Origin of the sequence: Pediococcus ethanolidurans, from assembly GCF_964062635.1 — a bacterium.
Lineage (GTDB): Bacteria > Bacillota > Bacilli > Lactobacillales > Lactobacillaceae > Pediococcus > Pediococcus ethanolidurans.
Window position 1 is genome coordinate 403,701 of the sequence record NZ_OZ061250.1, and the last position, 461,373, is coordinate 865,073.

A 461,373-nucleotide genomic window follows, 5' to 3' on the forward strand; every position below is an offset into this window, starting at 1 on the left:
ACACTGTTTGTCGCAGAAACTGCAGCATTTTGAATAATAATTCCTGATAATACAAAAACCAAAATTGCTGACATAATCAACAATAATAACAAGCTTTGACCTTTTTTATGGGTCAAATAAAGCATTGAACGTTTTAAATAATTCATTCTTTCATCTCCTTGAATTGATAATTCTATCTTACGCAAATTAGGTTAAACGAAGATTAAGGATTCTCATAGGAAGAAATATTTTTTGCTCGGCAAAAAATAATCAAAAAAAAGATCAAATCACATTCGCGGTATGATTTGATCTTTGAGCTAATTAGATAGCTTTCAATGATGTAAGTTAATTTTTACAGGGGAGTTGAACATATGGAAAATATCCATCTTCTTCCAACTTGGGAAGGTTAGAAAAAAATCACTTCTTTCTTAATGAATAAATTCATCTTAAAACCTAAACTTTAAATCAAGATTAAAAGACAAAATAATTTAAATTCTTTTTTAGAACCAAAGAAAAAGATCGAATCACATTCGCGGTATGATTCGATCTTTAAGCTAATTAGATAGCTTTCAATGATGTAAGTTAATTTTTACAGGGGAGTTGAACATATGGAAAATATCCATCTTCTTCCAAAACTTGGAAGGTTTTGAAAAAATCACTTCTTTCTTAATGAATAAATTCATCTTAATTGCCAAACTTTAAATCAAGATTAAAAAGCAAAACTTTTTTCAAAAAATATTTAAGGGCCCAAAACTATATTTTATGTAATCTAAAGGTTGAAAGTATCAAAATCACTTCAATAACTGCTGTTAAACGACTTAGACTCCAAAAAATAGTTTAACTGCCGTCCTGCGGCTCGCACCCCGTTCCAGCCCAAATTTGCTGGAAGACGGCATTTAAATCTAATTTTGTTACTATAAACATTTTTGTGTCAGGCAATTAGATACATTTTTGTGCTTTCAACCTTTAGATTTAATCTATTTATCTGACCGTATTCCTATATGCTACAATTGAATGAAATATTAAATTCGGCTAATGAGCTGAGTAGGTGAAGTTTATCATGAATAAAAAATGGCTATTTTGGGGACGAATTCTTGGCTTTAGTCTAATTATCTTTTTTGTCTACATCCTATTTAAACAACTGGATGACTATACCGGTTACTCGGCTGATGATTATTTGTATCATTTCTTTTTTCAAGGTGAATGGCCCACCAAACATCTGCGTGGTATTCATAACCTCTTAGACCTAATTCAATCAATTCAAATTCACACACGAATTAATAATGGCCGTTTTGTTGCTCATACTGGTGTGCAATTATTTATGCAGTTTCCAAAGTCTGTTTATAACATTGCTAACAGCATCGTCTATATACTGGTTGGCCTGTTAATTAACGTTCATGTCTTTGGAAAATTCAAAAATTTTCGCGTCAGTTACCTAGCTTTGACTTTTGCTTTAATGTGGGTATGTTTACCGGATTTTGGCACCTCAATCTTGTGGCTATCAGGTGGCTTCAATTATCTGTGGGTCGCTTTAGTTTATTTAACTTTTCTACTACCTTATCGTTTCAATTATCACGCCAAGCATCCGCGCCTGATGTTTATTGGTATGCTGGTTCTTGGCTTTTTGGCTGGTGGAACTAACGAAAACACGGCCCCACTGACGTTGTTTGTCGCCTTTGCCTTTACTGTTTTCGATTGGAAAAATAGTCAACTTGCCTGGAAATGGGCTGGTGGTATTGCAGGGGCAGAAAGTTTTAGTATTTTGGTCATCTCCGGATTAAATCAAGTCGCTGTTCGCGGAGATCAATATGATATTGCTAGTTTAATTACTGACACCTTTAAATATTCTGGAACTTTAATTTTAATTCTGGTTCTATTAGCCGTTTATCTGTATGGGCAACATCATGCTTATGATCACACCCTTAACTGGCACGATCAACGAAATTACCTAGCTGGTGTCCTTTATGGAATTGGCGGTTTTTTAGGAATCGTGGCGTTGATCGTCTCACCTCAGATTCTAAGTCGTGTATTTTTTGGTCCCAATATTTACTTTATTATTGCGCTTTTAAATTTATTGTCCGATCACGCCAAACTGAGACAGTCATTTTGGTTACCACGTTTACTACCAATTATTGCAACTATAATTATCGGCTTTATCAGTATTCCAATTTATGACAACGCTGTGAAATCTAATTATACTTCGTTTACCTACTGGAAGGCCGGCGATACAATTGCCCGCTATAATCACAAACATGGCATTATGCACGCTAAAGTTCCGGGTATGCCACCGGTTACTGACGATCACAATATGTATCTCTCTTCAACTTATGTCAGCCCTGGAAATCCTAACAAACAGTGGTTTAACGTTTGGATGGCACGTTATTACGGTCTAAAGTCGATTACCGTTGACAACACAATTACACCAGCTAAAGTCAAGATTAATCGACAAAGTATAACTTGGAAAACTTATCAATGGTTAACTCGTTTTCACAGTCAAGTTTTAAAGATTGGGCATGCCGTACCTGTGCATGCAGCAACCACTATGAAGACAGCCTATCTACGTTATATTGATGAAACGGGCAAACAAGTTGGAACCGAACCGATTAGTGGTTATGTGGGAAGTACTTTTGACATCAGTCATGCCTCAGTGAATGGTTACACTACTCTTGCTAAAAATCCACAAAGCTATACTTTCACAACTGCTGCTAATCAAACCATCACAATTAAAGTAAAACGAGCTGCAAAACAAACTCATGCAAAATTAATTTATCGTATTAAAAAGAACAATAAGATTGTTGGTACTGAATCAATTAGCGGCAAGGCTGGCCAAACAATTAATATCAGCAAAGCCTCAATTGCCGGTTATACAACGGAGAAGGGAGCTCCTAATTCATACAGATTTACCAATCGAACCACTTCAAAGATAACTATCTGGGTAAAACCTAGTTTACAAGGCGTCACCATCAACTATTTACAAAAACAAAAATTAGTTAAACAGGTTTTCGTTCAAGTTAAAACCGGAGCTGATTTTAAACTAGCTGCCCCGCTTGGCTATCGCATGAAAAGTGATCAACCCACAACAGTAGTCATGCCAGTTGCTGGTATCCAAACCTTAAAAATTCAAGTTTACAAGCGATCACTTTGGCAGCGGCTGATCCTTAACCCTACATCACGGTGGTTGATTATCGGCGGCATACTTTTTGTTATTTGGGACTCACTTATTGCCTATTATCAAAATAAAAAGCAAAATAACTAGGATGATTTTTTATATGCAATTAGTAATTAATTGGCTTAAAACAGACACAAAAAAACCGAATCACATTCGCGGTATGATTCGGTCTCTAAGCTAATTGAATAGCTTTTGATGTAAGTTAATATTCACAGGGGAGTTGAACATATGAAAAATCTCATCTTCATCTTGAAATGCTCTTTCTTAATGAATATATTTATAATAAAGTCTCAACCTTAAACCAAGATTAAAACAACAATTTTTTTAAAATAAAATTTGAGCAGTCTGCTTTACTTATTTATAGTAAGCTCGTATTATACTTACTGTAACTAAGAAAACAAAACTTTGAAAGATGGTGAAATCTAATGAAAATTAATATTAAAGATCAAGCGGAAACTTACTTGGCAAGCAAAATTTCAGCTGGTAAACACGTATTTTTAGCATTGGATGATGGTTCCAGTAAATTTTCAAAACTTGGTGGCTCATGTGCAATTGGAAATAAATTTCAATTAGTTGTGGCTGATCAGGAAGATCCAGAATATTCTGTCACATTAGAAAATAACGCCGGGTTTACAATGACGACCGCTGAACCAGAAACCACATTTCTTGGTAATGGCTTAGCACTTGATTATAAGAACGCTTCGTTACGGTTAACTGATGATAGCGGTGTTCTTGACGGAGCTGTTACTGTAGATACCTATCAAGCACCTACTAAAGACAAACAAGCTATGAAGGCTGAAATGTCTGAATTGGGTGGCAAGATTTGTTAATAATTTAAAATTCCGATATAAAAGGATGGCAAATCACTGATTGCCATCCTTTTTGTTTCATTCTATTATCCAAATATCACTTCAAAGCTTCATAGCTCCCCATATGTTTGTTGAAAGTCCACAACGGCCCCTCTTAAATTCGCCATGTCCGTATACTTGCAAGCCACTACATCTGGTTTAATTGAAGCAATTTTAACTTGTTTTCTGATTTCTTCAATATTTTGTTCAATATTTGGAATTAAATCAGGGTTGTTTGAAACTGCACCACCAATGACAATTTTTTCAGGATCAAAACTGTACTGTAAATTATAGATTCCTTTTGCAAGTGCCCAATACATTTTGTTCACTTCAGCTTGAGCAATAGCATCCCCAGACTTAGCTAGATCAAACACTTCTTTACCAGTTTTTTGCGCATTTGTTTTTTTATTATATCTTTCGGCAACTCTCACCGAGGTTCCCAACTCACTTAAAATATGTTTGTCATCAGATAAAGTGAATCCAAACTCGCCACCAAATAAATGAGCACCATGCCAAATTTTATGATTAATAATAACAGAACCGCCGACTCCAGTACCAATCACCAAAAATAACAAACTGTCTGCACCCACGCCGGCACCATCTACCAGCTCGGCCAGGGCAGCACAATTGGCATCGTTTTCCATGCTAATCTTCAAATCAAATCTTTTTTCCAGTTCAGGTTGAATCTTAAAATTATGAATGTACGGTAAGGCACTTGCGCCTTCGATCACACCCGTTTTTTTATTTACTGCACCAGGAGAACTGATGCCAACTCCTGAAATTTCAAATTGGGTTTTCATTTTTGTAACTTCAGCTGTTAAAATCTCATAAAATTCAGATAATGTCTTTGGCGTTTTTCGAAAATTGTGACCCACTAAACGTTGCCCATCCCAAACTGCAAATTTGATTGTGGTTCCGCCAATATCAATCAATCCAATGTTACTCATTTTCAATCACTTCTGTCTTTATATTTTAATTTATGAAATCGGATACATTTTCATTATACAATTAAAAAAGGATGATTTCTCATCGAAATCATCCTCTGGCAACTATTAATTTTCGTCGTTATATTTTGAAGCTCGGCTTTGATATGTGCCCTTTTGAGTATTGATATCGAGAACTTCGCCTTCCTTAATGAAATCTGGTACAGTGACAACCAAACCAGTTTCCATGGTTGCTGATTTACCAGATCCTGCAACAGTTGCGCCCTTAATTGATGGTTCAGTTTGAGCGACTTTTAACTGTACGGTATTTGGCAATGTTATCCCGATCACTTCTGAATTAAAGTAATCGATTTTAACATTCATATTTTCCAACATATACTTCATTTCATTTTGAATAGTAGCTGTTGGAATTTCATATTGCTCATAGGTTTCCATATCCATAAATACAGCAACATCGCCTTGGGTATAAAGATATTGAGCATCTTTTGTATCAACAATAGCCTGTTCAACCTTTTCTTCAGGACGCATTGTCTTTTCAACAGTTGAACCTGAACGCAGGTCGTATAACTTCATCCGCATCACAGTATTACCCTTACCTGGCTTATGATGTTCTGCAGCCAATACTTTAATTAATTTACCGTTTTGTTCAAATGTCATTCCTGCTTTAAGATTTATTGCTTCAATCATGTGTTTTCTCCTTGTACGTTACTTGAATTTAACTACTTATAACCTCATTTATTGATCGCGCAGGTCCAGGACTCATATAGCCGACTCCCCTTCGTTTTAGTATTTATATCTAGTTTAACACTAAAAGCTCCAAAACAAAGGTTTGCTTAATGAAGAAACCGTTCAAAACTTTTTATTTTTCTTAATTATACGTTGAATTGTATCCACCAACAAAATACAATTAAGCTAATTAATAATTGCATTTAACATATATGATTAATCAATCTAAAACTTTTGGAGGACTGTTATGGCAAAAATTGATGACTTAACTTTAATGCTACTGTACCTGACTTCTTGGACAGAAAACGATCAAGTTTCTACTGACCGTCGTTCTTGGAAGGGCTACGATTTTGCCAGCTTGAATAAATTAACAGACAAAGAATTTTTATATGCATCAAGCCAACCAAGCCATGTGAGCCGCAGGACGGGTAGTTTAATCTAATCTTGTTACCAAGAACACATTTATATCAGGCAACGAGATGTATTTTGAACTTTCAGCCTTTAGTTAGTAACTAAAAAGTATGATCAACCTTCAATTAATAAAAGGCTTGATCATACTTTTTTACTTTAAAATTCTTTAGCAGCCTTTTCAGCTTCTTTAGCAATTATTTCTCGATTAGCCGCCATATCATCAGCATCGCGATGTGAATTACCCTCACAATAAATGCCTTGATAATCCTTGATACCTACCTGATCAAGTAACGTCTTTAAATAACTATCTCCCATATCAAGTGTTGCCATAAAAGCATTATTCGTGTGATGATAAGTTCCGCCTGACGACTGAACATGAATAGCCTTTTTGTCATGCAACGTGCCTTCTGGGCCATGTTCACCCTCCACCCACGTTTTAGTGGAAACAATGACCAAATCCAAATACATCTTTAATCGGTTTGGCAAAAACAAATTGTACATTGGACTAATAAAAACATACTTGTCCGCTTGAATAAATTGTTCCTGCAATTGTTGCTGTCGACTCAACAAAATTTGTTCATTATTGGAAAGCTCCTGGTAAGTTACGCCATTTGTTAACTTTTTCCAACTATCCAGATTACTGCTGTCAATCTCCGGGACCCCTTCAGCATACAAATCATGTACTAAAATTTGATCCTGTGGATGCGTTTGTTGATAAGTTTCAATAAAGCGATCGCCAATGGTCAGCGCATTTGAAACAGCTTCAGTTTTTGGATGAGCTTTAATCACCAAAACGGTACTCATTTCATCATCTCCATTAATTTATTTACGCTTTTACAATAACACAAAACATTCTAACACCTAGTAAAAAAGTACTTTTAGACAAAATTAGTCACTCCAATTTTTACGTTGAAGTGACTAATTATCTATAACTTTTGCTTATTATGATGACCAAATTGACGGACATGTTCTTGCGCAATTGCCACAATTGTTTTGGCGGTTAAAGCCATTGCTTCAGTCGTCACAAACTCATACGGGCCATGAAAATTATCGCCGCCGTTAAACAAATTTGGCGTTGGAATCCCTTTAGCCGTAATTGCATTACCATCCGTTCCGCCACGAAATGGTTGAATGTCCGGTTTCAAACCAATACTTCGATAAGCATCTAACGCTAAATTAACAATGTAAGGATTTTTGCGAATTTCATCACCAATATTTTGATACTGCTCCGTTAATTTTAACGTAACACGCGGTTCCTTGAAACGTTCATTAATTTTGTTCACAATTGCCTTAAGCAACGTTTCTTTTTGGTGAAAACGCGGTGTGTCAAAATCGCGAATAATTAGATTTAAACTGGCATGTGCCACGGTTCCGCAGAAGTGATTGACTAAAATAAAACCATCATGATTGCGACTTTTTTCAGGAACTTCATCTTTGGGTAATGAACTAACAATTTCATTTGCAATGGTTACCGCATTAACCATCAACCCATAAGCATCACCAGGATGGACTGCCGTTCCTTCCACTTCAATCGAAGCCTCAGAAGCATTAAAAGTTTCATATTCCAACTGCCCGGGTTGTCCATTATCTAGCGTGTACGCGAAATTCGTACCAAAGTTCTTAGCATCAAATCGTTTAGCACCGCGGCCAATCTCTTCATCAGGACCAAAGGCAACACGAATCGGGCCATGTTCTACAGTTGGGTTTTGAAGCAAGTAAGCCAGTGCGCCAAATAACGCAGCCACTCCCGCTTTATCATCGGCTCCCAACAAAGTTGTCCCATCAGTAGTAATCAAACATTGTCCCACAAACTTTTTTAGGTTTGGAAATTCACTAACTTTTAAGACAATATGTTTAGCTTCATTTAAAACAATGTCTTGACCATCATAATCGGGATGAATTTGTGGTTTCACATAATCGGCCGAAAAGTCTGCAGTATCTAAGTGTGCAATGAAACCAAGTGCCGTGATTGGTTTGTCTGAGTTACTAGGTAAAGTCGCTGTCACATAGCCATTGCTTTCATCAAACTTCACTTCATCAACGCCTAGTTGTTTCAAATCTGCTGCGACTTGTTTGGCTAGTTCAACTTGTCCTGGCGTCGTCGGAACCGTTTGACTACGATCGTTGGAACGCGTATTTATCTTCGCATAATTTACAAATAATTTTTCGATATAATCTTGATTAATTTCACTCATTGTTTTCATCTATTACTTTGTAATATAAGCCGTTTTCCAGTCATAAGGTACGCCCGCAGGATTGTAAACAACACTCTTAACGTTTGAGCGCAATAACTGTGATTTAGCAACTTGATAGAGTGGGATGGTACCTTGATCGTTCATTAAGACTTTTTCCGCAGCCACTAATTTTGCCCAGCGTTTCTCAGGTTGATTACCATAGTCGTTTTCTGACTCATCTAAGAGTTTGTCAAATGTCTTACTCTTATATCCTGACGTATTGTAGCTAGATCCGGATTCATAAACATCTAAGAAATTGATTGGATCAGCAAAAACTGATTGCCAAGTCTGAATGGTTGCCTCATATTCTTTTTCGTTTTGTTTAGAAATAAGTTGAACAAAAGGAATTGTTGAAATTGCAACCTTTACATTTGGTAAACGATCTAATTCCGTCTGTAGAAATTCAGCCGTTTGTTTGCTGCTATCCGTGTCAGAGGTTAAAAGTGTAATGTGAATATTTTTAACTCCAGTTTGTTGATACCCCGTCTTCAACAATTGTTTTGCTTTAGTTAGATTTGAACTGACTGCTGATTTCACATAGGCTTCTCTATCAAAGGATTCACCAGTCTTGGGATTGTTACCCATTCCAGCAGGTACAAAACCTTTAAGCGGTTCAGAACCGTCTTGTAAGACGTCATTTGTTAATTGTTTGCGATTAATAGCTAGTGAAAAAGCTCGACGTACATTTACGTTTTTAAAAGCCTTTACCTTGTTTTGATTTAACTCTAAGCGAGCAGTTGCAGTTGATAGCCGTTTTACAAAGTTCGCATTATTTTTATTATTCTTGACTTGTTGACCACTTAAAAGTGTTTCATCGGTTTGCTTAGAATTAAACAGGTTATAACTTGTAGTCGTACTTTCTGTAACAAGCTCGTTAATTTTTGTTAGATGAACAGCCTTTTTATCCCAATAGTTATTGTTTTTAGTCAAAGTCCATTTTTTACTTTGACCATTCCAATTAGTTAGTTTGTAAGGACCGTCAGAAACTGTGTATTTTGCTTGCGTGCCAAACCTTTTACCGTATTGATTAACTACCTTTTGATTCAGAGGATAGAATAATGGCCAAGCCAGTAACTTTTTGAAGTAGGAAACTGGTTTTGTTAAAGTCACAGTTAGTTTGTACTTCCCATTAGCCTTGATTCCTAAAGCGTTGACTGACTTTTTACCATTATTAATGGCCTCAGCATTTTTTACTTGAAAGAAATAAAAAGCATCTTGAGACGCCGTTTTCGGATTAACGGTTCGTTGCCATGAATAAACAAAATCTTGTGCCGTTACGGCATCTCCATTAGACCATTTTGCTCCTTTTCGTAAGGTGAATGTATATGTTTTACCACCATTAGAAACTTTAGTTTTAGTTGCTAATGCACCCTGAGGCGTTCCCTTACTATTCAAACGATAAAGTCCTTCTTGCGTATTCATTAAAGTATTAAAACTCAATGTATCTGTTGCTTGTGATAAATCTGCAGTTGCTAATTCAGAGCTTTCTGTCCAATTTAAGACCTGTTTTTTAGCCAGTTGTGTGCTACCATCAGACTTAGCTTGTGTACCACAGCCACTCAGAATTAATAATCCTAAACCAATAATAATTGCCTTTGTTTTTCCCTTCAAAACAACCATCTCCCCTAAAAAATAAAATTAACAAAATAAAAAAATCGCCCCTCATTTCTGAAGGACGATTTTCGTGTGACCACCTTAATTTATGAAGTACTCACATACTTCACCTCAATAACTTCTGCTACCAAAAGTTTGAGGTGTTAACGGACCTCATAACGAATTAACAGCTTTCACTATTAATTTACTCCAAGTTCATCTTCACACAACGTTTTGATCCGTGTTTTCACCAACTCACGGTCTCTATAATCATACTAATTATGCTACTCTTCTTATCACTGTATCTCAGACTATTTCTCTAACTCGTTTTTAATCATATCACTGAATTTTGTGTTGTCAATGAGAATTAAATGATGATCATCTCATTGTGTATAGACCAATATTCAATCATCAAACATTAAAATGCCTTGTAGACAGAAATTGTCTCGCCTAATTTTTCTATTCCAAAAACATAAAATTTTTTATTTTCAGAAAAAACAAGTCAATTCTATAATGTCAATTTTAATTTTTCGAGTTATTTTCGTTTTAATATCATTTTTTTGCAAAAAAAAAAAAAACACCCACAAGGTGAGTGTCATTCAGTGCTTGTTACTGGACTTGAACCAGCGACCTCCGCTTTACTAGAGCGATGCTCTACCAACTGAGCTAAACAAGCATGTTATATTGGTAAAAAGTCAAAAAGACTCCTTAACTAGTATACCGAATTATGACAAAGAATCAAATATTTTTTTATTTTTAGCTACAAATTATTCCTTTGAATCAGAAATAGCCGTTTTTAATTACGTCCACTATTACACATTTCGAACCGGGTGAGTATACAGTTAAATTAATTTTGTTACAACTAAACTTTTTACTCATAGATATTTGTGTGTTGGTTCATCACAACACCACTTAATGCCAACAATGTTGCAAAAATTGCTGCAGCCAACAAAACAATTGTCCATGAATGAACCAAATTATTTAGGTAACCGAATAAAACAGGACCCACAGCTGCCAACAAGTACCCAGCTGATTGTGCCATTCCAGACAGATCGGCCGTTTCAAAACCATTCGTCGTTTTAGTTGTAAAGAACACCACCGCTAAATTAAATGAGGCCCCCGCACCAAAACCCATCAGTAAATTCATCAAAGTGGCCCAGAAAACTGCATGAATGGGTAATGTCAACCCCAGTGTTCCACCAACAAAGCCAACAAACGTAACTGCCACCATGCTCGCCACACCATGTTTCTTTAGTGCCAAAGTTGGTACCAAATACGCAAAAGGTAAACCTACCAGTTGCAATAAAGTTGCCATATTATTTGCTTGAACACTTGAATAGCCCTGGCTAATTAATAGACTTGGCATCCAAGTTAAAAGTGAATAATAAACTAAGGCTTGAAGGCCAAAAAACGCCGCAGCTACCCATCCTAGCGGTAACTTCCAAACACTTTTATGTAAGAATTGCTTATTTTCGGCAGGGGTGGTCACTGCTTTTTCACGCACATTATATTTTAAGTTTGGCACCCATGTAACTAAATTAATTAGACTAATAACAGAAAGAAGACCCATCACAATTGCCAATGGATACTTTTTAATTAAAATGCCAGTAATGCCAGTTCCCAGCGCACCAACAAATAACATTGACAAGGTATATTCACTCGTAGCTACCGAAATTTTACTAAAAAAATTATCTTTAATCACTGCTGGAATTAAAACATTTCCAGCATCAATTCCAACACCAACCAATAATGTTCCTACTAATAAAGCAGCACTACTTGGAATTACCCGTAAATAGCTTCCGATTGCCAAAATGATTAAGAAAGCATAAATGACGTGCTCATTACCAAAGTGGCGCGCCAATTTGGCGATGATTGGCGACATCACAGCAAATGTTAGCAACGGAATGGTCGTTAACATACCCGCCAAAGAATTTGGCAAATTGAAATTTTGTTTAAAACTTTGAATTAATGATGGCATTATCGTAATGGGTAAACGCATATTAGCGGCAACCAACATCATACTAATGGTTAAAAATCGACTATGTTTCTGCATCGTATCACTTTCTCCTTGTATTAGTTCGGTATGCATCGAACTAAAATATTAAAACAACCAAAGCATTACAGTGTTTCTAGAAATCCGGGTAAGTATGTTTGAAACGTTTCAACATTGATTGATAAATATTTTTCCTGCGCAATTTTTCTAGTATTGGTCAGACCTATTAATCGTAATGCTTTAAAATGATAAGACACAGTAGACTTGCTAATATTTAATTCCTTGCCAACCTCTCCACAAGTCATTTCTCTTTGTGCCTGATAAAGGACACGAATAATTTTTAATCGATTAGGTTCCGCCAGTGCTTTAAATATTTGGGCAATTTTTTGATCTCGTTGTTCGATATTCATGAAACTAACGGTAAACCTAATTGAATAAAAGTGCAAATCATAAATTGAAAAATATTTTAGATATATTCATCATCCATTTTCATGTAAACCAATTTCGCGATATCACAAATAAATGCCCACACATATGAGATCATGTAACATGACCACTTGCTTTTTCATTTTCTGTAACCTAGACTAATAAATGAAATTATTTGTAACTTTCATTCTATTTTTCAGGAGGTTTTCATAATGAAAACATATTTTCAAAGGTTAGGTCGTTCACTTCAGCTACCCGTAGCTGTTTTGCCAGCGGCAGCACTTCTTGTTGGTGTCGGCTTCTGGTGGGCTTCAGCAAATAATGGTTTTATTGCACGATTTTTACAAGCTGGCGGAAATGCCATCTTGAATCAATTACCATTGCTCTTTGCCGTTGGTACCGCTCTTGGTATGGCAAAAGATAAAGATGGCTCAGCTGCTTTAGCTGGTTTGGTCGCCTTTGAAGTCCCGACCAATGTTTTAAAATCTAGTTCAGTCGCAACCTTGCTTGGAACTAAGGTTGCTTCAGTTGATCCTGCCTTTGGCGCAATCAGCAACGTTTTCATCGGCATCATGTCAGGTTTAATTGCAGCTGCTTTATATAATCGATTCCACGAAACGAAGTTGCCAATGGCGCTTTCGTTCTTTAGTGGTAAACGTTTAGTTCCCATTTTGGCCGCTTTAGTTATGCTCATCATCAGTGCCGTGTTACTCGTCGTTTGGCCACCCTTATATAACGCCTTGGTCCTTTTCGGAAAATTTGTGGTTGGCTTAGGACCACTTGGCGCAGGAATTTACGGCTTTTTCAACCGTTTACTGATTCCAACCGGACTTCATCAAGCTTTGAACTCCGTTTTTCTGTTTAATGTTGCTGGCATCAATGATATTGGTAAATTTTTAGCACATGAGGGTCCTAAGGGAGTTACTGGTATGTATCAAGCTGGTTTCTTCCCTGTCATGATGTTTGGTTTACCAGCTGGCGCCTATGCCATTTATCGAAACGCTCGACCTGAACGAAAACAAGAGGTTGGTTCCTTAATGTTGGCTGGTGCTTTCGCATCCTTTTTCACCGGTGTTACTGAACCACTTGAATTTTCATTTATGTTCGTTGCTTGGCCTTTATATGTGATCCATGCTTTTTTCATGGGACTTTCAATGGCATTTGCCGCCTTCATGCACTGGACTGCTGGTTTTTCATTTAGTGCTGGTCTAATTGATTACGTGTTAAGTTTGAAAAATCCCATTGCCAATCATCCTTTAATGCTAATTCCCCAAGGATTAGTTATGGCAGCCATCTATTACTTTGGATTTAATTTTGCCATTCAAAAATTCAACTTAATGACCCCCGGAAGAGAGCCATTAGCAGAAACTGACGGTGGTACTGCATCAACAAGCATCAAGACTGATGAGAAGGATGACAAATACACCGTTCAAGCCAAAAAAATTTACGTCGCCTTAGGTGGTGCAGAAAATCTGACCGCCGTAGATAATTGTACGACTCGCTTACGTTTGCAATTAAAGGACACCGATAAAATTGACGAGATTGCTATAAAGAAAAGCGGTGCCGTTGGTTTAAATAAATTAGATAAAATAAATCTTCATATTATCATTGGAACCGAAGTTCAATTTGTTGCTGATGCATTAAGCAAACTATTTAACGAAAAAACACCACTTTCAGAACTTGAAGGTTCACTCACTACCAACACAGCTTCAAAAGCTACCGATACTTCGATAAAATCAGCCGTTTTGAACGAATTCTACAGTGTAGCGGATGGTAAATATATGAACATTGAAGATGTCAATGATCAAACCTTTTCACAAAAAATGTTAGGTGATGGCTTTGCTATTGAACCCACAACGGGAACCATCACTTCACCTGTAGACGGTACAGTAACCACAGTTTTTCCAACTAAACACGCGATCGGTTTCACAACCGATTCTGGTTTGGAAGTTCTCTTACACATGGGAATTGATACGGTTGAACTAAAAGGTAAACCTTTTGATGTAAAGGTGAGCGATGGTGAACGTGTTAAACATGGCGATTTGGTTGCTCAAGTTGACTTACAAGCCATCAAAGCTGCTGGTAAACAAACACCCATGATGGTAATTATCACCAACATGGATGCCGTTTCACTGCTGAAATTTAAAGTTATGAATAATCAGGTTTCTTCTACAACTAAAATTTTGGAGGCCACAACCAAATAGTAAATTAAAGATTTATGTCCAACAACTAAGTATAATTTTGAAGCTTTTAGTTCTCAACTAAAGGTTGAAAGTATCAAAATCGCTTCAATAACTGCTGTTAAACGACTTAGCCTATAAATAATGTTCATTAGCACTAATATATAATAATTGTTATGTCAGTGTACTGATTGCAAAGATTAGACTTAGTCTGGAAGCAAATGGGCTCAGTAGTGACATTTATCTTAGCGGGTTTCGCTTAGATAAAGGCCGAGCTTAGAGACGTGTATTTCGGCTCTAAGTCGTGCCCACTACGTTCCAGCCCAAATTTGCTGGAAGACGACATTTTTAATCTAATTTTGTTGCCATGAACACTTTTGTATCAGGCAACGAGATATTTTTTTGTAGTTTCAACCTTTAGTAATAAATCTAAAAAAAGATTGAAGTTATAGTGCAACACGGAATTTTCCGTTAAGCCTATAGTTTCAATCTTTTTTATTTTAAGCTACTGCTACCGAAATTTTTTCAATGATTGCTTTGAAATCAGTTAACGTCTGTTTCCAAGTAATTGATTGCAAATGAGAAACACCTTTTTTAACTCGTTTTTCAATCACAAAACTGTTTAATCTGGCATTTAAAAATGTTTGCGCTAAATATTTTTCGTCAAAGCTGGTTTGTAAATACGATCCTGCTGGTAAGAAATACTTACCCGTTCCTTCCTTAAAATCAATGAGTGGTAATCCACAACTCATCATTTCAAATGGAACAAGTGAAAAGTTCGTCATAGACGGCGCGATACCGAAATCGCAGCGATGATATAAATCAATCATTTCTTTTTGAGTTAGCTTACCTAAGTTTTCACCATTAATGAATTTTGCCGACTTTTCAGTTCCAAAGTAATGCAAATTCAGTTTCATGTCATGGCTAGCTAAAATTTGCTGACAGTTTTTCAAACTCAATTGAATGTTGATTGGTGCGCGTCTTGGACTACTCCACTTGGTATACACTGCAACATCAAAACTACTTTTATTTTGGTAACGACTAAAATCTCGTGATTGATACGGATACTGTTCCAAATTTACTGGGAAATTGATTTGATCAATGGGACTTGTGACTTCACAATTCTCCTTAATCTTTTTGGCACACCAAGGTCCCAATGAAACCATATGAAGACCCAGTTCATAACTCTTTTTGGCCATCTGATAACGATCACCATAAGGATAGAAATAGGGCTCATAGTCTTGAACAAAGTACATTTTATAACCCGGTTTATTTTTGATCACGTAAGCCGACTCCCATAATGTGGCGATCCAGATATCAGACTTGTGTAAATCCAATTGACTCATGTCTAAACATGTACCTTCATATCCTGCATAGTTGAATTCTGCGTTTTGGGCCATTTCTTGACTTGATTGTGGGACATAACTTAAATAGTAGACATCATATCCCTGTCGACTCAATAAAGTTCCTAAATGCAACATGGTGGTTTGTCCACCATCATAAGCAATGATACCTGTAGTCACAAACGTAATCGAATGGTACACATCCTTTTTTGTTTGTTTAACAGGTTCACTATTGAAATACTTTAAAATCCCATCATAACCATGGATATCTCCCTGAGGCACATCCTTGGTTGCTGTTTTTACTGGTTTCATACTAATTCACTCCTACTTTAAAGCTTAAATACTTTCCGTTTGTTTACTTACTTGATTAGTTGTTATTAATAATTTGTTCTTAGTTTCTGGAACAGCTAAGTACACGAATATGATGCAAAGCATCCCGCAGCCGGCAAAAATTCGAAAAACTGCGGATAAACCCAATGCACTCATCAAAATAGGATAAACAAAGCTAACTGCAAAATCAGCCATCCAGACAAAGAACGTCGAAAGACTCATACCAACATCGCGAATATCAATTGGAAATAGTTCCGACAAAATTAACCAAGTCAATGGACTGATTAATCCCTGTTGGCAAATTAGGAATAACGTAATGAATGCCAATACAGTTATAACTAGCCCTGGTCCCCTTAATAAACGTGTGACAATACTTAGAGCTGCTAAAATCGTTGAACTACCAATTAAGCCTGCCAACAATAAGTGACGTCGTTTATAGCGTCCTACGATTCGCACACTCACACCCACACTTAAAACAGAAACCAAACCAATAATGATGTTACCATAAAGCGAAGAACTCCGGGTCAATCCTGTTTTTTCTAACATTAATGTCCCATAATACATAATGGCATTTACACCAGTAATTTGTTGAGCGATTGCCAACCCAATACCGATTAGAACTAGTTTCAGGTTGCCCGAAAAAATGACTGATCGCCAATTTTGTGATTGAACATCCGTCTCATCAGTTTGAAGATTCTGAACTTCTTGCTTAGCTTCTTTAGGTTGCAAATATTTCAACATAACGGCTTTAGCTTTTTTGAAATAACCATTTTTCCACAACCAAATGGGACTTTCAGGAACCGAGCGATCCTCAAACAATAAAATCCAGGCGGGTAATGACGCCATGAATAACATGATTCGCCAAATCCACAACACATGAGTAAACATCCCACCAATAATCGCGTTTACGGCATAAGCAAAAAATTGTCCTAACACAATTTTGAAATCATTGCGTGTCACAACCATGCCACGTGCATTAATTGGTGAAATTTCCGATAAATAAACCGGAATAATTTCGGACGCTGCACCAACAGCAATGCCCAAAATAAAACGAAATAGAATGAAAATTAATTCATTCGGTGCCAACGCACAAAATAGATTTGCTAAGATAAACAAACTTGCAATCCATTGCACAACCCGGTGGCGACCATAAATGGCCGAAACCTTCCCAGTAAACATGGAGCCTAATGCAGCTCCTAATATTAAAATACTGGATACTAAACCTTGACCCGTCGCATTTAAATTAAGTTGCGACCTACTCGACATAAATGGTAACGCACCGTTAATCACACCTGTGTCATAACCAAATAACAATCCACCGATTGTAATTACGCTGGTTGTATGACGTAAGTTACGTGTTCTCTGATGCAAACAAATCACCCCTTAAAAAATAAAAATGCCATCTTTAAATCAGTCTTCTGTTTCGAAAGTTCCCCTCCTCCACTAGCTAGTTTAAAGTGCCATCCAAGTAAACTGTAACACTGTATTTGGGCATTACCAAGGAAGCCACCCTATAAAACGTTTTCATGGTTGCCTTTTCAAACTTCAGTTAAAAAATAAAAACGCACAATTTCCAATACTACGAAATTGCGCGTTCGTTAAGAATTATAACTTTTTTTGCATCAAATAATCGGTTTGTCCATCATCGCCCATGAAAAACGAATGTTGTCCAATTCGTTTAAAACCAAATTTTGCATAAAATCGCTTAGCTGGTTCGTTGTGTTCCCAGACGCCTAACCAAATTTTGGACTTGTGTGCTTCATGTGCCAATTTTTCTGCTTCTTGAATTAACCGTGTTCCAAGACCTTGATGTTTAAATGGAGGGCGAATATAAATTCGTTCCACTTCTAAACTGTCATCACCCATTTTTTCTGTTTGCGCATCCTTAACATTAACTTTCAAGTAACCTGCTATTTCTTGATTAACTTTAACAAAGTAAAAACGCGAATTAGGATTCGTTAATTCACGTTGTAGTTTTTTTGATTCATAAGCCGTTGTCAAATAAGCGTCCATAATTTCAGGCGAATTGTAAGGTTCAAAAGTATCTGTGTAAGTTTCAATACTAACTTTTTGTAATTCTTGCCAATCATTCTTATCCATCTTAACTAATTGTATTTGTTTGATCATTTCAGTACCTCCGTTGATTACCCTTTTTTACATAATTCCAATTGGTTGCCACGTTTTTACGCATTCGTGATAATAAATTCTCCGCCACTTTACGTTCTTCATCAGTAAATCCTTTCAACGCAACACCAGTAGAATATTTGTTTTCTCGTTGAATAATCGGGAAAATTTTCAATCCCTTTGCTGTCGGATAAAGTTGTTTATTTTTCTTATTGTTTTCATCCATTCTTTTTTCAATCAGTTCATTTTGTGCGAGTTTTTGAATGGCGCGCGCTGCTGTGGTGCGATCAACATTAAGCATCTCGGCTACTCGTTCTTGAATGATTCCTGGATGTTCACAGATTCGCACGAGGTAAAGATACTGTCCTTTGGTTAACTCATATTGTTTAAATTCAATGTTACTAATTGAATCTAGTGCTCGGGCAATCGTTCCGATCTCTCGTAAAACATCAGCCATTTCACTCACCTCGGTTAATAAAAAATAGTATAACATTTTGTTGCAAATACAGCAAAATAAATTTTAGAATACTTCAAGCTCGCCTTAATCAGAATGGTTAGTTTAAACCACTCAGTGTATAATTTAATTATTCACATATTAGGGGGAGAAAAAATGAATAAAAGGCAAAAAGCCGTTTTTAATTTAATCGACGAGACCTATAAAGATCCAAAAATCAAACAAAACACAGAAATTTCAAAGCTTTTGCTAACCTATGCAACTGAATTGGAAAATAATGTTGAAGTAAAACTTGTCTGCGTCAAACTTAATCGTGAAATCACACTATACTTAAACACTCATCAATACGTTGCACCACAAGCACTGACAACGTTATATCAGGAAATTGCTTCACTTGCTGAAAGTTATTGGGGACGTGCTTATCTATTTTAAAGTCAAAAATGAGGTATGGAATTTTTTTCCTGACCTCATTTTTATATATTTTAATTTATTTTCAATTCTGTAGCCAGAATTTTTTCATTATTTTAGTCTGACCACACAGACTTAGCTGTATCAATGACCAATTTTAGTTTGTTCCATTGCTCGTCTTCACTCAGATGGTTGCCCTCCTCCGTTGAGGCAAAACCACATTGGGCAGATAAACACAGGTCATCCAATGGCACATACTGACTAGCATCCTTAATTCGAGCTTTTAAAACAGATTGTGGTTCAAGTTCTGGTTTTTTAGAAGTAACCAGCCCCAAAACAATTCGTTGGTGACGGCCATTATCAGCAATTTTCTTAAGTGGTTCAAAACCACCAGAGCGTTCATCATCATATTCCAAGAAATAGCCATCAATGTGAAGCTGAGCTAGATAGTCAGCCACTGGATCATAGGCACCAGCACCTGCCCAAGTTGAAGCATAGTTGCCACGGCAAACGTGCATGGTCAGGGTTAAGTCATCTGGCTTGTTATCTGCAATTGCATTGATTGCTCGAACAGCCGCTTCGGCTACAGGTTTCAGCTCAGGGTTTAATGTTCCCTTTGAAAAACTGGCCCACATTCCCCATGAAGTATCGTCGATTTGTAAATAACGACATCCCAAATCATAAAAATGTTGAACTGTTTTTTGATACGCCACAATTAAATCATCTACAAAAGCATTTAAGTCGTAATCATAATGTTCATCAAAAATTTCGGCATCCTTATTTGGAAATAGAACCGATGGACTCGGAATCGTTTGCTTAGCCGTAATTCCTTCTGGAACAATACTATTTAGATAGGAAAAGTCTGCAAAGAATGGATGGTCAGGATTATAAGTAACTTTATCTGTAATCTTAATGCCGCCCTTACGTGTTTCTAGACCATTAAACGTGTATCCCTTCTCAGGTGTGAAGAAATGAGCTCCATTCAACCCATCAAAGAAATCTAGGTGCCACCAACTACGCCGAAATTCGCCGGCGGTTACTGCCTTTAAACCAAGTTCAACTTGTTTTTTAACAATGCGACTTATTTCTTGATCCTCAACTTTTTTCAAATCATCGGCACTAATCTCATGGGCGTGAAACTTTTCTCGAGCTGCTTTCAGAGCTTCTGGTCGTAACAAGCTGCCAACCTCATCGTATCGATATGGAAACTGATTTTTTACACTTACTGTCATCTTATACACACTCCTATTTACTATTTAAACAATAAAAAAGTCCCTGGAATAAAAATTCCAAGGACGATTAATCTCGCGGTACCACCTTTAATTTTTGTTTAGTTTACACTGAACAACTCAAAAGTACGGCAAATTGCTTTGCTATACTTCACGCGTTAATGGGCGTACCCAATGTTGTCTAGTCACTGATTCAACAACATCTCTCTCCAAGACCATCTTCATCGCCCGTTTGTGATTCTTTCCACCAATCAGAATCTCTCTAAAAATCAACCGCGCAACTACTCATCTTTTCATTGTTCATTTATTAATTTGATTTTAATGTAATTCTAATCACGATAAAATAAATTGTCAAGATGGCGAGGACAAAATCAATAATCTAATTAAGCACGAATTTTTGAATTGCTTTGGCTAAACCGTCATTGTCGTTGGTATCTGTGACGTAATCAGCATTTTGTTTTGCCACTTCAATACCATTTCCCATAGAAACAGCAGTTCCAGCAAACTTAAACATTGGAATATCGTTTCTTTCATCACCCACTGCCATCACTTCATCCACATTAAGATGTAAATTGTTGGCCAGATCCTGTAACGCTTGACCCTTATTAACTACCGGATTCATTAATTCTAAGAAGTTTTGACCAGCACGAACTACATAAAAGTCTTTTTCAAAAGTTGCCCGAACTTCCGCTTCGACAGCATCTAATTCGTCTTTTTCACCCACAAATAATCCTTTGGCAATTTCAAAATCGGCTGGTAACTCATCCGGCGTACGAATTAAAATGCCAGCACTATTTTCCCAGGCTTGTACAACTGTAATGCGATTAACATCGTGATCAGCTGTATAAATTTCACTGTTTGCATCTAAAACGTTAAACGCAATTTGGTGTTGTTGTCCATACTTTGTCATTTTTCGATAATCTGCATTATTCACTAAATGTCTGGCAACCACGTGTCCACTAATAGACTCAATTACCGCACCATTATAAGTAATCGCGTACTGATCGTCACCCGTGATTCCCAACGCCTCAGTATATAGCTTAACACCGGCAAGTGGTCTCCCTGAGCAAAGAACCACTTTAACACCATTAGCGATCGCCGCTTTGATAGTAGCAACAGTATTCGGCAATAACTTTCCTTTTGAATCTAATAAAGTATCATCAATATCAAGTGCAATTAAACGAATTGACATGTTGATCTCCTTTCACATCTACACAAATAAACTTTAAGTTCAATGATTTTCTAAACAATTAGTCTTGCATATAACCAAACTATAGCAGATTATAGAGACTTGTAAGCACCATTTTTAAAAGTAATTACAGACATTTTAAACAGTCTGCTTTAAACCAAATGACTAGCTTTTTTGAGGTGAAATTTAATGCAAATTCAACATGAAAACGTCCAGGTAATGCCTGGTTTACCATTCAAATATTACGAACATAGTCCCTTAACTTCCATTAATGTCGCCCCACACTGGCATCAAGGAATTGAATTAAACTGTTTAACTGCCGGTGACACGTTAAAGTTCGTGACTGACGGCAAAACAGCGGAATATCGTCCAGGCGATATCTGGGCTGTCAATCGTCGTAGTGTTCACAGCGCATCTGGAATTCCAAATGCCGATTGGGAAGAATTTGGCCTAATTATTGATGACGACTTTTTACAGGCTCAGTTGCCTGAAAGCACGAATTGGCAGATTACCTTAGTTGGCCCTCAAGCCTCAAAAATTGCTCCGACTGCTTACACTGACATTCGAGCTCACCTAATTGCCATTCATGATTTATTAACTCAAGGAGCCACTGATTTAGTCCGTTTATCTGTACTTAGTCATTTTTTATGAATTATTGGTTCAACTAGCACAATCCTACACAGTTCCGTTGCCGCCACAAAATATAAACGCCAATCAGTCTTTGGCTGATACAGTTATGGATTATATCGATCATGCTTACGCGCAATCTATCAGTGGTGCTACCCTAGCCCGTCGCTTTCATGTTTCTTTAACCACACTTAATCAACAATTTAACGCAAACTTACAGATGTCAGTCAATCGTTATTTGCGTTTGGTTCGTTTGATGAACGTGCGCCGGTTATTGTTAGAAACTGACAAACCGGTTAAATATATTGCTAGTGTCTGTGGCTTCACTAATAACAAAACGTTGAATCGCAATTTTAAAACTTGGAAGGGTCTAACGCCAACTGCTTATCGGCAAACTTATGCCCGTTACCACAAAATTGACACCAGTTGCTTTCAAAAACGTCCTTTGTAAGCGTAATTTAAATGCTAAACTACCTTCTGTAATTAATTTATGGAAGGTTTTTTGATGCCAAAAAAGTAAGACATCAGTTACCAACCGAAAAAAATTAGGAGAGAAAAAATGATTAAACTAGTTTCAACCGATATGGACGGCACATTTTTACGCGACGACATGAGTTATGATGAAGAAAAATTTGCAGCTTTGCAAAAACAACTTCATAAGCAAGGAATTCGTTTTGTAGTAGCCAGCGGCAACCAATACTTTCAATTGAAATCCTTTTTTAAAACTTATCCTGACACTATTTACGTTGCCGAAAATGGTGCCTACATTCGCGATCAAAAACAAATCTATGCCTTGCATTCTTTTGCACCAACTACTGTCGATCACATTCTTAATGATCTTGCTCTAATCCCAGATCTAAAAATTATTGTTTGTGGTGAGAAGAGTGCCTATATTTTGGCTAGCGAGGATCCTGCGTACATCACCAAAATGCGCCAATTCTATTACCATTTAGATACTGTTGCCGACTTCAGTAAAATTGATGATCACATTGTAAAATTTGCCGTGGGTTGTCCACCTAAAAAAACGGATGAACTCGTCAAGCAACTCAAATCATTATTATCTGGCCTAGCCGAACCGACAAGCAGTGGTCACGGCGATATTGATCTCATTCAACCTGGTATAAACAAAGCAGCTGGCTTAAAAGAATTAGGTAATATTCTTGGCATTGAATTATCTGAAATGTGCGCCTTTGGTGATGGCGGTAATGATCTAGAAATGATCCGTGAAACTGGTTTGGGTATAGCTATGCAAAATGCGCAACCCGCAGTTAAAGCCGTTGCCAACGATCAAACCACAGACAATCAACACCAGGGGGTTCTAGTTTACCTTGAGCAATTGTTAAAAACGCAAAAATAACTTAAACTTGGTTTAAACCTATTATTACTAATCTTGATCACCTGAAAAAGATTACAAAAACAAGGAGAAAACCATGATCAAACCAATTAATCGCAATACAAACACCCTTTCTCAAAAAGCCATAAAAACTACCAAAGCAGATGCACAAACGGTCACTGATTTGCTAGATACACTTAAAGCCCACCAGGCAGATTGCGTAGGCATGGCTGCTAACATGATTGGCGTTAACAAACGAATCATTGTATTCCAAATGGGCGTCTTATCAGTTGCCCTAATCAATCCAATCATTACGAAAAAAAGCAGTCCTTTTTCTACAAAAGAAGGCTGCCTTTCTTTGTTGGGTGAACGTTCAACCACCCGTTACAAACACATTGAAGTGACCTATCAGGATCAAAATTTTATTACACATCAGCAACAATTTTCGGACTGGATTGCCCAAATCATCCAACACGAAGTTGACCACTGTGAAGGGATCTTAATTTAAATTTTTATTTTAAAACAAAGTAACGTAAGTAAAGGTTGTTGTGTCCCTGTATGTGGTAACTTGCAACTGGATAATTTGCTTTTGCATCCCCATACAACACAGGTGTTTTCCCAACATTCTTAATAGTTACTGTCAAAATTCCCGCCGCTTGTTTGCCATAATGAATGATGTGCCTTTTCCAGGCATTACCTAATGTTGTCTTTAAAATTTTACGTCCTTTTTTAATCCTAATTCGAACCATTGTTTTGGTATTTTTAGTAGGCGTTAGTTGCAATTTAGAGTTCTCTCCAGGTACCACTATGCGAGTGGTCAATGTTTGCTGGGGTTGAACTTTTATTTTTACATTGCTAAAGTATTTGCCATCATTTTGTTCGGTCACAATATGTGAAGGCAGCACAGTCCGGAATTCTATCCTTTGACTGCTTAGCATAGCCAAAGTTAGACCAATAATTATTAAATGCCAACCCTTAACCTTGGACAGAACTGGATAACACAGTGTTACAAGTTCACTCTGTCCTACTGAGGACCACAACAAGATAATTGGTAACAATGGTAACGCATAACGTGTTTCCACTTCCCAAAAAACAATATGAAAAGCACCCAGTCCTAGAACGAATAGCACTAGAAAGCCATTCTCTAAATGAAATTTGTGTAACCAAAACATGATAATCAAATTCATTAAAAGACTTAGGTAAAGCAACTGGGTCCAAATAGTTAGCCAAAAATTAATTTGACTTTTATTTTTAATGTACCAACCAGGTGCCGTTTGCCATTGACTTGTTAGTTGAAAACATCCAAATGTACCATTAGTCAAAAACACTCTCATTTTTAAAGCAAAATGCACTAACAGCCCATTAATGCCAAAGTTTTTAAGTCGCGTTTGAATTAACTTCATTTCTGACTGTGTTTTCTGCTTCTTAGTTGGTAACATCATTTGTGCATGCGCATCGGCATAATTATATTCGCCATCCCAGTTTGGATTTAAACTCATTGCAATCCAACTAGTAAATGGCAATGTTTGATTTGAATTGGCTTGATACCCGTGATCTCTTGCCACGGTATGCATCAATCCTGTCATTAAACCTAAGCACATAATCAGACCAATTATCCACAAAATTCCCCATTTCCAACGTAATTGTTTTCGGTAACAGGTGATACCAATTAGGCCAACAAAGGCTAACACTGCAACCACCATGTTGGCTTTAATTAACGTGCCAAATACCAAAAGCAACGTCATTAAACCCACTAACATCAATCGTTTTTTCCCAATTTGTTTTTGAAACTCTAACCAAAGCGCCAGAACATCGATTGTAATAGGCATCACAATTGGATCGGAATAAATAAATACACCATATGCATACAACGGTGCACATAAAAACCAGGTTAACGCAAATATAATTTGACCGCTCTGTTTGTGCCAACTATTCAATATTCGATATCCAGCAAACAATGCAGTATCCAGCCAAGCAAACTGTAGTAAATTAATCACTAACCAGGGATCACTGAATCCGAAAAAGCGAGTAAACCTAACTAACCAACTGACCAACAAGGCGTCATTAACATTATTGGCATATACACGAAAATATTTATTCCAGTTCAAAGACCCGCTAGCCAAAGCTACTGCTTGATTTCTCACAAAAAACGAATCTGCCCGACCACTATCTATAAAATTAAAGGCAATCCAAACCTGACTTAAAATAATTAAAACCGTCAAACCAATAACAACCATTTTTCTTTGTTTGGGAGAAAAATGATTGATTGTACTAATTAGTTTTTGTCCAACCGCCACTATAACTACTGCTGCCAACAACATAATGATCGCTGTGTAATGGGACAATCCGTTTGGAAATACCGATGAAAAAAAGGCAGTTGCCACAATTAATAACATTAAAAAGACCATGGCAAACCATCTTAAACTCTTTGAAATTATTGTCATGTTAGTCATCATTTGTAATTCCTCAATTAGAAAGCTTTATTTGGGGTTCAACTAACCAGCCATTATCTAGTAACTGATGATATTTACGGCCGACTGGCCCCCACAAATGAGCCTTTAAAATACTAGTTAAATCTTCCCAAAATAAAGGATCCTTTTTCTCATTTATCGATAAATCTAATTTTAAGTACTCACCACATTCAGTTTTTGCAATTACAAAAGGATAAAAAATTTTAATGATTTGTGCAGCCACAATATTTCTAATTTTTTGGTCTTGATCTAATAATTTTGTCATAAGTCACGCCACCTTTTTATTTTTGAAACACCCAAACTATACAAACAAAACGAACCTCAAAAAAGCATCGTAAAATAAATTTAAAATGAATTTTTTTCATAAACTAAGGATTCTTAAATTTAATTGCCGAAAAAGCTGGAGTATTAATTGAGAATTTTTTCAAAATCAAATTATTGGTTCCCATTTCTTAAATTTTACTAAACTCGAATTGTCAAATCAAGTGCAACACTTACTAAATAAAATAGGAATTGGTCTAGGAAGCTGATCTAAAAGCTTTACTGAATGCTTTAGCACTCAGGTAGTGCAGGATCTTACGGGGCTTGTCGTTGATGGCATTTTGGATTTGAGCAATTTGGGTTTCAGTAAACTGCTTCAATGATTTTCCTTTAGGAATATACTCCCGAATCAACCCGTTGGCATTCTCATTACTACCACGTTCCCAAGGCGAGAACGGATGTGCAAAGTAAATTTTAGGACCCTTAACTTGTGCAAGCTTTGAAAATTCACTGCCATTATCAAAAGTGATAGATTTAAACCAATCTGGATGTTGATTGATGACTTTTTGAAGAGCCTCTAAGCAAGTTTGTGCGTGATAATCTGGGATCTTTATGATTATTTCAAAGCGGCTCACCCGTTCCGTTAAAGTAAGCAGGGCAGGCTCAGAAGCCACGCGTTTTCCCTTAACTAGATCACCTTCCCAGTCGCCAAACGCTGTGCGCTTGGTGACACTTTCAGGACGTTCTTCGATCGAAGTACCTAATATCTTCTTATTATAGCGATCATGATTGTGCTTGCCCTTAACTCGTCGTCTAAGTTTTTTGGGCAAATCACTATTTCGAAGGTTCAACAGGCCTTGATCAATATAACGATAAACCGTGGGAACCGAAGGACATTTGAATTGCGGATAGTCGGCTTGAAATTGGTGGACGAATCCATCGACACCAGCTGATCTAAAGTGCTTTTTTAGCGTCTTGGTTAAGAGATTAAAAAAGTATTTACACGGCTTTAATAAGCCTTTTGAATGACAGTGTGAACGATGCTTTTCATAGACAGCTTGACCAGCATCAGCATAGTAGTTAGTGAAGAATAAGTAGTTAGTATCACGTTGTTTAACCGTGCCGCGATGTAACTCACGGCTAATCGTACTAGGGCTTCTGTGAAGCTCTCTAGCAATTTCACGAACAGTAACATTTTGGCGACTTAAAGTTTGAATCATGCCTCTTTCTTCAGGTTGTAGTTGTTGATAACCGGACATAGTGCTATTCTTTGTTTGGGTCATGGAGACTCCTTTCTTGAGTTTAGTCACTTTAAGTTTAGGTCTCCATGGCCTATTTTGTCTATTTTTGGTCTAGTTGATCAGGTGTTGCACTTGAATTGTAAATCGGGCAAATTTTACTAAACTAACATTTTATAAAATCGTTAACATGAGTTAGACCATTTAGTAGCAGTACCTGGTATCTTTTCAACTTCAACTAAAGGTTGAAAGTCCAAAACACATCTCGTTGCCTGATATAAAAACGTTTTCGGTAACAAAATTAGGTTAAAATGCCGTCCTACGGCTCACCCGGTCTGGAACGGGGTGGGCACGATTTGAAGCCAAGAAGTACACTTGTCTTCAAACTCGGCCTTTATCTTAGCGGATTTCGCTTAGATAAAGGCCGAGCTTAGAGACGTGTATTTCGGCTCTAAGTCGTGCCCACTACGTTCCAGCCCAAATTTGCTGGAAGACGGCATTTTAATCTAATTTTATTATCATGAACGCTTTGGTGGTTTCAACCTTTAGTTCTAGTTACTCTCACATTCCTAATATTTCAAGAAGATCTAATTTGAACTATTTTTTATTTTTAAATTTGCAGTAAAATGAAGATATTCGCACACAAACATAAATACTCTTTTTTGGGGGATTAAAAATGACAAAAACTGTACTCTTAGTTGAGGATGAAAAGGCCTTAGTTGATGCTTTAACTTCAGAATTTCAATTTGAGGACTACAAAGTTTTAACAGCACTGGATGGTGTTAGTGCCGTGGAGACATACTTTAAGAATCAAGATAAAATTGATTTAATAATTCTAGATTGGATGCTGCCAAAACTGGACGGTCTTGGCGTCCTTCGCCGAATTCGACGTGAAAGTGACGTTCCAATTATCATGCTAACTGCCCGCGATTATACCGGTGACAAAGTAGCTGGATTAATGACTGGTGCTGACGACTATGTCACCAAGCCTTTTGATACGGAAGAATTACTGGCACGAATGCAAGTCGTTTTGCGGCGACCACGACAGATTCAAACTTCCCAAGAAAAGCCAATTTATCAACTCGATGATTTAAGTTTGGATACCGGCAAACGGCAGGTCACTCGTGGCAATCACCATATTCAGCTGACACAACGTGAATATAAACTTTTATTAGAAATGTTTAGAGACATTGGTAAGACTTTTACACGTGATGAACTTCTTGATTTAGTCTGGGGAGTTGACTTTGACGGTCAACCAAATATAGTAGACGTTTATATTCGTTATTTACGAAATAAGATCGATAAATTTCCAAATTCAAAAAAATTGATCCATACAACACGTGGTATTGGATATACATTATCCGTTAATGATTAAACTCTTCTTTGTCTGAAGGTGGACTGGGCTATGAAAAAGCGACTTAAACTAAAACAAAATAGTGCTTCAATCATGTTACGCAGTTTCGTTTTACTAACTACCGTAATTATCCTGATTTCTGGAATTATCACAATTTTTGCAGTCGGAAACCAATTACTTGAAACAAGTCAAAGTAGTACAAATAACATTATTAAAAGCCTTAAAAAGACTGATATCGACGGTGATGACGACTGGGAAAATTGGCGCGCAAACAACTCACTTGATACTAGTACAAGTTATGTATTAGTACATAATATGCGTAAGGATGCGAACACGAAGTTCTACTACTCACCAGATACAGAAGACTTGTTAAGCACAAAGCCTCGAAAAGTGCCTTTAATTAAGCACCTCTATTACCGTCCACACATGGGATTTCTCTACTACGCAACGGGACATGCTAAAGGTATTAATTACAAGCTCTGGGTAAAATTAAATTCACAGTTTGCCACCCTAGAACGAGTTGTTATTGTAACGGCTGCTATTTTGCTACTGACTCTTCTGATTAGTCCCTTGTACATCCAATTTGTAGCGGATCGTCTTACCGGTTCCTTAACTAAACTAACCAAAAGTGCCGAGGAAAGTTCTGCAGATATGACACAACAGGTCTCTCAGTTGCCTGTCCCAGAAAGTCCTACAGAAGTTGCCACTTTGGCCACTAGTTTTAATCGCCTATTAATGCATTTGCATAAGCAATCAGAAAAGGAAAAACTTTTTATCTCAAACGCTGCGCATGAATTGCGCACACCCATTGCAACCATTCAAACTCATGCTCAATTGATCAAACGCCGTGGAAAAGAGCATCCAGAAATTGTTGCCAAATCAATTGACTGCATCAATGATGAATCACACCAAATGGGAAACTTAGTTGACGAATTATTAGCATTAACTCGTGCTGATCGAATGGCTCTAGATTTCGAAAAGTATAACCTTAGCAACTCATTAGTACAGGTTAAGGAAAAGATGACGCCCCTTTTAAAACAAACAATTATAACTAACATTCCAGAAAATATTACCATTGCTGCTCATGAAGGCAGTGTGGAGCAAATTCTCATTAATTTAATCAGTAACGCTGGCAAGTATTCCGATTCCACCAGTAAAATTAATCTCCGTTTAAAGAAAACAACTGACTTCGTAGCCATAGAAGTTGCTGATCAAGGTGAAGGAATCTCTTCAGAAGATGCTCAACATATATTTGAAAGATTCTATCGTAGCAGCGACATCCGCGGATCAATTCCAGGAACCGGATTGGGATTAGCAATTGCAAAACAACTGGCTGATTTGAATCACGCTGAATTAACCTTTACATCTAATAAACCGCACGGTACCATTTTTACTTTAAAGTTTAAAAACTAAAGAACGTTCAGCCTCCAACGTTTTTAACCATTTAGATCACTCAATATGACGAAAGATTTAAAAAAATAAATAAACTGCCCTAACAAGGCAGTTTTTATATCATTTAGAAGATTGAAAAATTAAATTTTCAATCTTTTTTTGTGCTTTCATAAATAAATTTTGAGAAATTCTTATTTAAAGTCCCTCTATATCAACGTTTCTTACGTATTCTATCAGATTCTGAAAAAATCTCATTTTCACTTTATTTTGACTATCTTTTTTCAACCTAGTTCATCAAATATGATAAGGATGCTCAAGAAAGCGAGGTGCGAATTTCACATGATAGAAAGGCAACAACATTTTTTAAAAACTAAATTTCATAATTTTTTCAAATCATCGTCAGTTTCATTCAAAACAAATTTTCTGGTTTTTGGCGCGATGATTCTTGGCTGCTTAATTGCAAATTTCTTAGTTTTGATTCTTTCTCGTCCCGTTACTTTGTTGATTGCCATTATTTCTTTGCTTGCCATTTTAAATGATTATTGGCAAAAAAATTCCAATCAATCACTAACCTATTTCATTAATACCGTTGTGATTACCAGTGTAAGCACCTCGCTAGTTCAATCCTGGCACGAAAGTTTGGAATTACCATATGGTTCGTTATTAGCTGGCGTAAGCATTATTTTGATCTTCTTAGTAATTAATCAGCATTTTCAAATGCTCACGATTCATTATCCAGTTCAAATTACGTATATTTTTGCCACAACTTTAGTTTTCACCTCCATTGATTGGCTATTAGCAAGTAGTCAAAGCTCAGCATTCAAAAGTATTTTGTTAATCGTTGGCTTACTTGCCTTTTTTTCCATAACCGTCTTACGCCAAATGATCAGTACACGCCAATTAATCATTTCCTTTTTATTAATGATTAGTGTGGGTTTTCTATTCGGTGGCTTGGTTGAACCATTTTTAGCACAACATTTTTTAGCCGAAGATAATGCATCACAAATGATATTAGTTCAAAATTTCAGCATTTAATGAAATAGAGAAAAGAGGAATTTCTATGATAACCACTTTATTAGCTTCTATTTTAAACATGAATCACTTATTACCCAGTTTAATTGCGCAATACGGTTCGTTAGTCTACATTGGTCTGTTTGCCATCGTTTTTATTGAAACTGGTTTGGTGGTTTTCCCATTTTTACCAGGCGATTCACTTTTGTTCTTAAGTGGCTCAATTGCCGCAATGACCACTCACTCTCTAAACCACATTATCTTAATTGTCCTCTTATCAATTGCAGCAATTGCAGGTGATACCGTCAACTTTGAGATTGGTCAAAGATTAAGTAGTCATTTAACAAGCCCCAAGTGGCAACGGTTTATAAAACCCAAGTATTTACACGAGGCAGAACTTTTCTTTAAGAAACACGGCAGTGGTGCTATTTTTCTAGGGCGTTTTGTCCCGATCATTAGAAGCTTTATTCCGTTTACAGCAGGTGTTAGCAAAATGCATTACCGACGATTTATTTCATACAACATTCTTGGTGGCGTAGCTTGGGTATCCGTTGCCGTTTTATCTGGATACTTTTTTGGAAATATTCCTCTTGTAAAAGCTCATTTTGAATTAATAATGTTGGCAATTGTTTTAATATCCTTGATACCTGCCATGTTGGTGTTGCTCAAAAGAAAGGGGACCAAAATTGATTCAAATACGGAAGAGTAGAAATTGGACCATTGCTGGAGTCACTTCATTTTTATTGTTTTTGGCATTGACGTTTGCAGTCATGCTAAATTCTACAAAATTAAATCTATTTGATACCAGCATTCAGCAAATCATTCAGAAAATTGTTAATCCAATACAAACAAATATTTTTGCCATTATTACCTTTATGGGCAGTCCATTAGTGGATATCGTCCTAACTCTGGGGATAGCCTTGTTCTTTTGGCACACTCGCAATCGAAAAACTGCAATTTGGATATTAATTACCCAATTACTTGGAGATGCAATTGCATTTTTTGTAAAAGAATTTGTTCAACGCGTTCGTCCTACTAAACAATTAATTCCAGATACCGGGTTCAGTTACCCTAGTGGTCACACCTTTAGTACGGCACTGTTATGTCTCACAATTTTGTTTATCGTTTTACCAGATATCAAAAATCAAAAGAAACAGTTTGTTCTTGCCGTATTGACTGTAATTTGGTTCTGCTTGGTTGCTTTTTCCCGAATTTACTTACGCAATCACTTTCCATCCGATGTTTTAGCTAGCCTCTTGTTAGCTTTATCTTGTTGGACCTGTATGTATGAAGGCTATCTTCATTACAGTTATCAATCACGATTTATCTAATTTAAAAAAACTTATTCCATCCCTTTAAAGTAATTTAAAATCGTCAAAACATAAGAAAGAAGAATGAATCATGAAAAAATTAACAATCGTTATTCCAGCATTTAACGAAGAAGAGGTGTTACCTTCTACTCTGCAACGTTTGTTTAAAATCGAACAGAATTTAGTTCACGACCAATTACTAGATCAAAGCTCTGATATTTTAATTGTGGACGATGGTTCTAAAGATCGTACCTGGCAAATTATTGCCGATACTAATCGGCAAAATACTCACATTAAGGGTCTCAAGTTCAGTCGTAATTTTGGTCATCAAAATGCTTTAATTGCCGGTATGCAAGAAGCCATAAAGACAGCCGATGTGGTGGTTACAATTGATGCCGATTTACAAGATGATCCCGATGCAATTCCAACCATGATTAAGAAGTTCACGACCGGTACAGACATCGTATATGGTGTTCGTAATAATCGGGACTCTGATTCGTGGTTCAAACGCACAACTGCTGTAGGTTATTACAAAACTTTAAATCTTCTTGGAGTCAAACTAGTTCAAAATCATGCGGACTTTCGATTAATGTCAAAACGGGCTGTCCAAACTTTGCTTCAATACAAAGAACGCAATTTGTTCATTCGTGGCATCATTCCAATGTTGGGTTTCAAATCCGATAAAGTTTATTACAAACGCACCCCACGTTTAGCCGGTGAATCTAAATATCCACTAAAAAAGATGTTAGCCTTTGCATGGGATGGTATCAGTTCTCTTTCAATTGCCCCTGTTCGAGCTGTATTACTGTTAGGAATTTTTGCCAGTCTGTTAGGTATTATTGCCTTAGTTTACTCAGTTACTGTTAAATGGTTGGGATTAGCCATTCATGGTTGGTCTTCATTAATGATTTCCATTTGGATCTTAGGTGGTTTCCAAATGATCAGTTTAGGTGTTATTGGTGAGTACATTGGTAAACTTACAACCGAGGCCAAAAAACGACCACGATTTACGATTGAAACAAAAATCGGGTAATTGCCGATGACGAAAAAAATTTCAATTTTTAAAATATTTCCATTGATTTTAGCCGGTGGATTAGTAATTGGCATTATTTCAAATATTATTTATCCCAAAAACATCAAACTAAGCTGTTTGGTTGTAATCGCCTGTTCCGTTTTAGCATTTGTATGGCCAATTTTCAGAAATTTTACCAATCAAATATCAAAGAACTTGATGACCCACCTTCTAATTGGCGGACTTGGCTTAATCTTAATTGTTCAATTACTGATTCTAAATTATTTGCCAGTCACTATTATTCACGACTCATTTCGGACATTATCACAGGCCGAATTACTGAGCAGAAATAATTACAATTGGGGAGTTTCTACCTACTTTTGGCGTTACCCAAACAATGTCTCTCTTGCCTTTTTATTAGGTCAATGGTTGAAGTTCACAAATCTGTTTGGAATGACCACCAACTTTGCTATTCATATACTTTCGTTGATCTTCTTGGATAGTTTTATCGGTGTTAGTTTGTTTACCATTCGTCGAATTAGCAAGAAAAATAGTTTAGTTATGACGATCTTGCTTTTCTTTTTGATTAGTCCTTTTGCCTATACTTACTATTTACGCGTTTTTTATTCAGATTTACCAATTTTGCTATGTTTGTTACTTACTTTTAACATCTTATTGAAATGGCCCATCCTTTCAAAAAAAGGCAAAGTAGGATACGGGATTAGTTTGTTTATGCTTATTCTCATCGGACAACTTGTTAAACCTAATCTAATCGTCTTTGCCGTGGCCGTCATTATCTTATTAGCGGTTCTTTTCATTCGTGATCGGAAACAATTTATTCGTTACCTACTACCGTTTGCAATTATTCTTGCTAGCTTTGCCGCTAGTTTTCCGACACAAAAAGGAATTGAACAGACTACTCATTTTACGCACAATCCTAAATACGAATTACCATCAACAAGTTGGATTTGGATGAGTTATTCGCCAAAATCACGCGGAACTTATGCTGGTTCGGCTGTTACAAAAATGGAGTCACTTTCAACACTGTCTGCAAGAAAAAAATATCTTCAAACAGCTTTACCTAAACGCATTAAAAATCTTGGAATTCGAAAAGTATTTGAACGGTGGTTCATTAAAGTTGGAATTTTGCTAAACGTAGGTAACGTACAAAAATCATATACGGGTGGCCTGATTGAGTCTCCCAACGTTTCACCTAAAGTACAGATTCTTTGGCATATGTTGGGATCCTTAATTATGCGAGTTAGTTTCATATTTCTTTATGCCTTAGCCTTATTTAAATGCCTGGTAATGTTAATCAAACCTGTCTCGACAAAACAACCAGTTATTGATTTGGCCGTTGTCCTATGCGTTGGTTACCTCATGTTTCACGCCTTAATTTGGGAAGCTGAAAGTCGTTATGGTCAATCCTTGTTGCCACTATTGTTTTTGATTAATGCCGTTCCAACTCCAGATACTTCAAAAGTAACAAAATCTTTAGCAACCTGGAAACGAGGGCTCATAACTGGTGGTACTGCTGGTGTGGCGGTAGTTATTTTTCTTACTGAAACGCTCTCACTGGTTCGACCTCAAAAAGTTGTCATGGCCACTCAAAGAAGTCAGATGTCGATGCAATATAAGGCCAAACTGACAACACTGAAAACAAACGAAGTGGTTTCACAAAACGTAAAAATAAATCAACCAGTGACGAAAGTTTCGGTTGATGTGTTAAAGGGAACCCATTTAAGTGGTAGTTTAATTTCGTTAAGTACCCATAAGTCCTACCCACTGAAAAGAAGCACGACTTACTTAATGGCCCACGGTAAATTTGCCAGAGGTACCTATGAACTTAAGCTTAAAAATAAGTATCCAAAAGCACAAAAAATCCAGATTGTTCGGACTCAAAGATATAAATTAGCTCCGTACTCTCTTAGAATGAATGGTCAAAAACAAAACTATTCGTCATTGCTTTACACATTTAGTACAAAAGTAAAATCTTAAAATAGAATTGGAGGATACATTTATGAAACAACTCAAAAATTTAGTCACCCGCTACTATAGTGTGCTTAGTTACCTCTTTTTCGGTGGTCTGACGACACTAATTAACATTGTTGTATTTACCGTTTTAAATAGCACAACGGGTTGGAATTATCAGATTTCAAACGTCATTGCTTGGTTCTTATCCGTTCTGTTTGCTTATATTACCAATAAACGGTGGGTTTTTAATTCAAAAACGACTGATACACAGACGTTTGTTCGCGAGGTAAGTTCGTTTTTCTTTTTTAGAATTTTATCTCTTGGTTTCGATGTCGTTATTATGTGGACTGGAATTTCACTATTAAGTGGTAATCCTCTCATTGTAAAGATTATCGATAACGTTCTGATTGTCGTTATTAATTACGTGTTTAGTAAAGTTTTCATTTTTAGAAATGCGAAAAGTATATTAAGTAAATAATTTCATATTCAATTAGGTTCAGGGTGGATGGTTGTCGGATGTGGTGGTATTAAAAGTACTCCCCTTAATAATTAACTTATTGTTTAAAAAACCTGCAGTTGAAGGAAATTTCAACTGCAGGTTTTTTAATTAATTACTGAAAGTTAAAACCACAAAAATGCATCTTGTTGCCTGATACAAAAACGCTCATGGTAACAAAATTAGATTAAATTGCCGTCTCCCAGCAAATTTGGGCTGGAAGACGGCAATTTAATCTAATTTTGTTGACATAAATATTTTTGTACTTTCAACCTTTGGTTACTGCTATTAAACAGTTTAACTAACTTTATTGCACGTCATACTGTGTTTTTCGTACGCCGGCATCAATCAAGTCATGGGGATTTTTCATTTCTTCAGGGTTCCAAGTGGCCACTCCTACGACCATGGCGATCGCCAAAGAAGCCAGAGAACTATTATTTAACTGTTTATCAAATGCCTGTTTAATACGGTTAGCCGCAATCTGCGCCCCATCTGTGTCCGTAAACAATAAAATTGCCCAGGTTGGATCCTCATTATTCAATAAATACGTAATATCATTATCACGAGTTGCTTGTTTAATCACATTTGACGTTAGCTTCAAAAGATTTCTTAATTGCTCTGGTCCCATCATTCGTTTAAGGTCATTAAAATATCTGATCTTAACAATAATCGTGGTTACCGGGAGTTTAAATCGCTTATTGGTCTCAATAAATACGGCAGCATCCTCCATATACGCAACCGTCGTACGCAATTTAGTTTCATCGTCAAAGGCACCTTGTTCAATAATATTAGCGCGTAACGCACCATTAATCTTTTGCAGTTTAACTTGATTTTTCGTCATAAAATAAAGCGTCACAGAAAGTAACAAGGGAAGTATCATCCAATAGGTTAATCCCCAAGGAATTGTTTGCGTGCCATCCAAATACTGATATATCACGATAATTGTTTGAAGTGCAATAAATCCCAAGTTAGTTATCAAACTAGCAATAATACCAAAAAAGTAAGTGATTAAGAGAACCGCTAACGTACAGAACAGAAAAATTGTGTTCAATAAAACATGACCAGTAAGTGCCATCAAAATGGCCATAATACCAATTAAGGCTAAGAACAATAGTAAGCAAACATCTGTATATAAAACGGATTTTTGATCATCGTTACTTGTCATCTGTGCGCCTCTTTTCTAACAAACCCTGTTTACGTAAGGTGAAAAATGTTGCCATCCCCACCAGAAGCAAAACAATTACCGCAACTCCTAAATAAATAATCAGTTGTGAATGTTGACTAAACGTCCGCTTGGTTGCTAAAGTTTTATCAATTGCCTTATTTTTCTTAAATCGATAGCCATAATGAGCATTATTCGGATCGACAACAATTGCATCACCCGTGTATTGTTGAATATTTTTTTGAAAATTAATTTGTGTTGAAGCTAAATAAACACCCTGTGAACTAGCACCTGTAACAACCATCATTCCCCGTTTATCATTATAAGGAGACCGTAATAATTGGGCGGTGCCAATCGTTTTGCCGTACGCCTTTTCGATACTCAACTTTTCATTCGACTTGAAACCAGTAAAGGCATGATTGTATTGAAAATATAAGTGTGGATTTAATTTTTTAATCATCGTGTTGTTTTCAGGCGTCCCGATCACAATCACATTTTTATTGGCAAGTGTCTGTTTATGGGGTTGTTTGGTATAAAACTGAATACTTCCCGTATTGCTCTTTGCAAAACTCCCAATGAGATTAAAAACATTTGTCAGTGTTTTAAAATCATCCGTTGTTAGTTTTGCCGGAATTATCGCTGCAATATTGTTATACGTTTCATTTTTGATAAATAACGTTGGATAGTTAGTCAGCAGTAAATCATTGCTTCTTTGTGATTTAACCAACATTTTAGATTGAGAATTAACTTCCGCCCACGGTGTCTGACTATTATCTGAACTAGATTGGTCATTCATTTCTAAATCAAATGCCACACGAACAACAAAACTGTTTCCTAATGACGTCCCCTTGGGAACTTTTAAAGTGAGCGTATCATTGTTTGCATTGATCGCAGTAAGCTTTTTACTTCCTAAGGTCGTGTTATTAACCGCCACGGTCACTAATGAACGTTTAAAGTTAAGATTTTTACTGTAGCGAAAATGGAGGGTAACTTGCGAACCATCTGCGTTAGAACGATCATTAGGCAAACTGATTAAATAACTGCTCTCGCGGTGTCCTGCTCCCAGAATTTGATCAGTTTTAGTCGTCAAATGATAATAATCATCGTCATGTAAAGATGAACTAAAAGTCGCCGTATTTTTAGTCACTGTTTCAGTGGATCTATTAACCTCGTTCATTAACTCGGCATTAGCTACAAATCGGGCTGCCTTCTTCAACAAACTTGCTTTTTGAGACGTGACAATTAAGTAATGTTTTCCTTTTGAATAATAGGTCTTAATGATTGCTTTTTGCGTTAATTCAGTTGAATCAACTTGTTTTTTTTAGTTGCCTTGGTAAATGTTGATAGGTCGCAATCACCATTAGATAGTCGTCTTTTTGTGCATTCATGTGTTTCATTGGAACAACTTGAATTTGATCATTTTCAGTTGTAATTACGCGTGATTCACCTGATAAAGCAATCATTACCGCGGTCAGTTCGTCTCCACTTGGATTGGTGGCACTAACGATTCGTGAATGTTGATAAGCAATGGTATCTTGTCCGGAAAAATGATCATAAAACGAGTGTAAAGTCGGATCAGCTTCTTTTAACTGATACTCAAAATTAACGTTAGAGCCTTTTTCAATCGTTAACCAATTTGCAGGTGTTTGAGCCAAATTATAGTTTTTACTTCCGGTCTGATTTAAAATTTGGCCTTCAATCTGTAATTGATTTTCACCTTCTAACAAACGGAGTGGAATTCGAATTTGCTCGGTCTGCAAGCCTGTTTTCTTTTGAGGACGAAAAGACTTAAACTTAATTCCATTCAGCGACACCGTAATATCTGATGTTTGCCGAGAAGCTAATTGTGAAATCTGATAATTAAAATTAAACGTTGCCTTTTCCACATTCCAATAATCCATCTTGGTAAAGTACATGTTTGTCTCAACCGATTTGCCAGAAAGTGTGGCTGTACTATTTTGAAACTGCTGAACATACGTATGATTTGATGCCGCTTTAATTGATGGAGACATTTCAATCAGGCCAATTATTATGATCCCCACCATCAAAATAAATCGTAAAAGCTTAGCGGTACCGTTTGGTTTTGTACCATTTTGCTTGTTTATGAAAGACTTGTTCACGAATATACCCCACCATTCCATATAATGCGACTGCTAACCACATTTGACTATAAACTAGATACATAAAAATGATTAATAATAAATTACTCAGTGTCATTTCACCACGTTCAGTTGTGATAGTCACAAATGTACTAACCACAAACATTAAAACTGCAAACAACCACAGCGTATTACTGAATCCCTGTAAATCTGAATGCACAATTCCAGCAACTGATAAAACAAACACGGAATCGGATAAAATTAACGAAGTCATCAACAAAAAATAAATTGATAAAAAGTAAACTAAATCGAAGCGAATGGGTCGACCACGTTTTTGAAATAATAAATGTGCATTTTTTACTACCACATAAATATTGCTTTTCACCCACCGTGTCCGTTGATGAAACCAAACGTCCAAAGTTTGTGGTTTCTGTTCCCAAGTAACTGCACGGGGTTGAAACCCAATTTGATAACCCATTTCATACAGACGAAAACTAATCTCGGTATCCTCTGCCAAAGCTTTGGTATCCCAGCCACCAACTTTTTCAACGGCACTACGACGAATGACTTAGTTTGTTCCTGGTATCGTACACAGATGAAAGAGTTGACGGCGGCCTGCCTGAGCCATCCACTAAAATGATAATGTTTCAATATTAATAAACCGTGTTAATAATGACGCATTCTTATTCCGCGTTCGAAACTTGCCAATTACTGCTGCCAAGTGATCATTTCGCAATAACTCCGCAACTAACAGCCTTAATGCTGCTTTTTCGGGTGTATTATCCGCATCATAAACTGAAATTATGGATCCTTTTGCCTGCTTAAATCCAATATTTAACGCATTCGATTTTCCTTTACCACCCGTCTTTTTGTCAGTATTAATTACTTTCAAACGCTGTGTAGTAAACTCTTGTTGCAATCGAGCCAATTTTTGAGCTGAATGATCGCTTGAATTATCATTGATCACAATTACTTCGTATTTATCCTGCGGGTAATCAAAACTAAGTAATGCCAAAACCGTTTTGACAATGACGATTTCCTCATTATGAGCAGGAACCAAAATTGAAACAAAAGGGACGTCTTCTGGCAATCTTGGATCAGGTTTGGGAACATGACGCAAATACCAAGTGTATCCTGCAATGGTCAAAATCAAATTAACAACTAATGTCCCCCAAATCGCGATAATTGCGATAAACAAGAAAAAATCTAAAATTGAAATAAGTCATCCCTCCTAACGTTTAAACATTCGCCAATAAATTCGACGGCCAAAACTGATAAAAATTAATAAAACGATTAAAACAAAAGCAAAGAACAGCATCAAAATATTTCCTTGTAAATGAAAGAAGCGACTGAATAAAGGTTGTGTTTTCGTTTTTTGCAGATTCTCATTTACACTAGAAATTTTAGCTGTAATTGTTTTGCGTTGCCCATTTAAGAAATAGTTTCCCGCTTTATAGGCAACCACGGTACTTCCCGTATTAATTTTGGTCTCTAAGCTTTGATCAACTGGGTTATACCACTGAATATGAAACGCTTGTATTTGCCGTTTAAAATCTGTCATTTTTGCCGTTGACGTTGGAACCGGGATTGTGATGGCTGTTGGAATTGCAAATTTAAGATCATCCTTCTGTTTAATTGTTCCTAAAGAATTAGCTGTTACAGCAAAAAAGCTTTGTCGTGCGATTTGAGCATTATTATCTTGCTTAACAAACGTGGTTGTTTTACTAGGTAAGAATAGCCAATGATTTGCTTTTACCAGTGCCTCTTGTCGCAACACGCGATCCTGATTCCAATAGCCTGCCGAACTGATACCGACCGGATAAATTTGATGATTGGCAAATGCCACAATACTTGCTGTCATCCGTTCGTTAAGTTCCTGAGCACTGGCAGAAGTTGCCCCACCAACCTGTGGCGTTTGTAAAAAGATGATACCATTACGATCTTCAATTTTTTTTAAAACGGTTGTAAATCGATGATAGGCTGCCATTTCGGTATTTGCCGATACAGTCACCGTGCTAACTGCGAACGGAATGTTTTGTTGGTAACAGTACTTACTGACCTGGTCCAAGAACTTTAAATCACTATATGGTGACACTCCGGTAATTGTTAACAACGGTCGGTAGTTGCCATTTCGGTCAAATAAGTGAGCCATGGTAGAAACCGCCGTCATAAAACTCAGACCGGAAGTTTCAAAATAGGGTAAATAACCATTTTGGTTATTGATTACTCCGTAACTATAGCGCCGTTCAAACTTTTGTTGTGAAGCTAACACACCAAATTCTTGAGTTGTTTTTTTCAATTGCGACAGCACAGTCATTGTTTCACTAAAGGGGAGTAATTGTTGATTACCCTGATCTTTCAAAAGCAGTTGTTGCTGATAAATTTTCTGGCGTTTTCCGCCTAAAGCTGCAGCCTCCGAATCAGTTAAATTATCACCAATATGCAATTTAATTCCTTTAAAACGCTGGCGATCACGTATAAATGTTTGATTGGTTAACCCAACCTGGGGCCAATTTATCAAAGTGACAACACCCAAATAATTTTGGTTCAACATTCCTTTGTAGTAGTTCTCCTGAGAAACTGTTTTTACTCGCAAATTTAAACTGGTCAAGACGCGTTGAATACTATCAATTTTTGCATAGTCAACCTTAGCTGTATTTTCATAATCATAAACCAATAACACTTTGTTGCTAGCCGCATCAACTGAGCCAGGATAAATAAATAGCGTCAAAACAACTCCTATAAAAATTAAGAGAAATTTTTGCTTATTTTTCATTCCAATCCCTACTTTCTGTTGAGGATTGCCACAAACGATGATGCAAAATATCGGCAATAAACTGAATAATAACAAGATCTAGGCTTAAAGGCACCATAAATAGATGCTTAGCCAAGTCGGCATCGCCATCACCAATAATTGAAATAATTGGCACGAAAATAACCATTGTCATCAGACCCAAAACTAAGAAAAAGCGAATAATTCCGGTAATTTTTCCTGATTTAAGATCCAAATAAAAGCTCACCCCATAGACCGCAATGAAGGCAATCGCCAACAAACAAAGAAACGCAAACTTACCCGGGAAAAAGGCCCCCATGTAAGCACTAAATGCCGTAAAATAGGTTACCTGAGTCCCTGGTTTTGCGCCGGAACTCTTAGTATAATCACCAACCGCTTTGACCTGCGTTACCATCACGTCCTTTGCCGCTACATCTAAAAGCTGACCGAACTGTCTCAAATTACTGGCATAGTAACGCACCACCCAAGCTAAGCCCACTCGTTTGGTTAGTTTTTTTGTGACTAATTTGCCACTTGGTTTAACCGCCGCATAAGTTTTGGGATAATAATCGTCAGCTCGCATGAGCGCAAACTGCTGACTAATACCACCCTTAGCAATTTTATGACTTGGATCACCAGTTTCCATCAACACGCCATGAGTAAAGGCTTGATACTGATTAACAGTGCTAAATTCTGTATTGATCAAGGCATATGTGACGCCGCCTGCAATCAAAATGCCTAACATTCCTAATCCAAGTAGTAGTTTTCTTGCTCTAACTTGTGGTAAGAAAAACAGTCCAATTGTAATGACCATAAAACTTAGCGCTAAGGGTGCATTTTGCTGTTTATTTGTGATTAAAATAATCGAGCTAACAAAAAACAAAAGAACCATTGGCCAGTTTTTTGATAACATTTATGCGCAATTGCCATTAATGCACCAAAGGCATATAACATGGCAATCAACATTCCAGGCTCTGCAAAAAAAGAATTGAAATACAGTGTGAAAGAAGAATCAGCAAACATCACAACAACTAATAAAGCCACCACATAACTACGCACTTTTTTATAGGGATACACTAGTGACTTGGTTAACAAATAGATGCCACCCAAATAAAAAACGTAATAAACGACACCTAAAAATCTAATATCAAATATTGTTCGACTATAAAACAGCCGATTTAAAACTAAAGCTAGTTGAATAAACAATGATTGAGATGAAAAGACCGCCACATTGTTTTCATTAAAGTACTTCATAATTCCAAACTTGGGAATGACATAACTCAAATACTGATTACTTGGATGTGGCAGACGATAAATACCATTGCCCAGCATTGCCCGATAAAAGTCACCATTATCTGCCAAACCATGAATCGGGTTTATAAAGAGCAAAATACCGCTAATTATGGCAGCCAAAATAACTGCTAACAATGCAGGAGAAACGTAGTCTTTAAATTTTGATGCTAGTTTTGAAATGTTCATCAGCTTATCCCCATAATTTTTAATATTCAGCGGCCAATAAAGTTTCTAAATTATTATATGAAAATGCGTCGGTTGTTTGAGCATTTCCTAATCCACCATAAATAGGTGAGTTCGTTTTTGTGACTTGTGATTTCCATGCTAACTGCATCGCTTTTTCATACATGTTTTGATCATTTTCACAGGCAAAAATCATAGCTGCAAGCGCATAATTAGCTGCCGATTGATTCTTATCGCGAACAATTCCCAAGGTGGTATAAGCGTTATACAGGTGACCCGCTTCAATCTGCGTTTTCAACCAGCTTAAAGTGGTTGCTTTTATTTTGCCTATTTCAGCAAGATGGAGAACAGTTTCTAGTGCCTCCGACGTGTTTAATGTGTTTACTGAATATGTTTGGGTTTTCAACTGGTAGCTTGCAGCATACAGTGGAAAGGCATCCCCAAGATAGCCATTTTGAACAATTTTTAGTTGTTTTTTATATAATCGTTTGCCAGTTTGATTTACTGATTCAAAATACTTGAGCGTCACAAAATCATAATAAGCTAACGAACTATCTGAACTTTGTTTGTGAGATTTGACATCATAAAAATCGGCTACTTTACCATTTTTTAAACTACCTGTTTTTAGCAACGCAAAACGTTTGGCTGCTTCCTGTCGATAATACTTACTGTGTGTCAAAGTGGCATACATTTGTAATGCGCGAATAATGCGTAAATCATCCAACGTCGCGTTCACATTAGCTTTTTTATGTGTTCTGGGATCATAACGATAGCTAAATTGAGTTTTTTGATTAAACGTCTTTTTCGTTTGTTGATACGTTTGACGAAACTTTTTATATTGGTGATTAGTAGCTAAATATAATAACCAAAGACCTGAAGATTCAGATAACATTTGATGGCCATGGGTTAGATTATCTGAACTAGTATCATAACGATAATTAGTATAAATACCCTGTTTGGTTATCATTTTATTACGTAAAAATTTAACTAATAATTTTTTTTGCTATGAATTACGATTAAACTGAGAATAAATAATAAAATTCTGTGATAATTTTCGTGGAATAATTGGTTTAACTTTTTGCGTCTGGCAAGCGGTCAAAATAAGCGCCATAAAAATAGTACTTAAACCAACCATTAATCTGCTATATTTCATGCTATTATCCCCCAGTTATCAACATTTACGCAACTAAGTTCATTATATTACACTTGTACAATTCATGGGCTTAAACTCCCAAAATTCAAAAAAGCAACTTAATAAAATAAAAACGAGATTGAGAAAAATATCATTCTCAATCCCGACTTTATTAGGCTAAATAGTTTACAAAACTGCCTTACACATTTCGTTTTCTAAAAATCAAATAGCCTAAAAATAGAAAAACAATCACATAGCCCACATTACCTAATAGCAACTGATCTGTTGACAATCTCGTAAACGTTTTATACGTGGAATCTGTGATTTGATCCGTCAAAGATAACATATTGATTGGATTCCACTTTAGCCATTCCCATTTTGCGATCAGAGTAAACATTAAATTGGCAATGACACTACTTGCAAAGTAGCCAATAAAGCCGACTGACACGGCCACAGTAGCACTCTTAAACATTGTGGCCAATAATAAAACTAAACTTAAAATTAACCATAGTCCAATAAACTGACCACTCATTGTAATCCCCACATTTTCAATTAGTGTGTGCCCTCCTGCACCGATTTTGGAAAATGCAAAGGTATTATTGAACAAGCTCACTTTCAAAATAATTGTTAAAACAAATGCCAGAATATAGAGATAAAGTGAGTAAGCAAACATGACAAGCCATTTACTCATGAGTACTTGACCCCGATTATATTTGCGATACAGCAATTCCTTAACAGTTCCGTATTGAAATTCCATTGCCACAATAGCACCGCAAGCAGCAATCATTAAAAAAGTAATCCATAATGTTCCTGAAAAGTTATTATTAAACATGCCAACCGGACTAAAATACTTAGGATGTAGTTTTGCCAAAACAGCAAATAAAATCATCAAGCCAGCTAATAAAATAGTGGCAAAATAAGTACTTTTCTTACGTAATAATTTGAATGTCTCCTGATGAATTAACGTTAACATTTTATCCCCCTACTCCGTTACCTGATCATTGGCCAATAAAGTTAATAGCGATGTTTCTAAATCGCTTTGCTGATGTTGAATATCTAAAATTTCAAGATCATTTTCCACAAACAACTTCAAAATTGGCATTAATTTTTGATCTTTATTTTCAAGAACCTTCACTTCTTTGCTTTCACTTAACTGATAACCAGCCTCTGTTAATAATTGGGCCGCCTTTATATCGTCAACCGTCTTAATCACCAGGTATTTCTTTCCTCTATTCATTAAATCTTGCATAGACGATTGCGACACAATTCGTCCTTTATCAATAACTAAAACATCATTTACTAATTTTTCTAATTCACTTAAAATGTGGCTTGAAATTAAAATTGTGGTTCCTTTTTGAGCCAAATTCACGATCGTATTGCGAAGATCTTTATTGGACTCAGGATCTAATCCATTCATTGGTTCATCAAGCACAATAAAACTAGGATGATTTACTAATGCCAAGGCTATTCCTAACTTTTGCTTCATTCCTAGTGAATAGGATTTCGCTTTATTCTTAATATATTTCGCCATTTTTAACTCATTCACAACTTCATCAATACGCTGTTGTTGATCGTTGCCAGTGGCAAAAAGTTTTAAATGATCCGAACCGCTCAGAAAAGGATATATTCCTGGATATTCAATCAGTGCCCCCACATGTGCCAAACTATCATGTTTAGTGGCCGTTACTTTTTGACCTTCAACCATAATTTGACCTTGAGAAAAATCAGTCAAACCCAGAACCGTTTTCATGATCGTGGATTTCCCCGCTCCATTAGGTCCCACAAGCCCAACAATTCTACCTTTTTGAACGGTAAAACTAATGTCGTGTAAAACCTGTTTCTTACCGAAACTTTTATCAAGATGTTTAACCTCTAAAATATTTTCCATATTTTCCTCCATAAGTGGACTAGTTAATTACTCATGTAGCTAACTATATATGATCATGATTAAACTGTCAAGATTTAAAAAATTCAACCCTTTAAACAAAAAAAGAGAATCGACTTAATTTTGCCGGTTCTCTTAATTTAAATTATCTAACCAATTCATTAATTGTTGTTGTGCTGAGAGAACAAAATTTGGAATTTGAATCATTAATTTTGAAGTCACCTTTTCAATTAACTCTCGATAACTTATTAACAATACCTCTAAACTATGGCTAGTTTCCTCAATGGTTGTTTGATGATAGGTGCTTGCCAGCTTATTTCGTTCACTTAAAGACAATTCTTTCCAAACAAACTTACTTGAAACGCCGGCATCAAACTGACCTGCTTTTAAAATCGTCAGATAATATGCCCACATCTTTAACAACTCCGGTCGAACAATCTGATTTAACTGCTCATTTGCATAGATCAAATTATTTCTAGCCAGGCCTTTAACCACATTTCCTGCACACCAATAAAATTCCGTCACATGGTCGTTAAATTGGTCTTCAGTTGGTATCTTAACAAAATGTGAGGTTGCTGTTGTTTTTGTTAGTGAGAGCTTACCCAAACCACGACGCCAAACAATCGCATTAAGTGTATCTGCGTTTAAATAGTTATCGATATCCTTTACCGAAGCTATTTTCAAATCAATTCGTTTAGTACCCGCATAACGTGTTAGCCATATTTTCCATGTTGATGTGCTGGGACCAAATAACTGATCACTGTGCAATCTTTGCACAATGATTGGTTTACCAAATTGTCGAATCCACCATTCACCATCTTCTTGCTCTGGACTGTGTACAAACAAAGTAATATCCGTATCTGTCCATTTGTCTGCAGTGGTTTGTGGATTGTTTAAGGAGCCTTCAATTCCGACGGCCAAAACGTTTTGATTTTTTTCTGATAATGCAATGAATTTGTCAATAGTCATTCTGCACATCTCTTAACGTTGAATTAATCTAATATTCGTAAACAATTTTTGATTATTTTTTCCTTGGATCTTCTTGCATATATAACTGATTTTAATTTATAAATTTTTTTGCCCGATAAGCGTAATGTTTATATAAACCTGCATATCGATTATGGTAATCTTTTTTCCATGGTTTATCGCGTCCACAAAAATGGAGAATCACAGTATGGATAATAACCCAATCAAGATCCCATTGACCATTACTTAGCGCATAGTAAAATGGACTTCTTCGGGCATCAAAATTATATAGTTCATCCGGAATTTTTTTGATTTGATGGCCGTATAAACCATTTAACACATCCTGATCCGGCAAGAACAGGGATAGCTTGTTACGTTTAATATAATTAATAATGTCTACTTTTTTTACTTGTTTTCGAATGGCTGTTAAATTAAACAGTAACACTCCAGAGTTATAGTAGCTTTCAGCTTCATAGTTTCCTAATCGAAGCTTGTTAATCGGTTCGGTCACGTTGTTTGTTAACGCTGAATGACTGGCCGCAGCATACAACGAACCACTTAAATTCAGTTGATATATTGGGGTTAAATCATTAATCACCAGAATATCAACATCTAAATATAAAATACGATCTAAATTGTTAGGTAAATAATCTTGCGCTAACAAACGATAATAAATTGTCTCTGGATAACGATTAGTTACCGGAACATCCCCTAACAAAACATCTTTTAAAATAATTGGGTGATATTTAATTTCCAATTTCTTACAAAATGCGTCAATTTTGCCTGTTTTTTTTAGTTTATTTTTCTGAATGACATACACATTCAAAGGTTGATCGGGTGTGTTGATCACAATTGAATATAGGGTTGTTAACAGTTGATCAACCACGTGATTATCAATGGCAAACAGTAAATTCATATCCACAACATCTCCTGAATTCCATTATAATATAGCCAACCTTTAATATCTTACTGATGTACTCCCATATCTCCTAATCAACCGCATTCCATGCGTATTATTTCTTTTTACAGTAACTCCTTTAATCGAATGCCCGCGGCGCGCATATAACTGAATGGCCGAATAACTGGCATGATAACCCGTAAATGAATTGTTCTGAATGGAAACAGCTGTGGTATGCGGCATATGTCCATATTGATTTGAAATGATAATATCATTTTCCGGACGTGCCTGTTTTAACGTTGTGCTAAACGTATTATGATTAATTGTTAATGACTTAGAGGATTCAAAATGAACTGGTGCGCCAAAGTACTTGATATCTGCTCCCATTCCGCTCAAGCGAACAGCATTTTTTATCGTATTATAGGAAAAATTGATATGGGCAATCATCCGACGATTGCTGCTAATTGTGTCGTGCTGACCAATCGCTACCTGTGCTAACGAAATCAGCTTTCTTCCACTATATTCAGGAGCCCAAGTATTATGGGTAACGGTAATATAAGTTGAAGGTGCCCCATTAAAATGACCTTTCCCATATTTGTTAAACCCAGGGCCACCACTATTATAATTAGCATAGTCGGTTTGAATCGATTCACCATATTCACCATGATTTCCATTTTTACGCATGGTTGCAGTACTTAAAGTATGTCCGTATCCATAAAAATGGCTATTAGTAATCGTAACATTTGAGCAGCCCATCAAATCAAATATGTGACCGCCAATTCCACAGGCTTGATGAAAGGTTGCACCTCTAAACGTGGTCTTGGAATCCCGAAGCAAACGAGATTCGTGTCCTCCACCATAAAATGTACCACCTTCCCAATTTAATCCACTTATCAGGACCCCGTAAAAGAAACCAGCTTTTCCGGTAAAATTAGCTTTTGTGGCATTAATATGAACATTAGCTTTTGTTGGTAATTTAACGTTGCCATTCATTTTGAAATTACCAATCAGCGTAATCGTGACCGTACCAGCTTTTTCTCCTTTTACCAAGCCCTGTTGAGAAACCGTAGCCACACTAGTACGACTAGATTTCCACGTAAAACGTGGATTCTTTACATTAGTGATTCTACCTTTTAACTGTTTAGTCGCATCAACATTAACAGTTGAACTGCCGGTAATACTTAACTTAGGTTTAGGAACAGTGATTACAATCTGTTTTGTCTGTCCTTGATAAGCCAGCGTGATAATTGTCTCACCGGCTTTTTTCCCTCTTACCAATCCGCTCTGCGTAACAGTAGCCACATTGGTTTGACTGGAAGACCAAACAGGCTTAGCGTTTTTAACGTTTGTCACGGTTCCCTTCAATTGATCATTACCACCAATAATCACCGTTGAACTACCCGTGAGGTTTAATTGAGGCATCTCTGCAGCAGATGATTGCTTATCTGCTGATGAAGTGGCTGAACTTGACGCCGCCCTGGAGGTTGAATCACTCGAAGCTGCCGAACTCGCTGTATCCGTGGTTGAAGCTTGTACCTGCCCTTGATATGTATAAATTAACCCAAATAGCACTAATAAACTACTCAAATAAATCAGAATTTTTTTCATAGTATTGTTATATCCCCCCTACGATATAATCGTACCATTAATAAGTTATGATTTCATAATTATTCCTCAACAGGCATTCTAATATGTATTTTCTTATAAAAATGATATGCTGAAATAAATAAATCACCCAACTCTCAGCTCTGTAAAGGATATTTGTGATGAAAATTATTAAAGTAAGCAGCTCCGAAAATGACCTTCAGTCAAGTATTAGTGAAATTTTTGTAGAAGGTTTCTATCAATGGTTAAAATTCTTTTCAAAAGATAAGATCAAATTAGCACACGCATTTTCGCACGCATTTAATGCTGATGTTTTTTATGTGGCAGTTGAAAACGACGAAACGTTGGGTTTTGCGGCTTGTACCATTCAATTAAACCAACGTGAGTTGCGGCAATACTTAGGATTTATCATGGGTACAGTTGCCTATCGCGTATTAAAAAACGAATTCGAAGATAAACCTTACCCTTTTGAAATTACACAAGACATGGGAACCATTGAATTTGTCGCCACTTCTAGTAAACACCGTGGTAAAGGTGTCGCAACGCAAATTATTCAACATATTCATGCACATACGCCGTTTAAAAAATATGTCTTAGAAGTTGCAGACACCAATATCAATGCCATTCGATTATATAAAAAATTAGGCTATCAAGTTTTTAAACGAGTCCCCGAACCACACAGCAAACAAAGTGGGTTTAATTACTATTTATACATGCAATTTGTTAAAAATAACGTTTAGCTTGTCCATTAACCGAAAGCTAGTTACCATTCATAAATAAAAGGATTTTGACTTTTTTCCTTTTAAATTTTTTTATTTTTTTGTGTCCACAAAAAGCTGTTCCTGTCACTATGATTAGTGATAACTTCTTAACTAAAGGTTGAAAGTTCAAAACACATCTCGTTGCCTGATATAAAAGCGTTCTTGGTAACAAAATTAGATTAAAATGCCGTCCTACGGGCTTACCCGGTCTGGAAGACGGATTTTAGACTATTTTTTATAAGTTAAGTCGTTTAACATCAGTTATTGACGTGATTTTGATACTTTCAACCTTTAATTTAAAGCAAAAAAAGTACCCCATTATAATAACGGAGTACTTCAATACTAAAAATCTGGTCTTACGAACCAGAATTTAAATTAAATTAGTCAAGCTTTGTCTTGTTTTGAACTTCAAGTTTGTCGTTGAAGTCATAAACAACTGGTTCGCCAGTTGCCATTTCAAGATTCATGATATCTTCATCTGAAATGTTTTCGATATATTTGCTTAAAGCACGTAATGAGTTACCATGTGCGGCAATGATAACATTCTTACCATCTAATAACTTAGGAGCGATTTCGTCTTCCCAGAAAGGAATAACACGTTCCAAAGTAACCTTAAGATTTTCGCCACCAGGAATCATACGTGGGTCTAAGTTAGCATAACGACGATCTTTTGCTGCTGAACCTTCAGCATTTGCATCCAACAATGGAGGCAAAACATCGTATGAACGACGCCAGATATGAACCTGTTCATCGCCCCATTTTTCAGCTGCTTTAGCTTTGTTTTGGCCTTGTAAAGCACCATAATGACGTTCGTTTAAGCGCCATGTTTTAACTTCGGGGATCCAAAGTTGGTCAGATTCCTCTAAAGCATAGTGTAAAGTCTTGATTGCACGAGTTAATACTGAAGTGAAAGCATAATCAAATTCAATGCCTTGTTCCTTGATTAACTTACCAGCGTTCTTTGCTTGTTCTACACCTTTTTCGCTTAAGTCAACATCGACCCAGCCAGTAAATCGGTTAGACAAGTTCCATTCACTTTGACCATGACGGATTAATACTAATTTTGCCATAATGTGAAAAAACCTCTTTCTTTTTTTAAGTTTACAGTTGTTATTTTACACTAAAACGAAACAATTTGCAGGATCATTTCAAACGTTTAAAAATATTAAACTTTTGCCTCTTTTTATTGAGCAGCTTCACTCACTGAAATTCCCTTTTGTGCAGCCTCTTTAATGATATTTCGCACATCTTGATCACTAAATTGACCTGATTTGTTTCCTAATTCTTGACGTGCATTATTAATCTGACTTTGCGTAATTACTTTACCATTTAATTCCTTATCTTTTTTGGTCACCGTATATTCATTACTACCAGAATAATTGTCAGCTGCCTGTTTCTCGGCCGAGCTTAAATTAGGAGCTGGGAGTGTAGAAATGCTATTACTACTGGATGACGCTGAAGCTCCAGTTGTTCCATCAGTAGCCGTACTATCATTACCGTTAGAACTGTTTTGTGCGGAACTAGATGTAGAACCAGGCATTACCGCCTGGGACAAACCTGTTTTATTGCTCTTTTGAAGTTGTTTAGCGGTCTTCCACTGCGACGTGTAGTATGCTTTCTTAAATTCCTTAGTATTAAACAAGGTATCGAGTTGTTGATTCGAAAGGGTAAATTCCTGCGCCTCATTCAATTCACGTGCGTACTTCAAAACTTTATTGTACTTGGTAATATTTTTTTGAACCTTTTTAATTTCTTGAATCTTCTCATGTGATCGCGAATTTAAAACCTCTGAACCATGATGAATTTTATAAACTTGTGCAAATGTGTTCTTGGAAGTACCAAAACGATGATTTTCCAATTGGTTCATTGCGCTGACAAAGACTTTAGTTTGTTTCAATCTATGTGTGGCAACTGCGTCATTATTTCGCCGCGTTAAAGCTTCCTGAAAGTAGTTTTCAGCTGCCGTATAATTATTATCATTAATTGCCGCCGCAGCATTTTCCATATCCATGTGATACTGCTTTTCAATTGATTGGTGTCGTGAAAAGTCATAGCCCCCCACAATTAAAATCACAACAAATGTTACGATTACCCATGTCCATTTCCTCAAACGTGCCACCCCCAAATCTGTCGGTCCTTACTTAGCCGACGCATACGATAATTATAACATGTTATCAATCTTAAAAGCGTTTTACCGTTTTACAATAACCTTAAAATTCGAAAAAATGAATTAGGGAGCGTATAATAATCATGTTTAATCTTGTTATTCATAAGAGAAAGGATTCGAATCGATGTTAGAGAAAAAATTTTACAAAACATTTTTTAAACACTCCTTCAATATTCCCATTAAAGTTAATTATTGGGATGGTAGTTCTGAAACTTACGGAGATGGCAATCCCGAAGTTACAATTACCTTAAATGAGGCTGTCCCTGTTAAGCAGATCATCAGCAATGCATCCATTGCGCTTGGTGAAGCCTATATGGATGGCAAAATTGAAATTGATGGCAGTATTCAAGCTTTATTAACCTCAGCGTATGAAACAGCTGGTAGTTTCTTCCATAATAAGAAGTTTATCCATTTTCTTCCTAAGCAAAAGCATGACGAAAAGGAAAGCAAATCGGATGTCCAGGATCATTATGATATTGGTAATGATTTCTACAGATTATGGTTAGATCCAACGATGACTTATTCATGTGCCTACTTCGAAAAAGATACAGATGACCTCGAAACGGCACAAATTAATAAAGTGCATCATATTTTGAACAAGCTGCATCCACAACCTCGACGAACCTTGTTGGATATTGGCTGTGGCTGGGGAACTTTAATGCTGACTGCCGCAAAAGAATATGATTTGCGTGTTGTTGGTGTGACACTTTCACAGGAACAATTCAATTTAGTTAATCAAAAGATTAAAGATGAGGGCTTGGAAAACGTGGCTGAAGTCCGTTTACAAGACTATCGTGAAATCAAAGATGAACAATTTGATTACATTACCAGTGTTGGCATGTTTGAACATGTGGGTAAAGAAAATCTCCAAACATACTTTAAGTGTGTTTCCGACTACCTGAAAAAAGATGGTGTGGCTTTGATTCATGGCATCACACGTCAACAGGGTGGCGCAAACAATGGTTGGTTGAATAAATGGATTTTCCCAGGTGGTTATGTGCCTGGTTTGGAAGAAAATATTCATCATATTATTGAAAACGATATGCAGATTGATGATTTGGAGCCTTTGCGTCGTCATTATCAAAAGACAACGGAAATTTGGGATAAGAACTTCAACGAGCATCGTGAAGAAATTACAAAGATGTTTGACGAACGGTTTGTGAGAATGTGGGATCTTTATTTGCAGGCGTGTTCGGCATCATTTGAGTCGGGAAATATTGATGTTATCCAGTACTTGTTGACAAAGGGTGCGGGAGCAAGCAGCAATGTGTTGCCGATGACAAGAGAGTATATGTATAAATAGTGAGCGAGGCAAAGCGATAAAAGGCGATAAATAAGTGTGACGGATGCGGGATCGTAATCCCGCGGGAGTCATGCTTATTTATCGCCTTTTGCTTTGCCGAGCTGTCCTAGAATAGTGAGCAAAACAAAGCGGTTAGATTCAGATAAATAAGCGGGATGAAAGCCAGGCAAATGCCGGACTGAGAATCCTGCTTATTTATCTGAAGCTGCTTTGTGAAGCTGTCCTAAAAATTAAGTGAGCGGAACAAAGCGTTTAGATTCAGATAAATAAGCGGGATGAAAGTCAGGCAAATGCCGGACTGAGAATCCTGCTTATTTATTTGAAGCTGCTTTGTGAAGCTGTCCTAAAAATTAAGTGAGCGGAACAAGTCGGGTTGTCATAATAAGTAACCCAACACCGTTTTACCTATTCCAAACTGGTTATTTATTAATTTAAGCTGTTCGTTTATTAATTTTGTTTGCCCATTTATAAACACGATTGAAAAATCTAAATGAATCTTGGTAACAGAAAACGGCTAAAAGTAAAAACATAGGTAAAAATTGAATTAAGTAGCGGCTACGACCACCTTCAAAAATTAACAAATACACAAACCCACCAATAACCGCCAATCTTAATATTTGAACAAATTTAGTCTGTTTGTGCCATCCAAATGCAATTAAGCTAAGCCAAATAATCCACCAGAATTGTGCTAAAAAGCGAAAGTCGCCTAGTTTCGTTCCATATAAATAAACGAATTCTCGTAACTGTTTTGAAAATCCATGGCCATGTGGTTTTGGATTTTCGTTAATAAAGTGTCCTTCTTTTACCCAAGCAAATGACCCGTCCGCTGTATTATTTCGTTGTTTATTAAATAGAAAAATTATGTAGCCCACCAGACCTTTTTTCTTCAGGCGAGCCAACCACACTTTTTTAGAATAGTTTATTCTTCCTTGCTTTGTGGGAATTTCTGCCATTTTTAAGGCATCTGCTGCATTATAACCACCCGTTCCATATGCACCCATGCTGATAAAATGAATAGCCGGAATTTCACGAGCTGTATTAACTTGAATATGAGTTTGTTGCTTAATACTTTGATTCACAGAATAATATGTAACGGCAGAAGCAAATACCACACAAAAAATTAGTCCAAATCGAGAAATCCATTCTTTAAAAGAATGTTTTTGTTTTAAAAGATATAGGATTTCCACCAAAACAATTGCAATAACTCCAACAATTGCAGAAGGTTTCATAAAGTAGGCACCAATCACGGTAATGCCTAAACCAATGGCCGCTAACAATTTCCAATACCATTTTAGTCGCTTCTTTATAAGAATGCTATAACATAAAATGTATCCAGACACGAAGGGTAATACCCAAGTATCCGTATATGGCACAATTATCATTGGAAAAATTAGCAACCACAAAGCATGTAAATACATGGCGGCAGCTATTCTTTTTTTGTCTATTACAAATACACAGAGGATATTTAACAGTGCAGATAAATCAACGAAAAAGACAGTCCATAAATCAAAAAATAACCATGATCTCATTGAAAAAAGATGACTCAAAAATAGTTGGGCTAATAAGATCGGCATATTATTATAATTCAAACTAAAATAGGCCTTAATTTCAGTATCCGTTGTATTGGTTAAAGCTTGATGGATAGCACCAACGTCAAAGCCAATCTGCGGATGGACGTTAAAAATAAAAACGAATTGCCATAAAATTACCACAAGCAACAACATTAAAGCAGTTCTAAATTTTTGAACAATAAACACTTGTCTTGCCCATTGCCTAAACCGTGGATAAGCAAGTATACAAGTTAAGATACCCACACCTATAATTAGCAACCACGTTATAAATAATGTTGTCCCAGCTCCAGTAATCTTATTGTCACCCAAAATAATATTCGGTGAAGTTACCGCAAACAAAAGGGTTAAAAAAAAGAAGCCGTTAAATAAATTGGTTATCGTTTTGTTTCCAAAATTAAAAAGTTTATTTGTCATATAACTCCACCACACATTTACTGGTTATCAACTTCAATACTATATGATCGCGTTGGTGATTCACTTACTTCAATTCTAATTAATTGTGCTGAAAGTTGTTCCATCTCTGGTGTAATCAAATCAAACAACCAAATAGTGACATTTTCTACAGTTGGATTAATCTCGCAGATTTTATAATCAAGTTAGCCACCTTGTAAAAATGGTCAAATAAAAAGACACCAAGACGAAAAAATCAGGTATCATTGAAGTTCCTACACTAAACAATGAAAGAGGTTTTCGTCTTGGCGCAAGAACAGCTTACCATATCTCACTCAAAGGGTCATCATTTAACACCAATTGAACGTGGAAAAATTGCGGGATTGCTTGCTGCAGGCAAATCTGCTCGTCAAATTGCGACGGAACTTGGTGTTTGCCATCAAACTATCAATAACGAACTCAAACGTGGCTGTGTTCAACAGGTAAAGAAGATTAATGGTAAAGAACAGTACTTCAATATCTATGCTCCTGATACAGCTCAAATTCGTTATGAAATGAATCGTCAGCACTGTCATCGACCATTAAAATTCAAACACATTACTAATTTTTTGGCCTACTTTGATGATCATTTCCATCAAGATCATTGGTCACCTGATGCAGCAGTTGGCTTCGCCCACAAACATCATTTATTTAAGCGTACAGAGATGGTCTGCACTAAGACCCTCTATAACTATATTGATGCGCAATTATCAGAAATCCGCAATCTTGATTTGCTTGAGAAAACCAAACGGCGTACGAAACATCACTGGTCGCATAAACATCGACGTTTGATTGGTAAAAGTATTGAAGAACGACCTAAGCGTGTCGACAAGCGCAATGAATTTGGCCACTTTGAAATTGATACCGTGGTTGGTAAACGTAGTGGCCATGAAAGTGTCCTATTGACCTTCACTGAACGTAAAACTCGTTTTGACTTTATTCGTTTGATTGAAGGCAAAGATGCTGACTCCGTAGCCTATGCCATTAAAGGGATTTGTGCTGAATTTGGTGATCTGATCAAATCCGTTACCGCTGACAATGGAACGGAGTTCACAACCTTGGAAGAAGCTTTAACTGGCATTGCTGATATCTATTATGCCCATCCGTATAGTTCTTCTGAACGAGGAACCAATGAAACTCATAACCGCATGATTAGACGTTATTTACCTAAAGGATATTCATTAGATACAATTAGTCCTAAGACTGTTGCCCTGGTTGAAGCACGTCTCAACCAACTACCACGACGTATCTTAAAGTACCAAACACCTGAAAAAGCTTTTCAGATTGAAGCAGCGCGCGCTCGCAAAACTCGCATTGCTTAATCATTTATTCCAATCTTCAATAGATATTCTGACATGCCCCGCAACTTCGCCTGCGGGGTGGCTAACTTGTTCTTGCAATTTGCGGTTGGATTAATCTCCTTAAAATAAGGTAATTTGTTCAAAAATTTACCCGAAAAGCTATCGAGGACATCTTTAATTGCCTGTTCAATATCACGGAAAACGATCATATGGTCACCTTTACTGCGAATCTCACAAACAATTTTCCATGTATGAATGTGTTGCTGCCCCTCTCCTGATTTCCACCGCATAGCATGACTAGCATTAACGTAGGACTTTATTTTGTAAGTATGCACTAATTTCATATTTATTCCTTCTTACGCTTTTTTAGATTTTTGAAATCACTTCGAATTATTGAACCGACACCTTTTGCTTCTTGATCAAACTTCTCCGAATTCCATGCCGCTATCTCTGTCATTCCGTTGATTGTACCTACTAAACGAATGCAGGAACAGATAAAATTATAAATTGGCTGACTAAAAGCTACCCACCACTGATGTGCATAAAATTTGTTTTCATCTGGAAAGTCCCGTAATAGCAACCTTACACAGATATAATTTAACAGACTAACCAATATATATAATAAGTAAATTGCAACATATGACATTCCCATCATTAATGCAGAATAGCGAAAAAATAGTAAAGCGATACTTGCAAACAACCATATCATTTTTGGAAAAAGAAAAGTATGGTCTATCATCATTCGTCGAATTAAAAAATCATTGAAGAAATTACGCACAGATATATTTTTTGTATGTTGATGCATAACTTCGATTTCACCACGTTGCCATCTCTGTCGCTGGGTGTACAAATTATCCAAACTCGGAATAGGCTCAATATAAAAAATGGCTGACGTACAGATAGCAACCTTGCGTTTCAATTTATCCCGAATTTGAAATGTCATATCAGTATCTTCACCCAACGTATCGACATTGTACATAAAGGTATTCAGTAAGGCTTCTTTACGAAAAGCTGAAAATGCGCCTGACATCGTAAATAACTGATTGTTTCTGGCTTCAATGGTTCTACCAGACAAAAAAGCTTGCGCATATTCAAAATACTCATTGTACTGAAGAATTTTTAAATGCCACGGCTTTTTTTGCCTAATCATTTTCTTTGCCGGTAAAATTGTTCCCGTCAAAGCCGCCACCTTATAATCATTCTCAAATTGAAGAACCATATTCATCAAAGCATTTTTTTCTAGTACACCATCACTGTCAATGTTAATAATATAAGTTCCAATGCTTTCATAAATGGCTGTATTTAAGGCAGAAGCTTTGCCACGTTGGGTATGAATTAATTGCATATTCATATCTGCAAACTTATTTTGAGCTTTCACAAAAGCACCAAAACTATCATCCGTACTTTGATTATCAGCCAGAATAACCTGAACAAGTTCCGTTGGATAGGTTGAGTCATGAATAGATTGAATACAATTAAATAATGTCTCTTCTGAATTATATACAGGTACCATCAACGAAATAAATGGCATTTTTGCCGGCATTGTTAGCCGTTTTCGATGAAACGTTTTTATCAATAGGCGGATACCTGAAACAAATGCTGGAATGATTTCTACTACGATTGGAATTAAAGCCCACGTTATCCAGAAACCCATTTTAAACAGCGTTAAATTAAGCCAATAACCCACATTAATTATCCTTTCGTTGTTCCAATATATCTCTTAAAACGATCGATTTTTATTTTAAATACATGATACAAGCCTTGCGAAAGCTGAGAATAAGTAAAAACATCATAATATAAGATAATCACGAGTATATAGAAAACTAATCGTCCAAAGATTGAATGGGCCAAAAAGAAAAGCTGACCACCACCAAAATGAACAATTATTATCACCGTGATCAATCGAATCACATTAGCAATGTAAATCCATAACGTGCCAACAATTGAAAAAAACACGCGCTCTGGTCTATTATACATAGGTAGAAACATAACCAGACTTATAAAGGCCGTTGTTTCAATGATACCTGAACATTCATAATCAATGGACATAGTTACAGGAACAGTTGGATTAAAAATACTAACCAATCCATACTTTGTCATAACAGAACTCATTCCTGTTAAGGCATTAAACCATTTAATGCCATTAATTACTGCATGCGTAAAAAACCACACCCAATATGGATCACTAAGTGCAATTAATATAAAAAAAAGGCCGCCACTTCCAACGATAAAATGAAAGGCTGAAAGTTGAGCTCTTTTTAATACAGATAAAGCATATAACCAGATCACTATTCCAATGAGCAAATAAATACTCATTTAATTTCCTTCAACATGTTCTTTCTACGTTTTTTATTAGGTAATACAATTACAAAAAACAGGGCAATAATGAAACCAGTTCCCGCTAACAAAACTGGGCCAGTACTACCTCCCGTAGTTTGAAGCTTTCCAGTCCAAAGGTTACTGTTAGCTAACGTAATAGTTTGTCCAGAAGTATCCGAACTGCTGCCCAATACGGAGAATGGTATAGCACATTCCAAAACATATCCGTTACCTTGAACTGACTCTCCTTGACCATTTTTCTGAGTCAATTCTTGATTGGCTACATAAGCATCGTCATCAAATGTCGAATCTGCTCCCGTTTTTTCATTATAAACATTTACTGACACGGCCTGTTTTTGACCAACATCAAGCGTAACCGTACTATTATTATTAAACGAAATATCATAAATTATACCGCCAACATTTAGTTGATATCCACTTGCTTGAAAAGTAGCATAACCACTAGTGCTGCCGTTTCCTAACTTAGGCATCATTGCTACATAAAAATAAACATTTTTATTATCAGCTAGTAAAGCAGCCTTTTTCAAATTATCTTGATCGCCAGAAATATACATGTCCGAAAGGGTTTTATCAGCCCAATCACTAAAATCTCCATCGATTTTAATGCCTAGATTTTCGGAAGTATTATTATTGGTTGCTTGTGTTGAATCTGAACTTGCCTGATCATCACTAGATCCTGCTAAAGCCTGACTAGCTGCATTTTCACTGCTAGAAGTACTAGAACTATCAGTAGAACTTGAAGTTGTTGTACTTGAAGTTGTTGCTGTACTAGACGAACTAGATTGCGTAGAATCTGGGACAATTTTTCCAGAAGCTGCTTCACTGCCTAAGCCCGAGTTAGAAAAATTCAGATCTTGTGTTACTGCTGGTGTTTGTATGTTCAATGCTTTCAGTGATAGTTGTCCATCAATTGTTCGAACCGTACTATTTGAAATAATTGTCGCAGTCCCGACATTATTTATGGTTTGCCAATTTGTACCACTTCCAATTGCCGAAATAGTAGTCGATCCAGATGCCGCACTAAAACTAAGCGTATACCCTTGTGTCCCAATCACTAAATAGTAATTGTTAGTCGGTATATCTTAAACCATTCCTCCCATATCAACATGAAAATAGACATTTGTTGAATCTCCAGTAACAGCAAAGGTTCCCTTTCCGTTGTATCCCACTGATGTGGATGCAATCGTACTCCAATCAGGTGTGTCTACCGTGGAAGCTGCAACCATACTGCTGGTTCCAATTAAGATTCCGAAAAATGTAATTATGAATAATAAAATTTTACGCAAAATTTCAAGCCTCCCATTGGATTAAATATTTTCCAATAATTACCGTACATTTTTATACTAAACTACTTTTCATTGCTATTATAGCACTATTTAACAAGATCTATTACTCTCTAAAATGCTTAAATAACGCCATTTATAGGCTGCTTAGAACCTTTTATCATCAAAAAGTCGGTGTTTATACAAATTCTTTTTATTTAAAGCAAAAAAAGTCAAAAAAACTATAAAAAAAAGAAGCCAGTCTAAAAATAGATTACTGGTTTCTTGCGTTTTTAAATTACCATCGATAATAGCATCACTGCCACTAACCCGAATACTACTGAAATCGCCATTGATCTCGTCCAATATGAGATGATTATAACAATTACGGAAGCCAAAATTAAATCAAAATTTCCGGATGAAATAAAATGATAAGTACCAGAAATAAAGATATCTTTTACAACAATTGCCGTAAACAAAGAAACTGGCACGTATTTCATCCAGTCATTAAACCATTCTGGAATTTTTCGATTTGAAAAGAACAAAATCGGTATATATCGAGGACCAAATGCCACAAAAAATCCTAAAATAACAATCAGTAAATGGTCAGTTACACTATAATGCATATTACAATCTCCCGGAATTCATCTGAATTAGATTTCGATATCTTCCTTATCAACTTCTGGTTGTCCTGATGGATCGTGAATTTTATACAGTAAATGACTGTTAGGCCATCGTTTAGTTACATAACTTTCGATCATAAATCCTAAGAATGAGGCAATCAAAGTCGAAATAACTAACCCTAACGTACTCTTAGTTAACAACATAAAGAATGCCGCCAAAATACCGGCAATTACTGAGATCAGTAAAATCAAACGTGTTTTAATTTGCATCACAATCATATATAAGAACAAAGCCGTTAGTGCAAAATTAACTACTGTCAAATCAATTTTAACCGCACTACCAATTAAGCTTCCAATGACATTGGATACCGTCCAAACTAGCAACGACCAATGCTCAACTTGCAGTGCATCTTTAGGTGTCCAGTTACGGTCGGTTACAAATTTTAGATAATTAATTGCATAATTTTCATCATTCATTGAAATAGCAAAGAAAAATAAGAAACGGTGATTTTGTCCCTTTAAATACCCTGCTAAACTAGATCCTAAAAGTGCATAACGTAATTCCAAGAAAAAAAGCATTAAAATAATCGTTAAAATTGGTGCGGTTGTTGTGAGCATTTGAGCGATCATAAACTGTGCACCACCTGAGAATACAAAAACAGATACTAGCCCAGTTAAAATCGTATTAAAACCGGCTGCATGTAGAAGAATCCCACAGGCCAGTCCAATTGGTGTGTAACTCAGGCACAATGGCCAGGCTTCCTTAAGCGTCACCCGCCATTGTGGTCCATTTTCAAGCTGTTTCACAATTCTTTCCTCCAACGGATCTTCAAAGTTGGACCATTCTTACTGAAATTTATAGAAAACACTGCGAAATCATTTTAACATTTTCAAAGTATATTGAATAGTGCCTTTTTTAGACATTTTTAATAAACTCACTGTTAAAAAATAAAATTAAATGAAAACGTGTTAAACAGCCTTACCCAGAATCTTCAAATCCATTAAATTTCTATCAAGTTCAGCAACCTTCGGCAACGTTCCCCAGGTTTCATAACCCAATTTTTTGAATAAACCTAAGCTTGGTAAATTTGCGTCAAAAATTAAGCAAACAATATTTTTAATTTCTAAACTGGGGGCCTTTTGTTCCGCGTATTGAACCATTTTGGTTCCTAAACCTAAATGTTGAAATTGACGATCAATATAAATACTGATTTCAGACGTAATATGATAAGCAGCACGTGGATGATAAGGCGACAAGCTGACCCAGCCAGCTCGTTTATCATCTAACCATGCCACCCAAATTGGGTGTGCATCTGGTTTGTGAGCTTCAAACCATGGCAGCCGTTGTTCAACCGTAACTGGTTGTAAAGACGCCGTCACAATATGACTCGCAATTGTTTGATTATAAACAGAAACAATAAAAGGTAAATCCTCTTTGGTTGCTAATTTAAACTGAACTTCACTCATTTTATGAACCCTTCTTAAAAGACATTAGCGACTGACCGCCAGAAACGAACGAAAACATTAGCCTTGGCAACGGATTTTTTTGCAACTAATTGCAGATTTTTATCAGCAGATTGTAGATAAGTTAAATTTTGATCATTTAGTTTGACCGCTGCCGTTCCTACCTTCTGTCCCTTAGTTACTGGAGCCGTTAATTCAGAATCATTTTTTGCTTGGTTACTAGTAAAATCAACCGAACTAGTTGACTGATTTTTTGCAGCCCAAACTGTCGTCGCTTGTTTTAATACCGCTTTAACAGATGTTACTTTTCCTTCTGGAACCTTAAATGTAGCAACTTGAGTTCCCTTTTTATAGCTCACCGGCTTAAAGCTATTGTACACGTACTTCATAATTGTCTGTGTATTGGTGAAGCGTGCATTGCCTTCATTCTTGGAACTTGCTCCCATCACAACCGTAATAATACGGTGTCCATTTTTCTTTACCGTACCCGTAAAACAGGCCATCGCTTTGTCAGAAGTTCCAGATTTTAGACCGTCCACATTATAACCTTTAAGGTAGTCGGCCATCTTAGGTAACATATAATTGTGAGTAGTCATCTTGATTGCATCACTAGTTCCCTTTGCAAACCAGGCACTGGTTTGTTTCGTTGTTTCTAATACTTCGGGATATTCTTTTAATAACTTGGAAGCCACAATGGCAACATCTTTTGCTGACATTTCATTTTCATCATTCTTGGCTGTGTTAGGATATGCTTCTTTACCAACCTCGCCTTCAGTTAAACCAGAAGCGTTATAAATTTTGGCATCCGTAATGCCCCATTTTTGGAGTTGTGCTCGCATTTCGTTAACAAAAGCCTTCGAAGATCCAGCTTGTGCGATTCCTAACGCCATCACAGCAGCATTAGCCGAATAGATCAATGAGGCTTTATACAGGTCACGAACGGTGTAGGCCCGTGATGTGCTTAACGGTACATTTGTTAATCCTGATTTTGTACTGATTTTAGCCACATTGGCATTGATATGCACTCGCTGATTCCATTTCATTTTACCCTCATGTATACTTTTTAACACAAGATAAATAGAAAGCATCTTTGACATTGAAGCAATTGGTAAAACTTTTGAACTATTTTTAGCATATAAAACTTGTCCCGTTTGTGCATCTACTGCAATTCCTGATTTAGCTGAAATTGAAGTCGTTGTTTGTGCCTGAACTGGAGCAATCGCTAATGTACTTAACATCAAAATTGTACTGAAAATAATTGCTAATTTTTGTTTCCATTCTTTAAACATTAGCCCGCCACCTTTTATAACAAGAATATAACAAATTAATCGCTTTGCGCAAAATTTTTTTGTTGATCAAAAGAAAAGCGAAAATTCATTTGCACAAATTGGTCAATCTAAGATCAACACAGTTTTTTTCCAGGTTAATCTTTTTGCGCGAATAATTTTCGTTTTTTATAACTTTTATAACCGATTCTATCTTTTTTCTCTTTGTCTGACAGCCGTCAAACTACTATAACTATAGTACTTTTCCGCAAGCCTCAGGACAACTCCGCAAATCAGGTAAAGAAGGCTAAACACGTTTCCTGCGGGATTGCGATCCCGTACTACCTCGATTTCAAGGTTTGCTTTCGTACCGAAAGCTTCTTTCTCTGTACGTTGTCCATTCTTGTGGCACAAATCAGCCGCAAGAACTCACCTCCAACCCAATCTTTCATTCTCGCCGAGCCCTAGGACAACTCCGCAAATCAGGCAAAGAAAGCTAAGCGCGTTTCCTGCGGGATCGCGATCCCACACTACCTCGGTTCTAAGGTCTGCTTTCGTACCGAAAGCTTTTTTCTCTGTACGTTGTCCATTCTTGTGGCACAAACCAGCCGCAAGAACTCGCCTCCAACCCGCTTAGCTTTCTTTACCTATCGATTTGCTTCGTTCACTTTATTTTGTTTCAACGGCATCTTCACTATAAAACTAGTTAATTTCTCACTCGATTCCACACTGATTTTTCCATGGTGCAACTCCACAATACTCTGCGCAATTGCCAAGCCTAAACCAGTTCCTCCCGTTGCCTTCGATCTCGATGATTCCACCCGATAAAACCGCTCAAACAAATGTTTAATCGATTCTTCAGGAATCATCTCTCCATCATTAGAAACCTTAAAAACTACCTGATCACCGCTTTGAGTTGCCTCCAAATTAATATGTCGGCCACCCTTCGCATACTTCAATGCATTAGAAATCAAATTGTTAAACAAACGACCCAATTTTTCAGCATCACCCTCAATTTTGATATCCTTTGGCTTAGCCTTTGTATCAATTTTCATATTTTTCTTTTCGGCTTCCAATTCAAAACTAGCAGCTAGCTGTTCCAACATCGGTTCAACTGAAATTTGATTAAACGTCATTTTGGTTGATGCCTGCCGCACTTTTGTATACTCAAAAAGATCTTCTACCAAAGATTTCATTTGTTGCGCTTTTAAAAAAGCCGTGTGCGTGTACTTTAGAACGTCATCCTCATTCTGATATTGCTGATTTTCAATCAATCCCAAGTACCCAATAATGGAAGTCAGCGGCGTTCTTAAATCATGACTCACATTTGTAATTAATTCATCTTTGGACTGTTCAATTTTACGTTCTTCATCCATTGATTCAATAACCGAATCAACCAGAACATTGACACTATCAACAACCCGTTGATGATCACCTTTCAATGTAAATGGAATCCGATGATCAAAATGACCATCCGCAATATAATGCAGTTCACCAATAATATGGCGTAACTGCATTTGTTTATATCGCCGCATCAACCGCCAATAAACAACCCACACATCAACGATTGCCATGAAGAAAATAAAGAAATTTTGATAACTCCAAACACGATAATTATTAGGTCCAATCGTTATTGATTCCTTAATTTGAAAAATACCACGTTCCAAGCCTGGATTGCTTCGAATGATTTCATTAACCAGAATTAAAATGGATAAATTTAATAGAAGCAATAAAATAACGGTAATAAAGCCTTCACCTAATAATTCACTTTTTTCTCGTGCAGTTAATTTCAAAGTTATTCCTCGCTCGATTCTACTTAGTGAGACTCAATTTTATAGCCAACACCCCAAACGGTTTCGATGACTTTTTCCCCACCAGTGGCTTCCTCAATCTTGTCACGCAAATGGCTGACATGGACCATGACAGTTTTTGCAGAAATAATGCTTTCCTGCTGCCAAACACGCTCAAAAATATCATCAGCTGAAAAAACTCGATTAGGATGGCTTGCCAATAGATACAAGATTCCAAATTCAAGTGCTGTCAGTTGAACTGACTTACCAGTTAAGGTTTTAACTTCATGTGAATCACTATTAATTGTTAACGGTCCAATATCTAAGACTTCTGGCTCATCTTGTTTCAAGTCATTTTGACTACGACGCAATAATGATTTTACTCGTGCCATAACCTCTAAAGGATTAAAGGGCTTTGTCACATAATCATCTGCACCGGTCAATAATCCCTTAATTTTATCCATATCTTCTGTTTTGGCAGATAAAATTAAAATTGGCAATTGAGAGTCACGACGAACCTCACGAACAACTTCAATACCGCTCATTTCGGGCATCATGACATCTAAAATCATCAAACCGATTTCGGGATCAGTATGTAATTTTGTGAGTGCTTCTTTTCCATTAAATGCAGAAACTGGTTCATAACCTTCATTTTTAATGTAAATATCGAGGAGTTCAACAATTTCTTTATCATCATCTACGACTAAAATTTTCATTATGCGAAATCTCCTTAAAATGCAATTTCTTTAAGTGTAGCAAAAAAATAATCAACACGGAATTATATCGTTCAGGTTTTAGGTAATGTTAAGAATACAAGTATAAGATTCTGTTAGTAAATTAACAGTTGTGTTCTCAAAAAGTTTATCATTTCACTAATAAACCATTTGTGGTAAACAAAACAACGCCAAAAATAGAAAGCAGCACTGCAATCAAAACGAGAAACCAGATTAGAACTTCTAGGTCAAAAAAATTTCTTTTTCTAATTGCTCGAATTAAACGAACAAGGATATATAACACCACTAATAACATGAAAATAATATAAACAATTAATCCCATGCGTTTTTTCCTCCAGTTTTCTTAACAATTTCAAATCTCTGAATTTTGGAAAGAGATGTAATCAAGTATCATTTTACCCTTAACAAACAGTATTACCAATAAACTCATTATATTCAGCCTAAATCATTTCATGGCCAAACAAGCTCATAAAGGTAACGAATAACTAAACGTAATTTATTAAAAAAATCAAAATGACCACCATCGACTAAGACAGTGGTCATTTTTTATGATTCAATTTCACTTTTATATTTTGCTGGACACCAAATTACTTTTTATAGTTTGGTGCCATTTTTGTCATTTGAACATCATGTGGATGTGATTCAATTAATCCAGCATTGGTAATTTGGACAAATTGAGCATTTTCAGTTAATGCATCAATTGTTGGTGCGCCGACATAGCCCATCCCTGAACGCAAACCGCCAACCATTTGGAAAATGATATCTTCAACTGAACCTTTATATTCCACACGTGCTTCAATACCTTCTGGTACCAACTTGTTGGCTTCATTTACGCCGCCTTGGAAATAACGATCTGCCGAACCATTGGACATGGCACTTAAACTCCCCATTCCACGATAACTCTTATACTTCTTACCGTTATCTTCAATAACTTCACCAGGAGTTTCATCTGTACCTGAAAGCATGCTGCCCAACATAACAGCATTTCCACCAGCCGCTAAAGCCTTAACGATGTCACCAGAATACTTGATACCACCATCTGCAATAATGTGTTTCCCATAAACTCGGGCAACAGTGGCTGCGTCATAGATAGCTGTGATTTGAGGAACTCCTACACCAGCTACGACCCGTGTTGTACAGATTGAACCAGGACCAATGCCAACTTTCACAACATCAACACCCGCATCAAAGAGGGCCTTTGTTCCTTCACCAGTTGCCACGTTTCCAGCAATTAAAGTTGCCTTGGGGAAGTGTGCTCTGATTTCTGCAATTTTTCGCAAAACACCAGCTGAGTGTCCATGAGCAGTATCAATGACAATTGCGTCCGCACCTGCTTGAAGCAAGGCGTTAGCTCGATCAAAAGTATCACTAGTTACGCCAACTGCAGCAGCTACCAATGGACGGCCGTCCTGATCACTTGATGCATGACGGTATTTTGTCTCATCAGCCTTACCAGCTGCTTTTACTTCCAAAACTTGAGTCGCTTGATCTTCAATGGACATATTCTTATGAATTACACCCATACCACCTTGTCGTGACATGGCAATTGCCATTGCCGACTCAGTAACTGTGTCCATTCCTGCACTAATAATGGGAACATTCAATTTGATGTTATCTGTTAGTTGTACCGATAAATCTGTTTCATTTGGCAAAACATGGCTTTCTGCTGGTATTAACAACACATCATCAAAAGTTAAACCTTTTTTCACAAATTTTGTATCCCAATTAGTCATAATTATGATTTCGCTCCTATTCGTTTTTAATGTTTATTTTGCTTTCAGCAAAAATCCTATTCTCACTACGGATGTCCATCCTCGCTACTCCGCTAAAGCGGTTAGTCGGACTGGCTCCTATTCGTTTTTTAATGTACTTTTTGCTTTCAGCAAAAATCCCGTTTCTACATAAATCCGCCAGTTACGTGATAACGACGCTTGAACCACATGCGCACTACAAACATAATAACTGCAATTGCCAAATAAGCTTCAAATGGTAGCACTGGATTCAAACTTTGTGGTAATGACGAGAATGCCATATAGGCAACCATCCATACCAAAATCATCCCTGTCGCCATTCCGATAGTTTTCCAAATTGACTGGCGCTCTTTTTTACTTGATGTCGGCTGCAAACGATCTGTTAAGAACGGTGCACATGCGCCACCAATAATTGAAATAGCTAACATTGCCGTAATGCCTGCTGGTCCCGGTTCTGAAGTGATGGATTTTGGTTGGAAGATCATCATGATACCAAACATCAACGCAAAAATCATGAAGAACACCATACCATTATCTAAAGCCTTCATCCAATATTTAGTTTCAACGGGTGCCTTTCTAGGTCCTTCGACAATTTCTTTAACGCGATCCGTCGGTGTTCCGTAAATCTGTTTAGCCGTCTCACCTTTTAATTGGCCTTCCAATAATCGTGCTTTGGTCTCTTTTAAAGCCTCTTCTTTTTTATCATCAGCCAGCTTGTCGTTTTCATTAAGTTCTTTAGTTAAACGAAACATAAAATCTTCGTTTCGCTTAGTGTAGGTTTGTTTACCTTTTCGTGTCGGTTGCTGTTTACCGGCATTGCGCTCTGTCGTTTTGTCTTCACTCATGTTCGATTCTCTCCTCTATTTGCGACTAGCTATACATTAAATCTAAATTCAATGATATCGCCATCTTGAACTACGTATTCCTTACCTTCCAAGCGCAGTTTACCAGCTTCACGAACCGCCTGCATACTACCGTTTTTATCTAAATCAGTATATGAAACAGTTTCGGCACGAATAAACCCACGTTCAAAATCAGAATGAATAATTCCCGCACACTGAGGTGCCTTCATTCCCCGTTTAAATGTCCACGCACGCGTTTCAGGGCCACCTGCTGTGAAGAAGGTTTCCAATCCTAAAAGCTTGTATGAAGAACGGATCAAGCGGTTTAATCCGGGTTCCTCAATTCCTTCAGCCTCTAAAAACTCTTTTTTATCAGCATCTTCTAGCTCTGCAATTTCTTCTTCAGTCTCAGCAGAAATTCCGATAACTTCAGCTTCTGGATCGTCTTTGGCAACATAATCTTTAATTGCTTGATAGTACTTGGAATGCTCTGGATCTGCCATATCGTCTTCTGCAATGTTAGCCACATACAAAACTGGTTTTGAAGTTAATAAGAAAAGACCGTGAACAATCTTAAGTTCATCTTCATCAAAATCGATTGAACGAACTGACTTACCACTTTCCAAAACAGGTTTGATTTTTTCAAGAACAGCTAGTTCAGCTAATGCATCTTTGTCACGACTCTTGGCTGCACGTTGTACCTTACCAAGGCGTTTAGTTACGGCATCTAGATCGGCAATACTTAATTCAAGATTAATTGTTTGAATATCTTCAATTGGATCTACCTTACCAGAAACAGTCGTAATATTATCATCGTCAAAAGCACGAACAACATGAACAATCGCATCTACCTGACGAATGTTTTCCAAAAATTTATTTCCTAAACCTTCACCCTTGCTGGCACCTTTAACGATTCCGGCAATATCGGTAAATTCAAAGGTTGTTGGCACAATTTTTTTGGCTGGAATAATTTCTTGAATTCTAGCCAACCTTGCGTCTGGAACTTCAACCATCCCTACATTAGGATCAATCGTCGCAAATGGATAATTGGCCATTTCGGCACCGGCTTTTGTAATTGCATTAAACAAAGTTGATTTTCCAACATTAGGTAAACCAACAATTCCTGCTGTTAATGACATTCTTCACACGCTTTCTTTAATAATTTTAATTTAAGTGTATACATGTAATATAGTAACAAAAAAGGACGGCAAGGGACAGAGGGAGGGCCCAAAAAGAGTGGAATCATTTGATAAATATTTTTGTGAAATGAAAATTTTTTCGCATTCCAGGCCAATCGTGCTAGACTTAAAAAAGTAAAATTATATTTTTATAATAATTATTTTTCGAAAAATTAAACCAAGAGGAACTCATGCGTAAAATTACGTTTATTATTACCACTTTTATTTTTGCCTTTTGTGGATTATTTCTGTCACAGACGGTCAGAGCAGATGACACCACAACCAAACCGTTTACTGATAACGAGATTCTTGGTGTTGGTTCTTATTTAATGCATTTGCGGCCGGAACCATGACTATTGATGCGAACAATACGCCCATTTAGAGGGGCGTTACGCAAGTAATATTCTAGAGTCCAGCACAGATAGCTGGAACGCTCGTAATAGTGATACACAGTGGGGAACTATCACAAGTGACGCTTCGGGTAATGCCATTGGTAAACCATTATTCACGGCTAATAAAGTAGATTCTAGTACAACATATGGCGCGTATATGCGTCACATGTTGGACCCGAATGCTCGTCAACGCGATAATTTGGCGGCACCGATTGTTTCTTCCAAAAATCAAGTTGTCATTAATAACATTCAAGCTGAAGCCAAGGATTACACAGATACAGATAAAACAAATCATGCTACTTTGATGAGTATTTTAGATATGGATCACACTGTGGGAACGACTTCTGATTTTTCCGGTACCAGTGGATCTAAACTTGCTTCCGTAAGTGGTAAAACACTGGATCCCAGCGCGACTGATGCATCTGCTTACTTTGATGCGGCGGCCATTCAGTTTAATAAGATTTCGTAATACTATGATCAACTCACTCAACCCAATTCAAACGATAGTACTAGTGAGGATAAGGTGATCGTGAATGATCACGTTAATGACGCCAAAGTCACCCAAACAACGCCTGAATATCAAAGTTATACAAATTTAACGATCGATGTCACGTTGCCTGATAATTATAGTTCAGACGCCAATTACAAAACTCCTCCGGTCATTATGGTAGGTATCAATGCCGCAAATGCCACTGATAAGGTTTTAAATTTAACGATTAAAATTCATAACATGAACACCGCCACTACCTCCGTACAGGCTGGTGATTCTTCTTATGACTCTTACACTTACGCGCCATATATTTTTATTAATTGGGATAACGTCACCACTACTAGTCCTTTCAGTAACTGGCAAGGATCCTTCAAAATGCAAGCTTACAATGGCACCGATCCTGACGAGAGTCCTGTAAATTCTTCTAATGGAACTGAACAAAGTCAGCTTTTTTCAAGCCATGTTTTAAACAACTTTCCTAACGCCACAACGAGTGGTACAGATACACTGGAATTTGGTAATACAAATGAGGACAGTCAACTTTGCGGGGCAATGCTGCTACCTAATGCTAGTGTGTCACTTGGCTCCGGAAGCAGGACTCTCTACGGCAGCATTTTATCCGGAAAAAACATTACCATCGCACATGACATGCCGGCATCTCGTTTAATTGCCGGGACGTTTGATATTAATGACATTTCTGGAAATGTTTTTAACAATCTTCATTCAGTGGGTCCTTACATCAAAGATTTAAACCTAGTCACAACTAATCAGTTGGATGATAGTTCCATTTCGCCAGGCTCAACGGGTGGCACGGCCAACGAAAAAACGATTCACGTAACCGACCCTACCAAATCAGTTGGCCTTCAAGGAACCATTGTGACTAGAAATAAGAATTATCAGTTGTTCTATAAACTAAGTAATAGTAAAACCAGCACTGACTGGCAGCGACTTAACGCCAGTGGTGTAAACACCAATGACAACAGTACATTTAAAGTGAATAATCTAACTAGCCTGTCTGGCTATCAACAAAATTTGACAACTGACAGCATGCAATCCAAAGCAGCTGGTGATATGCCCAGTCTTTCTACAGTTGGTGGTAATTTACAACGAAAAAATCAAATTGAATTGGTTGTGGCACCTAAAACAGATGACGATGGCAATGCTATTACAGCTAATTCCGATTTATCTACTTACCAGCACACCACAATTAATTTAACTGAAACTGGTAAATTGACCGCCAACATTCCTAATATTTTTAACTTAACGGCTGATGCGACAGATCCAGATATTTATAGTTCACCCAGTGACAGTCAAAATATTACGATCGTCAATGATTGGCGAGTACCCTACACTTTAAATGTGCAATACAATAACGATCTTGCTGCAAAACTACCAGAGAATGGGGATACGCTGTTTGACCAACCGAAATTATTGAGTTACACGGCCAATGGTACTGCTTTTGATATTAGCCAACCGCTATTACAGCAATCAGGCGATAACAGTTTAATTGCAACATCTTCCAGTGATTTTCAAATTAAGCTCAACATGAAACAGCTACTCGCAAGTGGCATCGTTCAAACAGGAAAAAAGTATGAATTTCCGCTTTATTGGACATTAAATTATAAATTAACTTCCTAAATAGAATTGAACCACTTACAAAAAATTAGTGGTTTCTATTGCAATTTGAATCGAATACCCTTATACTTTTAAGCTAGTCACCCCAAAAAGGGTATTATTACAAAATACAAGGAGAAAATATAATTATTATGAAAAAGAATCGGTTAATTGCTGCATTAGGTATACTGGGAGTTAGTTTGGCGATCGGGTTAAGTTCAACTTCAGCGCATGCTGATGATACTGATCTCCATAAGACTTCTACTGGTACATTTTCAGTTAACACAGGTGATCTAAAATTGGAAAGTGTTCCAAGTTTTGACTTTGGCACTACTAATTTGAAAGATTTGGTTTCTGGCACAACTTTGAAAAATCAAAGCACTACAAATAACACACTTTCAGTTTCTGATTATCGTGGCGCTTCAAATGATAAATGGAATTTAACGGCAGCTTTAGGTAATTTCACTAACCAAACAGGCAGTGGTAGTGTAACTGGTACAATTGAGTTTAAAACTAACAGCTCAGCAGCAGGAACAATTGACAGTTCTGCCAGCAACGTTTGGAACTATACTGACGCAGACACAAAGGGTGCAAGTACCGCTTCGGCCACAGTTGACAATAATACAACTTCGCTAACTGCAGAGAACTATAGCAATGTTGACGGTGGAGAGTACTCGGCCAATGTTACTTGGACACTCAGTGATACTTCCGCTAATTAATTTTACCCAAAATTCACAATAACCATGAGGTAATGACGATTAACTAACTTATTTGGTTAGCGCCGGTTACCTTTTTTTATTTCTAAAAGGAGATCACATGCTTCACAAATTAATGAAAATCATTTTAACACTAGGTATTTTTAGTCTCGGACTTTTGGCGTTACCTCATTCGGCACAGGCTGCGGGTGCTAATTTCACAGTTGAACGAATTGCCAGCAATCAGCAAAATGATTCCACCGTTTCTTATTTTGATTTGAAACTAAAGCCTAACCAGACAACCGAAGTAAAGGTCAAAGTTACTAACTTAAGCAATAAAGAAATTCATTTAATTGCTTCTCCAAATACGGGTTACACAACTGATGGTGGGGCCGTAGCTTACGATCTCAAAACTCTTGGTAAAAAAAGTAGTGCGCCATATCAATTGGAAACTATTATGGGTGGCCAACAAAAAATTACCATTCCAGCTTCAAGTAAAAAAATTGTGACTTTTCCAATTAAAATGCCCGCAACACCTTTCAAGGGTGTTTTGGATGGTGCCATTTATTTTCTCAATCCCAAAACTTCTCAGGCCACAACGACAAACAAAAAGAATTTTACAATTAAGAGTCGATTTGCCCTTGCACTAGGCGTAACTATTCACGAGGATACGAAAACAATTGTATCTCCCAAGTTAACTTTAGGAACCATTACAACTGGAACCGACCAAGGTGATAAATTTAGTCCTGCTTTCAAGGCTCAGATAGTCAATAACCGGGCCGTTTTGGTTAAAAATCTACAAATAAAAAGTGCGGTTTCAAAAAACGGACGATCACTTTATAAAACAAATACCAAGAACTTAACCATGGCTGCTGATTCTAATTTTAATTATGCAATTACCACCCACCATGCAGCCCTCAAGGCAGGCACTTATCATTTACATTTGGTTGCCAAAAGTGGTTCACAAAAATGGACTCTCAACCGTACTTTCACGGTTTCAAAAGATCAGGCAGCCAAAGCGAACAAGCATGCCCACATCAAAAAGAGCTATACACTCTGGATTGTGTTAGCAGTTCTTCTAATTCTCTTGTTGCTAATTTTGGCCTATTGGTTGGGAAGACGCGGTTCAAAAAAAGTACAAAAGTAACTCCCGATATTTATAACTAACTAAATAAAAAAGGCGGTCAGAAAAATTTTTACATTTTTCTGGCTGCTTCTTAGTCTGTTGCTTTTTTCAAAATCTTTTTTAATTTTCGTTCAAACTCGCGCCGAGGTAGCATCACAATGTGACCGCAGTTTAAGCATTTAATTTTAATGTCCATCCCCATTCGAATGACCTTCCATTCGTTAGCCTGACAGGCATGTGGTTTTTTCATTTCAACAATGTCATTTAGATCATACATTTAGTTTTTCCCTCCCAATTCACACTCACCAAGCTGAATATTTAATCCAGCGAAATGTTTAACAAACTCAGAATACGGCTTAAATCGTCATTCGACATGTAGTTAATCTCGATTTTTCCGCCCTTTTCTTTTTGATCAATAATTGCCTTGGTACCGAATTTTTCCTGTAATTGTTCCTCAATCGCCCGAACATAGCGTGATTCTTTTCGTGCTTTCACAACCAATTTGTCTTTTTGTGGCTGTTGCATATTCAAACGATTTACTAAGTTTTCCAGCTGACGAACCGTTAAATGCTCACTGACCACTCGTTTGGCCAATGGAATTAGTTTATGCCGATTCTTTAATGCAAGCAATGTTCTTGCCTGACCCATTGACAGTTCTCCCGCCTGCAGCATGTTCTTAATTGTTTGCGGTAAACGTAATAACCGTAAGTAATTAGCGATATACGGACGACTTTTACCTAACTTCTCTGAAACTTGAGCTTGCGTAAAATTCAATTTTGCCATTAAAGAATCATAGGCCTGCGCTTCTTCTAAAGGCGTTAAGTCCTCACGTTGCAAATTCTCAATGACGGCAGCTTCCATTGTCTCAGCGTCACTTAATTGACTAATGAGCGCCGGAATTGTATGTAACCCAGCCATCTTTGCGGCCCGAAAACGACGTTCGCCAGCAATTAACTCATAATAATGTGCAGAGGCCGTTTGTTTGCGCACAATGATCGGTTGAAAAACGCCGGATTCTTGAATCGAATTGGCAAGCTCACGTAAGGCTTTAGAGTCAAAATTATGCCGTGGTTGGTACGGGTTAGGATGGATATCTTTCAAGTTAATTTCAACAACCTGTTTGGTGTCTTCATCTTTTAATAATTTTTCTGCACCTAGTGAAGTTTTTGGTTTACTTGTCATGCTTGGTTGCTCCCTTTTCACTACTTACAATTGGTTCCTTGTTAGGTGTGCCTGGTTTTCGTGGATACTTTTTTGGTGTCTTGCGAATTTTTTCAATCCAAACCAAATGCCGTTCATCATTGGAAATTGGTAAGGTTAATTGTTCATCTTTAATAAGTTTTCCGCCTAACACTTGAATTGCTTTGTCGGCATCTTGGACCTCGTCTTCAGTATGGCTTGCTTTCAACGCCAAAAATTGGCCACCAATTTTAGTAAGTGGCAAGCATAATTCAGTAAGCACCGAAAGACGCGCAACCGCCCGCGCAGTAACCAAATCAAACGATTCTCGATAGGGTAATTTAGCCCCAGCAAAAGTTTCGGCACGATCATGGCAAAGCGTCACATCAGAAAGTTCCAATTTTTCTACCAAATTGTGTAAAAAAGTGATGCGTTTGTTCAATGAGTCGACAATGGTCACTTTCAATTGTGGAAAAACAATTTTTAAAGGAATCGATGGAAACCCAGCCCCTGCCCCAACGTCGCAAAGAGTTATTGGCCGTTGAAACAGTTCTGGATTCTGTACCCCTGGTAATAATGAATCATAAAAATGTTTTAAGTAAACTTCTTGTTTATCCGTAATTGCAGTCAAATTTACATGTTCATTAATTGTGATTAAATATTCATAATATGTATTGAATTGTTGCATTTGTTTCTCAGTTAGCTTAATGCCATGAGCAGCAAGTGTTTGCCGAAACGTCTCTGGGTTCATGTAATTCCTCCATTGTGAAACAAAAAGTGTTCCACATCATTATAAACGATTATCGAAAAGGGAACAAGACAGTACTATCTATCTCTTGTGACGAATGCTTATTATACCAGTTTTTTCGTTAGTTATTGTAGACATTTTTTCAATTATAAGGTCATCGGATTAGTGAACACACAAAAAAGCATTTTCAAAGTAAACTTACGCATCACTTTGAAAGTGCTTTTAGTTAAAATCAATTATTTTAATTCAAAGTATCTTTTGCAATTTTGGCAGTTGTTTCCGCACTATTGCCGCTAACTTGGGTAACCTTAGTACTTTGTTGCCAACTAATCTGATTAACTGGTTTTTGTTGACTACCATTATAAATAACGATGTTGCCACGTGTTACTTTTTTAGTTGTGACTTGATTAGTCTTTAAAGATTTTTGAACTTTATTTGCGACTGCTGTCACTGTTTTATTTGTCTGTTTAACTGACGACGTTGTCAGTTGATCCGTGTTGGCTACTGCAGTCACATTCCAACCGTTTTTTTGCCACTGTACGTATACGTGGCCCATAACTCCCTGTCGAGTAGCAGTTGTGCCATCCGAAAGCTTAAGTTTTGTCCCATTTGTTTCGGTCACATTTTCATCGGTGGCAAAACTTGTTTTTGCCTGCGTGCTTGTTTGATACTTATGCTGTTTGTATGTCGCGGTCGTTGTATTGTTCGTCCCATTTGTATAAGTGACCTGTCCACTAGTACTATTTCCTGTCACGGATTTAGCCTCAGTAGTGGTGCCATCAACTTTTTCTGGTGCACTTAATCCCTTACTGGCAGGCGTCGTAACCGCGTGAACGGTCATCGTGTTACTTCTGGCACCACCCAAAGAAAGTAAACTAAGACCTAATATCAAACTGCATCCCATTAACATTAAATGTTTTTGCTTTTTCATATTTTTACCTTCCCTTACTCACTTGTCACAACATTTTTATTAATATAACCAACCCATGTATTTCCGCTGTACAAAGAATAATAAACGTTTCCGTTTGGATGGTTACAGTAGCACTTCACAGTATACGTTTTACCGTAATAATTATTAGTGCTGCCAAGTTTTTTGGTAAACGAAAGATTTTTCCAAATTGTTTGATTTTTCTTAGTAATTTTAACTGTTTTGTTCGTCGTAATTGCTTGCAAAGTTGCATTGGCATTTACGTAGCCAAACCAAGTATTTCCCTTGTAAAGTGAATAGTATGCTTGTCCATTTCCACGGAAATATTGATACTTAATTGTATACTGTTTATTCATGTAGTTCTTTGGATTGAAGTCAATATTTGAGACAGATTTTAAGAGACATTCAGAACCGCGTTTACCTTCCATAGCTCAAATAAATCATTAATCGCGATTAATAACTTATTTGAACCCTGGAAAGCATTAAATCAGGCGGCCATTTGGCTCGTAAGTGTTGCAATTTCAACTTGTAAGGGGGTCTGGTAGCCCAGTGAACTATGAATTCTCTTCCTATTGTAGAAAGCATGCACATATTCAAAAAGGACGGCAGCGGCAGTTTCATAATCTTCAAAGACCGGCACTGGATAAACACATTCCTTTTTGAGGGAAGCGTGAAAGGATTCCATTGGCGCATTATCATACGGACAACCCTTACGGCTGTATGAGTGGCGGATATGTAGCTCAGTTAAACGTTGATTGTAATCATCGCTGGTATACTGTGATCCTAAATCCGTATGGATAATCAGGTCCCCAGTAATGGTTCGATTTTTAACCGCGCTTTCAAGGGTCTTTAAGACTAAATCAGTATCCATCTTTTTTGAGAACGAATAGCCGATAATCCGTCGTGAGTGCAGGTCCATGATGGTTGATAAGTAACACCAGCCATTACGCTTCGTTTGAATATAGGTCATATCAGCGGTCCATTTTTGATTTAAACCAGTGGTCGAGAAATCCTGCTTAAGCAAGTTGGGACGCTGTTCAACCTTGGTTTTGGAAGCCGAAGCCGCTTTCCACTTATTGACGGTAACGGAGTGGATATCCAGTTCCTTCATGAGCCGGGAAATCCGTCGTGGACTGCACCGAAGCTGCAGTGGTTGAAGTTCCAGATTCAATTCATGGTAGATCTTCATAACACCGTATCGCTGCTTAAATTCCGCAAAGATCCGCAGAATCCGTTGTTTCAAGTCCGCATCTTCGGCCCGGCGTTTTGAAGGTTTGGGGGATCGATAACGATAATACTGAGCTCTGGAAACACCGAGGATTCGGCACATCTTGGTTACCTGGTGGTGATGGCTTTCTTGGTGAATGTAATCAAAGATATTGGTTACTTCTGCGCAAGGAAGCCCAGGGCTTTTTTAGGATTTCGTTCTCCTCAGACAGCGAAGCCAGTCGCTTTTCCATCGCTTTGATTTCGTCTGGCGATTTACCGGATTGAGTTTTGGCCTGGCCCTGGATCCACTTATGAACTGTTGAATAGCCAATGCCATATTCTCTGGCCAGTTGGGCAGCTGATTCGCCTTGCTTATATAGGTTGATAATGTTTTGTTTAAATTCTTTGTCGTAACGAGTTGGCATGTAAAAATTCCTTCCTTTTGAGAGACGATTTATTCATTATACCCTCTCTTAAAAGTTGTCTCAGGAATCAGCTTACATCCACAAAGTATTGAATATATTTCCAAAACAGAATTGCTGTAAGCATCCTTTACTCACAACCCGGTTTCGTGCCTTAAGCTTTTAAAAATCCCTAATAATTGCGAAATTATTAGGGATTATATTGTTATATTCAATTGCCTTAATCTATTTAAATCCCCAAATGGTTCACGAGAAACTTTCCCGTACAGATAACGATACCACGAAAATCTTAAATGAAGATTAAAATAATCGAATTCAGTACAATTTTTTATCATTTATTAAATAAGTTTAACCATTTGTTTAGATTTAGCTTATATTTCTAGCGATTTGATATAAGTTTTAGGCTTGAGGTTGATAAGTTTCATCCATTACAAGAATTGGTTTAATTGTTTTGCCACTAATTGAATCCGCGTTGGCCTGATTAATATCCTCAAATTTGTAGAATTTCTCAGTTTTATCAAAGTCAAACATGCCTTGACGATAGAATTCAATTAAACGAGGAACATCAATTTGAGGAATTGAATCACCCATATTCACACCAATTACTGCTTTATCATCAACACAAAGATCATTCCAAGTATCGACATCAATATGATGTGGTGTTACAGCTATACATGCTGATACACCGCCTTGAGCAAGTGCCTTAATTGAAGACTCCATCACGCTAGCTACGCCAGTTGTATCAACCGCAAAGTTAACACCTTGACCCTTAGTTAGCTTTTTAATTGCGGCAACCGCATCTTCATTTTGACTATTTATGGTTTGTGTAGCTCCCAACTCTTTGGCTAATTTTAGACGTTCGTCATTAATATCCACCGCAATGACACGTGTGCAGCCAGAAATTTTACCGGCCATCATTGCTGCCAGACCAACGGCACCTGTTCCAAAGACCGCAATTGTTTGACCAGGACGTGGTTTCAAAGTATTTAAAACTGTGCCACTACCTGTCACATAACCACAGCCAAGTGGTCCTAGTTTGCGTAAATCTAAATCTTTAGGAACTTTAACAGCGTTGCGTTCCCGAACAATTGTCGTAGTTGCAAATGAAGATTGATCAAACATATCACAAACATCGTGACCGTTCTCAGTAAAATGTGCACTTCCATCAGGACGAACACCGGAAAGATTATTTTGTGCATAATGCAAACACTGGGTCGGAACACCTTTCAAACAATTCTCACAGTTGCCACAGGCATAGAAGGAAAGGACAACATGATCTCCTGGTACAAAGTTTTGTACGTGTGATCCAACTTTTTCAACAATTCCAGATCCTTCATGGCCTAGAACGATTGGATAACCAATGGTGGCATCGCCTTTTCTCAACGCTTCATCAGAATGACAAATTCCGGTGGCCACTATTTTAACCTGCAGATCATCTGGTTGCATTGCCGCCAGTTCAACATCATCCTTAATTTCAAAATCAGCACCTTTTTCACTAACTACGGCTGCTTTGACTTTCATAAAAACACCCTCCTAAAAATGTAATCGCTTAATACACCTTCGTTATAACAGCTTGTAAAAATAAATGCAATTGGTAAATTAGTAAAAAAACCATAAACCCTTCTAAAAAAGCTTTCCACAATGGTTAGATAACTTAGTACACTCTAACGAATAACATGGAAAGCTTTTATGAAAAAATTTTGTCTTAGATTATAGTTTCAATATCGTCATTTTTTAACGTATCAATCATTTTTAATAGCATCACGCACGAACCCATTTGCATCATTAAGTCGTTGACGGGCTTTCTCAGCTGAATAATTTCCCAGACACATCACAATTGCCACTTTACTATTATGACCTGCCAATTCAAAATACTTACTTGCTTGCCCCTCATCAATACCAGTTGCAAGTGCAATCATGTGTCTAGCACGAACTTTAAGTTTTTCATTTGTTGATTTCACGTCTACCATTAAATTACCATAAGTTTTGCCAATTTTAACCATTGAAATAGTTGAAAGCATGTTTAAAATTAGTTTTTCAGCTGTTCCGGCCTTAAGTCGCGTGGACCCAGAAAGTATTTCCGGTCCAACATCCACTTCAATACTCTTATCTGCAAATTTACTAATTTCAGCATTAATATTGCATGCTAAACTAGCCGTTTTTGCACCTAATTTGTGTGCTTGCTTCAAGCCTGCAATAACATACGGTGTTCTTCCACTAGCTGCTAATCCAATCACAATATCTGACGGTTGTAACTTAAGATTTTGAATATCTCTATGTGCAAGTTCTTCAGAATCTTCTGCACCTTCAACCGCCATTGTCATTGCTTTTTTTCCGCCCGCAATTAGACCCTGTACCATTTTAGGATCTGTCCCAAAAGTTGGCACACACTCTGAAGCGTCAAGAACACCAAGTCGTCCACTGGTACCTGCACCTATATATATAAGTCGTCCGTTATTTTGAAACGAATCTACAATAAGACTAATTACGTCTTCAATTTGATTTAATGCTTTTGCAACACTTTGACTTACCTTTTGATCTTCCTCATTCATAACCTCCAAAACCTGATGAACTGTCATTTCATCTAGTTTCATCGTTTTAGGATTACGTTTTTCTGTTGTTAAATTTTTTATCTCATCCATATGAATGAGCCTCCTACAATTTGTTTTGGTACACATAGAATGCTGCCTTCGCATTATTTTGACCATTTACAGCTCTCACAAAACGTACATTATCATGTGTTGCTTTAATTTGTTGCTTTAACGTCGCAGCATATAATTCATTTTTTTCAATAAGAGAACCCGAAAGGCCAATTTGTATTGTTCCTTGTACATTAAGTCTGGATATCCCTAAATTAATTTGTTCTGAAAGCCTGATCGCTGCATTTTTAATGAGTTGTTGCGCAATCGGATCGCCATGTTTTGCACATTGGGCTATAAATAATGCTTGTTGTCCAACTTCACTCTTATTTTTGGAGTAAAAATTACTAACAACAGAAAATACGTCCTTTTCTTTCAAATGCTTCATAAAGTTAAGGGAAAATTGAGATAGCTTTCCATTATCGTACTCGTTAGTCACTTGTTTAAAAGCTTGCCTTCCAAGATAGTATCCTCCTCCTTCATCCCCAAGTAAATGTCCCCATCCACCTATTCGAATTTTATGTGTTTTACGTTGTCCCAAGACCACCGAACCGGTTCCTGCAATGACAAGTAACCCATCTTGACCACGTAACACATTAATCAAAGCAATGTCGGCATCACTTACTAGATGAACATTCATATTTTCAAGATATAATTTCTTAATTATTCTTTCTTGTTGACCAAAAATACCTAACCCCGCAAACCCAATCAAAATTAACTTACAATTTTCTTTTTTAACACTTTTAAAAATTTGACAGAGAATTTGAGAAACATTTTTAAACGCTTGACTGGCATTTGCGATCAAATTGGCCTGTCCTCCATGAAAATGATAAAGTTCTTTACCGCTTAAATCATATACATAACCTTCGGAATGTGTCCCACCACAATCAACACCAATCACGTATTCTTTTTCCATAATGCTTCGCTTCCTTTGTCTATGTATGGAAATATCAATATTGATATTTCCAAATTGACTACTGTTCTTGAAATCTAAATTTAGTCCATGGCTTGATATAATCAATTAAAAACAGTTCTCGTGGCACAATTCTGCCAATAACATTTTTATGTTGATCAATATTTGGGATCGCTTTTTTTACAATATTAACCTCACCTTTATATTGACCAAAAGAATCATTACCAATAACGACATCACCAGGATGAAGTTGTTCAGGAGTATTGCCCTTAGGAATACTTTTATCTTTGAACTTCAGTTTTACATACGTAGAACGAATACTGTAACTGTTAATGTCCCCGCGATTAAAATGCAAATAGTTTAAAATAATTTTACGTTCAATCTCGGTAACACCCGATACAAACTCAATATTTAAAGTCAGTTGTTCTTCATTAATTAATGAAAGCTTTTTTAATTCATCCTCACTTGCAAATTCATTACCAATGATAACGTCATCAATTAGTCTAGTTGCAAACAAGTGCTTTGCTTGAACTTCAATTGGCAAATGACGATGCATTTCAAGTGTTGGTAACCCACTATTGAATGGGTGAGGACCAAGCTTTGCAACTTGTGACGAAACAAATGCCGCAGTATGAAGACCTAATTTTTTATATTTTTTTGTACATTTTGTAAAAAACTCAGTATCCAAACCTGTATACGGTTGCGGATAAAAATTGTGACAACCAAGTATTTTCTTCTTATTTGGAGCATAAGATAAAATATTTTCAATATTTCCTGCATCCGAACTAATATTAAGTTCAATATCCAATCCAGAGTCTCCATAACTAATTAAAGATTCGGTTAGTCCATCAAAATTGGCATCTAATCGGATAGCATCAGCACCAATATCCTTAAACAAGTTTAAATGCTGATAATCAACGCCAAGTATTCCAAACACTCTTGGATTTGCATCAATGGTAATATACATATCTAATTCATGTGCCACTGTAAAAACTTTTCGAAATAGATTTAAAAGTTCTTTTTTATTTTCTTCGGTTACATCTAATAAGCTTGCAAAAATTCTTTTAAATCCATACTTATGAGCCAACTTGATATATTCAACACTAGTTTTAAAATCACTCTTGGTTGGATAAATTGATATTCCTAACATATCGCTTCTCCCGTCATTAACAAATAATTACAGATCTTCAACTACAGTATTAGTATTGATTTTTGCTTTTTCTTTCTCGGCATCTTTTTTTGCAGCTAATTGCTCTTTACGTAATTGATCATTATCCCAAGCTTTAAAGAATGGCCAGTAAATAGCAATAGCCATTATTAAATTGATTGTACATAGAATTGCTGCTCGCCAATCAAATCCAGTTGCCATGTATGCACCAATAGGTCCTGGAAGTGTCCATGGAACAAGTGCAATAGTGCGGTTAACCAAATGTAGTACAGTAGCTAGCCATGTCAGAATTCCCATACTCAATGGTGCAAGTACAAATGGAATTGCAAAGAAGGGGTTCATTACAATTGGAACACCAAAGATTACTGGTTCATTAATATTAAAAATACCAGGAATAATGGTGGCTTTGCCAAGAGTTCGACCAAAAGAAGATTTTGCAAAAAAGGCTAACAAAATACACAACGCTAATGTTGCCCCAGCACCACCAACGTAAACAAACCACTGGAAGAATTGTTCCGTCATGTAATGTGGTGCATTTGCAGCTGTAGCGCCCTTAGCAATTGCTGCCATATTAGCGTTCAAATTTGGATACCAGAGGGGCCAAAAAATAGGTGTTGCTAAAGCAGCTCCATGAATACCAAATAACCAAACAATATTAACAAGTAAAATTGGAACAATTACAGAAGCAAGATTATCTTTACCAAAGTAGGCTAATGGTGAGAAGATCCATTGCAAACCAGCATTTACATCAAAATGTAGTCCAACTCTTATGATCCAAGCACCACCAATTAAGAAAACAGATGGAATTAATGCCGCAAAAGAATTAATAACTGCGGGTGGAACACCATCAGGTAACTTAATAACTAAATTCTTTTTACGACACCATCTAATAACATCCGCAGTGATTATTGCTGCCAACATAGCCGTAAAAAGTCCAGCAGCTCCAAAGTTTGTTGTTGGAAGAACTGTTCCGACCGCCATATTAGAAAGCTTTGCTGCTTGCGCCGTCAGTGTTCCTGGTTTAATGGCCAAAATCAGATACGTCATTAAAGCAACAACTCCTGTTGAAACTTTATCGAATTCATAGCTTTCCGCTAAATTCGCTGCAATTGCAAAGCAGGCATAAACTGACATAAATCCAATTGAGAAATTCACCGGAATCGCTAAACCTGCAGCATACGGTTTAATAAAATTTGTCCAAGCAGTAATTGGTAACTGAGTTGCAATTGTGAAAAACGAACCAACAATTGCAACAGGAATAATAACCGCCATACCATTTTTGATTGCTACCAAATAACGATTTCCAGCAATTCTACCCATTACCGAAACAATTTTATCAGTGTTAATGTGTGACTTTAACATTTGTATTCATCTCCTAAATAAATTCTGTGTAATAAGTCAGAATCAAAGCAACACATTTTATTTTTAAATAATAGCTTTTCTCATTTTTCAATAAATAAAACAATAAAATTGTTCTTCCCCCTTAACTTAATGTGTTATCTTTGTTCACGAAAAGAATATCACATTTTTTAATCAATGTAAACGTAAACATTGCTATTTATACAGTAATGTGTGATAATTTAAATATAGATTTTTAGGGTTAACACCTTAACACTTTTAGAAAAGGGGACAACAAAAAAATGCAAAAAAAAGAGCCCAAATACCTAACTATTATTCAAGCACTTGAAACTGAATTAAATTCTTCAAAATTTAAAAAGAACGATCCTTTTTATAGCGAAAGTGATATAAAAAAAAGGTATCACGTTAGTTCAACAACTGCTGTAAGAGTATTAAATCAATTGGCAGAAAAAAAATATATAACACGCATTCAAGGAAAAGGTACGTTTGTTTCTAAATTTAATTTAAGTACGTCTGTTCGAATTACCGATACCCATCCATATGATATTACCCAAGAGACAGTTAAAATACTTGATGCACATCTAACAGATAAAGTGCCATCCATTTATGGTAAAAACTATAAAGATTATGTATGGTCAATCGAGAGAATTCGTGAAGTCGATGAACCCTTTCAATACTCAAAATCTTGGTTTGATCAAAGTTTGCTTTCTGCAGAAGCTATTGAAAACTCAATTCATGTCAATTCTGTTTATGAACTTATTAAAGAACATTCTCAAATAGATATGTATAAACAACAATTTGTTCAAAATTACATTGTCACTACCGCACCAACAACAAAAATCAGCAAACTTTTAAACCTGTCTTCTACCGATTTACTCATCCGTGAAGAACGGTGGGTTAAAAAGGACAATAAAGTTCTTGAATATACCGATAGTTATCAACTTCCAAAATATTTTGGATTGCATATTGTCAGCGCAAATGCATAAATCGAGGTCACTAAATTGAGCATTAATACAGTTTCTTATTTTTCTAAAACATTGCAAAAGATTACAAATACAACGGTTATCATTCCAGATACTGAGAAATTAAGCACATCAAAGTTTCCCGTAATGTGGCTTTTACATGGCTTAGGTGGAGATAATTCTGTATGGGTAAGAAGAACAAAAATTGAAGAATATGCAAATGAATATAAATTAGCTGTTGTTATGCCAGATGTACAACGTAGTTTTTACACCGATATGAGTTTTGGAGAAAATTATTGGAGTTATCTAACCGACGAACTATATAACAAAATGTACTGTACTTTTCCAATATCATCTTTAAAACAGCAAAGCTTTGTATGTGGAGCATCAATGGGCGGTTACGGCGCTCTAAAATGGGCATTGACTCATCCAGAAAAATTTGCAGCTGTTGCAGCCATGTCCCCAGTTCTTGATCTCAAAGATTTCAGAAGTCGTCACTTACTTTCAAAAAAAGAATTTCTTGGAATTTTTTCAGATCAAAATCTTTCAGATGGACCAATATCTATAAAATGGTTATTGTCTCAATACAGTTCAAAATCTAGGTCTCCATTATCTGTATTTACGTCCTCTGGCACGCATGATTTTTTATTAAATCAAAATAAGTCCTTCGTTCCTTTATTTCAAAAAGAATTTCAAGAAAATTATAAATGGTCCACAGGAGAAGGTGCTCACGATTGGAACCTTTGGCGTCCTCAATTACACGAAATTATGAAATGGTTACCCATTAAGGAGATTAAACATGAAAACTAATAGTATTAAAACAACAATTCTAAATAGTATCTTTGCGTTTTCTCCACTCATTCTGGCACTAATTATTTATCCGTTTTTACCAAACAAAATTTTTGTGCCTTCAAGTGTAAGTGGGATGCAACAGGTAGGAGCCAAAAATAATATTTTTGTTTTTCCAATGTTTTGTATCATTGCCTGGTTAGTTTGCTGGTTTTTTATAAAAATTAATCGAATTCGTGAACGTAATTATAAACACATCGAGAATAATCAGGTTAGATCAATCGAAAATTACTATGTTTGGGCAAGTTGGGGAGTAGATTTGATTGGATTTTTGGCCGTTTTATGCCAATTTCTAATTCGATAAAGATACTGAAATTATATAGGTCCTTACAAAAAACTAGTTCTAAAATTTTAGTTTAATTTTAGAACTAGTTTTCTATTTTTCAGTAACTTGCTTCACCCTAAACGCCACAATCTCACGAATTAGTTTCACTGGCAACGGTTTATCATAAGGAATTTGAATTGTCCCTTTAGAAGTATGAAACTCTTTTAATTGATCAGCAAAATGCACAATTGGATCAGCGGTTGGATAAAAGCCAAGATGTTTTTGCGTAGCTGCAAAATACACAAGAACTTTCCCATTCTGTTTAATTGCTGGCATGTTATACGAAAACGTTTCTTGAGCTTCTGGGGCTGCATCTGCTACCAATTCACGCATAATTTGAATGACCTCTTGCTGCATTTGAGGTAGATTCACCATGTATTCAGACACATTCACATATTTTTTCATCATTATTCCCCTTTGGTTAAAACCGGAATCAAAATATCATCAATAATTTCTTTTAAGCTCTCATCTGTCAAAAAACCGGTCGTCAAAACTTCATCAATATACATCAAGATTGGTAAAGCAATTGCCCGATCACTCAGTTGGCTTAAGTTAACTTCACCGCGCTTCTCAGCCTGTTTTAAAATAACCAAAATTCGTTTTCTAAAATTACTTTCGGGGGTCATCATACCTTCAAACAAGTCGCTAATATGGTCACCAATTTGTTCGGCAACCAAACCGCGAATCGTTTCTTCGCCTAACACTTTAAATCCTTTAATTGGACCACTCAACAAATTAAACAAATCCTGACGAAGTGACCCTGTGTCCGTAGGTTCCATTCTAATTTCGGGGCCAAATTTTCTGAATGCCATAATTAAAACAACTGACTTTTTTGGCCAACGTCGATATAAAACTGTCTTCGTTGTGTGAGCACGCGCTGCAATTCCTTCCATGGTCATTTTATTATAGCCTTTCTCTTGAAACTCTTCCCAGGCAGCCGTTAATAAGGCATTTTCAAGTTCTTTACCACGTCGACGGGGCGTTTTTTTAATTGTCATTATTTTTCACCTAATTCTCTTGCTTTTATTTTAAATCTATTATATCATTCTCAATTGTAGATACGCGAGTATCTTATTTTGAAAGTTATTAAAAACGTTATTTTATAATTCAACTAAAGAGGGAAAAATATGCAATCACAAACTATTGCACCTAAAAAAAGCAGCATCGTTGCAACCTGTGCCATTTTAATTGTTGGTGCCCTTGCACCCATGCTTGATTCCACAATGGCAAATATTGCGGTCAATTCAATTACACAAAGTCTTCACACTTCCGTAAATAGTATGCAATGGGTTGTCACCAGTTATGTTTTAGCAATGGGCATCGTGGTTCCCATTGCCGGATGGGCCATCGATTGGATTACCGGTAAGCAACTCTATCTCTGGGCGTTAGTTGGCTTTTTCGTGGGTTCTGTCATTTCCGGTCTATCATCGACCATTACGATGCTCATTATCGGCCGTGTGATTCAAGGAGCTGCATCGGGAATTATCATCCCTACAATTTCAACCCTAGTCGTTCGTGCTGCTGAAGGTAAAAATCTAGGTTATTTGATGTCTGTCGTCGGTTTACCAATGGTACTAATGCCCATTTTAGGTCCGACAATTGGTGGTCTCATCATTGATCAACTAAATTGGCACTGGATTTTTTATATTAATATTCCAATTGTGTTAATTTCGTTAGTAATTCTCACAATTTGGTTACCTAAATTTACGCCTAATCGAAAAGGTAAACGACTTGATGTACCTAGTATCGCCCTTTTTACCGGGATTTTCACGGGATTAATTCTGGCAATCACCAAATTCAGTGATTCAACTAAGTTTTGGCAAAGTTCCGTTCTCTGGCCATTAGGGATTGGCATCAGTTGTTTAATTCTCTACATTGCCTACGCGCTTGTGTTTCCTAAACACGCGTTAGTCAGTTTGAACCTGTTTAAAACCAAGACATTTTCAGCAGCTTCGATTCTTTTGTTGATGTCGGGAATCACACTAAATGGTGCCATGTTTTTGTTACCCCTTTATTTTCAAAATATTAAGGGTTTGAGTGTAATTTGGGCTGGTATCTACTTAATTCCTCAAGGCATCGGGATGCTTTTAACACGAACTCAAGTTGGTAAAATTACCGATCACATTGGCGCTCGTTGGGTTGTCATCACGGGAATTCTAATTGCTGCAATCAGTACATTACCGTTTGCGTTTGCTGGTGCAGACACGAATAAGTGGTTGCTACTTGGCTGTTTATTAATTCGGGGAACTGGAGTAGGTGCCTTTACCATTCCGATTATGTCAGATTCATACACTGGTTTAAAACCGCAACAAATTCCAGAAGCCACTAGCGCTACCCGAATGTTCCAAAATATTGGTAGCGCATTTGGAAGCGCCATTTTGGCTACAGTCATGACGCACCAAATGACCGGGCAAACACCAACCATTGCCCATTTAGCTGGTGCCTATAATACCGCGTTTGCTTGGTCGATCGTCATTACTTTGATTGCCTTAATTCCTGCCTGGTTATTAAGTGTTAAACGTCACAAAAAAGTGTAAACAAAAACGACTAAACTCACGAATACGCAAATTTCATGAGTTTAGTCGTTTTTTAGCGCTTAACTAATTTTGCTAGTTCCATTCTTATAATTTAATTTAACACCTTTTTGCACATTAAAAATATAAACGTTAAATCTGATTGAGTTTGAACCAATTGATTGGGCCCGCATCTCAACCCCATTTGACAACAAGTCACTGCCTTGATAAATCGGTTTTACTTCATAACGCACATAGTGTCTAGTGCTTTGACGCAAATACTTCGCAGTTTCATTTTCATATTTTGTCATCTGCGGATCATTTAATGAACGGGTTCCCGTGATTAAATTCTTCCAGTTATTGTTCTGACCGGTTAATTGGTAACCAATTAGGTGACAACGATTATACAGCCAACCAGACTTAAGCTTTTTATTATGCCAACCGGTTGGATCAACGTATAAAGCTGCCCTAGCTTTTTTCGGCATTAATCGCTTATTAAGCATCGCATTCGCATCGGTCGCTCGATTTTCAGTATCTAGGTTACTATATTTCTGCCAAGCTCCCTTTTTGGTTGATAAGGTTGCTTTTGAAAAACTAGGTCGGTTTTTATTAATAATCACCGTTTGAGTACCGTGGTACTTTAGTGTACTCAACTTGGACGTACTAACCGACTTAGCCTTCTTGGCCGTAACTTTCTTCACAACTTTATGAACGACTTTTTTCTTGTGGACAGTCTTCTTTTTTCGAACGACCTTTTTCTTCTTATGCACGACTTTCTTTTTATGAACAGCCTTTTTCTTCGGTGCTTTTTCAGTGGCCGATAAGGTCAATCCTCGTTTTTTAGCAGTTGTTAAACTTACTTTGTAAACTTTTTTGGCACGATTTAACCCCCGGTCATGCCGTTTGTAGAAGTAATGTTTACCAGTGCGTGTCACATACACATATGTAGTTGCTTGCGCAGTTTGCGTATTGCTTGGCAATTGTTGAACGTTGAAAGCTAAAGTAAACGTCGCAATCACCAAGATTACTAGTTTTGAAATTTTTTTCATAGTTCTCCCCTAATCTTTACCACCGCGAATGGTAAATAAAAAAATATTTGGTCACTTTTTGCGTATAAGTAACCTTTTTAATGTTACCGCTATTTTATGAGAGAATAAATAAAAAATTGGGTGTACAAGAAAAGTAATCATTTTCTCGTACACCCAACGCTTAATCATTTTTAGCTTGCCAATAAATTAATTTTCCATGATCACCTTTAACAACCGTTCCGTTTGCAACTTCAGCATTATTCTTTTCAAAACTAATCGCAAACACGACATTTTCTGGCAAATGATTTTTTTGATAGATCATTTTTAATATGACCATTTTTCGTTTTCTAGTCCAATGTAACCGGTCATTATTCATATTTGCATCAACGCTCAATGCCGGATCATCCGAATTTTCATGACGATTAATTCTCCAAAAATAATATCTTTTTGCTCGTTGAATAAAATTTGGTTTCATTGAGCCAAAATTTCCATGTAGATAATCGCCTGTTACTGAATGATTCAAATTATCAAATTCTGTCGTAAAACTAACTTTGGCATGATTCGTTTTAAATGACCTAAAACTAGCGTCTAAATAACACTTATGCCATAATTTCGTTAACATTTTAATATCTAAATCTGAATTATCAACCTTATTTTTAGTTATATCTTCAGCCTGAAGGTGAATTTTATGATGTACTGTTACCACATCAAAAACTGGATGAATTTTAACGGTTGGATTTCCCAATAATAAGACCGTCGTTGTTATCGTGGGATCTTCGATTTGGTCAAAATCATCAAACAAATCATCTTTTTTAGCCTCATATCGATATTGTAAATTAGGAGAAATTAAGTTCATTTCCTGTCTTACAGCCCGTTTAATTTTGTTACTTTTTATTGCTTTTTTCGCATATCGAACTTCATTTCTTTGCTGATAGGTTGGTAAAGTTATTATTATCATTGCACCATATAACAACACCAAGATCCCCACACAAATACCCAATGTAATTAGAACAATTTTTATCGTTTTATGTAACATTGAATTACTCCCCCGAATTCAAATTTTACTAACTTAATTTTATGCTTATTTTTTAAAAAAATATCTAAACACCGCCACTTTAACCAGTTCTTAAAAAATAGTTTTCATATTGACTGCACAGTCATTGACTTACAAGTCAATAAGATTTATACTCTGTTTACCAATTAATCAGGGCAACATTTTATCGCGATTAATTTCATAAACTATTTGTGGTTAAAAATCATAAGGGGGTCAGCATTATGGCTGAAACAGTACTTTCAATTAATCATTTACAAAAAAAATTTGGTAAATTCGAGGCATTAAAAGATATTACCTTTGATGTCCAAAAAGGAGAGGTCTTTGGTTTTATTGGACCAAATGGTGCCGGTAAATCAACTACCATTCGAACGTTATTAGGAATCTTACGCGCATCAGGTGGTTCGGCCACTATTTTTGGCAAGGACGTGTAGAAAGATGCGGTTAGTATTCACGAACGGTTGGCCTACGTCCCAGGTGATGTTTATCTTTGGCCCAATTTAACTGGTGGCGAAATTATTGATCTGTTTTTGAAACTAAACCATCAAAAACACGCAACTCATACGGATGAACTCATTAAACAGTTTGAACTAGATCCGTCAAAAAAGGCACGTACCTATTCAAAAGGAAATCGTCAAAAAGTAGCTTTAATTGCGGCCTTTTCAACTGACGCTGATTTGTATATTTTTGATGAACCAACCTCAGGGTTAGATCCTTTGAATGAAGAGATTTTTCAAAAAAATGTTTTAGCATTGAAATCGCAAGGTAAAAGCATTCTTTTATCCAGTCATATTCTCTCAGAAGTTGAACGAATGTGTGATCGAATTGGCATTGTCCGTGAGGGACGCATTATCGAAACAGGAACATTAGATGAAATGCGTCATTTAACACGAACCATGGTAACCGTTCAAACTCGCCAGACTTTACCAGACTTGTCTGGAACTGACGATGTTCACAATTTCAAGCGATCTGACGACACACCTAACAAGGCAAGCTTTAGTGTCGACTCTGATAAAATGGATAAGGTAATGCAAACACTCGCTGGTTTGGAAATTATTGGTTTACAAAGTACACCACCAACTCTAGAAGATCTCTTCTTACGTTACTACCAAAAAGATAGCAAGGGAGATGGCCAAGATGAAGCATAGTTCGTACCAACAAAGCGGTTTTTTAACCCGTTTTAACTTACGCCGTGACTGGTTTGTTATTCTTGTTTGGCTGGTTATTCTGGGTGGCTTAATGGCCTCAGTTGCTTTTAAATTTAATGATCTTTATGGTTCAAAAGATTCAATTTCAAGCATCGTCACCACACTCAAAATGCCAGCAATGGTCTCTTTGTTTGGTACCTTTGTAGCTAAGGCACCTTATACAACGGCCGATATCTTCGCTAGTGAAATGATGGTCTTCATGGCATTATTTATGGCAGTTATGAATATTTACTTTGCCGTTCGTAATACCCGTGGTGAGGAAAGTAATGGGATGTTGGAACTGCTTCGCGCACATGCAATCGGCAAACAAAGTCCTTTACTTGCTGCCACCATCGAATTATTTTTAATTAATCTACTAATGGGCTTGTTTTATTTCGGTGGTTTACAGATATCTGGCATGCACGGCATGACAGTCACCGGAAATCTGCTGATTGGTGCCGGTTTAGTAACCGTTGGATTTATGTTTGGAAGTGCCGCTTTACTGATGGCCCAAATTAGCGATAATCCTCGTGGTGCAACCATGTTAAGTTACTTGTTTTTAGGCGTCACTTACCTTGTCCGCATGATTACGGACGTGCAAAACGCTGATTTGACTTGGTGGTCACCATTTGGTTGGGTTAAAAAACTATCGATTTACCACGAAAATAATTGGAGCCCCATCTTGCTCATAGCGGCTTTAACCGTCGTTTTATTACTATTAACTTTTTATGCTAGTCGCCATCGTGATGTTGATGCCGGTTTGCTTGCAACCCGCGGTGGTCGTAAACGCGCTTCTGTCTTTTTAACCGGACCATTTAGTTTAGTTATGCGTCTCGATCGACTCAGCTTGATTGTGTGGGTTCTTGCGGTCATTGTGTTAGGCATTTCCTACGGTTCCATTTTTGGTACTGTTGGTGATATCATGAAAACTAATCCATTAATGGGCAAACTAATGGGTGCGACAGCTGTGGATGCTGCTAATCGTGCAATTGTCTTAAAGTTCGCAACTCTATTAATGATTGTTTTTGCCGTTTTAGTAATTGTACCTAGTATGCAAACACTGCTCAGAATCAATGGTGATGAACGTAAAGGCTGGTTAGAACAAATTCATGCTAAAGCCATTTCACGTGGTCATATTTTTAGCAGTTACGTTGCTGTTGCTCTAATTATCGGTACCCTTTCCATGTTTGCTGCCGTTTTTGGCCTTTGGTTAGCCAATAATTCTGTTATGGATAATCCGCTCTCGTTTGCCCGCTTATTCCGTGGCTTTATTGGCTATCTACCAGCACTTTATGTCACGTTAGGAATTAGTATTGTGATTATCGGTTGGTTGCCACGTTTCCAGACTGTTATCTGGGCATTACCCGTTTACGGATTGATTAGCCTCTACTTTGGCAATTTATTGAATTTACCAAACTGGGCTGAAAACCTTACCCCTTATGGTTGGATTAATCAGGTTCCCGTGAAAGCTGTAGATTGGTCACAGGTCTGGATTTTACTTGGTGTGGCTGTTATTTTGTTTGTGATTGGTTTTGTAGGTTACAAACGACGAGATTTGAAAGAAAATTAAAGTTACTTTTCCCTCTCAATTTTCAGATACAAAAATCAAAAGGAGGTCATTACTTTCATGCCCGTAAAGGAATCAAAAAAAGTCCCAATGGATCCTCAAAAAGTTGAACGAATTATGAGTGTGTCCTTAACCGAATTTGCCCATCATGGTTATCAGGGTACCAAGACGGACAACATCGCCAAACAAGCCAACGTTTCCAAAGGCATCATTTTTCGTTACTATGGCAACAAAGTCCAGTTGTACCTGGCCACCATCAAGTTTGCAACTGAACATATTACTAACGTTGCTGACTACAGCGTTTGGCAGAATGCTCATGATTTAGACGAAATGATTGTGAATGCAACCAAATATAAGATTCAGCTGCAATTACAATTTCCAGACGAATTCAAAATTTTGTTGGATGCTTACGCTGGGGTTGGTGATGCCCCCGCTGCTTTGCGACAAAAGGCAGCAAAATTCTATGCTAATGAAACTAATGATAACCTAAACACATTAGTGGAACCGGTGCTCAACCGGCTTCCCGTTCGTTCTGATATTGATCGTCAAACAATTCAAAATTTAATGGTGGCAGTTTTCAACCAAGTTGGTTTGGAAACAAAGGCATTTATGAAACAGCACCCTGATGCAGATTTAACCGACTTTGATGAAATTATTAACCATGTTCGTCAATATATGGATATCTTAGAACACGGATTTTTGACAGCTTAATCAAAACCTAAAAAAGGACATTGATTTCAAAATCAATGCTCTTTTTTTAAATTTGTTTTAGTTTTTATTACGATCATTTAATTTAGCATAATTTCTTGAGTAAAATGCTTTAAATATACTAAAAAAATAGTATAATAACAGTTGTTGAATAAAAGTGAACGCTTTCTTTAATTACCATGATTTTCTAAACACTTTTTTTATTTCTAATTTATAGAAAAGATTAATTGTTGTTGTGAAAATGTTCATTATTGTAAGCAAAAATCTTACAAATGTCTATAAATATGAAATTTTTTAAAAAATAGCAGAAATTTGTGGTATTATTTTATTTGTGCTCTTTTAGTGTTAATTAGTATGCTTAAACGCAAAATATTTGGAGGAAAAATGGACTATGTTTTATTACGACTATGATCAACTGAACTTCGCACGACATAAGCTTGATTCAAAAAAATCAAATTACTTACTTCGTTTTTCATTTCTAGAATATAATTTAATCTTTAATTTTGAAAAAAGAGATCATCATCGTGCCGACCGCGAATTAACCTTATTTTTTGAACGTCACACGGAACTCATTAAAAACGCTACCCACGAAGAACTTCACCGGAGTTTAATCAATATCGTGAGTGACTTTACTATGACTGGATTAGCAAATCATTTTAATGCGACTAATTTTGTTCAGTTACGCGAAGCTTATATAGATTGGCTAACACCTGAAAAACCAGAAGATCCGGAAGCATTTCAAAAGATCTTGAAATTAATTTGTAAAGACTTCTTTGACTTACAATCTCCTGAGGATCAGATTACTTCTACAGATACAGTGCCAAAGCAAGTTTATCAAATTACGTACTACGTAAATATGCATTTATATGATAAAATGCAACCTATCAAAATTGCGGAGTACTTACATTTATCCTATCAATACGTTTCACGCTTATTTACCCACACCATGGGTCTGTCAATTCAAAGCTACATTGATAAACAACGTGTTGATGAATCTAAAAAATTGTTATTGCACACAGATTTGCCATTGAATGAAATTGCTAGCATGCTGAATTACTATGATTCTAGTAATTACATTAAGCATTTTAAGAAGTTCTCTGAAACAACACCAAAACAGTACCGTTTACAAAATCAACGTAAACGAACTTCATCAACTCAAGATGTCATTATCGATAATAATCAACGTTACTAAAACAAATTTAGTAAGCTTAAAATAATAAAAACCAACCTCAGACTCAAATCTGAAGTTGGTTTTTATTTTGCGTTCATTAACTATTTCTAGTTAAAAGCGATCTTTTTTTCTTCTAATTCCAAACAGGCCAAGCAACATCCCCATCAAACTTAAACCAAGAATCGTCAAAGGATTGCCCTGACTATCACTCGTCTGTGGTAATCGTTTCTGATTCTGTAATTTGTTTGCGTGATAACGTGCAGTTCTGGTTTGATTTGCATTAGTTAAACTAATTGATTTAACACTTCCGTTATTCACTGAAGTTGACTTCGTTGTTGAAACTGAATTGGATTCATTCTTGCCAGAATTTTCTGGTTGACTTGGTTTTGTTGGTTGCCCAGGTTTATTCCCAGTTGGCGGATTAGTTGTTCCGCCTGGTTCACCACCATTACCTGGCTTACCAGGATTATTTTGACTAAGAATTGTGAAGGTTCCTGCAATAAAGTTAGCATTTGTAAAGGTATAGTCTGGATTTGCTGCTTCAACTTTAGCAATTCCAGCAGCGTTTAGCGTTACACTATAAACACCCACCGCAGTTGGTACACCAGTAATCGTTTGTCCTTTAGCATTAGTGAAGACAAAGTCATCATTGGTTAAAGATGCAGCCGTTAAACCAGTTCCATAGGTAACTGTAAAGTCTGGTGTTGCATCACCGTAATGAATGGTTTGACTATTCGTTGTGACGTCTTTAGCTGCTGCTGATGAAATTACAAAGGTCCCAGCTCCAGTGAAACTTACCTCATAATCAGTTCCAAGTGCTTGTTGAATGGCTTGTTTACCAGTATCCGTTAATTGAACTTGATAACTTCCTGGTTCAATACCACCACTTACCAAAGCAATATCATCATCGGTTAATGTGTAGGACTGTCCATTTGGTAAAGTAACTTGATAATAGCTAGCTTTTGGTTGTTGTTGCGCACCTGTATAGGTTTCGGTTTCATTACCGCTTAAGCTAACCGTTGCCTTAGCTGGGGCAATTGTTAAGCTCCCATTAACTACTTCAACTTCATAATTTGAATTATCAGTTGCGTTTGTGAGTACATCAATTGGATAAGTTCCTTGATCGATGTCCTTGCTGACGTCTGTCAAACTATAAACTAGATTCGTACCATCAACTGGTTGACCACTCACAGTTGCCGTCAAATTATCACTATACGGTTTGCCATCATACGTCTTAGAAACTGTTGGTGCGGTAATAGTAACTTTGGCCTTATCAATAATAACTTTGCCAGTTACGTTAGTATCATTCAATACATAGTTGTTGCCAACTGCTGCTTGAATTTTGTCAATACCTGCAGTTGTTAACTGATAAGTGTAACTACCTGCGTTTGTACTGTCGTTTTCCACATCAATATCGTCACTAGTTAAATCAACTGTTTGTGAGTTGCCATTTTCCAAGGTTACTGTGGCAACTAAGTTCTTGGCTTCACTAGCTTTTGTGCTACCATCGTACGTAAATTCACCGTTATTGACACTTACATTAGCCGTTGCAGCTTTAATCGCAACCGACCCAGTAATGTTTGTGTCATCCACAGCATAGTTATTACCAACAGCAGCTTGAACTTTAGTCAATCCAGTAGCACTTAACGTATAAACATAATTACCAACATTTACGCTGTCATTTGCAATTGACACATCTGAACTGTCTAAATCAACAGTTGTCTTGGTGCCATCTACTAATGTCACTGTGGCAACTAACCCAGCAGCTTCACTAGCTTTGGTTTTACCATCGTACGTAAATGAAGTTTGATTCAAACTAAGTGCCGGTTGTGCCGCCGTAATTGTTAGTTTTCCAGACTGAACAGTAATATCATAGTTGGGATTATCAGCGTCAGTTGCAGTCACATCAATTGGATAAGTTCCTTGATTAACATCCTGACTAACATCCGTTAAGCTATAAACTAACGCTGCTCCATCAGTTGGTTTGCCTTCCACTGTGGCTGTTATATCTCCACTATATAGACTTCCATCATACATCTTAGAAACTGTTGGTGCGGTAATTGTAACTGCCGCTTTATCGATGGTAACTTTGCCGACTTTTCCTTGACTGACCGTGTAGTCTTTGCCAACTGCGTCTTGAACTTTAGCTAATCCGGTAGCATTCAAACTATAAGTGTACTCACCGGCGTTCACACTGTCATTAGTAATAGCAATATCTGAGCTGTCTATAGAAACTACTTGTGTACTACCATCTGACAAAGTAACTGTTGCAGTTAGATCAGGTGCTTCACTAGCCTTAGTGGTGCCATCATACGTGAACTTAGCATTGCTCAAATCTGCTGAAGTCTTTGCGGCAGTGACGGTCAAGCTTCCAGCTACTACCGAAATCTTGTAGTTGGGATTATCAGCATCCGTTGCAGTCACATCAATCGAATAGGTTCCTTCATTAATATCCTTGCTAACATCCGTTAAGCTATAGACTACATCTGCCCCCTTGGCTGGTTTGCCTTCCACTGTGGCTGTTATATCTCCACTATATGGACTTCCATCATATATCTTGGAAACTGTTGGTGCGGTAATTGTGACTGCCGCTTTATCGATGGTAATCGTGCCATCAGCTCCCAAACTAACCGTGTAGTTACCACCGGCAGCATTTTGAACTTTAGCTAACCCAGTGGCATTCAAAGTAAATGTATAGCTACCTGCGTTGCTACTATCATTTCCTTTAGTAAAGGTAATATCTGAACTATCTAAAGCAACAGTTGTGCCATTAACTGTAGCAGTTAATCCAGCATCACTAGCTTCTGTTGTACCATCATACGTGAACCCAGTGTTGCTCAAATCAGCTGTTGTCGTGGCTTTTGTGATTGTTAATCCTCCAGATGCAACAGTAATGTCATAATTTGGATTATCAGCGTCAGTTGCAGTCACATCAATTGAATAGGTTCCTTGATTAATATCCTTGCTAACATCCGTTAAACTATAAACTACATCTGTTCCCTTAGCTGGTTTGCCTTCCACTTTGGCTGTCAAATCACCTGTATAGGCTTGACCATCATACGTCTTGGAAACTGTTGGCGCGGTGATTGTGACTGACGCTTTATCAATGGTAATTGTGCCATCAGCCCCCAAACTAACTGTGTAGTTACCACCAGCAGCATTTTGAACTTTAGCTAATCCAGTGGCATTCAAAGTAAATGTATAACTACCTGCGTTACTACTATCATTGTCACTAGTAATAGTAATATCTGAGCTATCTAAATCAACGTTTTTACCATTAACTGTCGCAGTTAATCCAGTTGCCTCGCTGGCCGTTGTAACACCGTCATACGTAAACTTAGTTCCATTCAATGTAGCTTCGAGCCCTGCCGGTACGATGGTGATTGTGCCAACTTTTTCATCATTCAAAACATAATTACTGCCTAATTCGTTTTGAACTGCTTTTCGTCCCGCGGAGCTTAAGATGTACGTGTATGTGCCTTGGCTGGTACCATCCGGACTTAATAAAGTTACATCTGCACTAGTTAGGTCCACCTGTTTTGTGCTACCGTCAGCTAGTGTCACCGTTGCGGTTAATCCGCTGGCATCACTAGCTTTGGTCGTGCCATCATACGTAATGGTTGGCGAGCTTAAAGTGAAGTGCCCTACAATTGTTAGACAAGAAGTCTAATGATTGTGGGGCTTTTCTGAAATCAAGTACATACAGGCTTTGCTTAGGAGCGTTGCTTGTGTCCATTTAGGACATACACAATCATAGCACGTATTTGACAACTATATACACGTATCAGCAAACAATGCACGAGAATGCGTTTATACGGTAGATTGTAAATAAAGTGGCTCATCAACAATTGAACAGCCTATTTTCCACTACTGGATCAGCCAAATTAACAACTAAAAACAAACAGACGAACCTAAGACGTGCCCTTAAACAAGCGGCCAAATCTCAAGTTGATTTACCACAGCCCCAAAAGGGAACCGATCTTCACCAGGTCTACCAAGCCCAGAAAAAGTTAGCACTAGCTACTGACAACTTAAAAGCGGGCAACCAGCAACTAGCACTTACCTTAACCAAGTTAGAAAATCAAAATACCGCTATATCTAAACTATCAGTAGCTTCTCAAAAAATTAATTTGGGTAATCAGAAAATAAGCCAGGGTCAGAAAAAATTGTTAGTAGGTCTCAAACAATTGGCACAAAAAGAAGCTTTAACGACAGCTTTGAGAAAAATTAAGCATACTAAGAATCGACAGATCGTAAGCCATTAAAAAGTTGAACTGGGGGCTAGCCATTAACTTTAATACGGATTACTAGCTAAATCTAAAAGGGGCCTCGTATTCGAAGCCCCTTTTGGTATGGTGTAAACAGTTTTAAAATATATTGTTTTTAACTAATTTAAATCGTCGCTGTTGCGTGCGTTTACTAATCCCCGTCTTTCGTTCAATCATTTTATAGGTCATGCCTTGTTTTCGTAACTCGTAGGCAAATCTGATTTGTTCCTCAGAATACGTTTTCGGTCGCCCTTCCCGAAACAACGGATCATGTTGCTTGGCATACACTTTACCTTCTTGTGTGCGCGTGACAATCATATCGCGTTCAAACTGCGCAAAGGCGCTAAATATTGTAAAGACTAGTTGGCCAGTCGGCGTATTGTCAATTAAGCCCATATTCAAAATGTTAACTTTGACATTTTCTTTAAACAACTCTTGGATAATGGCTAAGGCCTCGCGTGTGTTCCGCGCAAACCGATCCAACTTAGTGACAATCAAAGTATCGCCTGTTTTTAGAACGCGCAACAGTTTTTGAAACTCCGGCCGTTCGGTAGTTGTGCCGGTAAACTTTTCTTGAAAGATTTTTTCTGCTCCTGCCAATTTTAGTAACTCAATTTGATTTGCTAATTTTTGATCAGTGGTACTGACCCGCGCATAGCCATATTTCATCTTTTTATCTCCTTACTTATGTCATTAAGTAATGACACGGTTCTAACCCTTTAATTATACAGTATCAAAAAAGAGGCCACAACTGTTAAGTTGTGACCTGGCTTGTTCTATCTAAACATTTTAATCATTATGGATGTAAGCTGATTTCTGAGACAACTTTTAGAGAGCGTATAATGAATAAATCGTCTCTCAAGGTAGATTGCAAATTTAATCCGAATTTTTGGACAAATTTGTCAGCATAACCTGATACGGTGTTTGCCAGTCGAGTATTTTAAGCGGTCGCTGGTTAATTTGGAAAAGATGATAATTAAGCGACTTAGACAGTGGTGCCTTAAGAGGTACAGGTTATCATGAGTTGTGATTAAGGCGGCCCCATCATATAGTAGATGAAAAAGCACCAACGAAGGGACCTTAACTGATGATGAAGCGAAGTTACCCCATGGTACTGACAGCTGTACTCGTGGCATTAGGCACGATTGGCGGCAGTTTATTTTCTTTTAATTTAGGTGTGGCTAAAGTGGCGCCGATGCAACATTTATTGAATCTAGTGACCGGTGTCTTACTAGGGCCGTGGTGGGCATTAGCGCAAGCATTTTTGACGTCGGTTCTGCGGAATGTTTTAGGAACGGGGACGATCCTGGCTTTTCCGGGAAGCATGATTGGGGCCGTGTTGAGTGGCTATCTGTTTCAAAAATCAGGCCACTTGTGGCTAGGAGCGGTCGGTGAACTATTGGGATCTGGTATTTTGGGCGCACTAGCAGCTTATCCGCTAGCGGCGTGGCTACTGGGAACCACTGGAGCTGTCTGGTTATTTCTCCCCAGTTTCTTTATGAGTGCGTTAGTGGGCGTCATTGTGGGATATGGGGTGCTGAGAGCCTTGTGGTCACGTATTATTGTGCCGCAGCAACGTAAATGAAAAAACGATAGCCATAATTTTAGGAAATCTCCATGTCTAACTATAATCGTCATTTTCATTTCCAGCTAAAAGCTTTAAACTTTAGCTAGGAGGTTTTTTCAGTGACAAGACAAGTAACGTTAGAACGCTTTTATTGATGGCCACTGTAACTGGGGTCATTGTAGCGAATTTGAATTTTATTCAACCAATTGAGAACCTAGTTGCCACAGACTTTAGAGTATCTAAGGCAATCGTTGGTTTGTTGGCGATGTTGACCCAGCTGGGCTATGCCTTTGGCCTCTTATTGATTGTTCCTTTGGGCGATATCTTTGATCGATATCACCTCATTCAATTTATGATGGGGCTATCTATCTTGTCTCTACTATTGGCCTACTGGGCACCGACAGTCACGGTATTTGGTATTGCGACGACACTGGTTGGTGTTACTTCGGTGGCGCCACAGATCATTATTCCATACGCTGGTTATCTAGCACCGGCGCTCCAACGGGGGAAAGTATTGGGCGTGGTTCTCAGCGGGTTACTGACCGGCATTCTGCTATCCCGTTCCTTCAGTGGTCTATTGGGAAGTTTAATTCCTTGGCAGAACATTTACCTCGTGGCAGCGGTAATCGATTTATTCTTCTTAGTCATCGTTCACTGGCGCCTTCCTCGTGATCAACGGGGACATCGGGCCCTCAACTATGGCACCGTTATTCGAACCTTGCCCAAGTTGTTAGTGACGCAAAAGCCCTTGCAAGGAGCGGCACTTAATGGGTTTTGTCTTTTTGGCATGTCAAATGTTCTTTGGTCGACATTGGCCTTTTACTTAGCTGCTCAGTATCATTTCGGCAGCAAAGTAGCCGGAACAACTCTGTGTTTATGTTTAGTTACTTTCTAGGTGGGTCATTCGGCACCTTAGCAGCGACTTGGGCTTGGGGTCAGGCTGGTTGGACGGGTGTTTGTGGTGTTGCGCTGGTCTTCTTGGTACTGGCATTCATCGGACATTTACGCATCGGCGATCCTGAAAAATTGACAGTTACTAACGGATAATGGCGTCGTTAAAGGCAGTTACCATCCAGGTAACTATTTTTTTGCCTTTAAGTTGACACGGTGTCACTCGAGATGCTATACTCATATCAATCTCAGGTGACATCGTGTCACTTGAGGCTGAGGGAAGGACTGATTAAACGTGCCAACGACGACATTTACCAATTTACCAGCCGCGAAACGCTCGCGGGTGACGGCGGCGTTATTCACGGAGTTTTCAGCGCACAGTCTAGCGGATGCTCAAGTGGCTAGAATTATTAAGACGGCAGGAATTGCCCGTGGTGCTTTTTATAAATACTTTGCGGATTTAACGGATGCTTACCAATTTTTGTTTCATACGGCCTTAGCCGATATTCACGCGGGCTTTGGTCCCGTCGACGCGGGTCAATTCCAAGCGCAACGTTATTATGATGCTGTGGCTGCATTTGTGGAGCACGTCACGAATAGCCAACAATACTACCAATTAATTCAACGGCACTATGCTGAAAATGAAAGCCTGGTACCGCCGTTGCCAGTATCGGTGGATTTATCAGCAGTGGATTGGGCAGCAATGACGTTGAGTCATGCTGCCATTAAAGAAGTGATGCAGCAGCCAACCGCCCAAGCAGTTATCTTGAAACGTCTCCAGCAGGCGTTAAACTTATTAGCAAGTCAGGAGGAATGACCAATGTTTTTAGCACTTAGAGAAATCCGCCATGAAAAATTGCGTTATGGGTTAATTGTGGCGATGGTGGTACTCGTGAGTTATCTGGTTTTTGTGTTGAGTGGTTTGGCATACGGACTAGCGCAACAAAACACGCAGGCCATTTCGACGTGGAACGCTGAAAAGATTGCTTTGAATAGCGATGCCAATGAGAGTCTGGCGCAATCGTTGATTAGCAAGAAAACGGCTAATCAACTTAAATTAACTAGCCATGAAGCTTATATTGGCCAAGCTGGTGTGGTAGCCAAAGCTAAGGGTCAAGCGAAAATTTCGTCGCAATTTGTTGGTATTAACCGTGATGAATTCATTTATAAGCAACTCAAGGCCAGTTCTGGTCACAAGCCAACGCGCGCAAACCAGATTATGGTCGATAGTAGTTTTAAGGATAAAGGGTATCGGCTGGGTGACAAGGTTACCTTGAACACAGATGGTGGCAAGTATACAATTGTCGGTTTCACCAAGGATGCTAAGCTCAGCGTGGCGCCGGTCATCTATGGCACATTAGGGACATGGCGAACGTTGAGTAACCTAACGGATCATTTTCAAGCTGGTGGTGTGGTGTCGAATCGCGCTAATTATCAAGCGAAGACTAGTGGTTTGAAGACCTTAAAAATGAGTCAATTTATCAATAAATTACCGGGATATTCAGCACAGACAACGACCTTTACCTTCATGATTGCCTTTCTATTAGTGATCTCAATGGTTGTTATTGCGGTCTTCTTATATATCTTGACCATGCAAAAGTTACCAAACTATGGGGTGCTCCGCGCACAAGGTATTCCGGCCCGGGTATTAGTGACGACAACGGTTAGTCAGGCGCTCGTGCTAGTGATTTCAGGCCTGCTCATTGGGGCCGCCTTAACCGCTGCGACGGTTGTCATTTTACCGTTTGGTGTTCCGTTGAGCTTTAACGTACCGCTACTCAGTGGCGTGACAGCCGGAATTATCCTGACGGGTGTCGTTGGTGCCTTGATTCCGGTCAGAGTGATTCTAAAAGTTGACCCCGTTCAGGTCATTGGATAGGAGGATTGAATATGCCAGCATTAACTTTAACGCATGTGACGAAAAAATTTGGTCACGATACGAGTGAAGTAACTGTTCTAAAAGATGTGAATTTTCAAGCAACGGCCGGTGAGGTCAGCCTAGTCATCGGACCGTCTGGGTCGGGTAAGAGTACCTTTCTAACGATTGCCGGAGGAATTCAGACGCCGACTACTGGGGATGTACTGGTTCAAGATCAGGCCATGAATCAGCTATCACCGAAAAAGCGCGATGCTTTCCGTCTGAACAAAGTGGGCTTTATTCTACAAGCTTATAACCTGGTCCCTTACCTAACGGTTCAAGACCAATTTACGCTGGTCGATCGCGTGAAGGCGCAAGGTAATTTAAAGCACGATCAACTGACAGATCTACTTGACCAACTGGGGATTTCTAAGCTAGTCAACCGGTACCCCAACGAACTCTCCGGAGGTCAAACGCAGCGAGTGGCAATTGCTCGGGCACTATATCAAAATCCTGATATCATATTGGCCGATGAACCGACCGCTGCTTTGGATAGTGATCGAGTCAAAGTGGTCGGTCAACTCTTTCGGAATCTAGCCAAGCAGCATCACAAGGCAGTCGTGATTGTGACCCATGATATTCGTCTACGCGACTTCGCTGACAAAACGTATCAATTAATGGATGGAAAGTTGGCTTTGGATCAAGCAGAGGATTAGATGGCGCATTACAAAAAAATTTATAAAATGGCAAATTACAAGTTTAATCCGAACAAGCCCGGAATCTTTCAATGGCAGTCTGTTGATGATGTATTTTTAATGGTCGTTGATTAATTAGTTCAAGTGCTGCTAGGATCTCATCAGTCGTTACTTGGCTAAAATTGGTCTTTTTCGGGAAGAACCAGCGTAACCGTCTATTAAAATATTCATTGGAACCTCGCTCCCATGGTGAATATGGATGGCAAAAATAAACTTTGATCTGATAATCCTGTTCTAAGGCCTGATAATTGGCAAACTCTTTACCATGATCAACAGTAATGGATTTTACTTGGGGACCGAAGGCCCCCATAAACTTGCCAAAGGCGGTGTTTAGAGCCTTAGCCGTTCTATTAGGGGCTTTGATGGCCCATAGAAGTCGGGTCTTACGTTCTACGAATGTAACCAGACATGATCGTGACTCACTTCGACTAGAAAGCACCGTATCTACTTCCCAATGACCAAAAGCTAACCGTTGATTAACAGTTGTTGGCCGTTGTTCGATGGAAGTCCCACTTGTAAATTTCCCACGATTTTCGCTCACTCGGTGCTGGCGGACATTCCGATTGGGTAGATCAGTCAATTTGAAGGGGAGCCAGCCACGATTAAGCCAATTATAAATTGACGCAGTGCTCAAGTTATAAGCGGCCGCAATGGTTTCTGGTGACCAGGTTAATCGTAAGTGATTGGTAATTAAAGTCGCTAATGCTGCCGTCAGCATCGAACGACGACCGCAATTCCGCCTTTTGCGATCTGCATCTTGCTGAGCTAATTCTGGATCATAAGGTTTAACCCGGTCCAACTCATAGCTAATCGTAGCTTTGGCGACGCCTAAGGCGTCAGCCATTACTTGGTAAGATTTATTCCCCTCATTGACCAGTTGTGCTAGTGCGCCACGTTGAAAACGTGATAAAGTAGATGTACCCAAAGTAATCACTCCCTATATTGGTTGGAATTAGCTACTACCATTGTAAGTGATTGCTTTGGGCTTTTTAATTTCTGTTCGGATTAATTATAGAATTTGCCATTGGTAAAGTGTGACTTTCGATTTAGACTATGTTACTATAAACTTCATAGAAAAAGGAACCAGTACGCCAACGCTGATTCCCTTCTGCATGTCACTTAGAGTGGTGACACGTATATGAAAGCACTAAGGAAGTTAACCTCATTCGACTTCTTTGGTGCTTTTCATTTATCATATTTTGTCTTCAAGGCATGCCACAACCGCTTTAAGTCCAAATATGTACAGTTAAAAAATTCGAAACCGCCCTTTTTCTCAATAATCGTATATGGCAATTTATTAGCAAGCTTATTTAAATCAGCAGCAGATAAGCCAAGCTTTTTCGCCTTGATCGCAATTTTTTCTGTAGTTTTACTCTAGGAAGTCCAAAAAGCAGGTCCGGAATTGAAAAAGATATAGCATCAATTATGAAGCCAAATACGAATTTAATAACATTTACCATCACATTACCACCTAGCACGCCACTTAACTATCAACAGAATTTGAAAAAACACAATATCATTTGTTATTGTTGATTAATCCAACGTATGTTACGCTTATTTCCGTTCCTAATTCCATTGGGATTCCAAAAATTATAGCCATCCAAGAAGATACCCTCATAATAACTTCTTAGATGGCTTTTTTGTATAACAACAAGTACTAACCCTTTAAGTGGAAAATTCTCACTACCTGGTTTAACACAACCGGAACGATGTATCCAATTACACACAAGATAATACCGGTTTTTTGAATGACCGTTAAGTCTTTAAAATCATGCCAGAACCCCACAACTAGACAAATAACCCCAATTAAAATTAAGAATGGAATTAAAACTGCAATATTAACCCAATTAATCATGTGATCACCTCATCTATTAGCTATACCGATTCTTACTTTACATAAGATGGCTTATCCCAAGTAAACCCTTCATGCCCTGATAAAACAACGATCCGTTATTTGGCCTTTGTGAAAATTGCCGGTGTGGGATTGGTATAGGTGAAAATCGCCCGAAAAATCAGAAAATCCACTTTGTGAAGTTAGCCATTCAAACGGCTATACCTTTACCTATAATCAGTGTATAAACCAATGAAAATTATTCTAATTTTCATTGTATCCAAATTTTTTATTTCTGGAATCAAACACTTTCTTCCACCAAGACTCACGACGCAAAATAAATGAATCATCCACTCTTGAATTATAATTTTCTAATATTGAATATTGAAAATTCTTTTTCACATATTCAAATCCAGCTTCTTTAATAAGCTCCTGAAGGCACTTATTCCCACCGTGACCATTACTAATGTAGCTTCTCCATCTATCTAAAAGCATGCCGTTTTTACTAGTTGCAGAACCAACATATAGCTTTCCATTAGATACATCACGAATTAAATATACCGCTTTTTGATTTGAAAGAGCGGTAATCCACTCACTTTTATCTTTTTCTAATACCAACTTTAACTGCTGATATGAAAGGCATACACTATCATAACCTGGAAAACCATCATTCTTATATACATCTGGTAAAACTTGAGAAACAACCAATTTTTCAAGTTTACTTTCCGCGTTAATAACTGAAGCTTGGAAATCTTTATGATATTTAATTAAAACCCTTCCATATAATGGACGATACCGTTTTAATTCCTTTCCAGCATAATTTATTCCATGAATTACACCTAACTCTTCCGTAACTAATTTAACTGTTGTCAGAAGATAAATATCTCCCTTTACTCTAACCAAATTAATTGCAACATCATTAACATTAAAATAACGTTTCTGATTTCTCCAAAATAACCATTGATTATTAATCAGCTCAGGATTCGCTTGAAACACGTCTATTGGATCTTCTTCGGTATTCCATTGATTAAACTTAATTTTTACATTTTCTAGGTTAGACAAACCTAACAAATCATTTAAATAAATAGCATGTGTACTCAACAAAAAAACTCCTAACCTGAAGTGAACCCTTAAAATTGGACAAATTGTTAAGCTGCTTTTTGAACGGCGAGTTCTCGGTATTTTACCGGGGGCTTGCCGTTTAATTTTGTTTTGATACGACGGTTGTTATAGAAGTCTATCCAATCTTTCATTGCTTGAATTAGGCTAGTTTTATCTTCAAAATGTTCATCCATCATTTCTGCTTTCATAATATGAAAGAATGACTCCATTACTGCATTATCAAGGCAAGTCGCTTTACGAGACATACTTTGGAATGCATGATGTTCTTTCAAGAGCGTTCGCCATTGGCGATGTTGATACTGAAAGCCTTGGTCAGTATGAACTGTTGTCCGATAATTTAGTGCCGGAAGTCCTTCTAAAGCTTCTTTGAGCGGTTTAATGGCGAATTCAACTGTTGGATGTTCACTTATATTAAATGCTAAAATTTCTCCAGAGAATAAATCTAGTACCGGTTCCAAATAAACGCGTTCATTTGTTCCCATAGATCCATATCGAAATTCACTGACGTCTGCTACAAGTTTTTGATAGGGTCTGTCGGTCTTAAAGCGACGCTTTAACCGATTAGGGGCAATCCTACCAACTAATCCTTTATACGAGTTATATTTACGAGTTTGGCGATTAAAGGCATGACATATCCAGGCATGTTCTTGCATAATACGTAAAACCCGCTTGTGATTTATCTGAAATCCTAAATCATGCAGAGCACTTGTAATTCGACGGTACCCGTACTTCTTTGTGTATTTTAAATCTTGTTGTCGAATTTCATCAATTGCTTGAATAACTTGATCGTCATTGAATTTTCGACCTTCATGATTTCGAGTGTAGTAATACGTGCTACGCGGTATTTTAATTACTTTGAGAATCAATTTAATTGATACTTGGAATATTTGCCTCAACTCAGTCGCTATTTTCGAGATTTCCTTTGTGCTGATTTTTTCCGAGCTAAGGCTTCTAATTTTTTTAAGTATTCATTCTCAATCTTCAACATTTGATTCTCTTTTTGGAGTTGCTTTAAAGTATCTTTTGTTGTTGAGTTGTCCTTTTGGACAACTGGTTTAGCGTTCTCATTCTTGTGTTTTGCCATATTTTTCGAGTTGCCTCGCTTTCGCTCAAGCCCTTTAATTCCTAATGTCTCAAATCGCTTTTCCCATTGCCAAATTGTACTTGGCGAGGATAAATTAAAGTGTAAGGCGGTTACTGGAAGTGAGGCCTGATTTTGTTTCCTCCAGTTTAATACATCAACTTTAAACTGACTAGTGTATTCTAAGTCCATGGCTTTTGGCTGAAGTCCTTTAATACCAAATCTTTCAAATCGCTGAATCCAAATTGAAACGGTAGCCTTGCTGCCAATCCCATACTTTCTCGCTAGTGAATAAGCTGCCTGACCACTTAAATACTCGGTGACAATCTTAACTTTAAAATCGAAATTAAATTTACTCATAAATGAAACCCCCAAAATTGGATTTTTCTGTCCAACCTTGGGGGTTCACTTTAACCATTATGAATTTAATGTTGACGGGTTATGGTTTTCCATTTAGTTTAGAGGGAGTGACGTTTTGAGCGCAGAATTGTTCCCTGGAATCAGCTATTTGGAATAACTGAACCAGAGTACAATTCTACTACTAAAAGTTTCCCCTTAGTTCGTCGGTCGTTAACGCCCGTCGCTTGTCTGTACAATTGCGGTATTGCTACCACCACTCATTATAAACCTACGTTTTCGGTTTAACCTACTAAAAAACGCCCTAGTAGGCGTTGACGATACGTATTTATGTTTGTTCGATCACCAACTAATCAATGGCACCAAGCCGAAGCTTCGTTTTACCACCCGCGCCGTTAATGGTCGCGCTCACCATTCACCACCCAGCCGTACAGATAACCTTGTTGTGGTATAGCCAGACTTATTGACGTCGCACTGGCAAACGTGTCCCCTTAATATTTATACTCTAGCTTGTCCCCTAGAATGGTCCGCGAGAAGCAATTGAATGGTTAGTGTAAGGTTTTCCTAGATGGTCAATAAAATTCTAGGAATATTCATTTTGAGTTGAATATATAGAAAAAGACCTGTAGCCTTTTAATCGACGAAGATTAAAGGAAAGGATACAGGTCTTTCATGTATATTTTAGCAGATTTTATTGAATCATTGGGAAATTTAGACAGTTTATTTGATTTAGAGGAGCAGGTAATTCTTCATCTTAGGAAGTCATTCCAGCTGGTTGTAGCTGAATATCTGAGGCAATTAGATGAAACGCTCGTTCCATCAATTCCGGCGGAAAATACATTCATTAATCGACAGGCTAGAACAATTGAGTTTATGTTTGGGGCCGTTAATTTTGAAAGAAGATGTTATCTTCGACCAAATGGAAGCTATTACTTCCCGTTGGATGAACAGCTTCAGTTGGAAGAAAGAAAAAGAATTTCACCTTATTTTAAAAGTGTCGTTGCCAAAATTAGGCAAACGACAACGATGAGAAATACGGCAGCGATGATCAATCTGGCCAGTCAGACGGATATTAGTGCTTGGTCAGTAGACCGAATTATCAGAGACATGGCAGATACCGTGAAGACAGAAGAAAAATCGTCCGAAAAGAAAATAGTTAAGAGACGAAAAGTTGAGAACTTAGTGGTTGAAGGCGATGCCTTTGAGATACACAAAATTAATCGACGAAGACAGGACGTCCACCATTACATTGTTTTTGAATCAGGTTTAGATGGAACAAGATCAAACAAAGTTGAATTCGTTGGTATCAATCAAAAAAAGGTTCAAAAACGAGTAACTGACTACATTGAGAAGTATTATAGAATCAGTGAAATGACCGTGTTTACAGCAAGTGATGGTGGCCCAGGGTATAATCCGGAAAGTATGCGAGAAATAGTTCCGAGTGCTCAAAGAGTTGAATTTACTATCGATCGGTATCACTTTGTCAAAAAGATTAAACAAACCTTTGGTTTATTTAATCCATTGGTTGAAAAAGGCCGTTAAGAGCGTTAGCTTGTATGATCAGAATCAGTTAAACGTTATTTTAGATACGTTTGAGTCGCAAATTAAAACTGATAAGGAGCTTGAGAGCCTAAGAACCCTAAGGCAATATTTGGCAAGAAATTGGCAGTTTATAAAGTCTCCACACGATCGTGGCTTCATGAAGATCGGCAAATTAGGATCCATTGAAAGCTCACACAGAGCGTATACGTATCGGATGAAAAAGCAAGGTAAAGTATGGTCCGAAAAAGGCCTTGAAGCTATGTTGAAATTAATTGAAGCTCGGGTAAACGGTAAGCTGAATAAATACTTACGTGGTGGTTTAAGAAAGTTACAAGAGATAAGGATTGAGATAGCGACGGAACCATTGAAGACGTTGAGTTCAGCCCAGCTGAGCAGCAAGCACCATTCTAAGCATATTGGCGTTCTTGCAGGTAAAATACCAGTTGATGCCCCAACAAGTAGCCCCATCGGAGCAATAGCAAAAATATTTTCAAACTAAGAATTATGTATAAATATTTGGTTGATTATAAGGTACCTAGGAAAACTTGACACATACGAAAGTCCGTCATCGTTGACAAAGCTCCAAGAACCATTGTCGCCTTCACTTGCGTTCAAGTCATCTAGTGATGTACCTCCAAAATTATCATCCCCATTGCCTCGAGATTTAGCCCAGTTTCTTAGAATCTCCTTGGCTTGGGACTCAGTTAAGGCTGTAGAACTAGTTGTAGACTGAGAAGAAGAATCCATGTCATCATTAGTAGAGTTTGCCGTTGTGTCCTTATTTTGAGTAATTAATTTTTGTTCAGTCAAATTATTTGAACTGGCAATGTTATGTGTAAATTTAGTATAGGCCAACTTATTGTCAGAGTTCAGGTACTCAATGTAGCTATCACCTAAAGTACCCTGTTCGGGCATTTTTTGAAATAGCTGGTTGATACTATTTGTCTCACCGGCCTTGATTGTTAGAGTGCCTGTTTTATCAGATATAATTTTATTTGATGGCAGGACACAAATGAATTTAGACTGGTCAAATTTGATGTTCTTATTCGTGCTATTCTTAATGGTAGCAGACACAACATAGACAGGGTCTGCCGTATTGTCCTCGGTGTCATCTTGATTTAGCTTAAAAGTAAATTTAACATTTCTTTTGGCGCTATTTGATAAATTCTGAAAGTAACTGGTCTTAACAGTGCGTGTGCTGGTTTTAGAGCTAGATTCCTTTTGACTGCTACTATTAGTAGTACATCCGCTAAGTAACAAGGTTAGCATAGTTGCACTTAATATTAATGACTTTTTCATCTTGTATAACTCCAATCTGGCTATTTATTCATCATCGTTGTCAACGTTATTGTGATAATAGGTGTCTAAGTTAGAAACATTCTCAGAATAATAATTGATTGACATCTTTTCTTGCCACTGAGCGGGGTTGTGTCCCTTTACTTTTGCCACTTTATCTACCACTTGTCTGCACCAGTTTTTGTTGCTTATATCAATAGCATACATTGACTTATTTGGTGCATTGTCGACTGATTCAAGATAGCAGAAATGGGTCTTATGTGTCTTTAAGTCTTTGATAGGAAAGACATATCTCTTGGTACGTGTGTTTGTATATAAATAAACTACCTTATCGTTAGTTGACATTACAAGTGGGTGTGCGACGCCATATGCAAATATAAAGCTATCCATAATTTTAGCGTTGTGTTCCCAGATTGTATCCGTATCCATACTGCCATCTGGCAATTTAGTGACGTGCTTGTAAAGTCCCCAGATTGCAAGCAATAAAATAATAATGATAATGAACTTATGTGACTTTTTTGGTGTCGCTTCTTCCTTCTTTTCTTCTTGCAAGACTAAATTCCTCCAATATTTTTGAGCTATTTACAATCTACCACATAATCAAAATATTTTTTGATCATGAACCGTACAGTGTGCTCTTCTCAATTGATAACAAGGCCTTTGGTGCAAACTGTGAGCTGGGTCCTGGGAGCTTGCTTCCATTCATTAAAAGTCCCGTTTATCGTCTCTTAGTGCAGCTTAAAATACCAACGGTGGGCCCATTTTAGCCACCTCGCATGAATCTTTATATTCAACACAATTTGTAGATCAATCAGATCGTCCACCAATTTGCACGGACACCACATATAGTGCTATAATGATCGCCTAACCACTATATATAGAAAAAGGGCGATGATTAGTTACGGAAACCATAAATATTCTCTACATCAGTTTGAGCGGCAACACGAAATATTTTATTAGCAGACTGACAACATACTTTGAGAAAGAACGTCATGTTCGGGTTAGTTCAATTAATGTTAAAGAACACCCTGAATTCACCACTCTTGACCAGCCGTTTGTTACCTTCCTACCAGCCTTTCTTAAAGGTGGTAATGGGGTTAATGACGGTTATACTGAAATATTAACCACTATTTTGGGAGATTACCTCGCGTACGAAGGCAATTACCAGCATTGCTACGGTATTATCGGTAGCGGTAATCGTAATTTTAATAAGCAGTTTGCACTCACGGCTAAACAATATGCTAAACGCTTCGATTTTCCTTACATTACCGATTTTGAGCTACGTGGCACCGCACACGACATTCCTCGCATTGCCGATGCCATCTTAACCTATCGCAATCAATTTTGTTTTCAAACAACGAAGGAGTAATCCCTAATGGTAACTAGCACCCCAGAAATGGAAAATACCTATTTTTACTTAAATAACCTCGTAAATATCCCAAGCAACGGAGAAATTCCGCTACATTATGATCAAGAAGCCCTAAAGGCTTATTTCGAAGAGACAGTTAAACCGAAGACCAAGCAATTTGATTCGTTAAATGCCAAGTTAAATTACTTGGTTGACAAAGATTATATCGATCCAAGTATCCTGGAACAATACTCTCACAAGTTTGTGCAGTCCTTGTTCGACCAAATGAGAGACCATCACTTTCGTTTTCGCAGCTTTCTCGGTGCCTACAAGTTCTACACACAATATGCCATGAAAACTAATGATGGCCAGCAATTTTTGGAAGACTTTGTCGATCGCGTCGTCTTCAATGCCCTCTATCTCGCTAATGGTGATGAACAACTTGCCAATGACATTGCCGATGAATTGATTTCACAACGTTATCAGCCTGCCACCCCCACGTTTCTCAACGCGGGTAAAAAACGGCGCGGTGAAATGGTATCATGTTTTTTAATCGATGTGGCCGACTCCATGCTCTCAATTGGACGCGGCGTTAATTCTGCCCTTCAACTATCTCGAATCGGTGGGGGCGTCGGCGTTAACCTGTCAAACTTGCGCGCCTCAGGTGATCCTATTAAGCAGATTTCCAACACCTCGTCTGGCGTTGTACCAGTGATGAAGTTACTTGAAGACTCATTTAGCTACAGTAACCAACTTGGGCAACGGAACGGCGCCGGAGTGGTTTATCTCAACGTCTTCCATCCTGACATCTTACATTTTCTGGATACCAAAAAGGAAAATGCGGACGAAAAAATTCGGGTGAAGACCTTGTCCCTCGGTTTGATTGTTCCTGATAAGTATTATGAATTACTCAAGACTAACGAACCAATGTATCTTTTTAGTCCCTATGATGTCGAACGTGAATATCGTACGCCATTTGCTTACATCGATATCACCAAAGAATATAACAACATGGTCGCTAACCCCAATATTAAGAAGTCAGTTTTTAACGCGCGGAAACTAGAACAAAAGATTTCTCAACTCCAACAAGAATCTGGTTATCCTTACATCTTGAACATTGATACGGCCAACCAAACTAACCCTGTCGATGGCAAAATTATTATGAGTAACCTTTGTAGTGAGATCTTACAGCCTCAAGAACCGTCAAAACTTGATGATGACCTATCGTACAAGACAATTGGTACCGATATTTCATGTAATCTCGGATCAACTAATATCATGAATATGATTGACTCGCCGGACTTCGGTCACTCAGTTGAGGTTGCTGTTCGTGCGCTCACCCTCGTAACTGACACAACCGACGTTAAGGAAGTACCGACTGTTAAACATGGTAACGAACTTTACCACACGATTGGATTAGGGGCTATGGGTCTGCATACTGCCCTTGCACGCCACCAAATTGAGTATGGCTCACCAGAGGCCCTTGAATTTACTGATGCCTACTTCCTAGCTTTAAACTACTATTCACTCGTTACGAGCAATCGAATTGCCCGTGAACGCCACGAAACCTTCGCTAAATTTGACCAATCAAAGTACGCTAATGGCAGTTACTTCGATCAATACTTGAACGCAGACTTTAAATTTAAGAGTACCAAAGTTGCAAAAATCTTCAAAAATATTAAATTACCATCTGTTACAGATTGGAAGGCACTCAAGCAAGCTGTGATTACTGGCGGCCTTTATCATCGTAATAGACTCGCTGTGGCACCGAACGGGTCAATTTCATACGTCAATGAAACAAGTGCATCACTTCATCCAATCACACAATTAGTAGAACAACGTCAGGAAAATAAGGTAGGCTCAATCTTCTATCCAGCACCTTACCTGTCTAACGAAACTTTGCCTTACTACACACCCGCATATGATATTGATCAACGAAAAATTATTGACACCTATGCCGTAGCTCAAAAGCACATTGATCAAGGCATGAGTCTGACACTATTTATGCGTTCAGTTTTGAAACCTGACCTTTACGAGTGGAAGGACAATAACAATTTAAAGATGACAACCCGAGACCTTAACCGGTTACGGAATTACGCCTGGACAAAAGGCATTAAGTCACTTTATTACATTCGAACGTTTACAGAAGACGATGAAATTAAAACGGCAAATGAATGTGAATCATGCATGATCTAGGAAATTCACTTGGGGTCTTACCGTCCGTTTAACACACCGGCATACGTTATTGGGTCACAAGACCCATATACCCATGAATCCTAATTAAGGAGACGAACAAATAACGATGGACTATTTATACTACAAAGCAATTAACTGGGATGATATTAAAGATAATTTCGATAAATACATGTGGGAACGACTCACCACTAACTTTTGGTTGGACATTCGGATTCCCATCACGAATGATCAAACGGCTTGGCAACAGCTATCAGATACTCAACAACAGGCCATTACTCGTATGTTGGCAGGTACATCAATGTTAGCCGTCTACCAATCAGAAGTTGGCACCCCTGCTATTCGCCACGATCGGCGAACTCAACAAGAAGAATCCGTATTAAACACCATTACCTTTATGAAATCAGTCCATGCCAAAAGCTGTACGACCATTTTCCGGGCTCTGATTCCGGGTAACGGCGGTGAAAGTTTTACTTGGGCAGATGACAATGCCAATCTGCAAGCTGAAATTGACCAACTCGCTCAAACGAGCACCAATGGCACGGCTTTACAAAAAAAAGCCCTTTTTATTCTGACTGAAACTGGGCTCTCGTTTGGTAAATACTGGACAATACTTCAAACACAGGCTCTCGTCAATACTTACCAAATGTTGGCTAATATTCTCCGCGGTAGCGCCCTTTTTAGTGCTTATATTGGTTACAAATTTCGCCTCAGATTTGAAGAACTCACTGTAAGTGATCAAACCGAACTGCAGTATTGGATTAATACACAGTTTGATCAACTCATGCAAACTGAAAAAGACTTCTTAGAAGCTAACCTTGACGATGCCACCGAAGCCATCAATCTGGCCTCCTATGGTGCCAATCATGCATTAATGTCACTTGGCTTTAACGCTGTCTACGAAGTTCAACCGTCTTCACTAGTGGCGCAACTCAAAGAACTGATGATTGACCAAAATCAATTTTTGCAACAGGTAACGGCTGCAAACAATGAATCGGACACTGAAAAAATGACCGATGACGACTACGACTTTTAAGGAGTATTCAACTAATGAGCTATAAAACAATTAATTGGGACATTATCGAAGACGAACTTGACGAATATGTATGGGATAAAGCAACGGCACAATACTGGCTGGATACGCGAGTACCTGTTTCTAATGATTTACGGGACTGGCGGACACTCTCTGGCACCGAAAAATCGGTTATCAATCGGGTTGTGGGTGGATTAGCCTTGCTGGACACACTCCAATCTGAAGAAGGAGTCGACGTGATGCGGCCCGACGTTCGGACACGAAAAGAAGCAGCAGTCCTCAATGACTTTTTGATGATGGAGTCAATTCATGCCAAAAGCTACGGCACTATTTTGACATCTTTGAACGATCAAGCCACTGTTGACGAAGTGTTCAAATGGATGAACAATAATCCCAGAATGCAATACAAAGCCAAACGGATCAATGATATTTATCAAACGGGAAACAACCTTGAAAAGAAAGTTGCAAGCGTCTTTCTTGAAGGAATTTTGTACTACACCAACTTTTTTACCCCACTTTGGTACCGTGGTAACAATAAGCTGGCAAATCTTTCTGAAGTTATCAAACTGGTGATCCGCGATGAATCTGTTCATGGTACCTACCTCGGCTACAAATTTCAATTGGGATATAACGAGCTATCGGCGACTGAACAAAAAACATTCAAAAAGTGGATGGATGAGTTGCTCGACGATCTCCTTGAGAACGAGTTTGCGTTCACCGAAGAAGTTTACGCGCCGATTGGGTTAGCGGCAGACGTTAAACAATTCGTTCACTACAACGCCAACAAGGCGCTCCAAAATATGGGCTTTGAATCCCGCTTCCCCAATGCTGAGATTAAAGATATCAACCCAATCGTAATGAACGGAATTTCAACCGAAACGGCCAATCATGATTTCTTTTCACAAGTTGGTGCTGGCTATCTAATGGGTAATGCTGAAGCTATGAGTAGCGGCGACTATGACTTCTAACATAGGCTTCTAGGCATAATTAAAATAAAAAAAGGCTAATATCTACAGGAAATATTAAAGTAAAGCCCCCTGAGTTGTACTAGTCCCTGTCAAGTTGTCATTTGAAATAATATAAGTTTTGCTTTGCTTAAACGGCCTCATTCCAGTATTCCGCTGGGGTGAGGTCGTTTCTTGCTGGTGAACGATCTAGTTGATTAAAATAGTTGATGCCTTCTTCGACCAAGGCCACTAATTCTTTATAGGTAACTGGTTTAGCATGTCGATCAATCCAGCGCAATTTTAACTTGGATGTAAGCTGATTCCTGAGACAACTTTTAAGAGAGGGTATAATGAATAAATCGTCTCTCAAAAGGAAGGAATTTTTACATGCCAACTCATTACGACAAAGAATTCAAACAAAACATTATCAACCTATATAAGCAAGGCGAATCAGCTGCCCAACTGGCCAGAGAATATGGCATTGGCTATTCAACCGTTCATAAGTGGATCCAGGGCCAAGCCAAAACTCAATCCGGTAAATCGCCAGACGAAATTAAAGCGATGGAAAAGCGGCTGGCTTCCCTGTCTGAGGAGAACGAAATCCTAAAAAAGCCCTGGGCTTCCTTGCGCAGAAGTAACCAATATTTTTGATTACATTCACCAAGAAAGCCATAACCACCAGGTAACTAAGATGTGCCGAATCCTCGGTGTTTCCAGAGCTCAGTATTATCGTTATCGATCCCCAAAGCCTTCAAAACGCCGGGCCGAAGATGAGGACTTAAAACAACGGATTCTGCGGATCTTTGCGGAATTCAAGCAGCGATACGGCGTTATGAAGATCCACCATGAATTGAATCTGGAACTTCAACCACTGCAGCGTCGGTGCAGCCCAAGACGGATTTCCCGGCTCATGAAGGAACTGGATATCCACTCCATTACCGTCAATAAATGGAAAGCGGCTTCGGCTTCCAAAACCAAGGTTGAACAGCGGCCCAACTTGCTTAAGCAGGATTTCTCGACCACTGGTTTAAATCAAAAATGGACCGCTGATATGACCTATATTCAAACGAAGCGTAATGGCTGGTGTTACTTATCAACCATCATGGACCTGCACTCAAGACGAATTATCGGCTATTCATTCTCAAAGAAGATGGATATTGATTTAGTCTTAAAGACCCTGGAAAGCGCGGTTAAAATCGAACTATTACTGGGGAGCTGATTATCCACACAGACTTAGGATCACAGTACACCAGCGATGATTACAACCAACGGTTAACAGAACTACATATCCGCCACTCTTACAGCCGTAAGGGGTGTCCATACGATAATGCACCAATGGAATCTTTTCATGCTTCCCTCAAAAAGGAATGTGTTTATCCAGTGCCGGTCTTTGAAGATTATGAAACTGCCGCTGCCGTCCTTTTTGAATATGTGCATGCTTTCTACAATAGGAAGAGAATTCATAGTTCACTGGGCTACCAGACCCCCTTACAAGTTGAAATTGCAACACTTACGAGCCAAATGGCCGCCTGATTTAATGCTTTCCAGGGTTCAAATAAGTTATTAATCGCGATTAATGATTTATTTGGGCTGTGGAAGGTAAACGCGGTTCTGAATGTCTCTTAAAATCTGTCTCAAATATTGACTTCAATCCAGGAAAAGCAATACACAAATCTGATTAGTCACATTAGGTCAATTGAAAAGGAATTATTAGCTTTTTTGGCTTTTCCAGCCGCAATACGCCCAACCATTTATTCAACAAATATTATAGAATCGCTAAATAAAAAGATTAAACGCAAGACTAAAGCAAAAGAACAGTTTCCCAATGAAAAATCATTAGACAATTTCATTGGAGTGCAAGTAATTAGTTACAACGAAAAGAACTTTAATCGAATTCATCGTGGATTCGGACAAGTTAAGGATACATTAGAATCACTTTTCGACTGAAAAGATTTAATTTTATGGAGAAAGGGCAATCCCTTTTACACAAACTTCTTGACACTCCCTATTTCTAACGTTCATAATGAGTTTGAATCAATTTATTATAACCCGAATTGTCAAATTAAGTTAGAAATTTTTTAACTGTTCATCTGTAATCTGACTGATGAATGCTTCCAGAGGTGTCTGGTAACCCAAACTTTTTCGTGGGATGTGGTTTCGTCGACTGGCAACTGCTTGAACAAATCCATCTGATAGCTGGTCCATAATAAGATTGTGACGTAAACCATCTTTACGCAGCAGACCATTGGTGTTCTCATTTAAACCACGTTGATTGGGTGCTCCGACAGCGGCAAAGTAAATATTTAAATCAAATTGGTTAGCAATGGTTCGCCAACCGGCGAACTCCTTACCATTGTCAAACGTAATTGACTTAAATAGGTGTCGTGGCAGCTTCGAAAGCCATCCTGCTAAACTACGATTGACATCGTGTGCCGACTTGGTATGCGAATTCAGCACAATTGCGACCTTAGTTTGTCGTTCAACCAGCGTGGTTACCGCACCCTGATGGTTTTTACCTTGAACCGTGTCACCTTCTAAATGGCCGAATTATTGATTAAAATTAGGATAGTCCTGATAACGATTCTTTAAATCCCTGCCCAATTGACCCGCTTTCCCACGGCGTTCAATGTAACCATTAGGGTGCCGTTTGCCGTGCATCGGTAAATCTTTGGTCGACAACCCCAAAACACCGCGTTTGAAAAGGCGGTAAAGGGTTCGAACCCCACAGCTGAAAGCCCGTTCTTGGCGATTAATAATGGTATCTGGTTGCCAACCAGCTTGAGTTTTGGCTTGAATATAGGCCAGTTCATCAGGGCGTAGTTGAATTGGTTTACGCCCACAATGTTGTTTATGCTTTCGATAGTGGCATTGGTAATCAATAATCGTACCGCCAGCGTCAAGAAACCGATAAATACGATACACAGTTTCAGCACTCCGATGGAGCGCTGGGGCCACTAGATAAGCCTTTTTACCGAGTTTCCAAAAAGAATAAATTGTGGCAAGTTCGTCTATAGTAAGATGAGTATAGGTCATTTGTGATCAGCCTTTCTTTTGATTTTGACACTCAAAAGTCTATCACAAATGGCTTTTTAAATTTCTAACTTAATTTTACAAACCGGGGTATGAGGAGGTTTTTGTTTGGAATTTTTAGGTACCTTGGTGATCATCTTGATTGCAACTAGTCTATTTGGCCATCTAGCCTCTAGGGTTGGTATCCCAGCAGTGATCGGTCAATTATTTGTTGGAATTATTCTTGGCCCTGCGTTGTTGAATTGGGTTCGCGCCAATGATTTTATCCATATTTTTTCAGAGATTGGGGTTATCATCTTAATGTTTATCGCCGGACTTGAGAGTGATCTTACATTGCTTAAAAAATATTTGCGTCCTAGCATAATTGTCGCGTTGTTAGGAGTTTTGATTCCAATGGTACTGATCTATCCAGTTGGTATTGTTTTTGGCTTGACACAATTTGAAAGCTTGTTTTTGAGCGTTATTTTTGCCGCAACGTCGGTTTCAATTTCAGTTGCTGTCATGAAAGAACTAAATTTACTTGATAGTAAGAGCGGTTCAACAGTCCTCGGTGCCGCGGTGGTTGACGATGTGCTAGCTGTCGTTTTACTTAGCATTATGGTCAGTTTAATAGGTACAAAGGCTGGTACGGATACCCAGATACCGCTAGCTCTGACTTTTTTAGAGCAGCTAATTTACTTTGCCGCAATTTATTTCGTGATGCGTTTTATCGCCCCTCTCCTCGCTAGACTAGGCACCAAATTATTGAATCCAGTGGGACCTACTATAATGGCGATGATTTTGTGTTTTGGTATGGCATATATTGCAAATCTGATTGGACTGAGTGCAGTAATTGGGGCCTTTTTTGCAGGAATTGCGATTGCACAAACTCATGTAGCTCATGAAGTTGATCAAAGTATCGAACCAATCGGTTATGCGATTTTCATTCCTGTATTCTTCGTTTCAATTGGTTTAAGTATGTCACTAGCTGGCATAGAACACGATTTGTTATTAATTATCGTATTGACAATTGTGGCAACACTGACGAAACTATTAGGAGCGGGGAGTGGGGCTAAATGGGCCGGATTCAGTTCGAATGAAGCTTACCTCGTTGGTGCAGGGATGGTCTCGCGTGGGGAAATGGCCTTGATTATCGCTCAAATAGGCTACCAATCCAAACTAATCAGTGATGATTACTATTCGGCAATTATCACTGCCATTATCCTAACAACGTTATTAGCACCATTACTACTCAAACATGCGGCTCGTCATATAAACTACTAAAACATTTTAGCGGTATGACACCCCTTCTCTGTGAAAAATAACTACTAGATTTCATCGAGATATTGCCTAGTTTAATTAAGTACTAAATTATATAATATTGGTTATAATGGAGGATTAGTTATTTGATACAGCTTGTAAAAGAAAAATTTGACGTTACTCGTTTGCGATTTGTTTTACTCGGCCTGCTTGTGGGTTTAATGAGTGGCACCGTTGTTAGCTTATTTCGCTATTGTATTGAGATAGGGCTGCACTATAGTCGATTGGTATATAGATACTTACGAATCGCGCCGTTTGTTTGGTGGGAATGGGCATTGTTGATAGGCATCAACCTTGGTTTAGCGTTAATTGTGGCTCGACTTCTCAAGAGAGAACCTTATATCGCTGGTTCTGGAATTCCGCAAGTTGAAGGTCAATTGGCTGGTGAATTGGAAATGCACTGGTGGTCAATTCTTTGGCGAAAATTTATCGGTGGTATTCTGGCATTGGGACCTGGATTATTTCTCGGACGAGAAGGACCAGCGATTCAATTAAGTGCGTCAGTTGGTCAAGGTTTCGCTTCTGAGTTTAAGTTATCAGGAACTGATCGCCGACTACTAATTGCATCAGGCGCCGCTGCTGGATTAGCAGCAGCGTTTAATGCCCCCATTGCTGGAACTCTATTTGTCTTAGAAGAGATTTACCATAATTTTTCACCGCTGGTTTGGTTAACAGCATTAGCCGGAGCAATTGGTTCAAATCTTATTTCGCTGAATGTTTTCGGACTTGTTCCCGTGTTACATTTAAGTTATTCACGTAGTTTACCAGTATCAAATTATTGGCACTTAATTTTACTCGGCATTGTTTTGGGATTATTTGGTTACTTATATCAACGGGTCTTGTTAGTTATGCCTAGGTGGTATCATCAATTGACACATTTGCCACGCCCAATACAAGGTATCGTACCATTTCTGCTGGTAATTTTAGTTGGTTACTTTTCGCCAAATTTACTCGGTGGTGGTAATGGCTTAATTTTGGGATTTGGCCAGCATGTTCCACCTTTGTTTGTACTAATTGCAATTTTTATTATACGATTCGTCTTTTCAATGATTTCATATGGTTCCGGATTACCTGGCGGTATTTTCTTGCCGATTCTTTCTTTAGGTGCTGTGATTGGTGCGGTTTATGGCGTCTTAATGAATCAATTAGGATTATTATCGCATGTCTATATCATGAACCTAATCATTTTTTCCATGGCCGGTTACTTTGCTGGAATCGGAAAAGCTCCCTTCACAGCTATCTTGCTGGTAACAGAAATGGTTGGCAATTTAACACATTTAATGCCATTAGCAGTCATATCGTTAACTGCTTACCTTGTTGTTGATTTATTAGGCGGTGCACCAATCTATGAAGCATTGCTTAAGCAGATGACAATGCCTAAAACTGTTCAGCAACTTCATCGACCTGATCATTTGGAAATACCGGTTTTCTTTGGCAGTCCCTTAAACGGCAAAATGGTCCGAGACATGCCATGGCCTAAAGAAGCACTGCTCATTGGAATCCGGCGTGGCGAACAAGAAGTGATTCCACATGGTGACACCTTGATTCATGAAGGTGATACGTTAGTACTGTTAACTGATACAACCCAACGACCCCAAGTTAAACAACGGATTGATGCATTATTAGCAACCTTAGAAAAAAAGCACCAAGACTAAGTTAATAGGTAAATTGGTTTATCATAATGGTAGGTATCAGATTAAGTGGGTCCGTTGGCAGACATAAACATATTGGAAAACTATATACAAATACGGTGAAGTACGAAAAACGCTGAAACAGAATTAGTTGAACCTATTTTGAAAAATACAAAGATAAATAATATGCCGAAAATGCCTTGCTACCCAATTTTTCATAGTCATGCTATAATGTAGACAGAAAAGGAAGCCTTGCGCTAACAAGACTTCCTACGCAAGCCGCTTCAAAGGCGGTGGCGAAGTTAATAAGACAGCATTAAGCTACCCTGTAACCTACCAAAGTTACGCAGGGCGGCTTTTTTATTTGTGGTGCTTGTCGATATAGCTGAGTAGCGCGATTAAAAACGTGCCAAACAGCAACATCAACGAGAGTGCCTGGAAGACGCTCATTGACTGTGAAACCTTCCTGAAGATTATTCCATGTTCCCATGGCCTCACCTCGCAAGGGAAAAGACAGCCACCGCCCTTAAAACTTCTTGTTTAATCTATTATACAGTGGAAGCTAGAGATCAACCGATCTCTAACCAAAAACTAGTTTTGAGTTAATAGCCAATTGTCAGCTTGAACAATTGGCTTGTTAGTTTGAACGTCAGGTTTAATTTTATTATTGAAGAGTACTTGCCCATTATTTTTTTTGATCTTTTCAGCAGTTATGTTGACTTGAGCACCATTGTACATAGTGTACGTATCATTGATACTAGTATACCCAGCAGAGTCACCACCAAAAGTTTTAACGTTAGGATTGGTTTCAAGTGCTAAAGCTGTTAGCTCACCTGAACTAGCAGTCCATCGATTGAGTATCACCGCAACCGGCATTCCTGTGACTTTTTTTACCTTGCCGAGTTCTATCTTAGTTCCCATGTTGTTAGTAACACTCTCGTGTAAGGTTACACTCGTAGGATTGTTTGCCGAATTAACTATTTCAAATAATTTTCCATTAGGGACAACTGGCGAAATTCCAGCTAACATTGGGCCAATGTCACCACCTAGGTTATTCCTAAGATCAATGATAATACCCTTATATGTTTTACTAGTTAGCTTATAATAAATTGTGTTTGCGTATCTTTTTCCTTGTGATGATGATCCACTGAATTCTGGTAAGTGGACGTATAAGATATTATTTTTAACACTGCTAGTTGGGGCTTTGTATTGTGAAACTTCTTTTTTTACTTCTGATGGAGTTATCAAAGAAGCGTGCTTACCACCCTTAATTGCCAAGGCTTGTTTTAACAGTGGATAAATTTCTTTGTAGGTATGCTTATTTGAAATGTTATTGCGAATCTCTGTCATCCTATTTTTCTGCGCTTGATTTTCTGTATAGATCCCTGTGGACGATATTTTATTAAAAGCCAGCATGGCGTCTCTTTTAGGGGTTGGTGGGACCAAGTAGAAGTTAAAGTTAGGGCCATACTGATATCCTATGTATATTCCTCCAGAAATAATCACTAGCATAGTTACTATTAACGAGATAATTAATTTTTTGTGTTTTTTCAAAGAATTCACTCCTTAATCCTTAAAGATACTCACAATTTAATTTTAACACATTAGGGAATATGCTTAACCATCATGGGATATTTGTAAATGAGTTAGCTTCAAGAAGGGTCGCTATCTTACGTAATCGCTACTCCAATGAAGCTCACCACAAAAAAATATCAGACGTGGTTTTCTGGTTGCCATTGCCAGATGGAATCAGTGTTCTTTCGTTTAATACGGGAAAACGGGCAATGTAACATGGTAATTGCGTTACATTCGCGAGATTTCTGCTATCTTAAAAGTTAAGGAGGGCTATTAAATTGCAATTTGCTAATGTATTACGGAAAAAAAGAAAAGAACTGCACTTAACCCAGCAACAATTGGCTGATAAATTACATGTGACACGTCAAACGCTATCACGCTGGGAAAATAATTTAAGTTATCCAAATTTAGACACATTAGTAAATTTAAGTGAATTTTTAGCTGTTCCTCTAGATATCTTACTTAAAGGTGATGGAAATATTATGGTTAATAAAATTAGTCAAGATGTGCGGGATAAAAATAAATACAAACGCTACTTACTAATTGTGTTGAGAATTATTGTGCTACTGTTTTTATGGTTAAGTATATTAGGGTTTGGGCGTGCCACGCAAAATGAATGGATTGATCGCTTCAACCCTTTTTTGAGAGTTCAATATGGTTATGCGGTACTCCCTAATCAGGTACTAGAGAAGAAGGAAAAGACAACTATCATTGATAGTGATGGTAAAAACAAGCATGTTGCTGCTGTTAAAACCCCACAGCGAGTTGATGCGTTTGTAGCTGATGATCCTTTTGGTAGTGGTAGTTGGCTAAAGTTTTATACCGGACAATATAGTTCTAAACAGCGTTGGGCACTTGTTGCTCATAAAGGCTCCTATGTTTCAAATATTCGTCTGGTCTCTCGTGCGCAGATCCCCCTAATGATGCGTGAACAAACTGGTAATCATTATGTGGCTTACGATACTCATGCAGAACGACGGATTACTAAACGATTTCCGTGGTGGCCGTTTAATTAAGAAAATTAATGTTGATTAATCACATTAAAACTGCTAAAGAAGCTGATTAAAAATAGTCGAAATCCAGCTGTAGTCATGCTATAATAAAGGCATAAAAAGGAAGCCCCGCGTGAACAGGGCTTCCCATGTAGAGCCGTTTAAGACGGTGGCATTAATTAACGACTTAAAATAACCGCTAGCTGTGCCAAGCTAAGGCGGTTATTTTTTTTGCTGACTTTTGATCAGCTCAACAATTAATGCGATCAAGGCTACGATAAAAGTACCGAAAGCCAGCATTAATTGTAAAGCGTCCGCAACGGACACTTAGGCTACTCCTTTCGTTAGGAATTATGGGCTTTAAAGGATTAACACCATAAGCACCACCTCCGATCGGAAATAGCCACCGCCTTAACTTCTCTACAAGTTTTAATTATACAGGAAAAATATGTGTCGAACAGTTACTGCTCATCTTTATTTGTTACGTCACTAATTTTCATGCTTTTTTAAATACCACCAAGAGCCAAACCCACAAATGAGTGCGACGATCGGTCCTCCAATCACTAGTACCCATAGTGCTGTTGATTTAGGAATTGGTTGGTTTAGAAAAACGGAGAGGCCAGGAATTCGGGTACCAATTCCAAGTAGAGAATCAATCACAATAAAAATATAAACAATGATTAGAAACGGTAGCCGTTTACGCTCAGCTGTATAAATCATTGTTGTGATGGTAAGCAAAACGAGAATGGTTCCAATCCCATACCAGCCAGGTAAACTAATCGCAAGCGGCGTTTTTAAGAAGACGCTGCCAATAACGATACCAGCGAAAGTAATTGTTCCAAGCACGTAGCTGGCCAATTTTATCAACTTGTTTTTTTGATAAGTTTCTTGTCCAATTAACCACAAGACTACGAGTGAAAAAACAAAGCTAATTGTGCCGAGAATAATCAGTTTACCAAAATCTAAATTTGATGTTGGTAATACGATATTGGGAGTGGCAAATAAAAGGACATAACCAATCAAGATGTAACAAGCTAGTTTAAATGTTTCAAAGAATGATTTGGGTAATGTTTGGAGGATTTCATCAGCTAATGTTTGTGGATTTTTTCCAAAATAGTCTTCTGCGTTTTGACCATTGTTTTGAGCGTCAATTAAATCATGTAGGATTTCTAACAAAAGCTGTTCAACGTCCTTTTCTCGATTAAAGGTTGACTTCCCACGGATATAAGTTAGCAAATCTTCATAATACTTTTGATTTTCAGAGGTCAATTTTTTGCGAAGCAGGTTGTTAGCTTTGATCAAATTATCGCTATTCATTGGTCGTTCCTTCTTTCGTTGATTAGGTCATTAACGTTGATTGAGAGATTAGCCCATTGAGTTAGAAAGGTTTTTCGAGCTTGCTTCCCAGTGCTGGTTATATAGTAATATTTTCGTTGTGGGCCCTCTTTGGAAGGCTTAGTTTTACCGACAATCAGCCCTTTTCTCTCCATATTCATCAGCAGTGGATAAATTGTCCCCTTAGGAACGTCTGTAAAGCCATATTTTGAAAGTTCTTGGCTAATTGCATAACCATAATAAGGTTGATGATTAATTAGAAGTAGCAAACACCCTTGGAAAATACCTTTAAGCATTTGGCTGGAAATATCTGATTGGGACAAGTAATCACCTTCTTCACTACTTTGCATTGCATATTAGTAGCATAACATATCTAACTGGTTTGTAAAGCAAACTAGTTAGATATGTTTTAACAAGCGCTCAAATAGTCTGATTACTTAGACTGAATGGCTAAGATCATTATTACTTTTATTCCTCCACAAAGTCTAGTGTTGACTAGTTTACTTGACAATAGAGGCGCTACAATGGACAAAAACAAAATATTAAAAGCAGCTCAACTGGCAAAGGATGATGAAGGGAAAAGGAATACCATTTTAAAAAGTCAAAGTATTATATTTGGATTTTACTCGCTGGTTTTACTCTTCATGTTAATTATCCGGTTATTTCGGCATGAACCTCTTAGTGATGTGTTCTTTTTGATTTTACTTGGCAGGTTAGGCGTTGAAATAGCACAAGTCATCCAGAAACACTCTCTGGCATCTATTCTGACGTCGTTCTTCCTAATCGTAGCGGTCTTCTACACTGCATGGCTTGTGGTAATTGGAGGGTAGAAGTTGTCTTGAAAAACATAATTTTAGAAAATCACTTAAAAGTTGCGCGAGCAGAAAAGAGTCTGAATCAACCCCAACTAGCGAAGTTAGTTGGGGTTTCACGCCAAAAAATCAGCAATATCGAGACTGGTGAATTTGTACCGTCAGCAAAATTGGCACTGCTTTTATGTCTTGCTCTGGACAAGAAATTTGAAGCTTTGTTTTATTTTAAAGAAGAATAGGACCGAATTATAACATATAGCCACTAGGGTATACCCTAGTGGCCGTTTTTATTTCTGTGCTATACTAGGAAATACAGATGTTCATTAGAACTGTCCAAAAAGGAGAGCTAGAAATGGCTAAAATCGGTTATGCGCGTGTGAGTTCCAAGGAGCAACATTTAGATCGACAATTAGCGGCTTTAAAAGACGTTGATAAATTATTTACGGATAAATTAAGTGGGGCTAACACTAATCGGCCAGAACTGCAAAAAATGCTGGCCTATATTCGTGAGGGTGATATTGTAATGGTCACTGAATTAGATCGCTTAGGCAGAAACAACCATGATTTGACTAAGATCATGAACTCCATTCAAAATAAGGGTGCCACCCTAGATGTGTTAAATTTGCCGTCCATGACAGGGATTGCTGACCCAAATTTACGTCAACTGATGACCAACTTGATTATTGAACTCTATAAGTATCAGGCCGAAAGTGAACGTAAGCGAATCATTGAGCGCCAGCAACAAGGGATTGCCTTAGCTAAGCAGCAGGGTAAATATCATGGGCGTAAACCCCAATACACCCAAGACGATCCCCGCTTGCAACATGCTTTTAAACTTTATCAGGCAGGCATGAGTGATGTCGATGTTGCCCGTAATACAGGAATTAAACGGACAACCTTTATAAGGTATCGAAAGAAATTTAATGTTAAGGTAGATTGTAAATTATGAGCTTCTTTAAAGTGATTTCATTATGATGTATATGGCATAGTTGCTTTTCTTCGTATTTAGGATTAGTATTTTGCAATGCTATATTTCAATAATTAGCGTTGGGGGCAAGCAAATATGAATAAGCAACTAGAACGGGCTTTCAGCTGTGGGGTTCGAACCCTTTACCGCCTTTTCAAACGCGGTGTTTTGGGGTTGTCGACCAAAGATTTACCGATGCACGGCAAACGGCACCCTAATGGTTACATTGAACGCCGTGGGAAAGCGGGTCAATTGGGCAGGGATTTAAAGAATCGTTATCAGGACTATCCTAATTTTAATCAAGAATTCGGCCATTTAGAAGGTGACACGGTTCAAGGTAAAAACCATCAGGGTGCGGTAACCACGCTGGTTGAACGACAAACTAAGGTCGCAATTGTGCTGAATTCGCATACCAAGTCGGCACACGATGTCAATCGTAGTTTAGCAGGATGGCTTTCGAAGCTGCCACGACACCTATTTAAGTCAATTACGTTTGACAATGGTAAGGAGTTCGCCGGTTGGCGAACCATTGCTAACCAATTTGATTTAAATATTTACTTTGCCGCTGTCGGAGCACCCAATCAACGTGGTTTAAATGAGAACACCAATGGTCTGCTGCGTAAAGATGGTTTACGTCACAATCTTATTATGGACCAGCTATCAGATGGATTTGTTCAAGCAGTTGCCAGTCGACGAAACCACATCCCACGAAAAAGTTTGGGTTACCAGACACCTCTGGAAGCATTCATCAGTCAGATTACAGATGAACAGTTAAAAAATTTCTAACTTAATTTGACAATTCGGGAGATTAAAAACACTGCTTTTGGCTTCCGTAATTTGGAGAACTTTGTCAACCGTATTAAGATTCAACGCCAATGGCTTCACCCAGCACGTCAAACTGTGACGGTATAAAAAAGTACCTAGACCAATTAAGCTCCAGATACTTCATAAGGATTCCATCAACTTCACATGACAAATAACAAAAAAACTGGCATTGGTGTGGTCCAATGCCAGAAATTTTACAGCCAATATCATTTGTTTTTTAGATCATCAACAGTATTAATATTCTTCATATATTTGGGAACTGCCAACCCTGTTTGAGCACCCTTCAAATTTTTGCGCAATTGAACATACTTACCTTTGTACTTCTTGGCATACAAGCCCTGGGTAACTGGTAACTCAGCAGTCACGGAAGCGTCAGAACTACCATTAGCTATCGAATTCCACATAACTCCCACGTCTAACTGTTGCATTGTAGCTTTATATCCTTTTTGCTTCAACAAAGTCGTTACTAAAGTGGTTGCCGCAATTTCATAGTCATATGGTGTATAAACTAATTTAATTTTTTTGCCATGACCGTTTGGCACCCCCGCTGTCCATGCTTTGACTTGTTTAGGATGGTTTTTAATAAACTGATTGACAGCTTTTTGCTTATTCATGCCACCGTTTATGTTCAACATTACTGGATTTGACATTGAAATTGTCCAATGGAAATTCTTTAGTAACTTAGTAGCACCTGGATTATCTTTTTCCAACCCTTTACGTGTAATGGTGCGCATTGATTCACCATTACCATAAACATGTTTTGGATCTTTTAAAAATTTCAACGAATATTTAGCAACCATCCAGTGTGGCTGCCAGCCAGTAACAACGATAGGCTGTTTATTTTTAACTGCCTTGGATAACGTGCTAATCATCGCAGCTGTAGAACTTGGCATGATCTGCCAGTTAGCCTGTTTCAACTTATATTTTGACAACAATGTTTGTGTATTAGCCATTTCACCCGCACCAGCTTCGATCCCTGTAATCGTATAATTGATTTGCGGTCCTAACTTTTTATGTGAGTCGTATTCAGCTGGTTTAGCACAAGCACTAACTATGGCTGTCAAACATATAATCACTGTGGCCATTTGCAAATAACGGAGAATTCTTTTCTTCAAACTAATCATTCCCCCTTTATCTGGATGTTTTGTTGAACGATTGTGTGATTCGATCCAAAATAATAGCTACAATAACCACAGCAATTCCTGCGGCAAATCCTGCCCCGGCATCATTACGCCCCACAGCAAAGTAAACCTGAGTTCCTAAACCAAGGGCGCCAATCATTGATGCAATCACGACCATTGAAAGTCCAAGCATCATCGTTTGATTAATTCCGGACATTATTGTTGTTTTTGCTAGTGGTAACTGTAATTTGATTAGCTTTTGCCAGCTGGTCGAGCCAAAGGAATCCGCTACCTCGATCAAGTCACTTGGCACCTGCCGGATTCCCAAGTTTGTCATTCGCACTGTCGGTGGCGTCGCAAAAATCACTGAAGCCAACACCCCCGGTACCATCCCGATACCAAAAAATGAAACGGCCGGTATTAGATAAACAAACGCTGGCAAGGTCTGCATGAAGTCAAGAATTGGTTTGATTACGATCTCAGCTCTTGAACTTTTTGCCATCCAAATTCCAAGTGGAATCCCAACAACGATTGCAATCAAACTAGACGACAAAACTAACGTCAAGGTCTGGGTCATATCACGCCAGTATCCTAAGTTCCAGATCAATAACAGCCCCAAAACTTCAAACACCATGAAACTAATTTTCTTTTGTCCTCGTTTAACCCAGTACGTGAGTGCTAAGACCACCAAGATAAAGACCCATTGCGGCAAGAAGTCAAAAGCCCATTGAATACCGTCAATGATTACCTGGAAAAAGATCGTCACACTATTAAAAAATCCGGTAAATTGACTCAGCCAGTCAACACCTGAGTTGATCCAATCCGCTAAAGGTATTTTTCCAATATTCATTAAGCACTCACCTCTTCCCCAGCGATAGCCGCCAAAACAGAACTCCGTAGAATGATGCCTAGTAGATGATCGTCATCATCCAACACGACATAAGGAATTGCTGCCTTCGAAATATCGTTAATCAATGCATTGATTGGCATATCCACACTTGTCTTAGGCACGTCTGTCCTAAGAACTGACTTCAGGTCTTCACTGCCCTTCTTAATCAGATCCGAAACATCATGCGCATCGGCAAAACCCACGAATTTGTTGTCATTATCAACCACGTATATTGAAGAGATATCGTTGGCTCGCATTCTCCGCAAAGCCACCCGTGGTCCAGCCTTTCCAATATTAACCACCTGGGCCTGCGTCATTACACTACTTGCCGTCAGGACCTTTGTCCGGTCGACCCCTTCGATGAAGCGTTCTACGTAATCATTAGCCGGGTGAGTCAAAATATCTTCCGGATTGTCAATTTGTTCGATATGGCCATCACGCATGATCATAATCCTATCCCCTAATTTCAAAGCTTCGTTCAGGTCATGGCTAATAAAAATGATCGTTTTATGCATTTTTTCTTGAATTTGCAATAACAAATCCTGCATTTCTTTCCGATATAACGGATCCAAGGCCGAAAATGCCTCGTCCATCAACAGAATCTCGGCATCATTGGCCAAAGCGCGCGCGAGACCAACCCGCTGCTGCATCCCGCCTGATAACTGATCTGGATATTGGTCGTCATACCCGGTCAAGCCGACTAGTGTCAATGCTTCATGAGCTTTCCTGTTTCGTACATCTAACGGAAACTTTTTAAGCTCCAATCCATAAGCCGCATTTTGTAATACGGACTTATGCGGAAACAAGGCAAAATTTTGAAAAACCATGCCGATCTTATCTTGGCGCAAGTGACGTAATTCTTCCTTACTGAGGCCCATCACACCTTGTTCATCGATTTCAATATCCCCATCAGTCGAATTTATCAAGCGGTTGATCATTCGGATAATCGTAGACTTTCCACTTCCAGACAGCCCCATGATTACAAACAGTTCACCTTCATTAACAGCAAAACTAGCTTGATTAACTCCAACAGTACAACCTGTCTGCGAAAGGATCTCTGCTTTAGACTTTCCCTCACGCAACAATTTTTTTGCTAGAGATATTTGTTTTCCAAAAATCTTAGTTACATTTTTAACTTTAACTTTTTCCACCAACATACACCTCCATGTATTACCATGTTACCCAGATTATTATTCATAAGGAATAATAATCTGGATAACATGGTGTATAACGCTATGAATGAGTCAAAATAAAATTTACATTTTTTATATTCACCAATTTGTTCTAAACCAAGAAATTAGCACCATATCCAACCAATTTCATCTTACTCAACCTTCATAAGGCGTTCAAAAACTTCTTGGTTACCTAAAAGTACTATAATCCACTATATCAAAATTTTGATTTTTTTAAAAGTCTCCAGCTTTAGAACGTGATTAGAATTTTTTTAATAGGCAAATTCTATAATTAATCCGAACAAAATAAAAAAGCCCAAAGCAATCTCTTACAATGGTCATAGTTAATTCCAACCAACTATAAGAAGTGATCCCTTTGGGTACCTTTACACTTATTTTGATTCAACTTGACTTACAAGTGAGGTTTTACAAGTAACCAACTGTTAGATCAATTTCAAAGCAAACGCACAGTGATAAATTTTACTTATGGGAAACAATACCATCAATTCTGCCATCATGATGCCGACAAGCTTGCTTATATTAACAATGTTCCTAATCTGCTTTCACAAAGGTCACATGCAAACCGCCATCGGCAAGTTGTTTAACCGCTTTGATTTTGAACGTATCCTGTACCGTGGTACCCAGCGTATCAAAGGCCGCCTTTTTCGTGCTATCGCCTCTAACATGCGGTGCAATGACTAAGGAAATTTCATCCACAAAATGAGTTTTTAGAAAGGCCCCGTTGATCACGGCACCACCACACACTGCCAAGGTGTCAATCTGATAATGTTGTTTTAATTTCCGCAACACGTCTTCAAAGTTAAAGTCCGTCTCGCCACTAACAATGTATGGAATCTCTAACGACTGCAAATAAGCCAAGTACGCCTTTTTGACTGGTTTAGTCACCACTTCAATCGTATGCATTCTTCGATGATTATTGTAATCAAAATAATTCACATTCCAACCGTCTTTGTCCTTCCGATCAAAAGCGATGGTCCAAGTCTCTGATTTAATATTGGGTAACCAATCTTGATAATCTATTCCGGTAATATCGTACTGACTTAAATCTGGATGGCCAGCAGCCGCGTACATTTGAATAGTTTCACGACCATTGCCATCAGCATTACTCAAACGAAATAGTTCGTCGGAATAATATCGGTTCGAATCAGCGTTTCCATACGAACCATCAATTTTCCCATCAATCGAAACGTACATGTGAACAACAACTTTACTACGATCCATCTTAACTTCGCCCTCCCTGTGAGTAATCCATATCAATAGTCCTATGATAGGCCTTAAAGCGAACTTTAAGTCAAGCAGTTTTAAAATGAAGAATAGCCCAGCAATTCAGTTAAGTGAATTACTGGGCTATTCTGCCATACATCGACTACCGTGTGTAAATGAAAATTCTATTTTCCAGCCAAGAAGTCAGTTGATACTACCATTGAAAGTTTCCAGGCTTGTTCGGATTAAATTTGCAATCTACCACGTCTAAGGTGGTCACCAGAAATGATAGCTTACGAATTTAAACTAGCGACTAAATCAATTTATAATTGGTTAAATCAAGGGAAAATTGAGTTTTCTTTAAATGATTTGCCTGAACATGGCGTGCGCCAACGGCGTAACCTTGACCACCGTTCTAAATATAATCAATCATTAGGACGGTCAATTGAACAGCGACCCATCGTGGTTAATCGACGTAATCGCATCGGTGATTTTGAATTAGATACAATTGTTGGCCCCCGTGGGCATAGTAAGGCAGTTTTATTAACCTTAATCGATCGCAAATCACGTTTCCTTTGGGCCTACCAATTAAAAAAACGGACGGCAGTAACTGTTAATGAAGCACTAACTAAGTTCCTAACCACTTTTAATGGTCCGGTGCATAGTTTTACGGTGGACCGTGGCACTGAGTTTAGCGGTCTAGTATCACTTGAAGCACAATACGGTATTAAGACCTATTACTGCCATGCTTATACGCCAGCTGAACGTGGTAGTAATGAACGATTTAATCGGAACTTACGCTATTTTTATCCTAAGGGGACTTATTTTGAGCACATTAGTGCTCAAGGCTTGAAAACCACCTTACTCGAAATTAATCAGAGACCACTTAAAATACTTGACTGGCAAACACTTTATCAGGTCATGCTGACCAATTTGTCAAAAAATTCGGATTAAATTTGCAATCTACCTTGTGGTAAACACCATTTTAAAGGAAGCTGATCTTTTTTGTCCGAACAGCGTTCGGATTAATTTTACAATCTACCATAAGTTAACATCTTGTATATCAGTGAAACTCGGTAAACTTAAAACATCTAGTGTGGCTTCCTTTTGTTGAATCAAGTTAATGGTGGCAGTAATGTCCTGAGCATTTCTACCAAGTCGATCTAAATCCAAAACAGTGACAATATCTTTTTCACGAATGAACTCTAACATTTTTTGCAATTCAGGGCGATTTTGAACTGATTTTCCGGAAACTTTTTCCTGAAATATTTTCTCTACACCAGACTTTTTTAGAGCTTCAATCTGCCGAGCTAAATTCTGATTTTCAGACGACACCCTAGCATAACCAATTTTCATATATTTGCCTTCTTATCATATTAATTCTGACGTCAGTTTCTGGGCAACTACTCAACTAGTTGATCTGATTAAGATTTAAAAGTTACTGTGTCACACTCTAATGTCTCACACGTTTGATCTATTATATCACAGCTCAGGAAGGAGACATTAGGGTACATCGTAACGTAACGGATTGGGGGATTCGAGATAACTTCTTAACTGGACGGGTTCAATATTGGTATAACCAGCATCATCAAAGTATTGGTAGTACCAAAATATTATCTAATCTCAGAAAAGACCCGGCCGTCACCGAACAGGTGACGTTAAAGCAAGTTAAGCGGATTATGAGCAAGCTAGGCATTCGTTGCCAGGTTCATCAGAAAAAGCATTCACGAATCAAACAACAGGAGCAATACTTACAAGATAATGTTTTAAATCAGCGTTTTAGCGTTAACCAACCAAACCAGGTTTGGTTAGCTGATTCAACGGAATTGACCTATGGTGTTAACGGTCAGTATAAAGTGCGTTTGAGTGGCGCGCTGGATCTTTACGGTCGCCATCTAATTGCCCATAAATTAAGTGAAACTGAAACTTCGAAGGCAAAAGTTCAGGTTTTTCAACGGGCCTTTAATTTTGCGGGTGACGTCCACCCTGTAGTGCATACTGACCGAGGTTCGGCATGCACATCAGGAACATTCAATAACTTTTTGGCGCAACATGAAGTCACCCGTAGTATGTCACAACCAGGAATGCCGTATGATAACGCACCAATGGAACGTTGGTGGAACGAGTTCAAATTGCGCTGGATTGATCGACACGCTAAACCAGTTACCTATAAAGAATTAGTGGCCTTGGTCGAAGAAGGCATCAACTATTTTAATCAACTAGATTGTTCACCAGCAAGAAACGACCTCACCCCAGCTGAATACTGGAATGAGGCCGTTTAAGCAAAGCAAAACTTATATTATTTCAAATGACAACTTGACAGGGACTAGTACAACTCAGGGGCTTTACTTTAATATTTCCTGTAGATATTAGCCTTTTTTAAATTTTAATTATGCCTAGAAGCCTATGTTAGAAGTCATAGTCGCCGCTACTCATAGCTTCAGCATTACCCATTAGATAGCCAGCACCAACTTGTGAGAAGAAATCATGATTGGCCGTTTCGGTTGAAATTCCGTTCATTACGATTGGGTTGATATCTTTAATCTCAGCATTGGGGAAGCGGGATTCAAAGCCCATATTTTGGAGCGCCTTGTTGGCGTTGTAGTGAACGAATTGTTTAACGTCTTCCGCTAACCCAATCGGCGCGTAAACTTCTTCGGTGAACGCAAACTCGTTCTCAAGGAGATCGTCGAGCAACTCATCCATCCACTTTTTGAATGTTTTTTGTTCAGTCGCCGATAGCTCGTTATATCCCAATTGAAATTTGTAGCCGAGGTAAGTACCATGAACAGATTCATCGCGGATCACCAGTTTGATGACTTCAGAAAGATTTGCCAGCTTATTGTTACCACGGTACCAAAGTGGGGTAAAAAAGTTGGTGTAGTACAAAATTCCTTCAAGAAAGACGCTTGCAACTTTCTTTTCAAGGTTGTTTCCCGTTTGATAAATATCATTGATCCGTTTGGCTTTGTATTGCATTCTGGGATTATTGTTCATCCATTTGAATACTTCGTCAACAGTGGCTTGATCGTTCAAAGATGTCAAAATAGTGCCGTAGCTTTTGGCATGAATTGACTCCATCATCAAAAAGTCATTGAGGACTGCTGCTTCTTTTCGTGTCCGAACGTCTGGCCGCATCACGTCGACTCCTTCTTCAGATTGGAGTGTGTCCAGCAAGGCTAATCCACCCACAACCCGATTGATAACCGATTTTTCGGTGCCAGAGAGTGTCCGCCAGTCCCGTAAATCATTAGAAACAGGTACTCGCGTATCCAGCCAGTATTGTGCCGTTGCTTTATCCCATACATATTCGTCAAGTTCGTCTTCGATGATGTCCCAATTAATTGTTTTATAGCTCATTAGTTGAACACTCCTTAAAAGTCGTAGTCGTCATCGGTCATTTTTTCAGTGTCCGATTCATTGTTTGCAGCCGTTACCTGTTGCAAAAATTGATTTTGGTCAATCATCAGTTCTTTGAGTTGCGCCACTAGTGAAGACGGTTGAACTTCGTAGACAGCGTTAAAGCCAAGTGACATTAATGCATGATTGGCACCATAGGAGGCCAGATTGATGGCTTCGGTGGCATCGTCAAGGTTAGCTTCTAAGAAGTCTTTTTCAGTTTGCATGAGTTGATCAAACTGTGTATTAATCCAATACTGCAGTTCGGTTTGATCACTTACAGTGAGTTCTTCAAATCTGAGGCGAAATTTGTAACCAATATAAGCACTAAAAAGGGCGCTACCGCGGAGAATATTAGCCAACATTTGGTAAGTATTGACGAGAGCCTGTGTTTGAAGTATTGTCCAGTATTTACCAAACGAGAGCCCAGTTTCAGTCAGAATAAAAAGGGCTTTTTTCTGTAAGGCCATATCGCTAGTGCTCATTTGGACTAGTTGGTCAATTTCAGCTTGCAGATTGGCATTATCATCTGCCCAAGTAAAACTTTCACCGCCGTTACCCGGAATCAGAGCCCGGAAAATGGTCGTACAGCTTTTGGCATGGACTGATTTCATAAAGGTAATGGTGTTTAATACGGATTCTTCTTGTTGAGTTCGCCGATCGTGGCGAATAGCAGGGGTGCCAACTTCTGATTGGTAGACGGCTAACATTGATGTACCTGCCAACATACGAGTAATGGCCTGTTGTCGAGTATCTGATAGCTGTTGCCAAGCCGTTTGATCATTCGTGATGGGAATCCGAATGTCCAACCAAAAGTTAGTGGTGAGTCGTTCCCACGTGTATTTATCGAAATTATCTTTAATATCATCCCAGTTAATTGCTTTGTAGTATAAATAGTCCATCGTTATTTGTTCGTCTCCTTAATTAGGATTCATGGGTATATGGGTCTTGTGACCCAATAACGTATGCCGGTGTGTTAAACGGACGGTAAGACCCCAAGTGAATTTCCTAGATCATGCATGATTCACATTCATTTGCCGTTTTAATTTCATCGTCTTCTGTAAACGTTCGAATGTAATAAAGTGACTTAATGCCCTTTGTCCAGGCGTAATTCCGTAACCGGTTAAGGTCTCGGGTTGTCATCTTTAAATTGTTATTGTCCTTCCACTCGTAAAGGTCAGGTTTCAAAACTGAACGCATAAATAGTGTCAGACTCATGCCTTGATCAATGTGCTTTTGAGCTACGGCATAGGTGTCAATAATTTTTCGTTGATCAATATCATATGCGGGTGTGTAGTAAGGCAAAGTTTCGTTAGACAGGTAAGGTGCTGGATAGAAGATTGAGCCTACCTTATTTTCCTGACGTTGTTCTACTAATTGTGTGATTGGATGAAGTGATGCACTTGTTTCATTGACGTACGAAATTGACCCGTTCGGTGCCACAGCGAGTCTATTACGATGATAAAGGCCGCCAGTAATCACATCTTGCTTGAGTGCCTTCCAATCTGTAACAGATGGTAATTTAATATTTTTGAAGATTTTTGCAACTTTGGTACTCTTGAATTCAAAGTCTGCGTTCAAGTATTGATCGAAGTAACTGCCATCAGCGTACTTTGATTGGTCAAATTTAGCGAAGGTTTCGTGACGTTCACGGGCAATTCGATTGCTCGTAACGAGTGAATAGTAGTTTAAAGCTAGGAAGTAGGCATCAGTAAATTCAAGGGCCTCTGGTGAGCCATACTCAATTTGGTGGCGTGCAAGGGCAGTATGCAGACCCATAGCCCCTAATCCAATCGTGTGGTAAAGTTCGTTACCATGTTTAACAGTCGGTACTTCCTTAACGTCGGTTGTGTCAGTTACGAGGGTGAGCGCACGAACAGCAACCTCAACTGAGTGACCGAAGTCCGGCGAGTCAATCATATTCATGATATTAGTTGATCCGAGATTACATGAAATATCGGTACCAATTGTCTTGTACGATAGGTCATCATCAAGTTTTGACGGTTCTTGAGGCTGTAAGATCTCACTACAAAGGTTACTCATAATAATTTTGCCATCGACAGGGTTAGTTTGGTTGGCCGTATCAATGTTCAAGATGTAAGGATAACCAGATTCTTGTTGGAGTTGAGAAATCTTTTGTTCTAGTTTCCGCGCGTTAAAAACTGACTTCTTAATATTGGGGTTAGCGACCATGTTGTTATATTCTTTGGTGATATCGATGTAAGCAAATGGCGTACGATATTCACGTTCGACATCATAGGGACTAAAAAGATACATTGGTTCGTTAGTCTTGAGTAATTCATAATACTTATCAGGAACAATCAAACCGAGGGACAAGGTCTTCACCCGAATTTTTTCGTCCGCATTTTCCTTTTTGGTATCCAGAAAATGTAAGATGTCAGGATGGAAGACGTTGAGATAAACCACTCCGGCGCCGTTCCGTTGCCCAAGTTGGTTACTGTAGCTAAATGAGTCTTCAAGTAACTTCATCACTGGTACAACGCCAGACGAGGTGTTGGAAATCTGCTTAATAGGATCACCTGAGGCGCGCAAGTTTGACAGGTTAACGCCGACGCCCCCACCGATTCGAGATAGTTGAAGGGCAGAATTAACGCCGCGTCCAATTGAGAGCATGGAGTCGGCCACATCGATTAAAAAACATGATACCATTTCACCGCGCCGTTTTTTACCCGCGTTGAGAAACGTGGGGGTGGCAGGCTGATAACGTTGTGAAATCAATTCATCGGCAATGTCATTGGCAAGTTGTTCATCACCATTAGCGAGATAGAGGGCATTGAAGACGACGCGATCGACAAAGTCTTCCAAAAATTGCTGGCCATCATTAGTTTTCATGGCATATTGTGTGTAGAACTTGTAGGCACCGAGAAAGCTGCGAAAACGAAAGTGATGGTCTCTCATTTGGTCGAACAAGGACTGCACAAACTTGTGAGAGTATTGTTCCAGGATACTTGGATCGATATAATCTTCGTCAACCAAGTAATTTAACTTGGCATTTAACGAATCAAATTGCTTGGTCTTCGGTTTAACTGTCTCTTCGAAATAAGCCTTTAGGGCTTCTTGATCATAATGTAGCGGAATTTCTCCGTTGCTTGGGATATTTACGAGGTTATTTAAGTAAAAATAGGTATTTTCCATTTCTGGGGTGCTAGTTACCATTAGGGATTACTCCTTCGTTGTTTGAAAACAAAATTGATTGCGATAGGTTAAGATGGCATCGGCAATGCGAGGAATGTCGTGTGCGGTGCCACGTAGCTCAAAATCGGTAATGTAAGGAAAATCGAAGCGTTTAGCATATTGTTTAGCCGTGAGTGCAAACTGCTTATTAAAATTACGATTACCGCTACCGATAATACCGTAGCAATGCTGGTAATTGCCTTCGTACGCGAGGTAATCTCCCAAAATAGTGGTTAATATTTCAGTATAACCGTCATTAACCCCATTACCACCTTTAAGAAAGGCTGGTAGGAAGGTAACAAACGGCTGGTCAAGAGTGGTGAATTCAGGGTGTTCTTTAACATTAATTGAACTAACCCGAACATGACGTTCTTTCTCAAAGTATGTTGTCAGTCTGCTAATAAAATATTTCGTGTTGCCGCTCAAACTGATGTAGAGAATATTTATGGTTTCCGTAACTAATCATCGCCCTTTTTCTATATATAGTGGTTAGGCGATCATTATAGCACTATATGTGGTGTCCGTGCAAATTGGTGGACGATCTGATTGATCTACAAATTGTGTTGAATATAAAGATTCATGCGAGGTGGCTAAAATGGGCCCACCGTTGGTATTTTGAGCTGCACTAAGAGACGATAAACGGGACTTTTAATGAATGGAAGCAAGCTCCCAGGACCCAGCTCACAGTTTGCACCAAAGGCCTTGTTATCAATTGAGAAGAGCACACTGTACGGTTCATGATCAAAAAATATTTTGATTATGTCTACTAGTTTTTACCTTTGTTTTAGTACAAAAAAACGTGCGTCCCCTAGAACTATTAGAAAGTTAATTTAAAATAGTCGAAGGATAATTAAAGGCATGCTATAATGCGGGGAAGAAAAAGAAGCCCTGCGTGAACGGAGCTTCTCAGACAAGCCGCTTCAAAGGCGGTGGCAGAAATTTAATAAACGATTTTAGCTCGTCCTGTGACCTCTACCAAAGTTACACAGGGCGGCTTTTTTATTTGTGGTGCTTGTCGATATAGCTGAGGAGCGCGATTAAAAACGTGCCAAACAGCAACATCAACGAGAGTGTCTGGAAGACGCTCATTGACTGTGAAACCTTCCTGAAGATTATTCCATGTTCACATAGCCTCACCTAGCAGGGGATCAGACTGTCCTGTGCAGCGACTTTTTCGAAATACGATTTATCTAATAGATGCTCATTATGTTTCATCTTTTACACCTGTTTCCATTTGGAATTCAGATAAGAAATCACGCATATACTTTGTTCGACGACGGGCTTCTTGCTTTCCCATTCTGGTATTCATTGAACCTGCTAATTTCAGCAGCTTTTCATAAAAGTGATTGATGGTTGTACTTTTGTGATGGCGATAATCATCGTGTGTTTTGATTTTCTTCACTAATATTTTGGGATCGTATATTTCTTGTCCAGCGTGCCCGCCGTAAGCAAATGCACGTGCTATGCCGATTGCACCTAGTGCATCAAGTCTATCAGCGTCCTGAACACATTTACCTTCGTTAGAAAGCTGGTAATGGTGTTCAAGGTTGTCCGCATATGACATATGCTGAATAATATCTAAAATGTCTTCTCTAGTCGGAGTTGTAATATTCTCATGATCAAGTATAATTCGTACTTCCCTCAGTCTATTCTCTTTATCCGCAGTGACTTTTTCGTCTATGGTGTCATGCAAATAGCTAGCTGCTTTCACAATATACAGACCAATATCGGTTTCATCTTTTTTAAAATCGTTTATATATATTCTTTGAGCTAGCTTAGCAACTCTTTGGGCATGAAGAAAATCATGCCCGGTTGGATCAAAAGCCATATTTCCCTTAGAAAACGATTTTATATCATCTAAACTCATTAATCTTTATCTCCTTTAGTCACTTTATTTTTTAAAGCTATCAGGCATAGGGAAAGCGTGAATACTGCAACCAAAAGTAAAATCAAGAAATTGATTGATAATCCCCATCTTGTCCCCAAAATTACACTTTTCTGTTGCTTCTGTAGCAAAGAAACGATGGACGACGATATTGCAATTCCAACCGCTCCTGAATAAGCTTGAACGGTCATGTAAATCGAGTTACCATCATTTACTAAACTAGCAGGTAGTTGAGACAAACTATAGGTCATGATGTTACTGTAGCTAAAGCTCAGTCCCACCATAAAAAGCATATATATTAAAATTAGCCCGCCAATACTTGGCGTAAATAGGTTGGCGCCCAAAAAGGTCAGTCCAATTATTGTACAACCACTTATAATTGGTAAACGGGGCGCAGTTTTATCGTAAATAATCCCCGCAACCACTGACAGTACTGCATCAATCACAGCGGCAGGAGCAATTAGAAATCCTGCCAAGCCAGGTGACTGGGCAAAAAGTATTTGTAGCACATTGGGGATTAAGTAGGACATACTCAAAGAACTGAATTGCAACAGAAAAAAGGCACTTAACAACTGCAAAAAACGTTTGTTTTTAAAAAGAGCTAATTCCAACAATTTATGGTTCTTATTTTTCTCATTAAGAAGGAAAAACAAGCCACTAAAGAAAGCTGTTCCTAGTAAAAACAAATTCAATTTAAAAGAGTTACTATTATCGGTTAAATTAACAATAAATATCAACGTCGTTGTCAAAAAGATGGCTAAGCAAATGCCCCCACGTAAATCGAAGGAAACGTAATGAACTGGTGATCTTTGTTCAATACTAAGCTCACCAATCAGCCAAGTAACCGTAATAATTGGTATTAAAATTATAAACAGAAAATGCCAATTTAATGTGTCCTGAATTATACCGCCATATATGGGGCCAACGGCTGGCGCAAAGGCAATAACTAGACTGCCTATCCCCATAAAAGTACCAACTTTTTTCTTTGGTACTTGATTTAGTATGACAGCAAACATCAACGGTAACGCGATTCCATCAGCAATTCCCTGACATAACCGGCCTAGCAAAACTAAATTAAAGCTGTTGGCAAAGCTGGCAATCAATGTACCAACTAAAAAGCTTAAGCATGAGATTCTAAATAAGGTTATCACGCGAAAGCGTTTTAACAAGAAGGAGCCAAATGGAATCAAACTAGTTGAGACTAACATGTATCCAGTAGTCAACCATTGGACTTGACTGATAGGTATAGAAAAATATCTTGTTAATTGTGGGAAGGTAATGTTTAACGCTGTTTCAACAACTATTCCTAAAAAGCTTAAAAGCCCAATCGAAATTATGGCGCTCAATAATTTGTTGTGTTTCTCTTGAACCAAGAATTACACCTTCTGATTACTATATGTTGTTTTTATATTAGATTATAACACTATATATAGTGTTATGGCGATTGCTCATACATGTTTTTAAGAGCAAACTAAGTTTCTCTAGTCCTTGAGAAACTACATTAAAAATAGTCGAAAGTCAGTTATAGTCATGCTATAATGTAGACAGAAAAAGGAAGCCCCGCTGATAACAGGGATTCCCATGTAGAGCCGTTTAAGACGGTGGCAAACTTAATAGATTAGACTAAAAATAATCCATCTGCTCGCCAAAGCTAAGACGGATTATTTTTTTTGCTGACTTTTAATCAGCTCAACAATTAATGCAATTAAGGCCACGATAAAGGTACCGAAAGCCAGCATTAATTGTAAAGCGTCCGACACGGACACTTAGGCTACTCCTTTCGTTAGGATTAATGGGCTTTAAAGGTTTAACACCATAAGCACCACCTCCGATCGGAAATAGCCACCGCCTTAACTTCTCTACAAGTTTTAATTATACAGGAAAAATATGTGTCGAACAGTTACTGCTCATCTTTATTTGTTACGTCACTAATTTTCATGCTTTTTTAAATACCACCAAGAGCCAAACCCACAAATGAGTGCGACGATCGGTCCTCCAATCACTAGTACCCATAGTGCTGTTGATTTAGGAACTGGTTGGGTTAGAAAAACGGAGAGGCCAGGAATTCGGGCACCAATTCCAAGTAGAGAATCAATCACAATAAAAATATAAACAATGATTAGAAACGGTAGCCGTTTACGCTCAGCTGTATAAATCATTGTTGTGATGGTAAGCAAAACGAGAATGGTTCCAATCCCATACCAGCCGGGTAAACTAATCGCAAGCGGCGTTTTTAAGAAGACGCTGCCAATAACGATACCAGCGAAAGTAATTGTTCCAAGCACGTAGCTGGCCAATTTTATCAACTTGTTTTTTTGATAAGTTTCTTGTCCAATTAACCACAAGACTACGAGTGAAAAAACAAAGCTAATTGTGCCGAGAATAATCAGTTTACCAAAATCTAAATTTGATGTTGGTAATACGATATTGGGAGTGGCAAATAAAAGGACATAACCAATCAAGATGTAACAAGCTAGTTTAAATGTTTCAAAGAATGATTTGGGTAATGTTTGGAGGATTTCATCAGCTAATGTTTGTGGATTTTTTCCAAAATAGTCTTCTGCGTTTTGACCATTGTTTTGAGCGTCAATTAAATCATGTAGGATTTCTAACAAAAGCTGTTCAACGTCCTTTTCTCGATTAAAGGTTGACTTCCCACGGATATAAGTTAGCAAATCTTCATAATACTTTTGATTTTCAGAGGTCAATTTTTTGCGAAGCAGGTTGTTAGCTTTGATCAAATTATCGCTATTCATTGGTCGTTCCTTCTTTCGTTGATTAGGTCATTAACGTTGAGTGAGAGATTAGCCCATTGAGTTAGAAAGGTTTTTCGAGCTTGCTTCCCAGTGCTGGTTATATAGTAATATTTTCGTTGTGGGCCCTCTTTGGAAGGCTTAGTTTTACCGACAATCAGCCCTTTTCTCTCCATATTCATCAGCAGTGGATAAATTGTCCCCTTAGGAACGTCTGTAAAGCCATATTTTGAAAGTTCTTGGCTAATTGCATAACCATAATAAGGTTGATGATTAATTAGAAGTAGCAAACACCCTTGGAAAATACCTTTAAGCATTTGGCTGGAAATATCTGATTGGGACAAGTAATCACCTTCTTCACTACTTTGCATTGCATATTAGTAGCATAACATATCTAACTGGTTTGTAAAGCAAACTAGTTAGATATGTTTTAACAAGCGCTCAAATAGTCTGATTACTTAGACTGAATGGCTAAGATCATTATTACTTTTATTCCTCCACAAAGTCTAGTGTTGACTAGTTTACTTGACAATAGAGGCGCTACAATGGACAAAAACAAAATATTAAAAGCAGCTCAACTGGCAAAGGATGATGAAGGGAAAAGGAATACCATTTTAAAAAGTCAAAGTATTATATTTGGATTTTACTCGCTGGTTTTACTCTTCATGTTAATTATCCGGTTATTTCGGCATGAACCTCTTAGTGATGTGTTCTTTTTGATTTTACTTGGCAGGTTAGGCGTTGAAATAGCACAAGTCATCCAGAAACACTCTCTGGCATCTATTCTGACGTCGTTCTTCCTAATCGTAGCGGTCTTCTACACTGCATGGCTTGTGGTAATTGGAGGGTAGAAGTTGTCTTGAAAAACATAATTTTAGAAAATCACTTAAAAGTTGCGCGAGCAGAAAAGAGTCTGAATCAACCCCAACTAGCGAAGTTAGTTGGGGTTTCACGCCAAACAATCAGCAATATCGAGACTGGTGAATTTGTACTGTCAGCAAAATTGGCACTGTTTTTATGTCTTGCTCTGGACAAGAAATTTGAAGCTTTGTTTTATTTTAAAGAAGAATAGGACCAAATTAGATCATATGGCCATTAGGGTATACCCTAGTGGACGCCACGCTAATTTATTGAAAAAGGAAAAATTCTCCTTTCCCTAGATTATCTGTGTTTAATCTTGAATTTATAACGTTTTGATTTCCATTTACCATTTTTGATAAATCTTCTGGGGCTGTAAAATTTGAATGCAAAGGAGCTTCTTGATAGGCACTTTCCCCATATGTGATTGGATTCGTCGCATAATAGCCATTGATGAGCATCACTGGTAGTGTTGCTTGTTGATTACCTGTAAACGGTACTGAGTCCCGAACACCCATGTGACCATCACCCAAGGCAAAAATCGTCTCCAGATACTGCCGATTCGTCGTTGCCACATCTTTTAATGTTAACTTATCAATTTGCATAGTCTCCCCCCACTTTCGACTTCATTTGCTGTAGTATAACATCCGAAATAGAGCGGTTTCATCGATTTGAGAATCACTTTGCTGCTTTTCGCATAAAACAATCGCTTAGTACCGACAGTATACTAACGTTAATGAGAACGTATTTAAAGTGACGGAATAATCTCGTTGTAACCAAAAAGCTTTGCTGACCTGACAATCAAGTTCTCGATTATCAGGTCAGCGAAGCTGAAATTATTTCTCAATACGCTTTATATAGTTGTAACACTCTCACGTTCAACCAATGTGACTGGGACTAACCGCGTGGCAGATTTGCCAACCAAACAATTAACACTTTCAATACCAATCTGGACAAAATTCTGGGTAACACTTGTCAACGCAGGAGTCGCAATATCGCAGATGAGCGTTCCATCAATGCTGACAACAGAAAGCGCCCCAGGTAGCTTCACATTACTCTCCTGAGCAGCCTTTTGTAGTCCGGCCGCCGTCATATCACTAGCTGCAACAACCCCAGTAATGCCCAACTCTTGATAAGCATTAAAAACATTATAACCAGCCTGATAACTATAATCTCCGGGTTGCACCCATTCAGCTTGCCCATGAATCGAATAATCTTTTAACGCCGCTTGATACCCAGCAAGCCGTTGACTACCTGTATGATAATGGTCAATTCCGGCTAGGCCAATTGTCCGATGACCATGCGAAATTAAATACTTTGTCGCCAAATAGGCCGCCTGATAATTGTCAGAGCTAACAGACTTGACGCGTTCATCTGCTAGATTGATCGAAACAAAACAAAACGGTGTCTTTGATTCTGTTAATAATTGTAAGTCTGCTTTATCTGGATCAATCGCCATTAACAAAATACCTGAAACAGTACGTTCCAAGGCGGTCACAATTGCTTGATGTTGTAACTCGGTATTCCGATTACCAGCATATAGAATAATAACCTGTAACCCGATCTCAGTCGCGCGCTGTTGAATACCATCAATAATTCCACTTGAAAAATTCGTCGGCGTGACGTTGACAATAACGGCAATCACGTCGGTCTTCTTTTTAACCAATTCCATGGCTAGTGTATTCTTCCGATAGCCGAGATCCTTAGCAACTTTTAAAATACGCTCCTGAGTCTTGTCGCTATATGTACCCTGTTTTTTCGCCAACACTCGTGACACTGTAGCAATTGAAAAGCCAGTTTTAGCGGCAATATCTTTGATTGTTGGCTTCATTTTTCCAGCTCCCCTCCGATTTAAATTAATTATAGCGCTAAAAGCAGGTAAAATCATGGTCAAAAGCGTAAACGTTTACTTTATTATTAAAATAGTATTGTAAACGTTTGTATTAAGTGCTAGTATTGCCCTGTTGAAAAATGATTACATTTTAAGGAGATGGATTCTCATGAACAAACCTGCAGTACGAGAGTATAAAATAGTTTGTGTAAATAAATAAAATCCTATTGAAAAGGGAATCCCTTCCCCGTATGATTAAATCGTCAAACCAAACCAAAACGGAGGGATTCCCCATGGAACAGTTTACCAAAGATTTAACCAAAACTCTATTATCAAATGGCGATGTTAAAGAACTTTTTCGCCAACAACTTGAAAAAGCTATTAATCAAATCTTACAAGCTGAGTTAACTTCGTTACTCGGTTATGATCCTTATGAACGTAATGGTTTTAAGGCTAACAATTATCGGAATGGTCAATACTTTCGGTTAATTGATTCCGAATATGGTAAGTTGAAAATTGCTGTGCCGCGTGACCGACAAGGCAAGTTTCATAATCATTTACTTCCAGCTTATTCTCGTCGTCAAGATGCTTTAGAAACTACAATTATTCAACTTTACTCTAAAGGTGTTACCACTCGTGAAATCGCTGATTTGATTGAGAAAATGTATGGTTCTTATTATTCAGCTACAACTGTTTCTAACATTACTGCTCAAGTAACTGAGCAGATTGAAGCTTTTCATCAACGAACCATTAAAGCAAACTATGTTTGCTTATTCTTAGATGCAACTTATTTACCTTTGCGTCGTGACACAGTTCAAAGAGAAGCGGTTTATATTGCCTTAGGAATTACACCCACTGGAATTAAGGAAGTTCTTGATTATCGCATTGCACCCAGTGAAAATGCTGAAGTCTGGTCGGAAATGGCAGCAGATCTTAAGCAGCGAGGGCTTAAACAGGTTCAATTAATTATTGCGGACGGAATGGTCGGACTTCAACCAGCGCTGTTACATACTTTTCCTAAAGCAAAATTTCAAAGATGTTTAGTTCATGTTATGCGTAATATTAGTACACATGTCCGTTTAAAAGACCGTGAGGTCATTTTAAATGATTTCAAACAGCTTCATTCGGTAACTAATAAAACTGAAGCTCATAAAATGCTTGCCGATTTTTATAGTACTTGGGAAAAGCAATACACAAATCTGATTAGTCACATTAGGTCAATTGAAAAGGAATTATTAGCTTTTTTGGCTTTTCCAGCCGCAATACGCCCAACCATTTATTCAACAAATATTATAGAATCGCTAAATAAAAAGATTAAACGCAAGACTAAAGCAAAAGAACAGTTTCCCAATGAAAAATCATTAGACAATTTCATTGGAGTGAAAGTAATTAGTTACAACGAAAAGAACTTTAATCGAATTCATCGTGGATTCGGACAAGTTAAGGATACATTAGAATCACTTTTCGACTGAAAAGATTTAATTTTATGGAGAAAGGGCAATCCCTTTTACACAAACTTCTTGACACTCCCTGCAGTACACCCGAATAAACCAATCACTGATGTTTCCAGTAAGCCTAAGACATCTACTATTGCTAATTCGCTGCCCAACCTCCCATTAAAAACCATCTTTGCAATTACCTTTGGTTTTTGTGGGGTTAATATGGCCTTCTCATTACAATCATCACAGATGAGCCGGATTTTCCAGACCATTGGCGCTGATCCCACCAAACTAGGACTCTTCTTCATTCTGCCACCATTGGCTGGATTATTCGTCCAACCACTAGTCGGTAAATACTCTGATCGAACTTGGACGCGCTTTGGTCGTAGAATGCCCTACTTACTATTCAGCGCACCATTAGCGGCGTTGGTCATGGTGTTATTACCAAATGCTGGTTCATTCGGCTTTGGCTACGCTTCAACTGCTGCATTACTATTTGGTGCTATTGCTATTTTATTTATGGATTTATCAAGTAATGTTTGCATGCAACCATTCCGCATGATTATTGGAGATATGGTTAATGAAAATCAGAAGGACAAAGCATGGTCTTGGCAACAAGCTTTCAGTAATCTAGGAGGCGTACTTGCTACTATTCTACCGTTCGTCCTAACTTACTTTGGTGTTGCAAACACGGCGCAAAAAGGCGTTGTCCCTCTTTCTGTAAGAATTGCGTTTTATATTGGTGCCATTATTTTATTAGGCATCTCAGCATATACTATTCATACGGTTAAGGAATATGATCCTGACACGTACGCACTTTATCATCACATCGATCCTGAACAACATAAGCACACCAAACCTATTTGGCAATTAGTAAAAGAAGCCCCGAAAGCTTTCTGGGAAGTTGCCCTCGTTCAACTATTTGCCTGGATTGGTATTCAATATATGTGGACTTATACTACTGGTGCTATCGCCGAAAACGTTTGGCACACAACTAATGCTGCTTCGGCTGGCTATCAAGCTGCCGGTAATTGGTATGGAATCTTGACATTCGTTCAATCAATGGCCGCCGTTCTATATGGTTTCTTAGTTCTTTCACGGACTAATCCATACAAGCGAAAGTTTTGGTATCGCTTTGGCTTAGCTAGCTTCGCAGTTGGCCTCGTTTGGGTATTCTTTATTCACAACCAGTACCTATTAATTGCCCCATTCTGTTTAATCGGTATCGGCTTCTTTACGGTGCACGTCGAGCCCTTTAGTATCTTTACTTCTTCACTAAATGGTGCCAATGAAGGCTCATATATTGGAATTTTTAACGGTACGATTTGCTTGCCACAAATTCTCGCATCCGTTGCCAGCTTCATGGTCTTTAAATTCGTTGGTAATTCGATGCCTGGAATGATGCTTATTGCTGGTATCTCAATGTTCATCGCGGTACTTGCCATTAGTATTATTAAGCAAGACAAGCCTCAAGAAGATTTGTCAGAGAATCCAACTAAATAAAAGTCATTTTACTAAGGAGTGTTTTTTAATATGAGTGCATTACCAAGTTACACACAGAACGGCCAAACGATCACGTTTGCTTTTACCCAACCATTACAATTAACTATTGTTACGCCGGAAATCATCCGCGTCTTTATTAATCGCGGTGAGCAAGGTGACTCCTATGCAATTGAGGGTCATAAAATTCAGGCGACTGATTTCACTATTGAAAGTGCTGGTGATCATTACATTATCCGGACATCAGCTTTAACGATTCACCTCGATTCCGAACGGCATCTTGATACCTTTGATAAAGATGGCAATGCCTTGATTACCGATTATCGTGGTGAACGCATTCACTTGAAAGGTGTCGACAAAGTCCATGAACGATTAGTTGAGGCAGAAGGCCATTCAGTGACTAAGGCACCTACTAAATCTGATCAAGGTTACTACGAAATCATTAAATCGCTAGCACCTGATGAATATTTTTATGGACTTGGTGACAAGACCGGATATCTAAACAAACGTGGTTTTGCCTATGATAATTGGAACGTTGATAACCCCGCTCCCCAGCTGGAGATCCTACCTAATATTTACAAGTCAATACCAGTGATCTTGGGGCTAAAAAATGGACATCCTTACGGTATCTTCTTCGACAATACCTACAAGAGCCATTTAGATATGGGCAAGGAAAGCAACCATTACTACTTTTATTCAGCTGTCCAAGGTAACCTCGACTACTACATTATTGGTGGTACCACGTTAAAAGACATTGTCACCAATTACACCTACTTAACTGGTCGAACGCCACTACCTCAAAAGTGGACGCTCGGTTACCAACAATCACGGTGGGGTTACAGTGCTAGTCAAGAAGAAGTGCAAGCAATTGCAGATAACCTTGCAAAGTACGACTTACCATGCGATGCGATTCACTTTGACGTCGATTACATGGATGGTTATCGGGTCTTCACCTGGGACAAGGATAAATACCAAGGTAATCCCAAGAAGTTTATTACCAAGTTGAACCAGCAGGGTCTCAAGGTCATCCCGATCATCGATCCCGGTGTTAAACAAGATTCTGACTATCACATTTATGCCGAGGGTCTTAAAAAAAGCTATTTCGTTAAATCTGCTGACGGTGATGTCTATATTAACAAAGTATGGCCAGGTAACGCTGCTTTTCCAGACTTCGGTCGTCCAGAAGTTCGTCAGTGGTGGGCTAACAACGGTAAATTTTTAACTGATTTAGGTGTCGCTGGTATTTGGATCGATATGAACGAACCCGCTACGTTCGAAGGTCCGATTCCAGATGACGTGGTCTTTAATGATCAAGACACGCCTTCAACACATAAGAAGATGCATAACGTTTATGGCCATAATATGGCTAAAGCAACCTATACCGGACTAAAAGAGCAAACTGGCAACCGACCATTTGTCATCACACGGGCAGCTTACGCCGGAACTCAGAAATACTCGACTGTTTGGACCGGTGACAACCGCAGTATGTGGCCACATATCCAAATGATGATCCCACAACTCTGCAATCTAGGATTAAGTGGCTTTAGTTTTACTGGAACTGACATTGGTGGCTTTGCCTCAGACACGACATCTGAATTACTGACACGGTGGATTGAAGGGGCAATTTTCAGTCCACTGTTACGGAACCATGCAGCATTAGGGACTCGCCAACAAGAACCATGGGCATTTGGCGAGCCAACGTTAAACATTTATCGCAAGTATCTCAAATTGCGTTATCGTCTGATTCCTTATCTATACGATTTATTTGCTAAGGAAACCAAAACTGGCTTACCAATCATGCGTCCCGTTGTCTTAAACTACGATCAGGACCCTCGTGTACGCGACTTGAATGACGAATATATGGTTGGTGACGACATACTAGTTGCCCCCGTTGTTCAAAAATCTCAATTTAAGCGGCTAGTTTATTTACCAGCTGGGAACTGGGTTGATTTTTGGAACGGTGCTGAGTATGCCGGTAATCAGGACATTGTAGTCGATACCCCACTCGATAAACTACCATTATTTGTAAAACAAAACACCATTTTGCCATGGGGACCCGCTGTTAGCCACATTAGCGATGAGCCGTTGAAAGCGATGACGTTTAGAGTATTTGGTACTCAAGGGACCTACCAACACTATCAAGATAATGGACGTGACTTTAAGTATCAGTCAGGTGAATGGAACAATTACACAATTACCGTTGATCACAACAAGGTTAATGTGCAACTCACTCATCACGGTTATCAACCAGTTTATCAGCAGATCACAGTTGAATTGTCTGATCATGTTGTTAAACTCACTTACGATAATGACAGTAGCTGTTATCGAGAATAGTAGCTTAATATTTTAATCCTTAAGGTAGATTGTAAAATTAATCCGAACGCTGTTCGGACAAAAAAGATCAGCTTCCTTTAAAATGGTGTTTACCACAAACCCATCTTTTAGGAGCTGATCTTTTGTCTAGTATAACCTATTCCGAACGAATTAAAATCGAAACCTTTTGTGAACTAGGGCTGTCCAATATCCAAATGGGCGTTCGGCTGAACCGATCACCGTCAACAATTTCTTATGAATTATCTCGATGTCAACCTTATCAGGCTGAATTAGCACAAACAGATGCCGAATACAAGCGATCACGATGTGGTCGGAAAACTAAGCTGAGCGATGAGTTAAAGCAAAAAATTCTCAACCATTTACGTCTAAGCTGGTCACCAGGAATGATTGCTCACGAATTTAAACTAGCTACTAAATCTATTTATAATTGGCTAAATCAGGGGAGAATTGATTTCTCCTTGAATGATCTACCTGAACATGGCGTACGCCAACGGCGTAACGTTGACCAACGATCCAAATATAATCAATCTTTGGGGCGATCAATTGAACAGCGTCCCATGATGATTAATCAACGTAATCGCATCGGCGATTTTGAACTAGATACAGTCGTTGGTCCTCGTGGGCATAGTAAGGCAGTTTTATTAACTTTAATCGATCGCAAATCACGGTTCCTTTGGGCATACCGGTTAAAAGATCGGACGACAGCGACTGTTAATGAAGCACTAACTAAGTTCCTAACCACTTTTAATGGTCCGGTGCACAGCTTTACTGTGGACCGTGGCACTGAGTTTAGTGGGCTAGTATCACTTGAATCACAATATGGTATTAAGACCTATTACTGCCATGCTTATACGCCAGCTGAACGTGGTAGTAATGAACGCTTTAATCGGAATTTACGTTATTTTTATCCTAAAGGGACTCGTTTTGAGCACATTAGTGCTCAAGATTTAACGACGACGTTACTCCAAATTAACCAGCGACCGCTTAAAATACTCGACTGGCAAACACCGTATCAGGTTATGCTGACAAATTTGTCCAAAAATTCGGATTAAATTTGCAATCTACCTCATACATTCAATTTATTCATTAATTTATATTTAGGAATATAAGGACCAAATTGTTTAACAAATGAGGTATTTATCCAAATTAGTTTGAATAAATTGGTATTACTATTAAGCAACAGGCGCCAAAATTATTGAATATTAGAATTAATTCTAATATTTACTCTATAAGCTGTTGGAGATATTCCAACGTAATGCTTGAAAATCCGCATAAAATAATTAGGGTTATTAAAAGCTAAAGTGTAGGCGATCTCAGAAATATTTACAGAACTATTTATTAGCATATATTGAGCAGCTTTAACTTTTTGTATATTAATATATGAGCTGATTGTTTGATTATATTTTTTCTTGAATGAATGCGCCAAAGAACTTTTAGAACAGCCTAAATTTTGAGCTAAAATTGTTAAAGATAACTTTTGATTAATATGATTTTTAATATAAGATGAACATTTTTCAGGAATTAATAAAGCAGATTCATCTTTTGTTTTTTGAATTTCTTTAAAGCAACGAATAGCCACTTGTTTCATCCAAATTTCAAAGGGGGGAATATCTTTCTTGAACTCAATTGTCCCTAAAATGTCATCCTGTATTTTAAGAGCAACATCTATTAGTACTTGTCCACTTTCAATAACGTTACTCATTAATAAGCTTACAAAACGAATCATAACGTCCTTTTCTCCTCGAGCATAGTTATTTTGTTCGAATATCGTACCCATATATTGAGTCAATGTTAATTTATCTAAAGCCTTATTAAATTGATTAAAATTAAGATTCTTAATGGTTTTAAAAATCGTTTGTTCATTTTTAAATTTAGCAGTTAAGTCTATTTTGGAATTAAAATCTACTTCCTTTTGAGCAGTAGGTATTTTTTTTACACACGTTTTCCAATTAGGCTTTTTCTTATTAGTAAACAATTGATAAGCCAAGGAGCTCAATGAATTAAGATTATCAACAAATTTAGCGATTTCACGATAATCTCGTGGAATATTAGTTGTATTAATATGTGGGATTATAAGTAATTGACGAATTTTATCGATTGGAATGATTGTGACATAAAAATTATTTAGATTAACAATAGTTAAAGTATTGGGAACTTGAAGCTGGAGCGCTTCTTTAGCTAATTCTGTCATATTAAAAGCATTATTATCAGAAATTAGGGAAATATCAGTTCCATCGGAAAAATAAAAATCCACTGATGCTACATTACCTAATAAGGAAAACAGTTCTTTTTTCATAAATTTGGCCTCAATCAAATATACAAAATAGTATAGTTATTTGCAAAATAATATAGTTAATTTTGTCACTGTTAATTATATACTTACCCTTAGGTATTAACAATTAATTATTAAAAAGGGACTTGTTTTATGGAAAAACAACATTACAAGATGTATAAAGATGGCAAAAAATGGGTTTTTGCAGCAGTTACTGTAATTGCTTTAGGGGTTGGGTTAAGTGAAAGTACATATGTTGTAAAAGCAGATAGTACTGTGACTATTGCATCAACTGATGATTCAGTAAATACTGGCTCTGCCAGCAAGAATCCTACTGTACCTGTCACATCAACTGATGATTCAGTAAATACTGGTGCCGCCAGCAAGAATCCTACTGTACCTGTCACATCAACTGATGATTCAGTAAATACTGGTGCCGCCAGCAAGAATCCTACTGTACCTGTCACATCAACTGATAATTCAAAAAAAATTAAATCTTCACTTGTTATCAATCATTTAGAAGAGAAAGGCAATCTTGAAAACTTGGCCTTATCATCTGATAGTGTCCAACCAGCTACTTCCATTAGTGATGATACTTATTTAAAAAATTTAGGAATTGATATTAACAACCTAAATACTAACAGTGTTTTAAAATTAGCCTCTTTGTTCCATATTTTTGCAAATAAAGCTAGTTTATCAGCGGATACTAATGGTAATTTAGCTGTTAAAATTTTAAATGGCTCTAACGATTTTGGTACACGTGGTGATTCATACAATTTAACTAGCGGTGATATTTATTACATTCAACAACTGGCCAAAAATCTTCAAAGTAACGCTTTTAGAAATAAAACATTTAATCATGTAGTATTAGGTAAAGATGTTAGTGTATCAATTGAAAATAACAAGGTCTTGATCAATGGTATCACTATGGATAATTTAAAACCTGAAGATGTTTATCAAGATACCAATGGGCAGACCTATATTGATTTTAGTGATGTATTTCAGCAACTAGTAAAGGCATCCACCAGTTATGCTAGTACTCCTCAGTCAAAAGGTGTTATTTCAAATTATGATGACATGAATAATCGCTATGTTGATGTTTCGAAAGTAGCAACTGGAACACAAATTATTTATGTAAATGTTCCATTTAAATATTTGAGTGCTGCTCAGCCGATTACGATCAAGGGAATATCTCATTTAGAAAATGGCCCTACTGTCGTCATTAACGTTACTGATATTCCAAATGGTGATCAAAATATTTCTACACAAGTACGTGTGGTGCTAGTTTGTAACATTTAGAAATTTAACAAAAAAGTCCAACCCAGTTAGACTCATAAGTGACAAAACTTAAAAGGAGTAATAACTGTGTTGAACCACCTCAAGTTTAAGCAAAATCGTCACGAATTACAAGTTAGTTTCCATTACTTTTACCAGTTATGTTCATTACTTTATCAGCGTTATTGTCCGCGTAGCGTCATTGAGCGGCGCAACGTTGAACATACTAAAATTACTGATATTAAACTTTTAGCTTTACTGTGCTTACAAGTCACACTGGGAATTCAATCGCAACGCCGCTTCTATTATCTGATGGCAGCGTTTATGCCGCGGCAAATGGTGGTATCACGTTCACGTTTCAACCGCCGCGCGCAACAATTACTGGCAGTAGTCAATGCCATTCGCTCAGGTATCACTAAGGATTATGCTCATTCGGGCGACCTAGCGATTATCGACAGTTTACCCAACCCACTATGTGCCAAAGTTCGTAATTTCAGAGTTAGAATTTTTGCTGGGAAGGCCAACATTGGCTATAATGCCACCAAGAAAATGCCATTTTATGGGTTTAAAACCCACATGGTCGTCACGGCTAATGGCTATATTCTGAATTATGTGATCACGGCAGCCTCAGTTCATGATGCTAAGGTAGCGCCTGAGCTAATTAGCGGTTGTCCTTGTCCCAATATTTTGGCCGATGTTGGTTATGTTGGGAAAAAACTCAAGACCAGTTTTAGAGCCCTAGGCTATAACTTATGGACGCCTTATCGTTCTAATATGAAAGGTGCTAAACAGCATAATAAACGTCAACTCAAGGCGTTACGGCGGACAATAGAGTCACGCTTTTCAATTTTAGCCCAGCAATTTGGGATTGAAACCAATCTCACCCGTAGTCTATTTGGTTTTCAATTAAAGATTGAATTGACGATATTGGTATACAATTTAGGCTTTTTTGATTTTATGACGAACTAGCACCACGCGTATACATATTATATTTATGCAATCAGAATGATTGGAAGAGTTTATATGATAAAAAAAATTTTTTTCTTTCTTATAACTACTCTATGTGCATTCTTAATAACACTTTCGTTAGGCGGGATTAATATTAGTGCTGATTATAAGAATATATCTCCTGTATATACAACGGATAGCAGTGGCACCTACCCTACGAATAATTGGCATCTTACTGATCCCAATCAGACGGATGTCATTAATCCGCAGGGAGGAACCAGCACAAGTTGGGATAACAATACTAGTTGGAGCGGAGATTCTACGGATACTACCAACTCTTATATAAAATATGGTACAGACACAAGTAACCCAGATTTCGCTATTCGTAAGTATGCAAAAGAAACTGATACACCCGGTCTATATGATTTATATCTAAATGTTCGTGGCAATCAACAACAGGATATCAAACCAATAGATATTGTACTTGTCGTTGATATGTCTGGATCCATGAACTCATCAGTCAATGGTGGTACAGATAGAGTTGGTGCAGTTAGAAGAGGTATAAATGATTTTCTGACAACTATTCAAAACGCTGGCTTAAGTAATTATGTAAATGTTGGCGTGGTTGGTTTTTCTAGTCCAGGATATGTTGGTGGCCGTTACGGTCACGGCTATGTAAAAACTGATTTGGGCTCTGTTAGTGATAGTCATAAGAACGCTATTAAGGCTATGCTTAATGATTATTTTTGGGGGGGAACATTTACTCAGCAGGGAATCCGTCAAGGTGCCCAAATGTTGGCTAATGATACTAGCAGTAATAAGAAAATGATGATTTTGTTGACGGATGGTGTCCCAACTTTTTCTTATAAGGTAAAGACGTCTAGCAACATCAATGATACCGTTTACGGTGATACATTTAATACACGAAGAATTGATGAACCAGGCAACACATCAAAAATACGCTGGCCTTACCGGACGACTTCTGGGGATCTAATTCGTGATACGTGGGCTGCGACATTGGGTGAAGCTAAGATAGCTAAAGATAAGAATGACGAAATTCACGCTCTTGGCATTCAATTAACCGCTGATGGTAAATATTTAAATGCCGATCAAATCGAACAGCGCATGAAACTACTGGCCTCTGATGATTCAAGTGGGAATCCTTTATATGATTCTGCAGGATCAGCTACTGATGTTACCAATTATTTAAATTCTCAGGCTAATGATGTTATTAAAAACTTTAATACAATTAATAACGGATCAATTTCTGATCCGTTAGGTAGTCAATTTAATTATAATTCTGATACGGCTGATGTAAAAAGTGTTGGTTCTACACCAATAAATAGTGACGATTTGCCAACAGCCAAGATTAGTAATGGAAGTTTAAATGTTTCCAATTTGAATTTAGGCAAGGGACAAGAGGTACAGATCCATTATCAAGAGAGGATTAACACCGAGTCTAATAATTTTGTCCCTGATAAATGGTATCAAATGAATGGTGCAACTACTCTAACCCCGAATGGTGATGATCCTAGCAATCAAGTAGATTTTGGTATTCCTTCCGCTAAGGCACCGGGGACAACATTAACTATCAATAAAGTATGGAATATGCTTCCAAATGATAATAACATTCCTGATAGTATTGATTTTACAGTTAATCGAGGCAATACGACAGATAATAATGCTTGGACTCAGGCAACTGGTAGTTTGTCTAAAACTCAAAACTGGACAGGAACTTTTGGCCAATTAATTTATAATAATTCGAGTGTGTATTTGCCTAAATTCAATAATCAAGGTCAAGATTTTACTTATAATTTAAGCGAAGATAACGTTGCAGGATTTTCTTCATCAATTAACCAAGTATTAAATAATTTTACAATAACAAATAATGAACTGGGATTAGCCGTACAAAAATTTGATTCAGATGGTAATAGTTTAACTGGTTCACAATTTACACTAGTCAAAGATACTGATAATTGGCAAGCAACCGATAGTTCATTTACCCCTGAATCAATCAATGGTAATGATAATCCCATTCCAATCAAGCCTGGTTATTATGAATTAAAGGAAAGTACCGCCCCAGTGGGTTATTCTTTGGATGCTTCAACCATTAAATTTCAAGTAACCGAAAATGGGCAATGGCTAGATCAGCAAGGAACTCCAATAAGCAATAATACATTACCTTCCAGTGATGGTTTCTATGTTAATAATCAAAATGGTAATGACATATTAACCTATGCTAAGCATGATAATATTAAGCCTTTTACTTTGACAGTTAATAAAATTGATAAAGTAACTAATCAGTCAGTTAAAGGTGCTGAATTTCAATTAACAAATTCTGATACTAATCAAACTATTCAACCTGATGAGTCTGGGGATACGGCTACTTTTACTTTTAATAATCTTCAGCCAGGTAACTATGTCCTCAGTGAAACTAAGGCTCCTACTGACTATGCCCCATTATCTAGTGGCATTAATTTTAGCATTGATAACACCGGTAAAGTTACTATACCAGATGGATATGATAGTAATTCTGAATTAACTGCTGGCAATAGTAATAATACTATAAGTTTAACCATTCCTGATACTCCCACATCAGGCCAATTACCAGCAACGGGTGGTCCGGGAATCACTATTATATTAGTTACTGGTTTGATAATAATGATCACTACCGCTGCGGGAATAATATTCATCTCCCGTCGTAGATGGGAGGTGTAGAAATGATGAAGAAATTAATGTTTATAGTTATTACATTCTTAACCTTCCTTAGCATTTCGACAATTATCAAGCTCCCAGTTCAGGGAGCTAGCAATGTAAATAATGTTCAAATTGTTTTACATCATCGTATTAGTGAAGATGGTAATTTTGTTGAAGTAAATAACGATGGTAAAGAGCATTACTACAATGATGGAATGGTTGATGGTGTAAACACCACCTTTAGTGTTTATGATTTAACGACCAAATACACTGATTATTTAACACACAACCGCTCGCCTGAGAATTTATTTCAAAAAATTGGTGTGATGAGTCCTACTAAGATTCAAAAATTTATTATCGATAATAAACTGCATAAATTATTTAACGTCACTACAAACAATGCTGGGATTAGTACATTTGATGTTAATGGTAGCGATTATAAAGCTTATCTAATTGTACAGAATAATAACGATAATTATGGAACGCAATCATTTGCGATGCCAATTTCTATTAGTTTTCCATTTAGGGACACTAACACTGGGAAACCAATGTCAGTTATTCACATTTATACAAAAGCTACTAATCTTAGAAGGGCACCCTACTTCTTTAAATATGGTAAAGACAGTTGTGGTAATAAATTTCCCTTAGGGGGAGCTAAATTTGTATTTTATCGTTTTGCAGATAATCATCGCAAAGAATATTTAGGTATAAATAATGATTGGGTAACTTCCTCAGATCCTAAAAATGATTATCGGATTTTAAAATTATCCTCACATAAAAGTGGCTTGGTATTATTACGAAAGTATGATCTCACACCAGGAACATATTACTTTAGTGAAGTTCAGTCAGCCAAAGGCTTTAAAATTTCTAATTATGCTCGTCATATACCTGTTTGGATACCGGGATCTTTGACCAACTTAGGATTTAGTAGGGACATTATTGTTAATCATTCTCGGATTCCACCTTTATCTGCTTATCAAGTTCCTTTGTCTGTTTACTATAACCGTGATTTACGAATTTATAATTGTCAAAGGAGATTCTCTTCTAACACCATAACAAATGGTAAAAGTGGAGGGAATGGAAGTCACAGTAAAAATGGTGGTTCTCAACCCGGTTACGTTGATAAAGGTGGTGGTAATTACAAGACAAATAATGCTAATCGCAAAGGAATAAAGGGATTATTGCCTCAAACGGGGGAGCAACAATTAAAATTTTCTTTACTGGGAATAGCATTGATATTATTGGGAATAATTATTTACGTATTTAATCATAGAAGAGGCGAAATAAAGAATGAAAAGTAAATTAAAATCGTTAATTACAGGGTTAATTATGATCCTACCACTACTTTTGTTGTCATTTGCAACCCCACAAAAAGTATACGCAGCAGACACTGATAATAGCGTTAAGGTCACTTTGCATAAGCGGGTATTTGACAGTGCTCAAAAAGCAAAGCAAAATACTGGTGAAATAATGAATGATTTTGGTGGCACTGGTTTAAATGGTGTTACCTTTAAAGCTTACAATGTAACTGATCATTATTTATCATTAAGAAAGAGCGGTGATTCTGCTCAAGATGCTGTCACTGCTATTCAATCTGATGCTAAAGATAGTGATAATCTGCCCTCATATGCAGGTAGTGCTGTTGCTGCAGAAACAACTGCTACTTCTAAGGGTGAAGATGGTATTGCAGCTTTTGATAATTTGAATCTTAAAGATAGTGATGGCAATTATCAAACCTATTTGTTTGTCGAAACCGATTCACCTACAGATGTTACTCAACAAGCTGCACCAATTGTTTTGACAATGCCGATTTATAAAACGTCTGACACATCAGCTATTAATCATGATATCCAAATTTATCCTAAGAACGTTAAGAGTACCCCAATTACTAAGGATCTAGATGAAGCTTCTAAGAAGGACTTAGCAGTTACATTACCTGATGGATCTACCATTTACAACGCTCAATATGGTAAAAGCTTCGGCTATAATATCACAGTTAATGTTCCTTGGAATATTAAGGATAAAGACACTTTCAATGTTGTTGATAAGCCAGATACAGGCATTGATATAGATGCAAGTACTGTATCTACAGATGGTTTAACCAAAGGTACTGATTATACAGTTAACAAAAAAGATAATGGGTATCAAGTTGTCTTTAAGACCACTTCAGCAGCTGTGCAAGCCTTAGCCGGAAAATCATTAACCATTACCTATAAAGCTACTTTGACCAATAAAGCTACTCCTGATACAGCGATCGGTAATACAGCTACACTAAATATTGGTAACGGTACAGATATAACTTCTACCCCGGCCAATGGGCCAAAAATTTATACCGGTGGAGCTCAATTTGTTAAGAAAGATTCTCAAAGTAATAAGACCTTAGCAGGTGCTAAATTTCAATTAGTAAAAGTAGATAGTAATGGTAATATAGTTTCTTATGCTACGCAGGCATCTGATGGTTCCTATACTTGGAGTGATTCTGCTACAGGTGCCACAACGTATACTTCAGATACAAATGGTTTGGTGGCACTTAAGGGATTATCATATTCAGATAAGCTTGATTCTGGTGAAAGTTATGCCTTATTAGAAATTCAAGCCCCTGATGGTTATGCGAAATTGGATAGCCCAGTTAAATTTAGTATCACTAAAGGCTCTTTCGACGATTCTAATAAGATCACAATCGATAACACTAAAGAAGGTCTTTTACCAAGTACCGGTGGTAAGGGAATTTATATCTTTTTAGCCATTGGTATTGTCATTATGATTGTTGCCTTTGGTGGTTACAAAGCCATTAAAAAACATGAAGAAATCTAATTATTATTTCTAGATCAAAGATGAAGGGACGCCAATAATTATTTGGCACCCCTTCATCTTTATTAATAAGCGAACATTAATAAAGGACACCGACTATATGAATCATAAAAAGGCATCTAATAATTGGCTAAAAATTATTATGGTAATTATTTTTACTGTTGGAGTGATTATCGCATTATATCCCTTCTATGTAGAAGCCATTAATAATTATATTGACCAACAACGTATTAACAAAGTAGATAAAACTAATAGTGAGCTATCTGCTCAAAAAAGAAAAGCATTAGAAACTAGGAACCGAAGACTAGCTGAAAATGGTTTACACCCAGAAAATGATCCCTTTGCTGGTAGCAGCAAAAGAACTCAGGTTTCTCTCAAAAAGCATTTAATTGGCAGTATCAGTATTCCCAAGATAAAGGCAAATATGCCCCTTTTTGATACAACAAATGCGGAGACTTTGAATTATGGTGCTACAGTATTGCAAGGGACTTCATTTCCATTGGGAGGTAAAAACACGCATACGGTAATTGCTGCCCATCGTGGACTACCAAGTAGAAAACTATTTACAGATTTGAATTATGTTAAGAAGGGAAATATCTTTGTTCTAACAGTATACAAAAAGAAATTAGCTTATAAAGTTTATAAAATACAAGTTGTTAAGCCTAATCAGACATCAGTTTTAAAGATTATTCCTGGTAAAGATTTAGCTACCCTATTAACCTGCACCCCTTACATGATAAATTCACATCGTCTATTGGTAACTGGGTACCGCATTCCTTATACTCCTAAGATTGCAAAAGATGTAAACCATGCTAATAATGCAAATAATGCTAATCAGTTATTAATCCTAATAGCCATTATTTTATTATTATTAGCAATTCTAGGATATATAATTAAACTAATCCACCAAGGAATGTTAAGAAAGAACCGATTTAGTTTAATTTTTTATCGCTTAAGTCAACAAGGTGATGTTGTTAAAAATACTACCTATGCATTACAAACACGTGTATTACGAAGACCAATTTATCGAAACGGTAAAAAATTTATTGTCACAGCTGATAATGATGGCAAAGTTAACTTCAATAACTTGCCAGGAGGATTGTATCACGTTCAAGAAATTTTTCCTAATGATAAAATAGGGTGTACTGTTGGTATTAAAAAACTTCATCAGCAGACAGCTAAAATGTATTTAAAAGATAAAAATAGATCATTATTCAAACTTTATCACAATGATTAATCAATCAAAAAAAGGGAAATCTACCGAAACATTAGGCAGATTTCCCTTTTTTTGAAAACTAAATTCAGTGTTTCAGACTTTGATCCAGTTCGGATTTGGGTTGTTTGATTGATGGATTTCCTTCAGCAAATGCTTGCAGCTGTTTTTGCGTTCGATTACTGATTTTCTGGTGTACATCATTTAATTTATTTTTTAGTTCTGATTTTTGTTGTGGATTCGTTGCTTGCTGAACTTGTTGTTGCAAGCTTTGATAGGACTTATTCAGTGACTGGGCTGCTAGCTTTTTTAAATCGTGCTCAGGCTCTTTTTTTGCTTCTTGTAAACCTAATTGTTTGGTTAAGCCATCGCTAAGATCAATCACTTTGTTGCTAACTTGCTGGATTTCACTTAAAGCACTATGGATCACGGCTTTATCTTTGGCCCAGGTAGCTACATACCCGAGGGAGTAATTGCCTGTATCAACGCCAATGCTTTGCATGGCGACATATGCAACCGCTTCGGCTTGGGTTTCTTGATAGGCTCGTGGTCGATCTTTAAAGGCTGATTTTAATCCGTGTAGCTGGCTATGCGCATATTCATGATATAACGTCTTCAATTTTAAAGCATTATCGGGCTCATCGCCACCAATGACGATTTCATTAGTGCTGGGTTGAAAATACCCCTTAGCCCCATTTAGCGTCGCTAAAGGCACTTCACTGACTTGAAGGTCAGGTTGCTGGTTTAAATAATCTTTGAACGCGTTATACAAGCTTGTCACATTCTGATGATCGGCCAAATTTTCTTTGACAAAATTCTTGGCACTTAACACTGGTTCACCACTAGTTTGTGACACATCAAAGACGGGTAGATAACGATAACCGACAATGGCGCGCTCATCGGTAGTATCAAGTCGCTTTTGCGCCCCGGTTGACGGTGCGGTTAAAAGCCGTCTGCCATTGCTTAAAACCGGCGACTTGAGTGGCTTGAGGATTTTGCGCATAAATTAAATCAATGTTTCTGGCGCTATAACGATGAAATTTAGCCAGGGTATTGAGATACTTTTTAAATTGGTCACTATCAGTTAATTTTAGGATTTGTTGTTCAGCCTGGGCGACCAATTGTGCTTTCCAGGCTTTAACGTCGGCTTTACTCGGCATTGTCTACCCCTCCTCATCTTCAAAAATATCATTCAATGTCGGCAATGATCTTGTTTGAATCGGGGTCGTGCCATAAAGGGCAACATAGCCATCGACTAATTTTTGCCAGGCCACTTGATAGTAAGCTCCATTTCCAGTAATTTCTTTTAAATACTTGTAGGTTCCTTTAGTCTGCAAAACAGGTAACTCACTGGCTAAAACTTCTAATTCACGGTTCATTTTATGATCTCCTTTGCTTTGTTAATCTCACCCGTTGTTCAGGTTTACTTTGGGATTGTAAAAGTGAACCTAAATGACGGGTTCACCAACCGGAACGTAGTGTAGGGCGGTAGGCAGGTTCTAATCAAAATCAAAACTTAATTTATGGCCGTCAAGCTTTAACTTGGCGTCAAACGACTTTCCTTTTTTGCTCTTGAACCCCTTTAGTTTGCTGGTTTCCCCCTTAGTGATTAAGGCTTTGATCGCAGTTTTACCGAGGGTTTTACTGCTCCATTTCTTGGGCAGGGTAAAGTCTTCGCCTTGCTTAGGCTTTACAATGTAAAACTTCTGTTTATTTAAAACGGTCGCTTGCGGTGTTTCTAAGAAGACCTCCGCGGCTTTTTGGGCTTGCTGCTGATGATCGATTTGTTGCTTAATGGCTGCACTGCCAGTTAATTGCGTGGGAACATCAGCGATCAACTTTGCCACGAACTTTTTGATTTGGTTCAAAAAGTTATCCGGGGTACGTTCTTCGGTACTAATTTGCTGTAACGCTTGCTCCCATTTAGCCGTCATTTCTGGGCTAGTTAGCAAGGGTTCGAGTTCAACCGCTTTACATAAAGTAATTCCGGCTTCACTGACGTGGAGATTGTTCTTTTCAGTAACTAAATAGCCACGTTTCTTTAACACTTCTAGCACATTGGCCCGGGTCGCACTTGTCCCAATGCCTTGCACGTCTTTAAGAATCGCCTGGGCTTCCTCATCATCAAGCGTTTTGCCGGCGGTCTTCATTGCCGGTAATTAGGGTACCTTCGGTAAAAGGTACCGGTGGTGTCGTTTCTTTTTGCGGTGTTTGCAGATTTGCTTGGACTTGATCGCCTTGGTGAACGAGCGGTAAGGTTGCTGCTTCTTGCTGTTCGGCTTTGTGATCATCAAATAAAGCTTGCCAACCTTGCTTAGTTGGGACCTTACCGGTTGCTTTAAAATTGGCGTCACCAACTTGGGTAATAATGGTGGTTTCCTCGTACTCGTACGGATCAGCAAATATCGCTAACGTCGTTCTCAAAACCAGGTCGTAGACTTGTTGCTGTAATTTAGGCAAGCTGGCCAGCTTCTCTTTCGTCGGCACGACTTTAGTCATGATAATGGCATAGTGTTCTTCAACCTTTTTCCCATTAACATAGCGTTTATTCGGGGTGGTATTGGTTAAAGCGACTGGCTTAGAGACTAAACCCAGATACTTCGTCAGATTAGCCACTAAATAACCAAATTCTTCATCAGTGATATAAGCACAATCCGTTCGGGGATAACTGAGCAGTTTGTCTTCGTATAAGCTTTGAATAGCCGCTAAGGTTTGGCTGGCGCTGGCGTGATAACGTTTATTCATGGCACTTTGGAGACTAGATAGCGAGAATAGTTGTGGACTAGCTCGTTTTTTGCCTTGCTTTTGGACGTCCTTGATTAAACCGGCCTGTGAGCCTTTCTGAACGTGTTTAACTTGCATGAATGTTATTAGCCCTGTTTCGTCTTTAAATCGCTGATAGGGGTCTAATTTTGCGACGAATTTTTGCTGATTAGCAAGAATTTCAGCATTTAGTTCAAAATAGGGTTCCGGCTTAAAGTTTTTGATTGCCTGGTCTCTTTGATAAACCATATACAAAGTTGGCGTCTGTACTCGACCAATCGAGTACACCCCACGTACCCCTTTTTGTCTTAATAACAAGGTGTATAAGGGACTACCATTCATTCCAATTAACCAATCTGAAGTGCCCTACAATTGTTAGACAAGAAGTCTAATGATTGTGGGGCTTTTCTTATGACTAAGTATAGTAGTGAATTCAAGGTTAGGTTTGTTTCGAAGTATCTCGAAGGTGGTATTAGTTATAACGATTTGTGCACAGAGTTTGGAATCCCTCACGCTGGATTTGTCAAAACCTGGGTGAACCAGGCTAGGGCTCACGGCATTGACTCGCTGAAAGTTAAGCATACGAGGACAGATTATTCTCAAACATTCAAGATTAGCGTGGTAGAGTATGTGCGTACACATCAAGTAAGCCGTGCGCAAACCGCAACCCACTTTGGCATCTCGCCCAGCCAAGTCAACTCTTGGTATCGTATTGTGAGAGACCAAGGAGTGGCCGGTTTGCGGTCTAAAAGAAAGGGGAGACCAGCCATGGGTAAGCACAAGAAAATCAAGCCAATCAAGAAACTCGAGCCAACTCAAGAAGAGAAATACCAGCAGGAGATTTTGGAGCTCAAAAGTAAGCTTCACGAAGCGGAACTGGATCGTGATATTTTAAAAGCACTCGCGACCCTGACGAAGAATTCACCGAGGCACTTTCAACAAAAGTGAAGGCGGGTATCGTTACTTCGTTAAGGTCGCAATATGATCTCAAAGAGTTGCTTAAATCACTCCGCTTACCGCGAGCGACTTACTACGATCGTCTCAAGCGAAACAGGAAGGCAGACAAGTATGCCGAGGAGACCATTCGTCGCCTAATGAGCGACATGGGCCTGAAGGTTACGATTTACTCCAAGCACACGTCCAAGTACCATTCCTACAAGGGCAGGGGTGGCAAAGTCGCCCCCAATATTTTGAAGCAACAGTTTGACGCCAAGCGTCCCTTCACTGTGCTGCACACCGATGTGACCCAAGTTCGACTCTATAACGGCGAGTGGGGCTATATCTCATCGATTACCGACGAGGCTAGTCGGGAAGTTCTCGCCGCCATTGTCAGCGCATCACCAAATACGACGTTAATCCAATCAACACTTGATGAACTGCAACACCATCTTAAAGCCGGGTTACGGCCGATTCTTCACTCAGATCAAGGCTGGCAGTATCAGATGCCAGCTTACCAGCAACGTCTAGAGGATATGAATATTGTTCAGAGTATGTCCCGAAAGGGCAATTGCCATGACAATGCCCCCATCGAAAGTTTCTTTAACCTGATGAAGCGTGAATGTCTGAATCGTTATCGGATTGATGACCTTACCAGCTTGCGCAAGCTCGTGGACGGCTACGTTGATTGGTTCAACAATGCCCGAGTCTCCAGAACCCAAAATGGCCTGACCCCAGTTGAATACCGGGAACAGACCATGATTGGTTAGTTCAAAATTTAACTTGTCTAACTTTTCTATTGCACTTCATTAACTGGGCAATCCAGGGACCCACAGTCTCTAAATTCATATATGTATACATAGATTCACTATCCCTCAGTTTACAACGTTAAACATTTTAAATTAAAGCGATTACTTACATTATAAAATCAATCAGGTAAATTTCAAGACAGCTTTTAACTTAATTTAAGTTCAGAAATCCCCTAGTCATGCATAATGGTATGGATTTCATTCTGAAGTGCAGGAACAACTTCAGTTTCAAACCAAGAATTTTTATGCATCCAACCATAATTTAATGGCGAAGGATGTACCAGCGGAAAATATTCGGGCAGGTAATCTTGAAAATGACGAACCGTATCAGTTAGTGTAAGTTTTCGCTGTTTTTGCAAATAATATTTTTGTGCATATTGACCAATTAAAAGTTTCAAACGTAAATTTGGCATCAATTGTAACAATGGTTCGTGCCATTTTTCTGCGAAACCTTTACGTGGCGGCAAATCGCCATGAGCTCCTTTTCCAGGATAATAGAAATCTAAGGGCATTACAGCAATTTTACCGGAATGATAAAACTCATCCTTGCTTAATCCCATCCATGAGCGCAGCCGATCTCCACTAGGATCATTCCAAAACACCATTGTTGATTGCGCTTTATTGCTGGGTGCCTGACTAATAATCAAAATTTCCGCATTTTTTTCAATGTGGTACAAGGGGTGAACATTCTGCATTGTAAACTGTTTGTTTTGCGGATCTGCCTCAACTGCCTTAAATATTTCATCTACTGTTTGCACATGTCTACCTCCCAACCTTAAATTAAATCAAAATGCTTTAGACCATTGACAATCCCATGTTTACGAAAATCAGTTGAAATAAATTCAGCTGCAGCTTTAGTTGCAGGAACACCATTACCCATTGAAACGCCGTGATCGACAGCGTTCATCAAAGAAATATCATTTGGACCATCCCCAAAGCCAAACGTTGGTACATCTGTTTGTCCAATTGCCTTTAGAGCTTGTTGAATACCGGTCTGTTTACTGACACCCTTTAGCACAATATCAATGGCAAACTTAGCATTTCGATAAAAATCAAATTCTGGAAATTTAGCCTTAATTAATGCATCATCATTCGAATTTTCAGTTAATGCCAAAATCATATAAACTGGATTACTTTCAAAACGTTGTTTATCAACAGGTGGTAACGGCATATTCAGAAATTCATAGCCATTTTTCATGGCAGCGTTAACTCCTGTTGCCCATTCATGGTAAGCATCATAAAGTGAAAGTGCAATGCCATGCTCGTCCGAAAATGTGATGAACCGTTTTAATAATGGCATCGGCACACTCTGTGAATAAACTTGTTTTCCGTTCAAAGCCACGTACTGACCATTTAACGCCACAATGGAATTAATCTCTGTCAATTTCATGATGTCACTCACCACACCTGCCGAACGACCCGTAGCAATCACAGGTAAAACTTGATTATGCTTGAGTGTTCGAATAGCTGTGAGTACTTCTGGATCTACGCCGTGTTGTTCATTCAATAATGTATTATCTAAATCAAAAAAGACAATTGCCTGGTACTTTTGCATAGTTTTATTCCTCTTACTTAGTTTCAATTATTTGTTTTACTTACTGATTTAACTTTTGAATTGTAACCGTTTTTAATTTTCATTACACTTAAAAGATACATGTTTCTCTAGGTTAACTCAACATAGATTGTGAATTGATTCTTTTTAAATACTCGTTGTTGCTTTAAATTAATCTCCATTAAATCTATTTTCTCATGTATTTTTGTACTGCCCACTTTAAAAGTGAGCTAAACTATATTTATGTGCAGTGAAAAGGGGAATCAGATATGCTTCAGTTTATTTCACTAGTTCTTATTGGTCTACTTGTTGGTATTTTTGTCATCTCAATGGGTGGTGGCGGTGGTGCCATCTATTTGGGTGTCCTAACAGCCGTCTTTAATTTGGCCCCTGCTTCGGCCGCAGCCACTTCAATTATTACTGCTTTACCATCTTTAGCGATCGGTTCATGGTTATACTATCGACAACGGCAAATCAATTTTCATCTAGGCAATATTATGTTGCTTGCCGCAATTCCTTCTGTAATTGTCGGTGCTCTCATTGCTCCCTTTATTCCGACCAAAGTTTACAACGTAATTATTGGTCTAATTCTTTTAATTTTAGGAATTCAAGTTCTCTATAAACTGAGAACTGGTAGCAAACCAACTACCACAAATACTTCAAAAACTTTGCCCACTATTTTTGGTATCATTAGCGGGTTAATGGTTGGGGTTGCTGGTCTAAGCGGCGGTGGTCCAATTATGGCGGGACTCCTTTTAATGGGTGCTTCCATGATTCAGGCTTCGGCAACCTCATCATACGTACTAGTTTGCATGTCTGTTGTGGGTGCTTTGACGCATTTATCTGGTGGGCAGGTCGATTGGGCAGTTGGAATCAGTTTGATGTGTGGTGCCATTGTTGGCGCTGCTATTGCACCAAAACTAATGACAAAATTTGCGGTCGGCCGCGGTGCCGTGATTTTAAACATCATTATGGGCGTTTTATTGGTATTTATGGGCATTCAAACCTTGTTGAATTAAATTTTAAACAGATAAAAAAATCGACAGTCACTTAAGATTGTCGATTTTTTTACGCATTATTGTCGTTTACGAATCACAAAATACACAATTAACTGACAAATTAGCACCAAAATAAAGAAGATTCCCAAAACCGCTAAAGCAATCTCTTTTGCTGACATTGTTTGCACAATCCCTGCACCATCGACTTTGCGGATAAAAATAAAAATCGTTGTTATCAAAAATACGGCTAGCCAAATGACATTAATAATCCACCAACTTCTAATTCGCATGATAATCTGCTCCCCAATAGATTTAGATTCAGTGAAATTCAAAACAATTTTTGAATCCGCCTTCCCACAGTTTACCTTACTTTGCTAATGTTTTCATAACCAGTTCATTCTCGTTGGTATCTTTATCTTTACGTTTTTCAACTATGTCAAAACCATGTTTCTTATAAAACTTAACCGCCGGTCGTTTTTTTCATACACATCAAGAGTTAACGGATCTACTGTTGCTTTTGCTGCATTAACTAATTGCGCGCCAATTCCTTGACTCTGAACATCTTCGCGCACAAACAAACCAGCAATGTAGTGATCCATTAATCCAAGAAAATCAACAATTGTTTTATCATCAATGGCCAAAAATAAGGTTGCCTTTTGAATGAGTGTCGCTACTAAATCATAGTTTTTGTGCCAATACTCAGGTGACACAAAATCATGTGCACTTAGATTTCCTTCCAACCAAATTTGCATCACTTGATCTAGTTGTTCCGGAGTTAATTGTGAAACTTTTTGAATTTTCATTTGTTCTCCTTGTTTATCTAAAGATATTTACTTCCTTATTTAACAGCTAATTTACTTAATTCATGTGTCTTTAAAAATTGACTGACCCAATTTGGGTTATATTTACTATACTGCCTTAACGACCATCCAATTGCTTTTTGAATAAAAAATTCATTTGTATTTTGATCATAAAGAACTGCTTTAGTTAGCATTTCAGTATCCAAAGTATCTTTCTCCATTAGTTGTAAATTGATCGCAACGCGGCGTTCCCAAAAGTTGTCACTTTGATAGAACAGTTCAAACACTTTTGCTTTTTCATCAGGATGCAATTTCACATACTTACCAAATAATGTTCGCCAGGCATCAACCGAATCCCACCAACTTTTTTGTGCCACAAATTGTTTGAAAGTGACGATATCATCAAAATTCCGCTTTCTAAGGTTTCGGATTGCCAAATCTATGGCGACATATTGATACTCGCGAAAAGTACGACCATACAATTCGCTCACCCAAGCCTTTACTGTATTTGACGGCAATTTGGTGCTTTTCCTTAAAAGTAACTTGCCTTGTTCTTTTCTTTCAGTTGATTTTATTCCGATAAACGTGAATTTATCTTTCATATAATGAGCCATCGCTGGCGCAATTTCAGCGTTACCAACTAACTCAAAATTTAATTTCTCCATAACATCTCCTGTTAATTAAAAACTTAAGCATCATAATTATTCAGTTTTTTGTAAATGCCCTGCATTTTATGTTCAATACCGGATAACTCATCAGCATAGCCGCGTAAATTTTCACCATACTGGGCAACCAACTTATCATCGATATCTGTTTTATATCGCAATTTATGTTCCAGACTGGCCCACATATCCATACCAACAGTACGAATTTGAATTTCAACATTCACATTTTTACTACCAGTAGACTGAAATACGGGAACAGAAACTACCACATGCAAACTACGATAACCACTTGGTTTTGGATTTTTAATATAGTCTTTCCGTTTGATCAATGTCACATCAGACTGATTGACAAGTAGTTTTTCAATCAAATAAACATCATCAATGTAATTTGTAATAACTCGAATGCCCGCAATATCAAAAATATGTTTTTCTATATTTTCAATCGTCAGCTCGTACCCTTTGCGATGCACCTTTTCTACCAGACTTTGTACATCCTTCATCCGCTCTTCCATATGATGGATTGGATTATGATCGTAGTTCACCTGAAATTCAGAGTCCAAATTTTCTAGTTTTGTTCCAATTTCATTTGCACCAGCTTCACCCAGTTGATATAGATTTCCCAATCTCTTTAAGTTTTTAATATCCGGTACGTCTTCTGGTCGTTTTATATTTTGACCGAATTTATCAAGATTCATAAAATTTCTTCGTTCAAGAATCATTTAAATCACGCTCCTATTTGACCCTATTTTAGCACTAGAAGTTTTATATAAGAAAACGGTATCAAAATTTTAAAACTTTCTTTTATTAACTCAAAATGTTTCACAAGAAACAGTTTCATTTAATATTTTTCAACCAGTTAATTAAATAACGGGCTATTTCTTGTTGTTGCTCAGCCGTACTTATTGTCGCTTTTCGATCACCCTTCTGCTTTCCATAACTGCCAAAACCAGCATGATTGCCACCCTTAATCACCTCAAATGTTGTCCTTGTAGGTAACCATTGTTTAGCCTTTTTGTATGCTTTTTTGTTTAAAACGCCATCACGACTAGCCGTAATTGACAACACTGGTATTGAAATCTTTTTTAGGCTTCCCTTTTTATCCGGATAACTTGCCAAAAAGAAAACGCCTTTTAGATTTTTTTGATGTTTCTGGGCATATCGACTAGCCATTACGCCACCCAAGGAATGCCCACCAATCACATAATCTCGATCATTTTTATTTCGCACCTCATTAGCTTTATTAGGTGCTAACACTGCCAAATCCATTGGAAAACGCACAATGTAAACCGAATAACCAGCTGCACTAAGTTTTTTAGCCCATATGCTGTAGCTTTTGGGTTCTACCAGTGCTCCTGGATAAAAAATGACCATCGGTGCTTTGGAAAGCTTAGCTTGAAAAACAAGGTTGCTTTTCATTACCGTTGTTTGTTCAGCCGCTTTTTTTGCTTCTAAACTCGGTTGATAAATTTGGGATCGTAAAAACAACCAACCAACTAAAATCAAAATAACTCCGACAATTAAACTAAGTTAAACTTTTGTTTTCTTTCTCATAACAAAATCCTCTTCACTTGATAAACAGGTTCTTATCATTATTTATTTTAAAGTATTATTCACTTAATAGTAGTATACTGTAAGCGATTTCTGAAATATATATTATTAAAGAAGGTATTTAAAATGAAGAATAATTACTGGTATCAAAAAGTTATTATAACGGGTCTGGGTTTGCTTTCTAGTACACTTACGCTGGCATCCGCATTCAAAAAAGTGCGCACTACTAATGCCCCCCAGAAGCGAGCACTAAATAAAAACTTCTTGTTGGCGGCATCTGCCGTTGAACTTGGCATTTCAATTGAACATGCTATTAGTATTCACCAAGATTTGAAGAAGTAACTATCCTGTTTTTAATCTCAAAGGCTTTTGAACAACAATTGTTATTCAAAAGCTTTTTTGTTTATCTTTTAGACCCTATTTTCTTTAATTCGAACTACCGCCTTCACCAATCTTCTCTAAAAAGGTCGCAAGCTCTTCTGCGGTTTCCGGCTGCTTTTTAGTCACCCAATCAATAACAACACTAGTAAGTCCCGTAGAATGATAACGAACATAATAACTCATTTCGCGTGCGCTTAAGTTTTTAAGATGTTTTTTATGCGCCGTCATGTCTGCCAACACACGCGCAATATTTTCTCGGAGCATATCTTGTTGCTGTGCTCTGACCAGAATTTTAATAAAGTCAGTGTGACTCCTTAAATATTGCATCATAAAAACTAATCCTTCATGTTGAACAATTGTTTTAAAATCTAGCTGAGCAGTTAAACCAGTAACCAAATCTTGCATCGCTTCAACTAAAATATCATTAATATTTTGATAATGTCGATAAAAAGTCATCCGTGAAATGCCGGCTACTTTGGTTAATTCTGTGATGGAGATCTCATCAAATGATTCTTTTTGAAGCAGGCGTTCCAGAGCTTCAATTAAGTAAGTTTTTATCGTTTGCGATTGATTAGCCATTGACAATTTTTCTCCTTTTGTCACTTCTTAGTTGTGAGGGATTGTATTCCCGTTCATTTGAGGGTATGCTTTTCTCGACTTGAATTTGTTACAAGTGTAACATCAATCACTTAAAATCCAAAATTTCAAATATAGTCAAAAAAAGGAGAAAATTATGACAACAAAAGTAGTTGCAATTACTGGTGCTAGTAGCGGAATGGGAAAAGCGGCAGTTCAACTGTTTGCACAACGTGGCTGGATCGTTTACGGAGGTGCGCGACGGGTAGAAAAGATTCCAACCGGAGCAAATATTCATCCCGTCAAATTAGATGTAACTGTTGATGAGTCCAATCAAAACTTCATCCACGTGATTTTAACTGAACAACATCGCATTGATGTTCTCATTAATAACGCTGGTTATGGTGAAGGCGGTCCTGTCGAAGATGTGACGATCAGTAACGTTCGTAAACAGTTTGAAACCAATTTCTTTGGTGCGGCCGAATTGACTAAACTTGTTTTACCGACAATGCGGCAACAAACTTCTGGACGAATCGTTAACATCTCTTCAATTGGTGGTGACCTCTACATGCCATTAAACGCCTATTATCATGCTTCAAAAGGTGCGCTTCAGCAATGGAGTGATGCGCTAGATATTGAAGTTCAGCAATTTGGTATTCGTTCGGTAATTGTTCAACCTGGTGGTACTCAGTCGTCTTGGGGAAAAATTACTATGAACAACATCCGTAAAAATCTTAAACCAGATTCAGCCTATTTACAGTTTGCCACAATGATTGGCGATGCTTTAGACTCTGCAAACGGCGCGATTTCAGCAACTTCTGCCGACCTGGCAAAGATCTTTTATGCTGCTGCAACTGATGTAAAACCCAAGCACCGATACTTCCATTCATTTAGCGATCGTTTGGTGGTACGAATTGCTAGAGCCTATCCACGGATGTATCGGGCTGCTTTCATGGCTATTTTAAAACATCAAGGAAAAAGATCATCACGATAGTCTGTTTCTTGCATGGATAGATTCGTTTAATTAAACACAGAAGCCTTTTGGGTCGCAACTACAAGCTGCTCAAAAGGCTTCTATGTTTTGACTTGATTAAATTTTTAATTAACAGCCGCCACATAAATAAACTGAGCAATATTACCATTAACTAAATACTGATGGTTATTTAAATCTTGCATAACTATAATTTCCAAATCATCCTTTTTATCTACCAATTTTACTTTTTTCCCAATTTTAAAATCAATATATTGCATATATTTAATTATATTTTTCTTATCCAAATATTGCCTAATTACTACCCACTGATCTTTTTTCACTTCTGTTAGTACCTGTAATTTTTCTTTTTGATATTCTGGTCTCAAAGGTCCGCCAAAGGGACTAAATTTTGGCATTCCTAAATAAACATTTAGCTTTTTTATAATATCCTCATTATTCATTGCAGACATTAACCAGGCTTGTTCAGGAATTATAGGTAAAGGTATATGCAAAATATGATCTAACCAGATCTCACAAAGACGATACTTATATATTATATAATTAGCTTTTTCCATTCCTTCCCTGCTTAACCAAATGCTTACATATCTTTTTCTTTTCACCAATCCTGCCTTTTCCATATACGCAATTTCTCCAGTTATCGAACCAGGTGCAATTTTTAACAATTGAGCTAGTTGTTTATTATTGGTACTTTTTTTAACATAACTGGCTTCAAAAATAGTTTTTAGATAAATCGAAGCACTTTTTCTCAAAATACCACCCTACCATTCATATTTTCTAGGCATCCCTAAAAAACATTTTAATATACATTGTTTTGCTGTACAATGGTGTTGCTCATATTTTTTAACGAGGGAGGAATTTAAATGAGCGATAGTAAAAAGAATGGGCCACGTAAACATAGACTTATTGAATACGCCAATGGCCCTTCATTAGAAGAAATAAATGGAACTGTTGCCGTACCAAAAGGAAAAGGATTTTGGCGAACATTGTTTGCTTATTCCGGTCCTGGTGCATTAGTAGCTGTTGGCTATATGGATCCTGGTAATTAGTCAACTTCAATTACTGGAGGACAAAATTTTCAATATCTTTTAATGTCTGTTATCTTGATGTCAAGTTTGATCGCGATGTTATTACAATACATGGCGGCTAAACTTGGTATCGTGAGTCAGATGGATCTTGCCCAGGCCATTAGAGCTAGAACAAGTAAATCGTTAGGAATTGTTTTATGGATTTTAACCGAACTTGCTATCATGGCAACCGATATTGCTGAAGTTATCGGTGCTGCCATTGCATTATATCTTTTATTCCATATTCCTTTAGTTATTTCCGTTTTCATTACTGTTTTTGATGTTTTATTATTACTTTTATTAACCAAAATTGGCTTTAGAAAAATCGAAGCGATTGTTGTTTGTTTAATTCTAGTAATCTTGCTTGTTTTTGTTTATCAAGTTGCACTCTCTAATCCTAATTGGGGTGGAGTTTTTGCTGGATTAGTTCCTAATGGAGAAACATTTTCCAGCTCACCAAGTATTGGTGGCCAGACTCCACTATCAGGTGCTTTAGGAATTATTGGTGCAACTGTTATGCCCCATAATTTATATCTCCATTCTGCCATTTCTCAAACACGTGAAATAGATCACAACGATGAAGAGTCAGTTGCACAAACAGTTAAATTTTCAGCATTAGACTCAAATATTCAACTCACTGCCGCCTTTTTCGTTAACGCCTTATTGTTAATAATGGGTGTCGCTGTTTTCAAAACCGGAGCAGTTAAAGATCCTTCATTCTTTGGATTATTTAAGGCTTTATCTGACACATCCATGTTAAGCAATGGTGTTTTAATTAGTGTTGCAAAATCTGGTGTCTTATCAGTATTATTTGCTGTAGCTCTTTTAGCATCCGGACAAAATTCGACCATTACTGGAACGCTTACTGGTCAGGTTATTATGGAAGGTTTCGTACATATGCGAATGCCACTTTGGCTTCGTCGCTTAGTTACCCGATTAATTTCCGTAATTCCGGTTTTAATATGTGTCATGCTAACAAGTGGCAAAAGTGCAATTGCCGAACATACCGCTTTGAACGATCTCATGAATAATTCACAAGTTTTTCTAGCATTTGCTTTACCATTTTCTATGTTACCTTTATTAATGATGACTGATAGTAGTTCTGAAATGGGAGAAAGATTTAAAAATACACTATGGATTAAAGTTTTAGGTTGGATTTCAGTTATTGGTTTAACTTATTTAAATTTAATCGGACTTCCAGGACAAATTGAAAGCATTTTTGGTAACAATGCCTCCAGGAACCAGTTATCAATCGCTGATAATATTGCCTATGTACTTATACTTGCTGTAATCACATTATTAGCCTGGACCATTTTTGATTTACGTAGAAGCAATAAAAAGTATACAGAACAAGATCTACTCATTAGAAAAAGAAACGAGGAAGCTAATCATGAATGAATTTAAACATATCTTAGTTGGTGTAGATGACTCTGAAGATGCCATTTTAGCATTCAAATATGCCATTCATTTAGCAAATCAAAACAATTCTGAATTAATTATTGTGTCTGTTCTAGAAACTGGTGATATGAATGTGTATGAAGCACTAAATAAAGACTTTGTACATGGTAAACGCGATGATTTAGAAAAACACGTTCAGACATATAAACAACAGGCTATCGATGCTGGTGTTAAGAAAGCAACAGTACTTGTTGCGGAAGGTGAGCCCGGTGAAACCATTGTTAAAGACGTGATTCCTCACGTAAAACCTGATCTATTGGTAATTGGCTCCAAGGCAAAAAAAGGTCTTTCCAGACATTTAGGGAGTCAAGCAGCTTATATGGCTAAATATGCATCTATTATTGTCACAGTGGTTCGGTAAACAATGGCCATCAATTAAAATTTATCAATACAATGCTTCTACAATAGAAGGCTTCAATAAAGTCAAATTCTTTTCTAACTTTATTGAAGCCTTTTATGTGCCTGCTATTTAGTTTGTAAATTTACTTAATTTTGAGAATAAATGGTGATAATTATTCTGTTAAAAGTGACTCATTACCATTCATCTTCCATATTATCGAGCATTTGAAAATACTCAATGCCTAATTCCGTTCCCTCTTTTATGCCTTGCCTAGCTATTTCAACATTACTCTGACTAATCTCGCCAGCAATCTCCATGAACTTAAAGAATTTCTTGATTGAAGTAGCATTAGACTTAAGTTCTGTCACCGAATAAGCAGCTTTGCGAGGAAACCAATCCGAGAAGTATTCCATAGCATAGTTGGAAGCCTTTAACGGTGTCAAGATCGTGTAATAAGTTAGGAATTCATCGATAAAAAATTCTGCATTATTGACATGTTTAGTGATAACCTTCTTGCTTAGTCCTTGAACCTTGGTTAAATAGTTTTGAAATTCTGCCAACAATAACTTGTTGTTTTCTTGTATTTCAGCTCTCACTTGTTCATATTTCGTGCCATCGCTTGTAAATAATGTTTGGTCGTTTTCGTGCTTGTCCCATTGATGGTAATCCGTCCAAGTCTTGTTGACTTCATAGGTATCTTTTGGCAATTCAGGAGTACTTTTTGCAATACTCAAATTAGTTTGAAAAGCCTTTTTAATCGCCTTTTTAGCAAAAATATAATTTTTTTGTCTAAATGGAACTTGCATTAACCAATTCATTAGTTTAGTTTGAATTAACTTGTTTAAATACCTCGTATTTGAATGTTGAAGCATTAAAACCAAATTGGTCATTGCACCGGTTACTTGGCGATTAAAGCCGGCATTAACTTCAATACTACCAGCTATCTTAAAATAAGCATCAATATTTTCATGACTAATCCCTGTCATTACAAACGCTTCTTGAATACCCTCTTCAATAAACTGATTCAATTTTGATTTATTCTTTGCGTTTATATCATACAAAATAACCGTAGCATAGGTTAAATCATTCACCAATATGACAACTTTTTTACGGTTTAACGAATAGTAATTGGCATGCCAAGAAAAAAATGGATTAGCTATTGCGAATCGTTTGGCTGCATTAGCATCTTTGGTCTTAACTAATTTGTTGAAGATTGGTAAGGCTTTTTTGGTCGGATTAATAATCATTACATGATCTCCTCGTCATCTTTTGCTTTTCAGTTTAGCCTAGTTTGAATGTCTTAACCACCGAAATGATTGACATTAAATATTAAATTGTACATGAAACGTGATAGCTATTTTCTAAATATAAAAAGCATATTAAAAAATAACGATTTTTAATATGCTTTTCGCTAGAGAACAATCAGAGCTAGTTCTGCATGATAGCTTCAAAAATATTTAATTTAGTCGTTTTCTGCCAGCCACTTGTCCAACACACTAATAAATTCATCATGCTGATCCAACAAGGCTAAATGACGACTGTTGGCAAATAAATGCCATTTAGCACCTGGAATATGATCATAAACAGATTTGGCAATCAATGGTGTACACAAATCGTCCGTTCCGTTTGTAACCAGTACTGGTACGTGAATTTTTTTAAGATCATTAGTAACTTCAAAATCACTAATGGTGCCATTTTCAGTAAACTCATTGGGTCCTTCAGCAATTAAACTTGCGCGTTTTCCGTTCGTTTCACGACGTAATGGTTCAGGTGAATTCTCATCGGGATCATCCCAGCAATAACGTTCCATGTAACGATCGTTCGCAGCTAAGTACTTAGGACCACTGAAGTTTCCCGTTCGTTCTGCTTCCGCAATAGCCGCACGATCTTCATAGCTCAAGTAAGAAATCAAGCGATGTTGCTCTTGCGTCCAAAGTTTAATGGAAGCTGGTGAGCCATCAATCATGACACTCTTAACACCAGTTTGATCATAGCTAGTTAAGTAATACATTTCCAGCATGCCGCCCCATGACTGACCCAACATATGAACTTCATCTAAATGGAGATACTTACGTAAAGCAACCAATTCTTCTGCCCAAGTTTCTTTAACATAAACACCCTCGTCTTCTGGAAGTGAGGATTTTCCGCAGCCCACTTGATCGTACATAATGAGTTGACGACCAGTTTTGGCGTAATCATCTAATAATTCAAAATAATTGTGTGAAGAACCGGGTCCACCATGAATTAGCAATAATGGTGCCTTATCTTTACTTGGTTCACCAACGATACGATAGTACGTTTTGTAGCCATGAAACGGCATGTAGCCTTCTTTAATTTTCATCAAAATCAGTCCCTCTTATGTAAGATAGTATTACTAAATTCATTGTACTCCTGAATATGATTGCCGCTTTAGAAAAATTAAATTAAAAAATCACATTAGCATCTAACGTGATGATATAAATTCTTTTATTTCTTTAACACGATTGTTTTGTCGGTATATGGCTTTAATAATGTCATTATTTCTACCCGTTCTTTCACACGAAAGTTGTGCTCCCATTTTATAAATAATCGCAAATGACTATATTGCTGCGGTCCTCTTATTATTCGATTTTTTAAATACCGTTTCACTAAATAATACAGGTTACGTAAATGCGAAATATCCTTAAAATAAATCACATCTGCATCGGTAAATGATTCTTGCCCGTAACGATACTGAACACCTTCAATAATCCAGTCATTTTGTTTCAAAACTAGTTTTAGTAAAGTTGCTCGTTCTTCAGGTGTACGATGAACGTCTCCCTGTGGACTTCTTTTCCAGTTAAGGTCGTCCACTGAAGTTACCGGAATGTTATATCTTAAACTTAGTTGCTTTGCCAGCTGTGTTTTACCGCTGCCAACGGGACCAATAATTCTAATTTTCATGTGTTACCTCATTTCTTTATTTTTCCCGCAACCCCTTACAAAATCGTCACACAAACGTAACTTACGAAGCTCCTTCATTTCCCGGTATACTAACTAATGCTGCTCAAAACACGAAGGAGAAATAAGATGCCAAGAAATTTAAAAGAAGAAGTTGTTTTTACTGCCATCATGGCTGGATTAATGGTCTTTGTGATGGTTTGCTATAATGTTATGCTAGTTCAAGGATTCACCAAGGGATTCATGATGAATTCCCTCTCAGAATATCCAGGTGGGTTACTCGTTGCCATCATTTTGGATTTGTTAGTTGTAGGACCAATCGCCAAGAAACTTGCATTTAAATACATTATCAATGATTATATGAAGAGAAATGTTGTCCTCATCGGGATTACCATCTCAGTAATGATGGTTCTCGGAATGGTCACATGCATGTCTCTTTTTGGCATCATCATGTCTCACAATGTAAGTTTAACAAGTTACATTCATGCTTGGGGTTTTAATATAATCGTTGCTTTACCACTTCAATTGCTCATCGTTGGGCCAATTGCTCGCGCTGTATTAGGTAAAATGCAATCAGTAACCGATAAAGCTAAAGCAGTACAAGAATCAACTAGCGAAGAAATTGAATAGTCTTTTACTTAGGCATTTTCCTTAACGGGAAGATGCTTATTTTTTTGGTTTAAACCTAAATATATTTTGATGATTCTCTCACAACCAAGTTACTCAATTGATGGGTATTTGGAAATTCAACCGTCCACGCTGGATCTGTTTTACTATACTGGCGAAGGGCCCATCCAAGTGCCTTTTGAATAAAGAACTTATCAGTAGTTCAATCGAACAATATTACCGCAGCTAACAGCTTAGTATCGGTATTTTTCTTTTCCATTAACCGCAAATTGAGCGAAATGCAGCGCTTTTACATATTATGACCTTTATAGAACAGATTAAAAACTGCCACCTTTTCATCAGGATGCCGTTTAATGTATCTTCTTATAACTGCCCGCAGTGAATTCACCCATTCACGAGTATAGCGTTCAATATTAATCGCAATATACTCTTTCCATTCTGGTAGCCAAGAATCAGTACTTACATGACGGAGTTCGCCTGTGTACATTTCCTTAATTTCTTCATCTGGATCGTCCGCATCAGTATATTCTTGAAATTCGACAAACATTTCTTCTAAATTTCGTTTATTAATTCCGATCTTATTGGTATCCGCTAAGTATCTCAGTAGTTCGCTAATAATGTCAAAACTTATCCAAAAAAATTTGCTCTGTATCGGAATCTGCATCAGCAGCAGCCTGATCAAACATCGTGTATAAAACATCTAATAGTTTGTCTTCATTTCAAGTACGAAACGATCCCGGATAAATTTTAGCCATCATTTTATCAAAGTATTGAACTGTCTCTTGAACAAGCCATTGCGGATAATTATTAATAATTTTATATTCTGATGAATTTTGGAAACTATCCCAAAATGCCATAATTCTACTAGTTTTGGCCACAAGCTATCCTCCATTGAGTGTCTATTTACTACTCATTATACGTGAAAATGGATATTAAAAAAGATACTCACTCTCTCGTCAAATTTAACCCATAAACTCCACGAGTAACACTTATTTACAGTTCAATCATACCAAATTTTTAAAAACAATCCTTTAGTTTAATTTGTCAGCTTTGGTAAATCTTCTTGTGAATACGTATATTCAACATGCGCCATCCTTGGCACCTTATTCCAAGGAACTGGATAGCCAGCTCCGTGTGCACAGAAAACAGAATCTGGTGTATTCTCTAGATCTGAAGTTGGATTGTACTTCAGTTTCGAGACGATTTTTTCTGCATTATGACACGGCTGATAACCGTCAACAACACACTCCAGTTGCCCTTGTCCATGTGTGTATGCCCGCACTTCTTGCATATAACCTTGCATTTCTGAAACAGGCGCAGTTCCAGTCAACGTTATCATTTCAGTTCCACTATCTTTTGGTGTTTCGAAAGTTCCACTCATCCGTTGAATATCATTCATTGCTCTGCCAACCTGAGTTTGATCAATTGTTAAACTGAATCGATACCAAGGCTCCAAAAGCTGACAAGCACCTCGCGCTTTCAACATCATTAACCCCTGGCGAACTGCACGCCAAGTAGCTTCACGAAAATCACCACCCACGGAATGCACAATGCTAGCTTTACCACCAACCAACGTAATCTTTATATCTGTAATTGGTGCGCCAATCAAAACACCTAAATGTTCCTTTGCTCGTAAGTTGGTTAAAACTTGATGTTGCCAATTTTTACCAAGTACGTCAACTCCGCAGTTTGAATCAAAGGTCAAACCACTACCTTTAGGAGCTGGTTGCAACAACAAATGAACTTCAGCATAGTGGCGAAGCGGTTCAAAATGGCCCACTCCCTCAACAGCTTTCGTAATTGTTTCCTTGTATAAAATACTGCCTTCCCCAAATTCAACATTCAAATTAAAACGCTCTGCCAAAATTTGTTGCAGAATTTCTAGCTGAATTTCACCCATAATTTGCACACGAATTTCTTGAAGATGATTTGACCACGTCACATGTAATTGAGGATCCTCATCTTCAAGCTGACGAAGTGCCGTCAAACAAGCATGAATATCATTACCTTTTGGATCAAGTGCATAATTAAGTACCGGTTGAATAGCGGATGGCTTGCCGCCCGGCTCATTTCCCAGTCCCTGTCCCGGATGCGTTTCTGTTAATCCCGTAACTGCAGAAATACCACCAACTTCAACTTCTGGCAAAACAGCGTATTTTACGCCGTCATAGACACGAAGCTGATTTACTTTTTGCTCATTTAACAAGACAGCTTTGGTACGCAGAGTACCACTAGTCACCCGTAGCCAAGTTAATCGTTCATTTTTTTCATCATGAGAAATTTTAAATATTCGTGCACCAAACTCGTTTGATTTACTAATTCTTTCACAAGTCCATTGTTCCAAACCGGCCAATAAGTGTTCCACACCAGTTAATTTTAAGGCCGCACCAAAATAACAAGGAAAAATTTCACGATTGATAATCATTTCTCGAACGGTATCATCGCTAAGTTTTCCAGAATTCAAAAATTGTTCAAGAACCGTATCGTTTTGCATGGCAATTTCTTCATAGCTATTTTCAGGAATATCAGTTTGTGTTTCCGTGTCGTTATCAAAATCAATGCATCCCTCTGCAAGCCCCATTTGTAGTTGCTTTAAAACCTGGTTTCTATCAACACCATTGGCATCCATCTTATTCACAAAAATAAAAGTTGGCACTTGATATCGTTTGAGTAATTGCCAAAGTGTTCGGGTATAACTTTGAACACCATCCGTCGCAGAAATGACTAAAATAGCATAGTCAAGCACACTTAAAACTTGTTCCGTTTGAGCAGCAAAATCCACGTGTCCAGGCGTATCTAATAAAGTTAAACTAAGATCGTGATATTTGAGATTAGCCTGATGTGAAAAAATTGTGATTCCATGTTGTTTTTCAAGATCATCTGTATCCAAGAAAGCATCGCCGTTATCGACACGTCCTAGCTTCCGCAAGGCTCCCGTCCGATACAACATAGCTTCTGAGAGTGTCGTTTTCCCTGCATCAACATGTGCAATGATTCCAGCAACAATATGTTTCATGACTTCTCCTCTCGTGATTTACTTTTAATTTAAATTATAACCGTTTCGAAGGCTCAAAGTCTTCTAAATATCATTGCGTCCTTTTCAATTTATATTTAATTTATATTTATAGTGTTTATTTTTTTCTGGTTGACAATCTCTTCATACCTGCTGTATGCTAATAGCAACTTAAAATCGTCCTTAAAAACCGATGAAGTGGAGATCAAGATTACCGTGCACGCAAAGAGAGCCATCGTTGCTGAAAGTTATGGCCGAACGCAAGTAATTAAATGGACCACCGAGGGCTTTTCCGAAATTTCGAAAGTACGAAAAGACGTCAGACATACGTCAGTTGTCAGGAGAATGTTAGTTCTCTATAAAGTAGGGGTGCATCTTTAGACTTTTCGCGAATCTAAAATGGACCCAATTGAGGTGGCACCGCGGGAAACCGTCCTTAACACATTGGCTGTTAGGGACGGTTTTTTGATTTCTAAAACGGGGTGAAACACATGTTACAAAAACGATGGCAAAACTCATTGATCAATTTCAAAACAAATCATGCAACTTATTTGGAGGAATTAAATCATGAGTATCTTTACAAACAAAAAAGCTTTAATCATTGCAGGAATTATTCTTATCGGCGGCGTTAGTTTTGGCGTTCACGCCAATTCAAAACAAACTAAATCAGCACCAGAACAAAAAATCAGTTTGTATGAAGCAACCAATTTAACAAGTTTGGATGCCTCAAAAATAACCGATGGTGTTTCAAGCGCTCAACTAAGTCAAGTCGATGAAGGCTTGTATCGTTTGAACAAGAATAGTCAGCCCATCAATGCTTTAGCGGCCAAAACAACCATCTCTAATCACGGTAAGCTTTACACAATTAATTTAAAACACAACGGTCGCTGGAGCGATGGTCAAAAAGTAACTGCGCAAGATTTTGTTTATTCTTGGGAACGAACTTTGAACCCTAAAACAAAATCTGAGTTTACTTATTTGTTTACCAGCATTAAAAATGCAGATGCTATTATGGTCGGCAAAAAGGCCCCTAGCACATTAGGTGTCAAAGCAACTGGTAAATATCAATTAAAGGTCACATTAAGTAAACCTGTTCCTTACTTCAAGAAACTATTAGCAGGCATTACCTTTTATCCAATTAGCCAAAAAGCAGTCGAAAAGTATGGCAGTAAATACGGCACAACCGCTAAAACAACTGTTTATAATGGTCCTTTCACGCTAACAGGCTGGACTGGAACCAATGATAAATGGACGTTAGTTAAAAATTCAACTTATCGCGATCACAAGGTTGTCAAACTCAACAAGATCAATTATCAAGTGATTAAAACGTTATCTACTGCTTATAATCTCTATCAATCGCACAAACTTGACATGGTTACATTGGCTGGCGAACAAAGCGTTCAAAACAAAAATAATCCTGAATTAAAAACTTTGTCGGCTGGTCGTGTTGGGTTTATTCAGTATAATGAAAAGGACAAAACAGCTGCCAACAAAGATTTACGAACTGCAATTTCACTAACTATTAATCGCCAACAACTAGTTACAAAGATTCTTGAAAATGGCTCAATTGCTGCCAAGACTTTTGGTGTCCGTGATATGTTAAAGAATCCGAAAACGGGCAAAGATTTTGTTGACAACGCCCAAACACCAAGTGAAATGACTACTAACATTGCAAAGGCCAAGACATTGTATCAGACCGCCCAAAAACAATTGGGCACAAAACAGCTAACCTTGACCATCACCTGTGCAAATGATGATACCAGTCAACAAACTGCCACCTATATTCAAGGGCAGCTAATGAATCATTTAAAGAACTTGAAGGTGAATGTGCGCACGATGCCATTTCCATCTATGTTAACAAAGGTTTCTCAAGGAGATTTTCAACTTAACTTAACAAGCTGGGGGATGGACTTTGCGGATCCTAGCCAAGTACTGACCATTTTAACTTCAAACAGTAACTCAAACATGGGTCACTACCAAAGTAAAACTTACGATACGGCCATGAACAATGCTGATGGTAAGGATGCTATGAACAATTCAAATCGCTATCAAGATCTTGTTAAAGCTGCAAAAACAGCTACTAAAGATCAAGGTGTCACACCATTATACGAAAGTCGTTCACGTCTGTTGGTCAACTCTAACTTGCATGGCGTTGTTTACAACAAGTTTAACGGAGCCATGGATTTTAGAACTGCCTATGTAAAATAATAAAACCGGATAACAAGGAAGCTATCCAGATTAGCACACTAACTAATCTAATTTCCTTATTATCCGATTTTTTATTGTGTTATTCTTCCCACAAAAATTTCAAAATGGCTTGATCTACTTTGGGACTAGAATGGAGCTTACTATGTTGGGCCAGCCTACCTTTCATTTCTAACTCTTGATAAGACTTAGCCCGCTCTTGGACCAGATAACGTAGTGACTTGGAGGAATAATTTTGGACCGTCCCATCACTACGGTCACCAATATTTCCATAAATGTTTAAAACCGCGACGCTTTGCGGATAAGTTTTGCGTAATTTTAACAAAGCACGATACGTTGAAATCATATATTTTGGTTTCCCCTGTGCATTCAAAGTATTGCCTTTGATCGCGTCGTACCCCCGAATTCCCGCAAAGTGACCCGCAATATTAACTTCTTTATTTAATTGCGGTAATTTCTTGTTTTGTGGTGCAAAATCAGCCATATAATACATGACCGCCTCATTGCCGACTGAATGTGAAACTGTGTTGAACTTTTTAAAATGGTAGGTCTTTTGCAACTTTTGCAAAACGTTTCGTAACCATTTGCCATCTGTGCGGTAGCTACGTTCGTGATTATTTTGATAATTTATCATCACAATCGGGTTAACCGCATTTTTACGCAGATGTCCTACGAGTGTTGCCTTGCCTGTTTTGGAGACTTCGGCGCGAATAACACCGTTCGTCGCATGCGCCTTTTTTATGGCTCTCACCATGTGTTGCTCGGCATGATAATTGCTGCCAAAGCCATGCAGAAACACCGTAGGAATATTGGTTTGTTGGTAGTTACTTGCTATTTTTGTTTGATGATTATGTACATAAATATCCAGTAAAGCAGCCATAATAATGATAACTGCTAAACAAACCATACCTATTTTTTTAGTTATTTTAGTCAATGTTTGTTACTCCCCCATATTTTTAGTTCAGCAACATCATTTATCTTACAAACAACCACAGTTTCACATTTAGTTTCGTTATAGTCAACATAGACACAAAAAAAGACGAACTAGAAAATTTTCTCGTGGATATACTCCTACCAAGGTAGACAAGCAAATAATTAAAACTTGTCTGCTGAGGAAGGAGTATTTTTTATGGGTCGAAAGGGTTCAAGATATAGTGTGGAAGAGAAACTCTTCTATATTAATTTAATAAAGGAGGGAATGGCAGCCAGGGCCATTGGAAAGAAGTACGATGTCCACTCCTCGCAAATAGCTCAGTGGGTGGAACGCTATGATGCAGGTGGCGTAGCGGCGTTACAAAGGCGACACCAACAACAAACGTATTCAAAGGGGTTCATGATGGAGGTGATTCAGGCCTATCTAGCGGGTGGAACATCATATCCTCAACTTGCGCGACAATACCATATTCCCAATAGTTCTGTCATCTACCAGTGGGTCAAACGGTATACTAGTGGTAAAGTACTCACAACCACTAGGAGGACTATCCCAATGAAAGATGGCAGAAAGACAGAACAGGTCGAACGTATCGAGATCGCACAATGGATCATTGCCAACGAGATGAACTATGTTGCCGCGACTACTCATTTTAACGTGTCCTATGGCCAAGCGTATGCTTGGGTCAAAAAGTTCAAGCAAGGTGGTCCCGACGCACTCGCAGACCGCCGCGGTAAGGCCAAGGAAGATACTGGTCAGTTGACTGAACTGGAACTAAAAGATTTAGAGATCAAGCGTCTCAAGGCACGGTTAGCCAATATCTCCACAGAGGTCGCTGTGCTAAAAAAACTCCAAGAGTTCGAAAGGATGGATGCCCTACAGAAGAAAAGTACCTCACGGTTCAAGCACTTACCAAAAAAATAAACCCAGACACAAATCAAGTGTATGGGGTTAGTTTCATGTGCCAATATGTTGGTGTATCTCGTGCTGCATACTACAAGTGGACTCACCGCAAGGTTACAGCGCAAGAACTCGAAAATAAAGCAATTTTGGCCTATATCATCGCACGTGAAGAGTCAAAAAATTATATTTATGGTGTTCGTACGATGACTATGTATCTTAATAAGGAAACACCTTATCATATCAGTCAAGGACGTGTGCGGCGCATTATGCGTCGTAACGGTATTCAATCATCGATTCGTGTGGCCAAACGCGATCGTAAAGCAGAAAAGAAGGAGTATATTCTCGCCAATAAATTACTTCATGAAGACGGCAGCCACGATTTCGCTCCTGAGCAACCAAACATGACTTGGGTAACTGATTGTAGCGAGCTAAGATTCGGACCAGGTAAGAAACAACGATTACGTTTGAGCGCTATCAAAGATCTTTATGATCACAGCATTATTGCCTGGTGTGTAGCGAGCACAGAGACAACGCAGTTAGTATCAGAAACGATCACGCAAGCCTTGAAAGCAAACCACGGTGTGAAGCCTCAATTTCTTCATTCCGATCAAGGCTCGGCTTACACTTCTGGTAGTTATAACACCCTGTTATCCGGAGAAGGCATCGTGCACAGCATGTCTCGCCCAGGAACACCAGGTGATAACAGTGCAATGGAGTGTTTTTGGAGCCAGTTGAAAACAGAAGAATTGGCTTTCAAAGCACCTCTTTCAGAAATCGAACTTGTCGGCATCATCAAGACGTACATTGCATGGCATAATACGGAACGACGCCAACTAACACTAAACGGCATGACTCCGGAAGAATACCGGAATCATGCCGTTCAAAAAAATGCATAAGATTTTAATTATTTGACTGTCTACTTGACAAGGAGCCGCGCCCGTCCAGTTTCGCCTTTTTGGTATTTTTGAAATTAACATTTTTAAAACTTCAGATTCTTAATTCTTAACTCAAATTCAAAATAAAATCCGGTGACGCACCCGCATAAACAGAACACATTTATTCTCCGTCATTAATCAAAAATGCACATCGTTGCCAAGCCAAGTACAAGAAGTATTGTCGTGCGGTCGTGGTTAACTGCATCACAACCAACAAAACTACGTAATAATTATTCGGATAGTTTTCAAAAATAGTCCATAGAATCAATAAAACTGCAATAAACGAAATTCCCTGTAAAAAACGAGCCTGTTTGACCGTTTTAACCACATTTTTATCCTTAGTCATTACATCACTTATTTGTTCAAGTGTAAATTGCTTTTTAATTGCATTACTTCGTTTCTGAAGCATGTACCAAACTACTACAAGTGCAATAAAGATGACGATCATAATTCCAATAAATATCATATATTCTCCTTACTTCATAAATCTCGTTGTTAAAATCCATTATATCGCAAGTTACCTTAAATCTTCGAAATAAGCATTCGTTGCAACACACTTATCTTTCTTTTTAAACTTCAAATTAGCGTGCTTTTCATGATTTCAGAGCATCATCAGTTATTTTTTCAAATTTTATACCAATAAAATTTGAATCTCTATAAAGTAACTGATATCTTCTTTCAATCGGTATAGACCATATGCAATATTGACTGGTATAGCTGCTACACGGGTTGTGTAAGCGCTTGTTGAGGGTTTATTATGTAAAATGCATTATAGATTTATAATTTTTTCTATTTTTCTGAGGAGGAGTTTAGGTATGAAATCATATCTTCAACGCATGGGTCGTTCTTTACAACTGCCCGTTGCTGTTTTACCTGCCGCCGCGTTATTGGTTGGTGTTGGTCACTGGTTACCTGCAAAATGGGCCGTGGCACAATTCCTACAGGCCGGTGGTAATGCTATTCTTGGTCAACTTGCCCTTTTATTTGCGGTTGGTCTTGCACTTGGTATGTCAAAGGACAAAGATGGTGCTGCTGCTTTAGCCGGCGTCGTTGCTTACTTTGTTCCCGTTTCTGTTTTAGCACCCGCTTCAGTTGCCTTGTTAAAAAATATCAAGGTTACTCAAGTAGATCCATCTTTTAGTGCTCTCAGTGGTAATGTTTTTATCGGTATTATTACCGGATTAATTGCTGCTGCGCTCTATAATCGGTTCCACGAAACCAAATTACCGATGGCCCTATCATTCTTTAGCGGTAAACGATTAGTTACAATCATGTCCGCTTTAGTTATGTTATTTGTTACCGTGCCATTATTATTCGTTTGGCCACCGGTATATGAAGCACTTGTTGCTTTTGGTAAATTCTTCGTTGGTTTAGGTGCAGTTGGTGCTGGATTGTATGGGTTCTTCAACCGACTATTAATTCCAACTGGTTTACACCAGGCTTTGAACTCAGTATTCTGGTTCAACGTTGCCGGAATTAATGATATTGGTAAATTCTGGGCTAACCAGGGTGTTAAAGGAATTACCGGTATGTACATGGGTGGTTTCTTCCCTGTTATGATGTTCGGATTACCTGCTGGTGCACTTGCCATTTATCGTAATGCCCGTCCTGAACGAAAAAAGGAGACCGCTTCTTTAATGATGGCCGGTGCCTTTGCTTCTTTCTTTACTGGTGTAACTGAACCTTTGGAATTCTCTTTCATGTTCGTTGCATGGCCTCTATATGTAATTCATGCTGTCTTCACTGGTTTATCTTTAGGTTTTGCCGCCTTCATGCACTGGACAGCCGGATTTACATTTAGTGCTGGTTTAGTCGATTTCATTTTAAGTTCACGAATGCCAATTGCCAACGTGCCTTACATGTTATTAGTTCAAGGACTTGTCATGGCTGTTATTTACTACTTCGGCTTTAACTTCGCCATTAAGAAGTTCAATTTAATGACACCTGGTCGTGAACCAGTTGAAGCTGGTGCAGACGAAGGTGTCGATGTGGCTATTGATACTGACGATAGTGATGATAAATACAGTATTCAAGCTAAAAAGATTTACACTGCTATTGGTGGCAAGGATAATATTACGGCCATTGATAACTGTACAACTCGTCTTCGATTACAGTTGAAAGATACTGACACAATTAATAAGGGCGCCATTAAAGGTGCTGGTGCGGTTGGTATCAATGTTTTAGATAAAGCTAACTTACAAATTGTCATTGGTACTGAAGTTCAATTTGTTGCTGATGCACTAACAAAACTTTATAAAGAAGGCGCTCCTGTCGGTAAAATTACCGGTAATGCTGCTCCAGCTCAAGCAGCTCCTGCAAGTTAAGATGTTAATTCTGGTGCTGTTGATACCTTCTATACGCCAACTGCTGGTCAATTACTGGCAATTGAAGATGTTAACGATCCAACATTTTCACAAAAGATGTTAGGTGATGGCTACGCTGTTGAACCATCAGATGGTAATGTTGTTTCACCTGTTGATGGTGAAATTGCAACGGTCTTCCCTACAAAACATGCAATTGGTATTAAAACTGATAATGGTTTGGAAGTTCTTGTTCATATGGGATTAGACACTGTTGAACTTAAAGGAAAACCATTTACAGTAAATGTTTCTGAAGGTCAAAAAGTTCGTCATGGTGATGTACTTGCAACTGCCGATTTACAGGCAATCAATCAGGCAGGTAAAGGTACCACAATGATTGTCATCATTACAAATATGCCTGCTGTAGGTTATATGAAATTTGATGGCCTTGCTCGCCAAGTCGAAAATGATGAAGAAGTTGTTAAAGTTACCTTGAAGTAAAAAGCTTCTTATCGAAATTAAGTTAATAAAGCAACACAGTAAAGGCCGTTCTTCTTGAACGGTCTTTTACTATCCACATAGTTACTGAATAAATAAACGTTAGCTGGTCGACAAACAATTAACTTTTTTTAAGTTAATTACGTTTTGAACTTCAAATCAAAAAAGATGCAATTCTGCTTTGATTCCTGCATAATGCTCTTGAAAAGTGAAAGGAGGACGCAAAATGAATTTCAATGAACAGGACATTCTTAGTGACGTTTACAACTTAATTTTAAACCCAGCAACCAGAAACTGGGAACGCGAACAACTACTGATAATGAAAAATGCGGTTGAAAATGGTGCACAGTTTAGTACAGAACTTGATCAACTCGAAGTTACTTTGCGTCCTTTAGCCTGGCGTGATAATCTGACTCCTGATGTGGCAGATTTTTATTCAAAAATAACTAACAATTCAAAACAAGCAACTGCATTTGACGTAGCAAAACATCAAAACTTAAGCAGTCCATATTATGAACGGGCAATATTTGCGGGTGGTTGCTTTTGGTGTATGGTTGAGCCCTTTGACACCAGGCCGGGAATTATCTCCGTATTGTCTGGTTATACTGGCGGTCATGTTAATAAACCAACCTATGAACAAGTTACCGGTCAGAAAACTGGACACGTTGAAGCCGTCGAAATTGTCTTTGATACTCGCCTGATAAAATATGCTGATTTAGTAAATATTTACTGGCAAATTACCGATCCAACTGATAATATAGGTCAGATTAACGACCGTGGGGATGAATATCGACCAATTATCTTTGTTGAAAATGCACAACAACAAAAGATTGCAGAAGCCTCCAAACAAGTATTAAGTAAATCCGGTAAATATAAACGTCCCATTGTAACTCAAATTTTGCCTGCAACTCAATTCTGGCCCGCAGAAAATTTTCATCAAGAATTTTATAAAAAGAATCCAGTTAGATACAAAAAGATGGAACGTGCCCGGCAACAATATTTAGCGATGCAACATTTACGAGGGAAAATACGAGTAAGATTAAGAAAATTTAGAAAAAGTAATGAACAAAACTAATCGTTCAAGATCATTCTGTTGGCTGTTTAGCACTGATTAAAAATTTATTCACTATTTTACTAACTACTGCCGGTTTTTCCACTAATACAATATGACTTGCCATTGGAACTGTTACAAAGGTAACTTGCGATAACTTACTGTAACGTTGCTGATCATTTAACCGTCCCTGATCGGTGGCTAATTTATCATGATCACCAAAAATCACTAGAGTTGGGACTTTATTATAAACTGACAGGCGTTTATCCATGGACATCGTCGTTGTATAACGTGCAAACAGCGTTAGTTCTTGTTTAATGACACGACGTTTTTTCTGGATCATCGGTTCGATTAGAAAAGATGGATCAGATACGTTGGTTGCATCCAATAACGAACGATACGCAAGGGGACGTTTTGCTAGTTTCATTATATTTTGTAAAATAGGACTAATAATTGGATATCCTAACAGTTTAAGTAGCGGATTTAAATGAATATACTGACTGACCGTTGACGTGCTAATTAACACCAGTGCTTGTACTTGATTCACACGCTGCGCTAGCATTGCTTCAACAATACTTCCACCAAGTGAATGGCCCATTAGTATTAATGGTGATTTTATGTTTAACGTATCAATTGCAGCCCAAAGTGACATAGCCGCTTTTTCAACAGTGTAGACATTGTCCTCAGTATTATCTGAGAGTGGCGTTCCTAACAAATTAAATGCGAGGACGTCATACTGCGTTAAATAAGGAATCATCGCCTGAAAATAAGCTGCTGAACCGCCAAGACCATGTACCGCAATTATAATTGGTTTACCTGTTAACTTGCCACTGTACGCTAATTTTCCAAATTTTGTTTGTACAAACTTCATCATGAATGCCTCTTTTATTTTACATTTTGTCACATAAGTTATAATAAAGGATAGCCCTACTTTAATTAGTGAACAATAACAACTATCATTTTATGAAACAAAAACAGAAAGCTGACACACAAAATGGATAAACGACGAACAGTATCCCACAATAAAATTATTAAGGCTCTATCCCAATTTGCGGAAGAAGGTCACCCCTTCATTGAGGTGACAGTGGCTGATTTTGCAAAAAAGGCTGCCGTTTCTCGACCAACGATTTACCGTAATTATTTGACTCTCAAAGACCCTTTGCTGGTGCAACTCCAGTTTAAAATGAATGACTTTACTAATTCTTTAGAACGTCAGCCAATAGACAGCTCTACTTTTATCAGACTTACCCTAACCTATTGGCAACAAAATATTAAGCTACTTAATCTGCTCATATGGGCGGATTCAATTGACGAACTAAATCACACTTTTTCATCATGGATCGGTAAACTGCTTGCAAATCGGCATTTATCAAAACGAGATCAAAAATACATCGCCAACTTTTATGCAGCAACTGTGGTTTCATTTATCCGAACTTTCATTGCTAATCATGATTTTTCAGATTCTGCGGTTACAGAAACCGTCACCTTGTTTAATCAACTCACAAATAATTGTGGTCAACTATTTTTCCACTCGTAATTGTAATGAAGAGTTTATGAACAGAAATACAAAATAACACGACTAAGTTTTTCACTTAAAGTCGTGTTATTTGTTTTCTATAATTTATTTAGCCTTTGGGAATTTCTCTAATCGATAAAGTTGTTCCTTATCTGGCTTGTGCTGTCCATCTTTAAACATATAACCCATGTGTTGATAAAAAGGTAATGCAGTGATAGAGGCTGGGATTTCAACTCGAGTTGCTTTCAAAAAATAGCTATCTTTTTCTAAAATTTCAATGATTAAACGACCAATACCTTGATGTTGAAAATTAGGCAAAATAAAAATATCAAATAAACTGTATTCCGTGGTACTTCCCCAATATGACCCAATAGCACCAGTACCAATAATTCGATCCGCATCACAAAATACATAAAAATGGGTTTGTTTTGCTTTATCTATGAAGAATTGCGCATTCATACTTTTAATATCAGCTTCAATATATTCATGTGAATAATCTTTTCGATTTGAAACTCTCAGTGTCTTCGAAATCACCTTGGCAACATCATTGGCATCCGCTGGTTTAAATAATCGATATGTAATCAAGTACTTTACCTTCTTTTATAATTTATTCAAACATCGATTTTCTAAAGCGATCCACAAAAACGGCAATATTTTCATCTAGCTCATTCGTTAAAGACCAGCGAATAAAACTCATCACAACATCCGTACCAAGAAAAATCATAAAGTCTCGGGGAACTGAAAATTGTTGATCTACAGTTGCTAAATAGTTTGTCCATTCTTTTCGCAAAACAGTCTCAAAGCTTGCCTGAAGGTCACCTTCTTTTTCATGAACAGCAAATAATGTCAGTATTGCATGTTTATGTGCCACCAATTGTTGATAAGCATCTAATAAAACCTTGCTACCTTGATCAGACATCAACTGTGAAATGCGTTCATGAATCAGGCCTTGAAACATTTGCGTGTACTCCGTCACCATTTTTCCAAGAAGATCATATTTATCAACATAGTGATTATAAAATGTTGACCGTCCTGTCAATGACTTTTCACAAATCTCGGCAACCGTGATTTTATAAAAAGGCTCTTGTTGCAGTAAATTCAAAAATGTAGTTTGAATATCTCGTTCTGTCTTAAATTTACGTTTCTCAACCATACCGTTTACTTCCCCCTATGATCAATTCAGTTTGAATCATTCACTTTCTAACAATTATAGACTAAATGTCAAAAACTGAACATTTTGCATTATATTATTTATGTTTATTTCAACGCTACGGGGTTATTCTGTTAGCAGTTGAGTAGGAAACATCAATCAACAAATTTGGAAGAATGAGGTGAATAAAAATGTATACTTGGACATTTTGGATCTTAGTTTGTTGGCTTGTTGTAAACGTTATTTGGATGTTTGCACAAATGGATAATCAATCCTTACTAAAAGTTTTCGCTTGGATCAATGTAATCGCAATTATTGGAGGATTTTGGGTTTTCTACGCCACAACTGCCCACGGATCACTTAATACTTGGTTCATCATTTTGAACTGGGTTAACGTGGTTCTTGCCATCTACCAATTTTATGCTGGTTACAAAAAAGATTAATTTTGAATAGAAGCATTAATTGATTCACAATTTTCTCGAACAAAACCCCGTGCTTGCATACAAATAAGCTCAATTCTTTTTGAGAATTGAGCTTATTTGCTTGTTTTAATCGTCGCCTAGTAATAAATAGTATCGTTTGATCTATTTTATAAAACTCAAATCACTTTTGGTACATCCTTGTGTAAAAATCACATTGTCATGAAAAAAGTCATTTTAATTTTCCAAGATTACCGATATGCTTCGCTGAGTGTTTAAAATTTTGGACCGTCAGTTCGTAAGTTGGATGTTGCAATCCTGTCGGTGCATAAAATTCAGTTCCAATATACTGAAATCCACATTTTTTCAGAACATTTCCTGATGCTAAATTATCAGGATGATGTCCCGCTGTAATTTTTTTGAGCTTTAACGTTTGAAAGGCATACTTTAGTACAGCTTGAACGGCCTCCGTCGCAAGTCCTTGATGCCACATTTCAGGTACCAGATGATAACCCAATTCATACACGGAACCCTCTTTATGCAATCCGCAGCAACCAATTAACTGATGATTCTTCAATTCAAATATTGGCCAATATTGAACTGCATCTTCGGATTGTGATTGAATTTCCATCTGCAAACGCTGCTTGATATCGCGCTTTGTAAAACCACTCTGACTGATGTAGTGGGTTACTTGAGGATCTCCCCACAATTGCTGAGCTAGTGCTAAATCTTCCTTTTGCCAAAACGAAAAGGCAATTCGTTTTGTTTTCAACCAATCTGCCCGTGACATTCACAAACCTCCTTGCATTTCTTCTAGGCGCACTCTGAAACAGAACTAGTCTTAACTAATTTCAGTTAACACAACCTGACTAACCTATTTTACTTATGATACGGACTCCCTGCGTTAATCATGAACGCTCGATACACTTGTTCAACCAATACTAACCGCATAAGTTGATGGGGTAATGTAAAACGGCCAAACGAAATGTGCGCATTCGCCCGTTTCATGACTTCAGAGCTCAATCCTAACGACCCACCAATCACAAATGTGAGATCAGAGTGACCGTACGTTGTTAACTGATCAATCTCCTTAGCAAACTCTTCTGATGATCGTTCCTTACCTAAGATCTCCAAACTGTAGACATACTCACGTTCTTTAATCTTATCTAGTATTCGTTGGCCCTCTTTTTCTTTGACCTCAGTCATCTCTGCGTCACTTAGAGATTCTGGAGCCTTCTCATCGGGGACTTCAACGATACTAAACTTACAGAATTTACTAAGCCTTTTTGCATATTCGGCAATTCCTTGCTTAAAATACTTCTCTTTGAGTTTTCCCACCACTACAAACTTGATGTTCATAAAAACACTCCTTTACACAAGTTATTCACAAAGTTATCCACAGGTTGATAACTTAAATTTCTATATATAGATGCTACATTTCCTTTACCACAACATGAGCTATTCACAAATTGTCAACAGAAAATTTAGTTATCCACTGTTTTCAACAGTAACACATGTTCGTATCCACAGGCTATGAACACCGCCATTTAGGCATCCACCTCGTTCTTATTTTTGTGAAACAAATTTAGTCCACAGCTTTCGTCCCAACCTGTGGATAACTTTTTACCCCATTTCAAGTCTTATGCCGACCCGATTCAAGTCACTGCCCTAAAATGTCATTTGGGTTATTCACAAAGTTATCCACAGTTGTCCACAAATGTTTTTCACACTTGATTTCTGATCTGAACAATCATTAATTCCTGATGGGGGCAATGTTCGTCTTTCCTCTTTAAAATTCCCGTTATTCCTTAAGAAAAACTTTAGAATATTTAAAATCATTCGGAACCACAATTCAGCAAAAAAATAAAGTGGATTTCTAAAAATAATCTAAAAACACGCAAAATTGCCATCTTTAGAAATTCTTATACATTTTCTGTGTATAATTCTACACCTCCTACCCACAATAAAAAACAACACAAAGATGTTTCTCTTGTACTTTCGCATTAAGGAACATGTTTAGTCATTGCCTGAAGGTTGAGAGCATCAAAATTATTTCAATAACTGATGGTAAACAACTTAACTTATAAAAAATAGTCTGGTTGCCGTCCTGTGGCTCATTTGGTCTGAAACGAGGTGCGAATTTCTTGCTGCTGATTTTTACAACAAGAATCGACATCGTATGAAGTATTGAAGTTTTCGACATGAAAACCAGCCCTTATGTGTAATAGTGGACACGAGATCAATCGTCTCCGGACTAAGAACGTTTGGTACTTTGAACTTTTAAGTATGCCTAAAAAAGACGCCAGGTTTAAGCCTGACGTCTTCCATAGAATATTTAATTTTAACTTATTTTGCTTGTGAACTTAATGTACTTGTTGTTTCCGTTAAATGAATAGTGGCCGTTTTGTACGTGCTTCCACGATACCAACCAATAGTTACCTTGTCACCAATCTTAAGCTTATAAAGCTTATCCCTTAAGGTAGCAACACTTGTAATCTTTGTACCATCTAACTTAGTTATAACATCATACTTCTTCAAACCGGCTTTACGTGCTGGTGAACCTACGTAAGTCTGATAAATTACTGCACCTTCAGTGACACTTGATGGTAACTTAAGAACTGATTTTTGTTGACTAGCTGTAATATCCGTTAAATCAATTAACGAAGCTCCTAGCGCTGGTCGGACAATCTTACCCTTAGTAATTAACTGATTGATAATCGTCACAACTTCATTTGAAGGAATTGCAAAGCCCATTCCTTCAACACTTGTACCAGAAGAACTGCTTGATAGTTTCATTGAGTTGATTCCGATAACTTGTCCAGCCAAGTTAATTAATGGGCCACCAGAGTTACCAGAGTTGATTGCAGCATCTGTTTGAATAACTGTCGCTTCGCCAGTTTCTTGACCAGATTCATTAGTCGTTGAAACTGTTCGTTTCTTTGCAGAAATGATTCCTTGTGTCAAGGAAGTTGCGTAATCTGAACCAAGTGGTGAGCCAATTGCTAAGGCTGTTTCACCAACTTTAATACTGTTAGAATCACCAAAACTTGCGACGGTTGAAACAACCGAAGAATTAATCTTCAAAACAGCTAAATCAGTCACAGAATCTTTACCCACAACTTTAGCAGAAACTTTCTTACCATTACTCATGATAATTTCAACAGCATTGGAACCGGAAATAACATGATTGTTTGTCACCACATAAGCAGCATTGCCACTCTTCTTATAAATAACACCGGAACCCTCTGCATAGGTTTCGAGTTTGCTGGAACTTGAATTGGAACTAGAACTTGATGAAGATTCACCGAAAATTGAACCGTATAAGCTGTTACTTGAACTTGAACTTTCCTTCTTTAAGTTAATAACCGTCACAACCGCATTCTTGATACTGCTGTACGCCTTTTCAGACTGACTGCTGACATTAACCTTTACATTGCTGGTCTTTGTTGTTCCAGAACTGTTTGATCCACTCGGAACGGCAGTTGCGGTTTCGGCTTGCCGATTACTTAGATAGTTACCAACACCGAACGCAATTCCCCCACCAATTAAACCAGCAACTAACGCTGTAATAAAAATTGCCCATATATTCTTGTTTTTAAACATAGCTATACGCGATCAAATGATCGCTAAACCCCCTTTAGCTTATTTATTGTAACTGTTTTCATCATATCAGTAAATTGTGATGAAAATATGAATGATTTTAATAATTTTTTCTAAATTGCAGTTAAATTCGTTGCCTTTCCATGATCTGTGTCGAATAATTGAAAATCATGGCCAACTGCTAAATCTTTATTTTTCATCATTGAAGCTACCGTTAAATGAGCAAGTTCCTTCATATTATTGTGCAAACTTAGATGACCGAGAAAAATCTTTTTCGTATTGTAGCCCATCACGTCCATTAACGCGTTGGCACCATCTTCATTAGATAAATGTCCATGATCACTCAAAATTCGTTGTTTTAACGGCCATGGGTAGCCGCCCATACGCAACATTTCAACATCATGATTTACTTCAAACAGATAAGCATCTGCATTTTCGATTTGTCCTTCTACTCTTTCAGAAACATAACCCGTATCCGTTAAAATGACGAACGTCTTGCCATTGTGATGAAATTCATAAAACTGCGGTTCAGCCGCATCATGTGACACAGCAAAGCTTTCAACATCAATATCTCCAAAGGTTTTAGTCTTGCCAACTTCAAAAATGTTTTTCTTTTCCTCTGGAATTGGACCAATCTTAGGTTCTATCGCACGCCAAGTTCCTTGATTAGCATATAAATCAAGATTATACCGGCGTGCCAAAACACCAGCACCTTTGATATGGTCAGTATGTTCATGGGTAAGAAAAAGTGAATCAACGTCAGTTAAATCACGACCAATACTATTCATGAGACCTTCAATTTTCTTGCCACTTAAGCCAGCATCCACCAACATTTTATGTTGGGGTGTTTCAATATAGGTCACATTGCCAGTACTGCCACTCGCCAAAACACTAATTTTCATGTCGTCATCACTCATGTATTTCCTTACCCCTTATTCTAACTATATTTAACTTCAATTAACCATTTACTGAACTTCAGATGAAGCTGAGCTACTGCTTGTACTACTTGTTTCACTTGAACTGGTTGCATTAGCACTGGTACTAGAGCTAGTGGCTGAACTGTTACTGTATGCTCTTCTAGTTGTTTCACGCACACTAGTTTGTGTGCTCGATTCAACCGCGCGTTTAGAACTTGAAACCGCCTGACTCAACAAACTATCATCGTTTTCACTGCCGCTTGATTCGATTGAACTAGTATTCTTACTACTTGAAGTTGATTCAACCTGTGTATTGTATTTCATAATTACACCAGTGAAAGCATTAATTCGATAATACTGAAGGGCTGTACTGCCTTTACCATGGACCGCAATATACCAAGTTGGTACATAAACGGACCCTTTTTGAATACTTAATAATCTCGTATATCCTAAACGTGCCCATTTAATCACAGACTCATTAGGCACCTCATTATACTGATAAAGCCAAATAATTGCACGTTCTTGGCTTATTGTATCTTGTTTTTCACGAAGCGGATTAGCATCTGTCAAATACCCCTGGGTGTAACCCACTACTTGATTACTACTATTTAACTTAAAGCGAATTTGACCAGATTTCGAGAAAATTCGTTGACCAGATACAATTTGAGTATAAATAATTTGGCTAGCTGTCGAGGTTTTTTCATCATATTTATAATGTTTTCCATTGGCAATTTGATTACTGTCATTTACAACTTGATCCAATGTTTTATCTGGATTCTGTTTATCTATAGTTATTGGCGTATTAAATGTACTGATAATCTCACCACTAACCATTTTAGCCGACTGAGCACTTAAAGCTTCCATTTTTTCTTTCAGTTTTTTATTACCGGAAGTTTGAGTAGAAATATAATATACCTGACCCTTTTTGTTGGACGGCTTTGCAAACGTAATCGAATCGTCACGCATTTCTTTCAAAATAGTTGTATTATGACTTGTTCCTTGTGAAGTTGAATGAACATCAGAATTGTTTTGAAAAAAGGAGATGACTAAAAAGATATCCAGTGCCGCAAAGGCTGTTAAAAATATTAATTCAATTCTTTTGAAATCCACGCGTTCTCATCCCCTTATGGCTGTTGTTCAATCAATTTTTGATATGAAATCCACTGATTCTTATAGTTCACATACCAGGTTGGCGTTAAATTTACCACAAGATCACTAGATGGGTTGGCCGTCCATTGATAACCAATCTCAATATTATTAATATCGCTTAATTTATAACCAGTGGCCTCTAGTTGATTTAAAATCGTCTGTGTTGATGGTAAAGTTGTGCGTTCTTTTCCAGTTGGAACTGGAATTTGTAAGCTGTATAAGGAAAAATCAATCTGTTTCGTTCGAGCACCGGTTATCTGAACTTCAACTGTCCCGTAATCAGTTTGATTGAAGATGGGAAAGCCTTCTACATAACTTCGGTAGATTACTGAATTTTTTTCAGAATCATACCGATAATAACGCATGTTATCTAACGGAACTTCCATACGTTTGAGAACTGTAAAGCTTTGTGATAATGCCTTACTTGTCCCTTCATGATAGGATTGCTGTCCCGCTAAATCTTCATAAAAAACGGTGCCTCGCTTGTTATTAATGGTCATGCGTTTTGAATTACTATCACTATAAATGGTCTTGCCCTTTTGTTCCTTTGTCGTTACTGAAGAAGCATTATCACTGTCCATCAACGTTGAAACAAAGTACGCAGCCGTTTGTTTATTAACTAAATAGCTGTATTCAGGAACTTTAACTTCATTTTCATAATTTGTCATTAAACGGTGGTTAATCAACGTTTCTTTCACCGCAAATCGTTGCACATTTCCACTTAATAGCTCTTTAATTTGTGCCAAGTTCTGATTAGTTGTACGAACTTTATAAATCGCATAGTTGGTATCATTTAACAAGTAAACTTCATTTCGTTTTGACACAGAAAAAACTATTCGTGAAAATTTGCCGCTAAACTGTGTTTTTTGATCAAATGCATCATTCAAAATACCACTGGTTACACTGTCCGGGTATTTTAGCATCACCGTTTCATCCCGTGCAATCAGTTTCTCATAAGCTTTACGACTATTAACTGACTCTCTTGTTACCCCTCGTAAATGCCACTTTTCAATCGCACTGCGGATTGAATCAGTTAGACTCACATTTGTATTATTGATCAGATGTGTATTTGTATCCGTTTGATGATAAATGACCTGTGTAGGTAAGTAGATATCACCAATTGACTTGTTGGACTGTTCATTTTGAATAACCGTACTATTACGACTGGATTGCTGCTTAGTCTTTTCATAACGCGCAGGATTTGTCCAAATAAACCATGATAATACCACACTTAATAGGACCACTAAAATAAGGCCAAGATGAATTAGTATTCGACTTGTTCGCATTCCTCTCATTCCCATTGATCCTCCTCATCTATGGGTTCGTAAGGAAGAGAAATATAGAATATAGATCCTCTGCCTTCCTTACTATCAACCCAGATTCGGCCACCATGCATTGAAATAATTTCTTTTGAAATTGCCAATCCCAAACCGGTACCGCCTTGTGCACGAGAACGTGCCTTGTCCACACGGTAGAAACGATCAAAGACGTGGGTAAGGTCTTTCTTTGGAATTCCCAAACCTTGGTCTGAAACGCTCAGAATCACATGGTTATGTGTCTCTAATAAACGACAAGTAATCTGACCACCATCTGGTGAGTATTTAATCGCATTATTCATCAAGTTATCCAATACTTGTTGGAATTTATCTGTATCAACTTCAACCCACAGATCACGCCGTGTAAATTCACGTTTAATTGTGTAATTTTTATCAGGATTATCATCCGTTTTCAAGATCATGTCAAATCGATCCAAAACATGATTGAATAATTCATTTAAATTAATTAATTCTAAATCAAGCTTAGCGGTTCCTGAATCCATTCGTGACAAACTCAGCAAATCATTAATCATTCGAATCATACGATCTGTTTCATCCTGAGTTACTTTCAAGAACTGTGGGGCCACTTTAGGATCTTTCCAAGCACCATCTGTTAGGGCTTCAATATAGCTCTTTAAACTCGTTAATGGTGTTCGCAGTTCATGCGAAACATTAGAAACGAATTGTTTACGATCTTGATCAATCTTTTGTTGTTCAGTTACATCATGTAACACACAAACTAAACCACTAATAAACCCAGACTCTCGTTGAATTAAGGCAAATGAAGCATGCAGAATTAAGTCTTGAGTTTTAGTCGAAAAATCAAGCACAATATCATCTTGATTTTCTAACAATTCACGCAGGGTATACGTTGTGCGAATATCTAAAACATCCAAGATTAATTTGCCAGCTGTATGTTCAGCATCAGCACTCAAGAAATCAAGCGCCATGTCATTCACAATTGTAATTCGTCCTCGTCGATCAGTGGCGATAACACCATCGGTCATATGGGCCAAAACGCTATCCAAACGTCGCTGTTCAGATTCCGTTGACTCCTGGGCCTCTTCCACACGTACAGACAAGTTATTAACCGCAGAGGCCAACTGACCCAACTCATCTTTTCCATAGACGTGAACATGTCCAGAATAGTCACCACGCGCAATTCGCATGGTCTGCTTCTTCATTTCTTCAATTGGACGGGTAATCGCACGTGAAATAATAATTGCTAGCAGTAAGCCAACAACGATCGCAAATGAAGCTGCCACGAAGAAGATCAACGTAATCTTGTTTACATTTGAATAAACGCTCTCCAAGTTGGCGCGAACATATAGTGCTCCGACCACACTATTAGAATTGCCGCTAGTACTAATTAACGGAATAATTGAAATGTAGTAGCGATTATTATTTCCCTGATCGTAATTAACTTGCTGATAGGAACGTGAGTTGTAGATGACGTTTTTGATTGCCTGATCCGTTGTTTTTTGACCCACAATTGATTGCTCATTCAGATCACTGGAAGCACGAACAGTCCCTTTGTTGTCAATGACACGAATTTCTGTAATATTCGTATTATTCACATCAGAAATAATTTGTTGAATCTGTTTATTTGCTGAAGTAGTATTGCTTTTTCCAAGTTGTTCCGAAATCTCATTATCAACATACGTTCCCAATTGAATTTGGTTTTTAAATTGCCTTAAATTTTGTTGTTCCAACTGACGTACAAAAATAACCCCGACAATTTCCAATGTTATCATCAATAACAAGGCGAATACCAAGGCTATTTTAAAGTTTATCGATTGGTAGAAACGGGTTTTTTTGTTCATAACCAAACATGGCTCCCATTATTTTTCATTTTCTGGATTCCGTAAATAATATCCCACTCCACGTCGCGTAACAAGGTAAATTGGATTACTTGGATTTTCTTCAATCTTTTCGCGTAAACGACGGACAGTGACATCAACTGTTCGGACATCACCAAAGTAATCATAACCCCAAACCGTTTGTAACAAGTGCTCACGGGTCATAACCTGTCCCATATGCTGTGCTAAATAATACAGCAACTCAAATTCACGATGGGTTAAATCCAGTTGTTCACCACGACGAGAAACAGCATAGGCATCTGGATTGATATCTAAATCGCCAACCTTGATGTCATTATTTTCTTGTTCAGAGTTTACTAACTGGTCTTGACGACGTAAGTTAGCCTTTACACGGGCAACCAGTTCACGATTAGAAAATGGTTTGGTGACATAATCGTCTGCACCAAGTTCTAGACCAACTACCTTATCTAATTCAGAATCTTTAGCAGTCACCATGATAATTGGAATACTGTGTTTAGCACGTACACGACGAGCAACTTCCAATCCATCAATTTTAGGAAGCATTAAATCGAGCAAGATTAAATCTGGTTGCTCATCTTCAACTTTTTCGAGGGCTTCCTCCCCATCATAGGCTGTAATTACTTCATAGCCTTCTTTAGTTAAATTAAATTTTACGATGTCTGAAATTGGTTTTTCATCGTCAACAATTAAAATCTTTTGCATAAAGCTTATTTCCTCCTTAACAGAGTCGTTTTGATTTAAATCTATTCGAACTTATTTTCGCCAAAAAGCTTAAAAACATTGCATTCCTATTATAACACACGAGTTTTAGCGGTTACATTGATGGAGACCAATTACCATCATGACACAAATCTTAATATCAACTATGAAAAACTATTCTATAGAAAACGTAACAATTATCGTATAACTGATTAATAGATATTATACGTTTATTGATGAAAGTTAGAAAAATGATAATAAGAACGTCAAAAATTATAAAAAGACCCGAATTGTCAAATCAAGTGCAACACTTACTAAATAAAATAGAAATTGGTCTAGGAAGCTGATCTAAAAGCTTTACTGAATGCTTTAGCACTCAGGTAGTGCAGGATCTTACGGGGCTTGTCGTTGATGGCATTTTGGATTTGAGCAATTTGGGTTTCAGTAAACTGCTTCAATGATTTTCCTTTAGGAATATACTCCCGAATCAACCCGTTGGCATTCTCATTACTACCACGTTCCCAAGGCGAGAACGGATGTGCAAAGTAAATTTTAGGACCCTTAACTTGTGCAAGCTTTGAAAATTCACTGCCATTATCAAAAGTGATAGATTTAAACCAATCTGGATGTTGATTGATGACTTTTTGAAGAGCCTCTAAGCAAGTTTGTGCGTGATAATCTGGGATCTTTATGATTATTTCAAAGCGGCTCACCCGTTCCGTTAAAGTAAGCAGGGCAGGCTCAGAAGCCACGCGTTTTCCCTTAACTAGATCACCTTCCCAGTCGCCAAACGCTGTGCGCTTGGTGACACTTTCAGGACGTTCTTCGATCGAAGTACCTAATATCTTCTTATTATAGCGATCATGATTGTGCTTGCCCTTAACTCGTCGTCTAAGTTTTTTGGGCAAATCACTATTTCGAAGGTTCAACAGGCCTTGATCAATATAACGATAAACCGTGGGAACCGAAGGACATTTGAATTGCGGATAGTCGGCTTGAAATTGGTGGACGAATCCATCGACACCAGCTGATCTAAAGTGCTTTTTTAGCGTCTTGGTTAAGAGATTAAAAAAGTATTTACACGGCTTTAATAAGCCTTTTGAATGACAGTGTGAACGATGCTTTTCATAGACAGCTTGACCAGCATCAGCATAGTAGTTAGTGAAGAATAAGTAGTTAGTATCACGTTGTTTAACCGTGCCGCGATGTAACTCACGGCTAATCGTACTAGGGCTTCTGTGAAGCTCTCTAGCAATTTCACGAACAGTAACATTTTGGCGACTTAAGGTTTGAATCATGCCTCTTTCTTCAGGTTGTAGTTGTTGATAACCGGACATAGTGCTATTCTTGGTTTGGGTCATGGAGACTCCTTTCTTGAGTTTAGTCACTTTAAGTTTAGGTCTCCATGGCCTATTTTGTCTATTTTTGGTCTAGTTGATCAGGTGTTGCACTTGAATTGTAAATCGGGCAATTATAAAAAGATTAAAAAAACGTTAAAAAAAGATTGCATTTTTATTTTTTGGGCTATATTATATATTCAACGAAGGAGATGATACCATGAAATTTAGTTTAGGAAGTTTAGGAAAACTAGGGAAAATTAAATCCTTTAGTAATTTATCTGATAGTTTCGGTGGCATTCTTAAGGAAAATGGATTTGTTTACCATACAACCGGAAAAAGTAAGACTCTTGTAGTTTGGTGTAAAAAAAATGAAGACAAACCAAATTTGATGACATATGCATTGGTATAGTAATACAACATTGATTCGATCATTAGAATATATAGACAAAATGACGAGTAAATGGTTATTTAAAAACTCGTCATTTTTTGTGGAAAAATTAGTTACATCTTATTCAAATGAGGAAGAATTTCAAAACTCTTTAAAAAGCATAGGTGAATTAATTTTATTAGAATTGATTTGTGATTCAAATTCTTGGAATTATTCAATAAATCTACATAAAAAATTTGATCCTCAATTTAGTTCAATTAAAAAAGTTGTCGAAAATTCTATACCTACTTTAAATTCAACATATCAGTTATTTTTCACCAACTATTTTTCTCACACATTAAACATAAAAAATAAAACCAAATTGGATACATTTGAAGATATACTTGAATTTAGTTCATTCAATATTATTCTTAATGGTCACGATTTGCATGCTACTCATTTTCTATCTTTATGGAAGCTCTCCAAATTATCTAGGTACGAGAATGTATCTTTATTAAATAATTTTGAAAGATATCAGATAACTCATGATTTTTTCTATTTAACTAACTTTGGTATTGTAGAGCCATTAAAAACACAAAAAAGTATATTGATTCAAAACGCGTCATATTTTGAACATGTAATTAAAGACGGCTTAATTATTTCATTTAGGGAGAACAATGTCGATCTTCTAGCTGAATTTTTCCTTGACTGGTTACTGCTAAACAAGTACTACAAATTTAATTCCAATAGTCTTTCTGATGAAACTATAAAAATAATAATGAAACGCTTTACTTCTTTTCTTAGAACAGAGAAACACAAATTAAACAAGTTCAATTATACGATAGAAAATTTTTATAATTCTTATCACACTGTAATCGTGATCGCAATGGTAGGTGCCATTTTAAATGAACTCACTAGAAAAAAAGATTAATAACTTAATAAATGAAGCAGAGAAAAAAGATTTACCACTACCTTTAATACTAAAAGAGTTCGGAATTTTAGCAAATTTTTTTCTTATAAATTATGAGCCAAACTTTAAAAATGACAAAATTAGAACCTATTTCGTACATTTTGCAAAAAATTTTAGAATAGGTGAATTTCAAAGTTTACTATTTGATCAATCATTCGATGCCCTTTCCATATACTTATTTTGTACCGTATACAACATACGTTTTGAGAAATCAGATCTTAATATTGCATTCGATAGCTTCTATTTACATGATTCAAATGTGCAAGATTTCATCATGTTAATCAAGCTCAACAAGTTTATTTCATTTGATAAATATTGTACTTTTGAAAAAAAATTAAAAATTATACTTGATCAATTTGAAGAACTACTGGTTTCTGATTTAGTTAATAGTTCTTCCGGTAATTTAATTTTTACAGATATTTTTAAAGCAAAGATTACACCAAAAACACAATCCATACTATTGAACGAAATTAATAAACATCCTCAAATTATAAATTCAATGAGTCTTTCCCAACTGAATATAATTCAGTATATTCTATCATTAAAGGAGAGCGACACAAATGGAAATAAACGATCATAAATATTGGTTTGACTATATCGAAAAAGCATATCATATTGATTTTCAAAGAAAAGTAAATAATAATTTACCGTTTTCTCAAAGAATTTTTTTTAAAAAAGTGATTTTTAAAAATGACAACTCATTTCTATATAAAGCAACTTCTGAAGAAATCGAAAAATTTATTGTTTTTCTTATGCAATTTGATAATAATATTGCAACTACCTATCTATCAAAGAATTGTTATCTAATGGCTTCATTAGCATTTCAATCATACAACACACGGGACTACTTTACTTTTGGAGAAATCATATTACTGTTGGATAAGTTTAATTTTTCATTAATTATTCAAAAAGCACTAAGCTATATTTTTACTCTAAACAGGAGATCAGATGGACAATTTGGTTTCTTAGACATTGTAACAAAAGATGAAGCCCTCGAACGAAACACAATTGTAGAAAAACAGTACATTACTCAGACTACATTCGTTTTTTCATCCATTCATACTATATTGGAGGGACATTCATGAAAAAAAGTAAACTCTTACAATTATTACAAGGTCTATCCATCAGTAAATCTCAAATTATCTTTGCTAGTATCTTATCAATCTCTTCGGCGGCAATTCTTTTGTATATGCCTCTGCAAGCAAAGCAATTAATCGATAATTTTGAAACAAAATTCAATTTACCAAATATTCTGGCTCTAGGAGCAACCCTAATCATTCAAGCTGTTCTATCTGCCATTTCTTATTACCTATTAACTCGCTTGGCTGAACGAACTGTCAAACAAATACGTGAAAAAGTTAGCAACCATCTCCTGAATATTAAACAAGAGGAATTAGAAGAAAATCTTTCTGGTGATTTGGCTAGTAGCGTCGTCACCAACACCGAAACAATCAGTCGCCTTTTATCTGGTTTGTTACCAAATGTAATTAGTGGCTTAACTTCTGTAATTGGTGCTTTATTTTTTCTGTGCATCATGAGTTGGCAGTTAACTCTGGTTGTTTTGGGTGCCTTAATCTTCCTAATGATTGTGATTTCACCAATCTCAAATATTACAAATAAAACTTATGAAGCAAGTCAGGCCAAAACCAATGGTCTGGTCGGTCAACTAACGAATTATTTTTCTGAAATTGAACTTTTAAAAAGTTCCAATGCTCAACATGAGATCGCAGGCAAGATTAAACAAGAAGTAACTAGCCTCTACCTTTTTGGAATTAGAATTGCGAAGATCAATTCCATCATGGACCCGCTTGTTACTACAGTCATTATGACAACTATTTTAATTATTTTTGGATTTGGCGGTTATTTAGTCTCGGTCAAAACAATTACAATTGGTACTTTAATTTCATTTCTTTTATTTGTTTTTCAGATTATCACACCATTTGCCAACGTTGGAAATGTTATAAACGATTTTCAAGCTAGCAATGGAGCCGCTAAACACTTAATTGATTTGCTATCCTTAGAAGAAGAAAATTACTCAGGAAAAATCAATTTTAGTTTAAAGAATGCTTCAATCAATTTTCAAAATGTTAACTTTTCATATCATACAACAGAAGAAGCCTTAAAAAATCTAGATTTAACTTTTAAAAATAACCAGTTAACCGCCTTAGTCGGACCCAGTGGAGGTGGAAAGTCAACCATTATTTCACTTCTAGAACGTTTTTATGAGCCAACGTCAGGTAAAATTCTCATTAATAATTACAATATCAATAAGCTAAATTTAAAAATTTGGAGATCTAAAATTGGCTATGTTCCTCAACAGACAAGTGTCATAGGGAAAACTCTGCGGGAAAGTTTATTATTCGGTTTAAATGATCATCAGATTTCAGATGCAGAAATTCAGGACACTCTAAATCAGGCCTATTTGTCTAATTTCGTCAATAGGTTACCGAAGGGGTTAGATACCCCAATTGAAGAACATAGTGCTAATCTATCCGGTGGACAAGTACAGCGCTTAATGCTAGCACGAGCATTATTGCGTAAACCAGAATTGCTAATTCTGGATGAGTTCACGTCTGCCCTTGATAGTGACTCAGAAAAATTCATCAAACAGTCTATCAATGATTTACGTAACCAAATGGGAATTGTGGTTGTAGCACACCGGCTTTCAACCATTAAGGATGCGGACCAAATCTACTTTATCAAAAATGGTACTGTAGCTGGATTAGGAACTCATGAAGAACTGATAAAATGTTTACCACTTTACCGTAAGTATGTGGAAGAACAACAATTGTGATTGAACAAATAAACGAATTTTAAGAATTCTTAGCTAAAATAACGGAAAAATTTAACGGGCGGGTTGCCATTGCTAGAAATATATGATAATATATTTAAGTCGGTTAATGATATGGGTGGTTAGCTCAGCTGGCAGAGCAACGGACTCTTAATCCGTGGGTCCAGGGTTCGATCCCCTGACCACCCATAAATACCAATTAGCTAGTAGTCATGCAGTGTTAAAACACCGTGGTTACTAGCTTTTTTAATACTTTCAGTTGTTATAGATAGTTATAAAAAAGTAGGTAAAAGTAGCCAAACTTAGATATATGGTAGCCAAATTGATAGCCAGCTACTAGTAAACAAACCGCATAACAACGGTATTAATAGCAATTTTCATAAATCAGCTGGTAGCCAAGTGACAATAATTAACTAAACCACTTGTCGTGTGAGCAAGTATACATAATAAAAAGACCAACATCAAATAAAAAATGTTGGTCTTTCTTCCTAAATACCGTGCTAAGTTTAAAGTGTCAATTTTAGCCATTCCTGCATGCTATCCAAATTATAGCAATCATTTCATTTAAAAACTCACTAATTATCAACATCACCTTCCTATCAAAAATTTTCAAAAGTTGATATTCTTATGAGTTGATGGTAATGTGCGCACTCTACACTATTTGAAATAAGAGCAGGGGCATAAACTTGTTTTATATCAAATATTTCTTGTACGTTTTTTAAAAAAGTTCTCTTGGCCTGTGCCATAGTATTCTTTTTCCACTTGGTCTTCGTATGATGATTCACCTCTTAAATATTTATGCGTATTAACGCATTAAATCGTTGATTATCTATGCGCATTAGTGTATTATTAATATATTGAAAGGAGGATAATAAGGTGTCGCAGATTAAAGCAATTGATGTTTTGAAAATATTAAAGAAACAAGGCTTCAAAGAACTTAAGGATAGACAGGTTGGTGACCATCACAGATTTATTGATGACAAAGGCCATAAGGTAACCGTTAAGTTCTCAACTAAGAAAGCTTCTATTCCACCCAAAACATACAATTCAATATTGAAACAAGCAGGTCTCAAATAGGGACCGCTTTGTTGTACACCTTATTAACTAACAATATGAATAAACCAAACTACGTTGTATATCCTGCTGTCTTCGATAATGTTAATAATGATGGATACTATACTGTTACTTTCCCAGATGTTCCCGATACTGTTACAGATGGTAAAACTCTGGAGGAAGCTATCAAGAATGCACCTGACGCACTGGCAGTAGCACTACCCGATTACAAGGAGTATCCTATGGCAACGTCACTTAACAAGGTACAGGCTAACAACCCTGGATTAATCGTGAGCTATGTTGGTGTCGATATGAAGGCTGCTCGTAGAAAATCACGTGATGCCACTGTACGTAAGAATGTAACTATCCCAATGTCATTAGCTGAAAAAGCGCAGACACAAGATATCAATTTTTCGGCTACATTAACAGAAGCACTTGAAGAAAAGCTAGGTATCTAAATATAACCAACTTAACTATAAACCCCGCAACCATTCGTAGTTGCGGGGTTTATAGTTTTTCATTATTTTTGGTAAATTTCTTCAAAATTATTTAGATCCTAACGCTGTGGCCTGTAAAATATTAGTTCTCCTATTGCCATGACACTCATGATCATACAGTTACTTGGTCTGCAGAACTTAAATACTTACTAACTGATACTTACCTCTCATTATCTTATAGTCAATTAATGACATACCATACCTCGTTAAATGCTTGCTGTGCATTTATCTTCCTTACTAGCACAGCTTCCCATATTCCATATGATTTGTGTTTGATGTAACACGTGGCAAATTGGTAAGTATTGTTGATTGTAATGGTCTATTTTGTTTGATCCTTTTCAAACAAACTACCGGTGTTTAACATGGTGGCTGTTTGTCTTTGGCTAAGTAAATTTCGCGTATAAGCATGACCATACATGATGGAGAACAAAGTATCCAAAACATATTCAAATGCAATTTGAGAAGCAAACGTCCCAATTTTGCTCTCGTCCTCATTTTCATCTTGTGCAGACACAATGGTTAACTGTGCTTCATTCGTTTGTTTAATTTGGCGATTACCTGTAAGCAAGATCGTTGGAACATGATTTTTCTTCAAAAATGTCATTATTTGCGCATATTCTGGAATATTGGCCCCATACGAAATAAACAAAACACAATCCGTTTCATGAATATTGGTAGTTACCCATTTTTCATCTACATATTCTTCAGCAAGAACCGGAAAAATATCAAGTTTTACTAATTTATTTTGAAAACTACGAGCCCGAATTTGGGAGTCACCACGCCCAAAAAAGAAAAGCCGTTTTGCATCCAATAACATTTGCGCAGCTGTTTCGAGTTGATGTGAATTTACTTGCGCCTGTGCACGTTTAATTGCCGTACTTGTCAGATCTGCCATATTCTTGGCAATTGTTGTAACTGAATCAGTAGGGTTAAACGGAAAATTGGCGTCCACGGCTCCCAAAGAAATTAGTTGTTGTGTCAAACTATCACTAGCCGCAAGCTTTAATTCACGAAAACCTTGATAATCTAATTTTTTAGCCAATCTGACAATTGCTGAATGCGAAGTATACGTGAGCGCAGCCAATTGTTCAACAGTTATTCCAGGTATATCTGCTAAATGGCTGGTTAAATAGTCCTTAATCCGTATTTCGTTATCTGTCAAATCAGTGTGTTGACTTAGTCTTTCCAATAGTGCCATCTTCAGACCACCCTTCTTTATAAGTTTATCATTTCAATCTGTTTATTTAATTCTTGCACTCATTTTTGGCCAAAATGTTCAAATATTTAGTTCAATTACTTAAAAACCTTGATAGTTTCGGCCATTTTTCCCAAAACAATGGTATCACCCTCCCAGCTGTTCATATACTAAGTGTATAAACTTTAGGAGGTTATTTTAATGATTAACGTTGCTTATATTGGTAACGGCAAAAGCACCAACCGTTATCACTTACCATTTATTTTAAAACTCAAAGATCAGTTTAATGTCAAAACCATTTATTCACCAAGTGGCAAAATACGTTGGGATACAATTCCAAGTGTTCACTACACAGCCGATTTGAATGATATTTATAATGATCCAGAAATTCAGTTAGTCGTGGTCACAACTCCCAGTCAGTTTCATTATGCCACAGCTAAAGATGTTTTGAATCATGGAAAAAATGTCCTGGTTGAAAAACCATTTGCTGAAACCTCACAACAAGCTCGTGAATTGTTTACATTAGCAAAGCAAAAACAGCTTTTCATTCAATGTTATCAAAATCGCCGCTTTGATTCTGACTTTTTAACGGTTCAAAAAGTTATTCATAGTGGCCTGCTAGGCGATTTATTAGAAGTCGAATCTAATTATGACTATTATCGTCCTGAGGTCCCTGAGCAAGCTAAAGGCTTCAGCAAAATTAACAGTTTTCTGTATGGTCATGGGTGCCACACCTTAGATCAAGTTCTCAGTTTCTTCGGAAAACCAGATAACGTTCATTACGACGTTCGGCAATTACTAGGAAAAGGTCACATGAACGATTACTTTGATATTAGCATGTACTACGGTCAGATGAAGGTCCGTGTTGCTTCCAGCTACTTTAGAATTAAACCGCGTCCCAGTTTTGTCATTTACGGCAAACAGGGGATGTTTATTAAAAAACGGATGGATCGTCAAGAAGAACATCTAAAGCTATTTTACATGCCCAATCACGAAGACTTTGGCATTGATCGTCCAGAGGATTACGGCACGTTAACCTATTATGACGAGAATCACAACTATCATGAACAAAAAGTTGTCACTGTCAACGGAGATTATAGTCGCGTTTATGCTGGCGTTTATGAAACACTCGTTAATAATCAAAAGAAACTTGTGCAAGACGAAGAAACCATCCAACAAATCGAAATGTTGGAACAGGGTATTAAACAATGCAATTAGGAGGTTTTTAATTTGAACTTAGCAATTTTAGGAGCTGGTAAAATTGTCAATGATTTCGTCACCATTATTGATGATTTGCCTGAAATCGATGTTAAAGCCATCTTCGGACAGAAAAAAGATCTTCCTGTAATGGAAGACCTTCAAAAAACTGCTCATATTGATGAACTGTATACAAACTTAGATGAATGTTTAGCGAGCGATATTGACACTGCATACATCGCCTTGCCCAATGCTTTGCATTTTCAATTTGCCAAGGCTGCTTTAGAAGCAGGAAAGAACGTTATTTGTGAAAAACCATTTACCTTAAATGAACAACAGTTAACCGAATTAATTAAACTAGCTGAAACAAAACATTTAATTCTTTTGGAAGCAATTACCAATCAATATCTTGCCAACTATCAACAACTAAAGGCTGATTTATCGCAACTTGGTCATATCAAGGTGATTTCTTGTAACTATTCACAGTATTCATCACGCTATGACGCTTTTCGAAAGGGAACAGTCCTGCCTGCATTTAATCCTAAATTAGGTGGCGGTGCCTTGATGGATCTTAATATTTATAATATCTACTTCATTGTGGGGTTATTAGGTGCTCCAAGTAACGTTCATTATTTAGCAAATGTCGAAAAGCACATTGATACTTCAGGAATTCTGACTATGAACTATCCTCAGACTAAAGTCGTCAGTATTGGTGCCAAGGATGTAGATGCGCCTGTCACAACCACAATTGAAGGAACGGAAGGATCTATCGTCGTAAGTGGTCCTACCAACGTTTTAGATCATTACACCCTTAAACTTCGTCATCAACAGCCAAAGATTGTGGACGTCAAGGTTCATCCACATCGAATGTTTCAAGAATTTCAACAATTTACTAAAGTTATTGAAAATCATGATTTTGAATTCGCCGCAAAGCACTTGAAGCAAGATGAAATCGTCATGCACGTTATTGATCAAGCACTAGCTGAAAGTAAAATCAAATTAGGTTAATGTGGCTATAAAAAACCGCCCTTCTAAATGAAGGACGATTTTTTAGTTATACTATTTTATTTTAGTACCAACCGTTTGCTTGCCAGAACGCCTTAGCAGCTGTCCATGAGCCATAACGGGAACTTACGTAAGAGTTAGCAACCTTTTCTTGGTTAGCAGCTGAGTAGTCACCATTTAAGTATGATGAGCTCAATTGATACTTACCAATGTATTGACCATTTCTTGCTGTGTATGAACCTCTTGATTCTTTGTTAGCAATCCATGCCTTTGCAGCTGCTTCACTACTACTTGTTGATGAAGTAGATGTAGTGCTAGTTGTTGCAGCAATGTTCTTAACAGCTGGCTTACTCTTAACTTCGCTCTTAGTTGCCGTCTTGATTTCGCCATCACTCTTGATCAATAACTTTTGACCAACATAGATCAAGTTAACGTTTGAAATTTTGTTAGCTTTAGCTAATTTTGAATAGTTAGTATCTTTGTTCAAATTATATTCAATACCTGAAAGTGTATCGCCTGATTTAACTGTGTAAATTTGATCGGCGTGAGAGACTGTTACTAACAATGTAAGACCAAAGAACAATGCGGCCATAAATGCTACTGCGAATTTTGTTACGTTATTTCTTAATGTCATGTATGTTACTCTCCTTGTGTTTTTAATCTACCTAGTAGAATACACTCCAATTGTTTCAGTTATGTTTCAACAACATTTATATTCATTGACCTTCAGTCAAGTTCATGTCATATTTTTGTAACATAAGGCAAAAAATCGTTTAATTTAATTGAAGTTAATCATACTTGGCCCTTAGTTACACTAGGAATAACACTATTTGAGTTTTCCATGTCTATTATCACAAAATTATTTAAATATTTCTGTTTATTTTTCTTTTTTTAGCCTATTTTATTTTATATGCGTTATTCTATGAAACGTAGTATTCATACGTTTCGACAACTTATTTATCAACTTTGTAGTACGTTTTTGTGTTTCAATTTAACATCAACAAGGAGGATTTAAACTATAAACTGATTTAAATATGGTTTACATCCCTAATTTCTTCTTATATAATTTTCATGTTATTTTTTCGAATTTCTTTATACTTAATGTATATCATTGATTTAAGTAAGGAGGCTTTTAATGTTATCAACAATTGCTGTTCTAGTAAGTTTACTAATTGCTCTGGCACACATCTATTTCCTATATATAGAACTTTTTGCTTCATATGACACTGTAGGTAAATTTTTCAACCTGCCCGGAAAAGTGATTCAAAACTCAATCATTCAGAAATTCATTCAAAATTTAGGCCTATTTAGTGGTTTTATTGGCCTAGTCATAATATTGACTATAATCATTGTTCCCAGTGGAACCATGAAATTTATGTTAATCTTCTTAAACTTATTTGTGCTTCTAAATGGTGTTTATGAAGGCTTTGTTTTTTCAAAACGTTTCTTTTGGTATGAGGCCCTGCCTGGTGCCATTGCTATGCTTCTCGCAATTTTTATGTAAAATAAAAAGATGATTTGTAAGATACTTTTGAGCATGTTTAACTCAAATATCGTTACAAACCATTTTTTTGTTAAACTACGTGTCCTGAAAAACTTGGCATGAAACTACTACTAATGGATTGGACCGAAACATATTGTCCTGGTGCGGGAGCGGCAACATATTTTCCATTACCTATGTAGATACCCACATGATAGCTCGATCCTTGTGCGCCCCAGAATAATAAATCTCCTGGTTGTGCCTGTGCCACGGTCTTTTTGGTTACATGGCCTTCTTGAATAACCGTATTATGTCCCAGTGATTTACCCGCTACATGAGCGTAAACCCATTCTGTCAAACCTGAGCAATCCATTCCGTTTTGAGATTCACCACCCCAAACATAAGGAATGTGTTTTTCTGCCAAAGTCAGTGCCTCAGAAACAACTGCCGCATTTCCAGTTATATCAGTTGTCTCCATAGTTTTAACTGTTTGGCTATTTTCAGCTGTTTGTGTTGCTGAATATTGTTGATTACCACCATCATTTGCATTGGCACTTGCCACAGTAGTTGATCCTAATGCTAATCCGGCCACACCAACTGCAAGCATTAGTGCATGTTTAAAGTTTGTTTTAATCATAGACTTCCTTTCGTTTAACCTATTTTTATTAACTTATTTCTTATAATTATAACAAGAACAATCGTAACATGCACATAATACGACATCTTTGAAATCTATTTACAAACTCTTCTCAAATTATTACAGAAATATAAATTAGCAGGCACTTCATTGACCTACAATTTCGCCAAATGTTTAACTTCAACTGAAACAAAAAGACCACTAACGTTTTGGTTAATGGTCGCTCGTTTGTATTCTATTCTGTTGAAATGTCTTAAAAGGGGCGGCTTCTTCTACCTAGCTAAAGTATATTTAGAAGCTAAGCACCTCTTCAACACGCTTAATTATATTCCGTCAATTCATGCTTACTTCGTTCAATTACCGCAATATTAACAAACAGAATCAGGGCGATAATGACCGCTGCTACCACAAATAATGACACAAATGAAAATATATCAATAATCAAACTTCCAACTAATGGCCCCAATGCACGTCCAGCCGATGGGAAGGAACTCGCTAGTCCTTGATACCGTCCCTTCATACTATACGGTGACAATAAATTGGCGATCGCTGGAATTTGCGGAAACGTAATTGCCTCGCCAATCGTCAAAATAATCATGGCAAATACAAAAGCAATATACTGTGTTGCAAAAACCAAGATGACATATGAAGCAATTAAAAACAGCATTCCAAAATACACTTGATGGAAAGGATCTTTAAACATCTTACCACCCTTCCAACTCAGAAAGGCTTGCACGATCAAAATAAAGAATCCATTTACAGTCCAGAGGAAACTGTAGTCCTTCAAAGGAATATGCAAACTCAACATATAAACAGATATATTGCTATTCCACTGTTGATAAAAAATCCAAATTAAAAATAAGCTAATGAATAAGGTATACATCACCAAAGCGTTAATCCGTGGTAATTTTTCGTTTTTCGACGCTGCTTGTGCATTTTGATCCATCTGATTTTGTCGTTTTGGTAATTCTCGTTTGACGTGGTAATTGGTAACGGCCACTACAAAAAAGAGCACATACAACGCGGTAGAGACAGCAAATAATGGTGCCACGTTATCCTTAAACATAAGACCGACAATGGCTGTTCCGACCATAACACCTAGATTTTGTACAAAATACAACATATTAAAAACGTAACGGCCATCCCGACTATGCACCGTTGTTCCCAGTGCATTGACGAATGCCATAATCCAGCCTGTTCCCAATCCAATCATCACAAGCATAATTGGATAAACTGGCCAATCATTTGAAAAGACCAACACCAACATACTTAATGCCGTAAATACGATACCACCAAGCAGTAAGTAATAACCATCGTACTTATCAAATAATTGTCCAGCCACAAATGAACCAATGATACTGGCAACTGAATTTAACATGAGTACAATTCCTACAATTGTCAGTGAATGACCCAAAATATTATGCATATAGACGGTTGTCAACGGCCACACAAAGCTCATTCCAATACTGTCCATCAAGGCACCTAAAAGTAAATACCGTAATTTTAATTCCTTCATCGTCCTCTCCTTTCCTCAAAAAAACTAACTTAAATTAACTTAAAAAAGTGCATAAACTAACAGTTTCACATTAGCCGTGAGCCGCGCGAAACTGTTGATTTTTTTCATTCTAGTTATCTGGCACGTAAGCAATGGGAGCAAACTTGTTATACGATTTCACAAACAGTAGTTTAACCGTTCCTCGCGCACCACTTCGGTTTTTCTCAATAATGACTTCAACAGGTCCTACATCAGGATCCCCATTTTCACGCGGATCAGAATTTTGATTATCACTATCTTCGTCATCCTCACGATCATAATAATCTTCACGATATAAGAAAGCGACAATGTCAGCATCTTGTTCAATTGATCCAGATTCACGAATATCTGAAAGAACTGGTCGTTTATCCTGACGCTGTTCAACCCCACGTGAAAGCTGTGACAATGCTAAGACAGGTACTCGTAATTCTTTAGCCAATTTTTTAAGTTGCCGTGAAATCGCCGACACTTCTTGTTGCCGGTTTTCTTGACCAGAGCCTTCAATCAACTGCAAGTAGTCAATTACAACTAATCCCAGATTTCCCTGCTCTTTTGCTAATCGGCGACATTTCGCGCGAATTTCTGCCATTTTTACTCCTGGTGTATCATCAATATAAATATTGGCTTTGGCTAAACTTCCCATTGCAATGACCAGGTTTTGCCATTCTTCCTCATTTAATTGACCGGTTCTCAAATGATTGGCGTCAATACTACCTTCTGCACAAAGCATTCGGTTAACCAACTGATCAGCACCCATTTCCAAACTGAAAATGGCCACCGTTTTATCGGTTTTCGTTCCAATATTTTGTGCAATATTCAAAGCAAATGCCGTTTTTCCGACGGCAGGACGAGCAGCCAAAATAAACAATTCATCTGGATGTAATCCAGCTGTAATTTTATCTAGTTCGCTATAACCCGTTGATAAACCAGTGATCTCATCCCCATTTTGGTAGAGTTTATTGATCTCGGTCATCGAATTTGTTAAAACGTCTGAAATCTTCTTAAAGCCGGACTGATTTCGATCTTCCGAAACCTCTGTAATTTCACGTTCAGCTTCATCTAAAACTGCCCCAACATCTTCATCTTGTTGGTAACTTTTAGTCACAATTTTAGTAGCAGCTTTAATTAAACGTCGTAAGATGGCCTTCTCTTGCACAATTTTGGCATAATAAACCACATTAGCTGCCGTTGGTACTGAAGCTGCCAATTCAGCAATGTAACTGACTCCACCCACATCATCCAATTGATTTTGGGCAGTCAATTTATTATTCATTGTGACAACATCAATTGCTTCATCTTCATCATTTAGTGAAACCATTGCTTTAAAAATGATTTGATGAGCTCGTTGATAAAAATCTTCCGGTGTTAAGTATTCCATTGCGTCAACTAACACATCGGAATCTAAGAAAATTGCCCCTAAAACGGCTTTTTCCGCATCACTATTTTGTGGCAGTGTTTGATTTTCTAAAATGTCATTATCCATGTTCTTACCTCTGATGACTAAGAAATGTCTCTAAAACAAGTTTGCTGCTTTACTTCATATTCAACTCGCTATTTCACCACAAAACAATTATTCATAATTATTTTTCTGCCACATGGACACGAATCTTAGCCGTCACATGTGGATGTAATTTAACTGGAACATTTGTATATCCCAGTGAACGAATTGGTTCATTTAATTCAATCTTTCGTTTATCTAACTTAAGACCAAATTGCTTATCTAAGGCTTGTGCAATTTGCTTACTAGGAATTGATCCAAACAAACGGCCATCTGTTCCAGCTTTAGCAGTTAATTCAACAACTGTTTTATCATCTTCTAAAGTCACCTTTAATTTCTTAGCGGTTTCTAGAATTTCTTCTTCATGCTTTTCTTCAGCTCGTTGTTGGCCCTTTAAGCTACTTAACGCGCCCTTGGTTGCTGCTTCAGCTTTATGATTTTTAATTAAAAAGTTTTGTGCATAACCATCCGGAACCTCTTTAACCTGTCCGCGTTTACCTTTGCCTTTCACATCTTCCAAAAAAATAACTTTCATCAGAATCACTCCTCTTCATCATCTTTATTTTCTGTATCATTTTTCTTCTTTAAAATATCGGTTAAGGTCGCTTTAACTTCAGAAACACTCTGACCTTCAATCTGAGTTGCAGCACTACCTAAATGACCGCCACCACCCATTTGTTCCATAATGAGCTGAACGTTAACATCCCCTGCACTACGCGCCGAAATTCCAACTTGCTTCTTTGATCTACGCGTAATAACAAATGATGCCTCAATTCCTGATATTGATAACAAAGAATCAGCAGCTTGGGCGGCCGTAACTGGATCATAATCGCGATCATCTTCACCAACACAAACGGCTAAGTTTTTATTAACAAATTCAACAGACTCAATTAAATGGTTACGTTGTAAGTAACTGTCCACGTTTTCTTTCATGAAATGCCGAATTAGATTTTCGTCAGCACCAACTGAACGTAGATAACTTGCTGCATCAAAGGTTCGAGTTCCCGTTTTAGTGGTGAAAGACTTCGTATCGATTTCAATTCCTGCTAACATCCCGGTAGCTTCAATCTCATTAATTGGTTCACTATCCTTAGATTGATACTCAAACATTTCGGTAATGAGCTCACAAGTGGAAGAAGCATATGGTTCAATATAAACCAAAACCGGATTTTCTGGAAATTCTGTGCCTCGACGGTGATGATCAATAATCATTACTCGATTTTCAAGCTTCTTATAAAGCTCAGGAGCCGTTGTTAGCGATGGTTTAGAATGGTCAACCATAATAAGCAAGCTTTGGCTGTTGGCATTCTCTAAGGCCGCTTCAGGCGTAATAATCGACTCTTTAATGGCTGGATAGTCTTCTAACGAGGTTAATAATCGCCGAACATCAGAATGTAAATTTTCCTGATCTAGTACAATCCAACACTGCCGATTGTTCATTTGTGCAATCCGCCGAATTCCCAAACAGGCACCTAATGAATCCATGTCTGATTGTTGGTGACCCATCACAAAAATTTGATCGGCCTGTGACATTAATTCGGTAACCGCCTGACTAATCATCCGAGCTCTAACTCGTGTTCGTTTTTCCATTGGATTGGTCTTACCACCATAAAAACGCGCTTGATCATCTGGTGATTTTACCACAACCTGATCCCCACCACGTCCTAATGCCAAATCCAAATTACTTTGCGACAAGTCAGCCAAGTTATTCAAATCCTGATCGCCATAAGCAATCCCAATACTCAAAGTAATTGGAAAGTTTTGCTTTGAAGTCGCTTCTCGAATAGTATCTAGTAACTTGAAATTATCAGCTTCAACTTTTTTCAAGACTTCTGCATACATTAAAACGAAAAAGTGATCGTCATCGACTCGTTTTAAGTACATCCCAAATTCTTGTGCCCAGCTTGAAATCTGATTCGTCACAAAGCTACTCAAACTCGAAACATCAGAGTCTGCCATTGATTGGGTAACTTCATCATAATTGTCCAAGAAAACCTGACCAATTACTACTTGAGAATTATCATAGGCTTCCTCAATTTTTGCATATTTAGTAATATCCATCATGTACAAAACATGACTGTCTTGTTCAATGAGTAATGTAAAACGTCGGTCGCCCCAGTTCACCGTCACCGTACCTTTTTCATCACGATGATCGTTCAACATTTTGGCTAAATCTTTATCGACATCAGCTAATTTTTTGCCAAGGACATCCTTATCACTCAAATAGCCTTGCATATACGGATTAATCCACTGAACCTGGTCTTCATCACTATAAATCAAAATTCCTAGTGGCATGCGCAAAAGTGAATCCTGTTCACTACGTTTAATCCGAAACGAAAGGTCAGAAATATATTTGGTGGTTTCTTCATTGACCCGATGAAAAGTGTCACTAATAAAAATACTCCCCAAAATGAGAAGTATTAATAATACGACTCCCAATACCCAGTTATAATAAAACGCAACTCCCGCGCCAACGAGTGATAACAAGATAATGTAAATTGCTAACAAACGCAAGCGGGGATTCCGCATAAATACTGGGATCCTTTCTGCTAAACGTAATTTTTTCATAGTTTCTCCTCGAATTGTGTACTAGGTTTATTTTATCACAAAGACGGGAGACAAAGAACCGTGACTAACTGGCAACAAAATAAAACCAATTCATTTTTGATATCCGAAAAACGCAACAATAATTCTTTTCACGTGAAACATTTTTCCAGATACGAAGAATTACTTGGTATGCACACCTATAACCTTCTCCAATAATTAGCTATCCTTTACGAAAATAACTTTTTTGTTTACACTTAGTTGATTATGGAGGTCGTCGTATGTTAAATAATCACTTGTTTCACTGGCTAATTATGCGAACTGAAAGTCCTTTTTCGTAATACTTATTTGTTTAATTAAAATCTTAATACGAAGAAGGGTTATGTTTGGAGTCAGAAAGAGAACTATCCGGAAAAACAGTTTTATTAATGGCAATCGCAACAGGAATCATCGTTGCAAATTTAAATTACATTCAACCAATTGAGGGATTAATTGCAACAACCTTTCAAGTTTCTAAAGCAGCTGTTGGCGTTGTCGCAATGTTAACTCAACTTGGTTACGCGTTTGGGTTATTATTTATTGTTCCACTGGGAGATATTTTTAATCGTTATCATCTTATTCAGATTATGCTTATTCTTTCAATTTTGGCATTGCTGGGCGCTTTTTTGTCGCCCTCAATCATCGTTTTTGGTCTTGCTTCTTTGTTAGTTGGCATTACTTCTGTTGCACCTCAGATCATTATTCCTTATGCAGCTTTCTTAGCTCCCAGCTTGCATCAGGGAAAAGTTTTAGGTAACGTCCTCAGCGGTTTATTAACAGGAATTCTATTATCACGTTCAGTTAGTGGATTATTAGGCAGCATCCTTAGCTGGCAATACGTTTACTTGATTGCAGCAATTGCTTGCACTATTTTATTAGGTGTTCTTCATCTTTACTTGCCACGTGATCCTCGCCAACATCAAAATATGCATTATGGAAAAATTCTGGCTTCATTACCCAATTTGCTCGCAAAATAAAAACATTTACAGGGTGCTGCAATTAATGGTTTTTGTTTATTTGGTGTTTCAAATGTACTTTGGTCAACACTAGCATTTTATTTAGCTAATCAATATCATTTAGGAAGTGATGTTGCTGGTCTATTAGGATTGTTGGGTATTACGGGCGTTTTGTTTGCCTCGATCATTGGTCGTATGGTGGACACCTACTCGCCCCGCATGACAATTGGTTTGGGAATTCTATTTTCAACTCTTGCCTTTGTCATTTTTGCAAGTATCGGTCACTTATTTATTGGTTTAATTGTTGGGATTGTTTTACTAGATTTGGGTACACAATTTGGTCAAGTTTCCAATCAGGCAATTGTCCAATCATTAAGTTTAAAAGCAAGCAGTCGTAATAATTCTGTTTTTATGTTCAGTTACTTTTTAGGCGGTTCTCTAGGCACTTTCTTTGCAACCTTTGCATGGAGTCGCTTCGGATGGATTGGCGTATGCAGTGTAGCTGCCTTATTCTTAATTGGTGCTTTACTTGGCCATCTATTCCTAAAAGAGCCTAAAAAATTACAGCGACTTAGTTAAACTAATCTACGTTGTAAAAAAGAGATTGAGAAAATTTTCTCAGTCTCTTTTTCTTTACAATTAAGCTTGTCGTTCTTGTTCAACCGCCAATTGTGCCACCAAATTTAAGTAATTAAACGGTTCATCATAATGTGGTTGAAACAACATATCAACAAAAGCTAGATCATCAATTGTGTTTTTATTTTGAATACAAACCGAAATGGTATTAGCCGATTGGGCGACCTCATGTTTGCTGAACAACTGTGCACCCAAAACCCGGCGATTTTGCCTATCGTATACTAGTACAATTGTCAGCAAGTCAGTCGTCGGCATATAGCTTGGTCGATAATCTCCCTTATACACCACTGACGCTGCATCAAGACCTTCGCGTTTTGCACTTGAAAGTGTTAATCCACTTGAAGCCAATGTATATCCAAACAATTCCATCGCTGATGTTGCTTGCGTACCCATATATTTTTGAACTTTTCCAAAAATGTTTTTACCAGCTAAAGCACCCTGGCGAACCGCATTCGTAGCTAAGGGAATATAAGCATTATTATGCGCTGGGTTAAAGTGTGAAACACATGCATCCCCTACCGCATAGACGTCTGGATTTGAAGTTTGTAAATAATCATCAATCAAAATGGCCCCATGACGATCCATATCAACTTGCCCACGCAACAATTCCGTATTGGCCATAAAACCGGTACAAACAATCGCTAAATCAGCTTCATGCTTTGTTTTATTAGTTTCAATGACAACTTTATCGTTTTTTTCATCACGTCGAAATGCTTGAACGCGTTCATTCAAATAAACATGGACACCACTCTTTTTTAAGAGTGCCGTTACCTGATCAGACAACATTTTGTCGACATAATTATTCAAAATTTGATCATGTGATTGAATCAATGTAACTTCATGATCTGTATCCGCGTATGCTTCTGCCAATTCAACGCCCACATAACCAGCACCCACAATGGTAATATGTTTATGATTCTTGGCTGAAGCATACAGCTGCTTAGCCTGATCATAGCTTTTGCATAACAAAACGCGTGAATCATCAATTCCCATTAACGGTGGGACCACAACATAGGAGCTGGTTGACATAATCAACTTATCATATGTATCCGTAAATACCTTTTTAGTATCCAGGTTTTCTACTTTAAGTTGATGTGCTTTGGTGTCAACGCTCAAAACATCATGTTTTATTCGTACTTTTGCGCCCTCTTTAGCCAGATCTTCAGGCGTGGCATAAAACATATCTTCAAGACGTTTTACCTGCCCATTTAAATAGGTGAAATGCCACATGACAAAAATGAAACGTTATCGTTACGTTCATAAATGGTAACTTCTGTATCAGGATGTGCCTTAAAAATTTCTGTTGCTGCGGCGATTCCTGCATGCGTACAACCAACAATAACCACTTTCATACTATCGACCTTCTTCCTAGCCTCTTTAGTCCGGATCATCTGCTTTAATTTTTAAAAGATGTGGTTTGCCATAATAATAGCCCTGTCTTAAGTCAATATTTAGTCTATCAGCTAATTGATCATCTGCCTCATCCTCAATTCCCTCAAGAATAAAACGAAGATTTTCCTTCTTGGCAATATCTCGCCAATAGGTGACTTTAGCTTGAATTTTAGGATCTTGAAACTCTTCATCAAAATTTTGCAAAGCAAATTTAAGCTCACTAACGTAAGGGAGCAGTTCTTTGATCTCTTCATACTGATTATCACCAGTACCCACATCATCCAAACAAAGTTCCATACCACGCTGCCTGAAGCGTTCTAACATGGGTTCAAGATCCGCGTTTGTAATCGATTCGTCACCAGGTTCTTCTGTAAGTTCCACGTTAAGCTTTAAGGGTCGTAATTGATCTTGCGATTGGATTAACGCATCATTAATTTCCGCATTCATCATCTGAGTTCGATTTAAGTTAACGGAAACCGAACCAATTTTTAAAACTAACTTAGCGGTAGTTGCTGTTAGCATCCCAGCAATTGTCGTTGCGGGAATATCTGAAAAATACTTAGGTGGTCGCCAACCGTCAGCAGTTAAATGCCTAATTAGCAACTCATAACCAATTAGCGAATTATTCACCTTATTTAATTGTGGTTGAATAAAATAACGATACATTTTGTTCCCCTTTTTATTGTATTAACTAAGTATTATTATAAATCATTTTGCATTATAAAGTTGGTATAGTTTCGAACAGCGTAGAAGTATTTAATACTTTTATGAATTTAATCAATACTATTAAAAATGAACTTATTTACTGATATTTATAACTATTTCATACAAGCAATAGTATATTTGACTTCTAAATAGGCGTTTTTGACCATAAAAAAAGACTTTCTAAATCAATAAATTGATTCAAAAGTCTTAATTTAATTATTCTTCTGAAACGAATGGAAGTAAGCCCATGATCCGTGCACGTTTAATTGCAATTGTTAAACGACGTTGGTTCTTAGCACTTGTTCCGGTAACACGACGTGGCAAAACCTTGCCTCGTTCTGAAATAAAGCGTTTCAGTAAGTCTGTATCTTTATAATCGATGTATTCGATATGGTTAGCAGCGATAAAGTCAACTTTACGACGTCGACGATTTCCGCCTCTTCTTTGTTGAGCCATTGAAAATCCCTCCTCTAATGATTAAAATGGTAAATCATCATCGGAAATATCAATTTGTTCGCCATTATCTGCAAATGGATCATTCGGGTTAGAACTTGCACTAGAAGCATTGCCATTGCTGTTGCTTTGGCTGTTACTATTGTTGTTTCCTTGCCCAGCATCAAATGGATTGGTATTGCCGGATGATTGAGGAGCATTGCTCTGAAATCCCGTGTTGCCGCTCTGTTGCTGACGTTGCTCGGACTGAGCTCGAGATTCCAACAATGAAAAGTTTTCAACAACTACTTCTGTTACATATACCCGTTGACCCTGTTGGTTTTCGTATGAACGCGTTTGAATCCGTCCATCCACACCCACCAATGAACCTTTATGGGTAAAGTTAGCAAAGTTCTCAGCTGCCTTTCGCCAAATCACACAGTTAATAAAATCAGCTTCACGTTCTCCTTGAGAGTTCGTAAATTGTCGATTAACTGCTACTGTGAAAGTAGCAACTGCAGCACCGCTGTTGGTGTATCGTAAATCAGGATCTCTGGTTAAGCGTCCAACAAGAACTGTTCGGTTTATCATAAACAATGACTCCTTTCTGAATTAATAATTCTGTTTATTGTTTAACGTACAACGATCATGTGACGTAAGATGCCGTCAGTAATCTTTGAAATTCGGTCAAATTCGTTCAAGGCCTTGTCATCGTTTGTTTTAACGTTTACGACATGATAGATACCTTCGTTGTATCCACCGATTTCATAAGCAAAACGACGCTTGGACCAATCCTTTGAATCAACCACTTCTGCACCATTGTCAGTCAAGATCTTGTCAAAGCGTTCTACTAAGGCTGCCTTAGCTGCTTCTTCAACATCTGGTGCAATGATATAAGTAATCTCATATGATTTTTGTGCCATGTGTTTTACACCTCCTTATGGACTAAGTGGCTTTCTTAACGATTTAAGAAAGCAAGGAGAGCTTCTAAATTAATAGTTACTCACGAACTTAAATTATAGCATGCATACTTGTGCAACGCAATAAACAAAAATCCCAATAAACGATACATAACTAAGTTACGTTGTTTATTGAGATTTATTTTATTTATTTATTATTCTTTAGAAGAATCTTCAGTTGAAGTTTCTTCAGTAGATTGAACTTGACTATCAGCAGATGAATCTTGTGGTGTTTCATCAGGATCATCTTCGTCTTCATGATCTACTTTGGCCATTGTCGCAACCTTGGAATCTTCATCAATTTTAATTAAATGAACACCCATTGTTGCGCGCCCAGTTTCTGGTACTGAATTCACATCAAAACGAATCATAACACCACGATCAGTAATCAACATGATATCTTCATCACCAGCAACCGTTGTCAAACCAGCTAACGGTCCGTTTTTGGTTGTGACATTAGCAGTTTTAATTCCTTTACCACCACGTCCTTTAATTGGATATTCACCAGCCAATGTCCGTTTTCCGTATCCTTTTTCAGTAATGACGAGTACTTTGCTTTCTGGTTTCAATAAATCAACCCCAACCACATAGTCATCGTCTCGTAAACGAATACCACGAACACCAGTCGCTGAACGACCCATTGAACGAACAGAACCTTCAGCAAAACTAACCGCATACCCTTTATGAGTACCAATAATGATATTTTGTTTATTATCTGTGATAACCACATTGATTAACTCATCATCATCTTTTAAGTTAATTGCTTTTAAGCCATTGCTGCGAATATTCAAAAATTCATTCAAAGGAGTACGTTTGACAACTCCTTTTAACGTTGTGAAGAAGAGATAGCGTTCATCCGCTTGGTCATGATCTTGACCAGCATTAATGACAGCTTGAATACTTTCACCCGCACTAATTCCCAAAAGATTAATAACCGGAATTCCTTTGGCAGTTCGGCCATACTCTGGAATCTCATAACCTTTCATTCGATAAACTTTACCGGCATTGGTAAAGAATAACAGCACATCATGTGTGGAGCTTGAAACAAGATGTTCAATGAAATCATCATCATGAACACCCATTCCTTGTACACCACGACCACCGCGACGTTGGGATTTGAATTCAGATTGTGGCATCCGTTTTACGTAACCATTATGTGTCAACGTAACCATGACGTCTTCTTCTTCAATCAAATCTTCGTCTTCAAGGCTAAGAACTTCACCTACAAGTAATTCTGTTCGTCGTTTATCACCAAATTTATCTTGAATATCAAGTAATTCTTGATAAATAATCTGATTGATCCGTTCCGTGTGAACTAAGATATCTTTGTAATCAGCGATTTCAGCCGTTAACTTGTTGTATTCATTCTCAACTTTTTCACGTTCCAAACCGGTTAAACGAACCAAACGCATATCCAAGATGGCTTGGGATTGTTTATCAGACAATGAATAGTTATGCATCAACTGATCTTTGGCAATCTCAGCCGTTTCAGAGTTACGGATAATTGAAATGATTTCATCAATATGATCAAGGGCTATTCGTAAGCCTTCAAGGATATGGGCACGTGCTTGCGCCTTTTTCAAATCAAATTCAGTTCGACGACGAATAACTTCTTCTTGATGTTTAAGGTAATACTGTAGAATCTGCTTTAAACTCAAAACTTTTGGTGCACCATCCACAATTGCCAGCATATTAAAGCTAAATGTGGTTTGCATCAAAGTCATTTTGTACAAGTTGTTTAAAACAACAGAAGCACTCATATCACGACGAACGTCAATTACCACTCGCATACCTTCACGGTCGGTTTCATCGTTTACATCTGTGATACCTTCAATTCGTTTATCACGAGCTAATTCAGCAATTCTTTCGATTAACTTTGCCTTATTGACCATGTATGGAAGTTCTGTGACCACAATCTTTTCACGGCCACTCTTTTCCTGTTCAATATCAACTTTGGCACGCAAAATAATCGTACCTTTACCAGTTTCATAGGCTTTTCGAATTCCTGATTTACCCATAACCACTCCACCAGTTGGGAAGTCAGGTCCAGGAACGGCTTCCATCAAATCAGCCGTAGTAGCTTCGGGATTATCCATCAAAATATGAATAGCACTAATGACTTCAGATAAGTTATGTGGCGGAATATTGGTCGTCATCCCGACCGCAATCCCGGTTGCCCCATTAACTAATAAATTGGGAAAACGGGCTGGTAAAACTTTTGGTTCTCGCTCTGTTCCATCGTAGTTTTCTTGAAAATCAACCGTATTTTTATTGATATCACGTAACATTTCAACCGCAATTTTGCTCATTCGAGCTTCGGTATAACGCATTGCAGCTGCGCCATCACCATCAACAGAACCAAAGTTACCATGACCGTCAACTAACATGTAACGATAACTGAAATCTTGGGCCATTCGTACCATTGATTCATAAATTGCGGAATCACCATGGGGATGATATTTACCCATGACATCCCCAACAATTCTGGCTGACTTCTTATAAGGTTTTTCCGGCGTAACTCCTAGTTCATTCATCCCATATAAAATTCGACGATGTACTGGTTTTAAGCCATCTCGTACATCTGGCAAAGCTCGTGCCACAATAACACTCATTGCATAATCTAGGAAGGATGTGCGCATTTCTCTACTCAAATTGACATTTGTCACTCGAGTTCCAATATTTTCTTCGTCAGACAAATTCTTTAACCTCCAATCCTAAATTAAACGTCTAAGTTTTCTACATAAACGGCATTATCTTCAATAAATTTCCGTCGTGGTTCTACGCGATCGCCCATCAACATTTCAAAATCACCACTAGCTGCGTCAGCATCTTCAGCAGAAACTCTTAATAAACGACGGTTATCTGGATTCATGGTTGTTTCCCATAATTGAGAAGCATCCATTTCACCTAAACCTTTGTATCGTTGAATTGCAGGCTTTGGACTTGGTGGCAATTGTCCCAAAGTTTCCTGTAGTTCTTCATCAGAATCAATATATTTAATCATTTTACCTTGTCGTACCTGATATAGCGGTGGTTGTGCAATATAAACATAGCCTGCATCAATCATTGGCCGCATGTATCGATAGAATAACGTTAACAATAATGTACGAATATGCGCGCCATCGACATCGGCATCGGTCATAATAATTAATTTATGATAATTAGCTTTTGTAACATCAAATTCTTCGCCAAAACCAGTGCCTAACGCTGTGAATAACGAACGAATTTCTTCATTAGCTAAAACCCGGTCTAGGGTAGCTTTTTCAACATTCAAGATTTTTCCTCGAATTGGTAAAATGGCTTGTGTCAAACGTGAACGACCTTGTTTAGCACTACCACCGGCTGAATCACCCTCGACAATGAATAATTCACTAATTGCTGGATCCTTAGATGTATTATCAGCCAATTTTCCGGGTAAATTATTAATTTCAAGGCCACTCTTTTTTCGAGTAACTTCTCGCGCACGTTTAGCAGCAATTCGGGCTTTTGAAGCTAATAAACCTTTATCGATAACTTTTCGGGCAGTATCTGGATTTTCCATCAAGAACTTATTGAAATGTTCACCAAAAACGTCATTAACAGCCGTTCTTGCATCTGAGTTACCCAGTTTGGTTTTCGTTTGTCCTTCAAATTGTGGGTCAGGATGCTTAACGCTGACTACGGCCGTTAAACCTTCACGAACATCATCACCAGAAAGATTATCCTCATTATCCTTTAACATGCCACTCTTATGCGCATAGTCGTTGACAACCCGTGTTAATGCTCGTTTAAAGCCCTCTTCATGGGTTCCCCCTTCATAAGTATGAATATTATTAGTGAATGTTAATAATTTACTCTGATAGCCTTCTGTATACTGCATCGCAACTTCAACAGTAATGCCCTTTTCGACACCTTCAACATAGATCGGTTCTGGGAATAAAACATCTTTGCCTTCGTTAAGGTAGTCAACATAATGACGAATTCCGCCTTCGTATAGGAAGTCATCTTCTGTAGGTTTTTCTGGACGCATATCTTTTAAAGTAATGCGTAATCCTTTATTCAAAAATGCAAGTTCACGAATTCGTGTTCGTAACGTTTTAATATCAAATACAGTTGTTTCTTGGAAAATATCAGCATCTGGCAAGAAATGAACGATTGTGCCATGTTCATGCGGTTTAGATTCACCAATTACTGTCATTGGTGTTTTGACTTTGCCACGCGTAAAGTCCATATAATAAATCTTACCGTTGTGCATAGTTCTAACGTCCAAACTGGTTGACAACGCATTGACAACTGAGGCACCAACACCATGTAATCCACCAGAAACTTTATATCCACCACCGCCAAACTTACCACCGGCATGGAGGATTGTGAAAACCGTTTCCAAGGCTGGCTTACCCGTCTTGGCTTGAATACCAACCGGAATTCCACGACCATTATCCGTCACGGTAATACTATTATCTTTTTCAACAATGACGTTAATTTTATCCGCAAAACCCGCTAAGGCCTCATCAATCCCATTATCAATAATTTCCCAAACAAGATGATGTAGACCTTGTGAACTTGTTGAGCCAATATACATACCGGGACGTTTTCGAACTGCTTCTAGTCCTTCAAGAACTTGAATTTGACTTGCGTCGTATTCTTCCGCTTTTTCTTCCTTACGTTCACGTGCATTTTCAATTTCTTGGGGAGTTTTTGTTTTATCTTCGTCAGCCAATCTTATTCCTCCTTATGCAAAGTACCTGATTTAATTGTAAAAATTCGTGGCTCGTCAATCAATTGTCGGGCAATACCACTTAAGCTGGTTGTGGTTAAAAAAGTCTGAACCTTATTTTGAATGGTCTTCAAAAGGTGCGTTTGCCGATCGTCATCTAATTCAGATAGCACATCATCTAATAGCAACACCGGGTATTCGCCCGTTTCCTCTTTCATAAGATCAATTTCAGCTAATTTAACGCTCAAAGCCGTTGTTCGCTGTTGTCCCTGTGATCCGAATGTTTGCACATTTTTGTCATTGACTAAAAAACGAACGTCATCACGCTGGGGACCAACCAATGTGGTTCCTTGTTGTAATTCCCGTTCCTCATGGTTTGCAAAGGCTTTTTGTAATTCGTCATACAGTTGCTCAACAGTTGCATCCTGTTCCTGTGAAACTTGGGAAACATACTCAAAGGTCAAATGCTCTTTTCCAAGTGAGATTTGCGTGTGTAGCTGTTGGGCCCACTTCTCTAATTTCTTCAGAAAAAGACGTCGTTGAAAAATGATCTCTGCTCCGTAAGCAGCCAATTGATCAGACAAGACACCAAGAAAAACTTTATCTTTATTAGTCTTGAATTTAAGTTGCTTTAAATACTGATTACGTTGCTTTAAAATCGTGCGATACTGTGCGGAATTATAGAGATATTTGCTACTCATTTGTCCAAATTCCATATCGATAAATCGACGTCGAATTGCAGGTGACCCTTTAACCAAAGATAAATCCTCAGGTGCAAACAAAATAACGTTTAGTTGACCGATATATTGTGATAGCTTACTTTGTTCCAAATGATTAATCTTAGCGCGTTTTCCTTTAGAACTTAATTCCAGCTCCAAGGGAACTGAACTCATTCTCTTATGAACTCGCGTCGCCAATCGTGCATTATCCGCACCCCAACTGATCAAATCACGATCATTAGAAGTTCGATGACTTCTAGTGAGTGCCAACACATAAATTGATTCCAGTAAATTTGTTTTTCCTTGAGCATTTGCTCCCAGCAAAACATTAACACCAGGAATAAATTCGGCCTCCAAATCTGAATAATTTCGAAAATTATGGAGACTAATATTTTCCAAATACATGACTAATCCTCACGTCTTGAACGCACAAGAAACCGTCCTTCACCTGGAATATTAACTGTGTCCTTAGGATATAGCTTTTTTCCCCGCCGATTCTCAGGCTCATCATTTACCTCTATAGCATGTTCACGAAGATACCATTTAGCCTGTCCACCAGTCCCAATGATTGATTCTTCTTTTAAGAGTTGACCGAGCGTAATGAATGGCGTTGTAATTAAAACTTCTTTTTCCAAAATTACAACCACCTTTCTAAAACTTATTTTTTAAATCAATTAATTATTAAAGTGGTGCTTTGTCATCCTAAAAATAATTCATTTGATTTTTTGCAGAATCTTTACCAATACCTTTCTATTATACCTTTTAAAACCTAAAAAAACAATCTCAGAGGCTATGATTTGCGTTTTAAGCGATTTTGAACACAGGGAGACACTTTTGCCATTTTCTGCGTATTTTTCTCAAATCCTCTGAATTTAATTTCTAGATGAAAAATAAAACACGAAGTTGAGAAAACATTTTCTCAACTTCGTGTTTTTTATTTATGAACTAAAGGTTGAAAGTATCAAAATCACATCAATAACTGCTGTTAAACGGCTTAGACTTCAAAAAATAGTTTAACTGCCGTCCTGCGGCTCACCTGGTCTGGAACGGGGTGGGCACGATTTGAAGCCAAGAAGTACACTTGTCTTCAAACTCGGCCTTATCCTAAGTAATAAATTACTAAGGATAATTTCACCCCTGAGACCAATCGCCTCCGGACTAAGAATGTTTGATATTAAATAATGCTCAGTAATATTGATGTCACAACTTTTATATCGATGTGTTGGTTGCAAAGATTAGATTTAGTCTGGAAGCAAATGGGCTCAGTAGTGTCGTTTATCTTAGCGGTCTTCGCTTAGAGACGTGCATTTCGGCTCTAAGTCGTGCCCACTACGTTCCAGCCCAAATTTGCTGGAAGACGGCATTTAGATTCAATCTTGTTACCATGAACGCTTTTGTACTTTCAACCTTTAGTTTATGAACTTTATATCTAAAATGTTCGAACTGGTGTGATCAATTGAATAAAGTTTTCTTGATCTTCAGTTGGAACCAATGTAAATGGTCGTAATGCTGAAGTAAATGAAACTTGAATTTCAGTTTGGCCAAATGACCGTAACGCATCTTTCATATAGTCTGGGTTAAATGAAATTTCCAAGTCTTCACCTTCAACAACCTTTGCATCCAGTTGTTCTTCCACATTACCAACATCAGGTGAGTTACCCGAAATAACAATTTTTTTATCGGCAGTTGTAATGGCTAGTTTAACAACATTATTGCGACTTTCATGTGATAACAGGGAAGCTCGTTCAATTGCAGCTAATAGTGCAGGTGCATCAAATTCCAAAGTAGTTGTTGCTTCTTTTGGAATCAAACGAGAAGTATCAGGATAATTTCCTTCAAGCAAACGAGAATAGAACGCTGTGTCACCTAGTGTAAATAAAACCTGATTTTCGGAAATTCTCATAATAACATCGGGATTTTCCTCACCAATCATTCGCGACAACTCAACGAGACTTTTTCCAGGAATGATGACATCATATTTGCCGGTATTTTCTTGTGGTAATCTAATTTGTCGTTGACTTAAGCGATGACTATCAGTTGCAACAGCCACAAATTGATCCCCATCAATACTAAAATGAACCCCAGTTAGAATTGGACGACTTTCCTGGGTTGAAACTGCCAAAACGGTTTGACTAATTAATTGTTTAAACACATTTCCAGAAAGTTGAATTTGATCATTACCATCAAGTTCTGGTAAGCGCGGATAATTATTAGCGTCTAAACCATTAATAGTAAATTCTGCCGCTCCGGATGAAATTTCTGTTTGAAATCCTTCGGTAATTTCAACTGTCATTGATTCTTCTGGAAGACGTTTAACAATATCACTAAAGAAATGGGCTGGTAATACGATTTTCCCTGGATCGGTAATTGACAATCCGTTATCTTCGTTTTTTGCATCTAAAACTGTCTCGATTGAAATATCTGCATCACTACCAGTTAGGATAATCTGATCAGATTTAACGTCTAGTTTTAATCCGGTTAAAATTGGAATTGTTGTTTTAGAAGAAATTGCTCTTTGAACATCATTTAATTTTTTAATGAATGCAGCTCGTTTTACAGTGAATTTCATTTTTTAAGAATCTCCTTTGGACGAAATGTATTTATATATAATTATATATTAAAAGTAACAGTAGTAATAGGGACTGTTGATATTGTGTAAATGTAACCTAACGCTTAGGTAGGTCAAAGATTATCTATGTTTATAACATGTGGATAACTTTAAAAGTAATTCACACTTGTCCACAGTCTATGGTTTCAGCTCACTTTTTAAATCACCAATTTGACGTTGTAAATCGTCATCCTTTTTTAAGGCTGCTGCAATTTTTTCATGGGCATGAATAACAGTTGTGTGATCCTTACCACCAAATTCGGTTCCGATTTTCGGTAAAGAAGCATTGGTAAGCTCGCGTGACAAATACATGGCGATTTGGCGAGGAACCACAATTGATTTCATTCGCTTTTTACCCTTTAGGTCAGAAATAGATGTGTGATAATACTTGGCTACTTTATCCTGAATCAAAGAAATGGAAACTTCACTAAACTTGGTACCAAAGTTCAAACTACGCATGGCTTCGGAAGCTAAATCAGTGGTAATGCTGGTACTTTGTAAGTTTGCGTAAGCTTGGACACGAGCTAACGCACCTTCTAATTCACGAACATTGGAATCAACCTGCGTGGCAATGTAGTTTAAAGTGTCATCAGGAATTTCAATTTTATCTGCCATGGCTTTTTCACGCAAAATAGCGATTCGCGTTTCCAAATCAGGTGGTGTGATATCGACGGATAATCCCCATTTAAAACGAGAAACAAGGCGTTCTTGTAGTTTGGGGATTTCGTTAGGCAAACGATCTGAGGTTAGAACAATTTGTTTTTGATTACTATATAAAGCCTCAAATGTGTGGAAAAATTCTTCTTGTGTAGCCTCTTTGTCAGCAAAGAACTGAACATCATCAACTAAAAGGAGATCAACGTTTCGATAAACTTCCCGAAATTCTTCTTGATGTTTTGATTGAATCGCATTAATAAAATCATTTGTAAATGCTTCACTAGTTACGTATTTAACGTTTGTATCAGGATTATTTTTGAGAATTTGATGGCCAATCGCATGCATTAAGTGCGTTTTGCCAAGGCCAACGCCTCCATAAAAGAAGAGTGGATTATACATGGTGCCGGGGTCTTCAGAAACAACTAAAGCAGCAGCGTGCGCCATTTGATTTCCCTTACCAGTTACGAAAGTATCAAATGTATATTTATCATTTAATGTAGTTACTTCCATAAAGTCGGGCGTTGTCTTTGGTTTTTCAACGGCCTTTTTTTCTTGTTGAACTGTTTCTTCTTGCTCGCCTTCTAAGACAAAGTCGGGCGTAATGTCCGCTTGCGTAATTAGATAGGCATATTCAACAAATTTTGGTGCTAAATGCTGTTTCCAATAATCGCGATGTAACGGCGATGGTAGTTGGATGGTCATGATATGATTTTTTAAATCGATTGGTTTAGCCACATCGATCCAGGTCGAAAAACCGAGTGATGAAATATCATCATCTTTTTGGAAATCGGCCTTTATTTGGTCCCAGAGTTCGTCTTTACTTAGCACAAAAATCCCTCCAAAGTAACGTACCGTTTATTTTTTGTGTTTTCACTTCTTAAATCGAAAGAAACAATGCATTAATTTTAGCATGAAAAAAAATAGTTTTCCACATCCTGTGGAAAACTATTTAAAATAAATCACAGGTTAGGGAAAAAAGTATCCACAGGATGTTGAAAAAAACGCAAATTTTCATGAAAATTTAGGTTATTCACACAAAACGGTGGATAACTATAGCCCTAGCAACAGGGGTTACAAGCAGTTATCCACTGAAAATCGTGAAAATGTGGATAACTCAATCACAGGGGGTGAATATCCGGATAAGTTTGGAAAAAACGGTGCAAAAGTAAAAAGACTATTTGTTTTTATCCACAGGGTACACACCGTAATAGGTTTGCAGTGTGAACAAAATAATTATCTTTTTTCGGTTAAGAGCTTTGCATGATGATTGATTTGTGATACTATATTATGGTAATTGTAATTAGATACTGAGTTATTTCATTATGTAAATGAAATCTATATAAATTTCAGTGTTGCTATGGGAGGTGTACGAATTGAAAAGAACATATCAACCAAAGAAGCGTCATCGTTCACGTGTGCATGGTTTTCGTAAACGTATGAGTACAAGTAACGGCCGTAGAGTTTTAGCACGTCGACGTCTAAAAGGTAGAAGAGTATTATCTGCATAAGGCCACTGATCCCAGTGGTCTTTTATTTTTGAAGAAATTCAAAAATAAAAGATAGGCCTCCTTTATATGTAAGAAACCCTGATGATACGAATTATTTTGGAGAGAGATCATGCGCAAGTCATACCGTGTAAAAAAAGAAACAGAGTTTCAAAAGGTTTTTGAAACACATAATTCATTTGCAAATCGAAAATTTGTTGTTTATGTGATGGAAAAGCCCAAACAACCTCATTTTCGGGTTGGAATTTCTGTTGGTAAGAAGATTGGCAATGCTGTTATGCGAAATTACATGAAGCGTCGCATCAATCAAAGCATTCTAGAATTCAAGCCTCAATTACGTCAAGATATTGACTTTTTGGTCATTGCACGACCACAAGCATCTGGTCTTTCAATGAAAGAAACCAAACAGCAATTGAAACACGTATTTACGTTAGCTAATATTTTAACTACTGATCAAAGTGAGGAAAAGTAAGTGAAACATAGCAAAAGAAATATCGCGATGATGGCGATTGCCAGCTTAACCTTGTTTTTAGCTGGATGTAGTACAGCTCCCATTACGAAGAATAGTACCGGTATTTGGGATCACTGGATTGTCTACAACTTTTCGCGGGCAATTATTTGGTTATCTAAGCTGTTTGGAAATAATTATGGTTGGGGAATTATTATATTTACCATTATTATTCGAATTATCATTTTGCCTTTGATGATTTACCAAACAAAGTCTTCAATGAAAACCGCTGAAATTCAACCAAAAGTTCAGGCATTACAAAAGAAGTATTCTTCTAAAGATGTTGAAACACAACAAAAATTACGTGAAGAACAACAAAAGCTTTATTCTGAAGCAGGTGTAAATCCTGTTGCAGGGTGTTTGCCATTAATTGTTCAGTTGCCTGTTTTATATGCTTTGTATGCCGCCGTGAACCGAACGGAAGTCTTAAAAGCTGGAACCTTCTTGTGGTTACAGCTGGGTGATAAAGATCCTTACTTTATCTTACCTATTTTAGCGGCTGTCTTTACCTATGTCAGTTCATGGTTGAGTATGAAGTCGCAACCAATGCAAAATGGTATGACAACGATGATGACAATCGGAATGCCAGTAATTATCTTCTTTACGGCGTTAAGTGTACCAGCTGCTGTTTCACTTTACTGGGTGGTTACAAATATTTTCCAGGCTGGACAGACGATGGTTATTCAAAATCCATTTAAAATCAATCGCGAACGTGAAGCAAAGGTACAAGCGGAACGTGACAAGAAACGCGCACTGGCCAAGGCAAAACGTAAGGCTTATAAAGGACGCAACAAACGATAAAGATAACTGGAGATTGGAATGTTTCATTCTGATCTCCTTTTACTGTACATAAAAATTAACCAAGGAGGTAAGCCAATGGCAACTTATACGGGAACAACGGTCGAAAAAGCAATTGAAATCGGTCTTGCTGATTTAAAGTTAGATCGAAAAGCTGTAACAATTTCAACACTTGTTGAACCGAAAAAAGGATTCTTAGGAATTGGTAAACGGTTAGCTAAGATTGAAATATCAGTACTTGTAGATTCAAAATCAAAGTCTAACGAAACCAAAGCATTGAAAAATGATTCTGAAGTTCAGAATAAACCCGATGAAGTAAATCATGAAGCTAGTGCTGAAGTTCACGAATCGCTGCACAGCAATGAATTAGCACCAAACGAGGCACATATGACACGTCCCCGTTTGAATGGTGCGGTTGTGACAGAGTTACAGAAATATTTATCCGACATTGTCTCACAATTAGGTATTGAAGCAACCGCAACAAATAGATTTCACCACCGTGAGGTTTCGATTGAATTTAAAACCGAACAGGAAGGAATGCTAATTGGAAAGCACGGGCGAACAATTAATGCGCTGCAAACATTAGCGCAAGTATTTTTACTTCACCAGGGAATTGCACATGTAAATGTAGAATTGAATGTTGAAAATTATCGGGAACGACGAATTGAAACTTTACAGCATTTGGCCGAGAATACGGCTCGTGAAGTTGTGGCAACTGGTGAACCAGTATTTTTGGATCCAATGCCCGCGTTTGAACGAAAAGTGATTCATGCCGCTTTGGCCGATAATCATTTTGTTTCAACCTTCTCTGAAGGCCATGAGCCACATCGATATGTAGTTGTGGCACTGGTTCAAGATGAACAAATTTAGTTATGAAGTGTAACAAATTGACAAATGCGCGCTAAAATTTTAAGATATAACCAATTATTCAAATTTGAGGTAAAGTAGTGAAAGTACTTTATCCACGTAACCTTTTTATTAAGGCGTGGACTGGGTGCTTTTTTTATTGGAATGGTTTTAGAAAGGAAATAGATAATGTTAGAAACAGCTACTGAATTGGATACCATTGCTGCAATTTCGACCCCACCTGGTGAAGGTGGCATTTCAATTGTGCGAGTAAGTGGAAAAACGGCACTTGATGTGGCTTCTGAAATTTTTAAAGGTAAGAATCTGCATAAAGTTAAAAGTCATACCATTAATTATGGTCATATCGTTAATCCCAAAACGAACGCGATAGTTGATGAAGTCATGGTTTCAGTTATGCTTGCTCCCAAAACTTATACTTGTGAAGATGTTGTGGAAATTAATTGTCATGGTGGTATTGTGCCAACCAATGATATTTTGCAGCTCTTGTTGAGTCATGGTGCAAGAATGGCAAAACCAGGCGAATTTACCGAAAGAGCCTTCTTAAATGGAAGAGTTGACCTTTCTCAAGCGGAAGCAGTCATGGATCTGATTCGGGCTAAGACAGATCGTTCAATGAAAGTTGCTTTAAATCAATTAGATGGTGATTTGTCTCATTTAATTAAGAACTTACGTCAGGATATTCTTGATGTTTTGGCACAGGTGGAAGTTAATATCGATTATCCTGAATATGATGATGTAGAGACAATGACCAGTAAATTATTACGTGAAAAAGCGGTTGAAGTTAAAGCACAAATTAAACAATTGTTGCAAACAGCTCAGGAGGGTAAAATCTTACGAGATGGTTTAGCTACGGCGATTGTTGGCCATCCTAATGTCGGTAAATCTAGTTTGTTAAACCGCATGTTGCATGAAGATAAAGCGATTGTGACGGACGTAGCTGGAACAACGCGTGACGTTTTGGAAGAATATGTAAACGTTCGTGGTGTGCCGTTGAAGCTGGTTGATACGGCAGGTATTCGAGAAACCAATGATAAGGTCGAAAAAATTGGGGTTGAACGAAGTCGTAAGGCAATTCAAACTGCTGACTTAGTTTTGCTTGTTTTAGATAGTAGTCAACCATTATCTGATGAAGACCGTCAGCTGATCAAGGTCACAGATGAAGCAAAACGTATCATTATTTTAAACAAAACCGATTTACCCATGCAATTAGATACTGATGAACTGTTTAATCTTGTTTCTGAGGATCAAGTTATTCGAACATCTGCAACAGAAGGTGTTGGACTAGATGATTTAAAAGAAAAAATTTCTAAATTATTCTTTGGTGGAATTGAAAGTAATCAGAATAGCGTTATCGTGACAAATGCTCGCCACATTGGGTTATTAAATCAAGCTGAAGATGCACTAGATTCTGTTTTACAAGGACTCAAGGACGGAATGCCTGTGGATCTTGTTCAAATTGATATGACCAGATGTTGGGACTTTCTTGGTGAAATTACTGGAGACAGTTATCAAGATGAATTATTAGATCAATTGTTTAGCCAATTCTGTTTAGGTAAGTAATTGAAGTTAAATTAAGTTAAATATAAAACTAATTATGAAGCTAATTGAAGCTCAAAATGTGGAGGAAGAGTCATGACAGAAGTAAAACAGTATGCAGGTAAAGATTACGATGTAATCGTAGTTGGTGCTGGGCATGCGGGTTCGGAAGCAGCCTTGGCAGCTGCAAGAATGGGGAATAAAACCCTCCTGATGACCATCAACTTAGATATGGTGGCATTTATGCCATGTAACCCTTCAGTTGGTGGACCAGCCAAGGGAATTGTTGTCCGTGAAATCGACGCCCTTGGTGGTGAGATGGGTAAAAATATTGACAAGACCTATGTCCAAATGCGGATGCTTAATACAGGAAAAGGTCCTGCGGTTCGTGCGTTACGAGCACAAGCAGATAAGCATGCGTATCATGCCCAGATGAAGAAAACCATTGAAGATGAGCCTAATCTAACTTTGCGACAGGGAATCGTAGACGATTTAATTATTGAAGATGGTGTTTGCAAGGGAATTATCACTAATACAGGGGCCCGTTATCACGCTAAAAGCGTTGTGTTGACCTTAGGAACCGCTGCCCGTGGAAAGATTATTATTGGTGAATTGATGTATTCTTCAGGTCCTAATAATTCACAGCCAGCAATGAAGTTAACCAAGAATTTAAAAGATTATGGTTTTGATTTGGAACGCTTTAAGACAGGAACACCACCACGAGTTGATGGTGGCACAATTCATTATGATGAAACTGAAGAGCAGCCTGGTGATAAAGAACCTAATCATTTTAGTTTTACAACACCAGATAGTGCTTATATTGATGTTAAAAATCAGCTTTCTTGTTGGTTAACTTATACAAATGAGTATACACATAAGATTATTCGTAAAAACTTAGATCGAGCACCCATGTTTTCTGGCATAATCGAAGGTGTTGGCCCGCGTTATTGTCCTTCAATTGAAGATAAAATTGTCCGTTTTGCAGATAAAGATCATCATCAATTATTTCTTGAACCGGAAGGTCGTAATACTGATGAATGGTATGTTCAAGGTCTTTCAACATCAATGCCTGAAGAGATTCAGCAACAAATTCTCCATTCAATTAAAGGGTTGGAAGATGCTGAAATGATGCGACCGGGATATGCGATTGAATACGATGTTGTTTCACCATATCAGTTAAAACCAACTTTGGAAACCAAGGTAGTTAAAAACTTGTATACTGCCGGTCAAACTAATGGGACTTCAGGTTACGAAGAGGCTGCTGGTCAAGGTTTGATGGCTGGAATTAATGCAGGATTACGTGCCTTGGATAAGGGTCAATTCACTTTAAAACGAAGTGATGCTTATATTGGTGTTATGATTGACGACTTGGTCACCAAAGGCACTAAAGAACCTTATCGTTTACTTACGAGTCGTGCTGAATACCGGTTAATTTTGCGTCATGATAATGCGGATTTGCGTTTAACTGAAATGGGTCATGAGCTGGGACTCATTAATGATGACCGTTACCAAACATTTTTAGGTAAAAAAGCGGATATTGAAAATGAGTTAAACCGTTTAGATACAATTCGAATCAAGCCAAAACAAGTTCGTGATTTTCTAATTTCTAAAGGTGGTCATGAACTTAAAGATGGGGTCTGGGCTTCTGAATTTCTTCGCCGCCCGGAGGTTTCTTACAAGGAACTACTGCAATTTATTCCAGCGCCTGATAAAAAGCTTGATCGACGAGTAGTTGAACAGGTTGAAATTGAGATCAAATATGCAGGCTATATTAAAAAGGCCAAGGAACGGGTTGAACGTCTCAAAAAGATGGAAGCCAAAAAAATTCCAGATCATATTGATTATGCTGCAATTAATGGTCTGGCTACAGAAGGCCGGCAAAAATTAGAAAAAATCCAACCACAAACAATTGCACAGGCGAGTCGGATTAGTGGCGTAAATCCCGCTGATATTGCTATCTTGAGTGTGTATATTGAACAGGGCAGAATTGCTAAAGTAAAAAATTAAAATCAAATTTTAAAATAAAATTCTAAGATAAGCTTGACAAAATTTTAATAATGTTTTAATGTTGCACCAACATAAATATTCGTCCATGAAACCAATGAAGTGGAGATCAAGATAGTTATGCACGCACAGAGAGTCACTATTGCTGAGAATGTGACCGAACGCAGATTATTAAATGGACCACGGAGGGCACGGCCAAAACGTATTTTTACGTGATTACACCGTGACGCTGAGGGATGCGTCAATTCCCGGAAATGTGTTTGCATTTCGCTAAGGAGGAAAAATATCTCTTTCGTAAATAACGAAGGGGGATCTTTTTCAAACAAGGTGGCACCGCGGAAAATCCGTCCTTGACTTTAATGAAGTCATGGGCGGATTTTTTTGTGTTAAAAAATATTTAGGTGGAGGAATTAATATGATTAAAGAGGCAATTATAAAGTTGAGTCAGCACCAAAATTTGAATTTTGATACTAGCGAAGCAATTATTAATGAAATTATGAATGGTAAGGCAACCAATGCACAAATTGCGGGATTTTTAACAGCATTAGCTATGAAAGAAGCTACTGTTGATGAAATTGCCGGTGCAGCCAAAGCTATGCGAGAGCATGCACTTGCCTTTGATACTAAGAAACCAACGTTAGAAATTGTGGGCACTGGTGGCGATCATTCTAATTCGTTTAATATTTCAACAACCACTGCATTTGTTGTCGCGGCGGCAGGAATTCCGGTAACAAAACATGGCAATCGAGCAGCATCTTCAAAAAGTGGTGCAGCTGATGTGCTTGAAGCTTTGGGAGTTAAAATAGATGATTCACCACAACAAAGTGAGGCAATTTTAGAGCAAATTGGCATGGCATTCATGTTTGCTCAGGAATATCACCAAGCAATGCGATATGTGGCCCCGGCTCGAAAAGAGTTAGGTATTGCAACTATTTTTAATATTTTGGGTCCACTAGCAAATCCGGCCAATGCTTCAATGCAGTTATTGGGAGTTTATGACGAAAAACTGATTGAACCGTTGGCGCATGTTTTAGATCGATTGGGTATTCAATCTGCAATGGTAGTTTATGGTCGTGATGGGCTAGATGAGATTTCATCAGCTGCCGGAACAGACGTTATGGAAGTTCACAATGGTACTTTTAAAACTTACCAAATTACACCTGAGCAATTTGGTTTAAAACGAAGTCGACCAGAAGAACTAGTTGGTGGAACGGCCATGGAAAATGCCCAGATTACAAGAGCGATTCTTGCAAATCAACAAGGTGCCCCGCGTGATGCTGTTTTGATGAATGCTGTGGCTGCTATTCACATTGCCAAGCCAGAACTATCGTTGGCAGAGGGGTTTGATATAGCAAAAACAACGCTTGAAAGTGGTGCGGCCGAAACAGAATTAAATAATTTAGTAAGGCTTAGTCAAGAGGTGTTCAGTCATTGATTTTAGATGATTTAGTAAAAGCAACAAGAAAACGAATTACCTTGGAAAAGAAAGTACACCCTTTGGATGAATTGAGATCGCAAGTCAATGTACTAACGCTTGAACAAGAATTTCCTTTTGAGACGTGTCTTAAGCAACCGCAATTGACCTTCATTTGTGAGATTAAAAAGGCATCACCATCTAAAGGACAGATTGTGAAGCAGTTTGATTATAAAAAAATTGCTCATGATTATGAGAGGGATGGAGTTGATGCCATCTCAGTTTTAACAGAGCCCAAATATTTTCAAGGTGATCTCACGTACTTAACGGCAGTGCATAAAGAAGTTTCATTACCGCTTTTAAGAAAAGACTTTACGATTGACCCATACATGATATATCAAGCAAAGTTGGCGGGTGCAAGTAGTATTTTATTGATTGTGGCTATTTTAACGAATGAACAATTAAGATGCTATTTGAAATTGGCAGATCAACTTGGGCTATCGGCTATTGTAGAGGCACATGACGAAACGGAAATTCAACGAGGATTAAATAATGGCGCACGTATTATTGGTGTGAACAATCGCAATTTGAAAGATTTTACTGTTGATTTAACAACCAGTCAAAAACTACGAGAATTTGTTCCGGATGACATTCTTTATATTTCTGAAAGTGGTATTCAAACTAGAGAAGACGTTGATCAATTACGTCATTTTGGTGTTGATGCAGTTTTAATTGGTGAAACAATGATGCGAGCGAAAAATAAAAAACAAACACTGCAAAATTTGAAGGGAGAAAGCTAATGACAAAAATAAAGTTGTGCGGTCTATTTCGTAAAATTGATATCGATTATGCAAATGAAGCGCAACCTGATTTTGTTGGCTTTGTCTTTGTAAAGAAATAGTCCACGATATGTCACTTTAAAAAAGGCACTTCAATTTCGGCAGAGATTAAATGCCAACATTCCTGCCGTAGGTGTGTTTCGAGATGCACCATTTAGTGAAATGGCGCACTTATATCAATTGGGTGTTATTCAATATGTACAGTTGCACGGGCATGAATCAGAACAGGTTGTGAATCGACTTAAGCAATTAAGAATTCCCATTATTCGAGCATTTTCGTATACACAATCTTCTTTTGTTACATCAGCAGATTACGTTCTTATTGATGGCATGAAACCAGGTAGTGGTGGAATCTGGCCGTGGGAAAAAATAACACGACCTACTCAGCCGCTTTTCTTAGCTGGTGGATTGACACCGGATAATGTAACCGATGCAATTCAAGCAGTTCATCCAAACGTGATTGATGTTTCAAGTGGGATTGAAACACAACATGTTAAAAATTTGCAAAAAATGATCAAAATAGTAAGGAGTGTTCACAATGCAAGAAACTAATCATGAAAAAACAGAAAATGGCCGCTATGGTGAATATGGTGGTCAATATATTCCAGAAACATTAATGACGGAATTACAAAAACTAACGGCGGCCTATGAACATTATAAAAAGGATTCTGAATTTCAAACTGAACTTCATAATTTGTTAAATAATTATGCTAATCGTCCTTCATTGCTTTATTTTGCTGAACAAATGACAAAAGACTTGGGTGGTGCCAAGATTTATTTAAAACGGGAGGATTTAAATCACACCGGTGCCCATAAGATTAATAATGTTCTTGGTCAAGCCTTGTTGGCAAAACGAATGGGAAAAACACGCGTCATTGCGGAGACTGGTGCAGGACAACATGGTGTCGCAACAGCAACAGTAGCTGCTTTGTTTGGGATGCAGTGTGAGATTTATATGGGTAAAAGAGATACGGATCGCCAGGCATTAAATGTATACCGAATGAAGCTGTTAGGTGCCAAAGTACATTCAGTTACAACCGGGTCGATGGTATTAAAAGATGCCATTAATGCGGCTTTGCAAGAGTGGACACAGCGCTGCGATGATACTGCCTACATTATGGGTTCTGCTACTGGTCCACACCCGTTTCCAATGATGGTACGTGACTTTCAAAGTGTGATCAGTAAAGAATCCAAAGCACAAATTTTGAAAGCTGAAAAGCGGCTGCCAGATGCAATTGTTGCTTGTGTCGGTGGTGGTAGTAATGCTATTGGCAGTTTTGCAAATTATATTGATAATCCTGAAGTTCAGTTAATTGGGTGTGAAGCTGCGGGAAAAGGAATTGAAACACCTTTAACTGCAGCAACACTAGAGCGTGGAAGTGAAGGAATTTTTCATGGAATGAAATCGATTTTCTTACAGGATCAAGATGGCCAAATCGCACCAGTCTATTCTATTTCTGCTGGGCTTGATTATCCAGGTGTTGGTCCAGAACATGCCTACTTAGCTAAAACTGGTAGAGCACAATATGTGGGAATTACTGACGATGAAGCAGTTGATGCTTTTGAGTATATCGCCAAAACAGAGGGGATCATTTGTGCAATTGAAAGTGCTCATGCAGTTGCCTATGTAAAAAAGTTGGCTCCTAAGATGCGCAAAGATCAAATTATTATCTGTAACTTATCTGGTCGTGGTGATAAGGATGTTGCAGCCATTGCTAAGTATAGAGGGGTGAATATCAATGAATAACTTGACACAAGTGTTTAAAAAACGAAAGGCATTTATTAGCTTTGTTGTTGCCGGAGATCCTAATTTTAATGCGACGGTTGCACACGTGGTGGCTTTAGCAAATGCAGGTAGTGATATTGTTGAATTAGGGATTCCCTTTTCGGACCCAGTTGCTGATGGTCCTGAAATTCAGGCAGCAGATTTACGAGCTTTTAAAGATCATACAACAACAGAACGTGTTTTCGAAATGGTTACTGCAATTCGAGAACAAACACAGGTCCCATTGGTCTTTTTAACCTACATAAACATTGTCTTTAAATATGGTTACGAAGCCTTTACCAAACGTTGTGCGGAACTGGGAGTATCGGGATTAGTTATTCCAGATTTACCGCTAGAGGAACAAGATGAGTTACGTCCGTTTGCAGATCGATTCGGTATTAACTTAATTTCACTAATTGCACCAACTTCACCAGTGGAACGTATTCAAAAGATTGCTAAGAAAGCAACTGGATTTATTTACGTGGTGTCTTCAATGGGGGTTACAGGGGTACGCAATGATATTCAAACTGATTTAAAAGCACTGATTGAGAATATCCGTCAGGTTACGGATGTTCCGACAGCAATTGGTTTTGGAATTCATACACCACAACAAGCTGCAACCATGGCTGAGCTTGCGGATGGTGTTATTGTTGGTAGTGCTATTGTGCATCAAATTGCCGCTGGTAACACGAGACAACATACCGATTTAGCTTTAACAGAATATGTTAAACAAGTGAGAACGGCCATTGATAAAGTATCCATAGCCCAAAACTAAGAGTGTTTAATTTATAGTCATCTTAATAGAGATATTAGGATGACTTTTTTAATTATAATAATATTTATTTTATCGTTAAAATATTTTTTATTGACATTTTAGCAACAATAAGCTATAACTAAATTACCATAAAAATAAATTTTAACGATAGAAGGAATTATTGTGAAAAACCTTTTGAATACGAGTAAGGCGCAGCTTATTAAAGTTGGCATTATTGCGCTGATTGATGAGTTAGGAAGTAGCATGTTTAGTTTCGCGGTGGGCTTATTTCTTCTACGTAAAACTGGTTCTGCTATGAATTTAGGTATTTCTATTTTAATTGGACCGTTAGTTTCATTAGTTTTATTGCCAATTTCAGGAACAATTGTGGATCATTTTAATCATAAAAAAATTATTGTGATCTGTCAGATTGGTATTATTATGACAATGGCATTTTTCTCAATGGAGTTTCAACAACTTTCAGATACGTATCTCGTAAAAATTATTGTGTTACTAGTTTTATTAGATATTTTTCAGTTATTTATTGGTAATGTTTTTAGTGCTTCAGCAATTAATTTAGTTCCAAAAACACAGGTGCAGCAACTTAATTCAATTCAACAGATGGTTCGTTCTTCAGCTTCAATTCTGGCCCCTATTTTAGGTGGAATCGCATATGGGATGATGCCATTCTTTGGTTTTACACTGATTATGTTAGCGACAACTTCAATTGTTATGGTGGTTGTGCTATCGCTGAACTTCAGATTTAATGGCAAACAGGCGGTTACTGAAACGAACGTTAAGGAAAAAGTGAACTTTTTAACTTCATTTAAGGAAGGTATTCATTATTTACGTCAGAAAAAGGCGATTGTCATGCTGATCCTAACTGCATGTGTAATCAACTTTTTCTTTTGTGCAGTAAACGTTGGATTGCCTTTTTTATTAGTTAATCAATATAAATTAAGTAACGTTTCTTACAGTATGGTTGAGGCCAGTACCTCGGTAGGCATGATTTTGTCTGGTTTTATATTTATGAAACAAAAGCCAGCAGAAAATCAGATTCAACTTATGTATCGCTGGGTTGTCGTGATTGCTTTAATTACAAGTGGCATGGGATTCCCAGTACTTTTGCATGTTCAATTTTTAAAATTGGGAATTACCGGTATTTATGTTGGCTTGGCCTTACTACTGGGAATTGCGTTGTTTGAAACTAATGTGCCAATGGCTGGCTACATGCAATTGCATATTGATTCTAGTTTCCAGGGACGTATTTTTACGATTCAATCTTCATTGTCAATGTTGATGCTGCCAGTAGGAACAATTATGTATGGCTATTTGTTTGATCATTTTAATGCGGGGACTATTTTTCTAACATCTGGAATCATTGTGATCATCTGTATTTTGGGATTTATGCAAATTAAGGTAACAAAGCCGGCGCATGCTGTTAAAAGGACAGTAAAAAAAGAAAATTTAGAAAAGGTTTTAAAATAGATTTTTTTGATGACTGGTTTAATAATCATGAGATTGGTATGATAAGTGAGTTGATGTGTATTGTGAATAAACTTGTTAAAAATGAAAAGGAAGTTCCTTAAATGAGTTCTAATAAACTTGATAGTTTAGCAAAACTATTAGCTGATCATAAAGTGAATAAGATAATAGATGCTGCCAATAAAGAGAGCGGAATTACCGTTAAGCAGTTGGCTAAGATTTTAAAGGAAAAACCGTCTAATCTTTATTATCCAATTCAAAGGATGACGGATTTTGGTCTTTTAAAGATAGTATCAGAAAACCAAATTAAAAATTTAACCGAAAAGGTATATAGTTCAGCCTTTCTGTATAAAAGTTCAAAAGATGGCAAAAAAGGTGATCAGGAAATAGATTTAGGCGATGAATATGTCAAAGAACATGGTGAAGATCTCATGGAACTCTTGATGATTAATCAAAAGAGAGTTTTACAAGCATTTCAAAAAAATGTCGATTTTATTCAAGGTGGCGGCAATAGTGATAAAAGTACATTTTCTTGGGCGCAATCAGATCTAAAATTGTCTAATAAAGGAAGAATTGAATTATTAAGAAAATTAAACGAAGAAACGGCAAATTTTAAAGATCCATACCCAAACGACCCTCAAGTTCCATTAAATATGGAGATAACCATATATTCTGATGTGGATCCTCAGTCCAATGAAGAAGCATAAAGAAATAGTGTTAAAATAGGAAAATTTAATCAAGATACCAAACAAAACACAAAAATGTTTCACGTGAAGCAAAGTGAATTTGACAATAAATTAGATCAGCGTTATACTCTCATTAAAATTTAATTTAAAGCGTTGATGAGAAGAGTAATGCCTATAATGAATTTTAGAGACCTCAGTACCTGGATGAAAATGAGGATTTAGAGTAGGGATGAAGATGAGCTCAGAGCTGTGATGCGGTTCACGCCAAATCACCGGTTTTGCCACCGATAAGGGGCACTAGTTTTGTTTGAAACTAGCTGAGTCGTTGATTGTGAAATTAACGAAAATAGAGGTGGCACCACGGTTACGCGTCCTCGGATTTAGGTCCGAGTAGGTAATGGTGGTGCTTTTTTTGTATAAAAAATTAATTGGAGGAATATTATGACAACGAGTATTATTGGCTTTCCTAGAATTGGTGAACATCGAGAATTGAAGTTTGCAACAGAACATTATTGGAAAAAACGCGCAACAAAAGAAGAATTATTAAAAACAGCGCAACAACTGAAGGCACAACGCTGGGATAAACAACAAAAAGCAGGGATTGATCTGATTCCGGTGGGAGATTTTTCGTTTTTTGATACAACGTTAGATGCTGCTTATTTGTTCAATGTTATTCCTGCGCGTTATAAGCAGCTCGGCTTGTCTAGTTTGAATGAATACTTTGCCTTAGCCCGTGGCTATCAAAGTGAAACTGAGTCTGTTAAAGCTTTACCAATGAAAAAATGGTTCAACACGAACTATCACTATATCGTTCCAGAATTTGATGATGAAACCGATATTAAATTAACTGGTTCTAAACTCTTTGATGAAATCAATGAAGCTAAAAAACACGGTATTCAAAATCCTAAGGCAGTGATTGTTGGTCCTTATACGTTACTTAAACTAAGTATTTTTAAAGGCGATAAACAGCCACAAGACTTTGCCTCATCACTAGTAAATGCTTATCAGGACTTACTTGCAAAACTTAATGAACAAGATGTGAAATGGCTTCAATTAGATGAACCTGCCCTCAGTTTTGATCAAAGCGACACAGATCTTGCCTTATTTACTAAAATTTATGAGAGCCTGTTGCCAGCTAAAAAGGCTGTTAAGGTATTGTTGCAAACTTATTTTGGTGATGTGCGCGATTCTTATCAAACGTTGATTAAATTGCCTTTTGATGGCATTGGTTTGGATTTGGTTGCCACAACTGAAAACAGCAAGTTAATTAAAGAAAATGGGTTTCCTACTGATAAGGTGCTTTTTGCAGGAGTTGTTAACGGTAAAAATATTTGGCGAAATCATTATGTGACTACTATTGAGACACTTAAAGCATTAAACGTTAAAGGCGAAATCGTTTTGAGTAGTTCATGTTCCTTACAGCATGTTCCATACGATGCTTCTTTGGAAACTAAACTACCTAAAACAGTTCAACAACATTTGGCCTTTGCCTATCAAAAACTAGACGAATTAGTTGAACTAGATGCTATTTTTCAAGGACATGATCAAAAAGTTTTGGCTATTAACAACGAGCTGTTTTCGACAATTAAACATCCAGAAAATTCGCAGGTTAAGTCACGAATTGCACAATTGACGGCAGCAGATTACACCAGATTACCAGAACGTTCAAAACGAGAACAAATTCAAAAACAGGTATTTAACTTACCAGAGTTACCAACGACAACCATTGGTTCCTTCCCCCAAACCAAAGACGTTCGTCAAAATCGGTCTAAACTGCGTAAGGGTGAAATTACTCAAGCCGAATATGATGCGTTTAATCAAGCAAAAATCAAACGAATTATTGAATTCCAAGAAAAAATTGGGGTTGATGTGTTGGTTCATGGTGAATATGAACGTAACGACATGGTTGAGTATTTCGGTGAAAAACTGGATGGGTTTGTCTTTACGCAAAATGGTTGGGTTCAATCATACGGAACGCGGGGCGTAAAACCACCAATTATTTGGGGTGATGTTAGTCGCAATGAACCAATTACCGTTGACACAACCGTTTTTGCTAATAAGTTAACGGATCGGTTAGTTAAAGGGATGCTAACGGGACCAGTTACCATCTTTAATTGGTCGTTTCCACGAGAAGATATTACGCCCGAACAGTCTGTTACCCAAATTGCCTTGGCCATTCGCGATGAAGTATTGGATCTTGAAGCGCATGATATTAAGATCATTCAAATTGATGAACCAGCATTACGTGAGAATTTACCGTTGCGAAAATCGGACTGGTACCGTGCTTATCTTGACTGGGCAGTGCCTGCCTTTAGATTGGTGCATAGTGGTGTAAAACCAGAGACGCAGATTCATACGCATATGTGCTATAGCGAATTTGGCGATATTATTCAAGCAATTGATAATTTGGATGCCGATGTGATCTCCTTTGAGGCTTCTCGTTCCGATTTATCGTTGATTGATCAATTAGTTGCAGCAAACTTTCAAACGGAAGTGGGCCCTGGTGTTTATGATATTCATTCACCACGAATTCCAAGTGTTGAAGAATTGGAAGAAATTATTAACCGCATCATTGCCAAACTGCCAGCAGCTAAAGTTTGGATTAATCCGGATTGTGGTTTAAAGACGCGTTCTGAAAAAGAAGCCTTTGATGCGGTAACCAACATGGTTGAAGCAACGAAAAAAGTAAGGAGTTCGCTTTATGAAACTAACCGAAGTCTTTAATCAGAAAACTGTTTTTTCCTTCGAAGTGTTTCCACCACATAGCGAAACACCGGTTGATAAATTACGCCCAATATTAACTAATTTGGCACAAATTCATCCGGATTTTATTTCAGTAACCTTAGGAGCCGGCGGAACTAGTGTCCGAAATCAAAATGTTAAAATTGTTGACTTTATTCAAAATCAGCTCAACATCACAGCAGTTGCACATATTCCGGGACTCTATCAATCTAAGGAAGATGTCCGTAATTTATTGCAAGAGCTCAATGCACATCATGTCAATAATATTTTGGCATTGCGTGGTGACAAAATTGCGGGTAGAGAACCAATTGGTGACTTTAATCATGCCAATGAATTAGTTAGTTTTATTAAACAAACGGGTGATTTTCAGGTTATTGGTGCGTGTTATCCACAGTGCCATCAAGAAGCAGCCAATTTAACGGCTGACATTGCCAATTTGAAACGTAAGGTGGATGTTGGCGCAGATCATCTTATTTCGCAGTTGTTTTACGAAAATCAGTGTTTTTATGATTTTATTGAACAGGTGCGCGCCGCCGGGATTGCTGTTCCAATTGAAGCAGGAATTATGCCGGTTACGAATAAAGGCCAAATTGAACGCATGGCAAAGATCTCTGGCAAACCATTACCGGAAAAATTTTTGTCAATTTTGAATCGTTATGCGGATAATAAAGAAGCTTTACGTGATGCTGGAATTGCCTATGCAGTTGATCAAATTGTTGATTTGGTGGCACATGGTGTGGATGGTATTCATTTATACACAATGAATCATAGCAAGGTTGCACAGCGAATTTGGGATGCAACCGCCTCATTGTTCCAGGATTCAGCAGCTAAACCTAGTGTTCATTTGTAAGTGTGATTGAATTAAGAAAGATCGTTGCAATTTAAATCCGCAACGATCTTTTAATATATAGAGAAGTTTTAAACTATTTTTTACCAACCAACTTGGCCTTCTGTATTGGAAAATGTGGCTATTTCCTTACTACCAAGGTCTGTGGCAAGCTTAATTGTGCGTGCAACGCCCATTTTTACCGTTTTTCCACCCATTTTCTTGACTTGCACTGGATCAGCACCTGCAAACTCTGTGGCCACCATGCCTGTATCAATTGCGTTTACGGTAATTGATAAATTTTTTCTCAGCATTTCTTTGGCTAGTTGAACGGTATACATATTAGCAGCAGCTTTAGCAGACTGATAGCCAACTGCAACTGCCTTGTAAACGCTGGACTGGGGGTTTAACGCCTCAGTTTTGGAGCCCATCATGCTGGAAATATTAATAACTTTGGCACGTGCGCTTTTTTGCAGCAAAGGTAGCATTTTCTGAGAAACATCAACTAAACCAAAATAGTTGATTGCAAAATCATCCCGTAAGTTTTCGAGTTTAACAACTGACGGATCTTGGCGAGCATCAAAGACAGCACCAGCATTGTTGATCAAAATTGTGAGGTAACCATACTTTTGTTGCACTGTTTGTGCAGCTTCAGTAACCGAGGCTGAATTGGTGACGTCCAATTGTACTAGATCAACATCAAGATTGAGTTTAGTCAATTTGTCGATGGCAGCACGGCCCTTTTCTAAATTTCGTGCACCCATAATTACGTGTTGACCTCTTTGGCTTAATTCTTTGACAATTTCAAGACCCATTCCCCGGTTTCCGCCGGTGACAAGGGTAATAATTTGATTTGTATTCATTTTTACCGTTTCCTTTCAAAGTTGCTTTGTATTCTTTAGAACATTAGTTAATTTAGCACGCTGGTGTTACACTAGCACAAGCAAAAAGTTCAAAATTTTTTAGAATTGGGAGAATTTGATATGTATACTATCCGTGAGGTTTCGCAAAAGTTTGATGTGACCTATGATGCGCTTAGGTATTATGAAAAAGAAGGTTTGTTGCAAAACATTCAACGCGATAGTCAAGGACGACGTGAATATGCAAAGGTCGATTTAACTGACTTAGATAAAATTGTCCACTTACGTCGATTGGGTGCGTCCGTTGAAGAAACAAAACAGATGCTTAATTTGTCTCGAAATAGTCAACCAACCGTTGCAAGTTGTGAGCAAGGGTTAACGCTTCTTGACCAGTTAAAAAATGAATTAAATCAACGAATTGCGACCATTGAAGAACAAAAAACATTTTTAGCAGAAAAAACGGCACATATTCAGAAGGTACGTGATCGTCTTGTTAAAGAAACTGGTGATAAGTAAAAATCGTTCAAAATATACTAAAGTTATGTGAATTTTTGGTAATTTAACTATCAAAATTGAAGATTTTTTTGTGTATTTAATAGGTGAAAATACAAAATACTCATCAAACACATGTATTTGATGAGTATTTGGATGTTGCAATTATTAATTAAGGTAAATTAAACGTGTAGAAGAGGTTTAACTCACACAGTAATCAAAAAAGTCTGTGGAAGTTTTTTGATAAAATTTGAATATAATCTAAAAAAGGCAAATTGACACAAAAACGGTATCTTTGAAATGAAAGTTCCACGTGAAACAATATAACAGATATAAGGTGATCTTTTTAACGAAGATTGCCTTTTTATTTTGTCTATTTTTTATTTGTAATTCAAAACTGTTTCCTCAAAGGGAAATGAAAGTCTACCCAACGGTCTATTATAGCTGACTAAACATCCCACTATAATACAAGCATGACGTAAAGAGAGCCATTTGAATTAACCGATTCTGGTGTGATTTGAATGGACAGGTATAAGGAGAGGTGGATTTGTTTTGAACAAAGGTTTGGGTAAGTTAAGTGATTTTATTTATAAACATGCCGTCGCAACCATTGTGGCTGTTTTAGTTATTTTAGGAATTGTTGGTGGTGTGGCGATTAGTCAAGGATCAAATTTTGCAACGGCCGGACTCACGATTAAGGGAACCGAGGCGCAAAAGGCCCTTAACATTGTGGACAAAGATTTTTCTACTGGTGGTAGTGGTGCCAGTGAGAAGATCGTTTTCAAAGCTAAATCTGGTAAATTAACTGATGCTAAGAAAATGGCTGCCATCAATAAATTGGCCAAGAAAGTTAGTGATAACAAACAGGTTAAAGTAGTTGCAACACCAGCCCAACAGCGTAATTTGGTTAAGAACTCTAAGTATGGATATGCAACAATTCAGTATAAAGAAAAAGCAGCAAATGTTTCACAAGCTTCCATCGATAAATTGGTAAAAGATACTAGTGTTACCCGAAAGGCAGGCATTCAAACGGAATTGAGTGGTGATCTTACCATTAATGCCATGGATACCGGTGAAAAATCCGAGGTTTATGGATTGATCGCAGCCATTGTGGTTTTGGCCGTTACCTTTGCGTCTTTGCTGGTTGCAGGGATGCCCATTATCTCAGCAGTATTAGGCCTTGCAGTTAGCATGCTTGGTACATTTATTATGTCGAATTTCATTTCAATTAGTTCGGCAGATCTTTCTTTAAGCGGAATGGTAGGCCTAGCAGTCGGAATTGGTTATGGACTGTTTATCATTTCTCGATATCGACAAGAATTTAAAGAGGGGTATGACCGGCAAACGACTTTACGACGGGCAATGATGATTGCCGGTAAATCAGTTGTTTTTGCCGGAAGTACGGTAATTGTTGCTTTGTTGGCAATGAGTGCTTTAGGAATTCAGTTCCTGACTGTAATGGGTATTTGTGGAGCGCTTTCGGTTTTAACAGCAGTATTGATGGCGTTAACCTTTATTCCGGCGACGCTTGTACTATTGGGTAAACATGGTACAGGAGAAAAACGAAATCGTTTGTTTGGCAAGTTGTCAGCACTGAATCAGGATAAGGGCTATGGAAAACTGGTTACTAAGTACAAAGGTTTTCTGGCAATTGTTGCCGTCGCAGGATTATTAGTCGCTGCATTTCCGGCTACAAAAATTAATTTAGGTTTGCCTGATGATGGGGTACAAAGTACAAAACTAACGGCACGGCGAGCGTACGATCTGATGGCGGAAGGTTATGGTAAAGGAAATTCGGCTACATTGGTTGTTTTGGTAAAAACAAGTGATGCAAGTAAAGCAGCCTTGGCCGAAAAAAAACTGACTAGTGATAAGAATGTGGTTAGTGAAACACCGGCAATGCCTGGTAATGGTAAAAGTGGTCATTATTATATGATTACAGTAACACCGAAATACGATGGAAACAGCGTTAAAACTAAGAGTTTAGTTGCTAAAATTCGTTCTCAGTCGAACAAAAATGGAATTCCTAAAATGCTTGTTACAGGGACTACAGCAATCAATATTGATATGTCATCTGTACTTATGCAAGCATTGCCAAAATTTGCCATTATCATTGTGGCGTTTGCCTTTGTTCTATTAATGATCATTTTTCGATCCCTATTGATTCCTTTAATTGCGGTGTTTGGTTTTGTTTTGTCGTTACTTGCTACACTGGGTGCCTTGGTGTTTGTGGTTCAAGAAGGACACGGCATGAGTTTAGTAGGTTTAACGACTAAAATGTCAATTTTAAATTTTGCACCAGTCATTTTAATCGGAATATTGTTTGGATTGGCGATGGACTATGAAGTTTTCCTTGTGAGTCGCGTTCGTGAAATATACGACAAAACGGGAGATACGAAGAAAGCTGTTATTGAGGCCCTTCATAGTAATGGTAAAGCTGTTTTTGCGGCAGCGTTGATTATGTCAGCGGTCTTCTTGGGATTTGTCTTTGCAAGTGATCCAACGGTTAAATCAATTGGATTAGCGTTATCATTTGGAATTTTCTTTGACGCATTTATTGTGAGAATGGTATTAGTTCCCTCTATGATTGCACTGTTTGGCAAGGCTAACTGGTATTTGCCAAAGTGGCTTGATAAAATTTTGCCACACATGAATCTTGAATAATAAATGAGTTAAATTAGCACCGGGGGTGTAAACCTCTGGTGTTTTTATGAATGTTGAGGCATGATAACTAAGATGTGTTATTTGTGAATAAATCTATTTTTGTTATGCGATTAAAAATGAACCTAAATTGAATTGTTACATTTAAAAATGGCTTGAATAGGAAGGAATAGTGTTTGGAAAAAGAAATTCGAATGCAGATGCGCAATCGTTTCTTTCAACGCGGTCGATGGACAAGCTTAGCGATGTTAACTTTGGTATATTTGTTTTCGCTAACAGCCAGTTATACGCAGAAAGATAAAATGGCATTTTATGCTGGTTTTTTAATGTTTGTTCATTTATTAATTATCATGACTGCAAAGTGGATAATTAAATTTGGTGAATATTATGCACTCCTTGCTATTCAAGCGGCTGTATCGATTGGAATGGCAATTATTATGGGTAGTGAAATTGGTTCATTTGCTTTTTTGGTGGGAACACTTGGTATTTTAGTGATTGAAAATATCTCACTAGCATCTACACGCCCTCGCCATTTAATTTCTTGGTTGTTGTGGGTTTATGCCGGTGGTGTGCTAATAGCTGGTTTATTGACTAATTCCTTAATTAATTGTTTTTACTTGTTAGAAGCAATTATGGCAACTAGTTTTCTGGCCTATTATTACTACAACCCAATTTATGAAAATGGCTATCAATCCATCCAGTTGCAACAATTAAATGATGAGTTAAATGATGCTTACCAAAAAGTTGAACAGTTGACTGTGGTTGAGGAGCGGCAAAAAATGGCGCGTGATCTGCATGATACGTTGACGCAGGATCTTGTTGGAATTGGTATGGAACTTTCGGTAATTGAAGCTTACGGAAAGAATGGTGACTATAATAAGGCAAAGGCACAGTTACAACATACCAAAAAACTAACTACGAGTGCTATTTCTGAATCACGGGATATCATTGAGGATTATCGGAATGTAACGCCCGCTGATGCTGCGGTTAGTTTACGATTACGGGTATTAGAACGGGTGGAGTTACTGCACGTGAAATACGGATTGAAAACAACTGTCGAAATAGATGACGATGTTATGTTGGCTGGTGAGTTACTTGTCGATGTGACACGAATGGTCAATGAGGCCTTAATGAATGTGATTAAACATGCTAACATTTTGGAGGCGCAGGTTGGTGCGATTGTTAAGGGAAATCGCTTGATAATTAATGTTGAAAATAATGGTGATCCGTTCCCCGAGAATACCCATCACCAAGGCCATTTTGGACTACTTGGCATGCGTGAACGTGCTCAAAGTCATGGTGGTGATATTCGCATTATGAGTCTGCCGAATGAGGGCACAGTTGTTCAAATTGAAGTAGAAATGGGGCAAAAAAAGTGAGTACTGTAATGATTGTTGATGATCATCCAATTGTTCGTGACGGCCTTGAAATGATGATGAAGTTAACGAGTGATTTGACGGTAGTTGCTACTGCCACAGATGGTGTTGATGCCAAAGCTAAACTGGCCGCGTTATCACAATTACCAGATGTTATTTTGGTGGATCTACAGATGCCAAATATGAATGGTCGTGATTTTATTAAAGGTCTAGCGCAAAAGACCAAGATTGTTGTTCTCTCGACAGAAATTAATGCTGAGATGGTGATGCATATGGCAGACTATGGCATTCATGGCTACTTGTTAAAAGAAGAAGAACCAGATAAGATCGTAAATGAAGTGACTAAAGTAATTGCTGATGATCACTATGTAGCGATTAGCAATGCCGTGACGGCCAAGATGGTCCAATGGAATCAACAGGACCACATTTCTCATCTAACGGAGCGCCAAATTTTGTTGCTGAAGCAGGTTGCCGCTGGGTTAACTAACAAAGAAATTGCAGCGCAACTGTTCGTAACGGATAGAACAATTAAATTATATTTAACTGAGATTTATGAGACACTTAACGTCAGCAATCGTGCTCAGGCGATTGCAGTAGCTGCTAAACGTGGGTATATCTAGAATATGAGAATTATTTAAAATTGAATTGAATATAAAAAATGGGAAATAAGGTATTGGGATTTCGAGCATAACTAAGCCAGAAATCTACCTTATTTCCCATTTTTTTGATATGGAACCTGCAAATAGAAAAACCTGAGATTGAGGAAAATACGTTTTCTACTCACTTTTTTTAGTTCAATAATGTTCAGTTAAATTAGATTTAATACTTCATCAAGTTTTTTCACAGTATGAGTTGGTTTCACACCACCAAATGGTTTTTCATTTGCTCGATTTACCCAGATACTTGGCCAGCCCATTTGCTTAGCTGCAACGATATCGGAGCTAAATCCTTGAGCAATGTGGATATGATTCTCTGCAGTAAAGTTATACTTTTTTTGAACGTACTGGAAGAATTGAAGATCAGGCTTGTACGCATGAGTTGTCTCGGCAATAATAATATCTTCAAACGGATTTTCGAGTGCTGCCACATTGGCAGTAATGATTGGCCAAGATGAATTTGACATGGCAATTAAGTGATTGCCACGTTTGATTAGTTTATTTAAAGTTGAAACAACTTCTGGAAATGGTTTTAAGTCCCGAATTGCCTGTAGAACTTCAACATAATGTTCTTCGAATTTGTGTGCCAAATCAAAATGCTTATCCATTTCGGTTAAAGTTTGGCGAACTAAACGATCATAGTCCAAGTAGGGCACCATATGATCACGATCATCTAAATAAGTAATAAACCACTTACGAGCAGTTTGTCCATCCACACCAAGTCCATCCGCAATTTCTGCTATCTTACTGTAAAGCCCTTCTTCATTAAGCAAAGTACCGTAACAATCAAACGTTAAATACATGTTGACATCCCCCATTTTCTTAATTTACTAAAGGTTGAAAGTATCAAAATCACTTCAATAACTTTCAACAGCACTGATATAATAACTTTTATATCGATATATTGATTACAAAGATTAGACTTAGTCTGGAAGCAAATGGGCTCAGTAGTGTCGTTTATCTTAGCGGTCTTCGCTTAGATAAAGGCCGAGCTTGGAGACGTGGTTTGCGGCTCCAAGTCGTGCCCACTACTACGTGTAGAGGAATGATTTTCGTTCCGAAAATCTTAATACTCCGTACGATGTCGATTCTTGTGGCCAAAACCGCCGCAAGAACTCGCACTACGTTCCAGCCCAGATTTGCTGGAAGACGACATTTTAATCTAATTTTGTTACCAAGACCGTTTTTGTAGTTTCAACCCTTAGTAATTTAGCAAACACTGTCATAAATAAACTAGTTTTGCCAATTAATTGAATTACATTTCATATCTAATTATATTCGGTTCTAAGCTAACTTGATATAATTTTTCAAAAAAATTAGAAAAAACAGAATTTCGGTGAGTAGCTGAACACTCTTTTAAAAATAGATGAATTCATTTAATACGTGATATTAATGCCAAGGATTGCTAGTAGATGAATTAGGACAAATTTTTAAGCTTTGTGTTGACTTTTAAGTTAGTGCGAAGTACACTAACAAACGTTAGGTGAGTAATCAATCACTTACATATATTGCGATTTTTACTGGAGGAATTAAAATGACAGATTCAATTATTTCTTTGACCCATCTTGTTAAGAAATTTGGTAAACAAACTGTTTTACAAGATGTCAATCTGGATCTTATGCCAGGTGAGATAGTTGGTTTAATTGGACCATCCGGTGCAGGCAAATCAACAGTAATTAAAACAGCCTTGGGGATGGAGGTTGCTGATGGCGGCTCAGCTACCGTTTTTAAGCAAACAATGCCCAATCGACAGTTATTGTCACGAATTGGCTATATGGCGCAAACGGATGCTTTGTATGAAGCTCTATCTGGGCGAGAAAACTTACAGTTTTTTGGCAAAATGAAGGGTATTAATAAAAAAAATATAAGTACAGAAATTAAACATGCAGCCGCGGTTGTTGATTTAACCGAAGATCTTAGCAAACGAGTTTCCGGATATTCTGGTGGAATGATGCGCCGTTTATCACTAGCAATTGCGCTTCTTGGAGAACCGGAACTTCTAATTTTAGATGAACCCACTGTTGGAATTGATCCAGCACTGCGTCGACAAATTTGGAAAGAACTGGGCAGTATTCGTGATGAAGGACGCAGCATTTTGATTACGACGCATGTGATGGATGAAGCGGAACTGACAGACCGCGTAGCTTTATTACTGGGTGGACGCGTGATGGCCTTTGATACGCCTCAAAATTTGAAGAAACAATATGAAGTACCAACGATTGAAGACGTCTTTTTGAAAGCAGAGGGGGTTGAATCATGAGAATTCTAGCAATTGCAAATCGTGTCATTAAGGAGTTAATTCGTGATAAACGAACTTTAGCTCTGATGTTTGTGGCACCAATCATTATTATTTTGTTACTTAGTGTGTTATTTTCTGCTAATTCAACAACCAATGTAAAAATCGGTACTGTTGCCGTTTCAAAAACGATTCGTTCTAACTTGGATAATACAAAACATGTTGCCGTCAAAATCTATGACAGTAAAAAACAAGCTAAAAAAGCCTTAAAAGATGAAAAAATTGATTCCATTATTCAAAAAAAGAGTAGTGGGTATAGTATCACTTATGCAAACACAGACTCTACGAAAACAACTGCCGTAAAAATGGCGTTTAAGAATGCCGTTACTGAGGATACCATGACGACGATGAAAAATCAGATGGGTACGATGAAAACGCAGTTACAGACGACGGCCAGTGCGTTAACCAAGGTAGAACAATTATTGCCTGCAAAGACTAGAGCCAAGTTAGCCAGTCAGGCATCGACACCCAAGACGACTACTAAAGTAACTAAGGTTGCTAAAACTAAAGTAACCAATCATTATGTTTATGGCGATTCAAGCACCGGATTTTTTGATAAGATTTTGCCGATTTTAATGGGCTTCTTCGTTTTCTTCTTTGTCTTTCTAATTTCTGGAATGGCCTTACTTAAAGAACGAACTAGTGGTACGCTGGATCGTTTGTTAGCAACACCGGTTAAGCGATCAGAAATTGTTTTTGGCTATATGATTAGTTATGGTATTTTAGCTATTGTGCAAACAATCGTTATTGTCATGGCAACTATTTGGCTACTAGGGATCGATATTGTTGGTAATGTCTTTAATTTAGTAATAATTAACTTAATTTTAGCGCTGGTTGCTTTGGCATTCGGAATTTTAGTATCTACGTTTGCCAGATCAGAGTTTCAAATGATACAGTTTATTCCGCTTATTGTGATTCCCCAAGTCTTTTTCTCAGGTATTATCCCATTAGATTCTATGGCAGACAGGGTTAAAGATATTTCTTATATAATTCCGATTAAGTATTCGGGGGATGCCTCCACAGCAATTATGATGCATGGGGCGCACTTGTCTACACTAGGATTGGATATTGGTGTTTTAGGCGGTATTTTGATTGTACTAACTTTCTTGAACATTGTTGGTCTGAAACGGTATCGAAAAGTTTAACAGTTGGCTTTGACCAAGAGGGAAATAATCTTAATGAAAGAGGAGCTATTTATGAGTGCAAATGTGTTTACTAATTATAAACAGTGGCTTAATGATCAGACAATGCCAAAGGGCCGTCGAGCAGTGATTTTATCCAGCTTGGATCTGTTTTCTCGTCAGGGCTACGATGGGACGTCTACGGCACAGATTGCCCAACATGCCGATGTGAGTCAGGCAACAATTTTTAAGTATTTTAAAACCAAACAGGATTTATTAATGGAAATTATTAAGCCAATGATTAATAATCTGGCACCGGTTTTTCGGGACGATTTTTTTTCGAAATTAAATGAACATAATGGTTTGCAGGAAATTGTTCATTTTGTTGTTTTTGATCGCTACAAATTTCTAAAGGAAAATGCTGCCGCGTTTCAAATTCTGTTATCCGAAATAATGACCAATGAAACAGTTCGCGCGATGTTCTTTGATTTAGTTAGACAATCGCAATCGGTTATTTTTAATAGTGCATTAAATAAAATGGTGGAAGACAAATTGGTTCGACCTGGATTGACGTTGGTTGATTTAGCGAGAACAATTATTGGCCAATTAATTACCTATTTTCTTCAACGCAATTTTATAACAGCTATTCCAACTGATGAAACTGCCGATTTAAAAAGGATTGAAGACTTGATTATTCATGCGGTTCGTCCATAACCTAGTGAGATCAAAAGTTAAGAATGAAAGTTTCCTTATTGTGAAATTTTCATTCTTTTTTGTTTGCAATTTAATGGTTGATAAAAGCAACAGTTGAAAAAGTCAACTTTACGAACTACAATATTTTTATTCTAAAAATTAAGCCTCAAAAAGGAGTCGGTAAGCATGCAACTGTTAAAGAGTATTGAAACAATTCGTAATTTTAATCGTTATTATGCAAATAAATTTAATACATTTGATCGTGAATTGTACGTGGGTGAATATTCATTGAATGAAGCCCGTGTTATTGCTGAAATTCAAGCTCAAGGAGAAACAACAGCCTCTAAAATTCAAAGGGTGTTAGGATTTGATAAAGGGCAGTTAAGTAAAATAATCACTAAATTAGAAGGACAGAAATTGTTAACACGGGGGCTTGATTCTACTGATCGTCGCCACTATCAAATCAAGTTAACCCAAAAAGGAATTGCGGCATTTACAGAATTAACAAAGTTATCACGTGATTATTTAACTTCGCAGTTATCAAGTTATTCTGCTAGTCAACTTCAACTTATTAGTACAGATATGCATGAAATTCAAAACATTTTAGAAAAAAAAACAACAGGTGAAAATACGTAAAGGAACGTTAGCAGATATTGGCTGTATTGCGGATCTGCATAGTCGAATTTATCAACAAGAAATTCCGTATAATGCGATCTTTCATCAGTATGTGTTCAAAGCATTGACAGAGTATGTTCAGAATCTAACTCAGGGAATCACTTGGATTGCGGAAGTAAATGGTCGACAAGTGGGGACCATTTCACTGATTAAAGCCGAAAAAATGCAATATCAAGTACGTTGGTTTGCAGTTGACTCACGATATCAAGGACTTGGCATTGGGAAAAAGCTTGTTCAAAGCTTAATGGATTATGCTCAAACCAAAAAAATAAAAGAGATGTATTTGTGGACGGTTGACGAACTAGTTGCAGCTCGTCATTTATATGGACAACAAGGATTTGAACTGGTTGAATCTGTTAAAAATAATCAATGGTGTGATCGTGATATTAACGAAGAAAAATGGACCTGGCAGGCTAAAGAGAGAGGTTAGATGACTAGTGAATGATGAAAAAATGACAAGAACAGCTTTAGTGGTCATTGATCTACAGACCGGTTCAAGATTTTTAGCACGGCATATTTTTAAAAAACTGACGTCAGATCAATTTAAGCAAATGTTGTTGAATAATCGAAAATTAGTGACTCAGTTTTCAGCGCAAAAATTACCGATCATTATTGTTACGCTGCATCCTAAGTTATTGCCAAAAATACTTGATAATCGCTTTACCCAACCACTAGTGACAGCTGATTTGGCATATCAATTGCAAAAGCCAGGGCCCAGTGCCTTTAAGCACACTGAACTATCAACGTATTTACAACAACAAAATATTAAACAGCTACTGGTCACAGGTTTCACAACAGATAATGGTGTTAAAAAAACAGTACAAGATGCCGAAAAATTAGGATTTATGCCAACAGTTGTAACGGATGCTACGATCGCTCGAAATTCCGAAAAGCAACAGGAAATGTTGAAAGAGTTTAAACACACATGCTCAACGGCGGAAGTCCTTAAAACATTTGAAAATGGACAGAAACGGTCGTAACAGTTGGGTTTGTTTTAACTTCTGATCTATAACAAAGCCTCGAGATTGAATAATATCAGTCTTGAGGCTTTTCGTTTATTAATGAATCGGATTCACGATATCTTCAGGAGTATCTAATAGTTTTTGCATGTGAATAACTGTAATGGTTGCAGTGGTAAACAGCAGTAACAAAAGACCTGTAATGGCAAAGATAGGGAGTGCTGTTACATGATCGAAAAGAAATCCAAAAACGATTGTTCCAACTGGCATTAATAGCATGCTAATGGTGCCTTCTAGTGAGAAAATGCGTCCTTGCATCTTCTGCGGAATTAATTGCTGCATAAAGGTATTCATGGGTGTATTAATAAAAACTAAGGTTACACCGTTTAAAATATTTAACCCAATAAAGTAAACGGTATTTAAAAGTGATGTTAAACCTAAAATTTCGGGAATGCCGGCTAGTATTAGAATTCCTGACAGAACAGCAAGGCTAATATAAGATATGGTTACCGGATGGTGTTTTAACTTCAGAAAACTAAGGATAATACCACCTGCAAACATCCCAACTGCAAGTGCGGAATCGGTCACGCCGTACTGGGTATTTGATAACTTCAACGTTGTGACTAATAAGTAAGGCTGCCCAACATTCAACGCAGAAAAGAAGAAGTTGATTGCTGCCGCGGAAACAAGCAGAATCGTCATTAAACGTTGGCTACGTAAGTAATGAAGCCCTGTTCGAAAATTTTGCCAGACTGTTTCATTTGAATTCTCGGTCTCAACAGGCGAGCTTTTAGATTCTACAACTGTTGAAAAATGAAGCAAAGTAATGGTAAATAGGGCGATTAATTCAAAACCAATTTCAATAAAGGCAAAAATATCAATTGAAACAAGTGTGTAAACGAAAGCGCCAACGATAGGAGCCAGAAATGAGGCTAGTGAAGAAATTGACTGGTTGAGTGAGTTGACCTTCTGTAATTCATTAGTATCAAACAATTGTATAATGCTGGCAGTCAATGTGGTGCTCAAAAAATTATCAGTAATCTGCAGAATGATGATTAGCACAATGAGTTCGGGGTAGTACTGTGTGGGCCATAACCTGAAGGAGAATCCAAATAAAAGCAATCCCAAACTAGTCGTAATTTGAGCGGCAATCATCACACGACGATGATTAAAGTTATCGACAATGAAGCCGACAAACGGTGTTAAAATTAATGAAACAATGGGACCGGTAATCAAAGAAACACCCATCCCCAATGCGGATCCTGTCCGATGAAGAATATATAAACCAATGGCAAATGATAGCATGCCACTACCGAAGTTTCCTGTAAACTTGATAATTAGAAGTTTGATGGTTTGTGCTGATAAGTTTAGTTTATTCATGATAATACCCCCACGCTGAAGTAGAATTGTACTTCAGTTAACAGCTGAAAAATGTAGTTGTGCGTTAAACATAGTGAACAGTAATGTCTCCCATTTTGAAATCACCGATAATAGATACTAGTGGGCCATCTTTAGTGGGCTTCAAGCCGGTTTCGGTCGTTTCTACCATAAAAGAATCGAGCTGAACTTGTAAATTCCATGCTTTTGGAACATAGAGATCAATGTCACCCATGCTACCGTTCAGTTCAATGTTTGCGCGATCGTTAGTAATAATGGCTTGATCAAAATAAACCTTTGCGTCTCCCATTGTGACGTTGATGATAGCGTGCTGAAAATTAGTAGATTGTACATAACGGATGGTGCTTCCCATGCGAACATTGACGTTAACATAGGATTCATAATCAGTGGTTGTACTTTGAGAAAAATGTTGACCATCATGTCCCGTTTCATTTATAAAAACATGTTGATGGCGGTGGAATTTTCTTTTAAAGGGATGGACGACAAGCGATAGACCAATGCTTAATAAAAGTGCAGCACCAAGAATAGTCCATGGAACTAAGTTTGTAATACCCAGTGGTTTTGCATAGAGCATGCTAATAAAAGCAAGACTGAAAATGGTTCCGGTAATACTAAAATAGACAATACTTTTAATCGTAGCTGCGGCAAGAATTAGGGTGAAAATCACAGTCCACATATTGGCTTGATAAGAAAACCAACCCATCTTGCTGGCGATGAGAATTGCTGCGCAAGCTAGAAAAAATAGCCCCCAGAACCAGTGACCCCATTTTGTTCTTTCGTTCATAATAGTTACCTCATTTCATTTAATCGTTCTTGAAGTTGTTTGTAATAACGGCGTGATGCGTATATTTGTTTATGTGAGTTTCGAAAAGATATAAGACAATTTGAAATTGACTTGGTCAGCGCATTAACCTGATATAAATTGACAAGTGCTGACTTTGATACTTGTAAAAAGGAACCTGGCAGGCTGTCTGCTAATTCATAAAGATGATTTTTACTAATGTATATGTCATCTTTGGTATGTACTTGTAATCGGCGGTCGGCGGTTTCAATGAAAAGAATGTTGTCTAGCTTTAAAAAATATTCGGTTGCACCCTGATAGCAGGTAAGGGTGTCAGAGTGAGAACTGTTTTCTAATAGTTTTTTAATGTGTTCAACATTTGGATCATGATTAGAAGCCTTTATGATAACTTCTGGTTCTTGTAGGGTGTTATCAATTTCTAATCTAACTTTCATTTCCGTCATCTCCTTTGTTTGGCTTTGATATTATTAGACTCCTTTTAAGCGTGAAAAGAAATACTTTTTGTATAAGTGGTGAAAAACTGTGCGTAACCGGTTAAGAGTTTTGAAATAAAATAGTTTTTCAGTACAAAGAACTAGTAGCGTAAGTTCTACAGAATGATTTGCGATACAATGAGTTTATGAGAAATTAGTGGGGGAGTATTTTATGAAAACAATTAAGAGCATTTTAAGTTGGGTAATTCCAGTTGTAATTGGATTGGCAATTGCTTTTCTGGTAAGAAGTTACTTATTTCAAGTTGTGCGTGTAGATGGGTCATCAATGACACCTAACCTCACTAATAATGAGCGTGTTCTTGCGTTCAGACAAGAAAGAATCAAGCATCTAAGTGTGATTGTGTTTGATGCACATGGTGAGGATCCTAGAGTGACTACTAAGATGTATTATGTTAAACGAGTGATTGGTATGCCAGGCGATAAGGTTTCCTATAGGGATGGCAATTTGTATGTAAATGGAAAACTGGTTCCACAACGCTTTATCAGTAACTATGAGCGGACGGTTGGAACGGCTCGTGGAGCAAAAGCGATGCGGTGGAATTTAGCATCAGTTGCTAAAACGCGAGGATGGGGCGACAAACCGAAGACTGTTCCTGCGGGAGAGTATTTTGTTTTGGGTGATCATCGTTATGTCTCCAATGACAGTCGTTACTGGGGGTTTGTTAAGAAGGATAAAGTTATGGGTGTTGTAAAAGTTCCGTTTTGGGGCAGCACAAGTGCTAAGGAAAATGTAAATAAACGAACGGCAGACTACTAATTAAAGGTTGAAACTACAAAAACACATCTCGTTAACTGATATAAAAGCGTTCATGATAACAAAATTAGATTAAACTGCCGTCTTCCAGCAAATTTGGGCTGGAACGTAGTGCAAGTTCTTGCGGCGGTCTTGGCCACAAGAATCGACATCGTACGAAGTATCAAACATTCTTAGTCCGGAGGTAATTGGTCTCAGGGGTGAAATTATTCTTAGTAATTTATTACTTAGAATAAGGCCGAGTTTGAAGACAAGTGTACTTCTTGGCTTCAAATCGTGCCCACCCTGTTCCAGACCAGGTGAGCCGCAGGCCGGCAGTTAGACTATTTTTGAAGATTGAGTCGTTTAACAGCGGTTATTGAAGTGATTTTGATACTTTCAATCTTTAGTTACTAAGATTAAATTGGTAAACAAAGGCCGAATCAACGAAGATATTCGTTAGTTCTGCTTTTTTATATGGCTTTGAATTTTAATTTATCTTAGAAATTTAAAAAATTACCGCTAAAACGTTTCCACAGTTGGAATAGTGTTTTGCGGTTATTTTAAGTGGTAAACTATTGCTAGTTTATAAGGATACAGGTGAATAGATGATGAAACAAAACTCACAGTGGACCTTACTTTTAGCCACTTCAATGGTGTCGTTTATGTCGACAATCGATGCCAGCATTGTTAATATTGCAGTTCCTAAGCTTTCACATGATCTCCGTGTACCAATGAACGAAGCTGAGTGGGTGGTTTCGGTTTACTTGGTGCTTATTTGTGTCCTCTTAATATTTTTTGGTAAATTATCCGATCAAATTGGAAGAATCAAGATTTTTAAAATTGGAACGTTAATCTTTGTGGCGGGATCATTAGGCTGTGGATTAAGTACAACGTTGCCGCTAATGTTAGCTGCACGAATTGTTCAAGCAGTAGGCGCATCTATGACAATGGCCACTAATTTTGGCATTATTACTCAGATTTTTCCCCGAAGTCGTCATGGTGTGGCGCTAGGAGTTAATAGTTCATTTGTTCAAGTTGGTAATATTATGGGACCAGGATTAGGTGGTTTAATTCTAGCCGTTCTTTCTTGGCACTTTATTTTCTTCATTAACGTACCAATTGGGCTAATTGCGTTTGCATTTGGTTACAAGATTTTTCCAAAAGAATTACCTACACATCAAAAAGTTCAAATCGATTTTATTGGTTATTTGGTGTATGCATTGGCAGTTGTAAGTTTCTTTGTGGCTATTTACTGGGGTCAGGAGATTGGCTTTGTTAAGCCTGAAATTATACTCTTGTTTTTATCGACAGCTATTTTAATTGCAATGTTTATTTTTCGCGAGAACCATACGCAAAATCCACTTTTAAATTTACATATTTTTAAAAATGCGGGATTTTCAATTGGGATTATTTCTGCAATGCTGGTCTACGCAGTTGGTTATTTTAACAACATGATTATGCCTTATTATTTGCAGGAAACACTTCAATATTCATCAGCTATTGCGGGTTTAATTTTAATGTCTATTCCGTTACTGAATATTTTCTCAGCTCCAATTGGCGGCATGATTGGAGATCGCATTGGTGCTGAAAAAATTTCCCTAATTGCACTGGTTATCTTTTTAATTCCGGAATTAATTTTTATGTTTATCACCCCTAGTTGGGGAATAATTTGGTTAATTGCTGGTCTTATGTTATTTGGTTTGGCAAACGGAACGTTTCAGAATAATCCGATGATCATGGGAAATGCGGGTAAGCAATTTCAAGGAATTGCCGGATCAATTGCGGCGCTGGCTCGAAATTTAGGGATGGCTACTGGGCTTTCCCTTTCAACTTCGTTACTTTATCTAGGCATTAGTCAAAAGGCAGGACAACACATTACAACCTATCCTAATCACAACCCAGCGTGGTTTATATCTGGAATGCATTTTAGCTATTGGTTTGCTTTAGGAATGATTGTGGTGGCACTTGTTTTGTTAATTGGTTTGGTTCGGCATCAAAAAAGACTGTCACAAGATTAGCTTTGATGACAGTCTGTATTTCAGGTTAGTTATTAGCCAGTATTTTAGTTAAGTGAGCTTCAAAAAGCGGCGTCCAAACTTGTTTGTAACCCATTTGAGTGGGATGCGCATCATCCATCATAAGGTATGGGTTAGATTTATTTAAATGATGTAAGGTTGGATTGGCCCAGAGATCCAGAATGGAAAACTGCCATTTCTTCTGTAATTGATACAACTTTTTAATTAGTTGTTCGTAATCTGTATCTGGTTTTCGAACACAAGTGTAAAAAACAACTGGGCAATCAAAATGGGCTTGCACATAGGACAAAGTATCTTCAATGGCGCCAATGGTGGTTTGACGATCAAAATCGTTCTTTTGTGATGACGGTGTGATGTGACCTAATGCTTTATGGGCACGTTCATCATTGGTTGATAATTGACAAACGAAAAGATCATAGTGTCTTTTTACATTAAAGTCTGTTCGAAGACGACTTGAATAAGTTTTGGGTTCTAAACCAGCTAAAGTGGTGCCACTAATTGCTGATTTGGTGGGAATAATACCATCTTTTGTTTGCAAATACTCAACAAAAGATTTACCTTTTGCTGCAGCACCATACGTGATGGAAGAACCTAAAAAAGCGATTCGTTTACCATATAATAATGAGCTGGGATTTAACGTTTCAGTTGCTGGTTGATAAGCTGGTAAATTACCAAGAACAAAGGCTTTAACAGGTCGAGGAATTTTATGGATACCAATGGCACCAATTGCTAACATACCAGTTTTTAATAAGAATTTTTTCATCTAAATCACCTCGCGATTATTGTAGCACAGGAAATTATGAAGAATTTATATAGGTTTGAACTTTAAACGAGATTTTTCAAGGACTTTGCACTAAAATGAGAATATAAATAAGTTAATCGAGGAGTTTTCATGAAAACTATAAAAAGTATTTTGAGTTGGGTAGTGCCAATTCTAATTGGTTTAGCAATTGCTTTACTAGTTAGAAGTTTTTTGTTTGAAATTGTCCGTGTTGACGGGACATCGATGGAGCCTAACTTAGTGAATAATGAACGTGTCTTTGTTTTTAAACAGGATAAAATCAAGCATCTAAGTGTGATTGTTTTTGATGCATATGGTGCAGACCCACAGGCGACTCCGGGTACTGAATATGTCAAACGTGTGATTGGCATGCCAGGTGACAAAATCTCATACAAAGATGGTAATCTTTATGTAAACAATAAATTGGTTCCACAGAAGTTTATCAGTTCCTATGAACGGAAAACGGGAACAGAAATCGGTGCTGAAGCGACTAATTGGAACTTAGCATCGGTGGCCAAAGCACGTGGCTGGGGAAATAAATCTGAAACAGTTCCGGCTGGTGAGTACTTTGTATTAGGCGACCACCGAAGTGTTTCCAATGATAGTCGTTATTGGGGCTTCGTTAAGAAAAGTGAAGTTATGGGTGTCGTTAAGGTACCATTCTGGGGTAGCACTACAGCTAAAAAGAATGTAAATGATCGTACTGGTGATTATTAAAATTATAGACTAAGCGTTGTGGAATAAAAATTCTGCGACGCTCTTATTTGTAGTTTGCTATTTATTGGAAAAGTATTAGAATATGATTAACTTATTCTTATTTAAGATTCGTATTTTTTGGAGGTGCCCTATGGGAAAAGAAGTTTCACAAGAGAATGTAACAAAGTTTCGAAAAGTTTTTAATGACGGTAATCGTAATGCAGTTGTTCAAAGAGCAGCAACAAAAAATGGTGTTTTAAATGCTAGCGAAGACATTGCAGCCAAGGTTCGTTTGGATCGTACTTTTTCGATTGAGATCGATACAGGTAAGGTAACTAATCAGTTACACAGTGGCCGCTGCTGGTTATTTTCTTTGTTAAATACACTTCGGCACCAATTTGCAGATAAACATGATGTGAAAGATTTCGAACTTTCACAAGCCTATTCGTATTTCTGGGATAAAGTTGAACGAGCAAATATTTTTTATGAAAATATTATTCGTACCGCAGATAAACCAGCTAATGATCGTGAAGTTGAATTTTATTTAGCAGGACCTGGAGATGACGGTGGTCAGTGGGCAATGGCTGCTGGCTTAGTTCAAAAATATGGTGTCGTTCCATCATCTGTGATGCCAGAAACTTTTAACACAAATGATACAACTGGATTCGCAAGTGCACTGGACCTTAAACTACGTAAGGATGCAATTGAATTACGTGAGTTAGTGGCAAATGGTGCTTCTGAAGGTCAATTGAACGCTAAACGTGATCAGTTACTAGGTGAAGTTTATCGAATGACTGCGATTGCTGTGGGTGAACCACCAGTTAAATTTGATTTTGAATATCGCGATGACAAGAAAAAGTATCATCGCGATGCCGATCTGACACCAAAAGCGTTTTATGATAAATATATTGGTGTTGATTTGGATGATTATGTGGTGGTAACTAATGCGCCGTACCAACCATTTAATAAACTATATAGTTTGCCAGCCGAAGATAACATTGTGGGTGGTAAGAAAATTACACTGTTAAATGTTGAAATGGATGTGTTACGTAAGGCAGCCATTGCCCAACTTAAAGACGGTGAGACAGTTTGGTTTGGTAATGATGTTTTGGAACAAATGGACCGTAAGGACGGTTTATTGGACAGCAAACTTTATCAAACGGATGCACTTTTTGACGTTGATTTGAGCTTAAGCAAAGCAGAACGCTTCCTATATGGTCAAGCACAAGTTTCACATGCCATGACGTTTACTGGTGTCGATGTGGTTGATGATAAAGCTACCAAGTGGAAAGTAGAAAACAGTTGGGGTGACAAAAATGGCGATAAAGGCTATTTTGCCATGACCGATGATTGGTTTGAAAACTATGTTTATGAAGTTGTGGTTCATCGTAAGTATTTGACGGCTGATCAGTTGAAGATTGCAGATTCAAAGCCAGAACCATTACCAGTTTGGGATCCATTGATGTAGTTAAAATTGACAAAACATGTTTTAGTTGCGTCATAAAATGAAAAAAAGCTGTTCTTTTAGAGCGGAAGGCAGAAGTTAAGGAAAGCAAATTTCCTCAAACTTCTGCCTTTTTTGCAAAATAGCTCATAGCATAACTAAAAAATATTAAATGAAAATAAAAGAAAATTGTTTACATTTATTTTCGGAACGCTTATAATATCCTCTTGTATATTAAACTGGACATTGAAAGGAGATAAACATGCAAAAGCTTGTGAAAAACCACGGAATTGCGCTGATTGTTTGGATTGGCATTATTTTAATTAGTATTTTTAGTTTGCCAAATATCGATCAATTAGTAAGATCTCATGGTGATACCAAGATACCTAGTGCAGCACAAAGCCAAATTGCAAATCGAATTCAGTCCAAATGGGGATATGGACAAGGGAATACGACGCAAGTGGTTGCAATTTTTAATAATGGCAATCAAAAATTAACCGCAGATCAAAAAGAAAATATTAATAGTACGATTAACTATCTGCGAGATAACAAAAAGAAATTGGGGATTAAGGACATTAAGGCTGCATCAGATAATGCAGAGACACGTAAACAATTAATCTCAAAAGATAAATCGACGGAACTTGTTCAAGTGCTAGTTTCTAAAAGTCATGGTTCCTATAAGACGATTGATAAGGAACTAACGAAGGCTGTTAAGACACCTAATGTGAAGTCATACATTACTGGTGGTGACATTTTAAACGAGAAGTTTTCGGAAGCCACTCAGGCTGGCGTAAAGAAAACTGAAATTATTGCAGCAATTTTCATTTTCATTGTTTTAATTTTGGTTTTCCAATCACCAATCGTGCCACTAATTTCTGTTTTCACAGTTGGTGTATCGTTTATTACAACTTTGTCAATTGTCACAAATCTAGTTTCACGGGCTAACTTCCCGTTCTCAAACTTTACGCAAGTTTTCATTGTGGTGGTTCTATTCGGAATTGGAACTGACTATAACATTTTGCTGTATGATCAATTTAAAGAACAACTAAGTAAGGGTGAGGATCGACATACGGCTAGTCAAAAGGCACTGCACACTGCGGGACGAACGATTCTCTATAGTGGTTCTTCTGTATTTATTGGATTCTTGGCGCTTGGTTTGGCTAAGTTCTCAATCTATAAATCATCAGTTGGCGTCGCTTTAGGAGTTGCCGTTTTGATTGTGGTTCTTTTAACCCTGAACCCATTCTTTATGCATGTTCTGGGCAAAAAGATGTTTTGGCCATCTAAGAAATTTGATGGACATTCACAAAGTAAGATGTGGCACGCGTTAGCTAACTCATCAATCTTGCATCCAATTATTGCATTGGCATTAGTATTACTTTTGACCGTACCTTTTGTGGTGACTGGTTCAGGAACTCTTAATTATGACAACTTGGATGAATTAAGTAATACTTTACCTGAAAAAATTGGTTTTAATGTGGTTAAGAAGCACTTCTCAGCCGGAACTGCTGAACCTTCCACACTTTATATTCGTTCTAACAAACGATTAGATAATGAAGAGACTTTGAAGTTAGTTGATCAAATTACGAAACAGCTTCAAAAAGAAAAAGGAATTAAAACAGTTGCATCGGCTACTCAACCAGGTGGTTCGGCAATTGGCAAGTTATACGTTAAAGGTCAAGTCAAGACAGTTACGACCGGAATTGATAAGGCTCACACAGGTCTAAACACAATTGGTAAGGGACTAACAAGTGCGTCTGACCAATTAGCCGGCACTAACATGAGTAGTGGCTTAAACAGCGTACAACAATTGATTAACGGTACTGAAGTTTTACGTAATGGATCACTAAAGATAACAGCAGGTGCTAATAAATTATCTAGTGGTGCTTCGCAAATTTCTTCAGGCGTTTCCAGCATGAGCAGTCAAATGTCACCATTGATTAGTGGTTTAAATCAATATGCTGGTGGTGTTAATACTTTAAGTTCGGGACTTAGCTTGTTAAATAGCAATTCCAGTCAATTAACTGATGGGTCACAGGAATTGTTAACTTCGGCTCAGAAACTTTCAACAGGTGTGTCTACTTTGAATTCAGATGCTGTTCAAATTGATAGTCAATTGGATGGTTTGCAACAGACGTTGAGTGCTGGTAATTCAGCAATGAGTAGTCTTTCTGGTAGCGTTAAACAACTCAACTCGCTGAAATCAGAACTGGCTCGATCTCAAAATGCAATTAATAGTTTGGAACAGTTAGCACCATTACTGACTAAATTAGAATCAGCTAAGGAGAACTTGTCGGCAGTTAACAGCTCGTTTGCTAGTTTGGATAAGGTTTCAAGTGCCTTAACCTCTGCAGCAACTGACTCTGCTCAAGCAGATGCTTCAAATAAGGCAGCCTTGAAGACATTGTCTCGTATTGATAAAAGTACAATGAGTACAGATGATAAAAATAAGTTAGCAACTGCTGAGTCGCAAATTAAAAAAGCTGATGCTTCTGCACAAACGATTAAAAAAACTACTGGTGAAACTTTAAGTGGCCTTTCAAGTGGCCTTTCAAGTGTGAAGACACAAGTGGCTAGCTTAGAAAAGAAATTGAAGTCAGTTAACATTGATTCCAATACAATTAATGAGTTAAAACAGCTTGAAACAGTTATGAGTAAAGCTGAATCGTTAATGAGTTCAACTAACATTAGCGAATCTCAATTAAATCAGTTAACTGCCCTTGGTACACAATTGAAGGGTGCCTCAAGCAGTATTTCTAAGTTGAAACAGTTTACAGCTGGTGTTGAACAATTAAATACACAAGTTAATAAGAACTCAGCCTTAGTAAATGGTGTTTCGAAGTTAAATGGTGGTCTTAACAAGTATGCTAATAGCGTTCAATTGGCAGCTAGTGGAGCCTCAACATTATCTGGTAAGAGTAGTGAATTAACTGGTGGTGTTGGTAAGTTAACTAGTGGTGTGGGAACACTGACAACCAGTCTTGATCAACTTTCAAGTGGTGCAAGTACCTTGGCTGGATCAACCCCAGCGTTGACTAGTGGTCTTGACCAAGAAGTTTCTGGTCAAAAGCAAATGTATAGCACATTGAAAGGCTTATCTGGTAAGGTAACTAAACTTCAATCTGGTTTGAAGACAGCAGCCGATGGAACGAAGACAATTGGTTCAGGAATGACAACGGCAAATAGTTATCTTAACGGTATGGGTAATTCCTCAGTTGGGAAGACCTTCTATATCCCAGCAAGTCAAATTCATGGCAAATCATTTAAACCAGTTTTGAAGACTTACTATTCTGAGGATCGTAAAGCAACCAAGTTAACGATTGTGCTTGATTCTAATCCTGCATCTGGGGCTTCAATGGCCAAGGTTAAGGATATTCAACAACAAGTTAAAAATGACTTGCGAGGAACTTCATTGAAGAACGCAACCGTTGCAGTTGGTGGGCAAACAGCACAAACAGCTGATATCAATAAGGTTGCTGGAAGTGACTTTACCAGAACAGCTGCAATTATGATTGTTGGTATTTTGATTGCGTTGATGTTTGTTACTCGTTCAATTTTGATGCCATTCTATATCATTGGGACATTGCTCTTGGCTTATTACGGTTCATTAGGAATTACAAAAGCAATTAGTAATATCTTCTTGGGTCAATCAATGCTTACTTGGAACACACCGTTCTTTGGTTTCATTATGATTATTGCTTTGGGTGTTGATTACAGTATCTTCTTAATGATGAAGTATCGTGATTTCAACAAGAGCTTGAAACCAAGCAAGAGAATTCTTGAGGCATCAGGAATTATTGGTGCGGTTGTGCTTTCGGCGATGATTATCTTGAGTGGGACTTTCGCTGCGATGATTCCATCTGGAGTTTTGACGTTAATTCAAGTTGCTTTGGTCGTTATTATCGGCTTGATTATTTTGATTATTATCATCCCGGTATTATTACCAAGCTTAATTAAATTAACGTATGAGGGAATTTCGTTTAAGAAAAAGAAAAACAAACATTAATTTTATAATGTTTCTAAAAAGAGGTGTGCGAGTTAAAAAATCGTAACATCTCTTTTTGTATAGGGCGTACAATATAGGTACTAAGGAGGCGGAATTATGAATTTTGATCCGAACTGTGTATTTTGTCAAAAACAACCCTCAGAGTATGTACTTGAGAGTAAACTCGTAATTGCATTCTGGGATATTCATCCAGTCAGCAAAGGACATTTACTGATTATTCCTAAACGGCATGTAACGCAAATTTGGGACGTTACAGGAGAAGAAAAGCTTGAATTGGTACAAATGGTCGCAGATGCAAAAAAACTGTTAGATGCTAAATTTAAGCCCGACGGATACAATGTCACAATTAATTCTGGTGCGGCAGCTGGTCAAAGTGTTTTTCACTGTCATATTCATTTAATCCCGCGGTATTGGAATAAAGTAACGAAACGAGTTGGTGCGATTCCAGGACAATTTTTAGTGCCTAAAGCGCGACCGGAATTTAAAGATCTCGACTAATTTTGATAGCAAGAAACCGTAAAACAACGTATAATTCAGATAAAAGATGAGCAGCTAGAACGGGGGCGAGGATGATGAAAAAATTAAAAAAATTGGCGATCTTTGTTGGCGTTTCAATTTTAGGTTTAAGTTTAGTTTTGACTGGTTGTGCACAATCTGGAATGGATACGGGTCGATCAGTAAAAAAAGTGAGTACACCAAAAGTTTCTAAGGTTGCACCTAGTAAACAAATTCGAAACAGCAGCCAGCTATGGTATTTTTCTAAAAATTTAAAGTACAAATCTAATTCTGGAATTGAAGCTTTTATCTTTACTAAAGGTGGTACCGTTCGGGCTTACAACGTTAAAAAATATTATGCTTCCTATGCGGCAGCTAAAAAGGCTAAAGGGATCAGTAAATTTGGGCAAGGAACGTATAAGTTAAGTGTTAATAAACAAAAACAAACGGTTGTTACACTAAAAATGAAACTTTCTGGAATTCCAGCAACCTATCAATTTAAATTAAAAAAAGGTCTAGCTAAGAAATATAAGGGTCTGACGTTCTATGGGTTTAATGCAGCACGAACGGTGGATAGCGATACTGTAAATGGTGTTTTTGTGCAGGCAAAGAAGTAAACAAAAAGAAGATTATTGCGCTTTATAAAGTGGATAATCTTCTTTTTTGGTGTCCTGAAGGGTGTAGTACGCAGGCGATTCCCACAAGGATTTGCCAATTATTTTAAAGCCTTGTGCTTTATAGAAAGCAAGGGCATTCGTATTTTTTCGAACGCACTTTAAAGTGACTAAATCGGTTGCTATTTGCCTAATTTGGGCAAGTAGTTGACCACCGATACCTAAATGCATATATGCAGGATCAATGAATAAAAGATGAATGAAATTATCTTGTTGGTAAAGACTAATAAAGCCAACAATTTTGTTGTTAAGTACAGCTTTTAAAATTAATTCATTTTTTGAGTCACGTTCAAAGTCAGAAAAGTTGGGATGCTTAACCCAAGCAAAGGTTTCTTGCCGAGAATGTAGATAAATTTTTGCCAATTGAGCATTATCTGCTGTTTTAGCGGGTAAAACTAGTATCTTTTTGTCAGATTGCATTGCATATTTCACTCCAATGATATTTTTTTAAAATTGTAATTTAATTGAAACGTTAAGTTCACAAAATATTCACAATTTGTGAATATTATTAACTACATAAATAACTTTTTCATTTACTCCCCCCATAAAGTGAATGGATGGCCATGTATATGGTCATGTTACTTATTTTCCGTTGCCGCGGCAACGGTTTTTTTGTGTCCAAAATTAAAGGTAAAGCTGGAAAGACTTATTCTTCTAGTTTTACTTTTATTTTTTTAATTTTAATACGCAGCCTGTAAAAAACAAAAGTAGTTTCAAATAAGACAAGGTAAGGGTAGAATAAAATTAGGAAAACGATTTTTCGTCCTATTTTACAATATAATCAAACTTAAATCTTTTAGAGTTACAGTAATCTATAAATTAACGGGGGATAATTATGAACTGGGTACATATTATCATAGAAACCATTGTTACACTTAATGCACTGGCAGCAATTGTCACTGTGTTTCGTGAAAAACGAGATATTGCGGCAACCTGGGCCTGGTTACTTGTCCTCATTTTTCTTCCTGTTGTTGGTTTTATTTTTTATGCATTTGCTGGTCGAAAATTACCTAAAGGCAAAATGTTTCAATTAAAAAAAGAAACTAAAATTGAATTGCAACGTGTTTTAGCACGACAGACACAGGAGCTAAACAGTGATCATACTGCAGCAGATAAAGTTGTTGAAGACGCAAGTGGCATGGCAACCATGTTTATGAACGCGGATGCCGCCTTTTTGAGTCATCGTAATCGCGTGAAATTGATTACCGATGGTAAAGAATTGTTTCACGAAATGTTTCAAGATATTGAACGCGCAAAAAAACATATCCATATTGAATTTTATACTTTTTATGCAGACAAAATTGGAAATGATGTGCTGCACTTACTAGAGAAAAAAGCAGCTGAGGGTGTTGACGTCCGTGTTATTTGGGATTCTTGGGGATCGATGGGAACTAAAAATAAGTTTTTTGACCATCTTCGTGAACTCGGTGGTTATGCATCACCATTCTTGGGCACTCATTCGCCAGTGACGGACTTTCGTTTGAACTTTAGAGACCATAGAAAAATTGTGGTGATTGATGGACAAGTTGCTTATACTGGCGGCTTCAATATCGGTGATCAGTATTTAGGACGAAAGAAAAAGTTTGGTTATTGGCGTGATACCCACATGCGGATTGCGGGTTCTGGTGTTTATGGTCTGCAGGCGCGTTTTATTCGTGATTGGAATGCCACTGAACCTGAACACACGATTGATAAAGTGTTTGATCCAGGGTCTACTTATTTCCCAGTGGCTAAAGTTAATGGTAATACCAGTTTGCAGGTGGTCTCGAGCGGACCAGATTCTGATACAGAAACCATTAAATTGGGTTATTTGAAGTTGATTTACTCTGCACATCGATCGATTTGGATTCAAACTCCCTATTTGATTCCGGATGACAGTGTGCTTGATGCTTTATGTGTTGCGGCCCTATCTGGAATTGATGTGCGTATCATGATTCCACACATGCCAGACCATGCCTTTGTGTACCGAGCTACGCAGTACTATGCACGACAGTGTGCTAAATGGGGCATTCAAATTTACAATTATGACGCTGGTTTTTTACACGCCAAAACCATGGTTGTGGATGGTAAAATCGGCTCCGTTGGTTCGGCCAATATGGATTTTCGAAGTTTCAAACTTAATTTTGAGGTCAACACATTTTTGTATGACGAAAAAGTGGCTGAAAAACTGGAAGAAATATTTAAGGCAGACATTCGAAAATCAACTTTACAAACTACTAAGATGTACGATGAACAGTCGCCATGGTTGAAGTTTAAACAATATTTTTCCAGATTATTATCCCCGATTCTCTAATTTATTTTTAATTTTTAGTTGACGCAGCTTTTTTTGCGTGGTAAGATTCATTCAACTTAATAATCAACGTTAACTTTCATACTAAGTAGCTAGTTATCTGGGTGTCAGAAAGTCGGTGGTTGCTGCGAACCGATCAGGATAATTTAGATGAAATACCATGAAACAGTTTCGATTGAACGGATAATAACTAGAGCCGTTACCATCTAGTGAGTGGAAAGCGTTTTTGTTTTGAACGCTTTCAATTTGGGTGGTACCACGGTTTTATCGTCCCTGTTGTATAAATTACAGCAGGGATTTTTTTATTGTCTAAAGTTTGAAAGGAGCAATGTTATTATGGAAAAACGTACATGTGGGGGAATGCCTCGTTATTAGTCTTTACTTAGAAATTATTGTGTAATTTAAATTTTTAAGAAAACTAAAATGAGGTGCAATATGGAAAATAAAGTAAGTTTTAAAGAAGCAGTTATTGTGTTACTAGGAATGCTGGTCATTATGGGATTGGGAGTTATTAAATTTGGTTTGTCGCCCCAGGTTCCCGTTTTACTAGTTTTGGTCGTGGTCACGTTCTGGGCTCGCGCTCGTCATTTTGCTTGGTCAGATGTTGATAAGGGAATCAAAGAAGGCATTCAAACGGGTATTATTCCAATTTTTATTTTTATCTTAGTGGGTGCGCTAATTAGCACGTGGATTGCGGCCGGAATTATTCCTTCAATGATGGTGTTGGGATTCCATATGATTAGTGTCACTTGGTTTGTTCCTTCAGTATTTTTTGTTTGTGCATTGGTGGGAACTTCAATTGGATCGGCCTTTACCATTATTTCAACGATTGGAATTGCCTTTTTTGGAATGGGAATGACGATGGGGGTTAATCCAGCATTGGTTGCAGGTGCCATTATTTCAGGTGCTATTTTTGGTGATAAATCTTCCCCATTGTCGGATTCAACTAACCTGGCTTCTGCCGTTGTGGGAGTTGACTTGTTTGATCATATTAAGAATCTTATGTGGTCAACAATTCCAGCCTTTTTAGGTTCATTAATTCTTTACGCTATTCTTGGGTTTCATGCGACTTCTTCGGCTAACCTCGGAAAAATTAATCAAACGGTTGCCATTTTACAAAGTCATTTTAGTGTTAATTTTTGGGCAATTATTCCGATTGCGTTAATGTTTTTCTGTGCTTGGAAGAAAATTCCGGCCATTCCAACTTTATTTATTAACATCGTTGTTTCTGTTTTAATGGTCTTTATTGAACAACCTCAAACACAAGTCAGCAAAATTGCCACGATTATTGAAAGTGGTTTTGTATCTAAAACCGGCAATGCCAGTGTAGATGCTTTACTAACGCGTGGTGGAATTAGCAGTATGATGGGTACTGTTTCATTGATCGTATTTACTTTATCGCTAGGCGGCCTCTTAATGAAGTTTGGCTTAATTCAGGCTGTTATGACTCCGTTGACAAAACGTCTAAATTCAGATGGAAAGATGGTAACGGCCACAATTCTCTCTGGAATTGGTGTTAATATTTTTATCGGTGAACAATACCTATCAGTTATTCTGCCAGGAAAAGCTTTTAAGAAAGCATACAATCAAACAGGTTTAGCCAATCTTGCCTTAAGCCGTGTATTAGAAGATGGCGGGACAGTTATCAACTACTTAATTCCTTGGGGAGTTGCGGGGGCTTTTGCTGCCAATACGTTGGGTGTTTCAACGTTGCATTTCTTACCATTCGTCTTCTTTAGCATTTTATCGCCAATATTCTCAATTCTTAGTGGATTTACTGGAATTGGGTTGAAACATACGGTAAATGAAAAAAAGACAGAAACCAAAGAAGAATTGGTCTCTGACTAAACTGTAAAATAGGGTTTTCCATAGTGTTGAATGAGAACTTGAGTGAGTCGCTGTGCAATGACCTCAGAACCATGTAAATCAGGATGAACACCATCTGTATAGGTGATTGGCCAATCCCTTGTTTCAATTAGGAAAAAGAGCTTAGGAAAACGGGTAGCCAGTTCTTGCAGTTCGGTAGCAAAGCTTTGATTAAAAGGAATCAAGGCATTCAGTGCGGCATTTGGAAACAGTTGATGGATCTCGTTGAAAAAATTCAAAAACTGTTCTTGAACAAGATTACCGTCAAAACGACGATCATTAGTGCCGATATTAATGATTACTTGGTCAGGTTTATACTGGGGTGCTTTGGTTTCAAAGTCGATATATTTTACAAAGCGAGGAGCTGCAGGAACGCCACCTGTTCCATAGCGAAGTAAACCAGCTGCGCTATAGGCAATTCTAATATCTTGTGCGTTAAGTTTACGGGCAGTTTGCGCCGCATAATTCTGTTCAGCAGCGTATCCGGAAGAAGGAATTCGTTTTTTAACCCAACAACCGGCAGTAATCGAATCTCCTATAAAGGCAATTGTTTTTCCAGCTGGTTTAACAGCAATGATCTTTCCGGAAGTAGGCACCGAAATATCATTGATGGCTAAGCCTCGCTGACGCAACCAAACCTCATCTGCGTCTGAATTACCGGCAAAGGTAATTCGGACTAGATGCGATTTTTTTGTTTCAAATTGAAGTTCATCAGGTACTTCATCGACCTTCAATCGAAGCTCGGATTGATCATCAATAAAAATGGCAATTTCTGGTTGAAATCTAGCATTGGGGATGGTGTTTAGAAACTTTAGGTTAAGATGGTCAGTACTTTTTGTCATTAGTAAAAGCGCAGCCCCTAAGTTAGTGGTGTACATCACATTTTGATTTGCAATTACCTTTGAAACCCAGCGTCCCATAAAATAAACACCAGAAAAAAGGCCATTTGCACTTGTTTCAACGTATTTTGCTTGTGCCATAGAACAACTCCTTGTCTTAGCCGGGATTATCCATGCAGCTAATTTCGTGATCGTTTACGAGTCCAATCGCCTGCATAAATGAATAAGTGATTGTCGGTCCCATAAATTTAAACCCATGTTTTTTTAAATCTTTGGCTATTTTTTCGGATAAAGGTGTTTTTGAATGAATTTCTGCTGGAATTCGAATATGATTATTTACCTGACGATCGTTTACAAATTGCCAAATATAATGATCAAAGCTACCGAACTCTTTTTGAATTTCAAGAAACGCCTTAGCATTAAGGACGGTATCCTGAATTTTTAGTCGATTACGAATAATACTGGAATCTTGAAGTAAACGGTCTGTGTCCGCACTAGTCATAGCCGCCACTTTATGAAGATCAAAGTTGGCAAAAGCTTTCTGAAAAGCAGGGCGTTTTTTTAAAACAAGTTCCCAATTTAAACCGGCCTGAAAGATTTCTAAACTCATCATTTCAAAAATGTATTGATCGTCATGGGCAGGTTGGCACCATTCATTTTTATGATAAGCGCGAATTTCTGGACAACCATTTTTTGCCCAGGTACAAATAAAATCATCTAATGTTTGTTGCATGCTTGTTACCTCCGCTGGTTGCCAATAGAGTTTAAATAGGGCAACATAATTAACTTTATTATATCGCATTTTGTAAGTAAGCTTGACTTATTAAAATTTGATGATAAAATGAATTCAATTATTAAATAGTGATGCGGAGAAGAGAAGAGTAAATCCAGCAATTGTTTAGAGAATTCCGGTTGGTGAAAAGGAATCAGTTGTAGGGATTGAAGATGAGCTCTGAGCTAATGTTTAAGGTGCAAGCTTTAAACACGTGAGGATACGATATAATCCCAGATATGCATTTGTAAAAATACGTATCGTTGATGTGCTGTTTGTAAAAGGAGCACGAATATGGGTGGTAACACGAAGTTTTCGTCCCTAGTCTTTTAATTAAGACATGGGGCGGAAACTTTTTTATTTACTTCAAAGAGGGTGATTGAATGACTGAAAATATTATTGATTTAAAAAAAATAACGGTTGAGTTTAAAGATGGTGAGAACCAAGTTCAAGCCGTTAAAAATGTGGATTTGCAAGTTGAAAAGGGTGATATTTACGGCATTGTTGGTTATTCAGGCGCTGGAAAAAGTACTTTGGTACGTGTGATTAATCTTTTGCAGAAACCGACTGCGGGTGAAGTTCATATTAATAAACAAGATTTATTGCAGTTGAAACCAGTTGAATTACGGCAGGCACGAACGAAAATCGGCATGATTTTTCAACACTTCAATTTAATGAAATCACGAACCATTTTAGGAAATGTCGAATATCCGTTATTAAAAACAAAGTTATCTAAAAGCGAGCGCACAAAACGTGCAACAAAATTATTGAAATTGGTTGGTTTGGAACAGCGCAAAAATGATTATCCGCGTCAACTTTCTGGCGGTCAAAAACAACGAGTGGCAATTGCGAGAGCGTTAGCGAATAATCCTGATATTTTAATCAGTGATGAAGCTACCAGCGCGTTAGATCCTAAAACAACTTTGTCAATTTTGAATTTATTGAAACAACTCAATGAGACTTTAGGATTAACAATTGTCTTAATTACACATGAGATGCAAGCAGTTAAAGAAATTTGTAACCATGTAGCTGTTATGCAAAAGGGTGAAATAGTTGAACGTGGCGACATTGAAGAGATCTTTTCAACGCCTAAAAAGAAACTAACACAAGAATTTATCAATATTGCGACAAATGTGGGTCCTGCTGTTGAAAAAGTTACAGAAAACCCAAGCTTCCAGCAACTTACACAAAAGCAACAGTTGGTTCAATTGAACTTCATTGGTCAGTCTACAGAACAACCAATTATTTCAACCTTAGCAAAGCAATTTGACGTTGATGGCAATATTTTGTTTGCAAATGTTGAACAGCTTCATGAAGAAACATTAGGATTTATGATTTTAGTTTTAACCGGTGAAAATCAAAATATTACAAAAGCCATTCAATTCTTAAAAGATAATCAAGTTCGGGTGAAGTTGCTAAATAAAGTAGATAAAAAAGAGGTGCAAGCTTAATGGCAAGTTGGTTTCCAAATGTAATTCACATGCAATCTGAATTTGCACAAGCAACGTGGGAAACTGTTTATATGACCTTAGTTTCTGCCGTTATTGCTGGTGTACTGGGATTAGCAACAGGAATCTTTTTAATTGCAAGTCAACCAGGTGGCATTTTAGAAGATAGTTTCATATATGGGTTGTTAGACAAGATAGTGAACTTACTGCGTTCGATCCCATTCATTATTCTATTGGCAGTTATTGCCCCATTTACGCGTTATTTGGTAGGAACGACAATCGGGACAACGGCTGCCTTAGTACCGTTAATCATTGGAATCTTTCCGTTTTACGCTAGACAAATTCAGAATGCTTTGACTGAGATTGATCCGGGGGTGATTGAGGCGGCACAGGCTTCTGGTTCAAGTCCAACAGAAATTATTTTTCGTGTTTATTTGTGCGAAGGCTTGCCTGATATTATTCGCGCATCAATTTTGACAATTATTAGTTTAATTGGCCTCACAACGATGGCTGGTGCAATTGGATCCGGTGGTTTAGGCGATATTGCCATCAGTATTGGCTATGCCCGTTTTGAAAACGATGTGACCATTGTGGCAATGTTAATTATCTTAATTATGGTATTTATTGTTCAGTTTGCCGGTGATTGGTTGGCTAAACGTTTAGAGCATTAAAAGAGGTGAACTTAAGTGAAGTTTAGAGATAGTGTTGGCGGGTTAGTACGAATGTGGCTTGAAGTTGTACTCAAAATATGACATTAAAAAGAGCAAGGGGAGTTAGACATGAAAAAAAGTGTTTGGTGGGTTTTAGGTGTTATCGTTGTTTTAGTCGTTGCAGTTTTAGGTGTTCATCAGTTAAGTCATTCGGCTAAGGCAAAAACAACAACAATTACAGTTGGTTCAATGGGGTCAGATTATGATATCTGGAAACACATTGCAAAAAGTAATGATGCTAAAGAAGCGGGTCTAAAGATAAAGGTTCAGCAAGTCACTGATGGTGTCCAGCTGAATAACGGCACGGCGCAAGGTAACATTGATGTTAATGCGTTTCAATCTTATTCATACTATGAAGCGTATAACAAACAACATCCAAAACAACAATTATCCGCTTTAGGCACAACATACTTGGAACCAATGGGAATTTATTCTAAGAAATATAAAAAAGTTTCACAAATTCCTGATGGCGCCACAATCGCGATTGCAAATAATCCTGCCAACACTGCTCGTGATTTATTGTTGTTGCAATCAGCAGGTTTAATTAAACTAAAGGCTAATTTTAGTGCATTGGGTAATGTAAGCGACATTAAAAGCAATCCAAAAAATTTAAAGTTTAAAGAAATTGATGATACAACGGGTCCGCGGGTTTTAAAAGATGTTGATGCTGTTTTAATTTCCAATACAGTTGCGCTAGAAGGACATTTACATGTTTTGACAGATTCAATTTTCCACGAAAAAATCGATCAAAGTACACGTTCAAATATTAACATACTGGCAACAGCAAAAAAGAATGCCCATAATGCTAAATACAAAAAGTTAGTCAAGCTTTATCACAAAAAGGACATTCAACGTTACATCAAAGATAAATACTACGGAACAAAAATTGAAGTTCAAAAACCGATTGCGTATTTGAAATAAAGTAGTTAATTTAATAAAGCGTTTTAAAAGTTATTAGACAACGGCTTGAAAAATATAATTTTCGGATGCAGAATAGACAGTGTAAATATGAAAGGGAGTCAATAATTATGGCAAAAGTTGAAAGTTTCACATTGGATCACACAAAGGTTAAAGCACCATATGTTCGTTTAATTACAGTTGAGAGCGGTGCAAAGGGCGATAAGATTTCAAACTTTGATTTACGTTTAGTTCAACCTAATCAAAATGCAATTCCTACTGCAGGATTACATACCATCGAACATTTATTAGCAGGCTTATTGCGTGACCGTCTAGATGGTGTCATTGATTGTTCACCATTTGGTTGCCGAACAGGCTTTCATTTGATTACTTGGGGCGAGCATTCCACTGAAGAGGTTGCAAAGGCCTTGAAGGGTTCATTGGAAGACATCGCTGATAAGATTGAATGGAAAGATGTTCAAGGAACTGACAAGTATAGTTGTGGAAACTATCGTGATCATTCATTGTTCTCAGCTAAAGAATGGTCAAAGGCTATTCTTGAAAAGGGAATCAGTAGTGACCCATTCAAGCGTCAGGTTGTTTAATTTAAAAGTGTAAATTAAAAACACTAGCAACAGGAAAAGTTCTGTTACTAGTGTTTTTAGTTTGCTCAATTTTTAATGAGTTTTTTGAACTTCAGATTTTGTTTCACCATGTATACCATTGAAAAATAGATTTAAGACTACAGCGACAATGCTGGCAACTACAATTCCGTTGGTGAGCAGCATGCGAGCGGCGGTTGGCAGGAATTGGAAAATTTGTGGATAAACTGTGACGCCAAGCCCCATACCGATTGAAAGTGATGTGATCAAAATATTTTTGTCTTCAGAAAAGTTTACTTGTTGAAGGATTTTAACTCCTTGTGCACCAACAATACCAAACATGACGATCATGGCACCACCTAAAACAGGATCTGGAATAATAGTGGCTACTGCGCCAGCCTTAGGAAGTAAACCAAGTAAAATTAAGAAAAATGCGGAATAATAAATGGGTTTGCGTGTTTTGACACCAGAAAGCTGTAAAACACCTACATTCTCAGAAAAAGTTGAGTAAGGGAATGTGTTAAATAGGCCGCCAAGCATGGCAGCAATTCCTTCAGCACGATACCCACGTTTTAAATCATCTTGTTCAATTTTTTTACCGGTTAAATCACCTAAAGCGAAGAAAACGCCAGTAGATTCAATCATAGTGGTTAAGGAAACCATAATCATGGTAATAATTGCCGAACCGTGAAAGGTTGGTGTTCCGAAGTAAAAAGGTTGTGGCAAGTGAAACCAGCTGGCTTGTGCAACGGGACTAAGTGATACCATGCCCATGGCACCTGCTAACAGTGTTCCGGCTAAAATACCAATAAGAATAGCAATTGAGTGCATGAAGCCTTTACCCCAAATATTGACGGCAACAATAATGATGACCGTTACAAAACCAACAATTAAGTTTTGTGGATTACCAAATGACTTTGCAGAAACTGTCCCACCGCCGAGATTTTGAAAGGCAACTGGAATTAAAGTAAACCCAATAATTGTAATGAGTGAGCCAGTGACAACCGGTGGAAAGAGATTTTTAATTTTTGAAAACAAGCCACCAATGAGGGAAACGAATAAACCTGCACACATAATGGCACCGTACATGGCACCGATTCCTAAGGTACCACCAATGTTTTGCAGTGGTTGAACGGCTTGAACCGCACAGCCAAGTACAACAGGAAGACCAATTCCGGTTAAAGCGGTCTTCTTTAGTTGTAGAAGCGTAGCAATCCCACACATGAAAATATCAATAGAGACTAAATAGGTCATTTGAGCAGCGTTAAAATGCAGATAACCACCGATTAGTAACGGTACTAAAACATCTCCAGAGTACATGGCCAAGAGGTGTTGTAAACCTAATAGGGCAGCTTTTGGTTGTGAGATAGTTTGTCTTGGTTGCGCATGTGTTGCTTCAATAGACTTCAATGTAATTCTCCCTTTTCTGTCACTTAACGATGTATTAATGAAGAATATGAAAGTAAAACAGGTCACAACATTGCTGTTGTGGCCTGCATAAGTCAGTCGTCTATTGTTTAAGATAAATCAAATAACCATCTATCTAAAACACTATTCGCCCATAGTCCAACATTTAAGGTGTCGGGTAGAAACTTATCAACCATATTATGACATTATACAGGTAAGTGCTATTAAATTCCGTGTGGTTAAGCTTAGCACATCATGTTTTAATTAACAACAGAGAAAATTGTGAGTAGCATGATGAAGGCTAAGTCGTCAGCTTAAATGAACTTCATTTAACAATATCATTAAGCTAAATTAAGCTAATTCACGTAAACCGTTGCGTAAAATAGTGACACCGTTTTTGATTTCTTCTTCTGTGATAACCAGTGGTGGTTGGAATCTTAAAATGTGATTCATGGTTGAGATAATAATTAGACCATGTTCAAAACAATATTCACTGAGCGCAGTCACAAGGCTAACTTGATCAGTACCGAAGTCAATACCACCGTTTAGACCAATCATGTGAACTGCTTTAATAATTGGGAATTCTTGTTGCAAAGTTGTAAATTGTGATTTGGCAAATTTCCCCAGCTTTTCAGAACGTTCAACTAAATTTAAATTCTGAACTTCATCCAAAGTTGCTAAACTGGCTGCGCAACAAATTGGATTAGCGGCAGTGGTTGTTGCATTTGCAGGTGAGGCTAAAGCATTCATAATGGGAGCCTTTCCGATTACTGCTGAAAGTGGCATACCAGAAGCCAAGGATTTGCCAACGGCCATCAGATCGGGTTCTAAATTAAAATGATCAATGGACCACATTTTCCCGCTTCTACCAAATCCTTGATTAATTTCATCGGTACAAAAAAGAATACCATTTTCATGACAAAGCTTATATAATCCCTGCATATAGGCATCAGGTGGTTTGATAATGCCAGCATCACCTTGGATGGGTTCAATTAAAATGGCTGCAATTTGATCTGCTGGAATATCATGTTGAAATAAATCTTTTAAGTCATTCAAATAACGTTGCGCAAATGCCTTTAGCGTTTCAGTTGGAAATCTTTTTTGCAGATCTGGAAAGGGTAGATGATGAATGTCTGGCACTAAGGGACCAATGTCTTTATGCATGTTAGCATCAATGGCTGAAAGACTTGCAGCTCCTAAAGTGGTCCCGTGCCACGAGTTTTGAAAAGTTAAAATAACGGAACGTTTGGTGTAGCTTCTGGCAAACTTGATAATGCCTTCTGCCGCTTCTGAACCAGAGGTACTAAACGAAACTTTTTTGGGCGAGTTTCCAGGTGCTAACAGTGCTAATCGTTTAGCTAATTGAATAGCGGGTTCATGATAAAAATAGCCAGAAATATAATGAACCAGTTGGTTGGCCTGCTTTTGAATGGCAGCCACTACACAAGGATTACCATGGCCGATATTTACAGACGAAGCACTGGCCAAAAAATCAATATAGCGATTGCCATCAACATCCCATACCGTTGCATCCTTAGCGTGATCAACAACTAAATCAAATTTTGAAACCCGTCCAGCAGGAGCGACGTATTGATGATCCATTTCAATTAGGTGATGACGCTTTGAATTATTTTCAGAATTCACTTACAACACTTCCCATTGTCATTAATTTGAATTGATTATAGCACAGCAATTTTTGTTCGTTCGTTTTATAATGAAGTATCTACATATTTGAGGAGAAATAAACATGAAACATGTATTAGTAATGGGAATCAATAGTCAAATTGGACAAGCTTTTTTCAAACTATGTCAACAAGAAAAAAATGACCAACTTCAATTTAACTTCATTGAAGAAGAAAAAGATATTCCTGCTAATGAACTTCAAAAAGTTCAAGGAATTGCATTACAAAACGCTCAGCAGCTGGCATCTTTATTGCAGAGAACTGACATTTTGGTTATCAATGTTACAGGTTGGGATATTGATTACATTCTTGATGCTGTCATGGATGCAATTGAAACTCATAATATTCAATTAGAAAAAATCGTTTTTCGTTCAGTAGCTGGCGTTAATGATGAATATCCACTTGAAGAAATTAAGGCTGTGACACATGATCAAGATGAGTTTATCAAACAACAACAGTATGCTGGTAAGTTGGTTGATGAATCAGAAATTCCCTACACGATTTTACGACCGACTAACATGTGCAATTCAAACCAGTCAAGTTACCAGTTGATTGAAGAAGGAAAAACAATGAAAGATACCCAAGATGTTAGTGCCGATGCCGTTGCACAAGTACTTTTCAAGGCAATTTCGAGTGATCAATTTAAAAATCAATCAATTGGAATTTGTGGTTGAAAGTCGTTTTAAAAACGTGGATAATAAAAATAAAAAGCGAACGTATGTGCGCATGTTTTTGACAGGAGGGCTTTATGACTTTAAAATTCATTTTAGGTAAAGCAAGTCGAGATGGACGGAAAAAACTAATTGATGAAGTAGACCAAGTTTTGCAAACAGATACTGCATCGCAAGCTTATTACATTGTGCCCAATCATATTAAGTTTCAGTCCGAATTGACTGTTTTGGATACTTTGCGAAAACGCCATGGTAAAAATGAAGTTACCTATGCTCAAAGTCAGTTGCAGGTATTTTCATTTTCACGTTTGGCTTGGTATTTTATGAAAAATGAACCAATCTATCAAGTGCCAAGATTGTCTCGTGCGGGTGTGGGGATGCTAATTGATCGAATTATCTTGGAGCATCAAGACGAATTAACGGTTTTTAATGGTGAACAAACTCAAACGGGTTTTATTCAACAATTGGCAAGTCAATTTGATGAACTTCAAAAGGGACGAATTTCTGCCGAGGATTTTGAAACTATGACACAAGAGGTCAATGGCGATGAAACGTCAACAATTGACTTAACTGCTAAAATGCATGATTTATCGATTATTTACACTGCCTTTGAAGAAGAGATGTTGGGGAACTATGTGGATAATAATGCTTTAATGCGTGCCTTGTGTGAATTTTTAGATAAACAGGATTTAAGCCAAATGAGTTTTTTCTTTGATAGTTTTTCGTCTCTAAGTGCACAAGAGATGAAGCTAGTTCAAGTTTTAATTCAAAAGGCAAACAACGTTGTTTTTAGTCTGACTTTGGATCGTTCTTATGCAACTAAATTGCCAGAAAAAGAAAATTTGTTTTACGAGTCTGGTAAAACGTATTTTCAGTTATATCAGTTTGCCAAACAAAAAAAACAGCAGATTCAAACAGATACCTTTGCTACTGATTCGCGAGTAACGACCGATTTAGAAAAGCTTGAGAATTTTTGGATAAAAGCTTCTAACATGGAGCCAACAGAACCTGAAAATTTACAGAATTCGCGCAGCATTCAAATTATGCGTACGGACAGTCGCCAAACTGAGATTGAACAAATCGCGCGAAAAATTAGGCAAGCAGTAGCCAATGATCCCAAAATTCACTACCATGATTTTCTTATTTTGACGCGCCATTTGGACACTTACGAAACAGTTTTGACACCGATTTTAAAAGAATACGAAATTCCTCATTTTACCGACTTACAAATTTCAATGAAGGATCATCCATTTGTTGAGTTGATTGAAGCACTATTTGCCGTTAAATCACACTACTATCGCTATCAAGATGTTATGCGGCTTTTAAAAACGGAGTTACTGATTCCTAAAATTGATGAAAAACCAATGACTATTCAGGCGTTTCGACAGGCAAAGGATTTAACTGAGAACCTGGTCTTAAAAAATGGCTATGAAGGTGGTAAGTGGCTACAAAAAGATGATTGGCAATATCTGCGTTTTAATTCCAGTGACTTTGGTGTACAAACTGATCGCGATATTGCAATCACGAAACAAGTAAATGTGATTCGCAATTACATTCGACAAACATTACCACCCTTTTTCAAAGCTTTGGATAACGCTAAAACAGGTAAAGAGGCCGTTACGCTTTTGTATCAGTTTCTTGTTAAACAAGGCGTGACAGATCAACTTAAAAATTGGCGGGATACGGCTGTCAATGCGGGTGATTTGGCAAAGGGAGCGCAGCCTGAACAAACTTGGCAAACATTTTGTGACATGTTAGATGAGTATGTTGCCATTCTGGGCGATCGTGAATTTACGCTTGATAATTTTACTTCATTGCTGAGTGCGGGATTTGAAGGAGCTTCATACTCATTGATCCCTTCTACTTTGGATCAAGTTATGGTGTCTGAAACGGGAATGACCCAGATGAATGACCGTAAATATACGTTTATTATTGGTGCCACTGACACAGCGATGCCAGAACGATTTAATGATCAGGGAATCTTGACGGATGATGATTGTGAAAACTTACAACCAGTGTTGACGGATGAGCAGTTTTTCTCTAGTAGCAATAATGATAAGGCCCATTTTGAGCGTTATCTAAATTACGTTGCCTTTTTATCAGGTTGCCAATCTGTAACCTTTTCTTATGCTAGCAATGATAGTAATGGGGGTGAGCAACAGTTGTCACCCTATGTTCAAGAAATTCAAACTCATTTTCAAATTAAAGATCAATCATATTCAGATCGTCCTCAAGTAGATGAACCTTCTGCGAAAAAGTTTTTAGGCTCAAAACGCAGTACATTAACGCATTTACTGCAGGTTAGCCGTGATAGTAAAAATATTCAAAAAATGGTTAAACCTGAGTGGCGTTATATTTATCAAACGCTAAAGCATGATTTACGGTTAGGCGATTTAACCAATCGTGTGTTTGCAAGTCTTACCTATCAAAATAAACCAGTGAAGTTGCAGCCAGAAATTGTGAGTGGTTTATATGGGGACACCATTAATACCTCAATTTCTAAACTAGAAGAATTTTATCAAAATGAATATGCTTATTTCTTGAAATATGGCTTGAAATTGCAGGAAAGAGATGTGTTTGAACTTTCTCCGGCCAGCACGGGAGAGTATTTCCACATGGCACTGGATCACTTTGTAAAACTCGTTAGTGAAGATCATCTTGATATTGGGAAATTGTCAGATTCTGAATTAGAAAATCTCTTGAATGAAGTAGTTAAGCAAATTAAAACGGAACCTCAATTCGAGATTTTGAATAGTTCAAATCGGATGCATTATATCAATGAACAGTTGAATCAGACCATTAAGCAAATGTTAAAAATATTTATTTTGCAGAGTGCTAGTTCAAAAATGCGTCCTATCAAAACAGAAGTTCTCTTTGGACAAGTAGGATCAGAAATTGGGTTAAAGTCACTTGATTTTGAAGTGACACCTAGTCAAAAAGTCCGTGTTCGTGGGAAAATCGATCGAATTGATGAACTTAAATTAAATTCAGAAAGTGGTAAAACACAGCAATATTTTGGTATCGTGGATTACAAATCGAGTGTCCATGATTTTAATTTTCGTGATGTGTATTATGGTCTAGCAATGCAGATGTTGACCTATATTGATGCCTTAAAACAAAACATTTCATTGATCGATGAGCACGCAGTTTCACCACTGTTATCGGGGGCACTATATATGCATTTACAAAACCCTACGATTAACGTAAATAAGTTAAGTGAAGTAAATCCACAAGCTATTCAAAAAGAATTATTAAAGAAAACAAAATACAAAGGAATAGTGTTGAGCGACCCAGAGTTACTTGATAACTTGGATGTGCAATTAGATTCGGGTAGTTCGCTAATTTATCCCTTCAAAAAGACCAAGAGTGGCAAATACTCTTCTTATGATAATCGAATTGTGACACAAGAAGATTTAGCACGATTAATTAAGCATGCTGAGAAAAAAATTGTTGAAGCAGCACAAAAAATATTTGCGGGTGAATTAAAGTTAAACCCTGCTCGTTGGCCAGATACACACACCGCTTTGCAGTATTCACCGTACAAAGAAATTATGCAATTTGATGAGATGTTGCCTGAAAATAACTATCATAAATTAGCTAATTATACTGCTAAAGAAGTTCTAGAAATGTTAAAGGAAGAAGGTGACCAGCATGAGCAACACTAGTTTTACAGCAGACCAACAACAAGCAATTAGGCACGGTGGTCATAATGTTCTTGTCTCTGCTTCTGCGGGATCGGGAAAAACATCGGTATTAGTTCAACGTGTAATTGAAAAAATATTAAAAGGCACTGACGTTGATAAATTGTTAGTTGTGACGTTTACGGATGCAGCAGCCAAAGAAATGCGGGAACGTATTCAAAAAGCAATTAATGAACAAATTCGAGTGGAAACAAATGCTGATCAACGACTTCATTTGGTATCACAATTAACAAAGTTAAATACGGCTAATATTAGTACCATTCATGCTTTTTGTTTATCAATTATTAAACGGTATTATTATGTCATAAATTTGGATCCGGTTTTCCGAATTTTAACGGATGACACAGAAGGTATTTTACTTCGTGAAGAGGTCTGGAATGATTTACGTGAGACTCTTTATGAGAGTGATGGCGAGCTTTTTGCCCAGTTAACAACCAATTTTTCCAATGATCGTAGCGATGATGGCTTTACTGATTTGATGTTACGATTATATGATTTTTCCAACGCAACTTCTGATCCAGATGCTTGGTTGGCTAATTTACCGCTTAAATATCATGTTGAAAATGATTTAGATGATACTGAGTTTTATAAAAAACAAGTTTTACCTGTGGTTCAATCGGAATTAACTAACAGTTTAGAGGCAGCTAGAAGCTTACAAACACTCATTCAAGACGGTGCCGATAGTCTTGAAAAATTCCGACCAATTTTTGAAGCAGATATTAATCAAATTCAAGAAATTTTAAATAATGGACTTTCTGATTGGAATATTTTACGAGGTAAATTGCGTGGCCTAGAGTTTGGAAAGGTACTGGGTGGTAAACGGAATGATGAAGATGTAAAAAATTTCAAGGAACAGGTAAAAACGGTTCGCGGTGATTCTAAAAATAAAAATGGTTATAAAATTCGACTTCAAGAACTAACACAAAAATATTTTAGTTTAGATAAAGCACAAATGACGTCCGTTTTAAAACATTCTGAAACTTTAATTACGGAACTATGTAAAGTAACCGGTGCTTTTAAAGATGCTTATGCAAAAGAAAAGCGGCGGCGACAAATTCTTGATTTTAGTGATTTAGAGCATTTTGCCATGCAGGTTTTGAATGGATCATCGTCTGAGTCAAAGAGTGCTAGAACAGCCTATCAACATCAATTCGAAGAAGTTATTGTCGATGAATACCAGGATATCAATCCACTTCAGGAGGCTATTTTAACTAGTGTAACTACTGAAGATCCCGGAAACATGTTTATGGTTGGAGACGTTAAACAATCAATTTATGCTTTTCGATTGGCCGATCCTCACTTGTTTATTAGTAAAGATCGTGCCTATCAAACAACAGATACAACGGGGGAACGCATTGTTTTGTCCAAAAACTTCCGTTCTGTTAAAAATGTGGATGATTTTACCAATTTGGTTTTCGAGCAATTAATGGATCAACAATTAGGCGAAATTCCATACGATGAAACTGCAAAATTAGCTTACGGGGCAACCTATTATCCAGAAACGGCTTCTAAGTCTACAGAAGTGTTAATTTATGATGATGAAAGTACTGAAGCATCTAATAATGCAGATGAGGAGATACCTAGCAGTTTTGAAATCGACGATAAGTCACGTGGGCAAGTAGCAGTTGCCGGTCGACGAATTAAACAATTGATAGAAGCAAAAACGTTAATTTATGATCGTGACACCAAAAAAGAGCGTTCCCTAACCTATGGGGATATTGTTTTACTAACCCCCACGAGGAAAAATAATCTTACTATTGTGGCGTTATTTAAACGAATGGGAATCCCAGTTGTGGTAAATGATGCTCAAAATTATTTTCAAACGACAGAAATTGCTATTATGATGTCACTACTCAAAATTATCGATAATCCTTATCAAGATATTCCGTTGGTAGCAGTTCTACGCTCACCGATTGTTGGATTAGATGAAAATGAATTGGCCTTTTTGCGGATTAATAATCGAACGGGTGATTATTATCAAGCTGTAGTTGACTTCCATAAACGCTTTGATGTGGCTAACAGTAGTGAGTTTCAGGTTCAGATTTTCAAAAAAATTGATCACTTCCTAGAACAACTGATGCATTTTCAGAATATCGCTAATCAAAATCAACTGGCTACTTTAATTTGGACGATTTATGAAGAAACGGGCTTTCTGGATTATGTTGGTGGAATGCCTGCTGGGCAGCAACGTCAGGCTAATTTAAATGCTTTGTATGATCGTGCTAGAAGCTATGAACAAAGCAGTTTTAAAGGCTTGTTTCAGTTTGTGCGCTTTATTGAACGTATGCAAAAACGAAGTAAAGATTTGGCCGAGGTTCCAGTTAACAGCAATGAGGCTGCTGTACAAGTCATGACAATTCATGGTAGCAAAGGACTTGAATTTCCTGTCGTTGTGTTGATGGATGCCTCTCACAAATTTAATACTGATTCAATTAAGGGTAAGTACATTCTGGATTCCAAAGAGGGGATTGGAATCACCTATTTGGATCCACAAACACGCTTGCAAATTGACACACCACAAAAGTTAGCAATTATTGATCACGTTAAACGCAATAGTTTGGCCGAAGAAATGCGTCAGCTTTATGTGGCGTTAACGCGTGCACAGCAAAGACTGATTATTGTTGGATCCTGTGATTCGCAAGAACGGTTATTAAAAAAATGGCAAACTGCTTGGCGTAGCGATCAGTTGTTACTGACGGAAGCCACCCGATTAGATACTAATAATTTTCTGGATTGGATTGGAGAGGCGTTGATTCGCCATCCACGTTTTAAACAAACGGATGACTCTCAATCCAGGTTAGCGATTTTGAATGGAGATCCAACTCAATTTGAAGTTCATTTTCAAACTAAAGAAGAGCTTCAAAATATGGCCGTTATGCAGTCGGATGGTGAGAAAAAAGATTGGTGGCAAGAATTTCAAAAGGCAACGCGTGACTTGGATGTTACCAGTTTGAATACTCACCAAATTGATCAAGTATTGAACTTCAAATATCCTCATCAGGTTGCGACAGAAACAACGGCGTATCAGTCTGTTTCGGAAGTTAAACGTTTGTTTGATGATCCAGATAGTCTTGAAATGACGCAATCTACTGTTGAACAAGATCAAAAATTGAAGGTACAAAATCGTTATGTTTCAAATGAGCTGGCAACGCCTAAGTTTTTACAGACAACTGTAAAACCAAAACCAACAGAAATTGGAACGGCGACGCATTTGATTTTGCAAGAAATCCCACTGAATGAGAAACCAACCGAGGAAAGTGTTCAAAGTCTAATCAATGAATTAGTCAGCAATAAAGTACTTGCTCCAGAGGTCGCTAATTTAATTAATGTTCAGAATATTCTTCGGTTTTTTGATTCAAATTTAGGCCAATTAATGTTAACATCACCAGATTCCGTTCATCGTGAAGTGCCATTTTCGCTATTAATGCCGGCAAAACAGCTATTTACTGGATTTAAGGATTTTTCGAATTCAGAAGAGACTCAGATTTTGATTCATGGAATTATTGATGGGTACGTGATTGTTGATGATCGGGCAATCTTGTTTGACTATAAAACGGATTATGTAAAACCTGGAAGTACAAAAAATGGGGTTCAAAATATCATTAATCGGTATGCAGGGCAACTTAACCTGTATGCGGCGGCATTAACTGATATTTTGAAACACCCAGTAAAAGAACGTTATTTATATTTACTTTCAATTGGTGAACTCGTTGAAGTTCAATAAATTAACTTAAGAAGAATTGATAGGCTAACCGAACTTCATTTGGATCTTTATCCATAAGAACTTTACCACAATAGACAAAGCCACTTTTGGTAATTAGGTGTTGCATTAATTTATTGTCGGGGTGCGTGTCAATGCGAACCTGTTGATAGCCAAGTTGATTAGACAGTGTAAACAGACCAGAAATCATCTTTTCAGAAAGGTGCTGTCCACGGAAATCGGGTGACATTGCGATACGATGAATCGCGGTATATTTTGCGTTAGCTGGTCCTTGCCAGTGGCCGCCGGTAATTACATCATAATTTGCATCATGATTAGCGAGAGCAGCCGTTCCTGCAATTTGCCCGTTTACGATTAAAACATAATTAATTTGGTTTTTAACATCGGTTTCAAGATCACTTTGAGCAGGATAACCATCTTGCCATTGATCTATACCTTGAGCTTTTAAGAAGTCTTTTGCCGAATCAATGATTTTTGAAACGGCAGGAATATCTTGAACAGTTGCTTTGCGTAAATAAGAGACAGTCAATAAAGCCACTTCCATAGTATTTTTAAAAATCAATTTTAGCGCAATTTGTTTAGTCTGTCATTAGAAAGTAATTTAAAATGACCTACTCTCTAAAACTGAAGTTCAGTTTTTAGATGGTAGGTCATTTTAGTTTTGTTAAATTAAATGTACTTAGAAATTACAAACTAAAAATCTATTTAGAAGATTTTATTTTATTTGAAAGAAAAATAGTTGGTAACACAATTATCAAAGCAGCAATAGAAATGATCAAAAATCAATATTGAAAAGCTTCAAGTCTGATATTAACCAAGTGGTGCCGTGTAAATGCTTGCAGATGATCTGAAGCAACGGTGTAATGGCCACTCGCAAGTCGAGCTTGAAAGGTTTTAACATGTGATGTTGAGTAGGCCGTGACCATAGTGGTAATTAAGGCAGAACCAAATGCACTACCAATATTTTGAATAATGCGGGCACCAATTGTTGCTGCAGGTACTTGATCGGATTGCATATCTGTGTAGGAATCAGCCATTAGTGGCATCAAGATTCCCCCGGCACCAATTCCACGTACAAGCAAAACGAGGGCAATTAACCAATAAGAGGTATTTTGATTAATCCAGAAGAACGGTAAAGTGCCAACAAATGTGATCAGCACACTTGTCAACACGACATATTTAGCACCAATACTATCTGTTAACCTCCCAGTTAAAGGTCGTGAAATTAGCATACCGACTCCTTGCGGTACCAATGCTAAAGCTGCCATGATAACACTCATGCCACGAACATTTTGAAAGAATAAAGGTAATAGCAACATGGCACCGTTAAGAACAGTTCCAGCAATAAAAAGGCCAGTGATAGATCCGGCAAAAGAATGAAACGCAAACAGTTTGATGGGCAAGACAGCCTTATCACGCCGGAAGAATGCCCAAATAATGTAGAGTCCCATTGCAATCAAGCCGATGACAAGAAAAGTAACGGTTGTTTGATTAGTAAAATTTGCGGCGTGGGCAGCTTTGACAACCCCATAAATAATGCTACTAGTTGAAGCAATTAAAAGAAAAATACCAATAAAATTCATTTTTGCAGTCTTATTCTGAGCGGGATAGTTAGGCATTTTCCAAATAATTAAAGCGATCGAAATTAAAGTCACTGGCACATTGATCCAAAAAATCCAGTGCCAGGATAAAAATTTAAGAATAATACCACCAATGACAGGGCCAAATAATGGTCCCAGAATCATCGGAAGACCAACTGTGGCCATCATTTGTCCCATTACAGCAGCACCAGCGGTTTGAACGAGTAAAGTTGTGAGTAGTGGCATGATCAGTCCACCCGCAAATCCTTGAATTAAACGGGCTCCAATCAAAAATTGAATGTTGGGAGAAAGTGCAGATAGAACTGAACCAATTCCAAACAAAATCTCGCCGGTCATAAAAACATATTTGCCATCAAACTTATTTAATAACCAACTTGAAAATGGTACGGCGACACCGGTTGCTAATAAGTAACAGGTTATTGTCCATTGAACGGTTGTTACCGAACTATTAAAACTTTTGACTAAGTTGTTGATGGCAATGTTCATCATCGTTGAATCTAAAAGTGGCGCCATGGCACCAAAAACAACAACCCAGGCGATTACTAAAACAGAATTGGAAATTTTATTTTGTGTTTGCATTTTGTTTATCTCTCCTTAATAAGAAACTGATAGTATCTTATGCGCATAACTGGTATAATACACCTAGAAATAAAAATGTCAATAAGAAACTTTGGGTATCTTATTATCTTTGAAGGAGATCGTGTTGATGACACAAAAACGACGTCGTGGAACGGAGCTAGAAGAGGCTATTTATCAAGCAACTAGAGAAATATTAGACAAGGAAGGTTTACCGGCTTTAACTTTTCCCAAGGTAGCGGAAATGGCTGAAACTAGCAAACCAGTTATCTATCGGCGATGGCATTCCCCTTTTGCACTCGCAATTGCAGCAATTCAGGATAAGATTAAATTAGAAAATAATGGACGTACAGACGAAATCAAGTTTACCGGTAATTCACTCCGGGATGACTTATTACAGGTCATGCAGCGATTTATAGTTAGTATGAATACCTTTGGAAAATCATACATGAGTGTCTTTTTTAGTGGCATGAGCGAACAGGAAAATGAAGCCATGCAAAAAATGATTATGGAAAGTGCCAAAATTGATGTTAGTGCGATTGATCGTGTACTTGAACGCGCACAAAAACGGAGTGAACTCTCTGCGATCGATGTGCCTAACGAGTTAAAGTTACTGCCATTTGAGTGGCTTCGTTATCATTTGTTCTTAAATAAAAAGGTGGATAATAAAAAGTTAGTTATGTTGGTTGATGATGTTTTGATTCCTAGTTACCAACATGTACTTCAAAAATAAATTAAACACAAAAAAGTGGTACCAGAAAATCAGAAATTGATTGTTCTAGTGCCACATTTATTGAGTGAGTCAATGATGGTTATTATTGGGCTATTTTTTTGGTTTGCGATCAAGAATTTTATTAATCTCGTCAGCAGCTTTATCTTTTAAATCGGCTGCTTTGTCTTTAAGATGCCCCTTTTCTTTTTGTGCTTTTCCTTTTAATTCTTTGGCGTCATCATTAGTAGCTTTTCCAGTTGTTTCTTTGGCTTTACCAGCGACTTTGTCTTTTAATGCATCTAACTTATCATCGGTTTTTGACATTTTGACACCTCCTTATTGTTTATATAAATATTATCTTAAAATAACGAAAAAAAATCAACCACCTTGCTTATGGATGCAGTCTTGAACAAGTGTAAATAGTTGAATGTCAAACTGTAAGTATTATAATTACAGTTGAAATCAAGAAAGGGGTTTTATAAATGAGTAAGGTTATTATTTTGGGGGCAGCGGGCCATATTGCTCGTCTAGCAGCAAAGCAGCTAATTAAAGAAACAGACGATCAACTGACATTATTTGTGCGTCATCCAAAGAAATTAACAGATGTTGATAAGAGTCGTGAAACGGTTGTGACTGGTGATGTCAATAATGAAACTGAGTTAGCAGATGCGCTCAAAGGACAGGATTTGGTTTACGCAAATCTGGGTCCAGATGATACTGATAAGATGATTCCGCATATTGTAAATGCGATGCATAAAACTGGATTGAAAAGACTAATATGGATTTCAACTTTGGGTGTGTTTGATGAAGTTCCTGGTAAGTTCGGTGATTGGAATAAACAAATGTTAAATCCAAGCGGTTATTTACCAACCCAATCAAAGGCGGCTAGTGAGATTGAAGCTTCTGATTTGAATTACACAATTATTCGACCTAACTGGTTAACTAATCACGATGAAGTAGATTATGAAGTTACTGGGCGTCATGATGCTATGAAAGGTACCGAAGTTTCTCGTAAATCAGTAGCAGATTATGTTGTGAAACTGATTCAAAATCCTCAAAAAGATGTCCGAACTTCAACTGGTTTAAATAAACCTAACACAGGTGGAGACAAACCAAGTTTCTATTAAAAAAAGCTGTCACAAAACTCATCATTTTGTGGCAGTTTTTATGTTTAAAAGTAGTTTATAAGTTTTTGGGTGTTTTCATTAGAAACAAACGATAGCCGATAAATAAGATACCGCCGACTGATCCAATGGCAAATAGAGAAAAAATAAAGCGACAAATTGCTAACGTTAGTATCATAAGTGGTTCTTTCATTTTGTATCCCCCCAGATAGTTTAAGCTTATAGTGTTACAGTTGTGAAATCGTGATTACTGGAATCGTAAGTGTGCTGATAAAGTAATTCATCATGTTTTTCAAAAAAGACATTTTGATCATTGGCATCAAGATAAAAAAACGAACTGTTATCACCATTTTTGAAGAGAATACCTGGCTTGGGGGTAGTGACCTCAGTTAATGAGGCAGTAGGTGTTGCCAAATGAGAAGCAATATATTTTTTGATTATTCGATAGTTCATGGTTAGTTTTCCTCGTTTGAAATAGTATTGGTGTTGGTTGTTTCGTTAGTGTTTAAAATATATTTACTTAAAATATCTGATGAAATACCAGGTGTTTTTTTGATTATAAATTGAGCAACTTGTGAGTCTGAAAGTTGTGCTTGATAAGCATCATTAGGTAAAAATTGACTAACAATCAAGAGAATGAAGATTACAAAGTAAGCAATGACGATACTTACAATACCACCTGCTAGGCCGTTTACCTGCTTAATAACTGGAATCCAGGTAATTAAACGTGACCAATGTGCAATAAGTCGAACTATAAGCAAGCCAACAACCATCAAAATCATGAAGGATATAGAACTCATGACGGCTAGGCTGCTCGTGGTACTTTGTCCACTATTAAAGGTTGCTGAGAGAAATTCAGCAACTGGTTTACAAAAGATTTTAGCAAAAAGAAATACAGCAAAGTAACCGATTGTGTAAAGTAACTCGATTACAAATCCTTTGTGGAATCCACTTGTGAATTTCCATAATAATATGGCAATAATGACAATCGAGAGAAACATCACGCAACCTCCTTATAAAATGAATACTTTGAATTTACCATATTTTCGAGAAGATTGCTTGGGCACTGGTAAAACTTAATGTAATTTAAATGAGTTTGAAGGATCAGTAAAATTGGATAATTTGTTGTTTATTTATGTTCTTCATCATCAATGGCAAAACCATTTATCATGTATTCATCAAGAGTTGGGGTAGTCATTGGCGAAAGTGCGTGGCTAATACGGTAACCAACTAAAATAATGGTATCCAAATTATAGAAAGAAGTATTACGAGTGACATCTCTATCGCCCTCATTTTGAACTGTTTCTATTTTGGAAATAGTTTCGTTTTCTTTCAGTTCTCTTGAATCATAAACATTCTTTAAATGCTTATTGACGGCTGAAATTTCAACCCTAAAACAATTCAGCTATCGATTTTTACGTAGCCCAGATAGTTTTGTCGCTTATAATAACATCGATACTGGTATCCTTACTATCAGTCTTATAAAGTAAGAACCAAGCTTTCTTGTTATTCTTTTTTCTCCCTATACTGATAAGTTCGTTAAAATTTCACAAATTTATGTGCGTATTACAGCAGCAGTATTTTTTAAAACTATAAAATTAAAAAAGGCTGACATAGCAAGCGTTTGGCGCGGCTCCTTGTCAAGTAGACAGTCAAATAATTAAAATCTTATGCATTTTTTTGAACGGCATGATTCCGGTATTCTTCCGGAGTCATGCCGTTTAGTGTTAGTTGGCGTCGTTCCGTATTATGCCATGCAATGTACGTCTTGATGATGCCGACAAGTTCGATTTCTGAAAGAGGTGCTTTGAAAGCCAATTCTTCTGTTTTCAACTGGCTCCAAAAACACTCCATTGCACTGTTATCACCTGGTGTTCCTGGGCGAGACATGCTGTGCACGATGCCTTCTCCGGATAACAGGGTGTTATAACTACCAGAAGTGTAAGCCGAGCCTTGATCGGAATGAAGAAATTGAGGCTTCACACCGTGGTTTGCTTTCAAGGCTTGCGTGATCGTTTCTGATACTAACTGCGTTGTCTCTGTGCTCGCTACACACCAGGCAATAATGCTGTGATCATAAAGATCTTTGATAGCGCTCAAACGTAATCGTTGTTTCTTACCTGGTCCGAATCTTAGCTCGCTACAATCAGTTACCCAAGTCATGTTTGGTTGCTCAGGAGCGAAATCGTGGCTGCCGTCTTCATGAAGTAATTTATTGGCGAGAATATACTCCTTCTTTTCTGCTTTACGATCGCGTTTGGCCACACGAATCGATGATTGAATACCGTTACGACGCATAATGCGCCGCACACGTCCTTGACTGATATGATAAGGTGTTTCCTTATTAAGATACATAGTCATCGTACGAACACCATAAATATAATTTTTTGACTCTTCACGTGCGATGATATAGGCCAAAATTGCTTTATTTTCGAGTTCTTGCGCTGTAACCTTGCGGTGAGTCCACTTGTAGTATGCAGCACGAGATACACCAACATATTGGCACATGAAACTAACCCCATACACTTGATTTGTGTCTGGGTTTATTTTTTTGGTAAGTGCTTGAACCGTGAGGTACTTTTCTTCTGTAGGGCATCCATCCTTTCGAACTCTTGGAGTTTTTTTAGCACAGCGACCTCTGTGGAGATATTGGCTAACCGTGCCTTGAGACGCTTGATCTCTAAATCTTTTAGTTCCAGTTCAGTCAACTGACCAGTATCTTCCTTGGCCTTACCGCGGCGGTCTGCGAGTGCGTCGGGACCACCTTGCTTGAACTTTTTGACCCAAGCATACGCTTGGCCATAGGACACGTTAAAATGAGTAGTCGCGGCAACATAGTTCATCTCGTTGGCAATGATCCATTGTGCGATCTCGATACGTTCGACCTGTTCTGTCTTTCTGCCATCTTTCATTGGGATAGTCCTCCTAGTGGTTGTGAGTACTTTACCACTAGTATACCGTTTGACCCACTGGTAGATGACAGAACTATTGGGAATATGGTATTGTCGCGCAAGTTGAGGATATGATGTTCCACCCGCTAGATAGGCCTGAATCACCTCCATCATGAACCCCTTTGAATACGTTTGTTGTTGGTGTCGCCTTTGTAACGCCGCTACGCCACCTGCATCATAGCGTTCCACCCACTGAGCTATTTGCGAGGAGTGGACATCGTACTTCTTTCCAATGGCCCTGGCTGCCATTCCCTCCTTTATTAAATTAATATAGAAGAGTTTCTCTTCCACACTATATCTTGAACCCTTTCGACCCATAAAAAATACTCCTTCCTCAGCAGACAAGTTTTAATTATTTGCTTGTCTACCTTGGTAGGAGTATATCCTTTAATGCGCTTATCTGTATCAGTCTTTTTCTATCAGTGGACCCTAACGGTTTTGACCCCACCTATTAGTAAAAGGCTGTTATACCGCTGGTTACAAGGGAATAATTCTATTTTTGTTTTTCAGCGACCGTCCTTTTGACCGTCCTTTGTTAAAAATTCATGTAATTTTCGAACTTTTCAACGGCCTCATCATTCTGTTTTTTAGTGACGTGAGTATAAATATCAAGCGTTGTTTTTACATCCGAGTGGCCCAGGCGTTCTTGAACTTCTTTAATACTTGCACCTGCTGAAAATAAAGCAGAGGCGTGAGAATGTCTGAACCCGTGTATAGTGATCTTGTGTAGCTTGCTCTTGGTTATTAAAGGCGCTAACCATTTAGCAGGTGTATTTAAGGACTTGTACTTATTCTTACTGTTAGCAAATACAAGTTGTCCTTTATGCAAAGTATTAAAGCCAAGCATTAAGTAATACTTGCGTTGTTCTTTGCGCCACATCTTCAAGTAATGAACGGTCTGTTTATCAAGTTTAATAGTACGCTGACTTTTACGGGTTTTAGGTGCTTGAATGATCTGAACGCCTTTCATCCCTTGTGTGAGTGTCTTATTAATTCTCAAAGTCTCTTGTGAGAAGTTAATATCGTCCCACGTGAGGGCTAAACACTCCCCACGGCGTACACCAGTGAATGCAAGCACTCGAAAGAGCGTGTACTTTTCGGTGTCCTTAGTTGGATCAAGGTACGTAAAGAACTGTTTCATCTCTTGTTTATCCCAAAAGTTGGGAGTTTTGTCTCCATACTCTGTGGGCTTCTTAGGGATGTTCACAAGGCTAGTTGGGTTGCGGTCAATGTATTCATGTTTAACGGCATAATCAAAGACCATAGACGTATAGTTGTACCATTTACGGTAGTTATAACTAGCAATCTTAAACCAATCGTTAATAGCCTTTTGACATTGAGCGATTGAAATTGTTCGAATGTGTTTATTACCAAAATACGGTAAAATATGGTTATCGAACATTTTAGAAACGCGAGCAACTGTGCTTTCACGAACAGTGTTTACGTAGGCTTGGTACCACTGTTCGTAAACTTTTGAAAACAGAATATTGTTCTCTTGTTTTATACCACCTTGTGAGATTTCAAGTTCTAACCTTGAAGCCTCTAGGGTGGCTTGTTTTTTTGTCCTAAATCCGCGTCTAGTGGTCTGCTTTTTCTTACCAGTTTGTGGATCAATACCAATATACATTTTAAACAAATATAATTTCTTTCCGTCTTTGGTTTCGTAACTTTTAATACTTGCCATATTGCATTATCCCTTTCTTACCATGGCGGGTTTTCAGGGATGAACTCAAGCTTTTAACGTCTTCGTGAGTTTGGACAATATCTTTAAAATCTAATAAAAAATCAACGATTTATTCGTGTTCTTTATCAATAATATTTTTAACTTGTTTATCAAAATCGGATGTTATTTTTTGAGTTTTATTAAACTCGTCATATTCCTTCGAAGCTTTATTTTTAGCGCTTTTCATTGAGACAGATCCGTTATCGGGAAGTATCGCGTATTCTCGGAATGATAAGAAACGATCAATACTATTAGAGAACTCTTGCATAGTAAAGGTGTTATGACGTTCGATTAGATCTTCTATATAATCAAAGTAGCTAGACACGTTGCGTTCAAGCTTTCTAATTTGATCTTTATCTAAATAATTTTTAGCAATTTTAGTATCGGACTTTAGAACTCTACCATTAGGCGAATTTTTCCACGTTGTTAGTCCCATATGTGGTTTGGTGTGATCAGCATGTTTGTAAATAATCTCGGCACCAGTTTGTCCCGTAATAGCATAATGAAATTTATTTTGTACAGTTGCATAGAAATTCTTTGTTACTGGACTTTGTGGGTCATAGTCTGAACTGATCTCGGCAAAGATATCTGTTACCTTTTGCCACACTCTTCTTTCACTGGCACGAATTGAACGTACTCTTTCAAGCAGTTCATCAAAGTAATCTTTATCAAGTAAGTTAGATCCTTGTTTTAACCGTTCGTCATCAATGGCAAAGCCCTTTATCATATATTCATCAAGAGTTTGTGTAGCCCATTGACGAAAGTGGGTAGCTTGAATGGAATTAACACGATAGCCAACGGAAATAATGGCATCCAAGTTATAAAAATTAGTTGGTTTAGATTGAGTTTTTCCTTCTATGGCACCATGTTGAGTGGTTATTACACTTTTTGTAACAACCACTTGTTCATTTAATTCACCCGAGGTAAAAATATCTTTTAAATGACGGCTTATTGTGGCAATGCTAACACCAAATAACTCTGCTATTGATTTTTGAGTAGCCCAGATGGTTTTATCACTGATAATAACATCAATGCTGACATCTTTATTATCGGTTTTATACAGTAAAAACTTAGCTTTTTCGTTGTTCATTATTTTCCTCCATCTTTAAGTAGATCCTAAAATTTAGTAATACTAGATCTGTTTCTTTGTTTTTCTACGTTTGTACTTCCTCGCATGAAAAACACTATGTTTAACTTTATCGTTCTCATCATCATTGTTAGCTGTTGAGTTGCTTATGCCTATGGATAAAAACATAAACAGAGCAAACACCAAAGCCAACATACCACGTTTATTTTTCACTCGATCATCTTCTATTTAGAATTTAAACGCATCCCTAAAATCAAAAACACATAGATTGCTATTGGAAGGGACGAAGACAAGCTTTTATTAGTATTTGATAAGTTAACTTATTTCTTTATTTGTAAAAGCAATTCAGAAAAATCGTCTTGCTGACCAAAAAAGCCATTTTCGATTGTTCCTCCATCAATAGTACAAATGCCTAGTAGTCGACGTTCAGGTACAACTCTAGGTGTTGAATAAAAATATACATTAGCATTTTTTACAGAAAATGCTTTCTTTAAATCTGTGGAAATATCTTTAACAAAAAATGCACATTGCTTTTCGGAAAAATTATCTATATCGGGTTCTAACAAATAATTATTATTTATTAATTTGGTTAAAGTGGTTTCCGTATTTATATCTTTGTTTAACATAGCCAGCATAGAAACTTCTTGAGGCAAAATAGCTGTTATGTTAATTCGAACTTCTCCAATAAAAGGTTTTTTGCTTTTGAGTACATCGTTAAAAACCATTTCTTCTTCATTAACGACTGCTGAAACAAAAAAGCTTTGTAACATTGTCCACAGATGAACATCTGTAGTTGGCCTGATAATTTTAAAAACCTTTTCAACTAATTCGTAGCCTGCTAAAGATTCTTTCGTAAAATTATCAGAAAGTTTAGTTACTCCTTTAACCGCTTTTTTTAAGTTAAATATGTCAAAAAGTTCTTGAAAACTCTTTGCTTTTTTAATGACATCTGCTACTTTACTTAGTTTTATAATATTTTCATTATCTGCAAAAAAGCTAAACTCTGGTTTGCTTAGAAAATCACTTAGCTGAGAAATCATCCACAGGTATGGCAATGGATCGCTTGTATCAGTTTCTCCCATTTCAGAAGTAATACGAATTAAACTAAGGTTTTTTTCAGATTCATTTTTTGAGACTACCCAATAGCCCCCTAAGTATCCTTTTTGATCAACATTATTTTTAGAAAATGGAGCTTTATAAAAAACACTATATTTATTCCTTTCACCTTCAAATAAAGCAGATACGCCAACACCCAAAGCACTACTAATTGCCAATAGGGTACCAACTTTTGTGGATGCAGGAAGCTCATTTGAATTTACAAGCTTTGAAAGCGTAGTTCTTCCGATACCAGTTTTGTCGCTTAACTCCGTCACTGTCATATTAATTTTTGTAATTAATTTTTTAATATTTGATTTCATAAAATTATACCTCTCTCACTATTTTAGCGTTTAAAAACATGAACATCAATAGTTATTATTGTAAATAATATAAACATGAGCTATGATATGACTATCAAAAAATATGAACACATAAATAATTCGTGTTCAAAAATATAAACAAAAGAGGTGATTACTTTTGAATAATCAAGAAGTTAGACACGAAATTAAAGTTAAACGTCTCAGATATTGGGAAGTTGCCAACAAAATAGGAACTTCCGATGGTCGTTTATCTGTTTGGCTTAGAACACCACTTAACAGTGACCGGAAGAAACGTGTTGAACAGGCAATTAAAGAGTTGTCTGAATCTATTACGGAAAAGTAAGGAGCTGGTTTTATGGAATTACAAGTTACGTTACCGCCCGAATATGATGAGCATCTTAAACAAGAGGTAATGAGCACTATTACCGAGGCAGTTAATGAAGCACGTCAACAAACGGGCATAGATAGCCCGTGGCTAAGCTCTAAACAGGCTACAGCTAAATGGTTGGGCGTGAGCGTAGAGACGTTAAATGCGTTGATTTTGCAGGGAATGCCAATACACCAGCAGACGGGTAAAAATTTCTTTTCTAAAGCTGAAATAACACAATATCTATTAAATAATTAAAAGCCGTGGCGGTGGGAATGATTAATTTCAGTGAAGTTAAAAAGAAGGAGTGATTTGTATGTTTGGCTGGTTCATATGGTTTGTGTTCACGATTGTAATTAGTTTATTTGCAGGCGTGGCGTTTGGTATTGGTATCGGGGAAACTCGAGAAATGAATAAGCATAACCATTTTATTAAACGTTATTAAGGGATGCATCCCTGTAGAAAGGCAAAATTATGAATGAGAGTACAAAAAATGCCCGTATAATCTTTGGACGGATTACGGACAAGTAAAACACTGATATAAGTGTGTTTGTACCTTCATTCTAACAAATATGGAGGAATTAACCAATGGATATTTTAAATGAGATTACTGAAACTAAGAAGGCCTTACAGAGAAGTAATACAACGGCCTCTGCTAATATGACAACACTTGAGCTTTTAGAAGACTCGTTTCAGGTTATATGTGATAAAGAGCCCACGCTGTATAGTGGCATGAAACATGAAGACTTAGCCCAGTTAGCATATGAATATAATACGTTCATTTATCAAATTAGAACGGTGTTAAAAGGTGTTGTTGAGGATTGGTATAACACTAATTCGAGTTATTTACGGGGTGCGGGCATTCTTGAGACTGTTGAAGAGCGTGAAGATCGTTTAGAAAAAGTACATACGTTACTAAAACAACGTACGATCATTGAAGATTTTAACAATATCAACAAGCAAGATACACATGATGTTTTGTTTGAATATGATTGTTTGTTACATGATATAAGCCTGTTACTAAACGGCGATTACGAGGCTTTTGATAGTGATATGGCATATAGCAAACGTGCTAAAAAAGAGGTGTAATTTATGGCCATTGTTCGAAAATCAACCACAAAGAATTATTCAATCATCCCTAACATTGGGTTAATTGATCCAAACTTATCAGCAAAGGCAAAGGGTCTCTTAGCTTATATGCTCACTTTGCCTAATGATTGGCGATTTCATCAAGAAGAACTTGAAAAGCATTTCACGGACGGAACTAAAAGCATACGTACCGCGCTTAACGAATTGATTACACAAGGTTATGTAGTCAAAAAGTCTCTAAGGGATGAGAATGGCAAGTTTAGCGGAACTGATTGGATTGTGTATGATAATCCGACATTCGAAAATCGCAAGTCGGTAAAAATACCGCTAAATCAAGGATCACAAAATAAGAACGCCGTAAAATCAGCGATTACACCGAGTTGTGAAAAACGGAATGCCGGGAAACGGAACGCCGAAAATGGCACACTACTAAGTACTAACTATACTAATAACTTATCTAAACAAAGAACTAATAAACAAAAAGATGAAGAAGAAGACAACAACTCAAATTCAAAAATCAGCTCAGAAATTCAAACCAAAAGAGAAGCTGTTTTCAAGTTTTGGGAAAACAACGGTTTTGGATCTATCTCACCATTTCTGTATGAAAAAATCGGTGATGAGATAAAGGATTTTAAAGAGGCTGGCTTAAGCGAAGAAACAGCATATGAATTAATTAAGCACGCATTAGAAGTAGCTGTTGATCACAACGCTAGAATATGGATCTATGTACGATCTATCTTGAATGGCTATCGTCAAAAGAGTCTTAAGTCGGTTGAGCAAGTCAAAGCTAATGAGAAGCAGTTTAAAGCTAAATATGCTAATCGAAAGCCCATTTCAAGAAGCTCAATACCTGATCGTGGAGAATATGATAATGATGAACCACTGCCATTCTAAGAGGTGAGAATAATGCTAGATACCGAAATGGGCGGGCTGGGGTTAATTTCATCCCGTCAAGATGTAATTGATGCCATGTTTAAAAAGACTGGCCAAGCTTGTGAAGTTTGTGGTGCGCCTATGTATATCTTTAAAGACAATGGAAAAAGCCCGATTTGTTTTGAATGTGGGCAAATGGAACATGAAGGCATCAATTACCGCGAGCAAGAGGCCATTAAAATGACCAAGCAGGCAACTAATCAAGAAAAGCAAAGAATGCTGTTAAACAGTTCCTACATGCCTAATACGGGAACTAAATTATTAGACAAGACGTTTAATGATTTTGAGGTTTATCCCAATGAGCAAGAAGCAGATCGGAAAATATTGAGTAAGGCTTTAACAATTTGTGAACGGATTAAGTCGGGGGAGATACAAAATTTTGCGTTGATTGGGGCTTATGGAGTTGGTAAAACGTTGTTAGCCTCTGCCATGTTAACGGATATTAATAATAATTCAGATCCACAACAGAGCTGTATGTTTGTGAGCGTGCCTGCTCTAATGGACTTAGAACTAAGTTCACGGCTGGGCAATGTTAACCCGTCACAACGGGATGAATTTATTCAAAAAAGAAACCTAGTTGAAGCTTCACTAGCAAGGGCTGACGTGGTTGTATTTGATGATTTAGGTTCAGAAACGACGCTAAATGCGGGTGGCAGAGAAGCTAATGACACGGTTCAAAAAGCGTTTTTTAATATTCTAGAGGCACGTAATGACAAGGTAAATATTATTACCACCAACAAGGACGGCAAAGCACTTAAACAAATTTACAACGGTAAAATTATCAGTCGCTTGTTAACGCATCACGCTGAAAATGTAATTAATTTTAAAGGATTAAAGGATAAGCGGAATGGATAGAAAGGGGGATGCAAGCACTTGTTGGCAATGAAACCAAAGAAATATACAACAAAGGAATTAACTCAAATTGAAGGTACACATGATGTATTTCATTGCGGTGTTGCTAATTGCAAAATATGCAAAGCTTACTGGCAATATGCCAAGGGTTTACGCGAACAAAGCAAAGATGAGGCTGGTGTTAAGCGAGGACGGCCAAAGAAGCAGGCTGAAAGTCGTAAGCAAACTACAATCGCTGTTACTTATGGCGGTAAGAGCAGATCAATCGCAAAGCTGGTCAATGAATATGGTGAAGATATCACATATTACATTAACAAAGGTTTTACCGTGAGACGTATTGCCTATGAACTTGATCACAAGGACGCTGAAATAGTTCAGGCGTTAGATTACTTGAAACTATCTCCCAAAACTAGAAGTGAATTAAATATCGAGGCTTACCGAGATAAGTTAGTTGAGTTGGTTCATGAAGGCGACATTTGCGACGCCCTAAAGGCCGGAAAGGAAGCTTACCGAGATAAGTTAGTTGAGTTGGTTCATGAAGGGTTGAGCGTTAAAGCCATTGCTAACTGCCTGCACAAGAATTACCAAGGCATCCGAATGTATTTGCGTAAATATGAGTTACCTCTACCAGACACGAAAAAAATAGCCTTTGATCGTGTTGTCTCTAAAGATGGGGGACAATCTAAATACAGATATTTTGATGATAACGGGGATGAGGTAAAAATAGAGTTTGTGCAATCCCAATCATAAAACGGCATGAATTGAGGTGTAAGAATGGCAAAAAAACAACCTAAAAATAAAATTGAGCAAGTACAGGAATTAATACCATATGGTTCTGATCACCCTATTACTGCTAAACAAATTAGCAAGCTTACAGCGATTCCCTTACGTGGTGTATATGGAATTGTGCGGTATCTATTAGTACATGGCAATGTTCCTATTGGTGCGCTTAGAGATGATGACAAGCATGGGTATTTTATTATCACAAGTGAAGAGGAACGGCAAGCAACCTTAGCCCCGTTATGTAGCCATGCTAAGGAGATTGAAGAGCGTATTAGTTGTATTAAGGCTATACAAATCGAATAAAAACACACTAAAAAAGCATTTAACAATGACTATTTTCAAAATGGAGATAGTCATTTTGCTAAATGCTAATTAATACATCCGTTCCCAGTAGTCTTTAGGAACTTCCACGGGTAAATTAATTTCAATCCTTTTATTTATATAGTCTGCTAATTTTTTAACGCCACTGATCGAAATATCATAATCATCATTACTTGTGATATTGATATATTCATATATTGGAAAGCCCACTTTAAAGTGCTGTTCATACCTATCTAAGGCTTCATTAAGTATTTCACTTGCTCCATCTTCTGCACTGAACAACTGCATCGCCTACCTTGTGCTTAAATACAAAGTTCCTTGGTTTGTTTGATGTTGTGATCTGACAATCAATTATATCATGCTACCAAGGGAGTTGGTTTCTTTGTTACAAGTGGTATGTGTCAAGTTTTAGTAGGTAGTGCTTCTAATTAGATTTTATTTATGTTTTTAACTACTTTTTGTTTCGTTCCGGCGTTGATGCGGGGTCGTGTGGGTCGCTTACGAGCTAACTTCTTGCCCTTCAGGCCAGAAGTGGATCTCTCCAGTCTCCCATGTCTCTAAGCGATAAATCGCTAAGTGACATCGACACACTCTTTCACCAACGCCTCCACTCCACCTGTTATTCAAATCCTATGAAATAGCCTTCACCAAATTACCCATAGCACTGCTAGTTGCTGCGTCTAATGAAATACTGCCGTGCCTAATTCCTTGATGTTGTGTAAAAGGCTGTTTAAGAAAATAACTAGCGGCCACTTTAACTGGCATGATGCTTATTGGCAAGGTATTGGTCATCTTTATCATTGCTGTTTCTAATTGCCCGTTAATTTCACTGGTAATCACCGCAATCATCGCCTTCAATCCAGCTTTACTCCAAGAGCGACCTTGATGTTTTAACCGATAGGTAAAGCGTCGATGATTACTTTCACAGCCACCTAAACACACGGTTTCGGTAGCTAAGCTTCGCTTGTTGGCTGGCTTTAAATAATTCCAGTTACGTTTCAAGTAACTCCGTAAAAGTTGAATTGCTTCCAGACTATCTGCATCATTGGCTTGAAACTCACACGTATCAAGGACAATTTGAACTTGATCATTATCCCAATTATGCACACCCTGAAATAGTTTACTTTGCAGAATCTTAGGCATCTTGCTTAATCGACTACGAATTTTTCGGTTCAAGTGATAACGATCTAAAAAGTGCTCATGTTTTTTGGCCCCAACCGCTAATTCATCAAAGCAGGATGGTTCATAGCCACTCCCATTATCGCTACCGGTAATCATTATAGTTGCTCGTAAATCATAATTCTGATCGAGATAATCTTGTACTTGATTAAAAACTGCTTGCCGGTTTAATCCCGTAAATACATGCCGGTTTAACGTCTGACGTCGTCGGCCATTTTGGCTAATACCTTCCGTTAGTTGCAGTCGATGAATAAGGACATTTTTATGGTGTTGCTTAGCCTTTAAGGCCACACAAAAGGCATCGTCTTCCAAATACAGATAAGGAACTTGTCGTTTCTTTTCGATGTTCACTAATGTAGTCTCTTCACGTTGTTTTTCACATTGTTCACCTGCTGATTGATAAAGTTGATCCACCTTTTGATGACTGATGGAAAGTGGGGTCAAAAGGTTAACAGCCAAGGCTGTTGTCCGTAAAACACTATGTGAAGCTAGCTTAGCGACCTTTTCAACCATCAAAGGTGAAAACCTACTTCGTGGAATTAACTGTAAGTACCGGTCTAAAGGATAGACATAGGTTTTGTCATTTAATCTAACCAAACGACGTCTAAAAGTAACTGTTCCGCACATAAAATTTAACGTTCGTTGTCGTTTGCCAATAATTTCTCGATATTCTGTTTCTCCAATTAAAAGATCATCTAAATCCTCTAATGCTTGGCCTAAAGCCGTGGCAATCAATGCCTGGCAACGAATCATTAAATCCTGTTCCGCATTAAATAAACTATTACTTTCCTTTAAAACTGTCGTGATTTCTGTTAAAATCTGAGACATGAAGACCGTTACCTCCTAATTTTTGGCTGCTATACCTAATTAGAAGATTAACGGTCTTCTCGTGTTTTGAAAAGGCTTTTTTTCACTTTCCTACTAAAACTTTACACTAACTTACAAGTGAATGAAAAACAAACAGTACAAAATACTAAAGCACTATTAAAAAAGTATCCGCGTTACAAACGCTTAGCAAGTCGCAAGTTTCAAGATGAGCTAACTACAAACGCTCTAAAGCAGGTGCGTGCGATTGACGAAAGTCTAAAACAATTAGATGAGTTAGATGCTTTTATACTTAAAAATCGGTTTATAAATGGTTTTAAGTTTAATGATGTTGCCAAACACGTTGGATTGGGTACATCTCGGTTTAGTGATTATCAAAAACGAGCATTATTAGAATTTGCAGAAGTATACACACTTGATAACTTAATATCGTTAGCAGGTGTTTAAAAAATGGATGAATTAGATCGTGAACTATTGTTTGAGTATCTTTATACCCAGAACAGAAAGAACAGTATTAGAGCGCGTCTAAATGAGCTTGAAAAGATATACCGTAATTACTCATTTATTAGTAGTCCATTTGCCTATCAAGAGGACGGAATGACACCCGTACGACATCCCCCATTTGACTTGATTGTGAATGATTTTGTGGACATGGAACAGCAGGCAAAACGGTGTCTTCAAATCGAAGACTATAAACACCACGAGTTTATGAAATATTGGAATGCGCTTAATCAAGATGAACAAACATACTTAAAACAAATTGCGAACCAGTGTGAGCATTTAAAAGATAATAGTGCTCTTGAGGTTCAAACTTTAAATGAGATACACCAGATTGAAGAGGCAACGGGGCACAGATTTCATCTTGCCTATGATCTCGCTATAGATCAAAACACTAATATTGATGATGTTAAGAGTACTATGAGCCAAGTTTTGGGGATGCTAACCAATGGCCAAGGCGTATAACTTAGAACCTATTAACAAGAAAAATGGCAATCTAAAACCTTTTGCTAATCATCAAGATTTGGCGCCTATGAATAAGTTGAGTGCTAATAGTCATGACTTAGGGCCTATGTATACAGGTGATCCCAACACGTGGAATATGGCACTCAACACTAACAATCTTGACTATAATAAGCCAGCCTATGAACGTGATTGGAATCAAGCGGAGAGAAGACGAATTTTGAGGCAGTGGCGAATGTTGGACAGTAATTTAAGTGAATTACCCGAGGAAGAATTAAAACTCATTCAAAGCTTTTATATACGGTTCTCATACCTTGATCAATCCGAGCAAGCTCTTTTGATTAAGGCGTATCATTCAAAAGATCCATATAACAGAAAGTCCGAGCCATTGAAGACACAGGTATCATTACAAAAGATTATTAATAAATTGAGCAAGTTTAGAGAACAACCAAATGAGCCTATGAATTGATCAAAAAATTGCTATACGTATTAGGGGCGATATCAGTATTTGTAATAGGGGAGCATGAAGCCAAGTGATAACTATTTACACACTGGGATTTTACTATTTGCCTGGACACTTATTTCTTATTTAGATTATTTGACTGGTGAGGTTGAAGAAATTCATAAGCAGATTGATAAGAAATGATAAGGCTAAGAGAAAAAGGTAAGTTATCCCGAGATATCCGAGCCCCTAAAAGAGAAATTAAGGAAACCCTGTGCCATTAATCATAGCAAGTGTTGAGTTGTCGTTCTTGAAGACATTGATCATTAATATTGATTAGTGCCTTTTTGTTATGGATTCAGATTACAAAATTTAATCTTGTAAAAAGACCATCAAGACAAAAGAGAGTCCCTAAAAAAGGAAAGCTAGAACTTAACAAAACTTGACATTTTTATTTATGGCAACCTGCCAAAACCTGCCATTTAAGAATCACGGTTACCCTTGAAAGAAGCTACCAGGTATTTCTAACATCCCTAAGAAAAGCGAACAAATATGAACGTTTAGGCACCCTTAATAGCCTGTTAAAACCTGTTGTGAAAGAACTACGTACATTGATATTGATTTTACAAGGGATGTTCGCTGCCTGTTAATCAGCTTAAAATCTTATAAAACTCATGGTTGAATACTGATATTATTGATAAAATTCGATATTTCACACAATCTAGAAACCTTACAAAACCTTACTTTTTTTGCTAAATAATAGTCCTAATAGATTTGTTTTGAATGGGTGTATTTTGATTATTTCAAGTTGCACTCGTTTTGTTAGGGTGCAGAGACGTATTCTAAGGCGATCTCAGTTTAATTTACATGTGATTATAGCTAGTGATTAAGTTGATGAAAGTAAAGGTAAGTAAGGGATGAGTCTCCACCTTACTTTTAGATACCGCTACAAAAGATGCTATGATTTGTTAAGGTATACGACCAATTCCAACACTTAAAAAACTAAGGTTTTTCATTGTGTTTGTTTAAAACTGTTAAGGTACTCGTTAAACTAATGTTGTTTTACTACAAATTACTACATGAAATTGCTTAGAAATGACAAGGTAAGGTTTGAAATGATTAAGGATATTGGCTTTTAAAATAAGAGTACATATTAATCAATATAATGTGGTGTGAAAAGAAAACGGCACATTATACAGTGATTGACACGAGATGCTATAATTGGCTTAGAGAGTAATCAGAAGGGGGTTTCTTTGTTATGTCAATGAAAGAATTTGCAAAGCATGTAATAGCAGTTGCTAATGAACATCAGTTATCTGTTACAAATCTACAATTACAAAAAGTAATGTACTTTTCCCTAAAAACAGCATTGGACGAGTCCCTATTAAATAAAGAAGTTTTGAAAAATTTATACGATACTCCATTTTTAGTTTGGAGATATGGTCCTGTAGAAAAAGATGTTTATGACACTTATAAAATATTTGGTGCGGATCCTATTATTGAAGATGACGTAGAGAACAAAAGTTTAAAGCCACTTAATAGAGTTATTGTAAATAATCTAAGGGAAGATCCATTTTCTCTTGTTAATAAGTCCCATAGGGAAAAGTACTGGGCAGAGCATGAGAGCGACATTACGGGCTGGCGAAGTAATATTGAATATACTTTTAAAGACATTAAAAGCGAAGTTTAAGGTTACGTAAATCATGGAAAATGGTAATTTTATTCATTATCTAGATAATAATTCTCAGGAAAGCAAATATTCAAGTGAATTTATTAAACTTCTAGGTGAATTAACTGAAAAATGGACTAGTGGCAAAATTAATCCAGATCCTGATAATTCAGAATTTGAGAGTTTGTTTAATAATTTACTAACAAGTGCTAAACAAGTTCATATAGAGTTTATACCTTACTCTAAGATAACAATGATAGTATTTAAGCTTACGGATAGAACAGGTTTAGACGCACTAGGAGACGCATTAAAGGCAAGAATAAAAAAAGATATAGATTCAAAAGCAGCCGATGATATAGTTAGCAATGAATATTTAGTACTTATCAAGTGCGTAGAGCATTTAAATTTGGCTAACAGACAGTTTACTATGTTGTATCAGCAACAAGATAAAGAAATAAGTGTGGCAAAAGATGATCTTATAAAAATTAATCAAAATATTGATGAACTTGAGGATAAGAGTTCTAGCTTTGAAAAGCTTAACGAGCAATATTCTAAACTGACAGTAGATTTTGTTACAATATTAGGTATATTTACGTCTATTACATTCGCAACTTTTGGTGGCTTGCAGTTGTTAGGTAATGTATTCGGAAAAGTTAGAAGTACAGATTCTGCCAGCATTGGTAGTGAATTAATGCTAGGAGCAGTGTTCTTATTTGGAACATATATGATACTCATTGCTTTATTGACCGGAGTTTCTAAATTGACGAATAAGGACTATAAGACATCGTATCCTACTCGCTTTTTAGTTGTTTTTAGTTTTTTTATCATTTTTACGTTTGGATTAATCTATTCAAACGTAGATTATGTAGGCACTGTGTTTACTTCACATGCTGGTACATGGATGCTTGGTGCAGTTGTTAGTATTTTCGTTATAGGCTTTGTTGCATGGCGTATGGACGCATGCTACCGTAAAAAGGAAAAGACTAAATAATAGGTATAATCGCCATTGGTTATACCTATTTTTATATTATATTTATTTTGGCAAGTTAATAAGGGAGAGTATAAAATAGCTTGTGTAAATGAATTAAAATCCTATTGAAAAGGGAACCCCTTCCCCGTATGATTAAATCGTCAAACCAAACCAAAACGGAGGGATTCCCCATGGAACAGTTTACCAGAGATTTAACCAAAACTCTATTATCAAATGGCGATGTTAAATAACTTTTTCGCCAACAACTTGAAACAGCTATTAATCAAATCCTACAAGCTGAGTTAACTTCGTTACTTGGTTATGATCCTTATGAACGTAATAGCTTTAAGACTAACAATTATCGGAATGGTCAATACTTTCGGTTAATTGATTCCGAATATGGTAAGTTGAAAATTGCTGTGCCGCGTGACCGACAAGGCAAATTTCATAATCATTTACTTCCAGCTTATTCTCGTCGTCAAGATGCTTTAGAAACTACAATTATTCAACTTTACTCTAAAGGTGTTACCACTCGTGAAATCGCTGATTTGATTGAAAAAATGTACGGTTCTTATTATTCGGCTACAACTGTTTCTAACATTACTGCCCAAGTAACTAAGCAGATTGAAGCTTTTCATCAGCAAACCATTAAAGCAAACTATGTTTGCTTATTCTTAGATGCAACTTATTTACCTTTGCGTCGTGACACAGTTCAAAGAGAGGCAGTTTATATTGCCTTAGGAATTACACCCACTGGAATTAAAGAAGTTCTTGATTATCGTATTGCACCCAGTGAAAATGCTGAAGTCTGGTCGGAAATGGCAGCCGATCTCAAGCAGCGAGGGCTTAAACAGGTTCAATTAATTATTACGGACGGAATGGTTGGACTTCAACCCGCGCTTTTACACGCTTTTCCTAAAGCAAAATTTCAAAGATGTTTAGTTCATGTTATGCGTAATATTAGTACACATGTCCGTTTAAAAGACCGTGAGGTTATTTTAAATGATTTCAAACAACTTCATTCGGTAACCAATGAAGCTGAAGCTCGTAAAATGCTTGCCGATTTTTATAGTACTTGGGAAAAACAATACACAAATCTAATTAGTCACATTAGGTCAATTGAAAAGGAATTATTAGCTTTTTTGGCTTTTCCAGCTGCAATTCGCCCAACTATTTATTCAACAAATATTATAGAATCGCTAAATAAAAAGATTAAACGCAAGACTAAAGCAAAAGAACAGTTTCCCAATGAAAAATCATTAGACAATTTCATTGGAGTGCAAGTAATTAGTTACAATGAAAAGAACTTTAATCGAATTCATCGTGGATTCGGACAAGTTAAGGATACATTAGAATCACTTTTCGACTGAAAAGATTTAATTTTATGGAGAAAGAGCAATCACTTTTTACACAAACTTCTTGACACTCCCTAATAAGGAACACAGTTCTGGTTATTTAATTTATAAGTAAAGTATAGTTAATGAGTTTCTAAGATTGTAAAAGGTATAAATTGCTTTTTGTAGTTTACTAACTACTAATTTGGGTAAAAAAACTGTTATCCAAAATGGATAACAGACATCCCTACCTACCACGGTTTTATTAAATTATCTTAAGTTATTTCGTGACCGTCCTTTTGACCGTCCTTTGGTGGTAAAAAAACAATATAGAACTAAAATGAAAAAATAAAAAGGCTGATATAGCAGGCGTTTTAAGCATCCCTGTGTATCAGCCTTTTTCTATCAATGGACCCTAACGGATTTGAACCGTCGACCTCTTGCATGCGAAGCAAGCGCTCTCCCAGCTGAGCTAAGGGCCCAAAAAGCTTACTTGAATAGTATACCGCAAAATACCAGAAGAAGAAATTTAAAAATTAAAGTACCAGTGTAGTTTGTTGTTTTAAGATAAATTGAGTTACATAATTATTAACTTAAATGAAGTTCAAACTCGCTTTTTTGGCGAAATGATTCCAAATTTGCATACTAATTAACTAAAGTGGTTTCGGTATGATAGTGGGTAAAAAACATGTCATATGTCCAGACACCTGTGCTGATTAGGCTGACCAGTAAAACAATAATAGCAACTATATAAATCCATCTAAAAAGGCTGTTAAACTTATTATTTCGAAACATCACATAAATGGGAATAAAAATTCCTAACATGGGAATAATTGCACTTACAATAGCTAGAATTAATAGCTCCATACTTTCATCTTGAGCATTGTACATTTTACGGTTAAGGAAGGTCTGCCTTTTAGTGGCTTCTATTATATTTTTAGTGTTGATATTAAGTTTTTTCTTGAGAGTTTCATTTTCAGCTAGTAAATCATCTAATGTTACTGAATACAACTTGCTTAAGCGAATTAAATTATCAATATCTGGATAAGCGCGATTGTTTTCCCATCTCGATATGGCTTGTCTGGTCAGAGCTAAATTGTCTGCAACTTCAGTTTGCGAAAGATGTGATTTTTCACGATACTTTTTTAATTGTTCACCAAGCATTATGTTTCCCCCCATTAGCCAAGTTTTTATGATTAATTTATTAATTATACCGCGTTTGAATTATTTTTGTTGTGTGAATTGAACTTCAAATGTAGTAGGAGGTAATCAATAATTTCCTGGGGGAAACTAATGGTTTCTTTTTAATTTGAAATAAATGTTCGATAATAAACGTGGCTAAAACGGAATAAGTAGGTTTTTACTAAAATAATGATGGTTATTTGGTGTAACCAGGAAGGAGCGTAGTCATGAACTTAAATTTTCAAAAATACTCAAAATGGTTTCGATTTTTAGAATATTTATTTTTTCCGATTTCGAGTTTTAGCTTAATCACATGGGGCGTGAATATGGGGCACTACTTGATTGAATTAATAGATTTTGGTTATATGTCGATATATTTACTGACTTTTTGCATTGAAACCATTATCCATAGTTTGAGAAAAAATCGCAAAATTGAAGATATACATGAAAAAAGGATTCACATGAATCGTTCTAAAGAGAAATACACAAAATGGTTTTATTTTATTAATTATTTATTCTTTCCTGTGGCTATGTTAAGTCTAATTGCCACTGAAACTAGTCAATACAACTACATCATCAGGTGGTCAATACTGATGTACGTGGGTTTGGACTTGTTTACTTTTGTGTGGTTGTTTGTTCAAAAACGGAGACGAAGAAAATAAAATTGTAAGAAGAAGAAAAAAACTAAAAATGTTATCTATCCAAAATGTAACAATCAAAACGCGACAACCAATTCTCGCTAATTTTAATTTTAAATTTCAACCACACAAAGTTTATGGTCTAATAGCTCCTAATGGTTCCGGTAAAACGACTTTCTTTAGGTCCGTTATGCAATTAATCCCATCGGTTTACGGAAAGTATCAGATTGACGGTCTACCAATTGGCAAACAACTACAAAAAATATTTTACTTTGAATCGTCTAACTGGTTTGACGATAATTTAAGTGGTTTAGATTATTTATTGTTTATTAAACAGATCTGGGGTTCTTCGATTGATATAAAAAGCTTGATTCAAGACTGGCAAATGATTGATTATATCAAGTTACCAATTAAAAAATATTCTTTGGGCATGAGACAGCGACTGCTCATTGGACTATATGAAGTTAGTGATGCTAAATATATGTTGATGGATGAGATCACCAATGGTCTTGACGAGGGGAATCGTGACAAATTATTTTCAAAAATTAAACAACTGAGAGATAACGACAAAATGATTGTAATTTCATCCCATTATAAAGAGGATCTTGAATCAATTTGTGATTATGAGCTTTTTTTGGAAAATAATACAATGGTGGTGAAAAATGCATGAGTTATAGAAGCTATTTGAATCGAAAAATTTTGAAAAATAATTTCAATTTTATTCCATTGATCATTTTAATTGTCACGGTGTTAGTTTGTTTAGCGTTTAATGTGAAGAATAAGGCTACAAATAGTTACATAATGGATGCCAAAGACAATATCCGTCAGGGAAAACAGGCATTACAAGATTCACAAAATGATTTGAAGAGAAAGAGGCTAACAGTCAGTGATAGAAAACTAGATTTAGCAAATATTGCCAACGAGAAAAAAGATATTAAGATCAATCAAACGATCATCAGATTATCTCATCAGCATCAGTGGCGAGCAGCCTACCAACAAAAAATTCGTCAAATTCAAGAGGATTTAACTGTGGCACAGGCTAGTAAAGGCAGCGGTTCTGGGCTTATTAATGCAATGAAACGAGATCGTCTCATTTATCAAGATCTGGCCTCAAAAAGTCTTGAGAAACAAGATGATGATTTTCCGACACAAGGAATCGGCTACAGTGTCTGGGTATCAAAAACAATTCTACCGTATTTATTGGTATTAGCGATCACTTTTGTTTTGGTACAGGTTTACGGAGATGCGTTTGAAGGTAAATTAAATAAGAATAAGTTGCTACCCATTTCTAAAGTGACGATAACTACTCAAAATATTTTGAGTGGTAGTTTTTTTGCCATTGTTTTGTGGTTACTAACCGAATTGACGGCAGTTATCGCTGGAACTGTCGTGTCTGGAATTGGAGCCTTGAATTACCCATATTTGTCCTATGCAATTGGATCGGGAAAGATACTGCTTCAAAACATTTCGAAACTTATCTTACCTTCGTTGATTTTGCAGGGCTTAGCAATTGTTTTCATAGTGGAAATCACTTATTTTATTGTAACTTTAGTTAGAAACCGGTTGGCTGCGCTATTTGTCATTTTACTGTTAACCTTGGGTCTTATTTTAGTAACGACGGTAGTTGAACCTTTACAACGAATTGCAGCATTTTTACCAACCACGTATATTAACGGAATTTCTATTGTGTCCGGGCAATATGGGCACGCAATTGCAAATAGCCAAATTTCATTTGCAACAGGTGTTATCACTTTGTTGATTGGTATTGTGGGACTGTATGGATTCACGCTTGTGATGAATACTAAACTTAAAAAATTTTAGTTTTTTTATAAACAAGACTCCTTTGCAAAGGAGCCTTTTGTTTTGTTACAATGGATTGGTAGCGGATTCAACAAAACGAGTCTTCTTCATGTTTTCGTCAATATTCTAAGATATAATGAAACTGATAGACCCATGAAATTGGAATAAATATTTTACAAACAAACTTTAAAATTTTTAAGGAGATGATGATGTGCGTGCAAAAAAGATACTGAAAGTGGCTGGCATATCGTTGATTGGAGTAGCTGCAAGTTTGGGTATAAGTAGTTTAGTAAGCTACCAGATGGGAATCAGAAGTTCTAAGTCTCAAAAACGACGGGCAATTCGTAATGCGCGTGACAAAGATAATACTCCTGATAGCTATAACTGGTATAAACAGTTAATTAAACAAACTTGGTTTATTCGTGCTGAGGACGGCATTCATTTAGCCGCAACTTATCTTGAAAATAATAGTGATAAGACGGTGATTTTAGCACACGGCTATCATCATGCGCATGAACAAATGGTTCCCTATGCCAAACTATTTATGGACTTAGGCTATAATGTTTTAATGCCGGATGCCCGTGGTCATGGGATTAGTGATGGAAATATTATCGGATTTGGTTGGTTAGATCGTCGTGATTACATTAAATGGATTGAAGAAATCAATTTGCGTAATAAAACACCTCAAAAAATCGTCTTATTTGGCATTAGTATGGGTGCAGCAACTGTTTTAGCTACGGCAGGTGAAACAGATCTACCTAAAAACGTGGTGGCCGTTGTGGAGGACAGTGGATTTAGTTCGGCACAAAAAGAGTTTAGCTACCGGTTAGGCCATCATTACTATTTGCCTCCATTTTTAAGCACGTTTGTGAGTCTAATGACACGTGCGACAGGTGGTTATTCATTAAAAGAAGCCGATATTGCCCATCAAGCGGCTAACATTCGCATTCCAGTGTTGATGATTCATGGGGATGCAGATCGTTATGTACCTGTTGAAATGATGGCGGAAATTAAAGCATCGCTGGCTAAACAATTACCAACAGAGAGTCATCGTATTTCAGGGGTCGATCATGTAAGTTCTCGAAAACATGATCCACAAAAATATCACCAGACGATTGAAACTTTTTTAAATCATTGGGTAGATAAAAAATAGAAAGACGCGCCGAGTGACTTGAAATTTCAAGTTGCTCTTTTTTTGCAAAAAAGTTGTTAAAGTCTCTGTCTATCTAGTTTTCCGTCGTTTTCATATGGTAAACTATAGCATAATGAATATTTTGATTAAGAGTGGTGAATAAAATGGCAGTAAGTCGACCAACGTTTATGATGATTGTGAATCCTTTTGCGGGTGCAGAACATGCTAGAAAAATTTGGCCTAAAATTGAAGTTCAATTGAAGGAACAAAAGGTGAATTATAAGGCGGTAATGACAAAACATCCAGGGCATGGCGTTCAACTTGCCCGTAATTTTGCATTACAACATAAATTAGATCAAAGTTGGGTGGTTGTTGCTGTCGGTGGGGATGGTACGCTACACGAAGTTTTGAATGGCCTTCACCAAGGCGGTGGCGATCAGATTCCGTTGGGTTATATTCCCGCTGGATCGGGAAATGATTTTGCACGTGGCATCAAGCTGCCTACACAATCAATGGCCGCGCTGCAGCAGTTACTTGAAGTTCAATCACCGACTAACCTAGATGTTGGGGTTTATAAAAATCGATTGGATTCACATGAAACATTGTTTACAAATAATGTGGGAATCGGGTTTGATGCTTCGGTTGTTCATGCTGCCAATGATGGACAAAAGGATCATTTAAAGAAATATCATCTTCAGTCTAGTGCGTATGTTTTTTCGTTAATTAAAGCATTTCTGAATCAAAAAGGCTTTCAATTGTCTGTGGAAACGGCGCAAACTAAGCAACGATTTTCGCATGCTTTTTTAGTGACGACAACAAATATAAAGTATTTTGGTGGGGGCGTTCCCATTATGCCGATCGCCGATTTACGGGATGGTAAACTCGATCTAGTGGTTGTAGAACAAATTGGTATTTTACGGTTTGTAAAACTCTTTGTAGAGATGCTGACAACCGGTAACCATCTTAATTCGACCGTGGTGCATCACTTTCGAACTTCACAGCTGCATTTAGAAACAGACTTACCGGAGAATGGACAAGTTAATGGAGAAAACATTCAAAAGCAAAAATTTAATTTAAGTTTTTGGGTCACACAACGACCGTTTTGGATAGCAGGACCATAGATCTTCCCTTTGTTTGTGGAAAATAGTAAAATAAGCGGTGTTGCCTGTTAAAGTGTGAACGATGACAGCAAATTAAATTGTTAAAACAAATGGGGAATATAAATGAACGCAGCGACCATTTTTGTGCATGGATTTAATGGTGGCGTGGACTCAACCGGCCATATGATTTCTGCGGCTCAACACGCGGGTTGGGCAAAACAAGTTATGACGGCTACTATCACACGTTATGGAAGGATTTCAATTACTGGATCCGAAAAAATGGATGTAAAGAATCCAATTATTCAGGTGCTATTCGAAAATAACCGGGCACCAGAGTTTGTTCAAATTAACTGGTTACATAGTTTACTGATCTTGTTAAAACGTGAGTTTAATGTCATGGAGTATAACGGTGTGGGGCACTCGCTTGGCAGTAATGACTTAGTTAACGAAGCACTAATGTACGGGGATGACTTACGCGTTCCTAAACTAAAAAAATTAGTGACCATTGCCGGTCCTTTTAATGGCTTGCGTGGTTTTTTGCATGCTAAACCGGTTCCGGCTTTACTCAGAATGGATCATCGGCCAACTCATGAAACCAAACACTTTAAGCGCATGCTAAAGTACCGCGATCATTTTCCCAAGGGAGTACAATTATTTAATGTCGTGGGAAAAGTGGAAGGGTACTTTGATAACGATTGTTTTGTTTCGGTTAATTCGGCACGGTCGGTTAAATACTTGTTGCACGGAGTTTTAAAAGACTATCGTGAACTCCTGATTACGGGTGAAGAGGGTTATCACTGCAGTTTGAATCATAATCCCATGGTTTTTAATGTGATGAATGATTTTCTGTGGAATGACTATGCAACTTTGCCTAACATGCAGACTAGGAATGTACCAATTTCAACAGAACCGTTAAATAACAATGAAACACTAGCTACGAATGCAGGTTAATCTGCAGGAAATAGCTATTTTTTTGAATTAAGTGACAGTTTTTAAATTTGAGCCAAAATAAATGCTATTTTAATGTTTAGCGTGCATCATAGAAGTTGTGATTAAAGATTAAAGGAGGATATTATGGTAGAAAAAGTAAAAATTGGTAAAACTGACGTCATGGCAACACCACTTGGTCTTGGTACTAATGCAGTGGGTGGACATAACTTATTTCCAAATTTAAATGACGAGGTTGGTGTTCAAATTGTTAAGACTGCATTGAATAATGGCGTTAACTTTTTAGATACGGCTTATGCCTATGGATTTGGCCGCTCAGAAGAATTAATTGGTAAAGCCATTCAGGGCTATGATCGAAAGAAAATTGTGATTGCGACAAAAGCTGCGCAAACACCAGGTCATCCAGATCAACTAAACAATTCACCAGAATTCTTAAAACAAGCTGTTGAGGATGCTCTGAAACGCCTTCAAACAAACTACATCGATATCTTTTATATTCATTTTCCGGATGGCAAAACGCCTTTAAATGAAGCTGTTAAAGCTTTGGATGAAAAACGGCAAGAAGGTAAGATTAAAGCAATCGGAATCTCTAATGTAAGTCTTGATCAAGTTAAGGAAGCTAATCAAGATGGGTTAGTAGATATTGTAGAAAATCAGTATAGTTTGCTTCACCGAGATGCGGAAAAAGAATTAATGCCTTATTTAAAGGCAAATGAAATTTCATTCGTACCGTTTTTCCCATTAGCTTCTGGTTTATTGACTGGAAAATATTCAAGCACGGTTTCGTTTGCATCTGACGATATTCGTCACAGTAATCCAGATTTTCGCGGAGATCGTTTTGCCAAAATTATCAAACAAGTACAGAAAATTCAACCAATTGCGGATAAATATCATGCAACGGTTGCTCAAATTGTGTTGGCATGGTACATTAAAAACCCTGATGTGACGGTTGTCATTCCAGGAGCCAAACAAGTTAAACAGGTTGAAGCAAATGCGGGAGCGCAAAAAGTTACCCTTTCTAAAGAAGAATATGATACAATTAATTCATTGTTTAAAGACTTATAAAAAGTAAGCATTAAACGATGAACTTTGAATCAACGGGAGGAATTATAATGGATGCACAAGAACAACAATTAACGGATCAAGAAATCCTTGATGCGATCAAAACTGGTAAAAAGATGTTATTTTTCACGGCTGGATGGTGCCCTGATTGTGCATTCATTAAGCCTGTAATGCCTGAAATCGAAGCTGAATACGATCAATATGATTGGATTACAGTGGATCGTGATGCTAACATTAAGATTGCTCAAAAATTTGGTGTTATGGGAATCCCTAGTTTCATCGCATTAGAAGATGGCGAAGAAATTGGCCGTTTTGTCAATGGTGATCGCAAGACCCGTCAAGAGGTTGAAACGTTTGTTGATGGCATCGGCAAATAACAATCAGAATATTAAAAAATAAACAGGATTGTCTGTATACTTAATACAGATAGTCCTGTTTTTATATGGTAAGGAGGTGTGATCGGACATGACAGTGGCAACACAATTTGATTTAATTCTTCGAGTTCTCATTGCAGGCTGCTGCGGTTTTGCAATTGGCTATGAGCGTGATGCCCGAGCCAAAACCGCGGGATTACGAACGCATATTATTATTGCTGTTGGTGCGGCCTTGATGATGATTGTGTCTAAATACGGATTTATGGATTTACTTGGCAATAAAGGAATTAGTTTAGATCCATCACGAATTGCTGCTCAAATTGTGAGTGGCATTGGGTTTATTGGTGCCGGGACAATCATTGTGAAACACGAAGATGTCAATGGCTTAACGACCGCAACTGGTTTGTGGACGACAGCTGGAGTAGGGATGGCCATTGGTGCACGAATGTACATTGTGGGCATTATTTCTGCGTTGTTAGTTTTAGGAACGCAAGTTATGCTGCATCGAAATCTAAGCTGGTTGCGATTACCCAATACGAATGAAGTTAGATTACAGGTAAAACCAGGTAATCATAATATTTCAATCATTCAAAATAAGCTTCAAGATCAAAATATTGAAGTCACAAGTATGCATGTGAGAAAAACAGATACAGCCGATGTGGTTCATATGGCGATTCAATCTTCAGAAACTGTTGATATGGCTAAATTAACCGCGGTGTTTGAGGCAATTCCGGAAATTATTGATATGGAAATCTATTGATGGAAAATTAATTCCATAAAAAGTTAACAATTAATTTATCAACTTTGGGATTTTCGTGCAATGCGCTATGTTGCGCTTCCAAACGATTACCTTCAATTGTAATATGACGATAGCTTGCAACGTGACCGGCAACAACAGGTTGTAACGCCTCGTTACTTTTTAGCGGAACTGCAGTGTCAGTTCCAGTGTGATTTAAGTTACCGGCGATATTCAAAATTTTCAAATCACTGGGAAGATTGCTGGCAGCAGTTGCAAGACTATTTTGCGGCGTAATGTAGCCGAAGGGAGTTCCAATAGCCACAAATTTTGTGATTTTAGGATACTGACTGGTTTGAACTTGCTTATTTTCTAAATATTCAAGAATCACGCTACCACCCATGGAATGTGCGACAAAGTTCACGTTATTGATATAGTAGACAGATTTTAGTTCTTTCATAAATGCGGGTAAATATTGCATTTGTTTTTGCGGATCTTGATTGTTAACGAAGGTCAGCTGAATCAAAGGATTTTGAGTTAAAGCACCTACCTTACGAATATGGGTGACGCCATTTGCATCAATAGTTACTTTTAAGGCAAGGTGCGCCAGCTTTTTATGGGTAAGACGGCGGATCATGCCGTTAAAAGTGTAGGTGCTACCATTAGAACCAGGAATAAGAACGGTGGCTGTGTTGCTGGTGGTAATGTGAAGATGAGTTAATGGTGTGTTTTGATGGTGAACGTAAAGCACACCACCAACTAGAAAAACGACAAGTAAACTGAAAATACAAATTAAAAATTTTTTCATAGTGAACTCCCCCGAGTGCTTTTAGTTCAACATAACACGAGATCATGATAGGGTTAAAGTTAAGCAGAAAAAGTTTATAATTATTTAACTAAAACGAGTATAAATGGAGGTAATTTCATGAAGGTATTTGTGATTGGTGCACATGGACAAATCGGTAAACTCTTAGTGGCTCAACTCCTTGACCGTGGCGATGAAGTGGTTGCAGGAATTCGTGACGCTAAACAACGAAGTTTCTTTGAAGATCAAGGTGCGGCCACTCAGTTATTTGATTTAAATGAACAGCCGGAAGAAATGGCTAAAGTACTAAAGGGTGTCGATGCCGTGGTATTTAGTGCGGGATCAGGAGGCAAAACTGGTGATGATCAAACCCTTTTAATTGATTTAGACGGTGCAGTTAAGAGCATGGAAGCCACACAAAAGGCTGAAATTAAGCGTTTTGTCATTGTAAGTGCCATGAATGCTGAGGATCGTACTCGATGGACTGCAATTCGACCTTATTATGTGGCTAAACACTATGCAGATCTGTATCTTAAGGACGAAACAACACTTGATTATACAATTGTAAAACCCGGAGCTTTGACAAATGATGCTGGTAAGGGTGGTGTGAAACTTAATCAACATACTGGTAAAATCTCACGTGAAGATGTTGCCGAAGTAATTGTGGCTGTTTTGCATAATGATCAAACGATTAAAAAAGAGTTTGCGGTTAGTGAAGGCGAAACCCCAATTAACGAAGCAGTTAGCCACATCTAATTAGCTTAAATTAAATAGAAAAAACATGTTATGGAACATGTTCCAACGAACGGTACTTGAACCCCTGTTGGAACATGTTTTTTATTTATGAAATAGCTATACATAGGCAAGCAAAAGGGATAAAACGGTTTTATTGAAAGCGCTTCATGTTATGCAATCTTTGGCCAAAGATTTTTGATATATTTATTTATTATTTTGTCGTAAGCAATTATTATTTGAGGTGATTTTATGAATGATTGGATTAACAACAAGTTTCTACCTCCAGTTATGAAGTTTGTTAATACCAAAGCGATCACAGCCTTAAAGAATGGTATGTTAGTCAGTTTGCCATTTATTATGGTTGGGTCAGTGTTCTTACTATTGAGTGCCTTTCCATGGGCACCAATTGCTAATTGGATGAATGCGACAGGTTTAACTCCTTATTGGACACAAGCCTATAACGCTTCATTCGGTGTCTTGGCGGTCTTTGCCGTTGTTGGTATCGCGTATAACTGGGTAAAAGATGATGGATTTGAACCATTACCAGCCGGAATGACTGCATTGGTAAGTTTCTTCCTCATCATGCGTCCTACAACAGCTGTTATGAACGGTACTAAGACAGTTATTTCAGCAACACAAGCTCCTACAATGTTAACTGGATTTATCGACCGTACTTGGCTTGGTGGTCAAGGAATGATCGCAGCTATCATTGTTGGATTGTTAACTGGTTGGATTTATTCTTGGTTTATCAAGAATCACATCACAATCAAGTTACCAGATCAGGTTCCACCAGCAGTTGCAGAATCATTTGTTGCTTTGATTCCTGCTTTCGTCATTACTACTGGTTGGTTAATCGTTTATATCTTGTTTGATGCTACAGCACATACAACCATGACACAATGGGTTTACCAAACTATCCAGACGCCATTACAAGGAATGACAGATTCATTTGGTGGAGTTCTTATTGTTTCACTATTGATTCCATTCTTCTGGTTCTTTGGTGTTCATGGTGCGGTTATTGTCAGTGGTATTATGGGTCCAATCTTAGGTACAAACAGTTTATCAAACGCCGCAATTTTCAAAGCACATGGTGTTGTTACAGCCGCAAATGGTGGCCATGTCTTCGTTCAATCATTACTTGATCAATTTGGTACTGTTACTGGTTCCGGTATGACAATTGGATTAGTTTTCTTCATGGCATTCTTTGCTAAATCAGTTCAGATGAAGAGTATTGGTCGTTTGTCATTCTTACCAGGAATCTTCAATATTAACGAACCCGTTTTGTTCGGTGTTCCAGTTGTTATGAACCCAATTTTACTTCTACCATTTATGTTCATGCCCGCAATTTCAATGGGTTCCACATACTGGTTGATTAAATTAGGTGTTATTCCATACTTCACAGGTGTTCAGGTTCCATGGACAACACCGCCAATTATTTCTGGTTTACTAGTTGGTGGTTGGAAGATGATGATCTGGCAAGCAATCGTGTTAGTACTTTCGTTCTTCGTTTACTGGCCTTTCGCACACAAACAAGATCAAATCTTGTATGGACAAGAACAAGCTGCTGCTGATAAAGAAGCACATACTAAAGAAGCTGAAGCTGCTGCAACGACAGAACATGCAACAGATTAGTTAATCAAATTAAAAGTCTATTTATGGCGATGAAAATCAAAGTGAATAGACTTTTTTATAAAAAAGATTGAAAAATATGTAAATTTTGTGAAAATTGACGTTTATAATTAAAACGCTTTCAGAAATGAGTTATACTTTAAATGTAACAATTTTATTAAATGAGAGGAGTTCATTAGATATGAGTAAACTTAAGGATGGTTTTCTATGGGGTGGTGCTGTTGCTGCTCATCAACTCGAAGGTGGTTGGCAAGAAGGCGGCAAGGGTGTCAGTGTTGCGGATGTGATGACGGCGGGCGCTAATGGTGTTCCACGTGAAATCACGGATGGTGTTTTGCCAGGTAAAAACTATCCTAATCATGAGGGAATTGATTTCTACCATCGCTACAAGGAAGATGTTAAACTTTTTGCAGAAATGGGTTTTAAGTGTTTTAGAACCTCTATTGCATGGACACGAATTTTCCCTAACGGTGATGAAAAGAAACCAAATGAAGCAGGCTTACGCTTCTACGATGATTTATTTGATGAATGTCACAAATATGGAATTGAACCTGTAATTACATTGGCTCATTTTGAAATGCCTTACCATCTTATTAAAGAATATGGTGGTTTTACAAATCGAAAAGTTATTGATTTTTACATGAACTTTGCGGAGGTTTGTTTTAAACGTTACAAAGACAAAGTTAAGTACTGGATGACATTTAACGAAATTGATAATCAAAGTAATTTCGATAGTGAGTTCTCTGTAGCAACGAACTCTGGAATTTTATTCAGTAACGTGAAAAAAGAAGATCGCGAAGCGGCAATGTATCAAGCGGCTCATTATGAATTGGTAGCGAGTGCTAAGGCAGTTAAAGTAGGTCATGAAATTAACCCTGACTTTGAAATTGGCTGCATGATTAATATGACACCAATTTATCCATACAATGCCGATCCAAAGAACATCATGTTGGCAGAGCGATTGATGCAACGTCGTTATTGGTTCTCCGATGTGCATGCTAATGGTGTTTATCCAAATAATATTGAAGCATATGTCACACGTAAGGGCTATCGAAAAGATATTACGGATGAAGATCGTGAAATTCTGAAACAAGGTACGGTGGACTATATTGGTTTAAGTTATTACAATTCAATGACTGTAAAGGCTGATGGAATTGATATTGATGGTGACTTTAGTCCAGAAGCACCAGTTACCAAGAACGAAACTTTGAAGACAAGTGAATGGGATTGGCCAATTGATCCAGTTGGTTTGCGTTATTCATTGAATTGGTTAACCGATCGTTATCATTTACCATTGTTCATTGTTGAAAATGGTTTGGGTGCGCGTGATAAGGTTGAAGCGGATGGTAGTATTCACGATCCATATCGAGTTGACTATCTGCGTGCACATATTGAACAGATGGAAAAAGCGGTAGACTTGGACGGTGTGGACTTGATGGGTTACACACCATGGGGCTGTATTGATCTTGTTTCCGCTGGAACGGGTCAGATGTCAAAACGATACGGTTTTATCTATGTTGATAAAGATGATGACGGTAAAGGCACGTTGAATCGTTCAAAGAAAGACTCGTTTGATTGGTATAAAAAGGTAATTGCCAGCAATGGTGAGGACCTAAAGTAGCGTGTTTCAAAAGGTGAATGGCTTTTGAGCGGTAGCCTAGATAACCGAATGATTCGGGTTAGGAATCGATTGGTTATCGTAGTTAGACGGAGAAAACTACCTTTTTAAGCACATTTTGGATAAATAAGACAGTATATTTAAAAGATTTAAGAAAAAGAGGATCTGAAATAAAGTATTCCGGTCATCTCATTGAAACGGATGACTTGGTTTCGATCCTTTTTTCATACGTAACATAATATGAAGGAAGCTAATCACATGAAATATTATATTGGACTTGATATTGGTGGAACAACCATTAAATATGGTTTGGTTGATGAAACAGGGAAGATTTTAGAAAAAGATGCCATCAAAACTAGTATCAAAGGTGAAGAAATTCTTCAAAATATTGAAAAAATCGTCAAACAATTTAAAACCGAACAGACTATTACAGCGATTGGGGTAAGTGCTCCTGGTATTGTGCAACAAGATGGTTTTATGACTACTGGTGGGGCAATTAAAGACTTTTTTGGAATCAATTTAAAACAAGAAATTGAAAAACGCACAGGTATTACAACAACGGTCGAAAATGATGCCAATGCGGCGGCTTTTGCTGAACAATGGCAAGGCAATGCGGTTGGTTTTCACAATTATTATTGCATGGTCATTGGTACCGGTATTGGTGGTGGTTTAGTCATCAATGATCAGATTTATCGTGGCGGTCACGGGATGGCCGGTGAATTTGGGATGATGTCTGTGATGAATGTAAATAATGATCAAAATCTGGAACTAAACAGTTTGAGTTTTACCGGTGCTACCGTTTTTGGCCTTTTAAACTATTACAATCACCACAGTGGCAAGCCAAAATTGACAGATGCCCGTGTTGTGTATGATTTAGCTGATAAAAAAGATGAGGTGGCCTTAGCAAGCCTTGATTTCTTCTATACGGCTATTGCTAAGGGAATCATTAACTTAATGGTGGCGATTGATCCAGAAATTGTGTTAATTGGTGGTGGAATTTCAGTTAATCCTAGATTCATTGCCGGCCTCCGTGAAAAAATTGCAGATCTCAAATCTCGAAATAGCGATGTTCGTGATCTAACCTTTGCAGAAGTAAAACCAGCCAAATTGCATAATGATGCGGGAATTATTGGTGCAGTTTATCGCGCGATTCAAGCAAAATAGTTTCTTTGTATCACACGTATTGTATAAACTGATTAAATAGCTTGTCACGACAATTATCAACGTCATTTTTTACTGAAGACAAATCCCAAGAATATTTAAAATTGTGTTAAAATGTATGTGCAAGCATTAACAAGGGGGTCCGATCAAATGAAGCTGGATTTTTCAGTGGCAGTGCATAGTTTGTTTTACTTGGAAGAAAACAGTCCACGTAAAATTGCGAGCCGCGAATTAGCTGGTTGTTTAGATCTAAATGCGGTGGTTATTCGCAATATTTTGTCAGTCCTCCATAAAAAAGGCTATATTGAAGGAACAGTAGGAAAAAATGGTGGTTATCAACTGAAAAGAAAACTGGCCGATATTAATGTCGGTGAGTTATACGATGTGACCATTCCGCCAACATTAAGTTATGCGCGGTTTATCACGGGAAAATCAGAAGGTATAAAAAAAGACGACCATATTTCTAATAATATGTCAGAGACGCTAACAGATTTATTCACGTTAGCGGACGATCAGTATCGGGCATTTTATCATCGCTTCACATTAGCAGATTTGAAACAGGATTTGTATCATCATGGATATGTAAAACAATTAATCAAAAATAACGATAAGTGAGATGATTTTTCTATGGATTATTATGATCAACATGTACATACAGACTTTTCATTTGATTCAGATGAAAAAATGGCGGCGTATTTAAAGCTTGCTGGAGAAAACTTTGTCAGCACAGAGCACTTGGATTTTAAGGATCCAGAAGATAAAAATGGTGATGAATTACTGGATTATGATGCCTATTCGCGTGAGATCCACCGTTTGGAAGAAGAGACGGGTAAGCACATCTTTAAAGGTGTTGAAATCGGCTATTTTGCTGGTCGCGAAAATGATATTAAAACCTATTTGAAGAAACATGACTTTGATATTAAACTTTTGAGTTTTCATCGGAGTCCAGATTTTGATTTCAGTGACAGCATTGTGTCACAAATGGATCCTTTGAAGGTGGCTGATCAGTATTATCGATTAATGTGGAAGGGAATCAATGCCTTTCATGATGCAGATGTGCTAGCTCACTTTGATTATGGGGTTCGTAAGCTTAGTTTAACTTCAGGCATGTTTGAGACAACGGCTGGTGTGTTATTGGCAAACATTTTAAAACTCGCTGTGCGTTACAATATGGCGTTTGAATTGAATACAACCAGTATGTATAAATACCACAATATCGGGCTGTATGATTATGCGGTTGAAATTTATAAACAACTGGGTGGTAAACGTTATACGATTGGTTCAGATGCACATGATACTTCGCAGTACATGCGTAATTATGAAAATGCGGTTGATATGTTGAAGGCACATGACATTCATCATGTGAATATTTATCGTAAGAATGCCATGATTATCGTACCTTTGGATGATGTGGATGAAGGCATTAAGTACTAAAATAATAAAGGATTCGTGAAAATAAGAGTTAAAAATCAAAAATTCGATTTTTAACTCTTATTTTATTTTTATAAAACTGAAAATGTTTTATAACGGAACACAACGTTACTTAATTTTTTGAACAGTTGTGGTTCCGGGCATGAAGAAAGTGTCATTGATAATAATGTAAGAACTGTATAAACTAAATAGAAAAATAACAATACTAGTTAGTAAAACTATTTTATGTAACAGATGATTTGTCTTGTTTCGCCAGATAACAAAAAAAGGTAAGATAACTCCTAAAAACGGAATAAAGGCACTGATCATTAAAATGATAAAAAGAAGAAGTAGTTCCTCTTTAGAATTGAAAGTTTTAGTGATTTTATAATTTAATGGTTTGTGTTGATTTTTCATTTCAGAAACGGGTGATTCAATTTTTTCTCGCGTTACTTGATCGTCTTGTAAAAGATCATCAATTGAACACTTGTATAACTGACTTATCAGAATAAGATTGTCCATATCAGGATAACCCCGACCGTTTTCCCAACGAGAAATGGATTGTCTAGTGATATGAAGTTCTTTTGAAACTTGATTTTGTGATAGATGAACTTTTTCTCTATATGCTTTTAATTGCGTTTTTAACATTAACTTTTCCCCCCTTAGATTTAATACGCACTATGTTTAATTAGTTGCCTGATTTGAATTTATACTAAATTAGTGAGAATGTAAATTACTAAATCGTTGTATATTTTCTTAATTACCTTAATTGAAGTTCAAAATCAACGAATGTAACGTAAGAGTTACCCAATGTAAACCAATGGCTGCTACCTATTCGATTAAATTTAGAATATGATTAAGCTATAAATTTAAATAACCCAAACTGGGGGAGAAGAAATGAAAAAGATTATTGAAAGTTGTGCAATTTGTTCACTTGGTTTAATGATCTTATCAGTTCCTAAACTGCTGGTTGTTTTTAACTTGTTAGATCATGGCAGACACTATGCAGATTATCAAATTAATTTATGGGGAGCTGCTTGGACATTGGTACTCGCTATGATGTTTAATATTGTGGTGGTTATTCTGTTGTGGGTTATCAGAAAACAATGAAGTGAATTTAGACTAATCAAATGGGTGGGGGTAATGATGTATGAAATTTATTAATCTTAGAACCTTAAGGCTGAGTTTACTAACGGATTCTTTGATTGTAATGGCAATTCCTGGTGGTAATCCAGGGAGAACAAATGCTGTACTACGAATGGTGTCCTTTGGATTAATCGCGTTGGCCATGGTTGTGGCTCTTATTAGTTACTACCAAGATAAACATCACAAATAAAACGAAAAAAGTTTTCTTATTTGAGGCGTAAAAAATTATGAAAAAAATTATCTATTCTGAAAAATTCATTCGTTTTTTAACGTTGTTGGGTCCTTTTGTAATTGCGATGGATCCATTAGACAGTTATAGTCCCCGTAATATTGCCGATAATATTATCGGGTGGGGAATATTGGCACTAGCATTCATTTTAGCAATCGCAAGATGGTTAGACCACAAATTGCAAAAGTAATTTAGATAAGAAGGTTTAATAAAATGACGACTAAGAAGAGATTTTATATTGTAATGGCAATTTTCTTTATAATTGCGTTGATAATTCTTTGGCTATTTCCAAGTTACTCTGCTATTTGGGGAATCGTTAGCATTCTTATTGGTCATTTAGTGTTAGGTCTGTTAAATGTAATTAGGCCGCTAAAAAAAGTAGAAGGGCGTTTATTTTGATGATTAACGTTAATCACGAACTATTATACGTTAATCGAAAACATCACTGTTTATATTGTGTCGTTGATACAATTTAGTTAAACTAAAGGATGTGATGCAAGACGCAGATTTGGTTTAAAGGGAGCCAGGATGAATGAATGAATTTTATTATTCATCTAAACTAACAGATAATGGTAGAATTTGGAATTGGTGAGTATCTTGTTGAAAATTTTGCGCTAATTTTTATTGTTTTATGTACAAATACTTATCTGAAGCATAATTTTGGGTTGAAAGTGGTCGCTTTAAATTTTGGTGCCAGTATTCTTTGTGCAATTTTTAGTATGATTTTGGAAGATGCTGCCTACTTACCGCTAGTTTTGGGGGCAATCATCGTCGAAATTGTCAGACAGAAGAAATTGAAAATTGATCCCAGATACGTGAATTTGATGCTAATTAGTGTCATTATTCAAATCATCTTAATCTCCATTAGTGGATACATTAGTACAACAATTTTGATGTGGGCAAATCTTTTCCACTCCATTAAGTCACTCTCGCGTGTCGGCGATATGTTGGTATTTCAGGATATAACAATTGATTTATTTTTTACCATTCTCTTATTCATTTGGTTTTATCGACATCGCGTGTGCTGGCGTCATTCGATGAATCAGATTGAAGATTTAGGCTTATCCACCCGGATTTTTTGGATGCTAATGATGATTTATGGATCTATTCAAACCATTTTAATTATTAGCGATATTCAGGATATTACGGCGATCATTCAAGCAGCTAGTATTGTAATTTTTATGTTAATTATCATTTTGATGAGTTGGCAAATGCAGTTTTTTATCAAAACATATGCTGCTCAACAAAATATTAAAGATGAAGGAATCCGAAACCAGCAGTTACATGACTATTTAGCCAGTATAGAACAACAGTATGCCGAGCTGCGTCAGTTTAAACACGATTATCAGAATGTGATGCTTTCAATGACAGAATTGGTAAAACACGATGACCGAGCAGAATTGCAGGAATATTTAAATGAATTAAAAAATAAAAAGCAGTTAAATGAGTCGCTAAGTAAAGTTAGCATTAGTGAACTTGATCATCTAAAAAACGAAACTCTGCGTGGCTTAATTATTCAAAAGTTTTTTGAAGCACGCAAAAGAGGAGTTGAGTTAGATCTGGAAATCGAACAAGAGGATCTTTTAATCGAAAAGCAGCTTGTGGATATCGTTAGAATTGTGGGGGTCCTTTTAGATAACGCGATTGAGCAGGCTGAAAAAATGCCAGATCACAAGGTTAGCTGTGCGCTTATTAAAACAGACGACACGGTTGAAATTTCAGTGGAAAATACTGTCACGTTGCCATTTAATCTTCAAAAAATATTTGAGCGCGGTTATTCATCAAAAGGATCAAATCGAGGCTTGGGTTTAGCGAATGTCAAAGAGTTGGTTAATCAAAATCCGAACTTTTATTTGGACACACAGTTGATACAACAAAAACTACGGATTACTTTAATTATTACGGGGGAAAAATAAGTGTTTTCAATCTATTTATTAGAGGATAATCTTGAACAACAAGCGTATTACAAGAAAGTTATCAAGAATACGATTATGATTAACGATTATGCAATGAAGTTGGTTTGTGCAACCAATGATGTTGAAAAGTTAGAAAGCAGCATCCTAGATCAAGAGCAGGGACTGTTCTTTTTAGATATGGAAATTGGTTCGCAAACCGATGCCGGACTGAAATTGGCCAGTAAAATTCGACAGAAGCGACCATTTGCACAAATAGTTTTTATTACAACTCACGATGAACTGGCGTTTTTAACGTTAGAGCGAAAAATTGCGCCATTGGATTATATTTTGAAAGATAAAACACTTGAAAATATTAAAAATAAAATAATAGAAGATATTAATTTAGCACGGTCTCAATATGTGGAGGCACTGTACCATCAACAGAAGCTGTTTGGTTATCGAATAGGGTCTCGTTACTTTTCAGTACCAATGAATGAACTGGTGATGTTGTATACAGTTAAGGAACGACCAGGAAGCGTCACAATGATTGCGCAAAATCGGCAGGCGGAGTTTCCCGGCAATTTGAACAATTTGGAAGAAAAGTATCCAAATTTGTTTCGTTGTGATAAAAGTTACTTAGTTAATTTAGATCATGTGACGAGCTTTGATGCCCAAGCCCGACAGTTAGAATTTAATCAGGGTTTGGTTTGTAAAGTATCGTTTCGCAAGGCAAGAGATTTAACCAAGTTAATGAAAAAGCATGGATCTTAAAATGGAGCCTACAGAATAAAATTGTAGGCTTATTTTTTTACGTTAATTAGCTAAAACAGGACGTTAATTTTTTAATTGCTTGCATCTTGGAACACAGTTATAAACTATAAACATAGAAAAAATAGGGAGATAATTATTATAAAAGCAGAAAGCAAAGTCGATAGTAAAACCTATGGTGCGGCACTTACGGCAACGGTATGTGGTATTATATGGAGTTTAATACAGATTATTGGAATAGCTACAAGCTTATATTATTGGCGCAAAGGTGAGCGGCGTAACAAATAGGTAAGGTAGTAAAGGGGTGAATACTAAAACGAATATGGCTAGATTGAGTGCTTTTCACGAATTCGTTTAAAGTTTTTATGACAAAAATAAATTTACGACGTTTAAACGTTATAGCTAAATTTACGTTTAAACATAACATCAAGAAAAGTTCATACTGGTCCGGTTTGTTATGGCCGGGTTCTGTGTTAGTTATGATTTTAGCATTTGGAATCTCACCTGATGTGAACACAAATACTTTAGTATTTAGTAATTTTCCCAGAACTTTATCAATTGGCATGGCTGTGTTTGTCTTACTCTTCAGTTTGTTATTAATACCCATAACTGGGAACGAGATTGAAAATGATCGATCGTCAAAAATTAATGAGTTTTTGTGGGTCATTAGTAGGTCAGAGGATCAATTCTCTGGCAGATTACTAGGTGTCCTTTACCTTTTGATAGCAAGTTTGGGATTATACATAATTAGTTTCTCTTTTTTAATGACAACAAATAAATTGTTATCCTCGTTAATGACAGCCAGTTACAGTTACTTTGTAAATTGGCACACCTTTTTATTCATTTTACTTATGTTACAAATCTTTGGTTGGATATTGTTATTGACTGCACATATCAGCATTTACATAAAAAATCATAGTCATTTACTACAGGCTTTAACGCCAGTTTATGTGTATATCATGATTTCCATCTTTTTGTCATTCGTTACTTTGGGACATTTTTCGAGTTCTAAGTTGCTTACTGCTCTAATTTTTCCGGTGTGGTCACAGATAATTAGCAGTCAACTTGTTTTTTATCATCGTGATGATACGTCCTTTTTATTCATAAGTACGTTTCTGCAAACAATTTTGCTTGTAAGCTATTTTTGGATAGTCAAACAGAAATACCAAAAAGCTGCAATTATGGATTAATGGGGAAGTGATGAGATGAAGATACTCAAACAAAAACAAGTTTTGGCGGTAGCTTGTCATGAAATTAAAGGTCATTAAGTTCATTTACTTATTGGACAATTATTTTATGGCCATTATTAATTGCAGCAATTTTTGAACGAAGCGGAAATATTCATCTCGATCTGTCGACTAGCAATCATTTGAATTTAAATTTATTTTGGGGAAACTTTCTCCCCATATTTATTTTTATGGTTAGTCTTTCGTATGTGTCTATTATGGCTAATTCGGTGGCTACGGATAAAACGAGTAAAATTTCAGAAATGTTGTTGGCAATGGTGGATGCTAAAGAACAATTGATTGGTAAAATTTCAGCAACCTATTGCCTGATGCTTTTACATATGACGATTTATGCAGGGTTAATTTATATATACGAACGAGTGACACACGGTTTTATCGTTCAAACAATCATTAGAAATACTAGCCCCGTTTTTTTCGTGTACATCGTATTAGATGCCGCAGTGGCGTTATTTATGGCACTAGTGTGGGCTACCGAAATTGCGTCTTGTGTGACGGATGAGTCACAAGTAGCGGTGGCCATTATTCCTGTCATGTTACTGATCGGAACTGGAACGGCGGTGTCATTTTTATTTAATGCACCGCACTATTTTGATGCAGGAATTAGTGTTATGCGTGTGTATGCCAATGTTGTGTTAGCCTTTCCACCAATTGGCTCCTTGTTGATGCCGACATTATTGGCTAATCAAAATGTTGGTTACGGTGAAGCCTATTTAAGCATCGTAATTCAGTTGGTTATCATAGCTTGGCTACTAAAACAGAGTGTTCGGCAGTATCGCTTTGGCTTGTTATCATCCAAAAAAGCAAATCCGTTCTTATCAGTGCTTTCACATGAGAATACGGGCAATTCAAAAGAAAATAAAAGGTGAGGTTTAAATGATTGAACTACAACATGTTTCAAAACGGTTTGGCAATTTTAATGCGGTGTCTGATTTATCATTTTCCTTGCATGGTGGTCAAATTTTGAGTTTGATCGGGCAAAACGGAGCGGGAAAATCGACAACTTTTCACATGATTTTGGATTTCATTAAACCAGACAGTGGCAAAATCTTGTGGAATGGCAAATCTTTGACTCCTGATGCAATCACCGCGAAAATCGGATATATGCCTGAAGAACGGGGGCTCTATCCAAAGGAGACCATTAAAAGCCAATTGCTTTATTTTGCCGCACTACATGGGGTGAAAAAAGCGGAAGCTATAATACTTCTAGACGACTGGATGAAAAGACTTAATGTGGTTGGAAAAGTCACTGATAAAATTGAATCTTTATCCAAAGGAAATGCACAAAAAGTGCAACTGATTGCTTGTTTGATGTTCAAGCCACAGTTGTTAATTTTGGATGAACCATTTTCTGGATTGGATCCGGTAAATAGTGAGTTGCTGATTAAGGCGATTTTAGCGGCAAAGCAGCAAGGAACGATGGTTATCTTCTCAACCCATAATATGGATAATGTACAGAAGTTATCAGACTATATTGTTATGTTGAAACATGGTCAAACCATTTTGCAAGGGACACCAACAGAAATTTATCGACAATTCGGTCGGTTAAGATTAGATATTGAAGGATATCAGGATGTAGCACGACTTAAACGAATTAAAGGTGTCAAAAAAGTTACTTTGATGGCTAATGGCGTACACCTTGAATTGCATAATGAGCAGTGTGGTAAAGTAATTTTCGCCGAGGTTACCAAGAATGGCTATGTGCCGGTTTTTAATCAGCATTATCCTGATTTAGAAGCTATCTTTAAATATGAAGTACATAAAAAGGCTTATGATCGGTTGTAATAGGAGAGGATAATATGAAAATCGTAAAAATTAGTTTGTCTATCATTGCCATTTTACTGGGTGGTTATCTGTGTCTGACGGGGGTGGCATCCACATTGAATGATGAGCCGGCACGAATGGCAATAGTGACAGGTATGTATTGGATTTGTTGGGCAATTTTACTTTGGGTTACATCCACAACTGGTATGAACATTGTAATTGGAGTGGGATGTACAGTTATCATACTTCAGTATGTGATTTTAGGCATTGAAGTATTATTACTCTTACAGATTGTTTTATTGACAGTTTTAGTTATTATCAAACACCGAAGCAATGAACTGTAGCTTTAAATTTTGTTGAATAATGACGTTAATCATTAAAAAGTGCACGTTAATTTTTTAATTTACCGTTTTGATTTGTATGCATATATACTACATTTATGTGGTAAGTTAAATCACTAAAAACAATGGCAACGGAAAATAAGTATTTATGGGGAATAATAACAAAAGAAGAGTAGTAATACTTTCTTCGCGGGGACTTTTGTTATTTTACATAGCATGAAATAAAAGATTGTTCTCTGTAGCGTCAAGTATTCTGAAAAAACAAAATTAATGGAGAATGTCCTGTATTACTATAAGGATTCTCGTCAGAAAATGTAATCACAAACTTGTGGTTGAAATTTTTGGCGGGAATTTTTTTGAATAAGGCATAAAAAAATTACCAAATGTTGAATTTGTTGGAACATTTTATCTATGACTAGCCACTAATAGGTGTAGGAATGAAAAGAGGGGGGAACGTATTGGAAAAAGATATGGAACTGATTTTGTTAGCAAAACGAGGTGATAGAGAAGCATTAACTAAATTACTGGTTAATCGACAAGCAAAACTCTATAAAACAGCGTTGCTTTACATTCACAATAAAGACGATGCTCTGGATATTGTGCAAGAAACATCTTTGCAAGCCTTTTTGAGTATCAAGCATCTGCATCATTTACAATATTTTGATACATGGTTAATACGTATTTTAATTAATGTTTCGCGTCACCTTTATCGTCGTGAAACACCGGTACCAGAAATAGTTGAATTAACAGCAGATTGTCATAAACAAGTGGATCTGCATCAGGATTTAATGCAAGATCTTGTAATGGTTCCAGAAAAGTTTCGTGTGGTGTTGATTCTCTTTTATTTTAATGAATTACAGGAATCTGAGATTGCAAAAATTTTACGAGTACCAACTGGAACGGTTAAGAGTAGGTTAAACCGCGGCCGTGAATGGCTACGAGAAAAAGGAGATGTTATTCGTGAATATTAACTGGCAGCAAGAAACAAATAAGATAAAAGTACCTGAAACTGCGGTTACTCAGGCAATAACCAGAGGACTTAATCAAGCAACTAAGCGGCAACAAAGCCATCGAAAATTAGAACTTATGCTTACTGTGGCCGCTCTTCTTAGTATTATATTATTTAATCCATTGACTATTCAGGCCGGAGGTGTTGTTCCTGCAATTCACCAACTACTTGATAAAAAAAATCAAAAAACGCAAAATTTTGATCCTACCATGAATGAAATTTTTAGTGGTCTGTCAGATGTCTCCGCTTATCAATCTGTGAATTCATCAACAGTAAAGGGGGATGGATTAACAATTCAAGTTAGAGGTGTAATGACATCTGCGGGTATTAAAGCATTTGTCATTGACTATAATGGTGCCTATATTAATCCTGCAGCACTTCGTCATCAGGATGTACACGTGACACTTAATCAACATCAGTCAGTCATTGATCTTGAACAAAATTATGGACAGATTGCTCTTGGGCATTACCGTCAATTTATTGCCTTCTATGTCAATGGTGATTCATCAACTAGCAATGACACCATTGATATTCGTATTGGACATGTTAATGGATCCTCGCAGAGCATTTCACTACCCACAATCAAAACTAAGCCACTTTCCACAACCGTTCATAAAGTTACTGAAAAAACTGGTAACCTTACAACTGGCCAAGGTGCAATTGATCAAATTAATTCAACTTCACATTCGTTTGTTCTCAACTATTCGGTGTCATTTGATCAGCGAAAAATGGCTAAGTCGACAGCTAGTTTAATTAAGAAAGCAACATGGATATCAGACGCAGATGTTATGGTTAATAATAAGAAAATTGGAGATTTGATGTTAGGGTCAAGTGGAGCAAAAATTGGTGAAAAACAACAAGCAAATCAGGTTACCGTGAAATTCCAATCTATTTTTGCTTCTCAATGTTATGTTGACAACCAAGGTAAGAATGTTTCAATTCAAGATCTTAATCCTCAAGCTGTTGTACGATTCAAGTTGGAGATCCCTAGTCATAGTTCTTATGATCATATATTAGGTTACTTAAATGTGCCAATTACGGCATTACTACCTGAATAGGGAGCATATAATCATCTTATTTGAAGAGAAGTAACTATGAAAAAGAGAATTTTTGCAAACAATAATCTCATTCAAAGCAATAAGTGCTTGAAATTGAAATTAATAAAAGTCTGTTTTTACGTTAATCTGTAAAAATCATACGTTAATTTTTTGTTTAGTCGTGTTAGTAAATATAGAGATACACTATAAATATGATAACAGGACATGAAACTTATTTGTTAGAGTTATTCAACTTCATTGAAGTTCAATTCTCGGCGAGATCGGCCACGTAAACTGATGGTTGCTAGAATGTAAACCACTGGTTTCTATGCAAAGAGCCGTTCTCATTGCATAATTAGTTTTGTTGATTAACAAAAATTGAAATTTATATTTTTGACAACGGAAATTTAGTACCTACGCTCTGGGGGGAGTTCATAAAATTAAAAACTGAATATACGCTTCGCTAATTAAGACGTGTATGAAGGCAGGTATTAATAAGAACAGGTAGATCTTTTACCGGTTCTTTTTTTCTAAAGTAGTAAGTTCAAAAGTGATCGATCTTGGAATTCCTTAAAAGTTTTGTTAATCGACAAAATTAACTATTTGAGGAAGTGTTTAACATGAGGGAAATTTTGTCTTACAAACGTATTCGTCAGAGAAACGGTTTGTCTCAACAAGAGGTTGCAAATAAACTCCATATTTCTCGGCAATCAGTGTCTAAATGGGAAAACGCACATGCTCAACCTAGTATTACTAATTTAGTCAAGCTTAGCCACATCTATCATGTTTCTTTGGAAGAACTAGTGTGTGGTTACAAAGTTTCAGAAAAGAGATCGTAATGAAATTAACTAGATATAATGTATTTGCGGTAGGTATCTTTTATTTTGCCTATGGTGTCTGGGCCTACATTGTTTTTATGGGCGAACCACCAGCCAGCGATGTGGGTAATAGTGTCGAAGCCGGAATTAGCTTCTTTTATAGCATTCAAGGAACTTATGAATCAGTGTTATTGATGTTGTTGCCCATGATTTGTTTGCCGTTATTCTTTGCCAATAATCTTTCTCAAGATCGTTATACAGGTTTCAATAAATTCTTGATTTATAGACTAGGATCATTGCAACGATACATACGAAATTCCTTTATTAAAACTTTTGTGATTACTTTTACGGCATCTCTTATTTGGCAATGCCTATTATTACTTGAAATTAATTTTTTAATGGCACCAATTCGAATGCTTCGGTCAAGTAGATTCTTGAGAAACTCGTTGGGTTATATCTTTTCTCAAAATGGCTATGTAAACTTGTTTTGGTTTGTTCTATTGACCTCAATCGGGTGGGCTATATTTATTTGTTTGGTACTAGCGATTAGTCTGTTCATTAAAAATCCGTATATCTTCTGGGGATTAGGGTTAATAGTAGGTCTCCTGTTGTTCATAGTTCCGACACTATTAGGAAATGGTCTAATAAGTTATTTATTTTTCCTTCCCATTTTAATTATGCCTGGAAATCAGATAATTGGTAGTAATATTCCGAGCTTGTCGCTTTATGTTCAATATACACTGACTGGTATTGTGTATGCGAGTGTGACCTGGGGTTTAATTGCGTTATTTATCAGAGGAAAATTATATGAAGAAAATCATCAATAACAAGTTTTTATTATCTACATGGTTTTTTATAGGACTCCTGGCAGTTATTGCGGTAGCTTTTGCCTATCACAGTAAAGATCTATTTTCTGGTTTAGGATTGAGTAATATTCAGGCACTTATTTTCAATAATCTTTATATTCTTTTGGCAGCTAAACAGAGTTGGCAACTCGATCATATTAACCCGTTGTTAATCCCTAGAATGGGTAAAAAATTATACTTACAATTTATGGAAATGACGGCAGTTATTCGTGTTAGTTTATATATTGGAATTGAGACGATGCTTGCCTTAATGATCATTCCAATTCATGCTCAATTGGGCGCCATTACCTTAATTTTTGTTTTAGTTAATTGGTGTCAGGGCATTATTTTTGAAGTAAGCATCAACGCCTTTTTATTCAGAATTAATAAAGTATTTGGCCTAATATTGGCGATGGGTTTAAATATTATGGTGCACTATGAAATCATCATGAACATTTTAGGAAAGGCGGTAGGGATGGTACAATGACGAATTTATTAGTAGTTGAAAAGGTTATTAAGAGTTATAAGGAAGCAGTCGTTTTAGAAAATGTGAGTTTGCAGATCGCAAATAAAGGACAAATCATTCAATTAAAGGGAATTAATGGTTCAGGAAAATCGACACTGTTTAAGTTAATTGCGGGGTTGGAAAAACCAGATAGCGGTAAAATTTTATTGAATTCAAACACTAATCTAGGGGCGTTGATTGAAAATCCTGGATTCTTGGAAAACTTTAGTTTAGCCTATAATCTTCGCTATTTAGCAAGTATCAAGTCTCGTTTGAACGAAGCATATGCGGAAAAGCTCTGTCAAACACTGGCATTAGATTTGCATAGCCACACCAAAATGAAAAATTATTCTGTCGGAATGCGTCAAAAGGCTGGAATTATTCAGGCCATAATGGAAAAGCAAAATCTCATTTTGTTAGATGAGCCTTCTAGGGGTTTGGATCAAGAAAGTTTGCAAAAATTTGTAACGCTTATGAACCAATTGCGACAACAGGGCCGCAGTATCATAATCGCTTCGCATGAAATTTATGAAAAAATGGAGATTGACGAATGTTTGAAATTAGAACACGGGATCTTGTCACGTATTTAAGGCCGTTAATACTTGCGTGTATAAGTACCTTGATTTTGTTGAAGCTAATCGACAGTTATTATCAGACAAATAGTCAGTTGTTTTATTTACAGTATTCTATAAACGATCCTACGATAAGTTCTTTAGCACTTTTTTGTTTATCAATTTTGTTATATACAATTGCCATTATTCAACCACTTAGAGCACACTATGCGATACAAAACATGGCAGTTGTGAGATCAAAGAAAACCGAAAGCAAGCGTGTTTTAATTGATTGCTCAAATCTTTGGTTAGTGATCATGATAACAACAAGTATCTGGGACGCACTATGCTATGGTCATATTTTTTGGCAGGGAATAGTTATTTTCCTAGTGGGATATTTGTTGAGTTGGTTGTTGGTGATAAAAATAAAATTGAGCAATTTGTTAGTTGTATTGTTAGTTTTGGTTCAAATCTTGGTACGACTGGTACTTAGACTATAAAGCTGAGAATTAATTATATGACCAATTCTGTTTGTGAATTTTACAAAGTACTGTTGATAACTTAAATTTGTGTTGAATTACCTTAGACCACTTAAAAAAAGAAGTCATTGTTGTTATACTGGATAACGTACAAAAACAAGAATAGGGAGATCTAGAGAATGAATGTCGATGCTTTGATCGAAAAGTACCCAGAAGTAAAAACAATGCAGGAGTTAAAGCCTTTTTTCTGGCGTAACCCTGATTATGGTAAGAAAGCTGATCTTTCAATTGGAATTGCAGATGTTTTTGATGCTGAAGCACGTTTCCATCGATTTGCACCATACTTTGAAGTAGCTTTTCCAGAGACGGTGGCGACTCATGGAATCCTTGAGTCACCATTAATAGACCTTCCAGACATGAAGGTTCGCCTAAATAAAAGCTTTACAAATGAAATTGAAGGTGGCTTGTACCTCAAAGCTGATAACTACTTACCAATTTCCGGTTCGATTAAGTCTCGTGGTGGAATTTATGAAGTCTTGAAATTCGCTGAAAAAGTGGCCATTCAAGAAGGCGGCTTGATCTATGAAGACAATTACGCCGTATTAGCCAGCAAGAAGTATCATGATCTTTTTGCCAAATATGGAATTGCGGTGGGCTCAACTGGTAATTTAGGTCTTTCAATTGGAATTGTAGCGCAAAGATTAGGCTTTCGAACTTCAGTTCATATGTCAGCCGATGCTTCACAATGGAAGAAAGATAAGTTACGTTCCTTTGGTGTGAATGTAGTGGAGTACAACGATAACTTCACACATGCGATTACTGAAGCTCGCAAGTCGGCTGCAGCTGATCCAATGACTTATTTCATTGATGATGAAGGTTCATATGATTTATTCCTCGGTTATTCGGTTGCCGCATTGCGACTACAAGCCCAATTAAAATCCCAGGGAATTAAAGTTGATAAGGATCATCCTTTGTTTGTATACTTACCAGCTGGTGTCGGTGGCAGTCCAAGTGGCGTTACCTTTGGTCTAAAGAAGGTTTTAGGCGAAAATGCACATGCTATTTTTGCAGAACCCACACATATCCCTTCTGTTACCTTAGGGATGGTTACTGGTTTAAATGATAAAATTTCTGTTTATGATATTGGCATTGATGGCACAACTAAAGCTGATGGTTTGGCTGTTGGTCGCGCATCAAGAATTGCTGGTAAAAATATGCGGACTTTGTTATTAGGAACGGCAACTTTCAAAGACGAAGATATGATGAAAGATGTTGTCCGTTTGTATGACACTGAGAAAATTGGATTGGAACCTTCGGCAGCTGCTGGATTTACAATTATGGATCGGTCGCTAGAAAATCTATCGGCTGATTTCCCAATGAAAAATGCTAATCATATTGTTTGGGCAACCGGTGGTAGTATGGTACCAAAAGAAGACATGGAATGTTATCTTGAAATTGGTCGTGAAGAATTAGCTAAATAATGAATGAAAAGGGTAACTACTAGTTCGATTAGATTCTTAATTTATCTAATTAACGATCAAATAAGAAATATTCAAACTCAAAACTCAAATCCAAAATTTTATTTATTTTAAGTCAAAAAAGACTCCTGATGCAGGCGCGGCTCCTTGTCAAGTAGACAGTCAAATAATTAAAATCTTATGCATTTTTTTGAACGGCATGATTCCGGTATTCTTCCGGAGTCATGCCGTTTAGTGTTAGTTGGCGTCGTTCCGTATTATGCCATGCAATGTACGTCTTGATGATGCCGACAAGTTCGATTTCTGAAAGAGGTGCTTTGAAAGCCAATTCTTCTGTTTTCAACTGGCTCCAAAAACACTCCATTGCACTGTTATCACCTGGTGTTCCTGGGCGAGACATGCTGTGCACGATGCCTTCTCCGGATAACAGGGTGTTATAACTACCAGAAGTGTAAGCCGAGCCTTGATCGGAATGAAGAAATTGAGGCTTCACACCGTGGTTTGCTTTCAAGGCTTGCGTGATCGTTTCTGATACTAACTGCGTTGTCTCTGTGCTCGCTACACACCAGGCAATAATGCTGTGATCATAAAGATCTTTGATAGCGCTCAAACGTAATCGTTGTTTCTTACCTGGTCCGAATCTTAGCTCGCTACAATCAGTTACCCAAGTCATGTTTGGTTGCTCAGGAGCGAAATCGTGGCTGCCGTCTTCATGAAGTAATTTATTGGCGAGAATATACTCCTTCTTTTCTGCTTTACGATCGCGTTTGGCCACACGAATCGATGATTGAATACCGTTACGACGCATAATGCGCCGCACACGTCCTTGACTGATATGATAAGGTGTTTCCTTATTAAGATACATAGTCATCGTACGAACACCATAAATATAATTTTTTGACTCTTCACGTGCGATGATATAGGCCAAAATTGCTTTATTTTCGAGTTCTTGCGCTGTAACCTTGCGGTGAGTCCACTTGTAGTATGCAGCACGAGATACACCAACATATTGGCACATGAAACTAACCCCATACACTTGATTTGTGTCTGGGTTTATTTTTTTGGTAAGTGCTTGAACCGTGAGGTACTTTTCTTCTGTAGGGCATCCATCCTTTCGAACTCTTGGAGTTTTTTTAGCACAGCGACCTCTGTGGAGATATTGGCTAACCGTGCCTTGAGACGCTTGATCTCTAAATCTTTTAGTTCCAGTTCAGTCAACTGACCAGTATCTTCCTTGGCCTTACCGCGGCGGTCTGCGAGTGCGTCGGGACCACCTTGCTTGAACTTTTTGACCCAAGCATACGCTTGGCCATAGGACACGTTAAAATGAGTAGTCGCGGCAACATAGTTCATCTCGTTGGCAATGATCCATTGTGCGATCTCGATACGTTCGACCTGTTCTGTCTTTCTGCCATCTTTCATTGGGATAGTCCTCCTAGTGGTTGTGAGTACTTTACCACTAGTATACCGTTTGACCCACTGGTAGATGACAGAACTATTGGGAATATGGTATTGTCGCGCAAGTTGAGGATATGATGTTCCACCCGCTAGATAGGCCTGAATCACCTCCATCATGAACCCCTTTGAATACGTTTGTTGTTGGTGTCGCCTTTGTAACGCCGCTACGCCACCTGCATCATAGCGTTCCACCCACTGAGCTATTTGCGAGGAGTGGACATCGTACTTCTTTCCAATGGCCCTGGCTGCCATTCCCTCCTTTATTAAATTAATATAGAAGAGTTTCTCTTCCACACTATATCTTGAACCCTTTCGACCCATAAAAAATACTCCTTCCTCAGCAGACAAGTTTTAATTATTTGCTTGTCTACCTTGGTAGGAGTATATCCGCATTTAATCGTCAGGGGTCTTTTGTTTTACTCATTATTTTTTGCTACGTGTATCAATATAGTTTACAAGCAAACACCACAAAATGAAAAGTATAAATGGTACGACAGTACTGTTATGAAAAACAAAGATCTCTAAAAGTACTAATATTATTGCTGTGCCTAATATAATTGTCCATTCTTTTGAAGTTCTTTTAAAAATTTCTTTAAAATAATCTAGCAATGATATTACCTCCGCCCTTAGTAATTTTGTCATCAATAGTTTTACGTATCCGGTAATATTTGAATATAATGTTTCCCTAAAGCTTAAGTAATTAATGATTATCTTGATTGATTCTGGCTTTTACCAATGAACGTAGAAGTGCTGCAATCAGAGAGATTGGTAAAAAGAAAACTAAAAATTTACCCAAATTCATTTTAAAAACAAATAAAAGTGTTAAACCATATAACAAACATAAAACTGTAAGTACAAAAGAAACTTTAGTTAATTTAGACTTCATATTCATATTAATCACCAATTTTTCTATTTAATAGTGTAGTGAAAATTACTTGAATAAGTTGCTGTAGAGTAGTTACTGAAATGTGCAATATATCGTAATTGTACACCTTTCTTTTTATTGACAGCTTTAACAAAAACTTTTAATGCTGCCACAGAACTGCCAAACGTATTACTGACAATCCAACCAGTAACACCTCCGATTGGAATTAAACTTGCGATAGCAGCGGGTGTTTTGAGCTTTTTATAATTACTCTTCAATTTTTTGCAAGTTTTGTAACTAACATGATAATTCATTTTATAGCAAGTATAGCCAGGGTGATTATGGTAGTACCGTTTACTTGAAGCATGAACAACCTTTGGTGAAAAAGGCATTACTGATACAGGAATACTTGCACAATAAGCATTAAACTTAAAAAAGCAATTACTAGCCTACTTAAGATCTTATTTTTCACAATATTTCCCCCAGATGTTAAATAATGTTGTTAGCTAACAACTTAAATTATGAAGAAATTAAGTATATATAGGAAGAACGCAACAGTTTACATGCTGTAACTAGTTGCTTACAATTACTGCTTTTGTTTGGTATAGGTTATTATCTCCGTCGCGTGTGCTACGTAATAATAATTAGTCTTATATCGTTCCATTAATTATTGCACAATTCCTGTATATGGACTTAATAACCGTAATCGCAGAAAATAAAAGGCAATTAATATAATAATTATAGTTTTTCACCCTGACCGGTGGAAAACTATTTTTATACACAAAAAAAGTTAAGGACACAAAAAAATCTTCAAGACTACGAGTACCAAATTCACCCTGAAGATTTTACATGATCTGTTCGTAGAAAGAGTGTGTTAAATTGAACTTCAATATATAGGAGACCAGGAGCAATAAGCAATTATTTAATTGTATGTTACTCCTTTTTTTGCATGTAAACTATTAGGTTACAGTGCGCAACCACTGGCTTCTTATCTATGTATATCAATAACTTTAACCTCAAGGCAGGAGGTTAAAGTTATGAAAAAAATTTATTTAGGTATACTTATTGGATTGGTGTTTTTATTGTTAGTGCCTGGGCATAACGCGAATGCAAAGTCGTTTACAATAGTTCATAATAATGTGGCTTCTTGGAATGCAAGTTATAAAATCAACGTTGTAAAAGGAAAAATTAAAAGTGCATCAAATGCTCGAGTTAGCGCTCGAATTGGTAAAATCACATCAAAAAAATTAAAAATTAATTCTACAAAAAGAGTGACTCTGTATATTACCGCAGATTTTATAATCAAGTTAGCCACCTTGTAAAAATGGTCAAATAAAAAGACACCAAGACGAAAAAATCAGGTATCATTGAAGTTCCTACACTAAACAATGAAAGAGGTTTTCGTCTTGGCGCAAGAACAGCTTACCATATCTCACTCAAAGGGTCATCATTTAACACCAATTGAACGTGGAAAAATTGCGGGATTGCTTGCTGCAGGCAAATCTGCTCGTCAAATTGCGACGGAACTTGGTGTTTGCCATCAAACTATCAATAACGAACTCAAACGTGGCTGTGTTCAACAGGTAAAGAAGATTAATGGTAAAGAACAGTACTTCAATATCTATGCTCCTGATACAGCTCAAATTCGTTATGAAATGAATCGTCAGCACTGTCATCGACCATTAAAATTCAAACACATTACTAATTTTTTGGCCTACTTTGATGATCATTTCCATCAAGATCATTGGTCACCTGATGCAGCAGTTGGCTTCGCCCACAAACATCATTTATTTAAGCGTACAGAGATGGTCTGCACTAAGACCCTCTATAACTATATTGATGCGCAATTATTAGAAATCCGCAATCTTGATTTGCTTGAGAAAACCAAACGGCGTACGAAACATCACTGGTCGCATAAACATCGACGTTTGATTGGTAAAAGTATTGAAGAACGACCTAAGCGTGTCGACAAGCGCAATGAATTTGGCCACTTTGAAATTGATACCGTGGTTGGTAAACGTAGTGGCCATGAAAGTGTCCTATTGACCTTCACTGAACGTAAAACTCGTTTTGACTTTATTCGTTTGATTGAAGGCAAAGATGCTGACTCCGTAGCCTATGCCATTAAAGGGATTTGTGCTGAATTTGGTGATCTGATCAAATCCGTTACCGCTGACAATGGAACGGAGTTCACAACCTTGGAAGAAGCTTTAACTGGCATTGCTGATATCTATTATGCCCATCCGTATAGTTCTTCTGAACGAGGAACCAATGAAACTCATAACCGCATGATTAGACGTTATTTACCTAAAGGATATTCATTAGATACAATTAGTCCTAAGACTGTTGCCCTGGTTGAAGCACGTCTCAACCAACTACCACGACGTATCTTAAAGTACCAAACACCTGAAAAAGCTTTTCAGATTGAAGCAGCGCGCGCTCGCAAAACTCGCATTGCTTAATCATTTATTCCAATCTTCAATAGATATTCTGACATGCCCCTCAACTTCGCCTGCGGGGTGGCTAACTTGTTCTTGCAATTTGCGCTCTGTATATTACACGTAAAGTCGCTAACATTTATTATCATGCTGAGCTGCAGGTAAATCTAGTTAAAGGGAAGCCACACATTAGAGTCATTTAGTTGGGTAAACCGTATTAGTACCCAGGTTTAGAAAAAGATCTGAAAAAATGACAAAAGAATTAGTGAGACTGACGAGGATTGCAATAATGCTAACAAGCATAATGGTTTTGTATAAACTATTGTATTTGTTGTTTCGCCACAAGACATACATGGGAACAAAAATACCTACAGGTGGAATCATGGTACTTATCAGTGAAACGATTAACAAAATAAGCCCTTCATCAGTATTTTGATAAAGCTTAGTATTAACGGTACTAAGCTTTTTTCGTTGCTCATTAATTTGGGCATCGGTCAGGTTCAACTTTTCTTTAAGCTCCTTCTTTTCTCTGATGAGGTCATCTAATGAAACTTTGTAAACATTACTTAAATCAATCAGATTATCTAAGTCTGGATAAGCACGTTCATTTTCCCATTTTGAAATGGATTGCCTGGAAATATGTAAGATAGTGGCCACTTCGTTTTGTGAATAGCCGCTATTTTCTCTGGCTTGTTTTAATTGTAGTGCAATTGACATTGTAATTTTCCTCGATTTCTTTCTAATACTACTGAATTTATACCAAAAACACCTCAATGTAAACCATTAGTGACAGTGTGTAAACTGTTGCGTTCTTCTCAAATATCCGTAGTTTTATCATAATTCTAGGTGTTAGCTAACAAAAACAAAAAGAGGAGACAATGAACATGAACAAAAGTAATGGTAGTATTTGGGTAAGGACTAATATCTATTTTTTGTTGGGTGTGCTAACTTTAAGCATGTTTTCAGCATTTGGTAATTCTTTAAATGAAATAAAAGCTCATGCTGATGAAACTCAAGAAAATAAAAAGATTGTTCTTCCAACAGAACAAATCAATGGAAAAATGAAGGACGTTGAGATACCGGAATCAAAATTCGATAGTCATAAAGCTAAAGTGGATAAAAGGATTTTTAAGAATCATCCAACTAAAATAAAAAGAAATAAAAATTCAACTACTTATTATGTTAGTAATCAGGCTCTTGAACAAATTATGAAAGACAATTCTCAAAATATGAACAAGCAAGCTTATACCATAATTCAAAATGCTTTATCACCTAGAACAAGTGCAAATGATGCTGTGAATGTAACTAATACAGTATTTATGAAGAATAGTGTATCTATATCCAGCGATGCTTACATGCCGAGTTCAAATATTGTGCCTCAATTGTTAAGAAGCAAAAAAAGTTTGATTAAATTTGGTAAGGGTAAAACAAAAGTTGTAAAAAAGAACGGATATATTTATATATATTTTAATAGTACACTTTCTAAAGCACTAGTAGCGGCTAAAAATCTTAGGATTTTTACGTTAGGGATCGCTATAACAGCTATAGTTTCTGAGAGTATGAGTACTTAAACAAACAAACAAACAAACAAATAACCAAACCAAATTAGGAAACAGTTTTAAGGATGGTCATATCAATGAGTGAAAAAGGATCAAATTTCAAGACATTAAAATATGCTCTCTATTTTGCAGTGCTTTGCCTTGCAGTAGGGCCTTGGTTAACGATTTTAAGACAAGAATTTGGAATCGGTGTTGCGGGAACCGGAATTATAGGAATCGGGACATACTTTGAGTTTTTACCGAGATTTCAAGGTAACTTTTTTAAAAGACTAGTAGGCGTTTTACTAACTTTTTCAGTCGCGGTAGTAGAAATTATTTATATGTTTTTAATATTAGCTTTGTTCAGAGTTTGATTTGGAGGGTGATTTAGATGGGATTATGGGTTTTGCTTGCGTCATTTATTGTCATGCTCGTTGGGGTATACTATGCGTTTAAAAAATGGCAGGTCAACAAATTATTGGCAGGAGTAGCTGCAATTGTAGCTGTAGTAGCATTAATTACAGTGATTTAATTAGTATAAGAAAAGTTGTTTTCCCAGCACATTCTGAAGTTCAATCTGAACTTCAGAATGTGCTTTTGTTATGGCCAATGATTTCAGCGCGTTATACTGAAAGAGAAATGAACAGAAAGAAGAGGCGTTCTAAATGGCAATTCAACATAAAGAAACCATCCCTGATAACATCGAGGTGATGGGAGCACATGTTAACAATTTAAAGAATCTCAACGTGACGATTCCCTTAAACGCATTTGTAGCGATTACGGGTAAATCTGGATCAGGAAAATCTTCGTTGGCAATGGGTGTCCTTTATGCTGAAGGTGCGCGCCGATACTTGAATTCTTTATCGACATACACCCGCCGTCGTATTAGCCAAGTTGGAAAGGCTAACGTGGATGAAGTAAAATATCTACCCTCTGCTTTGGCGTTGCGCCAACGACCCACGGTACCTGGTATCCGCTCTACAGTGGGTACGATGACAGAAAGTTTAAATGTCTTGCGCCTGATGTTTTCTCGGTTGGGATCCCATGTCTGTCCTAATGGGCATCGAGTTCCACCGACATTGGAAGTAGCCGAAAATATGGGTTATGTGATTTGCCCAACGTGTGGTGTGAAGTTTATGGCACCTGGCGCTGAAAGCTTTGCCTTTAATTCCGAAGGCGCTTGTCCAACGTGTAATGGGATTGGTAAAGTTCGTCAAATTGTAAAAGAACGTCTCATCCCTGATCAAACCAAAACTTTGCGAGAAGGTGCGGTTGCTTCATGGCGTTTGCCAGGCCGTAATTTTATGATTTATGTGGCGGAACAAATTGGCATTCCAATTGACACGCCCTTTAATCAGATGAGCCCCAAAGATCAAGAACAAGTTTGGCATGGTGCAAATAAAAAATACGCGATTAATATTCCGTCAAAAACGGGCAAGATTTTCCATATGGATAATGCGCAATTTGAAAATGCGTATGCAGCAGTTGAAGATAGTTTAGCCACCACCACTAATGAACGGGCAATTACCCGTTTAAATCGGTTTTATTCCTTTGATGTGTGTCCAACCTGTCATGGCAGTCGATTTGCACCTAAACTATTGGCAACCAAGTTAGCTGATAAAAATATCGCGGAAGTTTCTAAGATGACCATTACCGAATTAACGCAATTTATTCCAAAAATTGTGCCATGGTTACCTAAACAGGTACAGGTTTTAGGCGCTAGTTTGGTTGGTGAATTGAAAGACAGCCTTCAGCCAGTATTGGATTTAGGCTTAGACTATTTAACGTTAGATCGTGCTGGTGATACTTTGTCGACTGGTGAACTGCAACGAATTCAGCTTGGCCGAACGTTACGAAGTCAAACCACCGGTGTGCTTTATGTGCTGGATGAACCATCAGTCGGATTACACCCGGCCAACGTGAGTGGTTTAATCAAAATCTTACACCAACTTGTGGCCCAGGGTAATTCATTAGTCGTTGTTGATCATGATACACGCATTATTTCAGCGGCTGATTATGTGATTGAAATTGGTCCTGGAGCTGGTAAAAATGGGGGTACCGTTATTGATCACGGAACAGTTCCTACCATTCAAAAAAGTTCAAATTCACTGATTGCTCCTTTTTTAAATGGAACAGCTAAATTATTAGTTCGCAAACAAGTTTCTCAGAAACGATTGTTTGATAAAGGCGACATCGCGGTTGAAGTCTCTGATCGCTATAATTTGCATAACGTGACGGCTCACTTTCCTAAAGGACGTCTCAGCGTTGTGTCAGGTTATTCAGGGGCTGGGAAAACGACGTTAATTTTGGATAGTTTAATTCCGGCCATCAAAGCCGCCATTAAAAAGCAGCCGTTACCAAAGCACGTCACACATTTGGACCGTGCCCATATTCATCGCGTTGTGATGGTTGATTCTGTGCCAGTTGGAAAAAATGTGCGTTCAACGGTAGCTACCTATTCTGGCATTCTGGATACTTTGCGGGTTTTATTTGCGAACACAGCTGAAGCTAAACAAAGAAAATGGACGGCAAGTCATTTTTCATACAATGTCGGGTCAGGCGCTTGTCCAAATTGTAAGGGTACAGGAACAATTTCGCTCGATATTCAATACTTACCGGACATGGTCGAAACGTGTCCCGTGTGTCATGGCAAACGTTATAATGACGAAACTTTAGCGGTAAAGTGGCATGATTACAGTATTGCTGATATTTTAGCATTAGATGTGGAACACGCGTTACCTATTTTCAAAGAGGTTCCAGCAATCAGTACCATTCTAGAAAAACTGAATGAAATGGGACTGGGTTACTTAGTTTTAGGTGAAAGTACACCAATTCTTTCCGGCGGTGAAGCTCAGCGGTTGAAGTTAGTTTCACAAATGGGACGCAAACAAAGTGGAACCTTATTTGTTTTTGATGAACCATCTGTGGGATTGCATCCCCTGGATATTCAAACACTAATTCATGTGTTTGATCGTTTGATTGATCAAGGAGCTACCATTATTATCATTGAACATGACCTTGACGTGATTGCGAATGCCGATTATGTGGTTGATCTTGGGCCTAAAGGCGGTCAATTAGGGGGTCAAATTATTGCATCTGGAACACCGCAAGAAGTTGCCAACACAGCTAAAAGCGAAACTGGTAAATATTTGAAAGCTCACTTTGAGTTGTTTCAGTAAGTTGAAAGTTAGACTTTCATTTGGTTAGAGATAATTTTTTGCTTATGAAAGTTATAACCATACTGGATATTTTTTGCTATTCATGATATGCTTGAAACAGATGTAGAAAAGGCTTTCATATCTAATATTCATACTGGAGGAATGACCTATGCGAATTAACAGAAATGATTTATACGATTTATTGAGTTCAGACAATGGCCCGTTTGTCACAATGATTGTGAACAATCCGACCGATTTAAAAGAGATTCAACATACGAAGATCACTTTTAAGAACTTGATGAAAGAAGCAAAGGATCGACTTACCAAGATGTTTCCTGAACTTAACCATGAAACTTATTTAAGTAAATTTGAAATTTATGGCGATGATAATAGTTTCTGGTTAAATAGCAAAGGACGTTCAACAGCATTAATTGGCAATATGGATCAAGTAGAGACCTTCCAATTATCGGAAGATTATACAAATCAAGTTTCGGTTTCTCGTCAACCGAATGTGTTGCCAATCATTCAAGAATTACAAATGAAATTTGAATACTTATTAATTGCCCTGAACCAGACCTCATTTGAACTTTATCGTGGCAATGGTTACGAATTACAAAAGGTTCGCCTTGATGAAGACGCACCAAAAACTTTGAAACAGGCGTTAGGTGATAATGAGTTAGTTGGCGGTGAGGTTACGTTTAGAGGGGCGTCAAGTCACGGTGGTGATGTGGCGGTAGCTTATCATGGACATAACGAAAAGAGCCAAGAAGTTACGAATGACCAGGTTAATTATTATCAAATGGTTGATCAGTATGTGACAACTAATTTTGCGCATCCGGAGGGTTTGATGACAATTGTGTTTGCATTGCCAGAGAATCAGGCCAAATTCCGTCAATTGTCAAAAAATCAGAACTTGTCGCATCATTTGAAGATTGAGGAGTCACCAAGTGGATTGGGAATAAATCAGTTGGAAGATAAGATGCGGCCGGTAGCGCATAGGTGGTTTGAGCAGATTATGGATGTGCAAAAGCAGCGATATGAGACGGCTAAGGATAAGAATAAGGCGACGAGTGATATGCGCGAGTTGGTAAGATGTGCGGTGGCTGGTCAGATTGATACGTTGTTTGTGAGAAATGATACGACGGTAGTGGGTATGATTGATGAAGAGGGCAAGTTGGATACGAAGTCTGCGAAGGCGCTAGATAATAATTTGATAAATGATGTGGTGGACAAGACGATGCAGAGTGCGGGACGCGTGGTGTTGTTGGATACGGAAGATATGCCGACGGATAAGGTGGCGGCGGGAATATTGAGATATTAGTGCGCGAGACAAAACGGTAAAAGACAGATTCTAAGTGCGATGTATGCGGGAGAACTCCCGCAGTAATCGTGCTTAGAATCTGCCTTTTGTTTTGTCGAGCGGTCCTAGAGCTCAGAGGAAAAAAGCAGGGCAAGGAAATGCTGGATGCGGGGAGAATTCCCCGCTGGAAGCATGCTTATTTATTTACACTTGTTTTGTCGAGCGGTCCTAGAGTTCAGCAAAAAAACATGCTCACGATTATTTTTGTCTTATCGAATGTGCGTACTAACCGTTCCTATTTTCTTTCAAATCACCATTGCGTTGACTCTCTAATAGTCAGATAATTAGAAGCATAAATCATAATTTTGAGAGTCTTGATGGGGGACAAAAGCATGAGTAGGTCAACACGGGGAATTTTGTATGCGTCAATTGGCGCAATATGCTGGGGAATATCCGGTCCAATTGCACAGTTACTATTTTCGAACCACAACTTGAAATTAGGATGGCTAATTAGTTCGAAAATGCTATTTAGCGGTTTGATTTTACTGGTGTTTGGGTGGTTGCAGACGAAAAAACGGCCAAAGTTGTTTTCTATTTGGCATGATAAAAAAGCACTCGTTCAGTTAGTAATTTATACTATCTTTGGGATGACAGCTATGCAAGCAGTGTATTACAAAGCCGTGGAAGTTGGTAATGCGGCAACTGCCACAATACTTCAGTTTTTATCACCAGTGTTTATTGTGGTTTTTACCATTTTTCGATATAAGAAAGTACCGCGTCGTGGTGATGTGTGGGCGATTGTTGCAGCTTTGGTGGGAACCTTTTTATTAATTACTGGTGGTAATCCAACTAAACTAACAATTTCTCCAGCTGCTTTGTTTTGGGGTGTCATGACGGGAGTGGCGGCTGCGGCTTACGTTTTATTACCAGCAAAAATTTTGGATCAATATGGTTCGTTGTCGGTTTCGGCATGGTCCATGGTAATTGGTGCAATTTTGTTTATGTTTGTCCAGCCAGTTTGGCGTGACGTCCCTAAATTTGATTTATTGGGCTGGGCGGGTTACTTATTCATTGTTATATTTGGTTCAGTAATTGCCTATTTCATTTACTTAGAAAGTTTGGCTTATATTTCGGCCACCGCTACAGGGCTACTGGATGCCTTCGAACCTTTGGCGGCAACAATTTTTTCAGTTATCTTCTTGAATTTAGCGTTTGGAATTGTGGAAACAATTGGAACGGTGCTGATTTTGAGCACAGTGTTTATCTTGGCACTTGCCAATCGGCAACCATCCCAATCTATAAAGTAGTTGTTAGGACTGTTTATTCTATTAATGAATAAATGGTTTTTTTACTTATTTGAGGCTTCGTGGAAAATAATAAGATAACCTAGTTTATAGTTGTTTTACTTGTGCGAAGTGCTAATATTTAGGTAAATGGAAACGGTTTACATAGGGAGATGGTGCCAGTGCAGAATCGATATTTAAGACTATTGATGTACCTTGGTATTTGGCTGGGATTAAATATTTTATGGGAGTTACGAGCAACGATTCTTTATTCTGGTGTTAATTTTCCGTTCATGTTCATGGGAGTGATGGTACTTTCTTTTGCGCCCCTTATCGGAATCACGGTTTTATTGCTGATGACTTTATTTAAACGTCGTGAATTGAATTTAACAGCGCTAATCTGGTTGATTCTGGCTACCGTAGCTTCCAATCCACCGATTTATCTGCTGTCAACTAGTGTATTCAGTGTGATTACTGTTCTGATTTGTAATGTGTATCTGGCCGTCATTATTTGTAATCACGACCGCTCCTTAAAACATACAAGTCTCATTACTTGGACTTTTGCAGTTGTTTTCGTACTTTGTTTAATGTCGCCAAATTTAAGTGCTCGTTTTGCGATTAACGGATATTCAACGTTTAATTCAGCACTTAAAACCCACATTGGGTTAACAACTAAGCATAAAAATGAACTACAGCAGCGTGGTTCAACGACAATTAAACCACACCATCCCAATATTAAAATTTCGGGCGTAGGCGATATTGACATTCAGATTACTAGATTAGGACCTTTTTATTTTTCAACGATTGGGAATTATGTTTATGAATGGTGAACCATAGGGGGATACAAATTGCGCGAAAAATACGATAAATATTTATTAAGTGGCATGTGTTTTTTAGAATTTCTAGTTTTAGTAACTGGTTGGCAAAAGGTTAGCGGTGTTTGGAATTACTTTACAGGAGACATTCTTCATTCGTTCAAGGGTTATTCAAACATGTACACAATTTTAAACCCGTTTAACTTTTCGATTAGTACTAGTGGGTTGCATACCAATTACCCGTTTGCAATTAGTTATTGTTTGATACTTATTATTCAATATGCACTGATCTGGTATGCATTGTATCAATTTGCAACAGGTATGAAAGCTTATTTTCATTTACAAAAATCTGAACTAGCTAAGTATTTTAACCGAATTTCAACTACTTTTATAGGCGTTTTTGTGACTGTGGTTCTTTTGCAAATTATGGATTCTGTTTTAGCTAAACAAGTACGACTGTTTCGACCAGACTTTTGGTTCGGAATCATTGGTATCGTCTTTTTGGTAATTGTTTTTCATTATGTTGGCAGTATTATTACTAATACTAATAAATATCAGGACCATTAAGTTAACACATCACCGTTTTTAGAAAGGCGGGTGAGTTTAATGTTTAAACAACGAATTTATCAAAAAGTATGGCTTACATGCTTATCCCTGCTGAGTTTTGTGCTGATTTTAGGAGTGCCAATCCATGCCCAAACTGATGCAACAAGTTCTGCCAGTTCAAGTGTCACAGCTAGTTCTGCTAGCTCCATTAAACAAACTAGTAGTTCGGCGGCCACAACCACAAGTAAGGCAATTACTAATGCAACGATTGTTGTAAAGTATGTGAATCAAAATAATCAACCCATTGCTGCAGAAAAGGTTTTGAGCGGTAAAGTTGGAACAAAGTACAATGCAACAAACTTAAAAAAACAATTAAAGGCTACCGGTTAAAAACAACACAAAATGTGATCGGTCAGTATTCGGTCAATCATGCGGCAATCGTTTTTACATATCATGGTGTCAAAGTAAAACTAACCATTCATGATATTGACGACTGGAAAAATAATCTTGATGAAGAACAGGGGATTAAACGATCCGTTACGGGTTACTATGGAGATACTTACAAGATAAAACCATTAAAGTCCGACGGTGAAACTTTGATTAGTAGTCCGTCCATCTTGACTGGTCAGTATCCGTTAAAGAACAAAATAATTACATTAAGATATACGCAAACGATGAACGATGTGGTGTTTAGTTCTGACAAATCAGTGACGGTTTCGGAAATAATTCTGGGACGTTTAACCGATGTGATTCAAACGTATCCCAATGGTGAAAAAATAGCGGTCATTGTGAACAATAATGGTGTTTACCGAGTAGGTACAAGCAAAAGTAAATATACAATTGTCGCTTTCAAACAACTTAAAACTTTAAAACGGAACGAAACGGTGCAAGTTGTTTCTACCAGAAAAACGCAAACGCAAACTTCGGTATTACCAGATGGGTATATACGAATCCAAAGAATTGTTAAAGGCAGAAATTATCAAACTGATGGTTCATTAACGAGTCCAAGCGGTCATATTACAAGTGTCCTTACAACTGTTAAAGATGGGGTAAAATCAGATGTTTCTGAAGAAGGACCAGGCATTCCACCAACTCAGGTTGCGCAAACTTGGCCTAATGGAGATATTTTGACCACGTTAACCATCAATAAAAATAAGTTGCAAGTAACGTTACGAAATAAAACTAAGGATGTTTTGAGTACTAGGATTATTACAAAAGCTCCCAACTCAGGCTATATTTTTAAGTTAAGTCAGAATCAGTATCTTGTTTATCAAGTTGGCGCTCAAAAAAAGATCACAACCACACTAATTACTGGAAATCAGTATAAACGGCAGTCCTTTACTGTCCATGGAGCTGTTAAGATAAATCAGGGTAAACTCAGCTTGAATCAGGTAGCCAAACAGGCTTTGAAAAATGGTGACTTGAAGGCTTTTGTGGCAGCAACTTCAACTTCAAAAACTAAGAAATCGGTTAATCCTAAACAACTCGTCAACAAACCAAAAGCGGTGAAAAAAAGCACCAGTCGCAAATTGCCAGCAACTGGTGAAAGTCAGATAACTCCTTTAGCGGGAATCGTGTTATTTTTGATTTCTGGAAGTATCTATATCAAATATAAAAAGATGATGTGATGTTGAAAATAGATAAAGCATTCTCTTATTTACTGAGATTTATAGCAACACTAGTGTCACTATTTATAGTATTTATAGGCTATTTTGGGTGGGGTATTGACCATGCCGATCATTATGAATGGAGTTATTTTCGTTTAACTGATATTGGTATGTATTTGATAGCTTTTACATTATTACTTGAAGTCATATGGATGTGGTTTTCAAAAAAGTGGAAGCCACAAAGAATTGTAAACGTTGTGGCAGTGTTAAATATTATTTTAGCTGTTTTTTGGTTAGCGTTGACTTGGCCACATTTATTGATACCGCTTATCATCAGCTTTGTTGGTTTTGTATTCGCATTTACGTAGAAAGTGACGTGAAAAGCTTTGCTAAAATCGTCAAAATATCTTAACTACATGTTAAAAATTATTGCTGTTTTGGTTTCGCTTTATTTGTTGGCATTGTACTTCTTTGACTGGGGACTTGGTCATGGTGGTTCACCGGAGAGTGGCTATTTTGAGTGGTTCGATATTTTGTACTATATGTCTTGTATCGTTATGATATTTGAAACGGTTGGATTGTTTATCCCTCAACAACTGAAGTATAAAAAATGGATTTATTTGCTTGGAATACTTGGTTTAATAATCGTACTCGGAGTGGGATGGAATATTGCTGTCCTAACTGTGCCGGTGGTTATTGCTAATATCTTTTTTACCGCAATCTTTATGTTTGTTAAATAAAAATCTCCAATTACCTTTTTTGGTAATGAAGTGAACCCTTAAAATTGGACAAATTGTTAAGCTGCTTTTTGAACGGCGAGTTCTCGGTATTTTACCGGGGGCTTGCCGTTTAATTTTGTTTTGATACGACGGTTGTTATAGAAGTCTATCCAATCTTTCATTGCTTGAATTAGGCTAGTTTTATCTTCAAAATGTTCATCCATCATTTCTGCTTTCATAATATGAAAGAATGACTCCATTACTGCATTATCAAGGCAAGTCGCTTTACGAGACATACTTTGGAATGCATGATGTTCTTTCAAGAGCGTTCGCCATTGGCGATGTTGATACTGAAAGCCTTGGTCAGTATGAACTGTTGTCCGATAATTTAGTGCCGGAAGTCCTTCTAAAGCTTCTTTGAGCGGTTTAATGGCGAATTCAACTGTTGGATGTTCACTTATATTAAATGCTAAAATTTCTCCAGAGAATAAATCTAGTACCGGTTCCAAATAAACGCGTTCATTTGTTCCCATAGATCCATATCGAAATTCACTGACGTCTGCTACAAGTTTTTGATAGGGTCTGTCGGTCTTAAAGCGACGCTTTAACCGATTAGGGGCAATCCTACCAACTAATCCTTTATACGAGTTATATTTACGAGTTTGGCGATTAAAGGCATGACATATCCAGGCATGTTCTTGCATAATACGTAAAACCCGCTTGTGATTTATCTGAAATCCTAAATCATGCAGAGCACTTGTAATTCGACGGTACCCGTACTTCTTTGTGTATTTTAAATCTTGTTGTCGAATTTCATCAATTGCTTGAATAACTTGATCGTCATTGAATTTTCGACCTTCATGATTTCGAGTGTAGTAATACGTGCTACGCGGTATTTTAATTACTTTGAGAATCAATTTAATTGATACTTGGAATATTTGCCTCAACTCAGTCGCTATTTTCGAGATTTCCTTTGTGCTGATTTTTTCCGAGCTAAGGCTTCTAATTTTTTTAAGTATTCATTCTCAATCTTCAACATTTGATTCTCTTTTTGGAGTTGCTTTAAAGTATCTTTTGTTGTTGAGTTGTCCTTTTGGACAACTGGTTTAGCGTTCTCATTCTTGTGTTTTGCCATATTTTTCGAGTTGCCTCGCTTTCGCTCAAGCCCTTTAATTCCTAATGTCTCAAATCGCTTTTCCCATTGCCAAATTGTACTTGGCGAGGATAAATTAAAGTGTAAGGCGGTTACTGGAAGTGAGGCCTGATTTTGTTTCCTCCAGTTTAATACATCAACTTTAAACTGACTAGTGTATTCTAAGTCCATGGCTTTTGGCTGAAGTCCTTTAATACCAAATCTTTCAAATCGCTGAATCCAAATTGAAACGGTAGCCTTGCTGCCAATCCCATACTTTCTCGCTAGTGAATAAGCTGCCTGACCACTTAAATACTCGGTGACAATCTTAACTTTAAAATCGAAATTAAATTTACTCATAAATGAAACCCCCAAAATTGGATTTTTCTGTCCAACCTTGGGGGTTCACTTTATAACTGGAGATTTTTATTAATTTAATAAGAAGGCCACTGATTGATAAGGCTTAAGTTCAATTTTGGAGGTGAAATTGATTCGTGCTGCATAATTCGAGATTAAGAGTTTAGCTTGACGTTTAATCAAAGAATCGGGTAATTGAACCGAGGTTGTTTCACCATAAAAATTATTTAATACGACTAAAGTTTGATCTTTATACTTCCGTAAATAAGCAAAAACCTGACGATCGGTTTCTAACAGAGGTTTGAAATCACCCACCGAAATGATGGGTTGTGTTTTTCGTAAGATAATTAACTTCTGATAATAGGTAAAGATTTCACCATGAGCTAATTCATCAGCAACGTTAACTTCTGCTTGATTCGTAGGCATTAACCACGGCTTATGCTTAGAAAAGCCGGCGTATTCGGAACTATCCCATTGCATTGGTGTTCGACTATTATCACGTGATTTTGTTTTGACGATTTCAAAAGCTTCAGCCGGTGTTTTTCCAGCAGCTAGCAGCTCTTTATAAGCATTTTTACATTCAATATCAACGTAATCATTCATCGATTGATAATCAGGATCGCTCATCCCAATTTCTTCACCCATATAAATATAAGGTGTTCCTCGCAGCAAGTGCATGGTAGTGGCCAACATTTCTGCAGACTTTGCACGGTAATGAACAGGATCACCAAAGCGATTAATTGCGCGCGGTTGATCGTGGTTATTCCAGAAGAGGGCGTTCCAACCGCCGCCCTTGGCCATTCCAAGTTGCCACTCGGTCAAAATTTGTTTGAGTTTCATGAAATCAAATGGTGTTTTGGTCCATTTTTCACCGTTGGCATAATCGACTTTCAAATGATGGAAAGTGAAAACCATAGTTAATTCGTGGTTAGCTGGTAATGTATACTGCACGCTATTAGGAATGGAGGTAGATGACATTTCGCCGACTGTAATGGCATCGGGATCTTTGCCAAAACTAGCACGATTCATTTCTTTTAAGTAGTCTTGCACGATTGGTGTATCGGTGTAAAGCGTCTTGCTGGCAACATTTGCCGGTGCATCAACCAACTTAGTTTCCTTACCCGTGACATTAATGACATCAAAACGAAAACCTTGAACACCCTTCGCTTGCCAAAAGTTGATGACTTTAAAAAGTTCCTGACGAACTTCTGGATTATGCCAATCTAAATCAGCTTGGGTCGGATCATAGAGATGTAAATAATATTTTCCGGTATTGCCAAACTTCGCCCATGCTGGACCGCCAAACTTAGATTCCCAGTTGGTCGGTAAATCACCATTTGGTTTTGGATCACGGATGTAATAAAAAGCTTGATACTTTTTATCACCGGCCAAGGCTTTTTGAAACCATTCATGAGCAGTTGAGGTGTGATTTAACACCATATCCAGCATAATACTAATATGGTGTTCTTTTAGTTTGGCTGCCAATTCTTCAAAATCGGCCATGGTTCCAAAAGTTGGATCAACCTTGTAATAATCAGCAATGTCATAACCATTATCATTTTGTGGTGAAACAAAAAAAGGATTAAACCAAATCATATCGATGTTTAACTTAGCGATGTAAGGAATTTTTTGAATGATACCTCGTAGATCACCGATACCATCGCCATTACTATCGTAAAAGGATTTAGGATAAATTTGATAGATTACTTTATCTTGAAAACTCATTTTAAGCACTCCTTAATGTAAAGTAGCTGAACTACTTTTTAATTGATTTTTTGTCGTCGCGCAAAGTCCACAAAGTTGAACTTATCAGGGCGATGAATAGATTCTGTAAATTGAAATAAGGTGGTATCTTCCAAATAAGTTTGACTACGCACAACCACGACATCTTGATGTGGTTCTAAAGCCAGCAACTGAGTTTCTTCTTTTGTGGGATGCTCAACCGTAATGGTTTTAGTGGCGTAGCTAATTTTGAGACCTAACTTACCTTCAAAGTAGGCGTATAAAGAGTCGGCCGCAACTTCATATGGAATTTTGGAAACACAATCTTTAAGAATATAATCGCGATCTAGCACAATTGGCTCGTCGTTAACGATTCGTAACCGTTCAACATAGGTAGCAGCTAGATCTGAATCTGATTGATAATCAAATTTTTCAAGTGGCACATATTGATCTTCAATACATAAAACTTTAGTGGAAGAGTTCATATGTTGTGATTGATTTAATTCTTTAAAAGAGGTTATTCCAGAAACCGGAAAATTGAAGCGTTGTAAATTTAAAACAACAGAGCCTTTGCCACGAATTTTTTGAATAAAACCATTGGTTAACAATGCAGACAACGCTTTGCGAATGGTTTCACGTGAAGTTCCATATAATTGTGCTAGTTGAGTCTCACTCGGTAAATAACTTCCAACAGGATAGATATGGTGAATAATTTTATCGGCCAAATCATGATAAATTGCACTGTATTTATTTCGCATAATTGCTCATCTCCTAAAACGCTTCCATAGTACCATATTCTGGCTAGTATAGACAAGACAAAAACATTAATAAACTTAATTATTATTTGATAGTACTTGTTATAAATAAAGTTAGTCAAAAAAGTTGACAACATGTATATACAGGGTGTATGATGATTTTGTTGTTAAGAAAGCGCTTTAAAAAACATAATGTGGTTATTTTAAAATTTAACTTTAATATTTGAAACGGAGTGAATACCAATGTTTGGATTTGGAAAAAAGAAAAAGGTTGTTGATGACGATTCAATTTATGCACCGGTGAATGGTGAGGTCATTGATTTAAGTGAAGTTAGTGATCCCGTTTTTGCTCAAAAGGCGATGGGTGATGGTTTAGGTGTAAAACCAAGCGATGGTCATATTAGGAGTCCGGTTGCCGGGACAGTTTCGATGGTAGCAAGTACGAAGCATGCGTTAGGATTGACCATGGCAAATGGATTAGAAGTTTTAATTCACATGGGGGTTGATACCGTTGATTTAAAAGGCGCACCGTTTACAGTTAATGTAAAACCTGGTGATATTGTCAATGGTGGCGATTCGGTAGCTACGATTGATTTGGATCAAGTAAGGGATGCTAAATTGGATGATGTGATCATTGTAGTATTCACGAATACGGCTGATAAATTAGATCATCTTGATGTAAAGACAGGCAAAACTACCGCAAAAGATAAGATTGGTTCAGTTACCGTAAAATAGTAAGGGAGGTATTTAAAATGGCAAAGGACTACACAAAACTTGCTTCTGATATTATTGAAAATGTTGGTGGTAAGGAAAACATAAAAAGTTTAATTCATTGTATTACGCGACTTCGTTTTTATTTAAAGGATGAAAGTCTCGCAAAAGATGATGTTATTAAGGGCTTGGATGGCGTTATTGAAGTTCGTCATGCGCAGGGCCAATATCAAGTTGTTATCGGTGCAGCAGTTACAGATGTTTACAATGCCGTGATTGCGCAACTTGGTCAAGAGTTTGCCGATCCTGATGCTACTGAAGCTGCTGTTGCAGAAACGGCCGCTGCAGCAAAGGGTCCAGATAATCGTAATTTTACTGAAAAAGTTAAGGATGGTTTTGATGCTTTAATTGGTGTAATTACGGGCTCAATGATGCCTGTTATTGGATTGTTAGCTGCAAGTGGTATCTTAAAAGGATTACTACAAATGGCAGTTTACTTCCATTGGACAACGATTACTTCGCAAACATATATTATTATTTCAGCAATGGGCGATGCAGCATTTTATTTCTTACCAGTAATTGTTGGTTTTACTGCTGCGCAACGTTTGAAGGCTGATCCCGTGATCATGGCTATTATTGGTGGTGTATTAATTTATCCTTCATTATTCTCAATTGCCACCGGAACTAAAGTATCAGGACATTTGTTGGGGATGGCTTTAAACACGAACTTGTTTGGTTTACCAATTCACATGGTTAATTACACCTACTCAATTTTCCCAATTATTGCGGGTGCATGGATGGCACACTACATTGAAATTTGGTTGAAGAAATGGATTCCACAAATTCTTCAGATGATTTTTGTACCGTTGTTTGAAGTGATGATTGTTTCTGCTTTGATTATGATTGTGGTTGGCCCAATTATTACTTTGATTAGTACTGGAATTTCAATTGTGTTGGATGCTGTATTGAAGTTCAACTATCCAATTGCCGGATTGTTAATCGGTGGTTTCTATCAAATTTTGGTTATTTTCGGACTTCACTGGGCGATTGTACCTTTGATAGCTAATGATATTGCTTCAAAGGGTTACAGTTATTTAAATGCGATTGTTTCAATGACCATGGTTGCGCAAGGTGCTGCTGTATTAGCGATTTTTCTTAAATCAAAGATTGCATCCATTAAGGAACTTTCGGGTGCTGCTGCGATTTCGGCGTTTGTTGGAATTACGGAACCTTCTATTTATGGTATTAACTTGAAGTATGGACGAGCGTTCTTGACTGCTAATATTGGTGCGGCAGCTGGTGGCTTGGTGACTGGATTGTTGAATGTTAATATGTATGGATTTACGGGTTCAATTATTGGATTTCCATCATTCTTTACGCCGGCGCGATTTGGTGGCGGTATAAGTAATGAAATCAACTTTTGGATTGCTACAATTGTGACGTTGGTTGTGGGCTTTGCTTGCACTTGGTTCTTCGGATTTAAGGATGCGGATGTGGAAGCAGAGAAGAAAGTTGTTCGTCATAAGACGATTGGAAAAAACTAGAGTGTTTCAAAGAGCGTCTAGCTTCTGAGCATTAGCATAAAGGCCCCCAATGATTCGTTTTTGGAATCGTTGGGGGCCTTTATGCTAAGCGGAAGAAGCTGCTCTTTTAAACACGTTTCGGCTATAAAGGTGAAACGTGCACAGAAATTGTTTGCTTTTTGTCAGCTTATTTTACGAATTTTTAATAGAGGCACTTGTTATAAAGTTCGTTTTGGAGTATTATCAAACTTATTCAGAATATTAAAAAATGCTGTGAACAGATGAGTAAGTACAAAGCGGATTTTAAAGAGAGCTAGGATAGTGAAAACTAGCAATGAAGTGGTACTGAAGATGGTCTGGGAGCGTTGCGGTGAAAATAAATTAGCTGCGGGTGTAAAAATCCTTATGAATTGAGATGAACGTTTTTGCGTTCAAATAAAGGTGGTACCGCGGTCAAACGTCCTTTACTTCGAAATGAAGTAAGGGCGTTTTTTTATTGGGTAACAAAAATTAAAAACTATTTTGGGTATAAGGAGAGAGACTTATGAACAAAAAACAAGGAATTTCAGTTAGAACAGTTGTGGCAATCGGAATTGGAACGGCAATTTTCTTTGTGTTGATGCGCTATATTCCTATTCCAACCGGTGTGCCAGACACTAACATTAACTTAGCTTATGGATTCTTAGCGTTAATGGGTGCTATTTTTGGTCCCATTGCAGGCGGTTTAATTGCTTTTCTAGGTCATATGTTTAATGATTTAACTTGGGGTGAACCTTGGTGGACTTGGATTGTTGCCGATGGAATTTATGGTATTTTATTTGGTCTTACACGAAAATATCTAAACATTGAAAATGGCGATTTAACGAAGCGCAAGTTAGTATTGTTTAATGTATATCAGGTTCTCATTGCTATTTTAGTATGGGGAATCATTGCCCCAACTGGTGATGTGTTAGTTTATTCAGAACCAGCATCTAAAGTTTATCTACAGGGAATTACATCGGTAATTTGTAATGCACTTTCTGTGGAAATTCTAGGTACAATTCTCTTGGTAGCATATGCACGAACCCGTTCTAAGAAAGGTAGTTTAAAGAAAGAGTCTTAATTTTATGAAGAAACCAATTATCAGTTTTCAGGACGTGAGTTTTCAATATCAAAGTCAGTCTGAACCTACTTTGCAGCATTTGAGCTTTGACATTTTTCCTGGCGAAAAGGTACTGATTGCTGGAGCATCTGGTTCCGGTAAAACAACGATTAGTCGGCTAATGAACGGCTTAATTCCGTCAGCTTATCCTGGAAGACTAAGTGGCAAAATCTTAATTAACGGCGAATCGGTCACGGATCAAACGATCTTTGACCTTTCTTTGCTTGTGGGCACAGTCTTACAGGATCCGGATACGCAGTTTGTGGGGCTGACAGTCGCTGAAGACATCGCTTTTGCGTTGGAAAATGATGGTGCGAAGCAATCTGTTTTAAAACAGAAAGCCAGTGAGTGGGCCAAATGGTTAAAAATTCCTGCTATTTTGAACAATCATCCCCAAGAAATTTCTGGTGGTCAAAAACAGCGTGTTTCGATGGCAGGAGTTTTAGTAGATGAAGGAAAAATTCTGCTATTTGATGAACCTTTGGCTAGCTTGGATCCGGTTGCAGGGCGTGAATCAATTGAATTAATTGATGATATGCAAAAGAATGGTGAAACAACAACGGTGATCATTGAACATCGAATTGAAGATGTGCTATACAGACCGGTGGATCGCCTTATCTTGATTGATCAGGGCCGATTGGTTGCAAATGAGACACCAGATGAAATATTAAAAAGTGGCATTTTGGCTAAATTAGGCTTGCGTGAACCGCTGTACTTATCAGCCTTAAAGTATGCGGGTGTTGATTTAAATCAGGTGTCAAATGTAGATAGTGTGGATAGGGTGAACTTATCTGCACAAACAACGCAGGCTCTGCAACAGTGGGTTAAGCCAGTATCTGCACGAAAACAGAAAAATGACGCTACTCCCATATTGCAAGCAAAGAATATTTCATTTAGTTATGATTCGAAACAAGTATTAAATAAATTGAATTTAAGCCTCAATGCTGGTGAAATGGTGAGTTTGGTGGGAAGAAACGGTGTCGGGAAAACGACGCTAAGTAACATCATAACCGGTTTTTTACATCAGAGTGCTGGTGACTTAATTCTAAATGGTCACAAAATTAACGAGGCGTCGATTAAGGAACGCGCCGATCATATTGGGTATGTGCTCCAAGATCCGAACATGATGATTTCCAAGAATGTGGTTTCTGAAGAAGTGGCGTTGGGTCTCACATTACGCGGAATTGCACCAGATGAAATTGAAAAACGTGTGAATGAGACGTTGAAAGTCTGTGGCTTGTTTGAATATCGGCACTGGCCAATTTCTGCACTAAGTTTTGGTCAGAAGAAGCGGGTCACCATTGCAGCAATTTTAGTTTTAAATCCAGAATTGCTTATTTTAGATGAGCCAACAGCTGGGCAAGATTGGCAGCATTATACAGAAATGATGACGTTTATTCAGAATTTGAATCGTAAAATTGGCATTTCTGTTATTTTCATTACCCATGATATGCATTTAATGATGGAATATACTGATCGAGTTGTGGTGTTAAACAATGGGGTTATTGCGTATGATGACCAACCGATGAAATTGTTTGCTAATCTGGATCTCTTAAAACAGGCTTCATTAGTGGAAACAAGTTTGTTTACCTTGGCACAACGAATTGATGTTGATCCGGAAGCTTTGATTGCCAGTTTTATCAACCAAGAAAAGGTGGTTCAGGCTAATGAATAACAACGTTTTGATTGGTTACAAACAACGAGATAATTTTGTGGATCGTTTGACGGGAACCACTAAATTAATTGGTTTGATTGCTTTGTCAGTAATTGGGATGGTTAGTTTTGATACGCGCTTTTTGTTGGTGCTCACAATTTGTTCATTGGCGTTGTTTAGGTTGTCAGGAATTAAGTTTCGTGAGGTTTCGTTTATCCTGAGTTTTATTACGGCGTTTTCCGTTTTAAATCTAATTGCGGTCTATGTGTTTGGTCCGCAGTATGGTGTGCATTTGTATGGGACGGAACATGTGATTTGGCAAGGAGTTGGCCCTTACAATTTGACGTGGGAGCAGTTGTTTTATGAATTTAATTTGTTTTTGAAATATATTTTTACGGTGCCGTTGGCGTTGGTGTTTTTGATGACGACGAATCCGAGTGAATTTTCATCGAGTTTGAATCGAATTGGGATTTCTTATCGAATTAGTTATGCGGTGTCGTTGGCGTTGAGGTATATTCCGGATGTGCAGAATGATTATCGTCAGATTAGTAAGGCACAGCAGGCGCGAGGAAATGAGATTTCAAGGAAGGGCAAGTTGACGCATCGGGTGAAGGCGGCGGCCCAGATTTTGTTGCCACTGATTTTTACGAGTTTGGATCGAATTGAGACGATTAGTCAGGCGATGGAGCTTAGAAGATTTGGAAAGATGAAGAAGCGAAGTTGGTATGCGGAAAAGCCGATGAAAAGAAATGACTTTTTGGCGTTGTTGGTGATTGCCTTGGTGGTGCTGGTAGGCATTTATTTGTTTAGGGTGAATGCGGGAAGGTTTTATGATCCGTTTAGGTAAAGTGAGCGAGGCAAGTCGATAAAAGAGCATCTCTAAGTGTGACGGAGGCGGGATCGCAATCATGAGGGCGTTCTTGCTAGATTTATCAACAGCCTAAACTAGAGAATCAGAAATTTCTGATTCTTTTTTTATTTCTTTGTTTACATTTGGCATCCTGAAACGTTATTAGTATATGTAAGCCGTCGCGACACTTACTAAAACGAACCGAAAACTTGGAGGATATCAAAATGGAAAAGAATTGGTTAAAGACTGCTGTTGCAGTAACAATGTCAGGAGAAGGTCATGAAGATGGTCTCAAACGCAGCTTCGCTAATATGCCAGAGGTTGTCACAGATGATCAAATTAAAGGCCTGGGCAATGTACTCGAAGCAGTTTCAAACGATAAATTTGATTTTGCTACAGTAACCACTACAGAAAAAATTGTAAACAACTAAATTAATTAAATCCCACCCCCATAACTACTATGTACAGAAAAATCAAGGAGGATACAACTATGAAACAATTAGATATGGAATTTGTAAGCAGTCTCGGTAAGGTACGCCACATTAAGTTAAAGTATGTGAATGACGGATTGGAACCAGCAGCAGTAAAATCTGCTATGACACAATTGGCAGGTTTAAAGTTATTTGTGAAAGATGATGAAGAATTATATGCAAAACCTCAAGCTGCTAAGTATATCGAAACAATTAACACACCATTGTTTGATGACGAAGCTGTGAAAGCTTAATTTTAAGAAAAGGTTTAATCGATTTCCATGGTGGAAAACGATTAAGCTTTTTTGAAACATTGAAAATAAAAAGTGCTTTTTTGCGCCAGTTTTCAAAATTAGTGTTATAACAAGGGTGTTGGGGTAATCTAAACTAAAAGACAGACTACACAGCAATTTGAATGTGGTACTTGGTGGCTACGGAGGATTGTTGTGCTTCACCCAAAAATATAATTGGAGGTTTTTGATATGGCAGCAACAGCTTATGTAGAAAAAACCGCGCTTTTAGACACGGCAACCAAAGATATTTTTGATTGGAGTGACGATGCAACACCATTGCGAGATGCAATGTGGGACAAAGTCATGGAAAGTAATAATCATAATACTGATAAGACATCTGAACAGGCGGCAAAGTGGGAAGATATGAATGATTCCGACTTGAAGGCAGCAGCTGAAAAGTTGTTGAAGTAAAAAAGAGTGTTAGAAAGAGCGTATAGCTTTCGAGCATTAGCATAAAGACCCAATGATTCGTTTTTGGAATCGTTGGGTCTTTGTGCTAACTACTCCACATTAAGAAAGATTATTAGCCGACAGCGCTAATAATCTTTGATGTTACGGGTGTTGACCATTCTTGTGGCCGCAAACCGGACCGCAAGAAACATGGCAGCGGAGAAAGTTGCTCTTTCTAACACGTTTCAGCTATAAAGGATAAAAGAGGACTCAATGATTCGTTTTTGGAATCGTTGGGTCTTTTGTGCTAACTACTCCACAGTAAGGAAGATTATTAGCCAACAGCGCTAATAATCCTGGATGTTGCGGGCGTTGACCATTCTTGTGGTCGCAGCCCGGACCGCAAGAAACATGGCAGCGGAGAAAGTTGCTCTTTCTAACACGTTTCAGCTATAAAAGATAAAAGAAGACCCAATGATTCGTTTTTGGAATCATTGGGTCTTTATATTTATTTATGGTTTTAGTCTAATGTTTTCATTTTTTGTCTGACTGTGTTTTACCAGTTAATCATCTAAAGCTTTACCATTGGTTTCAATGATGTGTTTCATCCAGGCATAAGATTTTTTAGGGATGCGCTTTAAACTACCGTGACCTAAATCATCCATGTCGACATATACAAAGCCATAACGCTTTTTCATTTCTCCAGTCGAAAGAGAAACTAGATCGATAGGTGCCCACATGGTGTAACCGATACATGGTACTTTATCTATATTAATAGCGTCAGCCACTGCTGATAGGTGTTTTTGAAGGTAGTCAATTCGATAATCATCTTCCACAAAACCATTTTCGTCTGGTTTATCAATTGCACCCATGCCATTTTCAACAATGAAGATTGGTTTTTGAATGCGATCGTAAATCATATTCATGGTGTAACGCAAGCCAAGTGGATCCAATCCCCAGCCCCATGGCGTTTTTTCAAGATACGGATTAGCCGAACCACCAACATTAAACCACTTATCTCCAGCTTTAGAGATATTGGATCGGTAATAACTAAAAGCAATGAAGTCTAGTTGACCGTCTTTTAAGGTTTGTTGATCAGCTGAATCCATCTTAATTTCACTAAGTCCTTTAATTCCATGATGCTGTAAAATTTCGTCAGCGTATCTGGGATAGTAACCTCTACCCATTGTATCAACGAAATACCAATTTTCACGCAACTCTTGTTGATTATGAAAGACGTCTTCTGGTTTGCAAGTAGCAGGATAACAAGTGCTTAATGCATACATTGTACCAAATCGGCTGCCTGGGATTAGCTTGTGACCAAGCTTAACGGTCTTAGCTGAGGCAACAAACATGTTGTGAGCAGCTTGATATCTTTTTAATCCTGTTGCTTTATGAACACCGCTGGGACCAAAGCCACGAACGGCATTAATTTCATTGAAAGTAAGCCAATATTTACACCTGCTTCCAAAGTGTTCAAATAATGCTTTGGCGTATTTTACATAAAGTTCAATCGCTTTTCTTGAGCTCCAACCATCGTACTTTAATGCTAAGTGCACGGGCATTTCATCGTGACAGATAGTGATTAGTGGTTGAATATGGTATTTTTCTAGTTCACTAATAACATTATCATAAAATTTCAATCCTTCTTTGTTGGGCTCATTTTCTTCACCATTGGGAAAGATTCTGCTCCAAGCGATTGAAAAACGATAAACGCTGAATCCCATTCCAGCCATTAATTTGATATCTTCTTTATAGTGATGATAGAAATCAACGGCCTGATGACTAGGATAATATTGATCCTTTAACCAAACTGGTTTGGCTTCTTCTGGTACATCTTCAGCATCAAGAAAAGAACTTTTGAGATTAATGGTATCTCCGTTTGGCATTTTCATTGTATGGTGACGGGGATGCTCTGGTGAGCCATTGGTCTCATAATCATGCGTCGAGGGACCACGACCACCTTCAGCATATCCACCTTCATATTGAAAATCAGCAGTGGCACCGCCCCATAAAAAATTCTTTGGTAATTCTTTAGTCATTTTTATAATCTCCTTGCATCAATTAAGAATCAATTCAACAGATAAATTTCCATTAAATTTTGATAATTGATAAATTTATCATAATATTTATTAATTTTTACAAATTCATAATATCACCGAATGTAACCTCTTATAATGATAAAAAATAAAAATTACAAAAAATATGATAGAATTAACATTAAACAAGAAAGAAAAGATGAACTTAAATGAACTTAAAAGAATTTTTGAAACCTCAAAATGATACTTTATCCAAATCTGATCAGAAAATATACGATGTAGTTTTGAAGTATCCAATTCATATTCAACTACTTACTATCCAAAAAATTGCCTCAGATTCTGGTACTTCGGTGGCCTCGGTTCAAAGATATTGCAAAAAATTAGGCTATACGGGATTTAAAGAATTTAAATTTCAATTAAAGGAATTCTTATCACAACAGCAGAGTCCTAACGGTAATAAATCAGATTACTTAAGGCGCTATCTTAAAGTTGTTAACAGCTTTGAACAAATTGATAAACAAATAATTATCGATTTTGCAAATGATTTATTAACTTCTAGGCTGAACTATTTACTTGGCCTTTACTACTCGGCACTTCCGGCAAAGCAGCTTTCAATGGGATTGCGCGATTTAAATAGACCGAGCCTTTATACTAATGATTACATTACTGCTTCACACTGGAATGGTTTAATGAATAAAGATGATACTTTTGTTTTCTTCTCAATTAGTAGCAACGAGGAAAACTTCAAAAAGTATCTCTCTGAATCACTTAATAAATTAGATAAAACTTATTTAATTACGTTTAATTCCGACACGGTGTTAAAGCAATACTTTAACCATATTATTGTTTTACCAGGAAAATCATTTGTCTATAATTCTTCGATTGATCCACAGTCTTTGGTATCTTTATTTGTTGAAATGGTAATCGAATATGCTACGCAAGACAGGGGTTCAAACTAGTTTTATGGTGACTAATGTTTTTGTAGTTTAGTTAGCTTTCACAAAATGACTAACGATGATTCCTAAGCCAATTAGTAGCAAACAAATACCAATTAGAAAGAATGCCGAACTGAAATGTACCCAAGTAATCAATGCGCCTACAACTGGAAATAAAATAATCATGACTAAACTGAACATCATACTCATGACGCTAAGTAGGGTTGCACGCGCGTTTGATGGGATTTGTTGTTGTAAAAAATCATTGAATATGGGTTCAACCACGGCGGTTACTAAACCAATCAAGACAAAACAAACGGTTAAAACGACAATGTTTTGAATGATGCTTACTAACAAGCCCATAATCATAATGCTGACCAGTCCCAAAATAAGCCGGTGTTTGGACCAGTGCTTTTCAAGTGTGGGCGCACTTTTGGCGCCCACAATGTTAAAACAAGCAGCAATGACAATTACAGCACTGATTTGCCAGCCGGTAAAATGATACTGCGTCATTAGCGTCTGAAAATAAAAGAAGTAAGTTGTGCCAATTGCTTCATAGCAGGCTAAAAATAACATTAATCCGGCAACAAGGAGATGGTTTGTTAAAAACTGCCAACTGGTTTTAACGATTATCGCAAAACTGGTTGCTGATTCAACTTCTGCTTTTTCTTGAGAATGAGGTTCTTGCATACGTAAAATGGCACCGATCGCTAAAAGTGATGTAAAAATATAAATGACGTATGTCAATGAAAAGTGCCAGTGAACAAAGAATCCAGCCACAATTAAGCCTAGCATGTCAGCTAATTCGTAAATAGCATTGAGATTGGCGGTAATCTTTAAATAGTGTTTTTCTAGGTGATCAGCTTTAAGCGTTTCAAAAACAAGAGCTTCATTGGTACCAGAATTGAGATTATAGGAAAAGGCTTGAATGATAAAAGCAAGTGCAAACCACCAAAAACCAGCGCCCGACAAGAAGAGAATGCCTGATATGATGGCCATAACTCTGCCTAAGATCAGGACAGTTTTGTAAGGAAAGTGGTCGGCTAGTGTGCCAGAAGGAACTTCGAATAATAGACTAGCAATGTGAAAAATGCTTTCAAGTAATCCAACTTGAATGAGGCTCATACCATGTTGAGTTAAGTAGATTACCCAGAGACTGGTAATGCTGAAGAATGCCCAGAAGCTGTAATGGTAATTGGCAGAAATGGTACGTTTAACAGATAAATGATTTGTGAATTTAGTTTCCATGATGTCACTCCTATATTTGTATAGCGACCATCAAAAAAAGGCGGGGTCAAAGTGCGCCCGCCTTAAAGAAATTCAATTGTGGCTAATAGTTAAGCACGCATTTGAGTGGTCGCATAGTTAGATTGAGGGTTAAAAATGGGCAGACTTGTCCCGTTAGCCTTCAAAATGTATGCTTCCGCACAAATAATCCCCGCAAATTCGAGGTAGTCAGCATTAGGATTAATGAGTGTGACTGACATGAGCGTGCTTCCTTCCGTGTAAATATAGTTAGTAGTCTAGCATATTTAAATTTTCCCTACAAGGTGGTTTTTAATAAACTAACTAAGGGTTGAAAACCCAAAACACATCTTGTTGCCTGATATGAAAGCGTCCTTGGTAACAAAATTAGATCAAAATGCCGTCTTCCAGCAAATTTGGGCTGGAACGTAGTGGGCACGACTTAGAGCCGAAATACACGTCTCTAAGATCGGCCTTTATCTAAGCGAAGACCGCTAAGATAAATGTCACTACTGAGCCCATTTGCTTCCAGACTAAATCTTATCTTTGCAATCAACACACAAATATAACAACTTTGATATCAGTGTTGCAGCACATTATTAATGTTTAAAACGTTCTTAGTCCGGAGGCGATTGGTCTCAGGGGTGAAATTATCCTTAGTAATTTATTACTTAGGATAAGGCCGAGTTTGAAGACAAGCGTTCTTCTTGGCTTCAAATCGTGCCCACCCCGTTCCAGACCGGGTGAGCCGTAGGACGGCATTTTAAACTATTTTTTATAGGCTAAGTCGTTTAACATCAGTTATTGAAGTGATTTTGATACTTTCAACCTTTATAAACTAAGATGTAATTGATTTTAAAAATTTAGAATTTAGTGTATATTTTGAAATGAGATTAGCACGGAAACAAGCGCTTTGAAAGGCAAATACGAAAGTTATCGCTATACTGAAACCTTAATCAATAAGCGTTACTTTGAGAATGAATGAAAGTTATGAGGGATTTTTAGGATGATTGAATGGTCGAAAACGACAATAAAAGAATTTCAAACTAGTTTACTAGGTTGGTATAACGAAAATCATCGTGATCTTCCATGGCGTCATGATCAGAATCCGTATCATATTTGGGTTTCAGAAATCATGCTTCAGCAAACACAGGTTAATACAGTTATTCCTTATTATGAAAGGTTTATGCGCTTATTTCCATCGGTTGAAAAACTTGCGCAAGCACCTGAAGAACAGCTTTTAAAAGCTTGGGAAGGCTTGGGCTATTATTCACGTGTTCGAAATATGCAACGAGCAGCCCAACAGTTACTGCAGGATTATGATGGTAAGTGGCCTCAAATGAAGACCGGATTACAAGAGTTAGTTGGCATTGGTCCGTATACTGCGGGTGCCATTGCCAGCATTGCGTTCAATCAACCGGAACCGGCTGTTGATGGCAACGCCTTTCGGGTGTTTTCTCAACTTTTAGAAATTGAGGCAGACATCACGAAACCGCAAACTCGTGGTATATTTGAGACAGTTATTCGAAAAATTATTCCCAAAGATCGACCAGGAGACTTCAATCAAGCAATCATGGATTTAGGTGCCAGTTTTATGACAGCTAAGAATTCCGATAATGCGCATTCCCCGGTTCGACAATTTAATCAGGCATATTTGGATGGTCGGTTGGATGAATTTCCAGTCCGTTCTAAACGTTTGAAACCGGTCGATAAACACTATTTTGCTTTGGTCATTAAAACACCGCAAGGCTATTTGTTTCAACAACGAGCAAGTAATGAACTATTGGCAAAACTGTGGACCTTTCCACTGATTGATGGAGATAAACTGAAAGAAGAATATCCAGATTTGAATGAAGATACGTTGAGTAAAACAATTGAATCCAAATTTGCAGCTGAAAATGAAATTAAAACTGACCTTCAGTTGGTGGATGCTCCGGTTGTTAAACACACATTTACCCATCAAAAATGGCATGTGACATTGATGAGTACTGAACTTCAAAATCAACCTGATCTCAGCCATTTTGCGGGTCAAATAGTAAACGTTGAACAGTTTGCAACACTAGCTTGGCCAACACTGCAAAAAAAGCTTTGGTCAGCCTATCAAAAACGACAAATTAAGTTATTTTAAACAAGAGGTAAAAATTCGTGAAAACATTAATTATTGTGGCTCATCCGAAGTTAGTTGAGTCCGGAACGCAACAATTCTTGAAAACTAGTCTTGCTAATATGAGTGAGGTTACTTGGCATGTTTTAGCGCCTAAACAAGCTCATTTTGACGTTTCCAATGAACAGGCATTGTTGAAAGCACATGATCGGATTGTTTTTCAATTTCCATTGTATTGGTACAGTGCACCTGCCATTTTAAAACAGTGGGAAGATGAAGTGTTAACTCGTAATTTTGTCTATGGAACACAACAAGCATTGGCCCAAAAAGAACTAGGAGTTGTGGTTTCAACTGGTGATCCACAACGCGATTTTAAGGCAGGTAGTAGTGAACAATTCACCTTATCTGAGTTGTTGCGACCTTATCAAGCATTAGCAAACAAGGCTCAGATGACATATTTACCGCCATTTACCATCTTTCAGTTTGCTTATTTGTCTGAGACTGAAAAGCAACAGCTGGTTGTTAATTATCAGCAGTATATAACAAATACCGATTTTGAAAGTTTTCATGGTCGTGAACTTTGGTTTGAACAACAATTGAAACAAAAAATTAAGGTCAATCCTGATTTACAAAAGTTACCCCAAATATTGACCGCAATTCAGGATAATCGTGAAAATTTGGAAGAATTGGGTTGGACGCTATCAATGATTAAAGATGACGAGGATGAGTAATTTGGATACCAATGATTGGGTAAAAACGCAGCTTGAAGAATTATCACAAAGTAGTAAACAATATGAAGATCGAGCCTTTTATTTGGCACTGCTTGCTTTAGTTAAGGAGCAACAACAACGTCTGATTCAAAGTCAGGTTGAAGTGGATGGCCGTACTTGGAATCCAAGCAAATGGTAGTTGAATAAAAAAGTTCAAATTATAGCTTGATTAAAATAATTAAAATGGTATGATAAAAACACATCTTTAATTCAAGGGAGTTTTTACTATGAAAATTAAACAGCAAACTCAATTGAATAGTTGTCGTTATTACTTTTGGTTTTTCCATGTGTGATTTGTGGAAGCCAAAAGTGTTTTAGAGTGAACTAAAACCGGCCGCACAGATCACGTTAAATGACTGTGCGGGGGATATAAAAGTATTACTGAGAACCCCTTTTCAGTCATTAATGATGACTGAAGAGGGGTTTTTATATTTTTAGGAGGAATGGACATGAGTAAATTGATTAATCATATGAAAAAAGAAGTATCAGCATTGACACCTTCGGAAATTCTGGCATTTAATCAAGAAATTGCAGAGATTCCAGACATTGTTAAATTAACGCTGGGAGAACCAGATTTTAATACGCCGGATCATGTGAAAGCTGCTGCAATTCGCAGTATTGAGAATAATGAAAGTCACTATACAAATTCACGTGGCACAATTGGACTACGCAAGGCGGCTGCCAATTTCTTGAAACAAAAATATGAACTAGATTACAAACCAGAATCACAAATTTTAGTCACAACTGGTGCTACCGAGGCCATTTATTCTTCACTAACAGCTATTTTAAACGCTGGGGATACGGTTATTATCCCAACACCCATTTTCCCACTGTATATTCCGGTTACAATGCTAAACGGAGCTAAACCAATATTTATTGATACTTCTGACGACGGTTTTATTCTTTCACCCGCAAAATTAGCAGCTGCAATTGAAGCGAATAAAGACACAATAAAAGCCGTTGTCCTTAATTTCCCCAATAATCCAACGGGGGTAACCTATAAGCGTGATGATCTAGAAAAACTGGCTGCAGTAATTGCAAAGTACGATATTTTTGTGATTAGTGATGAAATATACAGTGAATTAACGTATGAAGGAACCCACGTTTCAATGGGAAGCATTTTACCGGAACAAACACTCGTTTTGAACGGTGTTTCCAAGTCACATGCCATGACCGGATGGCGAATTGGCTTACTATGTGGACCGGCTGATGTCATTACTCAAATTGGTAAGGTTCATCAGTTTGCGATTACTTCTGCCACGACCAACGCACAAGCTGCCGCACAAGAAGCGTTTGAAAATGGAATGGATGATGGTCAGAAGATGCGGGCAGTTTATCAAACTCGGCGTGATTTATTACTAGAAGGTTTGGCAAAAGCCGGTTTTACTTGTGCTAGTCCCAATGGTGCATTCTATCTATTCGCTAAAATCCCGGCAACGTTAAATCAAGACAGTTGGAAGTTTTGCTATGACTTAGCTAAAAAAGCAAAAGTGGCAGTGATTCCAGGAGCTTCGTTTGGCCCCGGTGGTGAAGGCTATGTGCGCATCAGTTATGCGGCCAGCACGGAAGATTTAACCAAGGCAATCAAACGTATTCAAACCTATGCTGCTGAACAAACAGTAGCAACAGCAAAGTAAAAAACTTAGAGGAGTAGTCTAAATGGAGCAAACAAAAGTAAAGAAATCGATCAGTAAAGAAGTCGTGATGAATACGTTAAACGGATTATCAATCGGAATTATTGTGGCTTTAGTGCCTAGTGCATTATTAAATCAATTGTTAACAGCACTTTTGCCTGTTTTTCCAGCTGGTGGAACCATTATGGCAATGACTAATGCGGCCATGACGCTATTACCAGCAGTGAGCGCAGTGTGTGTCGGTATGTTAGCGAAGTTTTCACCAATTCAAACCACTTCAATTGCACTGGCCGCAGTGATGGGAGCTGGTAACTTTAAAGTTGGGACAAACGGTTTTAATGTGAGCGGAACTGGTGATGTGATTAACATTGCCATTACAATTATGATTGGTTATGCGTTGATTTTATTATTAGGGAAACGTCTAAAAGCATATACCATTTTGTTGATTCCAACGCTGGTGCTTGTGATTGCTGGTGGAATCGGTACGTTAACGTTAGGACCGGTTAGTGGGATCACCAAATTGCTCGGTATCGGTGTCATGCAGTTAACTAGTTTACAACCATTGGTCATGGGGGTTTTGTTGGGAATTGTCTTTGCACTTTTAATTATTTCACCCATTTCATCCGTGGGTATTGCCGCGGCCATTAGTATTCATGGTGTCGCAGCTGGTTCAGCCAACTTAGGTATTGTGGCAGCCGGTTTTGCCCTAGCAATTTACGGGTGGAAAGTGAATTCAGTTGGCACCTCATTAGCCCATTTTCTTGGTTCGCCCAAGATGCAAATGGCCAACATCATGTCACGACCAAAATTAATTGTGCCAATTATGATTAATGCTGGTATTCTGGGTGGCCTCGGTGCTGTATTAAACATTCAAGGAACTGCAATGAGTGCTGGATTTGGATTCTCAGGTTTAATTGGACCCATTGCGGCGTTAAACGGAATTGGGCAAGTAACAGCCGGTTCACTTATTTTGGTTACCCTCATGTTTTTTGTGTTACCGATTGGCTTAGGGCTAGCTAGCGACTACGTATTCGTGAATAAATTACATTTTTACGAAAACAGTGATTTTGAATTGAACTATGCTTAAATTAAAGCTTAATAAGCAAAATTAAAATAAAATTAAAAAATATGTTGACTTCTCATTTTATCTCGTTATAATAAGTTTATTAAATCAAAGGGAGATGAAGTCACATGCAACGTACACATAAGTTAGTTAACTTGATTAGTTTAGTCATTATTAGCTTAATTATTAAAGTGCACGGTGCTGTGACTTTAACCTTTTAGCTAATAACTTTTTAGCGAACTAAAAAGAGGATAAAAAAGTTGCCCATCGTGCTTTCTAAGGAAAGATACGGTGGGTGCTTTTTTATCCTCTTTTTGTATAGTTTTACAGTTTCAAAAATATTTTTTAAGGAGTTTTGACTATGAAAAATAAGTGGAAAAAGCTAGGCACGGCGACACTTCTTTTATCAGTATTATTGGCAGGCTGCGGGAGCGCAAAGAGTTCCGAAGCTAAGCATCAAAGTTTTAGTGTAATGGAGCAATCGGATTTATTAACTACAGATAGTTCACAAATCACTGATCTAACATCATTTAATATGGTTAACAATACAGAAGAAGGTCTTTATAGAGTTGCAAAAGGTAATAAACCAGTTGCCGCTCTTGCAGAAAAAGTTGTTAAACCAACAAATAATGGAAAAACATATACTTTTAAGTTGCGTAAGGGATTGAAATGGAGCAACGGGGATGCCTTAACTGCACAAGATTTTGTGTATTCTTGGCGACGAACAGTCAATCCTAAAACTAAAGCTGGATATGCTTATATCATGCAAAACGTAAAAAATGCGAGTGCTATTTCTGCAGGAAAGATGAAACCAAATAAATTGGGAGTTAAGGCCTTGAACAAACGTACCTTGAGAGTTACATTGACACATGCGACACCATACTTTAAGTATTTAATGGCCTTTGGAACTTTCTTCCCACAAAATAAAAAAGCTGTTGAAAAGTACGGTTCCAAATATGGAACGGCCAGCAAGTATATGGTTTACAGTGGACCATTTAAGATGGTTGGTTGGACTGGCACTAATATGAGTTGGAAACTGGTTAAAAATAATCAGTACTGGGACAAGAAAAATGTTGCAGTAAGCAAAATTCCTGTTAAGGTTGTTAAAGATCCAAATACAGCTTTAAATTTATATCAATCAGGTAAACTTGATGATGCGTTGCTTTCTGGTGAACAAGCCAGTCAGGAAAAGAGCAATAAAGCATTTGTGAAATATGAACAAGGACAAACGGCTTATCTTGCGATGAGTTTCAAGAAGGGTAAAGCAACAGCCAATGTGAACGTTCGTAAAGCAATTTCTTTAGTTGTTAATCGAAAAACGCTAACTTCAAAAGTTTTAGCCGATGGATCTACACCAGCTACCGGTTTTATGCCAACTAGTTTTGTTAAAAATTCGAAGACAGGCACTGACTTTACAAAGGATGCGAATGTTTCAGAAGCTGTTGAATACAATGTTGCCAAAGCTAAAAAGTATTGGCAAAAGGGTCTCAAACAAACAGGTAAAACTAAGGTCAACTTTGAATTAGTTGTCAGTGACGATGATGCACAAAAGAAGGTTGCTGAAGCAGTTCAAAGTACAGTTGAACAAAACTTACCGGGGGCAACAGTTACGGTACGTTCATTGCCAACTAAAGGTGCGCAAAGTGCTCAACTTGGCGGCAAATTTGATATGACGGTTGTTCGCTGGATTGGTGATTACACAGATCCATTAACATTTGCACAACTTGAAACAACTGGCAATACCTATAATTATGGTAGTTTCTCAAATAAGACATATGACAAGTTGGTTGCGGCAACCAACGGTAAAGATGCAAATAACGAACAGAAACGTTATGAAGATTTCGTTAAAGCAGAAAAACTTTTGATGCAACAAGAAGCAGTTGTGCCACTGTATCAAGCGGTGCAAACTCAACTTGTTAACACTAAGGTTAAAGGAATTGTCTATCATCCAACGGGTGCTCCTTATGATTACAAGTGGGCACATGTTGAAAAATAGATAACACATATAAAAAAATCAAGCCACTCTCATTTAGAGAATGGCTTGATTTTTTTGATTTCGTAAATATATTTGAAGCGGTGTTTAATTAAAGGTTCTTATCCATATTAAAGGTTAATTTGGAAAGGGTTAAACCTTCAGTTAATAAATGGTAGAACAGTTTCATTGTACGTTTCTTCATGGCTGCCACTGTTTCGTGGTTAGCATCTGTTAAGTATTCAGTCAATTCGTTACCTGAATAACTAGCAGCCTTTTTGTCAATTTCAGCTACACGAGCACGTAACTGTTCTTGTGAAGCAGTTAAGTAATCAACATCTTCTTGAATGAACTTGCTGTAATGGCCTTCCACAACAGAGGACAAGGCACGATACATCCAGTAAGCATCATCCAAATTCATTGTTTCTGAAGTGTTGCTGTAACTTGGGTCTGTGTCAGTAGCGTTGTTGTAGAATGGGACGTATGGACTGAATGCAGGGACACCAAAGTTTAACCAGAAAATAGCGGATAGTTCTTCAGGAACGTTATTACGAATTTGAAGAACATGTGAATTTTGAGTCCGGTTCATTGAGATCGGACGGAATTTCAAACGATCCTTATCATCGGCATGGCCAAACGGATCGTAAGGTGTTTCGTTGTAGTGTGAACTTAAAATATAACCAACATCTTCAACAGAAATTTTGTGTTCTGTATGACAAACGAAAGGTAATTCAGCTGATTGAGGATCCTGTTCAATTTCTGGATTCAAGTAATGTTGACCAAACCAAACACGTGGTGTGTTGTAATGACGGTCTTTTTCAGTTGAAATGCCAAAGATATGACGGAAATTCCAACCAGTTTTATCAGGGTTTAAGTGATTTTCTTCAACGAATGCTTGGATTCCTTCTGACCACATAAAGTTATTAGGATCATTGAAGTCGATTTGTTGAATGGCAACCTGGTTAGCAGCAACTGCGTACGCATCATCTGGGATACGTTGTGCCACCCAGTGATGGCCGGTTACAATTTCCATGTACCAAACGTCATTTTTATCACTAAAAATAACGCCATTTCCTTCAGGTGAGCCATATTTGGCAATTAATTTGCCTAAATAAGCAACACCGTCTTTAGCAGAATCAATGTAAGGCAACACCATGGTTGGCATACTGTCTTCCGCTAATCCATCAACGACCAAAGGATCATAAGCAAGGGCCTTTGGATTGCCATAAACACTTTCGGTTGCGCTCATTGCAACGTTTTTTTCATTGAAGCCACTTTCGTCATAAATGCCGTCTTTGGCAGGATTAATGTTAGGAACAGCACTGTGACGATAGCCGTTACTTGGCAGTTTGGCTGTGAAACCGTTCTGTGAAGAAGTGATGGTTTCGTTGATGTCACTTTCTGCAGGATGCATATAAAAACGGTGTGGAGCAACTGGCAAAAAGGTATCATCATTACGGGCAACCATTGTTGAACCGTCAATGGAAGCATTTTTGCCGACTAAAACAGTTGTACAAGCTTTTTCATTCAATGTAAAAACTCCCTTTATATATATTTGTTACATTCATTCTAACTCAAATTAAAATAGACTTCATTAGTGACAAGTTAAAGTGATGTGTGGAGAATGACGGCTTACATTAAAACGGTTCCATTCCAAAACGAGTCTATGACATTCAGAAATGGCATCAAAAAAATTTAGTGAATTATAAAAAGGTTTAGAAAAATACTGATTTTTTTAACGATTATGGTTAACTTTTGAACGTTAATATTAAAATGTGTTAAGTGAAAGTTTGACGCCTATACTTAATAGGTAAGAAAAAGAAGTCGGGTTTAACTTTTTAATCCTGAGTATCAGTTGTTAGAAATACAGAAAAGAGCGTTGAATGATGAAAAGAGTTAAGACTTTAAGCATGTAACAATTAATCAAGGTCAAGGGCAAAATTACTATGGTGATGGTATTTTTTGTACTTTTTTCGTACTAAACACGGTTGTTCAATTAATTGGAGTAAAGCTTTTTATTGTGGAGTTAACCGAGCTGCTGGGGTTTATGGCACAAGTGGTCAAGCAACAATTGGTAGTTGCCAAAGAAGCAAGCATTTTTTGTGTGCCTGCTTCTTCAATTTGAAAATTTAATAAAATTAAATGAAGAATGTTATGACTAAAACCGAAATAGTATATACATGTGGATTTAGGTCAAGAATCTGGACACATTTTATGTATAATTTAAGCGACTAATTTTTCCTTTTCATTTGGAGTTAAATAATCAATGCTACTGTGAATTCGAGCACTGTTATAAAAGCTCTCAATGTAGCTGAATATTGCAGCATTTGCTTCTTCAAAATCCTGATAATGGTGTTGGTAAACCTCTTCTTTTTTCAAACTGGCGTGAAATGATTCCAAACATGAATTGTCATAGGGACAGCCACGCTTGCTATAAGAATGGCGAATATGGTGTTGCGCTAAGATCTGTTCAAAGCCAGCACTGCGGTACTGGCTACCCAGATCGGTATGCACAATTAAGTTATTAGTCGTCTTTCTAGTTTCAAAGGCTTGTTGAAAAGTGCTGATCACAAGATCAGCAGTCATATGACGGCTGATTTTATGGGCAATGATTTTACGTGAATATAAATCCTGAATGCTTGATAAATAACACCAGCCATTGGCTTTGGTGTGAATATAAGTTATGTCTGCACACCACTTTTGATTTGGACTGGTTGTACGAAAATCTTGCGCGAGTATATTTGAATAATCAGTCGCATCAATATCATTAGTTTGTTGATAATGCCACTTCTTGCGCGTGATTGATTTTAACCCCATTTGGCGCATTAATCGTTGAACTAGCTTAATACTGGCAGTCTTACCTTCTTTTTGTAACGCTTTTAGAATTTTAGGTGCCCCGTAGATACGTCTAGAATTAAAGTAAATGCGTTTAATCGACTGGCTAAGTGTCTTACGACGCTTGGCTTGTGGCGATACATGATTCTGCTGATGTTCATAGTAAGTTGAGCGTGGAACTGAGAGTACTTTACAGGTTTCTTTGATACTATGGTGCTTCAAATTAATATCAACGGCTGTCTGCCAGTCATCTGGGTTTACTTTTTGGCGAATATGGTTAAGGCTTTTTTTAAGATGTCATTCTCACTTTCTAGCTGTTTCAAACGTTTTTGCAACGCTAAAACATCTGATTTGGAAATTCCACTTCCTTTGTCTTCTTTATATAGATTAATCCATTTGTAAATAGTTACATTTGATACACCATATTCGTCTGTAAGATCAGCTACCGGGGCGCCATCCTGGTACAGCTTGACAATCATTTTTCTAAAATCTACTGAGTACTTTTTCTTGGTCATAAAAACACAATCCTTCCTATTATGGAATTATACTAAATCGTGTCCATGATTTCATACTACCTTCAATGGTAATTAAATAAAATTCATTTATTAATTATTTATAGGGGTGGTTAATTTGAAAAAACGCAACAATGAGAAACAGACGATCATTACGTTATTTAAGCAACTTAGTATTCTACTTGCAACAAGAAAAGATTCAGTTGAGATAAGCAGACTTACTTCCGTTTTAGATCAAGGAACTAAAAAAGTTGAATCAGAGCAACAAACACCACAATTGGAGGCTCGGTCCGTTTACATGAATATAATGAGGTATACCTTTGTAGATAAAATAAAGCTATCCAAAGAAGAAACTCAAATTTTAAAGAAAATTGATGATTTTTCGCACTCTAAAGGAATATGGGGTGAGTTTAATATGTTATCTACTTCAAATTTTTGGCCGAGTAATTAATAAAATTCTGATTATAAACTTATTGCGACACATTTCAGATGTAAATAAGTCTACAGTGGTAAAATGTTTATCGCATTTTATTATCATTAGAGAACAACATTACCTATGAAAAGTATGACAATAATAATTTAAAAAGTTTGGGGGCTTTTTTTGTTTTGGAAATCTTTAATTGCTATTTAACTGAGCAAAAAAATATAATTTTACTTTTCTTAATTAAGCGGTTTTTGGCTAAATTATAAATAAAAATTTTGATGCGAGTATGGTGCAAAACTACTTATGGTATTAGTAATTATGTTCTTTCACAAAACAGAAAAATTACTTTTAGTTGCTTTATACATGATTTTATATAAAGATAAGTACAGAAATGGAGTGATTGAAAAATGTTATTTTCATACTTAGTATTAGGATACGGAGGGTTAACACACATTCCGTTTCCGCGAACCACAGCCAAAATTTTAGCCCTCATCATTATTGTGGTGGGCGGTTATATTTATAATTGGTGGCGTAATCGGCGATGAAAACAACAGTAATTACTTTAAATGATTTATACAATATTATGGAAACGCATATGGGACATCAAACTTGGCTACAGGATGGAACAGACTGGGCCGAGTCACCCTGGGAGGTCATCTATGGGGCAATTTTGGTGCAAAATACAAATTGGCAAAATGTGGCACCAAGCTTATTAAAGTTAAAATCCCGAACAAATTTTGATCCCCAACAAGTTGCACAATTAAATCTGAAAGAACTTACAGATTTAATTCGAACAAGCGGATTCTATACTAGAAAAACACAGACTATTTACAATGTGTGTCACTGGCTTGAAAAGTATCACTTTGATTTAGCAAAAATAAAGACCTATTCGCGGCCTAAATTGCGTCACGAATTGATTAATTTGAAAGGAATCGGTAACGAAACGGCTGATTATATTTTAATGTATGTTCTGGATAAACCTAACTTTATGGTGGATGCTTATTCACGACGACTATTTGGCTGGCTGGGCTGCCAGTTACCGAGTAAGTATACCCAGGCACAGGATTTAATTGAATCTCAAGTCACATTTAATCTTGAAAAATGGCAGAACTTTCACGCCTTAATTGTAAATTATGGCAAAATTGTTAAGAATAAAACAGCCTTTGAAAAAAGTTTTCTTCATAGTTATCAAGACTGTTTAAAATTGAATAAATAGCTGCATAAATTCGTGAATAATGATTAAATATCGTTATTTGCGGATTTTTTTGTATAAATAATTAAAAATGCATTGACTTTTTCTGAGAACATGTTAATATACATTTATTGAATATTTATTCTAAAAAATAAACATAAACTGAATATAAATACGAACGAGGAGTAAAAATATGAAAAAACAAATTTTTGCATTAGGAGCAATTTTATTTTCCGGCATCTTATTCGCGGGCTGCTCATCAAGTAAAGCCGATAGTGATACAGAAACAATTAACGTCACTTTAGCCGGAAATCCAGCAACAGCCGATCCCAACAAGGGCGGCGATACCAACAGTGGTAGTCTTTTTACCCAGACTGATGAAGGGCTGTATAAACTTAATAAGAACCAAAAGGTGGTAGCTGGTGTTGCGACTAAGGTAGTTAAACCAACTAATGGCGGTAAAACCTATACATTCACGATTAAAAAGAATGCGAAATGGTCGAACGGTAAAGCCATTACTGCTCAAGATTTTGCAACATCCTTTCAACGTCAGGTTGATCCTAATACCAAGTCACAGGTGGCCAATTTATTAACCTACGTGAAGAACTACCAGGCGGTTCAGGATGGTAAAGTTAAACCTTCAGCATTAGGGGTTAAGGCTTTGAATAAACATACGCTTCAAATTCAGCTTTCCAAACCAGAACCTTATTTAAAAACTGTTTTAGCTACTTCACTTTTTCCAGTTTATAGTCCTTATGTTGAAAAATATGGTTCTAGTTATGGTTCATCATCAACGAAGGTTGTTTCTAGCGGTGCCTATAAATTAGTTGGGTGGAATGCCACCAAAGATGCATGGACATATGTGAAAAATCCTTATTATTGGAACGCTAAACAAGTTAAATTAAGTAAAGTGAATGTCCAAGTAGTTAAGGATGACACAACGGCGGTTAACTTGTTTAAAGGCAACAAGGTTCAAGAAACGGCAATTTCAGGTCAAACAGTTAGTCAATTTGCGAATACCAAAAATCTGAGTACACAAATGATTTCACGAATGGCTTTTCTCGAATTTAATTACAAGCATACGGCTACCAGTAATGAAAACTTATCAAAAGCAATTAGTTTAATTTTGAATCGAAAAACGATGACTTCTAAAGTTTTATCGGATGGTTCAATTCCGGCACTTAACATGGTCCCTAAGGGTGATTCAACGGATGAAAAGAATGGTAAAGACTTTGCGGGTGAAGTTGGTAACTTGCTTTCTTACAATGTGACTGAAGCACAAAAAGATTGGAAACTAGCGCAAACGCAACTAGGTAAAAAGAAGTTGACCTTAACCATGTTGGTTGATAATACTTCAACAGATAAGCAAGTTGGTCAATATATTCAAGGTCAGGCGGAAAAATACTTGAAGGGGCTCACGATTGAAATTAAACCAATGCCTCATGCTCAACACATTGGTGTGGCATCCAACGGTAATTATGATATTAACTTAGATGGTTGGACGGGTGATAATCAAGATCCAGAAGAGTTCTTACAACTTGGTAATGGTCAAGATCCAGTTAACTTTACTAAGTGGGCTGACAAACACTATACCAAGTTAATGAATGAAATTGATGATACTAATAATCATTCAACTAGTGAACGGTGGGCACTGATGCAAGAGGCCGACAAATATTTGATGGCTAAACAAGGAATTGTGCCCCTTTATCAATCAACGGCAACGCATTTAGTTAGCAAGGATGTCACAGGACTTACCTATTCAAATCAGAGCGGGGATGCACTTTACCAATATGCATCTGTTAAATAAAAGGAGCGCATGTTTATGACAAATGATGAAAAAATTAACATTTTACAAAATTTAATTCAAATTGAATCTGTGAACGGCCATGAAGAACAGGTGGCAGATTATATTAGTTCATTATTTGAGCCTTATGCAGATAAAGTTCAAATTAAAAAAGTACCTTTTGCAACAGGTCGAACGAATCTGGTTGTTACAATGGGAAACGCGAATGGTAAGCATCTTGGGTTCAGTGGTCATATGGATGTTGTGGATCCTGGAAATGTGGATGAGTGGAAACACGGTCCTTTTTCTGGAGATGTTGATTTAGACCAAAACAAGTTATTTGGTCGTGGTGCTTCTGATATGAAGAGTGGTCTAGCGGCTGCTGTGATTATCATGTTGGAGTTATTAGAAAGTGGAACTGCAATTGAAGGTCAAATTAAGTTACTAGCGACAGTTGGTGAAGAAACTGGTGAGTATGGCGCTCACGTTTTAACTCAGGCAGGATGTGCAGATGACTTAGACGGATTAATCATCACAGAACCGCACATGGACGGCATTATTACCAGTTGCAAAGGCGTTATTGATTACCAAGTAACTTCTATTGGAGCACCAGCACACAGTTCACGCCCTGATATGGGGATTAATGCGATTGACAATCTAGTTCAATTTTACTTAGCGGCTAAGCAATTGATGGATGGCCACAATGAAGTTAACCCCAAATTGGGAAAAATGACACATAGCATTGATATTATTAATGGTGGCAAACAGGTTAATAGTGTCCCTGATTACGCAATGTTGAAAGGCAATATTCGCTCTATTCCTGAGTATTCAAATGATCAGATTTTTAAAGATCTTCAAAAAATTGTGGATGACTTGAACGCTAGTGATTCAAAAATGAACTTAAAAATTGAGTTTATCTATCCTGAAGTTCCCATTATCAATGGGGAGAACCTCTTAACTAAATTAGCACAAGAGGTCAGCGATAATTACTTTGATCAGATTTTACCGATCGAAAGTTCTTCAGGGGCTAACGATGGTTCAGAATTTGTTCAAGCCAAGAAACAATTTCCAATTATTTTGGTGGGACCGGGTAATAATTCGTCGCATGGCTATGATGAATACGTGGATATTCCACAATATTTGAACAGCATTGACTACTTGAAAGAAGTTGCTGAACAGTTTGTGGGCGTTAGTGAATTAACCAAGGTTTCATTTTAGTTAAGATCAACGCTTTTCTCTGTAAGTAGACCTTTTAGAATTAACTTCAAGCCAGCTTCAAATTGTTGCTTAGCTGATTGAGAACTTCGATTATTAACAGAGTTTTGCATATGTACCAGATGTTCATCATGGGTAATTTGATGAATTTGAGTAACCTGATCATGCAAGTAGGCAGCCTGTTTATTGTTAATTGCAGTTCGAAATTGACGTTCTTTTGAAAGATCCATGACTAATCCAGTGAGAAAAAAGTCAATTGTGGAAAGGGCTAAACTACCCTGTTCCTCACTAAAACCAGCACTCACCAAGATACCAATAATGTGATTCATCAATGTTAAGCGAACTTCAGAAGATGGAATTGTCGCAATCATTAGTTCGGCCGCATGTGGGTGGGCGGTATAGACATCAAAAATAGTGCTAAACAGTTGAGTGAGTTGCGTTTGCCAAGCTAAACTAGCATCAGGAAACGAAATTTGAGCGGCTATTTCATCAGCCATCGCTTGTAAAATAGCTTGTTTACTTTCAAAATACCAATAGATTGTGGATGCATCTATATGAAGTGCAGTAGCAACTTTGCGCATGGAGAATTGGTCCAGTGATTGACAACTAGCCAAAGTTTGTAACGAAGCTTGAATAATTTGCGGGCGTGAAATTTTTGCTTTTGGCATGAACGTGTCTTCCTTTAAGTCTTGTTTTTAAAACTATTTAAACACTAATTCGGAATAAAATCTTGTTTTTTGGCAAACAAAAAATAATGTTTTTTTCGAAATTAGTGTTTTTTTAGTTGACTTATCCAACAGTGTTGGATAAATTAGTATAGTTATCATAATAACATGGATGTAAGAACGGAGGAAAGTATTTGAAAATTTTAAAGAATCATGCCCGTAAGTATTGGGGAGATATTTTGTTGGCAATGCTGACCGTCATTGTGATGGCTGGTTCAACACTGTGGCAACCTAAATTACTTCAAAATGTGATTAATGCCATTTTGAAGAATCAGAATCATAAAATTGTGACCTTAGGCATTTATTTAATTGTGATTGCCGTGATTGGTTTACTTGCCGGAGTTTTCAATACGATTCTGTCGGCCAAAGTGGCTCAATCGATGAGTGCGGATATTCGGGAAACAGTATTTCGTAAGATCGAAACCTTCTCATTTGGCAATATTGAAAAGTTTCAAGCAGGTAATTTAGTGGTTCGTCTCACGAATGATGTGACCCAGATTCAAAATCTAATCATGACGACATTACAATCGCTTTTGCGTGTGCCAATTTTATTTATTGGGGCATTTATTCTGGCCATCAATACGATTCATCAATTATGGTGGATCATTTTAGTTCTGGTTATTTTAGTTTTTGTAATTTCTGCGGCAACTTTTGGTCAAATGGGCCGTCATTTTGGATTAATGCAAGGCTTAATTGATCGGGTAAACGAACTCGCAAAAGAAAACCTGATTGGTGTACGTGTTGTGAAGTCGTTTAACCAAGAACAAAATGAGAAAAATCGTTTTAATGAAGTTTCAGATAAGTTAAATGAACAAAATATTTTTGTGGGAACTTTATTTTCTGTCTTAATTCCTGCCTTTACATTGGTTGGTAATTTGGCAGTCGTAGCCGCGATCTATTTTGTCGGCGATTTAGCTAAAAGTGATCCCGGGAGTGTGGCCGCAATTGCTTCATTTATTAATTATTTGATGCAAGTTATGTTTGCGATCATTATTGGTGGGATGATGATGACTTTTAGTGCACGGGCAATGGTGTCATTACAACGAATTCGAGAAGTTATGGATACCGATCCTGAAATTGTTTATGCAGATGTACCAGAACAGGAACTGGCAGGTTCGGTTTCGTTTGAAAATGTGTCTTTTGCCTATAATGGGGATGAAACACCAACGCTAAAGGATATTAGTTTTGAAGTAAAGCCAGGCGAAATGATTGGAATTGTGGGGGCAACGGGATCTGGAAAATCGACGTTGGCACAGATGATTCCCCGCTTGTTTGATCCGCAAACGGGCGTAGTCAAAGTTGGTGGAGTTGATTTAAAACAGGTTAATGAACGTTCGCTACGAAAATCAGTGGCATTTGTGTTACAGCGTGCCATTCTATTTTCAGGAACAGTTGGTGATAATTTAAAGCAGGGTAAAAGTGATGCATCTGAGCATGATATGGATCGTGCAAGTCGCATTGCACAAGCTGCTGAATTTATTGATCGACTACCGGAACGTTATGACGCACCAGTTGAAGAACGTTCGGCTAACTTCTCAGGTGGTCAAAAACAACGGTTATCCATTACGCGTGGTGTGATTGGGCAACCTAAAGTATTGATTATGGATGATTCAACTTCGGCATTAGATGCGCAGTCTGAAAAACTCGTGCAAGAAGCCTTGGATCACGAATTAAAGGGCACAACCACGTTTATCATTGCAGAGAAGATTGCATCAGTCCTTCACGCAGATCGAATTTTTGTTATGGATGATGGTAAATTAGTTGGTGAGGGCACGCATGCGCAACTAGTTAAAAATAATCGTATTTATCAAGAGATTTATGCTACACAAAAGGGAAAGGAGGCTATCTAAATGGGTGAAATGGGAAAAGCAATTAAGTTCTTTTATCACTATATGAAACGCTATAAAATTGGGTTTACAGTAACCATTTTAGCAATTATTGCATCTACTTACTTTCAGGTTAAAGCGCCAGTTTATATGGGTAAGGCAATTACTGAGCTTGCTAATTATGTGATTGGTTTGACTCGGGGAGTGAGCGATAAGGGTTCCTTTATGAGCGCTATTTGGATGCTCCTTCTTTTCTACGTATTGACAGTTGTTGGCATGTTTATTTCAAGTATTGTTGTCACTTATATTTCTGGAAATTCCACTAATCGAATGCGCCGAGGATTATTTGGCAAACTACAACGAATGACAATTAAGTTTTTTGATTCGCATCAAGATGGAGATATTCTGAGTCGTTTTACCAGTGATTTAGATAATATTTCCAATGCGTTGAATCAAGCACTGGGTGAAATTTTGATGAATATTGCCATGATGATCGGAATCATTATTATGATGTTTCATGAAAATGTTTCGTTGGCCTGGGTAACAATTGCGTCAACACCAGTTGCTATTATTCTTGCAGTTATCTTAATTTCTAAGACGCGTAAATACGTAGATATTCAACAAGATGAAGTTGGAAAATTAAATGGTTATATCAATGAACAAATTAGTGGTCAAAAAATTGTGATCACCAATGGTTTGCAGGACGAAGCAATTAATGGTTTTTTACCACATAATAAAAAGGTTCGAAAAGCGACGTTTAAAGGACAAGTTTATTCAGGAATGCTTTTTCCAGTCATGAATGGTTTGTCTTTGGTTAATACGGCGATTGTGATCTTCTTTGGTGGTTGGTTAGCGTTAAATGGTGATATGGCACGGACGACTGCTTTGGGATTAGTTGTGGTTTTTGTTCAGTACTCGCAACAATTTTACCAACCAATTTCTCAAATTTCATCGCTCTATAGTATGTTTCAGGTGGCAATTACGGGTGCTAAGCGACTTAACGAAACTTTTGAAGAACCTGATGAAATTAATCCAGAGGATGGCAAAAAGCTTTCTGGATTGGAGCATGGTGTTGAATTAAATCATGTTCGCTTTGGATATAATGAAGGTAAAGAAATTCTGCATGATGTTTCAATGAATGTTGAAAAGGGGCATATGGTGGCGTTGGTTGGTCCAACGGGATCAGGTAAGACGACTATTATGAACTTGTTAAACCGTTTCTACGATGTTAATGAGGGTTCGGTGACCTTTGATGGGGTGGATGTTCGTGATATTGATTTGAAGAGTTTGCGTGATCATGTCGGAATTGTGTTGCAGGATAGTGTGATCTTTTCGGGAACGATTCGGGATAATATTAGTTTTGGAAAACCGGATGCAACGGATGAAGAGGTGTATGCGGCCACTAAACAGGCGGATATTCATGATTTTATTATGGGACTTGAAAAGGGTTATGAAACAAAGGTTTCTGATGAAAATTCGGTGTTTTCGACGGGACAAAAACAGTTGATTAGTATTGCGAGGACGATTTTGACGAATCCGACTTTGTTGATTTTGGATGAGGCGACGTCGAATGTGGATACGGTGACGGAAGCGAAGATTCAAAAGGCAATGGATAATGTGATTCAGGGAAGAACGAGTTTTGTGATTGCGCATCGTTTGAAGACTATATTGAATGCGAATAAGATTGTGGTTTTGAAGGATGGCAAGGTGATTGAAGAGGGAAGTCACGAGCAATTGCTGGATGAGAAGGGCTTTTATGCTGAGTTGTATCATAATCAGTTTGTGTTTGATTAAAAAAAGAGTGCCCAAAAGAGCGTTTAACTTCTGAGCATTAGCATAAAGTCCCCAATGATTCGCATTTGGAATCGTTGGGGACTTTGGGCTAACTACTCCACACAAAGGATGATTATTAACAAAAGGCGTTAATAATCTTAAATGTTCCATACGATGTCCATTCTTGTGGCCGCAACCCAGACCGCAAGAACTGGCAGCGGAGGAAGTTGTTCTTTTTGGCACGTTTCAGCAATAAATCATAGAACCAACAGAACTGTAAGTTAGTTTATTTTGAAAACTCAATAATACCAAAGAACAGAGCTGAGAAAAGTAACTTAATTTTCTCAGTTCTATTTTTTTACAAGAAAATAGGTTGCATTTAAGAACATACGTTCGTATAATGAAACTTAAAGAGGTGGTAACAATGAATTACGATCATGAACCTCATGGTGTGTTTTTTATGATTGATAACAAGTCGTTTTATGCGAGTGTTGAATCGGTGACACGTGGCGATGATCCTCTAACATCGGTTATCGTGGTTATGTCGGAGGCTGAGAATACGAACGGTGGCCTTATTTTAGCTGCTTCACCTAAAGCAAAAGAATTGTTTGGTATTTCAAACGTCTCTCGTTGTCGAGATCTACCTGATGATCCACGTTTAAAAGTTGTGCCACCTCGAATGAATCTTTATATAAAGAAAAATTTACAGATTAATGAAATTTTTACTCAGTTTGTAGCTGATGAGGATTGTTATCCTTATTCAATTGACGAATCGATTTTGGATATGACCAAATCTTGGCGTCTTTTTGGAAGAACGCCTTTAGAAGTTGCGCATCGTATGCAGACTACAGTACATGATCAACTAGGATTATGGACGACAGTTGGTATTGGTGAAAATCCGGTGCAAGCAAAATTGGCATTAGATCTATTTGCCAAACGTGATGATGATCGTCTTGGTGAACTAACTTATGCAACGTTTCCACAAAAAATTTGGCCAATTACAGATTTGGTATCAGTTTGGAGTATTGGTCATCGTACTGCAGCCCATTTGAATCGGGTTGGTATCCATAGCATGAATGAATTAGCTCACTCAAATCCTTACGAATTAAAAGCTGAGTTTGGCATTATTGGTACACAGTTGTTAGCACTGGCCTGGGGAATCGATCGTAGTCGTTTATCGAATTTAATCACACCAAATGATAAAAGTTGGGGAAATTCACAGGTATTAGCAAGAGATTACTTGGTACAACAAGAAATAGAAACGGTAATTAAAGAAATTGGAAATCAAGTCACTTCGCGTATGCGTCATCATCAACAACAAGCAGGCTGTGTCAGCTTGATGATTGGTTTTTCTTACGATAGTGCTGAGGGAGACGGTCGAAGCGGATTTGCACACTCAATGCGGATAGATGCGACAGACAGTCCAGACCAAGTTAACCAGTATTTATTGTATTTATTTCGAAAGACCTGGAGTGGAGAAGGCGTTCGTAATATTGCTGTTGGCCTTTCACACCTATCAGCAAATGACGGATTACAACTAAATTTATTTAAGGATCCACATGCTCAAATTAAACAAAATTTGATGATTCGAGTACTAGATAAAATTCATGATCAATTTGGTAATACAGCATTAGTTCCGGCAAGCAGTCTGTTGCATGGAGCCACAATGTTGGAACGGGCATCCTTAGTTGGTGGTCATAATGGAGGGAATAGTTTTGATTGAGACAAGCGAACAAGCAGCAAAATTAATTTTAGAACGATTGGAAAAGGATTTTTCACGACATTCACGAACCATTTATCAAATGTTAATTGTGCGAGATCGTTTCGATGGCGTCTATAATTTTTTCTTAGAAATCAAACCTAAGGATCGACGTGAAAAGTCAATTCCACTGCATACCCTAGATAATTATGAGTTAACTTATTTAGAAGCGGTTATTGACGCTTTGCAACAACAAACACAAATTACAATGCAATTTAAAGGATTTGAAGGACTTATTTGGCCACAAGCACAAACTAGAATTGCAAAGGGATGAGTTTATGATTATTAAACGTGTTGATGAGTCGGTTATCGAACAGTTTTTTAAGAATGATTATCATGATCGAGGGATGCTAAAATGGGGTGGCTTTTTTCTATCCGATCATACGAGTGCGATTAAAAAAATGAAACATGATAAGATTCCAGAAAAGTGGCTTCCAGAACAAACACTCGAAAAAAATAGCCAAACCTTAAAACAGGCTTGGCTACATAAACAAGTTGTTCATGTTCAATTAAAGTTATTACATGATGGTGAAACATTGAGCTCACTGACAGGTCAAGTGGCTGGTTTTCACGATCAAAAGATTATTTTTTCCAATGTTGAAGGTCAATTAACAGCAGTATCACTTGAAGAAATTCGCAATGTGCATAGACCAGAAGTATCAGTCGACTGGCGAAATTTCAATTAATGACGGCGGGTAAACTTCACAACGGCTTCACAACGAGCAGTTTGAGGAAACATATCGATTGATTGAATGTAATCGACAATATAAGTCTTAGTTAACTGAGCTAAATCACGAGCTAGTGTTGATGGATTACATGAAATATAAACAAAGCGTTCAGGTTTACTAGTTAAAATTGTTTGAATTAAAACATCATCTAAGCCAGTTCGCGGTGGATCCACTACAAGAGCATCAGGACGAAAGCCCTCTACCATCCATTGTGGTAAAACTTCTTCTGCACGACCAACTTGGTACTTAGCATTGGTGATTCCGTTTAATTTAGCATTCTCATTAGCATCTTCAATGGATTCGGGAATGATATCCATTCCCCGGACTTCCTTTGCTTGAGCGGCCAAAGAAAGACCAATCGTACCTACGCCAGAATAGGCATCAACTAAATTATCATTTGGAGAAAGCGCCAATGCTTTACGAGCTTCATCATATAGTTTAGCAGTTTGGTATGGATTTAATTGGTAAAAAGCGCGTGCAGATAAATTGAAGGTCAAGTCTTCTAGTTTATCTTGAATAAAGGTTTTTCCGGCCAATAAAGTTGTGTCATCACCCCAAACAAGCGAAGTCTTTCCTTTATTAACATTTTGCATGTAGGAAACAATTTCTGGAAATTGTTTTTGAAGTTCAGCAATTAACTCTCGTTTATGTGGCAATTTAGTGGAGTTAGTAATAAAAACTAATTGAACTTCATTTGTTGCAACAGCAACACGCACAACAATAGTTTTAACAATTCCAGAGCCCTGTTCCTCATCGTAAATTGGAACTTGATAAGTTTCTAGCAATTCAACAACACGACGCATAACTTTCATAGTTAGTGGATGTTGAACGCTGCAAGTAGGCAGATCAACTAGGTCATGACTGTTCTCTTTATACAGACCAGCAGCAACTTTGCCATTTAAAACACGAATTTGAAATTGAGCTTTGTTTCGATATTCATACGGATTATCCATGCCAATTGTAGGTAAAAGCTTGTAATATTTATAACCAGATGGACGATATTTTTCTAAAGCCTGACGAACAATATCTTGTTTAAACTCTAATTGTGCTGGGTAAGATAAGTGTTCCAATTCAAACCCACCAACTTCATCCGCAAATGGGTCGCGAGGTTCAACTCGATTAGGACTCTTTTTCCGAATAATATGAAGCTTAGCGATCATGTAACGAGGATGAATTTCAGTAACCGTTGCTGTAACTACTTCATCAGGAAGTGCACCCTTTACAAAACAAATAGTATGTTTAAAGTAACCGATACCCTCGCCATTAATTCCTAAACGTTTGATGGTTAATGGAATTCGCTGACCAATCGGAATAGTTGATTGAACAGTTTCATGTTGTGGTCTAGATTGATGAGAATTCTTTTGATAATGCGAATTATGATTTTGTTTGTTGTACATGGTGTTTCCTTTCTATTTTTGAGAAACGTTTAACTATATTGATTTGACATTCTTCTAAAACCTTTACCATTCACCTAAAATATTAGGGATGGATCTTAACTATATTGATTCAGCACTCTTCTAAAATGGCTAAGTTTAACTAACTTGATTATTCAACACGTTTAATGGATTGACCTTCATAATCTTGGTAATAGAGTTCTGAAACGTCATAACTTTTAAAAATCTGAAGAAGATCAAAAAAATCGTCAACTGCTTGTGATTGCTTTACTTGGTAAGGATTCTCCCAAAACACATCGCCCTCACGTGAACTTTGTAGTGTGCCTTTAAACTGATTGGTTCGGAATAAGAAAACAATGTAACGCACGTGTTCTTGATACATAAATTGTTTGACACCAATTAATTGAGGATTTTCAATTTGGAGATGACTCTCTTCATAAACTTCGCGAATTGCGGATTCAACGAAAGATTCACCAGAATTCACATGGCCACCTGGGAAAGTAATCCCAGCCCAATTTTTATTGCGTCTATTTTCCAGTAAAACTTCTTTAGTATCTGAATTTTCTACCATGACTAGGTTAGTTAAAATGGTTTTTTCTGGTAAATGTTGTGACATGGCTTGTATTCCTCCAAGTAAAGATCTTATGGTCTATCATACCAGAAATAATGCTTAAGAATTTATTTTAGCAGATCTAAATTGTGTAATTTCTGCAAAAGAATGGGTATGATGTGTGTGTGAAAGTTAGGAGATGGCAAATTTGAAGAAAATTGGTTTTATTGGCACAGGTGTTATGGGTACTGGAATCATTAAAAATATGTTGAAAGCCGGCTATGGTGTGACGGTGTTTAATCGAACTAAAGCGCATGCTGATTCAGTAGTAAAAGCCGGTGCAACTTGGGCAGAGTCACCTAAACAAGTCACTCAAGCCAGTGATATTGTCTTTACAATGGTTGGATTCCCTCAGGATGTAGAGGAAGTTTACTTTGGTGATAATGGTATTTTTGCCGGTACTAAAGCAGGTCAAACGGTTGTTGATATGACAACTAGCACGCCTACGCTTGCTAAAAAAATAGGTGATTATGGTCAAGCACATGAAATTGAAGTTCTAGATGCACCAGTTTCTGGTGGTGATATTGGTGCTGAAAAGGGAACACTTACAATCATGGTGGGTGGCAATGAAACAGCCTATAAGGAATTGCAACCAATCTTTGATGTCATTGGTCAACAGGTTAATTACTTTGGAACAGCCGGTTCTGGACAGCACGCCAAGATGGCTAATCAAATCATGATTGCTGGAACAATGACAGGAATGAGTGAAATGTTAGTTTATGCGCAAGCAGCTGGGCTTGATTTACCAAAGGTTCTTCAAACGTTGGAGAGTGGCGGTGCCGATAATTGGAGTATGGAGAATTATGCTCCACGAATCTTAAAAGATGACTATACTCCCGGTTTCTTCGCTAAACACTTTTTGAAAGATTTACGTATTGCATTAAACGAAGCCGACAAAATGCACTTGAATTTGCCAGCGACGGATGCAGCTCGCAATTTATATGCACGGCTAGTTGATGAAAAGAAATTAGGCAACGATGGCACACAAGCATTAGTTAAACTTTGGTGGAAAGATGGTAAGTTACCAAACTAAGTTGGTTTTTGTGTTGTAATTCGGTACACTATGTTTTGAAGCTATTTTAGAGCAGAGGGTGTATCCGTGAAAAATAAACAAATTTCTAAGGATCGGAAACTCTGGTTAACCTTTTTTCTTGGCTTGATCAGTGCCACCGGTCCTTTATCTTTAGATATGTATTTACCTGCATTGCCAACAATGCAAACTACTTTTCATACACAAACTTCAGTGATTCAGATGAGTATTACTTTCTGTTTGATCGGACTTGCGGTTGGTCAATTAATTGTAGGACCATTGAGTGATCATTTTGGGCGAAGAATGCCATTATCAATTGGCTTTGCCATCTTTGCTTTAACTTCAGTTTTAATTATGATCGTTCATTCTATCGTACTTTTCTTAATTCTTCGTTTCATTCAAGGATTAGCAGGGTCGGCCGGACAGGTACTTTCCAGAGCTGTGGCCCGTGACTTATTCTCAGGGAAAGAACTAACTAAGTTTTTTGCTCTTTTAATGGGTGTAAACGGTGTGTTTCCAATAATTTCACCGATTATTGGTGGATTTCTACTGAACTTCATGACGTGGCGTGGAATTTTTGGTTTATTAGCAGTAATCGGTATTTTGGTTGTAATTGGTATTCAGCTTACATTGAAGGAAAGTTTACCACCAAAATTAAGAAGTACCGAGAGTATCTTTCAAGGTTTCGTTTCAATGGGAACCATGTTTACTAAGCGTGACTTTATGTTGATTGCCTTAATTCAGGGACTAGTATTCGGAGCCTTGTTTAGTTATATTGCGGCATCATCTTTTGTTTTTCAAAACTTCTTCCATTTGTCAGCACAACAATTTAGTTTACTCTATGCGTTGAATGGGTTAGGCATTATCATTGGGAATAATATTCCGGCCTATTTAACAGCTAAATTAACTAACTTTCAGGTGCTTGGAGGTGCTCTGGTTTTGGGAGCCTTATCAGCTGTTGTTATGTTGGGCAGTACATTGACAACGCCAAATATGATGTTAGTTGCCGTGCCCCTTTTCTTAATTGTCATTTGTATTGGTGTAGTTAATACAATTGCAACTTCAATTGCAATGAACAGCCAAGACAAAAATGCCGGCAGTGCTTCTGCTGTTCTAGGTTTACTAATGAACATTGTTGGCGGTATTTTTTCACCTCTTGCAGGTGCTTTGGGTGCTAAAAGTTATACGCCAATGGCGATTTTGATTTTTGTGAGTGAACTAGGCGGATTAGGTTTGTTCTTAGTTTTACTAAAAGCTCAAAAACTAGACAAAAGTCTTTAAAAATAAGGATTTATTAACTTAATTTTAACTTCAAATTTAGAAGCGATTGTAGTACAATTAAGTTAAAAGCGAGGTGGAAAATATGGCAAAAGATATTAAAGCAGATGAATACATAACTGGGTCAGAAGTTGTTAATAAAATTGAACGAATTGGTAGTTTAGCTACGTTGGGTAACTGGGCTAAAGAAATGGAACGAATGGGTCATAAATTCCAGCATGATGGTCGAGGTCGTCGAATTTATGCAGATGCTGATATGAAGCTTTTGCAACAGATGAATGATTTACTTGGAGATCGCCACACCTTGAAACAAGCTGTGGATGTTACTTTGGGAATCACAGATAAAGAAGCTGCTGATAAAGCTAAAGAAGCTAAAAACGAAAAGACACCGGCAGTTATTGATACTAAAATGCTGCAGGCACAAAATAAAGATTTATCTGAAATTAAAGAAATGTTGGCACAGTTAGTTAAACAGAACCAACAATATCATGAAGAAAATGTGCAGTTACAAGCCCAAGTAACTGAATTAACTGAAATGACTAAAAAGAATGAACAACTATTACAAGAACCACCTAAGAAAAAATCATGGTGGCAACGACATTTTGGATCAGATGAAGACTAAGCAGCATATAAAAATAAGGTTTAAAGGAAATAAATCCTTTAACCTTATTTTTTTGTGCTTATTTTTTTTCATTAATGACATAAATTGGACGGTGCTTGCTTTCTGAGTAAATACGCCCGATATAGTTACCAAGGATACCTAAACAGAAGAGCTGAATGCCACCAATAAAGAGGATCATGGCTGCCAAAGATGGCCAACCTGTAGTTGGATCGCCAAAAAAGATGGTTCTAAAAATGATGAAAATGATTGCCAACACTGAGATAACGCAGGCAAATATTCCCACAAAACTGGCAATCGCTAAGGGAGCTGCTGAGAAATCAATAATAGCTTCTAAAGAGTATTCAAACAGTTGCCATAATGACCAGGATGTCTTACCGGCAACCCGTTCGCGATTCTCGAAGTCTAGGTACTTTGTTTTAAATCCTACCCAACTAAAAATACCCTTAGAAAAGCGATTAACCTCTGGCATGCTAAGAACAGTGTTAACCACTTTTCGGGTCATAACGCGGTAGTCTCGTGCATTGGGAATAATTTCAACTTTAGAAATTTTGTTGATGAATTTATAAAACATGTTGGATAGCCATGACCGGAAGACAGGTTCACCTTCACGACCAGCACGCCGTGTACCAATAGTTTCATATTCGCCGGTGCTAAGCTCTTTTAACATTTGAGGCAATAATTCCGGTGGATCCTGAAGGTCAACATCCATCAAGCCAACAATTTCACCAGTGGCGGCCTGTAAACCGGCATAGATGGCAGATTCTTTACCAAAATTACGTGAAAATGAAACGTAATGGGCAACATCTGGATACTGTTTGTTTAGTTGTTTTAGTTCATTTAAGGTTGCATCTGAAGAGCCATCATCAATAAACCATAATTCTAAAGCGTAGTTTTGCATTTCTGGTTTTTGAAAAATTTTGGTCATGGCTTTGAAGTAAATTGGTACGGACTCTTGTTCATTAAAACATGGTACAATCATTGATACGGTTTTCATTGATTAAGCTCTCCTCCCAGTACTGTCTATCAAATTATAACATTTAGTAGGAGAAGTAAGTACAATGCTTTCTAATTTAAAACGATTACAAGGTATAATGCGGGTAAGAGAATTTTTAATTCAGTCTAAATCATCTTGTTTGATGAAATAAGAATAGTGGAGATGGTATTATGAAAGCAATTTTAGAACTTCATGATATTGGCTATCAGGTAGCGCAAAATCAAATTTTACAAAATATTTCTTTATCTGTGGCTGCCCAAGACTACATTACAATTACGGGACCATCAGGAAGTGGTAAAAGTACGTTATTGCGGATAATTGCCTCATTGTTAACGGCGACTAAAGGTGAAATTTTGTTCAAGGGACAAAACGTTATGGAAATTGATCCTATTCAGTATCGGCGCAAAGTTTCTTACTGTTTTCAACAACCGACTTTATTTGGGAGAACGGTGGCCGACAATTTAGATTTTCCTTTTCAAATTCGTCAGGCTATACCAGATGTTGACAAACAAAAAGCAGCACTAAAGGTGGTTGGCTTACCGGAGGCCTATCTAAATAAACGAATTACTGAGCTTTCGGGTGGCGAAAAACAGCGAGTGGCCATGATCCGCAACATCATGTATGTTCCGGATGTTTTACTGTTAGACGAAGTCACTGTAGGATTGGATGAAGAAAATAAACGCATTGTGAATAATTTGATTGAACATTTTCACACGGATCATCAGGTTACCATTTTGTCCATTACACACGATGAATCCGAAATAAAACAGGCTAGTCGGTTGTTAACAATTACTAAGGGTAGATTGGAGGAGTCAAAATGAATCTAGATGTGAATAATTGGTCACTAACTCTAGCGTTGCTGCTGGTCATGATTGCTTTATGGATCGGATATCGTGAAAAACTAGGCATTGATCGTGAAATTATTATCGGCGTGATTCGAGCCGTCATTCAGCTATTTGTTGTGGGCTATTTATTGAAGTATATCTTCAAGGTTAACAATGTTTTCTTAACGTTTGCGATGTTACTTATCATTATTTTTAATGCTTCTTGGAATGCGCAAAAACGCAGTAATGGGATGACCAATGCACTAGTTATCTCGTTTGTGGCAATTTTGGTCAGTACGGGTGTAACGCTGGGTGTTTTGATTCTATCCGGAGCAATTAAACTGATTCCTTCGCAAGTAATTCCCATTTCTGGGATGATTGCCAGCAACTCTATGGTAGCGATCGGGCTCAGCTACCGCAGTATGAATACACAATTTCGTGATCAGCGTCAAAGCGTGTTGGAACGATTGGCCCTGGGTGGTTCTCTCCGTGACGCATCGATTGGTATTTTGCGTGAAAGTATCAAAACGGGGATGGCACCGACAATTGATTCCGCCAAAACGGTGGGCATTGTGAGTTTACCAGGCATGATGTCTGGTTTAATTTTTGCGGGTGTCGATCCGGTTCATGCCATTAAATACCAAATTATGGTAACTTTTATGCTGTTGTCAGCGACCAGTTTAGGATCCGTAATTGCATGTTACATGGCTTATCGTAATTTCTATAATACACGCAAACAACTTAAGGAATCGGCATCTGAAGATTAATAATAAAATGATGAGAACAAAATTAGCACCTTGTGAAAACACTCACTAGCTTCACATGAACCGCTTACAATTCTCGATTATAATTAAGTAAATCTAATTATAATGGGGAGTTGGTTAAATTGGGAGACACGAATGTAAGTACGAAGCAATTTCGTTGGTTCACGATTGCATTAATCGCGTTTAACACTGTTTGGGGATTTAACAACGTCGTAAATAATTACGCACAGCAGGGTGCATCCGTGATTACATCATAGATTATTATTCTGATCATTTACTTTATCCCCTATACCTTGATGGTTGGACAGTTGGGGTCTACCTTCAAGAAAAGCGGTGGTGGTGTAAGTTCTTGGATTGATGAAACGTCAACCCGAGGTTTGGCTTACTTTGCTGCTTGGACGTATTGGGTGGTTCACGTGCCTTACTTGGCACAAAAACCACAAAATGTTTTGATTGCCATTAGTTGGGCGTTTACTGGAGCTGGAACCTACTTTAGTCATTTTTCGACAGCTATTTTTTCAATTTTATGTTTAATTGTATTTCTATTTTTCATGTGGGTAGCTTCTAAAGGAATTACCACATTAGGTGTCATTGCAACTTTGGCTGGGTTAGCGACCTTTGTGATGTCAATTCTGTTTATTTTCTTGGCAATTGCAGCACCACATCTACCAAATGTTACGGCAGCCACACCTAATTTAACAAGTGTGAAAACTTACGTGCCTAACTTTAACTTTGGGTACTTTACCACGCTATCAATGTTAGTGTTAGCCGTTGGTGGATCAGAAAAAATTGCGCCTTATGTTAATAAAACACGCAATGCTTCCCGTGAATTTCCACTGGGAATGATTGTCTTGGCCGTGTTAGTTGGAATTTGTGCCATTGTGGGTTCAATCGGAATGGCGATTATTTTCAACAGTAATGCGATTCCAAAGGATTTAATGATGAACGGAGCTTACAGTGCCTTTCAGCGTTTGGGACAGTATTACCATATTGGGAATACTTTGATGATTACTTATGGACTGACTAACTCGATTGGTCAGATTGCGGCTTTGATTGTTTCTATTGATGCGCCGTTACGAATTTTACTTTCCGGTCACAATGATCAGTATGTACCGAAATCATTGATGAAGCTTAATAAACACGGCGTTTTCATCAATGGTTATAAGATGACTGGTGTTTTGGTTGGTATCTTAATTATGGTGCCAGCATTGGGAATTAAGAATATTCAAGAACTGTATAATTGGTTGTTGAACTTAAATTCGATTGTGATGCCATTGCGTTATTTATGGGTATTTGTGGCGTTTATGTTATTAAGTAAGCATATGACGAAGTTTCATTCGGATTATCGTTTTGTGAAGAATAAGACGATTGGATGGTTGCTTGGTTTCTGGTGCTTTATATTTACGGCGTTTGTTTGTGTGTTGGGAATGGTTCCAAAGATTAGTTTCTTGGCAGACCCGCATAGTTGGTTTTTGCAATTAGGAATGAATATTGTGACGCCAATCGTGTTGATCGCGCTCGGTTTGATTATGCCGATGATTGCGCGAAGAGACAAGAGTGTTAAAAAGGGCGATTAGCTTCTGAGTATAGCCTAAGAATCCCAATGATTCGTTCTTTGAATCGTTGGGATTCTGTAGCTAAACGGAAGAAGCTGCCCTTTTTAACACGTTTCGGCTATAAGGCAGTAAAGCTACGAATTCTTAATCGATGTTTTTCATCAAAAAAGCAATTCAAACACAAGACGGGGCGCGGCTCCTTGTCAAGTAGACAGTCAAATAATTAAAATCTTATGCATTTTTTTGAACGGCATGATTCCGGTATTCTTCCGGAGTCATGCCGTTTAGTGTTAGTTGGCGTCGTTCCGTATTATGCCATGCAATGTACGTCTTGATGATGCCGACAAGTTCGATTTCTGAAAGAGGTGCTTTGAAAGCCAATTCTTCTGTTTTCAACTGGCTCCAAAAACACTCCATTGCACTGTTATCACCTGGTGTTCCTGGGCGAGACATGCTGTGCACGATGCCTTCTCCGGATAACAGGGTGTTATAACTACCAGAAGTGTAAGCCGAGCCTTGATCGGAATGAAGAAATTGAGGCTTCACACCGTGGTTTGCTTTCAAGGCTTGCGTGATCGTTTCTGATACTAACTGCGTTGTCTCTGTGCTCGCTACACACCAGGCAATAATGCTGTGATCATAAAGATCTTTGATAGCGCTCAAACGTAATCGTTGTTTTTTACCTGGTCCGAATCTTAGCTCGCTACAATCAGTTACCCAAGTCATGTTTGGTTGCTCAGGAGCGAAATCGTGGCTGCCGTCTTCATGAAGTAATTTATTGGCGAGAATATACTCCTTCTTTTCTGCTTTACGATCGCGTTTGGCCACACGAATCGATGATTGAATACCGTTACGACGCATAATGCGCCGCACACGTCCTTGACTGATATGATAAGGTGTTTCTTTATTAAGATACATAGTCATCGTACGAACACCATAAATATAATTTTTTGACTCTTCACGTGCGATGATATAGGCCAAAATTGCTTTATTTTCGAGTTCTTGCGCTGTAACCTTGCGGTGAGTCCACTTGTAGTATGCAGCACGAGATACACCAACATATTGGCACATGAAACTAACCCCATACACTTGATTTGTGTCTGGGTTTATTTTTTTGGTAAGTGCTTGAACCGTGAGGTACTTTTCTTCTGTAGGGCATCCATCCTTTCGAACTCTTGGAGTTTTTTTAGCACAGCGACCTCTGTGGAGATATTGGCTAACCGTGCCTTGAGACGCTTGATCTCTAAATCTTTTAGTTCCAGTTCAGTCAACTGACCAGTATCTTCCTTGGCCTTACCGCGGCGGTCTGCGAGTGCGTCGGGACCACCTTGCTTGAACTTTTTGACCCAAGCATACGCTTGGCCATAGGACACGTTAAAATGAGTAGTTGCGGCAACATAGTTCATCTCGTTGGCAATGATCCATTGTGCGATCTCGATACGTTCGACCTGTTCTGTCTTTCTGCCATCTTTCATTGGGATAGTCCTCCTAGTGGTTGTGAGTACTTTACCACTAGTATACCGTTTGACCCACTGGTAGATGACAGAACTATTGGGAATATGGTATTGTCGCGCAAGTTGAGGATATGATGTTCCACCCGCTAGATAGGCCTGAATCACCTCCATCATGAACCCCTTTGAATACGTTTGTTGTTGGTGTCGACTTTGTAACGCCGCTACGCCACCTGCATCATAGCGTTCCACCCACTGAGCTATTTGCGAGGAGTGGACATCGTACTTCTTTCCAATGGCCCTGGCTGCCATTCCCTCCTTTATTAAATTAATATAGAAGAGTTTCTCTTCCACACTATATCTTGAACCCTTTCGACCCATAAAAAATACTCCTTCCTCAGCAGACAAGTTTTAATTATTTGCTTGTCTACCTTGGTAGGAGTATATCCCGGAGAGGATTCCCCGCCTTTTTTGAATCAATTAATTTTAAAAACCGATTTTTCTGGTAAAATGGGCGTATCAGTACAGAAATGGAGACGATAAACGTGAACAAAGTAGTCAGCATGTGTACCTCAGTTTTAGTCGGGAAAAAGGCCAGTTTAGATGGGTCAACAATGATCGCTCGTAATGAGGATCGTTATCTTCCTATTCATCCTAAGAAATTTTATATGCATCCTGCAGTTCAGGGACGCAAAGAAGTTTTGAAATCACAATTAAATGGATTTGAAGCATCATTGCCTGAAAATGGTTATCGTTACACAGCCACTCCGGATGCCGATCCCACGCAATTACATGAAGGCGTGAATGATGAGAGTGGTATTAATGAAAAAAATGTCGCAGTTAGTGCAACTGAAAGTACGTACGGAAATGAACGTACTTTAGCCTATGATCCCCTGCTTAAAGATGGCTTGGGTGAGGATTCCCTTGAAACAATGGTACTACCTTATGTAGATTCAGCTAAAGCAGGCGTTAAACGACTTGGTGACTTAATCGCAAAATATGGCTCCAATGCTGGCAACAGTATTTTATTTAGTGATAAAGATGATGTTTGGTATATGGAAATTGTTACCGGCCATTACTGGGTAGCACAGCGCATACCTGATGATGCCTATGCGGTTGCTGCTAATGAAGTTGCCATTCAGCAAGTAGATTTTGATGACCCTGACAATTTTATGTGGGCTGAAGGAATTCAAGAATTTGTTGAAAAACATCACTTAAATGTGGATGCGACAGGATGGAATTTCCGTCATATTTTTGGTACTTTTAACGAAAAAGATCGTCATTACAACACACCACGAGTTTGGTATGCGCAGAAGTATCTGAATCCGGAGATTGAACAGGATCCAGAATCTGGCGAATTACCATTTATCTGTCATACCAGTCATAAGATTTCGGTGGAGGATGTTGAATTTATTTTAGGATCCCATTATAACGAAACTCCATTTGATCCTTTGTCACCAGATGAAACGGCTGATAAATATCGATACCGTCCAATTTCAATGAATCGAACTCAAAACTCACATGTATTACAAATTCGTAATGATGCCCCAGCAGAACAAGCAGCCATCTACTGGTTGAACTTTGGGGTACCATCATTCAGCCCTTATGTACCGTTTTACAGTAATGCAACCGATACAGATGACAGTTACAAGCAAACTTCAATGAAGTTCAATTTTAGTGATGCTTACTGGATGTACCGCACATTATCAATGATGGTTGAAAGTCATTATCCACAATTTGTACAAAGTGACCGTGATTATTTGACGGCGCTTCGTGAAACACAACGACGTTTCTTAGAAAACACCGATAATAAAGCAAACAAACTATCTGGAGCAGCCTTGACAGCGTACCTGACTGATCAGAATAAGGTTTTGGTTGCAGAAATGCGGAAACAAACGGTTGATTTTATTGGTAGTTTGGTTGTGCAAGGTGCTGGTTTATCCAAGCTGACCTTCAATATGGATAAAAATTTATAATTGATTAGCCTTGCAAGAATAACAACTAAAAATTCAAATTAGTTATCAATGTCAATTCGATCTGTTAAACTTGTGAAACAAGATAGTGGAGGTGAACCTATGCTAAACATTAAAGTTACGGATTCTGTCATGGCCTTACTAAAAAGAAAAAATATTGCTGATAAAACGCTGTTGTTGGTTACAGATGATGGTGGTGGCAAGTATTCTCTACAGGGTGGGGCATGCAGCATTGGTGCCAAGTTTTCAATAGTTGCATTGGATGAATTTGATCCAGAATATCCACTTAGTATTGAAAATAATTTTGAACTTAAATTATATACTTCAGATTATGACACCCGATTTTTACGAACAGGTTTAACGTTGGATGTTAAAAACTCACGCATAACCTTAAAAGATAATACGGGTTTATTGGACAGTAATGTTCTCATCGCGAACGGCAAAGATATTTTGGCTGCTTTTGAAAAAGGCATTATTATGAATGGCGAAAGTTGCTAAAAGTTTGATCTAAAACACAAAACTGACCGATTTCTATTTTTAGAAACCGGTCAGCTTTTTTAAAATTCAAAAAAAATTTTACATTTTAATGATGTCGTCAAATAAAGGCATGTTTTCTTGGTGTGGTGTGTGGCTGACCATAATTACCGTTAAGTTCGTGTTGGTAAGTAAATCGGCCTCAATTTTAGCTGCCGTTTTGGCATCGACAGATGAAGTACTTTCGTCCATGAGAATAATTTTAATATCGTGACGTAGTAAACCGCGAGCTAACGCCAATCGTTGTTTTTGACCACCAGACAGATTAATGCCGTCTTCGCCAACATTGGTTTCCAAAAACTTTTCGGCTTCTTTCAAAGAGGAAATTAAGTTTGTTTCTAACAAAACCTGTGACAAAGAATTTTCTGAAAAATGGTCTAACAACTGCAAATTTTGGCGAACCGTTGTATTTAGTAAACGAGGTTGCTGATCCAAATAAAGAATCCTGCTTAAGATTGTTTGTTGCGAGAGCTCTTGATAATCCTTGTCAAACAAAGATAGTGTCCCTGTGTAGTGAGTATTATAGCCAGCAATCAGTTTTAGCAACGTTGATTTTCCGGTTCCACTGGCACCCAAAATTAAATACTTTTTCTTAGCAAGAAAGGTATAGGAAAAATTTTGAATAATCGGTTTGTCTTGATATTTAAACGAAATGTTTGTTGCCTGAATGGCTGTTTTACTTGGCTCAATAACTGGTAAATTTGTTTTGTGAGATTTGTCAGAAGTTAAAAGTTGATCATATTTACTAAACAGTGGTTTTACACCGCGCATGCTACCTAAATAGGTACTCATGTTACCTAAGTTATTAAAAACATTGCCGGCTAAAGCTCCCACAGCCATTAAAGTTCCAATTTTAACAAACCCATGTAACGCCAAGAAGCCACTTAAACCGATCAATAAGACCTGTGACAAAACGTTGCCGGTGAAGCCGATAATTTGAACGATTGATTGCGTTCGAGTGAGGTGAACGTTAGCTTTTTTTAAATTTAAAGAGGCTTGTCTGACATGTTTGGTAACCATCGGAAGTGCGAAGAGGGCATACAAAAAATTAAACCCTGATAAAACATCTTCCACTTGAGAAACAAACTGTTCATTTTCTTTGGTTAGGGCTTCGTTGGATTTTTGTAGTCGATGATCCATGATTTTAGGTGCCAGAATGATAATGAACGCCATGACAATTGCGTTTACGGTTAAACTCCAATGATAAGCGGTTAAAGTGATCAGCGCGAAAATGACGCCGAAAACGCCCTCAATTACGATAAATAGACTTTGTAAACCACTCTCGTTAATAATGGTAATGTCGTTGTTTAACCAAGAAACATAGGCACCTGTATTTTTGTTGTGAAACGCTTCATAAGACAATTTTTCGATTTTTTGAGTGATATGATGGCGAATTGAAATATCGATGTCTTGAATAACAACTTGAGTGTAATTAACAACTAAATAAGTAAAGAGAATGACACCCAACCATATCAATAATAAGAAACTAATTTGATAGAAAAAGTTTTTCAAGTTATGAGCGACCAATGCGTTTAGTGAATTCGCATTAAAAACTGAGGCTAAGACTGTGAAAAATTCAGTAACCGCCATAAGAAAAATAATCAAGGTTACTTGTTGCCAATTTTCTTTAAGATATTTATTCATTTTGATCCCTTTTTTGAATTTGTGAGTAAATTTGTAATTGCATGTACGACGAAATCGATAAATTTATCCTTGATTACAACTTCAGTTTTTAAATTTTTAATCAATGAAGATATAAAATATTGAATGAATTTATTTTATGTCAAAATAAAATTTTGCTCGAATTGTCAAATCAAGTGCAACACTTACTAAATAAAATAGAAATTGGTCTAGGAAGCTGATCTAAAAGCTTTACTGAATGCTTTAGCACTCAGGTAGTGCAGGATCTTACGGGGCTTGTCGTTGATGGCATTTTGGATTTGAGCAATTTGGGTTTCAGTAAACTGCTTCAATGATTTCCCTTTAGGAATATACTCCCGAATCAACCCGTTGGCATTCTCATTACTACCACGTTCCCAAGGCGAGAACGGATGTGCAAAGTAAATTTTAGTACCCTTAACTTGTGCAAGCTTTGAAAATTCACTGCCATTATCAAAAGTGATAGATTTAAACCAATCTGGATGTTGATTGATGACTTTTTGAAGAGCCTCTAAGCAAGTTTGTGCGTGATAATCTGGGACTTTATGATTATTTCAAAGCGGCTCATTCGTTCCGTTAAAGTAAGCAGGGCAGGCTCAGAGGCCACGCGCTTTCCCTTAACCAGATCGCCTTCCCAGTCGCCAAACGCTGTGCGCTTGGTGACACTTTCAGGACGTTCTTCAATCGAAGTACCTAATACCTTCTTATTATGGCGATCATGATTGTGTTTGCCCTTAACTCGTCGTCTAAGTTTTTTGGGCAAATCACTATTTCGAAGGTTCAACAGGCCTTGATCAATATAACGATAAACAGTGGGAACCGAAGGACATTTGAATTGTGGATAGTCGGCTTGAAATTGGTGGACGAATCCATCGACACCAGCTGATCTAAAGTGCTTTTTTAGCGTTTTGGTTAAGAGATTAAAAAAGTATTTACACGGCTTTAATAAGCCTTTTGAATGACAGTGTGAACGATGCTTCTCATAGACAGCTTGGCCAGCATCAGCACAGTAGTTAGTGAAGAATAAGTAGTTAGTATCACGTTGTTTAACCGTGCCGCGATGTAACTCACGGCTAATCGTACTAGGGCTTCTGTGAAGCTCTCTAGCAATTTCACGAACAGTAACATTTTGGCGACTTAAGGTTTGAATCATGCCTCTTTCTTCAGGTTGTAGTTGTTGATAACCGGACATAGTGCTATTCTTGGTTTGGGTCATGGAGACTCCTTTCTTGAGTTTAGTCACTTTAAGTTTAGGTCTCCATGGCCTATTTTGTCTATTTTTGGTCTAGTTGATCAGGTGTTGCACTTGAATTGTAAATCGGCGAATGTTAGGATAGGTGATAAAAAGGGGTACAGTTATGAATAAAAAAAATTAAGGTGGCTATATGGTTTGGGGGCCTTAATCGTTATTGTTCTTGCTGCATTTTTTATCATTAAGGCAGTCAATGGTCATCAAAAATCAAATACTTCTAGCAGCTCTGCTAAAGTTGAACAAACAAGTAGTAAAAAAAAGACTAGTAACAGTTCTACTTCTTCTAAAAAAAGTAGTCAAACTTCCTCTAGTTCTAGTGAGGTGAGCTCTGCTTCTTCTGCTAGTTCAACAAGCAATTCTACTACAAACAGTCAAAGTAGTTCTACTTCTTCTGTTTCCAGTAGTTCTAGCAGTCAAGTACAAGCTACTAGCTCTACTAATCAACAAACAAGTTCTTCTGCACAATCAAGTAGTTCTACCCAACCAGCAGTTGGAACTGTTACTACTCGACCACAAGGTGCTTGGGTAACTACATTTGAACATAACCTCTACAATGGTTATAAGGTAACGCCTAAATACTATAAATATTATGGTAATGGACTTTGGGAAGTTTGGGTCAACGAAATTAACACTAATGATTATCCATATGTTACTGTCAATCAATATACTGGTAACTTCCATGGTTAAAAATAAGATTTAACTTAAAAGCCTCTACAATCAAGTAGAGTTTTTTATATACCATTCCTTGTTTACATAACCTACCTTATTTTTAGTAGTAAGTATACCAGTGCTTCACGGCCACTTGTGCATTGACCCTTAATCACAAACTCGCTTTGAGCCTTTAAGTTCCGTTCACACATGGCCACTTTTTCAAAATTACACAATCTATACCACTGACTTTGATTTTGTTAGTGTAAGGTTTTCCTAGATGGTCAATAAAATTCTAGGAATATTCATTTTGAGTTGAATATATAGAAAAAGACCTGTAGCCTTTTAATCGACGAAGATTAAAGGAAAGGATACAGGTCTTTCATGTATATTTTAGCAGATTTTATTGAATCATTGGGAAATTTAGACAGTTTATTTGATTTAGAGGAGCAGGTAATTCTTCATCTTAGGAAGTCATTCCAGCTGGTTGTAGCTGAATATCTGAGGCAATTAGATGAAACGCTCGTTCCATCAATTCCGGCGGAAAATACATTCATTAATCGACAGGCTAGAACAATTGAGTTTATGTTTGGGGCCGTTAATTTTGAAAGAAGATGTTATCTTCGACCAAATGGAAGCTATTACTTCCCGTTGGATGAACAGCTTCAGTTGGAAGAAAGAAAAAGAATTTCACCTTATTTTAAAAGTGTCGTTGCCAAAATTGGGCAAACGACAACGATGAGAAATACGGCAGCGATGATCAATCTGGCCAGTCAGACGGATATTAGTGCTTGGTCAGTAGACCGAATTATCAGAGACATGGCAGATACCGTGAAGACAGAAGAAAAATCGTCCGAAAAGAAAATAGTTAAGAGACGAAAAGTTGAGAACTTAGTGGTTGAAGGCGATGCCTTTGAGATACACAAAATTGATCGACGAAGACAGGACGTCCACCATTACATTGTTTTTGAATCAGGTTTAGATGGAACAAGATCAAACAAAGTTGAATTCGTTGGTATCAATCAAAAAAAGGTTCAAAAACGAGTAACTGACTACATTGAGAAGTATTATAGAATCAGTGAAATGACCGTGTTTACAGCAAGTGATGGTGGCCCAGGGTATAATCCGGAAAGTATGCGAGAAATAGTTCCGAGTGCTCAAAGAGTTGAATTTACTATCGATCGGTATCACTTTGTCAAAAAGATTAAACAAACCTTTGGTTTATTTAATCCATTGGTTGAAAAAGGCCGTTAAGAGCGTTAGCTTGTGTGATCAGAATCAGTTAAACGTTATTTTAGATACGTTTGAGTCGCAAATTAAAACTGATACGGAGCTTGAGAGCCTAAGAACCCTAAGGCAATATTTGGCAAGAAATTGGCAGTTTATAAAGTCTCCACACGATCGTGGCTTCATGAAGATCGGCAAATTAGGATCCATTGAAAGCTCACACAGAGCGTATACGTATCGGATGAAAAAGCAAGGTAAAGTATGGTCCGAAAAAGGTCTTGAAGCTATGTTGAAATTAATTGAAGCTCGGGTAAACGGTAAGCTGAATAAATACTTACGTGGTGGTTTAAGAAAGTTACAAGAGATAAGGATTGAGATAGCGACGGAACCATTGAAGACGTTGAGTTCAGCCCAGCTGAGCAGCAAGCACCATTCTAAGCATATTGGCGTTCTTGCAGGTAAAATACCAGTTGATGCCCCAACAAGTAGCCCCATCGGAGCAATAGCAAAAATATTTTCAAACTAAGAATTATGTATAAATATTTGGTTGATTATAAGGTACCTAGGAAAACTTGACACATACTTGATTTGTTAGTGTAAAGTTTTAGTAGGAAAGTGAAAAAAAGCCTTTTCAAAACACGAGAAGACCGTTAATCTTCTAATTAGGTATAGCAGCCAAAAATTAGGAGGTAACGGTCTTCATGTCTCAGATTTTAACAGAAATCATGACAGTTTTAAAGGAAAGTAATAGTTTATTTAATGCGGAACAGGATTTAATGATTCGGTGCCAGGCATTGATTGCCACGGCTTTAGGCCAAGCATTAGAGGATTTAGATGATCTTTTAATTGGAGAAACAGAATATCGAGAAATTATTGGCAAACGACAACGAACGTTAAATTTTATGTGCGGAACAGTTACTTTTAGACGTCGTTTGGTTAGATTAAATGACAAAACCTATGTCTATCCTTTAGACCGGTACTTACAGTTAATTCCACGAAGTAGGTTTTCACCTTTGATGGTTGAAAAGGTCGCTAAGCTAGCTTCACATAGTGTTTTACGGACAACAGCCTTGGCTGTTAACCTTTTGACCCCACTTTCCATCAGTCATCAAAAGGTGGATCAACTTTATCAATCAGCAGGTGAACAATGTGAAAAACAACGTGAAGAGACTACATTAGTGAACATCGAAAAGAAACGACAAGTTCCTTATCTGTATTTGGAAGACGATGCCTTTTGTGTGGCCTTAAAGGCTAAGCAACACCATAAAAATGTCCTTATTCATCGACTGCAACTAACGGAAGGTATTAGCCAAAATGGCCGACGACGTCAGACGTTAAACCGGCATGTATTTACGGGATTAAACCGGCAAGCAGTTTTTAATCAAGTACAAGATTATCTCGATCAGAATTATGATTTACGAGCAACTATAATGATTACCGGTAGCGATAATGGGAGTGGCTATGAACCATCCTGCTTTGATGAATTAGCGGTTGGGGCCAAAAAACATGAGCACTTTTTAGATCGTTATCACTTGAACCGAAAAATTCGTAGTCGATTAAGCAAGATGCCTAAGATTCTGCAAAGTAAACTATTTCAGGGTGTGCATAATTGGGATAATGATCAAGTTCAAATTGTCCTTGATACGTGTGAGTTTCAAGCCAATGATGCAGATAGTCTGGAAGCAATTCAACTTTTACGGAGTTACTTGAAACGTAACTGGAATTATTTAAAGCCAGCCAACAAGCGAAGCTTAGCTACCGAAACCGTGTGTTTAGGTGGCTGTGAAAGTAATCATCGACGCTTTACCTATCGGTTAAAACATCAAGGTCGCTCTTGGAGTAAAGCTGGATTGAAGGCGATGATTGCGGTGATTACCAGTGAAATTAACGGGCAATTAGAAACAGCAATGATAAAGATGACCAATACCTTGCCAATAAGCATCATGCCAGTTAAAGTGGCCGCTAGTTATTTTCTTAAACAGCCTTTTACACAACATCAAGGAATTAGGCACGGCAGTATTTCATTAGACGCAGCAACTAGCAGTGCTATGGGTAATTTGGTGAAGGCTATTTCATAGGATTTGAATAACAGGTGGAGTGGAGGCGTTGGTGAAAGAGTGTGTCGATGTCACTTAGCGATTTATCGCTTAGAGACATGGGAGACTGGAGAGATCCACTTCTGGCCTGAAGGGCAAGAAGTTAGCTCGTAAGCGACCCACACGACCCCGCATCAACGCCGGAACGAAACAAAAAGTAGTTAAAAACATAAATAAAATCTAATTAGAAGCACTACCTACTAAAACTTGACACATACACTTGATTTTACTTCTTTGCACTCTTTTTTTGTTTCATGTTATAATGAACTTGCAAAGAAAGAATAAACGTTTTTACACCAAAGCCCCTAGCAGGTTACGACTGCTAAGGGCTTTTTTAGTGGGCTAAATGTCGCCTATTTTATTTTACTTGCGGCGTTTCCGTTTTAGCCAGTCCGTAAACCACGCTGTTATCAGCGCAACCGCAAGTGGGGCAAAGAAAGAAGTAAACAATTTTTACACCTCCCAACCGTTGCAGATTGGATAGGCAACTTTTTCATTATACCTTATTTATCGTCTTTGCCACCAGTGCCGTTTTTTTGCCGTTTCTGGCGTTTTAGGCTCGTTCCTAACCTTTTCTATTTCTTCCGCCTTATCCGTGTTCAAATCGTTTCCTGTTTCCAATGATTTTAACCTCTTTTGCGTTCCTAACTCTAATTGCTGTTGTTGATCTAGTAATTTATAAACCTTACTTAATTGCTCGTCTTTCTCGCTCATTTGTTTATCTTTCGTTTCGAGTTGCTTATCTTTTTGCGCTAATTGTTGCTTTAACACCTCGAATTGTTGGCGATAGTCTTCCAGTACTGCCTGTACTGCGACACTATCCCCCTTAATCCCTTTATATGTAAGACTTTTGCTATCTTCTTCTGTGTCACTATCCTGTATCGCTGTATCATTTTCTTGTACTGACACACGACTTTTTGTATCGCTCTTTTTTAGCTTTATATCAGGTATTAGCGCCGCTTTTTCTGTTTTTTCTGTATCACTAGTGTTTTTTGACCCTGTATCACTGACACGCGCTATCGCAACAAAATGCTCCCTAACCCGCTTAATGGTAGGCTCTCCGTAGTAATTCACGTTCTTTAGCTTTTTATCGTAATCAATACGACACTTACTAATATAGCGATACACGCGTTGTCGGTTTACCCCTAGTTCTTCCGCGATTTCTGGTACTGATAACCACCTTTTAGCCAATACAATACACCTCTCTTTCGCAGTACAGGCTTATTATAGCAAAAAAAATAGTCCTTAGTGGGCTACTCCTCTTTTTTATCTATTGAATAATTTCTTCTCGAATTGTCAAATCAAGTGCAACACTTACTAAATAAAATAGAAATTGGTCTAGGAAGCTGATCTAAAAGCTTTACTGAATGCTTTAGCACTCAGGTAGTGCAGGATCTTACGGGGCTTGTCGTTGATGGCATTTTGGATTTGAGCAATTTGGGTTTCAGTAAACTGCTTCAATGATTTCCCTTTAGGAATATACTCCCGAATCAACCCGTTGGCATTCTCATTACTACCACGTTCCCAAGGCGAGAACGGATGTGCAAAGTAAATTTTAGTACCCTTAACTTGTGCAAGCTTTGAAAATTCACTGCCATTATCAAAAGTGATAGATTTAAACCAATCTGGATGTTGATTGATGACTTTTTGAAGAGCCTCTAAGCAAGTTTGTGCGTGATAATCTGGGACTTTATGATTATTTCAAAGCGGCTCATTCGTTCCGTTAAAGTAAGCAGGGCAGGCTCAGAGGCCACGCGCTTTCCCTTAACCAGATCGCCTTCCCAGTCGCCAAACGCTGTGCGCTTGGTGACACTTTCAGGACGTTCTTCAATCGAAGTACCTAATACCTTCTTATTATGGCGATCATGATTGTGTTTGCCCTTAACTCGTCGTCTAAGTTTTTTGGGCAAATCACTATTTCGAAGGTTCAACAGGCCTTGATCAATATAACGATAAACAGTGGGAACCGAAGGACATTTGAATTGTGGATAGTCGGCTTGAAATTGGTGGACGAATCCATCGACACCAGCTGATCTAAAGTGCTTTTTTAGCGTTTTGGTTAAGAGATTAAAAAAGTATTTACACGGCTTTAATAAGCCTTTTGAATGACAGTGTGAACGATGCTTCTCATAGACAGCTTGGCCAGCATCAGCACAGTAGTTAGTGAAGAATAAGTAGTTAGTATCACGTTGTTTAACCGTGCCGCGATGTAACTCACGGCTAATCGTACTAGGGCTTCTGTGAAGCTCTCTAGCAATTTCACGAACAGTAACATTTTGGCGACTTAAGGTTTGAATCATGCCTCTTTCTTCAGGTTGTAGTTGTTGATAACCGGACATAGTGCTATTCTTGGTTTGGGTCATGGAGACTCCTTTCTTGAGTTTAGTCACTTTAAGTTTAGGTCTCCATGGCCTATTTTGTCTATTTTTGGTCTAGTTGATCAGGTGTTGCACTTGAATTGTAAATCGGGTAAATAAAATTTTGCCTGCGAAAGTGTGATAAAATGTACCACAAAAATGAGGGAATGATTAAAATGGGAGAGCAAAATGAATTAATAAGAAAATTACGTAAAGAACGGCATCTTTCACAGGCTTTTTTAGCGGAAGGTATTACTACTAGAGAAGCGGTATCCAAATTTGAAACGCGGGGAACAGAGATATCGGCTCAAACCTTATTCGCCTTTTTAAATAAAATGAACATTGAACCGGAGGAATATGTTTTTTTGTTGCAAAGTAAAAATATTTTTAAACAAAAAATAAATCAGGTGGGTAAATTATTAATGCAAAGTGGCACGCATGAGCAACAAAGTTACATAAAAGAACTTAATCAGTATTATTTTGAAACTAATGATCCTTTTTATAAGTTAATCTCTTGCCAGTATCAATTACTGTTTAATTCCGAAAAACTTAAAGATTCTGAAAAATTTAAAAGCTGTGAAAAGGTAATTAAAGACTATCTTAATCAAGTTGAAAATTGGGGCAGATTTGAACTCACTCTGTATAGCAATGTGTTGTTTATTTTTGATTCTGATTTAATTTTGGCTACACACAAAAATGTAATTAGCAAAATGAAAATCTATAATGTCAGCAACGGTTGTAAAATGTTGGAAAATACCGATTAGAAAATGTCGGTTTTCCAACATTTTTTTACGGTAAAATAAACGCATCTCAAATTTGGAGGAACTGAAATGCGTTTAGATGTTGAGCAGTGTGTCCAGCAATATATTATGAACAAAATAAAGCCCAACTTCGCTGAAATTGGTCGGCGATACGGTGTTGATCCACGAACGGTAAAAAGATACTACAATTTAGGGCTTACGCCCCCAGATGAGCAGCCACAACCCTTACGGCGGCCGAGTAAACTTGACGATTATCGAAAAACGATTGAAGAAAAGGTTCTAGAAGGCTGTTCGGCAACGGCAATTTATTACTTTATCAAAGAACGTGGCTATCAAGGAAAGCAAAGTATTCTCAGAGACTATTGTCGAACCATCAGAAAAGCCGCAACGAAAAAAGCCACTATCCGGATTGAAACCTCGCCAGGACTTTCAGCCCAGGTTGATTGGAAAGAAGACTTAACATTGGTTTCTCGGCATGGAGAGATTGTCAAAGGCAACATCTTCTTATATGTTTTAGGGTACTCGCGAATGAAATACATGCAATTTACCTTCAGTCGCAGCCAAACTACCTTTTTTGATTGCTTAACGAATGCCTTTTGGGCAACCGGGGGTGTGCCGAAAGAAATCTGGTTTGACAACCAAAAGGTTGTCGTCGATCATCATAAAAGTAATTTTGGTAAGCCGGTATTTAATGAAACCTTCGTTGAATACGCTAAGGACGCTTGTTTCAAGCCAATTGCTTGTCGACCGTTTCGGCCACAAACCAAAGGAAAGGTTGAGGCGTTAGCCAGAACTACTCAGCGAATTAAAGTTTACAACCATGAGTTTGAAGAGCCGCTAGACTTAGCCGAGATCGTTCATTTGACGTGTGATCAGCTGAATCATGAGAAGTCTCAGGCGACTCAAATTCCGCCTTATTTATTGCTTGATAAAGAAAAAGAGTATCTCCATGATTTTGATCATGACTTACTCGATGCCTATGCCAGCCAAACCATCGCAAGGAAAGTTAGCAAGGAATCAATGATTGTCTTTCAAAATCGGAAATACTCCGTCCCCATCAGATATATTGACGAAACCGTACAAATTAAACACGATGACAATACTCTATACGTTTATTATAACGGAGAATTAATTCGTTCTCACCCTATTTCACTGAAAAGATTTAATTATCTTCGCGATGACATGGAAGAGATTGTCCGATCAGACCTTTATAAGAATCGTGATGACCGAGTCATTGATGATTACGTCGACCGAAACCTGAAGATGTTTGATGAAATGGAGTGAGAAAATGGCTAATTACCAAGCGTTATACACCAACCTTAGACAATTAAAGTTAGATCGTTTCGCCGAACATTTAGGCTACCTATTGGATCATCAAGATGAAGCACCCAAGTCCTTGAGTGATGCCTTATTCGAATTGACAACGGCTGAGCTTAAATACCGGGAACAAAAAAAGATTAATTTGAGAATTAAACTAGCCCGCTTTCCATATGAAAAAACGTTAGCTGACTTTGACTTTAGCTATCAACCAGGAATTAACCAAGGGACAATTGAGGACTTGGGATCACTAAGATTCACCCAAGAGAATCAAAACATTTTGTTTATCGGCACCTCCGGTGTCGGTAAGACTCACCTAGCCACCGCCATTGGAATTGAAGGGTGTAAACAAGGAATTTCAACGCAGTTTATTCGATGTAGCGACCTCATCAACAAGCTTCAAACAGCACAAGTTCAAGGACGAAGCGAAGAAGTGTTGCGCCGGTATGCCCGTTTTCAAATTCTAATCATTGACGAGATTGGTTATCTCCCAATTGAGTCAGTGGGTGCTAAGCTGTTCTTTCAGCTAATTGAAAGACGATATGAACGGAAATCAACCATTATCACCACTAATATTCCGCTTTCTAAGTGGGGAAACACCTTTTCAGATAAGATGTTAGCTAACGCCATTTTAGACCGCTTGGTTCACCACGCTAAAGTCATCCGAATCACCGGTCGATCATATCGAATGAAGGATCATTTGATTGAAAAGAAGGATAATTCTGGACCTGATTTATCAGGTTTCAGCTCACAAAATAAAGAAAGGAGCAGTGAGACACTGTAAACCTTATCGGTAAAAAACAGCATTTTTTAATCGGCAAAAAACGACATTTTCACATCGGCGTTGACATATAATTCAAATGCTTATTACAAATACAGTATTACTACCTTTTTCCATAACGTTGAAATGTTATTTTGCGTACGTAAGGATTTTTCAAGTTTTCAGAAAATATTACCTTACTATAAAAATCAAACGAAAGAAGCTGATTATTGTTATGAAAGAATTAATTATTTGATTTTTGAAAAAATTGCCCAAAAAGGAAGCTCATTTAAAATTTCAGAAATTTCAAATGAGCTAAGTATTTTGAACTATTTGGGTTATAAACAAATTGCAACTGATATTACTAGTTTTGTAGAACAAACATTTGGTGCTTAAAAACTGCTCATTATTGGACGGTTGAAGTGGGTTTTATACTTTATCACAGGACTAAGAATACAAAGAGTTAATCTAAGTCAGTCACGTGTGCGTAGCCAGCAATATATGGTTTCCAATATGAGGCCATGTAGCTTTCTTTAATGACTCCGCGATCTTGTGCATCGATCATTTGGTTATCACCTGAAACAATAATACCGGCGTGGGCAATTGTAGCACCACCATCATAACTGAAGAAAACCAAATCTCCTGGTTGCACCTTGTGATGAGAGACGTGATCAAAAGCATTATATTGTGCCTGAGCAGTGCGTGGCAATGTCTTACTAAGGGCGTTTTTGAACACATACTGAGTCAGTCCAGAACAATCAAAGGTGTCGGGACCAACTGCACCATAAACATAACTTTTTCCAAGTTGTTTGCGGAGTAAATTAATTAAATCACTGTATTTTTTATTAGTTGATTTATCACCAGTTTCAGAATCTTTAGCTGCCTTTGAATCAGATTTTATGGTTTGTGCTTTTTCCTTAATACTAATTGTGGATAAAGTACTATGATGATTGCTAGTGGCCTGAATTCCTTGAATGGGCTTGAGCGTATCTGCCGAAATACTGGATTGAGCGAAGAAGATCGCCAAAAAAGTGGTAAAGAATAGTAAAATGGGTAGTGCAGTTTTAGTTTTCATGTGGGCTCCTTATTTTTTAAACTGATTTAGTAATCATAACAGGCTAATATTACAGAAGTTTAACAACGTTATTTTAAATGTAGGTCGAGTTACTACAAAATAGCAACGAAAGGATGGTACGGATGGCAAATAATAAGATCGGAATACGTCAGCTAGTTGAGTTTGTTCTCCGTGCCGGTGATCTAAGTTCAAGTAGTAACAGTCAAAACACAGCGTTGGAAGGCGCACGTATTCACCGTAAGTTACAGAAAACGGGTGGTGAAAATTATGAAAAAGAAGTTTACGTTAAACGCACGGTTACCATGGCCGATGAAGAATACGTGATCGATGGCCGTGCAGATGGCGTGATTCAAACTAGCGACAGTTTACTAATTGAAGAAATTAAAACGTCTGATCCTGATTTTGAAGATTTATCGGAAAACACACTAACGCTTTATTGGAGCCAGGCCAAAGCCTATGGAGCCATTTTGACCCATGACTTGGATATGCCCGAAGTAACCATAAGGCTGACCTATTATCAACGCACGACAGATAAGATCACAAAAACGGAACACACGTACCAACGCGAGGACTTACAAACCTTTTTTGATGGTCTGATTGAAGAATATCGTAGTTGGTTAGTTATGCGCAGTGACTGGCGTAAAAAACGCAACGAAAGCATTCAAAAATTGGCGTTTCCGTTTAAAGAATATCGTAATGGTCAACGTGATCTTGCGGTTGCCGTCTATAAAACAGTTGCGTTGAAGAAACGGTTGTTTGTCGAGGCCCCCACTGGAACTGGCAAAACAATTTCGACACTTTTTCCCAGTGTTAAAGCAATGGGGGAAGGCTTGAGTGACCGTTTGTTTTATCTAACTGCCAAACAAAGTACGCGTAGTGTAGCCGAAAAAGGGCTGCAACTCATGGTGGATAAAGGAATGCAAATCAAAAGTATCACGTTGACTGCTAAAGATAAGATTATTTTCCCTGAAGAAGTTGATGTTGCACCTGAAGATAATCCTTATATGATCGGTTATTATGACCGGTTAAAAGACGGAATTCGTGATGTGTTTGAACATGAAAATCAAATTGTTCGTCCCACGATTGAAAAGTATGCCAAGAAGCATATGCTGGATCCGTTCGAATTTTCTTTAGATATTTCGACATTCATGGATGTCATAATTTGTGATTATAATTATTTGTTTGACCCCATCGTTTATCTCCAGCGGTTCTTCTCGCAACCGGATGACAGTAACTTTTTCTTAGTTGATGAAGCACATAATTTGGTTTCCCGATCTCGTGACATGTATACAGCCCAGGTTGATGATCGTAAAATTGACAACCTCTTAGCAGCTGGTAAAACAGCTAACAAGAATGAGGATGTGCAGGGAATTTCAAAACAATTAAAAAAAGTCCAAACCGTTTTTGATCAAGTGAAGCTGCCTTTGGATGAACAACATGAAACCCAAGCGGTCACGACCGAAGAGTTGACTGGGTTTCGTCATGGATTGGAAAAGTTCAATACCTTCGTGCAAGATTGGTTAGCGAAACAAGAACCAACTCCTTTCACTTCACAAATTTTAGATTTTTATTTCACCTTGTTAAGATACGTCAAAATTTCCGCTTTCTACGACGAAAGTTATCGTGTGATTGTGACTATTAATGACGATCAAAGTGTGAGTGTAAAAGAACTCTGTTTGGATCCCAGTCCCTATTTAGATATGTCGTTAAAAATGGGACGCGGAGTGGTTTTCTTTTCTGCCACGTTGTCGCCGATGGATTATTTTAAAGAAACGTTAGGTTGCGAAACAACGGGATTAAGTTTGCAGTTGACCTCACCATTTTTGGAACAACGGCAAAATATTTTGATTACACAATATGTGAATACGACGTATAAACAAAGAGATAACAGTGTGCAAAGTATTGTGACGAGTATTTTTGAAATGGTTAACGCTAAAAAGGGCAATTATTTAATTTTTTGTCCGTCTTATAAGTACATGACGCAAATTGAGAATGCTTTTTTAGATCAATATCAACAATTTAATGTGATTGAGCAAAGTAATCAAATGGATGAAACAGCGCGCAAAGACTTTCTAGATGCGTTTGCAAAAAATTATCCACATTCTTTGATTGGTTTTAGTGTGCTGGGTGGCATTTTTTCGGAAGGCATTGATTTAGTTGGGGACCACTTGATTGGCGTCGCAATTGTGAGTGTTGGATTGCCAGGTTTAAGTGATGAACGTAATTTATTGCGTGACTACTTTGATCAAAAGAATGGCAAGGGATTCGAATATGCTTACCAATTACCGGGGATGAATCATGTTTTGCAGGCCGCTGGGCGTTTGATTCGCAGCAATCAGGATGCGGGTAACGTGTTGTTAATGGACAATCGTTTTGGCAGTCAACGCTATACAAGACTGTTTCCAAGGCATTGGCAACATTATCAAAGAATGTATTCGATTGACCAACTGGGTAAGAACATTAGTAATTTTTGGCAAAGACTAAGTGAGAACTAAGTAAAACGAATTGCAAAATGAAGTTAAATAATTTTCGTTAAGGGAAAAATTTAACTAGTCATGAGGTGATTCGTTTTTTTGTAAAGAAAAGCTTACTTATGAAAGATCGAAATCACTTTTGTGCTGGTGATTTTTAGTTATTTACAGATATCCTTCATTTCTTGTTTACAGCGGTCTTTAATATCGGTATATTATATAAAGGTTGTTGCAATTATTGGGATTATACATAGAAAGAGGGAGCTCGCGGACATGTATTTAGCTATTAATATTCTTGGTATTCTTGTTTTCATAGGTGTCGCCTTTTTGTTCTCCAAAGATAAGAAACACATTGACTGGCGTTCAGTAATTACAATGTTAGTGATTAATGTATTCTTAGCCTGGTTTTTGACTGGATTTTCGATCGGAATTGATGGGGTTAAAGCAGCTGCTGATGCCTTCAACTGGATGGTACAGATTTCGTATTCAGGAATTGGATTTGCGTTATCAAGTTGGGTAAACGTCAAACAAATGGACTTTGTGACAAGTTCTTTGTTACCAATTTTGATGATCGTGCCATTATTTGATATTTTAACCTATATTGGTTTCTTGCCATGGTTAATCAAATGGGTTGGTCGCGGCTTGGCTTTCATTACTCGTCAACCAAAGTTCGAATCATTTTTCGCTGTTGAAATGATGTTTTTAGGAAATACTGAAGCATTAGCGGTTTCTAGTTTGCAGTTGAAGCAAATGAAGGCTCAACGTCTTGTAACTATTGCGATGATGTCCATGAGTTGTGTCACGGCTTCAATTCTGGGTGCTTACATGCAGATGATGCCTGGTCAATACATTATTGCCGCTGTGCCGATTAATATTGTGAACGCCATTATCGTGACGGTCATCTTGAACCCAGTTTCGGTTTCCCCAGAAGAAGATGTGGTTGCTAAAATTGGCGGTAGTGCTCAAACAGAAGAAAGTACACAAACAACAGAACCAAGTGGCTCTGAAGCCTTAGCTGAGGATCAGGCTAAGGCCAATGAAAAACCAAAGAAAGAACCATTCTTCTCCTTCTTGGGTGATTCAATCTTAGGTGCTGGTAAGTTAGTTTTGATTATTTTAGCGAATGTTATTGCCTTCGTGGCTTTGGCAAAATTAATTGATGAAGGACTACAATTAATTGCACCTTGGCTTACACTTGAAAATGTTTTGGGAATCATTATGTTCCCATTTGCATGGCTACTTGGTTTGGATGTGCCAACAGCCTTCAAGTTTGCCCAGTTCATGGGAACCAAATTGGTTACCAATGAATTTGTGGTAATGGGAAAAGTTGCGCCAGTTGTTCAAACGTATGCACCTCATTTCAAGGCAATGCTAACTGTCTTCTTAACTTCCTTTGCAAACTTCTCGACAACCGGAATGGTTATCGGAGCATTCAAGGGAATTGTTGATCGTAAAAAGAACGATGTGATCTCTAAAAACGTGGGTTACATGCTGTTATCAGGAATTTTAGTTTCACTGTTATCGGCGGGAGTCGTTGGCTTGTTTAGTTGGTAAAATTAGAGAAAAAGTGACACAAATTTAGTTTTTGTCACAAATTAACGTAAAAGTAGTGAATAATCGTGCCTTTAAGAAATTTTGGCAGATTATTCACTATTTTTTTGTTTATTTCGGGAAACGCTTACTTTATGTAAATGAAAATAAGATAAAAATTATGGTAATTATAGATTAAATTTGCATAGAACGTAAAATGCTTGCTATACTCAAATTAAAGTAATGGTAACTATAAGATTTGAAAAAGACGTTTGTCGTCTGCCATTTGCATTGATAGGAGGAATAGCTGTATGACCATTAGAAAAGTTTACTCGGTCTTAATGATCTGTTTGTTACTTTTCGGAATAGGGTATCCGATTACCGGAGCCTTTGCCGAAGAAGACAAAGACGATCAATTTAAGATCACAGAGACGGAATTTACCAATGAAAATGATGAAAAGATAGAGGAGGTTGATGCTGAAAAGCAAATAAATGCAAAATTTCATTTAAAGATGACAGGTAAACAAGCGCGTGAGAATGATAGCACGACAATTGCGTTATCAGGAACAGATACTTTAAGTTTACCGGCTAAGAAAACAGAATTTGCCCCTGAAATTGCGGGTGTAAAGGCAGATTCGCCCTTAGTCACATTTCAAACTAATGATGAACTTAATGGCTATGTATTGAAATGGGATAAAGAAGAATTTGCAGATGTTGCTGATGATCAGGAAATCGATTATGAAGTCACGTTAGTATGTGTCAAGTTTTAGTAGGTAGTGCTTCTAATTAGATTTTATTTATGTTTTTAACTACTTTTTGTTTCGTTCCGGCGTTGATGCGGGGTCGTGTGGGTCGCTTACGAGCTAACTTCTTGCCCTTCAGGCCAGAAGTGGATCTCTCCAGTCTCCCATGTCTCTAAGCGATAAATCGCTAAGTGACATCGACACACTCTTTCACCAACGCCTCCACTCCACCTGTTATTCAAATCCTATGAAATAGCCTTCACCAAATTACCCATAGCACTGCTAGTTGCTGCGTCTAATGAAATACTGCCGTGCCTAATTCCTTGATGTTGTGTAAAAGGCTGTTTAAGAAAATAACTAGCGGCCACTTTAACTGGCATGATGCTTATTGGCAAGGTATTGGTCATCTTTATCATTGCTGTTTCTAATTGCCCGTTAATTTCACTGGTAATCACCGCAATCATCGCCTTCAATCCAGCTTTACTCCAAGAGCGACCTTGATGTTTTAACCGATAGGTAAAGCGTCGATGATTACTTTCACAGCCACCTAAACACACGGTTTCGGTAGCTAAGCTTCGCTTGTTGGCTGGCTTTAAATAATTCCAGTTACGTTTCAAGTAACTCCGTAAAAGTTGAATTGCTTCCAGACTATCTGCATCATTGGCTTGAAACTCACACGTATCAAGGACAATTTGAACTTGATCATTATCCCAATTATGCACACCCTGAAATAGTTTACTTTGCAGAATCTTAGGCATCTTGCTTAATCGACTACGAATTTTTCGGTTCAAGTGATAACGATCTAAAAAGTGCTCATGTTTTTTGGCCCCAACCGCTAATTCATCAAAGCAGGATGGTTCATAGCCACTCCCATTATCGCTACCGGTAATCATTATAGTTGCTCGTAAATTATAATTCTGATCGAGATAATCTTGTACTTGATTAAAAACTGCTTGCCGGTTTAATCCCGTAAATACATGCCGGTTTAACGTCTGACGTCGTCGGCCATTTTGGCTAATACCTTCCGTTAGTTGCAGTCGATGAATAAGGACATTTTTATGGTGTTGCTTAGCCTTTAAGGCCACACAAAAGGCATCGCCTTCCAAATACAGATAAGGAACTTGTCGTTTCTTTTCGATGTTCACTAATGTAGTCTCTTCACGTTGTTTTTCACATTGTTCACCTGCTGATTGATAAAGTTGATCCACCTTTTGATGACTGATGGAAAGTGGGATCAAAAGGTTAACAGCCAAGGCTGTTGTCCGTAAAACACTATGTGAAGCTAGCTTAGCGACCTTTTCAACCATCAAAGGTGAAAACCTACTTCGTGGAATTAACTGTAAGTACCGGTCTAAAGGATAGACATAGGTTTTGTCATTTAATCTAACCAAACGACGTCTAAAAGTAACTGTTCCGCACATAAAATTTAACGTTCGTTGTCGTTTGCCAATAATTTCTCGATATTCTGTTTCTCCAATTAAAAGATCATCTAAATCCTCTAATGCTTGGCCTAAAGCCGTGGCAATCAATGCCTGGCAACGAATCATTAAATCCTGTTCCGCATTAAATAAACTATTACTTTCCTTTAAAACTGTCATGATTTCTGTTAAAATCTGAGACATGAAGACCGTTACCTCCTAATTTTTGGCTGCTATACCTAATTAGAAGATTAACGGTCTTCTCGTGTTTTGAAAAGGCTTTTTTTCACTTTCCTACTAAAACTTTACACTAACGACGGAACCTCAAGTATGAAATTAAGTGAAGGTGCTGGTCTCATGGAAAAGACGTCCCCTTTAGACGGTAAAAAAGGCTCACATAGTGTTGTTACGGCGCATCGAGGGCTGCCCGGAAGTAAGTTGTTTACAGATTTACCTAAGCTGAAAAAAGGGGATCGATTCTTCATCAACTCAAAAGGTAAAAAGATGACTTACAAAGTGGACCGGATCAAAACGATCAAACCGACTGAGCTAGGCAATTTTGCCAAAGATGATCGGTATAATTATGTAACGCTGATGACATGTACGCCATATATGATTAACAGTCATCGTTTGCTGGTAAGGGGTCACCGGATTCCAAATGAGAAAGAACCAGCACCTAAAAAACAAATTGCATGGTTATGGATTGGACTAGGTATCATCATAGCTGGTGGCGCAACGTATGGTGGGTATCGATGGTATAAGAAGAGAAGGTGAAAATAAATGAGCCGAAAAATGACAAAGTGGTTGTTAGGTCTAGTTTTTATGATAGGACTCCTAATAATGTTAGTGGCTTTATTAAGTGATCCTTTGATTCGGCACATGGGAAACGGTGAAATCGAAACAATGAACACCAAAAAAGTGGAGGCCAGCAAACATAAAAAAGCGAACTTTGATTATGCGTCGGTAAAAATGTTAAATCCTGCGAATGTAACTTGGGGAGCAGTGCAAGATGCAACGCGAAATGCAATCGGCAGTACCAACAAATCGGGGAAAAACAGTGATGCAAATTACGCACCAATGGGCAAACTGGCGATTCCAAATGTGGCGATGCGTTTACCAATTGGAAAAGGATTGGGGCATGTGGTTCTTTCCAGAGGTGCAGGAACCATGACGGCAGATCAACAAATGGGTCAAGGAAACTTTGCGATGGCCGGCCATTATATGACGAATACCCGCATCTTATTTTCACCGCTAAAACGAGTCAAAATTGGTGATATGATTTATCTGACGGATTTGAAAAAAGTTTATCGTTATCGAACGTTTAGCAAGAAAACGGTCTCCAAAAATGCAGTCGAAGCTTTAAGGGATGTTCCTGGAAAAAAAGTTGTCACGTTGATTACTTGTGCTTCACCATATACAAATGAGCCCAATCGAATCGTCGTTCAGGGTGAGCTTGTGGGCACAAGCACCAATCTTAACCGCTATAAAAACATTTTTGGGTAAACTCAAGGATGTTTTTTACCTAATGAGGATAAAAATGATTTAGGACTTTGTAAACGATCTAAAAACCAGTACAATAAAAGTAACAAGTACGCGTTTTTTGACGATGAATCGCCCTAAAATCAAGGAGGATGATGCAACATGACAACGAGAATAATTATGGATTGTGATCCTGGAATTGACGATGCAGCAGCCATTTCGGTAGCGCTGAATAATCCGGAGTTTGATGTGCGTTTAATTACCACGGTGGCAGGAAACGTGACGGTGGATAAAACTACCCGTAATGCGTTGAAGCTGGTGCATTTCTTTGACAAAAAAGTTCCGGTTGCCAGTGGTGCAGAACAACCTTTGATTAAACCTTTTGAAGATGCGGCGCGCATTCATGGTGAATCAGGGATGCCTGGTTATGATTTTGATGAGTATGTTGGTGATACGGTAAAACATTCCGCAATGGAAGCCTTATATTTAACGATTATGCGAAGCTCTAAGCCGATTACGCTGGTGCCAACGGGAGCTTACACAAACATCGCGTTGTTATTATCGGTTCATCCAGAAGTTAAACCTAAAATCAAACGGATTGTTGCGATGGGTGGCGCACTTGGGCGCGGTAATATGACCAGTGCGGCTGAGTTTAATGTGTTTACGGATCCGGATGCCGCTAAAATTATGTACGCATCAGGGATCCCCATTGTGATGATTGGGTTAGATGTCACAATGAAAGCTTTGCTAACACCTGAAACTTTGGAGACGGTATCAATGTTGGGCGAAGCTGGAAATATGTTAGCATCGATCTTCAAACATTACTATGAAGGCCATGAAGGTGGCATTCCAATGCATGATGTAAATACGATTTGTTACTTGTTGCATCCAGAATATTATCAAACAGTAAATTACTGGATTGATATTCAGACTGACGGACCCGCAATTGGAGAAACAGTTGCCGATATTCGGGGAGCTTATCACGGTGGGCAAACAAATGCCGAAGTTGCCGTTGGTATCGATGCGGATGATTTTAATCGGTGGTTTATTGAAGAAGTTCGACAAATGAAAGTGAATTAAACAAGTTATTCTGGAAATCTCAAAAGATCAAAAGTTAGTAAAAAAATTACTCAACTTTGATCTTTTTTTGTGTGATAAATAAAAAATATAGCGTATTTAGTTACATATAAAAAAATGAAAGGATGGCAATTATGAAAAATCAATCGTTTGTGAACACGACGTATATACGATATACTAAAATTGATTATTTTGATGACAACTTATGGAATCCTATTTTACGAGGAGGTAATACGATGAACACAAAGCAAACGATCAAACCACGACATGTTGGAAATTCAACTGTTTTAACGGTTCCAACAACGATTAAGATCGATGAAAATGTTCGTTATTTTGTAACTAAGGGAGCAGATGGGGCAATTGTGTTTATGCCACAGATTGCTAATCCATTTGAAGAGCCGGAATTACGTCAACAAATTACAAAACAAGAATCCGAGTTTGAAAATGTTAAACCAGAAGGACGTGAAAATGATGAATAAGTACCCACATTGTCAGGACATTATTTATCTTGATTTTGATCCTTCGGCTGGTAAGGAAATTAATAAACGCCGTCCTGCAGTTGTGGTAAGTGTGACGCCTTATAATTATGCAACAGGGCTTTGTGTTGTTTGTCCAATTACACATACAAAACATAAATTCGGCTCCGTTAAGGTACACAATGCAAAAATCGATGGCTACGTAAATGCGTGGCAAATATATTCTTTTGATTACCATCGATGTCACATGGAAAAAATCGCGATGCTATCAACAGCTGATTTTAATTTGGTTATTCAAAATTACACTCAAATTCTAAGTCAGGGAATTGAAGCTTAAACCAGTAAACAGGGCTAATCATTGATTATCTCGGCGCCAACATCTGGTCCCCAATCTAATTCCCGCTCATTAAAACGACCATATTTGGCAATGTGTTGATCAATCTGATTCTAAAAGGCATCCTTATCTTGAGTTTGCAGAATATAGGAAGTTTGGTCTCTTTGAAGAAAATCGATTTTTGAATTGGCTGTAAGTTTCAATTTTTTTCGTATGTTTTTTGGAATTGTAATGCGACCCCTTGATGTGACTTTAACTGTTATTTTGTGATTCATTTCTTGTTTCATCGTATCAATTCCTCGTGTTATTTCTCAATTACAGCCTGGGATTAAATTGTCAGTTCGTCAATCAATTTACTATATAAAAATAGTGTTCAAAAAGCAGTTTAAATTAATCAATCGTAAGCAGTTGTCACTGTTGTCAGCTGTAATAGTGTAAAATGACCAGTAGGTATCAAAATCAGATCAAGATTTGGAGTAATAGAATGCGTCGTAGAATAATGCCGTCTCGAATTTGGGACCGGGGGAAAAAGCTTTATCGTGCGAATAAAGTCAGAATTGATGATATTGATGAAGAAAAGCAGGAAATTATTGCCACTGTCTATGGAACCCATGCGTATGAAGTGCACGTCAATCAAGAAGATCCGGACAAAGATTACTGCAGTTGTCCTTATTTTCCAGATAATGGTTTTTGTAAACATATTGCGGCTGTCGTAGAGTTTTTTAAAGCTCAAGGGTTACCAGTGGAGGGACTTTTTAATAAGGATGGCTCTCAAGACACAGAAAAGGTTACAAAACCCAAAACACCAGTTGTCAGTTTTCCGGAAATTAAAATGGTTTACCAAAAAAAGTCACAGGCTGATTTAGATGGGGAACGTTTTTTGCAGAACTTAGATTTACCGGAAACGCAATATTTTCAACCACTTCCTGAAGTATCACCGGTTAATTTAAACCTTGAGGTAACTTTAGTAGCAGGTCTCGTCAGTGAAGGTTGGAATTACCAAGCAGAACACCGCTTATTTCTTCGTTTCCGAATTGCTAATGAAATTGACAATAAATTTTATGTGGTCAATGATATTGATCGGTTTTTTACGGCTTATGTGAACCATGAAGTTTTTAAAACAACCGGCAAAGCCGAATTTTTACTTGATAAAAAAGTTTTTTCGAAACCGGATCGTGAATTGCTGGATTTTATTGCTAGCACTGGTAGTGCGCAGTTTGAAGGTGACAGTTCGCTGGATCCTAAGAAGTTTTTAATGCTTGAAACTTATCTTGTTCCACCATTCATTGAACTCCTTCAAAAACTACCGTTATTTCATTTTCAACAAGGCGAAAACCAATTTGTATTTGACGAAATCAGTTTTCAAACTTTCAATCCTGATGAGGGCCTAATTACAGGTGAACTAACTCAAGACGACGATGGCTACCAACTAGTCATCCAAGGTGGGTTTCAACTTTCTGTTCCCAGCAGTGCCTTGCTGATCAACCAAAATCAATTTTACCAAGCGTCATCACAACAAATGATGATCATTGAAGCGATTGTTGAACACTATAATGCCATTATGACCAATAGCAATTTAGGTACGAACGATTCAAACAAAATGCATTTTGCATGGGGAGAAGAAGCCCAATTAAATAAGCTTATTGAGTTCTTCAAAAAAATTGGCGTGATTACTTTACCGCCAGATTTCATTACCAACCAAATGACACCCCATTTTGATTTGAGTCGAGATAAAACTACCCTGCAATTGAAACTTGGTTATGAATATAACGGTAAACTGTTTGACAGTAATAAAATTAATCAGGTTTCTCAGAGCTTACGTAATCTTGATAAAGAAGATCAGACGCAAGATTACTTATTTAATTTACAGTTTATTCCGCAAAATGGCACTTGGATGAAAGACTTTGACGATACCGATGTTTTGTACCGGTTCTTCATGCAAGAGCTGCCAAATATGCGGCAAAACGGGGTAGTAACAGTAAGTGATGATCTACAAAGTTTACTGCACGATTCAGAAGACTTAGCACCCAAAGTAGCTGTTTCAGAAGATGACGGCTTGTTATCTGTTAAGTTTTCGCTTAAAGGCGTCGATGAAAACGATGTTGATAATGTATTAGAGCAACTGGACTTTCAGCGCCAATACATCACGCAACCTGATGGTTCTTTAGTTCTTATAGATGATGAATTTCGCAAAGTTAGTAAAGCGCTGCTCAACATTCGCCAACAAGGTAAATTTAAAAATGGTGAGCTTAGGGTCCATGCTTCCCAGGCATTCGCAGTTCAAGCCGCCTTACAGGGAACGGCCAAGTTTGATAAGAAGTTTAGCCAATTAACGGAAAACCTCGCTCATCCGGAAAACTTTGTGATTGATTCCCCGCATCCGATTCATGGACTGCTGCGACCGTATCAGAAGGTCGGAGTTAAGTGGTTAGAAATGCTTGATAGTTACAACTTTGGCGGCATTTTGGCCGATGAAATGGGGCTGGGAAAGACGATTCAAATGATTGCCTTTCTTTTGGACCATCTTGATAAAGATAAGCCTGATTTAATCATTTCTCCAGCTTCTTTGATTTACAACTGGCAGGAAGAATTCAGTAAATTCGCCCCAGAAATTAAAACGCAAGTTGTGGATGGCAATAAAGCCAATCGGCGTGATTTGATTGAAAATGGGCAAGCCGACGTGCTGATTACGAGTTACAACAGTGCCCGTTTAGACGTCACAGAATATAATACGCGAAAAATTAACTATCTTGTGTTAGATGAAGCTCAATTTGTGAAAAATTCGAGCACAAAAACTAACCAAAGTATTCGCAAACTAGAACGCAAAAATACGTTTGCGTTGTCCGGAACGCCGATTGAAAACCGCGTGGAAGAACTGTGGGCAATTTTCGAAATTGTCATGCCAGGACTTTTACCAAGCAAAAAAGCGTTCAAACAATTGACAGCAGACGAAGTAGCGGTGCGCGTTAAACCGTTTATTCTCCGTCGTGAAAAGTCAGTCGTGCTAAAGGATATTCCAGCTAAAGTGGAATCTAATTTGTACAATGAATTGACTAAGAAACAAAAAACAGTTTATCTGGCGCAACTCAAACAAATGCAGGTGAAAGTTCAGGGGATGACGGGTGCCAACTTTGTGAAAAACAAGTTAGCCATTTTAGCTGGTTTAACGCGATTACGGCAAATCTGTGATACACCAGCGTTATATTTAGACGATTACAAAGGCGATTCTGGTAAATTAGAACAACTTACCGAAATTTTGCGACAAGCCGAAGAGAATAACCGCCATGTATTAATTTTCTCGCAGTTTACCAGTATGCTCTCGATTTTAGAAACCGAGTTGAACAAACAACATTTGGCACATTATGTCTTGCAAGGTAGCACGAAACCTAAAGAACGTTTGGAAATGGTTAACGCGTTTAATGCGGGAGAGAAAAACATCTTTTTAATTTCGCTCAAAGCCGGTGGTACAGGATTGAACTTAACGGGTGCCGATATGGTTGTCTTGGTTGATTTGTGGTGGAATCCGGCGGTTGAAGATCAAGCAACTGCGCGAGCTCATCGAATCGGTCAGAAGAAACAGGTCGATGTGTTCCGGCTGATTACCAAAGGAACAATCGAAGAACAAATCTATAAATTACAAGAAAAGAAACGTAACTTTGTCGATCAAGTCCTTAGCGGTACTGAAAACAAAGGTTCATTGACCGAAGAAGAAGTTCGTTTAATATTGGGAATTGACGCAAAATAGACAAAGGCGGCGCGGCTCCTTGTCAAGTAGACAGTCAAATAATTAAAATCTTATGCATTTTTTTGAACGGCATGATTCCGGTATTCTTCCGGAGTCATGCCGTTTAGTGTTAGTTGGCGTCGTTCCGTATTATGCCATGCAATGTACGTCTTGATGATGCCGACAAGTTCGATTTCTGAAAGAGGTGCTTTGAAAGCCAATTCTTCTGTTTTCAACTGGCTCCAAAAACACTCCATTGCACTGTTATCACCTGGTGTTCCTGGGCGAGACATGCTGTGCACGATGCCTTCTCCGGATAACAGGGTGTTATAACTACCAGAAGTGTAAGCCGAGCCTTGATCGGAATGAAGAAATTGAGGCTTCACACCGTGGTTTGCTTTCAAGGCTTGCGTGATCGTTTCTGATACTAACTGCGTTGTCTCTGTGCTCGCTACACACCAGGCAATAATGCTGTGATCATAAAGATCTTTGATAGCGCTCAAACGTAATCGTTGTTTCTTACCTGGTCCGAATCTTAGCTCGCTACAATCAGTTACCCAAGTCATGTTTGGTTGCTCAGGAGCGAAATCGTGGCTGCCGTCTTCATGAAGTAATTTATTGGCGAGAATATACTCCTTCTTTTCTGCTTTACGATCGCGTTTGGCCACACGAATCGATGATTGAATACCGTTACGACGCATAATGCGCCGCACACGTCCTTGACTGATATGATAAGGTGTTTCCTTATTAAGATACATAGTCATCGTACGAACACCATAAATATAATTTTTTGACTCTTCACGTGCGATGATATAGGCCAAAATTGCTTTATTTTCGAGTTCTTGCGCTGTAACCTTGCGGTGAGTCCACTTGCAGTATGCAGCACGAGATACACCAACATATTGGCACATGAAACTAACCCCATACACTCGATTTGTGTCTGGGTTTATTTTTTTGGTAAGTGCTTGAACCGTGAGGTACTTTTCTTCTGTAGGGCATCCATCGTTTCGAACTCTTGGAGTTTTTTTAGCACAGCGACCTCTGTGGAGATATTGGCTAACCGTGCCTTGAGACGCTTGATCTCTAAATCTTTTAGTTCCAGTTCAGTCAACTGACCAGTATCTTCCTTGGCCTTACCGCGGCGGTCTGCGAGTGCGTCGGGACCACCTTGCTTGAACTTTTTGACCCAAGCATACGCTTGGCCATAGGACACGTTAAAATGAGTAGTCGCGGCAACATAGTTCATCTCGTTGGCAATGATCCATTGTGCGATCTCGATACGTTCGACCTGTTCTGTCTTTCTGCCATCTTTCATTGGGATAGTCCTCCTAGTGGTTGTGAGTACTTTACCACTAGTATACCGTTTGACCCACTGGTAGATGACAGAACTATTGGGAATATGGTATTGTCGCGCAAGTTGAGGATATGATGTTCCACCCGCTAGATAGGCCTGAATCACCTCCATCATGAACCCCTTTGAATACGTTTGTTGTTGGTGTCGACTTTGTAACGCCGCTACGCCACCTGCATCATAGCGTTCCACCCACTGAGCTATTTGCGAGGAGTGGACATCGTACTTCTTTCCAATGGCCCTGGCTGCCATTCCCTCCTTTATTAAATTAATATAGAAGAGTTTCTCTTCCACACTATATCTTGAACCCTTTCGACCCATAAAAAATACTCCTTCCTCAGCAGACAAGTTTTAATTATTTGCTTGTCTACCTTGGTAGGAGTATATCCTTTTAGTCGGATCTGTCATTAGCCTATTAAATATTCCAGGTAACTTTTGGAACTGGTGGCCAGATTTTACACCGATTAGTAATTTTTCATTTGGTTTGTTATCAATTTTTGTAGCATTCTTAATTCCTTTTAATTTTATGGAATACAAAAAACTTAATAAACAACGAATTATTGCTGGACTAACATCTATAGCACTTTTCTTGATGTTAACTAATCCACAATTTACTAAAGGTGGATCAGTGGTAGCCTTCCAATTTAATGAATTCGGTGCTGGTGGAATGTTTGTTGCAATTATTGTATCAATTGGCGTTAGCTTGATTATGGAGGCCTTTGGTAAATTCTCATTTTTCAGCGAAGATACTGTAATTCCGGATTTTGTGACTTCTTGGTTTGATTCGATGCTTCCGATCGGCATTATTATTTTAATCGGATGGCTGTTGGTAGATATTTGGAATTTCAATGTATATAACATTGTTCAATCTGTGTTTGCACCTTTAGCAAGTGGTGCCGATACCATCTATGGATTTACCTTCATTTTATTTCTTTATTGTTTTATTTACTCAATGGGAATTTCAGGATGGGTTTTGTCACCAGTGACACAACCCCTAATGCTAGGTGGTATTGCAGCAAATATGGCTGCAGTTGCAGCAGGACATCCAGCAACTCATGTTTTCACTAGTGAAGTTATTTATAGTGGTTGGGCATGGGTTGGTGGTGTAGGCGCCACAATGCCATTAGTTTTAATGATGCTTTTTATGGCAAAATCACAGAGATTAAAAGCATTGGGTAAGGCCTGTATTGTACCGTCACTTTTCAACATTAATGAACCAGTAGTATTTGGTACAGTCGTTTGGAATCCATATCTAATGATTCCCCTTTGGATAAACGGAATTGTTTTACCACTTATTACATGGATTGGATTAAAAGTTGGTTTGGCTGCTATTCCTAAGGCACTAATGCAAATGTGGTACATTCCTTATCCCATTTCAACTTGGTTGGTCAGTCCATCAATGGGAGCACTAATTCTATTAGCTATTGTATTCGCAGCAGCTTGGATAATTTGGTACCCATTCTTCAAAGTTTATGACCAACAAGTAGTGAATGAGGAAGCTAATCCAGTGGCCTGAATGAAAATTGATAAAGAAGTGAAAGGATGTTGAGTTATGACACAAGAAAATGAAGAGAATGGATCAGTAAAAAATACGATGGACATCATTATTAATGCAGGAGATGCGCGTGTGTTTATTTCAAAAGCATTGGATGATGTTGCGAACTTTGATTATAAAAGTGCTAAAGAAGATATGGAAAAGGCCAACGAAAAGTTAGTAGTTGCTCATCGGTTACAAACAAAGAAAATGCAAGAAGAGGCCGAAGGAGATCAGGTTGAATACTCAGTATTGTTTACGCATGCCCAAGATACTTTAATGACAATTATGAGTGAATACAATTTAACAAAACATTTAATCGTTGTTTTTGAAAAACGTGATAAGAGCAATGGAGGTAAATAATGAAACAGAGTAAATATCCATTTTTCCCAGAGAACTTTTTATGGGGAGGTGCCCAAGCTGCCAGTCAAGCTGATGGAGCTTACCAAGAAGATAATAAAGGGTTGAATTCATCGGATGTGCAACCTTACTTAAAGGGTTTATCTAATGATGAAATTCAAAAATTAGAAACACAAGGTATGAGATTAGAGCAAGTACAGACAAATGCAGCGGATAAGAAAGGGTATTATCCAAAACGCTTTGGAATTGATTTTTATCATACTTATCCAGAAGATTTGAAATTATTAGCTGGTATGGGGTTTAAAACTTTACGAACTTCCTTAGACTGGTCTCGAATTTTTCCTAATGGTGATGATGAAGAGCCTAATGTAAGTGCTTTAAAACATTATGACAAGATGCTAGATTGTATGCTTGATTTAGGTATTGAACCAATTATTACAATGAATCATTATGAAACACCAATTAATATTACGCTTAAGTATGGCGGCTGGCCAAATCGGAAAGTTATTCCGATGTTTGAAAAATTCGGTAAGACACTTCTTGATTGGTTTGGTAACAAAGTTAAGTATTGGATAGTGGTTAATCAAATTAATATGGTTCAAATTGAGCCCTTCTTATCAGTAGGAGTCTGTTCTGATCAATACAAAAATGAAGAAGAAGCATTGTATCAAGCTGTGCATAATCAAATGGTTGCAGCTGCGTGGATTAAACAGTATGCCACAACTTTAAATAATTCCGATCTTCATATTGGTACGATGGTAGCAGACGGAACCGTATATCCAGCAAGTTGTAAGCCTGATGATGTTATTTTGGCTATGCGTCAAAATCGTCTTCAATATTTCTTTACTGATGTTCAATTTCGTGGCTATTATCCAGAATATGCCAAAAATTACTTTGCTAAAAGAGGAGATCATTTAGATATTGAAAATGACGACTTAAAGTTGCTGAAGAGCAATCCAATGGACTTCCTTGCAATTTCATATTATTATTCAAAGATGGTTGATGCTTCTAAAAACAAGTATCAACCTGCAGATACCACTAAAAATCCTTATTTAAAAGAGAATCCATGGGGATGGGCTGTCGATCCACAAGGCCTTTATAATACATTGAGTCAATATTGGGATCGCTATCAAAAACCAATTATTATTGCCGAAAATGGTATTGGAATGTACGATGAGATTGAAAATAACAAAATTCATGATACCTACCGATCCGACTATTTGAGTCAGCATATTGAGCAGGTAGGACGAGCAATTCATGATGGGGCACAAGTAATTGCTTATTGTGCATGGGGACCAATTGATATTGTGAGTTGCTCATCACAACAAATGTCTAAACGCTATGGCTTTATCTACGTTGATAAGGACGACGAAGGAAATGGTAGCGGCAAACGTTTGTTGAAGGATAGTTACTATTGGTATAAACAAGTTATTGCTTCAAATGGCAAACAGCTTTAATAAAACTAACTAAGAATGAATTAAGACTGCTGTGTTAAAGAGAGGTGATAGATTTGCAAAAAGATCACAAAAAAGTTTTGTGGGAATATCTACAGGCAAATCCTGGTTGGCATACCTCTAGCGAACTAGCCGTAGCAATTGGCGTATCCACACGTAGCATCAAACGTTACGTAAAAGATCTAGTTGATACTTCGGCTATTTTTGTTAGTGAAAAAGGGTATAAAATTAATCAGAAAATAACGAACAAAAAACCGTCAAATATGAGTTATGATAGTGTGAAACGGGTTTTAACTAATGAGTTTACACGTAAACAATCTTTAAATGTATATGATTTATCTGAGCGCTTTTATTTAAGCGAGTCCACATTAATAAAACTCTTGGGAGAAATCACACATTATTTTAAGAGCTTTGATTTAGAATTAAGACGTTCGGGAGATAACTGGTTTCTGGATGGAGACGAGCTGAACAAGCGTAAAGTGATTAGTGATGTTTTGTACAGAGAGTCTGGTCAAACGTTTATAGGTACGAAAACAATTCAAGAGAGTTTTCCAGATATTAAAGTAAAAAATCTAGCGAATAATATCAGAGAAATCGCTAATTCACAAAACATTTATCTAAATGTATTTGATTTTAATAACGTTTTGTTACATGTTGCAATTGCTACACACAGAGCTAAAAATGGATATCAACCTCAGAGCGATTTATCTAAAAAAACAAGTGCATTTCAAAAAAATTCTGATAAAAATCAAGGATTGATATTCAGTAAACAATTGATTGATCAAATAGAGAAAAATGAAAAACTGAAATTTTCTGATGAAGAACGACGCAGCTTAATGTTGGTCATTCAGTTTTCTATTACTCGAAAGCATCGAAATTTAGAAGATACAATTAATCATGAAACGGCTATTCTAGTTGATAAATTAATTAAATATGTGAGTTCAATGCTAAATATTGATCTTAAAAGTTTGAATTTTCGGGATCAATTTGCGATTCATATTCAACGCTTGTTAGAACGTTCTTCACATGGCTATGTAGAACGTAATCCAATGACTTCTAGGATTCGGAAGTCGTCTCCGATTATTTATGAATGTGCAGTTTTAATTTCAAATCGTCTTGAGGAACTTAAAAATGTTTCTATTGATGATGATGAAATTGCATATATCGCAATGCATATTGGTAATGCTGTTTCTGAATATATTAACGAACTGCACAAACTTTATGTGATTGTTTTACTTCCTGATTATCAAATTGATAATAATAGTTTTGTAAGTAGATTAGAAAGACTATTTAGTCAAGATATCGTTGGGGGTGGGGTTGTAAATACACCAGAACAATTGCAGGAAAATCATTATCCAAGAAAAATCGATTTTGTCGTGCAGGTTAATTCAAACTATGTGCTTTCTAATGTCGTATACGCAAATATCTCACAGTTCTTAACACAATATGATTATCGTCAAGTGAATACAATTATTGAAACGGTAAGACATAAACAAGAAAGAGACAACTTTACAAATAATTTAAGACAATTTTTTCCAACTACTAATTTTGAAATTGTTTCTAATAAGATGAGCAGAGACAAGCTATTTAAAACGATATGCAATAAACTAGAAGAGAAAAATGTGGTTGATAAGGATTTCGTAAATCAGCTGAAAAAACGCGAAGAAATGTCGAGTACGGCGTTTGGAAAAGTTGCGATTCCGCATTCTTTACAAATGAGTGCTTTAAAGACACAAGTTTACATTGTTATTGCACCCAAAGGAATTAGATGGGATGAAACAGGTAATGAAGTAAATTTAGTTTTTGTTTTGGCTGTTAATAAAGATAACAAAAATTCATATCGAAATATATTTGATGATTTGTCTCAAATTGCGATTGATCCTAAGAATATTTCTAAATTAATTAGTTCTAAGAATTATGATGAATTTGTTGAGGAGTTAGCAGAATTACTTTGATAGACAGTAAATATTTGAGATGGCAGGTAGAATTATTTAAGATTCTATCTGTTTTTTTGTTTACTAGAAAGGACTTCCACATTAATCTGGTAATACAGTTCATTGTAAGCGCTTAATAATTCTATATACTAAAATTGTAGGGATGAAATGGAGGTGATGTAATGGGTAACTTGAATGCTCGTCAATTAACACTCGTTAAAATTTTATTGAATGTTCGTCGAACTACGGCAGGTGAGTTGGCCAAAAAGGTAGGTGTTTCGGAAAAAACTGTGTACAACGATCTAGAAGTTATTGAACCAGCTTTACAAGAATACGATGTCTTGATTGAACGACAGCCCCGTATTGGTATCACAGTGCAGGGAGATGTAACGAATCCCCAAGAGTTGATAAACAAGATTTCCAGAAAACGTTCGGTACCGGACAACGATAAGGAACGGGTCACGTATATTTTGACTCAACTACTAAAAGCAAATAGTTTTCTTACTGTTGAACAATTATCCGATGAATTGTTTATAAGTCCTAAAACTATCGAACGGAATTTAAAACAATTAGAATCTCAAATCAGGTCACAAGGTGTTCAAATTGAAAGACATCCCAAAAAAGGTGTGCGTTTAGTTGGCAGCGAGCCACAGAAACGTAAGATACTTTTTAAAACTTTAAATTCATTCTGGGATAATCATTGGGTAGCAAATCACAATGCCTCAGAGAACTTTATGAGCTATCAACAAATTACAAAAGACTCATTGATATCCAGTGAAATGACCGGTAAGTTGGTCAAAATTGTCACACAATTTGTTGAACAACAAAATGTCAAAATGTCAGATTATGCCTTTCAGTCATTAGTAATTCATTTAGCTATTGCAGTTCAGCGTGTTACGGATGGAAATGCAATTCCTAAAAGTTTTCAGTTCTTTAAAAAATTAGGTAACCAGAAACGAGATAAAGCCATAATTTTAGCAAATATGATTCAGAAACAGTTAAATATTACGTTACCTAAAGAAGAACTTGGTTATATTCAATTACATTTGATTTCGGCAACTACGGGTGTTATTAATCTGACACTCAAAAGTTCTCAATCGCCAGTTAAGGATAGACTAAGACTTTTACTTAAAGAATTTGGAATGGATGAGGAATTGTTGACAGGGCTAACGTTACACTTGGAATCAGCATTAAATCGATTACAAGTGGGTGCTAGTATAAGTAATCCTTACACAAGTATTATTAAACGCAATTATACACAGGCATTTGATGAAGCGTTAAAAATTGCCAAAGACTACGAGAAAAATGAACAGGTCCAGATGAATGATGATGAAGTTGCCTATCTGGCACTTTACTTAGAGGCATTTTTGGAAAGGCAACGAACAAATCATAACCGGTTACGAGTGATTATTGTTTGCAGCACTGGTCTAGGGTCCGCACAGTTATTGGCAGCAAAGGTTAGAAAGGAATTTCCTGAGTTGCAGATTGTTGGTGTGTTATCAATTCAAGAACTACAAACAAAATCGTTACATGATGTTGATCTAGTTATTAGTACAATTCAAATTCAGTTAAGTGGGATTCCAACGGTTGTGGTTTCACCACTATTAGAAAGCGGAGAACTTCAATCAATTAAAAATGTGATTCAGCAATCCAAACATGCACAAAGAACTAAAAACTCAGAATTTAAGAAATTAATTTATCCAGAATTGACTTTTGCTGATAGACAGTTAAACAGTTGGCAAGAAGTTATTCAATTTATTGGTGAAGAATTGGTAAAACATGGTTTTGCTCTAAAAGGCGTCACAGAAAGTGCGATTCAACGAGAGCAACTATCCTTCACTAGCTTTGGTAGTTATGCAGTACCACATGCTAATCCAAGTTTTGTTCAGAAACCAGTCATTGCGATTTGTTCATTGACGCATCCAATAAAATGGGGTGACCAGAATACTTCAATAGTTTTTTTCATTGCGATGACTAAAAAGTTAACGCAACCACAAATTGATAGTGTATTTGATGATTTTTATGATCTGGTTAGTAATAGTCGATCACTAGAAAAGTTAGTTGATAGTTCAACAAATACAGAACTATTTAATAAATTAATTGAGAAGGAGAATTGAGGCAATGGCACTTACAAAGATTATTCAACCGAAATTGGTAAAATTTAATTTGATTGCCAGTGATCGAGATGCAGTTATAGATCAGTTGGCTGATTTATATTTAAAAAACGGAGTGATTACAGATAAAGAACGGTACATTGAAGCTGTTAACGAACGTGAAACAGAAGGAACTACTGGTATTGGTGGAGGAATTGCCATTCCACATGGAAAATCTGAAGTGGTTAAATCCTCTGCAGTTGCCATCGCGAAACTAGCTAAGCCAGTTGAATGGCAGGCCTTAGACGATAAACCGGTAGAATATGTTTTTCTATTGGCCATTCCGGATGATGGTGATAATGAACACTTGCAACTTTTATCGGAATTAGCTGGAACTTTAATGGATGATGATGTACGTGAAAAATTAGAGTTAGCGGATTCAAAAGAAGATTTAGAAAAAATATTTATGAAATGAGGGAATTATTATGGCAAGAAAATTATTAGCAGTTACGGCTTGTGCAACAGGTGTTGCTCATACGTATATGGCAGAAAAAGCTTTGATCAAAGCAGCTAAAAAAATGGGTGTTTTAATCAAAGTAGAAACACAGGGAGCAACCGAAATTGGACATAAATTAACAGCTAAAGATGTTCAAATTGGAGAAGCTGTTATTTTTGCAACAGACACCAAAGTTAGAGATGCAGAACGATTTGAAAATAAAAAAGTTATGCAAATCAATGTAAGCGATCCCATAAAAGACGCAGAAAAGGTAATTAATGATGCTTTAGCGTTGGCAGATAAAAAGTGAGGAGCTGAGTAAAATGACGTGGAAGAAATTTGGTAAGCAGTTAGAAACACATATTATGACTGGTATTTCTTATATGATTCCGGTTGTAATCTCTGGTGCGGTATTAATGGCAATTAGTCGTGTTGGGGCATCCTTCTTTGGTATTTCAGACATTTGGGATCCGAAGTGGGCAAAAAGTGCCAACATGATCATTAGATTTTTAAATGTAGATGATGGTTGGGGTGGTATTGCCTTAGGATTGATGTTTCCAATCATTTCGGCGTATATTGCCTATTCAATCGCAGATAAAGGTGGTATTGCACCAGGTATTATTGGAGGTCTCTTGGTAGCCAATATGAATGCCGGATTCTTAGGTGCATTAGCTTCTGGTCTTATTGCTGGATATACAGTTAAGTTCTTAATTGATCATATTCATCTTCCAGAAGCTGCAAAATCGGTGCTACCCGTATTTATTGTTCCAGTGGTCGGGGCGTTTGTGACGTTATTTCTAATTCAGTATGTAATTGGTATTCCATTTGCCAGCTTGAATACAGGATTAGCTGCTTGGTTGAAAGGCATGACAGGTACAAATAGAATTTTATTAGCCGCGATCGTTGGTGGCATGGTTGGATTTGATTTAGGTGGACCTGTTAATAAAGCCGCTGTTACAACTGCAATGGCACTTTTAACAAGTGGTGTTTATGATCCTAATACAGCTGCTCAAGTTGCTATTATTATTCCGCCACTAGGTTTAGGACTGGCAACAGTTTTAGGCAAACGTAAATTTAATAACGAATTAAAAGAAGCTGGAAATGCTTCACTAGTTATGGGACTGATTGGTGTTAGTGAAGGTGCAATTCCTTTTGCCGTTGAGTCACCATTGAAGGTTATTCCAGCA

At 37.5% G+C, this 461,373-nt stretch carries 443 protein-coding genes, 3 tRNA genes, 22 pseudogenes, 1 riboswitch and 2 other annotated features (2 of these 471 running past the window's edge); of the genes and pseudogenes, 257 read left to right on the forward strand and 211 right to left on the reverse strand.

Translation table 11 applies throughout. The features are described 5' to 3' along the window. Positions 1–146 carry the 5' portion of an ABC transporter permease gene (locus AB3219_RS01980; RefSeq protein WP_367369258.1) on the reverse strand. 1,306 nt of this gene lie to the left of the window's left edge, so the window shows 146 of its 1,452 coding nt (coding positions 1–146); it begins with the start codon at positions 144–146; the stop codon falls past the left edge of the window. An 893-nt stretch (positions 147–1,039) separates the two neighbouring features. On the opposite strand from AB3219_RS01980, the gene AB3219_RS01985 reads away from it, so the two are divergent. Further along, positions 1,040–3,235 (forward strand): DUF6056 family protein, encoded by a 2,196-nt coding sequence (locus AB3219_RS01985; RefSeq protein ID WP_367369259.1) that lies wholly within the window; start codon positions 1,040–1,042, stop codon positions 3,233–3,235. 338 nt (positions 3,236–3,573) lie between these two features. Further along, entirely contained in the window at positions 3,574–3,978 is a 405-nt protein-coding gene (locus AB3219_RS01990) for an iron-sulfur cluster biosynthesis family protein (RefSeq protein ID WP_216753261.1), read from the forward strand. A gap of 89 nt (positions 3,979–4,067) precedes the next feature. Here AB3219_RS01990 and AB3219_RS01995 read toward each other — a convergent pair whose 3' ends face one another. Then, a complete protein-coding gene (locus AB3219_RS01995; RefSeq protein WP_216753262.1) occupies positions 4,068–4,943 on the reverse strand; it encodes an ROK family protein in 876 nt (291 codons plus the stop codon). Positions 4,944–5,048: 105 nt separating this feature from the next. After that, positions 5,049–5,627: an elongation factor P gene (gene efp, locus AB3219_RS02000; RefSeq protein WP_216753263.1), complete on the reverse strand. Its 579-nt coding sequence runs from the start codon at positions 5,625–5,627 to the stop codon at positions 5,049–5,051. Between the two features lie 286 nt (positions 5,628–5,913). On the opposite strand from efp, the gene AB3219_RS02005 reads away from it, so the two are divergent. After that, the gene (locus AB3219_RS02005; RefSeq protein ID WP_216753264.1) at positions 5,914–6,108 is read left to right on the forward strand and encodes a hypothetical protein; all 195 of its coding nucleotides are present in this window, start codon (positions 5,914–5,916) and stop codon (positions 6,106–6,108) included. Positions 6,109–6,233: 125 nt separating this feature from the next. Here the strand turns inward: AB3219_RS02005 and AB3219_RS02010 are convergent, their stop codons facing one another. The 6 genes from AB3219_RS02010 to AB3219_RS02035 form a co-directional block, all read right to left on the reverse strand. Further along, entirely contained in the window at positions 6,234–6,881 is a 648-nt protein-coding gene (locus AB3219_RS02010; protein WP_216753265.1) for an NAD(P)H-dependent oxidoreductase, read from the reverse strand. Positions 6,882–7,003: 122 nt separating this feature from the next. Then, a complete protein-coding gene (gene pepT / locus AB3219_RS02015) occupies positions 7,004–8,281 on the reverse strand; it encodes a peptidase T (RefSeq protein ID WP_216763194.1) in 1,278 nt (425 codons plus the stop codon). Positions 8,282–8,284: 3 nt separating this feature from the next. Continuing rightward, positions 8,285–9,922, reverse strand: a complete 1,638-nt coding sequence (locus tag AB3219_RS02020; protein ID WP_253953655.1) for a peptide ABC transporter substrate-binding protein — start codon at positions 9,920–9,922, stop codon at positions 8,285–8,287. A 585-nt stretch (positions 9,923–10,507) separates the two neighbouring features. Continuing rightward, positions 10,508–10,580 (reverse strand) — tRNA-Thr (locus AB3219_RS02025). A gap of 195 nt (positions 10,581–10,775) precedes the next feature. Then, positions 10,776–11,957, reverse strand: coding sequence for an MFS transporter (locus tag AB3219_RS02030; RefSeq protein ID WP_263749779.1), 1,182 nt, complete (start codon positions 11,955–11,957; stop codon positions 10,776–10,778). Between the two features lie 65 nt (positions 11,958–12,022). After that, entirely contained in the window at positions 12,023–12,307 is a 285-nt protein-coding gene (locus AB3219_RS02035; RefSeq protein WP_057807397.1) for a helix-turn-helix transcriptional regulator, read from the reverse strand. Positions 12,308–12,535: 228 nt separating this feature from the next. On the opposite strand from AB3219_RS02035, the gene nagE (AB3219_RS02040) reads away from it, so the two are divergent. Next, on the forward strand, positions 12,536–14,527 hold the full coding sequence (gene nagE, locus AB3219_RS02040; RefSeq protein ID WP_216753270.1) for an N-acetylglucosamine-specific PTS transporter subunit IIBC: 1,992 nt from the start codon (positions 12,536–12,538) through the stop codon (positions 14,525–14,527). Positions 14,528–15,003: 476 nt separating this feature from the next. On the opposite strand, the gene AB3219_RS02045 is transcribed toward nagE (AB3219_RS02040), so the two are convergent. The 4 genes from AB3219_RS02045 to AB3219_RS02060 all read right to left on the reverse strand — a co-directional run bounded on the left by AB3219_RS02045 (position 15,004) and on the right by AB3219_RS02060 (position 18,757). After that, complete coding sequence (locus AB3219_RS02045) at positions 15,004–16,158, reverse strand: glycosyltransferase (protein WP_260365954.1); 1,155 nt, start codon at positions 16,156–16,158, stop codon at positions 15,004–15,006. Positions 16,159–16,182: 24 nt separating this feature from the next. After that, on the reverse strand, positions 16,183–17,547 hold the full coding sequence (locus AB3219_RS02050) for a sugar porter family MFS transporter (protein WP_216753272.1): 1,365 nt from the start codon (positions 17,545–17,547) through the stop codon (positions 16,183–16,185). Positions 17,548–17,781: 234 nt separating this feature from the next. Then, positions 17,782–18,303, reverse strand: a complete 522-nt coding sequence (locus AB3219_RS02055) for a GNAT family N-acetyltransferase (RefSeq protein WP_216753273.1) — start codon at positions 18,301–18,303, stop codon at positions 17,782–17,784. Position 18,304: 1 nt separating this feature from the next. Further along, positions 18,305–18,757 (reverse strand): MarR family winged helix-turn-helix transcriptional regulator, encoded by a 453-nt coding sequence (locus AB3219_RS02060; RefSeq protein ID WP_216753274.1) that lies wholly within the window; start codon positions 18,755–18,757, stop codon positions 18,305–18,307. A 153-nt stretch (positions 18,758–18,910) separates the two neighbouring features. Between AB3219_RS02060 and AB3219_RS02065 the strand changes: the two genes are divergently transcribed. Continuing rightward, the gene (locus AB3219_RS02065; protein WP_057807412.1) at positions 18,911–19,186 is read left to right on the forward strand and encodes a bacteriocin immunity protein; all 276 of its coding nucleotides are present in this window, start codon (positions 18,911–18,913) and stop codon (positions 19,184–19,186) included. 92 nt (positions 19,187–19,278) lie between these two features. Here AB3219_RS02065 and AB3219_RS02070 read toward each other — a convergent pair whose 3' ends face one another. Both AB3219_RS02070 and AB3219_RS02075 read right to left on the reverse strand, forming a co-directional pair. Then, positions 19,279–20,394: a 5-methyltetrahydropteroyltriglutamate--homocysteine S-methyltransferase gene (locus tag AB3219_RS02070; RefSeq protein ID WP_216753275.1), complete on the reverse strand. Its 1,116-nt coding sequence runs from the start codon at positions 20,392–20,394 to the stop codon at positions 19,279–19,281. Positions 20,395–20,450: 56 nt separating this feature from the next. Further along, positions 20,451–20,697: a binding site (T-box leader), on the reverse strand. 73 nt (positions 20,698–20,770) lie between these two features. Next, positions 20,771–21,583: a Cof-type HAD-IIB family hydrolase gene (locus tag AB3219_RS02075; RefSeq protein ID WP_216753276.1), complete on the reverse strand. Its 813-nt coding sequence runs from the start codon at positions 21,581–21,583 to the stop codon at positions 20,771–20,773. A 186-nt stretch (positions 21,584–21,769) separates the two neighbouring features. On the opposite strand from AB3219_RS02075, the gene AB3219_RS02080 reads away from it, so the two are divergent. The 4 genes from AB3219_RS02080 to AB3219_RS02095 all read left to right on the forward strand — a co-directional run bounded on the left by AB3219_RS02080 (position 21,770) and on the right by AB3219_RS02095 (position 24,048). Further along, the gene (locus AB3219_RS02080; protein ID WP_367369260.1) at positions 21,770–22,231 is read left to right on the forward strand and encodes an AraC family ligand binding domain-containing protein; all 462 of its coding nucleotides are present in this window, start codon (positions 21,770–21,772) and stop codon (positions 22,229–22,231) included. A gap of 70 nt (positions 22,232–22,301) precedes the next feature. Continuing rightward, positions 22,302–22,658, forward strand: coding sequence for a helix-turn-helix domain-containing protein (locus AB3219_RS02085; protein WP_367369261.1), 357 nt, complete (start codon positions 22,302–22,304; stop codon positions 22,656–22,658). A 108-nt stretch (positions 22,659–22,766) separates the two neighbouring features. After that, a complete protein-coding gene (locus AB3219_RS02090) occupies positions 22,767–23,564 on the forward strand; it encodes a Cof-type HAD-IIB family hydrolase (protein ID WP_367369262.1) in 798 nt (265 codons plus the stop codon). A 73-nt stretch (positions 23,565–23,637) separates the two neighbouring features. Then, positions 23,638–24,048, forward strand: coding sequence for a peptide deformylase (locus AB3219_RS02095; RefSeq protein WP_216753279.1), 411 nt, complete (start codon positions 23,638–23,640; stop codon positions 24,046–24,048). A gap of 4 nt (positions 24,049–24,052) precedes the next feature. On the opposite strand, the gene AB3219_RS02100 is transcribed toward AB3219_RS02095, so the two are convergent. The 3 genes from AB3219_RS02100 to AB3219_RS02110 form a co-directional block, all read right to left on the reverse strand. Next, positions 24,053–25,996, reverse strand: coding sequence for a hypothetical protein (locus AB3219_RS02100; RefSeq protein ID WP_367369263.1), 1,944 nt, complete (start codon positions 25,994–25,996; stop codon positions 24,053–24,055). Positions 25,997–26,006: 10 nt separating this feature from the next. Continuing rightward, entirely contained in the window at positions 26,007–26,276 is a 270-nt protein-coding gene (locus AB3219_RS02105) for a hypothetical protein (protein ID WP_367369264.1), read from the reverse strand. Between the two features lie 253 nt (positions 26,277–26,529). Continuing rightward, on the reverse strand, positions 26,530–27,555 hold the full coding sequence (locus AB3219_RS02110) for an IS30 family transposase (RefSeq protein ID WP_263794974.1): 1,026 nt from the start codon (positions 27,553–27,555) through the stop codon (positions 26,530–26,532). Between the two features lie 631 nt (positions 27,556–28,186). Between AB3219_RS02110 and AB3219_RS02115 the strand changes: the two genes are divergently transcribed. The 8 genes from AB3219_RS02115 (at position 28,187) to AB3219_RS02150 (ending at position 36,041) form a co-directional block, all read left to right on the forward strand. After that, positions 28,187–28,885 carry a response regulator transcription factor gene (locus AB3219_RS02115; protein WP_216753282.1) on the forward strand — a complete coding sequence of 233 codons (699 nt, stop codon included), beginning with the start codon at positions 28,187–28,189 and terminating at the stop codon, positions 28,883–28,885. A 30-nt stretch (positions 28,886–28,915) separates the two neighbouring features. Further along, positions 28,916–30,277, forward strand: a complete 1,362-nt coding sequence (locus AB3219_RS02120; protein ID WP_367369265.1) for a sensor histidine kinase — start codon at positions 28,916–28,918, stop codon at positions 30,275–30,277. Positions 30,278–30,595: 318 nt separating this feature from the next. Then, the gene (locus AB3219_RS02125) at positions 30,596–31,291 is read left to right on the forward strand and encodes a hypothetical protein (RefSeq protein WP_216753284.1); all 696 of its coding nucleotides are present in this window, start codon (positions 30,596–30,598) and stop codon (positions 31,289–31,291) included. Between the two features lie 25 nt (positions 31,292–31,316). Beyond that, on the forward strand, positions 31,317–31,976 hold the full coding sequence (locus AB3219_RS02130) for a VTT domain-containing protein (RefSeq protein WP_216753285.1): 660 nt from the start codon (positions 31,317–31,319) through the stop codon (positions 31,974–31,976). After that, positions 31,954–32,598 (forward strand): phosphatase PAP2 family protein, encoded by a 645-nt coding sequence (locus AB3219_RS02135; protein WP_260365399.1) that lies wholly within the window; start codon positions 31,954–31,956, stop codon positions 32,596–32,598. Before AB3219_RS02130 ends, AB3219_RS02135 begins: the two co-directional genes overlap by 23 nt. A 70-nt stretch (positions 32,599–32,668) precedes the next feature. Beyond that, on the forward strand, positions 32,669–33,610 hold the full coding sequence (locus tag AB3219_RS02140) for a glycosyltransferase family 2 protein (protein WP_216753287.1): 942 nt from the start codon (positions 32,669–32,671) through the stop codon (positions 33,608–33,610). A 6-nt stretch (positions 33,611–33,616) separates the two neighbouring features. Continuing rightward, positions 33,617–35,587 carry a hypothetical protein gene (locus tag AB3219_RS02145; protein ID WP_216753288.1) on the forward strand — a complete coding sequence of 657 codons (1,971 nt, stop codon included), beginning with the start codon at positions 33,617–33,619 and terminating at the stop codon, positions 35,585–35,587. 22 nt (positions 35,588–35,609) lie between these two features. Further along, on the forward strand, positions 35,610–36,041 hold the full coding sequence (locus AB3219_RS02150) for a GtrA family protein (protein ID WP_260365400.1): 432 nt from the start codon (positions 35,610–35,612) through the stop codon (positions 36,039–36,041). Between the two features lie 325 nt (positions 36,042–36,366). Here the strand turns inward: AB3219_RS02150 and AB3219_RS02155 are convergent, their stop codons facing one another. From AB3219_RS02155 to AB3219_RS02220, 14 genes and pseudogenes are all read right to left on the reverse strand, one after another. Next, positions 36,367–37,224, reverse strand: coding sequence for a diguanylate cyclase domain-containing protein (locus AB3219_RS02155; protein ID WP_260365401.1), 858 nt, complete (start codon positions 37,222–37,224; stop codon positions 36,367–36,369). Beyond that, complete coding sequence (locus AB3219_RS02160) at positions 37,214–38,398, reverse strand: cellulose biosynthesis cyclic di-GMP-binding regulatory protein BcsB (RefSeq protein ID WP_367369266.1); 1,185 nt, start codon at positions 38,396–38,398, stop codon at positions 37,214–37,216. Before AB3219_RS02160 ends, AB3219_RS02155 begins: the two co-directional genes overlap by 11 nt. 130 nt (positions 38,399–38,528) lie before the next feature. Then, a complete protein-coding gene (locus AB3219_RS02165) occupies positions 38,529–39,341 on the reverse strand; it encodes a cellulose biosynthesis cyclic di-GMP-binding regulatory protein BcsB (RefSeq protein ID WP_311735510.1) in 813 nt (270 codons plus the stop codon). After that, positions 39,286–40,539 (reverse strand): annotated as a pseudogene (locus tag AB3219_RS02170) (glycosyltransferase). Before AB3219_RS02170 ends, AB3219_RS02165 begins: the two are co-directional and overlap by 56 nt. A 12-nt stretch (positions 40,540–40,551) precedes the next feature. Then, the gene (locus tag AB3219_RS02175) at positions 40,552–42,096 is read right to left on the reverse strand and encodes a DUF2334 domain-containing protein (protein WP_260365402.1); all 1,545 of its coding nucleotides are present in this window, start codon (positions 42,094–42,096) and stop codon (positions 40,552–40,554) included. Then, positions 42,086–43,006 (reverse strand): hypothetical protein, encoded by a 921-nt coding sequence (locus tag AB3219_RS02180; RefSeq protein WP_367369267.1) that lies wholly within the window; start codon positions 43,004–43,006, stop codon positions 42,086–42,088. Before AB3219_RS02180 ends, AB3219_RS02175 begins: the two co-directional genes overlap by 11 nt. After that, entirely contained in the window at positions 42,949–43,572 is a 624-nt protein-coding gene (locus AB3219_RS02185; RefSeq protein WP_311735512.1) for a hypothetical protein, read from the reverse strand. The genes AB3219_RS02180 and AB3219_RS02185 overlap by 58 nt, the downstream gene beginning before the upstream one ends. A 19-nt stretch (positions 43,573–43,591) precedes the next feature. Continuing rightward, positions 43,592–44,536 (reverse strand): glycosyl hydrolase family 8, encoded by a 945-nt coding sequence (locus AB3219_RS02190; protein ID WP_260365403.1) that lies wholly within the window; start codon positions 44,534–44,536, stop codon positions 43,592–43,594. A gap of 36 nt (positions 44,537–44,572) precedes the next feature. Further along, complete coding sequence (locus AB3219_RS02195; protein ID WP_253953516.1) at positions 44,573–44,722, reverse strand: hypothetical protein; 150 nt, start codon at positions 44,720–44,722, stop codon at positions 44,573–44,575. Between the two features lie 178 nt (positions 44,723–44,900). Then, positions 44,901–45,674: an ABC transporter permease gene (locus AB3219_RS02200; RefSeq protein ID WP_216753291.1), complete on the reverse strand. Its 774-nt coding sequence runs from the start codon at positions 45,672–45,674 to the stop codon at positions 44,901–44,903. Positions 45,675–45,683: 9 nt separating this feature from the next. Next, positions 45,684–46,589, reverse strand: a complete 906-nt coding sequence (locus tag AB3219_RS02205) for an ABC transporter ATP-binding protein (protein ID WP_260365404.1) — start codon at positions 46,587–46,589, stop codon at positions 45,684–45,686. A gap of 132 nt (positions 46,590–46,721) precedes the next feature. After that, positions 46,722–47,555 carry an aminoglycoside 6-adenylyltransferase gene (locus AB3219_RS02210; protein ID WP_260365405.1) on the reverse strand — a complete coding sequence of 278 codons (834 nt, stop codon included), beginning with the start codon at positions 47,553–47,555 and terminating at the stop codon, positions 46,722–46,724. 91 nt (positions 47,556–47,646) lie between these two features. Then, positions 47,647–48,468: a glycosyltransferase family 8 protein gene (locus AB3219_RS02215; RefSeq protein WP_216753294.1), complete on the reverse strand. Its 822-nt coding sequence runs from the start codon at positions 48,466–48,468 to the stop codon at positions 47,647–47,649. A gap of 42 nt (positions 48,469–48,510) precedes the next feature. Then, entirely contained in the window at positions 48,511–50,058 is a 1,548-nt protein-coding gene (locus AB3219_RS02220) for an Ig-like domain-containing protein (protein ID WP_260365406.1), read from the reverse strand. A gap of 158 nt (positions 50,059–50,216) precedes the next feature. Here AB3219_RS02220 and AB3219_RS02225 point away from each other — a divergent pair, with 158 nt between their 5' ends. Beyond that, complete coding sequence (locus tag AB3219_RS02225; protein WP_260365407.1) at positions 50,217–50,795, forward strand: N-acetyltransferase; 579 nt, start codon at positions 50,217–50,219, stop codon at positions 50,793–50,795. Between the two features lie 401 nt (positions 50,796–51,196). Here the strand turns inward: AB3219_RS02225 and AB3219_RS02230 are convergent, their stop codons facing one another. Next, complete coding sequence (locus AB3219_RS02230; RefSeq protein ID WP_216753297.1) at positions 51,197–51,886, reverse strand: 2,3-diphosphoglycerate-dependent phosphoglycerate mutase; 690 nt, start codon at positions 51,884–51,886, stop codon at positions 51,197–51,199. A gap of 113 nt (positions 51,887–51,999) precedes the next feature. Next, positions 52,000–52,926: a hypothetical protein gene (locus tag AB3219_RS02235; RefSeq protein ID WP_216753298.1), complete on the reverse strand. Its 927-nt coding sequence runs from the start codon at positions 52,924–52,926 to the stop codon at positions 52,000–52,002. Positions 52,927–53,107: 181 nt separating this feature from the next. Between AB3219_RS02235 and AB3219_RS02240 the strand changes: the two genes are divergently transcribed. Beyond that, positions 53,108–54,286, forward strand: a complete 1,179-nt coding sequence (locus tag AB3219_RS02240; RefSeq protein ID WP_057807419.1) for a cyclopropane-fatty-acyl-phospholipid synthase family protein — start codon at positions 53,108–53,110, stop codon at positions 54,284–54,286. 431 nt (positions 54,287–54,717) lie between these two features. Here AB3219_RS02240 and AB3219_RS02245 read toward each other — a convergent pair whose 3' ends face one another. Next, the gene (locus AB3219_RS02245; RefSeq protein WP_260365408.1) at positions 54,718–56,271 is read right to left on the reverse strand and encodes a TIGR03766 family XrtG-associated glycosyltransferase; all 1,554 of its coding nucleotides are present in this window, start codon (positions 56,269–56,271) and stop codon (positions 54,718–54,720) included. A gap of 17 nt (positions 56,272–56,288) precedes the next feature. Beyond that, positions 56,289–56,441 carry a 6-carboxytetrahydropterin synthase gene (locus AB3219_RS02250; RefSeq protein WP_311735513.1) on the reverse strand — a complete coding sequence of 51 codons (153 nt, stop codon included), beginning with the start codon at positions 56,439–56,441 and terminating at the stop codon, positions 56,289–56,291. A gap of 93 nt (positions 56,442–56,534) precedes the next feature. Between AB3219_RS02250 and AB3219_RS02255 the strand changes: the two genes are divergently transcribed. Next, positions 56,535–57,608 (forward strand): IS30 family transposase, encoded by a 1,074-nt coding sequence (locus tag AB3219_RS02255; protein ID WP_367369268.1) that lies wholly within the window; start codon positions 56,535–56,537, stop codon positions 57,606–57,608. On the opposite strand, the gene AB3219_RS02260 is transcribed toward AB3219_RS02255, so the two are convergent. The 15 genes from AB3219_RS02260 to ychF form a co-directional block, all read right to left on the reverse strand. Continuing rightward, positions 57,605–57,931 (reverse strand): 6-carboxytetrahydropterin synthase, encoded by a 327-nt coding sequence (locus tag AB3219_RS02260; RefSeq protein ID WP_260365787.1) that lies wholly within the window; start codon positions 57,929–57,931, stop codon positions 57,605–57,607. The genes AB3219_RS02255 and AB3219_RS02260 overlap by 4 nt on opposite strands. Before the next feature lie 2 nt (positions 57,932–57,933). Next, a complete protein-coding gene (locus tag AB3219_RS02265) occupies positions 57,934–59,241 on the reverse strand; it encodes a TIGR03111 family XrtG-associated glycosyltransferase (RefSeq protein WP_272885372.1) in 1,308 nt (435 codons plus the stop codon). Positions 59,242–59,279: 38 nt separating this feature from the next. Continuing rightward, complete coding sequence (gene xrtG / locus AB3219_RS02270; RefSeq protein ID WP_216753302.1) at positions 59,280–59,903, reverse strand: exosortase family protein XrtG; 624 nt, start codon at positions 59,901–59,903, stop codon at positions 59,280–59,282. Beyond that, on the reverse strand, positions 59,900–60,982 hold the full coding sequence (locus tag AB3219_RS02275; RefSeq protein WP_260365784.1) for a Firmicu-CTERM sorting domain-containing protein: 1,083 nt from the start codon (positions 60,980–60,982) through the stop codon (positions 59,900–59,902). The genes xrtG and AB3219_RS02275 overlap by 4 nt, the downstream gene beginning before the upstream one ends. Before the next feature lie 27 nt (positions 60,983–61,009). Further along, positions 61,010–61,213 (reverse strand): hypothetical protein, encoded by a 204-nt coding sequence (locus AB3219_RS02280; protein WP_260365782.1) that lies wholly within the window; start codon positions 61,211–61,213, stop codon positions 61,010–61,012. Between the two features lie 269 nt (positions 61,214–61,482). After that, complete coding sequence (locus tag AB3219_RS02285; protein WP_057807421.1) at positions 61,483–61,815, reverse strand: AzlD domain-containing protein; 333 nt, start codon at positions 61,813–61,815, stop codon at positions 61,483–61,485. 27 nt (positions 61,816–61,842) lie between these two features. Then, complete coding sequence (locus AB3219_RS02290) at positions 61,843–62,619, reverse strand: AzlC family ABC transporter permease (RefSeq protein ID WP_216753304.1); 777 nt, start codon at positions 62,617–62,619, stop codon at positions 61,843–61,845. Positions 62,620–62,781: 162 nt separating this feature from the next. Beyond that, positions 62,782–63,279 (reverse strand): GNAT family N-acetyltransferase, encoded by a 498-nt coding sequence (locus AB3219_RS02295; protein ID WP_260365780.1) that lies wholly within the window; start codon positions 63,277–63,279, stop codon positions 62,782–62,784. A 14-nt stretch (positions 63,280–63,293) separates the two neighbouring features. Beyond that, positions 63,294–64,565 carry a serine hydrolase gene (locus AB3219_RS02300; RefSeq protein WP_367369269.1) on the reverse strand — a complete coding sequence of 424 codons (1,272 nt, stop codon included), beginning with the start codon at positions 64,563–64,565 and terminating at the stop codon, positions 63,294–63,296. Between the two features lie 623 nt (positions 64,566–65,188). Then, positions 65,189–66,334 carry a cell wall metabolism sensor histidine kinase WalK gene (locus tag AB3219_RS02305; RefSeq protein WP_216753859.1) on the reverse strand — a complete coding sequence of 382 codons (1,146 nt, stop codon included), beginning with the start codon at positions 66,332–66,334 and terminating at the stop codon, positions 65,189–65,191. A 23-nt stretch (positions 66,335–66,357) separates the two neighbouring features. Next, positions 66,358–67,047, reverse strand: a complete 690-nt coding sequence (locus tag AB3219_RS02310) for a response regulator transcription factor (protein ID WP_216753858.1) — start codon at positions 67,045–67,047, stop codon at positions 66,358–66,360. Between the two features lie 148 nt (positions 67,048–67,195). Next, entirely contained in the window at positions 67,196–67,387 is a 192-nt protein-coding gene (locus AB3219_RS02315) for a hypothetical protein (protein ID WP_216753857.1), read from the reverse strand. A gap of 265 nt (positions 67,388–67,652) precedes the next feature. After that, entirely contained in the window at positions 67,653–68,798 is a 1,146-nt protein-coding gene (locus AB3219_RS02320) for an IMP dehydrogenase (protein WP_216762560.1), read from the reverse strand. A gap of 164 nt (positions 68,799–68,962) precedes the next feature. After that, a complete protein-coding gene (locus AB3219_RS02325) occupies positions 68,963–69,661 on the reverse strand; it encodes a DUF1129 domain-containing protein (protein ID WP_216762561.1) in 699 nt (232 codons plus the stop codon). 29 nt (positions 69,662–69,690) lie between these two features. Continuing rightward, positions 69,691–70,797 carry a redox-regulated ATPase YchF gene (gene ychF / locus AB3219_RS02330; RefSeq protein ID WP_057807441.1) on the reverse strand — a complete coding sequence of 369 codons (1,107 nt, stop codon included), beginning with the start codon at positions 70,795–70,797 and terminating at the stop codon, positions 69,691–69,693. Between the two features lie 230 nt (positions 70,798–71,027). Between ychF and AB3219_RS02335 the strand changes: the two genes are divergently transcribed. From AB3219_RS02335 to AB3219_RS02355, 5 genes are all read left to right on the forward strand, one after another. Then, positions 71,028–71,189 carry a hypothetical protein gene (locus AB3219_RS02335; protein ID WP_260365778.1) on the forward strand — a complete coding sequence of 54 codons (162 nt, stop codon included), beginning with the start codon at positions 71,028–71,030 and terminating at the stop codon, positions 71,187–71,189. A 196-nt stretch (positions 71,190–71,385) separates the two neighbouring features. Then, positions 71,386–71,697 (forward strand): hypothetical protein, encoded by a 312-nt coding sequence (locus tag AB3219_RS02340; protein WP_260365777.1) that lies wholly within the window; start codon positions 71,386–71,388, stop codon positions 71,695–71,697. Between the two features lie 60 nt (positions 71,698–71,757). Next, positions 71,758–73,356 (forward strand): hypothetical protein, encoded by a 1,599-nt coding sequence (locus AB3219_RS02345; protein ID WP_260365776.1) that lies wholly within the window; start codon positions 71,758–71,760, stop codon positions 73,354–73,356. A 128-nt stretch (positions 73,357–73,484) separates the two neighbouring features. Further along, positions 73,485–74,051 (forward strand): WxL domain-containing protein, encoded by a 567-nt coding sequence (locus AB3219_RS02350; protein WP_216753852.1) that lies wholly within the window; start codon positions 73,485–73,487, stop codon positions 74,049–74,051. Positions 74,052–74,148: 97 nt separating this feature from the next. Continuing rightward, positions 74,149–75,174: a DUF916 and DUF3324 domain-containing protein gene (locus AB3219_RS02355; RefSeq protein WP_260365775.1), complete on the forward strand. Its 1,026-nt coding sequence runs from the start codon at positions 74,149–74,151 to the stop codon at positions 75,172–75,174. Between the two features lie 70 nt (positions 75,175–75,244). Here AB3219_RS02355 and AB3219_RS02360 read toward each other — a convergent pair whose 3' ends face one another. From AB3219_RS02360 to AB3219_RS02415, 12 genes are all read right to left on the reverse strand, one after another. Then, positions 75,245–75,430, reverse strand: a complete 186-nt coding sequence (locus tag AB3219_RS02360; RefSeq protein WP_057807450.1) for a DUF951 domain-containing protein — start codon at positions 75,428–75,430, stop codon at positions 75,245–75,247. A gap of 41 nt (positions 75,431–75,471) precedes the next feature. Continuing rightward, positions 75,472–76,335, reverse strand: coding sequence for a ParB/RepB/Spo0J family partition protein (locus AB3219_RS02365; RefSeq protein ID WP_216753849.1), 864 nt, complete (start codon positions 76,333–76,335; stop codon positions 75,472–75,474). Beyond that, complete coding sequence (gene rsmG, locus AB3219_RS02370) at positions 76,325–77,083, reverse strand: 16S rRNA (guanine(527)-N(7))-methyltransferase RsmG (protein WP_260365773.1); 759 nt, start codon at positions 77,081–77,083, stop codon at positions 76,325–76,327. The genes AB3219_RS02365 and rsmG overlap by 11 nt, the downstream gene beginning before the upstream one ends. 238 nt (positions 77,084–77,321) lie before the next feature. Then, positions 77,322–78,011, reverse strand: a complete 690-nt coding sequence (locus AB3219_RS02375) for a hypothetical protein (protein ID WP_216762568.1) — start codon at positions 78,009–78,011, stop codon at positions 77,322–77,324. Positions 78,012–78,025: 14 nt separating this feature from the next. Continuing rightward, positions 78,026–78,436: a hypothetical protein gene (locus tag AB3219_RS02380; protein WP_260365771.1), complete on the reverse strand. Its 411-nt coding sequence runs from the start codon at positions 78,434–78,436 to the stop codon at positions 78,026–78,028. Positions 78,437–78,495: 59 nt separating this feature from the next. Then, positions 78,496–79,338 (reverse strand): IS3 family transposase, encoded by an 843-nt coding sequence (locus AB3219_RS02385; protein WP_367369270.1) that lies wholly within the window; start codon positions 79,336–79,338, stop codon positions 78,496–78,498. Between the two features lie 40 nt (positions 79,339–79,378). Then, complete coding sequence (locus AB3219_RS02390) at positions 79,379–79,642, reverse strand: transposase (protein ID WP_003606156.1); 264 nt, start codon at positions 79,640–79,642, stop codon at positions 79,379–79,381. A 396-nt stretch (positions 79,643–80,038) separates the two neighbouring features. Beyond that, a complete protein-coding gene (locus tag AB3219_RS02395) occupies positions 80,039–81,160 on the reverse strand; it encodes an NAD(P)-dependent alcohol dehydrogenase (RefSeq protein WP_216762570.1) in 1,122 nt (373 codons plus the stop codon). A gap of 221 nt (positions 81,161–81,381) precedes the next feature. Then, a complete protein-coding gene (gene murQ / locus AB3219_RS02400) occupies positions 81,382–82,281 on the reverse strand; it encodes an N-acetylmuramic acid 6-phosphate etherase (RefSeq protein WP_216762571.1) in 900 nt (299 codons plus the stop codon). 13 nt (positions 82,282–82,294) lie between these two features. After that, positions 82,295–83,194, reverse strand: a complete 900-nt coding sequence (locus tag AB3219_RS02405; RefSeq protein ID WP_216762572.1) for a BadF/BadG/BcrA/BcrD ATPase family protein — start codon at positions 83,192–83,194, stop codon at positions 82,295–82,297. Positions 83,195–83,252: 58 nt separating this feature from the next. After that, positions 83,253–84,341, reverse strand: coding sequence for a DUF871 domain-containing protein (locus AB3219_RS02410; protein WP_260365768.1), 1,089 nt, complete (start codon positions 84,339–84,341; stop codon positions 83,253–83,255). A 27-nt stretch (positions 84,342–84,368) separates the two neighbouring features. After that, on the reverse strand, positions 84,369–85,721 hold the full coding sequence (locus AB3219_RS02415; RefSeq protein WP_253953519.1) for a PTS sugar transporter subunit IIC: 1,353 nt from the start codon (positions 85,719–85,721) through the stop codon (positions 84,369–84,371). A 278-nt stretch (positions 85,722–85,999) separates the two neighbouring features. On the opposite strand from AB3219_RS02415, the gene AB3219_RS02420 reads away from it, so the two are divergent. Genes AB3219_RS02420 through AB3219_RS02430 form a run of 3 tightly spaced genes read left to right on the forward strand, consistent with a single transcriptional unit; the run spans position 86,000 to position 87,833 of the window. Then, on the forward strand, positions 86,000–86,704 hold the full coding sequence (locus AB3219_RS02420) for a GntR family transcriptional regulator (protein WP_260365767.1): 705 nt from the start codon (positions 86,000–86,002) through the stop codon (positions 86,702–86,704). 15 nt (positions 86,705–86,719) lie between these two features. Continuing rightward, positions 86,720–87,490: an alpha/beta hydrolase family protein gene (locus AB3219_RS02425; RefSeq protein WP_260365766.1), complete on the forward strand. Its 771-nt coding sequence runs from the start codon at positions 86,720–86,722 to the stop codon at positions 87,488–87,490. After that, positions 87,480–87,833, forward strand: a complete 354-nt coding sequence (locus AB3219_RS02430; RefSeq protein ID WP_216762576.1) for a hypothetical protein — start codon at positions 87,480–87,482, stop codon at positions 87,831–87,833. Before AB3219_RS02425 ends, AB3219_RS02430 begins: the two co-directional genes overlap by 11 nt. 72 nt (positions 87,834–87,905) lie before the next feature. Here AB3219_RS02430 and AB3219_RS02435 read toward each other — a convergent pair whose 3' ends face one another. Beyond that, positions 87,906–88,259 (reverse strand): iron chaperone, encoded by a 354-nt coding sequence (locus AB3219_RS02435; protein ID WP_216762577.1) that lies wholly within the window; start codon positions 88,257–88,259, stop codon positions 87,906–87,908. Positions 88,260–88,261: 2 nt separating this feature from the next. Beyond that, positions 88,262–88,852: a TetR/AcrR family transcriptional regulator gene (locus AB3219_RS02440; RefSeq protein ID WP_216762578.1), complete on the reverse strand. Its 591-nt coding sequence runs from the start codon at positions 88,850–88,852 to the stop codon at positions 88,262–88,264. A 129-nt stretch (positions 88,853–88,981) separates the two neighbouring features. Between AB3219_RS02440 and AB3219_RS02445 the strand changes: the two genes are divergently transcribed. Beyond that, positions 88,982–90,391, forward strand: a complete 1,410-nt coding sequence (locus tag AB3219_RS02445) for an MDR family MFS transporter (protein WP_216762579.1) — start codon at positions 88,982–88,984, stop codon at positions 90,389–90,391. A 59-nt stretch (positions 90,392–90,450) separates the two neighbouring features. On the opposite strand, the gene AB3219_RS02450 is transcribed toward AB3219_RS02445, so the two are convergent. Together AB3219_RS02450 and AB3219_RS02455 are read right to left on the reverse strand one after the other, a co-directional pair. After that, on the reverse strand, positions 90,451–91,416 hold the full coding sequence (locus tag AB3219_RS02450; protein ID WP_260365765.1) for a DNA/RNA non-specific endonuclease: 966 nt from the start codon (positions 91,414–91,416) through the stop codon (positions 90,451–90,453). 160 nt (positions 91,417–91,576) lie between these two features. Next, positions 91,577–92,431, reverse strand: coding sequence for a hypothetical protein (locus AB3219_RS02455; RefSeq protein WP_216753835.1), 855 nt, complete (start codon positions 92,429–92,431; stop codon positions 91,577–91,579). Between the two features lie 239 nt (positions 92,432–92,670). Between AB3219_RS02455 and AB3219_RS02460 the strand changes: the two are divergent. The 4 genes and pseudogenes from AB3219_RS02460 (at position 92,671) to AB3219_RS02475 (ending at position 97,100) form a co-directional block, all read left to right on the forward strand. Next, positions 92,671–93,594 (forward strand): annotated as a pseudogene (locus AB3219_RS02460) (ATP-binding cassette domain-containing protein). Next, the gene (locus AB3219_RS02465) at positions 93,584–95,203 is read left to right on the forward strand and encodes an ABC transporter permease (RefSeq protein WP_263807498.1); all 1,620 of its coding nucleotides are present in this window, start codon (positions 93,584–93,586) and stop codon (positions 95,201–95,203) included. The pseudogene AB3219_RS02460 and the gene AB3219_RS02465 overlap by 11 nt, the downstream one beginning before the upstream one ends. Before the next feature lie 57 nt (positions 95,204–95,260). Next, entirely contained in the window at positions 95,261–95,911 is a 651-nt protein-coding gene (locus AB3219_RS02470; RefSeq protein ID WP_216753833.1) for a TetR/AcrR family transcriptional regulator, read from the forward strand. Positions 95,912–96,299: 388 nt separating this feature from the next. Beyond that, positions 96,300–97,100: a helix-turn-helix transcriptional regulator gene (locus AB3219_RS02475; RefSeq protein WP_216753832.1), complete on the forward strand. Its 801-nt coding sequence runs from the start codon at positions 96,300–96,302 to the stop codon at positions 97,098–97,100. A 90-nt stretch (positions 97,101–97,190) separates the two neighbouring features. Here the strand turns inward: AB3219_RS02475 and AB3219_RS02480 are convergent, their stop codons facing one another. Then, positions 97,191–100,730 carry an S-layer family protein gene (locus AB3219_RS02480; protein WP_263807502.1) on the reverse strand — a complete coding sequence of 1,180 codons (3,540 nt, stop codon included), beginning with the start codon at positions 100,728–100,730 and terminating at the stop codon, positions 97,191–97,193. 182 nt (positions 100,731–100,912) lie between these two features. Between AB3219_RS02480 and AB3219_RS02485 the strand changes: the two genes are divergently transcribed. Further along, positions 100,913–101,344, forward strand: a complete 432-nt coding sequence (locus tag AB3219_RS02485) for a hypothetical protein (protein ID WP_253953520.1) — start codon at positions 100,913–100,915, stop codon at positions 101,342–101,344. A gap of 102 nt (positions 101,345–101,446) precedes the next feature. On the opposite strand, the gene AB3219_RS02490 is transcribed toward AB3219_RS02485, so the two are convergent. Then, complete coding sequence (locus AB3219_RS02490) at positions 101,447–102,016, reverse strand: recombinase family protein (protein ID WP_024855672.1); 570 nt, start codon at positions 102,014–102,016, stop codon at positions 101,447–101,449. A gap of 207 nt (positions 102,017–102,223) precedes the next feature. After that, a pseudogene (locus AB3219_RS02495) lies at positions 102,224–102,316 on the reverse strand (IS30 family transposase); the annotation flags it as partial. Positions 102,317–102,437: 121 nt separating this feature from the next. On the opposite strand from AB3219_RS02495, the gene thiW reads away from it, so the two are divergent. The 5 genes and pseudogenes from thiW to AB3219_RS02520 all read left to right on the forward strand — a co-directional run bounded on the left by thiW (position 102,438) and on the right by AB3219_RS02520 (position 106,379). Further along, positions 102,438–102,932, forward strand: coding sequence for an energy coupling factor transporter S component ThiW (gene thiW, locus AB3219_RS02500; RefSeq protein ID WP_141374043.1), 495 nt, complete (start codon positions 102,438–102,440; stop codon positions 102,930–102,932). A 136-nt stretch (positions 102,933–103,068) separates the two neighbouring features. Continuing rightward, positions 103,069–103,961 (forward strand): annotated as a pseudogene (locus tag AB3219_RS02505) (MFS transporter). Positions 103,962–104,100: 139 nt separating this feature from the next. After that, on the forward strand, positions 104,101–104,622 hold the full coding sequence (locus AB3219_RS02510) for a TetR/AcrR family transcriptional regulator (RefSeq protein ID WP_260365759.1): 522 nt from the start codon (positions 104,101–104,103) through the stop codon (positions 104,620–104,622). Positions 104,623–104,625: 3 nt separating this feature from the next. Then, positions 104,626–105,684: an ABC transporter permease gene (locus AB3219_RS02515; protein WP_216753829.1), complete on the forward strand. Its 1,059-nt coding sequence runs from the start codon at positions 104,626–104,628 to the stop codon at positions 105,682–105,684. 11 nt (positions 105,685–105,695) lie between these two features. Continuing rightward, positions 105,696–106,379: an ABC transporter ATP-binding protein gene (locus tag AB3219_RS02520; protein WP_021742060.1), complete on the forward strand. Its 684-nt coding sequence runs from the start codon at positions 105,696–105,698 to the stop codon at positions 106,377–106,379. 43 nt (positions 106,380–106,422) lie between these two features. Here AB3219_RS02520 and AB3219_RS02525 read toward each other — a convergent pair whose 3' ends face one another. The 5 genes from AB3219_RS02525 to AB3219_RS02545 all read right to left on the reverse strand — a co-directional run bounded on the left by AB3219_RS02525 (position 106,423) and on the right by AB3219_RS02545 (position 110,812). After that, entirely contained in the window at positions 106,423–107,343 is a 921-nt protein-coding gene (locus tag AB3219_RS02525) for an IS30-like element ISLsa1 family transposase (RefSeq protein WP_011373852.1), read from the reverse strand. Positions 107,344–108,075: 732 nt separating this feature from the next. Then, the gene (locus tag AB3219_RS02530) at positions 108,076–108,273 is read right to left on the reverse strand and encodes a hypothetical protein (RefSeq protein ID WP_041816190.1); all 198 of its coding nucleotides are present in this window, start codon (positions 108,271–108,273) and stop codon (positions 108,076–108,078) included. 240 nt (positions 108,274–108,513) lie between these two features. After that, positions 108,514–109,350 carry a GIY-YIG nuclease family protein gene (locus AB3219_RS02535; RefSeq protein WP_367369271.1) on the reverse strand — a complete coding sequence of 279 codons (837 nt, stop codon included), beginning with the start codon at positions 109,348–109,350 and terminating at the stop codon, positions 108,514–108,516. 47 nt (positions 109,351–109,397) lie between these two features. Next, positions 109,398–110,339, reverse strand: a complete 942-nt coding sequence (locus tag AB3219_RS02540) for an IS3 family transposase (protein ID WP_308704609.1) — start codon at positions 110,337–110,339, stop codon at positions 109,398–109,400. Beyond that, on the reverse strand, positions 110,276–110,812 hold the full coding sequence (locus AB3219_RS02545; protein WP_057785073.1) for a helix-turn-helix domain-containing protein: 537 nt from the start codon (positions 110,810–110,812) through the stop codon (positions 110,276–110,278). Before AB3219_RS02545 ends, AB3219_RS02540 begins: the two co-directional genes overlap by 64 nt. Positions 110,813–111,481: 669 nt before the next feature. Between AB3219_RS02545 and AB3219_RS02550 the strand changes: the two are divergent. Continuing rightward, positions 111,482–112,850 (forward strand): annotated as a pseudogene (locus tag AB3219_RS02550) (ISLre2 family transposase). Here the strand turns inward: AB3219_RS02550 and AB3219_RS02555 are convergent. Both AB3219_RS02555 and AB3219_RS02560 read right to left on the reverse strand, forming a co-directional pair. Next, the gene (locus tag AB3219_RS02555) at positions 112,847–113,650 is read right to left on the reverse strand and encodes a hypothetical protein (RefSeq protein ID WP_260365974.1); all 804 of its coding nucleotides are present in this window, start codon (positions 113,648–113,650) and stop codon (positions 112,847–112,849) included. The pseudogene AB3219_RS02550 and the gene AB3219_RS02555 overlap by 4 nt on opposite strands. 24 nt (positions 113,651–113,674) lie before the next feature. Next, positions 113,675–114,199, reverse strand: coding sequence for a hypothetical protein (locus tag AB3219_RS02560; RefSeq protein WP_211758715.1), 525 nt, complete (start codon positions 114,197–114,199; stop codon positions 113,675–113,677). Positions 114,200–114,557: 358 nt separating this feature from the next. On the opposite strand from AB3219_RS02560, the gene nrdI (AB3219_RS02565) reads away from it, so the two are divergent. The 4 genes from nrdI (AB3219_RS02565) (at position 114,558) to nrdF (AB3219_RS02580) (ending at position 119,189) form a co-directional block, all read left to right on the forward strand. After that, on the forward strand, positions 114,558–115,016 hold the full coding sequence (nrdI, locus tag AB3219_RS02565) for a class Ib ribonucleoside-diphosphate reductase assembly flavoprotein NrdI (RefSeq protein WP_072533468.1): 459 nt from the start codon (positions 114,558–114,560) through the stop codon (positions 115,014–115,016). A gap of 27 nt (positions 115,017–115,043) precedes the next feature. Continuing rightward, complete coding sequence (gene nrdE, locus AB3219_RS02570) at positions 115,044–117,191, forward strand: class 1b ribonucleoside-diphosphate reductase subunit alpha (protein ID WP_367369452.1); 2,148 nt, start codon at positions 115,044–115,046, stop codon at positions 117,189–117,191. Positions 117,192–117,297: 106 nt separating this feature from the next. Beyond that, positions 117,298–118,224 carry a ribonucleotide-diphosphate reductase subunit beta gene (locus AB3219_RS02575; protein ID WP_260365730.1) on the forward strand — a complete coding sequence of 309 codons (927 nt, stop codon included), beginning with the start codon at positions 117,298–117,300 and terminating at the stop codon, positions 118,222–118,224. 14 nt (positions 118,225–118,238) lie between these two features. Continuing rightward, on the forward strand, positions 118,239–119,189 hold the full coding sequence (gene nrdF / locus AB3219_RS02580) for a class 1b ribonucleoside-diphosphate reductase subunit beta (RefSeq protein ID WP_260274883.1): 951 nt from the start codon (positions 118,239–118,241) through the stop codon (positions 119,187–119,189). Positions 119,190–119,316: 127 nt separating this feature from the next. On the opposite strand, the gene AB3219_RS02585 is transcribed toward nrdF (AB3219_RS02580), so the two are convergent. Further along, on the reverse strand, positions 119,317–119,466 hold the full coding sequence (locus AB3219_RS02585; protein WP_260274882.1) for a hypothetical protein: 150 nt from the start codon (positions 119,464–119,466) through the stop codon (positions 119,317–119,319). A gap of 89 nt (positions 119,467–119,555) precedes the next feature. On the opposite strand from AB3219_RS02585, the gene AB3219_RS02590 reads away from it, so the two are divergent. The 4 genes and pseudogenes from AB3219_RS02590 to AB3219_RS02605 form a co-directional block, all read left to right on the forward strand. Further along, entirely contained in the window at positions 119,556–119,819 is a 264-nt protein-coding gene (locus AB3219_RS02590; protein WP_367369272.1) for a transposase, read from the forward strand. Between the two features lie 40 nt (positions 119,820–119,859). After that, positions 119,860–120,387: an IS3 family transposase gene (locus tag AB3219_RS02595; RefSeq protein ID WP_367369273.1), complete on the forward strand. Its 528-nt coding sequence runs from the start codon at positions 119,860–119,862 to the stop codon at positions 120,385–120,387. 68 nt (positions 120,388–120,455) lie between these two features. After that, entirely contained in the window at positions 120,456–120,701 is a 246-nt protein-coding gene (locus tag AB3219_RS02600) for an integrase core domain-containing protein (RefSeq protein WP_225426371.1), read from the forward strand. Positions 120,702–120,827: 126 nt separating this feature from the next. Further along, positions 120,828–121,115: pseudogene (locus tag AB3219_RS02605) on the forward strand (transposase); the annotation flags it as partial. A gap of 120 nt (positions 121,116–121,235) precedes the next feature. Here AB3219_RS02605 and AB3219_RS02610 read toward each other — a convergent pair. Then, a pseudogene (locus AB3219_RS02610) lies at positions 121,236–122,201 on the reverse strand (IS30 family transposase). Positions 122,202–122,306: 105 nt separating this feature from the next. Between AB3219_RS02610 and AB3219_RS02615 the strand changes: the two are divergent. Further along, positions 122,307–123,461: a cation:proton antiporter gene (locus AB3219_RS02615; RefSeq protein WP_105450232.1), complete on the forward strand. Its 1,155-nt coding sequence runs from the start codon at positions 122,307–122,309 to the stop codon at positions 123,459–123,461. 122 nt (positions 123,462–123,583) lie between these two features. Further along, positions 123,584–125,152, forward strand: coding sequence for a chloride channel protein (locus AB3219_RS02620; protein ID WP_367369274.1), 1,569 nt, complete (start codon positions 123,584–123,586; stop codon positions 125,150–125,152). 336 nt (positions 125,153–125,488) lie between these two features. Here the strand turns inward: AB3219_RS02620 and AB3219_RS02625 are convergent, their stop codons facing one another. Together AB3219_RS02625 and AB3219_RS02630 are read right to left on the reverse strand one after the other, a co-directional pair. Beyond that, entirely contained in the window at positions 125,489–125,578 is a 90-nt protein-coding gene (locus AB3219_RS02625) for a putative holin-like toxin (RefSeq protein ID WP_107696660.1), read from the reverse strand. 141 nt (positions 125,579–125,719) lie between these two features. Further along, positions 125,720–126,691, reverse strand: coding sequence for a S41 family peptidase (locus tag AB3219_RS02630; RefSeq protein WP_125574562.1), 972 nt, complete (start codon positions 126,689–126,691; stop codon positions 125,720–125,722). Positions 126,692–126,981: 290 nt separating this feature from the next. On the opposite strand from AB3219_RS02630, the gene AB3219_RS02635 reads away from it, so the two are divergent. Next, a complete protein-coding gene (locus AB3219_RS02635; RefSeq protein ID WP_125574563.1) occupies positions 126,982–127,719 on the forward strand; it encodes a helix-turn-helix domain-containing protein in 738 nt (245 codons plus the stop codon). A 198-nt stretch (positions 127,720–127,917) separates the two neighbouring features. Here the strand turns inward: AB3219_RS02635 and AB3219_RS02640 are convergent, their stop codons facing one another. From AB3219_RS02640 to AB3219_RS02650, 3 genes are all read right to left on the reverse strand, one after another. After that, positions 127,918–128,022: a putative holin-like toxin gene (locus AB3219_RS02640; RefSeq protein WP_016378676.1), complete on the reverse strand. Its 105-nt coding sequence runs from the start codon at positions 128,020–128,022 to the stop codon at positions 127,918–127,920. A gap of 162 nt (positions 128,023–128,184) precedes the next feature. After that, the gene (locus AB3219_RS02645; RefSeq protein WP_064523805.1) at positions 128,185–129,012 is read right to left on the reverse strand and encodes a hypothetical protein; all 828 of its coding nucleotides are present in this window, start codon (positions 129,010–129,012) and stop codon (positions 128,185–128,187) included. After that, complete coding sequence (locus AB3219_RS02650; protein WP_236944819.1) at positions 129,009–129,380, reverse strand: PadR family transcriptional regulator; 372 nt, start codon at positions 129,378–129,380, stop codon at positions 129,009–129,011. Before AB3219_RS02650 ends, AB3219_RS02645 begins: the two co-directional genes overlap by 4 nt. Before the next feature lie 96 nt (positions 129,381–129,476). Here AB3219_RS02650 and AB3219_RS02655 point away from each other — a divergent pair, with 96 nt between their 5' ends. The 4 genes and pseudogenes from AB3219_RS02655 to AB3219_RS02670 form a co-directional block, all read left to right on the forward strand. Further along, a complete protein-coding gene (locus AB3219_RS02655) occupies positions 129,477–129,860 on the forward strand; it encodes a DUF6442 family protein (protein WP_236944818.1) in 384 nt (127 codons plus the stop codon). Then, positions 129,836–130,081, forward strand: coding sequence for a helix-turn-helix transcriptional regulator (locus tag AB3219_RS02660; RefSeq protein WP_367369275.1), 246 nt, complete (start codon positions 129,836–129,838; stop codon positions 130,079–130,081). The genes AB3219_RS02655 and AB3219_RS02660 overlap by 25 nt, the downstream gene beginning before the upstream one ends. Positions 130,082–130,194: 113 nt before the next feature. Continuing rightward, on the forward strand, positions 130,195–130,791 hold the full coding sequence (locus AB3219_RS02665; protein ID WP_020923832.1) for a recombinase family protein: 597 nt from the start codon (positions 130,195–130,197) through the stop codon (positions 130,789–130,791). Positions 130,792–130,920: 129 nt separating this feature from the next. Continuing rightward, positions 130,921–131,595: pseudogene (locus AB3219_RS02670) on the forward strand (IS30 family transposase); the annotation flags it as partial. A 245-nt stretch (positions 131,596–131,840) separates the two neighbouring features. Here AB3219_RS02670 and AB3219_RS02675 read toward each other — a convergent pair. The 4 genes from AB3219_RS02675 to AB3219_RS02690 all read right to left on the reverse strand — a co-directional run bounded on the left by AB3219_RS02675 (position 131,841) and on the right by AB3219_RS02690 (position 136,058). Further along, a complete protein-coding gene (locus tag AB3219_RS02675; protein ID WP_034546226.1) occupies positions 131,841–132,758 on the reverse strand; it encodes a glycine betaine ABC transporter substrate-binding protein in 918 nt (305 codons plus the stop codon). Positions 132,759–132,765: 7 nt separating this feature from the next. Then, on the reverse strand, positions 132,766–133,605 hold the full coding sequence (locus tag AB3219_RS02680; RefSeq protein ID WP_260365942.1) for a proline/glycine betaine ABC transporter permease: 840 nt from the start codon (positions 133,603–133,605) through the stop codon (positions 132,766–132,768). Then, a complete protein-coding gene (locus AB3219_RS02685; RefSeq protein WP_216754493.1) occupies positions 133,605–134,798 on the reverse strand; it encodes a glycine betaine/L-proline ABC transporter ATP-binding protein in 1,194 nt (397 codons plus the stop codon). Before AB3219_RS02685 ends, AB3219_RS02680 begins: the two co-directional genes overlap by 1 nt. A gap of 570 nt (positions 134,799–135,368) precedes the next feature. Continuing rightward, positions 135,369–136,058 (reverse strand): dihydrofolate reductase family protein, encoded by a 690-nt coding sequence (locus AB3219_RS02690; protein WP_216754492.1) that lies wholly within the window; start codon positions 136,056–136,058, stop codon positions 135,369–135,371. 246 nt (positions 136,059–136,304) lie between these two features. Between AB3219_RS02690 and AB3219_RS02695 the strand changes: the two are divergent. After that, positions 136,305–136,994, forward strand: a pseudogene (locus AB3219_RS02695) (IS30 family transposase); the annotation flags it as partial. 84 nt (positions 136,995–137,078) lie between these two features. On the opposite strand, the gene AB3219_RS02700 reads toward AB3219_RS02695, so the two are convergent. Beyond that, the gene (locus AB3219_RS02700; RefSeq protein ID WP_367369276.1) at positions 137,079–137,396 is read right to left on the reverse strand and encodes a recombinase family protein; all 318 of its coding nucleotides are present in this window, start codon (positions 137,394–137,396) and stop codon (positions 137,079–137,081) included. 113 nt (positions 137,397–137,509) lie between these two features. On the opposite strand from AB3219_RS02700, the gene AB3219_RS02705 reads away from it, so the two are divergent. Then, a complete protein-coding gene (locus tag AB3219_RS02705; RefSeq protein WP_260365731.1) occupies positions 137,510–138,322 on the forward strand; it encodes an IS3 family transposase in 813 nt (270 codons plus the stop codon). Positions 138,323–138,449: 127 nt separating this feature from the next. On the opposite strand, the gene nrdF (AB3219_RS02710) is transcribed toward AB3219_RS02705, so the two are convergent. From nrdF (AB3219_RS02710) to AB3219_RS02755, 10 genes are all read right to left on the reverse strand, one after another. Then, positions 138,450–139,400: a class 1b ribonucleoside-diphosphate reductase subunit beta gene (nrdF, locus tag AB3219_RS02710; RefSeq protein WP_020923860.1), complete on the reverse strand. Its 951-nt coding sequence runs from the start codon at positions 139,398–139,400 to the stop codon at positions 138,450–138,452. 14 nt (positions 139,401–139,414) lie between these two features. Further along, on the reverse strand, positions 139,415–140,341 hold the full coding sequence (locus tag AB3219_RS02715; protein ID WP_260289871.1) for a ribonucleotide-diphosphate reductase subunit beta: 927 nt from the start codon (positions 140,339–140,341) through the stop codon (positions 139,415–139,417). Positions 140,342–140,447: 106 nt separating this feature from the next. After that, positions 140,448–142,595 (reverse strand): class 1b ribonucleoside-diphosphate reductase subunit alpha, encoded by a 2,148-nt coding sequence (gene nrdE, locus AB3219_RS02720; RefSeq protein WP_367369453.1) that lies wholly within the window; start codon positions 142,593–142,595, stop codon positions 140,448–140,450. A 27-nt stretch (positions 142,596–142,622) separates the two neighbouring features. Next, on the reverse strand, positions 142,623–143,081 hold the full coding sequence (nrdI, locus tag AB3219_RS02725; protein WP_072533468.1) for a class Ib ribonucleoside-diphosphate reductase assembly flavoprotein NrdI: 459 nt from the start codon (positions 143,079–143,081) through the stop codon (positions 142,623–142,625). Positions 143,082–143,633: 552 nt separating this feature from the next. Continuing rightward, entirely contained in the window at positions 143,634–143,723 is a 90-nt protein-coding gene (locus tag AB3219_RS02730; RefSeq protein WP_021353390.1) for a putative holin-like toxin, read from the reverse strand. A 115-nt stretch (positions 143,724–143,838) separates the two neighbouring features. Further along, on the reverse strand, positions 143,839–144,501 hold the full coding sequence (locus tag AB3219_RS02735) for an HD domain-containing protein (RefSeq protein ID WP_064578714.1): 663 nt from the start codon (positions 144,499–144,501) through the stop codon (positions 143,839–143,841). Then, entirely contained in the window at positions 144,501–145,892 is a 1,392-nt protein-coding gene (locus tag AB3219_RS02740) for an MFS transporter (protein ID WP_260365961.1), read from the reverse strand. Before AB3219_RS02740 ends, AB3219_RS02735 begins: the two co-directional genes overlap by 1 nt. A gap of 288 nt (positions 145,893–146,180) precedes the next feature. Further along, complete coding sequence (locus AB3219_RS02745; protein WP_006293514.1) at positions 146,181–146,285, reverse strand: putative holin-like toxin; 105 nt, start codon at positions 146,283–146,285, stop codon at positions 146,181–146,183. Between the two features lie 162 nt (positions 146,286–146,447). Next, positions 146,448–147,275, reverse strand: a complete 828-nt coding sequence (locus AB3219_RS02750) for a hypothetical protein (RefSeq protein ID WP_216754624.1) — start codon at positions 147,273–147,275, stop codon at positions 146,448–146,450. Beyond that, positions 147,272–147,643: a PadR family transcriptional regulator gene (locus tag AB3219_RS02755; protein WP_367369277.1), complete on the reverse strand. Its 372-nt coding sequence runs from the start codon at positions 147,641–147,643 to the stop codon at positions 147,272–147,274. Before AB3219_RS02755 ends, AB3219_RS02750 begins: the two co-directional genes overlap by 4 nt. A gap of 96 nt (positions 147,644–147,739) precedes the next feature. Between AB3219_RS02755 and AB3219_RS02760 the strand changes: the two genes are divergently transcribed. Together AB3219_RS02760 and AB3219_RS02765 are read left to right on the forward strand one after the other, a co-directional pair. Then, on the forward strand, positions 147,740–148,123 hold the full coding sequence (locus AB3219_RS02760; RefSeq protein WP_236944818.1) for a DUF6442 family protein: 384 nt from the start codon (positions 147,740–147,742) through the stop codon (positions 148,121–148,123). Next, the gene (locus AB3219_RS02765; RefSeq protein WP_181021340.1) at positions 148,099–148,344 is read left to right on the forward strand and encodes a helix-turn-helix transcriptional regulator; all 246 of its coding nucleotides are present in this window, start codon (positions 148,099–148,101) and stop codon (positions 148,342–148,344) included. The genes AB3219_RS02760 and AB3219_RS02765 overlap by 25 nt, the downstream gene beginning before the upstream one ends. A 190-nt stretch (positions 148,345–148,534) precedes the next feature. Here AB3219_RS02765 and AB3219_RS02770 read toward each other — a convergent pair. Both AB3219_RS02770 and AB3219_RS02775 read right to left on the reverse strand, forming a co-directional pair. Next, positions 148,535–148,735, reverse strand: a pseudogene (locus tag AB3219_RS02770) (hypothetical protein); the annotation flags it as partial. A gap of 248 nt (positions 148,736–148,983) precedes the next feature. Continuing rightward, the gene (locus AB3219_RS02775) at positions 148,984–149,961 is read right to left on the reverse strand and encodes a LacI family DNA-binding transcriptional regulator (protein ID WP_182083332.1); all 978 of its coding nucleotides are present in this window, start codon (positions 149,959–149,961) and stop codon (positions 148,984–148,986) included. A gap of 293 nt (positions 149,962–150,254) precedes the next feature. Between AB3219_RS02775 and AB3219_RS02780 the strand changes: the two genes are divergently transcribed. The 4 genes from AB3219_RS02780 (at position 150,255) to AB3219_RS02795 (ending at position 156,286) form a co-directional block, all read left to right on the forward strand. Continuing rightward, on the forward strand, positions 150,255–151,433 hold the full coding sequence (locus AB3219_RS02780) for an IS256 family transposase (protein WP_367369278.1): 1,179 nt from the start codon (positions 150,255–150,257) through the stop codon (positions 151,431–151,433). 48 nt (positions 151,434–151,481) lie between these two features. Further along, positions 151,482–152,903: an SLC45 family MFS transporter gene (locus AB3219_RS02785; protein WP_260365885.1), complete on the forward strand. Its 1,422-nt coding sequence runs from the start codon at positions 151,482–151,484 to the stop codon at positions 152,901–152,903. 30 nt (positions 152,904–152,933) lie between these two features. Further along, entirely contained in the window at positions 152,934–155,234 is a 2,301-nt protein-coding gene (locus AB3219_RS02790; protein ID WP_260365886.1) for a glycoside hydrolase family 31 protein, read from the forward strand. Positions 155,235–155,356: 122 nt separating this feature from the next. Beyond that, complete coding sequence (locus tag AB3219_RS02795) at positions 155,357–156,286, forward strand: IS30-like element ISLpl1 family transposase (RefSeq protein WP_015473476.1); 930 nt, start codon at positions 155,357–155,359, stop codon at positions 156,284–156,286. 140 nt (positions 156,287–156,426) lie between these two features. On the opposite strand, the gene AB3219_RS02800 is transcribed toward AB3219_RS02795, so the two are convergent. Further along, the gene (locus AB3219_RS02800; RefSeq protein WP_216754759.1) at positions 156,427–157,530 is read right to left on the reverse strand and encodes an AraC family transcriptional regulator; all 1,104 of its coding nucleotides are present in this window, start codon (positions 157,528–157,530) and stop codon (positions 156,427–156,429) included. 129 nt (positions 157,531–157,659) lie between these two features. Between AB3219_RS02800 and AB3219_RS02805 the strand changes: the two genes are divergently transcribed. The 6 genes from AB3219_RS02805 (at position 157,660) to AB3219_RS02830 (ending at position 166,474) form a co-directional block, all read left to right on the forward strand. After that, on the forward strand, positions 157,660–158,805 hold the full coding sequence (locus AB3219_RS02805; protein WP_367369279.1) for a KxYKxGKxW signal peptide domain-containing protein: 1,146 nt from the start codon (positions 157,660–157,662) through the stop codon (positions 158,803–158,805). 66 nt (positions 158,806–158,871) lie between these two features. Next, positions 158,872–159,750, forward strand: coding sequence for an IS982 family transposase (locus tag AB3219_RS02810; RefSeq protein ID WP_010500113.1), 879 nt, complete (start codon positions 158,872–158,874; stop codon positions 159,748–159,750). Positions 159,751–159,804: 54 nt separating this feature from the next. Then, a complete protein-coding gene (locus AB3219_RS02815) occupies positions 159,805–162,447 on the forward strand; it encodes a SpaA isopeptide-forming pilin-related protein (protein ID WP_367369280.1) in 2,643 nt (880 codons plus the stop codon). A gap of 2 nt (positions 162,448–162,449) precedes the next feature. Beyond that, positions 162,450–163,727 (forward strand): pilin N-terminal domain-containing protein, encoded by a 1,278-nt coding sequence (locus tag AB3219_RS02820; RefSeq protein ID WP_216754548.1) that lies wholly within the window; start codon positions 162,450–162,452, stop codon positions 163,725–163,727. Then, the gene (locus AB3219_RS02825; RefSeq protein ID WP_367369281.1) at positions 163,717–165,240 is read left to right on the forward strand and encodes a SpaH/EbpB family LPXTG-anchored major pilin; all 1,524 of its coding nucleotides are present in this window, start codon (positions 163,717–163,719) and stop codon (positions 165,238–165,240) included. The genes AB3219_RS02820 and AB3219_RS02825 overlap by 11 nt, the downstream gene beginning before the upstream one ends. Positions 165,241–165,337: 97 nt before the next feature. Then, complete coding sequence (locus AB3219_RS02830; protein WP_216754546.1) at positions 165,338–166,474, forward strand: class C sortase; 1,137 nt, start codon at positions 165,338–165,340, stop codon at positions 166,472–166,474. Positions 166,475–166,538: 64 nt separating this feature from the next. Here AB3219_RS02830 and AB3219_RS02835 read toward each other — a convergent pair. From AB3219_RS02835 to AB3219_RS02845, 3 genes and pseudogenes are all read right to left on the reverse strand, one after another. After that, a pseudogene (locus AB3219_RS02835) lies at positions 166,539–167,610 on the reverse strand (hypothetical protein). Positions 167,611–167,613: 3 nt separating this feature from the next. After that, a complete protein-coding gene (locus AB3219_RS02840) occupies positions 167,614–167,829 on the reverse strand; it encodes a hypothetical protein (protein ID WP_216754545.1) in 216 nt (71 codons plus the stop codon). A gap of 120 nt (positions 167,830–167,949) precedes the next feature. Next, positions 167,950–169,555, reverse strand: a pseudogene (locus AB3219_RS02845) (DNA topoisomerase). Between the two features lie 69 nt (positions 169,556–169,624). Here AB3219_RS02845 and AB3219_RS02850 point away from each other — a divergent pair. Together AB3219_RS02850 and AB3219_RS02855 are read left to right on the forward strand one after the other, a co-directional pair. Continuing rightward, positions 169,625–170,161: a helix-turn-helix domain-containing protein gene (locus tag AB3219_RS02850; RefSeq protein WP_253953646.1), complete on the forward strand. Its 537-nt coding sequence runs from the start codon at positions 169,625–169,627 to the stop codon at positions 170,159–170,161. Then, positions 170,158–170,919, forward strand: a complete 762-nt coding sequence (locus AB3219_RS02855) for an IS3 family transposase (RefSeq protein ID WP_260365413.1) — start codon at positions 170,158–170,160, stop codon at positions 170,917–170,919. Before AB3219_RS02850 ends, AB3219_RS02855 begins: the two co-directional genes overlap by 4 nt. A 212-nt stretch (positions 170,920–171,131) precedes the next feature. Here the strand turns inward: AB3219_RS02855 and AB3219_RS02860 are convergent, their stop codons facing one another. Then, the gene (locus AB3219_RS02860) at positions 171,132–171,716 is read right to left on the reverse strand and encodes a uracil-DNA glycosylase family protein (RefSeq protein WP_260365414.1); all 585 of its coding nucleotides are present in this window, start codon (positions 171,714–171,716) and stop codon (positions 171,132–171,134) included. 17 nt (positions 171,717–171,733) lie between these two features. Then, positions 171,734–172,513, reverse strand: a complete 780-nt coding sequence (locus AB3219_RS02865) for a Cof-type HAD-IIB family hydrolase (RefSeq protein ID WP_216754316.1) — start codon at positions 172,511–172,513, stop codon at positions 171,734–171,736. 266 nt (positions 172,514–172,779) lie between these two features. Here AB3219_RS02865 and AB3219_RS02870 point away from each other — a divergent pair, with 266 nt between their 5' ends. Further along, on the forward strand, positions 172,780–173,529 hold the full coding sequence (locus AB3219_RS02870; RefSeq protein WP_216754317.1) for a sulfite exporter TauE/SafE family protein: 750 nt from the start codon (positions 172,780–172,782) through the stop codon (positions 173,527–173,529). A 56-nt stretch (positions 173,530–173,585) separates the two neighbouring features. On the opposite strand, the gene AB3219_RS02875 is transcribed toward AB3219_RS02870, so the two are convergent. The 5 genes from AB3219_RS02875 to AB3219_RS02895 all read right to left on the reverse strand — a co-directional run bounded on the left by AB3219_RS02875 (position 173,586) and on the right by AB3219_RS02895 (position 176,476). After that, the gene (locus AB3219_RS02875) at positions 173,586–173,798 is read right to left on the reverse strand and encodes a DUF3923 family protein (protein ID WP_367369282.1); all 213 of its coding nucleotides are present in this window, start codon (positions 173,796–173,798) and stop codon (positions 173,586–173,588) included. Positions 173,799–173,939: 141 nt separating this feature from the next. Beyond that, entirely contained in the window at positions 173,940–174,311 is a 372-nt protein-coding gene (locus AB3219_RS02880) for a GNAT family N-acetyltransferase (protein ID WP_253953577.1), read from the reverse strand. A 35-nt stretch (positions 174,312–174,346) separates the two neighbouring features. After that, the gene (locus AB3219_RS02885) at positions 174,347–174,973 is read right to left on the reverse strand and encodes a DNA alkylation repair protein (protein WP_367369283.1); all 627 of its coding nucleotides are present in this window, start codon (positions 174,971–174,973) and stop codon (positions 174,347–174,349) included. 23 nt (positions 174,974–174,996) lie between these two features. Next, a complete protein-coding gene (locus tag AB3219_RS02890; protein WP_260365415.1) occupies positions 174,997–175,692 on the reverse strand; it encodes a GTP pyrophosphokinase family protein in 696 nt (231 codons plus the stop codon). Between the two features lie 115 nt (positions 175,693–175,807). Beyond that, on the reverse strand, positions 175,808–176,476 hold the full coding sequence (locus AB3219_RS02895; RefSeq protein ID WP_367369284.1) for an alpha/beta family hydrolase: 669 nt from the start codon (positions 176,474–176,476) through the stop codon (positions 175,808–175,810). 171 nt (positions 176,477–176,647) lie between these two features. Here AB3219_RS02895 and AB3219_RS02900 point away from each other — a divergent pair, with 171 nt between their 5' ends. Beyond that, positions 176,648–176,863, forward strand: a complete 216-nt coding sequence (locus AB3219_RS02900) for a hypothetical protein (RefSeq protein ID WP_260365417.1) — start codon at positions 176,648–176,650, stop codon at positions 176,861–176,863. Between the two features lie 84 nt (positions 176,864–176,947). Here AB3219_RS02900 and AB3219_RS02905 read toward each other — a convergent pair whose 3' ends face one another. Then, a complete protein-coding gene (locus AB3219_RS02905; protein WP_260365418.1) occupies positions 176,948–177,481 on the reverse strand; it encodes a TetR/AcrR family transcriptional regulator in 534 nt (177 codons plus the stop codon). Positions 177,482–177,635: 154 nt separating this feature from the next. On the opposite strand from AB3219_RS02905, the gene AB3219_RS02910 reads away from it, so the two are divergent. Then, positions 177,636–178,472 carry an SDR family NAD(P)-dependent oxidoreductase gene (locus AB3219_RS02910; RefSeq protein ID WP_367369285.1) on the forward strand — a complete coding sequence of 279 codons (837 nt, stop codon included), beginning with the start codon at positions 177,636–177,638 and terminating at the stop codon, positions 178,470–178,472. A gap of 104 nt (positions 178,473–178,576) precedes the next feature. On the opposite strand, the gene AB3219_RS02915 is transcribed toward AB3219_RS02910, so the two are convergent. After that, positions 178,577–179,221: a metal-dependent transcriptional regulator gene (locus AB3219_RS02915; RefSeq protein ID WP_216754325.1), complete on the reverse strand. Its 645-nt coding sequence runs from the start codon at positions 179,219–179,221 to the stop codon at positions 178,577–178,579. Between the two features lie 111 nt (positions 179,222–179,332). On the opposite strand from AB3219_RS02915, the pseudogene AB3219_RS02920 reads away from it, so the two are divergent. Together AB3219_RS02920 and AB3219_RS02925 are read left to right on the forward strand one after the other, a co-directional pair. After that, positions 179,333–180,934: pseudogene (locus AB3219_RS02920) on the forward strand (Nramp family divalent metal transporter). Then, positions 180,924–181,355, forward strand: coding sequence for a universal stress protein (locus AB3219_RS02925; RefSeq protein WP_216754334.1), 432 nt, complete (start codon positions 180,924–180,926; stop codon positions 181,353–181,355). Before AB3219_RS02920 ends, AB3219_RS02925 begins: the two are co-directional and overlap by 11 nt. 173 nt (positions 181,356–181,528) lie before the next feature. Here AB3219_RS02925 and AB3219_RS02930 read toward each other — a convergent pair whose 3' ends face one another. The 3 genes from AB3219_RS02930 to AB3219_RS02940 form a co-directional block, all read right to left on the reverse strand. Next, positions 181,529–182,581 (reverse strand): DUF6933 domain-containing protein, encoded by a 1,053-nt coding sequence (locus tag AB3219_RS02930; RefSeq protein WP_263773404.1) that lies wholly within the window; start codon positions 182,579–182,581, stop codon positions 181,529–181,531. A 215-nt stretch (positions 182,582–182,796) separates the two neighbouring features. Further along, positions 182,797–183,675 (reverse strand): proline iminopeptidase, encoded by an 879-nt coding sequence (pepI, locus tag AB3219_RS02935; RefSeq protein ID WP_216754327.1) that lies wholly within the window; start codon positions 183,673–183,675, stop codon positions 182,797–182,799. A gap of 125 nt (positions 183,676–183,800) precedes the next feature. Further along, positions 183,801–184,256 carry a DNA topology modulation protein FlaR gene (locus AB3219_RS02940; RefSeq protein ID WP_216754328.1) on the reverse strand — a complete coding sequence of 152 codons (456 nt, stop codon included), beginning with the start codon at positions 184,254–184,256 and terminating at the stop codon, positions 183,801–183,803. A gap of 126 nt (positions 184,257–184,382) precedes the next feature. Between AB3219_RS02940 and AB3219_RS02945 the strand changes: the two genes are divergently transcribed. Beyond that, positions 184,383–184,883 carry a DUF2798 domain-containing protein gene (locus AB3219_RS02945; protein WP_216754329.1) on the forward strand — a complete coding sequence of 167 codons (501 nt, stop codon included), beginning with the start codon at positions 184,383–184,385 and terminating at the stop codon, positions 184,881–184,883. A gap of 55 nt (positions 184,884–184,938) precedes the next feature. Here AB3219_RS02945 and AB3219_RS02950 read toward each other — a convergent pair whose 3' ends face one another. The 4 genes from AB3219_RS02950 to AB3219_RS02965 form a co-directional block, all read right to left on the reverse strand. Then, positions 184,939–185,064 carry a DNA alkylation repair protein gene (locus tag AB3219_RS02950; protein WP_263749655.1) on the reverse strand — a complete coding sequence of 42 codons (126 nt, stop codon included), beginning with the start codon at positions 185,062–185,064 and terminating at the stop codon, positions 184,939–184,941. 105 nt (positions 185,065–185,169) lie between these two features. Next, positions 185,170–185,427 (reverse strand): hypothetical protein, encoded by a 258-nt coding sequence (locus AB3219_RS02955; RefSeq protein ID WP_253953736.1) that lies wholly within the window; start codon positions 185,425–185,427, stop codon positions 185,170–185,172. Between the two features lie 172 nt (positions 185,428–185,599). Next, entirely contained in the window at positions 185,600–185,758 is a 159-nt protein-coding gene (locus tag AB3219_RS02960) for a hypothetical protein (protein WP_216754330.1), read from the reverse strand. Between the two features lie 158 nt (positions 185,759–185,916). Next, on the reverse strand, positions 185,917–187,896 hold the full coding sequence (locus AB3219_RS02965) for a GTP-binding protein (RefSeq protein WP_367369286.1): 1,980 nt from the start codon (positions 187,894–187,896) through the stop codon (positions 185,917–185,919). A 564-nt stretch (positions 187,897–188,460) separates the two neighbouring features. Here AB3219_RS02965 and AB3219_RS02970 point away from each other — a divergent pair. Beyond that, on the forward strand, positions 188,461–190,101 hold the full coding sequence (locus AB3219_RS02970) for a peptide ABC transporter substrate-binding protein (protein WP_367369287.1): 1,641 nt from the start codon (positions 188,461–188,463) through the stop codon (positions 190,099–190,101). A gap of 79 nt (positions 190,102–190,180) precedes the next feature. Here AB3219_RS02970 and AB3219_RS02975 read toward each other — a convergent pair whose 3' ends face one another. Beyond that, the gene (locus AB3219_RS02975) at positions 190,181–191,032 is read right to left on the reverse strand and encodes an alpha/beta hydrolase (protein ID WP_260365865.1); all 852 of its coding nucleotides are present in this window, start codon (positions 191,030–191,032) and stop codon (positions 190,181–190,183) included. A 195-nt stretch (positions 191,033–191,227) separates the two neighbouring features. On the opposite strand from AB3219_RS02975, the gene AB3219_RS02980 reads away from it, so the two are divergent. Further along, entirely contained in the window at positions 191,228–191,953 is a 726-nt protein-coding gene (locus AB3219_RS02980) for a transposase (RefSeq protein ID WP_367369288.1), read from the forward strand. Further along, positions 191,950–192,828 (forward strand): IS3 family transposase, encoded by an 879-nt coding sequence (locus AB3219_RS02985; RefSeq protein ID WP_216763231.1) that lies wholly within the window; start codon positions 191,950–191,952, stop codon positions 192,826–192,828. Before AB3219_RS02980 ends, AB3219_RS02985 begins: the two co-directional genes overlap by 4 nt. 160 nt (positions 192,829–192,988) lie before the next feature. On the opposite strand, the gene AB3219_RS02990 is transcribed toward AB3219_RS02985, so the two are convergent. Beyond that, positions 192,989–193,333 carry a hypothetical protein gene (locus tag AB3219_RS02990; RefSeq protein WP_216754458.1) on the reverse strand — a complete coding sequence of 115 codons (345 nt, stop codon included), beginning with the start codon at positions 193,331–193,333 and terminating at the stop codon, positions 192,989–192,991. Positions 193,334–193,682: 349 nt separating this feature from the next. Between AB3219_RS02990 and nagE (AB3219_RS02995) the strand changes: the two are divergent. Both nagE (AB3219_RS02995) and msrA read left to right on the forward strand, forming a co-directional pair. Beyond that, positions 193,683–195,668: pseudogene (gene nagE / locus AB3219_RS02995) on the forward strand (N-acetylglucosamine-specific PTS transporter subunit IIBC). 223 nt (positions 195,669–195,891) lie between these two features. After that, the gene (msrA, locus tag AB3219_RS03000) at positions 195,892–196,740 is read left to right on the forward strand and encodes a peptide-methionine (S)-S-oxide reductase MsrA (protein ID WP_216754457.1); all 849 of its coding nucleotides are present in this window, start codon (positions 195,892–195,894) and stop codon (positions 196,738–196,740) included. A gap of 10 nt (positions 196,741–196,750) precedes the next feature. Here msrA and AB3219_RS03005 read toward each other — a convergent pair whose 3' ends face one another. After that, positions 196,751–197,590 carry an alpha/beta fold hydrolase gene (locus tag AB3219_RS03005; RefSeq protein ID WP_216754456.1) on the reverse strand — a complete coding sequence of 280 codons (840 nt, stop codon included), beginning with the start codon at positions 197,588–197,590 and terminating at the stop codon, positions 196,751–196,753. A gap of 120 nt (positions 197,591–197,710) precedes the next feature. Here AB3219_RS03005 and AB3219_RS03010 point away from each other — a divergent pair, with 120 nt between their 5' ends. After that, on the forward strand, positions 197,711–198,253 hold the full coding sequence (locus AB3219_RS03010) for a TetR/AcrR family transcriptional regulator (protein WP_216762820.1): 543 nt from the start codon (positions 197,711–197,713) through the stop codon (positions 198,251–198,253). 84 nt (positions 198,254–198,337) lie between these two features. On the opposite strand, the gene AB3219_RS03015 is transcribed toward AB3219_RS03010, so the two are convergent. Both AB3219_RS03015 and AB3219_RS03020 read right to left on the reverse strand, forming a co-directional pair. Continuing rightward, positions 198,338–198,817 (reverse strand): GNAT family N-acetyltransferase, encoded by a 480-nt coding sequence (locus AB3219_RS03015; protein ID WP_367369289.1) that lies wholly within the window; start codon positions 198,815–198,817, stop codon positions 198,338–198,340. 22 nt (positions 198,818–198,839) lie between these two features. Continuing rightward, positions 198,840–199,385 carry a TetR/AcrR family transcriptional regulator gene (locus tag AB3219_RS03020; protein ID WP_216754453.1) on the reverse strand — a complete coding sequence of 182 codons (546 nt, stop codon included), beginning with the start codon at positions 199,383–199,385 and terminating at the stop codon, positions 198,840–198,842. Positions 199,386–199,573: 188 nt separating this feature from the next. On the opposite strand from AB3219_RS03020, the gene AB3219_RS03025 reads away from it, so the two are divergent. Next, positions 199,574–199,825 (forward strand): hypothetical protein, encoded by a 252-nt coding sequence (locus AB3219_RS03025; RefSeq protein WP_057805214.1) that lies wholly within the window; start codon positions 199,574–199,576, stop codon positions 199,823–199,825. Positions 199,826–200,033: 208 nt separating this feature from the next. Here the strand turns inward: AB3219_RS03025 and AB3219_RS03030 are convergent, their stop codons facing one another. The 9 genes from AB3219_RS03030 to AB3219_RS03070 form a co-directional block, all read right to left on the reverse strand. Then, positions 200,034–200,591, reverse strand: coding sequence for a GNAT family N-acetyltransferase (locus tag AB3219_RS03030; protein WP_216754452.1), 558 nt, complete (start codon positions 200,589–200,591; stop codon positions 200,034–200,036). Between the two features lie 89 nt (positions 200,592–200,680). Next, entirely contained in the window at positions 200,681–201,160 is a 480-nt protein-coding gene (gene rlmH, locus AB3219_RS03035) for a 23S rRNA (pseudouridine(1915)-N(3))-methyltransferase RlmH (RefSeq protein WP_057805212.1), read from the reverse strand. Positions 201,161–202,147: 987 nt separating this feature from the next. Further along, positions 202,148–203,404 carry a S1C family serine protease gene (locus tag AB3219_RS03040; RefSeq protein ID WP_057805211.1) on the reverse strand — a complete coding sequence of 419 codons (1,257 nt, stop codon included), beginning with the start codon at positions 203,402–203,404 and terminating at the stop codon, positions 202,148–202,150. Between the two features lie 110 nt (positions 203,405–203,514). Continuing rightward, positions 203,515–204,318, reverse strand: a complete 804-nt coding sequence (locus AB3219_RS03045; RefSeq protein ID WP_216754451.1) for an MBL fold metallo-hydrolase — start codon at positions 204,316–204,318, stop codon at positions 203,515–203,517. Between the two features lie 48 nt (positions 204,319–204,366). Beyond that, positions 204,367–205,428, reverse strand: coding sequence for a two-component system regulatory protein YycI (locus AB3219_RS03050; protein WP_216754450.1), 1,062 nt, complete (start codon positions 205,426–205,428; stop codon positions 204,367–204,369). Between the two features lie 14 nt (positions 205,429–205,442). After that, complete coding sequence (locus tag AB3219_RS03055; RefSeq protein ID WP_216762822.1) at positions 205,443–206,762, reverse strand: YycH family regulatory protein; 1,320 nt, start codon at positions 206,760–206,762, stop codon at positions 205,443–205,445. After that, a complete protein-coding gene (gene walK / locus AB3219_RS03060; protein WP_260365854.1) occupies positions 206,759–208,606 on the reverse strand; it encodes a cell wall metabolism sensor histidine kinase WalK in 1,848 nt (615 codons plus the stop codon). Before walK ends, AB3219_RS03055 begins: the two co-directional genes overlap by 4 nt. A gap of 18 nt (positions 208,607–208,624) precedes the next feature. Continuing rightward, a complete protein-coding gene (gene yycF / locus AB3219_RS03065; RefSeq protein WP_057805206.1) occupies positions 208,625–209,326 on the reverse strand; it encodes a response regulator YycF in 702 nt (233 codons plus the stop codon). 332 nt (positions 209,327–209,658) lie between these two features. Continuing rightward, positions 209,659–210,684 carry an IS30 family transposase gene (locus AB3219_RS03070; RefSeq protein WP_263794974.1) on the reverse strand — a complete coding sequence of 342 codons (1,026 nt, stop codon included), beginning with the start codon at positions 210,682–210,684 and terminating at the stop codon, positions 209,659–209,661. A 196-nt stretch (positions 210,685–210,880) separates the two neighbouring features. On the opposite strand from AB3219_RS03070, the gene AB3219_RS03075 reads away from it, so the two are divergent. From AB3219_RS03075 to AB3219_RS03110, 8 genes are all read left to right on the forward strand, one after another. Further along, positions 210,881–211,072: a hypothetical protein gene (locus AB3219_RS03075; RefSeq protein ID WP_216754354.1), complete on the forward strand. Its 192-nt coding sequence runs from the start codon at positions 210,881–210,883 to the stop codon at positions 211,070–211,072. 40 nt (positions 211,073–211,112) lie between these two features. Further along, complete coding sequence (locus AB3219_RS03080) at positions 211,113–211,961, forward strand: DUF6895 family protein (RefSeq protein ID WP_263749951.1); 849 nt, start codon at positions 211,113–211,115, stop codon at positions 211,959–211,961. After that, positions 211,936–212,580 (forward strand): hypothetical protein, encoded by a 645-nt coding sequence (locus AB3219_RS03085; protein WP_216754356.1) that lies wholly within the window; start codon positions 211,936–211,938, stop codon positions 212,578–212,580. The genes AB3219_RS03080 and AB3219_RS03085 overlap by 26 nt, the downstream gene beginning before the upstream one ends. Further along, positions 212,561–213,085, forward strand: a complete 525-nt coding sequence (locus tag AB3219_RS03090; RefSeq protein WP_216754357.1) for a hypothetical protein — start codon at positions 212,561–212,563, stop codon at positions 213,083–213,085. The genes AB3219_RS03085 and AB3219_RS03090 overlap by 20 nt, the downstream gene beginning before the upstream one ends. Next, a complete protein-coding gene (locus tag AB3219_RS03095) occupies positions 213,082–214,794 on the forward strand; it encodes an ABC transporter ATP-binding protein (protein ID WP_367369290.1) in 1,713 nt (570 codons plus the stop codon). The genes AB3219_RS03090 and AB3219_RS03095 overlap by 4 nt, the downstream gene beginning before the upstream one ends. Before the next feature lie 113 nt (positions 214,795–214,907). Continuing rightward, positions 214,908–214,980, forward strand: a tRNA-Lys gene (locus AB3219_RS03100). Between the two features lie 687 nt (positions 214,981–215,667). Beyond that, positions 215,668–215,868: a type II toxin-antitoxin system HicA family toxin gene (locus AB3219_RS03105; RefSeq protein WP_216754359.1), complete on the forward strand. Its 201-nt coding sequence runs from the start codon at positions 215,668–215,670 to the stop codon at positions 215,866–215,868. 35 nt (positions 215,869–215,903) lie between these two features. Then, a complete protein-coding gene (locus AB3219_RS03110; RefSeq protein ID WP_216754360.1) occupies positions 215,904–216,302 on the forward strand; it encodes a type II toxin-antitoxin system HicB family antitoxin in 399 nt (132 codons plus the stop codon). A 358-nt stretch (positions 216,303–216,660) separates the two neighbouring features. Here the strand turns inward: AB3219_RS03110 and AB3219_RS03115 are convergent, their stop codons facing one another. Then, positions 216,661–217,539: a MurR/RpiR family transcriptional regulator gene (locus tag AB3219_RS03115; RefSeq protein WP_216754361.1), complete on the reverse strand. Its 879-nt coding sequence runs from the start codon at positions 217,537–217,539 to the stop codon at positions 216,661–216,663. 198 nt (positions 217,540–217,737) lie between these two features. On the opposite strand from AB3219_RS03115, the gene AB3219_RS03120 reads away from it, so the two are divergent. Next, positions 217,738–218,754 (forward strand): Gfo/Idh/MocA family oxidoreductase, encoded by a 1,017-nt coding sequence (locus AB3219_RS03120; protein ID WP_263773695.1) that lies wholly within the window; start codon positions 217,738–217,740, stop codon positions 218,752–218,754. Between the two features lie 12 nt (positions 218,755–218,766). Then, positions 218,767–219,741, forward strand: a complete 975-nt coding sequence (locus AB3219_RS03125; protein ID WP_057805201.1) for a Gfo/Idh/MocA family protein — start codon at positions 218,767–218,769, stop codon at positions 219,739–219,741. A gap of 61 nt (positions 219,742–219,802) precedes the next feature. On the opposite strand, the gene AB3219_RS03130 is transcribed toward AB3219_RS03125, so the two are convergent. Then, positions 219,803–220,330 carry a LysM peptidoglycan-binding domain-containing protein gene (locus AB3219_RS03130; RefSeq protein ID WP_367369454.1) on the reverse strand — a complete coding sequence of 176 codons (528 nt, stop codon included), beginning with the start codon at positions 220,328–220,330 and terminating at the stop codon, positions 219,803–219,805. A 543-nt stretch (positions 220,331–220,873) separates the two neighbouring features. On the opposite strand from AB3219_RS03130, the gene AB3219_RS03135 reads away from it, so the two are divergent. Further along, positions 220,874–221,242: a DUF1304 family protein gene (locus tag AB3219_RS03135; RefSeq protein WP_216754364.1), complete on the forward strand. Its 369-nt coding sequence runs from the start codon at positions 220,874–220,876 to the stop codon at positions 221,240–221,242. 70 nt (positions 221,243–221,312) lie between these two features. Here the strand turns inward: AB3219_RS03135 and AB3219_RS03140 are convergent, their stop codons facing one another. From AB3219_RS03140 to AB3219_RS03160, 5 genes are all read right to left on the reverse strand, one after another. Then, complete coding sequence (locus AB3219_RS03140; RefSeq protein WP_216754365.1) at positions 221,313–221,855, reverse strand: C40 family peptidase; 543 nt, start codon at positions 221,853–221,855, stop codon at positions 221,313–221,315. 319 nt (positions 221,856–222,174) lie between these two features. Further along, positions 222,175–223,371 (reverse strand): MFS transporter, encoded by a 1,197-nt coding sequence (locus AB3219_RS03145; RefSeq protein ID WP_216754366.1) that lies wholly within the window; start codon positions 223,369–223,371, stop codon positions 222,175–222,177. Positions 223,372–223,480: 109 nt separating this feature from the next. Further along, a complete protein-coding gene (dnaB, locus tag AB3219_RS03150; protein ID WP_216754367.1) occupies positions 223,481–224,872 on the reverse strand; it encodes a replicative DNA helicase in 1,392 nt (463 codons plus the stop codon). A gap of 97 nt (positions 224,873–224,969) precedes the next feature. Further along, positions 224,970–225,422, reverse strand: coding sequence for a 50S ribosomal protein L9 (gene rplI, locus AB3219_RS03155; RefSeq protein ID WP_057805195.1), 453 nt, complete (start codon positions 225,420–225,422; stop codon positions 224,970–224,972). A 5-nt stretch (positions 225,423–225,427) separates the two neighbouring features. After that, positions 225,428–227,455 (reverse strand): DHH family phosphoesterase, encoded by a 2,028-nt coding sequence (locus AB3219_RS03160; RefSeq protein ID WP_057805194.1) that lies wholly within the window; start codon positions 227,453–227,455, stop codon positions 225,428–225,430. 362 nt (positions 227,456–227,817) lie between these two features. On the opposite strand from AB3219_RS03160, the gene AB3219_RS03165 reads away from it, so the two are divergent. Together AB3219_RS03165 and AB3219_RS03170 are read left to right on the forward strand one after the other, a co-directional pair. Next, positions 227,818–228,447, forward strand: coding sequence for an MFS transporter (locus AB3219_RS03165; RefSeq protein WP_253953626.1), 630 nt, complete (start codon positions 227,818–227,820; stop codon positions 228,445–228,447). A gap of 21 nt (positions 228,448–228,468) precedes the next feature. After that, positions 228,469–229,005 (forward strand): MFS transporter, encoded by a 537-nt coding sequence (locus tag AB3219_RS03170; protein ID WP_260365881.1) that lies wholly within the window; start codon positions 228,469–228,471, stop codon positions 229,003–229,005. Positions 229,006–229,065: 60 nt separating this feature from the next. On the opposite strand, the pseudogene AB3219_RS03175 reads toward AB3219_RS03170, so the two are convergent. The 11 genes and pseudogenes from AB3219_RS03175 to dnaA form a co-directional block, all read right to left on the reverse strand. Continuing rightward, positions 229,066–230,414: pseudogene (locus AB3219_RS03175) on the reverse strand (FAD-dependent oxidoreductase). A gap of 25 nt (positions 230,415–230,439) precedes the next feature. Further along, a complete protein-coding gene (locus AB3219_RS03180; RefSeq protein WP_216754368.1) occupies positions 230,440–231,120 on the reverse strand; it encodes an EAL domain-containing protein in 681 nt (226 codons plus the stop codon). A 255-nt stretch (positions 231,121–231,375) separates the two neighbouring features. Further along, entirely contained in the window at positions 231,376–231,615 is a 240-nt protein-coding gene (rpsR, locus tag AB3219_RS03185; protein WP_057784110.1) for a 30S ribosomal protein S18, read from the reverse strand. Between the two features lie 21 nt (positions 231,616–231,636). Then, entirely contained in the window at positions 231,637–232,182 is a 546-nt protein-coding gene (gene ssb, locus AB3219_RS03190; protein WP_057805190.1) for a single-stranded DNA-binding protein, read from the reverse strand. Between the two features lie 41 nt (positions 232,183–232,223). Further along, the gene (gene rpsF, locus AB3219_RS03195; RefSeq protein WP_057805189.1) at positions 232,224–232,514 is read right to left on the reverse strand and encodes a 30S ribosomal protein S6; all 291 of its coding nucleotides are present in this window, start codon (positions 232,512–232,514) and stop codon (positions 232,224–232,226) included. 191 nt (positions 232,515–232,705) lie between these two features. Continuing rightward, on the reverse strand, positions 232,706–235,246 hold the full coding sequence (gene gyrA, locus AB3219_RS03200; RefSeq protein WP_260365878.1) for a DNA gyrase subunit A: 2,541 nt from the start codon (positions 235,244–235,246) through the stop codon (positions 232,706–232,708). Positions 235,247–235,269: 23 nt separating this feature from the next. Continuing rightward, a complete protein-coding gene (gene gyrB / locus AB3219_RS03205) occupies positions 235,270–237,213 on the reverse strand; it encodes a DNA topoisomerase (ATP-hydrolyzing) subunit B (protein WP_057805300.1) in 1,944 nt (647 codons plus the stop codon). Positions 237,214–237,251: 38 nt separating this feature from the next. After that, positions 237,252–238,370, reverse strand: a complete 1,119-nt coding sequence (recF, locus tag AB3219_RS03210) for a DNA replication/repair protein RecF (RefSeq protein ID WP_367369291.1) — start codon at positions 238,368–238,370, stop codon at positions 237,252–237,254. A 2-nt stretch (positions 238,371–238,372) separates the two neighbouring features. After that, positions 238,373–238,600, reverse strand: a complete 228-nt coding sequence (gene yaaA, locus AB3219_RS03215; protein WP_216753943.1) for a S4 domain-containing protein YaaA — start codon at positions 238,598–238,600, stop codon at positions 238,373–238,375. Positions 238,601–239,394: 794 nt separating this feature from the next. Beyond that, the gene (gene dnaN / locus AB3219_RS03220) at positions 239,395–240,534 is read right to left on the reverse strand and encodes a DNA polymerase III subunit beta (protein WP_216753942.1); all 1,140 of its coding nucleotides are present in this window, start codon (positions 240,532–240,534) and stop codon (positions 239,395–239,397) included. A gap of 177 nt (positions 240,535–240,711) precedes the next feature. After that, complete coding sequence (gene dnaA, locus AB3219_RS03225; protein ID WP_057805185.1) at positions 240,712–242,058, reverse strand: chromosomal replication initiator protein DnaA; 1,347 nt, start codon at positions 242,056–242,058, stop codon at positions 240,712–240,714. A 545-nt stretch (positions 242,059–242,603) separates the two neighbouring features. Here dnaA and rpmH point away from each other — a divergent pair. From rpmH to metF, 15 genes and pseudogenes are all read left to right on the forward strand, one after another. After that, the gene (gene rpmH / locus AB3219_RS03230; RefSeq protein WP_074693854.1) at positions 242,604–242,738 is read left to right on the forward strand and encodes a 50S ribosomal protein L34; all 135 of its coding nucleotides are present in this window, start codon (positions 242,604–242,606) and stop codon (positions 242,736–242,738) included. A gap of 109 nt (positions 242,739–242,847) precedes the next feature. Further along, complete coding sequence (gene rnpA / locus AB3219_RS03235; protein WP_057805184.1) at positions 242,848–243,207, forward strand: ribonuclease P protein component; 360 nt, start codon at positions 242,848–242,850, stop codon at positions 243,205–243,207. Continuing rightward, positions 243,208–244,044: a membrane protein insertase YidC gene (gene yidC, locus AB3219_RS03240; RefSeq protein ID WP_057805183.1), complete on the forward strand. Its 837-nt coding sequence runs from the start codon at positions 243,208–243,210 to the stop codon at positions 244,042–244,044. Positions 244,045–244,119: 75 nt separating this feature from the next. Next, positions 244,120–244,911, forward strand: a complete 792-nt coding sequence (gene jag, locus AB3219_RS03245) for an RNA-binding cell elongation regulator Jag/EloR (protein ID WP_216753940.1) — start codon at positions 244,120–244,122, stop codon at positions 244,909–244,911. A 165-nt stretch (positions 244,912–245,076) separates the two neighbouring features. Beyond that, positions 245,077–246,468 (forward strand): tRNA uridine-5-carboxymethylaminomethyl(34) synthesis GTPase MnmE, encoded by a 1,392-nt coding sequence (mnmE, locus tag AB3219_RS03250; RefSeq protein ID WP_216753939.1) that lies wholly within the window; start codon positions 245,077–245,079, stop codon positions 246,466–246,468. Positions 246,469–246,540: 72 nt separating this feature from the next. Further along, positions 246,541–248,451 (forward strand): tRNA uridine-5-carboxymethylaminomethyl(34) synthesis enzyme MnmG, encoded by a 1,911-nt coding sequence (gene mnmG, locus AB3219_RS03255; RefSeq protein ID WP_216753938.1) that lies wholly within the window; start codon positions 246,541–246,543, stop codon positions 248,449–248,451. A 412-nt stretch (positions 248,452–248,863) separates the two neighbouring features. Continuing rightward, entirely contained in the window at positions 248,864–249,883 is a 1,020-nt protein-coding gene (gene trpD / locus AB3219_RS03260; protein WP_216753937.1) for an anthranilate phosphoribosyltransferase, read from the forward strand. Next, positions 249,880–250,662 (forward strand): indole-3-glycerol phosphate synthase TrpC, encoded by a 783-nt coding sequence (gene trpC, locus AB3219_RS03265; protein ID WP_057805179.1) that lies wholly within the window; start codon positions 249,880–249,882, stop codon positions 250,660–250,662. The genes trpD and trpC overlap by 4 nt, the downstream gene beginning before the upstream one ends. A gap of 156 nt (positions 250,663–250,818) precedes the next feature. Next, positions 250,819–251,253: pseudogene (locus AB3219_RS03270) on the forward strand (phosphoribosylanthranilate isomerase); the annotation flags it as partial. Further along, positions 251,240–252,448 carry a tryptophan synthase subunit beta gene (gene trpB / locus AB3219_RS03275; protein WP_057805177.1) on the forward strand — a complete coding sequence of 403 codons (1,209 nt, stop codon included), beginning with the start codon at positions 251,240–251,242 and terminating at the stop codon, positions 252,446–252,448. The pseudogene AB3219_RS03270 and the gene trpB, both read left to right, overlap by 14 nt. Next, positions 252,441–253,241, forward strand: a complete 801-nt coding sequence (gene trpA, locus AB3219_RS03280; RefSeq protein ID WP_216753935.1) for a tryptophan synthase subunit alpha — start codon at positions 252,441–252,443, stop codon at positions 253,239–253,241. The genes trpB and trpA overlap by 8 nt, the downstream gene beginning before the upstream one ends. Before the next feature lie 162 nt (positions 253,242–253,403). After that, complete coding sequence (locus AB3219_RS03285; RefSeq protein ID WP_367369292.1) at positions 253,404–254,708, forward strand: MFS transporter; 1,305 nt, start codon at positions 253,404–253,406, stop codon at positions 254,706–254,708. Positions 254,709–254,809: 101 nt separating this feature from the next. Beyond that, positions 254,810–255,412, forward strand: a complete 603-nt coding sequence (locus tag AB3219_RS03290) for a hypothetical protein (RefSeq protein ID WP_260365845.1) — start codon at positions 254,810–254,812, stop codon at positions 255,410–255,412. Between the two features lie 420 nt (positions 255,413–255,832). Further along, entirely contained in the window at positions 255,833–258,115 is a 2,283-nt protein-coding gene (gene metE, locus AB3219_RS03295; protein ID WP_216753932.1) for a 5-methyltetrahydropteroyltriglutamate--homocysteine S-methyltransferase, read from the forward strand. Continuing rightward, positions 258,093–258,983 (forward strand): methylenetetrahydrofolate reductase [NAD(P)H], encoded by an 891-nt coding sequence (gene metF / locus AB3219_RS03300; RefSeq protein ID WP_216753931.1) that lies wholly within the window; start codon positions 258,093–258,095, stop codon positions 258,981–258,983. Before metE ends, metF begins: the two co-directional genes overlap by 23 nt. An 80-nt stretch (positions 258,984–259,063) precedes the next feature. Here the strand turns inward: metF and AB3219_RS03305 are convergent, their stop codons facing one another. Further along, positions 259,064–259,822, reverse strand: coding sequence for an SDR family NAD(P)-dependent oxidoreductase (locus tag AB3219_RS03305; RefSeq protein WP_367369293.1), 759 nt, complete (start codon positions 259,820–259,822; stop codon positions 259,064–259,066). Between the two features lie 120 nt (positions 259,823–259,942). Between AB3219_RS03305 and AB3219_RS03310 the strand changes: the two genes are divergently transcribed. The 4 genes from AB3219_RS03310 to AB3219_RS03325 all read left to right on the forward strand — a co-directional run bounded on the left by AB3219_RS03310 (position 259,943) and on the right by AB3219_RS03325 (position 264,968). Then, positions 259,943–260,335: a MerR family transcriptional regulator gene (locus AB3219_RS03310; protein ID WP_216753929.1), complete on the forward strand. Its 393-nt coding sequence runs from the start codon at positions 259,943–259,945 to the stop codon at positions 260,333–260,335. 528 nt (positions 260,336–260,863) lie between these two features. Then, positions 260,864–262,975: an MMPL family transporter gene (locus AB3219_RS03315; RefSeq protein WP_367369294.1), complete on the forward strand. Its 2,112-nt coding sequence runs from the start codon at positions 260,864–260,866 to the stop codon at positions 262,973–262,975. Positions 262,976–263,148: 173 nt separating this feature from the next. Continuing rightward, positions 263,149–264,351, forward strand: a complete 1,203-nt coding sequence (locus AB3219_RS03320; RefSeq protein WP_367369295.1) for a sensor histidine kinase — start codon at positions 263,149–263,151, stop codon at positions 264,349–264,351. Further along, positions 264,348–264,968, forward strand: a complete 621-nt coding sequence (locus AB3219_RS03325; RefSeq protein ID WP_216753925.1) for a response regulator transcription factor — start codon at positions 264,348–264,350, stop codon at positions 264,966–264,968. The genes AB3219_RS03320 and AB3219_RS03325 overlap by 4 nt, the downstream gene beginning before the upstream one ends. A 188-nt stretch (positions 264,969–265,156) precedes the next feature. Here AB3219_RS03325 and AB3219_RS03330 read toward each other — a convergent pair whose 3' ends face one another. Then, positions 265,157–265,807: an HAD family hydrolase gene (locus AB3219_RS03330; RefSeq protein WP_367369296.1), complete on the reverse strand. Its 651-nt coding sequence runs from the start codon at positions 265,805–265,807 to the stop codon at positions 265,157–265,159. 731 nt (positions 265,808–266,538) lie between these two features. Here AB3219_RS03330 and AB3219_RS03335 point away from each other — a divergent pair. The 6 genes from AB3219_RS03335 to AB3219_RS03360 all read left to right on the forward strand — a co-directional run bounded on the left by AB3219_RS03335 (position 266,539) and on the right by AB3219_RS03360 (position 270,769). Further along, positions 266,539–267,264, forward strand: coding sequence for an ABC transporter ATP-binding protein (locus AB3219_RS03335; RefSeq protein WP_216753923.1), 726 nt, complete (start codon positions 266,539–266,541; stop codon positions 267,262–267,264). Further along, positions 267,261–268,445 carry an ABC transporter permease gene (locus AB3219_RS03340; RefSeq protein ID WP_263749611.1) on the forward strand — a complete coding sequence of 395 codons (1,185 nt, stop codon included), beginning with the start codon at positions 267,261–267,263 and terminating at the stop codon, positions 268,443–268,445. The genes AB3219_RS03335 and AB3219_RS03340 overlap by 4 nt, the downstream gene beginning before the upstream one ends. A gap of 51 nt (positions 268,446–268,496) precedes the next feature. Next, positions 268,497–269,135 (forward strand): TetR/AcrR family transcriptional regulator, encoded by a 639-nt coding sequence (locus AB3219_RS03345; protein ID WP_216753921.1) that lies wholly within the window; start codon positions 268,497–268,499, stop codon positions 269,133–269,135. Positions 269,136–269,300: 165 nt separating this feature from the next. Further along, positions 269,301–269,750 carry a MarR family winged helix-turn-helix transcriptional regulator gene (locus AB3219_RS03350; RefSeq protein ID WP_263794723.1) on the forward strand — a complete coding sequence of 150 codons (450 nt, stop codon included), beginning with the start codon at positions 269,301–269,303 and terminating at the stop codon, positions 269,748–269,750. Continuing rightward, positions 269,737–270,219 (forward strand): GNAT family N-acetyltransferase, encoded by a 483-nt coding sequence (locus tag AB3219_RS03355; RefSeq protein WP_263794725.1) that lies wholly within the window; start codon positions 269,737–269,739, stop codon positions 270,217–270,219. The genes AB3219_RS03350 and AB3219_RS03355 overlap by 14 nt, the downstream gene beginning before the upstream one ends. A gap of 7 nt (positions 270,220–270,226) precedes the next feature. After that, positions 270,227–270,769: an isochorismatase family cysteine hydrolase gene (locus tag AB3219_RS03360; RefSeq protein WP_216753998.1), complete on the forward strand. Its 543-nt coding sequence runs from the start codon at positions 270,227–270,229 to the stop codon at positions 270,767–270,769. 78 nt (positions 270,770–270,847) lie between these two features. On the opposite strand, the gene AB3219_RS03365 is transcribed toward AB3219_RS03360, so the two are convergent. From AB3219_RS03365 to AB3219_RS03375, 3 genes are all read right to left on the reverse strand, one after another. Next, positions 270,848–272,128, reverse strand: coding sequence for an MFS transporter (locus AB3219_RS03365; protein WP_263794727.1), 1,281 nt, complete (start codon positions 272,126–272,128; stop codon positions 270,848–270,850). A 64-nt stretch (positions 272,129–272,192) separates the two neighbouring features. After that, entirely contained in the window at positions 272,193–272,930 is a 738-nt protein-coding gene (locus AB3219_RS03370) for a LiaF transmembrane domain-containing protein (protein WP_216754000.1), read from the reverse strand. A 5-nt stretch (positions 272,931–272,935) separates the two neighbouring features. Next, positions 272,936–273,382, reverse strand: a complete 447-nt coding sequence (locus AB3219_RS03375) for a LytTR family DNA-binding domain-containing protein (RefSeq protein WP_216754001.1) — start codon at positions 273,380–273,382, stop codon at positions 272,936–272,938. 211 nt (positions 273,383–273,593) lie between these two features. On the opposite strand from AB3219_RS03375, the gene lepB (AB3219_RS03380) reads away from it, so the two are divergent. Further along, positions 273,594–274,199, forward strand: coding sequence for a signal peptidase I (gene lepB, locus AB3219_RS03380; protein WP_263749613.1), 606 nt, complete (start codon positions 273,594–273,596; stop codon positions 274,197–274,199). A gap of 587 nt (positions 274,200–274,786) precedes the next feature. Continuing rightward, positions 274,787–276,196 carry an MFS transporter gene (locus AB3219_RS03385; protein WP_263749680.1) on the forward strand — a complete coding sequence of 470 codons (1,410 nt, stop codon included), beginning with the start codon at positions 274,787–274,789 and terminating at the stop codon, positions 276,194–276,196. A 25-nt stretch (positions 276,197–276,221) separates the two neighbouring features. On the opposite strand, the gene AB3219_RS03390 is transcribed toward AB3219_RS03385, so the two are convergent. Continuing rightward, entirely contained in the window at positions 276,222–276,977 is a 756-nt protein-coding gene (locus AB3219_RS03390) for an SGNH/GDSL hydrolase family protein (RefSeq protein WP_216754004.1), read from the reverse strand. Between the two features lie 129 nt (positions 276,978–277,106). Between AB3219_RS03390 and lepB (AB3219_RS03395) the strand changes: the two genes are divergently transcribed. From lepB (AB3219_RS03395) to AB3219_RS03415, 5 genes are all read left to right on the forward strand, one after another. Further along, positions 277,107–277,712, forward strand: coding sequence for a signal peptidase I (lepB, locus tag AB3219_RS03395; RefSeq protein ID WP_216754005.1), 606 nt, complete (start codon positions 277,107–277,109; stop codon positions 277,710–277,712). 130 nt (positions 277,713–277,842) lie between these two features. After that, positions 277,843–279,159, forward strand: a complete 1,317-nt coding sequence (locus AB3219_RS03400; protein WP_260365459.1) for a C1 family peptidase — start codon at positions 277,843–277,845, stop codon at positions 279,157–279,159. A 238-nt stretch (positions 279,160–279,397) separates the two neighbouring features. Beyond that, on the forward strand, positions 279,398–283,141 hold the full coding sequence (locus AB3219_RS03405) for an MMPL family transporter (protein ID WP_260365458.1): 3,744 nt from the start codon (positions 279,398–279,400) through the stop codon (positions 283,139–283,141). A gap of 96 nt (positions 283,142–283,237) precedes the next feature. Next, positions 283,238–283,639, forward strand: coding sequence for an HIT family protein (locus AB3219_RS03410; RefSeq protein WP_216754008.1), 402 nt, complete (start codon positions 283,238–283,240; stop codon positions 283,637–283,639). Positions 283,640–283,713: 74 nt separating this feature from the next. Further along, positions 283,714–284,253 (forward strand): hypothetical protein, encoded by a 540-nt coding sequence (locus AB3219_RS03415; protein WP_216754009.1) that lies wholly within the window; start codon positions 283,714–283,716, stop codon positions 284,251–284,253. Positions 284,254–284,265: 12 nt separating this feature from the next. Here the strand turns inward: AB3219_RS03415 and AB3219_RS03420 are convergent, their stop codons facing one another. Then, positions 284,266–284,730 carry an N-acetyltransferase gene (locus tag AB3219_RS03420; protein ID WP_216754010.1) on the reverse strand — a complete coding sequence of 155 codons (465 nt, stop codon included), beginning with the start codon at positions 284,728–284,730 and terminating at the stop codon, positions 284,266–284,268. A gap of 415 nt (positions 284,731–285,145) precedes the next feature. Between AB3219_RS03420 and cls the strand changes: the two genes are divergently transcribed. Both cls and nhaC read left to right on the forward strand, forming a co-directional pair. Beyond that, positions 285,146–286,603 carry a cardiolipin synthase gene (gene cls, locus AB3219_RS03425; RefSeq protein WP_216754011.1) on the forward strand — a complete coding sequence of 486 codons (1,458 nt, stop codon included), beginning with the start codon at positions 285,146–285,148 and terminating at the stop codon, positions 286,601–286,603. A 432-nt stretch (positions 286,604–287,035) separates the two neighbouring features. Beyond that, positions 287,036–288,448, forward strand: a complete 1,413-nt coding sequence (gene nhaC, locus AB3219_RS03430) for a Na+/H+ antiporter NhaC (RefSeq protein WP_216754012.1) — start codon at positions 287,036–287,038, stop codon at positions 288,446–288,448. Here nhaC and AB3219_RS03435 read toward each other — a convergent pair. Next, the gene (locus AB3219_RS03435; protein WP_263749682.1) at positions 288,445–289,446 is read right to left on the reverse strand and encodes an SGNH/GDSL hydrolase family protein; all 1,002 of its coding nucleotides are present in this window, start codon (positions 289,444–289,446) and stop codon (positions 288,445–288,447) included. The two genes, nhaC and AB3219_RS03435, sit on opposite strands and share 4 nt — an antisense overlap. A gap of 16 nt (positions 289,447–289,462) precedes the next feature. Beyond that, complete coding sequence (locus AB3219_RS03440; RefSeq protein WP_216754014.1) at positions 289,463–290,038, reverse strand: DNA-3-methyladenine glycosylase I; 576 nt, start codon at positions 290,036–290,038, stop codon at positions 289,463–289,465. 422 nt (positions 290,039–290,460) lie between these two features. Here AB3219_RS03440 and AB3219_RS03445 point away from each other — a divergent pair, with 422 nt between their 5' ends. The 4 genes from AB3219_RS03445 to AB3219_RS03460 all read left to right on the forward strand — a co-directional run bounded on the left by AB3219_RS03445 (position 290,461) and on the right by AB3219_RS03460 (position 293,737). Further along, the gene (locus AB3219_RS03445; protein WP_216754015.1) at positions 290,461–291,528 is read left to right on the forward strand and encodes a methionine ABC transporter ATP-binding protein; all 1,068 of its coding nucleotides are present in this window, start codon (positions 290,461–290,463) and stop codon (positions 291,526–291,528) included. Further along, positions 291,528–292,196: a methionine ABC transporter permease gene (locus tag AB3219_RS03450; RefSeq protein WP_216754016.1), complete on the forward strand. Its 669-nt coding sequence runs from the start codon at positions 291,528–291,530 to the stop codon at positions 292,194–292,196. Before AB3219_RS03445 ends, AB3219_RS03450 begins: the two co-directional genes overlap by 1 nt. A gap of 108 nt (positions 292,197–292,304) precedes the next feature. Continuing rightward, positions 292,305–293,156 (forward strand): MetQ/NlpA family ABC transporter substrate-binding protein, encoded by an 852-nt coding sequence (locus AB3219_RS03455; protein WP_057807327.1) that lies wholly within the window; start codon positions 292,305–292,307, stop codon positions 293,154–293,156. 107 nt (positions 293,157–293,263) lie between these two features. Next, entirely contained in the window at positions 293,264–293,737 is a 474-nt protein-coding gene (locus AB3219_RS03460; RefSeq protein ID WP_057807329.1) for an S-ribosylhomocysteine lyase, read from the forward strand. Between the two features lie 72 nt (positions 293,738–293,809). On the opposite strand, the gene AB3219_RS03465 is transcribed toward AB3219_RS03460, so the two are convergent. Both AB3219_RS03465 and AB3219_RS03470 read right to left on the reverse strand, forming a co-directional pair. Next, a complete protein-coding gene (locus AB3219_RS03465) occupies positions 293,810–295,135 on the reverse strand; it encodes a nucleobase:cation symporter-2 family protein (protein ID WP_216754021.1) in 1,326 nt (441 codons plus the stop codon). A 141-nt stretch (positions 295,136–295,276) separates the two neighbouring features. Beyond that, positions 295,277–295,375, reverse strand: a riboswitch (purine riboswitch). 117 nt (positions 295,376–295,492) lie between these two features. Continuing rightward, a complete protein-coding gene (locus AB3219_RS03470; RefSeq protein ID WP_216754017.1) occupies positions 295,493–296,785 on the reverse strand; it encodes an aminotransferase class III-fold pyridoxal phosphate-dependent enzyme in 1,293 nt (430 codons plus the stop codon). Between the two features lie 103 nt (positions 296,786–296,888). Here AB3219_RS03470 and AB3219_RS03475 point away from each other — a divergent pair, with 103 nt between their 5' ends. The 3 genes from AB3219_RS03475 to addA all read left to right on the forward strand — a co-directional run bounded on the left by AB3219_RS03475 (position 296,889) and on the right by addA (position 304,919). After that, the gene (locus tag AB3219_RS03475) at positions 296,889–297,497 is read left to right on the forward strand and encodes an NAD(P)H-binding protein (protein ID WP_216754018.1); all 609 of its coding nucleotides are present in this window, start codon (positions 296,889–296,891) and stop codon (positions 297,495–297,497) included. 74 nt (positions 297,498–297,571) lie between these two features. Continuing rightward, a complete protein-coding gene (locus tag AB3219_RS03480) occupies positions 297,572–301,159 on the forward strand; it encodes a PD-(D/E)XK nuclease family protein (protein WP_260365457.1) in 3,588 nt (1,195 codons plus the stop codon). Beyond that, positions 301,146–304,919, forward strand: coding sequence for a helicase-exonuclease AddAB subunit AddA (addA, locus tag AB3219_RS03485; RefSeq protein WP_260365456.1), 3,774 nt, complete (start codon positions 301,146–301,148; stop codon positions 304,917–304,919). Before AB3219_RS03480 ends, addA begins: the two co-directional genes overlap by 14 nt. Position 304,920: 1 nt before the next feature. Here the strand turns inward: addA and AB3219_RS03490 are convergent, their stop codons facing one another. Then, positions 304,921–305,445, reverse strand: coding sequence for a GNAT family N-acetyltransferase (locus AB3219_RS03490; RefSeq protein WP_260365455.1), 525 nt, complete (start codon positions 305,443–305,445; stop codon positions 304,921–304,923). Positions 305,446–305,617: 172 nt separating this feature from the next. After that, positions 305,618–307,096: pseudogene (locus AB3219_RS03495) on the reverse strand (MDR family MFS transporter). A gap of 127 nt (positions 307,097–307,223) precedes the next feature. On the opposite strand from AB3219_RS03495, the gene AB3219_RS03500 reads away from it, so the two are divergent. Continuing rightward, positions 307,224–307,826: a TetR/AcrR family transcriptional regulator gene (locus AB3219_RS03500; RefSeq protein WP_216754049.1), complete on the forward strand. Its 603-nt coding sequence runs from the start codon at positions 307,224–307,226 to the stop codon at positions 307,824–307,826. A gap of 90 nt (positions 307,827–307,916) precedes the next feature. On the opposite strand, the gene AB3219_RS03505 is transcribed toward AB3219_RS03500, so the two are convergent. Continuing rightward, positions 307,917–308,129: a CsbD family protein gene (locus tag AB3219_RS03505; RefSeq protein WP_216754050.1), complete on the reverse strand. Its 213-nt coding sequence runs from the start codon at positions 308,127–308,129 to the stop codon at positions 307,917–307,919. 158 nt (positions 308,130–308,287) lie between these two features. Between AB3219_RS03505 and AB3219_RS03510 the strand changes: the two genes are divergently transcribed. Then, a complete protein-coding gene (locus AB3219_RS03510) occupies positions 308,288–308,932 on the forward strand; it encodes an NAD(P)H-binding protein (protein ID WP_216754051.1) in 645 nt (214 codons plus the stop codon). A gap of 55 nt (positions 308,933–308,987) precedes the next feature. Here AB3219_RS03510 and AB3219_RS03515 read toward each other — a convergent pair whose 3' ends face one another. From AB3219_RS03515 to AB3219_RS03555, 9 genes are all read right to left on the reverse strand, one after another. Continuing rightward, complete coding sequence (locus AB3219_RS03515; RefSeq protein WP_258390198.1) at positions 308,988–309,122, reverse strand: hypothetical protein; 135 nt, start codon at positions 309,120–309,122, stop codon at positions 308,988–308,990. A gap of 26 nt (positions 309,123–309,148) precedes the next feature. Then, the gene (locus tag AB3219_RS03520) at positions 309,149–309,382 is read right to left on the reverse strand and encodes a hypothetical protein (protein ID WP_057807348.1); all 234 of its coding nucleotides are present in this window, start codon (positions 309,380–309,382) and stop codon (positions 309,149–309,151) included. 2 nt (positions 309,383–309,384) lie between these two features. Next, a complete protein-coding gene (locus AB3219_RS03525; RefSeq protein WP_216754052.1) occupies positions 309,385–309,930 on the reverse strand; it encodes a CvpA family protein in 546 nt (181 codons plus the stop codon). A 128-nt stretch (positions 309,931–310,058) separates the two neighbouring features. After that, the gene (rhuM, locus tag AB3219_RS03530; protein ID WP_367369455.1) at positions 310,059–310,334 is read right to left on the reverse strand and encodes a RhuM family protein; all 276 of its coding nucleotides are present in this window, start codon (positions 310,332–310,334) and stop codon (positions 310,059–310,061) included. Between the two features lie 263 nt (positions 310,335–310,597). Further along, the gene (locus AB3219_RS03535) at positions 310,598–311,476 is read right to left on the reverse strand and encodes an IS3 family transposase (RefSeq protein WP_216763231.1); all 879 of its coding nucleotides are present in this window, start codon (positions 311,474–311,476) and stop codon (positions 310,598–310,600) included. Next, complete coding sequence (locus AB3219_RS03540) at positions 311,473–312,198, reverse strand: transposase (RefSeq protein ID WP_367369288.1); 726 nt, start codon at positions 312,196–312,198, stop codon at positions 311,473–311,475. Before AB3219_RS03540 ends, AB3219_RS03535 begins: the two co-directional genes overlap by 4 nt. Before the next feature lie 217 nt (positions 312,199–312,415). Then, a complete protein-coding gene (locus tag AB3219_RS03545) occupies positions 312,416–313,564 on the reverse strand; it encodes a site-specific integrase (RefSeq protein WP_260365503.1) in 1,149 nt (382 codons plus the stop codon). Between the two features lie 109 nt (positions 313,565–313,673). Beyond that, positions 313,674–314,693, reverse strand: coding sequence for a virulence RhuM family protein (locus AB3219_RS03550; RefSeq protein WP_216754054.1), 1,020 nt, complete (start codon positions 314,691–314,693; stop codon positions 313,674–313,676). A gap of 317 nt (positions 314,694–315,010) precedes the next feature. Continuing rightward, positions 315,011–316,108, reverse strand: coding sequence for a helix-turn-helix domain-containing protein (locus tag AB3219_RS03555; protein WP_216754055.1), 1,098 nt, complete (start codon positions 316,106–316,108; stop codon positions 315,011–315,013). Positions 316,109–316,265: 157 nt separating this feature from the next. Here AB3219_RS03555 and AB3219_RS03560 point away from each other — a divergent pair, with 157 nt between their 5' ends. The 8 genes from AB3219_RS03560 (at position 316,266) to AB3219_RS03595 (ending at position 320,435) form a co-directional block, all read left to right on the forward strand. Further along, positions 316,266–316,451, forward strand: coding sequence for a hypothetical protein (locus AB3219_RS03560; RefSeq protein WP_216754056.1), 186 nt, complete (start codon positions 316,266–316,268; stop codon positions 316,449–316,451). A gap of 12 nt (positions 316,452–316,463) precedes the next feature. Beyond that, on the forward strand, positions 316,464–316,733 hold the full coding sequence (locus AB3219_RS03565) for a hypothetical protein (protein WP_216754057.1): 270 nt from the start codon (positions 316,464–316,466) through the stop codon (positions 316,731–316,733). Positions 316,734–316,791: 58 nt separating this feature from the next. Further along, entirely contained in the window at positions 316,792–316,920 is a 129-nt protein-coding gene (locus AB3219_RS03570) for a hypothetical protein (protein WP_263749987.1), read from the forward strand. Between the two features lie 143 nt (positions 316,921–317,063). Further along, entirely contained in the window at positions 317,064–317,564 is a 501-nt protein-coding gene (locus AB3219_RS03575; RefSeq protein ID WP_263749989.1) for a hypothetical protein, read from the forward strand. 3 nt (positions 317,565–317,567) lie between these two features. Further along, on the forward strand, positions 317,568–318,458 hold the full coding sequence (locus AB3219_RS03580; RefSeq protein WP_263749990.1) for a DnaD domain protein: 891 nt from the start codon (positions 317,568–317,570) through the stop codon (positions 318,456–318,458). A gap of 12 nt (positions 318,459–318,470) precedes the next feature. Then, complete coding sequence (locus AB3219_RS03585; protein WP_367369297.1) at positions 318,471–319,352, forward strand: ATP-binding protein; 882 nt, start codon at positions 318,471–318,473, stop codon at positions 319,350–319,352. A gap of 18 nt (positions 319,353–319,370) precedes the next feature. Further along, a complete protein-coding gene (locus AB3219_RS03590; RefSeq protein WP_367369298.1) occupies positions 319,371–320,099 on the forward strand; it encodes a hypothetical protein in 729 nt (242 codons plus the stop codon). 24 nt (positions 320,100–320,123) lie between these two features. After that, entirely contained in the window at positions 320,124–320,435 is a 312-nt protein-coding gene (locus tag AB3219_RS03595) for a hypothetical protein (RefSeq protein ID WP_068807190.1), read from the forward strand. A 69-nt stretch (positions 320,436–320,504) separates the two neighbouring features. Here the strand turns inward: AB3219_RS03595 and AB3219_RS03600 are convergent, their stop codons facing one another. Together AB3219_RS03600 and AB3219_RS03605 are read right to left on the reverse strand one after the other, a co-directional pair. After that, positions 320,505–320,741, reverse strand: coding sequence for a hypothetical protein (locus AB3219_RS03600; RefSeq protein WP_253953726.1), 237 nt, complete (start codon positions 320,739–320,741; stop codon positions 320,505–320,507). Positions 320,742–321,083: 342 nt separating this feature from the next. Beyond that, positions 321,084–322,460, reverse strand: coding sequence for an ISLre2 family transposase (locus tag AB3219_RS03605; protein WP_367369299.1), 1,377 nt, complete (start codon positions 322,458–322,460; stop codon positions 321,084–321,086). A 117-nt stretch (positions 322,461–322,577) separates the two neighbouring features. Between AB3219_RS03605 and AB3219_RS03610 the strand changes: the two genes are divergently transcribed. The 7 genes and pseudogenes from AB3219_RS03610 (at position 322,578) to AB3219_RS03640 (ending at position 327,868) form a co-directional block, all read left to right on the forward strand. Further along, positions 322,578–322,904 carry a hypothetical protein gene (locus tag AB3219_RS03610; RefSeq protein WP_367369300.1) on the forward strand — a complete coding sequence of 109 codons (327 nt, stop codon included), beginning with the start codon at positions 322,578–322,580 and terminating at the stop codon, positions 322,902–322,904. Between the two features lie 3 nt (positions 322,905–322,907). Continuing rightward, the gene (locus AB3219_RS03615) at positions 322,908–323,420 is read left to right on the forward strand and encodes a hypothetical protein (protein ID WP_367369301.1); all 513 of its coding nucleotides are present in this window, start codon (positions 322,908–322,910) and stop codon (positions 323,418–323,420) included. Next, entirely contained in the window at positions 323,404–323,886 is a 483-nt protein-coding gene (locus AB3219_RS03620; protein ID WP_367369302.1) for a hypothetical protein, read from the forward strand. Before AB3219_RS03615 ends, AB3219_RS03620 begins: the two co-directional genes overlap by 17 nt. Before the next feature lie 54 nt (positions 323,887–323,940). Beyond that, positions 323,941–324,063 carry a hypothetical protein gene (locus AB3219_RS03625; protein WP_367369303.1) on the forward strand — a complete coding sequence of 41 codons (123 nt, stop codon included), beginning with the start codon at positions 323,941–323,943 and terminating at the stop codon, positions 324,061–324,063. A 1,054-nt stretch (positions 324,064–325,117) separates the two neighbouring features. Next, entirely contained in the window at positions 325,118–325,549 is a 432-nt protein-coding gene (locus AB3219_RS03630) for a Panacea domain-containing protein (RefSeq protein ID WP_367369304.1), read from the forward strand. Positions 325,550–325,562: 13 nt separating this feature from the next. Further along, positions 325,563–326,519: a hypothetical protein gene (locus AB3219_RS03635; RefSeq protein ID WP_367369305.1), complete on the forward strand. Its 957-nt coding sequence runs from the start codon at positions 325,563–325,565 to the stop codon at positions 326,517–326,519. Positions 326,520–326,689: 170 nt separating this feature from the next. Next, positions 326,690–327,868: pseudogene (locus AB3219_RS03640) on the forward strand (IS256 family transposase). A 373-nt stretch (positions 327,869–328,241) separates the two neighbouring features. Here the strand turns inward: AB3219_RS03640 and AB3219_RS03645 are convergent. After that, a tRNA-Ala gene (locus AB3219_RS03645) sits at positions 328,242–328,314 on the reverse strand. 163 nt (positions 328,315–328,477) lie between these two features. Further along, on the reverse strand, positions 328,478–328,996 hold the full coding sequence (locus AB3219_RS03650) for a helix-turn-helix domain-containing protein (RefSeq protein ID WP_216754069.1): 519 nt from the start codon (positions 328,994–328,996) through the stop codon (positions 328,478–328,480). Between the two features lie 708 nt (positions 328,997–329,704). On the opposite strand from AB3219_RS03650, the gene AB3219_RS03655 reads away from it, so the two are divergent. The 8 genes from AB3219_RS03655 (at position 329,705) to AB3219_RS03690 (ending at position 336,828) form a co-directional block, all read left to right on the forward strand. Beyond that, positions 329,705–330,322 (forward strand): ABC transporter ATP-binding protein, encoded by a 618-nt coding sequence (locus AB3219_RS03655; RefSeq protein WP_216754070.1) that lies wholly within the window; start codon positions 329,705–329,707, stop codon positions 330,320–330,322. Then, positions 330,319–331,473, forward strand: a complete 1,155-nt coding sequence (locus tag AB3219_RS03660) for a hypothetical protein (RefSeq protein ID WP_216762806.1) — start codon at positions 330,319–330,321, stop codon at positions 331,471–331,473. The genes AB3219_RS03655 and AB3219_RS03660 overlap by 4 nt, the downstream gene beginning before the upstream one ends. A gap of 190 nt (positions 331,474–331,663) precedes the next feature. Further along, positions 331,664–332,605 (forward strand): alpha/beta hydrolase, encoded by a 942-nt coding sequence (locus tag AB3219_RS03665; protein WP_216754072.1) that lies wholly within the window; start codon positions 331,664–331,666, stop codon positions 332,603–332,605. A gap of 143 nt (positions 332,606–332,748) precedes the next feature. Further along, entirely contained in the window at positions 332,749–333,705 is a 957-nt protein-coding gene (locus tag AB3219_RS03670; protein WP_216754074.1) for a diacylglycerol kinase family protein, read from the forward strand. A gap of 102 nt (positions 333,706–333,807) precedes the next feature. Then, entirely contained in the window at positions 333,808–334,635 is an 828-nt protein-coding gene (locus tag AB3219_RS03675) for an alpha/beta hydrolase (RefSeq protein WP_367369306.1), read from the forward strand. A gap of 120 nt (positions 334,636–334,755) precedes the next feature. Beyond that, the gene (locus tag AB3219_RS03680) at positions 334,756–335,697 is read left to right on the forward strand and encodes an aldo/keto reductase (protein WP_216762818.1); all 942 of its coding nucleotides are present in this window, start codon (positions 334,756–334,758) and stop codon (positions 335,695–335,697) included. Between the two features lie 47 nt (positions 335,698–335,744). After that, positions 335,745–336,071 (forward strand): thioredoxin family protein, encoded by a 327-nt coding sequence (locus AB3219_RS03685; RefSeq protein ID WP_367369307.1) that lies wholly within the window; start codon positions 335,745–335,747, stop codon positions 336,069–336,071. An 88-nt stretch (positions 336,072–336,159) separates the two neighbouring features. Then, on the forward strand, positions 336,160–336,828 hold the full coding sequence (locus AB3219_RS03690) for an MgtC/SapB family protein (protein ID WP_216762808.1): 669 nt from the start codon (positions 336,160–336,162) through the stop codon (positions 336,826–336,828). Between the two features lie 7 nt (positions 336,829–336,835). On the opposite strand, the gene AB3219_RS03695 is transcribed toward AB3219_RS03690, so the two are convergent. Then, positions 336,836–337,612, reverse strand: a complete 777-nt coding sequence (locus tag AB3219_RS03695) for an alpha/beta hydrolase (protein WP_367369308.1) — start codon at positions 337,610–337,612, stop codon at positions 336,836–336,838. Between the two features lie 117 nt (positions 337,613–337,729). Between AB3219_RS03695 and AB3219_RS03700 the strand changes: the two genes are divergently transcribed. The 6 genes from AB3219_RS03700 (at position 337,730) to AB3219_RS03725 (ending at position 344,186) form a co-directional block, all read left to right on the forward strand. Continuing rightward, the gene (locus tag AB3219_RS03700; protein ID WP_057807374.1) at positions 337,730–338,365 is read left to right on the forward strand and encodes an SDR family oxidoreductase; all 636 of its coding nucleotides are present in this window, start codon (positions 337,730–337,732) and stop codon (positions 338,363–338,365) included. Positions 338,366–338,593: 228 nt separating this feature from the next. Continuing rightward, complete coding sequence (locus AB3219_RS03705; RefSeq protein WP_367369309.1) at positions 338,594–339,976, forward strand: PTS sugar transporter subunit IIC; 1,383 nt, start codon at positions 338,594–338,596, stop codon at positions 339,974–339,976. A gap of 178 nt (positions 339,977–340,154) precedes the next feature. Further along, positions 340,155–341,594, forward strand: coding sequence for a 6-phospho-beta-glucosidase (locus AB3219_RS03710; RefSeq protein WP_216754081.1), 1,440 nt, complete (start codon positions 340,155–340,157; stop codon positions 341,592–341,594). 255 nt (positions 341,595–341,849) lie between these two features. Beyond that, positions 341,850–342,755 (forward strand): ROK family protein, encoded by a 906-nt coding sequence (locus AB3219_RS03715; RefSeq protein WP_216754082.1) that lies wholly within the window; start codon positions 341,850–341,852, stop codon positions 342,753–342,755. A gap of 147 nt (positions 342,756–342,902) precedes the next feature. After that, positions 342,903–343,367: an Rrf2 family transcriptional regulator gene (locus AB3219_RS03720; RefSeq protein ID WP_317765220.1), complete on the forward strand. Its 465-nt coding sequence runs from the start codon at positions 342,903–342,905 to the stop codon at positions 343,365–343,367. A 12-nt stretch (positions 343,368–343,379) separates the two neighbouring features. Beyond that, positions 343,380–344,186, forward strand: coding sequence for a PHP domain-containing protein (locus tag AB3219_RS03725; protein WP_057807384.1), 807 nt, complete (start codon positions 343,380–343,382; stop codon positions 344,184–344,186). A 105-nt stretch (positions 344,187–344,291) separates the two neighbouring features. Here the strand turns inward: AB3219_RS03725 and AB3219_RS03730 are convergent, their stop codons facing one another. Beyond that, a complete protein-coding gene (locus tag AB3219_RS03730; protein WP_216762812.1) occupies positions 344,292–344,810 on the reverse strand; it encodes a helix-turn-helix transcriptional regulator in 519 nt (172 codons plus the stop codon). 249 nt (positions 344,811–345,059) lie between these two features. Between AB3219_RS03730 and AB3219_RS03735 the strand changes: the two genes are divergently transcribed. The 17 genes from AB3219_RS03735 (at position 345,060) to AB3219_RS03815 (ending at position 358,274) form a co-directional block, all read left to right on the forward strand. Continuing rightward, positions 345,060–345,272 (forward strand): hypothetical protein, encoded by a 213-nt coding sequence (locus tag AB3219_RS03735; protein WP_216754677.1) that lies wholly within the window; start codon positions 345,060–345,062, stop codon positions 345,270–345,272. A gap of 40 nt (positions 345,273–345,312) precedes the next feature. Next, positions 345,313–345,498 carry a hypothetical protein gene (locus AB3219_RS03740; protein ID WP_367369310.1) on the forward strand — a complete coding sequence of 62 codons (186 nt, stop codon included), beginning with the start codon at positions 345,313–345,315 and terminating at the stop codon, positions 345,496–345,498. 37 nt (positions 345,499–345,535) lie between these two features. Continuing rightward, complete coding sequence (locus AB3219_RS03745; RefSeq protein ID WP_216754679.1) at positions 345,536–345,727, forward strand: hypothetical protein; 192 nt, start codon at positions 345,536–345,538, stop codon at positions 345,725–345,727. 379 nt (positions 345,728–346,106) lie between these two features. After that, positions 346,107–347,453 carry a GHKL domain-containing protein gene (locus tag AB3219_RS03750; RefSeq protein ID WP_216754680.1) on the forward strand — a complete coding sequence of 449 codons (1,347 nt, stop codon included), beginning with the start codon at positions 346,107–346,109 and terminating at the stop codon, positions 347,451–347,453. Continuing rightward, positions 347,454–348,203, forward strand: coding sequence for a response regulator transcription factor (locus tag AB3219_RS03755; protein ID WP_216754681.1), 750 nt, complete (start codon positions 347,454–347,456; stop codon positions 348,201–348,203). A gap of 362 nt (positions 348,204–348,565) precedes the next feature. Then, complete coding sequence (locus AB3219_RS03760) at positions 348,566–349,390, forward strand: hypothetical protein (protein WP_216762815.1); 825 nt, start codon at positions 348,566–348,568, stop codon at positions 349,388–349,390. A gap of 179 nt (positions 349,391–349,569) precedes the next feature. Further along, positions 349,570–350,313, forward strand: a complete 744-nt coding sequence (locus AB3219_RS03765; RefSeq protein WP_367369311.1) for an ABC transporter permease — start codon at positions 349,570–349,572, stop codon at positions 350,311–350,313. A 7-nt stretch (positions 350,314–350,320) separates the two neighbouring features. Then, a complete protein-coding gene (locus tag AB3219_RS03770; RefSeq protein WP_260365511.1) occupies positions 350,321–351,229 on the forward strand; it encodes an ABC transporter ATP-binding protein in 909 nt (302 codons plus the stop codon). Between the two features lie 14 nt (positions 351,230–351,243). Further along, positions 351,244–351,552 carry a hypothetical protein gene (locus tag AB3219_RS03775; RefSeq protein WP_216754710.1) on the forward strand — a complete coding sequence of 103 codons (309 nt, stop codon included), beginning with the start codon at positions 351,244–351,246 and terminating at the stop codon, positions 351,550–351,552. A gap of 455 nt (positions 351,553–352,007) precedes the next feature. Next, positions 352,008–352,520, forward strand: a complete 513-nt coding sequence (locus AB3219_RS03780) for a sigma-70 family RNA polymerase sigma factor (RefSeq protein ID WP_263773614.1) — start codon at positions 352,008–352,010, stop codon at positions 352,518–352,520. Beyond that, on the forward strand, positions 352,510–353,616 hold the full coding sequence (locus AB3219_RS03785; RefSeq protein WP_367369312.1) for a hypothetical protein: 1,107 nt from the start codon (positions 352,510–352,512) through the stop codon (positions 353,614–353,616). Before AB3219_RS03780 ends, AB3219_RS03785 begins: the two co-directional genes overlap by 11 nt. A 599-nt stretch (positions 353,617–354,215) precedes the next feature. Next, positions 354,216–354,434: a helix-turn-helix domain-containing protein gene (locus AB3219_RS03790; RefSeq protein WP_216763183.1), complete on the forward strand. Its 219-nt coding sequence runs from the start codon at positions 354,216–354,218 to the stop codon at positions 354,432–354,434. Then, positions 354,434–355,240, forward strand: a complete 807-nt coding sequence (locus AB3219_RS03795) for a hypothetical protein (RefSeq protein WP_216763184.1) — start codon at positions 354,434–354,436, stop codon at positions 355,238–355,240. The genes AB3219_RS03790 and AB3219_RS03795 overlap by 1 nt, the downstream gene beginning before the upstream one ends. Continuing rightward, positions 355,221–355,745: a hypothetical protein gene (locus AB3219_RS03800; RefSeq protein ID WP_367369313.1), complete on the forward strand. Its 525-nt coding sequence runs from the start codon at positions 355,221–355,223 to the stop codon at positions 355,743–355,745. Before AB3219_RS03795 ends, AB3219_RS03800 begins: the two co-directional genes overlap by 20 nt. Then, positions 355,742–356,353: an ATP-binding cassette domain-containing protein gene (locus tag AB3219_RS03805; protein WP_367369314.1), complete on the forward strand. Its 612-nt coding sequence runs from the start codon at positions 355,742–355,744 to the stop codon at positions 356,351–356,353. Before AB3219_RS03800 ends, AB3219_RS03805 begins: the two co-directional genes overlap by 4 nt. A 265-nt stretch (positions 356,354–356,618) precedes the next feature. After that, positions 356,619–356,807 carry a hypothetical protein gene (locus AB3219_RS03810; RefSeq protein ID WP_367369315.1) on the forward strand — a complete coding sequence of 63 codons (189 nt, stop codon included), beginning with the start codon at positions 356,619–356,621 and terminating at the stop codon, positions 356,805–356,807. Positions 356,808–356,972: 165 nt separating this feature from the next. After that, positions 356,973–358,274 (forward strand): D-serine ammonia-lyase, encoded by a 1,302-nt coding sequence (locus AB3219_RS03815; protein WP_367369316.1) that lies wholly within the window; start codon positions 356,973–356,975, stop codon positions 358,272–358,274. Between the two features lie 175 nt (positions 358,275–358,449). Here AB3219_RS03815 and AB3219_RS03820 read toward each other — a convergent pair whose 3' ends face one another. The 3 genes from AB3219_RS03820 to bacA all read right to left on the reverse strand — a co-directional run bounded on the left by AB3219_RS03820 (position 358,450) and on the right by bacA (position 360,986). Continuing rightward, positions 358,450–359,328, reverse strand: coding sequence for an IS3 family transposase (locus tag AB3219_RS03820; protein WP_216763231.1), 879 nt, complete (start codon positions 359,326–359,328; stop codon positions 358,450–358,452). Further along, positions 359,325–360,050 (reverse strand): transposase, encoded by a 726-nt coding sequence (locus tag AB3219_RS03825; RefSeq protein WP_367369288.1) that lies wholly within the window; start codon positions 360,048–360,050, stop codon positions 359,325–359,327. The genes AB3219_RS03820 and AB3219_RS03825 overlap by 4 nt, the downstream gene beginning before the upstream one ends. A gap of 588 nt (positions 360,051–360,638) precedes the next feature. Then, on the reverse strand, positions 360,639–360,986 hold the full coding sequence (gene bacA, locus AB3219_RS03830) for a bacteriocin 51 precursor BacA (RefSeq protein ID WP_253953748.1): 348 nt from the start codon (positions 360,984–360,986) through the stop codon (positions 360,639–360,641). A 645-nt stretch (positions 360,987–361,631) separates the two neighbouring features. Here bacA and AB3219_RS03835 point away from each other — a divergent pair. Both AB3219_RS03835 and AB3219_RS03840 read left to right on the forward strand, forming a co-directional pair. Continuing rightward, positions 361,632–361,916, forward strand: a complete 285-nt coding sequence (locus AB3219_RS03835; RefSeq protein WP_367369317.1) for a DUF5626 family protein — start codon at positions 361,632–361,634, stop codon at positions 361,914–361,916. Between the two features lie 66 nt (positions 361,917–361,982). Further along, positions 361,983–363,056, forward strand: a complete 1,074-nt coding sequence (locus AB3219_RS03840) for an IS30 family transposase (protein WP_216763238.1) — start codon at positions 361,983–361,985, stop codon at positions 363,054–363,056. 171 nt (positions 363,057–363,227) lie between these two features. Here the strand turns inward: AB3219_RS03840 and AB3219_RS03845 are convergent, their stop codons facing one another. Further along, positions 363,228–363,749: a helix-turn-helix domain-containing protein gene (locus tag AB3219_RS03845; protein WP_367369318.1), complete on the reverse strand. Its 522-nt coding sequence runs from the start codon at positions 363,747–363,749 to the stop codon at positions 363,228–363,230. A 167-nt stretch (positions 363,750–363,916) separates the two neighbouring features. On the opposite strand from AB3219_RS03845, the gene AB3219_RS03850 reads away from it, so the two are divergent. The 12 genes from AB3219_RS03850 (at position 363,917) to AB3219_RS03905 (ending at position 374,019) form a co-directional block, all read left to right on the forward strand. After that, a complete protein-coding gene (locus AB3219_RS03850; protein WP_260365145.1) occupies positions 363,917–364,603 on the forward strand; it encodes a hypothetical protein in 687 nt (228 codons plus the stop codon). Between the two features lie 65 nt (positions 364,604–364,668). Beyond that, on the forward strand, positions 364,669–364,944 hold the full coding sequence (locus AB3219_RS03855; protein ID WP_216754528.1) for a hypothetical protein: 276 nt from the start codon (positions 364,669–364,671) through the stop codon (positions 364,942–364,944). A 17-nt stretch (positions 364,945–364,961) separates the two neighbouring features. Then, positions 364,962–365,102: a hypothetical protein gene (locus AB3219_RS03860; RefSeq protein WP_367369319.1), complete on the forward strand. Its 141-nt coding sequence runs from the start codon at positions 364,962–364,964 to the stop codon at positions 365,100–365,102. Between the two features lie 133 nt (positions 365,103–365,235). Then, positions 365,236–367,749, forward strand: a complete 2,514-nt coding sequence (locus tag AB3219_RS03865) for an excinuclease ABC subunit UvrA (protein ID WP_263749518.1) — start codon at positions 365,236–365,238, stop codon at positions 367,747–367,749. Between the two features lie 148 nt (positions 367,750–367,897). After that, complete coding sequence (locus AB3219_RS03870) at positions 367,898–369,049, forward strand: hypothetical protein (protein ID WP_260365143.1); 1,152 nt, start codon at positions 367,898–367,900, stop codon at positions 369,047–369,049. Positions 369,050–369,420: 371 nt separating this feature from the next. Further along, on the forward strand, positions 369,421–370,335 hold the full coding sequence (locus AB3219_RS03875; protein WP_260365142.1) for a DMT family transporter: 915 nt from the start codon (positions 369,421–369,423) through the stop codon (positions 370,333–370,335). Between the two features lie 158 nt (positions 370,336–370,493). Further along, entirely contained in the window at positions 370,494–371,141 is a 648-nt protein-coding gene (locus tag AB3219_RS03880; protein WP_260365141.1) for a hypothetical protein, read from the forward strand. Between the two features lie 18 nt (positions 371,142–371,159). Further along, a complete protein-coding gene (locus AB3219_RS03885) occupies positions 371,160–371,693 on the forward strand; it encodes a hypothetical protein (protein WP_367369320.1) in 534 nt (177 codons plus the stop codon). Positions 371,694–371,732: 39 nt separating this feature from the next. After that, complete coding sequence (locus AB3219_RS03890; RefSeq protein WP_367369321.1) at positions 371,733–372,062, forward strand: MucBP domain-containing protein; 330 nt, start codon at positions 371,733–371,735, stop codon at positions 372,060–372,062. A gap of 14 nt (positions 372,063–372,076) precedes the next feature. After that, the gene (locus AB3219_RS03895; RefSeq protein WP_367369322.1) at positions 372,077–373,300 is read left to right on the forward strand and encodes an LPXTG cell wall anchor domain-containing protein; all 1,224 of its coding nucleotides are present in this window, start codon (positions 372,077–372,079) and stop codon (positions 373,298–373,300) included. Then, positions 373,300–373,647 carry a hypothetical protein gene (locus AB3219_RS03900; protein ID WP_216754520.1) on the forward strand — a complete coding sequence of 116 codons (348 nt, stop codon included), beginning with the start codon at positions 373,300–373,302 and terminating at the stop codon, positions 373,645–373,647. The genes AB3219_RS03895 and AB3219_RS03900 overlap by 1 nt, the downstream gene beginning before the upstream one ends. Positions 373,648–373,695: 48 nt before the next feature. Then, on the forward strand, positions 373,696–374,019 hold the full coding sequence (locus AB3219_RS03905) for a hypothetical protein (RefSeq protein ID WP_216754519.1): 324 nt from the start codon (positions 373,696–373,698) through the stop codon (positions 374,017–374,019). A gap of 56 nt (positions 374,020–374,075) precedes the next feature. Here the strand turns inward: AB3219_RS03905 and AB3219_RS03910 are convergent, their stop codons facing one another. The 4 genes from AB3219_RS03910 to treR all read right to left on the reverse strand — a co-directional run bounded on the left by AB3219_RS03910 (position 374,076) and on the right by treR (position 377,967). After that, positions 374,076–375,017: an IS3 family transposase gene (locus tag AB3219_RS03910; RefSeq protein WP_308704609.1), complete on the reverse strand. Its 942-nt coding sequence runs from the start codon at positions 375,015–375,017 to the stop codon at positions 374,076–374,078. Beyond that, positions 374,954–375,490, reverse strand: coding sequence for a helix-turn-helix domain-containing protein (locus AB3219_RS03915; protein WP_057785073.1), 537 nt, complete (start codon positions 375,488–375,490; stop codon positions 374,954–374,956). The genes AB3219_RS03910 and AB3219_RS03915 overlap by 64 nt, the downstream gene beginning before the upstream one ends. Positions 375,491–375,559: 69 nt before the next feature. Beyond that, positions 375,560–377,212, reverse strand: coding sequence for an alpha,alpha-phosphotrehalase (treC, locus tag AB3219_RS03920; RefSeq protein ID WP_263766173.1), 1,653 nt, complete (start codon positions 377,210–377,212; stop codon positions 375,560–375,562). 38 nt (positions 377,213–377,250) lie between these two features. Further along, the gene (gene treR, locus AB3219_RS03925; RefSeq protein WP_057807656.1) at positions 377,251–377,967 is read right to left on the reverse strand and encodes a trehalose operon repressor; all 717 of its coding nucleotides are present in this window, start codon (positions 377,965–377,967) and stop codon (positions 377,251–377,253) included. A 240-nt stretch (positions 377,968–378,207) separates the two neighbouring features. On the opposite strand from treR, the gene AB3219_RS03930 reads away from it, so the two are divergent. From AB3219_RS03930 to AB3219_RS03965, 8 genes are all read left to right on the forward strand, one after another. Continuing rightward, positions 378,208–378,699 (forward strand): PTS glucose transporter subunit IIA, encoded by a 492-nt coding sequence (locus AB3219_RS03930; RefSeq protein ID WP_216754671.1) that lies wholly within the window; start codon positions 378,208–378,210, stop codon positions 378,697–378,699. 17 nt (positions 378,700–378,716) lie between these two features. Beyond that, entirely contained in the window at positions 378,717–380,219 is a 1,503-nt protein-coding gene (locus AB3219_RS03935; RefSeq protein ID WP_216754672.1) for a PTS transporter subunit EIIC, read from the forward strand. A gap of 243 nt (positions 380,220–380,462) precedes the next feature. Further along, positions 380,463–380,666 (forward strand) — a binding site (T-box leader). 76 nt (positions 380,667–380,742) lie between these two features. Further along, positions 380,743–381,300, forward strand: coding sequence for an ECF-type riboflavin transporter substrate-binding protein (locus AB3219_RS03940; protein WP_263807465.1), 558 nt, complete (start codon positions 380,743–380,745; stop codon positions 381,298–381,300). 4 nt (positions 381,301–381,304) lie between these two features. Beyond that, complete coding sequence (locus tag AB3219_RS03945; protein WP_367369323.1) at positions 381,305–383,014, forward strand: ABC transporter ATP-binding protein; 1,710 nt, start codon at positions 381,305–381,307, stop codon at positions 383,012–383,014. Then, entirely contained in the window at positions 383,007–383,840 is an 834-nt protein-coding gene (locus AB3219_RS03950) for an energy-coupling factor transporter transmembrane protein EcfT (protein ID WP_216753892.1), read from the forward strand. Before AB3219_RS03945 ends, AB3219_RS03950 begins: the two co-directional genes overlap by 8 nt. A gap of 227 nt (positions 383,841–384,067) precedes the next feature. Further along, on the forward strand, positions 384,068–384,274 hold the full coding sequence (locus AB3219_RS03955) for a hypothetical protein (RefSeq protein ID WP_057807640.1): 207 nt from the start codon (positions 384,068–384,070) through the stop codon (positions 384,272–384,274). Between the two features lie 59 nt (positions 384,275–384,333). Then, a complete protein-coding gene (locus tag AB3219_RS03960) occupies positions 384,334–384,567 on the forward strand; it encodes a DUF2922 domain-containing protein (protein WP_216753893.1) in 234 nt (77 codons plus the stop codon). A gap of 228 nt (positions 384,568–384,795) precedes the next feature. Next, entirely contained in the window at positions 384,796–385,017 is a 222-nt protein-coding gene (locus AB3219_RS03965) for a hypothetical protein (protein ID WP_057750945.1), read from the forward strand. A gap of 542 nt (positions 385,018–385,559) precedes the next feature. On the opposite strand, the gene AB3219_RS03970 is transcribed toward AB3219_RS03965, so the two are convergent. Further along, positions 385,560–387,038 (reverse strand): glycoside hydrolase family 1 protein, encoded by a 1,479-nt coding sequence (locus AB3219_RS03970; protein WP_216762690.1) that lies wholly within the window; start codon positions 387,036–387,038, stop codon positions 385,560–385,562. A 206-nt stretch (positions 387,039–387,244) separates the two neighbouring features. Between AB3219_RS03970 and AB3219_RS03975 the strand changes: the two genes are divergently transcribed. Next, complete coding sequence (locus tag AB3219_RS03975) at positions 387,245–387,994, forward strand: MurR/RpiR family transcriptional regulator (RefSeq protein WP_057805003.1); 750 nt, start codon at positions 387,245–387,247, stop codon at positions 387,992–387,994. Positions 387,995–388,021: 27 nt separating this feature from the next. On the opposite strand, the gene AB3219_RS03980 is transcribed toward AB3219_RS03975, so the two are convergent. Then, on the reverse strand, positions 388,022–389,218 hold the full coding sequence (locus tag AB3219_RS03980) for an MFS transporter (protein WP_216762691.1): 1,197 nt from the start codon (positions 389,216–389,218) through the stop codon (positions 388,022–388,024). Between the two features lie 89 nt (positions 389,219–389,307). Further along, the gene (locus tag AB3219_RS03985; protein WP_216762692.1) at positions 389,308–389,457 is read right to left on the reverse strand and encodes a hypothetical protein; all 150 of its coding nucleotides are present in this window, start codon (positions 389,455–389,457) and stop codon (positions 389,308–389,310) included. A 764-nt stretch (positions 389,458–390,221) separates the two neighbouring features. On the opposite strand from AB3219_RS03985, the gene mutY reads away from it, so the two are divergent. From mutY to AB3219_RS04015, 6 genes are all read left to right on the forward strand, one after another. After that, positions 390,222–391,343 (forward strand): A/G-specific adenine glycosylase, encoded by a 1,122-nt coding sequence (gene mutY, locus AB3219_RS03990; RefSeq protein WP_216762693.1) that lies wholly within the window; start codon positions 390,222–390,224, stop codon positions 391,341–391,343. Between the two features lie 17 nt (positions 391,344–391,360). Beyond that, entirely contained in the window at positions 391,361–392,050 is a 690-nt protein-coding gene (locus tag AB3219_RS03995) for an NAD(P)H-dependent oxidoreductase (RefSeq protein WP_216753898.1), read from the forward strand. Then, the gene (locus AB3219_RS04000) at positions 392,043–392,228 is read left to right on the forward strand and encodes a hypothetical protein (protein ID WP_216753919.1); all 186 of its coding nucleotides are present in this window, start codon (positions 392,043–392,045) and stop codon (positions 392,226–392,228) included. Before AB3219_RS03995 ends, AB3219_RS04000 begins: the two co-directional genes overlap by 8 nt. A gap of 310 nt (positions 392,229–392,538) precedes the next feature. Then, positions 392,539–393,726: an aminotransferase class I/II-fold pyridoxal phosphate-dependent enzyme gene (locus AB3219_RS04005; RefSeq protein ID WP_216753899.1), complete on the forward strand. Its 1,188-nt coding sequence runs from the start codon at positions 392,539–392,541 to the stop codon at positions 393,724–393,726. A gap of 22 nt (positions 393,727–393,748) precedes the next feature. Then, the gene (locus AB3219_RS04010; protein WP_216753900.1) at positions 393,749–394,810 is read left to right on the forward strand and encodes a PTS sugar transporter subunit IIC; all 1,062 of its coding nucleotides are present in this window, start codon (positions 393,749–393,751) and stop codon (positions 394,808–394,810) included. 337 nt (positions 394,811–395,147) lie between these two features. Next, positions 395,148–396,782: a peptide ABC transporter substrate-binding protein gene (locus tag AB3219_RS04015; RefSeq protein ID WP_216753901.1), complete on the forward strand. Its 1,635-nt coding sequence runs from the start codon at positions 395,148–395,150 to the stop codon at positions 396,780–396,782. An 88-nt stretch (positions 396,783–396,870) separates the two neighbouring features. Here AB3219_RS04015 and AB3219_RS04020 read toward each other — a convergent pair whose 3' ends face one another. From AB3219_RS04020 to AB3219_RS04030, 3 genes are all read right to left on the reverse strand, one after another. Next, complete coding sequence (locus AB3219_RS04020; RefSeq protein WP_216753902.1) at positions 396,871–398,289, reverse strand: C69 family dipeptidase; 1,419 nt, start codon at positions 398,287–398,289, stop codon at positions 396,871–396,873. Positions 398,290–398,981: 692 nt separating this feature from the next. After that, on the reverse strand, positions 398,982–399,866 hold the full coding sequence (locus tag AB3219_RS04025) for an IS3 family transposase (protein WP_105782191.1): 885 nt from the start codon (positions 399,864–399,866) through the stop codon (positions 398,982–398,984). Further along, a complete protein-coding gene (locus AB3219_RS04030) occupies positions 399,851–400,108 on the reverse strand; it encodes a transposase (RefSeq protein ID WP_017866964.1) in 258 nt (85 codons plus the stop codon). Before AB3219_RS04030 ends, AB3219_RS04025 begins: the two co-directional genes overlap by 16 nt. Positions 400,109–400,223: 115 nt before the next feature. Between AB3219_RS04030 and AB3219_RS04035 the strand changes: the two genes are divergently transcribed. The 5 genes from AB3219_RS04035 to AB3219_RS04055 all read left to right on the forward strand — a co-directional run bounded on the left by AB3219_RS04035 (position 400,224) and on the right by AB3219_RS04055 (position 404,722). Continuing rightward, positions 400,224–400,556 (forward strand): bacteriocin immunity protein, encoded by a 333-nt coding sequence (locus AB3219_RS04035; RefSeq protein WP_216753903.1) that lies wholly within the window; start codon positions 400,224–400,226, stop codon positions 400,554–400,556. A 380-nt stretch (positions 400,557–400,936) separates the two neighbouring features. Next, positions 400,937–401,074, forward strand: coding sequence for a hypothetical protein (locus AB3219_RS04040; protein ID WP_156407364.1), 138 nt, complete (start codon positions 400,937–400,939; stop codon positions 401,072–401,074). Next, the gene (locus tag AB3219_RS04045; protein ID WP_253953548.1) at positions 401,071–401,745 is read left to right on the forward strand and encodes an endonuclease III domain-containing protein; all 675 of its coding nucleotides are present in this window, start codon (positions 401,071–401,073) and stop codon (positions 401,743–401,745) included. The genes AB3219_RS04040 and AB3219_RS04045 overlap by 4 nt, the downstream gene beginning before the upstream one ends. Positions 401,746–401,914: 169 nt before the next feature. After that, positions 401,915–403,528 (forward strand): peptide ABC transporter substrate-binding protein, encoded by a 1,614-nt coding sequence (locus tag AB3219_RS04050; RefSeq protein WP_216753904.1) that lies wholly within the window; start codon positions 401,915–401,917, stop codon positions 403,526–403,528. A gap of 15 nt (positions 403,529–403,543) precedes the next feature. After that, entirely contained in the window at positions 403,544–404,722 is a 1,179-nt protein-coding gene (locus AB3219_RS04055; RefSeq protein ID WP_216753905.1) for an ArgE/DapE family deacylase, read from the forward strand. On the opposite strand, the gene AB3219_RS04060 is transcribed toward AB3219_RS04055, so the two are convergent. Beyond that, positions 404,719–405,387 carry a TetR/AcrR family transcriptional regulator gene (locus tag AB3219_RS04060; RefSeq protein ID WP_216753906.1) on the reverse strand — a complete coding sequence of 223 codons (669 nt, stop codon included), beginning with the start codon at positions 405,385–405,387 and terminating at the stop codon, positions 404,719–404,721. The genes AB3219_RS04055 and AB3219_RS04060 overlap by 4 nt on opposite strands. A gap of 191 nt (positions 405,388–405,578) precedes the next feature. Here AB3219_RS04060 and AB3219_RS04065 point away from each other — a divergent pair, with 191 nt between their 5' ends. The 5 genes from AB3219_RS04065 (at position 405,579) to AB3219_RS04085 (ending at position 411,488) form a co-directional block, all read left to right on the forward strand. Further along, on the forward strand, positions 405,579–407,294 hold the full coding sequence (locus tag AB3219_RS04065) for an ABC transporter ATP-binding protein (RefSeq protein ID WP_216753907.1): 1,716 nt from the start codon (positions 405,579–405,581) through the stop codon (positions 407,292–407,294). After that, on the forward strand, positions 407,295–409,064 hold the full coding sequence (locus AB3219_RS04070; RefSeq protein WP_216753908.1) for an ABC transporter ATP-binding protein: 1,770 nt from the start codon (positions 407,295–407,297) through the stop codon (positions 409,062–409,064). A gap of 403 nt (positions 409,065–409,467) precedes the next feature. Then, entirely contained in the window at positions 409,468–410,766 is a 1,299-nt protein-coding gene (locus AB3219_RS04075; protein ID WP_216753909.1) for an excinuclease ABC subunit A, read from the forward strand. Next, complete coding sequence (locus tag AB3219_RS04080) at positions 410,759–411,076, forward strand: acetyl-CoA carboxylase (protein ID WP_216753910.1); 318 nt, start codon at positions 410,759–410,761, stop codon at positions 411,074–411,076. Before AB3219_RS04075 ends, AB3219_RS04080 begins: the two co-directional genes overlap by 8 nt. 4 nt (positions 411,077–411,080) lie before the next feature. Continuing rightward, positions 411,081–411,488 carry a hypothetical protein gene (locus AB3219_RS04085; RefSeq protein WP_057804986.1) on the forward strand — a complete coding sequence of 136 codons (408 nt, stop codon included), beginning with the start codon at positions 411,081–411,083 and terminating at the stop codon, positions 411,486–411,488. Here the strand turns inward: AB3219_RS04085 and rlmD are convergent. Both rlmD and AB3219_RS04095 read right to left on the reverse strand, forming a co-directional pair. Then, positions 411,485–412,927 carry a 23S rRNA (uracil(1939)-C(5))-methyltransferase RlmD gene (gene rlmD, locus AB3219_RS04090; protein ID WP_216753911.1) on the reverse strand — a complete coding sequence of 481 codons (1,443 nt, stop codon included), beginning with the start codon at positions 412,925–412,927 and terminating at the stop codon, positions 411,485–411,487. The genes AB3219_RS04085 and rlmD overlap by 4 nt on opposite strands. A 148-nt stretch (positions 412,928–413,075) precedes the next feature. After that, the gene (locus AB3219_RS04095) at positions 413,076–413,540 is read right to left on the reverse strand and encodes an 8-oxo-dGTP diphosphatase (protein WP_216753912.1); all 465 of its coding nucleotides are present in this window, start codon (positions 413,538–413,540) and stop codon (positions 413,076–413,078) included. 142 nt (positions 413,541–413,682) lie between these two features. Here AB3219_RS04095 and AB3219_RS04100 point away from each other — a divergent pair, with 142 nt between their 5' ends. The 3 genes from AB3219_RS04100 to AB3219_RS04110 all read left to right on the forward strand — a co-directional run bounded on the left by AB3219_RS04100 (position 413,683) and on the right by AB3219_RS04110 (position 416,464). Beyond that, positions 413,683–414,567: an NAD(P)-dependent oxidoreductase gene (locus tag AB3219_RS04100; protein ID WP_216753913.1), complete on the forward strand. Its 885-nt coding sequence runs from the start codon at positions 413,683–413,685 to the stop codon at positions 414,565–414,567. Between the two features lie 66 nt (positions 414,568–414,633). Continuing rightward, positions 414,634–415,845, forward strand: coding sequence for a multidrug effflux MFS transporter (locus tag AB3219_RS04105; RefSeq protein ID WP_263749533.1), 1,212 nt, complete (start codon positions 414,634–414,636; stop codon positions 415,843–415,845). 82 nt (positions 415,846–415,927) lie between these two features. Further along, a complete protein-coding gene (locus AB3219_RS04110) occupies positions 415,928–416,464 on the forward strand; it encodes a hypothetical protein (RefSeq protein WP_057804982.1) in 537 nt (178 codons plus the stop codon). A 58-nt stretch (positions 416,465–416,522) separates the two neighbouring features. Here AB3219_RS04110 and AB3219_RS04115 read toward each other — a convergent pair whose 3' ends face one another. Continuing rightward, complete coding sequence (locus AB3219_RS04115) at positions 416,523–417,458, reverse strand: glycosyltransferase family 2 protein (RefSeq protein ID WP_216753914.1); 936 nt, start codon at positions 417,456–417,458, stop codon at positions 416,523–416,525. 170 nt (positions 417,459–417,628) lie between these two features. Here AB3219_RS04115 and AB3219_RS04120 point away from each other — a divergent pair, with 170 nt between their 5' ends. The 3 genes and pseudogenes from AB3219_RS04120 (at position 417,629) to AB3219_RS04130 (ending at position 420,623) form a co-directional block, all read left to right on the forward strand. Further along, positions 417,629–418,279 carry an ATP-binding cassette domain-containing protein gene (locus AB3219_RS04120; RefSeq protein ID WP_216753915.1) on the forward strand — a complete coding sequence of 217 codons (651 nt, stop codon included), beginning with the start codon at positions 417,629–417,631 and terminating at the stop codon, positions 418,277–418,279. After that, the gene (gene fetB / locus AB3219_RS04125; protein WP_216753916.1) at positions 418,276–419,049 is read left to right on the forward strand and encodes an ABC transporter permease; all 774 of its coding nucleotides are present in this window, start codon (positions 418,276–418,278) and stop codon (positions 419,047–419,049) included. Before AB3219_RS04120 ends, fetB begins: the two co-directional genes overlap by 4 nt. 119 nt (positions 419,050–419,168) lie before the next feature. Then, positions 419,169–420,623, forward strand: a pseudogene (locus AB3219_RS04130) (APC family permease). A gap of 210 nt (positions 420,624–420,833) precedes the next feature. Here the strand turns inward: AB3219_RS04130 and AB3219_RS04135 are convergent. Beyond that, positions 420,834–421,712 carry an IS3 family transposase gene (locus AB3219_RS04135; protein ID WP_216763231.1) on the reverse strand — a complete coding sequence of 293 codons (879 nt, stop codon included), beginning with the start codon at positions 421,710–421,712 and terminating at the stop codon, positions 420,834–420,836. After that, complete coding sequence (locus AB3219_RS04140; protein ID WP_216754746.1) at positions 421,709–422,434, reverse strand: helix-turn-helix domain-containing protein; 726 nt, start codon at positions 422,432–422,434, stop codon at positions 421,709–421,711. The genes AB3219_RS04135 and AB3219_RS04140 overlap by 4 nt, the downstream gene beginning before the upstream one ends. 182 nt (positions 422,435–422,616) lie before the next feature. Here AB3219_RS04140 and AB3219_RS04145 point away from each other — a divergent pair, with 182 nt between their 5' ends. Both AB3219_RS04145 and AB3219_RS04150 read left to right on the forward strand, forming a co-directional pair. Continuing rightward, positions 422,617–424,029, forward strand: a complete 1,413-nt coding sequence (locus AB3219_RS04145; protein ID WP_216754698.1) for a C69 family dipeptidase — start codon at positions 422,617–422,619, stop codon at positions 424,027–424,029. A 99-nt stretch (positions 424,030–424,128) separates the two neighbouring features. Next, positions 424,129–424,524 (forward strand): iron-sulfur cluster biosynthesis family protein, encoded by a 396-nt coding sequence (locus AB3219_RS04150; protein WP_216754696.1) that lies wholly within the window; start codon positions 424,129–424,131, stop codon positions 424,522–424,524. Positions 424,525–424,602: 78 nt separating this feature from the next. On the opposite strand, the gene AB3219_RS04155 is transcribed toward AB3219_RS04150, so the two are convergent. Beyond that, complete coding sequence (locus AB3219_RS04155) at positions 424,603–426,204, reverse strand: ABC transporter ATP-binding protein (protein ID WP_216754697.1); 1,602 nt, start codon at positions 426,202–426,204, stop codon at positions 424,603–424,605. Between the two features lie 206 nt (positions 426,205–426,410). Continuing rightward, positions 426,411–427,435, reverse strand: a pseudogene (locus AB3219_RS04160) (IS30 family transposase). Positions 427,436–427,609: 174 nt separating this feature from the next. Here AB3219_RS04160 and AB3219_RS04165 point away from each other — a divergent pair. The 3 genes and pseudogenes from AB3219_RS04165 (at position 427,610) to AB3219_RS04175 (ending at position 431,424) form a co-directional block, all read left to right on the forward strand. Beyond that, entirely contained in the window at positions 427,610–428,158 is a 549-nt protein-coding gene (locus tag AB3219_RS04165; RefSeq protein ID WP_263750038.1) for a hypothetical protein, read from the forward strand. Between the two features lie 345 nt (positions 428,159–428,503). Further along, positions 428,504–429,872: pseudogene (locus AB3219_RS04170) on the forward strand (ISLre2 family transposase). Positions 429,873–430,047: 175 nt separating this feature from the next. Next, positions 430,048–431,424 (forward strand): ISLre2 family transposase, encoded by a 1,377-nt coding sequence (locus tag AB3219_RS04175; protein WP_367369324.1) that lies wholly within the window; start codon positions 430,048–430,050, stop codon positions 431,422–431,424. Between the two features lie 525 nt (positions 431,425–431,949). Here the strand turns inward: AB3219_RS04175 and AB3219_RS04180 are convergent. Together AB3219_RS04180 and AB3219_RS04185 are read right to left on the reverse strand one after the other, a co-directional pair. Next, positions 431,950–432,633: an AlpA family transcriptional regulator gene (locus tag AB3219_RS04180; RefSeq protein ID WP_216754766.1), complete on the reverse strand. Its 684-nt coding sequence runs from the start codon at positions 432,631–432,633 to the stop codon at positions 431,950–431,952. Positions 432,634–432,780: 147 nt separating this feature from the next. Beyond that, a pseudogene (locus AB3219_RS04185) lies at positions 432,781–433,805 on the reverse strand (IS30 family transposase). 170 nt (positions 433,806–433,975) lie between these two features. Between AB3219_RS04185 and AB3219_RS04190 the strand changes: the two are divergent. The 4 genes from AB3219_RS04190 to AB3219_RS04205 all read left to right on the forward strand — a co-directional run bounded on the left by AB3219_RS04190 (position 433,976) and on the right by AB3219_RS04205 (position 437,033). Next, a complete protein-coding gene (locus tag AB3219_RS04190; RefSeq protein ID WP_263766143.1) occupies positions 433,976–434,563 on the forward strand; it encodes a helix-turn-helix domain-containing protein in 588 nt (195 codons plus the stop codon). A 66-nt stretch (positions 434,564–434,629) separates the two neighbouring features. Then, positions 434,630–435,844 (forward strand): IS21 family transposase, encoded by a 1,215-nt coding sequence (istA, locus tag AB3219_RS04195; protein WP_056949675.1) that lies wholly within the window; start codon positions 434,630–434,632, stop codon positions 435,842–435,844. 4 nt (positions 435,845–435,848) lie between these two features. Further along, positions 435,849–436,661 carry an IS21-like element helper ATPase IstB gene (istB, locus tag AB3219_RS04200; RefSeq protein WP_054656020.1) on the forward strand — a complete coding sequence of 271 codons (813 nt, stop codon included), beginning with the start codon at positions 435,849–435,851 and terminating at the stop codon, positions 436,659–436,661. A 123-nt stretch (positions 436,662–436,784) separates the two neighbouring features. After that, positions 436,785–437,033 (forward strand): hypothetical protein, encoded by a 249-nt coding sequence (locus AB3219_RS04205; protein WP_367369325.1) that lies wholly within the window; start codon positions 436,785–436,787, stop codon positions 437,031–437,033. A 67-nt stretch (positions 437,034–437,100) separates the two neighbouring features. Here AB3219_RS04205 and AB3219_RS04210 read toward each other — a convergent pair whose 3' ends face one another. Beyond that, positions 437,101–437,712, reverse strand: coding sequence for a C40 family peptidase (locus AB3219_RS04210; RefSeq protein WP_216754656.1), 612 nt, complete (start codon positions 437,710–437,712; stop codon positions 437,101–437,103). 122 nt (positions 437,713–437,834) lie between these two features. Between AB3219_RS04210 and AB3219_RS04215 the strand changes: the two genes are divergently transcribed. The 3 genes from AB3219_RS04215 to AB3219_RS04225 all read left to right on the forward strand — a co-directional run bounded on the left by AB3219_RS04215 (position 437,835) and on the right by AB3219_RS04225 (position 442,483). Then, positions 437,835–440,207, forward strand: a complete 2,373-nt coding sequence (locus tag AB3219_RS04215) for an ATP-dependent DNA helicase (RefSeq protein WP_216754657.1) — start codon at positions 437,835–437,837, stop codon at positions 440,205–440,207. Positions 440,208–440,456: 249 nt separating this feature from the next. Beyond that, positions 440,457–441,737, forward strand: a complete 1,281-nt coding sequence (locus AB3219_RS04220) for a NupC/NupG family nucleoside CNT transporter (protein WP_216754658.1) — start codon at positions 440,457–440,459, stop codon at positions 441,735–441,737. Between the two features lie 287 nt (positions 441,738–442,024). After that, the gene (locus tag AB3219_RS04225) at positions 442,025–442,483 is read left to right on the forward strand and encodes a hypothetical protein (RefSeq protein ID WP_367369326.1); all 459 of its coding nucleotides are present in this window, start codon (positions 442,025–442,027) and stop codon (positions 442,481–442,483) included. A gap of 218 nt (positions 442,484–442,701) precedes the next feature. Here AB3219_RS04225 and AB3219_RS04230 read toward each other — a convergent pair whose 3' ends face one another. After that, positions 442,702–444,078, reverse strand: coding sequence for an ISLre2 family transposase (locus tag AB3219_RS04230; RefSeq protein WP_367369327.1), 1,377 nt, complete (start codon positions 444,076–444,078; stop codon positions 442,702–442,704). A gap of 66 nt (positions 444,079–444,144) precedes the next feature. Here AB3219_RS04230 and AB3219_RS04235 point away from each other — a divergent pair, with 66 nt between their 5' ends. The 5 genes from AB3219_RS04235 to AB3219_RS04255 all read left to right on the forward strand — a co-directional run bounded on the left by AB3219_RS04235 (position 444,145) and on the right by AB3219_RS04255 (position 447,243). Beyond that, positions 444,145–444,648 carry a class C sortase gene (locus AB3219_RS04235; RefSeq protein WP_367369328.1) on the forward strand — a complete coding sequence of 168 codons (504 nt, stop codon included), beginning with the start codon at positions 444,145–444,147 and terminating at the stop codon, positions 444,646–444,648. A 6-nt stretch (positions 444,649–444,654) separates the two neighbouring features. Continuing rightward, positions 444,655–445,377, forward strand: a complete 723-nt coding sequence (locus tag AB3219_RS04240; protein WP_367369329.1) for a class A sortase — start codon at positions 444,655–444,657, stop codon at positions 445,375–445,377. Between the two features lie 138 nt (positions 445,378–445,515). Then, positions 445,516–446,433, forward strand: coding sequence for a ribonucleoside hydrolase RihC (gene rihC / locus AB3219_RS04245; protein WP_216763170.1), 918 nt, complete (start codon positions 445,516–445,518; stop codon positions 446,431–446,433). Positions 446,434–446,666: 233 nt separating this feature from the next. Further along, positions 446,667–446,909, forward strand: a complete 243-nt coding sequence (locus tag AB3219_RS04250; protein ID WP_216763171.1) for a type II toxin-antitoxin system PemI/MazE family antitoxin — start codon at positions 446,667–446,669, stop codon at positions 446,907–446,909. Next, a complete protein-coding gene (locus AB3219_RS04255) occupies positions 446,899–447,243 on the forward strand; it encodes a type II toxin-antitoxin system PemK/MazF family toxin (RefSeq protein ID WP_216763172.1) in 345 nt (114 codons plus the stop codon). Before AB3219_RS04250 ends, AB3219_RS04255 begins: the two co-directional genes overlap by 11 nt. 110 nt (positions 447,244–447,353) lie before the next feature. On the opposite strand, the gene AB3219_RS04260 is transcribed toward AB3219_RS04255, so the two are convergent. Then, positions 447,354–447,527, reverse strand: a complete 174-nt coding sequence (locus tag AB3219_RS04260; RefSeq protein WP_216754616.1) for an AbrB/MazE/SpoVT family DNA-binding domain-containing protein — start codon at positions 447,525–447,527, stop codon at positions 447,354–447,356. Positions 447,528–447,724: 197 nt separating this feature from the next. Here AB3219_RS04260 and AB3219_RS04265 point away from each other — a divergent pair, with 197 nt between their 5' ends. Then, a complete protein-coding gene (locus AB3219_RS04265) occupies positions 447,725–450,985 on the forward strand; it encodes an SNF2-related protein (protein ID WP_216763173.1) in 3,261 nt (1,086 codons plus the stop codon). A gap of 50 nt (positions 450,986–451,035) precedes the next feature. On the opposite strand, the gene AB3219_RS04270 is transcribed toward AB3219_RS04265, so the two are convergent. After that, positions 451,036–451,914: an IS3 family transposase gene (locus AB3219_RS04270; protein WP_367369456.1), complete on the reverse strand. Its 879-nt coding sequence runs from the start codon at positions 451,912–451,914 to the stop codon at positions 451,036–451,038. Next, positions 451,911–452,636 carry a transposase gene (locus tag AB3219_RS04275; RefSeq protein ID WP_367369330.1) on the reverse strand — a complete coding sequence of 242 codons (726 nt, stop codon included), beginning with the start codon at positions 452,634–452,636 and terminating at the stop codon, positions 451,911–451,913. Before AB3219_RS04275 ends, AB3219_RS04270 begins: the two co-directional genes overlap by 4 nt. Before the next feature lie 64 nt (positions 452,637–452,700). Between AB3219_RS04275 and AB3219_RS04280 the strand changes: the two genes are divergently transcribed. The 8 genes from AB3219_RS04280 to AB3219_RS04315 form a co-directional block, all read left to right on the forward strand. Next, complete coding sequence (locus AB3219_RS04280) at positions 452,701–453,831, forward strand: PTS sugar transporter subunit IIC (RefSeq protein WP_367369457.1); 1,131 nt, start codon at positions 452,701–452,703, stop codon at positions 453,829–453,831. A gap of 36 nt (positions 453,832–453,867) precedes the next feature. Then, positions 453,868–454,212 (forward strand): PTS lactose/cellobiose transporter subunit IIA, encoded by a 345-nt coding sequence (locus tag AB3219_RS04285; protein ID WP_216762976.1) that lies wholly within the window; start codon positions 453,868–453,870, stop codon positions 454,210–454,212. After that, on the forward strand, positions 454,212–455,666 hold the full coding sequence (locus tag AB3219_RS04290; RefSeq protein WP_216762977.1) for a glycoside hydrolase family 1 protein: 1,455 nt from the start codon (positions 454,212–454,214) through the stop codon (positions 455,664–455,666). The genes AB3219_RS04285 and AB3219_RS04290 overlap by 1 nt, the downstream gene beginning before the upstream one ends. 53 nt (positions 455,667–455,719) lie before the next feature. After that, positions 455,720–457,618 (forward strand): transcription antiterminator, encoded by a 1,899-nt coding sequence (locus AB3219_RS04295; protein WP_216762978.1) that lies wholly within the window; start codon positions 455,720–455,722, stop codon positions 457,616–457,618. Positions 457,619–457,779: 161 nt separating this feature from the next. After that, entirely contained in the window at positions 457,780–459,714 is a 1,935-nt protein-coding gene (locus AB3219_RS04300) for a transcription antiterminator (protein ID WP_367369331.1), read from the forward strand. 4 nt (positions 459,715–459,718) lie between these two features. After that, positions 459,719–460,165 (forward strand): PTS sugar transporter subunit IIA, encoded by a 447-nt coding sequence (locus tag AB3219_RS04305; protein WP_057804934.1) that lies wholly within the window; start codon positions 459,719–459,721, stop codon positions 460,163–460,165. Between the two features lie 10 nt (positions 460,166–460,175). Then, positions 460,176–460,496 carry a PTS fructose transporter subunit IIB gene (locus AB3219_RS04310; RefSeq protein WP_367369332.1) on the forward strand — a complete coding sequence of 107 codons (321 nt, stop codon included), beginning with the start codon at positions 460,176–460,178 and terminating at the stop codon, positions 460,494–460,496. 13 nt (positions 460,497–460,509) lie between these two features. Continuing rightward, positions 460,510–461,373, forward strand: partial view of a PTS fructose transporter subunit IIC gene (locus tag AB3219_RS04315; RefSeq protein ID WP_216762980.1) — the 5' portion only. Its footprint extends 264 nt past the window's final position; only the first 864 of its 1,128 coding nucleotides appear in the window; it begins with the start codon at positions 460,510–460,512; its stop codon lies beyond the right edge, outside the window.

Bases quoted from the DNA above. Each gene is read 5' to 3' on its own strand.
- AB3219_RS03900 (WP_216754520.1), top strand. From the start codon at position 373,300: ATGTTGAAAATAGATAAAGCATTCTCTTATTTACTGAGATTTATAGCA.
- AB3219_RS02595 (WP_367369273.1), top strand. From the start codon at position 119,860: ATGTGCCGAATCCTCGGTGTTTCCAGAGCTCAGTATTATCGTTATCGA.
- addA (WP_260365456.1), top strand. From the start codon at position 301,146: ATGAGCAACACTAGTTTTACAGCAGACCAACAACAAGCAATTAGGCAC.
- AB3219_RS02150 (WP_260365400.1), top strand. From the start codon at position 35,610: ATGAAACAACTCAAAAATTTAGTCACCCGCTACTATAGTGTGCTTAGT.
- AB3219_RS03580 (WP_263749990.1), top strand. From the start codon at position 317,568: ATGGCCATTGTTCGAAAATCAACCACAAAGAATTATTCAATCATCCCT.
- AB3219_RS02655 (WP_236944818.1), top strand. From the start codon at position 129,477: ATGGCTAAGATCATTATTACTTTTATTCCTCCACAAAGTCTAGTGTTG.
- AB3219_RS03070 (WP_263794974.1), bottom strand. From the start codon at position 210,684: ATGACCCAAACCAAGAATAGCACTATGTCCGGTTATCAACAACTACAA.
- AB3219_RS02875 (WP_367369282.1), bottom strand. From the start codon at position 173,798: ATGCGAATTAGAAGTTGGTGGATTATTAATGTCATTTGGCTAGCCGTA.
- AB3219_RS02155 (WP_260365401.1), bottom strand. From the start codon at position 37,224: ATGACAAGTAACGATGATCAAAAATCCGTTTTATATACAGATGTTTGC.
- AB3219_RS02680 (WP_260365942.1), bottom strand. From the start codon at position 133,605: ATGAATATTGGAAAAATACCTTTAGCGGATTGGATCAACTCAGGTGTT.
- AB3219_RS03095 (WP_367369290.1), top strand. From the start codon at position 213,082: ATGAAAAAAAGTAAACTCTTACAATTATTACAAGGTCTATCCATCAGT.
- AB3219_RS03040 (WP_057805211.1), bottom strand. From the start codon at position 203,404: ATGTTTAAAAACAAGAATATATGGGCAATTTTTATTACAGCGTTAGTT.
- dnaB (WP_216754367.1), bottom strand. From the start codon at position 224,872: ATGGATAATGACATTTTAGAAAATCAAACACTGCCACAAAATAGTGAT.
- AB3219_RS03420 (WP_216754010.1), bottom strand. From the start codon at position 284,730: ATGCAATCTGACAAAAAGATACTAGTTTTACCCGCTAAAACAGCAGAT.
- AB3219_RS03655 (WP_216754070.1), top strand. From the start codon at position 329,705: ATGTTATCTATCCAAAATGTAACAATCAAAACGCGACAACCAATTCTC.
- AB3219_RS02075 (WP_216753276.1), bottom strand. From the start codon at position 21,583: ATGTCAATTCGTTTAATTGCACTTGATATTGATGATACTTTATTAGAT.
- AB3219_RS03545 (WP_260365503.1), bottom strand. From the start codon at position 313,564: ATGGCAAGTATTAAAAGTTACGAAACCAAAGACGGAAAGAAATTATAT.
- AB3219_RS01995 (WP_216753262.1), bottom strand. From the start codon at position 4,943: ATGAGTAACATTGGATTGATTGATATTGGCGGAACCACAATCAAATTT.
- AB3219_RS03410 (WP_216754008.1), top strand. From the start codon at position 283,238: ATGAATTTTGATCCGAACTGTGTATTTTGTCAAAAACAACCCTCAGAG.
- AB3219_RS02385 (WP_367369270.1), bottom strand. From the start codon at position 79,338: ATGTGCCGAATCCTCGGTGTTTCCAGAGCTCAGTATTATCGTTATCGA.
- AB3219_RS02905 (WP_260365418.1), bottom strand. From the start codon at position 177,481: ATGGCTAATCAATCGCAAACGATAAAAACTTACTTAATTGAAGCTCTG.
- AB3219_RS02490 (WP_024855672.1), bottom strand. From the start codon at position 102,016: ATGAAATATGGCTATGCGCGGGTCAGTACCACTGATCAAAAATTAGCA.
- AB3219_RS03160 (WP_057805194.1), bottom strand. From the start codon at position 227,455: ATGAAAAAATTACGTTTAGCAGAAAGGATCCCAGTATTTATGCGGAAT.
- mutY (WP_216762693.1), top strand. From the start codon at position 390,222: ATGATTGAATGGTCGAAAACGACAATAAAAGAATTTCAAACTAGTTTA.
- istA (WP_056949675.1), top strand. From the start codon at position 434,630: ATGCGTTTAGATGTTGAGCAGTGTGTCCAGCAATATATTATGAACAAA.
- AB3219_RS02775 (WP_182083332.1), bottom strand. From the start codon at position 149,961: ATGAAGCCAACAATCAAAGATATTGCCGCTAAAACTGGCTTTTCAATT.
- msrA (WP_216754457.1), top strand. From the start codon at position 195,892: ATGAATTTCAATGAACAGGACATTCTTAGTGACGTTTACAACTTAATT.
- AB3219_RS02475 (WP_216753832.1), top strand. From the start codon at position 96,300: ATGTTTTATTACGACTATGATCAACTGAACTTCGCACGACATAAGCTT.
- AB3219_RS03370 (WP_216754000.1), bottom strand. From the start codon at position 272,930: ATGAACGAAAGAACAAAATGGGGTCACTGGTTCTGGGGGCTATTTTTT.
- AB3219_RS02825 (WP_367369281.1), top strand. From the start codon at position 163,717: ATGAAAAGTAAATTAAAATCGTTAATTACAGGGTTAATTATGATCCTA.
- AB3219_RS04310 (WP_367369332.1), top strand. From the start codon at position 460,176: ATGGCAAGAAAATTATTAGCAGTTACGGCTTGTGCAACAGGTGTTGCT.
- AB3219_RS02760 (WP_236944818.1), top strand. From the start codon at position 147,740: ATGGCTAAGATCATTATTACTTTTATTCCTCCACAAAGTCTAGTGTTG.
- AB3219_RS03615 (WP_367369301.1), top strand. From the start codon at position 322,908: ATGGATGAATTAGATCGTGAACTATTGTTTGAGTATCTTTATACCCAG.
- AB3219_RS03440 (WP_216754014.1), bottom strand. From the start codon at position 290,038: ATGCAACAAACATTAGATGATTTTATTTGTACCTGGGCAAAAAATGGT.
- AB3219_RS02840 (WP_216754545.1), bottom strand. From the start codon at position 167,829: ATGAACCGTGAATTAGAAGTTTTAGCCAGTGAGTTACCTGTTTTGCAG.
- walK (WP_260365854.1), bottom strand. From the start codon at position 208,606: ATGAACAAAAAAACCCGTTTCTACCAATCGATAAACTTTAAAATAGCC.
- trpB (WP_057805177.1), top strand. From the start codon at position 251,240: ATGCAAGAAACTAATCATGAAAAAACAGAAAATGGCCGCTATGGTGAA.
- ssb (WP_057805190.1), bottom strand. From the start codon at position 232,182: ATGATAAACCGAACAGTTCTTGTTGGACGCTTAACCAGAGATCCTGAT.
- AB3219_RS03825 (WP_367369288.1), bottom strand. From the start codon at position 360,050: ATGGGTCGAAAGGGTTCAAGATATAGTGTGGAAGAGAAACTCTTCTAT.
- AB3219_RS02380 (WP_260365771.1), bottom strand. From the start codon at position 78,436: ATGGAAGGTAAACGCGGTTCTGAATGTCTCTTAAAATCTGTCTCAAAT.
- AB3219_RS02850 (WP_253953646.1), top strand. From the start codon at position 169,625: ATGACTAAGTATAGTAGTGAATTCAAGGTTAGGTTTGTTTCGAAGTAT.
- AB3219_RS02465 (WP_263807498.1), top strand. From the start codon at position 93,584: ATGAAGCATAGTTCGTACCAACAAAGCGGTTTTTTAACCCGTTTTAAC.
- AB3219_RS03855 (WP_216754528.1), top strand. From the start codon at position 364,669: ATGAGTGAAAAAGGATCAAATTTCAAGACATTAAAATATGCTCTCTAT.
- AB3219_RS03460 (WP_057807329.1), top strand. From the start codon at position 293,264: ATGGCAAAAGTTGAAAGTTTCACATTGGATCACACAAAGGTTAAAGCA.
- AB3219_RS03725 (WP_057807384.1), top strand. From the start codon at position 343,380: ATGGATTATTATGATCAACATGTACATACAGACTTTTCATTTGATTCA.
- AB3219_RS03905 (WP_216754519.1), top strand. From the start codon at position 373,696: ATGTTAAAAATTATTGCTGTTTTGGTTTCGCTTTATTTGTTGGCATTG.
- AB3219_RS03730 (WP_216762812.1), bottom strand. From the start codon at position 344,810: ATGTTAAAAACGCAATTAAAAGCATATAGAGAAAAAGTTCATCTATCA.
- AB3219_RS03595 (WP_068807190.1), top strand. From the start codon at position 320,124: ATGGCAAAAAAACAACCTAAAAATAAAATTGAGCAAGTACAGGAATTA.
- AB3219_RS02175 (WP_260365402.1), bottom strand. From the start codon at position 42,096: ATGAAAAATAAGCAAAAATTTCTCTTAATTTTTATAGGAGTTGTTTTG.
- AB3219_RS02455 (WP_216753835.1), bottom strand. From the start codon at position 92,431: ATGTTACATAAAACGATAAAAATTGTTCTAATTACATTGGGTATTTGT.
- AB3219_RS02010 (WP_216753265.1), bottom strand. From the start codon at position 6,881: ATGAGTACCGTTTTGGTGATTAAAGCTCATCCAAAAACTGAAGCTGTT.
- AB3219_RS03660 (WP_216762806.1), top strand. From the start codon at position 330,319: ATGAGTTATAGAAGCTATTTGAATCGAAAAATTTTGAAAAATAATTTC.
- AB3219_RS02295 (WP_260365780.1), bottom strand. From the start codon at position 63,279: ATGAGTGAAGTTCAGTTTAAATTAGCAACCAAAGAGGATTTACCTTTT.
- AB3219_RS03510 (WP_216754051.1), top strand. From the start codon at position 308,288: ATGAGTAAGGTTATTATTTTGGGGGCAGCGGGCCATATTGCTCGTCTA.
- efp (WP_216753263.1), bottom strand. From the start codon at position 5,627: ATGATTGAAGCAATAAATCTTAAAGCAGGAATGACATTTGAACAAAAC.
- AB3219_RS02990 (WP_216754458.1), bottom strand. From the start codon at position 193,333: ATGATATTTATTGGAATTATGATCGTCATCTTTATTGCACTTGTAGTA.
- AB3219_RS02265 (WP_272885372.1), bottom strand. From the start codon at position 59,241: ATGGGTTTCTGGATAACGTGGGCTTTAATTCCAATCGTAGTAGAAATC.
- AB3219_RS03915 (WP_057785073.1), bottom strand. From the start codon at position 375,490: ATGAGTAAATTTAATTTCGATTTTAAAGTTAAGATTGTCACCGAGTAT.
- pepT (WP_216763194.1), bottom strand. From the start codon at position 8,281: ATGAAAACAATGAGTGAAATTAATCAAGATTATATCGAAAAATTATTT.
- recF (WP_367369291.1), bottom strand. From the start codon at position 238,370: ATGTATTTGGAAAATATTAGTCTCCATAATTTTCGAAATTATTCAGAT.
- AB3219_RS04000 (WP_216753919.1), top strand. From the start codon at position 392,043: ATGAGTAATTTGGATACCAATGATTGGGTAAAAACGCAGCTTGAAGAA.
- AB3219_RS04255 (WP_216763172.1), top strand. From the start codon at position 446,899: ATGATGAATAAGTACCCACATTGTCAGGACATTATTTATCTTGATTTT.
- AB3219_RS02790 (WP_260365886.1), top strand. From the start codon at position 152,934: ATGAGTGCATTACCAAGTTACACACAGAACGGCCAAACGATCACGTTT.
- AB3219_RS03650 (WP_216754069.1), bottom strand. From the start codon at position 328,996: ATGCTTGGTGAACAATTAAAAAAGTATCGTGAAAAATCACATCTTTCG.
- AB3219_RS03970 (WP_216762690.1), bottom strand. From the start codon at position 387,038: ATGACTAAAGAATTACCAAAGAATTTTTTATGGGGCGGTGCCACTGCT.
- AB3219_RS02365 (WP_216753849.1), bottom strand. From the start codon at position 76,335: ATGACAAGTAAACCAAAAACTTCACTAGGTGCAGAAAAATTATTAAAA.
- AB3219_RS02090 (WP_367369262.1), top strand. From the start codon at position 22,767: ATGATTAAACTAGTTTCAACCGATATGGACGGCACATTTTTACGCGAC.
- AB3219_RS03550 (WP_216754054.1), bottom strand. From the start codon at position 314,693: ATGAACAACGAAAAAGCTAAGTTTTTACTGTATAAAACCGATAATAAA.
- AB3219_RS04260 (WP_216754616.1), bottom strand. From the start codon at position 447,527: ATGAAACAAGAAATGAATCACAAAATAACAGTTAAAGTCACATCAAGG.
- AB3219_RS04240 (WP_367369329.1), top strand. From the start codon at position 444,655: ATGAGCCGAAAAATGACAAAGTGGTTGTTAGGTCTAGTTTTTATGATA.
- AB3219_RS04250 (WP_216763171.1), top strand. From the start codon at position 446,667: ATGAACACAAAGCAAACGATCAAACCACGACATGTTGGAAATTCAACT.
- AB3219_RS02830 (WP_216754546.1), top strand. From the start codon at position 165,338: ATGAATCATAAAAAGGCATCTAATAATTGGCTAAAAATTATTATGGTA.
- AB3219_RS03180 (WP_216754368.1), bottom strand. From the start codon at position 231,120: ATGTATCGTTATTTTATTCAACCACAATTAAATAAGGTGAATAATTCG.
- rpsF (WP_057805189.1), bottom strand. From the start codon at position 232,514: ATGGCACAAAAATCATATGAGATTACTTATATCATTGCACCAGATGTT.
- pepI (WP_216754327.1), bottom strand. From the start codon at position 183,675: ATGAAAATTAAAGAAGGCTACATGCCGTTTCATGGCTACAAAACGTAC.
- thiW (WP_141374043.1), top strand. From the start codon at position 102,438: ATGAAGCGAAGTTACCCCATGGTACTGACAGCTGTACTCGTGGCATTA.
- AB3219_RS03045 (WP_216754451.1), bottom strand. From the start codon at position 204,318: ATGAGTGATGACGACATGAAAATTAGTGTTTTGGCGAGTGGCAGTACT.
- AB3219_RS03950 (WP_216753892.1), top strand. From the start codon at position 383,007: ATGAATAACAACGTTTTGATTGGTTACAAACAACGAGATAATTTTGTG.
- AB3219_RS04150 (WP_216754696.1), top strand. From the start codon at position 424,129: ATGCTAAACATTAAAGTTACGGATTCTGTCATGGCCTTACTAAAAAGA.
- AB3219_RS03605 (WP_367369299.1), bottom strand. From the start codon at position 322,460: ATGTCTCAGATTTTAACAGAAATCACGACAGTTTTAAAGGAAAGTAAT.
- AB3219_RS03350 (WP_263794723.1), top strand. From the start codon at position 269,301: ATGCAACTGTTAAAGAGTATTGAAACAATTCGTAATTTTAATCGTTAT.
- AB3219_RS02130 (WP_216753285.1), top strand. From the start codon at position 31,317: ATGATAACCACTTTATTAGCTTCTATTTTAAACATGAATCACTTATTA.
- AB3219_RS04210 (WP_216754656.1), bottom strand. From the start codon at position 437,712: ATGAAAACTAAAACTGCACTACCCATTTTACTATTCTTTACCACTTTT.
- AB3219_RS04015 (WP_216753901.1), top strand. From the start codon at position 395,148: ATGAAAAATAAGTGGAAAAAGCTAGGCACGGCGACACTTCTTTTATCA.
- AB3219_RS02515 (WP_216753829.1), top strand. From the start codon at position 104,626: ATGTTTTTAGCACTTAGAGAAATCCGCCATGAAAAATTGCGTTATGGG.
- AB3219_RS02930 (WP_263773404.1), bottom strand. From the start codon at position 182,581: ATGATTATTAATCCGACCAAAAAAGCCTTACCAATCTTCAACAAATTA.
- AB3219_RS04110 (WP_057804982.1), top strand. From the start codon at position 415,928: ATGGCAAAAGATATTAAAGCAGATGAATACATAACTGGGTCAGAAGTT.
- AB3219_RS03140 (WP_216754365.1), bottom strand. From the start codon at position 221,855: ATGATTAAAACAAACTTTAAACATGCACTAATGCTTGCAGTTGGTGTG.
- AB3219_RS03310 (WP_216753929.1), top strand. From the start codon at position 259,943: ATGTATACTATCCGTGAGGTTTCGCAAAAGTTTGATGTGACCTATGAT.
- AB3219_RS01990 (WP_216753261.1), top strand. From the start codon at position 3,574: ATGAAAATTAATATTAAAGATCAAGCGGAAACTTACTTGGCAAGCAAA.
- AB3219_RS03720 (WP_317765220.1), top strand. From the start codon at position 342,903: ATGAAGCTGGATTTTTCAGTGGCAGTGCATAGTTTGTTTTACTTGGAA.
- AB3219_RS02285 (WP_057807421.1), bottom strand. From the start codon at position 61,815: ATGCATTATAGTGTAACTGACCATTTACTGATTGTTATTTTAGGATTT.
- AB3219_RS03555 (WP_216754055.1), bottom strand. From the start codon at position 316,108: ATGAAATCAAATATTAAAAAATTAATTACAAAAATTAATATGACAGTG.
- AB3219_RS03960 (WP_216753893.1), top strand. From the start codon at position 384,334: ATGAAACAATTAGATATGGAATTTGTAAGCAGTCTCGGTAAGGTACGC.
- AB3219_RS04055 (WP_216753905.1), top strand. From the start codon at position 403,544: ATGACAAATGATGAAAAAATTAACATTTTACAAAATTTAATTCAAATT.
- AB3219_RS03835 (WP_367369317.1), top strand. From the start codon at position 361,632: ATGAAAAAAATTTATTTAGGTATACTTATTGGATTGGTGTTTTTATTG.
- AB3219_RS02890 (WP_260365415.1), bottom strand. From the start codon at position 175,692: ATGATTCTTGAACGAAGAAATTTTATGAATCTTGATAAATTCGGTCAA.
- murQ (WP_216762571.1), bottom strand. From the start codon at position 82,281: ATGGATGAGATAAAAAATTTAACAACAGAAAAACGTAATCCTAAAACG.
- AB3219_RS02530 (WP_041816190.1), bottom strand. From the start codon at position 108,273: ATGATTAATTGGGTTAATATTGCAGTTTTAATTCCATTCTTAATTTTA.
- AB3219_RS03745 (WP_216754679.1), top strand. From the start codon at position 345,536: ATGAAAAAAATTATCTATTCTGAAAAATTCATTCGTTTTTTAACGTTG.
- AB3219_RS03705 (WP_367369309.1), top strand. From the start codon at position 338,594: ATGAATGATTGGATTAACAACAAGTTTCTACCTCCAGTTATGAAGTTT.
- AB3219_RS02350 (WP_216753852.1), top strand. From the start codon at position 73,485: ATGAAAAAGAATCGGTTAATTGCTGCATTAGGTATACTGGGAGTTAGT.
- AB3219_RS04305 (WP_057804934.1), top strand. From the start codon at position 459,719: ATGGCACTTACAAAGATTATTCAACCGAAATTGGTAAAATTTAATTTG.
- AB3219_RS02440 (WP_216762578.1), bottom strand. From the start codon at position 88,852: ATGACAATTAAAAAAACGCCCCGTCGACGTGGTAAAGAACTTGAAAAT.
- AB3219_RS03870 (WP_260365143.1), top strand. From the start codon at position 367,898: ATGCGAATTAACAGAAATGATTTATACGATTTATTGAGTTCAGACAAT.
- AB3219_RS03305 (WP_367369293.1), bottom strand. From the start codon at position 259,822: ATGAATACAAATCAAATTATTACCCTTGTCACCGGCGGAAACCGGGGA.
- AB3219_RS03010 (WP_216762820.1), top strand. From the start codon at position 197,711: ATGGATAAACGACGAACAGTATCCCACAATAAAATTATTAAGGCTCTA.
- AB3219_RS03520 (WP_057807348.1), bottom strand. From the start codon at position 309,382: ATGAACTATCGAATAATCAAAAAATATATTGCTTCTCATTTGGCAACA.
- AB3219_RS02820 (WP_216754548.1), top strand. From the start codon at position 162,450: ATGATGAAGAAATTAATGTTTATAGTTATTACATTCTTAACCTTCCTT.
- AB3219_RS03685 (WP_367369307.1), top strand. From the start codon at position 335,745: ATGGATGCACAAGAACAACAATTAACGGATCAAGAAATCCTTGATGCG.
- AB3219_RS04085 (WP_057804986.1), top strand. From the start codon at position 411,081: ATGATTATTAAACGTGTTGATGAGTCGGTTATCGAACAGTTTTTTAAG.
- AB3219_RS02445 (WP_216762579.1), top strand. From the start codon at position 88,982: ATGCAATCACAAACTATTGCACCTAAAAAAAGCAGCATCGTTGCAACC.
- AB3219_RS02700 (WP_367369276.1), bottom strand. From the start codon at position 137,396: ATGAAAATTGGTTATGCTAGGGTGTCGTCTGAAAATCAGAATTTAGCT.
- rpsR (WP_057784110.1), bottom strand. From the start codon at position 231,615: ATGGCTCAACAAAGAAGAGGCGGAAATCGTCGACGTCGTAAAGTTGAC.
- AB3219_RS04155 (WP_216754697.1), bottom strand. From the start codon at position 426,204: ATGAATAAATATCTTAAAGAAAATTGGCAACAAGTAACCTTGATTATT.
- AB3219_RS02375 (WP_216762568.1), bottom strand. From the start codon at position 78,011: ATGAAAAAGCAAAAACATTTAATGTTAATGGGATGCAGTTTGATATTA.
- AB3219_RS02870 (WP_216754317.1), top strand. From the start codon at position 172,780: ATGCTTCAGTTTATTTCACTAGTTCTTATTGGTCTACTTGTTGGTATT.
- metE (WP_216753932.1), top strand. From the start codon at position 255,833: ATGACAACGAGTATTATTGGCTTTCCTAGAATTGGTGAACATCGAGAA.
- AB3219_RS03570 (WP_263749987.1), top strand. From the start codon at position 316,792: ATGTTTGGCTGGTTCATATGGTTTGTGTTCACGATTGTAATTAGTTTA.
- AB3219_RS02625 (WP_107696660.1), bottom strand. From the start codon at position 125,578: ATGAGCGTCTTCCAGGCACTCTCGTTGATGTTGCTGTTTGGCACGTTT.
- trpA (WP_216753935.1), top strand. From the start codon at position 252,441: ATGAATAACTTGACACAAGTGTTTAAAAAACGAAAGGCATTTATTAGC.
- AB3219_RS02970 (WP_367369287.1), top strand. From the start codon at position 188,461: ATGAGTATCTTTACAAACAAAAAAGCTTTAATCATTGCAGGAATTATT.
- AB3219_RS02340 (WP_260365777.1), top strand. From the start codon at position 71,386: ATGCGTCACATGTTGGACCCGAATGCTCGTCAACGCGATAATTTGGCG.
- bacA (WP_253953748.1), bottom strand. From the start codon at position 360,986: ATGCCTTTTTCACCAAAGGTTGTTCATGCTTCAAGTAAACGGTACTAC.
- AB3219_RS03110 (WP_216754360.1), top strand. From the start codon at position 215,904: ATGAATAAACCAAACTACGTTGTATATCCTGCTGTCTTCGATAATGTT.
- nagE (WP_216753270.1), top strand. From the start codon at position 12,536: ATGAAAACATATTTTCAAAGGTTAGGTCGTTCACTTCAGCTACCCGTA.
- AB3219_RS02230 (WP_216753297.1), bottom strand. From the start codon at position 51,886: ATGGCAAAATTAGTATTAATCCGTCATGGTCAAAGTGAATGGAACTTG.
- AB3219_RS03940 (WP_263807465.1), top strand. From the start codon at position 380,743: ATGAACAAAAAACAAGGAATTTCAGTTAGAACAGTTGTGGCAATCGGA.
- AB3219_RS02005 (WP_216753264.1), top strand. From the start codon at position 5,914: ATGGCAAAAATTGATGACTTAACTTTAATGCTACTGTACCTGACTTCT.
- AB3219_RS03445 (WP_216754015.1), top strand. From the start codon at position 290,461: ATGACTGAAAATATTATTGATTTAAAAAAAATAACGGTTGAGTTTAAA.
- AB3219_RS02215 (WP_216753294.1), bottom strand. From the start codon at position 48,468: ATGAATTTACTGTTTGCCATTGATAATCACGTGGTTGATCAACTGTTA.
- AB3219_RS03330 (WP_367369296.1), bottom strand. From the start codon at position 265,807: ATGTATTTAACGTTTGATTGTTACGGTACTTTGCTTAATGAAGAAGGG.
- AB3219_RS01985 (WP_367369259.1), top strand. From the start codon at position 1,040: ATGAATAAAAAATGGCTATTTTGGGGACGAATTCTTGGCTTTAGTCTA.
- AB3219_RS03625 (WP_367369303.1), top strand. From the start codon at position 323,941: ATGAAGCCAAGTGATAACTATTTACACACTGGGATTTTACTATTTGCC.
- AB3219_RS03030 (WP_216754452.1), bottom strand. From the start codon at position 200,591: ATGTCACGGGCAGATTGGTTGAAAACAAAACGAATTGCCTTTTCGTTT.
- AB3219_RS04290 (WP_216762977.1), top strand. From the start codon at position 454,212: ATGAAACAGAGTAAATATCCATTTTTCCCAGAGAACTTTTTATGGGGA.
- AB3219_RS03790 (WP_216763183.1), top strand. From the start codon at position 354,216: ATGAGGGAAATTTTGTCTTACAAACGTATTCGTCAGAGAAACGGTTTG.
- AB3219_RS03710 (WP_216754081.1), top strand. From the start codon at position 340,155: ATGAGTAAACTTAAGGATGGTTTTCTATGGGGTGGTGCTGTTGCTGCT.
- AB3219_RS03945 (WP_367369323.1), top strand. From the start codon at position 381,305: ATGAAGAAACCAATTATCAGTTTTCAGGACGTGAGTTTTCAATATCAA.
- AB3219_RS02210 (WP_260365405.1), bottom strand. From the start codon at position 47,555: ATGACTATTGACAAATTCATTGCATTATCAGAAAAAAATCAAAACGTT.
- AB3219_RS03120 (WP_263773695.1), top strand. From the start codon at position 217,738: ATGATTAACGTTGCTTATATTGGTAACGGCAAAAGCACCAACCGTTAT.
- AB3219_RS03695 (WP_367369308.1), bottom strand. From the start codon at position 337,612: ATGAAAAAATTTTTAATTTGTATTTTCAGTTTACTTGTCGTTTTTCTA.
- metF (WP_216753931.1), top strand. From the start codon at position 258,093: ATGAAACTAACCGAAGTCTTTAATCAGAAAACTGTTTTTTCCTTCGAA.
- AB3219_RS04050 (WP_216753904.1), top strand. From the start codon at position 401,915: ATGAAAAAACAAATTTTTGCATTAGGAGCAATTTTATTTTCCGGCATC.
- AB3219_RS03715 (WP_216754082.1), top strand. From the start codon at position 341,850: ATGAAATATTATATTGGACTTGATATTGGTGGAACAACCATTAAATAT.
- AB3219_RS02430 (WP_216762576.1), top strand. From the start codon at position 87,480: ATGAAAACTAATAGTATTAAAACAACAATTCTAAATAGTATCTTTGCG.
- AB3219_RS02035 (WP_057807397.1), bottom strand. From the start codon at position 12,307: ATGAATATCGAACAACGAGATCAAAAAATTGCCCAAATATTTAAAGCA.
- AB3219_RS03805 (WP_367369314.1), top strand. From the start codon at position 355,742: ATGACGAATTTATTAGTAGTTGAAAAGGTTATTAAGAGTTATAAGGAA.
- nrdE (WP_367369452.1), top strand. From the start codon at position 115,044: ATGGAAAATACCTATTTTTACTTAAATAACCTCGTAAATATCCCAAGC.
- AB3219_RS02450 (WP_260365765.1), bottom strand. From the start codon at position 91,416: ATGAAAAAAATTTCAAAACTAGTAATCTTGGTGATTGCGACGTTTACT.
- AB3219_RS03385 (WP_263749680.1), top strand. From the start codon at position 274,787: ATGAAACAAAACTCACAGTGGACCTTACTTTTAGCCACTTCAATGGTG.
- AB3219_RS02780 (WP_367369278.1), top strand. From the start codon at position 150,255: ATGGAACAGTTTACCAAAGATTTAACCAAAACTCTATTATCAAATGGC.
- AB3219_RS04075 (WP_216753909.1), top strand. From the start codon at position 409,468: ATGAATTACGATCATGAACCTCATGGTGTGTTTTTTATGATTGATAAC.
- AB3219_RS02065 (WP_057807412.1), top strand. From the start codon at position 18,911: ATGAATAAAAGGCAAAAAGCCGTTTTTAATTTAATCGACGAGACCTAT.
- istB (WP_054656020.1), top strand. From the start codon at position 435,849: ATGGCTAATTACCAAGCGTTATACACCAACCTTAGACAATTAAAGTTA.
- AB3219_RS03675 (WP_367369306.1), top strand. From the start codon at position 333,808: ATGAACGCAGCGACCATTTTTGTGCATGGATTTAATGGTGGCGTGGAC.
- rsmG (WP_260365773.1), bottom strand. From the start codon at position 77,083: ATGAACCCAGAGACGTTTCGGCAAACACTTGCTGCTCATGGCATTAAG.
- AB3219_RS04040 (WP_156407364.1), top strand. From the start codon at position 400,937: ATGTTATTTTCATACTTAGTATTAGGATACGGAGGGTTAACACACATT.
- AB3219_RS03400 (WP_260365459.1), top strand. From the start codon at position 277,843: ATGGGAAAAGAAGTTTCACAAGAGAATGTAACAAAGTTTCGAAAAGTT.
- AB3219_RS04145 (WP_216754698.1), top strand. From the start codon at position 422,617: ATGTGTACCTCAGTTTTAGTCGGGAAAAAGGCCAGTTTAGATGGGTCA.
- AB3219_RS03585 (WP_367369297.1), top strand. From the start codon at position 318,471: ATGCTAGATACCGAAATGGGCGGGCTGGGGTTAATTTCATCCCGTCAA.
- AB3219_RS02660 (WP_367369275.1), top strand. From the start codon at position 129,836: ATGGCTTGTGGTAATTGGAGGGTAGAAGTTGTCTTGAAAAACATAATT.
- AB3219_RS02645 (WP_064523805.1), bottom strand. From the start codon at position 129,012: ATGAATAGCGATAATTTGATCAAAGCTAACAACCTGCTTCGCAAAAAA.
- AB3219_RS03480 (WP_260365457.1), top strand. From the start codon at position 297,572: ATGACTTTAAAATTCATTTTAGGTAAAGCAAGTCGAGATGGACGGAAA.
- treR (WP_057807656.1), bottom strand. From the start codon at position 377,967: ATGCGAAATAAATACAGTGCAATTTATCATGATTTGGCCGATAAAATT.
- AB3219_RS03690 (WP_216762808.1), top strand. From the start codon at position 336,160: ATGACAGTGGCAACACAATTTGATTTAATTCTTCGAGTTCTCATTGCA.
- AB3219_RS03700 (WP_057807374.1), top strand. From the start codon at position 337,730: ATGAAGGTATTTGTGATTGGTGCACATGGACAAATCGGTAAACTCTTA.
- AB3219_RS02545 (WP_057785073.1), bottom strand. From the start codon at position 110,812: ATGAGTAAATTTAATTTCGATTTTAAAGTTAAGATTGTCACCGAGTAT.
- AB3219_RS02205 (WP_260365404.1), bottom strand. From the start codon at position 46,589: ATGGAAAATATTTTAGAGGTTAAACATCTTGATAAAAGTTTCGGTAAG.
- nrdF (WP_020923860.1), bottom strand. From the start codon at position 139,400: ATGAGCTATAAAACAATTAATTGGGACATCATCGAAGACGAACTTGAC.
- AB3219_RS03415 (WP_216754009.1), top strand. From the start codon at position 283,714: ATGAAAAAATTAAAAAAATTGGCGATCTTTGTTGGCGTTTCAATTTTA.
- AB3219_RS03890 (WP_367369321.1), top strand. From the start codon at position 371,733: ATGTTTAAACAACGAATTTATCAAAAAGTATGGCTTACATGCTTATCC.
- AB3219_RS03760 (WP_216762815.1), top strand. From the start codon at position 348,566: ATGACAAAAATAAATTTACGACGTTTAAACGTTATAGCTAAATTTACG.
- AB3219_RS02310 (WP_216753858.1), bottom strand. From the start codon at position 67,047: ATGAAAATTTTAGTCGTAGATGATGATAAAGAAATTGTTGAACTCCTC.
- AB3219_RS02750 (WP_216754624.1), bottom strand. From the start codon at position 147,275: ATGAATAGCGATAATTTGATCAAAGCTAACAACCTGCTTCGCAAAAAA.
- AB3219_RS04300 (WP_367369331.1), top strand. From the start codon at position 457,780: ATGGGTAACTTGAATGCTCGTCAATTAACACTCGTTAAAATTTTATTG.
- AB3219_RS02140 (WP_216753287.1), top strand. From the start codon at position 32,669: ATGAAAAAATTAACAATCGTTATTCCAGCATTTAACGAAGAAGAGGTG.
- AB3219_RS02300 (WP_367369269.1), bottom strand. From the start codon at position 64,565: ATGTTTAAAGAATGGAAACAAAAATTAGCAATTATTTTCAGTACAATT.
- AB3219_RS03620 (WP_367369302.1), top strand. From the start codon at position 323,404: ATGGCCAAGGCGTATAACTTAGAACCTATTAACAAGAAAAATGGCAAT.
- AB3219_RS03775 (WP_216754710.1), top strand. From the start codon at position 351,244: ATGAAAATCGTAAAAATTAGTTTGTCTATCATTGCCATTTTACTGGGT.
- AB3219_RS03975 (WP_057805003.1), top strand. From the start codon at position 387,245: ATGAACTTAAAAGAATTTTTGAAACCTCAAAATGATACTTTATCCAAA.
- ychF (WP_057807441.1), bottom strand. From the start codon at position 70,797: ATGTCATTAACAGCAGGAATTGTTGGTTTACCTAATGTTGGAAAATCA.
- AB3219_RS02255 (WP_367369268.1), top strand. From the start codon at position 56,535: ATGAAAGAGGTTTTCGTCTTGGCGCAAGAACAGCTTACCATATCTCAC.
- AB3219_RS02520 (WP_021742060.1), top strand. From the start codon at position 105,696: ATGCCAGCATTAACTTTAACGCATGTGACGAAAAAATTTGGTCACGAT.
- AB3219_RS04220 (WP_216754658.1), top strand. From the start codon at position 440,457: ATGTATTTAGCTATTAATATTCTTGGTATTCTTGTTTTCATAGGTGTC.
- AB3219_RS03635 (WP_367369305.1), top strand. From the start codon at position 325,563: ATGGAAAATGGTAATTTTATTCATTATCTAGATAATAATTCTCAGGAA.
- AB3219_RS03860 (WP_367369319.1), top strand. From the start codon at position 364,962: ATGGGATTATGGGTTTTGCTTGCGTCATTTATTGTCATGCTCGTTGGG.
- AB3219_RS02730 (WP_021353390.1), bottom strand. From the start codon at position 143,723: ATGAGCGTCTTCCAGACACTCTCGTTGATGTTGCTGTTTGGCACGTTT.
- AB3219_RS03090 (WP_216754357.1), top strand. From the start codon at position 212,561: ATGGAAATAAACGATCATAAATATTGGTTTGACTATATCGAAAAAGCA.
- mnmG (WP_216753938.1), top strand. From the start codon at position 246,541: ATGACAGAAGTAAAACAGTATGCAGGTAAAGATTACGATGTAATCGTA.
- AB3219_RS03375 (WP_216754001.1), bottom strand. From the start codon at position 273,382: ATGAAAGTTAGATTAGAAATTGATAACACCCTACAAGAACCAGAAGTT.
- jag (WP_216753940.1), top strand. From the start codon at position 244,120: ATGGCAACTTATACGGGAACAACGGTCGAAAAAGCAATTGAAATCGGT.
- AB3219_RS02120 (WP_367369265.1), top strand. From the start codon at position 28,916: ATGAAAAAGCGACTTAAACTAAAACAAAATAGTGCTTCAATCATGTTA.
- AB3219_RS03740 (WP_367369310.1), top strand. From the start codon at position 345,313: ATGAAATTTATTAATCTTAGAACCTTAAGGCTGAGTTTACTAACGGAT.
- AB3219_RS02885 (WP_367369283.1), bottom strand. From the start codon at position 174,973: ATGGAGAAATTAAATTTTGAGTTAGTTGGTAACGCTGAAATTGCGCCA.
- AB3219_RS03405 (WP_260365458.1), top strand. From the start codon at position 279,398: ATGCAAAAGCTTGTGAAAAACCACGGAATTGCGCTGATTGTTTGGATT.
- AB3219_RS03930 (WP_216754671.1), top strand. From the start codon at position 378,208: ATGTTTGGATTTGGAAAAAAGAAAAAGGTTGTTGATGACGATTCAATT.
- AB3219_RS03500 (WP_216754049.1), top strand. From the start codon at position 307,224: ATGACACAAAAACGACGTCGTGGAACGGAGCTAGAAGAGGCTATTTAT.
- AB3219_RS04275 (WP_367369330.1), bottom strand. From the start codon at position 452,636: ATGGGTCGAAAGGGTTCAAGATATAGTGTGGAAGAGAAACTCTTCTAT.
- AB3219_RS03935 (WP_216754672.1), top strand. From the start codon at position 378,717: ATGGCAAAGGACTACACAAAACTTGCTTCTGATATTATTGAAAATGTT.
- AB3219_RS03525 (WP_216754052.1), bottom strand. From the start codon at position 309,930: ATGTTTCTCTCGATTGTCATTATTGCCATATTATTATGGAAATTCACA.
- AB3219_RS03335 (WP_216753923.1), top strand. From the start codon at position 266,539: ATGACAGATTCAATTATTTCTTTGACCCATCTTGTTAAGAAATTTGGT.
- AB3219_RS02115 (WP_216753282.1), top strand. From the start codon at position 28,187: ATGACAAAAACTGTACTCTTAGTTGAGGATGAAAAGGCCTTAGTTGAT.
- AB3219_RS03840 (WP_216763238.1), top strand. From the start codon at position 361,983: ATGAAAGAGGTTTTCGTCTTGGCGCAAGAACAGCTTACCATATCTCAC.
- AB3219_RS04285 (WP_216762976.1), top strand. From the start codon at position 453,868: ATGACACAAGAAAATGAAGAGAATGGATCAGTAAAAAATACGATGGAC.
- AB3219_RS02690 (WP_216754492.1), bottom strand. From the start codon at position 136,058: ATGGATCGTAGTAAAGTTGTTGTTCACATGTACGTTTCGATTGATGGG.
- AB3219_RS02435 (WP_216762577.1), bottom strand. From the start codon at position 88,259: ATGAAAAAATATGTGAATGTGTCTGAATACATGGTGAATCTACCTCAA.
- AB3219_RS02955 (WP_253953736.1), bottom strand. From the start codon at position 185,427: ATGTTTGTCGAATTTCAAGAATATACTGATGCGGACGATCCAGATGAA.
- AB3219_RS03575 (WP_263749989.1), top strand. From the start codon at position 317,064: ATGGATATTTTAAATGAGATTACTGAAACTAAGAAGGCCTTACAGAGA.
- AB3219_RS02590 (WP_367369272.1), top strand. From the start codon at position 119,556: ATGCCAACTCATTACGACAAAGAATTCAAACAAAACATTATCAACCTA.
- AB3219_RS02080 (WP_367369260.1), top strand. From the start codon at position 21,770: ATGCAAATTCAACATGAAAACGTCCAGGTAATGCCTGGTTTACCATTC.
- AB3219_RS02110 (WP_263794974.1), bottom strand. From the start codon at position 27,555: ATGACCCAAACAAAGAATAGCACTATGTCCGGTTATCAACAACTACAA.
- AB3219_RS03505 (WP_216754050.1), bottom strand. From the start codon at position 308,129: ATGTCAAAAACCGATGATAAGTTAGATGCATTAAAAGACAAAGTCGCT.
- AB3219_RS03735 (WP_216754677.1), top strand. From the start codon at position 345,060: ATGAAAAAGATTATTGAAAGTTGTGCAATTTGTTCACTTGGTTTAATG.
- AB3219_RS02805 (WP_367369279.1), top strand. From the start codon at position 157,660: ATGGAAAAACAACATTACAAGATGTATAAAGATGGCAAAAAATGGGTT.
- AB3219_RS04005 (WP_216753899.1), top strand. From the start codon at position 392,539: ATGAGTAAATTGATTAATCATATGAAAAAAGAAGTATCAGCATTGACA.
- AB3219_RS03075 (WP_216754354.1), top strand. From the start codon at position 210,881: ATGAAATTTAGTTTAGGAAGTTTAGGAAAACTAGGGAAAATTAAATCC.
- AB3219_RS03080 (WP_263749951.1), top strand. From the start codon at position 211,113: ATGACGAGTAAATGGTTATTTAAAAACTCGTCATTTTTTGTGGAAAAA.
- dnaN (WP_216753942.1), bottom strand. From the start codon at position 240,534: ATGAAATTCACTGTAAAACGAGCTGCATTCATTAAAAAATTAAATGAT.
- AB3219_RS03435 (WP_263749682.1), bottom strand. From the start codon at position 289,446: ATGGCACAAGCAAAATACGTTGAAACAAGTGCAAATGGCCTTTTTTCT.
- AB3219_RS02055 (WP_216753273.1), bottom strand. From the start codon at position 18,303: ATGATCAAACAAATACAATTAGTTAAGATGGATAAGAATGATTGGCAA.
- AB3219_RS02755 (WP_367369277.1), bottom strand. From the start codon at position 147,643: ATGCAAAGTAGTGAAGAAGGTGATTACTTGTCCCAATCAGATATTTCC.
- AB3219_RS02355 (WP_260365775.1), top strand. From the start codon at position 74,149: ATGCTTCACAAATTAATGAAAATCATTTTAACACTAGGTATTTTTAGT.
- AB3219_RS02220 (WP_260365406.1), bottom strand. From the start codon at position 50,058: ATGAAAAAAATTCTGATTTATTTGAGTAGTTTATTAGTGCTATTTGGG.
- AB3219_RS03055 (WP_216762822.1), bottom strand. From the start codon at position 206,762: ATGAGAGGAATGCGAACAAGTCGAATACTAATTCATCTTGGCCTTATT.
- AB3219_RS03020 (WP_216754453.1), bottom strand. From the start codon at position 199,385: ATGGTTGAGAAACGTAAATTTAAGACAGAACGAGATATTCAAACTACA.
- AB3219_RS04070 (WP_216753908.1), top strand. From the start codon at position 407,295: ATGGGTGAAATGGGAAAAGCAATTAAGTTCTTTTATCACTATATGAAA.
- AB3219_RS03630 (WP_367369304.1), top strand. From the start codon at position 325,118: ATGTCAATGAAAGAATTTGCAAAGCATGTAATAGCAGTTGCTAATGAA.
- AB3219_RS02045 (WP_260365954.1), bottom strand. From the start codon at position 16,158: ATGAAACCAGTAAAAACAGCAACCAAGGATGTGCCTCAGGGAGATATC.
- AB3219_RS02200 (WP_216753291.1), bottom strand. From the start codon at position 45,674: ATGTTAACGTTAATTCATCAGGAGACATTCAAATTATTACGTAAGAAA.
- AB3219_RS02965 (WP_367369286.1), bottom strand. From the start codon at position 187,896: ATGAAACATATTGTTGCTGGAATCATTGCACATGTTGATGCAGGGAAA.
- AB3219_RS02060 (WP_216753274.1), bottom strand. From the start codon at position 18,757: ATGGCTGATGTTTTACGAGAGATCGGAACGATTGCCCGAGCACTAGAT.
- AB3219_RS04225 (WP_367369326.1), top strand. From the start codon at position 442,025: ATGACCATTAGAAAAGTTTACTCGGTCTTAATGATCTGTTTGTTACTT.
- AB3219_RS02335 (WP_260365778.1), top strand. From the start codon at position 71,028: ATGCGTAAAATTACGTTTATTATTACCACTTTTATTTTTGCCTTTTGT.
- rihC (WP_216763170.1), top strand. From the start codon at position 445,516: ATGACAACGAGAATAATTATGGATTGTGATCCTGGAATTGACGATGCA.
- AB3219_RS02735 (WP_064578714.1), bottom strand. From the start codon at position 144,501: ATGAGTTTAGATGATATAAAATCGTTTTCTAAGGGAAATATGGCTTTT.
- AB3219_RS03290 (WP_260365845.1), top strand. From the start codon at position 254,810: ATGAGTTCTAATAAACTTGATAGTTTAGCAAAACTATTAGCTGATCAT.
- AB3219_RS03130 (WP_367369454.1), bottom strand. From the start codon at position 220,330: ATGGCCGCATTGTTCTTTGGTCTTACATTGTTAGTAACAGTCTCTCAC.
- AB3219_RS03815 (WP_367369316.1), top strand. From the start codon at position 356,973: ATGAATGTCGATGCTTTGATCGAAAAGTACCCAGAAGTAAAAACAATG.
- AB3219_RS02900 (WP_260365417.1), top strand. From the start codon at position 176,648: ATGAAGAATAATTACTGGTATCAAAAAGTTATTATAACGGGTCTGGGT.
- AB3219_RS02865 (WP_216754316.1), bottom strand. From the start codon at position 172,513: ATGCAAAAGTACCAGGCAATTGTCTTTTTTGATTTAGATAATACATTA.
- AB3219_RS02800 (WP_216754759.1), bottom strand. From the start codon at position 157,530: ATGAAAAAAGAACTGTTTTCCTTATTAGGTAATGTAGCATCAGTGGAT.
- xrtG (WP_216753302.1), bottom strand. From the start codon at position 59,903: ATGAGTATTTATTTGCTCATTGGAATAGTGATCTGGTTATATGCTTTA.
- AB3219_RS02555 (WP_260365974.1), bottom strand. From the start codon at position 113,650: ATGAAAAAGTCATTAATATTAAGTGCAACTATGCTAACCTTGTTACTT.
- AB3219_RS03340 (WP_263749611.1), top strand. From the start codon at position 267,261: ATGAGAATTCTAGCAATTGCAAATCGTGTCATTAAGGAGTTAATTCGT.
- AB3219_RS04265 (WP_216763173.1), top strand. From the start codon at position 447,725: ATGCGTCGTAGAATAATGCCGTCTCGAATTTGGGACCGGGGGAAAAAG.
- AB3219_RS04205 (WP_367369325.1), top strand. From the start codon at position 436,785: ATGTTATTTTGCGTACGTAAGGATTTTTCAAGTTTTCAGAAAATATTA.
- AB3219_RS02415 (WP_253953519.1), bottom strand. From the start codon at position 85,721: ATGTTAAAGTCACACATTAACACTGATAAAATTGTTTCGGTAATGGGT.
- AB3219_RS03005 (WP_216754456.1), bottom strand. From the start codon at position 197,590: ATGATGAAGTTTGTACAAACAAAATTTGGAAAATTAGCGTACAGTGGC.
- AB3219_RS02980 (WP_367369288.1), top strand. From the start codon at position 191,228: ATGGGTCGAAAGGGTTCAAGATATAGTGTGGAAGAGAAACTCTTCTAT.
- AB3219_RS02675 (WP_034546226.1), bottom strand. From the start codon at position 132,758: ATGATTAGTTTGAAGAAAAGAATTCTCCGTTATTTGCAAATGGCCACA.
- rlmD (WP_216753911.1), bottom strand. From the start codon at position 412,927: ATGTACAACAAACAAAATCATAATTCGCATTATCAAAAGAATTCTCAT.
- AB3219_RS02360 (WP_057807450.1), bottom strand. From the start codon at position 75,430: ATGTATGATCTAAATGACATTGTTGAAATGAAAAAACCACATGCCTGT.
- AB3219_RS02405 (WP_216762572.1), bottom strand. From the start codon at position 83,194: ATGGAAAAAGAATACGTGATTGGTGTTGATTGTGGTGGGACACATTCC.
- AB3219_RS04095 (WP_216753912.1), bottom strand. From the start codon at position 413,540: ATGTCACAACATTTACCAGAAAAAACCATTTTAACTAACCTAGTCATG.
- AB3219_RS04045 (WP_253953548.1), top strand. From the start codon at position 401,071: ATGAAAACAACAGTAATTACTTTAAATGATTTATACAATATTATGGAA.
- AB3219_RS04115 (WP_216753914.1), bottom strand. From the start codon at position 417,458: ATGAAAACCGTATCAATGATTGTACCATGTTTTAATGAACAAGAGTCC.
- AB3219_RS03965 (WP_057750945.1), top strand. From the start codon at position 384,796: ATGGCAGCAACAGCTTATGTAGAAAAAACCGCGCTTTTAGACACGGCA.
- AB3219_RS03565 (WP_216754057.1), top strand. From the start codon at position 316,464: ATGGAATTACAAGTTACGTTACCGCCCGAATATGATGAGCATCTTAAA.
- AB3219_RS03145 (WP_216754366.1), bottom strand. From the start codon at position 223,371: ATGAAGGAATTAAAATTACGGTATTTACTTTTAGGTGCCTTGATGGAC.
- AB3219_RS04120 (WP_216753915.1), top strand. From the start codon at position 417,629: ATGAAAGCAATTTTAGAACTTCATGATATTGGCTATCAGGTAGCGCAA.
- AB3219_RS03600 (WP_253953726.1), bottom strand. From the start codon at position 320,741: ATGCAGTTGTTCAGTGCAGAAGATGGAGCAAGTGAAATACTTAATGAA.
- AB3219_RS02185 (WP_311735512.1), bottom strand. From the start codon at position 43,572: ATGAACATTTCAAAACTAGCATCAAAATTTAAAGACTACGTTTCTCCT.
- mnmE (WP_216753939.1), top strand. From the start codon at position 245,077: ATGTTAGAAACAGCTACTGAATTGGATACCATTGCTGCAATTTCGACC.
- AB3219_RS02195 (WP_253953516.1), bottom strand. From the start codon at position 44,722: ATGAAATATAGCAGATTAATGGTTGGTTTAAGTACTATTTTTATGGCG.
- AB3219_RS03115 (WP_216754361.1), bottom strand. From the start codon at position 217,539: ATGGCACTATTGGAAAGACTAAGTCAACACACTGATTTGACAGATAAC.
- AB3219_RS02910 (WP_367369285.1), top strand. From the start codon at position 177,636: ATGACAACAAAAGTAGTTGCAATTACTGGTGCTAGTAGCGGAATGGGA.
- AB3219_RS02190 (WP_260365403.1), bottom strand. From the start codon at position 44,536: ATGATAACCAAACAGGGTATTTATACTAATTATCGTTATGATACTAGT.
- AB3219_RS02470 (WP_216753833.1), top strand. From the start codon at position 95,261: ATGCCCGTAAAGGAATCAAAAAAAGTCCCAATGGATCCTCAAAAAGTT.
- AB3219_RS03875 (WP_260365142.1), top strand. From the start codon at position 369,421: ATGAGTAGGTCAACACGGGGAATTTTGTATGCGTCAATTGGCGCAATA.
- treC (WP_263766173.1), bottom strand. From the start codon at position 377,212: ATGAGTTTTCAAGATAAAGTAATCTATCAAATTTATCCTAAATCCTTT.
- AB3219_RS04190 (WP_263766143.1), top strand. From the start codon at position 433,976: ATGGGAGAGCAAAATGAATTAATAAGAAAATTACGTAAAGAACGGCAT.
- AB3219_RS03865 (WP_263749518.1), top strand. From the start codon at position 365,236: ATGGCAATTCAACATAAAGAAACCATCCCTGATAACATCGAGGTGATG.
- AB3219_RS02245 (WP_260365408.1), bottom strand. From the start codon at position 56,271: ATGACAAATAAACTTTTTAATTTTGGAAACAAAACGATAACCAATTTA.
- AB3219_RS02145 (WP_216753288.1), top strand. From the start codon at position 33,617: ATGACGAAAAAAATTTCAATTTTTAAAATATTTCCATTGATTTTAGCC.
- fetB (WP_216753916.1), top strand. From the start codon at position 418,276: ATGAATCTAGATGTGAATAATTGGTCACTAACTCTAGCGTTGCTGCTG.
- AB3219_RS02225 (WP_260365407.1), top strand. From the start codon at position 50,217: ATGAAAATTATTAAAGTAAGCAGCTCCGAAAATGACCTTCAGTCAAGT.
- AB3219_RS02325 (WP_216762561.1), bottom strand. From the start codon at position 69,661: ATGAGTGAAGACAAAACGACAGAGCGCAATGCCGGTAAACAGCAACCG.
- AB3219_RS03850 (WP_260365145.1), top strand. From the start codon at position 363,917: ATGAACAAAAGTAATGGTAGTATTTGGGTAAGGACTAATATCTATTTT.
- AB3219_RS04175 (WP_367369324.1), top strand. From the start codon at position 430,048: ATGTCTCAGATTTTAACAGAAATCATGACAGTTTTAAAGGAAAGTAAT.
- AB3219_RS03475 (WP_216754018.1), top strand. From the start codon at position 296,889: ATGAAACATGTATTAGTAATGGGAATCAATAGTCAAATTGGACAAGCT.
- AB3219_RS02240 (WP_057807419.1), top strand. From the start codon at position 53,108: ATGTTAGAGAAAAAATTTTACAAAACATTTTTTAAACACTCCTTCAAT.
- AB3219_RS03955 (WP_057807640.1), top strand. From the start codon at position 384,068: ATGGAAAAGAATTGGTTAAAGACTGCTGTTGCAGTAACAATGTCAGGA.
- AB3219_RS03670 (WP_216754074.1), top strand. From the start codon at position 332,749: ATGGCAGTAAGTCGACCAACGTTTATGATGATTGTGAATCCTTTTGCG.
- yycF (WP_057805206.1), bottom strand. From the start codon at position 209,326: ATGCAAAAGATTTTAATTGTTGACGATGAAAAACCAATTTCAGACATC.
- lepB (WP_216754005.1), top strand. From the start codon at position 277,107: ATGAAAACTATAAAAAGTATTTTGAGTTGGGTAGTGCCAATTCTAATT.
- AB3219_RS02030 (WP_263749779.1), bottom strand. From the start codon at position 11,957: ATGCAGAAACATAGTCGATTTTTAACCATTAGTATGATGTTGGTTGCC.
- AB3219_RS03845 (WP_367369318.1), bottom strand. From the start codon at position 363,749: ATGTCAATTGCACTACAATTAAAACAAGCCAGAGAAAATAGCGGCTAT.
- AB3219_RS03025 (WP_057805214.1), top strand. From the start codon at position 199,574: ATGTATACTTGGACATTTTGGATCTTAGTTTGTTGGCTTGTTGTAAAC.
- AB3219_RS02390 (WP_003606156.1), bottom strand. From the start codon at position 79,642: ATGCCAACTCGTTACGACAAAGAATTTAAACAAAACATTATCAACCTA.
- AB3219_RS02420 (WP_260365767.1), top strand. From the start codon at position 86,000: ATGCAAAAAAAAGAGCCCAAATACCTAACTATTATTCAAGCACTTGAA.
- AB3219_RS03455 (WP_057807327.1), top strand. From the start codon at position 292,305: ATGAAAAAAAGTGTTTGGTGGGTTTTAGGTGTTATCGTTGTTTTAGTC.
- AB3219_RS03450 (WP_216754016.1), top strand. From the start codon at position 291,528: ATGGCAAGTTGGTTTCCAAATGTAATTCACATGCAATCTGAATTTGCA.
- rlmH (WP_057805212.1), bottom strand. From the start codon at position 201,160: ATGAACATCAAGTTTGTAGTGGTGGGAAAACTCAAAGAGAAGTATTTT.
- AB3219_RS02125 (WP_216753284.1), top strand. From the start codon at position 30,596: ATGATAGAAAGGCAACAACATTTTTTAAAAACTAAATTTCATAATTTT.
- AB3219_RS02320 (WP_216762560.1), bottom strand. From the start codon at position 68,798: ATGACTAATTGGGATACAAAATTTGTGAAAAAAGGTTTAACTTTTGAT.
- AB3219_RS04140 (WP_216754746.1), bottom strand. From the start codon at position 422,434: ATGGGTCGAAAGGGTTCAAGATATAGTGTGGAAGAGAAACTCTTCTAT.
- AB3219_RS02945 (WP_216754329.1), top strand. From the start codon at position 184,383: ATGCCAAGAAATTTAAAAGAAGAAGTTGTTTTTACTGCCATCATGGCT.
- AB3219_RS02070 (WP_216753275.1), bottom strand. From the start codon at position 20,394: ATGACAGTAAGTGTAAAAAATCAGTTTCCATATCGATACGATGAGGTT.
- AB3219_RS04010 (WP_216753900.1), top strand. From the start codon at position 393,749: ATGGAGCAAACAAAAGTAAAGAAATCGATCAGTAAAGAAGTCGTGATG.
- AB3219_RS03345 (WP_216753921.1), top strand. From the start codon at position 268,497: ATGAGTGCAAATGTGTTTACTAATTATAAACAGTGGCTTAATGATCAG.
- AB3219_RS03085 (WP_216754356.1), top strand. From the start codon at position 211,936: ATGAACTCACTAGAAAAAAAGATTAATAACTTAATAAATGAAGCAGAG.
- AB3219_RS02410 (WP_260365768.1), bottom strand. From the start codon at position 84,341: ATGTTAGGAATATCAATTTATCCAACCAAGAGTGATTTTAAAACTAGT.
- AB3219_RS02815 (WP_367369280.1), top strand. From the start codon at position 159,805: ATGATAAAAAAAATTTTTTTCTTTCTTATAACTACTCTATGTGCATTC.
- AB3219_RS02260 (WP_260365787.1), bottom strand. From the start codon at position 57,931: ATGAAATTAGTGCATACTTACAAAATAAAGTCCTACGTTAATGCTAGT.
- AB3219_RS03515 (WP_258390198.1), bottom strand. From the start codon at position 309,122: ATGAAAGAACCACTTATGATACTAACGTTAGCAATTTGTCGCTTTATT.
- AB3219_RS03980 (WP_216762691.1), bottom strand. From the start codon at position 389,218: ATGGAAACTAAATTCACAAATCATTTATCTGTTAAACGTACCATTTCT.
- AB3219_RS04215 (WP_216754657.1), top strand. From the start codon at position 437,835: ATGGCAAATAATAAGATCGGAATACGTCAGCTAGTTGAGTTTGTTCTC.
- AB3219_RS02095 (WP_216753279.1), top strand. From the start codon at position 23,638: ATGATCAAACCAATTAATCGCAATACAAACACCCTTTCTCAAAAAGCC.
- AB3219_RS03390 (WP_216754004.1), bottom strand. From the start codon at position 276,977: ATGAAAAAATTCTTATTAAAAACTGGTATGTTAGCAATTGGTGCCATT.
- AB3219_RS03985 (WP_216762692.1), bottom strand. From the start codon at position 389,457: ATGTCAGTCACACTCATTAATCCTAATGCTGACTACCTCGAATTTGCG.
- AB3219_RS03800 (WP_367369313.1), top strand. From the start codon at position 355,221: ATGAAGAAAATCATCAATAACAAGTTTTTATTATCTACATGGTTTTTT.
- AB3219_RS02765 (WP_181021340.1), top strand. From the start codon at position 148,099: ATGGCTTGTGGTAATTGGAGGGTAGAAGTTGTCTTGAAAAACATAATT.
- AB3219_RS02180 (WP_367369267.1), bottom strand. From the start codon at position 43,006: ATGTTATCAAAAAACTGGCCAATGGTTCTTTTGTTTTTTGTTAGCTCG.
- AB3219_RS02715 (WP_260289871.1), bottom strand. From the start codon at position 140,341: ATGGACTATTTATACTACAAAGCAATTAACTGGGATGATATTAAAGAT.
- cls (WP_216754011.1), top strand. From the start codon at position 285,146: ATGAACTGGGTACATATTATCATAGAAACCATTGTTACACTTAATGCA.
- AB3219_RS03135 (WP_216754364.1), top strand. From the start codon at position 220,874: ATGTTATCAACAATTGCTGTTCTAGTAAGTTTACTAATTGCTCTGGCA.
- AB3219_RS02575 (WP_260365730.1), top strand. From the start codon at position 117,298: ATGGACTATTTATACTACAAAGCAATTAACTGGGATGATATTAAAGAT.
- rplI (WP_057805195.1), bottom strand. From the start codon at position 225,422: ATGAAAGTTATTTTTTTGGAAGATGTGAAAGGCAAAGGTAAACGCGGA.
- AB3219_RS03795 (WP_216763184.1), top strand. From the start codon at position 354,434: ATGAAATTAACTAGATATAATGTATTTGCGGTAGGTATCTTTTATTTT.
- AB3219_RS02105 (WP_367369264.1), bottom strand. From the start codon at position 26,276: ATGACAAAATTATTAGATCAAGACCAAAAAATTAGAAATATTGTGGCT.
- AB3219_RS02100 (WP_367369263.1), bottom strand. From the start codon at position 25,996: ATGATGACTAACATGACAATAATTTCAAAGAGTTTAAGATGGTTTGCC.
- AB3219_RS03365 (WP_263794727.1), bottom strand. From the start codon at position 272,128: ATGAATAAACTAAACTTATCAGCACAAACCATCAAACTTCTAATTATC.
- AB3219_RS03750 (WP_216754680.1), top strand. From the start codon at position 346,107: ATGGTAGAATTTGGAATTGGTGAGTATCTTGTTGAAAATTTTGCGCTA.
- AB3219_RS02940 (WP_216754328.1), bottom strand. From the start codon at position 184,256: ATGAAAATTAGAATTATTGGTCCCGTTGGCAGCGGTAAAACACAGCTG.
- AB3219_RS04030 (WP_017866964.1), bottom strand. From the start codon at position 400,108: ATGACCAAGAAAAAGTACTCAGTAGATTTTAGAAAAATGATTGTCAAG.
- AB3219_RS04060 (WP_216753906.1), bottom strand. From the start codon at position 405,387: ATGCCAAAAGCAAAAATTTCACGCCCGCAAATTATTCAAGCTTCGTTA.
- nrdF (WP_260274883.1), top strand. From the start codon at position 118,239: ATGAGCTATAAAACAATTAATTGGGACATTATCGAAGACGAACTTGAC.
- AB3219_RS02650 (WP_236944819.1), bottom strand. From the start codon at position 129,380: ATGCAAAGTAGTGAAGAAGGTGATTACTTGTCCCAATCAGATATTTCC.
- AB3219_RS02665 (WP_020923832.1), top strand. From the start codon at position 130,195: ATGGCTAAAATCGGTTATGCGCGTGTGAGTTCCAAGGAGCAACATTTA.
- trpD (WP_216753937.1), top strand. From the start codon at position 248,864: ATGATTAAAGAGGCAATTATAAAGTTGAGTCAGCACCAAAATTTGAAT.
- AB3219_RS02880 (WP_253953577.1), bottom strand. From the start codon at position 174,311: ATGAAAATTCAAAAAGTTTCACAATTAACTCCGGAACAACTAGATCAA.
- AB3219_RS04230 (WP_367369327.1), bottom strand. From the start codon at position 444,078: ATGTCTCAGATTTTAACAGAAATCATGACAGTTTTAAAGGAAAGTAAT.
- rnpA (WP_057805184.1), top strand. From the start codon at position 242,848: ATGCGCAAGTCATACCGTGTAAAAAAAGAAACAGAGTTTCAAAAGGTT.
- lepB (WP_263749613.1), top strand. From the start codon at position 273,594: ATGAAAACAATTAAGAGCATTTTAAGTTGGGTAATTCCAGTTGTAATT.
- AB3219_RS03540 (WP_367369288.1), bottom strand. From the start codon at position 312,198: ATGGGTCGAAAGGGTTCAAGATATAGTGTGGAAGAGAAACTCTTCTAT.
- AB3219_RS03770 (WP_260365511.1), top strand. From the start codon at position 350,321: ATGATTGAACTACAACATGTTTCAAAACGGTTTGGCAATTTTAATGCG.
- AB3219_RS02395 (WP_216762570.1), bottom strand. From the start codon at position 81,160: ATGAAAGTCAAAGCAGCCGTAGTTAGTGAAAAAGGTGCTGATTTTGAA.
- nhaC (WP_216754012.1), top strand. From the start codon at position 287,036: ATGGAAAATAAAGTAAGTTTTAAAGAAGCAGTTATTGTGTTACTAGGA.
- nrdE (WP_367369453.1), bottom strand. From the start codon at position 142,595: ATGGAAAATACCTATTTTTACTTAAATAACCTCGTAAATATCCCAAGC.
- AB3219_RS02315 (WP_216753857.1), bottom strand. From the start codon at position 67,387: ATGGGATTAATTGTTTATATTATTTTCATGTTATTAGTGGTGTTATAT.
- AB3219_RS02160 (WP_367369266.1), bottom strand. From the start codon at position 38,398: ATGAACGAGGTTAATAGATCCACTGAAACAGTGACTAAAAATACGGCG.